The 453,090-nt window shown below is 66.8% G+C and carries 393 protein-coding genes, 1 tRNA gene, 6 rRNA genes, 4 pseudogenes and 3 riboswitches (2 of these 407 running past the window's edge); of the genes and pseudogenes, 209 read left to right on the top strand and 195 right to left on the bottom strand.

Annotated elements, in window-relative coordinates; translation table 11 throughout:
* A protein-coding gene (locus ACVWZ7_RS13680) for an ATP-binding cassette domain-containing protein (RefSeq protein ID WP_456508173.1) crosses the window boundary here: on the top strand, positions 1–1,220 show its 3' portion. Its footprint begins 1,642 nt before the window's first position; only the last 1,220 of its 2,862 coding nucleotides appear in the window; its start codon lies off the left edge, out of view; it ends in the stop codon at positions 1,218–1,220.
* 62 nt (positions 1,221–1,282) lie between these two features.
* Here the strand turns inward: ACVWZ7_RS13680 and ACVWZ7_RS13675 are convergent, their stop codons facing one another.
* Complete coding sequence (locus ACVWZ7_RS13675; RefSeq protein ID WP_456508172.1) at positions 1,283–2,053, bottom strand: DUF6994 family protein; 771 nt, start codon at positions 2,051–2,053, stop codon at positions 1,283–1,285.
* Between the two features lie 67 nt (positions 2,054–2,120).
* The gene (gene metH, locus ACVWZ7_RS13670; protein WP_456508171.1) at positions 2,121–5,771 is read right to left on the bottom strand and encodes a methionine synthase; all 3,651 of its coding nucleotides are present in this window, start codon (positions 5,769–5,771) and stop codon (positions 2,121–2,123) included.
* A 194-nt stretch (positions 5,772–5,965) separates the two neighbouring features.
* Here metH and ACVWZ7_RS13665 point away from each other — a divergent pair, with 194 nt between their 5' ends.
* Genes ACVWZ7_RS13665 through ACVWZ7_RS13655 form a run of 3 tightly spaced genes read left to right on the top strand, consistent with a single transcriptional unit; the run spans position 5,966 to position 9,488 of the window.
* Complete coding sequence (locus ACVWZ7_RS13665) at positions 5,966–6,742, top strand: electron transfer flavoprotein subunit beta/FixA family protein (protein WP_456508170.1); 777 nt, start codon at positions 5,966–5,968, stop codon at positions 6,740–6,742.
* Positions 6,743–6,753: 11 nt separating this feature from the next.
* Complete coding sequence (locus tag ACVWZ7_RS13660) at positions 6,754–7,737, top strand: electron transfer flavoprotein subunit alpha/FixB family protein (protein WP_456508169.1); 984 nt, start codon at positions 6,754–6,756, stop codon at positions 7,735–7,737.
* Positions 7,738–7,739: 2 nt separating this feature from the next.
* Entirely contained in the window at positions 7,740–9,488 is a 1,749-nt protein-coding gene (locus ACVWZ7_RS13655) for a cytochrome b/b6 domain-containing protein (protein ID WP_456508168.1), read from the top strand.
* 24 nt (positions 9,489–9,512) lie between these two features.
* Here ACVWZ7_RS13655 and ACVWZ7_RS13650 read toward each other — a convergent pair whose 3' ends face one another.
* The 4 genes from ACVWZ7_RS13650 to ACVWZ7_RS13635 all read right to left on the bottom strand — a co-directional run bounded on the left by ACVWZ7_RS13650 (position 9,513) and on the right by ACVWZ7_RS13635 (position 14,329).
* Positions 9,513–10,196 carry a response regulator gene (locus ACVWZ7_RS13650; protein ID WP_456508167.1) on the bottom strand — a complete coding sequence of 228 codons (684 nt, stop codon included), beginning with the start codon at positions 10,194–10,196 and terminating at the stop codon, positions 9,513–9,515.
* Positions 10,189–11,586, bottom strand: a complete 1,398-nt coding sequence (locus ACVWZ7_RS13645) for a sensor histidine kinase (RefSeq protein WP_456508166.1) — start codon at positions 11,584–11,586, stop codon at positions 10,189–10,191. Before ACVWZ7_RS13645 ends, ACVWZ7_RS13650 begins: the two co-directional genes overlap by 8 nt.
* Before the next feature lie 281 nt (positions 11,587–11,867).
* Positions 11,868–12,701: a sulfurtransferase gene (locus tag ACVWZ7_RS13640; protein WP_456508165.1), complete on the bottom strand. Its 834-nt coding sequence runs from the start codon at positions 12,699–12,701 to the stop codon at positions 11,868–11,870.
* A 191-nt stretch (positions 12,702–12,892) separates the two neighbouring features.
* Positions 12,893–14,329 carry an MFS transporter gene (locus ACVWZ7_RS13635; protein ID WP_456508164.1) on the bottom strand — a complete coding sequence of 479 codons (1,437 nt, stop codon included), beginning with the start codon at positions 14,327–14,329 and terminating at the stop codon, positions 12,893–12,895.
* A gap of 440 nt (positions 14,330–14,769) precedes the next feature.
* Between ACVWZ7_RS13635 and ACVWZ7_RS13630 the strand changes: the two genes are divergently transcribed.
* Positions 14,770–15,252 carry a sensor histidine kinase gene (locus ACVWZ7_RS13630; RefSeq protein ID WP_456508163.1) on the top strand — a complete coding sequence of 161 codons (483 nt, stop codon included), beginning with the start codon at positions 14,770–14,772 and terminating at the stop codon, positions 15,250–15,252.
* Between the two features lie 149 nt (positions 15,253–15,401).
* Positions 15,402–16,235, top strand: coding sequence for a hypothetical protein (locus ACVWZ7_RS13625; protein WP_456508162.1), 834 nt, complete (start codon positions 15,402–15,404; stop codon positions 16,233–16,235).
* Between the two features lie 472 nt (positions 16,236–16,707).
* On the opposite strand, the gene ACVWZ7_RS13620 is transcribed toward ACVWZ7_RS13625, so the two are convergent.
* Entirely contained in the window at positions 16,708–18,210 is a 1,503-nt protein-coding gene (locus tag ACVWZ7_RS13620) for a DUF222 domain-containing protein (protein ID WP_456509113.1), read from the bottom strand.
* Positions 18,211–18,295: 85 nt separating this feature from the next.
* On the bottom strand, positions 18,296–19,198 hold the full coding sequence (locus tag ACVWZ7_RS13615) for an aminoglycoside phosphotransferase family protein (protein ID WP_456508161.1): 903 nt from the start codon (positions 19,196–19,198) through the stop codon (positions 18,296–18,298).
* 191 nt (positions 19,199–19,389) lie between these two features.
* Between ACVWZ7_RS13615 and ACVWZ7_RS13610 the strand changes: the two genes are divergently transcribed.
* Positions 19,390–19,866 (top strand): hypothetical protein, encoded by a 477-nt coding sequence (locus tag ACVWZ7_RS13610; RefSeq protein WP_456508160.1) that lies wholly within the window; start codon positions 19,390–19,392, stop codon positions 19,864–19,866.
* Between the two features lie 134 nt (positions 19,867–20,000).
* On the opposite strand, the gene ACVWZ7_RS13605 is transcribed toward ACVWZ7_RS13610, so the two are convergent.
* On the bottom strand, positions 20,001–20,513 hold the full coding sequence (locus ACVWZ7_RS13605) for a hypothetical protein (RefSeq protein WP_456508159.1): 513 nt from the start codon (positions 20,511–20,513) through the stop codon (positions 20,001–20,003).
* A 137-nt stretch (positions 20,514–20,650) separates the two neighbouring features.
* Between ACVWZ7_RS13605 and ACVWZ7_RS13600 the strand changes: the two genes are divergently transcribed.
* Entirely contained in the window at positions 20,651–21,571 is a 921-nt protein-coding gene (locus ACVWZ7_RS13600) for a LysR family transcriptional regulator (RefSeq protein WP_456508158.1), read from the top strand.
* Positions 21,572–21,687: 116 nt separating this feature from the next.
* On the top strand, positions 21,688–21,987 hold the full coding sequence (locus ACVWZ7_RS13595; RefSeq protein ID WP_456508157.1) for a hypothetical protein: 300 nt from the start codon (positions 21,688–21,690) through the stop codon (positions 21,985–21,987).
* Between the two features lie 265 nt (positions 21,988–22,252).
* Here ACVWZ7_RS13595 and ACVWZ7_RS13590 read toward each other — a convergent pair whose 3' ends face one another.
* The 4 genes from ACVWZ7_RS13590 to ACVWZ7_RS13575 all read right to left on the bottom strand — a co-directional run bounded on the left by ACVWZ7_RS13590 (position 22,253) and on the right by ACVWZ7_RS13575 (position 27,335).
* Positions 22,253–23,578: an MFS transporter gene (locus tag ACVWZ7_RS13590; RefSeq protein WP_456508156.1), complete on the bottom strand. Its 1,326-nt coding sequence runs from the start codon at positions 23,576–23,578 to the stop codon at positions 22,253–22,255.
* Between the two features lie 12 nt (positions 23,579–23,590).
* Positions 23,591–25,027, bottom strand: a complete 1,437-nt coding sequence (locus ACVWZ7_RS13585) for an FGGY-family carbohydrate kinase (protein ID WP_456508155.1) — start codon at positions 25,025–25,027, stop codon at positions 23,591–23,593.
* A gap of 24 nt (positions 25,028–25,051) precedes the next feature.
* Complete coding sequence (locus ACVWZ7_RS13580; RefSeq protein ID WP_456508154.1) at positions 25,052–25,840, bottom strand: SDR family oxidoreductase; 789 nt, start codon at positions 25,838–25,840, stop codon at positions 25,052–25,054.
* 91 nt (positions 25,841–25,931) lie between these two features.
* On the bottom strand, positions 25,932–27,335 hold the full coding sequence (locus ACVWZ7_RS13575; protein WP_456508153.1) for an FAD-binding oxidoreductase: 1,404 nt from the start codon (positions 27,333–27,335) through the stop codon (positions 25,932–25,934).
* 418 nt (positions 27,336–27,753) lie between these two features.
* Between ACVWZ7_RS13575 and ACVWZ7_RS13570 the strand changes: the two genes are divergently transcribed.
* Entirely contained in the window at positions 27,754–28,359 is a 606-nt protein-coding gene (locus ACVWZ7_RS13570) for a glycerol-3-phosphate responsive antiterminator (protein WP_456508152.1), read from the top strand.
* A 646-nt stretch (positions 28,360–29,005) separates the two neighbouring features.
* Here the strand turns inward: ACVWZ7_RS13570 and ACVWZ7_RS13565 are convergent.
* Positions 29,006–29,815: a hypothetical protein gene (locus ACVWZ7_RS13565; RefSeq protein WP_456508151.1), complete on the bottom strand. Its 810-nt coding sequence runs from the start codon at positions 29,813–29,815 to the stop codon at positions 29,006–29,008.
* 394 nt (positions 29,816–30,209) lie between these two features.
* Between ACVWZ7_RS13565 and ACVWZ7_RS13560 the strand changes: the two genes are divergently transcribed.
* The 5 genes from ACVWZ7_RS13560 (at position 30,210) to ACVWZ7_RS13540 (ending at position 38,965) form a co-directional block, all read left to right on the top strand.
* Complete coding sequence (locus ACVWZ7_RS13560) at positions 30,210–30,539, top strand: hypothetical protein (RefSeq protein ID WP_456508150.1); 330 nt, start codon at positions 30,210–30,212, stop codon at positions 30,537–30,539.
* Between the two features lie 968 nt (positions 30,540–31,507).
* Positions 31,508–31,711 (top strand): hypothetical protein, encoded by a 204-nt coding sequence (locus ACVWZ7_RS13555; RefSeq protein WP_456508149.1) that lies wholly within the window; start codon positions 31,508–31,510, stop codon positions 31,709–31,711.
* 30 nt (positions 31,712–31,741) lie between these two features.
* Positions 31,742–34,705, top strand: a complete 2,964-nt coding sequence (locus ACVWZ7_RS13550) for a hypothetical protein (protein ID WP_456508148.1) — start codon at positions 31,742–31,744, stop codon at positions 34,703–34,705.
* Positions 34,702–37,059, top strand: a complete 2,358-nt coding sequence (locus tag ACVWZ7_RS13545) for a hypothetical protein (RefSeq protein WP_456508147.1) — start codon at positions 34,702–34,704, stop codon at positions 37,057–37,059. The genes ACVWZ7_RS13550 and ACVWZ7_RS13545 overlap by 4 nt, the downstream gene beginning before the upstream one ends.
* A 19-nt stretch (positions 37,060–37,078) precedes the next feature.
* A complete protein-coding gene (locus tag ACVWZ7_RS13540; protein ID WP_456508146.1) occupies positions 37,079–38,965 on the top strand; it encodes a hypothetical protein in 1,887 nt (628 codons plus the stop codon).
* A gap of 69 nt (positions 38,966–39,034) precedes the next feature.
* Here the strand turns inward: ACVWZ7_RS13540 and ACVWZ7_RS13535 are convergent, their stop codons facing one another.
* The 7 genes from ACVWZ7_RS13535 to ACVWZ7_RS13505 all read right to left on the bottom strand — a co-directional run bounded on the left by ACVWZ7_RS13535 (position 39,035) and on the right by ACVWZ7_RS13505 (position 50,416).
* Positions 39,035–39,904, bottom strand: a complete 870-nt coding sequence (locus ACVWZ7_RS13535; RefSeq protein WP_456508145.1) for a peptidoglycan-binding domain-containing protein — start codon at positions 39,902–39,904, stop codon at positions 39,035–39,037.
* 573 nt (positions 39,905–40,477) lie between these two features.
* A complete protein-coding gene (locus tag ACVWZ7_RS13530; RefSeq protein WP_456508144.1) occupies positions 40,478–42,445 on the bottom strand; it encodes a hypothetical protein in 1,968 nt (655 codons plus the stop codon).
* A gap of 733 nt (positions 42,446–43,178) precedes the next feature.
* Entirely contained in the window at positions 43,179–44,300 is a 1,122-nt protein-coding gene (locus ACVWZ7_RS13525; RefSeq protein ID WP_456508143.1) for a DUF262 domain-containing protein, read from the bottom strand.
* A 572-nt stretch (positions 44,301–44,872) separates the two neighbouring features.
* Complete coding sequence (locus ACVWZ7_RS13520; RefSeq protein ID WP_456508142.1) at positions 44,873–46,942, bottom strand: ABC transporter ATP-binding protein; 2,070 nt, start codon at positions 46,940–46,942, stop codon at positions 44,873–44,875.
* Positions 46,939–48,681: an ABC transporter ATP-binding protein gene (locus tag ACVWZ7_RS13515; protein ID WP_456508141.1), complete on the bottom strand. Its 1,743-nt coding sequence runs from the start codon at positions 48,679–48,681 to the stop codon at positions 46,939–46,941. Before ACVWZ7_RS13515 ends, ACVWZ7_RS13520 begins: the two co-directional genes overlap by 4 nt.
* Positions 48,682–48,773: 92 nt before the next feature.
* Positions 48,774–49,349 carry a hypothetical protein gene (locus ACVWZ7_RS13510; protein ID WP_344367113.1) on the bottom strand — a complete coding sequence of 192 codons (576 nt, stop codon included), beginning with the start codon at positions 49,347–49,349 and terminating at the stop codon, positions 48,774–48,776.
* 146 nt (positions 49,350–49,495) lie between these two features.
* Positions 49,496–50,416 carry a 2-hydroxyacid dehydrogenase gene (locus ACVWZ7_RS13505; RefSeq protein WP_456508140.1) on the bottom strand — a complete coding sequence of 307 codons (921 nt, stop codon included), beginning with the start codon at positions 50,414–50,416 and terminating at the stop codon, positions 49,496–49,498.
* A gap of 95 nt (positions 50,417–50,511) precedes the next feature.
* Between ACVWZ7_RS13505 and lhgO the strand changes: the two genes are divergently transcribed.
* The 3 genes and pseudogenes from lhgO to ACVWZ7_RS13490 form a co-directional block, all read left to right on the top strand.
* The gene (gene lhgO / locus ACVWZ7_RS13500; protein WP_456508139.1) at positions 50,512–51,753 is read left to right on the top strand and encodes an L-2-hydroxyglutarate oxidase; all 1,242 of its coding nucleotides are present in this window, start codon (positions 50,512–50,514) and stop codon (positions 51,751–51,753) included.
* 164 nt (positions 51,754–51,917) lie between these two features.
* Entirely contained in the window at positions 51,918–52,832 is a 915-nt protein-coding gene (locus ACVWZ7_RS13495; RefSeq protein WP_456508138.1) for a serine hydrolase, read from the top strand.
* Between the two features lie 195 nt (positions 52,833–53,027).
* A pseudogene (locus ACVWZ7_RS13490) lies at positions 53,028–53,357 on the top strand (response regulator transcription factor); the annotation flags it as partial.
* A 194-nt stretch (positions 53,358–53,551) separates the two neighbouring features.
* Here the strand turns inward: ACVWZ7_RS13490 and ACVWZ7_RS13485 are convergent.
* Positions 53,552–54,940, bottom strand: coding sequence for an IS1380 family transposase (locus tag ACVWZ7_RS13485; protein ID WP_456506800.1), 1,389 nt, complete (start codon positions 54,938–54,940; stop codon positions 53,552–53,554).
* A 136-nt stretch (positions 54,941–55,076) separates the two neighbouring features.
* On the opposite strand from ACVWZ7_RS13485, the gene ACVWZ7_RS13480 reads away from it, so the two are divergent.
* On the top strand, positions 55,077–55,352 hold the full coding sequence (locus tag ACVWZ7_RS13480) for a winged helix-turn-helix domain-containing protein (protein WP_456508137.1): 276 nt from the start codon (positions 55,077–55,079) through the stop codon (positions 55,350–55,352).
* A gap of 51 nt (positions 55,353–55,403) precedes the next feature.
* On the opposite strand, the gene ACVWZ7_RS13475 is transcribed toward ACVWZ7_RS13480, so the two are convergent.
* On the bottom strand, positions 55,404–55,583 hold the full coding sequence (locus ACVWZ7_RS13475) for a hypothetical protein (RefSeq protein ID WP_456508136.1): 180 nt from the start codon (positions 55,581–55,583) through the stop codon (positions 55,404–55,406).
* Between the two features lie 533 nt (positions 55,584–56,116).
* Here ACVWZ7_RS13475 and uraD point away from each other — a divergent pair.
* The 9 genes from uraD to nboR all read left to right on the top strand — a co-directional run bounded on the left by uraD (position 56,117) and on the right by nboR (position 66,152).
* Positions 56,117–56,614: a 2-oxo-4-hydroxy-4-carboxy-5-ureidoimidazoline decarboxylase gene (uraD, locus tag ACVWZ7_RS13470; RefSeq protein WP_456508135.1), complete on the top strand. Its 498-nt coding sequence runs from the start codon at positions 56,117–56,119 to the stop codon at positions 56,612–56,614.
* Positions 56,611–56,952, top strand: coding sequence for a hydroxyisourate hydrolase (gene uraH, locus ACVWZ7_RS13465; protein WP_456508134.1), 342 nt, complete (start codon positions 56,611–56,613; stop codon positions 56,950–56,952). Before uraD ends, uraH begins: the two co-directional genes overlap by 4 nt.
* A gap of 472 nt (positions 56,953–57,424) precedes the next feature.
* Complete coding sequence (locus ACVWZ7_RS13460; RefSeq protein WP_456508133.1) at positions 57,425–58,780, top strand: MFS transporter; 1,356 nt, start codon at positions 57,425–57,427, stop codon at positions 58,778–58,780.
* Positions 58,781–58,847: 67 nt separating this feature from the next.
* Positions 58,848–59,531 (top strand): GntR family transcriptional regulator, encoded by a 684-nt coding sequence (locus ACVWZ7_RS13455; protein ID WP_091254270.1) that lies wholly within the window; start codon positions 58,848–58,850, stop codon positions 59,529–59,531.
* Entirely contained in the window at positions 59,528–60,331 is an 804-nt protein-coding gene (locus tag ACVWZ7_RS13450; RefSeq protein WP_456508132.1) for an aspartate/glutamate racemase family protein, read from the top strand. The genes ACVWZ7_RS13455 and ACVWZ7_RS13450 overlap by 4 nt, the downstream gene beginning before the upstream one ends.
* Before the next feature lie 58 nt (positions 60,332–60,389).
* Positions 60,390–61,835: an amidohydrolase family protein gene (locus ACVWZ7_RS13445; RefSeq protein WP_456508131.1), complete on the top strand. Its 1,446-nt coding sequence runs from the start codon at positions 60,390–60,392 to the stop codon at positions 61,833–61,835.
* Between the two features lie 41 nt (positions 61,836–61,876).
* On the top strand, positions 61,877–62,575 hold the full coding sequence (locus ACVWZ7_RS13440) for a maleate cis-trans isomerase family protein (protein ID WP_456509112.1): 699 nt from the start codon (positions 61,877–61,879) through the stop codon (positions 62,573–62,575).
* A 180-nt stretch (positions 62,576–62,755) separates the two neighbouring features.
* The gene (aceE, locus tag ACVWZ7_RS13435) at positions 62,756–65,497 is read left to right on the top strand and encodes a pyruvate dehydrogenase (acetyl-transferring), homodimeric type (RefSeq protein ID WP_456509111.1); all 2,742 of its coding nucleotides are present in this window, start codon (positions 62,756–62,758) and stop codon (positions 65,495–65,497) included.
* A gap of 34 nt (positions 65,498–65,531) precedes the next feature.
* Positions 65,532–66,152 carry a nicotine blue oxidoreductase gene (gene nboR / locus ACVWZ7_RS13430; RefSeq protein WP_456508130.1) on the top strand — a complete coding sequence of 207 codons (621 nt, stop codon included), beginning with the start codon at positions 65,532–65,534 and terminating at the stop codon, positions 66,150–66,152.
* Between the two features lie 29 nt (positions 66,153–66,181).
* Here the strand turns inward: nboR and ACVWZ7_RS13425 are convergent, their stop codons facing one another.
* From ACVWZ7_RS13425 to ACVWZ7_RS13385, 9 genes are all read right to left on the bottom strand, one after another.
* Positions 66,182–66,826: a uracil-DNA glycosylase gene (locus ACVWZ7_RS13425; protein WP_456508129.1), complete on the bottom strand. Its 645-nt coding sequence runs from the start codon at positions 66,824–66,826 to the stop codon at positions 66,182–66,184.
* Positions 66,823–67,563 (bottom strand): HEAT repeat domain-containing protein, encoded by a 741-nt coding sequence (locus tag ACVWZ7_RS13420; protein WP_456508128.1) that lies wholly within the window; start codon positions 67,561–67,563, stop codon positions 66,823–66,825. The genes ACVWZ7_RS13425 and ACVWZ7_RS13420 overlap by 4 nt, the downstream gene beginning before the upstream one ends.
* Before the next feature lie 51 nt (positions 67,564–67,614).
* Positions 67,615–68,598, bottom strand: coding sequence for an aldo/keto reductase (locus ACVWZ7_RS13415; protein ID WP_456508127.1), 984 nt, complete (start codon positions 68,596–68,598; stop codon positions 67,615–67,617).
* 69 nt (positions 68,599–68,667) lie between these two features.
* A complete protein-coding gene (locus ACVWZ7_RS13410; protein ID WP_456508126.1) occupies positions 68,668–69,411 on the bottom strand; it encodes an aspartate/glutamate racemase family protein in 744 nt (247 codons plus the stop codon).
* Positions 69,412–69,438: 27 nt separating this feature from the next.
* Positions 69,439–71,007 (bottom strand): NCS1 family nucleobase:cation symporter-1, encoded by a 1,569-nt coding sequence (locus ACVWZ7_RS13405; protein WP_344365764.1) that lies wholly within the window; start codon positions 71,005–71,007, stop codon positions 69,439–69,441.
* A gap of 208 nt (positions 71,008–71,215) precedes the next feature.
* Positions 71,216–74,098 carry a molybdopterin-dependent oxidoreductase gene (locus ACVWZ7_RS13400; RefSeq protein WP_456508125.1) on the bottom strand — a complete coding sequence of 961 codons (2,883 nt, stop codon included), beginning with the start codon at positions 74,096–74,098 and terminating at the stop codon, positions 71,216–71,218.
* 2 nt (positions 74,099–74,100) lie between these two features.
* Complete coding sequence (locus tag ACVWZ7_RS13395; RefSeq protein ID WP_456508124.1) at positions 74,101–75,105, bottom strand: FAD binding domain-containing protein; 1,005 nt, start codon at positions 75,103–75,105, stop codon at positions 74,101–74,103.
* Positions 75,096–76,460, bottom strand: coding sequence for an XdhC family protein (locus ACVWZ7_RS13390; protein ID WP_456508123.1), 1,365 nt, complete (start codon positions 76,458–76,460; stop codon positions 75,096–75,098). Before ACVWZ7_RS13390 ends, ACVWZ7_RS13395 begins: the two co-directional genes overlap by 10 nt.
* 72 nt (positions 76,461–76,532) lie before the next feature.
* Positions 76,533–77,021 carry a nucleoside deaminase gene (locus tag ACVWZ7_RS13385; RefSeq protein ID WP_456508122.1) on the bottom strand — a complete coding sequence of 163 codons (489 nt, stop codon included), beginning with the start codon at positions 77,019–77,021 and terminating at the stop codon, positions 76,533–76,535.
* A 374-nt stretch (positions 77,022–77,395) separates the two neighbouring features.
* Between ACVWZ7_RS13385 and ACVWZ7_RS13380 the strand changes: the two genes are divergently transcribed.
* Complete coding sequence (locus ACVWZ7_RS13380; protein ID WP_456508121.1) at positions 77,396–78,760, top strand: 8-oxoguanine deaminase; 1,365 nt, start codon at positions 77,396–77,398, stop codon at positions 78,758–78,760.
* Positions 78,761–78,822: 62 nt separating this feature from the next.
* Here the strand turns inward: ACVWZ7_RS13380 and ACVWZ7_RS13375 are convergent, their stop codons facing one another.
* Positions 78,823–78,999: a hypothetical protein gene (locus ACVWZ7_RS13375; RefSeq protein WP_344365780.1), complete on the bottom strand. Its 177-nt coding sequence runs from the start codon at positions 78,997–78,999 to the stop codon at positions 78,823–78,825.
* 399 nt (positions 79,000–79,398) lie between these two features.
* On the opposite strand from ACVWZ7_RS13375, the gene pucL reads away from it, so the two are divergent.
* Entirely contained in the window at positions 79,399–80,307 is a 909-nt protein-coding gene (gene pucL / locus ACVWZ7_RS13370; protein ID WP_344365782.1) for a factor-independent urate hydroxylase, read from the top strand.
* A 184-nt stretch (positions 80,308–80,491) separates the two neighbouring features.
* Positions 80,492–81,997: a nucleobase:cation symporter-2 family protein gene (locus ACVWZ7_RS13365; protein WP_456508120.1), complete on the top strand. Its 1,506-nt coding sequence runs from the start codon at positions 80,492–80,494 to the stop codon at positions 81,995–81,997.
* 103 nt (positions 81,998–82,100) lie between these two features.
* On the opposite strand, the gene ACVWZ7_RS13360 is transcribed toward ACVWZ7_RS13365, so the two are convergent.
* On the bottom strand, positions 82,101–82,856 hold the full coding sequence (locus tag ACVWZ7_RS13360; protein WP_116767191.1) for an IclR family transcriptional regulator: 756 nt from the start codon (positions 82,854–82,856) through the stop codon (positions 82,101–82,103).
* 203 nt (positions 82,857–83,059) lie between these two features.
* Here ACVWZ7_RS13360 and ACVWZ7_RS13355 point away from each other — a divergent pair, with 203 nt between their 5' ends.
* From ACVWZ7_RS13355 to ACVWZ7_RS13300, 12 genes and pseudogenes are all read left to right on the top strand, one after another.
* Positions 83,060–84,484 carry an NAD-dependent malic enzyme gene (locus ACVWZ7_RS13355; RefSeq protein ID WP_344365789.1) on the top strand — a complete coding sequence of 475 codons (1,425 nt, stop codon included), beginning with the start codon at positions 83,060–83,062 and terminating at the stop codon, positions 84,482–84,484.
* A 25-nt stretch (positions 84,485–84,509) separates the two neighbouring features.
* Positions 84,510–86,109, top strand: a pseudogene (gene aceB / locus ACVWZ7_RS13350) (malate synthase A).
* 3 nt (positions 86,110–86,112) lie between these two features.
* Complete coding sequence (locus ACVWZ7_RS13345; protein ID WP_456508119.1) at positions 86,113–87,450, top strand: DUF6986 family protein; 1,338 nt, start codon at positions 86,113–86,115, stop codon at positions 87,448–87,450.
* Positions 87,447–88,262, top strand: coding sequence for a bifunctional allantoicase/(S)-ureidoglycine aminohydrolase (locus ACVWZ7_RS13340; protein WP_116767195.1), 816 nt, complete (start codon positions 87,447–87,449; stop codon positions 88,260–88,262). Before ACVWZ7_RS13345 ends, ACVWZ7_RS13340 begins: the two co-directional genes overlap by 4 nt.
* A gap of 234 nt (positions 88,263–88,496) precedes the next feature.
* Positions 88,497–88,658, top strand: a complete 162-nt coding sequence (locus ACVWZ7_RS13335) for a glycine zipper domain-containing protein (protein WP_202615868.1) — start codon at positions 88,497–88,499, stop codon at positions 88,656–88,658.
* 206 nt (positions 88,659–88,864) lie between these two features.
* Complete coding sequence (locus ACVWZ7_RS13330; protein ID WP_456508118.1) at positions 88,865–89,665, top strand: hydroxypyruvate isomerase family protein; 801 nt, start codon at positions 88,865–88,867, stop codon at positions 89,663–89,665.
* A 39-nt stretch (positions 89,666–89,704) separates the two neighbouring features.
* On the top strand, positions 89,705–90,583 hold the full coding sequence (locus tag ACVWZ7_RS13325; RefSeq protein ID WP_456508117.1) for a 2-hydroxy-3-oxopropionate reductase: 879 nt from the start codon (positions 89,705–89,707) through the stop codon (positions 90,581–90,583).
* Between the two features lie 122 nt (positions 90,584–90,705).
* The gene (gcl, locus tag ACVWZ7_RS13320) at positions 90,706–92,496 is read left to right on the top strand and encodes a glyoxylate carboligase (protein WP_456508116.1); all 1,791 of its coding nucleotides are present in this window, start codon (positions 90,706–90,708) and stop codon (positions 92,494–92,496) included.
* 1 nt (position 92,497) lies between these two features.
* On the top strand, positions 92,498–93,709 hold the full coding sequence (locus ACVWZ7_RS13315; protein WP_456508115.1) for a glycerate kinase: 1,212 nt from the start codon (positions 92,498–92,500) through the stop codon (positions 93,707–93,709).
* Positions 93,702–95,045, top strand: a complete 1,344-nt coding sequence (gene allB / locus ACVWZ7_RS13310; protein WP_344365811.1) for an allantoinase AllB — start codon at positions 93,702–93,704, stop codon at positions 95,043–95,045. The genes ACVWZ7_RS13315 and allB overlap by 8 nt, the downstream gene beginning before the upstream one ends.
* The gene (locus ACVWZ7_RS13305; RefSeq protein ID WP_456508114.1) at positions 95,042–95,854 is read left to right on the top strand and encodes a winged helix-turn-helix domain-containing protein; all 813 of its coding nucleotides are present in this window, start codon (positions 95,042–95,044) and stop codon (positions 95,852–95,854) included. The genes allB and ACVWZ7_RS13305 overlap by 4 nt, the downstream gene beginning before the upstream one ends.
* A 44-nt stretch (positions 95,855–95,898) precedes the next feature.
* Positions 95,899–96,396 (top strand): peroxiredoxin, encoded by a 498-nt coding sequence (locus ACVWZ7_RS13300; protein WP_344365816.1) that lies wholly within the window; start codon positions 95,899–95,901, stop codon positions 96,394–96,396.
* Between the two features lie 133 nt (positions 96,397–96,529).
* Here ACVWZ7_RS13300 and ACVWZ7_RS13295 read toward each other — a convergent pair whose 3' ends face one another.
* Positions 96,530–97,504 (bottom strand): serine hydrolase, encoded by a 975-nt coding sequence (locus tag ACVWZ7_RS13295; protein WP_456508113.1) that lies wholly within the window; start codon positions 97,502–97,504, stop codon positions 96,530–96,532.
* Between the two features lie 176 nt (positions 97,505–97,680).
* Here ACVWZ7_RS13295 and bcp point away from each other — a divergent pair, with 176 nt between their 5' ends.
* Both bcp and ACVWZ7_RS13285 read left to right on the top strand, forming a co-directional pair.
* Complete coding sequence (gene bcp / locus ACVWZ7_RS13290) at positions 97,681–98,160, top strand: thioredoxin-dependent thiol peroxidase (RefSeq protein WP_344365822.1); 480 nt, start codon at positions 97,681–97,683, stop codon at positions 98,158–98,160.
* Between the two features lie 243 nt (positions 98,161–98,403).
* On the top strand, positions 98,404–99,354 hold the full coding sequence (locus ACVWZ7_RS13285) for a hypothetical protein (protein WP_456508112.1): 951 nt from the start codon (positions 98,404–98,406) through the stop codon (positions 99,352–99,354).
* A 191-nt stretch (positions 99,355–99,545) separates the two neighbouring features.
* Here the strand turns inward: ACVWZ7_RS13285 and ACVWZ7_RS13280 are convergent, their stop codons facing one another.
* Positions 99,546–100,394: a class I SAM-dependent methyltransferase gene (locus ACVWZ7_RS13280; protein ID WP_456508111.1), complete on the bottom strand. Its 849-nt coding sequence runs from the start codon at positions 100,392–100,394 to the stop codon at positions 99,546–99,548.
* 89 nt (positions 100,395–100,483) lie between these two features.
* Between ACVWZ7_RS13280 and ACVWZ7_RS13275 the strand changes: the two genes are divergently transcribed.
* The 3 genes from ACVWZ7_RS13275 to purM all read left to right on the top strand — a co-directional run bounded on the left by ACVWZ7_RS13275 (position 100,484) and on the right by purM (position 103,796).
* Positions 100,484–100,852, top strand: coding sequence for a hypothetical protein (locus ACVWZ7_RS13275; RefSeq protein ID WP_116767206.1), 369 nt, complete (start codon positions 100,484–100,486; stop codon positions 100,850–100,852).
* A 77-nt stretch (positions 100,853–100,929) separates the two neighbouring features.
* On the top strand, positions 100,930–102,630 hold the full coding sequence (gene purF / locus ACVWZ7_RS13270) for an amidophosphoribosyltransferase (protein WP_456508110.1): 1,701 nt from the start codon (positions 100,930–100,932) through the stop codon (positions 102,628–102,630).
* Positions 102,627–103,796 (top strand): phosphoribosylformylglycinamidine cyclo-ligase, encoded by a 1,170-nt coding sequence (gene purM, locus ACVWZ7_RS13265; protein ID WP_456508109.1) that lies wholly within the window; start codon positions 102,627–102,629, stop codon positions 103,794–103,796. The genes purF and purM overlap by 4 nt, the downstream gene beginning before the upstream one ends.
* Positions 103,797–103,888: 92 nt before the next feature.
* Here the strand turns inward: purM and ACVWZ7_RS13260 are convergent, their stop codons facing one another.
* Both ACVWZ7_RS13260 and ACVWZ7_RS13255 read right to left on the bottom strand, forming a co-directional pair.
* Positions 103,889–104,686, bottom strand: coding sequence for a VOC family protein (locus ACVWZ7_RS13260; protein WP_456508108.1), 798 nt, complete (start codon positions 104,684–104,686; stop codon positions 103,889–103,891).
* 233 nt (positions 104,687–104,919) lie between these two features.
* A complete protein-coding gene (locus tag ACVWZ7_RS13255) occupies positions 104,920–105,153 on the bottom strand; it encodes a DUF3073 domain-containing protein (protein ID WP_116767215.1) in 234 nt (77 codons plus the stop codon).
* A gap of 292 nt (positions 105,154–105,445) precedes the next feature.
* Here ACVWZ7_RS13255 and ACVWZ7_RS13250 point away from each other — a divergent pair, with 292 nt between their 5' ends.
* Positions 105,446–106,243, top strand: a complete 798-nt coding sequence (locus tag ACVWZ7_RS13250; RefSeq protein ID WP_456508107.1) for a septum formation family protein — start codon at positions 105,446–105,448, stop codon at positions 106,241–106,243.
* Between the two features lie 125 nt (positions 106,244–106,368).
* Here the strand turns inward: ACVWZ7_RS13250 and clpB are convergent, their stop codons facing one another.
* Positions 106,369–109,038, bottom strand: coding sequence for an ATP-dependent chaperone ClpB (gene clpB, locus ACVWZ7_RS13245; RefSeq protein WP_456508106.1), 2,670 nt, complete (start codon positions 109,036–109,038; stop codon positions 106,369–106,371).
* A 1,250-nt stretch (positions 109,039–110,288) separates the two neighbouring features.
* On the opposite strand from clpB, the gene ACVWZ7_RS13240 reads away from it, so the two are divergent.
* Positions 110,289–110,780, top strand: coding sequence for a carboxymuconolactone decarboxylase family protein (locus ACVWZ7_RS13240; protein WP_344365862.1), 492 nt, complete (start codon positions 110,289–110,291; stop codon positions 110,778–110,780).
* 57 nt (positions 110,781–110,837) lie between these two features.
* Here the strand turns inward: ACVWZ7_RS13240 and ACVWZ7_RS13235 are convergent, their stop codons facing one another.
* The 4 genes from ACVWZ7_RS13235 to ACVWZ7_RS13220 are packed head-to-tail and all read right to left on the bottom strand — an operon-like array spanning position 110,838 to position 113,944.
* On the bottom strand, positions 110,838–111,887 hold the full coding sequence (locus ACVWZ7_RS13235) for a sulfate/molybdate ABC transporter ATP-binding protein (RefSeq protein WP_456508105.1): 1,050 nt from the start codon (positions 111,885–111,887) through the stop codon (positions 110,838–110,840).
* Positions 111,884–112,747: an ABC transporter permease gene (locus ACVWZ7_RS13230; RefSeq protein ID WP_456508104.1), complete on the bottom strand. Its 864-nt coding sequence runs from the start codon at positions 112,745–112,747 to the stop codon at positions 111,884–111,886. Before ACVWZ7_RS13230 ends, ACVWZ7_RS13235 begins: the two co-directional genes overlap by 4 nt.
* Before the next feature lie 7 nt (positions 112,748–112,754).
* Positions 112,755–113,537 (bottom strand): molybdate ABC transporter substrate-binding protein, encoded by a 783-nt coding sequence (gene modA, locus ACVWZ7_RS13225; protein ID WP_456508103.1) that lies wholly within the window; start codon positions 113,535–113,537, stop codon positions 112,755–112,757.
* A complete protein-coding gene (locus ACVWZ7_RS13220) occupies positions 113,534–113,944 on the bottom strand; it encodes a TOBE domain-containing protein (RefSeq protein ID WP_456508102.1) in 411 nt (136 codons plus the stop codon). Before ACVWZ7_RS13220 ends, modA begins: the two co-directional genes overlap by 4 nt.
* 241 nt (positions 113,945–114,185) lie before the next feature.
* Here ACVWZ7_RS13220 and ACVWZ7_RS13215 point away from each other — a divergent pair, with 241 nt between their 5' ends.
* On the top strand, positions 114,186–115,055 hold the full coding sequence (locus ACVWZ7_RS13215) for a DUF4031 domain-containing protein (protein WP_456508101.1): 870 nt from the start codon (positions 114,186–114,188) through the stop codon (positions 115,053–115,055).
* Between the two features lie 68 nt (positions 115,056–115,123).
* Here the strand turns inward: ACVWZ7_RS13215 and ACVWZ7_RS13210 are convergent, their stop codons facing one another.
* From ACVWZ7_RS13210 to ACVWZ7_RS13200, 3 genes are all read right to left on the bottom strand, one after another.
* Complete coding sequence (locus ACVWZ7_RS13210) at positions 115,124–115,597, bottom strand: SRPBCC family protein (protein WP_091252778.1); 474 nt, start codon at positions 115,595–115,597, stop codon at positions 115,124–115,126.
* Positions 115,598–115,669: 72 nt separating this feature from the next.
* Positions 115,670–116,086 carry a YccF domain-containing protein gene (locus ACVWZ7_RS13205; protein WP_091252775.1) on the bottom strand — a complete coding sequence of 139 codons (417 nt, stop codon included), beginning with the start codon at positions 116,084–116,086 and terminating at the stop codon, positions 115,670–115,672.
* Positions 116,087–116,188: 102 nt separating this feature from the next.
* The gene (locus ACVWZ7_RS13200; RefSeq protein WP_456508100.1) at positions 116,189–116,743 is read right to left on the bottom strand and encodes a YceI family protein; all 555 of its coding nucleotides are present in this window, start codon (positions 116,741–116,743) and stop codon (positions 116,189–116,191) included.
* 203 nt (positions 116,744–116,946) lie between these two features.
* Here ACVWZ7_RS13200 and ACVWZ7_RS13195 point away from each other — a divergent pair, with 203 nt between their 5' ends.
* Positions 116,947–118,185, top strand: coding sequence for an integrase catalytic domain-containing protein (locus tag ACVWZ7_RS13195; protein ID WP_456506949.1), 1,239 nt, complete (start codon positions 116,947–116,949; stop codon positions 118,183–118,185).
* Positions 118,186–118,468: 283 nt separating this feature from the next.
* Positions 118,469–119,575, top strand: coding sequence for a metallophosphoesterase (locus tag ACVWZ7_RS13190; RefSeq protein WP_456508099.1), 1,107 nt, complete (start codon positions 118,469–118,471; stop codon positions 119,573–119,575).
* Positions 119,576–119,648: 73 nt separating this feature from the next.
* On the opposite strand, the gene ACVWZ7_RS13185 is transcribed toward ACVWZ7_RS13190, so the two are convergent.
* The gene (locus ACVWZ7_RS13185) at positions 119,649–120,698 is read right to left on the bottom strand and encodes a glycoside hydrolase family 16 protein (RefSeq protein ID WP_456508098.1); all 1,050 of its coding nucleotides are present in this window, start codon (positions 120,696–120,698) and stop codon (positions 119,649–119,651) included.
* A 259-nt stretch (positions 120,699–120,957) separates the two neighbouring features.
* Here ACVWZ7_RS13185 and ACVWZ7_RS13180 point away from each other — a divergent pair, with 259 nt between their 5' ends.
* The 8 genes from ACVWZ7_RS13180 (at position 120,958) to ACVWZ7_RS13145 (ending at position 129,361) form a co-directional block, all read left to right on the top strand.
* Positions 120,958–121,818 carry a glycosyltransferase family 2 protein gene (locus ACVWZ7_RS13180; protein WP_456508097.1) on the top strand — a complete coding sequence of 287 codons (861 nt, stop codon included), beginning with the start codon at positions 120,958–120,960 and terminating at the stop codon, positions 121,816–121,818.
* Between the two features lies 1 nt (position 121,819).
* Complete coding sequence (locus tag ACVWZ7_RS13175) at positions 121,820–122,818, top strand: glycosyltransferase family 2 protein (RefSeq protein ID WP_344365909.1); 999 nt, start codon at positions 121,820–121,822, stop codon at positions 122,816–122,818.
* A gap of 99 nt (positions 122,819–122,917) precedes the next feature.
* Positions 122,918–124,018 carry a hypothetical protein gene (locus ACVWZ7_RS13170; RefSeq protein ID WP_344365912.1) on the top strand — a complete coding sequence of 367 codons (1,101 nt, stop codon included), beginning with the start codon at positions 122,918–122,920 and terminating at the stop codon, positions 124,016–124,018.
* An 11-nt stretch (positions 124,019–124,029) separates the two neighbouring features.
* Positions 124,030–126,123, top strand: coding sequence for a glycosyltransferase (locus ACVWZ7_RS13165; RefSeq protein ID WP_344365914.1), 2,094 nt, complete (start codon positions 124,030–124,032; stop codon positions 126,121–126,123).
* Positions 126,124–126,146: 23 nt separating this feature from the next.
* Positions 126,147–128,015 carry a hypothetical protein gene (locus tag ACVWZ7_RS13160; RefSeq protein WP_344365916.1) on the top strand — a complete coding sequence of 623 codons (1,869 nt, stop codon included), beginning with the start codon at positions 126,147–126,149 and terminating at the stop codon, positions 128,013–128,015.
* A complete protein-coding gene (locus tag ACVWZ7_RS13155) occupies positions 128,005–128,382 on the top strand; it encodes a hypothetical protein (RefSeq protein WP_344365918.1) in 378 nt (125 codons plus the stop codon). Before ACVWZ7_RS13160 ends, ACVWZ7_RS13155 begins: the two co-directional genes overlap by 11 nt.
* The gene (locus tag ACVWZ7_RS13150) at positions 128,379–128,558 is read left to right on the top strand and encodes a hypothetical protein (RefSeq protein WP_091252766.1); all 180 of its coding nucleotides are present in this window, start codon (positions 128,379–128,381) and stop codon (positions 128,556–128,558) included. The genes ACVWZ7_RS13155 and ACVWZ7_RS13150 overlap by 4 nt, the downstream gene beginning before the upstream one ends.
* A gap of 335 nt (positions 128,559–128,893) precedes the next feature.
* Positions 128,894–129,361 carry a hypothetical protein gene (locus tag ACVWZ7_RS13145; RefSeq protein ID WP_456508096.1) on the top strand — a complete coding sequence of 156 codons (468 nt, stop codon included), beginning with the start codon at positions 128,894–128,896 and terminating at the stop codon, positions 129,359–129,361.
* Positions 129,362–129,544: 183 nt separating this feature from the next.
* Here the strand turns inward: ACVWZ7_RS13145 and ACVWZ7_RS13140 are convergent, their stop codons facing one another.
* On the bottom strand, positions 129,545–130,147 hold the full coding sequence (locus ACVWZ7_RS13140) for a phosphoribosylanthranilate isomerase (RefSeq protein WP_456508095.1): 603 nt from the start codon (positions 130,145–130,147) through the stop codon (positions 129,545–129,547).
* A gap of 116 nt (positions 130,148–130,263) precedes the next feature.
* On the opposite strand from ACVWZ7_RS13140, the gene ACVWZ7_RS13135 reads away from it, so the two are divergent.
* Positions 130,264–130,902: a HutD/Ves family protein gene (locus ACVWZ7_RS13135; RefSeq protein ID WP_456508094.1), complete on the top strand. Its 639-nt coding sequence runs from the start codon at positions 130,264–130,266 to the stop codon at positions 130,900–130,902.
* 17 nt (positions 130,903–130,919) lie between these two features.
* Here ACVWZ7_RS13135 and ACVWZ7_RS13130 read toward each other — a convergent pair whose 3' ends face one another.
* The 4 genes from ACVWZ7_RS13130 to ACVWZ7_RS13115 all read right to left on the bottom strand — a co-directional run bounded on the left by ACVWZ7_RS13130 (position 130,920) and on the right by ACVWZ7_RS13115 (position 135,132).
* Positions 130,920–131,741, bottom strand: coding sequence for an ABC transporter permease (locus ACVWZ7_RS13130; RefSeq protein ID WP_344365930.1), 822 nt, complete (start codon positions 131,739–131,741; stop codon positions 130,920–130,922).
* A 13-nt stretch (positions 131,742–131,754) separates the two neighbouring features.
* Positions 131,755–132,684 (bottom strand): ABC transporter permease, encoded by a 930-nt coding sequence (locus ACVWZ7_RS13125; RefSeq protein ID WP_456508093.1) that lies wholly within the window; start codon positions 132,682–132,684, stop codon positions 131,755–131,757.
* 71 nt (positions 132,685–132,755) lie between these two features.
* On the bottom strand, positions 132,756–133,943 hold the full coding sequence (locus ACVWZ7_RS13120) for an ABC transporter substrate-binding protein (protein ID WP_456508092.1): 1,188 nt from the start codon (positions 133,941–133,943) through the stop codon (positions 132,756–132,758).
* Positions 133,944–134,058: 115 nt separating this feature from the next.
* Positions 134,059–135,132: an ABC transporter ATP-binding protein gene (locus ACVWZ7_RS13115; RefSeq protein WP_456508091.1), complete on the bottom strand. Its 1,074-nt coding sequence runs from the start codon at positions 135,130–135,132 to the stop codon at positions 134,059–134,061.
* Between the two features lie 283 nt (positions 135,133–135,415).
* Here ACVWZ7_RS13115 and ACVWZ7_RS13110 point away from each other — a divergent pair, with 283 nt between their 5' ends.
* The 6 genes from ACVWZ7_RS13110 (at position 135,416) to ACVWZ7_RS13085 (ending at position 139,694) form a co-directional block, all read left to right on the top strand.
* The gene (locus ACVWZ7_RS13110; RefSeq protein ID WP_116767232.1) at positions 135,416–136,156 is read left to right on the top strand and encodes a FadR/GntR family transcriptional regulator; all 741 of its coding nucleotides are present in this window, start codon (positions 135,416–135,418) and stop codon (positions 136,154–136,156) included.
* Positions 136,157–136,216: 60 nt separating this feature from the next.
* Complete coding sequence (locus ACVWZ7_RS13105; protein WP_456508090.1) at positions 136,217–136,981, top strand: cache domain-containing protein; 765 nt, start codon at positions 136,217–136,219, stop codon at positions 136,979–136,981.
* A gap of 74 nt (positions 136,982–137,055) precedes the next feature.
* A riboswitch (guanidine-III (ykkC-III) riboswitch) is annotated at positions 137,056–137,124 on the top strand.
* A 9-nt stretch (positions 137,125–137,133) separates the two neighbouring features.
* A complete protein-coding gene (locus ACVWZ7_RS13100; RefSeq protein WP_456508089.1) occupies positions 137,134–137,457 on the top strand; it encodes a DMT family transporter in 324 nt (107 codons plus the stop codon).
* A 2-nt stretch (positions 137,458–137,459) separates the two neighbouring features.
* Entirely contained in the window at positions 137,460–137,867 is a 408-nt protein-coding gene (locus ACVWZ7_RS13095) for a DMT family transporter (RefSeq protein ID WP_456509110.1), read from the top strand.
* 142 nt (positions 137,868–138,009) lie between these two features.
* Entirely contained in the window at positions 138,010–139,032 is a 1,023-nt protein-coding gene (locus ACVWZ7_RS13090) for an aldo/keto reductase (protein ID WP_456508088.1), read from the top strand.
* A gap of 20 nt (positions 139,033–139,052) precedes the next feature.
* A complete protein-coding gene (locus ACVWZ7_RS13085) occupies positions 139,053–139,694 on the top strand; it encodes an MBL fold metallo-hydrolase (protein WP_456508087.1) in 642 nt (213 codons plus the stop codon).
* A 114-nt stretch (positions 139,695–139,808) separates the two neighbouring features.
* On the opposite strand, the gene ACVWZ7_RS13080 is transcribed toward ACVWZ7_RS13085, so the two are convergent.
* A complete protein-coding gene (locus ACVWZ7_RS13080) occupies positions 139,809–141,716 on the bottom strand; it encodes a DEAD/DEAH box helicase (RefSeq protein ID WP_116767238.1) in 1,908 nt (635 codons plus the stop codon).
* A 340-nt stretch (positions 141,717–142,056) separates the two neighbouring features.
* Positions 142,057–142,362: a hypothetical protein gene (locus ACVWZ7_RS13075; protein ID WP_202615858.1), complete on the bottom strand. Its 306-nt coding sequence runs from the start codon at positions 142,360–142,362 to the stop codon at positions 142,057–142,059.
* A 191-nt stretch (positions 142,363–142,553) separates the two neighbouring features.
* Between ACVWZ7_RS13075 and ACVWZ7_RS13070 the strand changes: the two genes are divergently transcribed.
* The 12 genes from ACVWZ7_RS13070 (at position 142,554) to cycA (ending at position 150,702) form a co-directional block, all read left to right on the top strand.
* Positions 142,554–143,648, top strand: a complete 1,095-nt coding sequence (locus ACVWZ7_RS13070) for a class I SAM-dependent methyltransferase (RefSeq protein ID WP_456508086.1) — start codon at positions 142,554–142,556, stop codon at positions 143,646–143,648.
* On the top strand, positions 143,645–144,313 hold the full coding sequence (locus tag ACVWZ7_RS13065) for an SAM-dependent methyltransferase (protein ID WP_344365970.1): 669 nt from the start codon (positions 143,645–143,647) through the stop codon (positions 144,311–144,313). The genes ACVWZ7_RS13070 and ACVWZ7_RS13065 overlap by 4 nt, the downstream gene beginning before the upstream one ends.
* A gap of 235 nt (positions 144,314–144,548) precedes the next feature.
* Positions 144,549–144,983, top strand: coding sequence for an Asp23/Gls24 family envelope stress response protein (locus ACVWZ7_RS13060; RefSeq protein WP_456509109.1), 435 nt, complete (start codon positions 144,549–144,551; stop codon positions 144,981–144,983).
* Positions 144,980–145,171, top strand: coding sequence for a DUF2273 domain-containing protein (locus tag ACVWZ7_RS13055; protein ID WP_456508085.1), 192 nt, complete (start codon positions 144,980–144,982; stop codon positions 145,169–145,171). The genes ACVWZ7_RS13060 and ACVWZ7_RS13055 overlap by 4 nt, the downstream gene beginning before the upstream one ends.
* Positions 145,168–145,554 (top strand): hypothetical protein, encoded by a 387-nt coding sequence (locus tag ACVWZ7_RS13050; RefSeq protein ID WP_456508084.1) that lies wholly within the window; start codon positions 145,168–145,170, stop codon positions 145,552–145,554. Before ACVWZ7_RS13055 ends, ACVWZ7_RS13050 begins: the two co-directional genes overlap by 4 nt.
* Positions 145,551–146,132, top strand: coding sequence for a hypothetical protein (locus ACVWZ7_RS13045; protein WP_456508083.1), 582 nt, complete (start codon positions 145,551–145,553; stop codon positions 146,130–146,132). The genes ACVWZ7_RS13050 and ACVWZ7_RS13045 overlap by 4 nt, the downstream gene beginning before the upstream one ends.
* On the top strand, positions 146,129–146,734 hold the full coding sequence (locus tag ACVWZ7_RS13040; RefSeq protein WP_456508082.1) for a hypothetical protein: 606 nt from the start codon (positions 146,129–146,131) through the stop codon (positions 146,732–146,734). Before ACVWZ7_RS13045 ends, ACVWZ7_RS13040 begins: the two co-directional genes overlap by 4 nt.
* A gap of 57 nt (positions 146,735–146,791) precedes the next feature.
* Entirely contained in the window at positions 146,792–147,022 is a 231-nt protein-coding gene (locus ACVWZ7_RS13035) for a CsbD family protein (RefSeq protein ID WP_116767244.1), read from the top strand.
* A gap of 56 nt (positions 147,023–147,078) precedes the next feature.
* Complete coding sequence (locus ACVWZ7_RS13030; RefSeq protein WP_456508081.1) at positions 147,079–147,666, top strand: RNA polymerase sigma factor; 588 nt, start codon at positions 147,079–147,081, stop codon at positions 147,664–147,666.
* On the top strand, positions 147,663–148,316 hold the full coding sequence (locus ACVWZ7_RS13025; RefSeq protein ID WP_456508080.1) for an Asp23/Gls24 family envelope stress response protein: 654 nt from the start codon (positions 147,663–147,665) through the stop codon (positions 148,314–148,316). The genes ACVWZ7_RS13030 and ACVWZ7_RS13025 overlap by 4 nt, the downstream gene beginning before the upstream one ends.
* The gene (locus ACVWZ7_RS13020) at positions 148,313–148,738 is read left to right on the top strand and encodes a hypothetical protein (protein ID WP_456508079.1); all 426 of its coding nucleotides are present in this window, start codon (positions 148,313–148,315) and stop codon (positions 148,736–148,738) included. Before ACVWZ7_RS13025 ends, ACVWZ7_RS13020 begins: the two co-directional genes overlap by 4 nt.
* A 434-nt stretch (positions 148,739–149,172) precedes the next feature.
* Entirely contained in the window at positions 149,173–150,702 is a 1,530-nt protein-coding gene (cycA, locus tag ACVWZ7_RS13015) for a D-serine/D-alanine/glycine transporter (RefSeq protein WP_456508078.1), read from the top strand.
* Between the two features lie 132 nt (positions 150,703–150,834).
* Here cycA and ACVWZ7_RS13010 read toward each other — a convergent pair whose 3' ends face one another.
* Positions 150,835–152,256: an MFS transporter gene (locus ACVWZ7_RS13010; protein ID WP_344366081.1), complete on the bottom strand. Its 1,422-nt coding sequence runs from the start codon at positions 152,254–152,256 to the stop codon at positions 150,835–150,837.
* A gap of 198 nt (positions 152,257–152,454) precedes the next feature.
* Positions 152,455–153,486, bottom strand: a complete 1,032-nt coding sequence (locus ACVWZ7_RS13005) for an Lrp/AsnC family transcriptional regulator (protein ID WP_456508077.1) — start codon at positions 153,484–153,486, stop codon at positions 152,455–152,457.
* Positions 153,487–153,681: 195 nt separating this feature from the next.
* Here ACVWZ7_RS13005 and ACVWZ7_RS13000 point away from each other — a divergent pair, with 195 nt between their 5' ends.
* Together ACVWZ7_RS13000 and ACVWZ7_RS12995 are read left to right on the top strand one after the other, a co-directional pair.
* Positions 153,682–154,950, top strand: coding sequence for a M20 metallopeptidase family protein (locus ACVWZ7_RS13000; RefSeq protein ID WP_344365999.1), 1,269 nt, complete (start codon positions 153,682–153,684; stop codon positions 154,948–154,950).
* 23 nt (positions 154,951–154,973) lie between these two features.
* Positions 154,974–156,263: an MFS transporter gene (locus ACVWZ7_RS12995; protein ID WP_116767248.1), complete on the top strand. Its 1,290-nt coding sequence runs from the start codon at positions 154,974–154,976 to the stop codon at positions 156,261–156,263.
* Positions 156,264–156,371: 108 nt separating this feature from the next.
* Here the strand turns inward: ACVWZ7_RS12995 and ACVWZ7_RS12990 are convergent, their stop codons facing one another.
* Entirely contained in the window at positions 156,372–157,643 is a 1,272-nt protein-coding gene (locus tag ACVWZ7_RS12990; RefSeq protein ID WP_456508076.1) for an MFS transporter, read from the bottom strand.
* Positions 157,644–157,736: 93 nt separating this feature from the next.
* Here ACVWZ7_RS12990 and trmB point away from each other — a divergent pair, with 93 nt between their 5' ends.
* Together trmB and ACVWZ7_RS12980 are read left to right on the top strand one after the other, a co-directional pair.
* The gene (trmB, locus tag ACVWZ7_RS12985) at positions 157,737–158,693 is read left to right on the top strand and encodes a tRNA (guanosine(46)-N7)-methyltransferase TrmB (protein ID WP_456508075.1); all 957 of its coding nucleotides are present in this window, start codon (positions 157,737–157,739) and stop codon (positions 158,691–158,693) included.
* A 137-nt stretch (positions 158,694–158,830) separates the two neighbouring features.
* Entirely contained in the window at positions 158,831–159,637 is an 807-nt protein-coding gene (locus ACVWZ7_RS12980) for a DUF1206 domain-containing protein (RefSeq protein ID WP_116767250.1), read from the top strand.
* Between the two features lie 60 nt (positions 159,638–159,697).
* On the opposite strand, the gene ACVWZ7_RS12975 is transcribed toward ACVWZ7_RS12980, so the two are convergent.
* The gene (locus tag ACVWZ7_RS12975; RefSeq protein WP_456508074.1) at positions 159,698–160,381 is read right to left on the bottom strand and encodes an anti-sigma factor family protein; all 684 of its coding nucleotides are present in this window, start codon (positions 160,379–160,381) and stop codon (positions 159,698–159,700) included.
* Positions 160,378–160,887, bottom strand: coding sequence for a sigma-70 family RNA polymerase sigma factor (locus ACVWZ7_RS12970; protein ID WP_456508073.1), 510 nt, complete (start codon positions 160,885–160,887; stop codon positions 160,378–160,380). Before ACVWZ7_RS12970 ends, ACVWZ7_RS12975 begins: the two co-directional genes overlap by 4 nt.
* Before the next feature lie 188 nt (positions 160,888–161,075).
* Between ACVWZ7_RS12970 and ACVWZ7_RS12965 the strand changes: the two genes are divergently transcribed.
* Positions 161,076–161,597: a COG4315 family predicted lipoprotein gene (locus tag ACVWZ7_RS12965; RefSeq protein WP_344366011.1), complete on the top strand. Its 522-nt coding sequence runs from the start codon at positions 161,076–161,078 to the stop codon at positions 161,595–161,597.
* An 88-nt stretch (positions 161,598–161,685) separates the two neighbouring features.
* Here ACVWZ7_RS12965 and ACVWZ7_RS12960 read toward each other — a convergent pair whose 3' ends face one another.
* Positions 161,686–162,597 (bottom strand): DMP19 family protein, encoded by a 912-nt coding sequence (locus ACVWZ7_RS12960; protein ID WP_456508072.1) that lies wholly within the window; start codon positions 162,595–162,597, stop codon positions 161,686–161,688.
* 195 nt (positions 162,598–162,792) lie between these two features.
* Here ACVWZ7_RS12960 and ACVWZ7_RS12955 point away from each other — a divergent pair, with 195 nt between their 5' ends.
* On the top strand, positions 162,793–166,197 hold the full coding sequence (locus tag ACVWZ7_RS12955; RefSeq protein ID WP_456508071.1) for a DEAD/DEAH box helicase: 3,405 nt from the start codon (positions 162,793–162,795) through the stop codon (positions 166,195–166,197).
* A gap of 41 nt (positions 166,198–166,238) precedes the next feature.
* Here ACVWZ7_RS12955 and ACVWZ7_RS12950 read toward each other — a convergent pair whose 3' ends face one another.
* Complete coding sequence (locus ACVWZ7_RS12950) at positions 166,239–166,679, bottom strand: hypothetical protein (protein WP_116767256.1); 441 nt, start codon at positions 166,677–166,679, stop codon at positions 166,239–166,241.
* Positions 166,680–166,688: 9 nt separating this feature from the next.
* The gene (locus tag ACVWZ7_RS12945; protein ID WP_456508070.1) at positions 166,689–168,635 is read right to left on the bottom strand and encodes a primary-amine oxidase; all 1,947 of its coding nucleotides are present in this window, start codon (positions 168,633–168,635) and stop codon (positions 166,689–166,691) included.
* Positions 168,636–168,753: 118 nt separating this feature from the next.
* On the opposite strand from ACVWZ7_RS12945, the gene ACVWZ7_RS12940 reads away from it, so the two are divergent.
* Both ACVWZ7_RS12940 and ACVWZ7_RS12935 read left to right on the top strand, forming a co-directional pair.
* On the top strand, positions 168,754–169,344 hold the full coding sequence (locus tag ACVWZ7_RS12940; RefSeq protein WP_456508069.1) for a TetR/AcrR family transcriptional regulator: 591 nt from the start codon (positions 168,754–168,756) through the stop codon (positions 169,342–169,344).
* A 124-nt stretch (positions 169,345–169,468) separates the two neighbouring features.
* Entirely contained in the window at positions 169,469–170,440 is a 972-nt protein-coding gene (locus ACVWZ7_RS12935; RefSeq protein WP_456508068.1) for an AraC-like ligand-binding domain-containing protein, read from the top strand.
* Positions 170,441–170,538: 98 nt separating this feature from the next.
* Here the strand turns inward: ACVWZ7_RS12935 and ACVWZ7_RS12930 are convergent, their stop codons facing one another.
* Positions 170,539–172,008: an APC family permease gene (locus tag ACVWZ7_RS12930; protein ID WP_344366030.1), complete on the bottom strand. Its 1,470-nt coding sequence runs from the start codon at positions 172,006–172,008 to the stop codon at positions 170,539–170,541.
* Positions 172,009–172,376: 368 nt separating this feature from the next.
* Here ACVWZ7_RS12930 and ACVWZ7_RS12925 point away from each other — a divergent pair, with 368 nt between their 5' ends.
* Entirely contained in the window at positions 172,377–173,786 is a 1,410-nt protein-coding gene (locus ACVWZ7_RS12925; RefSeq protein ID WP_456508067.1) for an aldehyde dehydrogenase family protein, read from the top strand.
* Here ACVWZ7_RS12925 and ACVWZ7_RS12920 read toward each other — a convergent pair.
* Together ACVWZ7_RS12920 and ACVWZ7_RS12915 are read right to left on the bottom strand one after the other, a co-directional pair.
* Complete coding sequence (locus tag ACVWZ7_RS12920) at positions 173,776–175,968, bottom strand: elongation factor G-like protein EF-G2 (RefSeq protein WP_456508066.1); 2,193 nt, start codon at positions 175,966–175,968, stop codon at positions 173,776–173,778. The two genes, ACVWZ7_RS12925 and ACVWZ7_RS12920, sit on opposite strands and share 11 nt — an antisense overlap.
* A 91-nt stretch (positions 175,969–176,059) precedes the next feature.
* The gene (locus ACVWZ7_RS12915; RefSeq protein ID WP_116767261.1) at positions 176,060–176,458 is read right to left on the bottom strand and encodes a hypothetical protein; all 399 of its coding nucleotides are present in this window, start codon (positions 176,456–176,458) and stop codon (positions 176,060–176,062) included.
* Between the two features lie 633 nt (positions 176,459–177,091).
* Here ACVWZ7_RS12915 and ACVWZ7_RS12910 point away from each other — a divergent pair.
* The 4 genes from ACVWZ7_RS12910 (at position 177,092) to ACVWZ7_RS12895 (ending at position 180,281) form a co-directional block, all read left to right on the top strand.
* Positions 177,092–177,544: a hypothetical protein gene (locus ACVWZ7_RS12910; RefSeq protein WP_456508065.1), complete on the top strand. Its 453-nt coding sequence runs from the start codon at positions 177,092–177,094 to the stop codon at positions 177,542–177,544.
* Positions 177,545–177,671: 127 nt separating this feature from the next.
* Positions 177,672–178,505, top strand: a complete 834-nt coding sequence (locus tag ACVWZ7_RS12905; RefSeq protein ID WP_456508064.1) for a COG1470 family protein — start codon at positions 177,672–177,674, stop codon at positions 178,503–178,505.
* 1 nt (position 178,506) lies between these two features.
* Positions 178,507–179,016 (top strand): hypothetical protein, encoded by a 510-nt coding sequence (locus tag ACVWZ7_RS12900; RefSeq protein WP_344366044.1) that lies wholly within the window; start codon positions 178,507–178,509, stop codon positions 179,014–179,016.
* Entirely contained in the window at positions 179,013–180,281 is a 1,269-nt protein-coding gene (locus tag ACVWZ7_RS12895) for an Ig-like domain-containing protein (protein WP_344366047.1), read from the top strand. Before ACVWZ7_RS12900 ends, ACVWZ7_RS12895 begins: the two co-directional genes overlap by 4 nt.
* Before the next feature lie 60 nt (positions 180,282–180,341).
* Here the strand turns inward: ACVWZ7_RS12895 and ACVWZ7_RS12890 are convergent, their stop codons facing one another.
* The 6 genes from ACVWZ7_RS12890 to ACVWZ7_RS12865 all read right to left on the bottom strand — a co-directional run bounded on the left by ACVWZ7_RS12890 (position 180,342) and on the right by ACVWZ7_RS12865 (position 186,195).
* On the bottom strand, positions 180,342–180,767 hold the full coding sequence (locus ACVWZ7_RS12890) for a heat shock protein transcriptional repressor HspR (protein WP_456508063.1): 426 nt from the start codon (positions 180,765–180,767) through the stop codon (positions 180,342–180,344).
* Positions 180,768–180,782: 15 nt separating this feature from the next.
* Positions 180,783–181,766: a DnaJ C-terminal domain-containing protein gene (locus tag ACVWZ7_RS12885; RefSeq protein WP_202615863.1), complete on the bottom strand. Its 984-nt coding sequence runs from the start codon at positions 181,764–181,766 to the stop codon at positions 180,783–180,785.
* Between the two features lie 253 nt (positions 181,767–182,019).
* Entirely contained in the window at positions 182,020–182,685 is a 666-nt protein-coding gene (locus ACVWZ7_RS12880) for a nucleotide exchange factor GrpE (protein WP_202615864.1), read from the bottom strand.
* A 2-nt stretch (positions 182,686–182,687) separates the two neighbouring features.
* Positions 182,688–184,550, bottom strand: a complete 1,863-nt coding sequence (gene dnaK, locus ACVWZ7_RS12875) for a molecular chaperone DnaK (RefSeq protein WP_456508062.1) — start codon at positions 184,548–184,550, stop codon at positions 182,688–182,690.
* 330 nt (positions 184,551–184,880) lie between these two features.
* Complete coding sequence (locus ACVWZ7_RS12870) at positions 184,881–185,315, bottom strand: hypothetical protein (protein WP_456508061.1); 435 nt, start codon at positions 185,313–185,315, stop codon at positions 184,881–184,883.
* A gap of 91 nt (positions 185,316–185,406) precedes the next feature.
* On the bottom strand, positions 185,407–186,195 hold the full coding sequence (locus ACVWZ7_RS12865) for a TetR/AcrR family transcriptional regulator (RefSeq protein ID WP_456508060.1): 789 nt from the start codon (positions 186,193–186,195) through the stop codon (positions 185,407–185,409).
* 124 nt (positions 186,196–186,319) lie between these two features.
* On the opposite strand from ACVWZ7_RS12865, the gene ACVWZ7_RS12860 reads away from it, so the two are divergent.
* Positions 186,320–187,282 carry an NAD-dependent epimerase/dehydratase family protein gene (locus ACVWZ7_RS12860; protein WP_456508059.1) on the top strand — a complete coding sequence of 321 codons (963 nt, stop codon included), beginning with the start codon at positions 186,320–186,322 and terminating at the stop codon, positions 187,280–187,282.
* A 25-nt stretch (positions 187,283–187,307) separates the two neighbouring features.
* Here the strand turns inward: ACVWZ7_RS12860 and ACVWZ7_RS12855 are convergent, their stop codons facing one another.
* Positions 187,308–189,518 carry an MMPL family transporter gene (locus ACVWZ7_RS12855; protein ID WP_456508058.1) on the bottom strand — a complete coding sequence of 737 codons (2,211 nt, stop codon included), beginning with the start codon at positions 189,516–189,518 and terminating at the stop codon, positions 187,308–187,310.
* Between the two features lie 268 nt (positions 189,519–189,786).
* Between ACVWZ7_RS12855 and ACVWZ7_RS12850 the strand changes: the two genes are divergently transcribed.
* Entirely contained in the window at positions 189,787–190,317 is a 531-nt protein-coding gene (locus ACVWZ7_RS12850; protein WP_344366076.1) for a MarR family winged helix-turn-helix transcriptional regulator, read from the top strand.
* Between the two features lie 671 nt (positions 190,318–190,988).
* Positions 190,989–193,367 carry a hypothetical protein gene (locus ACVWZ7_RS12845; RefSeq protein ID WP_456508057.1) on the top strand — a complete coding sequence of 793 codons (2,379 nt, stop codon included), beginning with the start codon at positions 190,989–190,991 and terminating at the stop codon, positions 193,365–193,367.
* A 127-nt stretch (positions 193,368–193,494) separates the two neighbouring features.
* Here the strand turns inward: ACVWZ7_RS12845 and ACVWZ7_RS12840 are convergent, their stop codons facing one another.
* The gene (locus tag ACVWZ7_RS12840) at positions 193,495–193,698 is read right to left on the bottom strand and encodes a hypothetical protein (RefSeq protein ID WP_456508056.1); all 204 of its coding nucleotides are present in this window, start codon (positions 193,696–193,698) and stop codon (positions 193,495–193,497) included.
* A 69-nt stretch (positions 193,699–193,767) separates the two neighbouring features.
* On the opposite strand from ACVWZ7_RS12840, the gene ACVWZ7_RS12835 reads away from it, so the two are divergent.
* From ACVWZ7_RS12835 to ACVWZ7_RS12820, 4 genes are all read left to right on the top strand, one after another.
* The gene (locus tag ACVWZ7_RS12835) at positions 193,768–194,583 is read left to right on the top strand and encodes a methyltransferase domain-containing protein (RefSeq protein WP_456508055.1); all 816 of its coding nucleotides are present in this window, start codon (positions 193,768–193,770) and stop codon (positions 194,581–194,583) included.
* A 274-nt stretch (positions 194,584–194,857) separates the two neighbouring features.
* A complete protein-coding gene (locus ACVWZ7_RS12830; protein ID WP_456508054.1) occupies positions 194,858–195,370 on the top strand; it encodes a hypothetical protein in 513 nt (170 codons plus the stop codon).
* A 194-nt stretch (positions 195,371–195,564) separates the two neighbouring features.
* Positions 195,565–196,116, top strand: coding sequence for a dihydrofolate reductase family protein (locus ACVWZ7_RS12825; protein WP_456508053.1), 552 nt, complete (start codon positions 195,565–195,567; stop codon positions 196,114–196,116).
* Positions 196,117–196,231: 115 nt separating this feature from the next.
* Positions 196,232–196,855, top strand: a complete 624-nt coding sequence (locus ACVWZ7_RS12820; RefSeq protein WP_116767857.1) for a LysE family transporter — start codon at positions 196,232–196,234, stop codon at positions 196,853–196,855.
* Positions 196,856–196,876: 21 nt separating this feature from the next.
* Here ACVWZ7_RS12820 and ACVWZ7_RS12815 read toward each other — a convergent pair whose 3' ends face one another.
* Positions 196,877–197,803 carry a PaaX family transcriptional regulator gene (locus ACVWZ7_RS12815; RefSeq protein WP_456508052.1) on the bottom strand — a complete coding sequence of 309 codons (927 nt, stop codon included), beginning with the start codon at positions 197,801–197,803 and terminating at the stop codon, positions 196,877–196,879.
* Positions 197,804–198,006: 203 nt separating this feature from the next.
* On the opposite strand from ACVWZ7_RS12815, the gene ACVWZ7_RS12810 reads away from it, so the two are divergent.
* The 3 genes from ACVWZ7_RS12810 to ACVWZ7_RS12800 all read left to right on the top strand — a co-directional run bounded on the left by ACVWZ7_RS12810 (position 198,007) and on the right by ACVWZ7_RS12800 (position 201,726).
* Positions 198,007–199,383, top strand: a complete 1,377-nt coding sequence (locus ACVWZ7_RS12810) for an MFS transporter (protein WP_456508051.1) — start codon at positions 198,007–198,009, stop codon at positions 199,381–199,383.
* Positions 199,384–199,492: 109 nt separating this feature from the next.
* The gene (locus tag ACVWZ7_RS12805) at positions 199,493–201,295 is read left to right on the top strand and encodes a CocE/NonD family hydrolase (RefSeq protein ID WP_456508050.1); all 1,803 of its coding nucleotides are present in this window, start codon (positions 199,493–199,495) and stop codon (positions 201,293–201,295) included.
* An 11-nt stretch (positions 201,296–201,306) separates the two neighbouring features.
* Positions 201,307–201,726, top strand: coding sequence for a DUF3237 domain-containing protein (locus ACVWZ7_RS12800; RefSeq protein ID WP_456508049.1), 420 nt, complete (start codon positions 201,307–201,309; stop codon positions 201,724–201,726).
* 109 nt (positions 201,727–201,835) lie between these two features.
* On the opposite strand, the gene ACVWZ7_RS12795 is transcribed toward ACVWZ7_RS12800, so the two are convergent.
* The 6 genes from ACVWZ7_RS12795 to ACVWZ7_RS12770 form a co-directional block, all read right to left on the bottom strand.
* A complete protein-coding gene (locus ACVWZ7_RS12795) occupies positions 201,836–203,416 on the bottom strand; it encodes an acyl-CoA synthetase (protein WP_456508048.1) in 1,581 nt (526 codons plus the stop codon).
* A gap of 42 nt (positions 203,417–203,458) precedes the next feature.
* Complete coding sequence (locus tag ACVWZ7_RS12790) at positions 203,459–204,832, bottom strand: MFS transporter (RefSeq protein ID WP_344360767.1); 1,374 nt, start codon at positions 204,830–204,832, stop codon at positions 203,459–203,461.
* Between the two features lie 73 nt (positions 204,833–204,905).
* The gene (locus tag ACVWZ7_RS12785) at positions 204,906–205,361 is read right to left on the bottom strand and encodes a MaoC family dehydratase (RefSeq protein WP_456508047.1); all 456 of its coding nucleotides are present in this window, start codon (positions 205,359–205,361) and stop codon (positions 204,906–204,908) included.
* A gap of 50 nt (positions 205,362–205,411) precedes the next feature.
* Positions 205,412–206,623, bottom strand: coding sequence for an acyl-CoA dehydrogenase family protein (locus tag ACVWZ7_RS12780; RefSeq protein ID WP_456508046.1), 1,212 nt, complete (start codon positions 206,621–206,623; stop codon positions 205,412–205,414).
* 1 nt (position 206,624) lies between these two features.
* A complete protein-coding gene (locus tag ACVWZ7_RS12775) occupies positions 206,625–207,518 on the bottom strand; it encodes an amidohydrolase family protein (protein ID WP_456508045.1) in 894 nt (297 codons plus the stop codon).
* A gap of 2 nt (positions 207,519–207,520) precedes the next feature.
* On the bottom strand, positions 207,521–208,480 hold the full coding sequence (locus ACVWZ7_RS12770; RefSeq protein ID WP_456508044.1) for an SDR family NAD(P)-dependent oxidoreductase: 960 nt from the start codon (positions 208,478–208,480) through the stop codon (positions 207,521–207,523).
* Between the two features lie 123 nt (positions 208,481–208,603).
* On the opposite strand from ACVWZ7_RS12770, the gene ACVWZ7_RS12765 reads away from it, so the two are divergent.
* The 11 genes from ACVWZ7_RS12765 (at position 208,604) to ACVWZ7_RS12715 (ending at position 218,238) form a co-directional block, all read left to right on the top strand.
* Positions 208,604–209,083 carry a MarR family winged helix-turn-helix transcriptional regulator gene (locus tag ACVWZ7_RS12765; protein WP_116767866.1) on the top strand — a complete coding sequence of 160 codons (480 nt, stop codon included), beginning with the start codon at positions 208,604–208,606 and terminating at the stop codon, positions 209,081–209,083.
* A gap of 152 nt (positions 209,084–209,235) precedes the next feature.
* Entirely contained in the window at positions 209,236–209,586 is a 351-nt protein-coding gene (locus tag ACVWZ7_RS12760; RefSeq protein ID WP_116767867.1) for a PadR family transcriptional regulator, read from the top strand.
* A gap of 2 nt (positions 209,587–209,588) precedes the next feature.
* The gene (locus ACVWZ7_RS12755; RefSeq protein ID WP_456508043.1) at positions 209,589–209,954 is read left to right on the top strand and encodes a DUF1048 domain-containing protein; all 366 of its coding nucleotides are present in this window, start codon (positions 209,589–209,591) and stop codon (positions 209,952–209,954) included.
* A gap of 25 nt (positions 209,955–209,979) precedes the next feature.
* Positions 209,980–210,810 (top strand): ABC transporter ATP-binding protein, encoded by an 831-nt coding sequence (locus ACVWZ7_RS12750; protein ID WP_456508042.1) that lies wholly within the window; start codon positions 209,980–209,982, stop codon positions 210,808–210,810.
* Complete coding sequence (locus ACVWZ7_RS12745) at positions 210,807–211,571, top strand: ABC transporter permease (RefSeq protein ID WP_456508041.1); 765 nt, start codon at positions 210,807–210,809, stop codon at positions 211,569–211,571. The genes ACVWZ7_RS12750 and ACVWZ7_RS12745 overlap by 4 nt, the downstream gene beginning before the upstream one ends.
* A gap of 196 nt (positions 211,572–211,767) precedes the next feature.
* Positions 211,768–212,331, top strand: a complete 564-nt coding sequence (locus ACVWZ7_RS12740) for an NUDIX domain-containing protein (RefSeq protein ID WP_456508040.1) — start codon at positions 211,768–211,770, stop codon at positions 212,329–212,331.
* A gap of 407 nt (positions 212,332–212,738) precedes the next feature.
* Positions 212,739–213,881 carry an ABC transporter permease gene (locus ACVWZ7_RS12735; RefSeq protein ID WP_456508039.1) on the top strand — a complete coding sequence of 381 codons (1,143 nt, stop codon included), beginning with the start codon at positions 212,739–212,741 and terminating at the stop codon, positions 213,879–213,881.
* On the top strand, positions 213,878–214,609 hold the full coding sequence (locus tag ACVWZ7_RS12730) for an ABC transporter ATP-binding protein (protein WP_456508038.1): 732 nt from the start codon (positions 213,878–213,880) through the stop codon (positions 214,607–214,609). Before ACVWZ7_RS12735 ends, ACVWZ7_RS12730 begins: the two co-directional genes overlap by 4 nt.
* Positions 214,610–214,710: 101 nt before the next feature.
* Entirely contained in the window at positions 214,711–215,310 is a 600-nt protein-coding gene (locus ACVWZ7_RS12725) for a TetR/AcrR family transcriptional regulator (protein WP_344360738.1), read from the top strand.
* A 253-nt stretch (positions 215,311–215,563) separates the two neighbouring features.
* Positions 215,564–216,136: a low molecular weight protein-tyrosine-phosphatase gene (locus tag ACVWZ7_RS12720; RefSeq protein ID WP_344360735.1), complete on the top strand. Its 573-nt coding sequence runs from the start codon at positions 215,564–215,566 to the stop codon at positions 216,134–216,136.
* A complete protein-coding gene (locus ACVWZ7_RS12715; RefSeq protein ID WP_456508037.1) occupies positions 216,133–218,238 on the top strand; it encodes a chorismate-binding protein in 2,106 nt (701 codons plus the stop codon). Before ACVWZ7_RS12720 ends, ACVWZ7_RS12715 begins: the two co-directional genes overlap by 4 nt.
* Before the next feature lie 98 nt (positions 218,239–218,336).
* Here ACVWZ7_RS12715 and cls read toward each other — a convergent pair whose 3' ends face one another.
* Positions 218,337–219,812 (bottom strand): cardiolipin synthase, encoded by a 1,476-nt coding sequence (cls, locus tag ACVWZ7_RS12710; RefSeq protein WP_425547089.1) that lies wholly within the window; start codon positions 219,810–219,812, stop codon positions 218,337–218,339.
* Between the two features lie 93 nt (positions 219,813–219,905).
* On the opposite strand from cls, the gene ACVWZ7_RS12705 reads away from it, so the two are divergent.
* Positions 219,906–220,874: an aminodeoxychorismate lyase gene (locus ACVWZ7_RS12705; protein ID WP_344360729.1), complete on the top strand. Its 969-nt coding sequence runs from the start codon at positions 219,906–219,908 to the stop codon at positions 220,872–220,874.
* A gap of 428 nt (positions 220,875–221,302) precedes the next feature.
* Here the strand turns inward: ACVWZ7_RS12705 and ACVWZ7_RS12700 are convergent.
* Positions 221,303–222,055 (bottom strand): annotated as a pseudogene (locus ACVWZ7_RS12700) (glycosyltransferase); the annotation flags it as partial.
* Positions 222,056–222,131: 76 nt separating this feature from the next.
* The gene (locus ACVWZ7_RS12695) at positions 222,132–223,088 is read right to left on the bottom strand and encodes an ATP-grasp domain-containing protein (RefSeq protein WP_344360727.1); all 957 of its coding nucleotides are present in this window, start codon (positions 223,086–223,088) and stop codon (positions 222,132–222,134) included.
* A gap of 369 nt (positions 223,089–223,457) precedes the next feature.
* A riboswitch (SAM riboswitch) is annotated at positions 223,458–223,572 on the top strand.
* Between the two features lie 99 nt (positions 223,573–223,671).
* On the opposite strand from ACVWZ7_RS12695, the gene ACVWZ7_RS12690 reads away from it, so the two are divergent.
* Genes ACVWZ7_RS12690 through ACVWZ7_RS12680 form a run of 3 tightly spaced genes read left to right on the top strand, consistent with a single transcriptional unit; the run spans position 223,672 to position 225,536 of the window.
* On the top strand, positions 223,672–223,920 hold the full coding sequence (locus ACVWZ7_RS12690; RefSeq protein ID WP_237563499.1) for a DUF1737 domain-containing protein: 249 nt from the start codon (positions 223,672–223,674) through the stop codon (positions 223,918–223,920).
* The gene (locus ACVWZ7_RS12685; protein WP_456508036.1) at positions 223,917–224,327 is read left to right on the top strand and encodes a rhodanese-like domain-containing protein; all 411 of its coding nucleotides are present in this window, start codon (positions 223,917–223,919) and stop codon (positions 224,325–224,327) included. The genes ACVWZ7_RS12690 and ACVWZ7_RS12685 overlap by 4 nt, the downstream gene beginning before the upstream one ends.
* Positions 224,328–225,536, top strand: coding sequence for an O-succinylhomoserine sulfhydrylase (locus tag ACVWZ7_RS12680; protein ID WP_344360723.1), 1,209 nt, complete (start codon positions 224,328–224,330; stop codon positions 225,534–225,536). It begins immediately after the preceding gene.
* Here the strand turns inward: ACVWZ7_RS12680 and ACVWZ7_RS12675 are convergent.
* The 5 genes from ACVWZ7_RS12675 to ACVWZ7_RS12655 all read right to left on the bottom strand — a co-directional run bounded on the left by ACVWZ7_RS12675 (position 225,533) and on the right by ACVWZ7_RS12655 (position 231,625).
* Complete coding sequence (locus ACVWZ7_RS12675) at positions 225,533–226,720, bottom strand: glutamate--cysteine ligase 2 (protein WP_344360720.1); 1,188 nt, start codon at positions 226,718–226,720, stop codon at positions 225,533–225,535. The genes ACVWZ7_RS12680 and ACVWZ7_RS12675 overlap by 4 nt on opposite strands.
* A gap of 107 nt (positions 226,721–226,827) precedes the next feature.
* The gene (locus ACVWZ7_RS12670) at positions 226,828–228,351 is read right to left on the bottom strand and encodes a UDP-N-acetylglucosamine 1-carboxyvinyltransferase (protein WP_091254494.1); all 1,524 of its coding nucleotides are present in this window, start codon (positions 228,349–228,351) and stop codon (positions 226,828–226,830) included.
* Positions 228,352–228,499: 148 nt separating this feature from the next.
* Positions 228,500–229,303 carry an energy-coupling factor transporter transmembrane component T family protein gene (locus tag ACVWZ7_RS12665; protein ID WP_116767883.1) on the bottom strand — a complete coding sequence of 268 codons (804 nt, stop codon included), beginning with the start codon at positions 229,301–229,303 and terminating at the stop codon, positions 228,500–228,502.
* On the bottom strand, positions 229,300–230,922 hold the full coding sequence (locus tag ACVWZ7_RS12660) for an ABC transporter ATP-binding protein (RefSeq protein ID WP_456508035.1): 1,623 nt from the start codon (positions 230,920–230,922) through the stop codon (positions 229,300–229,302). The genes ACVWZ7_RS12665 and ACVWZ7_RS12660 overlap by 4 nt, the downstream gene beginning before the upstream one ends.
* A 55-nt stretch (positions 230,923–230,977) precedes the next feature.
* Positions 230,978–231,625, bottom strand: coding sequence for an ECF transporter S component (locus tag ACVWZ7_RS12655; protein ID WP_456508034.1), 648 nt, complete (start codon positions 231,623–231,625; stop codon positions 230,978–230,980).
* 66 nt (positions 231,626–231,691) lie between these two features.
* Positions 231,692–231,835: riboswitch (TPP riboswitch) on the bottom strand.
* Positions 231,836–232,021: 186 nt separating this feature from the next.
* Here ACVWZ7_RS12655 and ACVWZ7_RS12650 point away from each other — a divergent pair.
* Complete coding sequence (locus ACVWZ7_RS12650) at positions 232,022–232,567, top strand: heme-degrading domain-containing protein (RefSeq protein WP_456508033.1); 546 nt, start codon at positions 232,022–232,024, stop codon at positions 232,565–232,567.
* Here the strand turns inward: ACVWZ7_RS12650 and ACVWZ7_RS12645 are convergent.
* Positions 232,564–233,322 (bottom strand): DUF4386 family protein, encoded by a 759-nt coding sequence (locus tag ACVWZ7_RS12645; RefSeq protein ID WP_456508032.1) that lies wholly within the window; start codon positions 233,320–233,322, stop codon positions 232,564–232,566. The two genes, ACVWZ7_RS12650 and ACVWZ7_RS12645, sit on opposite strands and share 4 nt — an antisense overlap.
* A 118-nt stretch (positions 233,323–233,440) precedes the next feature.
* On the opposite strand from ACVWZ7_RS12645, the gene ACVWZ7_RS12640 reads away from it, so the two are divergent.
* Positions 233,441–233,701 carry a DUF4235 domain-containing protein gene (locus ACVWZ7_RS12640; protein ID WP_344360707.1) on the top strand — a complete coding sequence of 87 codons (261 nt, stop codon included), beginning with the start codon at positions 233,441–233,443 and terminating at the stop codon, positions 233,699–233,701.
* Between the two features lie 23 nt (positions 233,702–233,724).
* On the opposite strand, the gene ACVWZ7_RS12635 is transcribed toward ACVWZ7_RS12640, so the two are convergent.
* From ACVWZ7_RS12635 to ACVWZ7_RS12605, 7 genes are read right to left on the bottom strand one after another with little or no spacing between them, the layout of a single operon-like run.
* Positions 233,725–234,495 carry an ion transporter gene (locus tag ACVWZ7_RS12635; RefSeq protein WP_456508031.1) on the bottom strand — a complete coding sequence of 257 codons (771 nt, stop codon included), beginning with the start codon at positions 234,493–234,495 and terminating at the stop codon, positions 233,725–233,727.
* Between the two features lie 60 nt (positions 234,496–234,555).
* Positions 234,556–234,951, bottom strand: a complete 396-nt coding sequence (gene mnhG / locus ACVWZ7_RS12630) for a monovalent cation/H(+) antiporter subunit G (protein WP_456508030.1) — start codon at positions 234,949–234,951, stop codon at positions 234,556–234,558.
* Positions 234,941–235,219 carry a monovalent cation/H+ antiporter complex subunit F gene (locus ACVWZ7_RS12625; protein WP_116767891.1) on the bottom strand — a complete coding sequence of 93 codons (279 nt, stop codon included), beginning with the start codon at positions 235,217–235,219 and terminating at the stop codon, positions 234,941–234,943. The genes mnhG and ACVWZ7_RS12625 overlap by 11 nt, the downstream gene beginning before the upstream one ends.
* On the bottom strand, positions 235,216–235,761 hold the full coding sequence (locus ACVWZ7_RS12620; RefSeq protein WP_116767892.1) for a Na+/H+ antiporter subunit E: 546 nt from the start codon (positions 235,759–235,761) through the stop codon (positions 235,216–235,218). Before ACVWZ7_RS12620 ends, ACVWZ7_RS12625 begins: the two co-directional genes overlap by 4 nt.
* Positions 235,758–237,383 (bottom strand): Na+/H+ antiporter subunit D, encoded by a 1,626-nt coding sequence (locus tag ACVWZ7_RS12615; RefSeq protein WP_344360698.1) that lies wholly within the window; start codon positions 237,381–237,383, stop codon positions 235,758–235,760. The genes ACVWZ7_RS12620 and ACVWZ7_RS12615 overlap by 4 nt, the downstream gene beginning before the upstream one ends.
* The gene (locus ACVWZ7_RS12610) at positions 237,380–237,994 is read right to left on the bottom strand and encodes a Na(+)/H(+) antiporter subunit C (protein ID WP_116767894.1); all 615 of its coding nucleotides are present in this window, start codon (positions 237,992–237,994) and stop codon (positions 237,380–237,382) included. Before ACVWZ7_RS12610 ends, ACVWZ7_RS12615 begins: the two co-directional genes overlap by 4 nt.
* Positions 237,991–241,029, bottom strand: coding sequence for a Na+/H+ antiporter subunit A (locus tag ACVWZ7_RS12605; protein ID WP_456508029.1), 3,039 nt, complete (start codon positions 241,027–241,029; stop codon positions 237,991–237,993). Before ACVWZ7_RS12605 ends, ACVWZ7_RS12610 begins: the two co-directional genes overlap by 4 nt.
* Positions 241,030–241,232: 203 nt before the next feature.
* Here ACVWZ7_RS12605 and ACVWZ7_RS12600 point away from each other — a divergent pair, with 203 nt between their 5' ends.
* From ACVWZ7_RS12600 to ACVWZ7_RS12590, 3 genes are read left to right on the top strand one after another with little or no spacing between them, the layout of a single operon-like run.
* Positions 241,233–242,636: an MFS transporter gene (locus ACVWZ7_RS12600; protein WP_456508028.1), complete on the top strand. Its 1,404-nt coding sequence runs from the start codon at positions 241,233–241,235 to the stop codon at positions 242,634–242,636.
* Between the two features lie 38 nt (positions 242,637–242,674).
* A complete protein-coding gene (locus ACVWZ7_RS12595; RefSeq protein WP_091254529.1) occupies positions 242,675–243,157 on the top strand; it encodes a cation:proton antiporter regulatory subunit in 483 nt (160 codons plus the stop codon).
* 5 nt (positions 243,158–243,162) lie between these two features.
* Positions 243,163–244,359 (top strand): cation:proton antiporter, encoded by a 1,197-nt coding sequence (locus ACVWZ7_RS12590; RefSeq protein WP_456508027.1) that lies wholly within the window; start codon positions 243,163–243,165, stop codon positions 244,357–244,359.
* 25 nt (positions 244,360–244,384) lie between these two features.
* Here ACVWZ7_RS12590 and dcd read toward each other — a convergent pair whose 3' ends face one another.
* Positions 244,385–244,960, bottom strand: coding sequence for a dCTP deaminase (gene dcd, locus ACVWZ7_RS12585; protein ID WP_091254534.1), 576 nt, complete (start codon positions 244,958–244,960; stop codon positions 244,385–244,387).
* 78 nt (positions 244,961–245,038) lie between these two features.
* Complete coding sequence (locus ACVWZ7_RS12580) at positions 245,039–245,485, bottom strand: SRPBCC family protein (RefSeq protein ID WP_456508026.1); 447 nt, start codon at positions 245,483–245,485, stop codon at positions 245,039–245,041.
* A gap of 277 nt (positions 245,486–245,762) precedes the next feature.
* Here ACVWZ7_RS12580 and ACVWZ7_RS12575 point away from each other — a divergent pair.
* The 3 genes from ACVWZ7_RS12575 to ACVWZ7_RS12565 all read left to right on the top strand — a co-directional run bounded on the left by ACVWZ7_RS12575 (position 245,763) and on the right by ACVWZ7_RS12565 (position 247,253).
* Positions 245,763–245,836, top strand: a tRNA-Gly gene (locus ACVWZ7_RS12575).
* A 110-nt stretch (positions 245,837–245,946) separates the two neighbouring features.
* A complete protein-coding gene (locus ACVWZ7_RS12570; RefSeq protein WP_018774018.1) occupies positions 245,947–246,096 on the top strand; it encodes a hypothetical protein in 150 nt (49 codons plus the stop codon).
* Positions 246,093–247,253 carry a N(5)-(carboxyethyl)ornithine synthase gene (locus ACVWZ7_RS12565; protein ID WP_456508025.1) on the top strand — a complete coding sequence of 387 codons (1,161 nt, stop codon included), beginning with the start codon at positions 246,093–246,095 and terminating at the stop codon, positions 247,251–247,253. The genes ACVWZ7_RS12570 and ACVWZ7_RS12565 overlap by 4 nt, the downstream gene beginning before the upstream one ends.
* Positions 247,254–247,364: 111 nt before the next feature.
* Here ACVWZ7_RS12565 and ACVWZ7_RS12560 read toward each other — a convergent pair whose 3' ends face one another.
* Positions 247,365–248,738, bottom strand: coding sequence for an MFS transporter (locus ACVWZ7_RS12560; protein WP_456508024.1), 1,374 nt, complete (start codon positions 248,736–248,738; stop codon positions 247,365–247,367).
* 155 nt (positions 248,739–248,893) lie between these two features.
* Between ACVWZ7_RS12560 and ACVWZ7_RS12555 the strand changes: the two genes are divergently transcribed.
* Both ACVWZ7_RS12555 and ACVWZ7_RS12550 read left to right on the top strand, forming a co-directional pair.
* On the top strand, positions 248,894–249,748 hold the full coding sequence (locus ACVWZ7_RS12555; protein ID WP_116767901.1) for a LysR substrate-binding domain-containing protein: 855 nt from the start codon (positions 248,894–248,896) through the stop codon (positions 249,746–249,748).
* A 259-nt stretch (positions 249,749–250,007) separates the two neighbouring features.
* Entirely contained in the window at positions 250,008–250,385 is a 378-nt protein-coding gene (locus ACVWZ7_RS12550; protein ID WP_237563498.1) for a hypothetical protein, read from the top strand.
* A 104-nt stretch (positions 250,386–250,489) separates the two neighbouring features.
* On the opposite strand, the gene ACVWZ7_RS12545 is transcribed toward ACVWZ7_RS12550, so the two are convergent.
* Together ACVWZ7_RS12545 and ACVWZ7_RS12540 are read right to left on the bottom strand one after the other, a co-directional pair.
* Positions 250,490–254,032 carry a bifunctional proline dehydrogenase/L-glutamate gamma-semialdehyde dehydrogenase gene (locus ACVWZ7_RS12545; RefSeq protein WP_456508023.1) on the bottom strand — a complete coding sequence of 1,181 codons (3,543 nt, stop codon included), beginning with the start codon at positions 254,030–254,032 and terminating at the stop codon, positions 250,490–250,492.
* Between the two features lie 198 nt (positions 254,033–254,230).
* Complete coding sequence (locus ACVWZ7_RS12540) at positions 254,231–255,664, bottom strand: amino acid permease (protein ID WP_202615904.1); 1,434 nt, start codon at positions 255,662–255,664, stop codon at positions 254,231–254,233.
* A gap of 173 nt (positions 255,665–255,837) precedes the next feature.
* On the opposite strand from ACVWZ7_RS12540, the gene ACVWZ7_RS12535 reads away from it, so the two are divergent.
* The 5 genes from ACVWZ7_RS12535 (at position 255,838) to ACVWZ7_RS12515 (ending at position 260,851) form a co-directional block, all read left to right on the top strand.
* The gene (locus ACVWZ7_RS12535) at positions 255,838–256,788 is read left to right on the top strand and encodes a LysR family transcriptional regulator (protein ID WP_456508022.1); all 951 of its coding nucleotides are present in this window, start codon (positions 255,838–255,840) and stop codon (positions 256,786–256,788) included.
* 61 nt (positions 256,789–256,849) lie between these two features.
* Complete coding sequence (panD, locus tag ACVWZ7_RS12530) at positions 256,850–257,278, top strand: aspartate 1-decarboxylase (RefSeq protein ID WP_202615903.1); 429 nt, start codon at positions 256,850–256,852, stop codon at positions 257,276–257,278.
* A gap of 105 nt (positions 257,279–257,383) precedes the next feature.
* Complete coding sequence (locus ACVWZ7_RS12525; RefSeq protein WP_456508021.1) at positions 257,384–258,310, top strand: AEC family transporter; 927 nt, start codon at positions 257,384–257,386, stop codon at positions 258,308–258,310.
* A gap of 40 nt (positions 258,311–258,350) precedes the next feature.
* Positions 258,351–259,481 carry an FAD-dependent oxidoreductase gene (locus ACVWZ7_RS12520; protein WP_456508020.1) on the top strand — a complete coding sequence of 377 codons (1,131 nt, stop codon included), beginning with the start codon at positions 258,351–258,353 and terminating at the stop codon, positions 259,479–259,481.
* A 185-nt stretch (positions 259,482–259,666) separates the two neighbouring features.
* Entirely contained in the window at positions 259,667–260,851 is a 1,185-nt protein-coding gene (locus ACVWZ7_RS12515; RefSeq protein WP_344360655.1) for a GmrSD restriction endonuclease domain-containing protein, read from the top strand.
* A 25-nt stretch (positions 260,852–260,876) separates the two neighbouring features.
* Here ACVWZ7_RS12515 and ACVWZ7_RS12510 read toward each other — a convergent pair whose 3' ends face one another.
* Both ACVWZ7_RS12510 and ACVWZ7_RS12505 read right to left on the bottom strand, forming a co-directional pair.
* Positions 260,877–263,504, bottom strand: coding sequence for a trehalase-like domain-containing protein (locus ACVWZ7_RS12510; protein WP_344360652.1), 2,628 nt, complete (start codon positions 263,502–263,504; stop codon positions 260,877–260,879).
* Between the two features lie 498 nt (positions 263,505–264,002).
* Complete coding sequence (locus tag ACVWZ7_RS12505) at positions 264,003–265,328, bottom strand: hypothetical protein (protein ID WP_456508019.1); 1,326 nt, start codon at positions 265,326–265,328, stop codon at positions 264,003–264,005.
* 268 nt (positions 265,329–265,596) lie between these two features.
* Here ACVWZ7_RS12505 and ACVWZ7_RS12500 point away from each other — a divergent pair, with 268 nt between their 5' ends.
* The 7 genes from ACVWZ7_RS12500 to galT all read left to right on the top strand — a co-directional run bounded on the left by ACVWZ7_RS12500 (position 265,597) and on the right by galT (position 275,310).
* A complete protein-coding gene (locus ACVWZ7_RS12500) occupies positions 265,597–266,913 on the top strand; it encodes an ABC transporter substrate-binding protein (protein ID WP_456508018.1) in 1,317 nt (438 codons plus the stop codon).
* 66 nt (positions 266,914–266,979) lie between these two features.
* The gene (locus ACVWZ7_RS12495) at positions 266,980–267,927 is read left to right on the top strand and encodes a carbohydrate ABC transporter permease (protein ID WP_116767912.1); all 948 of its coding nucleotides are present in this window, start codon (positions 266,980–266,982) and stop codon (positions 267,925–267,927) included.
* The gene (locus tag ACVWZ7_RS12490) at positions 267,924–268,892 is read left to right on the top strand and encodes a carbohydrate ABC transporter permease (RefSeq protein WP_116767913.1); all 969 of its coding nucleotides are present in this window, start codon (positions 267,924–267,926) and stop codon (positions 268,890–268,892) included. Before ACVWZ7_RS12495 ends, ACVWZ7_RS12490 begins: the two co-directional genes overlap by 4 nt.
* Positions 268,893–268,936: 44 nt before the next feature.
* Positions 268,937–271,027, top strand: coding sequence for a beta-galactosidase (locus ACVWZ7_RS12485; RefSeq protein WP_456509108.1), 2,091 nt, complete (start codon positions 268,937–268,939; stop codon positions 271,025–271,027).
* Between the two features lie 9 nt (positions 271,028–271,036).
* A complete protein-coding gene (locus tag ACVWZ7_RS12480) occupies positions 271,037–271,834 on the top strand; it encodes a DeoR/GlpR family DNA-binding transcription regulator (RefSeq protein ID WP_456508017.1) in 798 nt (265 codons plus the stop codon).
* 106 nt (positions 271,835–271,940) lie between these two features.
* The gene (locus ACVWZ7_RS12475; protein WP_456509107.1) at positions 271,941–274,199 is read left to right on the top strand and encodes an alpha-galactosidase; all 2,259 of its coding nucleotides are present in this window, start codon (positions 271,941–271,943) and stop codon (positions 274,197–274,199) included.
* 1 nt (position 274,200) lies between these two features.
* Positions 274,201–275,310, top strand: coding sequence for a galactose-1-phosphate uridylyltransferase (gene galT, locus ACVWZ7_RS12470; RefSeq protein ID WP_456508016.1), 1,110 nt, complete (start codon positions 274,201–274,203; stop codon positions 275,308–275,310).
* Here galT and ACVWZ7_RS12465 read toward each other — a convergent pair.
* Both ACVWZ7_RS12465 and ACVWZ7_RS12460 read right to left on the bottom strand, forming a co-directional pair.
* Entirely contained in the window at positions 275,307–276,296 is a 990-nt protein-coding gene (locus ACVWZ7_RS12465) for an LLM class flavin-dependent oxidoreductase (RefSeq protein ID WP_344360628.1), read from the bottom strand. The genes galT and ACVWZ7_RS12465 overlap by 4 nt on opposite strands.
* 134 nt (positions 276,297–276,430) lie before the next feature.
* On the bottom strand, positions 276,431–277,231 hold the full coding sequence (locus ACVWZ7_RS12460) for a hypothetical protein (protein ID WP_456508015.1): 801 nt from the start codon (positions 277,229–277,231) through the stop codon (positions 276,431–276,433).
* 159 nt (positions 277,232–277,390) lie between these two features.
* Between ACVWZ7_RS12460 and ACVWZ7_RS12455 the strand changes: the two genes are divergently transcribed.
* The 4 genes from ACVWZ7_RS12455 to ACVWZ7_RS12440 all read left to right on the top strand — a co-directional run bounded on the left by ACVWZ7_RS12455 (position 277,391) and on the right by ACVWZ7_RS12440 (position 281,944).
* Positions 277,391–278,260, top strand: a complete 870-nt coding sequence (locus ACVWZ7_RS12455) for an aldo/keto reductase (protein ID WP_456508014.1) — start codon at positions 277,391–277,393, stop codon at positions 278,258–278,260.
* 47 nt (positions 278,261–278,307) lie between these two features.
* On the top strand, positions 278,308–279,009 hold the full coding sequence (locus ACVWZ7_RS12450; protein WP_456508013.1) for a type 1 glutamine amidotransferase domain-containing protein: 702 nt from the start codon (positions 278,308–278,310) through the stop codon (positions 279,007–279,009).
* A 49-nt stretch (positions 279,010–279,058) separates the two neighbouring features.
* Positions 279,059–280,828: a helicase HerA-like domain-containing protein gene (locus ACVWZ7_RS12445; RefSeq protein WP_456508012.1), complete on the top strand. Its 1,770-nt coding sequence runs from the start codon at positions 279,059–279,061 to the stop codon at positions 280,826–280,828.
* A gap of 123 nt (positions 280,829–280,951) precedes the next feature.
* Entirely contained in the window at positions 280,952–281,944 is a 993-nt protein-coding gene (locus ACVWZ7_RS12440) for a hypothetical protein (RefSeq protein ID WP_116767921.1), read from the top strand.
* A 350-nt stretch (positions 281,945–282,294) separates the two neighbouring features.
* Here ACVWZ7_RS12440 and ACVWZ7_RS12435 read toward each other — a convergent pair whose 3' ends face one another.
* The 6 genes from ACVWZ7_RS12435 to ACVWZ7_RS12410 all read right to left on the bottom strand — a co-directional run bounded on the left by ACVWZ7_RS12435 (position 282,295) and on the right by ACVWZ7_RS12410 (position 292,898).
* A complete protein-coding gene (locus tag ACVWZ7_RS12435; protein ID WP_456508011.1) occupies positions 282,295–284,256 on the bottom strand; it encodes an NHL domain-containing thioredoxin family protein in 1,962 nt (653 codons plus the stop codon).
* Positions 284,256–286,424 carry a cytochrome c oxidase assembly protein gene (locus tag ACVWZ7_RS12430; protein ID WP_456508010.1) on the bottom strand — a complete coding sequence of 723 codons (2,169 nt, stop codon included), beginning with the start codon at positions 286,422–286,424 and terminating at the stop codon, positions 284,256–284,258. The genes ACVWZ7_RS12435 and ACVWZ7_RS12430 overlap by 1 nt, the downstream gene beginning before the upstream one ends.
* Positions 286,425–286,575: 151 nt before the next feature.
* Positions 286,576–286,863 (bottom strand): HU family DNA-binding protein, encoded by a 288-nt coding sequence (locus tag ACVWZ7_RS12425; protein WP_011776355.1) that lies wholly within the window; start codon positions 286,861–286,863, stop codon positions 286,576–286,578.
* Between the two features lie 502 nt (positions 286,864–287,365).
* Positions 287,366–287,482: ribosomal RNA gene (rrf, locus tag ACVWZ7_RS12420) — 5S ribosomal RNA — on the bottom strand.
* Between the two features lie 245 nt (positions 287,483–287,727).
* A 23S ribosomal RNA gene (locus tag ACVWZ7_RS12415) occupies positions 287,728–290,854 on the bottom strand.
* 517 nt (positions 290,855–291,371) lie between these two features.
* A 16S ribosomal RNA gene (locus ACVWZ7_RS12410) occupies positions 291,372–292,898 on the bottom strand.
* The 16S, 23S and 5S rRNA genes sit together here, the layout of an rRNA operon.
* A 596-nt stretch (positions 292,899–293,494) precedes the next feature.
* On the opposite strand from ACVWZ7_RS12410, the gene ACVWZ7_RS12405 reads away from it, so the two are divergent.
* Positions 293,495–296,026 carry an HAD-IC family P-type ATPase gene (locus ACVWZ7_RS12405; protein ID WP_456508009.1) on the top strand — a complete coding sequence of 844 codons (2,532 nt, stop codon included), beginning with the start codon at positions 293,495–293,497 and terminating at the stop codon, positions 296,024–296,026.
* A gap of 168 nt (positions 296,027–296,194) precedes the next feature.
* On the opposite strand, the gene rrf (ACVWZ7_RS12400) is transcribed toward ACVWZ7_RS12405, so the two are convergent.
* From rrf (ACVWZ7_RS12400) to rpmB, 6 genes are all read right to left on the bottom strand, one after another.
* Positions 296,195–296,311 (bottom strand): 5S ribosomal RNA (gene rrf / locus ACVWZ7_RS12400).
* Between the two features lie 245 nt (positions 296,312–296,556).
* A 23S ribosomal RNA gene (locus tag ACVWZ7_RS12395) occupies positions 296,557–299,683 on the bottom strand.
* Positions 299,684–300,200: 517 nt separating this feature from the next.
* Positions 300,201–301,727: ribosomal RNA gene (locus tag ACVWZ7_RS12390) — 16S ribosomal RNA — on the bottom strand.
* 679 nt (positions 301,728–302,406) lie between these two features.
* Positions 302,407–302,712: a 30S ribosomal protein S14 gene (gene rpsN, locus ACVWZ7_RS12385; RefSeq protein ID WP_011693742.1), complete on the bottom strand. Its 306-nt coding sequence runs from the start codon at positions 302,710–302,712 to the stop codon at positions 302,407–302,409.
* A 4-nt stretch (positions 302,713–302,716) separates the two neighbouring features.
* Entirely contained in the window at positions 302,717–302,884 is a 168-nt protein-coding gene (gene rpmG / locus ACVWZ7_RS12380; RefSeq protein ID WP_003798558.1) for a 50S ribosomal protein L33, read from the bottom strand.
* Entirely contained in the window at positions 302,884–303,120 is a 237-nt protein-coding gene (gene rpmB, locus ACVWZ7_RS12375; protein ID WP_011693744.1) for a 50S ribosomal protein L28, read from the bottom strand. The genes rpmG and rpmB overlap by 1 nt, the downstream gene beginning before the upstream one ends.
* Before the next feature lie 502 nt (positions 303,121–303,622).
* Between rpmB and ACVWZ7_RS12370 the strand changes: the two genes are divergently transcribed.
* The 3 genes from ACVWZ7_RS12370 to ACVWZ7_RS12360 are packed head-to-tail and all read left to right on the top strand — an operon-like array spanning position 303,623 to position 306,403.
* Positions 303,623–305,059 (top strand): ferredoxin reductase family protein, encoded by a 1,437-nt coding sequence (locus ACVWZ7_RS12370; protein WP_456508008.1) that lies wholly within the window; start codon positions 303,623–303,625, stop codon positions 305,057–305,059.
* Positions 305,056–305,601, top strand: coding sequence for an FMN-binding protein (locus tag ACVWZ7_RS12365; RefSeq protein ID WP_344367383.1), 546 nt, complete (start codon positions 305,056–305,058; stop codon positions 305,599–305,601). The genes ACVWZ7_RS12370 and ACVWZ7_RS12365 overlap by 4 nt, the downstream gene beginning before the upstream one ends.
* Entirely contained in the window at positions 305,585–306,403 is an 819-nt protein-coding gene (locus ACVWZ7_RS12360; protein WP_456508007.1) for an FAD:protein FMN transferase, read from the top strand. Before ACVWZ7_RS12365 ends, ACVWZ7_RS12360 begins: the two co-directional genes overlap by 17 nt.
* A gap of 17 nt (positions 306,404–306,420) precedes the next feature.
* Here the strand turns inward: ACVWZ7_RS12360 and ACVWZ7_RS12355 are convergent, their stop codons facing one another.
* Positions 306,421–307,182 (bottom strand): SGNH/GDSL hydrolase family protein, encoded by a 762-nt coding sequence (locus tag ACVWZ7_RS12355; RefSeq protein ID WP_456508006.1) that lies wholly within the window; start codon positions 307,180–307,182, stop codon positions 306,421–306,423.
* A gap of 75 nt (positions 307,183–307,257) precedes the next feature.
* Positions 307,258–307,737, bottom strand: a complete 480-nt coding sequence (locus ACVWZ7_RS12350; RefSeq protein ID WP_456508005.1) for a MarR family winged helix-turn-helix transcriptional regulator — start codon at positions 307,735–307,737, stop codon at positions 307,258–307,260.
* A 102-nt stretch (positions 307,738–307,839) separates the two neighbouring features.
* On the opposite strand from ACVWZ7_RS12350, the gene ACVWZ7_RS12345 reads away from it, so the two are divergent.
* Positions 307,840–308,127, top strand: a complete 288-nt coding sequence (locus ACVWZ7_RS12345) for a YciI family protein (protein WP_344367381.1) — start codon at positions 307,840–307,842, stop codon at positions 308,125–308,127.
* 47 nt (positions 308,128–308,174) lie between these two features.
* Here ACVWZ7_RS12345 and ACVWZ7_RS12340 read toward each other — a convergent pair whose 3' ends face one another.
* The 3 genes from ACVWZ7_RS12340 to ACVWZ7_RS12330 all read right to left on the bottom strand — a co-directional run bounded on the left by ACVWZ7_RS12340 (position 308,175) and on the right by ACVWZ7_RS12330 (position 310,307).
* Positions 308,175–309,014: an SGNH/GDSL hydrolase family protein gene (locus ACVWZ7_RS12340; protein ID WP_344367380.1), complete on the bottom strand. Its 840-nt coding sequence runs from the start codon at positions 309,012–309,014 to the stop codon at positions 308,175–308,177.
* Between the two features lie 98 nt (positions 309,015–309,112).
* Positions 309,113–310,060, bottom strand: a complete 948-nt coding sequence (locus ACVWZ7_RS12335) for a LysR family transcriptional regulator (protein WP_456508004.1) — start codon at positions 310,058–310,060, stop codon at positions 309,113–309,115.
* A 16-nt stretch (positions 310,061–310,076) separates the two neighbouring features.
* Positions 310,077–310,307, bottom strand: a complete 231-nt coding sequence (locus ACVWZ7_RS12330) for a hypothetical protein (RefSeq protein WP_456508003.1) — start codon at positions 310,305–310,307, stop codon at positions 310,077–310,079.
* Between the two features lie 87 nt (positions 310,308–310,394).
* Here ACVWZ7_RS12330 and ACVWZ7_RS12325 point away from each other — a divergent pair, with 87 nt between their 5' ends.
* From ACVWZ7_RS12325 to ACVWZ7_RS12315, 3 genes are all read left to right on the top strand, one after another.
* Complete coding sequence (locus ACVWZ7_RS12325) at positions 310,395–310,580, top strand: ferredoxin (RefSeq protein WP_116766644.1); 186 nt, start codon at positions 310,395–310,397, stop codon at positions 310,578–310,580.
* Between the two features lie 2 nt (positions 310,581–310,582).
* Positions 310,583–311,782: an NAD(P)/FAD-dependent oxidoreductase gene (locus ACVWZ7_RS12320; RefSeq protein WP_456508002.1), complete on the top strand. Its 1,200-nt coding sequence runs from the start codon at positions 310,583–310,585 to the stop codon at positions 311,780–311,782.
* Between the two features lie 398 nt (positions 311,783–312,180).
* The gene (locus ACVWZ7_RS12315; protein ID WP_456508001.1) at positions 312,181–312,675 is read left to right on the top strand and encodes an FBP domain-containing protein; all 495 of its coding nucleotides are present in this window, start codon (positions 312,181–312,183) and stop codon (positions 312,673–312,675) included.
* Positions 312,676–312,765: 90 nt separating this feature from the next.
* Here the strand turns inward: ACVWZ7_RS12315 and ACVWZ7_RS12310 are convergent, their stop codons facing one another.
* The 5 genes from ACVWZ7_RS12310 to ACVWZ7_RS12290 all read right to left on the bottom strand — a co-directional run bounded on the left by ACVWZ7_RS12310 (position 312,766) and on the right by ACVWZ7_RS12290 (position 318,834).
* Positions 312,766–314,142 (bottom strand): flavin monoamine oxidase family protein, encoded by a 1,377-nt coding sequence (locus ACVWZ7_RS12310; RefSeq protein ID WP_456508000.1) that lies wholly within the window; start codon positions 314,140–314,142, stop codon positions 312,766–312,768.
* A gap of 22 nt (positions 314,143–314,164) precedes the next feature.
* Positions 314,165–315,682, bottom strand: a complete 1,518-nt coding sequence (locus ACVWZ7_RS12305) for an APC family permease (protein ID WP_344367373.1) — start codon at positions 315,680–315,682, stop codon at positions 314,165–314,167.
* A 93-nt stretch (positions 315,683–315,775) separates the two neighbouring features.
* Positions 315,776–317,209 (bottom strand): aminobutyraldehyde dehydrogenase, encoded by a 1,434-nt coding sequence (locus ACVWZ7_RS12300; protein WP_456507999.1) that lies wholly within the window; start codon positions 317,207–317,209, stop codon positions 315,776–315,778.
* 118 nt (positions 317,210–317,327) lie between these two features.
* Positions 317,328–318,068, bottom strand: coding sequence for a cache domain-containing protein (locus ACVWZ7_RS12295; RefSeq protein WP_116766649.1), 741 nt, complete (start codon positions 318,066–318,068; stop codon positions 317,328–317,330).
* Entirely contained in the window at positions 318,061–318,834 is a 774-nt protein-coding gene (locus ACVWZ7_RS12290; protein ID WP_456507998.1) for a FadR/GntR family transcriptional regulator, read from the bottom strand. The genes ACVWZ7_RS12295 and ACVWZ7_RS12290 overlap by 8 nt, the downstream gene beginning before the upstream one ends.
* Before the next feature lie 335 nt (positions 318,835–319,169).
* Here ACVWZ7_RS12290 and ACVWZ7_RS12285 point away from each other — a divergent pair, with 335 nt between their 5' ends.
* Positions 319,170–320,375 carry a CaiB/BaiF CoA transferase family protein gene (locus tag ACVWZ7_RS12285; protein WP_456509106.1) on the top strand — a complete coding sequence of 402 codons (1,206 nt, stop codon included), beginning with the start codon at positions 319,170–319,172 and terminating at the stop codon, positions 320,373–320,375.
* Here the strand turns inward: ACVWZ7_RS12285 and ACVWZ7_RS12280 are convergent.
* On the bottom strand, positions 320,344–321,939 hold the full coding sequence (locus ACVWZ7_RS12280; protein WP_456507997.1) for a PucR family transcriptional regulator: 1,596 nt from the start codon (positions 321,937–321,939) through the stop codon (positions 320,344–320,346). The genes ACVWZ7_RS12285 and ACVWZ7_RS12280 overlap by 32 nt on opposite strands.
* 113 nt (positions 321,940–322,052) lie before the next feature.
* Here ACVWZ7_RS12280 and ACVWZ7_RS12275 point away from each other — a divergent pair, with 113 nt between their 5' ends.
* Genes ACVWZ7_RS12275 through ACVWZ7_RS12260 form a run of 4 tightly spaced genes read left to right on the top strand, consistent with a single transcriptional unit; the run spans position 322,053 to position 327,049 of the window.
* Complete coding sequence (locus tag ACVWZ7_RS12275) at positions 322,053–323,447, top strand: aminotransferase class III-fold pyridoxal phosphate-dependent enzyme (RefSeq protein WP_456507996.1); 1,395 nt, start codon at positions 322,053–322,055, stop codon at positions 323,445–323,447.
* 32 nt (positions 323,448–323,479) lie between these two features.
* Positions 323,480–324,640 carry an acyl-CoA dehydrogenase family protein gene (locus ACVWZ7_RS12270; protein ID WP_344367368.1) on the top strand — a complete coding sequence of 387 codons (1,161 nt, stop codon included), beginning with the start codon at positions 323,480–323,482 and terminating at the stop codon, positions 324,638–324,640.
* 24 nt (positions 324,641–324,664) lie between these two features.
* Positions 324,665–326,146, top strand: a complete 1,482-nt coding sequence (locus tag ACVWZ7_RS12265; protein ID WP_456507995.1) for an aldehyde dehydrogenase family protein — start codon at positions 324,665–324,667, stop codon at positions 326,144–326,146.
* A 30-nt stretch (positions 326,147–326,176) separates the two neighbouring features.
* On the top strand, positions 326,177–327,049 hold the full coding sequence (locus ACVWZ7_RS12260) for a 3-hydroxyacyl-CoA dehydrogenase family protein (protein WP_456507994.1): 873 nt from the start codon (positions 326,177–326,179) through the stop codon (positions 327,047–327,049).
* 45 nt (positions 327,050–327,094) lie between these two features.
* Here the strand turns inward: ACVWZ7_RS12260 and ACVWZ7_RS12255 are convergent, their stop codons facing one another.
* From ACVWZ7_RS12255 to ACVWZ7_RS12245, 3 genes are read right to left on the bottom strand one after another with little or no spacing between them, the layout of a single operon-like run.
* On the bottom strand, positions 327,095–330,628 hold the full coding sequence (locus ACVWZ7_RS12255; protein WP_456507993.1) for an ATP-binding protein: 3,534 nt from the start codon (positions 330,626–330,628) through the stop codon (positions 327,095–327,097).
* Positions 330,625–331,599, bottom strand: a complete 975-nt coding sequence (locus tag ACVWZ7_RS12250; protein ID WP_456507992.1) for a DUF4194 domain-containing protein — start codon at positions 331,597–331,599, stop codon at positions 330,625–330,627. Before ACVWZ7_RS12250 ends, ACVWZ7_RS12255 begins: the two co-directional genes overlap by 4 nt.
* Before the next feature lie 2 nt (positions 331,600–331,601).
* Positions 331,602–333,074, bottom strand: a complete 1,473-nt coding sequence (locus tag ACVWZ7_RS12245; RefSeq protein WP_116766657.1) for a DUF3375 family protein — start codon at positions 333,072–333,074, stop codon at positions 331,602–331,604.
* Positions 333,075–333,378: 304 nt separating this feature from the next.
* Between ACVWZ7_RS12245 and ACVWZ7_RS12240 the strand changes: the two genes are divergently transcribed.
* The 3 genes from ACVWZ7_RS12240 (at position 333,379) to ACVWZ7_RS12230 (ending at position 336,857) form a co-directional block, all read left to right on the top strand.
* Complete coding sequence (locus ACVWZ7_RS12240) at positions 333,379–333,717, top strand: hypothetical protein (protein WP_344367363.1); 339 nt, start codon at positions 333,379–333,381, stop codon at positions 333,715–333,717.
* 153 nt (positions 333,718–333,870) lie between these two features.
* Entirely contained in the window at positions 333,871–335,817 is a 1,947-nt protein-coding gene (locus ACVWZ7_RS12235; RefSeq protein ID WP_116766782.1) for an acyl-CoA dehydrogenase family protein, read from the top strand.
* Between the two features lie 137 nt (positions 335,818–335,954).
* Positions 335,955–336,857, top strand: a complete 903-nt coding sequence (locus tag ACVWZ7_RS12230; RefSeq protein ID WP_456507991.1) for a hypothetical protein — start codon at positions 335,955–335,957, stop codon at positions 336,855–336,857.
* Here the strand turns inward: ACVWZ7_RS12230 and ACVWZ7_RS12225 are convergent.
* Positions 336,830–337,219, bottom strand: coding sequence for a YchJ family protein (locus ACVWZ7_RS12225; protein ID WP_116766660.1), 390 nt, complete (start codon positions 337,217–337,219; stop codon positions 336,830–336,832). The two genes, ACVWZ7_RS12230 and ACVWZ7_RS12225, sit on opposite strands and share 28 nt — an antisense overlap.
* 306 nt (positions 337,220–337,525) lie before the next feature.
* Here ACVWZ7_RS12225 and ACVWZ7_RS12220 point away from each other — a divergent pair, with 306 nt between their 5' ends.
* The 4 genes from ACVWZ7_RS12220 (at position 337,526) to ACVWZ7_RS12205 (ending at position 341,320) form a co-directional block, all read left to right on the top strand.
* Positions 337,526–338,161, top strand: coding sequence for a hypothetical protein (locus tag ACVWZ7_RS12220; RefSeq protein WP_456507990.1), 636 nt, complete (start codon positions 337,526–337,528; stop codon positions 338,159–338,161).
* 40 nt (positions 338,162–338,201) lie between these two features.
* Entirely contained in the window at positions 338,202–339,206 is a 1,005-nt protein-coding gene (locus ACVWZ7_RS12215; protein ID WP_091255434.1) for an aldo/keto reductase family protein, read from the top strand.
* Between the two features lie 4 nt (positions 339,207–339,210).
* Complete coding sequence (locus ACVWZ7_RS12210) at positions 339,211–340,065, top strand: SDR family oxidoreductase (RefSeq protein ID WP_344367360.1); 855 nt, start codon at positions 339,211–339,213, stop codon at positions 340,063–340,065.
* Between the two features lie 118 nt (positions 340,066–340,183).
* Positions 340,184–341,320: a sulfite oxidase gene (locus ACVWZ7_RS12205; protein WP_456507989.1), complete on the top strand. Its 1,137-nt coding sequence runs from the start codon at positions 340,184–340,186 to the stop codon at positions 341,318–341,320.
* 29 nt (positions 341,321–341,349) lie between these two features.
* Here ACVWZ7_RS12205 and ACVWZ7_RS12200 read toward each other — a convergent pair whose 3' ends face one another.
* From ACVWZ7_RS12200 to ACVWZ7_RS12180, 5 genes are all read right to left on the bottom strand, one after another.
* On the bottom strand, positions 341,350–342,231 hold the full coding sequence (locus tag ACVWZ7_RS12200; RefSeq protein WP_456507988.1) for a cytochrome c oxidase assembly protein: 882 nt from the start codon (positions 342,229–342,231) through the stop codon (positions 341,350–341,352).
* A gap of 34 nt (positions 342,232–342,265) precedes the next feature.
* Positions 342,266–342,745: a ribose-5-phosphate isomerase gene (locus ACVWZ7_RS12195; RefSeq protein ID WP_456507987.1), complete on the bottom strand. Its 480-nt coding sequence runs from the start codon at positions 342,743–342,745 to the stop codon at positions 342,266–342,268.
* Complete coding sequence (locus ACVWZ7_RS12190; RefSeq protein ID WP_456507986.1) at positions 342,742–344,484, bottom strand: dihydroxyacetone kinase family protein; 1,743 nt, start codon at positions 344,482–344,484, stop codon at positions 342,742–342,744. Before ACVWZ7_RS12190 ends, ACVWZ7_RS12195 begins: the two co-directional genes overlap by 4 nt.
* Before the next feature lie 60 nt (positions 344,485–344,544).
* Positions 344,545–345,321, bottom strand: a complete 777-nt coding sequence (locus ACVWZ7_RS12185) for an SDR family NAD(P)-dependent oxidoreductase (RefSeq protein WP_456507985.1) — start codon at positions 345,319–345,321, stop codon at positions 344,545–344,547.
* Between the two features lie 101 nt (positions 345,322–345,422).
* Complete coding sequence (locus tag ACVWZ7_RS12180) at positions 345,423–346,247, bottom strand: sugar phosphate isomerase/epimerase family protein (RefSeq protein WP_456507984.1); 825 nt, start codon at positions 346,245–346,247, stop codon at positions 345,423–345,425.
* Between the two features lie 193 nt (positions 346,248–346,440).
* On the opposite strand from ACVWZ7_RS12180, the gene ACVWZ7_RS12175 reads away from it, so the two are divergent.
* The 4 genes from ACVWZ7_RS12175 to ACVWZ7_RS12160 all read left to right on the top strand — a co-directional run bounded on the left by ACVWZ7_RS12175 (position 346,441) and on the right by ACVWZ7_RS12160 (position 350,515).
* Positions 346,441–347,778, top strand: coding sequence for an MFS transporter (locus ACVWZ7_RS12175; RefSeq protein ID WP_456507983.1), 1,338 nt, complete (start codon positions 346,441–346,443; stop codon positions 347,776–347,778).
* 72 nt (positions 347,779–347,850) lie between these two features.
* On the top strand, positions 347,851–348,750 hold the full coding sequence (locus ACVWZ7_RS12170; RefSeq protein ID WP_456507982.1) for a transketolase: 900 nt from the start codon (positions 347,851–347,853) through the stop codon (positions 348,748–348,750).
* Entirely contained in the window at positions 348,747–349,739 is a 993-nt protein-coding gene (locus ACVWZ7_RS12165; protein ID WP_456507981.1) for a transketolase family protein, read from the top strand. The genes ACVWZ7_RS12170 and ACVWZ7_RS12165 overlap by 4 nt, the downstream gene beginning before the upstream one ends.
* Before the next feature lie 116 nt (positions 349,740–349,855).
* A complete protein-coding gene (locus tag ACVWZ7_RS12160; RefSeq protein ID WP_456507980.1) occupies positions 349,856–350,515 on the top strand; it encodes a GntR family transcriptional regulator in 660 nt (219 codons plus the stop codon).
* A 6-nt stretch (positions 350,516–350,521) separates the two neighbouring features.
* Here ACVWZ7_RS12160 and ACVWZ7_RS12155 read toward each other — a convergent pair whose 3' ends face one another.
* A complete protein-coding gene (locus ACVWZ7_RS12155) occupies positions 350,522–351,301 on the bottom strand; it encodes an SDR family NAD(P)-dependent oxidoreductase (RefSeq protein WP_091255415.1) in 780 nt (259 codons plus the stop codon).
* Positions 351,302–351,636: 335 nt separating this feature from the next.
* Between ACVWZ7_RS12155 and ACVWZ7_RS12150 the strand changes: the two genes are divergently transcribed.
* Both ACVWZ7_RS12150 and ACVWZ7_RS12145 read left to right on the top strand, forming a co-directional pair.
* A complete protein-coding gene (locus tag ACVWZ7_RS12150; RefSeq protein WP_456507979.1) occupies positions 351,637–352,089 on the top strand; it encodes a hypothetical protein in 453 nt (150 codons plus the stop codon).
* Positions 352,090–352,194: 105 nt separating this feature from the next.
* Positions 352,195–352,677, top strand: a complete 483-nt coding sequence (locus ACVWZ7_RS12145; protein ID WP_456507978.1) for a hypothetical protein — start codon at positions 352,195–352,197, stop codon at positions 352,675–352,677.
* Positions 352,678–352,686: 9 nt separating this feature from the next.
* On the opposite strand, the gene ACVWZ7_RS12140 is transcribed toward ACVWZ7_RS12145, so the two are convergent.
* The 4 genes from ACVWZ7_RS12140 to ACVWZ7_RS12125 all read right to left on the bottom strand — a co-directional run bounded on the left by ACVWZ7_RS12140 (position 352,687) and on the right by ACVWZ7_RS12125 (position 356,599).
* Positions 352,687–354,651: a DUF4389 domain-containing protein gene (locus tag ACVWZ7_RS12140; RefSeq protein WP_456507977.1), complete on the bottom strand. Its 1,965-nt coding sequence runs from the start codon at positions 354,649–354,651 to the stop codon at positions 352,687–352,689.
* 81 nt (positions 354,652–354,732) lie between these two features.
* On the bottom strand, positions 354,733–355,179 hold the full coding sequence (locus tag ACVWZ7_RS12135; RefSeq protein ID WP_116766676.1) for a flavodoxin family protein: 447 nt from the start codon (positions 355,177–355,179) through the stop codon (positions 354,733–354,735).
* Entirely contained in the window at positions 355,176–356,231 is a 1,056-nt protein-coding gene (locus ACVWZ7_RS12130; protein WP_456507976.1) for a zinc-dependent alcohol dehydrogenase family protein, read from the bottom strand. The genes ACVWZ7_RS12135 and ACVWZ7_RS12130 overlap by 4 nt, the downstream gene beginning before the upstream one ends.
* Complete coding sequence (locus ACVWZ7_RS12125; RefSeq protein ID WP_456507975.1) at positions 356,228–356,599, bottom strand: hypothetical protein; 372 nt, start codon at positions 356,597–356,599, stop codon at positions 356,228–356,230. Before ACVWZ7_RS12125 ends, ACVWZ7_RS12130 begins: the two co-directional genes overlap by 4 nt.
* Before the next feature lie 303 nt (positions 356,600–356,902).
* Here ACVWZ7_RS12125 and ACVWZ7_RS12120 point away from each other — a divergent pair, with 303 nt between their 5' ends.
* Positions 356,903–358,429: an amidohydrolase gene (locus ACVWZ7_RS12120; protein ID WP_456507974.1), complete on the top strand. Its 1,527-nt coding sequence runs from the start codon at positions 356,903–356,905 to the stop codon at positions 358,427–358,429.
* 30 nt (positions 358,430–358,459) lie between these two features.
* Here ACVWZ7_RS12120 and ACVWZ7_RS12115 read toward each other — a convergent pair whose 3' ends face one another.
* Complete coding sequence (locus tag ACVWZ7_RS12115; protein WP_344367346.1) at positions 358,460–358,972, bottom strand: hypothetical protein; 513 nt, start codon at positions 358,970–358,972, stop codon at positions 358,460–358,462.
* A gap of 242 nt (positions 358,973–359,214) precedes the next feature.
* On the opposite strand from ACVWZ7_RS12115, the gene ACVWZ7_RS12110 reads away from it, so the two are divergent.
* Together ACVWZ7_RS12110 and ACVWZ7_RS12105 are read left to right on the top strand one after the other, a co-directional pair.
* Entirely contained in the window at positions 359,215–360,597 is a 1,383-nt protein-coding gene (locus ACVWZ7_RS12110; RefSeq protein WP_456507973.1) for a DUF222 domain-containing protein, read from the top strand.
* 539 nt (positions 360,598–361,136) lie between these two features.
* Positions 361,137–361,754, top strand: coding sequence for a uracil-DNA glycosylase family protein (locus ACVWZ7_RS12105; protein ID WP_344367496.1), 618 nt, complete (start codon positions 361,137–361,139; stop codon positions 361,752–361,754).
* 10 nt (positions 361,755–361,764) lie between these two features.
* Here the strand turns inward: ACVWZ7_RS12105 and ACVWZ7_RS12100 are convergent, their stop codons facing one another.
* Both ACVWZ7_RS12100 and ACVWZ7_RS12095 read right to left on the bottom strand, forming a co-directional pair.
* Entirely contained in the window at positions 361,765–363,009 is a 1,245-nt protein-coding gene (locus ACVWZ7_RS12100; RefSeq protein ID WP_456507972.1) for a type II toxin-antitoxin system HipA family toxin, read from the bottom strand.
* Positions 363,006–363,308: a type II toxin-antitoxin system Y4mF family antitoxin gene (locus ACVWZ7_RS12095; RefSeq protein ID WP_344367494.1), complete on the bottom strand. Its 303-nt coding sequence runs from the start codon at positions 363,306–363,308 to the stop codon at positions 363,006–363,008. Before ACVWZ7_RS12095 ends, ACVWZ7_RS12100 begins: the two co-directional genes overlap by 4 nt.
* 263 nt (positions 363,309–363,571) lie before the next feature.
* Here ACVWZ7_RS12095 and ACVWZ7_RS12090 point away from each other — a divergent pair, with 263 nt between their 5' ends.
* The 11 genes from ACVWZ7_RS12090 (at position 363,572) to ACVWZ7_RS12040 (ending at position 375,064) form a co-directional block, all read left to right on the top strand.
* The gene (locus ACVWZ7_RS12090) at positions 363,572–364,330 is read left to right on the top strand and encodes a glucose 1-dehydrogenase (protein WP_344367493.1); all 759 of its coding nucleotides are present in this window, start codon (positions 363,572–363,574) and stop codon (positions 364,328–364,330) included.
* A gap of 15 nt (positions 364,331–364,345) precedes the next feature.
* Entirely contained in the window at positions 364,346–365,302 is a 957-nt protein-coding gene (locus ACVWZ7_RS12085; RefSeq protein WP_116766684.1) for an L-lactate dehydrogenase, read from the top strand.
* Positions 365,303–365,433: 131 nt separating this feature from the next.
* On the top strand, positions 365,434–365,916 hold the full coding sequence (locus tag ACVWZ7_RS12080; protein ID WP_456507971.1) for a hypothetical protein: 483 nt from the start codon (positions 365,434–365,436) through the stop codon (positions 365,914–365,916).
* Between the two features lie 122 nt (positions 365,917–366,038).
* Positions 366,039–366,647, top strand: coding sequence for a DUF305 domain-containing protein (locus ACVWZ7_RS12075; RefSeq protein ID WP_456507970.1), 609 nt, complete (start codon positions 366,039–366,041; stop codon positions 366,645–366,647).
* A gap of 135 nt (positions 366,648–366,782) precedes the next feature.
* Positions 366,783–367,478 (top strand): FadR/GntR family transcriptional regulator, encoded by a 696-nt coding sequence (locus tag ACVWZ7_RS12070; RefSeq protein WP_456507969.1) that lies wholly within the window; start codon positions 366,783–366,785, stop codon positions 367,476–367,478.
* 77 nt (positions 367,479–367,555) lie between these two features.
* Entirely contained in the window at positions 367,556–368,608 is a 1,053-nt protein-coding gene (locus ACVWZ7_RS12065) for an asparaginase (RefSeq protein ID WP_456507968.1), read from the top strand.
* Between the two features lie 8 nt (positions 368,609–368,616).
* The gene (locus tag ACVWZ7_RS12060) at positions 368,617–370,032 is read left to right on the top strand and encodes an aspartate ammonia-lyase (protein WP_456507967.1); all 1,416 of its coding nucleotides are present in this window, start codon (positions 368,617–368,619) and stop codon (positions 370,030–370,032) included.
* A 27-nt stretch (positions 370,033–370,059) separates the two neighbouring features.
* Entirely contained in the window at positions 370,060–371,640 is a 1,581-nt protein-coding gene (locus ACVWZ7_RS12055) for an amino acid permease (RefSeq protein ID WP_456507966.1), read from the top strand.
* 202 nt (positions 371,641–371,842) lie between these two features.
* Positions 371,843–373,159, top strand: coding sequence for an ATP-binding protein (locus ACVWZ7_RS12050; protein ID WP_344367486.1), 1,317 nt, complete (start codon positions 371,843–371,845; stop codon positions 373,157–373,159).
* 74 nt (positions 373,160–373,233) lie between these two features.
* The gene (locus ACVWZ7_RS12045; RefSeq protein ID WP_344367485.1) at positions 373,234–373,440 is read left to right on the top strand and encodes a hypothetical protein; all 207 of its coding nucleotides are present in this window, start codon (positions 373,234–373,236) and stop codon (positions 373,438–373,440) included.
* A 79-nt stretch (positions 373,441–373,519) separates the two neighbouring features.
* Positions 373,520–375,064 (top strand): carboxylesterase/lipase family protein, encoded by a 1,545-nt coding sequence (locus ACVWZ7_RS12040; protein ID WP_344367484.1) that lies wholly within the window; start codon positions 373,520–373,522, stop codon positions 375,062–375,064.
* Here the strand turns inward: ACVWZ7_RS12040 and ACVWZ7_RS12035 are convergent.
* Both ACVWZ7_RS12035 and gluQRS read right to left on the bottom strand, forming a co-directional pair.
* Entirely contained in the window at positions 375,061–375,666 is a 606-nt protein-coding gene (locus ACVWZ7_RS12035; protein ID WP_344367483.1) for an HD domain-containing protein, read from the bottom strand. The two genes, ACVWZ7_RS12040 and ACVWZ7_RS12035, sit on opposite strands and share 4 nt — an antisense overlap.
* Positions 375,667–375,675: 9 nt before the next feature.
* Positions 375,676–376,557 carry a tRNA glutamyl-Q(34) synthetase GluQRS gene (gene gluQRS, locus ACVWZ7_RS12030; protein ID WP_456507965.1) on the bottom strand — a complete coding sequence of 294 codons (882 nt, stop codon included), beginning with the start codon at positions 376,555–376,557 and terminating at the stop codon, positions 375,676–375,678.
* A gap of 335 nt (positions 376,558–376,892) precedes the next feature.
* Here gluQRS and ACVWZ7_RS12025 point away from each other — a divergent pair, with 335 nt between their 5' ends.
* Positions 376,893–377,351 (top strand): Lrp/AsnC family transcriptional regulator, encoded by a 459-nt coding sequence (locus ACVWZ7_RS12025; RefSeq protein ID WP_175460378.1) that lies wholly within the window; start codon positions 376,893–376,895, stop codon positions 377,349–377,351.
* A gap of 24 nt (positions 377,352–377,375) precedes the next feature.
* On the opposite strand, the gene ACVWZ7_RS12020 is transcribed toward ACVWZ7_RS12025, so the two are convergent.
* On the bottom strand, positions 377,376–377,831 hold the full coding sequence (locus ACVWZ7_RS12020; RefSeq protein ID WP_344367481.1) for an Lrp/AsnC family transcriptional regulator: 456 nt from the start codon (positions 377,829–377,831) through the stop codon (positions 377,376–377,378).
* 118 nt (positions 377,832–377,949) lie between these two features.
* Between ACVWZ7_RS12020 and ACVWZ7_RS12015 the strand changes: the two genes are divergently transcribed.
* Positions 377,950–378,606: a LysE family translocator gene (locus ACVWZ7_RS12015; RefSeq protein ID WP_456507964.1), complete on the top strand. Its 657-nt coding sequence runs from the start codon at positions 377,950–377,952 to the stop codon at positions 378,604–378,606.
* Positions 378,607–378,628: 22 nt separating this feature from the next.
* On the opposite strand, the gene ACVWZ7_RS12010 is transcribed toward ACVWZ7_RS12015, so the two are convergent.
* The 6 genes from ACVWZ7_RS12010 to ACVWZ7_RS11985 all read right to left on the bottom strand — a co-directional run bounded on the left by ACVWZ7_RS12010 (position 378,629) and on the right by ACVWZ7_RS11985 (position 384,243).
* A complete protein-coding gene (locus ACVWZ7_RS12010) occupies positions 378,629–378,985 on the bottom strand; it encodes a nuclear transport factor 2 family protein (protein ID WP_116766695.1) in 357 nt (118 codons plus the stop codon).
* 82 nt (positions 378,986–379,067) lie between these two features.
* Positions 379,068–380,129 (bottom strand): hypothetical protein, encoded by a 1,062-nt coding sequence (locus ACVWZ7_RS12005; protein WP_456507963.1) that lies wholly within the window; start codon positions 380,127–380,129, stop codon positions 379,068–379,070.
* A 32-nt stretch (positions 380,130–380,161) separates the two neighbouring features.
* The gene (locus ACVWZ7_RS12000; protein WP_116766696.1) at positions 380,162–380,662 is read right to left on the bottom strand and encodes a DUF456 domain-containing protein; all 501 of its coding nucleotides are present in this window, start codon (positions 380,660–380,662) and stop codon (positions 380,162–380,164) included.
* A gap of 73 nt (positions 380,663–380,735) precedes the next feature.
* The gene (locus ACVWZ7_RS11995) at positions 380,736–381,947 is read right to left on the bottom strand and encodes an NAD(P)-dependent malic enzyme (protein WP_202615826.1); all 1,212 of its coding nucleotides are present in this window, start codon (positions 381,945–381,947) and stop codon (positions 380,736–380,738) included.
* 292 nt (positions 381,948–382,239) lie between these two features.
* Positions 382,240–382,797: a TetR/AcrR family transcriptional regulator gene (locus ACVWZ7_RS11990; RefSeq protein WP_425547234.1), complete on the bottom strand. Its 558-nt coding sequence runs from the start codon at positions 382,795–382,797 to the stop codon at positions 382,240–382,242.
* Between the two features lie 180 nt (positions 382,798–382,977).
* Complete coding sequence (locus tag ACVWZ7_RS11985; RefSeq protein WP_456507962.1) at positions 382,978–384,243, bottom strand: MFS transporter; 1,266 nt, start codon at positions 384,241–384,243, stop codon at positions 382,978–382,980.
* Positions 384,244–384,448: 205 nt separating this feature from the next.
* Here ACVWZ7_RS11985 and rraA point away from each other — a divergent pair, with 205 nt between their 5' ends.
* The 3 genes from rraA (at position 384,449) to ACVWZ7_RS11970 (ending at position 388,318) form a co-directional block, all read left to right on the top strand.
* Entirely contained in the window at positions 384,449–384,925 is a 477-nt protein-coding gene (gene rraA / locus ACVWZ7_RS11980; RefSeq protein WP_456507961.1) for a ribonuclease E activity regulator RraA, read from the top strand.
* A gap of 103 nt (positions 384,926–385,028) precedes the next feature.
* Positions 385,029–386,687 (top strand): MDR family MFS transporter, encoded by a 1,659-nt coding sequence (locus tag ACVWZ7_RS11975; protein WP_456507960.1) that lies wholly within the window; start codon positions 385,029–385,031, stop codon positions 386,685–386,687.
* Between the two features lie 179 nt (positions 386,688–386,866).
* Positions 386,867–388,318 (top strand): sugar porter family MFS transporter, encoded by a 1,452-nt coding sequence (locus ACVWZ7_RS11970; RefSeq protein ID WP_456507959.1) that lies wholly within the window; start codon positions 386,867–386,869, stop codon positions 388,316–388,318.
* A gap of 78 nt (positions 388,319–388,396) precedes the next feature.
* Here the strand turns inward: ACVWZ7_RS11970 and ACVWZ7_RS11965 are convergent, their stop codons facing one another.
* The 5 genes from ACVWZ7_RS11965 to ACVWZ7_RS11945 form a co-directional block, all read right to left on the bottom strand.
* Positions 388,397–389,623 (bottom strand): MFS transporter, encoded by a 1,227-nt coding sequence (locus tag ACVWZ7_RS11965; RefSeq protein ID WP_116766702.1) that lies wholly within the window; start codon positions 389,621–389,623, stop codon positions 388,397–388,399.
* Between the two features lie 58 nt (positions 389,624–389,681).
* Positions 389,682–390,164, bottom strand: coding sequence for a MarR family transcriptional regulator (locus tag ACVWZ7_RS11960; RefSeq protein ID WP_456507958.1), 483 nt, complete (start codon positions 390,162–390,164; stop codon positions 389,682–389,684).
* A gap of 214 nt (positions 390,165–390,378) precedes the next feature.
* A complete protein-coding gene (locus tag ACVWZ7_RS11955; RefSeq protein ID WP_456507957.1) occupies positions 390,379–391,527 on the bottom strand; it encodes a mannitol-1-phosphate 5-dehydrogenase in 1,149 nt (382 codons plus the stop codon).
* Positions 391,527–393,515 carry a PTS mannitol transporter subunit IICBA gene (locus tag ACVWZ7_RS11950; RefSeq protein ID WP_456507956.1) on the bottom strand — a complete coding sequence of 663 codons (1,989 nt, stop codon included), beginning with the start codon at positions 393,513–393,515 and terminating at the stop codon, positions 391,527–391,529. Before ACVWZ7_RS11950 ends, ACVWZ7_RS11955 begins: the two co-directional genes overlap by 1 nt.
* A gap of 58 nt (positions 393,516–393,573) precedes the next feature.
* Positions 393,574–394,302: a TetR/AcrR family transcriptional regulator gene (locus ACVWZ7_RS11945; RefSeq protein ID WP_344364732.1), complete on the bottom strand. Its 729-nt coding sequence runs from the start codon at positions 394,300–394,302 to the stop codon at positions 393,574–393,576.
* A gap of 184 nt (positions 394,303–394,486) precedes the next feature.
* Here ACVWZ7_RS11945 and ptsP point away from each other — a divergent pair, with 184 nt between their 5' ends.
* The 3 genes from ptsP to ACVWZ7_RS11930 all read left to right on the top strand — a co-directional run bounded on the left by ptsP (position 394,487) and on the right by ACVWZ7_RS11930 (position 397,023).
* A complete protein-coding gene (ptsP, locus tag ACVWZ7_RS11940) occupies positions 394,487–396,172 on the top strand; it encodes a phosphoenolpyruvate--protein phosphotransferase (RefSeq protein WP_456507955.1) in 1,686 nt (561 codons plus the stop codon).
* An 81-nt stretch (positions 396,173–396,253) separates the two neighbouring features.
* A complete protein-coding gene (locus ACVWZ7_RS11935; protein WP_344364739.1) occupies positions 396,254–396,673 on the top strand; it encodes a helix-turn-helix domain-containing protein in 420 nt (139 codons plus the stop codon).
* An 89-nt stretch (positions 396,674–396,762) separates the two neighbouring features.
* Entirely contained in the window at positions 396,763–397,023 is a 261-nt protein-coding gene (locus tag ACVWZ7_RS11930; RefSeq protein ID WP_116766709.1) for a hypothetical protein, read from the top strand.
* Here ACVWZ7_RS11930 and ACVWZ7_RS11925 read toward each other — a convergent pair.
* On the bottom strand, positions 397,020–398,240 hold the full coding sequence (locus tag ACVWZ7_RS11925) for a PucR family transcriptional regulator (RefSeq protein ID WP_456507954.1): 1,221 nt from the start codon (positions 398,238–398,240) through the stop codon (positions 397,020–397,022). The genes ACVWZ7_RS11930 and ACVWZ7_RS11925 overlap by 4 nt on opposite strands.
* 246 nt (positions 398,241–398,486) lie before the next feature.
* On the opposite strand from ACVWZ7_RS11925, the gene ald reads away from it, so the two are divergent.
* Entirely contained in the window at positions 398,487–399,605 is a 1,119-nt protein-coding gene (gene ald, locus ACVWZ7_RS11920) for an alanine dehydrogenase (RefSeq protein WP_116766711.1), read from the top strand.
* Between the two features lie 99 nt (positions 399,606–399,704).
* Here the strand turns inward: ald and ACVWZ7_RS11915 are convergent, their stop codons facing one another.
* Positions 399,705–400,760, bottom strand: coding sequence for a Gfo/Idh/MocA family protein (locus ACVWZ7_RS11915; RefSeq protein ID WP_456507953.1), 1,056 nt, complete (start codon positions 400,758–400,760; stop codon positions 399,705–399,707).
* A 25-nt stretch (positions 400,761–400,785) separates the two neighbouring features.
* On the bottom strand, positions 400,786–401,418 hold the full coding sequence (locus ACVWZ7_RS11910; protein ID WP_344364748.1) for a TetR/AcrR family transcriptional regulator: 633 nt from the start codon (positions 401,416–401,418) through the stop codon (positions 400,786–400,788).
* Between the two features lie 125 nt (positions 401,419–401,543).
* Here ACVWZ7_RS11910 and ACVWZ7_RS11905 point away from each other — a divergent pair, with 125 nt between their 5' ends.
* The 3 genes from ACVWZ7_RS11905 to ACVWZ7_RS11895 all read left to right on the top strand — a co-directional run bounded on the left by ACVWZ7_RS11905 (position 401,544) and on the right by ACVWZ7_RS11895 (position 403,993).
* Complete coding sequence (locus ACVWZ7_RS11905; RefSeq protein ID WP_116766713.1) at positions 401,544–402,107, top strand: NAD(P)H-dependent oxidoreductase; 564 nt, start codon at positions 401,544–401,546, stop codon at positions 402,105–402,107.
* A gap of 162 nt (positions 402,108–402,269) precedes the next feature.
* Positions 402,270–403,568 carry an aminotransferase-like domain-containing protein gene (locus ACVWZ7_RS11900; protein WP_116766714.1) on the top strand — a complete coding sequence of 433 codons (1,299 nt, stop codon included), beginning with the start codon at positions 402,270–402,272 and terminating at the stop codon, positions 403,566–403,568.
* Positions 403,565–403,993, top strand: a complete 429-nt coding sequence (locus ACVWZ7_RS11895; protein ID WP_456507952.1) for a universal stress protein — start codon at positions 403,565–403,567, stop codon at positions 403,991–403,993. The genes ACVWZ7_RS11900 and ACVWZ7_RS11895 overlap by 4 nt, the downstream gene beginning before the upstream one ends.
* Positions 403,994–403,996: 3 nt before the next feature.
* On the opposite strand, the gene ACVWZ7_RS11890 is transcribed toward ACVWZ7_RS11895, so the two are convergent.
* Positions 403,997–405,607 (bottom strand): AMP-binding protein, encoded by a 1,611-nt coding sequence (locus ACVWZ7_RS11890; RefSeq protein WP_456507951.1) that lies wholly within the window; start codon positions 405,605–405,607, stop codon positions 403,997–403,999.
* A 256-nt stretch (positions 405,608–405,863) separates the two neighbouring features.
* Between ACVWZ7_RS11890 and ACVWZ7_RS11885 the strand changes: the two genes are divergently transcribed.
* A complete protein-coding gene (locus ACVWZ7_RS11885) occupies positions 405,864–406,202 on the top strand; it encodes a hypothetical protein (RefSeq protein WP_456507950.1) in 339 nt (112 codons plus the stop codon).
* Positions 406,203–406,307: 105 nt separating this feature from the next.
* Here the strand turns inward: ACVWZ7_RS11885 and ACVWZ7_RS11880 are convergent, their stop codons facing one another.
* From ACVWZ7_RS11880 to ACVWZ7_RS11865, 4 genes are all read right to left on the bottom strand, one after another.
* Positions 406,308–407,861, bottom strand: a complete 1,554-nt coding sequence (locus ACVWZ7_RS11880) for a dihydrolipoamide acetyltransferase family protein (protein ID WP_456507949.1) — start codon at positions 407,859–407,861, stop codon at positions 406,308–406,310.
* 9 nt (positions 407,862–407,870) lie between these two features.
* Positions 407,871–408,851, bottom strand: a complete 981-nt coding sequence (locus ACVWZ7_RS11875; protein WP_456507948.1) for an alpha-ketoacid dehydrogenase subunit beta — start codon at positions 408,849–408,851, stop codon at positions 407,871–407,873.
* The gene (pdhA, locus tag ACVWZ7_RS11870) at positions 408,851–410,101 is read right to left on the bottom strand and encodes a pyruvate dehydrogenase (acetyl-transferring) E1 component subunit alpha (protein WP_344364763.1); all 1,251 of its coding nucleotides are present in this window, start codon (positions 410,099–410,101) and stop codon (positions 408,851–408,853) included. Before pdhA ends, ACVWZ7_RS11875 begins: the two co-directional genes overlap by 1 nt.
* A 147-nt stretch (positions 410,102–410,248) precedes the next feature.
* Entirely contained in the window at positions 410,249–411,367 is a 1,119-nt protein-coding gene (locus tag ACVWZ7_RS11865; protein WP_456507947.1) for a histidinol-phosphate transaminase, read from the bottom strand.
* A 97-nt stretch (positions 411,368–411,464) separates the two neighbouring features.
* Here ACVWZ7_RS11865 and ACVWZ7_RS11860 point away from each other — a divergent pair, with 97 nt between their 5' ends.
* Positions 411,465–411,851 carry a phage holin family protein gene (locus ACVWZ7_RS11860; RefSeq protein ID WP_116766790.1) on the top strand — a complete coding sequence of 129 codons (387 nt, stop codon included), beginning with the start codon at positions 411,465–411,467 and terminating at the stop codon, positions 411,849–411,851.
* Here the strand turns inward: ACVWZ7_RS11860 and ACVWZ7_RS11855 are convergent.
* Both ACVWZ7_RS11855 and ACVWZ7_RS11850 read right to left on the bottom strand, forming a co-directional pair.
* Positions 411,802–413,265 (bottom strand): hypothetical protein, encoded by a 1,464-nt coding sequence (locus ACVWZ7_RS11855; RefSeq protein WP_456507946.1) that lies wholly within the window; start codon positions 413,263–413,265, stop codon positions 411,802–411,804. The genes ACVWZ7_RS11860 and ACVWZ7_RS11855 overlap by 50 nt on opposite strands.
* On the bottom strand, positions 413,265–413,600 hold the full coding sequence (locus tag ACVWZ7_RS11850; protein ID WP_456507945.1) for a hypothetical protein: 336 nt from the start codon (positions 413,598–413,600) through the stop codon (positions 413,265–413,267). Before ACVWZ7_RS11850 ends, ACVWZ7_RS11855 begins: the two co-directional genes overlap by 1 nt.
* 180 nt (positions 413,601–413,780) lie before the next feature.
* On the opposite strand from ACVWZ7_RS11850, the gene purB reads away from it, so the two are divergent.
* The 5 genes from purB (at position 413,781) to ACVWZ7_RS11825 (ending at position 422,034) form a co-directional block, all read left to right on the top strand.
* Positions 413,781–415,223 carry an adenylosuccinate lyase gene (gene purB / locus ACVWZ7_RS11845; protein WP_344364776.1) on the top strand — a complete coding sequence of 481 codons (1,443 nt, stop codon included), beginning with the start codon at positions 413,781–413,783 and terminating at the stop codon, positions 415,221–415,223.
* Entirely contained in the window at positions 415,220–415,891 is a 672-nt protein-coding gene (locus tag ACVWZ7_RS11840; RefSeq protein WP_456507944.1) for a histidine phosphatase family protein, read from the top strand. The genes purB and ACVWZ7_RS11840 overlap by 4 nt, the downstream gene beginning before the upstream one ends.
* A gap of 154 nt (positions 415,892–416,045) precedes the next feature.
* Positions 416,046–420,896 (top strand): NAD-glutamate dehydrogenase, encoded by a 4,851-nt coding sequence (locus ACVWZ7_RS11835; RefSeq protein WP_456507943.1) that lies wholly within the window; start codon positions 416,046–416,048, stop codon positions 420,894–420,896.
* Between the two features lie 153 nt (positions 420,897–421,049).
* Complete coding sequence (locus tag ACVWZ7_RS11830) at positions 421,050–421,553, top strand: GNAT family N-acetyltransferase (RefSeq protein WP_091248278.1); 504 nt, start codon at positions 421,050–421,052, stop codon at positions 421,551–421,553.
* 46 nt (positions 421,554–421,599) lie between these two features.
* Positions 421,600–422,034 (top strand): acyl-CoA thioesterase, encoded by a 435-nt coding sequence (locus ACVWZ7_RS11825; protein WP_116766726.1) that lies wholly within the window; start codon positions 421,600–421,602, stop codon positions 422,032–422,034.
* A 1-nt stretch (position 422,035) separates the two neighbouring features.
* Here the strand turns inward: ACVWZ7_RS11825 and ACVWZ7_RS11820 are convergent, their stop codons facing one another.
* From ACVWZ7_RS11820 to ACVWZ7_RS11810, 3 genes are all read right to left on the bottom strand, one after another.
* Positions 422,036–422,428, bottom strand: a complete 393-nt coding sequence (locus ACVWZ7_RS11820) for a nuclear transport factor 2 family protein (RefSeq protein WP_116766727.1) — start codon at positions 422,426–422,428, stop codon at positions 422,036–422,038.
* Between the two features lie 116 nt (positions 422,429–422,544).
* Positions 422,545–423,735 carry a 4-hydroxybenzoate 3-monooxygenase gene (locus ACVWZ7_RS11815; protein WP_116766728.1) on the bottom strand — a complete coding sequence of 397 codons (1,191 nt, stop codon included), beginning with the start codon at positions 423,733–423,735 and terminating at the stop codon, positions 422,545–422,547.
* Between the two features lie 93 nt (positions 423,736–423,828).
* Complete coding sequence (locus ACVWZ7_RS11810) at positions 423,829–424,608, bottom strand: IclR family transcriptional regulator (RefSeq protein ID WP_116766729.1); 780 nt, start codon at positions 424,606–424,608, stop codon at positions 423,829–423,831.
* Positions 424,609–424,740: 132 nt separating this feature from the next.
* Here ACVWZ7_RS11810 and ACVWZ7_RS11805 point away from each other — a divergent pair, with 132 nt between their 5' ends.
* Positions 424,741–426,045, top strand: coding sequence for an MFS transporter (locus ACVWZ7_RS11805; protein WP_456507942.1), 1,305 nt, complete (start codon positions 424,741–424,743; stop codon positions 426,043–426,045).
* Here the strand turns inward: ACVWZ7_RS11805 and ACVWZ7_RS11800 are convergent.
* Positions 426,042–427,106 (bottom strand): FUSC family protein, encoded by a 1,065-nt coding sequence (locus ACVWZ7_RS11800; protein WP_456509105.1) that lies wholly within the window; start codon positions 427,104–427,106, stop codon positions 426,042–426,044. The two genes, ACVWZ7_RS11805 and ACVWZ7_RS11800, sit on opposite strands and share 4 nt — an antisense overlap.
* Positions 427,107–427,356: 250 nt before the next feature.
* On the opposite strand from ACVWZ7_RS11800, the gene mscL reads away from it, so the two are divergent.
* Positions 427,357–427,875, top strand: coding sequence for a large conductance mechanosensitive channel protein MscL (gene mscL, locus ACVWZ7_RS11795; protein ID WP_456507941.1), 519 nt, complete (start codon positions 427,357–427,359; stop codon positions 427,873–427,875).
* Positions 427,876–428,086: 211 nt separating this feature from the next.
* Positions 428,087–428,956 (top strand): amino acid-binding protein, encoded by an 870-nt coding sequence (locus ACVWZ7_RS11790; protein WP_456509104.1) that lies wholly within the window; start codon positions 428,087–428,089, stop codon positions 428,954–428,956.
* Here ACVWZ7_RS11790 and ACVWZ7_RS11785 read toward each other — a convergent pair.
* From ACVWZ7_RS11785 to ACVWZ7_RS11750, 8 genes and pseudogenes are all read right to left on the bottom strand, one after another.
* Positions 428,886–431,615: a WecB/TagA/CpsF family glycosyltransferase gene (locus ACVWZ7_RS11785; protein WP_456507940.1), complete on the bottom strand. Its 2,730-nt coding sequence runs from the start codon at positions 431,613–431,615 to the stop codon at positions 428,886–428,888. The two genes, ACVWZ7_RS11790 and ACVWZ7_RS11785, sit on opposite strands and share 71 nt — an antisense overlap.
* A gap of 14 nt (positions 431,616–431,629) precedes the next feature.
* Positions 431,630–432,226 (bottom strand): acyltransferase, encoded by a 597-nt coding sequence (locus tag ACVWZ7_RS11780; protein ID WP_344365292.1) that lies wholly within the window; start codon positions 432,224–432,226, stop codon positions 431,630–431,632.
* An 81-nt stretch (positions 432,227–432,307) separates the two neighbouring features.
* Positions 432,308–432,712: pseudogene (locus ACVWZ7_RS11775) on the bottom strand (VanZ family protein); the annotation flags it as partial.
* A 37-nt stretch (positions 432,713–432,749) separates the two neighbouring features.
* Positions 432,750–433,406 (bottom strand): NeuD/PglB/VioB family sugar acetyltransferase, encoded by a 657-nt coding sequence (locus tag ACVWZ7_RS11770; RefSeq protein WP_456507939.1) that lies wholly within the window; start codon positions 433,404–433,406, stop codon positions 432,750–432,752.
* Positions 433,399–434,529, bottom strand: coding sequence for a DegT/DnrJ/EryC1/StrS family aminotransferase (locus ACVWZ7_RS11765; RefSeq protein WP_456509103.1), 1,131 nt, complete (start codon positions 434,527–434,529; stop codon positions 433,399–433,401). The genes ACVWZ7_RS11770 and ACVWZ7_RS11765 overlap by 8 nt, the downstream gene beginning before the upstream one ends.
* A 50-nt stretch (positions 434,530–434,579) precedes the next feature.
* The gene (locus tag ACVWZ7_RS11760) at positions 434,580–435,575 is read right to left on the bottom strand and encodes an NAD-dependent epimerase/dehydratase family protein (protein ID WP_344364800.1); all 996 of its coding nucleotides are present in this window, start codon (positions 435,573–435,575) and stop codon (positions 434,580–434,582) included.
* The gene (locus tag ACVWZ7_RS11755; protein ID WP_456509102.1) at positions 435,572–436,642 is read right to left on the bottom strand and encodes a Gfo/Idh/MocA family protein; all 1,071 of its coding nucleotides are present in this window, start codon (positions 436,640–436,642) and stop codon (positions 435,572–435,574) included. The genes ACVWZ7_RS11760 and ACVWZ7_RS11755 overlap by 4 nt, the downstream gene beginning before the upstream one ends.
* 179 nt (positions 436,643–436,821) lie before the next feature.
* Positions 436,822–437,772: a diacylglycerol/lipid kinase family protein gene (locus ACVWZ7_RS11750; protein WP_456507938.1), complete on the bottom strand. Its 951-nt coding sequence runs from the start codon at positions 437,770–437,772 to the stop codon at positions 436,822–436,824.
* A gap of 172 nt (positions 437,773–437,944) precedes the next feature.
* Between ACVWZ7_RS11750 and ACVWZ7_RS11745 the strand changes: the two genes are divergently transcribed.
* Complete coding sequence (locus ACVWZ7_RS11745; RefSeq protein WP_116766744.1) at positions 437,945–438,181, top strand: hypothetical protein; 237 nt, start codon at positions 437,945–437,947, stop codon at positions 438,179–438,181.
* 26 nt (positions 438,182–438,207) lie between these two features.
* On the opposite strand, the gene ACVWZ7_RS11740 is transcribed toward ACVWZ7_RS11745, so the two are convergent.
* The 12 genes from ACVWZ7_RS11740 to ACVWZ7_RS11685 form a co-directional block, all read right to left on the bottom strand.
* Entirely contained in the window at positions 438,208–439,014 is an 807-nt protein-coding gene (locus ACVWZ7_RS11740; RefSeq protein WP_456507937.1) for an IclR family transcriptional regulator domain-containing protein, read from the bottom strand.
* Positions 439,015–439,074: 60 nt separating this feature from the next.
* Positions 439,075–439,776 carry a 3-oxoacid CoA-transferase subunit B gene (locus ACVWZ7_RS11735; RefSeq protein ID WP_456507936.1) on the bottom strand — a complete coding sequence of 234 codons (702 nt, stop codon included), beginning with the start codon at positions 439,774–439,776 and terminating at the stop codon, positions 439,075–439,077.
* Position 439,777: 1 nt separating this feature from the next.
* Positions 439,778–440,437 carry a 3-oxoacid CoA-transferase subunit A gene (locus ACVWZ7_RS11730; RefSeq protein ID WP_344364815.1) on the bottom strand — a complete coding sequence of 220 codons (660 nt, stop codon included), beginning with the start codon at positions 440,435–440,437 and terminating at the stop codon, positions 439,778–439,780.
* Between the two features lie 52 nt (positions 440,438–440,489).
* On the bottom strand, positions 440,490–441,689 hold the full coding sequence (locus ACVWZ7_RS11725) for a thiolase family protein (RefSeq protein WP_456507935.1): 1,200 nt from the start codon (positions 441,687–441,689) through the stop codon (positions 440,490–440,492).
* A complete protein-coding gene (pcaC, locus tag ACVWZ7_RS11720) occupies positions 441,686–442,156 on the bottom strand; it encodes a 4-carboxymuconolactone decarboxylase (RefSeq protein WP_344364820.1) in 471 nt (156 codons plus the stop codon). The genes ACVWZ7_RS11725 and pcaC overlap by 4 nt, the downstream gene beginning before the upstream one ends.
* On the bottom strand, positions 442,153–442,971 hold the full coding sequence (locus ACVWZ7_RS11715; RefSeq protein ID WP_456507934.1) for an alpha/beta fold hydrolase: 819 nt from the start codon (positions 442,969–442,971) through the stop codon (positions 442,153–442,155). The genes pcaC and ACVWZ7_RS11715 overlap by 4 nt, the downstream gene beginning before the upstream one ends.
* Complete coding sequence (locus tag ACVWZ7_RS11710; protein WP_456507933.1) at positions 442,964–444,514, bottom strand: lyase family protein; 1,551 nt, start codon at positions 444,512–444,514, stop codon at positions 442,964–442,966. Before ACVWZ7_RS11710 ends, ACVWZ7_RS11715 begins: the two co-directional genes overlap by 8 nt.
* Positions 444,511–445,101 (bottom strand): protocatechuate 3,4-dioxygenase subunit alpha, encoded by a 591-nt coding sequence (pcaG, locus tag ACVWZ7_RS11705; RefSeq protein ID WP_456507932.1) that lies wholly within the window; start codon positions 445,099–445,101, stop codon positions 444,511–444,513. The genes ACVWZ7_RS11710 and pcaG overlap by 4 nt, the downstream gene beginning before the upstream one ends.
* Positions 445,094–445,990 carry a protocatechuate 3,4-dioxygenase subunit beta gene (gene pcaH / locus ACVWZ7_RS11700; protein ID WP_456507931.1) on the bottom strand — a complete coding sequence of 299 codons (897 nt, stop codon included), beginning with the start codon at positions 445,988–445,990 and terminating at the stop codon, positions 445,094–445,096. Before pcaH ends, pcaG begins: the two co-directional genes overlap by 8 nt.
* A 42-nt stretch (positions 445,991–446,032) precedes the next feature.
* Positions 446,033–448,027: a TIM barrel protein gene (locus ACVWZ7_RS11695; RefSeq protein ID WP_456507930.1), complete on the bottom strand. Its 1,995-nt coding sequence runs from the start codon at positions 448,025–448,027 to the stop codon at positions 446,033–446,035.
* Positions 448,027–448,908: a shikimate dehydrogenase gene (locus ACVWZ7_RS11690; protein WP_344364833.1), complete on the bottom strand. Its 882-nt coding sequence runs from the start codon at positions 448,906–448,908 to the stop codon at positions 448,027–448,029. The genes ACVWZ7_RS11695 and ACVWZ7_RS11690 overlap by 1 nt, the downstream gene beginning before the upstream one ends.
* A gap of 184 nt (positions 448,909–449,092) precedes the next feature.
* Positions 449,093–449,935 (bottom strand): IclR family transcriptional regulator, encoded by an 843-nt coding sequence (locus ACVWZ7_RS11685; RefSeq protein WP_456507929.1) that lies wholly within the window; start codon positions 449,933–449,935, stop codon positions 449,093–449,095.
* A 225-nt stretch (positions 449,936–450,160) separates the two neighbouring features.
* On the opposite strand from ACVWZ7_RS11685, the gene ACVWZ7_RS11680 reads away from it, so the two are divergent.
* Both ACVWZ7_RS11680 and ACVWZ7_RS11675 read left to right on the top strand, forming a co-directional pair.
* Complete coding sequence (locus ACVWZ7_RS11680) at positions 450,161–451,474, top strand: MFS transporter (protein ID WP_116766756.1); 1,314 nt, start codon at positions 450,161–450,163, stop codon at positions 451,472–451,474.
* A gap of 286 nt (positions 451,475–451,760) precedes the next feature.
* Positions 451,761–451,997 carry a hypothetical protein gene (locus tag ACVWZ7_RS11675; protein ID WP_116766757.1) on the top strand — a complete coding sequence of 79 codons (237 nt, stop codon included), beginning with the start codon at positions 451,761–451,763 and terminating at the stop codon, positions 451,995–451,997.
* A 4-nt stretch (positions 451,998–452,001) separates the two neighbouring features.
* Here the strand turns inward: ACVWZ7_RS11675 and ACVWZ7_RS11670 are convergent, their stop codons facing one another.
* Positions 452,002–452,328: a MoaD/ThiS family protein gene (locus ACVWZ7_RS11670; protein WP_344365300.1), complete on the bottom strand. Its 327-nt coding sequence runs from the start codon at positions 452,326–452,328 to the stop codon at positions 452,002–452,004.
* Positions 452,329–452,358: 30 nt separating this feature from the next.
* A protein-coding gene (locus ACVWZ7_RS11665; protein ID WP_344364840.1) for a WD40/YVTN/BNR-like repeat-containing protein crosses the window boundary here: on the bottom strand, positions 452,359–453,090 show its 3' portion. It continues 393 nt past the right edge of the window; 732 of the gene's 1,125 nt are visible here — the last part of the coding sequence; its start codon lies beyond the right edge, outside the window; the stop codon is at positions 452,359–452,361.

Below are 453,090 nucleotides of genomic sequence, written 5' to 3'. Positions count from 1 at the left end.
TCCGGATGCCCATTGGACACGAGCATCCGCGGGATCTCTCTGCCGGGGAGCGCAGGATCCTTGCCATCGCGCTGCAGACCACGGACGACCCGCAGGTACTCCTGATCGACGAGCCGACCCGCGGGCTCGATTACGAGGCACGCACAGCGGTCGCGGCGGCGCTCCGGGCCGCAGCGGACGACGGCGCGGCGGTCCTGATCGCCACCCACGACCTCGACTTTGCCCGCGGCCTCGGCGCCCGGATCCTCCCGATGCGCGACGGCGTCGCCCCATCATTCGTGACAGAAGCCGCCCCGGCCAGTGTCCCCACAACACAAAGCAGCACAGCACAACGCACCGCAGAACCACGGTTCATCGACCCACGGCCGGACAGTCCGGGTGCGGCAGCAAGAGTCCGCCACATCCGGATGCCGCGGGGCGTGGAGTTCGCAATTCTCGCAGCCGCAAACCTTCTTGCCCTGGCAGCGTTCTGCTGGCCTTTGCTCGCCGCTGCCCTCCCGGAGGATGCCGCCGCGGCCCTCCCCTACGCGGCACTGGCCATCGCGCCGCTCGCCGCCGTCGCCGTCGTGGTGTCGCTCGACGGCTCGGTCCGCTCCGCGCATACGGTGGCGTTGCTCGGCGTGCTGGCCGCCATTGGCTCGGCGGTGCGGGTGGCGAGCACCGGCGTCGGCGGTGTGGAGGCGGTCTTTATCCTGCTGATCCTGGCCGGCCGCGCCTTCGGTGCCCGTTTCGGCCTGCTCCTCGGCGCCGCCACCATCGCCGTGTCCAGCGTCCTGTGGGGTGGCATCGGGCCCTGGTCACCGTTCCAGATCTTCGCCTGCGCGTGGGTGGGCGCCGGGGCGGGCCTGCTCCCCCGCAGGGTGCGGGGCAAAGCCGAGCTATGGATGCTGTGCGGCTACGGGGCCCTGGCGTCCTACGCGTTCGGCCTGCTGACCAATCTGTGGTTCTGGCCCTTCGCGGTGGGTGCCGGCACCGGCATTTCCTACGTGCCCGGCGCGCCGCTGGCCACCAACCTCAGCAGCTTCCTGCTTTACACGCTCCTGACCTCGACCGCCGGATGGGACACCTTGCGTGCCATCACGACGATCATCGGAATCACCCTGGTGGGGCGGGCCATTCTCGCCGCACTCCGGCGGGTGAAGCCGGTCTCCACCGCGGGCAGGCGGGCCGCAGAGGCCCACCCCGCCCAGGAAACGGACCGGCTACAGCTCGGGGTCTGAGGACACCGCTGGGACACCCGCCCTGCACGCTGTCCCTGACCTATCGCCGGAACCTCAAGACGCTACTCGCGAACCTCGATGTTGGGGTGGTTCTCTGTGACCCACTTGGCCATCCGGCGATTCCGTGCAGCGATGAACTCCAGCGTGGCCTCCCGGTACGTCACGTAGTCCGCCGGTACCCCGGAAGGCTCAAAGCCCTCAAAGGGCACGAAGAACCGAATGTCTTTGTAGTCGGGCGTCACTAGGTCTTGCAGGTGGAAGAAGTCCACAAACTCCACGAACCCATCAAAGAGCTCGAAGAAGTCTTTGTAGGCGTTGATGACATCGGCAAGCGGGCTCTCCGGTTCTCCCGCGTAGTGGCGCCGGATGCACTCAAGGGTGAGGTCCATGCGGTCAGCGATCGAGTGGCGAAGCCCCCGGGCCTGGTTCATCGTGGGTTTGTCCTTCGCCCTGACAGGCCAAATCATCGCACTGCCAATGGTGTACGGCGGGTAGAGGTAGCGAGCCCGCTGCTCCTCGTTCAGACCGGACATCGCGTCAGCCAGGGATTTCGGGTTTGACCGGCCGGTGTAGGAGCTGGTGATGGCATCGCTGCCGTAGCAATGCCTCGCCCCGGAGTCGTCGGTATAGATGAGGTACTCGTTCCAGCGGGCCGCGGATGCGCTCGGGGCGAAAAGGGCGCCGGAGTTCAGCCTCTTGGTCCACAGCAGCTCATGGTCCGCCCGGAGCCTCACGCTGTTCGCGTCTGGGTCGCCCAGGCCGCCGGATTTGCCCCGCTTGGCCTTCCGAGACTCGTCGGTCTTGTAGTCGAATGACGTATCGAAAACGCGCATGGTGGCAGTGTATGCGCAGGTCAAGACATTTTGACGGTTTCAGACCAAATAACGTCGAAGTACCAGCTCACACCTTGAAGTACTTCGCCTCCGGGTGGTGGAATACGAACGCGTCGGTGGACTGTTCCGGGTGCAGCATCAGCTCATCGCTGAGGACCACGCCCATCCGCTCGGGACGCAGCAGTTCCGTCACCTTGCGGCGGTCCTCCATGTCCGGGCACGCGGGGTAGCCGAGCGAGAACCGCGCACCGCGGTAGTCAAGCTTGAACAGCCCTGTCTTGTCCTTCGGTTCCTCGGAAGCGAAGCCAAGCTCCGAGCGGATGCGCGCATGCCAGAACTCCGCGAGCGCCTCGGTGAGCTGCATAACCAGGCCGTTTAGTTCGTAGTAGTCGCGGTAGTGGTTTCCTTTGAACAGCTCGCCAGTCACCTCGTCGATCTTGGAGCCGGCGGTGACCAGCTGCACCGGCAGCACGTCGATCTGTCCCGATTCGCGCGAGCGGACGAAGTCGGCGAGGCACAGGTGCCGGTCGCGGCGCTGGCGCGGGAAGTCGAAGCGCAGCCGCTCGGTGCCGATCGGGCCGCCTGAGCCGCCGTCGGGGGCGAGCAGTCCCGCGGTGCCGAGGACGCCGTCGCGGTCCTCCCCGTGGTGCAGTACCACGACCTGTTCCCCCTCGGAGACCACCGGAAAATAGCCGTACGCGACGGACGCGTCAAGCATTCCCTCGCCGAGGATTCGGTCCAGCCAGTACCGCAGGCGCGGCCGACCCTCGCGTTCCACCAGTTCCTCATAGGAGGCGCCGTCCTCGCCGCGGCCGGGCTTGAGCCCCCACTGCCCCATGAAGGTCGCGCGTTCGTCGAGGAAAGTAGCGTAGTCGTGGAGCGCGACGCCGCGCACAATGCGCGTGCCCCAGAACGGCGGCGAAGGCACGTGATTGTCGGAGGCGACGTCGGACCGGCCGGGCATCGCCTCCGGCTCGGTCACCGTGAACTTCGGGCCGCCTTTATGGATCCGCTTCTTCAGCGGCGGAAGGCCGACGGCGTCCGGGTCGGCGCCGCGGGCCACCTGCACCAGGGGCTCCATGAGTGCCAGGCCCTCAAAGGCGTCCTTGGCGTACCGGACGGTTCCTTCAAACTGCTCCGCCAGGTCCTGCTCCACGTAGGCGCGAGTCAGGGCTGCGCCGCCGAGGATGATTGGCCATTTCCTCGCGAGCCCCCGGGACTGCAGTTCGGCGAGGTTTTCCTTCATCACCACGGTGGACTTCACCAGCAGGCCGGACATGCCGATCACGTCCGCGTTGTGCTCCTCGGCTGCGGCCATGATCTCGGCGATCCCCTGCTTGATGCCGATGTTGATCACCTTGTAGCCGTTGTTGGTGAGGATGATGTCCACCAGGTTCTTGCCGATGTCGTGCACATCGCCGCGCACGGTGGCGATCACCATGGTGCCCTTGCCGGAGGAATCCGACTTCTCCATGTGCGGCTCGAGCAGGGCAACCGCATTCTTCATCACCTCGGCGGACTGCAGCACGAAGGGCAGCTGCATCTCGCCGGCGCCGAAGCGTTCGCCAACCACCTTCATGCCTTCGAGCAGCTGGTCGTTGATGATGCCCAGCGGGGTCATGCCTTCGGCGCGCGCCAGGTCGAGGTCCTCTTCGAGGCCCTTGCCTTCGCCGTCGATGATGCGCCGCTGCAGGCGTTCGCCGGTGGGCAGCGCGGCGAGTTCAGCGGCGCGCTGGTCCTTGAGCGCTGCGGTGTCGACGCCGGCGAACAGGTCCAGCATGCTGTTCAGGGGGTCGTACGTGACATTGCCGTCGGCGTCGTATTCGCGGCGGTCCCAGACGAGGTCCAGCGCCACCTTGCGCTGCTCTTCCGGCAGCGACGCGAGCGGCACAATCTTGGCGGCGTCAATGATGCCGCTGGTCAGGCCCGCCTGCACGGCCTCGTGCAGGAACACCGAGTTCAGGGCCATGCGCGCTGCCGGGTTCAGGCCAAAGGACACGTTGGAGACGCCGAGAGTGGTCTGGATGCCGGGATATTTCGTGGTGATCTGGCGGATGGCCTCGATCGTTTCGATGCCGTCCCGGCGGGTTTCTTCCTGGCCGGTGGCGATGGGGAAGGTCAGGCAGTCGACGATGATGTCCTCGACGCGCATGCCCCATTCGCCCACCAGGGCGTCGACGAGGCGCGAGGCGATGGCCACCTTGCCCTCGGTGGTGCGTGCCTGGCCGTGCTCGTCGATGGTCAAGGCGATCACGGCGGTGCCGTGTTCCTTCACGAGCGGCATGATGCGCGCGAAGCGGCTGTCCGGGCCGTCGCCGTCCTCGTAGTTGACGGAGTTGACCACCGGGCGTCCGCCGATGAGTTCGAGCCCGGCCTGCAGGACGGGTGGTTCGGTGGAGTCGATGACCAACGGGAGGGTGGAGGCCGACGCGAAACGTGAGACGACCTCCTTGATGTCGGCCACGCCATCGCGCCCCACGTAGTCAATGCACACATCGAGCAGGTGAGCGCCGACGCGGACCTGCTCGCGGGCGATATCGACGCAATCGTCCCAACGCTCGTCGAGCATTGCCTGGCGGAACGCCTTCGAACCGTTCGCGTTGGTGCGCTCGCCAATCGCGAGGTACGCAGACTCTTGGTCGAACGGCACATGATGGTAGAGGGACGCGATGCCGGCTTCACGCTCGGTGGGAACGCGGCTGCCGTCGGCGCCCCTCCCGCCGCTGGTGACAGCGACGGTGGCGCGCAAGGGCGCAAGACGCTCGACGACGGCGGCCATGTGCTCCGGCGTCGTACCGCAACATCCGCCCACGAGGCCCAGACCGAATTCCCGCACGAACTGCTCGTGCGCGGTGGCGAGTTCGGTGGGCGAGAGGGGGTAGTGCGCGCCGTTGGCACCAAGGACGGGCAGGCCGGCGTTGGGCATGCAGGCGATGGCTACGGTGGACTGCTTGGAGAGGTGGCGCAGGTGCTCGCTCATCTCATCCGGCCCGGTGGCGCAGTTGAGGCCAATGGCGTCGACGCCGAGCGGTTCGAGGGCGGTGAGCGCGGCGCCGATCTCGGAGCCCATCAACATGGTTCCGGTGGTTTCGACGGTCACCTCGACGAAGATCGGGAGCCGGATGCCCCGGGTGACGATCGCCTGCTTGCAGCCGTTGACCGCGGCTTTGGTCTGCAGGAGGTCCTGGCTGGTCTCGATGAGGAAGGCGTCCGCTCCCCCGTCGATGAGGCCCTCGGCCTGCAGCGCGAAGGACTGTTTGAGGTAGTCGTAGCTGGTGTGGCCGAGGCTGGGGAGCTTGGTGCCCGGCCCCATCGAGCCCAGTACCCACCGCATCCGCCCGTCTGTTTTTTCTGCCGCTTCGGCACGGTCCCGGGCGATCTCCGCGCCCTTCCGGGCGAGCTCTTCGATCCGGTCGTCGATGCCGTAGTCGGAGAGGTTGGACCAGTTCGCGCCGAAGGTGTTGGTTTCGACCGCATCGACACCCACGGCGAAGTACGCGTCATGAATGTCCGCGAGGACATCCGGACGCGTCGCATTGAGGATCTCGTTGCAGCCTTCAAGGCCCAGAAAGTCGTCCTCGAGCGACAGCTCACGCCCCTGCAGCATGGTGCCCATCGCCCCATCGGCAATGACGACCCGGTGGTTCACTGCATCCAGCAGCGCCTGGGAACGGACGGGGCGGGGGACGGACTCAATATCAAGCGCAAAACGAGGCATCTAAACAGACTACGGGCGGGGCAGTATGCAGGGCGCTGTATTTCCATGTACTACGACGGCGGGGGCCGCCTTCCTGAGACCTTCGAGTCACGACACGGGCCCGATCAGTCAGGAAGGGCCTCACTTTCGTAGACTCGATGGAGATCCGACCCGTCTCCTCTGTAGAGACAAGCCCGCCACAGGAAGAGCCATCGATGAAGATTGTCGTTCTAGTAAAGGAGGTCCCCGATACCTACGGGGACCGAAAACTGAACCTGGAAACAGGCCTCGCCGATCGGGAAGCCAGCGAGGCAGTCATTGATGAGATCGGTGAGCGGTCCTTGGAGCTGGCACTGACGTACGCCGACGCGCACGAGGGCACCGAGGTCGCAGTCCTCTCCCTCGCTCCCGAGGGTGCGACGGCAACGATCCGCAAGGGGCTTGCGATGGGCGCGGGGAGCGCCATCCACGTCTCTGACGAGGCGCTCCGGGGTGCGGATCTGGGACTTACCGCCGAAACTCTCGCAGCAGCGATCCGTCGCGCCGGGTTTGACCTCGTGATCACCGGCAACGTCTCCACCGACGGATCCGGCGGGATGATTCCCGCGATGCTCGCAGAATTGCTCGACGTGCCGCACGCTACCGGCCTCAGCTCCGTGGAAATCAGCGACGGCGCGGTGTCCGGCACCAGGTCCGTTGAATCCGGCGTGCAGAAGGTGTCAGCGAACCTGCCCGCGGTGATTTCCATTACCGAGGCGCTTCCCGGCGCACGCTTCCCGAACTTTAAAGGAATCATGGCCGCGAAGAAGAAACCCCTTGAGGTGCTTACCCTCGCAGACCTCGGGATCACAGCCGACAACCCGGAGGCGGCGCGTTCGATCATGCTGACCATTGCAGAGAAGCCCCCGCACGCGGCGGGCGTAAAGATCATTGACGAGGGTGACGCCGGCGAGAAGCTCGCTGATTTCCTTGTCGAAAACCGACTGGCTTAGGGAGAAACGACATGACTGAATTCCCTCCTGACGCCATCCTCGTCGTCGTCGAAACCCGGGCAACCGGTGAACTCGAGAAGGCAGCACCCGGACTCTTCGGCGCTGCCGCTGCGGTCGGCACGCCCATCGCCTTGGTTCTTGCCGCACCCGGCGGCGGCAGCGCCGCCGCCGCGGAGGCCGCGGGCCTGGGTGCCGCGCACGTATTGATCGCGGAAACTCCGGATCCTTCCGTGCTCGGAGTACCGGGCGTTGACGCCCTTGCCGCCGCCGCGGAGCAGGTGCAGCCGGACGCGATCCTGATTTCGCATTCTCTGAACGGGCGCGACCTCGCCGGCCGCTACGCTGCCCGCACGCGTGCAGCGGTTTCTGCCGATGCGGTCGGTGTGTCCCGTGATGACGAGGGCGTCGTCGCCCACCACTCCGTCTACGGCGGTGCCTACAACGTGACGTCATCGTCCACGTTTGGGGCGCCGGTAATCACGGTTCGCCAGGGCTCCATCGATGCGCGGGCTGCGGCTCAGCCGGAAGCCTCGGAGACCTTGGCCGTGACGCGCTCCGAGAAGCCGGCCGCGCGGATCGACTCGTTCGAGGAGGCGGTTGCCGCCACCTCGCGGCCGGAGCTGCGTGGTGCCGCGAAGGTTGTCGCGGGTGGTCGCGGCCTCGGGTCGAAGGAACAGTTCGCACTGGTCGAACAGCTCGCCGATGCGCTCGGTGCTGCCGTTGGTGCTTCGCGTGCCGCAGTGGATGCGGGCTACATCCCGCAGTCGCAGCAGGTCGGCCAGACCGGGGTTTCGGTGTCATCGCAGTTGTATATCGCGCTGGGCATTTCCGGCGCGATTCAGCACCGGGCCGGCATGCAGACGGCGAAGACGATCGTCGCCGTCAACAAGGATTCAGACGCGCCGATCTTCGAGATCGCCGACTTTGGTGTGGTCGGCGACCTCTTCAAGGTCGTGCCGCAGCTCATCAGCGCGCTTGAGGCTCGGAAGAAGTAGTCATGGCAACTTTTTCTCGGTCTGTTCGGCGGGGCCTGCCGCGCGTCGAAGGTGGTGAGCCCTGGCCCGCAGCAGGGCAGGCGCCCGCACGCATTATGTCGGCAGGAGCGGCGGCCCGGTCCGCGCCTGTTTTCGGGGAGGGATCGGTCACCGCCGCGCCCTCCGCCCCCGCACCCTCCGCCCCCGGTGCTGCCGCTGCCCGGGAAACGGCACCGGGTGCGACGGCGGTGTCCGCTCCGGTCCCGGCCGCGAACTCCGGCGCCGCTGTGGCGCGGCCGCTTCGCCGCGGCCTGCCGCGCGTGCCGGGCGGCGAGCCGTGGCCGCCCGCGGGCGAGGCTCCGGTGTCAGCGGGGGCTCGGTCCGGGGCTCCCGCCGCAGGCGCCACGCCCGCGCCGGTCACAGATGTTGCTGCGGCTGCGGCTGCGGCTGCAATAGCGGCAGCAGTAGCGGCAGAGGCGGCGGCAGCAGCAGTAGCGACGGCGCCGACGTCGACGGCGCTTCCAGCTGTTCCGGCCACCGCACCCGCCGCACCCGCGGCAGTGACGCTGGGAACCACTTCGCTGCGTCGCGGGCTTCCCCGCGTCCCCGGTGGCGAACCGTGGCCGCCGGCTGGACTCGCTCCGGCGGTCGCTGCCGCCCCTGCGGCGCAGGCCGTTCCCGAACACGTTGCCCAGACCCCGGCCCCGGCCGCCAGCGTGGTGGAGGCCGTTGCCGAGGCGGAGCCCTCAGCCACGGCGACTGCGCCCGCGGCCACAACCCCGCCGGAAGCGGTGGCACACGCCGTCGTCGCCCCGGCGGCACAGCCCGTCGTCGCCGCTGAAAAGCCCGTCAGGCCAAAAACCGAGGCCAGGCTCTACGGGTCGCGTACCCGGGGCCAGTGGATCAAGCTCGTCGTGCTCCTCGCGGTCGGCGCCGTGGCCGCCGCAGGGATTCTTGTGCTCGCCGCGCGCGGCGTGACGACGCTGCCGGGCGTGCCGGAGTTCCTTGAGAGGTACCCGGGCGCGTATCCCCTGCCCGACACGATGGAGCCCGGCTTCCCCTGGTGGGCGCAGTGGGCGCACTTCTTTAACATCTTCCTGATGGTGCTCATCATTCGCTCCGGCTATCAGGTGCGCACTCAGCAGAAGCCGCCGGCGTTCTGGACGCCGAAGCGCGGTGGCAAGAAGATCAGCATCAACCTGTGGCTGCACCAGTCGCTCGACATTTTGTGGCTTGTCAACGGACTCATCTTTGTGGTGCTGCTGTTTGCCTCGGGACGCTGGATGCGAATCGTCCCGACCAGCTGGGAGGCGGTCCCAAACGCACTCTCCGCGCTCCTGCAGTACATGACACTCGACTGGCCCGTTGAGAGCGGCTGGGTGAACTACAACAGCCTGCAGCAGATCATGTACTTCGTCGTGGTGTTCATTGCGGCCCCGCTGGCGGCGATCACGGGTGTGCGCATGAGCGAGTTCTGGCCGAAGGACGCGAAGAGGCTGAACAAGATCTACCCGGTGGAGGTTGCGCGCGCCATTCACTTCCCGACCATGCTGTTTTTTGTGCTGTTCATTCTCATCCACGTGTTCCTGGTGTTCGCGACCGGCGCGCTGCGCAACCTGAACCACATGTTCGGCGGCACCGACGTGGTGAACTGGGTCGGGTTTTGGCTCTTCGCGGCCGCAATCGCCATCACCGCGGCCGGGTGGTACGCCGCCCGCCCGCTCATCATCGCGCCAATCGCGAAGCTGTTCGGGCAGGTGAGCAGCCGCTAAGTTTCACCGGGCCGAATTGCCCGTTCAGGTGCCCAGCAGACGGCGTTCGTGGGCGAAGGCGACCAGCTGCAGCCGGGTTCGGAGCTCCAGTTTGTCCAGCACGCTGCGCAGGTGGGTTTTGATGGTTGCTTCGGAGACGAACAGGCTCTCCGCCATTTCGCCATTGCTGAGGCCTTTGGCCGCGAGCAGGAAGACGTCCCGCTCCCGCGCGGACAGGACGTTGAGGACCGACAGGTCCGGGCCCGCCGCGGGAGCACTGCGGGCCGCATGTTCAAACAGAGAGTGGATGGATCCTGGCGCGATGACCGAATACCCGGAGTGAACAGTGCGGATGGCTGCCAGGAGGAACTCCGGTTCCGCGCTCTTGAGGAGATACCCGCTGGCTCCGGCCTGCACTGCCTGGACCACGGCCTGATCCCGGTTGAAGGTGGTCAGTGCGATGATTCTTGGCTTGTCGGTGCCCGCAGCATCGGCGCGCTGCACAATCCGCCGGGTGGCCTCGACGCCATCCATGACCGGCATACGCAGGTCCATCAGCATGACGTCCGGACGACGTTCGCTTGCCAGGGCTACCGCCTGTTCCCCATCGTTCGCCTCTCCGGAGAGTTCCATGTCCTCCTGGCTCTCTATGAGCATCCGGATTCCTGCACGGAACAGAGGCTGGTCATCCACCAGGGCGACGGCGATGAGCGCCCCGGCATCAGCCACGGTCGTGCACTTCCCGGGCAATCGCTGCTTGCTGCAGTCCGATTGCGGCGAGCAGCGGCTGGGCTTCCGCATCCGCGATTTCCGTGAGGGAGCCCCCGGCTTCAGCGCAGGCTGTATCGTCCGCTTCTCTCGCTTCCCGGGTTCCGTAGGGGACGAAGACCGTCACACGGAAGTGTTCGCCGTCCGGGCCGGCCGTGAGCCAGCCGCCGGCCAGATGGGCGCGTTCGCGCATGCCGGGAAGTCCCCGCCCGCCCCGGGAGGAGGACGGATCGCCGGCGCCTGCTTGGCCGGGGTCTAGCGCCGAGGCCACGTGCAGGGTCAGGCCCGGGCCGCTCCAGTCAAAGTGGAGCCGCACGTCCGTGCCGCGCCCGCCATGTTTAAGCGCATTGGTCAGGCATTCCTGGACGATCCGGTAGACCGCCATCTGCTGGCCAGTTGAAAGTTCCACGGATGTTCCCGACTCGCTGCGGTGGACCTTCAAACTGCCGCGCTGCATCCCTTCGATGAGAGCCGGAATGTCGCTAAGTCGCGGCTGGGGCGTCACCATGCCGTCATCACAGACTCCCTCGATGACGCGTTGGGCGTCCACCAATGCGCTGCGGGCTGACCGGGCGATGGTGTCCAGGGCGTTGAGGACAGCTTTAGGCTGGTCCTTGCTCAGGTATCGGGTTCCGTCGGCTTGGGCGGCGATGACTGCCAGGGAATGGGCGAGGACGTCGTGCAGGTCCCGGGCGATGCGCGTCCGTTCCCGCTCCACAATCAGGTCGATCTCGGTTTCCTTCAGGCTGCTCTGCGCCAGCTCCCGTGCCCGGAACAGGCTGCCCCGTTCCTGGTACAGCGCCAACAGAAGTCCGACCGCGGCGCAGGATCCGGCTATCAACAGGAGGAGTGCAAATAGCTGCCAGCCGTAGTCCTGAAGCATCCAGCGGTCGCCGGCGTACGCAGGACGGTACCAGCCGACGCCGTTGCCGTACCTCCACGAGAGCATCAGGAACGCCATGATGGCAGCTGCGACCACGTTGGCGCCCGCAGCGATATAGCGCAGCCGCTGCGGTGCGGTCCACAAGATGAAGCCAAGAGCGACAAAGGAGCCCAGATAGATGGCCCAGTGGTTGGAAGCCATCGGCGGCAGTGCATGGCTTAGCTGTCCGGCAAGGAGTGCAACCGTGAACCCGAGGGACACCAGCGGCTTCCAGGAAGCTGTCGCAATGGCCAAGGTCATCAGCACCAGGGGCCAAGTTCCAGGCCAGCTGTCCAGACCCGTGTTGCTCACCCCGTACCCACCGGTCGGGCCCATTCGGCCGGCCTCGGCCACACACCACAGGGAGAAGAAGATGACGGCCGCCACGAGGGCGCCCCAATGCCGGACATATTTCAGAACTGGTTCCATGCCAGTCACCATATCCACGGCAATCACGCGCTTCTCTCCATTTGGCTGAGATCTCAACCTAAAAGCCAGAGGATTCATTCTTTGAGCCAGAAACTAGCTGCTACTGGCCACACGATACTTCCGTTCGGCGGTGAAAGGGGAGGAGCATTCGGGCCAGCGCTGAGAGAACTCCGGGCTGATGGCGTATCCACGGCAGAAGAACTCGAGCGCCTGATCGCCCTCGGCGCGCGGCAGAGAGATGTCGACCAAGAATTAGGGGTTCAGCAGTTTCAAGGCCCGCATCACGAGGTTTCCACCGGTGACTCGGGCCTCCGTCCCCATTCAGCCCAGGAACCTTCGTAGACCCGGACGTCTTCACGACCCAGCAGATAGGTCAGCGCGAACCACGCCGTGCAGGCTCGGATACCGATAGTGCAGTACGGGATCACCTCGCGAGCGCCTGCGGGGTCTATCGGCGCAAATATCTCCCGCAATTCTTCGACGTTTCGGAACGCCCCGCCGTCGTCGCGCAAGGCGTCGATCGACAAGTGAACAGCCGAGGGAATGTGGCCGGCGCGACCTCCTGGTTCGAGTCCACCCGACGGCCAGAACCGCTCGCCCCGGAATTCAAGATCACTGCGCACATCCAGAATCGTGACCGAGGGGTCATCAATCGCGCTCTGCACCCGCGTCCGGTCGGCGCGGAGCCGTTCATCCTGGCCGGGCAGACGGTAGTCGGTCGTAGCCGGTGCGGGCACCTCCGTGGTCCACGGACGTCCGGCCTCTTGCCACGTGTCTCGAGAGCAGTCGAGAACGCGAACGTCGGTATGGCCGTAGAGCTTCATGAGCCAGAAGCCCATTGCCGGTCCATAGCCATAGAAGACCACTGTTGAGTCCGGGGCAATCCCGGAACCGGCGATCAGCTTTTGGACAGCGGCCGTATCGACGAGCTGGTAGTTGCCGTCCTTCAGGTCCCGGTAGACGTTCCACAGCACAGCACCCTCAATGTGCCCGCGGTCATAAGACGTCGCATTCACGTCGATCTCAATCAGGCGAAGCCCTGGATCGTGCAGATGCTCCTCAAGCCATGGCGCATCGACGAGGACATCGCCCCCTGCATCGCCCGTATCGTACATCTCCGGACCTCCTGAAATGCGTCAGGGAACGGGACGCAGCCCGCTCTTCGCTGAGAATCCGCACATTACTCCGCTTCCGGTCCATCCGGTACGGGCAGCGGCAATGACGGTGGCTGCCGGGCTGCAACTATGTGACCAGCGGGACCGGCGGCGGGCTCTCCCGCCCCGTCAAGGGCTCATCTGGCTCTGAATTACTCTCGCGCTGCTGCGTGGACCTGCTTGACGGGTTTTGTGGCGGGCATGCCGATGACGGCGACGACGGTGAGCACGGCGGCGATCAAGACGGCCAGGAAGACGGCGGAGGAGGCCGCGACGACTGTTTGGGGGTCCGTCTCGCCGTGCAGAGTGCCGGCGTAGACAGCGTTCGCTATCGCCCCGAAAACGGCGACGCCGATGGAGCTGCCGATCGACCGCGCGAACAGGTTGGTGCCGGTGACCACACCGCGCTCGTTCCATTCGACGCTCGATTGGGCGGCGATCAGTGTCGGGGTCGCGACGAGCCCGAGACCCAGCCCGACGATGAAGCAACTGCCCGCGACAAGCGCAACGCTGGGGACGGAGGCGGTGAGGGCAAGGACTGCTGTGCCGATGACGGTGACCGTGATGCCGATCAGGGCCGTGTTCCGGAACCCGATCCGAAGATACAGGCGGCCCGATTGGGACGCACTGATCGGCCAGCCGATCGTCAGCGCCGCGAGGGCGAGCCCGGCCAGGATCGGGGAGGTGGAGAGTGCTCCTTCGAGGAACGTGGGAACGTAAGAGGTGAGGCCAAGCATGACCGCTCCGACGCCGAAGGCGATCATCGCCGTCGTCGCCAGCAGCCGCCGGGACACCACCCACGGCGGCAGGACCGGCTCCGCCGCCCTCCGTTCAACCAGGAGGAACGCGGCGAAAAAGAGGGCGCCACCCGCGAAGACTGCAATGCTGATGGCGGAATCCCAGGCCCAGGCCTGGCCGCCCTCGAGGGCCCCGAGAATGAGCAGGGTGAGAGAAACGGTGAGCAGCCCCGCCCCCAGATAGTCGACCCGGTGTTTCACGCTCTCAATATTTTCGTGGAACGACCGGACCAGCATCCACCCTGCCACCAGGCACAGCGGGATGTTCACGAGGAAGATGCCACGCCAGATGCCCAGTGCGGCAAACACGCCGCCGAGCGTCGGGCCAACCACCGAGGAAACTGCCCACACGCTCGCAAGGTAGCCCTGCACTTTTGCCCGCTCTGCCAGCGTGTAGATATCGCCGGCGATGGTGATGGCCATCGGCTGGACCGCTCCCGCGCCCAGGCCCTGCACCACGCGGAAGGCGATGAGGACCGGCATGCTCCAGGCAACGCCGCACAGGATCGAGCCGAGCAGGAACAGACCGATGCCGATGAGCATGATCGGCTTACGGCCGATGGTGTCGGAGAGCTTCGCGTAGACAGGTACTGACACGGCCTGCGCCAGCAGGTAGGCGGAGAACAGCCACGGGAACGACGCGAACCCGCCGATGTCTTGCACAATCGACGGCACGGCCGTCGCCACCACGGTCGCATCGATCGCCACCAGACCCGTGGAGAGCATCAGGGCAATGAGGACAGGTCCGCGTTTGGAGCGGAAGCCGACTCCGTCGGCAGTCGATGTCGTCATGTGATCTCGTTCCCATCCGCGTGCAGGGCGCGTTGCGCGCAGAACCGGTTCCGGCCCCGACTGCATAACCGCACCCTTCACCGAATTAGTCCCCGACGCCCCTCATAACGCTCCCGACCGGACCGCTCAAGAGGCTCGCCGACGTCGAGAAAGCGGCGGTGATCAAGCGAACGACGGCGGGACTTTGAGTTCTAGCGGTAGTTGCAACACTCCGTGCGGGCGGCCTCACGTTCCGAAGCGACATCGTCAAAGGCCCAGGCGGTCAGCAGATCCTGCTGGAGGACCCGTCCGGCAATGTGGTCGAGATATTCCAACCCGCAGGCACCTAAACACCGCGGGCCGGATGAACTCTGCTGCCAGGCAGACGACGGCGAGACATCCTGCCTCTGCCCTCGGCGCGTCACCGGAAAATGCCAACGGCATAGGCGCACAGTAAGAATATGAAATCACTACAAAGCGATGAAGTCGTCGCCGTACGTGGCGTCCTCACCGATACACACCCGGTCGATTTCCATGCCCTTGGGCTGACCGGCGCAATTGACCGTCTGACCCTCCCCCTCCGCAAACGCGGCATCGTGGTGCATCTGGAGACTCCGCAACACCGGATGGAAGTGGACCGACAGTCCGCAACTCTTCTGTACCGGGCGGCGCAGGAGCTCCTCAGCAATGTCTATAAGTTCGCTCAGGCATCAGTTGTCACGGTCCGGCTCAGCTGCGTCTCCCACGGCATGACCCACGGCATTCAGCTCAAAGTGACCGACGACGGCGGTGGTTTCGACGCACCGGCAGCCATGATTGGCCGGCACACCGGCATGGGGCTACGCCTTATGCGCCTGGCGGTGGACCTTGCTGGCGGAGAGGTGATGATCGATTCGTCCGCCGCCGCAGGAACCCGTGTGACCATAACGCTGCCCCTGGACTAGCGCCGGCCCGGAGGCCGCAGTGGCATGAACCTCGACCCTCCTCTTGTCCGTGAGAAGCGTCACAAATAAATACGGCCGCAGCCGGGAGTGAGCCGCAGGCAGGTAAAGTTATCTGTTCGTAACATTACCTGACTGAAATGTGTTTGAAGATGCCTGCAGACTCCGCTAACGAAGACAAGCCGAAACAGCTCCTCGGGCTAAGCGGCACCCAGACTATTGGCTCGGCGTTGGCCGCGGTGACCTCTGCCTTCGTGGGGTCCTTCCTCGGCGTCGCCGGGACCCTTATCGGCGCCGCACTCGGCTCTATCGTTGCCACGGTGGGCGCCGCTCTCTATGCCCGAACACTCAGCTCGGCCGCCGCCGTGGCATTGAGGAAAATGCCCCAGCGACGCGTGGGTGGACTGCCCGCTGACGACGGCGACGTGCTGGCCGCCAGCGCTCCGGCCGAGAGACCTCGAGCCAAACGGGTGAGGATGCAGTTCACCCCCAAGACCTGGATCAAGGTCGGGGCGGTCAGTGCTGCCGCATTCGTTATCGCGATGGTCGGTGTCACGGCAGTCGAATTCGGAACCAATAAGCCCCTCTCAAGCCTTGTCTCGTCGACGTCGAGCATCGACGGCCGTGCGGCCGGGCCCACGACGACGCTGGGCTCAGCGCTGAGCGGCACTCCGACCGTCCCGGACAAAACGGACGCATCCACCAAGGACGTGAAGGACGTGCCTGGGCAAGTCGCGCAAGTGCCGGGGCAAGTCCAGGAAGGCTCCAACAAAAAAGATGGCCTGACCACGGACGGTAGCCCCAGTGGCGCGGACAGCGGCTCGGCCGGAACCGCAGTGCCGGGAGCCGGCCAACCAAGCGTCACCATGCCGGCGGACGTCGTCCCCGAAACCGGCCAGAGCTCGAACCCCGCCCCCACGACCGAACCGACCCCGCAGCCCGAGGTGTCCTCGAGTTCGAAAACGGCCCAGCAGCCCGCACCGTGACGGCGAAGTGAGGGCGGGGCCGACAGGAACCTGATCCTTCGGGGCCGTGCTTAGGTTTGAACAGCCACCCGGCACCGGTCCACCTCGCCCGGGGCACCTAACCTGTTAGTGATGGTGGGCCAGGGCGGCTGTGTTGTCGCGGCTAACTCATCCGGCGGGGATTACCGAATTCTCAGCGGTCAGCCCCCGCCCTGGCCTTCGCGGGCCACTTCTTCCAGACTCCTGGCTGTCGGCGCTGCCGTCATCAGCTGCCCTAACACTCCGACGCCTACGGCCCGGCCGAACTTCACTACCTCGGCGCGAGATTGTGGTGCACCGCACCAAGGTAGTGAGCGGATGGATCGACGACGACGACTGTTCCGACGCGGACGCCCGCAGGATTGTGCAACTCGTCGCACACGAGAACGCCCACCGTGTGTACGTGCTCCCCTGGGCATCGGAGCATGGAGCACCGGAACATGGAGGGGCGATCTTATGCCGCGATGAACAGTGCCCAGCCAGGAAAGGGATCCACCGGTAATGGCGGCTCGGTCTCGCCGGGTCCGACGGCGCCGCCGGGTCCGACGGCACCGGCAAGTACGTCCGGCCATTCGGGCGGATCCGTTTCCCAATCGGGCGGTTCCAATTCCCGGTCGGGCGGTTCCGGCGCCGGGCCTTCACCGGCGTCCCCGAGGGACTGCGGCCAGTGTGGCGGTTCCCAGTCTTGTTGTTCGCTGGGATACGAGCGTCCCGCGGGTGAGATCCAGCCGGGTGGCTGGTCCCGGGTGGCGTCAACCGGCCTCCATGCTGTGGTGTGTCTGAGACGGTGGTGCCGCCGGCATGGCTGGCCCAGGTTGGTGATGCCGGTGCCGCCTCCCTCGGACCAGGCCAACACGTGATCCGCTTCGTTATCCAGAGAATGGTTATTGCAGCCTGGAAAAGGGCACCGGCCATCCCGAAGCCGCAACCATTGGCGCATCGCCTTCGGAACCCGGTAACTGGTCCGCCCGATCTCCAGCGGCGCTCCATTGCGCGGATCGGTCAGCACACGCAGGAACGATCCGGCCCCATCCCCCACAAGCCGACGGGCCATGGTCGGAGGAATGGGACCATACCCGTCCAGCGTGGCCGGTTCCGACGCGGCGCCTAAAAGAGACAGCGCCGGCACGGTCACCAGGACCTGCGCCTTGGGTGACGGAGTTCCTTCCGCCACCCCCGCCAGCAGCCAGTCAGCGGCGACGTCCGCACGGAGCTGCGTAAGGGTCCGGGATTCATTCGGCCCCTGCAGGGCACGCGCCGCCTCCGTGGCACGGGACCATACACCCACCGCCACATCAGCAGTCAGATAGGCCGAGAGCCAGGCCATGCCATCCCGGTCCGGCACATATTCCAGCCGCCGGTCCTCCTCACCCTTGCGGTGGCGCGCTTCGATGCTGACAGGATGGTGCAGCTCACGCCATCTGCGCGCTTTGGCCCGGAACCTGCCCGGAACTAGCTCCCCTGCCGGGCAGCCGCGCGCCGCAAAGTCAGCTTCGGGGTCCAGGAAATGAGCCTCCAAAGCAGCCCCCGCGGCGGGATCCAGCCCGGACGTTTCATCACACATCACCCGCGCGTGTTGCCAGGAAATGCTTCCTGCCTGCAGCGCAGACAGCGTGAGGGGCAACCTGGTGGTCAATATGGCTGACTCAGCCAGGAGCGCCGCCGCCGATCTTTCACTCACGGTCAGGACACAGGCCACCTCTGCTGTCACCGCCATTTCCTGGGCGGTGCGCTCCTGCGGGGAAACGGCCGGGGACGCCATGGCGGCGGCAGCGCGGGCATATCCGGCGGCGAAGTGCACTTTCAGCGCGGCAAGCCTGGCCTCCATGCGGCCTACCTCAGCCATGCCGTCCAGGCACGCGTCCGCTTCGTCCCGGAGAACGTCAGCGCCAGTCGAGGCCACGTTCCCGGCTCCGCGACCTGCGATAGCAGACATCGCGGCGAGGGAGGCCTCCATGGCCTCCATGGCCTCCAACGTCTCCGCAGCTGCTCTGCCTTCCACACTCACAGCATATGAGGAGGCACCGACATTAACGCCGGCGTCAGGGTTGCAGGCTAAGTCCGTCATCCAGGATCTGCCTGATCCCGAACCTTCCTACCCTGAACATCCGCGGATTATCGTCGGAGTTGCTCAGCATGGCGGTGGACAGGATGAGAGCCCACCCGCGGGCCCTCTTCCAGGTGTCCCCATCCACTGCGGAGCCAAAGGCGCCCATGAAGCGGCGGCGTGTGCCGGCGTCGAGCATCAGCCACCCCACCGCAAGATCGACAGCCGGGTCCCCTGCCCCGACGTCGCCGAAATCGATGACGCCGGCCAGGGAGCCGTTGTCCGCCAGCAGGATGTTGCCGGGGTGGAGGTCCCCGTGGAGCATCATCGCCGGACCATCCCAGGCTTTGGCGGCACAGGCCTGCGCCCACACTGCCCTCAGCGCGGCCGACTGCGGGTAGCGTTCGCGGTCCTCGAGCCGTTCCACCAGCACAGCGTCACGGTCTGTCAGCGGCACGCCCCGGAAAGGGTTGACCGGGACGCCCGTTTCGGCGGGCACGTGAAGGGACAGCAGGAAATCGGCCAGGCCTGTGGCCGCCGGTCCGCGGCCAGCCGGGCCGACGTCGGCCGCAGCGGTTCCGGGGACCCACCGCACGATGCTCCACGGCCACGGAAAGTCCGACGTCGGCCTGCCGGCATGGACGGGGACAGGAACCGCAACTGGGGAGCGGCGAGCTATGTCGGGAAGGTAGCGCTGCTCATGCAGTATCAGCGGAACGGCCTCCGCCCTGCGCGGCAGCCGGACGGCCAGGCCGTCACCGAGCCGGAAGGTCGCGTTGTCCCAGCCGTTCGCAACCCGCGCTATAGGACAATCGCCGAGGTCGGGCCGCTGGTCCCGGACGAGGCGCTGGACGACAGCGCTACTAACTTCCACCGTGGCCCGCGGCATTTCCGCCATTCAGAAACCCGCCTTCCTGGTGCCTGCAGTGCAATGCAGTCCGGTCCTTGTCCGAATATAGTTCACGACCCCCGAGCGGACGGGGAGCCGGACGAGGCCTGCGTCGAACACCGGACGCTCCAACCACGAGTACGCTCCGACCCCCGGCCGCCGCAGCCGCACGCTCACCGCCGACATGGAAGTATTCACTTATGACTATCGATAGTGATGACGCCAACCTCCCGGCGCAATTGGACTCCCACGGCCTAGACGACTCCACAGAAGTCAGCCGTAGCTGGGACCACATCGGGGCCATCGTTGTCGATGCCACCTTGCAGCGACGACAGAACTACCACGCGACCGTCAGGCCACGAGTTGTCGCCCTGATCGAGGCCTGGCCGGATGCCGCCACGACTAGTGGATTCCGGCGGCACCTCGATACCGGGACGCTTTCCGAAGTTATCGACTGGCCGTCCCCCGGCCGCCTCGCCCAAGTAGACGACATGACGCGCGTGTTGGAGAGCCAGGGCATCGAGACGGTGGCCGAACTCCGAGGAGCGCTTGGCGACGACGACAACAGGGCCGTTCTCCGCGAGGCTCTTGGCGCCGTGCGGCACGTCAGTCCCAAAACGCTGGATTACATTGACACCCTGAGCGGAGTGTCAACGGGCGGGGCTGTCGAAGAGTAAACCCGGGGTGGTCCAGCCTGCCGGCGTCGAGGACTCCCCTTGATCTGACGAAGGGCCTCACCTGTGCGTTGCAGATCGAGATGAGGCGCATGAGGGCGGGGACGTTGCCCGATGAGGACGCTGCCCCGCTCGCGTTACCGTCTGTTTTTAACGCTGCTGAGGCTGAACTGTATGCTCCTGTCCGGGCTGTCCTCGCTGAGCTTCAGGACCCGAACTTCTACGTCGTAACCCTCAATTACCGCAGAGGCAGAACACGCCTCGTACGTGCCCGTGACGTTTGACGGCAGCGGAGAAGTCTCGCAGTCGCCCTTCACTTTCGCACCGTTCATGGCTTCGTCACTGATGCGCTGCACGTCAGCAGGCGTTACTTTCCGTTCCGTCCGGTAGCTGCGCCACATGCTGTCACAGTCCACGTCGTAGCGGATGCAGAACGGTCCGCCCGTAATATTCTCCCCCTCCGCGTTCCATCCCGGAGCCGGGTGCATCCGGTCTGCGATCGCAACCATCGGTGCCGTCGCAATAACGTGAGTCACCTGAAGGATTGCAGGAATGCCAAAAATGGCTGCGAGCACGATGAGGACTACCTTCAGCCACGTCGGAAACCATCGCCTCTTGGGCTGCGGTGAGCTGCCAGAACGAATCTGCATGCCTTATTGTCGCCTCTGTTTGTGATTCGCAGGATTTTCCATTCCCGTGTCCGTTGAAGCGAGAGACTCCGAACTTATTCAGTGGCGTCCATGGACGATTGGTGGCGCCGGCCGGGAGGGTGCTGTAAACCGATCTCATGTTCTTCCGTCAACTTGAGTACATGGTGGCCCTGGACCGCGAGCGTCACTTCCTGCGGGCTGCCCAGTCCTGTTCGGTTTCCCAGCCGGCCTTGTCAGAGGGGATCCGGAAGCTGGAGGAGGAGCTGGACGTTCCCTTGATCCAGCGGGGCAACAAATTTGAGGGCCTGACAGCCGAAGGGCAACAGATTGTAGTCTGGGCCCGGAGGATCCTCGCGGACCGTGACGGACTGAAAGAGGAGATCGGCGCGATGCGCGCCGGGCTCAGCGGACGGCTGCGTTTTGGGTCCGTTCCGACCGCTTCGATCGCATTGTCCCTGCTCACAGCTCCATTTTGCGCTAAGCACCCGCTGGCGCGGGTGCAGGTTGTGTCTGACCTGAAATCCGAGGATGTTCTTCGAAGGCTGCAGAATTACGAGATCGATGCCGGCATCACCTACGTCCGGGATTCCATCCCTGGCGAGTTCCAGGTGGCCCACCTATACATGGAGAAGTACGTCCTGCTGACGGCCGCCGACACGGGGACTCGGGTCGAGTCGGCAACCTGGGCGGCTGCCGCTGCCCTTCCGCTCTGCCTGCTGGATCCAGTGATGCAGGGCAGACGGCGTCTCGATGACGTGTTTGCCGAGGTGGGTGTTATGCCGTCACCCCGGGTAGAAACCGACTCGGTGTCAGCGCTCTTCGCGCAAGTAACGACGGGGCCGTGGGCAACCGTAGTGCCGTCCGCCTGGCTTCACGTCTTTGGCGTCCCAGCCGGGATGTGCGCGTTGCCCCTGGTGGAGCCGGAGCGCGCCATACCCGTCGGACTTGTCACCCTCGCCGCGGAGCCGGGCTCCGTTATGGCCCGCGCCATGGCCGCCGTCAGCCGGGTGACGGACCTCACATTCCTGGAGCATCTCCCTCACGAGCAGGCGCCATAGACGCCGCCTATTGTGCGATCGTTTTTCCCTGTTTGATACCTATGATGCAGAGGCGGAAGGTGGATCTCAGGCGGCTACCGTCTCGGCCCGCCAGCCTTCCTACCATTGGAGATCCCGTGATAACCCAGAATCGAAATCCAACCATTTCAGGGAGTCACTCCGCCGCTTCCGGGACTGCTGAAACACGGCCGACAGGCCGCTACGCAGCATCCGGCCGTTACACCGACCTTGACACGCTCGTCCGGGGCGACGCCCGCCGCGCCGTCCGCCCGGGCAGCTACACCGACGTCGATACCCTCACCCGCCCGAAGTCCGACATCGTCCGCCCGGGCAGCTACACCGACGTCGATACCCTCACCCGCCCGAAGTCCGACATCGTCCGCCCGGGCAGCTACATCGACATGATGCTCCCCTAGGCCAGGTCTCCGGCCCCGGGCGTACCGGAAGCTACACAGAAACGGCGTGCAGCGCAGGCTAAAACGCCCGCAGCATGCTTCCCAATGGCGTCACCCAAGGACGTGTGGCGCAGCTGGCCGCTCCCCTCCATGCAGGAACGTATCCAATTGAAATGTCGCTCGGAGCGTGACTTGTAAGAGTCTTCACTGATTGCATAATTCTTGCATTTGACGGCACACAACGCCCCGCCCCCGTTTGGGGCGGGGCGTTGTGTGCCGTCGTACTCTAGGCTTCCACCACCGAATTAGGTGCGGAATTTGCTTCGATTGCCTCGGCAGCGGCGCGACGCCTCAACAGCAGCGTGAAGTACATTGCTGCCCCGGCACCAATCAGACCGATCACCGCCGTCACCACAAAGTAGAGGCTGTTTGCGCCCCCCACGTTGTCGCCGAAGTTCGTGTAGATCGCGCTGCTGATCTGTGGCAGGACGATGTCGGGCAAGTAGCCGAAGAAAGAGATGATCCCGATTGCGATACCTGTCACCGCCACCGGCACACGGCACTCATCGAGAATGGACCAGTACACGCCGCGTACCACGTACATCACCAGGCCGGCCGCCACAATCAGCACGTAAATTAGGCCAATCGGCGAACCGCCCGGCAGCACCGCGAGTGCAATCATTAGTGCGGCAGTGAGCGCCATTGCGAGCGTTAGCACCCTGGATCGACCGAACTTGTCGGCGAGGAATCCACCGCCGAATCCGCCGATCGGCCGCATCCACAAAACGATCACTGTTACGACGCCTGCGCCCACTTGTGATACTCCATGGTTCACGTTCAAGAAGCCCGAGAAGTAGTAGTGACCCCAGAACAGCGTGTACCCACAGAAGAGGATGACGATCATCACCCACACCTCGCGAATCTTCAGAATCTCCGCAATCGCGGCAAACGTCGACTTGACGTTTACCTTGCTCTGAGCGTCCGCCTTGATCTCCTTATCACGACCACCCGGCATGAGGAAGAACAATCCCACGGCGATCACGATGATCGCAATGCAGTACATGTAGACGACCGCCTGGAAGCCGGCGCGCGTTGCCGCTCCGTCGGCCGCACCCGGACCGGCGGCAAACGCAAACACCGTGACCGCGGCGCTTGCCAGAATCGCTTCTACCAGGCCGCGCCCTCCGTCGAGAGCACCAAAATAGCGGCCTTCTTCGTTCGCATCTGCGAGCAAGTTCACTGTCTTCAGAATCGCGCTCCAGAACGTGAAGACCGTCGCGAAACCCCAGATGAGGTAGATGTACACCAAGGAGGACTTGTCAGGAACTTGCGCGTACCACAGGCCCGTGCCGGCCGTCAGCAGCAACGAGAAGATGATGAGGAACTTGACGGGGAACCGGTCGGCCAACCATCCACTGGGCAGATACCCGATGACGAAAATGATGCCGAGCATCGAATACAGGTTGGCCAGCTCCGCCTGGTTCATGTCGAACGTGATGAGGATGGTCTTTTCGAAGTTCTGACGTAAATAGACCAACGGATAGATTGATCCCGCGGCGAGGATCAGAAGGACTAGCTCGAAAATCTTCCTTGATTGGGCGAGCTTGGGCATGTCGTCATACTCCTATTGTTCGGACAGAATGTTGTGAGTGCGTTCGAGGATGGCATCGGTCTCCGCAGAGATATCCGAATAGACCGCGCCGAGATTGCGGTATAGCTGCGCGCGAGCCGCGTTGGGCGTGAATCCGTCGGCTTCGTGCACCATTCTTGACGTGGCCTCATCGATGTCGCGGTAGATGCCGCACGCGACGGCCACACAAATCGCCGCGCCCAACCCGGCCGCATTGCGCACTTCATTGCGCACGACGGGCAAATTGAACATATCGGCGAAGATTTGCATCCCGACATCGCTGTTCGAACCACCACCGGAGATGACGAGCTTTTCGACCTGGATGCCGAGCTCGGTTTCCATGTCCGCCACGTTCTGTTTCATCCGGAACGAAATACCTTCCAGAATCGCACGGTACATATGTGCGTACCCGTGGCGTTCATCGAAGCCGATGAACATCCCTTTTTTGTGCGGCTGCGTTGGCGAGGCCAGCCAGTCGAGTACGCACATGAGGCCGTCGCACCCGGCCGGCACTTGAGCGGCGAGGGCATTTAGATGTTGCTCAGGAGTCACTCCTGCGGCTGAAGCTGCCTGCGCGATCTCGGTGCCGACGAGGTTTCGCAGCCACGTCACAGTCCACATTCCCCGTCGGATGCCGGCACTCTCGTACATGTAGCGCTTAGGCTCCGACGCGAAGTTTGTGAAATAGCTTTGTGGCTCCGCCACGAAGTCTTCGCCGATGACCATGCCAGCGATATACGTGCCGAGCGAGATAAGCCCGGTACTCTCGTCGCGCAGGCCCGCGCCGAGCGCCTCGGTTGCCTTGTCGTTTGCGGTGTGCACGACAGGAAGGCCAGCGGGGATCCCGGTCTCGGCGGCGAACGCGTCTGTAACATATCCGCCGATCTCCCCCGGCATCTGCAGTTTGTAGAGCATGTTGTGCGGCACGTTGAATGAATCGAAGGTTTCCTGGTCGGCGAACCAGTCCCATGTGTTCACATCCATGGGCCAGGGACCGATGTAGTTCGCCGCGGTGTCCGTGCGGTTTCCTGTCAGCCGTCCCATCAGATAACCCGACGTGGTCGTCACATACGCGACTTCGTCGTTCGTGTGCTCGTACGGGCGTGACAGACGATGGTCCATCCAGCTCTGCACGGGTTCGGCGAGGGTGCCGTCTGCACGCACCAAGGCGCGGCAGCACCGAATCGTGCACAGCCCCACCCCGACGATGTCGGCTACGTCGCCGGTGAAGGCTGCGAGTGCCCGGCGCGCCGCAGCCACGATCGTTTCATAAAGGTCGTCGTCAGGGTGTTCGGCCGTGCCGGGCTTGGGGGTGTTCATCGGTGCCAAAGCTTCAGCAGCCTCGCTTACGATCCGACCCTCTGTATCGAAAATGAGCACCTTCGAGCTCTGCGAGCCGCCGTCTATACCCACGATGTACTTCTTTGTCATCTGTTAGTCGCTATCCTCCGGCGCTCAGCGCACCAGGTATCCGCCGTCGACGCTCAAAATATGACCGTTGACGTAGTCTGAGGCGCGACTGGCCAAAAACGCCGTCGCACCCATGAGGTCCTGCGTTTGTCCCCAGCGCCCCGCTGGGACGTGATCCATGACGCGCTGGTTGGCTTGTGCGTTTGCCCGTGTCTCCGAGGTCAAGGCGGTGGCGTAGTATCCAGGTGCGATCCCATTGACTTGGATGCCGAATGGAGCGAGCTCGTCGCAATAAGCCTTCGTCAGCCCGGCAATGCCGTGTTTGGTCGCCGCATAGGCCGGCGACCACTGGCCGCCTAGGAACGAGAAAACCGAGCAGATGTTGATGATTTTACCGCTGCGCTGGGGCACCATATGCTGCGCTACTGCGTGTGACATCTCAAAGGCTGCGGTGAGGTTAAGGGCCACCATCGGGTCCCACTGCTCGCGCGTAAATTTCAACACGTCGGGCTCGTTGATGCCCCGGCCAGCGCAGTTGATGAGTATGTCGACGCTGCCGAACTCATCGATGCACGCATCTACCACGCGCTTCGGGTTTCCCTCGGCAGTGATATCGGAGCGAAGGTAGGAGTAACGGGACCCTGCATCCTTCACGAGCGCGCCCATGGCGCCGTCATCGGGCATGATGCTCGCCGCTAGCACGTTCGCGCCCATTTTCGCCAGCGCCAGGGTGAAGGCCTGACCCAGCCCGGTATTGCCGCCGGTGACGATCGCGTTCTTCCCTTTTAGGGAAAAAAAGTCCGCGCCGAAGTCGGCGATATTCATGTCGTTCATGAGTGCCTGTCAATTAGTTGGAATAAGGAGCTGCTTTGACGCAGTGTGGCCCGGTCCGTTGGGGTCCCGGCGCCGTACCCGTGGGGTCTCGCTACTTCTGGAGTGGGAAAATTGTCCCGCGGTTCATGATTCCCTTGGGGTCGAATGCCGACTTGAGCGTCTCGAGCATGTAAAGCGATGAACCGTACTCCTCCGCGAGGAAGTGAGTGCGGTGCTTGCCGACGCCGTGGTGGTGACACATCGAGCCGCCGAGCTTCAACGTCTCTTCGACGATGATGTTCTGGATCGGGTCGTGGTAGGTTGTTCGCTCTTCGGTGGGGTCAACGTCGACCTTGTAGTAGTACACAAAGTACATATTCGTGCCGTTGAGGTAGCTGTGGCTGGAGTGCCCACCCAGCATCGTGAACTGCGCGGGAATCTCCGCACGAATGCGGGTGAGCGCGTTTTCGTAGATGTCGCCGATGACACTCCAGTTGCCCGAGATCTCGGTCGTGAACCCGTTGACGAGCGTCTCCCGAATCTCGATGCGCTCTTCCTCGAGCTTGGATACGTCCCAGTTGAGATGGTTGAACCAGTCCTCGATCAGGGCTCCATCCACCCGTTCAGCGCCGTCGAACGAGGCGACGATCTCTTCGATCGCTGTGCCGGTCGCCTGGGCGATGCGCTCGGGGCCTTCGGCGACAAAAATCAGCACGCACCGGCCGTCGGAGAAGTGCTTGAAGTGGTACAGGCCATCTTCTTTGTCGTACAGACGCGCGACCGACGGGCGGTACCCCTGCGTAACAACCTCTCGAAGAATCTGAAGGCCGGTCTTGATGTCGCTGAGCAGGTATCCGTAGAACTTGTTGTTCTCTGGGTAGTACCGGAAGATCTTGACGGTCACCTCGGTGATGTAATTCAGAGCGCCTTCATTGCCGATAACGAGGTGACGGATGTCGGGTCCGGCGGCGCGGCGGGGGACGTTCTTGATGCGGCAAATCTCCCCGTTGGGAAACACGGTCTCGACGCCCACGACCATGTCTTCGATGCCCCCGTAGAGGGTCGAGAACTGCCCGATCGAGCGGGTCGCGACGAGTCCGCCGAACTGGGCCAGCGGCTTGGACTGCGGCGAGTGCCCGGTGGTATATCCGATCTCCCGCAGCTCGTTTTCGAGCTGCTCCAGGCCGACGCCGCACTGCACGGTCGCGAGCATGTCTTCAGTGTTGATATCGATGATCCGGTTCATCGTGGAGCCGTCGACCACGATCGAGTTCTCAATGACGGTCTCAAGACCGCCCTCGGTAGCGCTACCGCCGGTCTTCGGAACGACGTTAACCAGGTGCTCATTCGCGAACGAGAGGATCTTCGCGACGTCCTCAGTGCTCGCCGGCTTCAGGACCGCTGCCGGCAGCGGGAGCGAGTAGACGCCGAAGATGTTTTCGACCTTGTAGTAGCGGTCGACGCTGTTCTCTTTCAGCACCTGTTCATCGGTGATGACCCGGTCAGAGCCAAGCATCTCAGTGTAGGCAGCGACGATCTCTTCGCGTGTGATCTGGTCAGTAAGGGTGGGAGACAAGGAGTTGGGTTCCTTTTCATAGGGAGGTCGGGCAATAACGACCTCAACTGGGAGATGAGACAAAAAAAGAACAGCAACCTCCCAAGGAATAGGAGGTCGCTGTTCTCTAGTCTCTAGCGACCATTCCGCATGATGCGAAATGTGTATGAAGTTTGCGGCAACTGTAGCACGCGTCACAAGACCCGTCTAGCGATCCGCATTGGACCGATAGGTAACCTTTGTAGCCGCGCAGCGGGGGAGGTTGGGGGCAGGGTCGACGGAGAACCCTTTCATGGAGGCGGCCGGCGCGTTCTCCCGCGGCTCCTGCCTGCGGTGCGCTCACGCTATAATCACTCAATAACTCGGAAAGAGGCCATCGGTGACCACTGCGCGCGCGGGCAAAAGTACGCTGGACAAGAAAGTCCACCCGATCGAGAAAATTCTGCTGCTGCATCCGGTGATCGCAAGCATCAAAGACGAGGACGGGTTGCGGGCAGTGATGCGGACGCACTGCCCTGTGGTGTTCGTGCTTTTCGGCTCCGTGCTGACCATCACGGACATCGTAAAGACTTTGAAGGATGACGGGCGCATCGTTTTCGTCGACGTCGACTTGGTCGACGGATTCTCGACCAAGCCTGTCGTCATCGATTTCTTGACGCAGCACACGGAAGCCGATGGCGTGCTCAGCTCGAAATCCATGATGATCAAGCACGCGAAAGGGGTAGGGCTCCTCGCCATCCATCGGCTCTTCCTCGTAGATTCATTTAGCTATAACAATGTGCCCAAGCAAGTCGCCATCTCTGGCGCAGACGCCATCGAACTACTGCCTGGCTGCATGCCGCGCGTTATCTCGTGGGTGCGCGAGGACACCGACCTGCCACTGATCGCGGGAGGTTTGGTATGCGACAAGCAAGATGTCATCAGCGCGTTGGGCGCCGGTGCGGTCGCTATCGCATCATCCAACCGCGACGTGTGGCAGATGTAATTCGGCTAAGCGGCAAGCACTATCCCGTTGCCTACGTGAAACCGAGGTACCGAGGTCGCGTCGATCTGGCCTGACCCGACGCCGATAGCGGACGTTATGTCAGCCTTGGGCTGACGGAAGATCGGTTGTCGGTACTTTACCAGGACGGGAGTAGAAGTACCTCCAGCCGACGGCACGCGGGATAACCGATTCCGGGGTACGGCTGATCTCCACCGACAAGATACCCCAACAGACGTGGAGGCAGGCCGGGCCACGCAGCACCTCGGCCAGAGCAGGACTTTTGCCCAGCCCGGGGGCTGGTAACCCCGTCAGCCGTGCCAACGCGTCACGGCGAGCGAGCATATGGTGAGATCCGGCGACATGGGGCGCTGCTGACCTCGGCCCTGCTGGAGGCATCCGGCGACTCGCACACCGGGAGGCATTTTGTGTGTTCAAGGCCAAGCCCTGGCCTTTGGACCCGTCCCGGAGCCGCGAGCGTGTTTGCGCATGCCATGTAACGAGGATTGACCCGGCGGCTGACGCCTCGGGACCGAGCGATCACCAGCCATCCGCGGCAACTAAACATGAAATTGGGTCGAGACACCAGAGCGGCCCATCCGGAAGGAAGCGGTTGGGGTGCAAGAGGTTCCCAAGGAAGAACCAGGGATCATACGTATGCGGAGACTGCGCCGTAGAATTCTGACAGAAACTTGGCCTCACTGGCCCACATGCCTGTGTAACTTCGCCCCCAGCTCCACTCACTTAATTTGATCCACCCCGGAGGTGAGTCCACGGTGACCGGCTCCAACAATTGAACATAGTGGTTGGGGTAGGCCAACAAATTGACGCCAAGCGGCTCTCCGTTGGGCGTCGGGAAGAGGTCATCGAATCCCGAATTGACCAACAAAGCCACATCAACATTAGCTGTAGGTGTAAGAGCGCGTAAAACATCCTTTGATCCCGTTGGATTGACCTCCACGCTTGAGTAAACGTTTGTCGCCTGGAGCCAATCGATGAGTGTCGCTGGCACAGTTATACCCGCTGCCATGTCCCGAAGGGTTCCTGGTTCACCAATGTAGTCGATGAACAAGTTCTCTGAGTCTCGGAGCGCGCTCATTAGCATCCAGTCGGCGGCTTCGGGCGTCAGGTTAGATCCAAAAGTGGCACGCAGGGTGGCATAGTCCTGGGCCAGCAGAGCTGCTCCGGGCACGATACTCCTTGGACCCAGATCGGCACCCCCAGACTTCAGCAGCCGGTACGCGAAGGTAGCCGATCCCAAGGGGTCACGCGCGAACCAGATGCGGAAGAATACAGCTGGACCGCATACATTAAGGCCACACTGTCGAATCAGTTCCGGCTGCATGATGAGTGTACGTATTCGGGATATTGTGCTGTGCCAATCCAGCTTCCACGGAATGGAAGGGCTCTCCTGCGCTGCAGCGTCTAACAACATCAGAGCATCTGCTTGTGTACTCATCGTTCACCCTTCTAAATTTAGCTAGAGAAGTCAGAGGTAGAAGTCGTCCCCGTAGATCAGCCGATGCTCCCGGATCGGTTCCTGACAATACTGGGACATCTGGCCACGTGTGGGGCCGCTCGCCCTCGAATCGTTACCATTCCTCGATCCGGATCGGCCACGTCGCCTGATCCGGCCCGACGCTTGTGGTGTCCCCGACGGGGTGCGCAGGTCCCTTTGCTCCTCGGCCTCCAAGCGGAACACGGTGCGGGGCAAAGCCTGAATAGTTGTTGTCGTCACCGGGAAGATGCCCCTAAAGGGGGTGTTATCGCACCAAAATAATGCTCAAGAGAGGAGCGGCTCATTAGAATAAGCCGTCCTTTCAAGAAGATGGACTAATTCCCCAGTTGTGTCAATGGGCTCTTCCCGTATAAGCGCGCTGGTCCGCGTGGACATCGACGGCGCCAAGGCCCACGTCAGGGTCCAAGGCCACGTGACTGTTCAGAGCGTCCATGGCCTGTATGACGTGGTCCAGCGCGCCAGCTCGCTCGTCTCCGGACTGGCGCTGGAACTCGATGTGACCCGTGCACATATTGAACCCGACGCCATGGGAGAGCTTCACGCGTGCGCAAAGTCGCACCACCTGCCGGTGCACGTCGACCCGCCCCAGCACGACTATCGGATCACCATCCTGACGCCGAACCACGCGGCGTCCGCAGCCCCATCACTAGTCCTGGCAGCCTGACCTACCGAACCAAGCCCTGCCTTGACTCACAACCCGGCTCTAGATCCTCGCCCCCGTCGCCTGGCAGGACAACACCGGTTGTGACCCCCTCAGGGAGCAACAACCTGAACCCCGCAGCGCCGCTGCACAGGGCAGGTCACCGTGGAAGCCACTCAACTCAAGCCAGTCTGGGACACGGCCTCCTGTGTTTACTTTCCACGCGCCGACTGCACGCTGATAGCGGAATCTATGACAACTCCAGGGCTAGGAAGGGGCCAGATCGGGTTCCTGGGAGCAGTAGGAAAGCTTGTCTCCTGTCTTATCTACGGTTGCCCAATCAGGTGGGCCGGTAGCCGCCCGCAGCTTGCCCGCTGGGCCACTAAGTACCGGCCCACCGCAACACCAGGGAAGGCTAGAGGCCCGCTGGATAAACCGGTTTCCGTTCCGGACGCATCGCATGGGTCTTGGGCGGCTGAAGCGATCGGCGCGGGCCGGACCGCAGGTAGTCCCGGTGCCAGCCGGTTGGGTCCACCAACTAGGTGAGGATCTGACCCTTCACCGCCCAGTCCGCCAACCCGCAACGCCCGATGATTTGTCACTGCCTTGCGCTCACCCATGGTCAGTCCCATCAAAAACAATCACACAGCAACCGAGGCCCCTACACCCCCACTCAGGCGGAGCTTTTCCAATGAGGCAACGTGTCGTCCTCCGCGGAGGTTTTTGGAAAGCCACCTCGATGTCTTGACATCTCTCGGTGGACGGCGGACAGTCGTGGCTAGATCTGTTCCAGCTCTTCTGACTCGTGTCAGATCTGGGGGTGCCCGTGGGCATTAGTGGTTATGGCTGGTTCAAGGTGTACCTGCTTCAATCCCGTCCACTTCGAAGGGATAAAGGCGAGGCATCCGCCCCTCGAGTGCTCCGACCATCCGGCCCTGTGACTGCTACCACAGAGGGAGTCCTACTTCCAGCGCGTCGGCAATCACAGCGAAGTGACCTTCCAGGGACTGATGTTCACCTCCGGGATGGGCGGCAAGGAGGTGCATGGATCCCTCGAAGGATTGGCTGACCGGGACCTCACCGACGTCATCCGCGCTCTGCTGCCAATCGGCGACGACGAAGCGCACATCCGACTCACTCAGGTGGCGACGCCGCTTGTGCACGCCGCGTTCGCGGCCGTTCTGAACACACTGTGAGCTCAGACCCTCTCGAGAAAAGAGACCACAATGGCCGGCACCATCAGCCTGCTCCGTCCCTCCGACATGCTCAGCCTGACCTTGGAGTTGGTCAACCTCGAGGTTTCCGAGGACGATGCCCGGCTGGTCCGCACCGACCCGGGAGCGGACGCGCTGATCGTCGTGCACTTTCCACCGCAGGCTCTCGCGGAAGCGACATTCGCCGCCGCTCCCCCCGTCGCGCCGATTCCCACGGCCCTCGCCGGGGAGAGCCGGCTCGTCTTCCGACTGCCGGCCGGGGACCTGCCTCTGACCATTAAGGCGCTGCTCGACTGGCGCGCGTGGGAGCCGGTGCTGGCACCCACGGCGCTGCCGCGCGGCACCGCCCCGACCCCCGGTATCCCTGCGCCGGAGCTTCCGGGCGACCTTGAGACCTCGATCGAGTTCCCGTGGCGGCTGGTGCTGTCCCCGGACATGACCAGCCGGTGGCGTACGGACACCGCCGCTACGGACAGCCCCTATGAACAGCTGTGGAGCGCGGTTCTCAGCCCGACAAATGAACAGGCTCAGGGCGTCCCGCACCCGGCCCGTGATCTCCGCGCACTCGGCGTGTTCCGGGGCCCTTCAGCGTTCCCGACGTTGCCGACTCCCGAGAACCGTCGGCAAACCGTCCAACTCACCAGCAACTTCCATCTGCCGATACCGGCCGCCGACGGCGTCGGTGAGTACACGCCAGAGCCATTGTCGGCCCGCCGGCTGGAGTTGACGGCTCTGGGCGCCAACGTGGATTTCGAGGGCCGCTGGGACTTCCCGTTGGTTCCACCGGAGCACCAACCGGCGGGCTTCGACCCATTGGGCCTTCGACAATACCAGCACGTTGCCGGCCTGGGCCGCGATACGTTCGTGCGTACCGTCAGTGTGGGCTGGCTCTGCGGGACCGGCCACCAAGCGGTCGTCGTCACGAGTGTCCAGCGGATGCCGGCAAACCTCAAGGTCGTGGCCAGTCCGCCCGAGGTTCCACTCTTCACAGGCATGGGCTACCTCATCACCACGACTGATGTAATCGTCCAACAGCCCAGGCTCGACTATGCGCCTCTAAGCCGTGCCTTCGCCCACGAGGGCCGGGAGTTCCCGCTGCGTTCCATCCTGTTGACGACCACCACCGCCCGCGTTCTGCAGCCACCGGAAGGTGTGCCATCGTGGTTGCTTAAACCGGACGGGACCGAGTTGAGGTTCGAGGCCACAGGTACCGATGTCAGCGGAGCCGGAGTCCAGTTCTCGCTGCCCCTCATGTTCGTGCCCTACGAGGCGCTTGCAGACCACCGCACCATCAGAGCCGTCTTCGACCATCCGCCCGCCGCGATCCAAAACGCGCACGTCATCCCACTCGACGGCCAGACCCTCGCGGTAGCAGAGGCCGGCGATCGGCCCGGATCCACGGCATTGAACGCCAGGAACTTGACGTACGACATCGAGCAGCCGCCGGGGATCGCCAACCCCCAGCCCGCGCACGTCATGAACCCCGCCGGCGCCCCGCCCTCCTACATTCCCCGATGGCTGCCCCGGGTCGCCGCCCTCAACGCCCTCAGCCCCGCGGTCGCCGACCTGGTCGGCCACGCAACTCCCGCCGACTTCGTCCTCGAGGAGAAGTACCTTCGGCACGGATTCTCCGCCGACAATAACCGGGCGCAGACGTTCGTCGAGTTCGCCTCGGCGCAGCAGCTGGCCCTCCCCAGCCAACGCGGGGGAGGGCTGGCACGCCCGGACGCCGCAGTGACGGCGCTGTCGCGCACCCTCGGTCCGGTCGCATCCCCCGACAAACTTGAGCAGGGCACAGCGGATCTCTCAGCCTTCGCGACGACGAAGATCCTGGGTACTATCCCGCTGCTCTCTCTTCTTCCCGACGTCATGCCCTTCGCCGCGGCGGCCGCAGGCAACCAGCCAACCCCGGAGCAGCTCGACGACCGAGCCTTCGTCGTCAACCCGCCGCGGCTGACGACGCGCCGCGAACCGGCAGGGGCTGAAGCCCCCGATGTCGTCGAGACACGGTTCATCTGGAAACCCCCGCTTCGCAGCCAGGCAGTCCTCCCGTTCCTCACCCTCGACCTGGACCAAGCAGACCTTCTCTTGGATTCCATGATGCGGGCCGTCAAGGGTGGGCCATCGAGCGCCGTGGTCCGGGGTCGGCTACGCAATGTTCGGCTCACCTTCGCCGGGGCGTTGTCGGCAGGGATCGCTGAACTTAGTTTCCGTGCGGAAGCGGGCTGCAAGGTGGAGTTCGGCGCGAGCAAGGTGGAGATCGGGTTCCTCGGTCCCTTGGCCTTCGTCAACACGTTGCAGTCGATCCTGCCCGCCGACGGCTTTGACGACCCGCCGTACGTGACAGTCGATGGTCAAGGTGTCGTCGCCGGCTACACGTTGGCTGTGCCCAACGTCGGTGTGGGTATTTTCAGCATCCAGAACATCGCCGTCGGGGCAGCGCTCTCCATCCCTTGGACGGATCGACCCGCAGGAATCCGTTTCGCACTGTGCGAGCGGCACAAGCCGTTCCTATTGACCGTCAGCCTGTTCGGTGGTGGAGGCTTCTTCGCCGTCGGTGTCAGCGCTAACGGGCTCGAGTCCGTTGAAGCTTCCCTGGAGTTCGGGGGAAACATCAGCATCAACCTTGGAGTTGCCTCGGGTGGCGTGTACATCATGGCGGGGGTCTACTTCGGGATGAAGGGCTCGTCGGTCGAACTCACCGGGTATCTCCGCTGCGGGGGCTACCTGAGCGTCCTCGGGCTGATCTCCGTCTCGCTTGAGTTCTACCTCGCGTTCACCTACCGGAAGAAACCGGTCGGCAGTGAGATCTGGGGCCAGGCCAGCCTCACGGTGAGCGTCAAAGTCGCCTTCTTCAGCACCTCAGTCACGCTGTCGGTCGAGCGGCGGTTCGCAGGTTCGGATGGCGACCCGAGCTTCGCCCAGTCCGTGACCCCTGTCGAGTGGGCTCGCTATCTGCAGGCGTTCGCATCATGATTCGCCGGCAGATCGTTCAGTGGATCCTCCTGCCGGGCGGGTTGACGGCGGACGGCCAGCTGGCCGCGTCGGTGTTCATCGCTCCGCGGCTTCGCCCGGACGGCCAGGTCACCCTCGCCGACTTTCCTGACTTCGCCGACTGGCCACAGGCTCTCGCCGACCTGGAGCTTCGCATCGTCCGGCCTGATGGGGAGACCGAGGCGCCGCTCAGTATCGGGATCAATGCTGAGAGTACGCGATGGACATCGCTATTCCCCTCCGACACCGTGGTTCGTCCTTTCTACTTCGACGACCTCGCCGACCGCCCGCTGATCAGCTACCCCGTTGCCAAGGTGCTCGGCCACCTGCGCAACCGATGGGCCCACCTGGCATTCCGGGCCCGCGATGACCTGCCCGTCACCAACCGCAATGCCGCCCCGATCGGACCGCCACCCGCGGGTCCCGGCGACGAGCTAAGGTTCACGCTCGCGGACCACTTCGGCGATCTGCGCCAAGTTCTTTCCCAGGGCATCTACGCGAGGGTCGCGGACTCGGACGAATTCTCCGGCCGGCTGCGTGCCGTGCTCGAGGGTGCCACCGCCGAGGCCAGGGCGCTCCGGGCTGCCCATAACACCGTCGTCCAGCCGCTGATCCGGCCGTTCGGCGGAGGCGGCACGCCGCCCGATGCCTTCACCAGCCTCGCCGGATTCCACGCACGCCCCGCGACCGAGCATCCCAAGGAGTTCCCGGGCAGCCAGGGGCAGGTACGCGACGAGCTCGCCCAGGCTCATGACTTCCATCACCTGCTGTCGGTGCTCGGTGACCACCCTGCCCTGATGGGTGCGCTCGGACTCGTCATCGACCTCGAGATCCGGCCGGACTTCGTCCCCGTCACTGCGGAGGCCGATCCGCCGGTCCCGCTGCGACTTCAGGTGCGGCGCACGTCGGCCTTCCCCGCTCGAAGCGACGACCCTGCGGCCGATGTCTGGAACGTCGACGCCACCCCCGCCACGTGGTGCCGACGGACCAGCGTCGCCGGCCAGAGTGTGTTTTCCGCTGTCGAGCGTTCGGGCCGGGCGGACTTCGTTCACGGCTTCCTCCATCTGGACCCGGCCCGCTATTCCGCGGTCGCCGTCGACGTGGACGGTCTTGCCCTCAAGGCCCTCAACCTCGCCGCGACCCTGCAGCGGCAGGACGACCGTGAACAGCGTCCCGTCGAAGAGCCCGCACGGGAGGGAGTTCCCACCGCCCGCACCGGGGGGATCGCGCTGATCCACACCAACCACGCCGAGGACCTCCACGAGGACTTCTACGCCGCTCGGGCCGCCGATGACAGTCTGGAAGCAGATCCGGAGAACCCAGCAGATCTCGCCGCGGAGGATCTGGTCCGTGGCTACCGCCTCGACATCCTCGTCGAGGGAACCTGGCGATCGTTGCACCGACGGCGGATCGGGTATCGCGCTCTGCGCAACCCCGACCGGCCCCTCGAAGTCGAGGACGAGGGGCAGGTAGAGCTCTCGCTGAGCTCGGAGGTCGACCGGCCGGACTCGCCTGCCGATCCAGATCGGCCCCTCTACACCCACGAGGCACTCACCACGTGGGACGGCTGGAGCCTGGCCGGACCCCGCCCCGGCCAGGCGATCCCCCAAGAGCCGCTCGGCGGCGATGCCGCGGCGGATCTGACGAGCCTGCAGTTGGACATTGCCGCGGAGGTGGCGCCGGCAACGCTGCCCCGCCTCAGGTTCGGGGCCGGCTACCGTGCCCGTGTGCGCACCGTCGACCTTGCGGGACAGGGGCACACCGTGGAAGCCGCAGACCACCTCGTCATGGTGTTCGAGGGCAACGGCGACCCGCGGTACACGGTCGCCACGCCCGCCAAGCCGTTGATCTATCGGCGCTTCGAGCCGGTCCCGCCTCCGGAACTGGTCTCACGCTGGCTGTTCGGTCCCGGTGAGGGAGTCGAACGCCTCGTGATCCGGAGCACCCCGGGCATGTCCGTGTCCGACTACGCTGAGGCGAGCCAGGCCGCGGGCGAGGAGAGCCTGCGCTACCACGACACGGCGCAGCGCCACCTGCTCGCGGCCAAGGCGCCACTGGCCCTGATCGAGGCTCACGGACTGCTCGACGACGCGTTCGGTGCCGTCAAGGGCCTGGGTCCGGATGCCGCAGCCGCAGCCGCTCAGGAGTGGTATGTCGTGGCGACCCGCGAGAACGGAACCGTCCGGACGCTTCCCGGCGCACGGTTCGTGGCGACGGGAACTCACCAGCCCGAAATCGGGCCGGGGGGGGAAAGCCGCCGGCAACCCGCCACCGCCCGAGGAGCAGGGATACGTCTGCCTCGACGCCGACAGTATCGATCTTCCCTACCTGCCTGATCCCCTAGGAGTCGGGGCCATGGTGCGGCTCCAGTTCAACCCGGCCGAGCCCGAGCAGGTCATGGAGCTGCGGTACCCGGGCGGCGGAGCCTGGTACGCGAAGCGGCCTCTTCGGCTCTCACTGGAGGACGGCCAGCCCGGAGCCGACTTCGATGCTGACCGCGGAGTGCTCACGGTCCGCGTGGCCCGCGGTCGAACCGCGACGCTGCGGCTGTCGTCGCTGTTCGAGGGCGACCTTGAGCAGCTGGGCATCGTTGACTGGTGTCGCCAGGAACTGTCGGGCGATCAGTTCGACGCGGTCGTCGACGCCGTTGTGCGGAGCGCACATTGGATGACCACGCCGTGGCGCGACCTCATGTTGGTACACGCCAGTCAGAAGCCGCGCTACGCCCCGGAACTCGAACTCGACACTGACGACGTTGCGGGCTTCGCCGGAGCTCGGGTGCTGGCCCGGAACAACGGTGAGACGACGCTGCACCTCTACGGGCGGCTATTCGCTGACCTGCCATCCACGGCACAAGTGGACCTGCGGGCCAGGTGGGCGGACACCGTCGATGACCCGGCGCAGCACTACAATGCGGTCGATAACATGATCCACGATGTAGGCCGTCAGGTCTTCTCAGTCCCGGTTCCGGAGCCGTCCGGCACGCCGTGGCAGCCGGAGATCGCGCCGCTGATCGAGCCACTCGACGGCAAGGGGGTTACTTTCCGCACGCGGGGCGGGAAAGCCGAGACGTCGGAGAGCGTGCGGGCACGGCTTCTGCAGGATGCCGGGGCCCCCGGATTGATAACACCGGAGCGGCGTCGGCTCGAGGCCGCCGCCGCCCAGATCGAACAGCTGCGGTCGCACGAGTTCGGTGACACTCGCTACCGCCGTGTCGACTACACTCCGGTCGCCGCTACCCGCTTCCGAGAGTACTTCGACCCCCTCATGCCGGCTGAGGAGGGCAACTCCGCCGGACCGACGGTGACAATTGATATCCTGAGCTGCGCACCGCCGGCCAAGCCCACGGTGCTGCAGGTACTGCCCCTGCTCTCATACGACCAGCGGAGGCAGGACGGCACGACGACCAGTCACCGCGCCGGCCTCGGGCTGCGGGTGTGGCTGGGGCGGCCTTGGTTCTCATCCGGTGCCGGCGAGCTGCTCGCCGTCGTGTGCGACCGCGGGGGTCCCGTCACCGAGTCGTCGGAGCTGTCGCGCGAGATCACACTGATCACCGGCGACCCGGCCCACGGTTCCGCTCTTCCACGACCACTAACGGCGCACTCGTTCCTAGGCGCCAAACCCGTCCGTGAGAATACTCCCCTCGCGGGCGGCGGGCCGCATCGTGACATCGCGTGCTTCGCGCCGATCTGGGACACTGGGCGCCAGGCGTGGTACGTCGATCTGCGCTTCGAGACCGGCGACGCGTACTTCCCATTCGTCCGGCTCGGCCTCGCCCGGTACCAGCCGGCGTCGCTCCCGCGGTGCGAGCTATCGCCGATGGTGAGCACGGCGTTCGTACAGACTCTGCCGGATCGGTCGCTCACCTGCACGCACGGCGACGGCCAACTCCAGGTGTCCCTCACAGGTCCCGCGCCAACGGCGGCGATGGACGCCACCGGGACACTTCGCCCCGGTGGCAACGAAGTCGTGGCGGTGGTGGAGGCCCAGCCCGACACCTTCGCCGACCCCCTGCTGGGCTGGTCTGGAATCGGCGGTGAGACGGTCCTCATCGCGCAACCCGCCGCCGGGACGACGGCTACCTACGCGGCAACAGTGCCGGTACCCGAAGCACAGGGACAGCGGCGACGACTTGTAGTGCGGGAGTACGAGTCTCACCCGGCCGACGACCGCAACCAGAACCCGGCGCCGGCACTGGTAGCCACCCGTCGCCTCGTCCACGCGGACGTCGTCATGCTGTGACTCGCGACCCCCATCGCTGCAGATCTCCGGCGAGCCAGGGCTTGTTCATGAGATACAAATCGACACCTATTAGCAGCCGTTTCGCGCAAGGCAATCAACGACGTCCGCCTGGGCCGTTATGATTTGTTCATAAAGTCGAGCAAGTTGGAACTGCAGCTGTTTCATAGCGACTGGGTCGTTGTCGTTGGCAGGCATCCTGTCCAACAGCTCGTTGATTTGCCGCTGCAAATCCTTAACCTTATTGACCTCGTTCGCGCAGACCTCTGCACATTGCGTGCCGCCAATAACACCCTCGATGGTGTCGACGATAGCCTGGACGGCATCACGGATCTTCTGCGACAAAAGTCGCATGCGATCCTTGAGTCCTTTCACCGTCTCCTTAGCTGCTCGCTGCCAGATCGGATTGGAGGTAATGGCGCTGAGCAACGCCAATATGAAGATCAGAACGATCATCAATGGAACCGCTGGCGCCGCCGCCCCAAGGAGCGCAGAGCGGACTCGATCAGATTGAGCGATCAGGTTTGGAACCGGGTCTTCAAAGTTGCTGGCGTCGTCAACTTGCTCGGCCGGAGCAAGGGCGGAATAGTCGCTGCGAATGTCATCTAAAAGAGAAATCACTTCGAGCGGCGTCCCGGGAGGCGCCTGCGCAACCAGAATCGGGAAGCCCTGCACCTGCGCGATCGTTGCATAGAGATTGCTGCAGACTTCATCGAGCCGTGTGAAAGTTGGTCCTCCCGGGTCGATCTTCCCATCGCGCGGGAGGTCGGGATTCTGCTCCTGAAATCTCGAAATGGCGCCCTGGGTCGCGATACCGACCAACCCATCGACATTCAATGGAACGGCACCTGCCGCGATCTCCAGATCGCTTAGTACACGTTGCACTTCCTTGACGTCGTCTGGACGATTGACACCGCCTTTTCCGACTGATGAGCTGATCATAGCGACCTCCACGAAGTAGGGGATCTAAGAGTACTCACAGGTTTTCTACTTTGGGTATCGTTCTGAGGGGGCAACCGCACTCATGATCGCCGCGTTGGAGAACCCGCACTGCGAGAGTGTCCCCCACCTCCTGTGGCAGGGCATCGAAGCCCGCGAGGAACTGGTAGCTTCTAGCCAGCGTTTAATTATCGCTACCCCTTGACGCCCTAGTTCTTGCGTTTCCTCAGCAGTCATGCCTAAACATTAGTGCGCCCCGCGACCACTGATCGCCCGGACACGCTTCCCTTCGGCCCGAAGCGGCGGCAGTTGTCCAGTTAACGAGGCTTCCAATGCTGTTCCTGGTGTACCTGCTATTCCGCTTACGGGTTCGTTGCCTCGAATTATGCTCCCAGTCGATGGCAGTGGAGGGCTACCGGGCTTCGGCCGGACTGGAACCGCAAGGCCGCGGCACTCTAGTTGCTGCCGCTGGGAGGGTCTGATCTCGAGGGGCGGCATCGCTCCTGCCTGCCGCATAGGCACTGGGCTTTAACCTACCTAACCGATAGCGGATCGGTTTCCCACACGCTCAGTGATCTAGCGCCTTTGGCCGGGCGATGGTGTGACGTTGTCCTTTACCTTCGATAGACAGAAGTCGTCGTTCATCTTGATTACCAGCGCGAAGATAAGTCTCAGTGCCGTGATGTAGGTCCGAAAGTGTTCGCCTTCGCTTTTGGATATCGCTTGCGACCCGTGGAGATATTTGTTGCGCAGCTCTGGCCCATTGCTGAACTCGGTCTTGTTGAGGAAGTAGTTGAAGTAGCTGGCTTCCGCTTTGGTCAAGAGTGATCTCCTGCGCGTCACCCATCCCCGGGCCTCAAGGGCATCGACCTGCGCGCGGCCGGCGGGCGAGAGATGGTGATATGCCGCTGCCTGCTTTGTAAAGAGCGACTGCAGAACCAAGAACTGTTCTGTGTTCGCGATCTGCACGCGCGTGCCCGTGTCTTCCAGCACGCCCAGTTTGATCAGCTGGTCGACGGGGGGCCGCTGGTGCTCGTGGAAGTCCGTATACGAGACTTCATTCTGAACGAGGAGTCCAGCAGCGCTCGAGCCACGGAGCGCGTCGTTGATGTAAGTCAAGCGAGACTGGTCAGAGAAAAGTATGTGGAGCACACCGCGGATCTCCTCGTGGTGGTCAGTCGCATAGACGTACTTCCCATCCAGAAGGCTTGGGATCCCGCCGTAGGCTACGGGATCGGATGTGATCGCGAGAAGTTCCCTGTCGAGTTCGCCGTCTTGGACGTAGAGCCTGAACTGGTTGACGAGGCCCTCCATCTCGGCGAAGAGATGGCGTGCCTTCTCGAGATAAGACGATGCGCGGGCTGAAGGCGAGAAAGTGAAATTGGGCGCGCCGAATTCCTCGACCAGGTACGCCTCGAAGAACCACGCGATCACGGCCTCCAAATTGATGTCTTTGGAGGACAGATAGTCCTGATACAGACGTGTCTGCAGCAGCGAGCTGCTGTCCTTTGTACGGAAAACGGCGCCCGTCTGATAGTCCCTGTGTCCCGTAGTTGTCAACCGCTCGAACACGCCCAGTTCGGCGGGGTACGACGGCAGCGTCAGCAGGGCGCGATCGTCGGCAAAGTCGAACAGGTGCTGGAAGTTGTTGAGGATGCTGGCGTTATCGAGTGTCTGGTCCAGCCAGCTCCTGCTGTAGGCAAACGTTGCCACCATACCGACTCGTTCCGCTATAGCCGGTTCGTCCTGGGAATCGGAGATGCCCACTTTGGCACCAGTCTTGGTCCCGGAATTCTCCCGAAAGAGGTCCTCCACCATCCGTTCGCTACGGCGCTTCGCCTTGAGTTTGAGTTTCGCGTCGATCCCTATTTTGGCGTCGACGGGGGCGGTTGCGATTAATCGAACGAAGTTGAGATTCGCGTCGGCATCATTTAGGTAGTTGGCGAGCAACTGACTCGTGTCGGAGGGGGTGAGGCTCCTGGGAAGGTTGGTTTCCGACGACACGTCCTTCTGTAGGCACTTCCGAATGAGGTGCTCTGCGTTGCGCACGTCGGCGATTAACGCTTCACGAACTTGTTTGTCGTAGGCAATCACGAGCTTCTTGCAGCCGAGCAATTCGGCCAGGCTGATCCCTGCAGCGGTGAGTGCCGCGAGCATGACTTCGGCGTCGCAGCGCTCGAAGGCCTTGTTTCGTCCGAGAAGCTCGAGGAGATCGGGGTGGTAATCATAGGAGATCCCTTTCAGCTGTGCCGCTACGTTCGTGTGATTGATCGTGAAAAAGAACTTGGCGACTGCTGCACGGAGCTGAGCGGCCAGAGCAACGGCAGCGGTACGCTCCGCTTCGCTGTACGAGGCCGGCAGAATCCCGGACTCGATGTACAACTGAACGTTGTGCAGCTCAATCGCGTCAATAACGGTCGTCGGAGCAGCTTCAGCCTCGAACCGTGCGGTAACTTCCGCCATGCGTTCAACTTGCCAATAGGTTGCGAGGTCAGCGGCGCCATAGAACTTGACCCGTTTCAATTCCATAGCGTCGTCGTTCATCGTCCGATTATCTCCTTTCAGGCGAGCCTTGCCGGGGCGGCTGGGCGCGCATAGCTTGCTGGCCTGGCGGCTGCTGAGGTGCTTCAGCGGCCAGCCACTGAGCCCCGGAAGGTGCATGCCCTTGCGTTTGTGGCGGCGCAGGGTCAGCTACCTCAGGGCTCCCACTGTCGGGTTTCGTGGTCCATCAGGGCTCCCCTAAGGGACGTTGAGGGCGACTCACGATTTCGGACCTAAGGTTGTGGGTCGAACAACGACCCAAGATGTTTTCCTATCCTTTGCGCTGTGTCAGCCCACATGAGCGCACGCCCCGTTGTCACCTGCTCACCGTCGCCATGCGCAATCTTTTTTCGAGCAGCGACCATGGCACCGAGTTGACTGCGAAGATTTTGATCGTTCTCGTCGAGTAGAGCTTCTAAGGACTGCCTCCATGCCGGATCGAAGGATCCGACAAATGTAAGTAATTGATCTGGGGTGGCCCCTAGTCCCATCCGTAGATGCTGCGTAACTCGTCGATGGAGCCGGGGATTCCCGGCAGAGGCAGCAAATAGGTCCGCAAGGTCATCGCGAACCGCCTCCACATAGCCCACTGCGCGAACCGTGAGATAACGGGCCAGTGCCCGGACCAGTTCGTCCGGCACGTCAACATCCTGGTTGCGCAAACACGCTTCAACTTCCTTTAGGTCTAGGAGCCGCTGCCGGATAGTTGCCCTATGAGATGCATGTTGACTGACCATCAGGTGAGGGCTGTCCTTGCCCGCTCGAGCCTTGTGTCTACGGCATCCTTGTCCGCAGTGGCACGACCAGTGTGTTTGAGGAATTCATCGTCTCGGAGCAGTCGTCCAATTCGGCCTTCGAGGTCATGAGGTAGTTTCCCCGCTGCTAGAGCCTCCATGGTCGCGACTGTTATTGCTTCTGCCTGCGCGGCATTCACTTGGCTTCCTCCTGGACGACGGAACGCGCTGGGCCCGACCTGTCCACTGAGGGCCTGACACGCACTGTCAAAGAGTGAGCCTCGACTGTCGCTAGCGAAATCAACATCCCTGTGTCGCTGGGCAAAGGTATTGAGGAAGCTCTTGAGCGGGCGGGCGTAGTACTCACTCCCCGTGTAGAGCGCCAAGATGCGCATAACCAGCTCGTGGTCGCGGATTCGCTTTGACCGGGCTCCAAACAAAGTCCGCCATGCAGATCCGCTGTTCAAGGCTTCTATGGAAGCCATGAGCGGACCAGCGTATAGAGCAACCCGGATCTCATGAGACGTAAGCTGCGTGCCTCCAGAATTTAGTCTTTCAAAAATCTGAAAGATAGAGTCATCTACTTCCGGCGATCCATCAGCCGCAACGATCGTGGCTTGCATGTAGGAATCGTCGAGCTTGAACTGCAGACTATCGTCCAAGGCACGGTACGTCAGATTTCTAAATTCATCTCCCACGTACGTGAGAGCGAATTCCTTCCCTTCATGAATTCCGTTATAAAACCGCTGAAGAGTAATTAGGCGCTGCTGTCCGTCAAGGATAAGCATTCGGTTGTCGTCGGCCTGCTTCACCAGGAAAATCCCGGGAACCGGGTACCCCAGCAGCAACGACTCAATAAATCGGTCCATCTGCACCTTGGACCAAACAAAACCGCGCTGGAAGCCGGGGACCTGTACAAGTTCTTCCTGACCACCGAACTGGGGCACGAGCATCGACTTCCTATCGAGTCGCTTCACAAGCCCGTCAATACTCAAATCCTGCGTCGAGAATGTAACTCTGGCGGGCGTTGGCTCGACATCGATGAGATCTGCCAGTTCCTCAGCACGCAACGTCCGGTCATCTGGGCTAGCGAGATCGTCTAATAGGTCTTCTTCATTCAGCATGTCTCCAACCTATCCATTCGCATCAAAGCTACTGGACATGACGCGACGGCGAATCAGTTTCTGTATGCCCAGCGATAGCGCCCAGACCTGAAGCAGACAACAAGTTAGGCGCTTCATCCTGGTGCAGGGCCTCATCCTCAAACGTGTGCGGACTCCCGTGGCCAACCTCGTGCTCTCGGCCATGAAGCACCGCCGTCCTTCAAAGTGTCCGACGACAGCAAGGATTGACCCGCTTGCGACACAAGGATGCGGGACACTGGGCAGCCTGCGGCGTCAATGCCATTTGACTCTCGAAGATGTTTCTCACAGCCCTCGGCTTGCGGTTTGGCACTCGACCATTATCAGGCTGAAGCACACCCCAACCTGACGTCAGGCAGGCGGTCGAAAGGTTGTCAGAATAGGCTCTGATTCACCTTTTCTTGACACGGCTCCAAGAGGCTTTTAGATCTCAACCTGACAATACTGATACTCACCAGCACAGGTCGGGATCTGACGCTGTCTGCTAATCATCCCCTAAAAGCCGAAGTCAGCCCGCATGTCAGCCTGGACCGGCCTCGCAGACCGCGGACGTTTTAAACTTCCGCCACAGGAGCCGCGAACTGCGCCGCATACAGCGCCGCGTACGCACCGCCCGCGGCAAGCAACTGGGCATGCGTTCCCTGCTCCACGATCTGGCCGGCCTCCATCACCAGGATGAGGTCGGCGTCGCGGATGGTGGAGAGCCTGTGCGCGATGACAAACGAAGTCCGGTCGCTCCGCAAAGCGCTCATCGCCTTCTGCACTAGCACCTCGGTCCGGGTATCCACCGAAGAAGTCGCCTCGTCCAGGATCAGCACGGACGGCCGTGCAAGGAACGCCCGGGCGATGGTCAGCAGCTGCTTCTCGCCCGCCGAGACGTTGCCGCCCTCGTCGTCGAGCACGGTGTCGTAGCCCTGCGGCAGGGACCGCACGAACCGGTCCACGTACGTCGCCTTCGCGGCCTCCAGGATCTCGGCCTCCGAGGCACCGGGCCGGCCGTAGGCGATGTTGTCCCGGATGGTCCCGCCGAACAGCCAGGTGTCCTGCAGCACCATTCCCATCCGCGAGCGCAGCTCGTTGCGCGTCATCGCAGTGACATCCACGCCGTCGAGCGTGATCCGCCCGGCGTCGAGCTCGTAGAAGCGCATCATCAGGTTCACCAGGGTGGTTTTGCCCGCACCGGTCGGGCCCACAATGGCGACGGTCTGGCCAGGCTCCGCGACCAGACTGAGCGAAGAGATCAGCGGCGTGTCCGGTGAGTAGGAGAACGAGACGTTCTCGAACACCAGCCGGCCGCGGCCGCCGTCGGGAGCCTCGCCGGGCACAGGGTCAGCCGACTGCTCCTCGGTGTCCAGGAGCTCAAAGACGCGCTCGGCGGAGGCCACACCGGACTGCAGCAGGTTCGCCATGGACCCCAGCTGGGCCAGCGGCTGGGTGAACTGCCGGGAGTACTGGATGAACGCCTGCACGTCGCCGAGCTGCATCGCCCCGGCGGCCACCTGCAGGCCGCCCACCACGGCGATCCCCACATAGACCAGGTTCCCGATGAACGTCATGGCCGGCATGATCAGCCCGGAGATGAACTGCGCGCCGAAGCTGGCCTGGTACAGCTCCACATTCTTCTGCCGGAACCGCTCCTCCACCTCGCGCTGCCGGCCGAAGACCTTCACCAGCGCATGCCCGGTGTAGGTCTCCTCGATCTGCCCGTTCAGCTCGCCGGTGTGCCGCCACTGCGCCACGAACAGCTTCTGCGAGCGCTTGGCGATCACGGTGGTGGTCACGAGGGTCAGCGGAATGGTCACCAGCGCGATGATGGCCAGCGTGGGCGAGAGCAGGAGCATCATCACCAGCACGCCCACAACGGTCAGCAGCGAGGTCACGGCCTGGCTGATGGACTGCTGCAGGCTCTGGGAGATGTTGTCGACGTCGTTGGTGACACGGCTGAGCAGCTCGCCGCGCTGCACGGAGTCGAAGTAGCGCAGCGGCAGCCGGTTGATTTTGGCCTCGATCCGTTCGCGCAGCCGGAACACCGTGCGCTGGACGACGCCGTTGAGAATGTACGCCTGCATCCAGCCGAACGCCGAGGCCAGGACATACAGCACCAGCGCCCACAGCAGCACGGTGGCCAGCGCGGTGAAGTCGATTCCGGTGCCGGGCGTCAGCGTCATAGCGCTGAGCATGTCCGCTTTCTGGTTCTCCCCGGCGGCGCGAAGCTGGGCAATCAGCTGCTCCTGGCTTACCCCGGCGGGCAGCTGCTTGGACACGACGCCGGCGAAGATCAGGTTGGTGCCCTCGCCGAGGAGCCGGGGCCCGATCACCGAGAACGTCACGCTCACGACGGCGAGCATCAGTACCAGCGTCAGCCACAGCCGTTCGGGCCGCAGCTCCCCCAGCAGCCGCTTCGCGGACGGGCCGAAGTTCATCGCCTTTTCCGCCGGGATGTTCATCCCGGCAAACGGGCCGCCGCGGCCGGGGCCTCCCGCCGGGCGGGGAATCCGCATCGGGGCCTGCGCGCCGGGAGCCGCGCCGGAAGCGCCGCCGGAAGCGCCGGGCGTTGACGTACCGGGTGCGGCGACGGGTGCCCCGGTGGCGGAGGGTGTCGGAGCCTTGTCGGTGCGGCTCATACGGCCTCCTCCGCTGCGAGCTGGGAATTAACAATCTCCTGGTACGTCTCGGACGTCGCCAGCAGCTCCTCGTGGGTGCCGTGCGCGACGATCCTGCCGCGGTCCAGCACCAGGATCTGGTCCGCGTCCACGATGCTGGAGACCCGCTGGGCGATGATCACCATGGTGGCCCCGGCCGTGCTCTGTTTGAGCGCCAGCCGCAGCCGGGCATCCGTAGCGGTGTCCAGCGAGGAGAAGGAGTCGTCAAAGATGTAGAGTTCGGGCCGTTTCACCAGAGCCCGGGCAATCGCGAGCCGCTGCCGCTGGCCGCCGGAGACGTTAGTGCCGCCCTGCGAGATCGGCGCGTCCAGCCCGCCCTCCATCTCACGCACAAAGTCCTGCGCCTGGGCAATGCTAAGTGCCTGCCAGAGCTCGGCCTCGGTGGCGTCGGGCTTGCCGTAGAGCAGGTTGCTGCGCACCGTTCCGGAGAACAGGTAGGGCTTCTGCGGGACCAGGCCGATGTGCCCCCACAGCAGGTCCGGGTGGAGCTCGCGCACGTCCACGCCGTCGATCCGCACCGAGCCGGACGTGGCGTCGAAGAGCCGCGGCATCAGGTTCACCAGGGTGGTCTTGCCGGAGCCGGTGGCCCCGATGATCGCCGTCGTCTGCCCCGCGCGGGCGGTGAAGCTTACGTCGGAGAGCACCGGCTGCTCGGCGCCCGGGTAGGCGAACCCGACGTCGTGCATCTCCAGTTCGCCCCGGGCAGCCCGCCCGGCCGCGCGCGAAACCGGACGCAGCGGTGGCCGGACGCTGGATTCGGTCCCGAGCACCTCGCTGATCCGGTCCGCCGAGACGGAAGCGCGCGGGATCATGATGGCCATGAAGGTGGCCATCATGACGGACATGAGGATCTGCATCAGGTAGCTCAGGAACGCGATCATGGTGCCCACCTGCATGGAGCCGTCCTCGATCCGGAACGCCCCGAACCAGATCACGGCCGCGCTGGAGACGTTGAGCACCAGCATCACGGTGGGGAACGCGAGCGCCATGAGCCGCCCGGCCCGTAGCGCGGTATCCGTAACGTCCTCATTGGCGCGGGCAAAGCGGGCGGTCTCCACGTCCTCCCGGACGAAGGCCCGCACCACCCGGATGCCGGTGAGCTGTTCGCGCAGGACCCGGTTGACGGTGTCGATCCGGGTCTGCATGAGCCGGAACAGCGGCACCATCCGGATAATGATCGACCCCACCGCGGCCAGGAGCACGGGCACGCTGACGGCGATCAGCCAGGACAGCTGCAGGTCCTGCCGCATGGCCATGATCACCCCGCCGATACAGAGCATGGGCGCCGTGACCATCAGCGTGGCGGACATCAGGACGAGCTGCTGGACCTGCTGGACATCGTTGGTGGAGCGGGTGATCAGGCTGGGCGGACCGAAGCGGGTGACTTCCTGCTCGGAAAACTCCGCCACCCGGGTGAAAATGGCGCCACGGACGTCCCGGCCCAGCGCCATCGCGGCCTTCGCGCCGAAATAGACGGCGGCGATGGTGCAGGCGATCTGCAGCAGCGCGACCATGAGCATCATGCCGCCGATGCGCAGGATGTAGTCCGTGTCCCCCTTCGCGACGCCCTGGTCAATGATGTCCGCATTCAGGGTGGGCAGGTACAGCGAGGCGATGGACGCCGCCAGTTGGAAGACGACGACGGCGAGCAGCAGCCGCCGCTGCGGCCGCAGGTATTCGACGAGCAGTTTCCAGAGCATCCGCTCTCCAGTTCACGCGTCTCGGACAGTTTCACACAGAACGATGTGAGGGTCAGTTTACGTCCGGATGCCGTGAGCGGGCCGGGTTCCTCTCAGGGCGAATCCGTGGCGGTAAGCTGCCCGCGGGGCACGCTCGCGGGGTCCGTGCCGGCGGCATTCCCCGACGAGATCTGCCGTTTGACCTGCTCAAGCTCATCTTGGAGCACGTCAACGGTGGCCCGGTATCTTGCGAAGTCCGCCGTCCGGCGCCTGGCCACGGCGAAACTGACGGAGGCAGCCAGAATGGCAAGCGGGAAGGACACCAGCAGGGCCCAGCCGGACGCGGCAAGGAAGTCCAGCGAGATGGGAAGCGCCCGCTTGAAGGCCAGAAACTCGTTCACCCCGCCCACCACTCCGTTAAGGGCGGAGTCCAAGGGGCCCAGGAACTGCCCCACCACAGGCGTCCCGGCAAACGATGGAGCGCTCAGCGGTGGCTCTCCCCCCGGCGACCAGCGCGGATCTTCGAAATGGTTCAGGACGTAGATACCGGCACCTACGTTGAGGGCCGCGAAGAGCAGGACGGAACCCAGCACGGTCCAGTGAAGCCTGCGTGGACGCCACACGCCGGCCACAACCACGAAGATGGCGGCCGTAACCCAGGAAAGGATGCGGAGTTCGTCGCGATTCATACCGCTCAATAAATCCAAGGAATGCCCGCCCGTTACGTCTTTGAGTTGGAACCGATGCCTGCCCCGGTCCCGAGCGAGCTTATCCCAGTCACCCCCTCCAGAATTCCGCGGCAGTAACCGGCCCGGGCTGCGGAGTCCGGCAGGTGTCAGCCGCCCAGCACCACGTTCGCCGGCGGCTCGCCCGCCAGCATCAGGTCGATCTGCCGCTGGAGCAGCCGTCCCATCCGCGGCCGCATCGCCGAACTCGCCCCGCCCACGTGCGGGCTGATGATGACGCCCGGGGTCCGCCACAGCGGGTGGTCCTGCGGCAGGGGCTCGGGATCGGTGACGTCCAGCGCGGCGCGGATCCGGCCGGTGGCGGTGTGCCGGACCAGCGCGTCGGTGTCCGCTACCGGGCCGCGGGCCACATTCACCAGCAGGGCGCCGTCGGGCATGGCCGCGAGGAAGGCGTCGTCCACGAGGTGCCGGGTGGAGTCGCTGAGCGGAACCCCCACCACCACGATGTCGTGCTCCGGCAGCAGCGCGTGGAGCTCCGCGATGCCGTGAACGGGGCCGCGTTCGTCCGTCCGTTCCCTGCTGGCCACCCGGGTCACGCTGGTCTCGAACGGAAGGAGCCGGTCCTCGATCGCCTTGCCCACCCCGCCGTAGCCAACGATCAGGACGCGGCGGTCGGCCAGGCTGGCGGTGGGGCGGGCATCCCACCGGCCCTCCTGCTGGTTCCGGATGAGGCGGGGGAACTCGCGCTGGCTGGCCAGGATGAGGGCCAGCGCCAGCTCCGCGGTGGAGGTTTCGTGGACACCGGCCGCGTTGGCGAAGACCCTGCCGGAGGGCAGGAAGTCCGCCACGCCGTCGTACCCGATCGACTGGCTCTGGACCAGCGCCGTGTCCACGGTTTCCAGGCGTTGCAGGACCTGCGGGCCGCCCATGTACGGCGGCACCACGATGTCGATCCGCGGGCGGGGCGGATCACCGGCGAAGTCCCATTCCAGGACGGTGACGTCCGGGTGCGGCTGAAGGTATTCACGCAATGCGGCGTCCGGCAGGCTGACAGTAATATTCCGGGTCATGATTGCCAGCGTAGTAGAGCCGCCGGCCGTGCCTCACGACGCGGACTCCCCTGACATCCGGGCGCCGTTCGGGATAGGGTCCACAACAACAGGCGTTGGAGTGCAGGGGAAGGCGGCGCGCGTGGCGGGCTCGGATCGGGATCATTGGCGGCGGGATCGTGGGCATGGCGATTGCCCGTGCCCTGGTCCGGACCGGGGACTTCCACGTCACGGTCCTGGAAAAGGAGCACCGGGTGGCCGCGCACCAGACAGGCCACAACTCCGGCGTGGTGCATGCCGGCCTCTACTATCAGCCGGGATCCCTCAAGGCCGTCCTGTGCGCCCGCGGCCGGGCCCTCACCCGCGACTACTGCCGGGACAAGGGCCTGCCGTACCGCGAGCTCGGCAAGCTGGTGGTCGCGGTGACCGAGGCGGAACTGCCGCGGCTCGATGAGATCGAGCGCCGCGCCCGGGAGAACCGCGTCCCGGACATGAAACGGCTCACCCGGGCGGAACTGCGCGAGGTCGAGCCGCACGCCGCGGGCGTCGCGGCCGTCCACTCACCGCACACCGCCGTCGTGGACTACGCCGCCATCACCGAAGCCATGGCGCAGGATGTGCGGAGCGGCGGCGGATCCGTGCTCCTGGGCCAGGAGGTGACGGCCGTCAACAATGCCGGCGGCGCCGTGCACGTCTCCACGCCGGCCGCCACGCACATCTTCGACCGGCTGGTGGTGTGCGCCGGACTGCAGTCGGACGTCGTGGCCAGGATGGTCGGGGCCAGCCCGTCGCCTGCGATCCTGCCGTTCCGCGGCGAGTACTGGGTGATGGCCGCCGCCCGGAGCCATCTGGTCCGGGGCATGATCTACCCGGTCCCGGACCCGCGCTTCCCGTTCCTGGGCGTGCACTTCACCCGCGGCGTGTACGACGACGTCCATGTGGGCCCCAACGCGGTGCCGGCCCTGGCCCGGGAGGGCTACTCGTGGGCCCGGGTGTCCCTGCCGGACACGCTGGCCTCGCTCCGGTGGCCCGGCGCCGCGGCCCTGGCCCGGCAGCACTGGCGGATGGGTGCCCGGGAAATCTCGGCGTCACTGCTCAAGCCGCTGTACTTCCGGCAGGCCCGGCAGTTCCTGCCCGAACTGCAACCCGGCGACCTCGCCAGGAAGGCCGGCGCCGGGGTCCGCGCCCAGGCGTGGGCTGCCGACGGTTCCCTGCTGGACGATTTCGCCGTGGACCGGCTGGGCGCCGTCACACTGCTGCGCAATGCGCCCTCCCCTGCGGCGACCTCCGCCCTGGCGATCGCCGACTACGTCCTGGAGCACCACCTGCAGATCGCCCCGCACCGGCTGCGCTCCTAGGACTTTGGAAAGACTTCGGGCGGCGCCCCGCGCGGTCCGTGGACTTCGCCTGCGCCCGCGCCTAACGTCGGAGACACCACCCTTGCCAGTCAAGAACCTGCCGAAAAGATCCGCCCCAGCACGCGTGTGCTGAGCACCCAGTTAAGTCCGGAGGGCCCACGCATATGACGACTCCGGGCCCGCGGCCGGCCGCGCCTCACCACCGCCGGAACGTGATTCTGGTCTGGGCCGCCGCCGCGCTGGTGCTGGCCGCCGTTGTCGTCTTCGGTGCCATCCGCACCGGACCGTCGCCCGAGGGCGACTTCCTGACCGTCAGCCAGAGGCAGGCGCAAAGCCAGTTGGCCGCGGCGCCGGCGCCCTCGCCCCGCGCCGCCGTCGACCTCCCCGCCGAGATCCAGCGGATCATCGGCGGACACCCCGATCACAGGATCGGCGTCGCCATCATGGACACCAGCGACGGAGCGCTGCAGAGCTACGGCGATGTGGCACCATACACGGCGGCGAGCACGGCGAAGGTCCTGACGGCTGCCGCCTACTACCACCTCGTGGAAACCGGCGAAAAGTCGCTCGATACTCAACTGGGCGCGTTCACGGCCGCGTTCCAGCTCAAGGCCATGATCAACACCAGCAGCGACGACTCGTGGATCCTGCTGATGCGGGATATCGGCTACCCCCGACTGACCGACTACGCCGCCACCCTGGGCATCACCTACGATCCCGAGCAAAACCTCCTGGCCCCGGCCGACATGGCCCGGCTCCTCCAGCAGCTCTCCACGGGCAAGCTCCTCAACACCGGGCACACCGCGGAGCTGCTGGGCTACATGCAGCACACCAATGACGAGGACCTCATCCCGGCGGCGGTCTCCCCGGAAATCACCGTCCACCACAAGTACGGCGTGGTGGAAGGATACGTCCACGACGCCGCGCTGCTTAGTGCGGGCGACCGCTCCTATGCGGTGGTCATCTACACGTGGGGCCCGGACGACGCCGACAGCGCGGCCCGTCTCGAACTCATCCACGAGCTGACGCATCAGCTCACCGGTGCCCTGTTCGGGCAGCAGCAGCACGCGGACGGTTAATAGTCCGAATATCAACCGTTCAAGGGTGGCGCACGCACCGTTACAGGGGCAGGATGAAAGAAGGCCCCGGAAGCCCTCCCGGTTCACGTAAGCGACGGCGCAAAATTGCAGCGACCGGCTTCGCGCGGACTGCACCGCGCCGATGCGCACGGACGTGGCGGACCGTCCGGAGCCGGGCTGTTCCTTGGAGTCGCCATGATCCGCATCCTCATAGCCGAAGACGACGAACGCATGTCCCGCTTCATCGAAGAGGGCCTGCGCGCGGCCGGCTACGCCCCGAGCGTGGTCGCCGACTCCGTCACGGCAGTGGACCTGGCGGCCAGCGGCGAATTCGATCTCCTGCTCCTGGCTGCAGGGCTTCGCCGGCTTGACGGCTTCGCTGTCCTGGCGGCCCTCCGCCACAGGCAGGCGGGGATCCCGGTCATCTTCCTCACGGCCCCCGGGTCACCCGCGGATACTCTCGCAGCGCTGGAGGGCGGCGCCGACGACTGCATCGTCGAGCCGTTTCCCCTCGAGGAACTGGAGGCCCGCGTCCGGGCCCGGCTACGCGCAGCCGACTCCGGCGATCCGCTTAGCCTTGATCCACCGACGGGCTGGTTGAGGGCCCCCGGGATTTGGTTTGGCCGGGAGGGTCGGGGTCGGGGCATGGCGGATTGCCCGGCCCCGCTGCCGGTGGTGTTCCACTGTGGTCCTTGGTCGTTTCGGTACGGGGTGGCGGGTCAGGTCTTTGCCGGCCGCGGGAAGATCCGGTTGAACAGGTCCGTCCAGGCGGTTTCCCAGGGCCAGTTGGCGGGCAGGTGGAGGCGCAGCTTCCGGGCGGAGGAGGCGATTCTGGCCGGGACGCTGATCAGTTTGCGGCGGACCGTTGCGGTCCGGGCTTTGGCCAGCCCGTTCCCTGCCGCTGTTGCGGCGGCGCGGGTGAGGTTGAACGCCATGGCGGCCAGGACCAGCCAGGCCGCGTTGGCCGTGAAAACACCTGAGGGTAAATGAGCCAGTGCGCTGTCCTTCAGATCGGCGTTGACCTGCTCGATGATCGCGTGCCCGCGGTGGGCCCTATCGGCGGCCACGGTGTCCAGGGTGCCGGTGGTGAAAAACGCGTGGAACCGGTAGGTCTGGAAGATCGTCGGCTGTCCGGCGCCGGCGTGCGGGTTCAGGTCCGGGATCCTGCGGACGACCAGGCGCCCGGTGACGCGTTCGCCCTGTTTGCGGGAACTGAACGCGGTGAACGGTGTTTCGGCGACTTCGGCGGAGGAGATCCACCGGTCCGCGGCCTCATCGAAGACCGCATCGGTGTACTGGATCGGCGTCCAGGCGGCCTCCCCGATTCCCGTGATGGCCTTCCTGATGGCCGGGTCCATGCGGGCCGTGACGGAAACCGCGGCACCGGCTTTGGCAGCGGCGGCCACGGTGGCGTACCCGTAGAACGCCGAGTCCGCACGCAACAGCACCGTGCCGGCGGCCCCGCCACGGATGCGTTTGAGGGTGGCCAGGGTATCGGCGACCAGCCGGGCCGCGCCGCGGGGCGAACCGGCCGAGCCCTTCCGCAGCCGCTGGGCGAGGATGACCGGTGCCGTGTCCTTCGTGCTGACGGTGGCCAGCAGCGCGTTCAGGCCCCGGACCCCGGAGTAGCCGTAGCCGGAACCCTGCTTCTGGTATCCGTGGACCTCGATGATCGTGTCGTCCACGTCAACGAAGGTGTATTCCCCGGCGCTGTTGCCGATCAGCGGTGCCTGTGCCGCCAGATTCCTCAGGAACCGGGAGGCGACCGCGTCCAGCTGGCGGACGTGCCCGAACGTGAAGGAACGCAGGAACGAGCCCAGCGTCGAGGGCGCGTAACAGGCCTTGAAGAGCCTGCCCATGCCGCCGTGGCGCAGCAGGGCCATGTCATCGATGGAATCCGCGCCGGCAACCATCCCGGCGACCAGCGACGCCACTTTCAGCCCGGCGTTGGAGCCCTTGTCCGTCGGCACGCTCAGCCACTCATCGGCCAGGCCGCCGAGTCCGGCTTCGAGGGCCAGTCCCATGACCGGGACCAGGCCGGCGGCCGACACAAGGTTGGGCTCGTCGAAGGAAACTGACAAGGACGCGCCGGTATGGGAAAGTTGCATCTACGAGATGCCTCTCTTTTCGGTGAAAAGGTGTTCTAGACAAACCCCATTTTCCGCGACAAGACAGGCATTCTCGGTTTAAACCGCCGACAGCGCCCCGATCAGCATCGGTGGATCAAGGCTTAGGGGCAGCATCATGCGCTACGGCCCGCTGGAACTGAACCTGCACGCCCTCACGGTCAGCGTCGATGGCAGGACAGTGGAGCTCTCCGCCCGCGAATTCGCCTTGGTGGAAATGTTCCTGCTGCACCCGGGACAGGTCCTGAGCCGGCAACAACTGCTCAGCCACGTCTGGGGCCGCGATTTCGACGGCACGTCCAACGTGGTGGACGTGCATGTGCGGCAGTTGCAGCTGAAGATCGGCGCAGACCGCATCCTCACCGCCCGCGACGCCGGCTACCGCCTGGGGTAGCGCCCTCGGCTTACACAGCCGGCAGCACTCGCCGGAGGATTCTGCTGGCGTCTACCGGCCGAACAGCTTGGCGAAGAAGCCGGTCGTGGTCGTGGTTTTGGCGCTGGTTTCGCCCTCATGGCCGCGGCAGCGGTCGGCACTGGGGACGCCCCGCATGACCTGGTCAACATGCTGGCCGCAACCGGCCCAGGTGGTCTTTCCGCACTTCTTGCAGGCAACTGCACGGCACATCCGGGTACTCCTCTGTCGGTGGGTCTAAGGTGTTCAGCATACCCCCAGGGGTATATGGACAGCAAATCCGTTGCACCAGGAAGAAGTCGCTCACGAGGGGTGGATTGGGGGCCGTTGCGGGCGGACGATGGAAGTACCGGACCCCGCACCTACGCCGGGCGGAATCCGGCGGCGAGCCGCCCATTGCGAACGGGCGAGCTAAAACCGGGAGAGCCGGCAGGCACCGGAGACAACACACCAGGGCGGAATGCGCACCGCGGGGACTGGGAAAAGAGCGACGTCGCAACGATTCACGGCTGAGCCCAGCCGTTTTCGCGGCGATTTCGGACAGGTGCACCCCGGATCGGGGGTGCGCCTGCCCGTTTCCGTAGCGGTCACCGGAATCCGCCGCGGAATCCGGCCGCCGGTTGACACCCGGCACACGTTACGGTTCAATCTTTTGCATATGCTGAAATAACAGTTCCACGATACGAATATCTTGTCCGTATAGCCCTACGCCGTGGATGCCAGCATTGACACAAAGGATCTGGCACATGCTGTTGGAAGACTTTAACGCGGCCGGACGGGCCGAGGCCGCGGCCGCGCTGCGACCCTGCCTGGACATAGACCGCTGGATCGAGGAGATCGTCCAGGGCCGGCCCTTCGGCAGCGCCGCGAGCCTTCTGGAAGCGGCCAACCGTGCGGCGGAACCCTTTACCGGGCGGGAGGTGGAGGCCGCCCTGGCCCACCATCCACGCATCGGCGAACGGGCCGCAGGAAACAGCACGGAGGCCCGGCTCTCCCAGTCGGAGCAGGCAGGCCTGGGAATTCCGGACCCGGCCGTTGCGGCAGCCATCGCCGAGGGGAACCGGAGCTACGAAGAAAAATTCGGCCAGGTCTTCCTGATCCGCGCCGCCGGCCGCAGCCGGGAGGAAATCCTCGCCGCCCTCAACTCCAGGCTCGCGCACACCCCGGAACAGGAACAAGCAATCATCGGCCAGCAGCTGCGCGAAATCGCGGTACTCCGACTCGAAGGACTGATCGGCACATGAGCACCTCCCACGTCACCACCCACGTCCTGGACACCGGCACCGGCAAGCCCGCCGCCGGTGTCGCCGTCACCTTCCACAGGCTCGACGGCGAGCGCTGGGTTAAGATCGCGGCAGGCGCCACGGATGACGACGGCCGCATCAAATCCCTCGGCCCGGACAAGCTTCCGTCCGGCACGTACCGGCTTGGCTTCGACACCGGACGCTACTACGAGGCCGCCGGGACCGAGGCCTTCTTCCCCGAGGTCACGCTGACCTTCGCCGTGTCCGAATCCCAAGACCACTACCACGTCCCGCTCCTGCTGAGCCCCTTCGCTTACTCCACATACCGCGGCAGCTAACCAAACCCTCGGGCCGTTATTAGGTCCATGCCCGCCCCGCCATCCACCCCGAACCACACCGGGAACAGGCTCCCTGTCGGATGGCGGGGCGAAGCCATGCCCACGCACGGCCCGCACAGGATCGCCGAAACCCCAGCGCCCGGGCGCCCCACAGTGGAACCCCGCCCCAGTCACAAACGACATTTTTCGCGCGAACGCAACCGGCAGACCCGCATCCCTTGACAGTGGCCCGCGTCACTTCTATTCTCAATTTTGGGATCCCAAATTGGGATCCCAAAACAAGCTAGCTTGCCGGGCCCCGACTCCCCTGGGTTCCGCACCTGATGTCAGGCCAGATATCAGGCCAGATATCAGCCCCCACAGCAGCACCGGGAAGCCCGCGCACAGGACGCCCCACACCCCGGCCTCCTGGCCCGCGAACGAATTGAATCTCTCACCTGCCGGCATTTTTCCTCTCTCTGAAGGAGAAGTTGTGTCTCTTCGAAATACCGAACCCCCCGTACAGGAAACCTCAGCACCACACGCTGACGCCGCAAGCCCCAAGGACCGCGTGCAACGGCGCACCAATGTCCGCTGGAAAATGTTCCTCCTCCTGCTGGTCCTCGTGTCCGTGAACTACATCGACCGGGGCTCCATCTCTGTAGCCCTGCCCATCATCCAGAAGGAATTCAACATGGCCCCGGAGCTCGTGGGCCTCCTGCTCTCGGCCTTCTTCTGGACCTACGCCCTCATGCAGATCCCCGTCGGCTTGCTGATCGACAAGTTCGGCCCCCGCAAGGTAATGACCGCGTCCTGCGTCGGCTGGGGCGCCGCCACGGCAGCCTCGGGCCTGGCCGGCGGCTTCCTCAGCATGTTCATCGCCCGCCTGGGCATCGGCGTCACCGAGGCCGGAGTCATGCCGGCGGGCGGAAAGCTGAACGCCATCTGGATGCACAAATCCGAACGCGGCCGCGGCGCAACCATCCTTGACGCCGGCGCCCCGCTGGGCGCCGGGCTGGGCGGCATCCTCATCGCAGGCCTGATCGCATCGACGGGCAGCTGGCGGAGCTCGTTCATCATCGCCGGCGTCGCCACCGTCCTCATGGGCCTCGCCGTGTGGTGGTACGTCCGGGACAACCCGCGCCAGCACAGCGGAGTCAACGACGCCGAGGCCGAGTACCTCGAGGCCTCCCACGCCGCGGAGGACGCCGAAGCCGAACTCGAGGGCAGCAAGGGAAAGCGTGCCCTGCTCCCCTACCTGAAATTCCGTTCCTTCTGGGCCATGTGCTTCGGCTGGCTAGGCTTCAACGGAGTCTTCTACGGCCTGCTCACGTGGGGCCCGCTCTACCTGTCACAGGCCAAGGGTTTTGACCTGAAGACCATCGGCTGGTCCACCTTCGTGATCTTCGGCGCCGGATTCGTCGGCGAAATCCTCGGCGGCACCATCGCGGACAAGTGGAGGGCCGCCGGCGCCTCGGCCAACCGGGTCATGCGCACCCTCCTGGGCATCTCCAGCGTCGTCGTGATCGGCGGCCTTGTCGGCGTCACCGTCGTGCCAGACCCGACGACGGCGGTGGTCCTCCTCTCCGTCGTGATGTTCTTCCTGCGCTGGGTGGGCCTCTTCTGGAGCATCCCCTCCATCCTGGGCGGCCGGACCAACGCCGGTGTCCTGGGCGGCGCCATGAACTTCAGCGGCAACATCTCCGGCTTCGTCACCCCGATCGCCGTCGGCCTGATCGTCGGCGCCACCGGCTCGTACACGTGGGCGCTGCTGTACTTCGTGGGATCGGCGATCATCATGGGAGCATCCGTACTGACGCTGAACTACAACAAGCGGCTCCCTGTCTAAGCTAGGCCACGCAACACCTGTTCCCGGAGCCGGGAACGCAGTGCCAAAAGAACCCGAATGGAGCACCATGCTTACCGCTGAAGAACCCCAGGACAAGGAACGCCCCCTCCGGGAGGCTGTCCGGGACACCCTCCGCACCAGGATCTTTGAAGGGCACTACGTTCCCGGCACCAGGCTGGTGGAGCGCGACCTCGCCGCCGAATTCAACGTCTCGCGCCTCCCGGTCCGCGAAGCGCTGCGCATGCTGCGCCAGGAAGGCCTGGTCAGCGACCGCGGCGCGCGGGGAGCCGAAGTCAGCACACTCAGCCCCAAAGACGTGGAGGATCTCTTCGACGTCCGCCAGTCGCTCGAAGTGCTGGCCTGCAGGCTGGCCGCGACCCGCGCCACGCCGGAAGACCTCGGCGCGCTGCAAACCCTGTTGGACGAAGCCGACCGCTGCCTTGCCAAGGGTGCCGTCATGGAAGCCCACCGGGCCAACAGCGAATTCCACGATGCCATCACCCGGATCGCGGACAACGGCTTCCTCAAGTCCGCGCTCGAACCCCTCCAAGGCCGGATGCACTGGCTGTTCCGGCATGTGAGCGACCTCCCCGAACTCATCGAGGAACACCGGGCCCTGTACGCCGCGATCGCCAGCGGTGACCCGGACCGCGCGGCCGCCCAGTCGGCGTCGCACATCGACAAATACCGGGAACAGTTTCCGGAGGATTTCCGCCGGACGGAACCCGCCCTTCATCGGAAGAACACATGAAACTCCTCGTCATCAACCCCAACATCAGCAACGACGTCACCGCGCTGATCGAATCCGAAGCCCGGCGCTCCGCCTCGCCCGGAACGGAACTGCTGGTCCGCACCGCAGGCCACGGCGTCGAATACATTGAAACCCGCTTTGAATCCCTGATCGCCGCCGGCGCCGTCGCCGAAATCATCGCCGAGTACACCCGCGACGGGTCCGGACCCGGCACCGAAACCGGGATCGACGGCGTCGTGGTCGCGGCGTTCGGAGACCCCGGCATGCCCGCGCTGAAGGAACTGACCGACGTCCCGGTCATCGGGATCACCGAGGCCGCCCTGTGCGCCGCGGCACTGCAGGGTCACCGGTTCTCGATCATCGCCATCTCGGACCGGATCCGGCCCTGGTACTTGGACTGCGTGGAACGCTTCGGGCTCGGCGGCCGGTTGGCCTCGATCCGGTCCATCAACGAGACCCTCACCGGCATCGGTTCCGTGCAGCAGGACTTCAAGGAGACCCTGCTGGCACTCAGCCGCCAGGCCGTCACCCAGGACGGGGCCGACGTCGTCATCCTCGCCGGCGCGCCGCTTGCCGGCCTTGCCCGCGACCTGGCGGGCCAGATCCCCGTCCCTGTGGTGGACGGCATTTCCGCCGGCATCCAGATGGCACAGTCGGTGGTCAACCTCCAGTCCGGACCGCACCGGGCCGGCGCCTTCGCGCCGCCTCCGGTCAAGCCCCGCCGAGGGCTCTCGGACAACCTCGACGCCGCCCTCACGACGGCGCAGAACGCCGCCCGGGCAATCGCCGGGTCCCACTGATAATCCGGCCCCGCTGACAACCCCGCCCCACTAGCTTCTTCCTCGAAGGAGGACAACGATGTCCCACGCCCCAGACCTTGTCATTGCCCATGGCACCGTGGTCAACAGTTTCGGCCGCCAGGCTGCCCACGTCATGGTGCACGGCGGGAAGATCGTCCAGCTCGTGGACGCTTCCGAGCCCGTCCCCGCCGCCGCCCGGACCGTCGACGCCGCCGGCCGGATGGTGATTCCCGGCGGCGTGGACGGCCACTGTCACGTCGCCCAGGTAACCGGACGGTTCCGCACCCTGGATGACTACCGCACCACCTCCACCGCTGCCCTCTGGGGCGGCACCACCACGATCATCGACTTCGGCATCCCCCGCGACGCCCGGGAGACCCCGCTGGCCGCGGTCCTGCACAAAAAGGAACTGGCCCGCGAGTCCCGCTGCGACGTCGCCCTCCACGGCTCGGTTGTCCAATGGGACGAAACCGTGCCCTGGCAGCTCGAGCAGCTTGCCGCCGAAGGTGTCCGTTCCGTCAAGATGTATACCACCAACCGGGGCACCACCATGGCCGACGGCGACACCATCCTGAAGGTCATGCGCGAGATGGTCCGGCTCGACGGCCTGACCTACATCCACGCCGAACACGACCCCATCATTGCCGACTGCACCCGGCAGCACGCGGACGACGGCCGGATCAGCATTGAACACCTGCACCGGACCCGGCCTGAACTCGCGGAGGAAATCTCGGTCAAGGAGACCTTGGCGATGGCCGAATATACCAACGCCCCCGTCTACTTTGTGCACCAGTCCACGCCGGGAGCCGTGGATCTCGTCGCCGAGGCCCGCAGCCGCGGCCAGGAGGCGTTCTCCGAGACATGCCCGCACTACCTCACCCTGGACGACACCGTCTACGGCACGTCCTTCCCCGAGTGGTACGCCTGCTGCCCGCCGATGCGCAGCCCCGAGACCGTCGCCGCGCTGCGGGACCGGCTTGCCGCCGGCGCCATCCACACCGTGGCCTCGGACCACTCCTGCTACGACCTCGCGCAGAAGCGCGAGCGGACCGATGACATCCGGGCCATGCCGCACGGCCTGCCCGGGGTGGAAACCCGCATGCCGGTCACCTTCACCGCCAAGATGGACGCCGCCGGCGGAGCGGCCCGGGTGGAGGATTTCGTGGAAGTGTTCGCCGCCGGGCCGGCACGGATCAACGCCCTCCCGGGCAAGGGCATCATCGCTGCCGGATTCGACGCCGATCTCGTCGTGTTCGACCCGGCACGGGAACGCGCCGTCGACGGCGCCGCCCTGCACATGGGGACCGATTTCTCCCCGTTCGACGGCCGGACGCTCACGGGCTGGCCCGACGTCGTGGTGTCAGCCGGACGGGTGGTGCTCGACGCCAACGGCTTCCATGACCCCGGCCCTGTCGGAAGCTTCGTGGGCCGCAACGGATTCCGCGAACACCAGGCCGCGGCCGGCGCCGCTTCCGCACCCATCACCGTCCCCGCCACCCGCTAGGAGCCCCCGTGCATTCCGCAAACCGCCCCACCCGCATCGGCATGATCGTGCCGTCCTCCAACACCTGCCTCGAACCGCAGAGCTACCGCATCCTGGGCGACCGCGACGACGTCACCATCCACTTCGCGAGGATCCAGGTCACGAGGATCGCCCTCGACGATTCCTCAGACAAGCAGTTCGATGCCCCGGTCATGCGGGCCGCCGCCGAGATCCTGGCCACCGCCGACGTCGACGTCATCGCCTGGAACGGCACCTCGGGCTCGTGGCTCGGCGCCGGTCACGACCGCGAACTCGTCCAGGAAATACAGGACGCCACCGGCATCCCCGCCACCACCTCCACGCTGGCGTACATGGAGGCCTTCCGAGCCTTCGGCACCGAACGGATCGGACTGTTCACCCCCTATACGGAGGACGTCAACCGCGCGATCGTGGCGTCGTACGAACGGGACGGGATCAAGACACTTGACCACCGGTTCCTCGGCCTGAGCGACAACGAATCATTTGCCCGGGTCTCCGACGCCGAAATGCGGCCCGGATCGCTGGAACTCGCGGCTTCGAACCCGGACGCGCTCGTCTACCTCTGCACCAACCTTTACGGCGCCAACATTGCCGAGGAAATCGAAGCGGCTATGGGCGTACCCGTGCTTGACTCGGTGGCCGTGACACTGTGGAGCTGCCTCAAGATGACGGGCGCCCCGCTGCTCTCCCCGCGCTGGGGCAGGCTGCTCGCCTCGGCCTGAGCGACTCCGCGGTTAACAAGCAACGCGGGGTCCTTCCGCTCGATTGTGACTGCAGGGCCGCGGTGATGCGCCGTTGGTGTTGACGAGCCCCGGGCCGCATCGATAATCTCGAATTGCAAGAAAGTTTTCTCATAGAATGAAAACTTGAGCCAACCATTCAACGATGAAAAGAGGCTGGACGTGGCTGCAGGAGAAGATACCTCCCATATCCTCAGCGGGTTGACAAACCAGCTGCCTGATCGTGATCCGGAAGAGACCGCCGAGTGGCTGGAGTCCCTGGATACGCTGATTCAGGAACAGGGCACCGAGCGTGCCCAGTACATCATGCGGAGCCTGCTTCAGCGGGCCGGGGCGCAGAGTGTGGGTGTTCCGATGGTGACCACCACGGACTACGTCAACACGATCCCGGTGGACCAGGAAGCGCCGTTCCCCGGGGACGAGGAGATCGAGCGGAAGTACCGGGCGTGGCTGCGCTGGAATGCCGCGGTCATGGTGCACCGGGCGCAGCGGGCGGACATCGGGGTCGGCGGGCACATCTCGACCTATGCCGGGGCCGCGACCCTGTACGAGGTCGGGTTCAACCACTTCTTCCGCGGCAAGGACCACCCCGGCGGCGGGGACCAGGTCTTCTTCCAGGGCCACGCCTCCCCCGGCATGTACGCCCGGGCCTTCATGGAGGGCCGTTTGTCCGAGGAGGACCTGGACGGGTTCCGGCAGGAGAAGTCCAAGGAGGGCCACGCCCTGTCCTCCTACCCGCACCCGCGGCTGATGCCCGGGTTCTGGGAGTTCCCCACGGTCTCGATGGGCATCGGGCCGATGAACGCGATCTACCAGGCCCAGTCCAACCGGTACCTGCACAACCGCGGCATCAAGGACACCTCCGACCAGCAGGTCTGGGCGTTCCTGGGTGACGGGGAAATGGATGAGCCCGAGTCCCGCGGCCTGCTCCAGCTCGCCGCGAACGACAAGCTGGACAACCTGAACTTCGTGATCAACTGCAACCTCCAGCGCCTGGACGGCCCGGTCCGGGGCAACGGGAAGATCATGCAGGAACTCGAGGCGTTCTTCCGCGGCGCGGGCTGGAACGTGATCAAGGTCGTCTGGGGCCGGGAGTGGGATGACCTGCTGGCCAAGGACGAGGACGGCTCGCTCGTGAAGATCATGAACGAGACCGTCGACGGGGACTACCAGACCTACAAGGCCGAATCCGGCGCGTTCGTCCGCGAACACTTCTTCGGCCAGACCCCGCAGACCAAGGAAATGGTCCAGGACCTCACCGACGACCAGATCTGGAACCTCAAGCGCGGCGGCCACGACTACAACAAGGTCTACGCCGCGTACAAGGCCGCGACCGAGTTCAAGGGCAAGCCGACGGTCATCCTGGCCCACACGGTCAAGGGCTACGGCCTGGGCACCCACTTCGAGGGCCGCAACGCCACGCACCAGATGAAGAAGCTCACCCTCGCGGACCTGAAGGCCTTCCGCGACCACCTGCGCATCCCCATCACCGACGACCAGCTCGAAGCCGACCCCTACCGGCCCCCGTACTACCACCCCGGCCCGGACGCCCCCGAAATCCAGTACCTCATGGAACGCCGCCAAGCCCTCGGCGGCTTCGTCCCCGAACGCCGGCCGGACCACGCGCCCGTGGAGCTTCCCGACCGCAAAACCTATGAGGTGGCCAAGCGCGGCTCGGGAAAGCAGCAGGCCGCCACGACCATGACCTTTGTGCGCCTGCTCAAGGACCTGCTCCGGGACAAGAAGTTCGGACACCGCATTGTCCCGATCGTTCCGGACGAATCCCGCACCTTCGGCATGGACGCGTTCTTCCCCTCGGCAAAGATCTACAACCCGGACGGCCAGGGCTATCTCTCCGTGGACCGGGACCTCGTCCTGGCCTACAAGGAATCGGCCCAGGGCCAGCTGATCCACCCGGGCATCAATGAGGCCGGCGCGGTGGCCGCGTTCACCGCCGCGGGCACCTCGTACGCCACGCACGGCGAACCGCTGGTGCCGATCTACGTGTTCTACTCGATGTTCGGTTTCCAGCGCACCGGCGACTCCTTCTGGGCCGCCGCGGACCAGATGACCCGCGGGTTCATCATCGGTGCCACCGCCGGCCGCACCACCCTGACCGGTGAAGGCCTGCAGCACGCCGACGGCCACTCCCCGATCCTCGCCGCCACCAACCCGGCCGTCGTCACCTACGACCCCGCGTACGGCTACGAGATCGGCGTGATCATGCGCGACGGCCTGGAGCGGATGTACGGACCCGACTCCGAAGACCGGAACCTGATGTACTACCTCACGGTCTACAACGAGCCGATCTCCCAGCCGGCCGAACCCGAGAACCTCGACGTCAACGGTGTGTTGAAGGGCATCTACCGGGCGTCGGCTTCGGAAGTGGCCGGGCCGAAGAGCCAGATCCTTGCCTCCGGCGTGTCCGTCCCCTGGGCTCTCGAAGCCCAGCGGATCCTCGCCGAGGACTGGGGCGTCTCCGCCGATGTGTGGTCCGTGACGTCCTGGAACGAACTGCGCCGCGACGGGCTCGCCGCCGAGGAAGAGGCCTTCCTCAACCCCGGCCAGCCTGCCCGCGTCCCATTCGTGGCCCAGCAGCTCGCGGACGCGACCGGTCCGATCGTGGCCGTGACCGACTACATGAAGGCCGTGCCGGACCAGATCCGGCAGTTCCTCCCGCACCAGTTCGCCTCCCTCGGCGCGGACGGCTTCGGCTTCTCCGACACCCGCGCCGCGGCACGCCGCTTCTTCAAGAACGACACCCACTCGATCGTGGTGAAGACCCTGCAGCTGCTCGCGGCGAGGGGCGACGTGGAGGGGGGCGCGCCGTCGTACGCCATGGACCGCTACAAGCTCCTGGATGTCAACGCCGGGACCACCGGCGGAGCGGGCGGCGACTCCTGAGCGTTGTGTTCGAGGCGCGCGTTAGGGTGGGCAGATGAGCGACAGCGGAACCCTGAGCCCGACTACACGCACGACGGCGGTGCTGCTTGCCGCCGGCGCCGGCACACGGCTGGGGCTCGGCCCCAAGGCGCTGCTCCGGTTCCGCGGCCGCACGCTCGTCGAAGTGCTCGCTGACATGCTCCTGCAGGGCGGCTGCCGGGAAGTGGTGACAGTGCTCGGCGCGGACGCGGCAACGGTCCGCGCCACCACCGACCTCAGCCGGCACAAGGTCATCGAAAACCCGGACTGGGAGTCCGGGATGGGCAGCTCCTTCCGGGCGGGGGTCGCCGCGGCGCCTCCGGAGGATCATGTGCTCATCGCGCTCGTGGACCAGCCCGGCCTGACCGCCGGGACGGTCGCCCGGCTGCTGGCGGCCCATCGGCCGGGCCGGGTGACGGCGGCCGCCTACCGCGGCCCGCAAGGCAAGCTACGGCGGGGACATCCGCTGCTCCTGGATGCCGGCCTTCGCGCTGCGGCCGCTGAAACGGCGACGGGCGACGCCGGGGCGCGCGTCTTCCTGCAGGGCCGCCCGGATCTGGTTGATCTGGTGGATTGCAGTGACCTCTCCGGCGGTGAGGACCTCGACACCCCGGACCAGCTGCACCTGCTGGATTAGGGGCCGGCGCGGCAACCGACGCGTTGGTCTTAGCCGGAGGTGCCCAGCAGCTCCTGCAGGCCGCGTTTGAATCCGGAGCGGCCGCCGTGGGCAGGATGCCTGATTTTCGGTGTGTCCAGGCCGCTCCGCTGCAGGCTGCGGTGCGCCACATTGCCCACCGCCACCACGGTTTCGATGGGAAACAGCTCTGTTAGCGCCTGCCAAAACGGGGTTCCGAGGGCTGCTTCGGCGGATGTCGGGGTGCGGTTGGACAGCGGCCGACCCGGCATGTGGGTATGCCAAGGGCAGGCGCTCCATAACAGGGGAAGGAAGTCCAGCTCGGCCAGGACCTCCCACATCACCGTTGCGGTCGGCTCCGCCGCGACCCCGGCGGCGTCCGCCGGCAGCACGTAGCCCTTTCCCGGCCCGAAGAGCCCGAAGCCGTTGGCGGGCCCCTCCAAAATGGTCCGGTTGGTGAAGGGCACGCCGGTGATCCGCATGCCCCGGAAACCGGGGGCTTCGCCCAGCAGCAACACCTGCGGGGAGCGGTTCAGCATCTCCTGCAGGTAGATACGCAGGTTCTGCCGGCGCCGCGCGTTCCCCGGGATGGTGTGATCGAAGAAGTTGTTGCACCAGGGCCCTGTTTCCACCGAAGCGAGCCGGTCAATGAAGGCATCGAGGGAAGAAGCGGTCATTTGCCGGCCCGCTCCAGGACGGCGGCCACGCGTTGGGCAGCTGCAGGGGCGGCCTTGGCCAACCGTGCCTTCGTGAGATTCTCCCGCACGATCCAGCGCACATCCTTGTCGTCGCTGGCGGCCCACCTTTCCAGGCGTCCGAAACCCTCCGCCGGTGCAGCCGCAATTGCGACGCTCCAGCAGTACCCAAGCCCCTGCCGCAGCACACGGAACTGCTCGTCACGCCGCGATTGATGATCCATGCCCCTGAATGAAGCTGTGATCCGGTCCAGGGTGTCCAGGGCCCGGACGGCGTCGTCGGGTGCGCGAAGCAGGCGGGGTTCGCAGATACCGGCCGCAAGGGCGCGTTGCACCAGCGGCGGACCATCTACCCAATCCTCAGCCAGGGTCCACAACGACGGCATATTCGCATCGCCGAGCCGCTGCAGGGCCATGGCAGTGCCCTCTCGCACGCGCCAGCGCGAATCGGCCGCCAGCACCCTCAACGTCTCAGCGGCGTGCCGCTCGCCGTCGGCCAGCAGTCGGCCAAAGCCGACGGCGCCGCACGTCGCCAGGTATTCGTCCGGGCTCTCCGCGCACGTCCGGATCAGCGCAGGGTCAGCCACATCAGCGAACGCCTCCGCAAGTTCAAGGTTCCCCCTGGGACCGGGAAGGCCGGATTCGGCGTTCAGGTATCCCACCCACTTCTCAGGCGGGAGCGATTCCAGGACCGCTCTGTAGTCCGATCGTTTGGTCACGGGTCAATTCCTCGCTGCCGAAGTGCGCCTGACCGTGGAGAATCCTGCGCCTTACCAGCGCGGGTGGATCGATTCGCGGAAGTAGCGGTCATAGATTTCCCGGACGCCGACGTCGAATGTGGCGTCAATGCCGCTGACGCCCGCCGCGGCGGCGTTGGAGCGCGCCTGGTCCACGTTCCGCGCCCCCGGAATCACCGTGCTGATGCCGTCCTGCGCCGCGATCCAGGCGATCGCAGCCTGGGCGGTGCTGACGCCGTCGGGCACCAGTTCCTCGAACTCGGCGACCGCTTTGAGGCCCTGCTCAAAGTCCACGCCCGAGAAGGTCTCCCCGACATCGAACGCGGAGCCGGTGCGGTTGTAGTTCCGGTGGTCGTTCTCCGCGAAGGACGTGTCCTTGGTGTACTTGCCTGACAGCAGCCCGGAGGCGAGGGGCACGCGAGCAATGACGCCCACACCGGCTGCCTGTGCGGCGGGAAGAACCTCGTCCAGGGGCTTGAGCCGGAAGGCGTTGAAGATAATCTGCACCGTTGACGTGCCTTCGTGGCGGATGGCTTCGAGGGCTTCGTCGGTCCGCTCCACACTGACGCCGTAGTTCCGGATGGCGCCGTCGGCCACGAGGGTGTCCAATGCGTCGTAGACTTCGGCGTTGCTGTACACGGCGGTGGGCGGGCAATGCAGCTGGACCAGATCCAGGCAGTCCATCCCCAGGTTCCGCCGGGAGCGGTCCGTCCATTCGCGGAAGTTGGCCAGGTTGTAGTTCTCCGGCGTCTGTTCCACCCGCCGGCCCATCTTGGTGGCCACCGTGATGTCCAGGCCGGGGTTGTCCGCCAGGAACGCTCCGATGGCCTGCTCGCTGCGCCCGTCGCCGTAGACGTCGGCGGTATCAAAGAAGGTGACGCCGGCTTCCGCCGCGGCTGCAAGGACGGCCTGCGCCTGCCCGGGATCCACGTTGCCCCAGTCCGCGCCAAGCTGCCAGGTCCCCAACCCGACGATCGAGACGTTCCGTCCGGTCTTGCCCAACATTCGCTGTTCCATCGTCCGACTATAAGCCGTCGGCGCCCTCAATGTGAGTGGCCGACGGCGTCGGGCACCTCTAGCTCCGACTCAGGGCATCGCCGCCGTGGCGGCCCCCGTCAGCGGCCATCCGATGACCGTCTTAGGCCGCGGGGTGGCATAGGTCCGGACTTTTGAAGTGCTCAGCCCCAACCGGACCAGCGATTCGGCGATGGTGACGGCAGCCGCCACCCCGTCCACCACGGGGACGCCGGCACGCTTACGGATCTCCTCGTCCAGGCCGGCCATTCCGCCGCACCCGAGGACGATGACTTCCGCCTTGTCCTCGCGGACCGCCAGGAGTGCCTGTTCGATGATGGCTTCCACGGCGCGCTCCGGTTCCTCCTCGAGTTCCAGCACTGCCATTCCGCTGGCCCGGACCGAGGCGCACCGGGCGTCGAGGCCGGCCAGCTTCAGCCGGTCCTCGATCAGGGGGACGGCACGGTCCAGGGTGGTAATCACGGAGTATTTGTGGCCAAGGAACATCGCGGTGCTCGCGGCCGCTTCGGTGATGTCCACTACTGGAACGTCGAGGAGCTCCTGGAGTCCTTCGCGGCCGTGCTCACCGTAGCCGGCCTGGATGACGGCGTCGAACGGCTCCGGGTAGGACAGGACCCTGTCCATGACGGCGATCGCCGCGAGGTAACTCTCAAAGTTTCCCTCGCAGGAGTCGGCGCCGAAGCGGGGAGTGAGTCCCACGATCTCCGTGTCCGGCAGCGCGGCCTGGCGTGCCTGCGCGGCGATGGAGTCTGTCATCGACTGCGTGGTGTTGACGTTGGCGACAAGAATGCGCATGGTGCTTTCCGCTTTCGGACAGATGGGTCAGTGGTTGCTGGCGACAGCGATTGCTTCGCCGTCGACGTCGACGAGCCGCTGGGAGCGGTCCGAGATGGCGTAGTAGACCGCCGCGGCGATGCCGGCTGCGACGAACCACGCGAACGGGGCGGCGGCTTCGAGCGCCGGAACAAAGGCGACCAGCAGCGCAACGCAGGCGGCCGGCACCAAAGCAATGATCGCCCGGGGATTGAAGCCCTTCTTGTAGAAGTAGGCTCCCGCCGGGTCCTCGGTGTAGAGCTCGAGGACGTTGACCTTGCCGCGGCGCAGCAGCCAGTAATCGGCCATTACGACGCCGAATAGCGGGCCGAGCAGCGCTCCGAGTCCGCCCAGGAAGTACACGATCACGATCGGGTTGTTGTACAGGTTCCACGGCAGGATGATGAGGCCGATCGTGCCGCTGACCCAGGCCGCCTTGCGGAAGTTCAGGTGCTTCGGGAAGAGGTTGGTCAGCGCATAGACGGGAGCCACAAAGTTGGCCATCAGGTTCACGGCGATGGTCAGGATCAGCAGCGCAAGGCAGGCCAGGACCAGGAACATCGTGTTCGGGATGGTCTGGACGATGTCCGACGGGCTCTTGATGATCGTGCCGTTGATCTTGAACTGGCCGCCGGCCATGACCACCACGATCGCGCCGAAGAGAAGCATGTTGATGGGGATACCCCAGAAGTTGCCCCGCACCACCGCCTTCTTGGAGACGGCGGACCGGGTGAAGTCACAGAAGTTCAAGACGAACGTTCCGTAGATGGATACCCACAGCGCACCGCCGGCAAAGATGGTGCGCCACATTTCGGCGCCTTCGAGGGCGTGGTTCGAGGTCCAGGCGATGGAGCCGCCGGCTTGAACGAAGATCCAGATGGCCATGGCCGCCATGGTCACCAGGATGATGGGCCCGGCGAAGGCTTCATACTTGCGGATCATTTCCATGCCGAAGCTGACGATGACCAGTTGGACGATCCAGAGGAACACGAACGAGGCCCAGCCCAGCGTGGAGAGGCCGAGGATGGAGTTGGCGTCCAGCTCCCGCAGCGAGGGGACCATGGCCACGAGCATGACGCGGAGCACCACAGATGCCAGGTACGTCTGGATACCGAACCACGCCACGGCCACCGCCCCGCGCAGGAGGCTGGCGATCTGTGCTCCCCTGATGCCGAAGCTGATCCGGCTCATGACCGGGAACGGGACGCCGGTCTTGACACCCATAAAACCGGAGAAGCTGAGAAGCCCAAACAAGAGGACGGCTCCGACGCCCAGGGCGAGAAGGATCTGCCAGCCGCCCAGTCCGAGGGCGAAGAGCCCGATGGCAAAGGCATAGTTTCCGAGGCTGTGGACGTCGTTGGCCCAGAGCGTGAAAATGCTGTAGCTGGTCCAGCGGCGACCTTCCCGCTTCGTCGGGGCAAGGTCGATGTTGTAAAGGGAAGGGCTGATCGTTCGGCCGGAGGCGGCGCTGGCTGCTTCGCAAAGCGCGTCGACACCCATGGAAGGGTGGGCAGCCTTGCTCAAGCCAACTGCGGTCTCGGGAGCCGGGTCGACGCCGGTCAACGGGGTCGTCTGCATCGTGATCTCACTTCTTGAAGATGTCTTCCATGCATTCCGCGCTGGGAGATGTGCCGGAAACTACCGGCAGGAGCGTCATTGCATTCATTCCACAATGCGGAAGATGGGTATCGAGTAGTGAAATAACGGTATGACCTGGATCACGTGTCAGTCAAGGGTTACCGGATCGCGGCCAGTCACAAACCGTTCCTACGGCCCCACGTTGGGTCTAGCGGGAGGGGACCAGCCCGGCTTCCTTCAGTCCCAGGTAGATCTTGTCGCGGGAGATGGGCAGCTCCGCGAACCTCACGCCGGTGGCGTTCCGGATGGCGTTCGCGAGCGCCGGCGCCACCGGGTTGAAGGGGCTCTCGCTCATGGACTTGGCGCCGAGCGGGCCCAGTTTGTCGCTGGTGTCGGCGAAGTACACCTCGCTGCGCGGCACGTCCGCGAAGGAGGGGATGTGGTACTGCCGCAGGATGTCCGTGGTGACGCGGCCGGCGTCGTCCACCCTGACTTCCTCGTACAGCGCGGCACCGAGGGCCTGGGCGATGCCGCCTTCGATCTGGCCGCGGCACTGGCGCGGATTGACCACCGTGCCGGCGTCGGCCGCCTGGACGCTTTGCAGGATCCGCAGCTCACCGGTCCCGGTGTTCACGGCCACCCGGAAACCCTGGACGTTGAACGCCACGGAGCGGGGCGTCCCGCCCCAGTGACCCTCGGCGGCGAGTTCGACGCCGGACTGCTTAGCGGCGTCGTATATTTCCGTCAGCGGCACCCGGGTTCCCTCGCAGATGACGGCGTCCGCCTCCAGCACGCACCCGGCGGCGGGGACCTGCCGGAGTCTGGCGGCGAAGGCGCGGATGCGCACGGCGAGGTCCTCGGCGGCGGCGAGCGTGGCCTTCCCGGCCACCACGGTGCCGGCCGAGCCGAACGCACCGGAGTCGTGCTCGACGAGGTCGGTGTCGGACTGCCGCACAGTGACGCGGGCGGCAGTGGTGGACAGGGCGGTGGCGGCGAGCTGGGCGTGGACGGTGGTGGTGCCGTTGCCAAATTCAGCCGTCCCGACGGCGGCGGCGTAGGTCCCGTCGGGCAGGAGCCGGAGCCGTGAGTGGGCAAAGTGGCCGCGCGGCGGGACGGTGTCGATCATGGACAGGGCGGAGCCCTCCCCCGTGACCCAGTCCGGGCCGAGGTCCTCGAGTCCGGCGACCCGGTAGCGTTCCCGGCCGCGGTCCAGGGCATCCTGTACCAGCCGGGTGCACTGGTCCAGGCCGTAACTGCCGTAGAGCACGTCCTCTTCGGGGTCGGGGTGGGTGGAGAGCATGTCGTCGCCCTCGCGGACCATATTGCGGCGGCGGAACTCCATCGGGTCCATGCCGATCCCGGTCGCGAGCTCGTCCATGCCGGATTCGATGGCGAAGATCACCTGGCTCAGCCCGTAGCCGCGGAACGCGCCGGACGGCACCGTGTTGGTATACACGGCGTGGGCATCCACTTTCTTGTTGGCGCAGTTGTACACGGCCAGGGATTCGCCGCAGCCGTGGAACATCACGCCCACGGAATGGTTGCCATAGGCGCCGGCGTTGGTCAGCACGTCCAGTTGAAGCGCCGTCAGTTTGCCCTCGTTGCTGGCGGCGGCCTTGAGGTGGATAGTGAACGGGTGCCGGGTGGTGGCGGCCGTGAACTGCTCGGTGCGGGTGAATTCAAGCTGCACCGGGCGCCGCAGAGTCAGCGCGGCGAGGGCCACAATGTCCTCGGTGAGGACTTCCTGCTTGCCGCCGAAGCCGCCGCCAACGCGGCCGGCCACCACCCGGATCTGTTCTTCCGGCAGACCGAAGACCCGGCCCAGGGTGCGCCGGACCAGGAAGGGCACCTGGCTGGACGTTCGGACCTGCAGCCGTCCATCGTCATCGATCGAGGCGATGGCGGCGTGGGTCTCCAGTGCGGTGTGCTGAACCCGCTGGGTCCGGTAGGTCTGCTCGTGGATGAAGTCCGCGGTGGCGAAGGAGGCGGCGACGTCGCCCAGCTCGGAGTGCAGTTCGGCCACCACGTTCTGCTCCGGTCTGCCGATGCGGGCTGTGAGGGCGTCCTTGTCCCCGTGGATCGCCGGCGCACCCGGGTGCATCGCTTCTTCGGGAGTGAAGACGGCCTGCAGGACCTCGTATTCGACGGCCAGGGCGCGGACTCCGGCTTCCGCCGCGGCAACAGATTCAGCTACGACGGCGGCGACCTTTTGCCCGATGAACCGTACGACGTCGTCGAGGACCCGGGTGTCATCCGGGTCGTCGGTGTGCTGCTCGTGCTGGGCCGTGGAAAACAGCTGGGCCGGGGCGTCCTCATGGGTGAAGACGGCCACGACTCCGGGGACCTGCAACGCTGCGGACTTATCGATGGCGACCACCCGGGCGTGGGCGTACGGTGAGCGCAGCAGCTTCAGGTGCAGCAGTCCGGGCATTTCGTCGGCGGGGACGTCCAGGGTGTAGCGGGCCTGTCCCGTGACGACGGCGAAGCTGGCGGGTGCCGGAACGTCATCGCCCATTTGTCCGGGACGCGGTGCCGGCTGGCTTGGTCCGGCGACCCCGGATCCCGGACCTGCGGCGTCGGGGTGCCCTTCCCGCCCGCAGACAGCGTCTTCGATGGCGCGATAGCCGGTGCAGCGGCACAGATTGCCCTTGAGGTTCCGCGGCAGGTCCGCCTTCTGCTCGTCGTCGAAGGTGGCCGCCGTCATCACCATGCCCGCCGTGCAGAAACCGCACTGGAAGCCCTGTCGGTCCAGGAACTGCTGCTGCATCGGGTGGAGTGCTGTGGTCCCGGCGGCGCCGCCGCCTGGGGTGTCAGGTCCGCCGGGGTCACAGGTGGCAGCCAGTCCTTCGATCGTGGTGACGGCTCGTCCCTCTGCCCGGACGGCCGGGTAGATGCAGCTGTGCACCGGGGTCCCGTCCACGTGGACCGTGCAGGCCCCGCAGTCGCCGCCGTCGCAGCCCTTCTTGACGCCGTGGGCGCCCTGTTCCCGCAGGAACGTCCGCAGGCACTGGCCCGGCCGCGGGCTGTCCGCTGCCGCAGTCCCATTGACAACGATGCGGCTAGTGTCGGTGCGGCTGGTGTTGTTGGCCATGATCAGCGCCCTTCCTGCTGTGACTGTTCCGGTGTTGGTGTGGCGGGGCCGGGCGTGCGCCGTGGCGGCCAGAAGTCGCCGGAGACTCGGGCCGGGGCAACTCCTTCGGGCGCGGCCAGCTCCGCCCGGATTTCCTCTGCGAGCCGGTACGTCATGTCCTTCCGCCAGGCCGGCAGCCCGTGGATGTCATCGTGATAAAGCGAGTCCGGGATGGCAGCATCGAGGGCGGCGACCAGGGCCGACGCGGATGGGCCTGCTCCCCGAGCCGCCGTAATGCGCAGCTGCACGGGCCGTTTGGTGGCCGCCGTGACGGTCAGGACCAGTGCGCCGTGGGCGTCGGACCGTCCGATCAGCAGCGCGCCGGACCGCCCCAGGTTGCTCAGCGAGAGCCTGCGGAAGGCCACCCGCGAGGACAGGGCCGACGCCGGGAGGTGGATGCTGCGCAGGAGCTCGCCGGGGGCCAGGCAGTTCTTCGCGTCCCCCGTAACGAACTCGGCCACCGGCACGGTGCGGCTGGCGCCGCCGGGGCCGGGGCCGGGGCCGAAAATGGTGGCCGTGCCGTCGAGCGCGGCACAAAGCGAGATCATGGGGCCGGCCGGCAGCGAGGTACACAGGTTGCCGCCCACTGTGGACATGTTCCAGACCTTGAAGGAAGCCACAAAGGAGTCGCAGCAGGGACGGATCAGGTCCAGGGCCGGCCAGGCGGCTGCGCCGGCGACCACTTCACCCCGGTTCCTCCCTGCAACAAGGGCCAGCGCGTCCGAATCCGGCAGTGCGTACAGTTGTGCAACCGTGCATGTGGCCGCGATCTCGATACCCGAGTCGGTCACCGTGAGGGCGGGCCAGTTGGTGGCGCTGAGGTCCAGCAGCCGCCGGAGCGGCTCCTTGCCGAAGGCGAAGCTGCCGTAGGAGAACAAGACGGTGCCGCCGGCCAGCCAGGCATCCCCGTTGCGCCACTCGCCGGGATCCCCGGTGCGGACCACCGCTTCGATGGTGTTCATATCCATGGTGTCTCCTGGGGCTGCCGGGGTGAGGGGGTCAGGGTTGCGGCCTGCGGGGCGGCGGAGCTGCCGCCCCGGTGGTGGATCGGACCCGCACCGTCCTTCAGGGACTTGCACTGGGCCGGGGGACGATTTGCCCGGGATATTCCGGCCGAAGCTGTACCGTCGGGGTCCGTGCCCTGTCCGCGGCGCGCCAGGACCTCCGCCGTGATGGAGACCGCCACCTCGGCCGGGGTGACGGCTCCGAGGTCGAGGCCGATCGGCGAATGCAGCCGGGACAGTTCCGCGGCGGGCACGCCCGCGGCGAGGAGGGACTCGGCCCGCTGCTGGTGGCTTCGCCGCGATCCCATCGCACCTATATAGGCCAACTCGAGGCCCAGAGCGGTTTCAAGCAGCGGAATGTCGAATTTGGGGTCGTGTGTGAGGATGCAGACCACGGTCCGGGCGTCGGTCCTTCGCGCCGCGGCTTCCTGCGCGAGGTAGCGGTGGGGCCACGCGGTGACCACCTGGTCGGCGCCGGCGAACCTGTCCTGGGCCGCGAAAGCCGGGCGGGCATCACAGAGCGTCACGTCATATCCGAGTAGCTTGGCGGCCGGCAGCAGCGCCGCGCCGAAGTCGTTGGCGCCGAAGATCAGCAGCCGTGCCGGCGGGCGCCGGCTCTGCACCAGGAGGGTTACAGGCTCGTTGTTCGTGGCCCGAGCCTCCCGGACGCCAGCCGGTCCGGATGCCCGCTCGGCTGCGGGGCCGGACAGGCAACCGTCCGGTGGGGCGAGCCGGACCAGCCCGGTCTGTCCCCGGCGCAGCAGCGGCTCCACCTGGGCGGCTGCGGCCTGCACGAGCGCGCGGCCCGCCGGGCCGCCCCCGCCGGACGGGCCCAGCAGCAGGGCCAGTTCGGGGCAGGTTTCGGCCTGGTAGGCTGCGGGCTCCGGGACAACGACGGCGCCGCCGCCGTGCGCGTCGACCCTGCGGATCAGTGCCACAGGCGTTGCGGGTCCGCGGGCTCCAAGGGCGGCCAGGCTTTCACGCTGCAAGGTGCCTGGTTCGGTGCCCAGCGGTTCAATGTGGATTTCCAGTTCGCCGCCGCAGGTGAGCCCGGCTGCGAACGCGTCTTCGGCGCTGTAGCCGAAAACTTCACGGCGGGTGCCGCCGTCGCGCATGGCCTCCAACGCCAACTCCACCACGGCACCTTCGACGCAGCCGCCCGACAGGCTGCCCAGGACCTCGCCGGCCTCGGACACGATCATGGACGTTCCGAGCGGCCGGGGAACGGAACCTGCCGCCCCTACCACTGTGGCCACGGCGCACCGCTGCCCGCTAACGGCGGGCTGCCATTCCTGCAATGACGGCATCAGTTCCAGCATTGCTGCTCCCTCTTTCCCGGTGCGGCGATGATGTCCATATTCTTGTGCCCGTCATGGACCGGTGGAAGGACCTTAGTAGTCAATTCGGGAATCAAGGGCATTCCATGTTGTGAAGGGTTCCAGGACGGCCGGCGCCTGCGGGTCGTGAAGTTCCAGTTTGCCCACAGGCATCAGGGCGTCGCGCTGGTCGTTTTCGAAGAATTCATAGAACACGGCGTCGTCGAAACCCACGGACGCGGCGTCATGGCGGTCCGCCGCGAAGACCACCCGCGCGACCCGCGCCCACAGCGCGGACGCCAGACACATGGGGCAGGGCTCACAGCTGCTGTAAAGGATGGCTCCGGTGAGGGCGAAGGTGCCAAGTTCGCTGCACGCGCGGCGGATTGCGGTGACTTCGGCGTGCGCGGTGGGGTCGTTCAGGGCGGTGACGCGGTTGACGCCGTCGAACGCCTGTCCGTCCGCGGTGACAACGACGGCACCGAACGGTCCGCCGTTGTTCAGGACGTTTGCCGTGGCCAGCTCAATGGACCTGGCCAGATATGCCTGGGCGGTGGCGCTCATGATGCGGCTCCCTTGTGCTGTGGAAGCCGGTCCGACGAATGGGACGCAATGACCAGTTGCGACGGTTACCAGGCTTCAGCGCGTGCTTTTGAAGGTGTACTTGCGCCTGGTAGATAGCTTCTCCGGAAACCGGGGCCCGCCTTTGGCAAACTCCAGAGTAGCAGCGAAACGTGAGCTGCGCCATAGATTTTTGGAATCCTAGTTTCGTGATGTGAAATTCTGATTTCCGAGTGGTCACAATGCGCACTGTTGACGGGCACGCCTCCGCCAGCCTAGCCTGATCTCCAACCGGCGCCTCGAGCCGGACGCCTGGATCAGCAGACAGGCCCACACTGAGCTGGCCCACGTCCCTACGCTCAGACAGGAAACCTGCCATGCCTACGCGCCCCTCCGACTCCCGCCTTTGGATCCGCAATCCCCTTGGAGCTTTCACCGCCAACGCCCTCGACGCCTCCGGCGGAATCGTGGTGAGCGGCGGAATCATCGTCGAAGTTCTGGCCGCCGGCCAGCAGCCGTCGGCACCATGCCAGGAAACGTTCGACGCCGGCAACCACGTCCTGCTGCCCGGCCTGATCAACACCCATCACCACTTCTACCAGACGCTCACCCGAGCCTGGGGCCCGGTGGCAAACGCCCCCTTGTTCCCGTGGCTGCAGAAGCTATACCCGGTATGGGCGCGGCTCACCCCGCGGGACCTGGAGTTGGCAGCCACCGTTGCCCTGGCAGAACTCCTGCTTTCCGGCTGCACCACGGCCGCGGACCACCACTACCTCTTTCCCTCCGGCCTGGAAGACGCCATCGACATCGAGGTCGGCGCGGTCCGGAAACTGGGAATGCGGGCGACCCTCACCCGGGGGTCGATGACCCTCGGGGAGGACGACGGCGGCCTGCCTCCGCAGTCCACCGTGCAGGCGGCGGATATCATCCTGACGGACAGCGAGAGGCTCATCGGCGAGTACCACGAACGGGGCGACGGCGCAGTCATCCAGATCGCCCTCGCCCCGTGTTCACCGTTTTCCGTGACGCAGGAGATTATGTCCGACAGCGCCGCCATGGCCGAGCGTCTGGATGTCCGGCTCCACACCCATCTCGCCGAGACGCTGGATGAGGAGGAGTTCTGCCGGGAGAAATTCGGACTACGCACCGTGGAGTACCTGGAAAGTGTCGGCTGGCTCAGCGGCAGGACCTGGCTGGGGCACGGCATTCACTTCAGCGACGCCGAGATTGCGGCGCTGGGAGCCGCAGGGACCGCCGTCGCGCATTGCGCCACCTCCAACATGCGGCTGGCATCGGGCACCGCTCGGGTGATTGAGCTTGAGGATGCCGGCGTCCCGGTGGGACTGGGCGTGGATGGTTCGGCGTCGAACGATGCCTCAAACATGATCCTTGAGGCGCGGCAGGCACTGTATCTGCAGCGCCTGCGGTACGGCGCCCAGGTGCCGGTGGAACGGGCCCTGGGGTGGGCCACCCGGGGGTCGGCCGCGGCCCTCGGCCGGCCGGACCTGGGCCAACTGGCGCCCGGGATGCAGGCTGACCTGGCCCTTTTCCGGCTTGACGAGCTGCGGTTCTCCGGCAGCCACGACCCGCTGGCCGCGCTCCTGCTCTGCGGGGCGGACCGGGCCGACCGCGTCATGGCGGCTGGCCAGTGGCGGGTGGTCGACGGGCAGATTCCAGGGCTGGATATCGCCGGGCTCATCGCGGAGCACTCGGCGGCTGCGCGGAAACTGGTCGGCGACTAGGGCCGGCGCGCCCATCCGACAGCCGGCCGTTACGCGACGGCGCGGCCTGTGTTCGGACGCCGTCAGGGCTGCCGGCGTCCGAACACAGGCAGCATCCGGAACCAGCGGGAGATGCCGCCTGATGTCCGCTCATGGTCGGCCGGGATGTAGAAGTCCGGGTCCGTGCCGCCGAAAGGCAGATACAGCTCTTGACCGGCGGCCGGAAAATCAGCGGCAACGCCCTTATCCTGCGGGTCCATCGGTTCCTCCTCGTTCCCGGCGCGGCCCCCAGTCCCTCAAGGGCCGCGCCGGGGCTGCATCCAATTTTCCACATTTTGGAAAATTTTTATTGATATGTGGAAATCTTAGGGAGCGCCGCAGCGGCGGTCAAGGGCCGAGGCCGGACCGCCGGGAGGAGCGCCAGTCACAATCCGATTTTTGAAAAAGTGATGTACACCACGGCCCTGCCGGGCTAGTGTTTAAACCAACTCGTGGCGTAGGTCACGTAACCTGGGAGCAGCAGGCAGGGTTGTAATGAGCTGACGTCACTGGACGTCGGCTCTTTTTGTTGGGTCGGCTCCATCGGAAACGCGTGCGAAACACGCGCTTAATTTCAATGATGGAACCTAGGTTCCACATCACGGAAGTTGGGAATAGCCATGAGCAACAAGATCATCCTCGGCCACAACCAGTACGGAAAGGCCGAAGTCCGGGTCGTCAAAATCACCCGGGACACGGACCGCCACGAGATCGAGGACCTGAACGTCACCTCACAGCTCCGCGGCGATTTCGCCGCCGCACACCTTGCGGGCGACAACGGTCATGTCGTCGCCACCGACACCCAGAAGAACACGATCTACGCTTTCGCCCGGGAGGGCGTCGGCTCCCCGGAAGCGTTCCTTCTGCGGTTGGGCGAGCACTTCACCTCGAGCTTCGACTGGGTCTCCGGCGGCCGGTGGGAAGCGGAGTCGTACAGTTGGGACCGCATCCAGGCGCACGGCGCCGAGCACGACCACTCCTTCGTCCGCAACGGCCAGGAGGTGCGCACCGCGGTATTGGTCCGGGACGGCGCCGACGTGCACCTGATTTCCGGGCTCAAGGACCTCACGGTCCTCAAGTCCACGCAGTCCGGCTTTGTGGGCTACCCACGGGACAAATACACTACGCTGCCGGAAACCACGGATCGTATCCTTGCCACGGACGTCTCCGCCCGCTGGCGCTTCAAGACCGGCACCGACTTCAGCACCACCGACTTCAACAAGAGCTACGACGACGTCAAGAGCCTGCTATTGGAAGGGTTTAGCGAAAACTACTCCCACGCCCTGCAGCAGACCCTTTTCGACATGGGCGCCAAGGTCCTCGAGGCCCACGGAGAGATCGACGAGATCAAGTTCTCCATGCCCAACAAGCACCATTTCCTCGTCGATCTCTCACCGTTTGGCCTCGACAACCCCAACGAGGTCTTCTTTGCCGCGGACCGGCCCTACGGCCTGATCGAGGCCACGGTCCAGCGCGAGGACGCCGGCCCCGCGGAGATCGCCTGGAGCGGTATCGCAGGATTCTGCTAGGCCGGTCCCGGAACCGCGCGCTTGCCCGGCGCGACCCCGGGTTCTTGTCCGGTCTTCCGCTGCTCCGGCACGGGGAACAGCCGGACAAGAACCCCGGGAAACGGGCCGAATTGCTTTGCCACAACTGTTAGCCAGACACCGTTAGCCAGACAAAGACGTCTGCCATGAACCAAGAAAGTCTGCCATGAACACCAAGAAGAAATTAGCCGCGACAGCGGCACGCGCCGCTCGGTCCGGTCGCCCCGAAGACCAACGCCTGCCGCTCGGAAGCACATTCGCGTACGGATTGCAGCACGTCCTGACCATGTACGGCGGAATCATCGCCCCGCCGCTGATCATCGGCGCGGCCGCCGGCATGTCGTCGCAGGACATCGGCCTGCTGATCGCCGCCTGCCTCTTCGTCGGCGGCCTCGCCACCATCCTGCAGACCATCGGCATCCCGTTCTTCGGGTCCCGGCTCCCGCTCGTGCAGGGCGTTTCATTTGCCGGCGTTTCCACGATGGTGGCGATCGTCCACGGCGGTGGCGGCATCCAGGCCGTGTTCGGCTCCGTCATCGCGGCATCGCTGATCGGGCTGCTCATCACGCCGCTGTTCTCGAAGATTATCCGCTTCTTTCCTCCGGTGGTGACCGGTGTGGTCATTACCACCATCGGCCTGACGCTGATGCCGGTTGCCGCCAACTGGGCCATGGGCGGCAACAGCAAGGCGCCGGACTACGGAAGCGTGGCAAACATCGGCCTCGCCGCGGTCACCATGGCGATTGTCCTGCTACTCAGCAAGGTGGGGAATGCCGCGATCTCGAGGCTTTCGATCCTGCTCGCGATGGTTCTGGGCACCTTGATCGCATTCGCAGTCGGCATGGCAGATTTTTCCAAGGTGGCCCAGGGCGCAATCGTCGCCTTCCCCACACCGTTTGCTTTCGGCCCTCCCACCTTTGAGGTCGCCTCGATCGTTTCGATGCTGATCGTCATCCTGGTCACCTTGACCGAAACCTCGGCCGACATCATTGCCGTGGGCGACATCGTCGGCACCAAGGTTGATTCCAGGCGGATTGGCGACGGCCTCCGGGCGGACATGCTCTCCAGCGCCATCTCGCCGCTGTTCAACTCATTCACCCAGAGCGCCTTCGCCCAGAACGTGGGCCTGGTTGCCATCACGGGCGTCAAGAGCCGCTTCGTGGTCAGCGCCGGCGGGCTCATCCTGGTGGTCCTCGGCCTGCTTCCCGTCCTGGGCCGCGTCGTGGCCTCGGTGCCGACGCCCGTCCTGGGCGGTGCCGGCGTCGTCCTCTTCGGAACCGTCGCCGCAAGCGGCATCCGGACCCTCGCCAAAGTGGAATACCGCAACAACATGAACCTGATCGTCGTCGCGGCGTCACTGGGCTTCGGCATGATTCCGATCGCGGCACCGACCTTCTACGACAAGTTCCCCACCTGGTTCAGCACCATCTTCCACTCCGGCATCAGCTCGGCAGCCCTCATGGCCATCCTGCTGAACCTGCTCTTCAACCACCTGAAGGCCGGGAACTCCGAGAACCAGTCGGTCTTCGTGGCCGGAACCGACAGGGTCATCCGTCAGGAAGACCTTAAATGCCTCGCTGAGGGCGACCGCTACGAGAACGGCAAACTGTTTGACTGCGACGGCAAGGAAGTTCCCGTAGAGCAGTCCAGGATTGCAGCCGACGAGCACTAGGAGTCCGTCCATCCCGCACACGGCAGCGACTTGCGGGGCCTACCACCGTAGGCCCCGCTTGTCGTGCGTCCGGATCCGGACGGCGGCGTTTTGCCCCGGCGGATCAGCCCTGCTTGAGCTCGTCCGAGATCGCGCGGGCGGCCTCCCGCAGCAGCGGCACGGCCTTGTCCGCGAACGCCTGGTCCACCCGGGACACGGGCCCGGACACGGAGATGGCGGCCGGCGTCGGGGCATCGGGGATGGCCATCGCGAAGCACCGCACCCCAACCTCCTGCTCTTCCTCGTCAATGGAGTAGCCGCGCTGGCGGATGAGCTTCAGGTCTTCCAGGAGCGTATCGACGTCGCCAATGCTCTTGGGGGTGGGCGTCGGCATCCCCTGGCGTCCGACGATGCCGCGGACCGTGTCATCGTCCAGCTGGGCCAGGATCGCCTTGCCCATGCCGGTGGCGTGCATGTAGCCGCGCTTGCCCACCTCGGTGAACATGCGCATCGAGTGCAGCGACGGCACCTGGGCGACGTAGATGACCATGTCAGAGTCCAGGACACCCATATTGGCCGTTTCACCCAGCCGGTCCACAAGAGACTTGAGCTGGGGCCTGGCCAGCGAGCCGAGCTGCTTGTTGGCCGCCTCACCCAGGCGGATCAGGCGCGGCCCCAGCGCGTAGCGGCGGTTCGGCAGCTGCCGGATGTACCCCAGGGCAACGAGGGTGCGCAGGAGCCGGTGAATGGTGGGAAGGGGCAGATCGGTGGAATTGGACAGCTCGCTGAGGGTGACCTCGCCGCCCGCATCGGTAATCAGTTCCAGAAGTTCGAAGACGCGCTCAACGGACTGCACGCCTCCCGAGGGCTTATCAGCCATAAAGATTCTCTCCTGCGCGTCGGCGTCGACATTTCTTATCCACATCGTGAAATACAGCTGAAAACCAAAGATACAGCACCCCGCCACCCGGCCAATGACACAACAAGGCTTGTTTTTCCACTAAGCAGATAATAATATCCATAATACGAAAACATTCATCGAAGCGTGAGCGGCCCGTCACGGGCCATACCAGGAGGAACTCAATGGCGAACCCCAGCCCCGGAAATTCGATCACCCTGCGCGTGGAAGCGCCGTCCAGCTTCACCGCCACCAGCGAACTGGCGGCGGCAGTCGGCGGAGCAGGCGCGGCCATCACCGCCCTGGACGTCACCGAATCCCACCACGACACGCTCGTCGTCGACGTCACCTGCAACACCACCGACGACGACCACGCAGCCCGCGTCAAGGACGCCCTCAACGCGCTCGACGGCGTGAAGGTCCAGCATGTCTCGGACCGCACCTTCCTGATGCACCTTGGCGGGAAGCTCGAGGTGGTCCCGAAGGTGGCCCTGCGCAACCGCGACGACCTCTCCCGCGCCTACACCCCCGGCGTCGCCCGCGTCTGCCTGGCGATCGCGGAGGACCCCTCCGCCGCGAGGAACCTGACCATCAAGCGCAACACCATCGCCGTCGTCACCGACGGCTCCGCCGTCCTGGGCCTGGGCAACATCGGCCCGGCCGCGGCGCTCCCGGTCATGGAAGGCAAGGCCGCCCTCTTCAAGCAGTTCGCCAACGTCGATGCCTGGCCGGTCTGCCTGGACACCCAGGACACCGAGGAAATCATCATGATCGTCAAGGCCCTCGCCCCCGTCTACGGCGGCGTGAACCTGGAAGACATCGCCGCGCCGCGCTGCTTCGAGATTGAAAACCGGCTCCGTGCGGAACTGGACATCCCGGTCTTCCATGACGACCAGCACGGCACCGCGATCGTCACCCTGGCCGCCCTGGTCAATGCCCTGCGCGTGGTGGGCAAGAAGCTCGCCGATGTCAAGATCGTGGTCTCCGGCGTCGGCGCCGCAGGCTCGGCCATCATCCAACTGCTCAAGGCCCAGGGCGCCAACCACATCATCGCCGCCGGCCGCTCCGGCGCCATCCACCACGGCGCCAAATACGACGACGAACACCGCTCCTGGATCGCGGCCAACACCAACGAGGCCGGCTTCTCGGGCTCCCTGCACGAGGCCCTCAAGGGTGCGGACGTCTTCATCGGCGTCAGCGCCCCCAACGTGATCGGCGAGGAGCAGGTTGCCTCCATGGCCAAGGATGCGATCGTCTTTGCCATGGCCAACCCCACGCCGGAAATCGACCCGGTGATCGCGTCGAAGCACGCGGCCGTTGTGGCCACCGGCCGCAGCGACTACCCCAACCAGATCAACAACGTACTGGCCTTCCCGGGCTTCTTCCGCGGGCTGCTCGACGCCGGCGCCTCCGACATCATCCCGGAAATGCTGGTGGCCGCCGCGAAGGCAATCGCCAACCGCGTGGCGGACGATGAGCTCAATGCCAGCTACATCATCCCCAGCGTCTTCGACCCGCACGTTGCCGCCGACGTCGCCGCCGCCGTCGCCGCGGCGGCGCGCGCGAACTCCGCGCACGCCGCCACCCGCGCCGTCCCGGCCCACGCCTGATTCGCAGCCTAGGAAAGGACCAGAAATGGCTCTCACCGTCACCGATCCCCAGCCCGTCGACCGGGCCGGGGAAATCCTGACCCCGGAGGCTCTCGCCTTCGTCGAGGAACTTCACCTCCGCTTTGCCGGAACCCGTGCCGAACTTCTCAAGGCCAGAGCCGTCAAGCGCGAGCACGTTGCCCGGACCGGCCGCCTGGACTTCCTGCCGGAGACCCGGGAAATCCGCGACGCCGACTGGAGCGTTGCTCCGGCACCGGCAGCCCTGAAGGACCGCCGGGTCGAGATGACCGGGCCGGCCGCCCCGGCCAAGATGGCCATCAACGCGCTGAACTCCGGCGCCAAGGTGTGGCTCGCCGACCTCGAGGACGCCAGCACGCCCACCTGGTCCAATGTGGTCGAATCGATCCTCAACCTCCGCGACGCCGCCGAGGGAACACTGAAGTACACCTCGCCCGAAGGCAAGGAGTACGCGCTGCGCACTGACGCCCCGCTCGCCGTCGTGGTGGCCCGGCCCCGCGGCTGGCACATGGGCGAACGGCACCTGCTGATCGGCGGGGAAACACACGATCGGCGCCCTGGTGGACTTCGGCCTGCACTTCTTCCACACCGCCAAGCGGCTCCTGGAGAACGGCCACGGACCGTACTACTACCTGCCCAAGATGGAGAGCCACCTCGAGGCACGGCTGTGGAACGAGATCTTCGTCTTCGCGCAGGACTATCTCGGCATCCCGCAGGGCACCGTCCGCGCCACCGTCCTGATCGAGACCATCCCGGCGGCCTTCGAGATGGACGAGATCCTCTTCGAACTCCGCGACCACGCCTCCGGCTTGAACGCCGGACGCTGGGACTACCTGTTCAGCATCATCAAGTACTTCCGGGACGCCGGCGAGAGCTTTGTCCTTCCCGACCGGGCCAGCGTCGCCATGACCGCGCCGTTCATGCGGGCCTACACCGAACTCCTGGTCAAGACCTGCCACCGCCGCGGCGCCTTTGCCATGGGCGGCATGGCGGCGGTAATCCCCAACCGGCGCGAACCCGAGGTGACCGCTCAGGCCTTCGAGAAGGTCCGGGCGGACAAGACCCGCGAGGCCAACGACGGCTTCGACGGCTCCTGGGTGGCGCACCCGGACCTGGTGCCGATCTGCCGCGAGGTGTTCGACTCCGTCCTGGGTGCGCGGCCCAACCAGCTGGACAAGCAGCGGCCCGAGGTCAGCGTCACCGCCGAGCAGCTTCTGGACATCCGTTCCGCCCAGGGCCAGGTGACCGAGGCAGGCATGCGCCTGAACCTCTACGTGGCCGTGGCCTACACCGCCGTCTGGATCTCCGGAAACGGCGCCGTGGCCATCCACAACCTGATGGAGGACGCCGCCACGGCAGAAATCTCGCGGTCCCAGGTCTGGCAGCAGATCCGCAACCACTCGGTGCTCGCCGACACCGGCCGGACCGTCACCCGCGAACTGGTGTCCGCCATCCTCGCCGAGGAGACCGAGAAGCTCCGCGGCGAGGTGGGCGAGGACGCTTTTGCGAAGCACTACCTTCCGGCCAGCCGCCTGATCGGCGACATCTGCCTGTCCGAGGACTACACCGATTTCCTCACCACCCCGGCCTACGAGCTGGTGGGCTGAAGCATGGCAGCCACCTCCGCCGGCGCCGGACTGCACCGAAGCAGCCAGGGACCGGTGACGCAGTCCCTGTCCGGGGCCGACCTCGCCAGGATTGACGCGCAGCTCGCCGATACCGACCGGCTGCTGGAGCGCAACTACCCGGGCGATGACGGCTCCCGCCAGCCCGTGCACACGGTCTACGTTCCCGCCGACCGCTTCAGCCCGGAGTTCACCGCCGACTGGGGCGCCCAGGCCCTCGCCGCGGTGGACGCCCGCGGCGGCGTCGAAAGCCTGTGCGCACTGCAGGGCCAGGACGCCGACCTGGCCGCCGCCGTCGCGCCCCGGGTCCGGGCCAAACTCTCAACCGAGCCCGTCGAGGACCTCCGGCTGGACTTCGAGGACGGGTTCGGGGACCGGGGCGACGACGCCGAGGACACCGCCGCTGTCGCCGCGGGGTCCGCCGTGGCCACCGCCGTCGCCGCCGGCACCGCGCCGCCGTTCATCGGAATCCGTTTCAAGTGCTTCGAAGCCGCCACCCGGGCCCGGGGACTGCGGACCCTGGACCTCTTCGTGTCGCAGCTGGCCGCGGCCGGCGAACTCCCGGATGGGCTCATCCTCACCCTGCCCAAGGTCACCACCGTGGCGCAGGTGGAGGCCATGGCCTTCGCCGTGTCCCGGCTCGAGGACGTCCACTCGCTCCCCGCGGGCCGGCTCCGGTTCGAGGTGCAGGTGGAAACGCCGCAGCTCATCCTGGGCCCGGACGGGACCTCTCCGGTGGCGCGCCTGCCGCACGCGGTGCCCGGCCGGATCAGCGGGCTGCACTACGGGACGTACGACTACTCCGCGTCGCTGCAGATCTCGGCCGAATACCAGTCCATGGAGCATCCCGTGGCGGACTTCGCCAAGGAAGTCATGCAGCTTGCCGTGGCCGGCACCGGCATCCGGCTCTCCGACGGCTCCACCAACATCATCCCGGTGGGCGACAACGTGGAACAGGCCTGGCAGCTCCACGGCCGGCTTGTCCGCCGGTCGCTGGAACGCGGCTACTACCAGGGCTGGGACCTCCACCCGGCCCAGCTGCCCAGCCGGTTTGCCGCGACCTACGCCTTCTACCGGCAAGGGCTCCCCGCTGCCGCTGCCCGGCTCCGCAATTACGTGGAACAAACCGGCGGCGGCGTCATGGATGAGCCCGCCACCGCACGCGCCCTGGCGGCCTTTGTGCTGCGCGGCGTCCAATGTGGCGCTGTCGGCGCCGATGAAGTCCTGGCGCTGGCCGGCGTCGGACTTCCCCAGCTCACTGTGCTGGCCCACCCGCGGCTGGCCGCTTCCTCCACCCCCTCAGCGAAAAGGACACACCCATGAGCAACTACTTTTCACCCGAAGGCGGTCTGCCGCCGCAGACCCAGCTCCTCACCGACCGCGCCGTGGTCAAGGAGGCCTACACCGTCATCCCCAAGGGGGTGCTGCGCGACATCGTCACCAGCAACCTTCCCGGCTGGACCAACACCCGGTCCTGGATCATCGCCCGGCCCATCGCCGGCTTTGCGACGACGTTCTCGCAGCTGATTGTCGAGGTGGGCCCGGGCGGCGGCAGCGACAAGCCCGAGGCAGAGGCCGGCGTCGAAGGCGTAATCTTCCTGACCAAGGGCGAACTGACACTGACCCTCGACGGCGAAATCCACCACCTCGAGGCCGGCGGCTATGCCTACCTCGCCGCCGGCTCGGACTGGAAAGTGTCCAACGACTCCGCCGGGGAGGCCGCCAGCTTCCAGTGGATCCGCAAGGCCTACGAGCCCCTGGAAGGCTTCACAGCCAAATCCTTCGTCACCCGTGACCAAGACGTCGAGCCGCGGCCCATGCCGAACACCAACGGGGCCTGGGCCACTACCCGCTTCGTGGACCCCGACGACCTCGCCCACGACATGCACGTCAACATCGTCACGTTCCAGCCCGGGGCGTCCATCCCCTTCGCCGAAACCCACGTGATGGAACACGGACTCTTCGTCCTGGAGGGCAAAGCCGTCTACCGCCTCAACGACGACTGGGTGGAAGTCGAGGCCGGCGACTTCATGTGGCTCCGCGCCTTCTGCCCGCAGGCCTGCTACGCCGGCGGCCCGGGTCCGTTCCGCTACCTGCTCTACAAGGACGTCAACCGCCAGATCCGCCTGACCTAAGGCAGGTCCGCGCCGTACCGGTGCACGCACTGCTGGTCCGCACATTGCTGCTCCAGCGAGTGCTGATCCGCGCTGTGCTGAATCACCCTGTGGAGTCCGCCCCGCCTGTCGGGGCGGGCTCCTTCGTGGTTCCGGACTCTTTCGTGGTTCCGGGGCCGTGCGCGCCTCCGCACCAAATGTGGTTCCCAAGCCGGAAACCCTTGCGGCCCGGGCGATGCTTGCTAGCCTGAGGCTGTGAAGTACGAATCCCTGTGGATCGGAATGCTCCTTGGCGCGGCCCTCGGCTTCGCCATCGGAGTCACCACCGTCGACAAGCCGTTCACAGGCCTGCTGATCGGCCTGGGCATCGGCGCGCTCGTGGGCCTGGCAGCCCGGAAAGATCCCACGAAGCGGTAGAACCACCCTTCGCCGGATCCGCAGCACCCCCGCGCCCTTCCCGGACGTACGCCGCTTGACGCGCACCCCTTGACTCTCCTGCCCTAACTTCCCTACACTTTTCATAAAGCAGAATCTAAATTCCACAAAGCGGAAATCGCAGGAAACGGTCTGCAAGGCAACGAAGCCCGGGATCCAGCTCCCGCCCACACCGGAAGGAACCCACAATGACGTACACCGTGAACTGCTCCATCCTCCTGACGGAGCTCCCTCTCCTGGAACGCCCGGCCGCGGCGAAGGCCGCCGGTTTTGACGCCGTCGAATTCTGGTGGCCCTTCGAGACCTCCGTCCCTACCGACGCCCAGGTCACCCGGTTCGAGAACGCCATCACCGATGCCGGCGTGCAGCTCACCGGCCTGAACTTCAACGCCGGCGACATGCCCGCCGGAGACCGGGGCCTCGTGTCCTGGAAGGGCCGCAGCGCCGAGTTCAAAGACAACATCGACGTCGTCGCCGGGATCGGCGCGCGACTCGGCTGCACCGCCTTCAACGCCCTCTACGGCAACCGCCAGGAGGAGCACTCCCCCGAGGAACAGGACGAACTGGCCGTACAGAACCTGACCGCCGCAGCCGCCGTAGTCGCCCGGATCGGCGGAACCGTCCTGCTGGAACCGGTCAGCGGCGCGGCCCGCTACCCGCTGCTAACCGCGGCGGATGCTCTCGACGTCATCGCCCGGGTCAAGAACGAAACCGGCGCGGAGAACATCAAGCTCCTGGCCGACTTCTACCACCTGGCGGTCAACGGTGACGACGTCGCTGCCGTCATCGAAGGCCACGCCAAAGACTTCGGCCACATCCAGATCGCCGACAGCCCCGGCCGCGGCGCCCCCGGAACCGGGACCCTGCCGCTGGGCGAATGGATCACCCGCAGCCGCGAACTCGGCTACGAGGGCTACATCGGCCTCGAATACAAGGAAACGGCGGAAACCGCCTTCGCCTGGGCCATCCGCCAGCACGCCGCAGGCTAGTCCCGCCCGCGCTAACAAGACTTCAGTAAAGGAAAAACAATGAGCAACGTTGCAGTGATCGGACTCGGCATCATGGGCCTGCCCATGGCCATCAACCTCGTCAAGGCCGGCCACGCGGTCACCGGCTTCAACCGGAGCCAGGACAAGATCGACAAGCTCGTCTCCGAAGGCGGCCAGGGCGCCACGAGCATTGCGGACGCCGTCAAGAACGCCGACGTCGTCATCACCATGGTCCCGGACTCCCCCGATGTTGAAGGCGTCGTCAGCGGCGCCGACGGCGTGTTCGCCAACGCGAAGCAGGGCGCGCTCTGGATCGACGCATCCAGCATCCGCCCCGACGTCGCCAAGCGTTTGGCCGACGACGCCAAAGCAGCCGGCATCCGTCCCCTCGATGCACCGGTGTCCGGCGGCGAACAGGGCGCCATTGATGCCGCGCTGTCCATCATGGTGGGCGGCGACGCCGCTGACTTCGAGGCCGCCCAGGACGTCCTGACGGCCGTCGGCAAGACCATCGTCCACGTCGGCCCGTCCGGTTCCGGCCAGACCGTCAAGGCAGCCAACCAGCTGATCGTCGCGGTCAACATCGAGGTCCTGGCCGAGGCGATTGCCTTCCTCGAGGCCTACGGCGTGGACACCGACGCCGCCCTCAAGGTCCTCGGCGGCGGACTCGCCGGCTCCAAGGTCCTGGACCAGAAGGGCCAGAAGATGCTGGACCGCAACTTCGACCCCGGATTCCGCCTGGCCCTGCACCACAAGGACCTCGGCATCGTCACCTCTGCTGCCCGCGAGGCCAACGTCGCCATCCCCCTCGGCGCCGTCGTCGCGCAGCTCGTCGCCGCCACCGTCAACCAGGGCGACGGCGGACTGGACCACTCGGGCCTCTTCAAGCAGGTCCTCCAGCTCAGCGGTCGAAAGTAACCCAGGCCGGAAGTAGGCAGCCCGGCGACAGGCCGGAACCAAGCAAAACAGGGCAACCGCCGTCGTACTTCACGACGGCGGCTCCCCCTCCACACCCAAAACAGACTTTCAAGGAGCACACCATGACGAAGATGCGCACTGTTGACGCAGCCGTCGCCATCCTGGAAAAGGAGGGCGCCACCGAGGCGTTCGGCCTGCCAGGGGCGGCAATCAACCCGTTCTATTCCGCGATGCGGGCCCACGGCGGCATCCGCCACACCCTGGCCCGCCACGTTGAGGGCGCCAGCCACATGGCTGACGGCTACTCCCGTGCGGCGGACGGCAACATCGGCATCTGCATCGGCACGTCCGGCCCCGCAGGCACGGACATGATCACCGGGCTGTACGCAGCCTGGGCAGACTCCATCCCGATGCTGTGCATCACCGGCCAGGCCCCGGTTGCCAAGCTGCACAAGGAAGACTTCCAAGCCGTGGACATCGAGTCCATCGCCAAACCCGTCACCAAGATGGCCATGACCATCCTGGAGCCCGGCCAGGTTCCCGGCGCCTTCCAGAAGGCCTTCCAGCTGATGCGCTCCGGCCGCCCGGGCCCGGTCCTGCTGGACCTGCCCATCGACGTTCAGATGGCCGAGATCGAGTTCGACATCGACACCTACGAGCCGCTGCCCGTGGAAAAGCCGAAGGCCAGCCGCAAGCAACTGGCAAAGGCCTTTGACATGCTGACGGCCGGCGAACGCCCGCTGATCGTGGCCGGCGGCGGCATCATCAACGCCGGCGCCTCCGAGCAGCTGGTGGAACTGGCCGAACTGCTGGGCGTTCCGGTCATCCCCACCCTGATGGGCTGGGGCGCGATCCCGGACGACCACGCCTTGATGGCCGGCATGGTGGGCCTGCAGACCAGCCACCGGTACGGCAACGAGAACTACCTGCGCAGCGACTTCGTGATCGGCATCGGCAACCGCTGGGCCAACCGCCACACCGGCGGCCTGGACACCTACACGGCCGGCCGCACGTTCGTGCACATCGATATCGAGCCCACCCAGATCGGCCGCGTGTTCTCCCCGGACCTGGGCATCGCCTCCGACGCCGGCGCGGCCCTGGCAGGGCTGGTCGAGCTCGCCCGCGAGCGCAAGGCCGCCGGCACCCTGCCGGACTACAGCGCCTGGGCGGCCGAGTGCGCCGAGCGCAAGGCCAGCCTGCACCGCAAGACACACTTCGAAAACATCCCGATCAAGCCGCAGCGCGTGTACGAGGAGATGAACAAGTCCTTCGGCAAGGACACCACCTATGTGTCCACCATCGGCCTGTCACAGATCGCCGGCGCCCAGATGCTGCACGTGTTCGGCCCCCGCAAGTGGATCAACGCCGGCCAGGCCGGTCCGCTGGGCTGGACCGCCCCGGCCGCCCTCGGCGTTGTCCGCGGCAAGCCGGACGAGACCGTTGTTGCCCTGTCCGGTGACTACGATTTCCAGTTCATGATCGAGGAACTGGCCGTCGGCGCGCAGTTCAACCTGCCTTACATCCACGTGGTGGTCAACAACTCCTACCTGGGCCTGATCCGCCAGTCCCAGCGCGGTTTCAACATGGAACAGAACGTGTCCCTGGCGTTCGAGAACATCAATTCCACTGATCTCTCGGCAACGGCAAGCGGCTACGGCGTGGACCACATCAAGGTGGCCGAAGGCCTGGGCTGCAAGGCCGTCCGCGTGGAGGACCCCAACGATCTGGCGTCCGCTTTCGACAAGGCCAAGGCGCTGGCTGGCGAGTTCAAGGTTCCCGTGGTGGTGGAAGTGATCCTGGAAAAGATCACGAACATCTCCATGGGTGTGGAGATCAACGCGGTCAACGAGTTCGAAGAACTGGCCGAGACCGCCGAAGACGCCCCGACCGCCATCCTGGCGATGCAGGCCTGAGATGCGGGTGGTCATAGCGCCGGACAAGTTCAAAGGCTCGCTCTCGGCCCCGGACGTTGCCCGGCACGTTGAAATGGGGCTCCAACGGGCCTGTGGCGGCAACCTTGAGGTACTCAGGATTCCCGTGGCCGACGGCGGCGAGGGCACCCTCGATGCCGCCGTCGGCTCCGGCTTCGCCCGCCGGAGCGCCGTCGTCAGCGGCCCCACCGGTGAGCCGGTCCGCGCGGACTTCGCCGTCCGCGGTCGCGTTGCCGTCATCGAGATGGCCACCGCCTCCGGGCTCGCCGTGCTGCCCGGAAGTGGCGCCGGTGCCGCGCCGGATTCGGCGAGCGCCACCGGCGCCAGCAGCCTGGGAACCGGCGAACTGATCCGCGCAGCGCTCGACGCCGGGTGCCGGCAGATCATCCTCGGGGTCGGCGGGAGCGCCAACACCGACGGCGGCGCCGGCGTCCTGCAGGGTCTCGGCGCCAGGTTGCTCGACGCCGACGGCCGTGAGCTGCCGCTCGGTGGGGCAGCCCTCGCCCGGCTGGCCTGGATCGACTTCTCCGGGTTCGACTCCCGCCTGGACGAGGCACGCTTCGTGCTCGCCAGCGACGTCGACAACCCGTTGCTCGGACCGTCCGGCGCCGCACGCATCTTCGGCCCGCAAAAGGGCGCCACCCCCGCCGACGTCGTGCTCCTGGATGCGGCATTGGCCCACTTCGTGCAGGTCCTGGCATCCGAGATCGGCCCCCGGGCGCTCCGGGCGGCCGAAGCTCCGGGCGCGGGCGCAGCCGGCGGCGTGGGCTACGCGGCGATCGCGGCACTGGCCGCGACCCGCCGGCCGGGCATCGACGTCGTCCTCGAATTCACCGGACTGGCAGAACGGCTGTCCGGCGCGGACCTGGTGATCACCGGCGAAGGCAGCCTGGACGAACAGACTCTGCTGGGCAAGACTCCCGCGGGCGTTGCCCGGGCGGCCCGGCGAGCCGGGGTCCCGGTGGTCGCGGTCTGCGGCCGCACCACCCTGACACCGGAACAGCAGAAGGAATCCGGATTCCGGCAGGTCTACCCGCTGACTTCGCTGGAGGCCAAGGTAGAAACTTGTATAGCCGAAGCAGGTCCCCTGCTTGAACAATTGGGAAAGCGCATCGGCGCGGAACTGCCGGGCTTGGTCCCGGCCAGCACCGCACCAGCGAAAATTGCCTGCACGAAGGAGCCCCTCAATGTCTGAAGAACGCTTTGACCTCGTCATCCGGGGCCGGCGCATCCTCACCACCGCCGGCATTGCGGCGCGTGAAGTGGGCGTGCGCGGCGGCAAGATCGTCGCGATCGAGCCCCTGGGCAACGGGCTAGCCGGCGCAGAAGTGATTGAGCTCGCCGACGACGAAACCCTGCTGCCGGGCCTCGTGGACACCCACGTCCACGTCAACGAGCCCGGCCGCACCGAATGGGAAGGCTTCGCCTCCGCCACCCGGGCGGCCGCGGCCGGCGGCGTGACCACCATCATCGACATGCCGCTGAATTCCATCCCGCCCACCACCACGGTGGAAGGGCTCAAGCTCAAGCGCGAGGTGGCCGAGGACCAGGCGTTCGTAGACGTCGGGTTCTGGGGCGGCGCCGTGCCGGGGAACAAGGCCGAGCTGCGCGGCCTCCACGACGAGGGCGTGTTCGGCTTCAAATGCTTCCTGCTGCACTCGGGTGTGGACGAGTTCCCGCACCTGGACGCTGACGAGATGGAAGAGGACATGGCCGAGCTCAAGACCTTTGACTCGCTCATGATCGTCCATGCCGAGGACTCGCACGCGATCGACCGGGCACCCCACCCGGGTGGCGACCATTACTCGACGTTCCTGGCTTCCCGCCCGCGCGGCGCCGAGAACAAGGCCATCGCCGAGGTCATCGAACGGGCCCGCTGGACCGGCGCCCGCGCCCACATCCTGCACCTCTCGTCTTCCGATGCCCTGCCCATGATCGCCAGCGCCAAGCGCGACGGCGTCCACCTCACGGTTGAGACCTGCCCGCATTACCTGACCCTGATGGCCGAGGAAATCCCCGACGGGGCCACCGCCTACAAGTGCTGTCCACCGATCCGCGAGGCCTCCAACCGCGAACTGCTCTGGGCAGGCCTGCAAGACGGCACCATTGACTGCATCGTTTCGGACCACTCCCCATCCACGCTTGACCTGAAAGACCTGGAAAACGGGGACTTCGCGGTGGCCTGGGGCGGCGTTTCCTCGCTGCAGCTGGGCCTCTCCCTGATCTGGACCGAGGCCCGGCACCGCGGCATCCCCCTGGAACAGGTGGTCTCGTGGATGGCCGAGAAGCCGGCCGCACTGGCACGCCTCACCAACAAGGGCCAGCTCGCGCTGGGGTACGACGCCGACTTCGCCGTCTTTGCCCCGGACGAGGCGTACGTCGTGGACGTCTCCAAGCTCAAGCACAAGAACCCCATCACCCCGTATGACGGCAAGGCGCTCTCCGGCGTTGTCCGGCAGACCTACCTCCGCGGCACCCTGGTTGACGGCCGGACTCCGACCGGCAAGCTGATCCGCCGCGGCGGCGTATGAGCCAGCCGGCCGCGGCCGGCCCGGCACACGCCGCTTACGGACAGTGCGGCCCGGTTGGCCGGACCGGACCTGTCGGCCGGGCCGAACCTGTTGGCCGGGTCGGACGGCCTGGACAGATCGGACGAGCTGGACAGTCCGGCCTCACCGCGAAGGGGCTGGCCGTCTGGGTCACCCTTCCGGACAACGCCGACTGCGACCCGGCGGCCCTGGCACGGGCGGCCGAACTCGTGCTTGGCCGCGCCCTCAGATGTGCCCCGGAGGCGGAAGTCCACTTTAGGCCCGCCGCCGGGGCAGCAACGTCCGCCGTCGTCCGGTCCCCCGGCGAGGAGGGCACCCCGGCGGGAACCGCACCGGAGGTTCCCGCCGGGGCTGAACTGCCTGCCAGAGGTGAACTTCCCGCCGGGGCTGAACTGCCTGTCAGGGCTGACGACGACGGCAGGGCCGCAGCCGACGGCGGGGCGCCGCTCGCGCCTGCCCCGGGCAGCATCACCCGTCTCGCCGTCGACCTCGCGGCCGGGGAGGCCAGGCTCGACGGCGAGCGCGTGCCCCTGACGGACGTGGAGTTCACCCTCCTGAGATGCCTCGTGCAGAACTGCTCCCGCACGGTAAGCCGGCAGGAACTGCAGCATTGCCTCGACGCGTTCGACACCCCTGGTGCGGCCACCCGGTCTATCGATGTGTACGTCGGCCGGGTGCGCCGGAAGCTCAAGGGCTGCCGGCACGCCGTCGTCACCGTCCGCAGCGGCGGCTACCGCTTCGTCCCCGGTCCGCTGGCGACCGTCCGCGGACCAGCGGAATACAGCATCTGACCCCCGCTGCCACCACCATCCCGACCCGCAATCGAAGGAACTCCATGCCATCTACGGTACCCACCCAGCTGCACGCCACCACCAGGCTCCAGACCGGTGCTCCGGCCCCCGGGTTCACGCTGACCGACTCCGCGGGGCGCCGGATTTCCCTGGCCGATTACCGCGGCAAGAACGTCATTGTCTACTTCTACCCCCGCGCCGCCACCCCCGGCTGCACCGCGGAGGCGTGCGACTTCCGCGACAACCTCGCTGCCCTCCAAGGCGCGGGCTACGAGGTCCTGGGCATCTCCCCCGACGCGCGGGAGGCCCTGTCCGCCTTTGCCGCCGAGCATGCCCTGACCTTCCCGCTGCTCGCGGACGAAGACCACGCCACAGCCCTGGCGTACGGAGCCTGGGGCGAGAAGCTGGTGGACGGCGAAGTCCGCGAAGGAACCCTCAGGTCCACCGTGGTGGTGGGCCCCGACGGCAACGTGGTCCTGGCCCAGTACCAGGTCAGCGCGCAGGGCCACGTGCGGGCTCTCCGCGAGGAGCTGGGCGTCTAAGCGCCGGACGCCCGCTCCGCGCTGCGTTCGGTTTTCTGCCACGGTTTCGGACAGGGGCGCCGCGGATCCGCGGTGCGGTCGTCTGATTCCGCCGCGGATTCCCGAAGACGCCGCACATTCCCTCACGGGCGGCCTAGAAAAGGGCGCCCGTCACGGCCTGCGTCAGCTGATGGATCACCTCGGTGCGCTCCGGGACGTCGCTCAGGCTCTGGCCCTTGGTGTAGATGACCAGCGCGTAGGCCGTGCCGTCCTTGGTGAGGATGCCGGCGTCGTGCAGTTCATCGTCCAGGAGCCCGTACTTGTGGAACACCGTTATCCCATCCGGCACGGCGGCGGGAATGAGCGTCTCGTAGTTGGTGTCCTGCATGTAGGACAGCAGCTGCGCGGTGTCCTCGGCGTTGAGGAGCGTTCCGGAATAGACCCCGGCCAGGACGCTGGCCATTTCCGCCGGGGTCAGCGTGTTGGTTTCCGGATCGTAGGTCACGCCCAGCGACGCCGCGTACTCCGTCAGCTCTTCGTGGCCCACGGCATCCATGATCAGCGACCATGAGTCGTTGTCGCTCTGCTGGATCATTTCGCGCAGCTGGAACCCGGCGGTGTAGTCGCCCAAAGGGTCATCGAGGCTGGCGGCGCCGGTTTCGACCAGGTGATAGTAGGCCGCGGCGGCCAGGACTTTGGCGGTACTGGCCGCCACGAACTGCTCCCGGACCCCGTATTCGTGGACATCTGCCGGGTCCGCGCCGGACGACACGTCGACCAGCGCCACGCCGATCTGATACTGGCTGTTGGCGTCGATAATGGCCTGGATTTTCGCGTCCAGTGCGGCGTCGACGGATCCTGCCGCCGCGGCGGATGCCGGGGCCGACGCGCCGGGACCGGCCGACGGCGAAACACTGCCGGCCGCCGGACTGGCAGCGAGTGCTCCCGCGGCGGCCGTCGTCGTTCGTGCCTCCGCGGCTGAGAAGATGCCGGCAGCCAGCGCGACGGCGAGCACTGCTGCACAGGCCGCCGCGATCAGGGTCCGCAGCTGGACGGCCGCCCGGCGCGGTTTGCCGCCCGTCGCGGGCCGGGGTCCGAATCGTCGCTGGCCTGGCGTGTGCTGTTCCATAGTTGCTTCAAACTAGCCACGACACCTATGCCGGAGCTATTGAAAAAGCTGTCACCGCGCACCGGACCCGGCGCAACTGGCGGACGCCGACGGGCGTTGCCAGACGGCGGAATACAGCCTGCACCACCGGTGTTGTGCACCACAGACCCGTTGTCTCCCTCCCCTAAAGGATCCTCATGAACGCCAATCCGACCGTCAAGCTCCAGCCCGGCACCCCGGCCCCGGAATTCACCCTTCCCGATGCCGAGGGCAAGCCCGTGTCCCTCGCCGACTACCGCGGCAAGAACGTCATCGTGTACTTCTACCCGCAGGCCGCGACCCCCGGCTGCACCACCGAGGCCTGCGACTTCCGCGACAACCTCGCGTCCCTGCAGGGCTCGGGCTACGAGGTCCTGGGCATCTCCCCCGACGCCCCCGAGGCCTTGGCCCACTTCACCGGCGACTTTGCCCTGACCTTCCCGCTCCTGGCCGACGAGGACCACGCTGTCGCACTCGCCTACGGCGCCTGGGGCGAGAAGCTGGTCCACGGCGAGGTCACCGAGGGCCTCGTCCGCTCCACGGTGGTGCTGGACACCGAGGGCAAGGTGAAGCTCGCGCAGTACCAGGTCAAGGCCCAGGGCCACGTCGCGGCGCTGAAGGAAGAACTGGGCGTCTAACCGTCCGCGCCCTGGGCCCCGCGGTTCGGGCGTCCAAGCGTCCGCGCCGGGAGGTTCGGGATGCGCTCCGGGCGGTTCTTGCTGCGGTTTCGGACCACGGCTACGCAACCGGACACAGGCAACGCGGATCCACGGCGCGCCAGTCCGACGTCGTCGCGCCGGTCTGAAACTGCCGCGGAGGAGTTCTCCACATCCGCCCCAGTGGTGGTTGTCCGGCCCCGCCTCACGGGCCACCATCGGGGCATGGAACTACCACCACTGATTCTTAGCAGCGACCTTGCGCGGCTCGGCCAGGATGCGCGGGGCCTTGCCCGGCAGGCGAAGTCCGGCCAGCTCCGGCGGATCCGGCAGGGCGTCTACGTCCGGGTGCAGGACTGGGAATCGCTGACGCCGTGGGACCGGTATCCGGTCCTCATCCGGGCGGCGGCTTCCACGTTGAAGAGCCGCACCATCTTCTGTCGCCAGTCTTCCGCAGCCCTGTGGGACATGCCGCTGCTGGGCCACGGCCATCTGGTGCATGCCTGCACTTCCGACGACGGCGGCGGCCGCTCGCGCGCCGGGGTCCGGCGGCACTTCGTCGATTTGGACTCGGCACAGATCAAGGAGCGTCACGGGCTCCTCGTCACGGACCGCGTCCGGACAGCCTTGGACTTGGCCGCCTTCGAATCGTTCGAACAGGGAGTCACGGTATTCGACCACGTCCTCCGGCCGCAGCCTGACAATCTGCCACCGCTCAGCCGCGAGGAACTCCACACCGGCATCGACGGCAACTACACAAAAGCCGCTGCCCGGCGAATCCGGACCGCCCTGGATTTCGCTGATCCGGCGTCCGGCTCCCCGGGAGAATCGGTGAGCCGCGCCCTGATGCACCGGCTCGGCTTCCGGATTCCCCTCCTTCAGGTCGAAATCCGCGACGCCCGCGGGCTGGTCGCATTCACAGACTTTGACTGGCCGGAGGAGCAGCTTTGCGGTGAATTCGACGGACTCGTGAAGTACCGCAAGGCGGAGTTCCTGCAGGGCCGGACACCCGCTGAGGCCCTCACCGATGAGAAGCGCCGGGAGGACCGGATTCGCGCCACCGGCCGACGCGTGATCCGCTGGACGTGGTCGGAGCTGTCCAATCCCGGAAAATTTGAGGTATTTCTGGCCGCGGCAGGCGTTCCGCGGCAGACACTCCCGTCCTGCCGACGCTGATCCTGCCAAGCTTCCGGGCAGGCGCTACGGAATCGGACACGGGCAGCGCGGATCCGGGCCGCGCTCCGGGCGGTTTTCGCTGCGGTTTCGGACCACGGCTCCGGAACCAGTCGGATGCAGCGCGGATCCGGGCCGCATCCGACCAATGGCGACGCGCCGGTCCGAAAACGGCGCGAAAACCGGCCGGCTGCCTACACCTTGGTCCCGGCAACCACCGTGGCGGTGGACCGGAGCCGGATGGCGCCGTCGTGCTCATAGCGGCCCAGCAACGCGAATACGTCCGAGCGGATCAAAGCCCGAGACTTCTCGTCCGCCTTGGCCAGCCCCATCGCCACTGTGGTCGCGATGTCGGTCATGAATTCCCAATAGCTCTCCGGGGATTCGAACACGAGGTCGGTGCTGACCTTGCGCTCGGTCACGTCTACCAGCCCGGCGTCCGTGAACATCCGCGTCATGAACCCGGTGGGTGCACAGCGGAAAAGCCCCGGAGTCCCTGCGGGCGCAATGGGCAGCTCGCGGTGCCGGGCAATCGTGCCCAGGATCAGGCTGGCCCACGGGTTCTCGGCGGCGCGTCCCCAGACGACGGCGCCGACCCGGGCGCCCGGCTTGGCGGTGCGCGCCATCTCGCGCATGGCCGCGGACATGACCGGAAAGAACATCAAACCGAAGCGGCAGTACACGGCGTCAAACGTGTTGTCACCAAAGGGCATGGCAGCAGCGTCGCAAACCTTGAAGTCCAGGTTGTGCAGGCCCCGGGTCAATGCCTTTTCTTCGGCCACGCGGAGCATACCGGCGGAAATGTCAGCGAGGACCACCCGCCCGTCCGGCACCTGACCGGCCACATTGAGTGCAGGTTCCCCCGTGCCTGCCGCGACATCCAGGACCCAGGAGTTGGGGCGCAGCCGGAGCTCCTCGAGCAGGGCGTCCCCGAACGGGGCATGCCAGTCAAGCAGTTCAACGTCCCACTTCTTCCAGCCCGCCGAGAACTCATCCCAGAGCAGGCGCTGCTGGTCGCGAACGCGGTCGGCTGAGGCTAACATGGCGGATCCTTGGCTCGTCTGTTCCTAGCCCTAGTCTGCTCCCGGAACGGGTCTCCGGCAATGAGTCGAAGGGCAGTAGGCTTAACGGCATGTCTTCCCACGAAACCCCCGGCACCGCAGGCACCGAACCCCACGGGGAGTCAGCCCCCGGCAGCGTCCCGGAGCGACGCGAGGTCACCGTCCGGCGGGCGCCGAAGTACGTGCCGTTCCTGATCCTGGGCGGGCTCGTAGGCGTTGTTGCGGCGGCCATCATCGCCTACGCCCTCCCGGGTGATGCCAGCTACGACAGCGGCTCCGTATTTGGTTTCTTCATGGTCCTTTGCGCGGCCGGCGGCGTCATTCTAGGTGCCGTGGCGGCCTTGGTGCTGGACCGGATCAGCGTCCGCCGCGCCGAGCGCGCCGTCGTCGAGTCCGTTCCGGACTCCGCACCCGACGCCGACGGCGAGAACCGCGCCTGAGCCGCGCCTGAGCCTGCCGGCAGGTCATAAACCGGGCGCCGGAAAAGTCTTAGCGCACATCGTGAGATAATCGACCAGTGGCACGCGGCGATGGAAAACTTTCTCATGATCTTCTCCCAGGCGAAAAAGGCCCTCAGGACGCATGCGGCGTCTTTGGGGTCTGGGCACCCGGTGAAGAAGTAGCAAAACTCACCTATTACGGGCTGTATGCATTGCAGCACCGTGGTCAGGAGTCGGCTGGTATTGCAACCAGCGACGGCAAGCGGATCAACGTCTACAAAGACATGGGCCTCGTATCCCAGGTCTTCGACGAGGCTACGCTAAACACCCTGACCGGGCACCTGGCCGTCGGCCACTGCCGCTATTCCACTACGGGTGCGAGCCACTGGGCCAACGCCCAGCCCACCTTGGGCGCGACCTCCACGGGCACCGTGGCGCTGGCCCACAACGGCAATCTGACGAACACGGCCGAGCTCAAAGCCATGATCACGGACCGCAACGGCGGAAACCTGAGCGGCGAGATGAAACAGGGCAACACCTCGGACACCGCCCTGGTCACGGCGCTCCTGGAGGGTGAAGCGGGAAAGTCCCTAGAACAGACCGCCCTGGAGCTCCTGCCCAAGATCAAGGGCGGCTTCTGCTTCGTCTTCATGGATGAGGGAACCCTCTACGCGGCCCGCGACACATACGGCATCCGCCCGCTGTGCCTCGGCCGGCTGGAGCGCGGCTGGGTGGTCGCCTCCGAGCAGTCAGCCCTGGCCACGGTCGGCGCGAGCTTCATCCGCGAAATCGAGCCCGGCGAATTCATCGCGATCGACGAGGACGGCGTCCGCTCCCAGCGCTTCGCCGACGCGACCCCGGCCGGCTGCGTCTTCGAGTACGTCTACCTTGCCCGCCCGGACGCCGCCATTGCCGGCCGCTCGGTCTACGAATCCCGGGTGGAGATGGGCCGCCAGCTGGCCCGCGAGAACACCCAGGAAGCGGACATTGTCATTCCGGTCCCGGAATCCGGCACGCCCGCCGCTGTGGGCTACGCCGAGGAATCCGGCATCCCCTTCGCGCACGGCTTCGTCAAGAACGCCTACGTGGGCCGCACCTTCATCCAGCCGTCACAGACCCTGCGGCAGCTCGGCATCCGGCTCAAGCTCAACGCCCTGGAATCGGTGATCCGCGGCAAGCGCGTGGTGGTAGTGGACGACTCGATCGTCCGCGGCAACACCCAGCGTGCCATCGTCCGGATGCTCCGCGAAGCCGGCGCCGCCTCCGTGCACGTCAAGATCTCCTCCCCGCCGGTGCAGTGGCCGTGCTTCTACGGCATCGACTTCGCCTCCCGCGCGGAACTGATCGCCAACGGCGCCACCATCGACGAGATCTCCCAGGCGATCGGCGCCGACTCGCTGGCCTACATCTCCGAGGACGGCATGATCGCCGCCACCCGGCAGCCGCGCGAACGCCTCTGCACCGCCTGCTTCACCGGCAAGTACCCGATCGAGCTGCCCGGCGCAGACAAGCTCGGCAAGAACCTGCTCGAGCGCACGGACCTCGGCGGTCTTCCCGCCGCCGGCGGAGCTGCTCCCGGAGCGGACGCTTCCGCGCCGGCCGCACCGGCAGAGGCCGCGTCCGACTCCCCCGACGCCGAACCCGGCACCTCGATCTCGGACGACCCGGCCGAGAAGGCCGGCGCCACGGGCTGCGATCCGGGGCCGGACTCCGAATTCGAAGAACTGCTCACCGATGCCGACCGCGTCACCAAAGCCGACAAGAAAGAGCCAGTATGACTTCCGCCTCCCCGGCCGCTGACATGAACGCCGCCCAGAACGCCGGCATCACCTACGCCTCCGCCGGCGTCGACGTCGAAGCGGGAGACCGCGCCGTCGAACTCATGAAGGATGCCGTGAAGGCAACCCACAACGCCTCGGTGATCGGCGGCGTCGGCGGGTTCGCAGGTCTTTACGACGTCTCCCGGCTGCTGACCTACAAGCGGCCCCTCCTGGCCACGTCCACCGACGGGGTCGGCACCAAGGTGGCCATTGCGCAGGCCATGGACATCCACGACACCATCGGGTTTGACCTCGTCGGCATGGTGGTGGACGACATCGTCGTGGTCGGCGCCGAGCCGCTGTACATGACCGACTACATCGCCTGCGGCAAGGTCGTGCCGGAACGTATCGCGGACATCGTTCGCGGCATCGCGGCCGCCTGCTCGGTCGCCGGTACGGCCCTGGTGGGCGGCGAGACCGCCGAACACCCCGGCCTGCTCGGCGAAAATGAGTACGACGTCGCCGGTGCAGCCACCGGCGTGGTCGAGGCCGAAGCCCTGCTGGGTCCGGACCGTGTCCGCGCCGGCGACGTCGTGATCGGTATGGCCTCCTCGGGCCTGCACTCCAACGGCTACTCCCTGGTCCGCCGCGTCATCAACCACGCAGGCTGGGCCTTGGACCGCCAGGTCTCCGAACTCGGCCGCACCCTGGGCGAGGAGCTCCTTGAGCCCACCCGCGTCTACGCCGCCGACTGCCTGGACCTCGCCCGCACCTTCCCGGTGAACGGCTCCGCGGGCGGCAAGGCCGTGCACGGCTTCAGCCACGTCACTGGCGGCGGCCTCGCGGCCAACCTCGCCCGCGTCCTCCCGCAGGGCCTGCTGGCCACCGTTGACCGCGCCACGTGGGAACTGCCGGCTATCTTCAAGCTGGTCTCCGAGCTCGGCAACGTCCCGCTGGCCGACCTCGAGCGCACCCTGAACCTGGGCGTGGGCATGGTAGCCATCGTTTCGCCGGAGGCCGCCGACGCCGCCGTGAACCGGCTCAACGACCGCGGCCTGCCGTCCTGGATCATGGGCACGGTGGAGGAGAACTCGGATTCGATCATCAAGTCCGGCCCCGACTACGTCCAGGGCGCCAAGGGCGTCGACGGCGGCGCGGTCCGCCTGGTCAACGCCTACGCCTAAAGGCCCCGACCCGACGTCGAGTGCTCCATAACTGCCGTTTTGAGACCTGAAAACGGCAGTTATGGGGCACTCGATGCGCTTAAGCCGCGGCCCTAAACCTCCAGCACGCTGAAGACGCCGCCCTGCGGGTCCCTGAGCGTGGCGATGGTGCCGGATTCCTCGGCGTCCTCCGGTTCTCCCTCATCCGGTGCCACCAGCACGACGCCGCCCGCGGCCACCGCCGCCTTCACTGCTTCCGCGACGTCGGACACGCCGAAGTAGACCTGCCACCCGGGCTGCAGGGTGTCCTGCGCATCGCCGGGCACCCGCGCGATCCCGGCCACCTCGGTGCCGTCCACCATGAGCGTGGTGTACGTGCCGCCGTCGTCCTGGGGGTATTCGGTCACCTCATGCCCGAAGAGCTGCTGGAAGAGCCCGACGGCGGCCTGCGGCTCGGGCGTCAGCAGCTCGGCCCACGCCAGGGCTCCGGTCTCCTGGCTCCGGGCAGCTCCGAAGTGGCTGCCCGCCTGCCAGGCACCCGTGGTTCCGCCGCCGGGCGGGGCAAAGAAGACCATGACGCCGGTGTCGCCGACGGCCTCGGGGCCGAACTCAAGATGTCCGGAGGAATGGGCCAGTTCGGCAGCCAGGTCCTGGGCGTCGTCGGTGGCGAAATACACGTTCCAGCAGCCCGGTTGGCCCGCGGATTCCTGCCCGGGGGTCTGCGGGGCGATGACGCTCACGAGGTCATCGCCGAGGAAGGCCTTCGCATAACTGCGCCCGTCCGGGGTGGGCAGGTTTACGTAACGCCAGCCGAAAACTTCAGCGTAGAAGGCCTTCGCCGCCTCCACGTCGCTGGTCTGGAGGTCCGTCCAGCAGAGTTCGCCCTCGGCGAATCCTGTGCGCATGGTCATGGCTGTCCTTCCGGGCGTCGGCGTCGTGTCCGGGAAAATCCGGCACGATCAACGTAGCCCGGGGCCCCGGCGGTGACAACTGCGCGGCGTCGCGACGTGGTCCGTCCGGGGGATTAAGAAAAGCCGCCGGCCACGCCTGAAGCACAGGTGTGGCCGGCGGCCTGAAAATCTATGGCTGGCACCGCAGTGCCGGAAGGTTCCCCCCGGACAAAGCTCCCGGGAGGAAGCGTCGACTAACCAATCCGACGGGTATCTACCTCGTCGTCGTCGTCTTCCAAATCGTCCGCGTACTTATCCACATACGCCGAATAATCCGGCTCGACCGGGTCATCCGTGAAGTGGTTCGTGGCACGACTTCCCGGGCCCGTGAGCTCGCGCTGAAGGGCCGAATAGTCAGTGTTCGGGGAGTAGTACTTGATGTCCCGAGCCTGCTTGGTAGCTTTTGCCTTTTGACGGCCGCGCCCCATGGCGTGACCCCCTTTTGTACTTGGACCGGAGGTGGTCACCTTTGGCGATCGGTGAGGCCCCGGAATGTTTGGTCAATTTGTCGTACACCTAGATTACATGCTTTCGGCGTCAACTGCTTGCCGGGCCGCCGCCTGTGGACAGTGTTGCGCCTCCGGAAGCCGCCGTCCCAGCCCCCGGCGTATGCGCCCCGACTCGCTTCTTCGATAGAGTTTCGTGATGTGCGCCCGGAAAAGGGTGACAATGCCGGGCCTCCAGCCCCGGCAAAGATGCACGGAAGTGGTGAATTTCTCAGTGACTGAAGAGAATCCAAGGCACGACGTCGGGGCCGTCCCGCCGCCGCCTTCGAGGCTGCCGACGTCCGCCCTACCCGTTGTGACGGCCGACCCGGAACGGACCGCGACATCTCCGGCGGATACGATCGCCGGGATGCCCCAGGCCGACGACTCGGCCACGAAACCGCCCGCGGCCAACCGCCTGTCCACGAAGCTCTCAGGCGTCCGCCTCACCGGCATCACCACAGCAATCTCAGACACCGCACGCCCCCTTGCCTGCCGGATCCGCCGGCAAGGGGCCAAGCGGCTCGGCATGGCCGCGGGTGTGCTCGTCGTCCTCGGGTTTCTGGTGTGGTGGGCGGTGGCCTCCTTTGCCGGCAGCGCCCAGCCCTCCGCGGATGGCAGCAGCCCGACCCCCGCACCCTCGTCGGCGTCGGCGTCGGCGTCGGCCAGCCGGGGAGCCTTGCCGCTGGAAGGCGTCAGCCCCCTGGACTTCCAGTTGCGTGACTGCTTCAAGGACTTCGACCCGAATGCCGAGCAGTCCACGATCGTGGACTGCTCCACCGGCCATTCGGCCCAGTTGGTCGCCGTGGAGAGGTACGCGGCAGATGACTCCTACCCCGGTCGGGATGCGCTCAAGCAGAAGGCGCGCGATGCCTGCAAGGACGCACCCCTGACAGACAAGGCCGGCGACTACGCGCTGAGCTACAAGCTGGCCTACCCGAGTTCGAGCAGTTGGAACAAGGGCGACCGCCGGGTGGACTGCTATGCCGTGACGGACGGCGGGAACGTCATCATGGAGTCCCTGCTTCCCTAGAGCCCTGCCCCACCCTGCCCGGCCCTGGCCTGGCGTGGCGTGGCCTTAGCGAACCGGGCTTAGCGCACTGGCAGCCGGGATGACCCGGCTGCCAGTGGCGTTTAACTTTCTGTTTCTGGCGGCGCCTACTCCTTGCGCCGGACCGAGAGGCCGCTGCCGGTGGACGCGCCGCCGTCGGGCCGGTCTGTGACCGCCGGCCCGCCCATGGTGAGTTCCATGAGGTCGGGCGCGGTGTCCACCACAACCGTGTCGCCGTCGGAGATCTCGCCGGCCAGGATGGCTTTGGCCAGCCGGTCGCCGATCTCGCGCTGCACCAGCCGGCGCAGCGGCCGGGCGCCATAGGCGGGATCGAAGCCGGTTACCGCCAGCCACGCGCGGGCGCCCTCGGTGACTTCAAGGTTCAGCCTGCGGCCCTTGAGTCGTTCGCCCAGCTCCTTGACCTGCAGCTCCACAATGCGGGACAGCTCCTCCACGCTCAGCGGATCGAACAGCACGACTTCATCCAGCCGGTTCAGGAACTCCGGCTTGAAGGAGGCGTGCACGGTGGCCATGACGGCGTTCTTCTTGGCCTCGGCGTCGAGGGTGGGGTCCACCAGGAACTGGCTGCCCAGGTTCGAGGTGAGCACCAGGATCACGTTGCGGAAGTCCACAGTGCGACCCTGGCCGTCGGTGAGACGGCCGTCGTCGAGCACCTGCAGGAGAATGTCGAAGACCTCCGGGTGGGCCTTTTCCACTTCATCGAGCAGCAGCACCGAGTAGGGCCGGCGCCGGACGGCCTCGGTCAGCTGGCCGCCTTCCTCGTAGCCGACGTACCCGGGAGGGGCCCCGACGAGGCGCGCCACGGAGTGCTTTTCCGAGTATTCGGACATGTCGATCCGCACCATCGCGCGCTCGTCGTCGAAGAGAAAGTCGGCGAGGGACTTGGCGAGCTCGGTCTTGCCGACGCCGGTGGGACCGAGGAACAGGAACGAGCCGGTGGGCCGGTTGGGATCGCTGATTCCGGCGCGGGCGCGGCGTACGGCGTCGGAGACCGCGGCGACGGCCTTCTTCTGGCCGATCAGCCGCTCGCCCAGGACGTGCTCCATGTCCAGCAGCTTCTGGCTCTCGCCCTGCAGCATGCGCCCGGCGGGAATGCCGGTCCAGGCCGAAATGACCTCGGCGATGTCGTCGGCGGTGACCTCGTCGGCCACCATGAGATCCTGCTTGGCCCCGCCGCCGGCCACCCGGGCCGACTCCGCCTCAGCGGCTTCATTGAGTTCCCGTTCGAGGGCGGGCAGTTCGCCGTAAAGGATCCGCGAGGCCGCCTCGAGGTCGCCTTCGCGTTGGAACTTCTCGGCGGCGGAGCGCAGTTCGTCGATTCTGGCTTTGAGGTCGCCGACGCGGTTTAGGCCGGCTTTCTCGGCTTCCCAGCGGGCGTTAAGGGCGGCCAGCTCTTCATTTTTGTCCGCTTTGTCCGCCCGGATCGCGGCGAGTCTCTCCATCGATGCGGGATCGGTTTCATTGGCCAGGGCCAGTTCCTCCATGGTCAGGCGGTCCACGGAGCGGCGCAGCTGGTCGATCTCCTCCGGGGCGGAATCGATCTCCATGCGCAGCCGGGACGCTGCCTCGTCCACGAGGTCGATCGCCTTGTCCGGCAGCTGCCGCCCGGAGATGTAGCGGTTGGAAAGCGTGGCGGCGGCGACCAGTGCGGAGTCGGCGATGGCGACCTTGTGGTGGGCCTCGTAGCGCTCCTTGAGGCCGCGCAGGATGCCGATGGTGTCCTCCACGCTTGGCTCCCCGACGAAGACCTGCTGGAAGCGGCGTTCCAGGGCGGGATCCTTTTCGATGTTCTCGCGGTATTCATCCAGAGTGGTGGCGCCGATCAGCCGGAGCTCGCCGCGGGCCAGCATGGGCTTGAGCATGTTGCCGGCGTCCATGGAGCTGTCCCCGGAGGCACCGGCCCCGACCACCGTATGGATCTCGTCGATGAACGTGACGATCTGGCCCTCGGAGCTCTTGATTTCCTCCAGGACGGCCTTGAGCCGCTCCTCGAATTCGCCGCGGTATTTGGCGCCGGCCACCATGGATGCAAGGTCCAGGGCGATCAGGGTTTTGCCGCGCAGGCTTTCGGGGACGTCTCCGGCGACGATCCGCTGGGCAAGTCCTTCGACGACGGCGGTCTTACCCACGCCGGGTTCGCCGATGATGACGGGGTTGTTCTTGGTGCGGCGGCTCAGGACCTGGATGATGCGGCGGATCTCGGCGTCGCGGCCGATCACCGGATCCAGCTTTCCGGAGCGGGCGATCGCGGTGAGGTCGGTGCCGTATTTCTCCAGCGCCTGGAAGGTGTTCTCGGGGTCGGCGTTGTCGACCTTGCGGTCGCCGCGGACGCCGGGCAGGGCGGCGAGCAGAGCCTCGTGGGAGGCACCGGCGTCGCGCATGAGCTTGCCGACGGCGTCACTTCCGGATGCCAGCCCCAGCAGCAGGTGCTCGGTGGAGACGAAGGTGTCGCCGAGGCGCTCGGCCTCGTTCTGGGCATTCTTGATGGCCTGCAGGGCGGTGCGGGACAGCTGCGGCTGCTGCACAGAGCTGCCGGAGGTGGACGGAAGTGACTTGATGGCGGAGCTGGCCTGGACGCTGACAGAATCCGGGTCCGTCCCCGTGGCGCGGAGCAGTGCGACGGCAACGCCCTCCCGCTGATCCATGAGCGCCTTGAGCAGATGGGCAGGCTCAAGCTGCGGGTTTCCCGCCGTCGAGGCGTTCATGGCGGCAGCCGCAAGAGCCTCCTGGCTCTTGGTGGTGAATTTGGCGTCCAAAGAGAGCTCCTTCCGGGAACATGCTGATATTAAAGTTGAGTCTACTCCACTCAACTTTGCATTGGGTCCCTTTGGGTCCATGTTTGCCGACGGCGAAACAGCTGTCTAGGGCCGGAGTCCCCCGCCTGCACGGGCCGCGCTGGACCGCGGGGCCCGTGGGTGCGGGGGTGCGGGGTGCGGGGCCCGGGCCGCAGGGGCAGGGGGCCAGGGGGCCAGGGGGCGCGGGGCCCGGGCCGCACACCTGCGACCCTGTCCGCTGCTGCCACGGAACATGCGCTCCGCTGCGACACGGACCGCTGCTGCCGCGGAACATGCGCTCCGCTGTCCGCCAGGAATGGACATAATCCCACTATGTCCACTGTTCGGATCCAGGAATGAACATGTCCCGTCCATACGGGCGCGAAAAACGAGCATGGCCCTGGATTCGGCGCTGGGAATGAGCATGTCCCCACAGGCCACAGCAGGCCGATGCCCATGCCCACCGTTCGAATCAAAGCCTGGACATGCCCAATTCACCCGGGCGCGAGAAATGAGCATGCCCACCCGAGCCCGCATCCAGAATGAGCATGCCCACCCGAGCCTGCACCCAAAATGAGCAGGGTCGGCACCAAGAATGAACCCGTCCGCCACCCCAGGGCCGGCCAATGAGCATGCCCGGCGCCCCAAGGGCCGGCCAATGAGCATGTCTGGCGCCCCTCGACGCGCAGCGATGAATTGCTTTGTGCCCCTGAAGTTGGGCGTTAATGCCCACGCCCTCCGCACCGCGTTGAAGGCTGGACATGTCGCCCCTTACACCGTGTGACAGAGGGGCATGTCCTCCGCTGAAGCTCGTGGCTGCGGGACATGGCCGCGGCTGACCTGCACGAGTGGACATCCTCCCCTCATGCCCAGTCGTGGATCTGAAAACTGGACATGTCCGCTGCTGGGTAGGCGACCGCTGGACATGTCCTCCGTAGTCGGCGCGACCACCGGATATGTCCGCAACCAGGGCCGGACGCGGGGCATGTCCCGCAGCGGAGCCTGGCGGACCGCAGCAGGGCTTGGCAGACCTCGGCTCAGCCAGCCCCGCCGGCAAGGAGCGGCACGCCGGCAAGGAGCGGCGCGCCGGGAAGGAGTGGCACGGCGGCCGGGTCCCCCAAGGAACCAGCCGTCGGGCCAATCACTCCCACCTCCAAAGCTTGTCATATGTTTGACAAAATTGTCACACGACGCTCCGGGGCACGCGGGAGCTCGTCGGTATTGTGGAATGCATGAACGAGACGTCGGCACCGCAGAATCCCGGGCACCGGAGTGTCTTCCTAGACAAGGAACATCCTGCCGCCTGGCGTGCGCTCAACGGTCTGGGTCTGAAAGCCAAAGAAGCTGCCGCAGAGGCCGGCCTGGACGGGAAGCTGATCGAGCTGCTCAATGTCCGTATTTCGCAGATCAACGGCTGCGCCTACTGCCTGGATCTGCATGTCGGCGATGCCGTCAAGAACGGCGAGTCGGCCCAGCGCCTGGCCGTACTCACCGCCTGGCGCGACACCGCCCTCTTTTCCGACAAGGAACGGGCAGCCCTGACCCTGGCCGAGGCCATCACCACCATCTCCGACGCCCACGCCCGCGACCGCGAGGGCGCCCAGGCCCGCAGGCACCTGACAGCCGAGGAGTTCTCTGCCGTCAGCTGGCTGGCGATCACGATGAACGCGTTCAACCGTGTCTCCATCGTCAGCCAGCATCCGGTCCGCGCCGCCCGGGACTAACCAGCCCGGGACTAACCAGCACCAGCCGCGCCAACCACCCCCTGCCAAGACAAAAACCTACGCCGGGTAGATGGACACCGCCGCGGCCTTGACCACGAAGTAGGCCTCCAGCCCCGGTGCCAGGCCGAGGTCCGCGGAGGCGGCCGGCGTAATGTCGGCCGCCAACTCGCCGGCGCGGACCCGTATCTGGTCCCCGTGCGGCTCAAGGTCAGTAAGCCTCACCCGGAACGAGTTCCGCGGGCTGCCGTGCGCTTCGGAGAGGAAAACGGACACGGCCGACGGCGGGAATGCGGCCACGCCTGCCTGCCCGGGGACGAGCGGTGCATCATGCTGGCCGGCAAATTCCAGCCCCTCGGGCGAACGGATACCGGCGGCGGTAACGGTACCGGCCACCAGGTTCAGCCCGGCGAGACCGGCGGCGAATCGGCTGCGCGGGCGCCGGAGCACCTCGCGGACCGGGCCTTCCTCGGTGATCCTGCCCTCTTCCAGGACGATCACCCGGTCGGCGAGCATGTAGGCATCCAGGACGTCGTGGGTGACAACGACGGCCCGGCGCCCGGCGAGGACGCGCCTGAGCAGCCGGCGCAGCAGCGGCGCGGCGTGGATGTCCAGGGCCGCCATGGGTTCATCCAGGAGCAGCACCTCGGGGTCGGCGGCCAGCGCGCGTGCCACGGCCACCCGCTGTGCCTGGCCTCCGGAGAGTTCCCCGGGCCGCCGGGACGCGAGGTCGAGGGCGTCGACTTCGGCCAGCCAGCGCCGCGCGGTTTCCCGGGCCGCTGCCCTGGGCACGCCGGCGCTGCGGGGGCCGAAGGCCACGTTGTCCAGCGCGCTCAGGTGCGGAAACAGCAGCGGCTCCTGCGCCAGGAGGGCGGTGCCGCGCCGGTGGGGCGCCGTCCAGGTGTTCGTCGCGGGGCCGAGGTCGAACAGGACCTTGCCGTCCACCTCGCCCCTGCCCGTATCCGGCCGGAGCAGGCCCGCAATGACCGACAGCAGCGTGGACTTGCCGGCCCCGTTGGGGCCCAGCACGGCTACGGTTTCCCCCGGCGCCAGGCTCATGGACACGTCAAAGCCGCGGGCGGCAATGGCGGCGTCAATCCGGACACTCACGGCGCCACTCTCTCCGGTGCCGGCTCCGGCGCCCCGTCCCGCGTTGCGCGCTCAGCCCCGCTGGGTCCGCGCCCGCCGGCCGCCCCGGGGCGCCGGTAGGACAGCCCGACGACGGCGACCGCCACCGCGACAAGAAGCAGGGACAGCGCGACGGCGGCATCGGCGTCGGTCTCGCGCTGCAGGTAGATCTCCAGCGGCAGGGTCCGGGTGACGCCCTGCAGGCTGCCGGCAAACGTGAGCGTGGCGCCGAATTCGCCAAGGCTGCGCGCGAACGAAAGTACGGCGCCGGACGCCAGCCCGGGCAGCACCAGGGGAAGGGTTACGCGGCGCAGCACCGTGGTGGGGCGGGCGCCCAGAGTCGCGGCGACGGCCTCGTACCGGCTCCCGGCCGAGCGCAGGGCCCCTTCAAGGCTCACCACCAGGAACGGCAGTGCGACGAAGGTCTGGGCCAGGACCACCGCCGTCGTCGAAAAGGCGACCTGGATACCGGCCAGTTCCAGCGAGCGGCCGAGCAGACCCTGCCGGCCAAAAGTGTAGAGCAGCGCGATGCCGCCGACGACGGGCGGCAGGACGAGCGGCAGCAGCACGAAGGAGCGGAGGAGCCGCTGACCGCGGAACTGTCCGCGGGCCAGGACTAGGGCCAGCGGCACGCCCAGCACGATGCACAGCACCGTGCTGGCCGCGGAGGTGCGCAGGCTCAATCCCAGCGCGGTCAGGGACGACTCCGACGTGACCAGCGGCAGGAACTCCGCCCAGTTGACCTTCGCGACGATGGCGGCCAGGGGCAGCAGGACGAACAGGGCCCCCGCCGCGGCGAGGACGTAGATCCAGCGCGGGACACCCTGATAGCCGTGCCTCATGCGCGTCTCACGGCGTGCCGAACCCGGCATCGCTCAGGACCTTTTTACCTTCGGCACCGGTAACGAGTGCGGTGAAGGCCGCGGCCAGTTCCTTATTCTTGCTGGAACCGACCGTGGCGATGGGGTAGGTGTTGATGGCCTTGTCCGCTTCGGCGAAGGGAATCCCCTTGACCTTGTCACCGGCAGCCTTGACGTCCGTGACGTAGACGATGCCGGCGTCGGCCTCGCCCGAAGTGACTTTGCCCAGGACGTCGGTGACGGAGGATTCCTCGCTGACCGGTTTCAGCGTCACGCCGGTGGCTTTCTCGACGGCGGCGGTGGCGGTACCGCAGGGGACCTGGCCGGCGCAGACCACCACCCGGACCCCGGGACGGGCAAGGTCGGCGAAAGACGCGATCGAGGCCGGGTTGGCCGGCGGGACGGCGATCGCCAGGACGTTGGTGGCGAAAGTCGCGGCCGCACCGTCCAACAGGCCGGTGTCAGCGAGCTTGGCCATGTTCTTGGTGTCCGCCGAGGCAAAAACGTCCGCGGGGGCTCCCTGGCTGATCTGGGTGACGAGGTCGGATGACCCGGCGAAACTCAACGCCACTTTCGTGCCCGGGTGACTTTCCTCGAAGGTGGTGGCGAGTTTGGTGAAGGGGGCCTTCAGCGATGCTGCAGCGAACACGGTGAGAGTCTTCCCGGAGTCACTGGCCGCGGGATTTTGGCCGGTTGATGGGGCGCAACCGGCGGCGGCAGCGGCCATGGCTGCAGCCATGGCGACGGCAGCGATCCTCGTGCGGAGGCTCATGCGAGGCTCTTTCCCTTGGGCGTTTCAATGATCACTGTGGTGGCCTTAACGACGGCGGTGGCGACGGAGCCGAGTTCCAGCCCGAGGTCTCGCACGGCTTCGCTGCTCATCAGTGACACGACGCGGAAAGGCCCGCACTGCAGCTCCACCTGCGCCATCACGGTATCGGCCGTAATGGCGGTCACGAGTCCCACGAAACGGTTCCGGGCGGAGCTGCCCGCCCGGGCAGGGTCCTCCGGAAGCTGGGCCTGTTCCCGGGCGAGCCGGGCGAGCTCGAGCCCGTCCACAGCTAGCCGGCCGGAATCATCCTTGAGCGGGGTCAGGCTTCCCTGTTCGATCCAGCGCCGGACGGTGTCGTCACTAACGCCGAGAAAGCGGGCTGCTTCGGAGACGCGAATCTTGGGCATAACTCCACACTATTCCTCATTTGCGGTTTATTCACTGAGAAATATCCGCATAAGCAGGATTTGTGACGCCGGGCATGGCACGCCGGAGCCCTCCCGGCCGGCGTAGGCCGGGCGGCGTAGTTCCGGCCACCGTGGGCCGGGCTGGCGTAGTTCCGGCCACCGTAGGCCGGGCCGGCGTAGTTCCGGCTGGCGCACGTCCGACGCCCGGGCCGGTGTCCGCGGTCGGCGCTAGACTGCCTCCATGGCCGTCTACGTCGATCCGCCGCTTTGGCCTGCCCACGGAACCCGCTTTTCCCACCTCGTGTCGGACACCTCGCTTGAGGAGCTGCACGCCTTCGCCGCGGCCGCTGGCATTCCCGGGCGGGCGTTCGACGGCGACCACTATGACGTCGCCGAGGCCCGGTACGAGGCCCTGGTGGCGGCCGGCGCTGTCCCCGTGGAGGGCCGGGTCCTGGTCCGGAAACTGGTTGCCAGCGGGTTGCGGATTCCTGCCCGCCGGCGCGGAAAGTCCCTCCGGGTGCCGCTCCTGAACCGCTGGAACGAGGTACTGCCGGGCCACGACGCCCTGTTCCTGGACCTGTTGGACCGCTGGGGCGAGGAGCACCGGAAATACCACGGCCGCACCCACCTGCTGGCCGTGCTGGAGGCTCTGGACCTGCTCTGCGACCCGGCCGGTCCGCCACGGGCCGTGGTGCTGGCCGCGTGGTTCCACGATGCCGTGTACCGCGGCGTCGCGGGCCAGGATGAGGAAGAATCGGCGCGGCTGGCCGAAGACCGGCTCGGGCACGCCGGCCTCCCGGCAGACGAAGTGGATGAGGTGGCGCGACTGGTGCTGCTGACTGCGGACCACCGTCCGGAGCCGGGCGACGACGCCGGCGCCCTGCTTAGCGACGCCGATCTCTCCGTCCTCGGCGGGGAACCGGAGGCCTACGCCCGCTATCTGGCCGCCGTCAGGGAAGACTTCGCCCACATCGGCGACGCCGACTTCGCGGCCGGCCGCGCCGCCGTCGTCCGCCAACTCCTCCAGCTTGATCCGCTGTTTCACACTGACCGCGGGCGCGGGCTGTGGCTGGAGGCTGCCCGCCGAAACCTGCAGGGCGAACTCGGGTGAACGGCGTACCCGCGGCGCAGCGGCAACCGCCGCCCGTAGGGTCGCGTGGCTGCGCTCAGTGGTGAGGCTTAGGCGGCCACGCTGAGGTGATTCGCCAGCCGGTCGAACGACTCCCGCCACCCTTCGCCGTGGCGGTCGCGGCTGGCCGCGGAGTCGAACGGGCCCTGGGTGAACGTCATTTGGGTGCCGCCGTCGATCTCGTCCAGCTGGATGGTTACCTCGGTTTCGAAGCCTCGGGTGCCGTCCGGCTTGTCCCAGGCATGGGTGAACACAAACAGCTGCGGCGGCTCGATATCCGTATGCACCCCGCTCCACCAGAATTCCTGCCCGGTACTGTCCTGGATCATGCAGGCGCGGTACAGGCCGCCGACTTCGAAGTCTGCGTCGATGCTCTCGCGCGGGACGTGGAAGCCGCGCGGGCCCCACCACTCCGGAGCCTGGTCCGGGTCCGTCAGCGCGGACCAGACTACCCGGATCGGAGCCCTGAACTCGCGGACAATCACCAGCATGAGGTCTGTGTCCCCGGACGCCAGTTCGCTCATGATCCTCTCCCTCGATTTCCGTGGATCCGGTGGCGGAAGTGTCCCCCAGGTTCCGCCGGCTGCGCCGCCGCCCTAGTAGCGGCGGTCGTGGCTGTAGGCCGTCACATAGGGCGTGTTGCTCGGGACGATCTGCTTGCCCAGGGGCATCAGCGAGACCGGGATGAGTTTGAGGTTGGCGATCGCCAGAGGGATGCCAATAATCGTGATGGCCATGGCAAAGGCCGTGACAACGTGCCCGATCGCGATCCAGATGCCCGCCACCAGCAGCCAGATGACATTGCCCAGCAGGGCAAACGCGCCGTGTCCGCCGGGCTTGTCCACCACCATGCGGCCGAACGGCCACAACGCATAGGACGCGATGCGGAACGAGGCGATGCCCCACGGAATGGTGACAACCAGCAGACAGCAAACGATTCCGGCAAAGAAGTATCCGAGGGCCAGCCACAGGCCGCCAAAGAGCAGCCAGATGATGTTCAGAAGTGTCTTCATGGATCTATTCTCGCCCGTGGGAGTGACATTCGGCCTGAGGGGTGGCCCGGAATAATCCCTGGCTTCGGAGCCGACCCCCAGGTACCGCTTCCGGCTGACCGGTTATGAGGCGTCGGCCTGCTTGACCATGGCGGCTTCAACACTGATCTTGACCTTGTCGCTGACCAGCAGTCCACCGGCTTCCAGGGCGGCGTTCCAGGTCAGGCCAAATTCCTTGCGGCTGATGTCCGCCTCTGCGCTGAAGCCGGCCCGGGTGGCGCCGAACGGGTCCACCGCGACCCCGGTGAACTCGACTTCCAGATCCACGGGTTTGGTGACATCGCGGATCGTCAGGTCTCCGGTCAGCACATAGTCCTCCCCGTCGCCCCGGATCCCGGTGGCCCGGAAGGTCATTTCGGGGTACTTCTCGACGTCGAAGAAGTCGGCGCCGCGGACGTGGTTGTCGCGGTTGGCGTCCCCCGAATCGAAGCTCGCGGTCTTGACCGTGGCGTGCAGGCTCGCGTCGGCCAAGGAATCGCGCACCCGGGCCTCCGCGGAGGCCTCGTTAAAGCGGCCGCGGACCTTGCTGATGCCCGCATGGCGGACGCTAAAACCGACTTCGCTGTGGGACATGTCCAGTGTCCACACTCCGGGGGTCAAACCTTCGGGCAGCGTCACAACGGTCTCCTTCGAGCGGGGCGGGCCTGTCCCGCCAGAGCGATCGGGGTATTCCCCCACCCTGCATGCTAACGAGGAACCCCCTCCCGGGCTAGGGTCCGCGTTGACTCATGGAAAAGGTCCGTGGAGCCGGGTACGTTGCCTCATCTGAAAAGGTCCGGGAACGACGGGGCCGTGGACATCCTTGAGGGATGGGACTGACGATGAGCCAGCGGAAGGCTGTCACGGTGATCAAGGCCAGGGCGTATGCCCGGGCCGGCCGGCCGGAGAAGGTCCGGATCCTCGATGAGCTGGTGGAGCTCACGGGCTGGAACCGGGACTATGCGCGCCGGGCCCTGCGGCAGGCGCTTCAGCTGCGGCCGGTGCGGGCCCGGGAGCCGAGGCCGCCGGTGTATGGTCCGCGGGTCGTCGAGGCTCTGGTGGTGTGCTGGGCGGTGCTGCGCGCTCCGGCCGGCAAACGTCTGGCCCCGATGCTGCCGGTGCTGGTGCCGTTGCTGCGCCGGGACGGGGAACTGATGCTCTCGGATGAGGAGGCGGAGCTGCTGATGCGGATGAGCGCGGCAACGATTGACCGCCGGCTGGCCCCGGAACGGAAGAAGCTGGTGCTGCGGGGCCGTTCCCACACCAAGCCCGGATCGCTGCTGAAGTCCCAGATCCCGGTCCGGACCTGGGCGGACTGGGACGATGCGGTGCCCGGGTTCGTGGAGATCGACCTGGTGGGGCACGAGGGCGGGGTGGCCTCCGGGCAGTTCTGCTTCACGCTGACGGTCACGGATATCGCCACGGGATGGACCGTGAACCGGTCCGTGCCGAACAAGGCGCAGAAATGGGTGTTCGCGGCCCTGAAGTACGCGCTGGCACGGTTCCCGTTCCCGATCGTGGGGATCGACTCGGACAACGGCACCGAATTCATCAACGACTACCTCTTCGCCTACTGCCAGGAGCACCGGATCACCTTTACCCGGTCCCGTCCGGGGAACAAGAACGATGGCGCCCACGTGGAACAAAAGAACTGGGCCAGGGTCCGGGAGCTGGTCGGCTACTACCGCTATGACACCGCCGCGGAACTGGAGAAGCTCAACGAGATCTGGGAGCTTGACGGGCTGTTCACGAACTATCTGCTCCCGCAGCAGAAGCTGGTGTCCAAGGAACGCCACGGCGCGAAAGTCATCAAGAAACATGATGCCGCGCTCACCCCGCACCAGCGCGCCGCCCGCCACCCGGACACCCGCAAACGCCCCGTCATCACCATGAACGCCCAGTTCAAACGCCTAAAACCCGCGGTGTTGTCCCGGCAGATCCTGGGACTGACAGGTGAACTCGAAACCCTCGCCCAAGCCAAAGCCGCACCCCGCAACTACAAAGTCAACACCTCGTTCAACCCGCCCCTGAACCGGACCTTTTCACGTGAGGCAACGAATCAACCCTCCCGGACCTATTGACGTGAGGCAACAGGGGGTCCCGCAGGCACTTGACGCCGGGCGTGCGGATTCCGGACTTCCGGCGCCTGTGACAGCGCCCGTGACAGCGCCTGATCGGACGACCGGGACGGCACCTGATTCCCCGGCCTGGCGCCAACGCGGTCTCTGGCCTTCACTCCACGGCCGGGTTACTCTGGCCTATAAACGCCGGGCAATCACCCAATTTCGCGGAACTATTCGCACAGTGCTGACCAACGCAGCGCTGACTAACACAGTCCTGATTAACCGAGTGATGTGAGGAATCGTGGCCAGGTCCCTGGGGAAACGTGGCAAGGCCGGTCTGAGCGCTTGCCTGCTGATCCTGAGCCTGCTGCTTTCCGCCTGCCAGCCCGTGCCGCCGGAACCCGCACCGCGCCCAAGCACCGGCACGCCGTCGTCGGGTTCGGCACCGGCACCGGGCACGCCGACGTCGGGTCCCGCGCCGTCGTCCGGCGAAGCCGTGCACTTCACCGTCCAAGGCGATATCGGCGTCAGTTCAGGCGCCAAGAAAGTGCTCGACGTCGTTGCCGGCCTCCGCCCCCAACTGAACCTCGCCCTCGGCGACTTCACGTACAAAGCCGGCATCGAACAGCAGTTCTGCGACATGGTCACCGCACGCCTCGGCGGGGACTTTCCCTACCAACTGGTGACAGGGAACCACGAGAGCGACGGCCACGAGGGCGACATCGAGAAATTTGTCCAGTGCCTGCCCAACAGGCTGCCCGGCCTCCAGGGCGAATACGGGACGCAATGGCGCGTCGATGTTCCCGAGCAGAATCCCGTGGTCCGCTTCATTATGGTCTCCCCCGGCATCGATTTCCGGGGCGGGGAGCCGCTGGACTACTCAAGGGACAGCGAACGCTGGCGCTGGACCGCCGACGCGATCGACGGAGCCAAATCGCAGAACATCCCGTGGACGGTGGTGGGCATGCACACCCCCTGCCTGAGCGTCGGCAACTATGACTGCCAGGCGGGAAAGGACTTCACGAACATGCTGATCGATAAGAAAGTGGACCTCGTCCTGTCCGGCCACGACCACATCTATCAGCGGACCCACCAGCTGGCCAGGGGCGGGGACTGCGCGGAACTCGTTCCCGCCACCTTCACCTCCGGTTGCCTGGCCGATACCGGCAACTCCATGAACCAGGGCTCCGGAACCGTGTTCGCCACGGTGGGAGTGGGCGGCGTCGGACTCTACAACGTGAAATCCGATGACCCGGAAATGGGCTACTTCGCCAGCACGTCCGGAAAGAACCGGGATCCGGCCTTCGGGACACTCGATGTCACGGCGACGGCGGACCAACTGGCGGCCCGCTTCGTTCCGGCCGAGGGATACACCTTCACGGATTCCTTCACCCTCCGCCGCAGATGAAAGCCCGGCGCCGGGCGCGCTTCGGGTTACGGCCGCTGCACGGCCCCTGCACGATCCGGTAGAGCCGTGAAAATCAGGCCGGCACCCAGACGCTGATCCAGTCGAGGGACACGTGGCCCTGGGCCTCCGGGGCAGGGCAGCCGGTCAGACAGGACTCGGTCTGCAGGATCAGGTGCATGGGTGTCGTCGGCGCGTTGGTGCTGACGCCCAAGGACCGTCCGTCCAGGAAGAACTCGATCCGACCGGGGCTCCATTCCATGGTGGCCACATGCCAGGATGTGACGGATTGGTCCGAATCCAGCTTATCGAAGGCGTCCGCGCCGTTGCGGTCGTAATGTACGGCGCCGTAAATGATTTTGGCGAGGTCCCCTTCCGGGAAGTCCACCTCGCCGTCCCGAGGCCAGACGCCGCTATCCGGCCACAGAAGCCAGGCCGTCTTAAAGCCCGGCAGCGCGTCAGCCCGGTAGCGGACCGAATACCGGCCGTAGAGGAGACTGTTGGCCCGCGGCGGATTGGAGCTGGCGTTTGGGATCTTGGGCATCGGCGCCGCCCCCATCGTGATCCCGTTTTCCGTGTGCAGGTACCAGTCCAGCGAGCCGTTGCGGACGCTGAGGACTTTCGACGGGTAGTAGCCGGTTTTTCCAGGGTTTTTCTGCCCGGCAGTGTCCGGGGTCCCGTCCTTGTAGCCGGCGCTCCATCGTGCGCTGTAGAGGGGGCCGGGGAAGCCGCCCAGCGGGACGTCGCCAGCGGAGAAGTCCTCGACAAACACTTGCTTCCAGCCTGGCAGATTGGCCGTCATCGACACATCCGTGGTCCGGGCCGGGAGCGGTGGCTGGCCGGTTCCCGCCCCGGGAGCGGACTGGCTGGCCGCCGCCGGAGCCGGCTCAGTCGCGGCCCCGCCTTCGGCAGACCCGGTCGGGACCCCCGGCTGGGAGCCGGTGGACGGGGACCCGGTGGGTTGGGCGGCTGACGGAGCGGCCGGCGAGGGTGAAACAGACGTGAACAGCGGCCGCTCACCGCGGGGAGCGGCATCGGAGCCGCACCCGGCCAGCGCCAGGGCGGAGGCAAGAACCATGGCGGGAAACAGCACGACCCGGGAAGCGAGGGGGAGACGGCGATTCATCGGCACGCGCCCCCTACGCACGTATGTCCGCATCCGGCCAGTCTCGCATGGAGGCCTCGGTCCATCAACCGTTTCCCGACCATTTTAGTTGAATCATCAAGTTAATCCAAGGTTAATGCAAGGTGCCGTGACCAGACTTTAACCCTGGGGTAATTTACTAAGTTGTCGGCAACTGTAAGCGTCAGCGTTGGGTCTAGTTTCCGGATTGAGCGGCCGGGAAGCGCTGCAGTTGAGGCGAGCAGAAACACGTCATTGAGTGGTGAGGCCAGTGTCCATCCCGAATCTCAAGCCGAACGCGCGCCCCCAAACGACGCCCCCTCCGGCAAATCCCTCCGTCAGTGTGGTCATTCCCACTCTGAATGAGGCAATGAACCTGCCGTGGGTGCTCCGGCGAATGCCCTCCTACGTGGATGAGGTGGTAATCGTTGACGGCCGTTCCCTGGACGCCACAGTCGACGTCGCGCGGGCCTTACGTCTGGACGTCGTGGTGGTGGCCGAACCCCGCCCGGGCAAAGGCAACGCGGTGCGGGCCGGCTTTGCCGCGGCTTCCGGCGACATCATCGTCATGCTTGACGGCGACGGCAGCATGGACCCCCAGGAGATCGGCTGGCTGGTGACTCCACTCCAGCACGAATACGACTTCGTGAAAGGCTCACGCTATGTGACGGGCGGCGGCTCAGACGATCTCACGTGGCTGCGCAGCGGGGGAAACAAGTTGCTCACCGGGCTGGCCAATGCCGTTCTCCACAGCGACTACTCGGACCTTTGCTACGGTTACATCGCCCTCCGCCGCGAATGCGTTGACATTCTGGAGCTGGAGTCGGACGGCTTCGAGATCGAGACGGAACTGATTGTGAGGGCGTCACGGGCCGGCCTGCGCATTGCCGAGGTCCCCAGCCACGAGTTATCGCGCATCTCGGGACAGTCGAACCTGCACACCTTCCGGGACGGCTGGCGGGTTCTGCGCACCCTTGCCCGCGAGCGCGTGAGCTGGGAGGCTCCCACCGCCGGAGCCCGCCCCGAGGCCCTGCGGAGGGTCAAGTACAAGTACCCCAGTGTGGTGTTCCCACACGTCCCCACCGATCCCAGCAGCGTTCTGGGCATAAGGGCAGGTGAATAAGATGTCCGAGCATTCAGCCTTGCCGGCAGTATCTGTGGTGATTTGCTCCTATTCCGAGGACCGGTGGGACATGCTGATGGGCGCCCTGGACTCGGTGCGCACCCAGACCGTCCCGCCCAAGCAGACGATCGTCGTCGTCGATTACAACGTGGACCTGTACAAGCGGCTGATCTTCACCGTCCCGGACGCGGTAATTGTCGAAAATAGCGGCCCCAAGGGCCTCTCGGGCGCACGAAACACCGGAACCTCCGTTGCCAAGGCAGAGATCGTGGCTTTCCTCGACGACGACGCCGAGGCCGCGCCGGATTGGATCGAGCGGCTCGTCGCCCTCTACGACGACCCCGACGTCCTGGCCGTGGGCGGCCGGGTGGAACCGCTCTGGGAAGCAGGGCGGCCGGGCCACTTCGCCAACGAGCTCGACTGGATTGTCGGGTGCACGTACCGGGGAATGCCTAAAGTCGCCGCCGAGGTCCGCAACGTCATTGGCGCGAACATGTCCTTCCGAGCCGATGTCCTGGGCCGAGTCGGAGGATTCAACACAGCTTTGGGACGCCAGGACGCCACCCCGCTGGGCTGCGAAGAAACCGAGCTATGCATCCGCGCCGTAATCGGCGCTCCCGGCTCCCGGGTGGTCTATGAACCCGCGGCCCTGGTGCACCACCACGTCCCTGCCCCGCGCGGCACCCTGCGCTACATGCTGGCACGCTCCTGGTCCGAAGGGATCTCCAAAGCGCAGGTCAGCAGGGTGGTCGGCCACAAGCGGGCACTAGGCCCCGAACGGCGCTACGTGCGGCAGGTCCTGCCCCGGGCGGTGTTTGCCGGAATCCGCGGCTGGCTGCGCGGCGAAGACCCGGCCGGACTCGGCAGAGCGGCCGTCATCATCGCCGTCCTCGCGGCCACCGCGAGCGGCTATGTACGCGGGCGCCGCCTGCCTGCCGCACCCGTCCCGCTGAAACCGGCCCCGGTGTCGGCGGAAGATGCCTGGAGGGAAGTCCAGTGACACGAGCAGATGACGCATCCGTCCCCTTACACCGCCCGGTGCATCATCTGCACCCTGAACCACCTGACCGCAGGACCCCGACCCCAGAAAGCTTGGATCATGAGCCAGTCTGAACGCGACGTGAAACAGCCGATTAGTGCGTCTGCAGGAGCCTCCTTCGACGTCCACGGGATCGTAGGCATAGATGTGGAGGCCGGGACTCCGGGTGAACCGCAACTGCGGGATATGTTCGCCCCGTTCCTGGGGGATTCCAGTGCGCCACGGCGGATAACCGTCGGCGGACAGATATCGCCGATTTCCAGCCAGTCGCACGCGGAGGATGCCTACCGTTTCACCGGAGACTCCCTCTACATCCCGGCAGACCACGTCCAGATCATCGAGACGAAAGACGGTTACCGGGTCGAAGGCGCCGGTGAACTCCTGACCTCTGTTATCCCCTTGCTGGACCGCCTGTGCGTTCAGGAGGAGACGGCGATGATCCATGCCGCGGTGGTGGACTTCCGCGGTTCCGGAGTTCTCCTGCCGGCCTGGGGCGGCGTCGGAAAGACCAGCACGGTGGCGAAGCTGGTCGCCATGCCCGATGTGCGGTTCATGGCCGACGACTGGGCCTTCATGGGCGCCGGCGGAATGCTCATGGGCTACGCCAAACCGATGTTCATCAAACCCCACCACCGTGCCATCTACCCGGACATGTTCCGGGGGACCCGCAAGCCCCTGGCCCCCGGATGGATGACAAAACCAGTGGCCCACCTGGCCACGGCAGTCCACCCGGTCATTGTCCGCTATCCGAAAACGGCCGCCTTCACGCGGCGATGGTCCCCCGAACACCGCATGGTGCAGCCGGAGCATGTCTTCGGAGCGCAACGGATCTCCTCCGCGGCGCCGACCCAGCTCGCCATCTTCCTTGAACGCTTTGACGGCGCGGACGCACGGCTGGAAGCACGAAGCGCCGAGTGGATGACGTCCCGGATCGTCGGCAACTTCCATTCGGAACTGCCCATGGTGTCGCGGCGGCTCGTCGAGGCCCTCGGTGCCACCAGCCTCGTCCCGTTGGAGGATCATTTCGGCCAAAAAGCGGCCGTGGTGCGACGGGCCCTGGAGGACGTTCCCTGCTGGCTGCTCCGGCTGCCCGCCGCCTGGTCCGCGGACCAGGCCTCTGACTACATCGCGAACCTGGTCCGCTCAAAACTGGATGAGTGAGGCGAGTCCAGGTGAGCGATCTGAAGGTGTCGGTCGTGGTTCCGGCGCGCAATGCCGCAGCCTGGCTGCGCGAGTGCCTCGAGTCAATCCGCAGCCAACATCCGCACGAGATGATCGTCGTCGACGGCTGTTCGACGGATGACACCGCCGCAATCGCCCGCGAGTGCGGGGCAACCGTCATCTCCGACGAAGGTCGCGGCCTGCCGGCCGCGCGCATGCTCGGAGCCCGAACCGCCACTGGTGAGGTAGTCGCCCTGATCGACGCCGACGTCGTCCTGCCGCCGGACAGCCTGCGCCGGCTGCTCGACGAATTCGAGTCCGGCGGCTACGACGGCCTGCAGTTCGGTCTGGCCAGCGAAGCCGACGGCCCCGGGTATTGGGGGGCGGCGCTGGCCTGGCACCACAACCACAGCCGGGTGCGCAGCTGGTTCGGCGTGAGCGCCACACTGATGCGCCGGGACGTGCTGCTTTCGGTCGGGTTCGACGACGAATTCCGTTCCGGGGAAGATGTGGAGCTCAGGATCCGCCTGGAGCAGGCAGGGTACCGGCTTGGCGTTTCCGATTCCGTCGTGGTCAGGCACCGGTTCGATGACACGTTTGACTACGCCCGCGACCAGTGGCTCCAGGACGGGGCCGGGATGGCCCGAACCGTCCGAAAGCATCCGGGCCGTGCCGGCTGGATGGCGATGCTGCCCCTGCTGGCCACAGTGCGCGGCGTGGGCCTGTCCCTCTTCAAGGCTCCCCGCTTCCTGCCGTACTGGATGGGGTTCCTCCTCTACAACTACCGAGCCATGTTTGGGGAGATCCTGCGCCCGGCCCATAAGCCCATCTCGGTTGGAGGGAACGCGGCCTGGCTTGCCGCCGCGCGGATTGCGCCGATGGTCACGGGTTTTTTGTTCTGGGCGCTGGCGGCCCTCGTCCTTCCCCCGGAGCAAATAGGTCTGGGATCCGCGGTGGTGTCCGCCGCCCTCCTCACCGTTCAGCTGGGGATGCTCGGCGTCGGCCCCGCCACGCTGACCCTGCTGCCGACGGAAGCTGACGGCGGCCGGCGCCTCGTCGCCACAAGCCTGCTCACCGTCGCTACGTCTTCCCTGTTTGGCGCGGGCCTGCTGGTCGTGGTCACGCGGTGGCTCGGCTCGGGCGTGGGCGAGGCCTGGAACGATCCCGTGGTCACGGTCCTGTTCCTGGCCACGGCGCTCCTGGCCGCCAGCGCGTACCAGCTGGATCATGTGGGCGTGGCCCAGCAACGCGCCGACCGAACCCTGGTCCGAAGCCTGGTGCAGAGCCTTGTGCAGCTGGCCTTCCTGGCGGCCGGGTTCGCCGTCGGAATCCGGGACCTGTCCGTCGTTGTCGGCGCCGTTGCGGCCGGTGCGCTGGCCAGCGTCCTCGTGGGGTTTCGCCAGCTTGCCCGTGCCAAGGTATCCCCGGACTGGAGGCATGGTCTCCGGGCCGGACCGGCCCTGAAACTCCTGAAACCGGGGCTTCCCAACCACGCCCTCATGCTCGCCGACCGGGCGCCCGGCTACGTGCTTCCGCTCATCGTCGCATCCACCCTTGGCCCCTCCTCCACTGCGGCCTGGTACATAGTGTGGATGATGGCCTCCGCCGTGTTCTTCGTCCCGCAGTCAGCCGGCTTCACCCTGCAGACGGCCCTCGCGGGAACGCGGGCGCGGCCGGGCCTCGTCGCCTCAGCGCTCCGGGCCAGCCTGGTCTTGACTCTCGTAGCCGGCTTGATCCTGGTTGTTGCCGGGCCCCTGCTCCTGAGCTTCCTCGGACCGCAGTATGCGTCCGCGTGGGTCCTTCTTCCCGTACTCGTTCCGGCACTTCTCCTGAGCTGCGTTACGCAGGTCTACTACGGGCTCTGCCGGGCCCAAGGGCGACTCTTCGAAGCCACAGTGGTCGCCACTCTGGCCGCCGTCCTGGTCGTGGCTCCCGCCGCGGCCGTGGCCGTCAACTACGGCCTCACCGGCGTCTCCGTGCTCTGGGCCGTCGCCCAGGCGACAGCGTCAGTGATCGCTGCTCGGCGTCTGGTCACCCTGACCCGAGTGAAGCCCGCCGCCACCGCAGGCGAGATTCCTTCAGCGGCGCGCCACCAGCCGACCTGAATCGAGAAATCATGACACACGAAATGGCAGCAAGCCCCCCTGTGCGCACCCCCCACCGGCATGATGCGCGACTCCGGGACGGCGGTGCCAAACCGCCCACCCACCGTAACCTCGGCCTGACTCCGACGTGGCATGTCGGCGCTCTGGCTGCGGTGGCCGCGGTCGCCCTCGTCCTCGGCGTCTGGAGCATGACGCAGGTCGACCCCCTGAGGATCGGCGGGGCCGGACTCATCGACGTCCTCCCGCCAGCCTATTTTGTCGCACTCGCACTCAGCCTGGTCGGATTCGTCGCCTCGCTGAGCCTCCGCCGCCTCGTTCCGGCGCTCTTGACCTGGCAACTTCTGGTCACGGCGGTAGTCCTGAATGGTGCCGATCCCGTCATCCACGGCTTGCCCCGGCTTGAGGCGAGCTTCCGCCATCTAGGCATTGCCGACAACATTGCCCAAACGGGTCAGCTGGATCCCAGCCTGGACGCGTACTTCAACTGGCCCGGATTCTTCAACCTTCTGGGAATGCTCTCCGGAGCGTCGGGAGCCAAGGACCTTATGGGTATCGCAACGTGGGCGCCGGTGGGGATCAACATCCTCATGCTGGCACCGTTGCTGGCCCTGGCCCGGCGGTTGACGGCAAATCCGCGCCAGGCGTGGGCGGCCGTCTGGATCTTCTACCTGGCCAGCTGGATTGGACAAGACTATCTGTCGCCACAGGCCTATTCGTTCTTCCTCCTGCTCACCCTGATTGCCTGCCTGCTGAGCGTCTTTGGCGGGTGGGCGTGGCCCACGGAACGCACCCGGCTCTCGCGATGGCTTTCCCGCAATGTCAGCAAGCTGGACGGCGCGGTCCCCCGGCAGGGCATCATGGAACCGCCCCGGACGGACACGGCAGTGCTCGTTGTGGTCTGCGGGCTGATCCTGCTCGCCATGACGGCTTCACATCAGCTCACCCCCTTTGCCGTGATCCCCATCCTGGCCGCAATGCTCCTGACCGGCCGTCTCCGGTTGCGCTTCCTGCCGGTTCTTGCCGTGGTCCTACCGGTCGGCTGGCTGCTCTTTGCGGCGTCAGCCTTCCTGCAGGGGCACTTCGGCCAACTGTTCGGCTCGCTCGGTGACATCGGTGCGAACAGCTTCGGTGCGCTGAGTACCAGGGTCTCAGGCAGTGATGCCCACGTGTTCGTCGTGTATACGCGCATGGCCGAGGTTGCGCTGGTCTGGATTCTTGCCGCTGTCGGGGCCTTTGTGGGCTACCGGCGGAAGGCGCCGTGGCTGACGGCAGCGGCCGGGGCCCTTGCGCCGCTGGTGTTGATTCCTCTCCAGCCGTATGGCGGCGAATTGCTCCTGCGCCTGTATCTGTTCAGCCTGCCGTTTGCCGTGTGCCTGGTGGTGCTGCCGCTGATGTCGGACAAGTCCGCCGGGCTGGGCATGCGGCGAGCCATCGGTCTGCTGCTCATGGGCGCAGTGCTGGCAACATCCACAGTCGTTTCCCGCTACGGAAATGACAGCATGGAGAGCTTCAATAACGATGAAATCGCTGTAGTGAACCGCCTCTATTCGATGGCGCCCACCGGCTCCATCCTCATCGAGGCAGTTCGCAACACCCCGTGGAGATTCCAGCACTACGCGGATTATGACTACCGGGCGCTCGTTGCTGCCGAGCCCGTCCCCAACGCGGCGCCGCTTACCTGCGACGCGGCAAGCCAAATCGCCCGCAAAGCGGGCGCGTACCTCATCGTGACCGAAAGCCAGCAGGAGGCCGCCGATCTTCGCGGCTCCACTCCCGCGGGCGATCTTCAACGTTTTGTCGCCACCTGCGCCACCACTCCGGGCTGGACGAAGGTTTACGAGAACGCCGGCGGCGTGATTTTTCACATCGAAGGAGTTAGCAATGCCAAGTGAACGCAGCTACGTGAGCTACGCGACGGCAGCCGTCGCCGTGGCCGCCATACCGCTCTCGTTCGTCGGCCCCGAGGGGCTGCGCCTGGCGGTGATTGGCCTGTTGATGCTGGCCGGTCCCGGGACAGCGCTGGTGCTGCTGCTCCGCTTCGACCCCCCGCGCTCAGCCCAGGCTACTGGCGCGCTTCCCCTCAGCATCGCCATCGCAATTGCCTTCAGCCTCACGATGTCCACCCTCGTGGCGACGGCGATGATCTATGCACGGCTCTGGTCACCTCCGGCAGGAGTCTGCATCCTGTCGATCCTGACCCTCGCCTTCCTGGGCATCGAGCTCAAGAGGCCAAAGCGCGTCCTGGTGCGTGCAAAATGATCATCGTCGTGATCGGACTGGCCACAGTGGCGGCACTCGTGAGCTGCGATGTACTGCGCGTATTGAAGCCGGACCAGGCGCTGCCGAGGGCCGTAAAGATCATCACTGCAGCCTTGCTGGCCGTAGTCGGCATCTCGGCCGTAGTGGAGCTGGTCCAGTTGGCACAGCTCGCGTGAACGAAGCCGGACCGCTCGGTGCAGAGGCACAAGCCCACCCAAACAAGTCGAACCAAGCACGGAAAGTATCGTCAATGAGAAAACTCAAAGCACTCAGCACGGTGGGGACGCTCGGATTGCTCGTAGCCGGTTCCCTTGTTTTCGGTTCCGCCCAGGCGGCTACCGCCGCAACCTGCAGTCCCGCCCCGACAAACTCGTACCCCGGCACCCTTGTACTCGCCACAAGTTTTGAGGCGGGCGGCTGGTGCGGGCTCGTGCCCCAAGTCTCTGGAACAGGCACGGCAACTATTTCCAGTTCGCTGTCACATTCCGGCACTCATTCAGCCAAGCTTCACGTGACCACGGACTCCGGTTCGCTGGCAAATTTGTCCGCCCCGGCATTTCCCTCCGGGACGAAGACCTCCTACGCAGACGGCTGGTTTAAGATCACCGTTGCCGGCGTGTCCGGCAACGACGTTCCGTACTTCCGGTTCTTCTCCGGCTCCACGCGGGTTGCGGACATCTACCGGTACAACAGCAACGGGCAGCTGTGGCTGCGCGTGACCGCACCGGACGGCACCTTTGTCTACACGAAGCTGATTTCCTCGAGCATCACTTTGAGCGCCTGGCACCACGTCAGCATGCGGGTGACCGCCAATGGCAGCACGTCAACCATCCAGGTGTGGTTCGACGGCGTGCAGAGGTACAGCAGCACGAGCGTCAAGATGCTGGGCAGCAGCTTGAGCAAGGTTCAGCTGGGCGCCGAGCACTACCGGCAGAAGGGCGACGAGTACATCGACGACGTCATCATCAAACGCTCATAGGAACTGACCCTACGCGGACAGGTGAGGCGGCGGGAGCATCGCTTGATGCCAGCCCGCCAGGAGAGTGGCAGACAGGGAACCCTCCCCGGCTGCCACTCTCCCGCATGTGCGCTGTGGTGCGTGCCCCGTGTTGTGCATGCCTGTGTTGTGTGCCCGATGCTGCGTGTGCGGGGCGGGCCGGCCTTATTCCGCGGACTTGGCGGCCCGCACGAAGTCCTTGATCTTGGCCAGATCCTTGACGCCGCGGGCGGACTCGACGCCGGAGGAGACGTCGACGCCCCAGGCACCGGCCTCCGCCGCCGCCCGGGCCACGTTGGCGGGATCGAGGCCGCCAGCGAGGAGCCATGTCCGCCCGCCAAGAGCCTTCGCCCGGACGGAGCCGTAGTCCCAGGCCTCGCCGGAGCCGGGGACGGTGGCGTCGATCAGGAGCAGCTCCTCGCCCCAGTTGTCGAAGGCTTCCGGGGCGGCACCCATGGTGACGGCCCGGATCAGCTTCATCCCGGCGTCGTGCACCGTCCGGACGTCCGCCGGTGAGCGGTCGCCGTGGAGCTGGACCCAGGCCAGGCCCGCCTCACGGGCCGCGGCGACAGCGTCGGCCGCCGGTTCGTGCCGGAACACCCCCACCGCCGGCAGCCCGGGCGGGACGTGGGTGAGCAGGCCCCTGACCTGATCCGGGGTGACCTCCCGGGGGCTGCGGGTCAGGACGAAGCCGACCGCGTCCGCGCCGGCCTCGGTAGCGGTGCGGACCGACTCCGGGGTGCTCAGACCGCACACTTTGACAAACATTAGGGCTCCTTTTGCACGCTTCCTGCCTCTGACGGTAGCAAGACCGGACGGCGAGCGCCGACTTTGCGTCAGCGCACGCAGCCGGAGTGGGCCGGGGCGGCCGATAGGCTGGAGCCATGGAGATCATCCGTTATGCCGAGCTCAAAGCCCACCCCTGGCGCAACGGCGGCGGGGTGACCCGCGAACTGGCACGCCAGCCCCGGACCGCGTCCGCGCGAACCGCCCTGCAAAACACAGCGGATGACAGCGGATGGGACTGGCGGGTCAGCATTGCCGAGGTCTCCAAAGCCGGGGCATTCTCGGCCTTCGCCGGGATGGACCGCGTGCTGACCGTCATTGACGGCGAATTGTTGCTCCTGAGCGTGGATGGTGCCGAGCACCCGCTCGAGAAGTACCGCCCGTTCCGGTTCTCTGGCGACGCGGATTCTGCCGGGGCACTGCCCACCGGCGACATCCGGGATTTGAACGTCATCACCCGCAACGGCGCTTTCAAGGGCTACACCTCCATCATCGAGCTGTCCAAGAAGCGCGCCCATCCGGTGTTCGCCGGCCAGTTCGGGATCCTCCTGCAGGGCCAGGCGACCGTCAGCCCCGGGACCGCGGGCGGCCTCGTGCCCGATGCGGGCGCTCCCGGGACGGAGACGGTGCCCGTCGAGCTGAACCGTTATGACGCCGTCGTCGGCTCCGATACCGCGACGCCGGAAATCCTGGGCCGCGGCTTCCTGGCGGTCGTCTCCATCGACGCGACGGTCTAACGAGGAAGGGACAAGCCTTAGTCCGCTTTCACGCGGGCCCCGCTGACGCCTACCGAGTCCCCCGAGAGCCGCTGCGCGAGCCAGATGGGAACGATCGAGACCACGATCAGCACGACGGCCACGACGTTGACGACGGGCGCCTGATTCGGGCGGAAGAGGTTCTGCAGGATCCAGATCGGCAACGTGGTCTCGCCGGCCCCGATCGTGAACGTGGTGACGATGATCTCGTCGAAGCTCAGCGCGAAGGCCAGCAGACCGCCGGCCAGCAGGGCCGAACGCAATTGGGGGAATGTCACCAGGCCGAACGTGGTGAAGACGCCGGCGCCAAGGTCGGCGGAGGCTTCCTCCAGGCCGGCGCTCGTTCGCCGGAGCCGCGCAATGACGTTGTTGAACACGGTCACCATGCAGAACGTCGCGTGGGCGATCACCACCGTCCACAGGCTCAGCGGCACGCCCAGGATGGTGGTGAACATGTTGTTCAAGGCAATGCCCGTGACCACACCGGGCAGCGCAATCGGCAGGATCACCAGGAGGCTGATGATGTCGCGGCCGAAGAATTTGTAACGCTGCAATGACATCGCCAGCAGGGTCCCCAGCACCAGCGAGATGATGGTTGCCACCACCGCCACCCACACGGAGGACACGACGGCATCCCTGACGCCGGGCGAGTCAAAAGCCTTGCCCCACCACTCCAGGGTGAAGCCCTTCGGCGGCCAGCCGAACGTCCGGTCCGCGTTGAACGAGTTCACCACCACCAGCATCAGCGGGGTGTAGATGAACAACAGCACCAGCCCGGAAACGATGCCCAGGACCACCTTGGCGCTACGGGAAAGTCTCATGATGCTCCTCGCGCTACAGGTTGTTCAGGGCGCCGGTGCGGCGGACGATGAAGAGGTAGAACATGATGATGGCGATCGGAACCAGCGACACCGCGGCGGCAAACGGGAGGTTGTTCGCGGCGCCGACGTTCGCGTACACCACGGTGCCGAGCATCTGGGTGGTTCCTCCGACGATCTGCGCGGTGATGTAATCCCCCAGCGACAGGGAAAACGTGAAGATCGTGCCCGCGATGATGGAGGGCACCAGCAGCGGAAGCATCACAAGGCGCATGGTGGTCAGCGGCTTCGCGCCCAGGTCTCCGGAGGCTTCCAGCAGGGAGTCGGACACCCGGTCAAAGCCCGCGTAGATCGGCAGGATCATGTACGGCAGCCAGATGTAGGACAAAGTCACGATGACGGCGGTCTCGCCGTAGCCCGGAGACGACAGGCCGATCGGAGCCCCCAGCCACTCCAGCAGCCCGCCCTCGGCCAGGACATTCCGCCAGGCGTAGGCCTTGACGAGGTAGCTGGCCCACAAGGGCATCAGCACGGCCACCACGAGCAGTTTCTCCCAGCGGGCGCTGGCCACCTTGGCGATGAAGAACGCGATGGGCAACGCAAGGATCATGTCGATCACGGTGACCGCCACGGCGATCCACAAGGTCCGCAGGGTGATCCGCTGATACACCGGATCGGTCAGGACCGTGACGATGTTCTCGGTGGTCCAGACGGTAGACACCTCTCCGGTAAAGGTGTCCACCGTCCAGAACGCGGTGATCAGCAGCGCCGCCAGGGCGGCGATGTAGACCAGCACCAGCCACCCTGCCGGGGCTGTGAGCAGCGCGGCCAGCCTCAGCCGGGGTGAGCGGTGAAGCAGCGCCGAGAACGCGTGGGCCTTCGCCCGCGGTACAGCCCCGGCGTCACGGGGTGCGCCGGGCGGACGCTGTTGCATCTGTTGTGCCATCTCGCCTTAGTTTCTGCCGGCCGTCGGGGCCGGCTGTTCTTTTCCGGATGCGGTGCGGTCCGTTGCCGGAGTCAGCCCTTGATTTCCGTCCAGGACTTGGTCCATTCCGAATAGTCGGTGCACTTGACGTCCTTGCGGCCATCGAGGCATTCGGCGACCGGAGTGGTCCAGTACCAGATCTTTTCGGCATAGGCTGCATCACCGGAGTGGTAGGTCTCGCAATGCTTGGGATCCTTGGTCTGTTCGCAGGCCTTCGCGTTGGCAGGAGATTCACCAAAGTACTCCGCCACCTGGGCGTTCACTTTGGGACTGGCGATGTAGTCCAGCCACTTGTAGGCGCAGTTGGGATTCTTGGTCTTGGACCCGATCATCCAGGTGTCCGACCAACCGGTGGCACCCTCAGACGGAAGGAGGGTCGCAACCTTGGCGCCGCCTGCGACCGCGATGTTCTCCCCCACCTGCCAGGTGGTGCCGACCACGGTGCTCCCTGATGTGAAGGCCTGGACCTCCTTGACCACATCGCTCCAGTACTCGCCGATGTGCGTGCGCTGCTGCTTGAGCAGATCGACGGCGGCGGCCAGCTGGTCCTTGTCGAGGGCGTAGGGGTTCTTGATGCCCAGCTCCGGCTTATGCGCCATGAGGTAGACGGCGGCATCGGCGATGTATATGGGCGAATCGTAGGCCGTGACCTTGCCGGTGTTCTTGGCGGCATCGTCAAACACCGCGCTCCAGGAGGTGGGCGCCGGAGTGACCTTGTCCGTGGAGTACATCAGCAGGTTGGCGCCCCAGCCGTGGGGCATTCCGTAGTTCACACCGTTGACGGTGTTCCAGGCTTTGTCCTTCAGGAACGGATAGATGTCCGGGTAGTTTTTCAGCAGGCTCATGTTGACCGGCTGCACATCCTGGCCGGCGACCAGGCGCAGCGAGGCGTCGCCGGAGGCCGAGATGACGTCGTACTGCCCGGTACGCATGAGCGTCACGGCCTCGTCCGAGGTTCCGAAGGGCTTGAAGCTGACCTTGCACTGGGTCTCTTGTTCGAACGGATGCACCCAGTCCACCGCCGGGTCGTTGCTGCCGTCCTCGACGTACCCGGGCCATCCGAGGATGGACAGCTGGCCTTCACCGGTGCCGATCTCGGTCTTGGTCGGCTGTGCCGACGGGGAGGAACCCGATCCGCCGCTGGTTCCGCAGCCGGACAGCGCGAGCGCTGCCGCCGCTACCACCCCGACCACGAGGGAGGCCTTAGTTCTTGGTGCCATGATCCTTACCTTTCGATGGGGGTGAATCGATGTAGGGGTAAATCGCTGGGACTGAAAATCCGCGGGGTGGAAACGCCGCGCGGACGGCCGGGTGTCTGCCCGGCGCGGCCCGGTGTCAGGAGCCGTGCGCCGGCAGCCAGACGACGGCGTCGTCGTCCCAGCTGACGGTGACGGGCCGGTTCACCAGCTCGGCGTCGCTGCCGGGAAGCTTTTCCGGGACGAGCGCGACGACGGCGGGGCCGCCGTCGAGCTGCACGCGCACCTGAGTGGCGTGCCCGACGTACACGAACGACGTCACCGATCCGGACCGGGACGTGACGCCGGCCCGGCGCTCCGGTTCCCCGGCCCAGGCGACGCGCAGCCGCTCGGGCCGGATGCACAGCGGCTCGGCCCGGCCGTAGACGGACTGGGCCTGGCCGGCGTCGAAAATATTGGAGGTGCCGACGAAATTAGCCACGAAAATGTCGCCGGGGCGCTCATAGATTTCGTGTGCCGTACCGATCTGTTCGATGCTGCCGTTGTTGAACACCCCGATCCTGTCGCTCATCGTCAGGGCCTCCTCCTGGTCGTGGGTGACGAAGATGAAGGTGATGCCCAGCGAGCGCTGCAATTCCTTGAGTTCGACCTGCATCTGCTGCCGCAGCTTCAGGTCCAGGGCACCGAGCGGCTCGTCCAGCAGGAGGACCTTCGGCTCGACAACAAGCGCCCGGGCCAGGGCAACGCGCTGTCGCTGGCCGCCGGAGAGCTGGGCGGGTTTGCGGCCGACGAACTTCCCCAGCTGGACGCGATCCAGGGCCTCCCGGGCCCGCTCCCGGCGCTGGTTCCCGGGCATGCCGCGCACCCGCAGCCCGTAGGCGACGTTGTCCACGAGGGACATATGCGGGAACAGGGCATAGTCCTGAAAGACGGTGTTGACGTCCCGCTGGAAGGGCGCCTTCGCCGTGACATCCTTGCCCTCGAGTTCAATGGTGCCGGAGGTCGGCAGTTCGAAGCCGGCGATCAGCCGCAGCACCGTGGTCTTGCCGGAGCCGGACGGGCCGAGCATGGAGAAGAACTCCCCGTGGCGGATGTCCAGGTCCACGGCATTGACCGCGACGGTATCCCCGAAAACCTTGGTGAGCTTGCGCAGCCGGATCGCCGGAACCTCGTCGGTTGCGGTGGAGGTGCCAGCGGCCAGTGTTTCGGTCATATGGTGCGCCTTACTTCGTTGCCGGATCGTCCACGGGAAAGCCACGCAGCGGCATGTGATCCAGTCCACACTGGGCTGCTGGCCAAAATGCTATTACTTCATAGGTTTTATGTATAGACCCTCCGGCAAAGCCCGGATTAGGATGACATCAGCCCGGACGGCGCACGGCGGCACCGCTCCCGGAAGACGGTCTCGGACGCTGCACTTGGACGCTGCGTTCGGTTCCTGCACGGATGCCCCGGCCGGGGGCGGCCGCGGACCGCCGGAGGGAAGGGAGGCCCTGATGTTGTTGTCGCCGAAGGGCGCCTCCCGGAGCTTGGCGGCCGTGTTCACGCCGATCAAATCCCGCGGGCTCGTGGACGAAGTGTGCGCCCGGATCGAACAGGCGGTGGAGACAGGGCTGCTGACCAGCGGCCAACGGCTCCCGAACGAAACCGAACTTGCCGCGGCCCTGGGGGTGTCCGCCGTGACGGCACGGGAAGCGCTGTCCCAGCTGCGGGCCTCGGGAATCATCCGGACCGCGCGCGGCCGCAGCGGCGGGAGCTTCATCGCCGACAACGTGCTGCCCTCCCGGGAACGGGCCCTGGCCCAACTGCACGAGGTGAGCCGGCTGCAGATCAGAGACCTGGCACTGCACTACCAGGCGATCGCGGCGGCCTGCGCAGGTGTCGCGGCCCGGCGTTCCGACGCCGCCGACGTCGCCACGCTGCGCTCGTTCATCCCGGCGGCAGACGACGACTCCCTGAGCTGGCGCCTGGCGCTGTCCGAGTTCCTGTTGGAAGTCGCGGCGATTGCCCGCTCCGCGCGGCTGGCCCGCGAGCTGATCCGGCTGCAGGCCGATCTCGGCACCCTCACGCTGCTGCCCTGCGCGGACTCCGGCTACCGCGGGCGGACCACTTTGATCCTCGAGGACGTCGCGGCAGCCATCGAAGCCCACCAGCCGGCGGCTGCCGAAACCGGGGTCAAGGCCCTCATTGCCGCCACCACCGACTGGCTGCTGACCGAGCAGGCCAAACGCTATTGACTGCACCCCACTGAGCGCTTTCCCTAACCGCACCGGCACCCTCGAGCTAAGGCAGCAACCATGTCCGACACCACCTCCACCGCAGGTCCCTCCGCAGCAGGTCCCTCCGCCGCGCCAGCCGGGGCCGGGCCGGCCCAGGCGTCCGCCGAGCGGGCCGTCGCCGAGCTCGATTCCACCATCGCCGGCATCGAGCACCGGCTTGCGGCGTGGGCCGCCGATGCCGGGGCAGCCCTGGCCGCCATGTCCGGCAAGGTTACGGGCACCGCCGTGGACAAACTCATCCGGCCGGTGGTCGAGGACCTGGTGCAACTGCCCGACGGCTACGCGGCGGGCGCGGGGTTCATTGCCAACGCCGGGCTGCTCGGCCCGGAGCGCAGCTACATCGCGTGGTGGCAGGGCCCGGACCTGGAACCCGTGGACGCCCTGGCGAACTTCAGCCCCAACTCCATCAGCCGCTACGTCAAGGCTGAATGGTTCCGGATCCCGGTGGAAACAGGCCAGGCTCATGTCACCGGGCCCTACGTGGATTTCCTGTGCAGCGACGAGTACGTCCTGACCTTCACGCACCCAGTGTTCACCCATCCGGACGGGCCGGTCGCAGGAATCGTGGGCATTGACGTCACGGTTCAGCGCCTTGAACGCGGGGCCATGCCGGCCCTGCGTCGCATCGGAGACCGGGCCACCCTGGTCAACGCCGACGGCCGGGCCGTGGCCTCAGCGGCGTCCGACATCGACGCCGGAGACCTCACCGCGCCGGACGAGCCGTGCAGGCACTACCCTGTGGGGCGCACGTTCACGGTCTGGAGCGACGCCACCGGACTGTGACAACGGACTGTGACGCCGGGCTCATCCGCGGGCTCCGACGCCGGGCCGTGACGCCGAAGTTGCTAAACTTGGATTCCAAGGCCCCCTTTTTCCGGGCCTCCGGACGACGGTTCAGTACCCGGCACGCGACAAGACTGGCCACAGGAGCTGTCATGTCGTGGCTAATACTCATCCTTTCCGGGGCCCTGGAGGCCGTCTGGGCCGCCGCCCTGCACCGCACCTCGCAGGCCAAGGGCCGCCGCCGACTGGTCCCGGCCCTCATCTTCCTCGTCTCCGTCCTCGCCAGCACCGGCGGCCTCGCCGTCGCCCTGCAGTCCATCCCGACCGGCACCGGCTACGCCGTCTGGGTGGGGGTAGGCGTCGTTCTGACCTCCGCGTACGCCATCATCACCAAGGTTGAACGCCCGACGGCGGCCCGCCTCCTGCTGCTCGGCGGGATTGCCGCGAGCGTCGTCGGCCTGAAGCTGGTGGCGTGAGGATGGGCACGAAAAGGACACCGGGATCACCAGCCGCATGGCTGATCCTGCTCGCTTCCGCCGTGCTGGAGGCGGTCTGGGCCACGGCCCTGGGACTGTCCGACGGACTCAGCCGGCCGTTGCCCACCCTCGTGTTCGCGCTGACGGCCACGCTCAGCATGGTGGGGCTCGGCACGGCCGTGAAGCGCATCCCGCTCGGCACCGCCTACGCGGTCTGGGTGGGGATCGGCGCGGCGCTGACGGTCGGCTGGGCGATGGCCACCGGCGTCGAACCGGCCAGTCCGCTCAAGCTGGTATTCATCGCCGGGATTGTCGGCTGCGCAGCGGGACTGAAACTGCTGCCGGCCGGGGACGCGGCAGCTCCGGAGGCTGAGCTGTCACCGTCCCCAGCGGAATCTCCCCACGTTTGAGGCAGGACGACGGCGCGCCCCCGGGACGCGCCGTCGGACTGGCCCCGCAAGCGTCAAAGGTGGGGAAGATCCTCCGGCACGGCCCGGAATAGCCGCGCGCACTCAGGGGTTCTTGGCAAGGACGGAACCACTCACAGTGCGAATGGAGACCCAGATGACGGCAACACAAGTCCAGCTCGGCGACGGCCTCACGGTCAGCCCCCTGGGGTTCGGCGGCATGGCCCTGACCCCTGTCTACGGGGACGTTGACCCGGCCGAGGCCCTGAAGACCCTGCACCACGCCCTCGACGCCGGCGTCACGTTCCTGGACACGGCGGACATCTACGGGGGCGGCAGCAACGAGGAGCTGATCGGGCGGCTGCTCAAGGAGCGGCGGGACGACGTCCAGCTGGCCACCAAATTCGGCCTGGTCGGGACCCCGTCGGCCGGCTACACGGATATTCGCGGCGATGCGGCCTACGTGAAACAGGCGGTGGATCGCAGCCTGCAGCGGCTCGGTACCGACACCATCGACCTGTACTACATGCACCGCCGTGACCTCCGCGTTCCGATTGTGGAAACCGTGGAGGCCATGGCGGAGCTTGTGCAGGCCGGCAAGGTGCGGCATCTGGGCCTGTCCGAAGTGACGGCCGAGGAGCTGCGTGAAGCCAGCAGCGTCCACCCGATCGCCGCTGTCCAGAGCGAGTGGTCCATCTGGAGCCGCGATGTGGAACGCAACGTTGTTCCTGCCGCGGCCGGGCTCGGGGTGGGCTTCGTGCCCTACTCGCCGCTGGGCCGGGGATTCCTCACCGGCACCCTGGACGCCTCGACGCTGGGCAGCAACGACTTCCGCCGCAACATCCCCCGCTTCGCCCAGGACGCTGCCGCGGCAAACCAGGACGTGGTGGACGCAGTACGGGCCGTCGCCGCTGAGCTCTCCGTGTCCGGGAAACCGGCAACGCCGGCCCAGGTGGCGCTGGCCTGGCTCCTGGCCCAGGGCCGAAAGCTCGGGCTTCCGGTGGTCCCCATCCCCGGCACGCGCAAGGCGGACCGGATCGACGAGAACCTCGGCGCCTTGTCGCTGGACCTGACGCCAGCGCAACTGGAGACGCTGGACGCCGCCGCGGACGCCGTCGTCGGTTCCCGTTCCGCAGACCCCAACTGGGTGTCCCAGGGCCGGGAATAGCGCGTCCTAGACTGAAGCCCATGGACTCACTCATTCACTCGCTACGTGACATCACCATCCGCCGGATTTCGGTCAGCGAGATGGACAACAACGTGTATCTGCTCACGGCCAAGGCGTCCGGCGCGCAACTCCTGATCGATGCGGCCGATGATCTGGCCGCCATCCAGGGGTTGCTCGCGGACGCCGCCGCGGATACATCCGCGACGCCGAAGCTGGAGCTGATTGCCACCACCCACCAGCACTGGGACCACGTCCGTGCCCTGCCGGGACTGGCGGAAGCAACCGGGGCGAAGACGGCGGCCGGGACGGAGGACGCCCCCGAACTGCCGGTGAAGGTCGATGTGCTGCTGGACCACGGCGACGTCGGCAACTTCGACGTGACCGCGGTCCATCTGCGGGGTCATACGCCAGGCTCGGTGGCCCTGGTCTACCAGGACCCGGACGGCCCAGCTCATATTTTCTCTGGAGACTCGCTGTTTCCCGGCGGCGTGGGCAACACCCAGAAGGATCCGGAGCGGTTTACCCAGCTGATCACCGATGTGAGTGAGCGGCTGTTCGACGTGTATCCGGATGACACCGTGGTGCACCCGGGCCACGGGAAGCCGACCACACTGGGTGCGGAACGCCCGCACCTGGAAGAGTGGCGCGCCCGCGGCTGGTAGCTGGCGCTAGGCTTCGTGAGTTGCGCTGCGCATAATGCCGGTCGCTGCGGGAATACCCGTAGCGACCGGCATTTTGCGTATCGCCAGCTACTTTATGTAGCGAAAACCCGAACCCTAGCGGCTGCGGCGTTCGTTCGACGCCGGGGCCGACGCGCGGCGGGGGCCGCCGCTGCGTGCCGGACGGCCTTCGCTGGAGCGGCCGTTGCCGCCGCCTGCGTAGGATCCGCCGGAGGTTCCGCCGGTGTTGGAGGACCAGACCGCCGAGTTTGCGCCGGACTTGGCACCGGCAGCGGCACGCTGGCCCGTTGCCGGACGTCCGCTGCGCTGGCCGCCAGCCGAAGCCCCCGTGCGGGGAGCGCCACCCGTGCGGGGAGCGCCGCCGGTCCGGGGAGCACCGCTGCGGGGAGCCGAAGCGCCCCGGGCGTCGCTGCGTCCTTCTGCGGCGCGTCCGTCCGAACCGCGGCCTGCAGCGGCACGTCCGCCGGCGGCCGGGACATCGTTGTGGTGCCCGTAAGCGGTCACGCGGCCACGGCCGCGCGCATTCCGGCGCTCGGCGCGCTCGGCGTCGGCGCGGTCCTGGTTCTTCTCCGCGACGCGCTCTGCGGCGTTCCGGGCAGCGGCCTGGCCTTCATAGGCGACGGCGCGGCGCTCGGCACGCGGCAGATCGGTGCGGGGAGCCTCGGCTCCGACGCGTCCGCGTCCGCCACGGCCGCCCCGGCCACCCGCAGTGGGTGCAGCCTGGGTGGTGCGACGGGCGCGCTTGCGCTCGGCGTTGGCGCCGGTCGAGGTGCCGCCGCCGTGCTGGGCGGCCTTGGCGGCCAGCAGTGCGGCACGGGTGCGCGGATCGATCTTGTCGGCCATCTCACCCACGAGCTCGGCCACCAGCGGCGAGTTGGCGGTAACGCGCTCGAAGTTAACCTCGACGCCGGCAGCCTTCATGAGCTTCTTGACGTCGGACTGCTGCTCCGGCAGGGTCAGCGTGACCACGGTGCCGTCGGAGCCCGCGCGGGCCGTACGGCCTGAACGGTGCAGGTACGCCTTGTGCTCCGTGGGCGGATCCACGTGGATGACGAGCTCGACGTCGTCGACGTGGACACCGCGGGCGGCGACGTCGGTGGCGACCAGGACGCGGACCTCGCCGGAGGCGAACTCGGCCAGGTTGCGGTCACGGGCGTTCTGCGAGAGGTTGCCGTGAAGGTCGACGGCGGGGATGCCGGCGTCGGTCAGGGTCTTGGCCAGCTTCCGGGCGTGGTGCTTGGTGCGCAGGAAGAGCACCCGGCGGCCGGCACCCGAGGCGAGCTCGACAATCAGCTGCTTCTTGACGGTCTGGTCGTTGACCACGAGCACGTGGTGTTCCATGGTGGTCACCGCGGCCTGTGATTCATCCACCGCGTGGGTCAGCGGGTTGGAGAGGTAACGCTGGACGATCTTGTCCACGCCGTTGTCCAGGGTGGCGGAGAACAGCAGGCGCTGGCCCTGGCTGGGGGTCATGTCCATGAGCTTCTTGACGACCGGCAGGAAGCCGAGGTCGGCCATGTGGTCGGCCTCGTCAAGGACGGTGATCTCGACGCCCTCGAGGGTCAAGATGCGCTGGCGGATCAAATCCTCCAGTCGGCCCGGGCAGGCGATGACGATGTCGACGCCGGCGCGGAGGGCCTTTTCCTGGCGGGCTTGGGAGATGCCGCCGTAGATCACGGTGGTGTTCAGGCCCATGGCCTTGGCCATCGGCTCGATGGTCGCGTTGATCTGGGTGGCCAGCTCGCGGGTCGGTGCGAGGACCAGGCCCATCGGGCGGCCTGGCTTGCGGAAGTGCTTGGCTTCGCGCTCTGCGAGTCGTGCCACGAGCGGGATGGCGAAGGCGATGGTCTTGCCGGAGCCGGTGCGGCCGCGGCCCAGGACGTCGCGTCCGGCCAGGGTGTCCGGGAGGGTCTTGACCTGGATGGGGAACGGTTCAACGATCCCCTGTGCGGTGAGGGTGTCAGCGAGGGCCTTGGGCGTGCCGAGGGCAGCAAAAGTAGTCATAAGTTCAGGGTCTTTCAGGCGGTATCCATGCGGATATCGGCCCCCGGCGCCGGTTGGCTCAGGGGTTCGCCGAAGAAAAGTCAGGTGGTCAACCGGGCTGCTGCCAAACTTCAGCTAGCGGCGGCCAGGACCAAATGGAACGCGTTCATCGACGCAGGATGTGCCTCTCACATGAAAAAACCCACTCCCTGCGGGCGGGCCCCGAAGGAATCCGGCAGGAGATCCGGTTGATGGACCGAAGCCGGTCAACCGAATATGAGTGGGCATCACTGCACATCAAGTTTCACCAGTCTAGCATCCGGCCGGGCCGGATCCCGTTTCCGTGACCTTGGTGCAGCTCCTAGCCGGCCAGGCTGGGCGCTTGGAACAGCGGCATGTGGGACGGCTGGGCGGGCGTGCGGGCGGCTGCCCGGGACGCCGCCTTGGCTGTGCCCGGGTCCGCTGCCCGCAGGATAACGAGTGCCTCGGCGTCGATCAGGCGACGCGTCCCCGTCCGGGAGTCCAGGATCCAGAACAGGTCCACGGCCGTGACCGTCTGCGTTACGGTGCCCCGGTGGAAGAGTTTGCCGTTGTGCCAGGCCTCGATCTCGTCCCCCACGTTCAGCTCACTTGAGCTGCGGATGTGCCGTGCTTCTTCAACGTCCATGATCAGTGCCTTCCCCAGCGGTCCAACGTCCTGTGCCCAGCATTCACGATGGAGGTTTCGGAATGGTTTCCGGAGCGTGATTTCCATGTGTCCGCAGGTCCGTCCGCCCTTGACCCGCGTCGTTGTTGACCGCGCTTCGGTCCCGGAGGAGCATGGTGGGCGGATGGGGTGGCGAGAGGAGACGGGCAACGATGCCGGGAATAGTTGCCGCTGGAACCTTTAGGGTCATCCAACTGGCCCTGCTTCCCTTGGGGGTGGCGGCCTACGTCGCGACCGTCCCCCGAATGCTCGCGTACAGCCGGCGCACCGGCGTCTCGGCCACCGTGTTCGCCTCCCTCTACACCCGCTGTATGCAGCACCGGCTGCAGACGAGGCCGGATGGCCCTGCGGACCGGCTCATGGCGGTGATGCCGAATGTGTCCCAGGAAGGGTTCCGGCTGGAGACGGCACCCACCCTGGTGGGCCACCTGCTGACGGGCTACGTTCCCAGGATCTACCGCTATCCCTACCGGGGGCGCGCGCCCATGCACCACCAGTCGACAGCGCGGACCAGTTACTACGACGCCGCCATCCAGCGGCATCTTGCCGGCGTGGACCAGCTCGTGGTCCTCGGGGCGGGATTCGACACCCGGGTGTTCAGACTGTCACCGGAGAACCGCGTGCGCTACTTTGAAATCGATATGCCCCGAACCCAGGCCCACAAAATCGCAATGCTCGAGAAGGCGGGCCTACCCACAAACCTGGCCACCTATGTGTCCGCCGATTTCGAGACCGAGGACTGGATGGAGAAGCTGGTGGCCGCGGGGTTTGACCCCGGCAGGCCCGCGTTCTTCCTCTGGGAGGCGGTGACCATGTACTTGGACCGGGCCTCCGTCGAAGCGACACTGCGCAGGATCGCCGGGACCGCCCCCGGTAGCGTCGTGGCTTTTGACTACTTCTCTCAGGAAATCGTCGCCTCGCGGTCGCCTTACATGCGGTACGCGCGGGCTGCGACGAATTTTGTCGGCGAGCCCCTGACCTTCGGCATCGACAACCCTCCCCCGGCCAGGAAGAGTGCCGCGGACTTTGTCGGGTCCTACGGGTTGGTCCTCGAGGAACACAGGAATTTCGGCCGGGAGACCCGACGGCGGTCCGCGCCGGCCGGGTTCGTCACCGCCGTCGTGCCTGCCGCCGTCGGGCACAGTCCGCAGGAAACCGTTGCGCCGGAGACCGGAGCGCCGGCAAACAGCCAATCGGAAAACGGCCTTCCTAACGCGGCCGCCCACCACGATGAGGGGAAACCATGACGGAACACAGCCACGAGCATCACGCCGATCCTGCGGAGCCGGTCAGCACCGCCCGGATGTGGGACGAAAAGTACAGCAGCCGCCCGCGGATGTGGAGCGGGCAACCGAATCCACAGCTGATCGCGGAGGTTGCGCATCTGAGTCCCGGCGAGGCCCTGGATTTGGGCTGCGGCGAGGGCGCGGACGCCATTTGGCTAGCGGCCCGCGGCTGGTCCGTGACCGCCCTGGACGTCTCGGCGGTCGCCCTTGAACGCGCGGCCGCCCACGCTCAGGAACGGGGCCAGTCGGCCAAGATCGAGTGGGTGCAGCAGGATCTGGCCACGTGGGTCCCGGACCGGTTGTTCGACCTCGTCACGGCCCAGTTCCTGCACTCCACCCAGATGCCGTGGCAGCAGGCGCTGCAGCTCGCCGCGGCCGCGGTACGTACCGGCGGCACCCTGCTGATCGTCGGCCACCACCCCGACGGCCTGCCGCCGTGGGGCGGGCACCACACGCCGGAGAAGTTCTTCACCGCCGAGGAGCTTGCACATGAGCTCCGGATCGAGGAGCCCCAATGGCGCCTGGAAGTCCTCGACAGCCGGCATCGCAGCGTCACCGGCCCCGAAGGCGAGGCGGCGTCCCTCACCGACGCCGTACTGCGCGCCACCCGGCTGGCCGCCCAATAGCGCGGCTTGCCCCCCAAACCTCATGTGATGCAGCTCACCCTGATTCGACCGTGAGGAAGTCCGCTCCGGACCCGTCTTACTTATGACGGCGCCACGGAGCGCCTTCCCCAACCGATCAGGAGTGATTGCATTGACGACCCAGACGCACACCCCGGCAGACGTCCACGGCCAGACCGGCCCGGCAGCCACCTCGAAGGCGCCCGGGCTGAACAACCCTGCCCAGAAGACCCCTGCACTGAAAAGCTCTGCGCTGGAGAGCTCTGCGCAGCCAGCCGGCCACGACGGCCGCGGCGCCACCACTGTGGCCGACGGCGTCGTGGCAAAGATCGCCGGCATCGCGATCCAGGAAATCGACGGAGTGCACGCCCTGGGCGGCGGAGCGGCCCGCGCGCTCGGAACCCTGCGCGAAAAGGTCGGCCAGAAGGACCTCACCCAGGGCGTCAGCGTGGAAGTCGGCCAGACCCAGGTCGCGGTGGACATCACCCTTGTGGTCGAATATCCGCACCCGCTCCAGCAAGTCGCGGACAACGCCCGCGACGCCGTCTACACGGCCATCGAGGACCTCGTCGGCATGGAGGTGACGGAGGTCAACATCACCATCACCGACATCCACGTGCCCTCCGATGACGAGGATGCCGAGGACGCCCGGACTGAGCCGAGGGTGGCTTGAGCCCCACGGCGGCCGGCGTGGCCATCGGAGCCGTCCTGGCCGCAGCGGCGCTGGCCTTCGGGTTCTGGGGCTTCCTGCTCACCGCGCTCTTCATGGGGGCAGGGGCCGTGCTGGGCCGCGCCGCCGAAGGCCGGCTGGACCTCGGCGGCGTAATGGACGCCTTGCGCGGCAAGCGCTCCTCCTCATGACGCGGGCGGGGCAGACACGCATCACCCCGGCAGCCCTGAAGCACACCGTCGAAACCATCGCCGCCAGCGCCTTCGGCGTTCCGAGATCCAACGTCGCGGCGGCGCTGGACGACGATTCGGGCCGGCTCGCCGCAACGGTCTCCGTGCAGCTGGCGCTCGCGCCGCTGCTGGGCCCCCAGGGGATGAGCCGCCAGGGGAAGGACGGCGGCACACTGTTCGACCGGTCCCGGGCGGCCCGGACAACCATCATCGCCCGCGGACTGGACCTCACCGGCAGGACGCTGGGCAGGGTGGACATCCGACTCAGCGGGGCCAAACAGTCCTCCGACACGGCCAGGGTGGACGCGCCGGGCGGCAGGAACCACCAGAGGAGGGTCACATGAACCAGGAACGATCCCTCCGGCGCCTGGTCCGCCGGGAAATCCACTCCTCCCGGGCCACAGCGTCAGTACTGACGGCGAGTGTTCTCGCTGTCGTCTTCCTCTGGCTTGCGCTCGAATCAGTGCTGGCGCTGCTCCGGGATAACCCGGTCCTCGCCAGCCCCGGCCAACTGGGGCACTGGCTCGCCGGCGTGCCGGACAAGACAATCCCTGCCGGGCTGGTTGCCGCCGGAGCCGGTCTGGCGGTCCTTGGCCTGGTGCTGCTCGCCGCCGCAACGGCGGGCGGCCGCCGGTCTCGGCATGCCTTCCACAGCGACCGGAGCGCCGTGGTGGTCGATGACGAGGTCATCGCATCTGCAGTGTCCCGGCGGGCGTGCCTCAGCGCGGGGCTCGCACCAGGGCAGGTCACCACCACGGTTAGCAAACGGGCCGTCCGGGTCCAGGTGCGTCCGACGTCGGGCGTTGCCGTGGACCGCGACGCGATCGGCACTGCGGTCCACGACGAACTCGCCGCGTACTCCCTGAACCGCCGGATCACCCCCACAATCCACGTCTCAAAGGAAGGAGCCCTGGGGCAATGAGTCAAACCAACAGGGCGCTGAACCGGATCATACTGGCACTGGCCGGGCTCGTGCTGCTCGCAGCCGGGGCGGCAACGGCTGCCGCCGGGATGATGCGTGGCGTTGCGGCCAGCTGGGCGGCCACGGGATCGTCCCTCATGGACCATGCCGGAAGTCTCCTCGACTCGGCACCGCTTCCGGGCCCGGCCCGCTCCTGGTGGGCCGTGGCGGGAGTCGCCGCGCTCATCCTGGCGGCCGGGCTGAGCATCGCCTGGCTGGCATCGCAGGGCGGCGGCCGGACACCCAGGGTCGGCCGGGAGGCCGACGGCGACCGCGGCACCACCGTGGTCGAAACGGGGCTCATCGCGGCGGCCGTCAAGCAAGCACTCGAGGGCAACCGCCTGGTACTCGGGACATCGGTCTCAGCCTGGGAATCCAGGGGCAAAACGGGGCTCCGGCTGCGGCTGCAGGCCCGGCAGGGAGCATCCCCCCGGGAGATCGCGGATACCGCAGAGGACCTGGTCCAGGGTATCGACGCGTTGCTGGGCCATCCGCTTCCGGTTCTGGTCCGAATCACCAGTGGCACCAGGACAAAGGTGGCTGGACCTGATCGCGCCCGCTAACCCGGGCGGACCTACGGCTCTACCGCGTCACCTAGTAATGACAGAAAAAGGAACATCATGGGAACCGACGACAAGGCCAACAACACGGTCATCCACCACATCGGTGCGGCCAAAGAAGGTGCCGGCAGGCTGACGGGCAACGAGGACCTCAAGCGCGAAGGCCAGCAGGAGCAGGCCCGCGCCAAGCTGCAGGAGGCCAGCGAACGTTTTAAGGACGCCGCCGCCGACATCGGAGAAAACCTCAAGGACGCCGCGCGGAAGCTCAAGGAAGGCTTCAGCAAGGAGTAGGGCCGGACTCCCCGCACGGAAGGCCCGTTATGGAAGCAGAGGAAAGCGACAGACTCGTGACTGGTTCACCCTCGGCGCCACATCAATTGGACCTCGTACCGGACGCATTCCTGGCCGGACGGGCCGCCGACGGCGACACGGCAGCCTTTGAGGCGCTGGCCCGCCGGCACGGCCCCCTCATGCGGGCCTGCGCCCGCCGCCTGACGGGCTCCCTCGCCGACGCCGACGACGTCGTGCAGGAATCGCTCATGCAGGCCTGGAAACAGCTCGATACCCTGCGCGACGGCGACGCAGTGAAGAGCTGGCTGCTGCGCATTACCGGCAGCCGCAGCATCGACCACCTGCGGAAGCGGAGAAACCATTCCAACCTCGGGGATTTGGACCATAGGGTAGAGGCCGGCGCGGGGACCGCTCACCAGGACCATCCGGAGAGCGCCGCCCTGAGCGGTTCCCGAATGGACGCCCTCAAGGCCGCCCTCGCCGCCCTGCCCGAGGAGCAGCGCCGCTGCTGGGTGCTGAAGCAGTTCAATGACCAGAGCTATGAGGAAATCGCGCAAACCCTGAACATCAGCACTGCCAGTGTCCGCGGCCGCCTTGCCCGGGCACGCATCACCCTGGCCCGCGAAATGGAGGACTGGCGATGAGCGCTCCCGGCGACATGCTCAGCTGCGGGCACAGCCTTGCAGACCTGAGCGAATACCTGGACACCGGACGGATCGGCGATCCGGGCCACCTTGCGGACTGTCCCGAATGCCAGTCCGGACTGGCATCCCTGCGAAGCCTCTCGGCTCTGGGCCATGAATTGCTCGACGCCGACACCGCCGCCGCCGGCAGCGGAAGCGATGACTGGATGAAGACGATCCTGGGCAACCTGCGCCTGGAACTGCGGCCGGGCCGGATCATTCCCCTGCGCTCCGACTCACCCGGGGACGTCCTCACCGAGACAGAGGGCTCAATTTCGGCGCTGATCCGCTCCGTGGCGGATTCGCTTCCCGGCACCGCCGCCGGAAAATGCCGCCTGTACGGGGACGTTACCCGGCCCGGGGCGCCCATCACCGTGGGCGTCGACCTCGCCGTCGTGTACGGGCATCCGCTGGAGGACCGCGCCGCCACCCTGCGCTGGAAGTTGGCCGCCGCCCTTGCCCGGCAGACCGAACTGAACATCACGGCGATCGACGTCACCATCACCGATGTCCTGGAGCCCCGAAAGCCGGAGCCCCTGAACCCCGAACCCCAGCATCCGGAGCAGCCCCCCGGGCCCGGCGCCCCGCCGACTCCACAGGAGGAGCCATGACCGAGCCCTTGCTTCCCGGGAACGGAACACCCGTGGCGCCACCCGCTGCAGCGCGCTCTTCCGGAGTGCTCGCTCCCGCAGCGTTCTCCGCGGCGTCGCTGCCGGCACAACTCCGTGAGATCATCCTGGCGGTCGACGGCGTGACGACGGTGTATCCGGCACGCCCGCTGTGGCAGACGATTGCCGGGGCGGCCCGGTCCGCCGTGGGCGGAGCAACACCGTCTCCGGTGGACGTCACCGAGGCCGGCACCGGCACAGCGATAACGACGGTCAAGGCGCGCATCGGAGTGAGCGGGGCGTACCCGGCGCCGGACGTGGCCCGGGCGGTGGCCGCCGCAGTGCGGCAGCATTTCAGCCCGCAGCCCGTGTCCGTCGAGGTCGCCATCGTCCACATCGGCGGCGACCAAATCGGCACCAACTAGGCTGCAGGCGCCGGCGGAGCCGCCTTCGCAGCGCAAAAAATGTGACAAAAGACAGCGGACGACAACTGAGGCTAAGATGTTCGACAGTTGTCGAAGGCGCCTGCGGATGGGTGAGTGGTGGAAGAGCGGCGCCGACGGCTGCGACGGACGGCCGCACCGGCGTCGCCTCTTCCCCCAAAGCCCCGGAAAGACGGGGGTTCCGGGCCCGTTCCGGCACCTCGCCGGACCTCCGTGCGGCGGGCATCAGCACGGCGTATCACCGACCGGCTGGTTCACCTACGCGGACTGCCGCGGCAACAGGGACCGCCAAATACCGGCCCTAATCTTGATCTACCCGCCAAAACTGTTACCTCCGTCACACTCTGACGGATCCGTGCGGACCGCATCGCGGAACCCCCGCCCGCTGCGACCGCCTGTGACAAGGAAGAAGCCTCATGTCTGAACGCATCACCACGGCCGCTCCGGCCACTGCAGAATCCGACATTGCACCATCTGAAATTGCTGGAACCGCCGTCTCCGCCCACGGCGCATCCGGCGCCGGGAGCCGCGAGCCGCACCTCGCCCGAGCCCTGGGCAACCGCCACATCCAGTTGCTCGCCATCGGCGGCGCCATTGGCACCGGCCTGTTCATGGGGTCCGGCAAGACCATCTCCCTCGCCGGCCCGTCCGTGATTTTCGTCTACATGATCATCGGCTTCATGCTGTTTTTCGTCATGCGGGCCATGGGCGAGATCCTGCTCTCCAACCTGAACTACAAATCCTTCAGTGACTTCGCCGGCGACCTCCTGGGCCCCTGGGCCGGCTTCTTCACCGGCTGGTCCTACTGGTTCTTCTGGGTTGTCACCGGAGTGGCGGACATCGTCGCCATCTCCGGCTACGTGGACAAGCTCGCGCCCGGCACCCCCTTGTGGATCCCGGCGCTGCTCACCCCCGTGGTGCTGGTCCTCCTGAACCTCCCCACCGTGAAGGCGTTCGGTGAAGCGGAGTTCTGGTTTGCCATCATCAAGGTAGTGGCCATCGTGGCCCTGATCGCCACCGGCGCGATCATGATTGCAACCCACTTCACGTCCCCCAACGGCGCGGTAGCCAACCTCGCCAACATGTGGAACGACGGCGGCATGTTCCCGCACGGCATGTTCGGCTTCATCCTCGGTTTCCAGATCGCGATCTTCGCCTTCGCCGGCATCGAACTGGTGGGCACTGCCGCCGCCGAGACCAAGGACCCGGAGAAGAACCTGCCGCGTGCCATCAACTCCATCCCGGTCCGTGTCCTGCTCTTCTACGTCGGCGCCCTGGTGGTCATCATGGCCGTCAACCCTTGGCGCACCATCGATCCCGCCAGCAGCCCGTTCATCGGCATGTTCACGCTCGCCGGGCTGGGGATCGCCGCCGTGGTCATCAACCTTGTGGTCCTGACCTCCGCGGCCTCCAGCGCCAACTCCGGGATCTACTCCACCTCCCGCATGATCTACGGCCTGGCCCAGGACGGGAACGCGCCGAAAGCCTTCGGAAAGCTGAGCAGCCGCAAGGTCCCGCAGAACGCGCTGCTGTTCTCCTGCATCTTCCTGCTCGCCGGACTCGTCCTGCTCTACGCCGGCGACTCCGTGATCGGTGCGTTCACTATCGTCACCTCCGTGGCCTCCGTGCTGACCATGTTCGTGTGGTCCATGATCCTGATCAGCTACATCGTCTTCCGCCGCCGTCGGCCGGCCCTGCACGCGGCGTCGAAGTTCAAGATGCCCGGCTCCGCCTTCATGCCGTACGTGGTCCTCGCGTTCTTCGTCTTCATGCTCGTGGCGCTGGCCCAGGCCGATGACACCCGCCTGGCACTCTTCGTGGCCCCCATCTGGTTCCTCCTGCTGGGTGCCGCCTGGCACTTCAACCGGAAGACACCGCTGCAGCAGGCGCGGATTGTGGAATGGCAGGCCGTCCGCTCGGAGGAAGTCGTCCGCACCACCGTCTGACCCCTGAGCCTCCGCTAAGCCTCGACAGAGACACCCCGGCACGGACACGCCGTGACGGGATGTGCAGGAGCCCCGACCGGATTCTTCCGGCCGGGGCTCCTGCCCTTGATCGTGCGATCGCCTGCGGTGCCTTTACTCCCGTGTCCTGACGGCAGCCGGGACGACGGCGACGCGCGGCGAGACAGCCACGGCGGCGACGCCGATCACCGCCGTCAGCGCGAAGACTCCGGCGAACGACGCCGCCGCCGTCGTCGCCGTCGAGAACGCGGCAAACACGACTCCCGTGCCGGCGAGGGCCAGGGCGCCGCCGAGCGAATCCGAGATGGACATGGCCGAGCTGTTGAAGCCCTCTGTGTCCCTGGTGGAGAGGGCCAGGGTCATGACGCTCAGGCGCGGATACATCAGTCCCATGCCGCCCCCGGCGAGGATCCAGCCCGCGATCGCGACAGCGGCCGGCCAGGCCAGTACCGTCGTCACGAACGCCAGGACAACGGCACCGAGGACCAGGGCCGAGCCGATCCGCACCGCCCGCCGGTGCTCCAGCCGGGTTCCCAGCCTGCCCTGGATGGCCGAGGCCGCCGCCCAGGCGATGGCACCGCCGGTGAGCGTGAGGCCCGCAAAAGTGGGGGCAAAGGCATAGCGTTCCACGAGCAGGTACGGCAGATAGACCTCGGCGCCGAAGAATGCGGCGGACGCGAGCCCGCGCGTGAGGATGACGCTCGGCAGGCCGCGCCGGGCGGTCAGGGTCCCGCGCGGCATGAGGGGACGGACGGCCAGTAGTGCGACGGCGACGGCGGCCGCCGCCAGCACGCCGCCGGCCCCCGGGACCTCGGCGGACAGGTTCAGGCCCAGCACCGCGAGCGCTGCCAGGGCTGCCAACGCCAACTTGGCCGGACCGCCCGGCGGACGGGCACCCCCGGCAGTCTCCACGGCTGCCGCCTCACCGCCTGCCGACCCTGGGGCTGGCGGGGCGGCTGCTGCGGCGCCCGGGGTTCCGTGCAGGCCGCGCAAAGACGGGGCCGTCAGGAGCAGGGCCGGGACCACGAGTCCCACCACGCCGAGGAAAACCCACTGCCAGCCAGCCACTTGCGCCACGACGCCGGCAGCGAACGGGCCCACCAGGGACGGGATGACCCAGGCCGCGGAAAAGGCGGCGAAGATCTTCGGATGCAGCACCGGCGGGTAGACCCGGGCGATGACCACATAGAGGGCCACCGTCAGCGCACCCCCGCCCAGTCCCTGGACTAGCCGGCCGGACACGAGAACCGGCATGGTCCCGGCGGTACCGGCGATGAGCAGGCCCAGCACGAACATGCCCACCGCGGCCAGGAGCGGCGCCACGGGTCCTTTGCGGTCGGACCAGCTGCCGGCGGCCACCATACCGATCACCCCGGTGGCCAGCGGCCCGGCAAAGGCCAACGCATAGAGGCTTGCGCCGTCCAGCTCCCGGCTGACGAGCGGCATGATGGTGGTCACCGCAAGAGACTCGAAGGCCGCCAGGAACACCAGGGCGCAGGCGCCGAGCGTCACCAGCAGGTAGCTGCGGTGGAAGATGCCGGCTGATTCCGGGACGGATTCCTGGCTGGATTTCTGACTGGAGGTCCGACTAGGTTTCTGACTGGATTTCCGACTGAGTTTCTGACCGTCGTGTGGGTCGGTTCGGGGCACGTGCCACAGCCTACAAGAGCGGCACGCCGCGCACATCAGCTGCGTGCCCCGGCCCCGGCCGTCCGGCCACGTCAGCGGGCCGGGTCAGCCGGCCGCATCGAGTCCCTGGGCCGGGACCACGACGGCGCCGCTCGCCCGCGAGTCCGGATTCAGCATCCACCCCACACGTTTCACGGTGCTCAACATGACGACGCTTTCCACGAGCTCGATCCCGGGCACCTTCTGCTGCAACGCGAGCTCGATCGTCATGACGTCGGCCAGGGACTGCAACCACATGATGATCACGAAGTTCGTCGGACCTGTGGTGGAGGCGCTGAGCCTCACGTTCCGCATGGTCTTCAGCTCGGCCGCGGCTGCCTCATGCCGGCCGGCGGGGACGTTGACGAACCACTGGCAGGTCACGGGGAAGGCCGAGAACTTCTGAGCCACCTCGCACCGGAATGACAGGATGCCACTGGCGAGCACCCGGTTGAGCTGCCGCTGGACGGTCGCAGGGTGCCGGCCCAGACCGCGGGCAATGTCGGCCGCCGTGGCGCGTCCGTCCCTGGCCAGGAACGGCAGGAGCGCCAAGTGGCTTTCCGGCAACGGTCCGAGGGCGGCGGCCTGGGCGGCTCCGGCGGTCTCGGCGCCGGCCAATGTGCGCACGGCGGCCTGCTGTGCCCGGCTCAGCACGTTGAGCCGCCAGGAGCCGCCGCTGGCGTGCAGCCTGGTGCACAGTGCGGTCTGGTATTTGACGAGGCCGTCGATCTCCTTCAATCGCGCGATGACCTTCAGGCTAAAGTCGTCCAGGGAGGGCGTAATGACGGTCAGCATGAGGTCCCGGTTGCTGGCTGCCTCCTCTACCGTGACGATTTCCGGCATCTCGGCGAGCCGGGCGGTGACGTCCTGGCGCCGGTTCATTTCGCAATCCACGGCGACGAACGCCAGGCACATCTGGTGCGGGTCGCCGATCAGGTGGGCGGTGACCCAGGAGACGCCTGAGGCCCGCAGCCGTTCCCAGCGGGCGGCGAGGGTGGTGGCGTGGGCACCCAGCACCTCCGCGGCATCCGCCCAGCTCAGGCGCGGAGCGATCTGCAGGACGTTGATCAGGGCGAGGTCGTCCTCGCTGAGTTCCATTATTCTTCCCCTCATTCGTGCACGAAAACTGCGACTCCAGCCGGTTTTTGCATTTTTTTCAGGCCTTTAGCAGCATGTGAACCATGTCACTTGAGAATAGACGCAGGCAGTCCTCACCAGACCCAAACCAAGCCGCAGCGACAAAACCAATTCGTCAATTACGCGATTCCGACAAACGACAAGCAAGGAGAAAACGTGCCGATCACCGCAGACGCCCGGGAAATGCAGGCGGACCTGGCCCGGTTCCGCCATGAGCTGCACCGGGAGCCCGAGATCGGCCTGGAGCTCCCGCGGACCCAGGAAAAAGTGCTGAAGGCGCTCGACGGGCTCGGCTACGAGATCACGCTGGGCCAGGCCACGACGTCGGTCACCGCGGTGCTGCGCGGGCAGGCTCCCGGAACGGGCGCCTGCTCCCGCCCCGCCGTCCTCCTCCGCGCGGACATGGACGGTCTGCCGGTACAGGAGAAGACGGGCGTGGACTACACGTCCAGGATCGACGGCGCCATGCACGCCTGCGGCCATGACCTCCACACGTCCATGCTGGCAGGAGCCGCCACCCTCCTGGCCGAACGCCGGCACCGGCTGGCCGGCGACGTCGTCCTGATGTTCCAACCCGGCGAGGAAGGCTTCGACGGCGCCAGCCACATGATCCGCGAAGGCGTGCTGGATGCCGCCGGCCGGCGCGTGGACGCCGCCTACGGCATGCACGTCTTTTCCGCCCTCGAACCGCACGGCACGTTCTGCACCAAACCCGGCGTCATGCTCAGCTCGTCCGACGGGCTGGTGGTCACGGTACTCGGCGCCGGCGGCCACGGCTCGGCCCCGCATTCGGCCAAGGACCCCGTGACGGCGGCGGCCGAGATGGTCACCGCCCTCCAGGTCATGGTCACCCGCCAGTTCAACATGTTCGATCCAGTCGTCCTCTCCGTCGGGGTTCTCCAGGCCGGCACCAAGCGCAACATCATCCCGGAAACCGCACGCATCGAGGCCACCATCAGGACCTTCTCCGAGGAATCCCGACAGAAGATGATGGACGCCGTGCCGCGCCTGCTGAAGGGCATCGCAGCGGCGCACGGCCTGGACGTCGACGTCGACTACCAGCAGGAGTACCCCCTCACCATCACGGACGAGGACGAAACGCACACCGCAGAGAACGTCATTGAGGGCTTGTTTGGCGATTCCCGGCTCGCCCGCTGGGCCACCCCACTGAGCGGCTCCGAAGACTTCTCCAGGGTGCTCGCCGAGGTCCCCGGGACGTTCATCGGCCTCAGCGCCGTCCCCCGGGACGCCGACCCCACCGCGTCCGCGTTCAATCACTCCCCATACGCCACGTTCGACGACGGCGTGCTGGCTGACGGCGCCGCACTCTACGCGGAGCTCGCCATATCGAGGCTGACCGCGCTTGCGGCAGCAGACGCCCCCGCCGCGACTGCCCCTGTCGCCGCTGCCTCCACCCTTTCCTAGCCCCACCCCCGAGGGAGAAGACCATGATTACAACCGCGTCCACGACGCCGGCAACCCGGACATCCACCCGCAAGACGATCATCGGCACCGGCATCGGCAACGCCGTTGAATGGTACGACTGGGCCATCTACGCCACGTTCACGCCGTTCATCGCCAGCCAGCTTTTCAGCAAGTCAGACCCTGCGTCCGCGGTGCTGTCCACGCTGGCGATTTTCGCCGTCGGCTTCGTTGCCCGCCCGTTCGGCGGCTTCCTGTTCGGCTGGATCGGCGACCGGATCGGCCGCAAGGCCTCCATGACCCTGGCCGTGGGGCTGGCGTCGGTGGGCAGCCTGATGATCGGCATCGCGCCGACCTTCGCCGCGGTGGGGGCCTGGGCCTCGTTGACGCTCCTGGTGGCGCGCCTGATCCAGGGACTGGCGCACGGAGGGGAGCTGCCGTCGTCGCAGACCTACCTGTCCGAGATGGCGCCGAAGGAACACCGCGGCTACTGGGCCACCCTGATCTACACCTCCGGCACGGTGGGAATCCTGTTCGGAACCCTGCTGGGTGCCGTGCTGAACATGACCCTAAGCACCGAAGTCATGAACGCGTGGGGCTGGCGCGTCCCGTTCCTGATCGGCGCGGCCATGGGCCTGTACGCGCTGATCATGCGGTCCCGGCTGCACGAAACGGACGTCTTTGAGGGCGAAGCCTCGGCGGAGAAGCGCGCCCCGATCTGGCCGCAGATTGTCCGCCACCGCAAGCAGGCCCTTCAGGTGATCGGCCTGACGGTCGGCCTGACCGTCATCTACTACATCTGGGGTGTTGTCGCCCCCAGCTACGCCACCACCGCGCTGAAGATCGACCGCGGCGAGGCCCTGTGGGCCGGCGTGATCGGTAATATCGTGTTCATCGCGGCGCTGCCCTTCTGGGGCAAACTGGCGGACCGCATCGGACGCAAGAAGGTTCTGTGGGCCGGTGCGATCGGCGCAGGCATCATGCACTTCCCGATGACCGCCCTGCTCAAGGACTCCGCCTGGCAGCTGGCCGTCAGCATGTCCGTCATGCTGATCTTCATCGCCGCCAGCGCTGCGATCGTGCCGGCCGTCTACGCCGAGCTGTTCCCCACGAGCATCCGCACCGTGGGCGTCGGAGTCCCGTACTCGATCTGCGTGGCGGTCTTCGGCGGCACCGCACCCTACCTCCAGCAGTGGCTCGGCACCACGGTGCAGATGCCGCAGCTGTTCAATGTGTACGCCGTGCTTCTGCTCGCCATCTCCGCGGTGTTCGTCTTCACCATCCCGGAGACGAAGGGCAAGGACCTCACCCTCTGAAACGGGGTCGGCCCTCTGTAGCAGGGTCGGCTCCCGATGCGCTGGCAGTTATGGCTCTTCTGGCGGGCTCAGAACAGCCATAACTGCCAGCGCATCGTGTTGAAGGGGTCAGCCGCCGACGAAGCGGGCCCGCCCGGCCCGGTACCCGAACACGGCGGCCAGCGAGCCCACCAGCAGGAACAGCACGCCCGCCGCGGCAAAGGATCCGGTGGCCTGGTGGAGCTGGCCGACCAGGAGGGTGCCGCTGGAGCCAAGCCCGTAGCCGACGCCCTGCATCATGCCGGAGAGGTGGGAGGCCGTGTGCCCGTCGCGGGTGCGGACCATGATCAGGGTCAGTGCGGCGGCGGTCAGGCTGCCCTGGCCCAGGCCGAGCAGGCCGGTCCACAGCCAGAGGAATTCGGTGGGACCGAAGATGCTCAGCGCGAACCCTCCCCCGGTCATGAGGGCCACCACCGTGTTGATGGCGCGCTGGTCCCGGAACCGGGTGGCCAGCGCCGGCGCGAACAGCGAGCCCAGCATCTGCAGCACAATCGAGGCCGAGACGATCAGTCCGGCCGTGCCGCCGTCCACGCCGCGTTCGCGCAGGATCGGGGCCAGCCACGCAAAGACGCTAAAGGACATCATGGCCTGCAGGACCATGAACAACGTCACCTGCCAGGCCACGGCGGAGCGCCACACGTTGACCCCGGCGCCCGTGCGGGGCTGCCCGCCCGGACGGGCCCGGAGCGCCGGGCGAAGGAACAAGAGAAGCACGACGCCGGCCGGCACCGCCCAGAACCAGAGCGCCGCTGTCCACTGCCCGGTCGCCCGGAAGACCGGGAACGTGAAGCCTGCACCGAGGGCGGCCGAGGCACAGATCGCAGTGGTGTAGAGCCCGCCCATGAGGCCCAGACGGTGCGGGAAGTCACGTTTGACGACGCCGGGCAGCAGCACGTTGCAGAGCGAAATCGCGGCACCGCACGCGGCGGTTCCGGCCAGCATGGCCGGCAGGTGCCCCACTCCGGGCAGCTCCACGGGCCGCAGCAGCAGCCCTGCCGTGAGCACGGCCATGGCACCGAGCAGCACACGCTCGGCACCGAACCGGCGTGCCAGTCCGGGGGCGAGCGGGGCGAACACGCCGAGCAGCGTCACCGGCACGGTGGTGAGCACCATAACCGCCCAGGCCGGAAGCCCGGCGTCGGCCGTGACCTCGGGTAGGACCGCGGCGAAGCTCGAGAACACCGTGCGGAGGTTAAGCCCGATCAGGACCAGGCAGACGCCTAAGTACGCGAGCATGCGGCGGCTGGCCGCGTGCGGCGGCCCGGCGGGCTCGTCCCTGGGAACGGCCCGTGGCGAAAGATCCTGCTGGTCAGTTTTCCCGGCTGAGGTCACCCGCCCCATTCTTGCAGTCCGGGGCCCCGGCGGCCTCGTTGCCAGGCGCCTGGCGGATTCCCGGGGCGGGCCGGGCCCGCAAACTCAACTATTCTGGAAAGGATGAGCGAATCCCCAGAAACCCCCGGCACGCCGGAAATGCCGCTGTCCGGCGCCCCGGACGAGACACAGTCGCCCCGCCCCGTGACCCCGGGCAGCCAGGCCTCGTTCGGCACATACGGGGGCCGTCCGGTCAGCTTCGTCCGCCGCGGCACACGCCTGCAGGGACGCCGCCAGGCCGCCTGGGAGGAGCACGCGGACCGCTGGGCGGTGGAGGTCCCGCGCCACGTCGCCAACACCTCCGTGCACCCGGACTACGTCTTCGACGCCGAAGCCGAATTCGGCCGCAAGGCTCCGCTGATTGTGGAGATCGGTTCCGGGCTGGGCGACGCCGTCTGCCACGCCGCCGAGGAAAACCCGGACAAGGACTTCCTGGCCGTGGAGGTCTACACCCCCGGCCTGGCCAACACCCTGATCAAAATCAACAGCCGCAAGCTGAGCAACGTCCGGGTGGTGGAAGCGAACGCCCCCGAGGTGCTCGCCACCATGCTGCCGGCCGGCTCGGTCACGGAACTGTGGGTGTTCTTCCCTGACCCGTGGCACAAGTCCCGGCACCACAAGCGCCGCCTCATCCAGCCGGCCTTCGCCGACCTCGCGGCCCGCGCCATCAGGCCCGGCGGCATCTTCCGGATCGCGACCGACTGGTCCAACTACGCCGTCCACGTCCGCGAAGTCATGGCGGGCTCCGCAGAGTTCGAGAACCTGCACGAGGGTGAGCGCGCCGGCGCGGACAGCCCCCTGACCCAGGTATGGGAATCCGGCGTCGAATCCCGGGTGGGCGGAGCGCCCGTCAAGGAGGGCCGGGCGCCGGTCAGCACCGAACACACCGGGCCCAACGAAGGCGTCGACGGGACCGGCGGCTGGGCGCCTCGGTTTGAGGGGCGGATCCTCACCAGCTTCGAGAACAAGGCCCACGAAGCCGGGCGCCTGATCTTCGATCTCAGCTACCGCCGCCGTTAGCTAAGACCGGCCCGCGGGAATCTGTTGCTGAACGCCTGCGCGTGGCACGATTACGGAAGAAGTTCGGTTATCGGGGCTGCCGGGGCTCCGGGACGCGGCTTGCCAGTTAGTACTAAGGAACCATCATCAAAGAAGAAATGAAGGACGCCGCGGACGTCGCCGAGGAAGTCACCAATTCCAAGCCGCTTGAAGTAGTGGCTCGGGCCGGGTTCGCCGTGTCAGGACTGTTGCACTTCCTCATCGGGCTGGTCGCAATCCGGCTCGCCATGGGCGGCCAGGGCCAGGCCGACGTGAGCGGCGCTGTGGAAGAACTCGCCGGGCAGCCGGCCGGGCCGCTGTTGCTCTGGACCTCGTTTGCCGCCTGCGTGGCGCTGGCCATCTGGCAGGCCAGCGACGCCATCTTCGACTTCGAGCACCTGCCCACCAAGAAGAAGGTCGGCAAGAAGCTCAAAGCCGGCCTGCAGGCCGTGGTGTACACCGGGTTTGCCCTCACCCTGGCCTCGGTCGCCACCGGCGCACACGCCGACCACCGCCAGTCAACCAGCGATCTGACCATCAACCTGATGAAGGCGCCCGGTGGCGTCGCGCTCCTGATTGTCATCGGCGCCGCGGTGGCCGTCACGGGGATCGTCTACGCGATCCGCGGCTTTCGGAAGTCCTTCATCAAGTACCTGCGCATGCCGTCCCAGAAGCAGGCACGCACCGCGGTGACGGTGGTCGGCGTCGTGGGCTACGCCGCCAAGGGCTTCGCTCTGCTGCTGGTGGGCCTGCTCATCATCATCGCCACCGTGAAGGCCCACCCGGAAGAGTCAACCGGGCTCGACGGCAGCCTCAAGGCCCTGCGCGAACAGCCGTTCGGTGTGTATCTGCTGGCCGCCGTCGGGGTCGGCCTGATCTGCTACGGCATCTTCATGGCGCTGCGCGCCAAGCTCGCGAAGATGTAGGTCCGCGAAGTTAAGGGGCCCGGGCGTGACCTGCCGGGGTTCATGCCCGAACGGTGTCCGCTAACCCTGCGGCACGGCGATGACGGCCACGGTCTGCTGCTGCTCATTGCGCATCTCGACGCTGGTGATCTTGGCCAATTGCACCGGCGTCGCCCCGGTGATCCGGACCTTTCCGGTGGGCGTGGCCGTCCATGCGCAGGCGCGGTCTTCGCCGCCGTCGCGGTCCTTCACCCACAGCGAGAGGGTCCCGTCGACGGGCAGGCTGCGGGCGTCCACGGCCAGTTCGGTGCCCCAGGTTTTCCTGACGAGTCCCACCGTGACCTCCAGCCCGCTGCTTGCCGTCACAGAGTAGCTTGCGTCAGGTTTGGCCGGCTGGTTCAGCAGCGGACCGGCCAGGATCCCCAGCGCCAGGCATGCGGCGGCGGCGCCGCCCACGGCCGACACCCACCGGCGCCGCACAGTCCGGCGCCGGCGCGCGAGCTCGTCGAGCAGCCTGCGCGGGACCGGCATGGGTTCCGGCCGAACAAGAGCCCGGTCCCGGGCGGCCGTAGCCGCCGCGGTGAGTCTGACGGCGTCGGGCACCGGGACCGCGTCGAGCAGCGCGGGGAGGCTGGCAAGTTCGTCCAGTTCCTGCCGGCAGTCCGCACAGACGGCCAGGTGCTGTTCGAAGGCGGCGGCCTCGGCCGGTTCCAGCCCGCCGAGCAGATACGCGCCGAGGAGCTCGTGCAGTCCGCCGCCGTTCACCGCTGCACCCCCATTTCGTCGAGAATTGTCCGCAGGGCCCGCACGGCGTAGAACGCCCGGGACTTCACTGTGCCGCTGGGGATCTTCAATTGGGCGGCTGCCTCCTGGACCGTGCAGCGGCGGTAATGAAGCGCCACCAGGACGTCGCGGTGCTCCGCGCTGAGCCGCAGGAGCGCCTCCTCCATCAGGACCTTGTTGAGTAGATCGTCGATGCGTCCGGCGGCGCCTGCGCCGTCGGTGGTGGCCGGAACTTCGCGGTCGCCGGTTTCCTGCGGGCGCCGCTGGGCCTTGCGATAGTTGTCGATCATGATGTTCCGGGCCGTCCGGAACAGGTAGCTGCGCAGGCTGCCGGTGATCTGCGGCGCCTGTTGCCAGACCCGCAGCACTGTCTCCTGGACGACGTCGTCGGCGAGCTGCGGGTCCCGGGAAGCGCTAAGGACGAACCGCCTCAAGGCCGCACCGTGGTCGCGGTAGATTGCGGCCACGACGTCCTCGTCCAGCGGCATGTCCCACCTCCCGCGAGTTGTGCTCTGCCCCCTGTAAGACGTACGGGCGCGCCCAATAGTTCAGTGTGCCCCGGGACTGCGCTGACGTGAACAGGGCTGCCCCTACGTGAACCATTTGGCGCCCCACATACGTCTTAGGGGGTAGCGCCGGCCTGGCGAGTCAGGCTGGCTCGAGTCAAGGAGCAGCAATGAAGAAGCATCTCAGCCTAGGCTTGACCGCGTTCGCCCTTGCCGCGCTATTGTCCGGCTGTGGCGGCGCGAGCACAACGACGTCAACGTCGGCAGCGCCGGCCCCCTCCTCCAGCAGCGCTGCGGCCAGTTCGGCGCCGGCGTCCACGTCCGCTGCGGACCTCACGGTGGCCCAGTCCACGGCCGGTGCGATCGTGGTGGGCAGCAAGGGACTGAGCGTCTACTCCTTCACTAAGGACACGAAGGACTCCGGGACCAGCACCTGCACCGCCGGGTGCGCGACGACGTGGCCCCCGGTCACATCGACGTCGGCGACCCCCACCGTTGACGGCGTGACCGGCAAGGTCGGAACCATTCCCACAGCTGACGGAAAGCTGCAGGTGACCATTAACGGGATGCCGATCTACTACTACTCCAAGGACCAGGCCGCGGGAGACATCACGGGCCAGGGCGTCGGCGGGGCCTGGTACCTCGTGGCACCGTCCGGGGAGATGATCAAGAGCGCGGCGGGCGGCTACTAAAAGGCACCCGGGCAATGCGCCGTGCGGCAGGGGCGGTCTCGGCAGCAACGCGCAATGGCGCCGCCGCCGAGACCGCAGGGAAAGCCGCTTAGGCGCCAGCCTCTTCGAACTCCACTGTCTCTTCGAACTCCACGGCGGCGAGGATCTCGTTGGTCCGCGGGTTCAGCATGAAGGCCTCGTCGTCGTCTTCGAGCATGAGGAATTCGCCCTGTTCGGTGGTGAAGTGCCAGGCCAGGGTGGTCTCCCCGTTGTGCTCGTAGTTGGGATCGCCCATGGTGATCCGTTCCAGGCTGTGCCCGGCAATGTCGCACAGCTCCCGGATAATCTGTTCGAACTCCGGCGCGTCCAGGAGGGCTTCGGCCGCTGCGGCGGCCTGGCGCTCTGCGAGGTCGGGGATGCGGGCCACCCTGCCGGCGATGTGGGCATCGAGGTCATCGTCGTCAAGGACCAGCAGGTCCGGCTGGCCGCGCAGCCACGCGGCATTCAGTGCCACGATGTCCTCCGCTTCGAGGACCGTTTCGAATTCCCCGTCCAGTTCTTCGATGCGCCGCACGGCGTCGGAGACGTCACCCTCCGGGTCGTCGGCCTCCGTGTCGCCTCCGGCGACCCAGCTGCTGCCGCCGTCGAGGTAGGTGTCGACGTCGGTGTCGGTCAGGGCACCGAAAGCCGCCACCGTTCGGTTGAAGAGGTCCAGATGCGCGGCCGCGCCCATGCCCGCCAGCCCTTCCCGGACATAGGGATCGATTTCCTCGCGTTCCGGCACGGTGAACACGTACTGCGCGAAGCCGCCGGCCTGCGCCTGCGTCAGGTAGAAGTCCACGTAGTAGCTGCGCAGCGCGGTCGGGGAGATCTCGTCCGCATCCAGCAACTCCTCGAACATGGCGTTGACCACGTTGACGTTTGCGTCGACGACGTCCTCGTTGCCACCCCTGAGGCTTTCCGTTGTCAGCACGGTCGGGTAGCTGTGGGCGGACTGGCTGGTGGGCTCACCGTTGGTCATGCGAAATCCTTACTGCTGGAACTGCTGATACTCCGGACCCCTCCACGGTAGGTCCGTCGTCCCTGCCGGGAGCCGTGCCCCAGTTGAACGTCAGGCGAAGTTTGGGGGATGTTCCCCGGCGGCCGGCGAAGTTCCGGGGACCTTAAAGGCTCGCTAAGATGGATCAGATGACCTCCTGCCGAAAGTAGCGCGCACATGCCATCCCATCCGGACGAGAGTGCGGCACTGGCAATTCAGACTCCCGCGATCAACGACCGCTCCCTTGCGGCCGGACTTGCTTACGCCATGGGGAGCCGCGTTTCCGGAATGTCTTTCGATGCCGCCACCGGGCTGCTCCTGGGCAAGGTGCGGGGCGGCGCCGACGTTCCCTACTCCACGACGGCCAAGCTCGTGCGGAAAACCGGCGGCTGGAGCTGCACGGTGGGCGTCTGCAGCTGCCCGGTACGCAAGGATTGCAAGCACGTGGCGGCCCTGCTGTTCTCGGCCGAAGACAACCCGGCCATCCGGATTCAGCTGCTGGCCCCGGCGGAGTCCACGAGGCTGTCCCGCCAGAGCGCGCCGCCGGAGCTGGCCGACTGGGAGCAGGCGCTCAGTCCGCTGATCGCCAGCCCGGGCATCACCCCGTCCGCCAACGGCACGCCCCTGGCGCTCCAGTTCGACGTCGAGGAACCCGCCCCGCATTTTTCCTACACCGGCCGCCGCGATCCGCTCCGCAGCGTCCGCCAGCTCAAGGCACGGCCCGTGATCATGGGGGCCAAGGGCAAGTGGATCCGCGGCGACGTCTCCTGGAGCACGCTGAGCTACCTGAACTACCGGCGTGAATGCAACGAGGCGCATGTGGAGTGGATGCAGGAGTTCCTCGCCTCGCACACCGCCGTGGCGAACCGCCAGCATGCCGGCACCGGGCTGTGGCTGGGGCTCAACACCTACGCCGGCAAGAACCTGTGGAGCCTGCTGTCCCAGGCCCAGAAGATCGGCCTCGCCCTGGTGCACAGCCGCGGGACGGAGCCGGTACGGTTAGTTCAGGAGCCGGCCGCCGTCGGGCTCAACCTGGCGCGGTTCGGCACTGGCGGGGACGACGGCGGGCTGGAACTCGCGCCGACCATCACGGTGGAAGGCGAAGTGGTGGATCCGGCGTCGGTGGAGACCATCGGCCGCCCGGCGCATGGAATCTTCCTGACGTCCGACGGCGGCGCCCTGCCCGGCGGCGCCCCGACCGACCCCATCATCACGCTCGCCCCGCTGGAAAGCGGGCTCAGCGAGGAACTGCTGACCTTCGTCACGGGCGGGACCACCCTGCACATCCCTGCCCGGGACGAAAGCCGCTTCCTGACCGGTTTCTATCCCAAACTCAAGCAGACCGCCCGGGTAACGGCCTCGGACGAGTCCGTGGAACTGCCCGCGCTTGCCGTCCCCACCCTGTCCCTGCTGGCCAACTACGGTGCCGACCACCGGGTCCGGCTGCACTGGGAATGGCATTACAAGTCCGGGAACCTCGTCACGGCGCAGCCGTTGTGGCGGCATCCGGGCGACCACGGCTACCGGGACGACCCCGCCGAGGCCCGCATCCTGGAAGCCGTCGGGCAACCCTGGGACGTGGTCCCGGCCCTGGGCGAATCCGCGACCGGAGGCTGGGGCACGCCGCGCCTGGCGGCCACGGCGGAACTGTCCGGGCTGGACACGCTCGCCTTCACCGAGGACGTGCTCCCCCGGCTCCGCGACCTCCCCGGCGTCGCGGTGGACACCTCCGGCGAAATCGCGGACTACCGCGAAGCCGAGGAAGCGCCCGTGGTCGCGATCTCCACGAAGGCTACGGACAGCCGCGACTGGTTCGATCTGGGCATTGTCATCACCCTGGAAGGCCAGCCGGTGTCCTTCGCGGCGCTGTTTTCCGCCCTCGCGGCCGGGCAGACCCGCATGCTGCTGCCCAGCGGGGCGTACTTCTCCCTGGACCTGCCGGAGCTGCACCAGCTGCGGGCATTGATCGATGAGGCCCGCTCGCTGCAGGACAACCCGGGCGACAAAGACGCGCCCCTGCAGATCAGCCGCTTCCAGGCCGGACTGTGGGACGAGCTCGCGCACCTCGGCATCGTCGACGAACAGGCGGCTGCCTGGCGCGAATCCGTTGGCGGCCTGCTGGAAGGCGACATCAAGGGGCTGCCGCTACCCGCGACGCTGAACGCCGAGCTCCGCCCGTATCAGCTGGAAGGCTTCAACTGGCTGAGCTTCCTGTACCGCCACGGGCTGGGCGGCGTGCTGGCTGACGACATGGGCCTGGGCAAGACCGTCCAGGCCCTGGCATTGATCTGCGCCGCGAAGGATGCGGCCACAGGAGATGAAGCCCAGTCCGACGCCGGGACCGCACCCTTCCTCGTCGTCGCCCCCACCAGCGTGGTGGGCAACTGGGAGGCTGAGACGGCGCGGTTCGCGCCGGGACTGACGGCGCGTGCCATTGGCGAAACTTTCGCCAAGAACGGTGCGGACCCGGCCGAGGCGATGGCCGGCGCAGACATCATCATCACCTCGTATGCCCTATTCAGGATCGACTACGAGGCCTATGCGTCCCGGACCTGGGCGGGCCTGGTCCTGGATGAGGCCCAGTTCGTCAAGAACCACCAGTCCAAGGCCTACCAGTGCGCCCGCAAGTTGCCGGCCGCCTTCAAACTCGCCATCACCGGCACCCCGCTGGAGAACAACCTGATGGAGTTCTGGGCGCTGACCTCGATCGTGGCGCCCGGGCTCTTTTCCAGCCCCAAACGGTTCGCCGAGTATTACCAGAAACCGGTGGAAAAGAACGGCGATAAGGCACAGCTGGACAAGCTCCGGCGCAGGGTCCGGCCGCTCATGATGCGGCGGACCAAGGAACAGGTCATCCGGGACCTGCCGCCCAAGCAGGAGCAGATCCTGGAAGTCGTGCTGAATCCGCGGCACCAGAAGGTCTACCAGACGCACCTACAGCGGGAACGCCAAAAGATCCTGGGCCTGATTGACGACGTCAACAAGAACCGCTTCACCATCTTCCAGTCGCTGACCCTGCTCCGGCAGCTCAGCCTGGACCCGTCGCTGATCGACCCCTCGCTCTCCGGGGTACGGGCCAGCAAGCTTGATGTCCTGTTCGAGCAGCTCGCGGACCTCGTGGCCGAGGGCCACCGGGCCCTGATCTTCAGCCAGTTCACCGGCTTCCTGGGCAAGGTCCGGGAGCGCCTGGTCGAGGAAAACATCGAGTTCTGCTACCTCGACGGCAGCACGCGCAACCGCTCCGACGTCGTGAACGAGTTCAAGAACGGCGCCGCACCGGTGTTTCTCATCAGCCTCAAGGCCGGCGGCTTCGGCCTGAACCTGACCGAGGCCGACTACGTGTTCCTGCTGGACCCGTGGTGGAACCCTGCGTCGGAGGCCCAGGCCGTGGACCGGACCCACCGGATCGGCCAGGCGCGGAACGTCATGGTCTACCGGCTGGTCGCCAAGGACACCATCGAGGAGAAGGTCATGGCCCTCAAGGCGAAAAAATCCCAGCTCTTCGCCGACGTCATGGAAGGCGACGCGCTCAGCGGCGGCGCCCTGACCGCCGAGGACCTGGCGGGGCTCTTCAACGACTGACACGGTTGGCCAGCAACGCGGCCGGGTCCCCGGCCCGGACTTCAGCCGCGGGGCCGGGTCCGGAGCCGGGCCAGGAGCGTCGCGGCGAGCAGCGCCGTCGTCATTTCCAGCACGATGACCGCCAGCAGCGCACCGGCACCGGACGGCGCCGCACCGGAGGCAGCGGCCGCGGCACCATGATGGCTGTGGCCCTCGGCGCCGGACCCGACGCCGAGGAGCAGAACCGCGTGGACCCCGGTCATCACCAGTGCCGAGGCCATGACCTGGCGCAGGGAGCTGACCCGTCCGTGGCGCCAGATGTGCACGGCGCACGGCAGGCACACCGCCACCATGGCGAGCATGAGCACGTTTAGCCAGGTCCCGTGCTGGTTCCCGGCGACAAGCCACAGGTGCGCGAGGCACGACCCCGCCGTCACGGCGGCGCAGATCCGGGGATGGAGCACGATGCCGGACCGGCGGCCCCATCTGAGGGCGACACTCACGGCGTCGGACTAGCTGTGGCAGTGGCCGCCGGCGTCGCCATGGCAACCGGAGGACTGCTGGGCGTTGGCGGGCACATCCAGGACGGGGCTGCGGTCAAAGAAGCCCTCGGGGCGCAGCTTGAAGCCGGCCGTGTCCACGGGCATGATCGGCCAGTCCTCGGGCCGCGGGAAGTGGGTGAGGCCGAAGGTGTGCCAGAGGACGATGTCCTGGCCGTCCAGGTCCCGGTCCTGGGCGATGTAGGCCGGCAGACCGGCTCCGCCGGCGTGCTGGTTCACGAAGTCGCCCGTGGGGTACATCTCGTCTTCGGCGAACCGGGTCACCCAGAGGTCTTTCGTGGCAAAGGCGGCACGCCGGGCGATGGAAGACTCCGGGTCCGCCAGCAGGGTGGGCTGCCCTTCGGCATGGAGCTTGTAGGCCACGGGTTCGCCGAGGCGGTTGCGTGATTCCGGGTTGGAGATGACCCAGGTCCGGCCGCTGCGGGCGTCGGCCTCGCGGGCGCCATCGGATTCACGGGCGATCACGGTGCGCTTCCGGGAGAAGGCGTTGCCGCGTTCGTTGCCTTCGCCCATCGCCTGCCGGACCACGTCTTCTTCCTCAACCCGGTTGGTGAGGCCGTCGATCGCCATATCCAGGCGGGCGCTGAACAGGTGCTGGTGGTACGGGGCGCCCAGGCCCGGGGCGAGCTGGGAGATGTTGGCCGATCCGCCCTCCGGGTAGGCGGAGGTGAAGACGACGCCGGTGGCCTTGGCCTCGAACTCAATGGTGCCGTCGAGGTAGAGGTACCAGTAGAAGCCGTAGTCGTAGTTGCCGATGGTGGTGAAGAAGGAGATCACCAGGCGGCGGTTGCGGCGGGTGTAGTTGATGCCCGTCCAGAGGTCACTGTGCTTGGCCAGGATCCCCCAGTCTTCCTCGTGCATGCAGATGCCGTTGCGGATCTCGCGGGGGTTGCCGAAGGCGTCACTGATGACGGGGCTGAGGTACGTGATCTCGCCGAGGCAGTCGCAGCCAAGCTCCAGGGAGTTCGCGTACTGGCCCACGAGGTATTCGCCGGTATCGAAGTAGTTCTGCCAGGACCGGATCGGCGACGGGTCCCCGTACGGGACCACCATTTCGGCGATCGACGCCCGGTTGATGACGGGACGCAGCCGGTCGCCGTCCCGGAACGCAAGGTTGTGGAGCACCACGCCTTCGCGGACATCGAAGCCGACGTCGACGCTCCACTTTTCCCACTCGATGTGATTCCCGCCGGTGACGGTGAAGCTGGGCCCCTCTGGCTGGGTGATGTTGATGGGCTTCTGCGTGGTCCGCAGCGGCCCGGTCAGCTCAGGATCCGTGTAGTTGCCGTGTTCGGCGGGAATCGGGACGACGCCGGTGTCCAGCACCTGTGTGACTTCCTTGCTGACGACGTCGACGTACGCCACGAGACCGTCCACGGGGTGCGCCCAGGCGCTGTCTTCCGGGAAATCCTGAACGAAGGCCAGGCCACGCAGGATTCGGCGTCCTTTTTCCTCCGGGTATTCGAACACACCGGCAGACAGCGGGGCGACGCGGACCTTGCTGACGTCCAGGCCGCGGCTGGCCAGCGCCTTGAGCCACCGCTCGTCCGTGGCCAGGAGCTGCTCGACGACCTCGAACTCCTCTTCCAGGACAGGAAGCTCGCCGGTCACCGCTGTGTCCAGCTCGACGACGGAGACCACCGCACCGCTGGACACCGAGACGGTCACGTCGGCCGGGCGCCCTCCCGAGACGTCGTGGATGAAGGCCCGGAACCGGCGGTCCTCGCTTGCCTCCGGCGCGTTCCTGGCGGGGTCCACCAGGCCCAGGTACGCGATGCGCTTGCTCTCGCCCAGCAGGCCCGCCGCTCGCAGGATGCCTTGGACTGCGGTGATTTCGACGTCCGCGGCCAGACTGTACGGGCCATACGGAGTGCGGGTGTCAGTTTGTGCGGTCATCATGACGGCCTTCGATCGGGGACCCTGGCGGGTCAGAACTTTATTTTCTATACTTGTAGAGAATACGGAAATGTAAGCTGTGCCACAAGAGTCCGACGCAAAATAATTGGGGAGCTGTCCGGTGCCAAAGATTGTCGACCACGACCAGCGGCGGCTCGAACTCGTCGACGCCACATGGCGGATTATCGCCCGGCTCGGGATCGAAAGTGCCACCATGCGGGAAATTGCCCTCGAGGCCGGCTTTGCGAACGGCGCCCTCAAGCCGTACTTTCCCACCAAGGATGACCTGCTGACCTTCGCGTTCGGGCACGTCTTCAACCGCACCAACGAGCGCATCGCGGAAGTCACCGCCGGGCAGGTCGGGCTCGCGGCCCTGCGGGCATTTTGCGTCGAGGTGCTGCCGCTGGATGAGGAGCGGATCAATGAGGCCCGGATTGTCATCCCGTTCTGGCAGAAGGCCATCAACGACCCCGACAAGGCCCGGATCCACCGGGATTCGATGGAGCAGTGGCTTGCGGCCATGCGGCGGTACCTGGCCGAGGCCCGGCACGCCGGGGCCGTCACCACCGCCGTCAACGACGCCGCCCTGGCCGGCCAGCTGCTCAACCTCCTCCTCGGCGCGCAGATCGCGGCGGCGCTCGCCCCGGAAGGCCAGGTGCAACTCGGGCTGAACGAGCAGCTGGAGGGATTCCTGACCCTGCTCGGCTGCTAGGCGCCTGCAACAGTCTTTTTTCGCCAGCTGTCGAAAAAAATGACATCGGCGGGCTGCGGGGCTACCCTAAAAGGAGTGTGTCCCATGACACAGTCCCCAAAATACGACGGCGTCAGGATCTTCGATGACCGCAGTTGCAGCCCGACCATCGTCCAGTCCCGCCGGGCAGGACGTCCAGACCAGCACGGCAGCCTCCTTCGAGCACTGGCGGCACCTCATCGCGGAGTCCTTCGTTCCCCTGGGCGCCTCGAGCCGCGATGCGGACAACTTCCGCGGCCGCATGCGGTCCCGCAGGCTGGACCGCGTGGCGATCGTCGAAGTCTCCTCCACGAGCCATGAGGTCCACCGCACGCCGGCACTGATTGCCCAGTCCAACCAGCGCTACTTCAAGCTCAATCTCCAACTGCAGGGCACCGGACTCCTCATCCAGGACAACCGCGAGGCCCTCCTGTGCCCTGGCGACCTCTCCATCTACGACACCAGCCGCCCGTACACGCTTGCCTTCGAGGGGGACGCCCGGCTCATGGTGGTGATGTTCCCTTGGGATGCGCTGTCCCTGCCGCCGGACTGCATCGCGCAGCTTTCGGCCGTGCGGATGGCGGCGGACAGCGGCCTCGCCGGGATCGTCGGGCCGTTCATCTCCCACCTCGCGGAGAACCTGGATGCGCTGAGCGGCCCCAGCGGCTCGCGCCTTGCGACGAACGCCCTCGATCTCGTCTCCACGATGCTGCACTCAGAACTGGACATGTCCCCGGACCGGATGCGGCCGCAGGCCCTACTCGCGGCCTCCGTCCGCGAGTACATCGACGCCAACCTGGCCGATCCCATGCTCTCGCCGGCGTCCATCGCGGCGGCCCACTTCATCTCCACCCGGCATCTGCATAACGTCTTCCATGAATCCGGGACCACCGTGGCTAGCTGGATCCGGACCCAGCGGCTGGAAGGGGCGCGCCGCGAACTGCGGGATCCGCTCCTGGCCGGCATGCCGGTAGGGGCCGTGGCCGCGCGCTGGGGCTTCCTGGATGCCGCCCACTTCAGCCGTACCTTCCGTGATGCCTTCGGCGAATCCCCCAGCGACTGGCGGCGCGGCGCCTGAGCCTGGCCTTCCACCCGGATTCGGACGCGGAAGGGGCGGTGCCGGATGTGTCCGGCACCGCCCCTTCTGTGTCCAAGGCTGGTGTCCAGCGCCGACAGCTAGGCGGAGACCTCGGCTCGCGCGGCCCTGCGTTCCACGGCAACTTCCACCAGCACGCCGGCGGCGAACACAATGGGCACAGTCAGCAGCAGGCCCACGGCCGTTTCGGCACTGCCGCCGATCAGTGCGGTGAAGTTGCTGATCACGAGGGACAGGACCCAGCCAAGCAGCACGGTGGCGAGCACCGGTGCCACCACGGTCTGCCAGAGCTGGCCGGGCACCCTTTCGCGCCGGAAGTACGCGACGACGGCCAGGGAGCAGAGCATGTACAGGACCAGGAGCGCCGCCACGGCCAACCCGCTGAACCAGGAGAAGAGGGTCAGGACAGGGTCCAGGGACAGCACGGCGAACGGCGCCACGAGCAGGAAAGCGACCACGGTCTGGATCCGGGCGGCGACGGCGGGGGCCTTGTGCCGGTTGGTCCGGGCCACTCCGCGGGGCATCGACCCGCGCAGGGCCAGCGAATGGAGGTAGCGGTTGATGCCGTTGTGGAAGGCGATGATGCCGGCCAGCAGGGAAGTCACGAGCAGCATGCCGGTGACGGTTCCGGCCCACGGCCCGAACAGCTCCACCATGGGTGTCAGCACGAAGGACGTGGAGTCGCCGGATTCCAGGGCCGCGCCCGCGGCGTCGATGACGTGCGAGGGGCCGTAGTAGCTGACCAGCATCCACGAAATGAAGGAGAAGAAGACCGCGATGACCCCCACCGAAAGATAGGTGGCACGGGCCACCGTGCGGTGGGCGTCCTTGGCCTCGGCCGAGTAGATGGCCGTGGATTCAAAGCCGAACATCGAGGCGACAGCGAACATGATGGCTACGCCCGGGGCGCCTGCGCCGATCGCCGCGGGAGAGAAGGAGGCAGCCAGGCTGAGCCCTTCCGGTCCTCCGCCCCGCAGCAGCACGGTGAAGCCAAACATGAGCAGGATCGCGACCTCGAGGCCTACGAGCACCGCCAGGACCCGGGCCCCGAGTTCGATGTTGAGGGATCCCAGCACCTGCACGCCCGCCATGGTGATCATGGCCAGCAGCCACCAGGGAACCACGATCCCGGCGGTTCCGAGGACGCCCGAAAACGCGGCGCCGTATAGCCCGTACATCGCAGCCTGGACCGTGCTGTACGCGAGGAGCGCGAGCCACGCCGCTCCGGCCCCGATCTTCCGCCCAAAGGCGGCGGTGACATAGGCGTAGAAGGCGCCGTTGGCCTGGATCTTGCGGCTCATCGCGACGAACCCGACGGCGAAGATCACGATCACGATGCCCACCACCAGATACGCGCCGGGCGCGCCGGGACCGTTGCCGAGGGCCGCGGCCAGCGGTGACGCCCCGACGATTCCGGTCAACGGCGCCTGGGCGGACAACACAAAGAAGAGAATGCCCATGACGCCGACGCTTCCGGCGCGCAGCGCGGTGGAGTGCTCCGTGCGAGGACTGGCTTCTGCGGTCGGGGACTCGGATTTTGAAATACTCATCGGATCCTTCTTAACGGTCATGAGTCTGGGAAATTTCGGTCTGGGAATATGGGGGGTGCGTTGCACCGTGAAATCCAGCATGGCAGGTGGCGCGCGTCACGCTCTTGTCGCTCAGCGATCGGTTGTTGTTCCCCAGCGCAATGGAATCCCGGGCCCTCGCGATCATTCGCAGCGGGTCAACTGCAGTTCGCGCAAAGACAAGACTGCAGGTCCGGCACCGGAGGAAACTCGGACATGACAGTACGGGCGCTCTGGAACCATCTTGCGCCGCGTGCAGCGTCTCAACAACACAGCGCTTCAATGACCCAGCCCTCAACTACCTGTGCCTTAACTACCAGCGCCTCAACTACTCGATGTGGAGTACACCCATGGAAACCTACGACGCCCTTCTCGCCTCGATCTCCCCGACGTCCGGGGAAACCCGGACCATCCTGGACCCCGCCACCGGCCAGCCGGTCGGACAGGCCCCGGTCCACACCGTTGAGGACCTGGAGCAGGCCATCGCGGCCGCAACGGCTGCCCAGCCGGCCTGGGCCGCCCTGGGCCACGACGCCCGCTCCGCCGCGCTCCTCAGGGCAGCCGACGCCGTCGAACGCTCCGCCGAGGAACTCGCCCGCCTGCTCTCCCGTGAACAGGGCAAGCCCCTTAACGGCCCCAACGCCCGCTTCGAAGTCGGCGCCTGCGCCGCCTGGCTGCGCGTCGCCGCCACCACAGCTTTGGAGCCGGAAACCGTGGTGGACGACGGCGAAACCCGCGCCGAACTCCACTACCGGCCCATCGGCGTCGTCGGCGCTATCGGCCCCTGGAACTGGCCCATGATGATCACGGTCTGGCAGCTCGCCCCCGCCCTGCGGATGGGCAACGCCGTGGTGGTCAAACCCTCCGAATACACCCCGCTCTCCGTCCTGGCCCTCGCCGCCGTTATCAACGAGGAACTCCCCGAGGGCCTGTTGTCCGTGGTCTCCGGCGGCCGGGAGGTCGGCGAGGCCCTGGCCGGGCACCCCGGCATCGGCAAGATCATGTTCACCGGCTCCACCGCCACCGGCAAGGCCATCATCAAGTCCTCCGCGGACACCGTCAAACGCCTCACCCTGGAACTCGGCGGCAACGACGCCGGCATCGTCCTGCCCGACGCCGACCCCAAAGCCATCGCCGAAGGCCTGTTCTGGGGCGCGTTCATCAACACCGGCCAGACCTGCGCGGCCCTCAAACGCCTCTACGTCCACACCGACATCTACGATGCCGTCTGCGAGGAACTCACCAACGTCGCCGCCGCGATGCCCATGGGCATCGGCCTGGACGAGGCCAACGTGCTCGGCCCGCTGCAGAACCGCCAGCAATACGACATCGTCGCCCGGCTCGTGGATGCCGCCAAGGCCTCCGGTGCCCGGGTCCTGCTCGGCGGCAACCCCGACCCGGACCGGACCGGCCACTTCTACCCCACCACCCTGATCGCGGACATCGACAACGACAACCCGCTCGTCGCCGAGGAGCAGTTCGGCCCCGCCCTGCCGATCATCCGCTACAGCACCGTCGACGAAGCCGTCGCCAACGCCAACGCCCTCGACGTCGGACTCGGCGCCTCCGTGTGGTCCTCCGACCCCGCCGCAGCCCGCACCGTCGCGGCCCGGCTCGAAGCCGGCACCGTCTGGATCAACAAACACGGCGCCGTAGACCCCCGCATCCCCTTCGGCGGAGCCAAGCAATCCGGCTACGGCCTCGAATTCGGCGTCGAAGGCCTCAAAGCCCTCGGCGTGCCCCAGGTCATCAACGGCTGACGCCGCTCTTATTGGGGGCCGGCGCAGCTACCTGCGGCACGGGTTCGTGCCGCAGGTAGCTGCGCCGGAACCGGCCGCTGCCGGCGGTCAAGGCCCGCAGCTCCACCGCGTACTTCAGCAGCTCCTGGTCCGGAACCTCGGCGCTGATCTCGGTGCTGTCGTCCGCGGCGGACGTCGTTCCCGTCAGCCGCGCCCGGCGGGAGGACAAGTCGCTCATCACGGCGCCCACGTGGTCCTCCGAAACGCTGATGGTCACAGCCGAGACCGGTTCCAGGAACTGAATCCGGGTGGCCGCTGCGGCTTCGCGAAGGGCCAGGGCACCGGCCGCCTGGAAGGCCGCGTCGGAGGAGTCCACGCTGTGGGTCTTGCCGCCAACCAGCGTCACCCGGATATCCACCACGGGGAATCCGGCGGAGACGCCTTTCTGCATCTGCGCCCGCACGCCTTTTTCCACCGAGGCGATGAAGGGCCCGGGAATCACCCCGCCCACCGTCTTGTCGACAAATTCGAATCCGGCGCCGCGCTCGAGGGGCTCCACCTCGATGTCGCAGACGGCGTACTGGCCGTGGCCGCCGGATTGTTTGACATACCGCCCGTGGCCGGCCGCCGGCGCGGCGAACGTTTCGCGCAGCGGGGTGACCACCGGTACGGTCTGCAGGTTCACTCCCTGGTCCCGCAGCCTGCCCAGGACGACGTCGGCATGGGCCTCGCCCATGCACCACAGGATCAGCTGGTGGGTTTCAGAGTTCCGTTCCACCCGCAGCGTCGGGTCCCCGGCGATGACCTTGCCCAGGTTCCTGGCCAGGACGTCCTCATCGCCGTGTGTGGCCGCTTCGATGGCCACCGGCATGAGCGGATCCGGCATGTCCCAGGCGGCGACCAGCAAAGGCGACTCCTTGGCCGAAATCGTGTCGCCGGTCTCCGCGGTGCCCAGTTTGGTCAGCGCGCAGATATCCCCGGCCACGCAGAACGCTACCGGCCGCAGACCGGATCCGAGCGGCGAGTACAGGTGCGTGATGCGCTCGTCGCTGTCGTGGTCCTCGTGGCCGCGGTCCGCCATGCCGCGGCCGCCCACGTGGATGGCGGTGTCCTCCCGCACGACGCCGGAGAAGACGCGCACCAGGCAGACCCGGCCGAGGAATGGGTCGATCGTCGTGCGCACCACTTCGCCGAGCAGCGGCCCTTCAGGGTCACAGGCCAGCGGGCCGGCGGCCACGCCGTCGAGGTCCGTGGCTGTCGGGACCCCGCGCTCAGCCGGCGTGGGAAAAGCGCGCACCAGGACGTCCAGCAGTTCCGCCAGGCCAAGTCCTGATTCCGCGGACACCGGCAGCAAGGGGTGAAAGGACCCGCGGGCGACGGCGGTCTCCAGATCGGCGATCAGGGCTTCGGAGGCGATTTCTTCACCCCCGAGGTACCGGTCCATGAGCGTCTCGTCCTCGCTCTCGGCGATGATCCCTTCGATAAGCGCGCCCCGCGCGGGCTCCGACCCGGCGAGCTCGACGTCGGTCGCGGCGCGGGCTGCGGGTGCCGCTTCGTCCGAACCGTACTGGGAAACCGTGCCGGTCAGCAGCCCCAGCAGGCCGGTGACGGCACCGTCGGCGCTGACCGGTAAGTAAAGCGGCACGATGGAGTCGCCAAACGCCAGCCGGCAGCGGGCAAGGGCGGCGTCGAAATCCGCGCGCGGATGGTCCAGACGGCTAATGACCACGGCCCGGGGCATTCCGAGCCGTTGGCACTCGTTCCAGAGCGCGGTGGTCGCGGCGTCGACGTCGTCGGTGGCCGATACGACAAACAGCACCGCGTCCGCCGCCCTCAGCCCGGCGCGCAGTTCTCCGATGAAATCCGTATAACCGGGAGTGTCCAGCAGGTTCACCTTGATGCCGCCGACCGTCACGGGCACCACGGCCAGTGCCACGGAGCGTTGCTGGGCGATGGCGGCGGGATCCGAGTCGCTCACCGTGGTGCCGTCGGCGATCGAGCCCTTGCGCGTGATGGCCCCGGTGGCGGCAAGCAGAGCTTCAGTGAGCATCGTCTTTCCAGCACCTGAATGGCCTACAAGTGCCACATTGCGGATCTTGTCCGGCTGCTCCGGCGGCGCGGAGCCGTTGGCGTCGGCCCGCCGGAGGTCAGACGTGCCCCGTGCCGGACCCCTCGACGGAGTCTTGGCGGCTTTCGATGGCATGAAATCCTCCTGGCGTGGCGTCCACTCGTGCCCCGCAGGGCCTTCCGTTAAGGATTGGACACCCTGGGACGCCCGGACAGCAAGGGCTTTTTCACGCCGCGGCCGGAGCAACCAGGGATCCGGAGGCCGCCCGGTCCTTGAGCCAGCGGCCCAGGGCCTTTCCTTTGCCCTTCCACCAATTGTCTTCGTCGGTGTCGTGGTGCCACCGGAAGATCACGGCGACCAGGATGAAGACGCCCGCGGCGACGTTTGTCCAGGAGCCGGACGCGGCATCGAGGAGCACGCTGAACGCCATGACAAGGATGGACGGCAGGGCCAGGGTGCGGAAGACGGTGTTGGCCACATAGCGGCGGTGGGACCGCGGGACGGAGACTGCGCGGACGAAGTCGAAGCACAGGCATACCACCACGAGCGCCTGCCCCAGGGACATGAGAATGTGCCCTGGCAGCGAGCCGGCAAACAGGACGGCCGCCTGGAGCCCCGGGCTCATCGCGTGCCCGCGAACGTGGACGGTCCAAACTCAGCTGACTCATGCATGCGATGCCCCCCGGCCTCTACGCTGCTGTGCTGGCTCCGCCCGGGCTTCCCGAAGGAGCTGCGAGCGTGTCACACCAGACTTTCTGACACCCCAATTCAACGCGCGGCCCTAGCCTGAAGTCACGCGCTTCAGGTACCCGACTATCGGAAGGCACGTTACCCGTTTCCGCTCCGCAGTACTCAGTTCGTTGCCGCGGCTACTTGCCCGGGCGCCACGGCATGCCGGCACCGCGTCTGCTGAATCCGCCCGGAGCTGCGGATAAAAGCAGACTACTTGCTCCACTAATCCAGGCCGGACACGGCGGCTCGAGGCCGTCCGCACGCGCGTAATGTCGCACCGTTTCGTCCCGCCGCGCACGTAGTTTCCGTGCGGAAACCAGAAGCTCTCCGCGCCGAAACGCGAGTACCTTACTCGGGAGTAGGTAATCCCGGGGCGAAAAGACGAGTACAACTACGCGTTGTCCCGTCCGCTCTTCCCCGCAACGATTGGGCCATCGATTCAGCGCGGCAACCGCAGGATTGGGGGGAATGCGGCTCAGGCCTGTTGACTCCTGTCCGGGTGCCACCCACACAAGGAGTCTCACAAATGCGCAAGCTCACCAAGAAGAGCAAGGTCATCGCCGTTGCAGCCTCAGTCGCCCTCGTGGCCGTCGGCGGCGGCACTGCCTACGCCTACTGGACCACCACCGGCGCCGGCACCGGCACCGCTGCCAACTCCACCGGCGGCGGCACCGTGACCCTGCATGCAAGCTTCGCGGCCGGCCTGGCACCGGGCAACTCGGTGCCCGTGACGTACACGGCCGACAACAGCACCAACACCGGCACCGTCGTCGGCGCCCTCACCGCAAAGGTGACCACGAGCGTGGATACCTGTCTGCCGGCATGGTTCACGGTCAGCGCCGATACGTCGAACTCCCCGGTCGCGGCGAACAGCACAGGCACCCAGGTGGGGACGGGAACACTGGAGTTCCTCAATAGCGCCGCCAACCAGGATGCCTGCAAGTCGGCCATCGTCACGGTCACAGTCGGCAGCGTATAGCTGGCGTCCCCGGCGGGCCGGACACGCGGCCCGCCGGGGCGGCCTTCGGGCCTCCGCACAACAACGCATCAGCCACCGCCGACACCCACGATCCGCGCCATGCCGCCGGGTCGAAGGAGGATAGGGAATGCAGCATCTACTGCGGTTCTTCCGGCTCGCAGGGGATCACGCGGGCCTCGCCGGCCGCGTCCTCATCATTGGCCTGCTGGCCATCTTCCTGCCGGCGGGCACGCTCTACGCGGCCGGGCAGCAGTCGGCCCCGCAAAAGCCCGGGATCCTGGTGCAGGTCACGCCGTCCAGCCGGAACGTGGACCAGGGACAGGCCACAAGCTATTCCGCAACCGTCAGCTCCACGGGCGGGTTTGCGGGCACGGTAGTGCTGGCTGTCGCCGGCCTCCCGGCGGGGGCAGCGGCCAGCTTCTCGCCGTCGTCCGTCAAGCTGACGGCCGGGGGTACGGCCCAGCTCAGCATGAATGTATCCACGGCATCCTCTACTGCCGCCGGAGACTACGCTTTGACCGTGACGGGCCAGAGCGGCGCGATCCAGTCGGCTTCCGTACAAACCCAGTTGCGGGTCAAGGCTCCCCTTCGGGTGTTCGGGCTCTCCGGCGATGTGGCGGGACTGCTCGCCCCCGGCACGAGCCGGCCGCTGGACCTCGGATTCAACAACCCGGATAAGAGCATCGACGTCGGCAACCTGACGGTCTCGATCGCGGGTGTAGTCCGCACCGCGAAGGCGATCGCGGCTAGCCTGCCCTGCACGGCGCAGGACTATGCCGTGGTGCAGTTCAGCGGGCGCTATCCCCTGGCGGTTCCGGCCGGCAGCAGCTCGCTCTCACAACTTGGCGTTCCATCCGCCCAATGGCCGCGGATCGCAATGCTCGACACTCCTCGTCTCCAGGACGGCTGCAAGGGCGCAGTCCTCCAGTTGGCCTACTCGGGATCAGGGCAGGGAAACTGACATGCAATCCACACGATCCATGCTGCGCGGCACCAGAGTCGCCGGAACTGCCTCCGCCGCTACCGCCGCGCTCTGTCTGCTGGCCGGTGGCGGCACCGCCTACGCCTACTGGGCCACTACCGGCACGGGTTCCGGTGCCGCAGCCGCAGCCCCGATGCAGACCGTCGCCGTCGACGCGTTTGTTGCCGGCGACTCGAACCGGACCAGTCTGGTTCCGGGCGGCAGCGCTGACGTCATCCTCCGCGCCAGCAACCCCAACGCGTTCGCGGTTCAGTTGTACTCGGTGGCCTCCAGCGGGGCAATCACGGCCGATGCCGCCCATTCCGGATGCACCACCACCGGGGTGTCCTTCACGGCCCCGGCCGCACCGCTCGCACCTGCCGTGACCATCCCGGCTAACTCATCCCTGCTGGTCACCCTGCCGGGCGCGGCCGGCATGTCCGCCCAGTCACAGTCCGCCTGCCAGGGCGCGACCTTCAAAATTCCCGTCACCGTGGAGGCCCGACGATGAGCCGTCGCAACACCCGCCAGGCACACCCGAGCATCCGGAGCCGCGTTGCCGTCATCGTTGCCGGCGTTGCCCTGCTCTCGTGGGCCGGTCCGGGGGCCAACGCCTTCTGGGCGTCGGTCGCGAACGGGGGGTCCGCGGCGGCCGCCGCTGATGCCGTGGCCGCCGGCGCCACGCCTTCGGCCAGCGTGTCTGCGGGAAATGTCACGCTGGCATGGAAGGCCGCCGCCACCCTTGCCGGCCGCCCTGTCAGCGGCTACACGCTGGCCCGCTATGCTTCCGCATCCGGCGGCACCAGAATCGCCGCGGGGGGAACCTGCACGGGCACGGTTACCGCGGGGCTGGGCTGCACCGACCAAGGCGTCCCGACCGGCACTTGGTACTACACGGTCACCCCCGTACTCGGGCAGTGGCAAGGACCCGAGAGCGTCCGGAGCGCAGGCGCCGCCGTTGACACCACCCCGCCAGCCGCCCCTACCGTCTCGGCCCCGGCCTATGTCAACTCCGCCACCGTCGCCACCGTACCCGTCAGCGGCACCACCGAACCCGGGGCATCCATTGCCCTGACGGTCAAGGACGCCGGCACCCCCGTGCATACCGTCACCGCTGCTGTGACCGCGGACGCGTCCGGAGCCTGGAACACCGCTGTGAACCTCTCGTCTCTGGCTGACGGGACGCTCACGTACAGCGCCGTCGCGACCGACACCGCGGGCAACCAGGGCAATCCCACACCGCCGGGCACAGTAACCTCCGTCAAGGACGTCACTGCCCCGACGGTGTCCGGGGTGGTGCTGGCCGACGGCGGCGGCAAGGGCGGCAAGATCGAACCCGGCGACAAGGCCACCATCACCTTCTTCGAAGCCCTGGACTCCTCGACAATCTGCAGCAGCTGGGCCCCCGGTGCCGCAGGGACCCTCAGCGGGGACAACCAGGTCACTGTCACCATCAGCGCGGGCAACGTCCTCAGCGTCAGCGTGGACAGCTCGGCCTGCCCGACGTCGAGAATTGGCAGCGTCGCCCTCGCTGGAAACTACTCCCCGTCGGGAACACTCACTTACAAGGGTGCCGGAGGGTCCGCCTCGACGGTCAGCTGGAGCCCCGCCACCCGGATGCTCACCATCACACTGGGGGCCTTGGCCACGGGAAGCGCGAACAATGGAACGGTTAAGGCCGCTGTGCCGACGTACACGCCCACAGGTGGCATGCGGGACGTAGCAGGCAACGCCCTTGCCGTCACCCCGGTGGCAGGCTCGAGTTCGTCCTTCTGACACATCGCAGGAGTGCCCGGGACCCTCAGGGTCCCGGGCACTCCTGCGTTAAGCCAGGATTCAGTCTTCGATCCCCCGCGGCCGCCACACCACCAACGCCTGCGACCTCGCTTGGGGGCGCTTGCCGCGGGCCAGGCTGACGACGTCGCCCGCGGCTCCCGCGGCGAAGATGCGGGAGTCCAGGGCACGGGGGCGGCGTTCAAGTTCTTCGCTCAGCTCGGCAACACGCCGTTGCAGGGCTGCCACCTGGTTCTCCAGCTGCAGGATCCGTTTGATGCCTTCGAGCGAGACGCCCTCCTGGGAAAGCCGCTGGACCTCGCGGAGCATGTTCACATCGCGCTGCGAATAGCGCCTCGATTTGCCCGGGGCGCGGCTGGGCGAGACGATCCCCAACCGGTCGTACTGGCGCAGCGTCTGCGGGTGCATGTCCGCCAGCTCGGCGGCAACGGAGATGACGAAGATCGGCTGATCGAAGTCGATGGCCATGGCGGGACTCCGTTCCTAGAGCCGGGCCTTGGCTGCCAGGCCCGCGCGGACGTCCTCGTCGGCAGTGGCCGCGGCGAAGGCCTTCACGGCTTCCTCCGCTTCCTTGCTCAGCCGCCGCGGGACAGCGACGTCGATTGTCACCAGCAGATCGCCGGTGCCGCTGGCGTGCTTGACGCCGCGGCCTTTGACGCGCAGCGTGCGGCCGGACGGCGTCCCTGCGGGGACCCTGACTTTGACCTTGTCGCCGTCGATCGTCGGAACCTCGACATCGGCGCCCAGGGCCGCCTCCGGGAAGGAGACGGGGACGTGGATGCGGAGGTTTTCGCCATCGCGGACGTAGAAATCATGGGGCTTTACGGAGACGGTGACCATGAGGTCGCCGTAGCCGGCGGGACCGTGCTGGCCTTTGCCGCGAACGCGGACCTTCTGCCCGTCTTTGATGCCGGCCGGAATGCGGACGTCGATGACCTCGCCGTCGGGTTCACGCAAGCCGATGGTGGTACCGCGGATGGACCCGGCAAATGAGATCGAAGTGGACGCGGTGCGGTCCGCGCCCTTCTGCGGAGCGCGCTGGAACGACTGGCCGCCGCCACCGAACCCACCGCCGCCGAAGAGATCGGCGAACTCGGGCGGAATGCCGCCGGCGGTGCTGTAGCTGCCGGAATGGCGTCCCCCGCCGCCGGTGAAGAGTCCGCCGAAGAGGTCTTCGAAGCCTGCGCCGCCGGCAGCCCCGCCGCCTCCACCGGGGGCAAAGCGCGCGCCGCCGCCCATCGCCCGGATGGCGTCATACTGCTGGCGCTCATCGGCGTCGGACAACACGGAATAGGCCTCGGAGATGTCCTTGAACTTCTTCTCCGACGCCGCATTGCCCGCGTTGGTATCCGGGTGGTGCTGCCGGGCAAGCTTCCGGTAAGCCTTCTTGATATCGGCGTCGGAAGCGTCCTTGGCGACACCAAGGATCTTGTAAAAGTCCTTGTCCACCCAATCCTGGCTAGCCAATGGCGTTTCCTTTCAAAAGTCATGCAGAGTGCGCTTCGCAGATGATGGGCCCCCGCCCCTTCGCGTGGTGGCTTGGTCCTGACGGACCCAGCCACCACGCTCCGGCAGGCCCGATGCCACTCCCGGGGCCCATCATCTGCTTCGCGCTGTTTGTCCACTCACTTTAGGCGAGCAACACGCTGGCGCGGAGGCCGGATAGGGGGCGGCGGTGTGGAGGGCACCGCCCCCTATCCGGCGTAGCGCCGAACGCAACCTAGGCAGGTACCGCGACGATCACCTGTGCCGCACGGAGGACGCGGTCGCCGGACTTGTAGCCCGAACGCAGGACCTGGCTGACGGTATCGAAGTCAATATCCGTGCCGGGCTGCTGGATGAGGGCCTCGTGGATCGTGGGGTCGAACTCCACGCCGGTCTCATCGATGCGGACCAGTCCGTACGTCTTCAGCGCAGTCTCCAGCTTGGTGGCAATCGCGGCGAAAGGTCCGTCCGCGAGGTCACCGTGCTGGCGGGCGGCATCGACGTCGTCCAGTACCGGCAGCAGGGCGTTCAGGACGCCGATGACGGCCATCTCGCCCGCGACGGCACGGTCGCGTTCGACCCGCTTGCGGTAGTTGACGTACTCGGCCTGCAGGCGGCGAAGGTCATCCCTGAGCTCCTCCGCCTCGGCGGCGCCGGCTGCGCCCTGGGCCACCGAGTCGGCGGCGGGCACCTCAACGCTGTTGAGGATGTCCTCCGCCTGGGACAGTGCGTCCCCGGAGTCCGCATGATGTTCCTGGTCAGGGTGGCGGGCCTGGCCGGTCTTCGGATCGACCTTGCGGTTGTCGTGGATCACCGGCTTCTGCGGCTCGTTTTCCCGCTGTTCAGCGTCACGCCGGTTCTCGGAAGAACCGTGCTCTTCTTCGTTACCGTGGTGCGGCATGATTACTTCTTCTCGTCTTCGTCAACGATTTCGGCGTCGACGATGTCCTCGTCGGTGCCCGCTGCCTGCTCGCCTGCGGGGGCACCGTGGGCGCCGGCGGCGCCGTCAGGGGATCCTGCGTGGGCGTAGATGGCCTCGCCGAGCTTGCTCTGGGAAGCCTGCAGCTTCTCAAACGCGGTCTTCACGGCGGCGTCGTCGGTGCCTTCGAGGGCTGCCTTGAGGGCGTCGACGTCGGCCTTGACCTCGGTCTTGACCTCTTCCGGCAGCTTGTCGGCGTTGTCCGCGATCAGCTTGTCTACGGAGTAGGCGAGCTGTTCGGCCGTGTTGCGGGTGTCGGTTGCCTCGCGGCGAGCCTTGTCCTCGGCTGCGTGCTCCTCGGCGTCACGGACCATGCGGTCGATGTCTTCCTTGGACAGCGCGGTGCCGCCGGTGATGGTCATGGACTGTTCCTTGCCGGTGCCCTTGTCCTTCGCCGAGACGTGCACGATGCCGTTGGCGTCGATGTCGAAGGTGACCTCGACCTGCGGGACGCCGCGGGGGGCCGGAGCGATGCCGGTCAGTTCGAACGTGCCCAGCGGCTTGTTGTCGCGGGTGAACTCACGCTCGCCCTGGAAGACCTGGATGGCCACGGACGGCTGGTTGTCATCCGCGGTGGTGAAGGTTTCGCTCCGCTTGGTGGGGATGGCCGTGTTGCGCTCGATCAGGTGCGTCATGATGCCGCCCTTGGTTTCGATGCCCAGGGACAACGGGGTGACGTCGATCAGGAGCACGTCCTTGCGCTCACCCTTGAGGACACCGGCCTGCAGGGCGGCGCCGACGGCGACGACCTCATCCGGGTTGACGCCCTTGTTGGGTTCCTTGCCGCCGGCCAGTTCCTTGACGAGGTCGTACACGGCCGGCATGCGGGTGGAACCGCCGACGAGCACGATGTGGTCGATCTCGGAAAGCTTGATACCGGCTTCCTTGATGACGTCCTGGAACGGCTTCTTGGTGCGGTCCAGCAGGTCCTTGGTGAGGTCCTGGAACTTGGCGCGGGTCAGCTGCTCGTCCAGGTGGACCGGGCCGTCGGGGGTGACGGACAGGTACTGGAGGGAGACGTTGGTGCTGGAGGAGGAGGACAGTTCCTTCTTGGCCTGCTCGGCTGCCTCACGGAGGCGCTGCAGGGCGATCTTGTCCTTGGTGAGGTCGATGCCCTTGACCTTGAGCTGGTTCAGCAGGTAGTCCACGACACGCTGGTCCCAGTCGTCGCCGCCGAGGTGGTTGTCACCGGCGGTGGCGCGGACCTGGATCGTGGAGAAGTTGTCTTCGTCCTTGCCGACCTCCAGGAGGGAGACGTCGAAGGTTCCGCCGCCGAGGTCGAAGACCAGGATGAGTTCGTCTTCCTTGCCCTTGTCCAGGCCGTAGGCCAAGGCGGCCGCGGTGGGCTCGTTGACGATGCGCAGGACGTTGAGGCCGGCGATTTCACCGGCTTCCTTGGTGGCCTGGCGCTGGGCGTCGTTGAAGTAGGCCGGGACGGTGACGACGGCGTCGGTGACCTTTTCCCCGAGGTAGGACTCGGCGTCGTTCTTCAGCTTCATGAGGATACGGGCGGAGATTTCCTGCGCCGTGTACTTCTTGTCGTCAATGGCGACGGTCCAGTCGGTGCCCATGTGGCGCTTGACGGACGCGATGGTGCGGTCAATGTTGTTGACGGCCTGGCGCTTCGCGATCTCGCCGACAAGGACCTCGCCGGACTTGGAGAACGCAACGACCGACGGCGTGGTGCGGCCACCCTCGGCGTTGGCAATGACGGTGGGCTCGCCACCTTCGAGAACGGAGACGACGGAGTTAGTGGTTCCGAGGTCAATACCTACTGCACGTGACATGGGTTGCTTCCTTACTTTCCTTGGAATCTTTGAGGAATCCGCGGACCACAGTGCTTCTAACCGCAAAGGGTTCTAACAACAAAGGGCCCGACCGTTATTGAGCGATCTACACTCAACTTTACCCAGACCCGGATTTAAGTCAATCCAAAGTTGAGCGCAATCGACTCAACTTTGCTCCAGCCGCGGTCGGCGGCCTCTCCTTGCCGCCTGAATTCCCCGGATTTCAGGCCTTCCGGCGCGCTCCGGGGCCGTGTTTCGCCCTGCGCGAACCTTCAGCGCGCGGACCCCCGCGGCAGAGGGCCCCGCGGGGGGGACCACTGCCTGCACTACTTATCGGTCGACGTCCCCGGACGATTCGCCCGCTGCCTGCCGGCCTGCACGCTCGGCGCCGGCCGTTCCGGCGGTTCCGTAGTCGCCCTCCGGGTACTCTGCTTCCTCGGCGACGGACTCCTCACCGGAGGCCTCGGGCGCCGAGACTCCGGCGTCGCCGTAGTCCCCCGCGGCGTAGTCGCCCTCCACCTGGCCGACAGCGGCCGCACCGGCCAGGCCGGCGTCGCCGTAGTCCCCCGCCGAATACTCCCCCTCGACGGCCGTGGGCGGGACTTCGCCGGCCGTGCCCGCGGTGCCGTAGTCGCCCTCGACATACTGCCCCTCGGCCTCTGCTTCGCCGGACGTGGTCTCGCCCGACACGTTCTTTTCCGGCATATCCTCTTCAGGCGTGTTCTTTTCAGAAATGTTCTCTTCGGACATGTTCTCTTCAGACATGGATGGATCCTTCCTGAAAGCATCGGGTGCGCCCGTGCGGGCGCAGGGGCAGTCTACCGATCGTCACCGCGGGGCAACAGGGGAGCCCGCTTCACCGGGCGGTGGCCGCCGGCAACCCGGCGACGTCGGCGAGCACCGCGAGGTGATGGTCGAAGAGCTCCTCCCGGGCGGTGAACGTTTCCTGGCCGTACTGGCCGAAGACTTCGAAGCTGACGGCGCCGAAGAGCGAGGTCCAGGCGAGGGCGCCGCGGGCCAAGAGGTCATCCGGGACGGCCAGGCCGAACTCGGCGCGGATTTTCGCCAGATCCCCGCCAAGTCCGGCGGCGACGGCAGGGCTCCGCCAGCCCTGAACCGAAAGCTGACCGGCCCGGAAGGCGCCGTCGAGAATTGCCATAAGGGCAAAGATCACCCGCGTCCCGGGGCCGGTGGTCCGCTCGGCGGGCGCGCGGTACCCGGGCACCGGGCTGCCGAAGAGAAGGGCATAGCGGGACGGTTCGCGCAGTGCCCAGCCCCGGACCGCGCGGCCCAGCGCCGCAAAGCGGCCGCCGAAGTCACCTTCGGGCACGGCCGCGACAGCGGCATCCACTTCATCGCCGAGTTCGTTATAGGCGTCAATCAGCAGGAGGGTCAGCAGCTCTTCCCGGTTCTCCACGTAGCGGTAGACCGCCGAGGAGACGACGCCCAGGTCCCGGGCGACGGCGCGGAGGGACAGTGCGGCCGCACCGTGCAGCGCCAGGTGCTCCCGGCCCAGGCGGAGGATGTCGGCCACAGTCCGGGCGCGCGCGCGTTCCCGCGGGGTCCGGGGCCGGGAAGCCGCGGCGGCGGCCCCGGCGTACTCCTTGGCGGCTTCAACGGCGGCATTGGCACTGTCCTCGGGCATGCATCCAGCATGTCACAAACAAGAGCACTGTCAACAAATGTGAGCACTGCTCTTGACTTACGTTCACTTGGCGGCGCATTCTGAATTACGAGAGCACTGCTCTCATAATCCTAAGGAGATCAGAATGACCCAATCCGGAGCCCCTCGGCGTACCCCATCCCGTCTCTTCGTCGTCACCGGCGCCGGCCCCGTGGGCTGGACGGTGACGGAACAACTGGCAGCGGCGGGTCACCGCGTGCGCGTCCTGACGAGGTCCGGAAGCGGGCCCGCCCACCCGCTGGTTGAGAGAATGTCCGTTGATGTTTCGGACCCGGCCCGGCTCGGCGAGGCCTTCCGCGGCGCCTCGGCCGTCTTCCATTGCATCCACGGCTCGCGGTATAGCGCCGAAGCCTGGGCCAGGGAACTGCCGCAGGCGGAGCAAAGCGTGCTCACCGCGGCGGGAGACGCGGGCGCCGTCGCCGTCTTCCCGGAAAGCCTGTACTCCTACAGCGCGCCGGAACGGCCCATGACCGAGGAGGGCCCCCGCGAGGCGCAGGGCGGCAAACGGGGTGTCCGGACGGCACTCCTGAAGGCTCGGGCCGAGTCCGCAACGGACACCGTGAGCGTGGTGGCAGGCGATTTCTTCGGGCCTCGGGTCCGCACCGCGCACTCCGGCGAGCGCATGGTGAAGCCCGTACTGGCAGGCAAATCCCTGACGGTGATCGGACGGACGGATCAGCCGCATTCCTTTACCTACGTTCCTGACCTCGCGGCCGCCATGATTGCGGCGGCCGACAAGCCGCAGGTGTGGAACCGGGTGTGGCATGCGCCCACCGGACCGGCGCTGACCCAGCGCGAGATCGCCGGGGCATTCGCCAACGCGGCCGGCGCCCGGTCCCCGCGCGTCACGGCGTTGCCCGGCTGGGCGCTAAAGGCGATGGGATTGTTTTCGCCCGATATGCGGGAACTGGTGGAGACGCTGTACCAGTTCGAGCGCCCGTTCGTGATGGATTCCGCCGCGAGCCAGGCCGCTCTGGGGCTGGCGCCCACGCCGCTGCACGAAGCAGCCGCCGCCACCGTCGCCTGGTGGGGGGACCAGGGACAGTGACGGCGGCTGCGGTTTTGGGGTCCGGCTAGCGGACTCCGGCTTCTTCGTTATCCGCAGTCCGGGGGAACGGGACGTCGGCTCGGGCCGCGGCGTCGTTCTCCGGCCGGCCGAGCTTGCCCGGCCACCAGATCCGCGGGCCGATGTCGTAGGCCAGCGCGGGCACCAGCAGCGAGCGGACCAGCACCGTGTCCAGCAAGACGCCGAACGCGACGATGAAGGCCAGCTGCACCAGGAACATGATCGGGATGACCCCCAGAGCCGCGAAGGTGGCCGCGAGGATCACGCCCGCCGAGGTGATGACCCCGCCCGTCACGGCGAGGCCGCGCAGGATACCGGCCCGGGTGCCGTGCTTGATCGATTCCTCCCGGACCCGGCTCATGAGGAAGATGTTGTAGTCGACGCCCAGCGCCACGAGGAAGACGAAGCCGAAGAGGGGCACTGTTGCGTCCGCTCCCGGGAATCCGAAGATGTTGTTGAAGACGAAGGCCGAAACGCCCATCGCCGCGCCGTAGGACAGGACCACGGAGGCGACCAGCAGGACCGGCGCCAGCACCGAACGCAGCAGCAGCATGAGGATGACCAGGATGACGCCCAGGACCACCGGGATGATGGTGACGAGGTCGCGCTGTGCGGTGGTATTGGTATCCAGCGCGGTGGCCGTCACGCCGCCGACCAGCACGCCGCTGTCAATCGTCTTCAGTTCCTGGCGGAGCGACACCACGACGTTTTCGGCGTCATTTGAGTCCGCAGCGTAGTTCAGCGTCGCGTTGATCAGAACCCTGCCATCCCTGACTGCCGGGGCGGCCGGTGCGCCCGGGGCTCCGGTGATGACCGGGGCGCCGCCCTCGGCCAGCAGGTAGGCGTCGCCGACGCCGTCGCTGGCTTTGGCCTTCGCCAGAACCTCCTGCGCCTTTGCCTCGTCGGCCACGATTACCGCCGGGCTGCCGGATCCGGCGTCGAAGTGCCGGCCCAGGGCTTCCTGCCCGTCGACGGCGTTGGAGGCAGTGAGGATGACATCGGTCTGGGCGACGCCGTTGGCTTTGAGCTGCAGAAGGCCGGTCCCCGCCACGAGAAGCAGAAGGACCGAGGCCACCCAGACCGTGCGCGGCCGACGCGAAACGAGCGAACCTGTGGCCCGCCAGAGTCCCTTCTGGCCCTCCAGTCCCGTGACCAGTTCCGGCTCGCGTTCGGTTTCCGGAAGCAGCTTCGGCCGGAACGGCCAGAACGCGGCGCGGCCAAAAAGCGCCATCAGGGCGGGCAGCAGGGTCAAGGCCGCGAAGAGCGCGCAGAGGATGCCCGCGGCGGCTACCGGCCCGAGCGCCTTGTTGGAGTTGAGGTCGGAGAACAGCAGGCAAAGCAGCGCAATGATCACCGTGGCGCCGGAGGCCAGGATCGGCTCCCAGGCTGCCTTCCACGCCGTGATTGCGGCAGCCGTGCGGTTGGCGGTGTGCGTCAGGGCTTCGCGGAACCGTGCCACGTACAGCAAGGCGTAATCAGTGGCCGCACCGATCACCAGGATGGACAGGATGCCCTGGCTTTGGCCGTTCAGCTGGATCCAGCCAGCTTTCGCCATGCTGAACACGAGCAGGATCGCGGCGCACAACGCGAAGACCGAGGTGAGCAGCACCATGATCGGCAGCAGCAGGGAGCGGTAGACGATCAGCAGGATCAGGAACACGGCGCCGAGGGCCACGAGGAGCAAGATGCCGTCAATTCCGGCAAAGGCACTCGCCAGGTCCGCCGCAAGGCCAGCCGGCCCGGTGACGAACGTCTGCATTCCCGCCGGCGCGGATGTTTGAACCTCATTGCGCAGTTCCTTGACCACCGCCTTCACTTCTGCCGAGGAAGCGATGGGCACCACGAACTGAACCGCCTTGGCATCCGCGGAGGGGATAGGGCCGATCACCGTGCTGCCGACCTGCATCGCCTCCAGCCTGCCCTTGAGTGCGGCGGCTTCGCCGAGCTCGGCCGGGGTGAAGGCCGTATCGCTCTCGACCACGATCACGGCGGGGATTTCCTTGGAGTCCCGGAACTTGGCCTGCCAGTCCTGGGCCTCGGTGGCCTCGGCCCCGGCGGGCAGGAAGGAAGCCTGGTCGTTGGATGAAACCTCACTCAGACGGCCAAACGTCGGGCCGCCTATGCCGGCGATCGCCAGCCAGGCCACTACCAGCACTGCGGGAATCAGCCAACGCAGCCAGAACGGTACGCGCGTCGTCGGGGGCGAAGTCGTTTTCATGTGTCCTTCTAGGGTGCGATTCGGAGGGGACGAGGAATCAACTCCATAGTAGACTATCTCCATCATGGAGATAACCCCGAAGCGCGTGTGCCGGAGGAGAATGGAAGCACAGCCGGCGCCGGCCCGCTCGCGGTAGATACTGCGGTAAACGCTGCAGCAAACACTGCAGTAAACTCCCGAGGGCGCCGTCGACGACGCCGACCGGCCGCGGTCAGACCGCCGCGGCCGCATTCAGGGACGCCACATCTAGGGACAAAGGAGGTCCGCAGTGTCAGCCGAATCCCGGGGCCCATCCGAAGACACAGCGCCCCCCGACGCGGCCGGCCCGCCTCCGCTCGTCCGGCTCCTGCAGGAATTCAACCTCGAAGCCAACCGCTACGTGGACTCCGCCGGCGGCCGCAACGACATGCACCGCACGGACCTGAACGCCCTGGCCGTCATCATGCAGCACACGGCACGGGACCAGATCGTTACCCCGGGCGTGCTCCGGAAGGAGCTGAACCTCAGCTCTCCCGCCACCACCGCGCTGATCGACCGGCTCCACAGTTCCGGCCATGTGGTCCGCGAACGCGAGGGCGCGGACCGCCGGCAGGTGCAGCTGCGCATGACGCCCAAGGCCTACCGGGACGGCGGCGCCATGTTCCTTCCGCTGGCCCGCCACATGGGCGCGGCGATCGAAAACTTCACGCCGGAGGAACTGGAGATTGTCACCCGGTTCATGAACTCCATGATCGAGGCCACCGTCCGGGCCGGCGAAGAAGCGGCGCGTGGCCCCGCGCCGGACAGCAGCCCGGGCTGACTTACAGCCGCTGCTGATCCGCAGCCTGTGCCGTCTGACACTCCAGTGCCAGAAGCTCATCCGGCGCGAGAGCGATTTCGAGTGAGCAGAGCCTTCTTGAAGTGGGCTTCGGCAGCATCCACCTGAGCTGCCGGGGCACTGGGCGGGAAGACTGGGAGGATGCTGAATTGGAAGTGATGTCGATGAATGAAGTCGATGCGATCCAATTCGCGGAGGGCGGAATTACCACCCTCCCGTTCATTGCATAGGCCCTCCATCGTGCGAGAAAGCACTCGGGACTCGACGGAAATCCAAGAAAAGGTACAGGTTAAAAACCTACCGTTGCGTCGTGGCACAGCAACGCAGCCAACGGCATGCCACGACGTCTTTTCTCCGCAAAAATAGCGATGCCCGCCCCCAGCGAAGCGAGGTCCCCGCACACACCTGGCCAACAAGCCGCGCCTCAAGGGCTTTGAGAAATTCCGTTTCGACTCGACGAAGCCGGTCAGCTAGCACAATTCTGAATGACACTTCGGGGGCATTCATTATCTTGAGCAAACACTCTTCACGTACTTTGTCGACTTCACTAGAGCAAACACACAATTCAGGGGGATAAATTGATATCAAATAGGGGCGGCGCCGTACGTCGCATTTTCAGTCCGGCACGCACAGTACTCACAGCACTATTTGCGGTGCTCCTTTCACTTATCACGGCTGCGCCCTCCCTAGCTGCGACGTCGGAGGGTGAGCCCAACGGCACTATGGCGACGGCAACAGTGGTGCCCCTGGGAACCACCATTTCCGGTTCAACACTGAGCGCAATCTCCTACGACACCGATTACTACGCCGTCGACCTGCCCAAGGCAGGCCGGCTCGGCCTGAACTTCAAGTTCCCCGCCGGGCTCGGAACCGGACCCACCTACACACTCAGCATCTACAACGCCAACGGCACCAACCTCTACAGCTTCGACCTCGACGGCTCCGCCGCTGACGGCAGCTGGCTCGCCGGCCAGGGCACGTTCCTGCCCGCGGGCCGCGCCTACATCAGAATCGACGGCTACAACAGCTGGGCAAGCTGGGGCAAGACCTACACCCTCAACAGCACGCTGAGCGCGGGGACCGTCGAACTCGAACCCAACAGCAGCACCGCAAACGCAACAGTGGTGCCCCTGGGAACCACCATTTCCGGTTCAACACTGAGCGCAATCTCCTACGACACCGATTACTACGCCGTCGACCTGCCCAAGGCAGGCCGGCTCGGCCTGAACTTCAAGTTCCCCGCCGGGCTCGGAACCGGACCCACCTACACACTCAGCATCTACAACGCCAACGGCACCAACCTCTACAGCTTCGACCTCGACGGCTCCGCCGCTGACGGCAGCTGGCTCGCCGGCCAGGGCACGTTCCTGCCCGCGGGCCGCGCCTACATCAGAATCGACGGCTACAACAGCTGGGCAAGCTGGGGCAAGACCTACACCCTCAACAGCACGCTGAGCGCGGGGACCGTCGAACTCGAACCCAACAGCAGCACCGCAAACGCAACAGTGGTGCCCCTGGGAACCACCATTTCCGGTTCAACACTGAGCGCAATCTCCTACGACACCGATTACTACGCCGTCGACCTGCCCAAGGCAGGCCGGCTCGGCCTGAACTTCAAGTTCCCCGCCGGGCTCGGAACCGGACCCACCTACACACTCAGCATCTACAACGCCAACGGCACCAACCTCTACAGCTTCGACCTCGACGGCTCCGCCGCTGACGGCAGCTGGCTCGCCGGCCAGGGCACGTTCCTGCCCGCGGGCCGCGCCTACATCAGAATCGACGGCTACAACAGCTGGGCAAGCTGGGGCAAGACCTACACCCTCAACAGCACGCTGAGCGCGGGGACCGTCGAACTCGAACCCAACAGCAGCACCGCAAACGCAACAGTGGTGCCCCTGGGAACCACCATTTCCGGTTCAACACTGAGCGCAATCTCCTACGACACCGATTACTACGCCGTCGACCTGCCCAGGGCAGGCCGGCTCGGCCTGAACTTCAAGTTCCCCGCCGGGCTCGGAACCGGACCCACCTACACACTCAGCATCTACAACGCCAACGGCACCAACCTCTACAGCTTCGACCTCGACGGCTCCGCCGCTGACGGCAGCTGGCTCGCCGGCCAACAAGTCAGCCTCCCTGTTGGCCGCGCCTACATCAGAATCGACGGCTACAACAGCTGGGCAAGCTGGGGCAAGACCTACACCCTCAACGCGGGTTGGATTTGGTCCACAACGGCCGTACCAAGCATCTCCGGGACGCCCCAAGTGGGGCGGACCCTGACAGCGGTCACTGGAACTTGGTCGCCGACGCCAGATGTACTGGGTTTCCAGTGGTTCCGCTCCGGAACGGCCATCACCGGGGCAACAGGGAAAACCTACGCGTTGCTTGCCGCCGACTACGGCAAGACCATCACTCTGAAAGTAACGGCCAGCAAGGCCGGGTACCCCTCCATTACCAAGACCTCCGCTGCCACAGCAGTAGTCGCGAAAGGTTCCCTGACGGCGCCGGTGCCGACCATCACGGGCACGGCCAAGGTCGGCTCGACCCTGACCGCGGTCCCGGGGACCTGGGGACCGTCACCGGTGACCCTGTCGTATCAGTGGAAAGCCAACGGCGTCGCCATCATCGGCGCGACCGCCGCGACCTACAAGCCCGCCGCGGCCGACGCCGGCAAGACCCTCACCGTCACCGTCACCGGAACCAAGACCGGCTACACCACCGCCGCGAAAACCTCCACCGCCACAGCAATAGTCGCGAAAGGCTCCCTGACGGCGCCGGTGCCGACCATCACGGGCACCGCCAAGGTCGGCTCCACCCTGACCGCAGTCCCCGGAACCTGGGGACCGTCACCGGTGACCCTGACGTACCAGTGGAAAGCCAACGGCGTCGCCATCATCGGCGCGACCGCCGCGACCTACAAGCCCGCCGCGGCCGATACCGGCAAGACCCTCACCATCACCGTCACCGGAACCAAGACCGGCTACACCACCACCGCGAAGACCTCCGCCGCCACAGCAGCAGTCGTTTGACGGTCCAAGATCGATCCGGCCGGCCTATATGAAGGTCAGTTCTCCCGCCGGTAGGTGCGATTTAGGGCGTAGGAGCCGGCACGATTTGCGGCTCCTACGCCTCGCCTCGGTTAGACATCTCACCGTGTCAAGGGCTACCAAGGCCTACGGGGACCCGTGATGCCGGGCCGGCCACGTCGGCCGCCATCGCCGGGAGCACCAGGGCACCCGAACCGAGGATCGCCCCGACGTAGATCCCGGTGGCCCGGAACAGGCCCAGTCCCTTATTGCTGTTGCTGATTTCCGCGCCTCCCCCAACTAGCTCGCAGCAGGGGCCGTTTTGAGGGCTCATAACGGCCCCTGCTGCGAGCTAGTTGGGTGGGTCCACCCATTTCCGATCCCGGGAGGGTAGCGTTCCATTATGAGTGCGCAGCAGCCTGACGATGTGTACACGCACGGCCACCACGAGTCGGTGGTCCGCGCCCACGCCTCCCGCACGGCGGAGAACTCGGCCGCGTTCGTGATCCCGCATCTCACACCCGGGGTCTCCGTCCTGGACGTCGGCTGCGGGCCGGGCAGCATCACCTGCGACTTCGCGGAGATGGTGGCACCGGGCAGGGTCGCGGGCCTGGACCGTTCCCCCGACATCATCGCCCAGGCAGCGGCCCTCGCCGCCGAGCGCGGTGTGGACAACGTCGACTTCGCCACCGGCAACGTCTACGACCTCGATTTCCCGGACGAGTCGTTCGACGTCGTCCACGCTCATCAGGTCCTGCAGCACCTCACGGACCCCGTCGCGGCCCTCCGCGAGATGCGCCGGGTGGCCAAAGCCGGCGGCATTGTGGCGGTGCGCGACGCCGATTTCCACGGCATGAGCTGGTACCCGGCCATCCCCGAACTCGACGACTGGATGGACTTGTATCAGCGGATCGCGCGCCGTAACGGCGCCGAACCCGATGCCGGCCGCCGGCTCGTGTCCTGGGCACAGACCGCCGGGTTCACCGACGTGGCGCCGTCGAGCAGCAACTGGCTCTACGCCACCGGGCAGCAGCGGCGGTGGCAGGCACGGGTGTGGGGTGAACGGGTGCTGCATTCGTCCTTTGCCGACCAGGCGCTCGAGTACGGCTTTGCCAGCGAGGCTGACCTGGCCCGGATTTCCGCCGGGTGGCACCGGTGGGGCTCCACTGAGGACGGCTGGTTCCTGATTCCCAACGGCGAGGTCATCGCCCGGGCCTGAGGCGCGGGTCCCTTGGTCCGGACTCCCGGCTAGTGGTGGAAGGCCTGGGTTTTCCCGTCCGGGGTGGCCGCCGCGCCTGAGCCGCTCCCACTCCGAATCTGAGACGGCAGCAGGGTGGCTTTGACGCGCCTTCCGGGCACGTTCGATTCGCGTCAGCCCTCACAGCACGGGCACAGCGCCGCCAAAGTGCCGCCATACCTGCCGCGCAGAGGCTGGGGACAGGCCGGATCCCCGGCCGGCCCGGATGCCCGGGCCCCAGCAAAGGAGTTTCACCATGGCACAGATCAACAAGACGACGGCCGGCATCATGCTTGCCGCGGTGATCGGCGGCGGCGCCATCGGCGCGGCGGCCATCCCCGCAGTGGCCGACGACGGCACCGGCACGTCCTCCTCGTCGAGCACCGCGGCCCCTGACGGCAACAGCGGCTACGGTGGCGGCTACGGCATGCCCGGCGGCACGGGAGGCCAAGGCGGCCCGCACCAGGCCAACGGCAAGACGGAGGAGGTCCTCACCGGTGACACCGCCACGAAGGTCGAGGCGGCGGTGAAGGCTGCCCAGCCAAATGCGACGATCGAACGGATGGAGACCGACGCCGACGGCGCCACCTACGAAGCCCACATCACGAAGGCGGACGGCAGCCGCGCCACCGTCCTGCTGGATGCGAACTTCACCGTGACCGAGACCCAGGACCAAGGCCAGGGTGGCCCCGGCGCCGGCGGCCATGGCGGCCCAAATGACGGGGATGCGGACGATGCCGCCACGGGCGGCTCCACTTCCAACGGCTAACCCCTGGCGGGCGACGCGCTGGCGGTTCTGACGGGACGGTCCCGCCAGCCAGCACCTCACCGCAGGCAAGCGCTGCTCCGGGCGGCGGCACCGCCGTTGTCCGGAGCAGTCGCGAACGAGGTTGCTGACAGCCATTCCCTGCTCCCTGATCTGCGGATAGGGTGCACTGAAACACACATCGGTAAGGAGAACCCATGCGCAAAGTGACGGCCGGCCTTTTCTGTTCGGTGGACGGGGTGGTTGAAGACCCGTTCCTGTGGCAATTCGACAGTTTCGACGCGGAGTTGGGCGCCGGGATGGGCGAGATGATGGGCCGGATCGACACCGGGCTCCTGGGCCGCGTCGGTTACCAGCAGTGGGCGAGCTACTGGCCGAACGCCGAAAGCGACGCCGACTTTGGCGGCTTCATCAATAAGTTGCCCAAATTTGTGGCCTCCCGGACCCTGACCGGCGAGCTTGAGTGGCAAAACTCGCGGCTCATCGAAGGTCAGCTGGAGGACTTTGTGGCGGGCCTGAAGAACAGCGACGGCGGTGAAATAGGGGTCTTTAGCAGCATTTCGCTGGTCCGCCAGCTGCTGTTCGCCGGGTTGCTCGACACCTTGATGCTGATCGTCCATCCCGTGGTCGCGGGCAGCGGGCGGCGGCTCTTCAACGACGGCGACCCCCTCACCCGGCTGGTGCTGCAGCAGTCTCAGGAGACCAGCAAAGGAAACATGATCCTCAGCTACGGTGTCCGCGGGGACTGACTTCCCGCTGGACATCGGGGCGGACAAGCAGTCCGGCCAATGGGGCCGGCCAACTAGCGGGGCCGGCTGCGTCGTCCGTTCCGGCCGGTCACGGCCGGGACCGTAAACTTGGCTGGTGCAACCCTCCCTTTGGCTGGCCCTGGCCGGCGCCGGCGTCCTGATCAGCTTTACTCCCGGCGCGGGCGCCATCAACACCATGAGCAACTCCCTGAACTCAGGGTTCCGCCGTTCCATCTGGGGCATCCTGGGCCAGCAGGCCGCCCTCGTGGTGCATATCCTGATCGTGGCCCTCGGCGTCGGAGTGCTTGTGGCGAGCTCGCCGCTCGCCTTCAACGTGATCCGCTACGCCGGCGCCGCCTACCTGGTCTATCTGGGCATCCGTCAGTTCCTGCACAAACCGGATCTGGATCAGGAGAAGGCCGCAGCCCTGCGCAATGAGCCGGCCTTCTCCATGTTCCGCCGCGGCCTCTGGGTCAATCTGCTCAACCCCAAGGCCGTGGTGTTCTTCCTGGCCTTCATGCCCCAGTTCATCAGGCCGGAGCAGCCGCTGCTGCCGCAGTACGCGGTCCTGTCCGCCACCGTGATCGTGATCGACATCCTAGTCATGTGGTTCTTCTTCGCGGCGGCGGCCAGGTCCTTCCAGCGCTTCACCCATGACGCCCGCGGACAGAAAGTCCTGAACCGGACGTTCGGGGTGCTCTTCGTCGGCGTCGGCGTCCTGCTGGCCTCGATCCACTAGACACCGTCACCGCGGACGGGCTTAGAGCCCCGAAGCCACCGACAGTGCCCGCGCGGTGCCCGCCAGTTCGGGCGCTTCCCGGGCCACGATTTCCTCAATGTGGGCGGTGGCAGCGTCCGCGAGCCCGTCGTAGAGGAGCACCAGCAGGTCCCGGGCCTCAGTCCGGGGCCAGGCTTCCGGCAGAAGTTCGGCGGGAAGGTCAGGGTCACTCCACGGGAAGGCCCGCCACGCGTCCATCAGCTCGGTCCTGACCCTGAAGGCCTCCGCCGGGCTGACCGTACCGGCGTCGAGGCGCTCCGCCCAGGGCGTGAATTTCTCGGTAAACGGACGGTACTGTTCCTTGAACTCCTGCGGCGACCAGGCCTCGACGAGCCGTTTGCCGCGGAGGCTGGATTCCGCCGTGCGGAAGATGACGTAGTCGTCCACGCCATAGCCCATGCAGGTGTTTTCGAGCTCCTCGGAGTGGTCGCGCGGCGAGACCCACAGCGCCCCGAACAGTGGTGCGAATCCGCGCCAACGCAAGCGTGAGCGGAACATTTCGCGGACATCCCGCGACGTCTCCGGAATGGAAAACGCGATGACGGTCCAGTTGCCGTCCCAGTGGCGGGACTCCTCGCCGAAGGCGGAGACCTGCGCGAAACCTTGGCGCAGCCGGTTCCGTGCGCCCTGGGTGATGCGGTAGCGCGAGGTCCGCCCGGCACTCGACTGTTCCAGCACCCCGCGGGACGCCAGGCGGCTTAGCGCCGTCGCCGTCGCCGAGCCCGTGATCCCGAGGCCGGCGGCCAGTGCGGCGATAAGCCGGGACGGCAGCCATTCCTCGCTGGTGAACCAGTAATCGACCAGCAGGGTGACCAACTGGTGCTGGGTGGACGGCCCCTTCAACGGCCGCGGAAAGTCGATGGCCAGGTCCGGATCCATGCCGGGCACGGAGGCCGGCCGCTCGCTCATCACGCCTCCATCATGCCAGCCGCATCCACTGTCATTGTTATTTTGCACTTAGATTGACGGACGTAGAACCAAGTGCATAACATTGCTTTCAGGGTGACGGAGGCCACAGCCGACCCCGCCGCCCTGCTCAGCATGCGAGCCACAGATCTTTCCCAGCCTCACCGTTTCAGGTGCTATTTGCCTGCCCATCTAGGAGATCCGCAATGACCGCTGGTCCCATCGTTCCGCCGTCGCCGTTGACGCCGCCCGCGGAACAGGCCCCCGATTCCCGCGAGGGAACCACCCATGCCCGCCGTGCCGCCGCCGCCAGCTTCATCGGCAGCACCCTGGAGTACTACGACTTCTTCATCTACGGTTCGGCGTCGGCCCTGATCTTCAACAAGATCTTCTTCCCCGGCATCGATCCCGCCCTCGGCACCTTCCTGTCCATGGCCACCATCGGCATCGGCTACGTCGTCCGGCCCCTCGCGGCCAGCGTGATCGGCCACTTTGGCGACCGCCTCGGTCGGCGCCAGATGCTGGTCCTGACGCTCGTCGTCATGGGCGTGGCCACCTTCCTCATCGGCTGCCTACCGCCGGCGGCCGCCATCGGCGCCGCCGCCCCAGTCCTCCTGGTGGTTCTGCGCGCACTTCAGGGCGCCTCCGCGGCCGGAGAGTCCGTCGGCGCTGTCACTATGACCATGGAGCATGCGCCCAGCAACAAGGGGGCCTTCTACAGCAGCTGGGTCAACACCGGCGCCGTGGCCGGGATCATGCTCGCCTCCCTGGCCTTCCTCGCAGTGTCTCTCCTCCCGCAGGAAGACCTGCTCAGCTGGGGATGGCGGCTGCCGTTCCTCGCCAGCATCCTGGTGGTCGCCGTCGGCCTCTACATCCGCCTGCGGCTGCCCGAATCCGAGGTCTTCGAAGCCGCGAAGGAGGAAGGCGCCAGCCAGGAACTGCCGCTCAAGGTGGTCCTGCGCGATCACTGGCGCACCATCGTCAAAGTCATCTTCTTCGGGCTCTGGAGCGTGGTGTCCTCGGTCTTCGCGGCCTTCGGACTGGCGTATGCGACCGGAAAATTCGGCGTCCCCTCCGCCGCCATGCTCGGGGTCACCATTGCCACGGCCGCCCTGGGCATCATCGCCCAGCCCTACGCCGGTATTCTGGCCGACCGGATCGGCCGCAAGCCGGTCTTCATCACCGGCAACATCATCTGTGCCGTGGCCGCCTTCGCCTACTTCTGGTCCATCAGTACCGGGGTCATCCCGCTGATCTTCGCCAGCGGCATCCTCTTCATGACCGTGGGCTACGGAATGGTCAACCCGCTGGGGCCGGCCATGACGGCCGAAATGTTCCCCACCCGGATCCGCTACACGGGCGCCGCCACGGCCTCGCAGCTGGGACTCGTCGTCACCGGCTTCGCCCCGGCAATTGCGGCCGCCATTGTCCAGCCCGGCCCCGTCGGCTGGGTCCCGGTGGCGGCCTTCACGGCAGCCTGCTGCCTGGTCTCCGCGGCCGTCACCGCGATCTGGGTCAAGGAAACCTACCAGGTGCCCACCGAGGCCCTCGGCGCCAAGGCATCGGCCGGCACCCCTGCCTAAAACCCGCCACTCACCCGCCACTCACCCGAAGGGGCCGGGACGCGTGCACCGCGCCCCGGCCCCTCCCGGCATGTCTATCCGCATCTCCGTTCCACGTTAGGACCCTTCCGTGACACCCCGCCCCGTGCTTATTGACCATGACGTCGAGACACCGCTGCCCGACGGCACCATCCTGCGCTCCACCGTGTACCGACCCGCGGACGGAGAACCCTGCCCGGTCCTGCTGACCAGGACGCCGTACGGCAGGGACCTTGCCGTCAATTCCGCCTACCTGAACCCGGCGACGGTCGCCGCCGCGGGCTACGTGGTGATCCTGCAGGACTGCCGCGGGCGCTTCGGTTCCGGCGGAACGTTCGACCCCTCCGTCAATGAGGCGTCCGACGGCGCCAGCACAGTCGAGTGGGCAGCGCGGCTGCCGTACTCCAACGGCGTGGTGGGCATGTGGGGGCGGTCATACTTCGCCGAAACCCAGTGGCGCGCGGCCTCGCGCCGGCCCGCCGGGCTGGCCGCGTTGGCCCCCGGCATCTCCGCAGGAGCCAACGCAAACAACGGCTCCCTCTACCGCGGCGGCGCGTTCGAGCTCGGCAGCCGCCTCACGTGGGGCCATGCCTCCATCGCCGCCAATGAGCTGCTCCGGGAGTTCCCCGATGACCCCGAGCTCCGGGCCAAGGAAATGGAATCGTGGCTGGACCTCGACCGTTCGTTTTCCGACGCCACGGCCTTCGGCACACTGCCGCTCCGGGACTTGTCCCCAAGGCTCGGCACCTTCATGAGGCGCCACGTCCTGCCCTCGGCCGGAGAAAACCCGGGGAGCGGCTTCACGCGCGTGTGGGACGCCGCGTCGGCCGCGCCGGTGGACATGCCCACCCTGCACATCGGCGGCTGGTTCGACATCTTTGCCCCGAGCACGCTCGCGCAGTACCGGATGCAGCTCGAGCACAGCCACGCCAATCCCGAGGCCTCGCCGCGGCTCATCATCGGCCCGTGGACCCACACCAACTTCTCCGGGGTCTACCCGGAGGTCAGCTTCGGGCTCAACGCGGCCGCCGGCGTGATGAACGGCCTCGGCGATCTGTCCGGACTCCAGACGGCCTGGTTCGATGCCGTCCTCAAGGGCGATCCCGACGGGCTGCGCCAAGTGCCGCCGGTCCTGCTGTACGTCATGGGGGAAAACCGGTGGCACGGCTTCGAGGAACTTCCGGCCCCGTCCCGGCAGCGCTCGTGGTTCCTGGGCGCCGGCGGGTCCCTCGGGGATGTGCCGGGCGCCGCCGGGCAGGAAAGCTACGCCTACGATCCCCTCGACCCCGTCCCGACGGCGGGCGGGGCCACCATGATCCACGGCTCCGTCCCGGCAGGGCCGGCGCACCAGCAGGCCGTCGAGGCGCGCGACGACGTCCTGACCTTCACGACGGCGCCGTTCGACGCACCTGTGACCATCTTCGGCGAGGTCAGCGCCACCTTCTTCGCCGCGTCCTCCGCCGTCGACACCGATTTCGTGGTGCGCCTCTGCCGGGTCACCCCGGACGGCACGTCCCTGGGCCTGGCCGATGGGATCATCCGTGCGTCCTGGCGGGACAGCTACGCAGGCAACGGGCTCTGGGAGCCCGGCCACGAGCCCTCCCCGATCGAACCCGGTAAGCCGTATGAATACACCGTCAGTCTCTGGCAGACGGCGTACACCTTTGCGCCCGGTGAGCGGCTCCGTGTGCAGATCACGTCCAGCTGCTATCCGCGCTGGGACCGGAACCTCAACACGGGCAAGCTCGCCTACGACTCCGCCGAGACAATCGTTGCCCGGCAGTCCGTCCTGTTCGGCGAGGGCCACCCGAGCCGGCTGACGGCCGGCATCCTGTCCCGGCCCCTCCTCCGGCACCGCCGGGACTGCCATTCCCTCCCGGGCTTTCCTTCCTGACGGAGGTGTCCGTGAGCGTCGGGGAGCCGGTGGAGGTCGGGCCCACGCCGGAGGGCCACCGCCGAATGGTTCCTATCACCGGCGGAACCGTCCGAGGGTCTTCCCTCAACGGGCGCGTCCTGCCCGGCGGCGCCGACTACCAGTTCCTCCGCGGCCCCACCCTGACGGAACTCGACGCCCGGTACGTGCTGGAAACCGACGACGGCCACCGGATCTTCGTGCACAACACGGCACTCCGGCACGGCTCGGCCCGGAACATCGAACTGCTGAACTCCGGCGTCGCCGTCGACCCGTCCCTGATCTACTTCCGCTGCTGGCCGCGGCTCACCACCGCCTCCCCCGCCCTGGACTGGCTGAACACGCGCCTTACGCTCGGGACGGGCGTCCGGCAGCCCGGCCAGGTGGTCATCAGCATCTTCACTGTCGACTAACGGGCCGCGGGGATTAGCGGCCGCCGGCCTCGCCGGGCACAAGGAAAGCCGGAGGCTGCGTCACCGCAGCCTCCGGCTTCGTGCTGTCCGCCGGGAGCCCCGCCCTCTGTCAGACGTGGCCGGGCGTGAGTTTCCGCAGATCGGCCTTCCGGATTTTGCCGCTCGCCGTCCTCGGCATTTCCGCCACGAACACCACCGACTTGGGGATTTTGTATCGCGCGAGCCTGCCCTCCAGATGCGAGCGCAGCTGCTCTTCCGTGAGCCGTGCGCCCTCCCGCAGCAGCACCACGGCCCGCGGCACCTCGCCCCACTTCTCGTCCGCCACGCCGATCACCGCGACACTTCCGACGGCCTCGAGTTCGGCGATCGCCTGCTCCACCTCGGCCGGGTAGATGTTCTCCCCGCCGGAGATGATCATGTCCTTGAGCCGGTCGGAGATGAACACGAAGCCGTCCGGGTCCTTGTAGCCCATGTCGCCGGACTTGAACCAGCCGTCGGCGGTGTAGGAATCCGCGGAGGCCTCGGGTCGGTTCCAGTACTGGTGGATGACGTTGGGACCCTTGATCTGGATCTCCCCCACTGTTCCGGGCGCGGCCGGGCCGGCCTCCGGATCCAGAGGATCGGACACCCTGACCTCGGTGAAGAAATGCGGCAGCCCCGAGGACCCCGCCTTGTCCCGGGACCTGGCCGCCGGCAACGTGGTGGCGCCCGGCGCCGTCTCGGTCATGCCGTAGCCGTTGGAGAAGCGCAGCCCCCGCCGTTCGTAGGCTTCCAGGACCCGCAGGGGCACAGCGGACCCGCCGCACGTCAGTTTGTTCAGCGAGCTGAGGTCCGTGGCGTCCCAGTCCGGGTGCTCGCACAGCATCTGGTACGTGGTGGGCACCCCGCTGATGGTCGTCGCGCGGTGCCGCTCGATCAGCTCCAGCGTCCGGCGGGGATCGAACTTGGCTTCCAGGACCACCGTGCCGCCCTTGAGGAGCGTGGGCAGGACGCCCATGTCGAGGGAGGCGACGTGAAACATCGGCGAGATCATGAGGGCCACATCCGTGGAGGCAAAGTCGAAGTCGACCAGCACATTGACGCAGTTCCACGTGATGTTGCCGTGCGTCAGGAGCGCACCCTTGGGGTTTCCGGTGGTTCCGGAGGTGTAGAGGATCATGGCGGCGTCCTCGAGACCCACGGGCTCGTCCGGCGGCAGCGCCGCCCCGGAGGCGATCACGGCCTCAAACGCCTCCAGGGTGGTTCCGCCGTCGGGCCCTGTCTTCCCGGGAACTGTCGTGCCGGGCACCGCTGAATCGTCGACGACGATCCGCCCCCCCACCGCGGTTCCCACCGAGCCGCGATCCGCGAGTTCCGCGAGCGCCGCCGAGTGGACCAGCAGGACGGCGCCGCTGTCCCGGAGCTGGAACTGGATTTCGGGCGGCGCGAGCCGGGTGTTCAGCGGGACGAAGACCGCCCCGGCCAGGCCGGCGGCGAACAGAGTCTCCAGGAAGGAGGGATCGTTTTCGCCGAGGTAGGCCACGCGGTCGCCCTTGGCCACGCCGCGGTCCCGGAGGGCGTTGGCGAGCCGGGCGGACCGGTCCGCGAGTTCGACGTAGCTGAGCTCCCTGTCCCCGGTGATGACGGCGGTCTTGGTGCCCGACTTCGGGCGGCGCCGTTGCAGCCACGAGCCGATGCCAAAATTCTCCACGGCAAATCCTTTCTAGTTAGACGGTAGTACGCGGGGACCGGGTTAGGACCGGACAGTCTGCAGATCGTTGTTCTTCGGCTCGCGGGTCAGCAGGATGAAGACGATCGACACGACGGACATGATGGCCAGGTACCAGACCACGGCGGCGGTGTTCTGGCCGGAATCCTTGAATATCTGTGCCACGATGCCCGGCGTGAATCCGGCCCCGAGGAGGGTGGCGAGCTGGTAGCCCAGCGAGGCGCCGGTGTAGCGCGAGGTGGTGCCGAACTGCTCGGACACGAAGGCCGCGAGCGGGCCGAACAGGGTGGAGTGGATCATGAGGCCGATTGCGAAGGCCACGAAGATCAGCCCGATGTTGTTCGAGGACAGGAGCTGGAACATCGGCGTGAGGTAGAGGATGAAGAGCACCAGGCCGCCGATCATCACGGGCCGCCGGCCCAGCTTGTCGGAGAGCCGGCCGCCCATGATCACGAACGCGATGGACACGAAGGAAGCTGCGGCAAAGGCATAGAGCACGCCCTGCCGGTCCGCGCCCTTGGACACGGCATAGGTCACGGAGAACGTCGCCAGCACCACTTGGAGTGCGAACCCCGCGGCGCCGGCCAGCATGGTGAAGATCAGCGTCTTGGGCCGGCGCAGGACCTGCAGGAGCGGAATCTCGCGGCGCACCGGCGCACCGCCCGGGACTGTGCCCGGCGCCGTCTCGGCCTTTGCCCGTTCGGCCTGCTCCTGCTCCAGTGCCGCCTTGAAGATGGGGCTTTCGGTGACCTTGAGCCGGACAAACATGCCGACGCCCAGCAGGACGAAGGACAGCAGGAACGGCACGCGCCATCCCCAGGCCAGGAACTGGTCATTGGGCAGGGCCGCGAAGGCACCCATGACAAGGGTTCCCAGGACCGCGCCGGTGGGGGCGCCGGCGTTGACGAACGAGGCCGCGAAGCCGCGCTTGCCCGACTCCGAGTGCTCAAGCGCCATGAGCGCGGCGCCGCCCCACTCCCCGCCCACGGCAATGCCCTGGCAGACGCGGAGGAACACGAGCATCACGGCGCCCCAGGCTCCGGCCACCGCGGCGCCGGGCACCAGCCCGATCAGGGTGGAGGCGATGCCCATGACCAGCATCGAGATGATCAGCATGTTTTTGCGGCCCAGCCGGTCGCCGAAGTGGCCGAAGATGATGCCGCCGAGGGGCCGCGCCACGTAGCCTGCGGCGAAGGTGCCGTAGGCGGCCACCACCCCCACCCACTCGTCCATGCCGGTGAAGAACACCTTCGGGAAGACCACGGCGGCGGCCGTGGCGTAGAGCAGGAAGTCGTAATACTCAATGGTGCTGCCGAGATAGCTGGAGGCGATAACGGTCCGTGCTTCACGGCGACGCGTACCCGCGTCCAGGGCCTGCAACTGCGAAATTTGGGACATCGTTGTTCCTTTAAGTGCAGAGGAATGGGGTGCAGAGGAATGGGACGGAGAGTGGTGTGGCGGCCGTAGCGGCTTACTTGTAGAAGCGGGCGAGGAACTCCGCGACGACGGCGGGGCGTTCCTGGCCTTCGATCTCGATCGTGTTGGCGACCTTGATCTGGGCGCCTCCCTTGACTTCGGTGACCTCGGCGATGGTGGCCCGCATGCGGATGCGCGAGCCCACCTTGACCGGGGAGGTGAACCGGACCTTGTCGAGGCCGTAGTTGACCTTGATGGTGACGCCCTCGACGTCGAACAGCTCGCCCCAGAACGGGATGATAAGCGAGAGGGTGAGGAAGCCGTGGGCGATCGGGGCGCCGAAGGGGCCGTCCTTGGCGCGTTCCGGATCCACGTGGATCCACTGGTCATCACCGGTGGCATCGGCGAACTTGTTGATCTGTTCCTGGGTGATTTCGCGGTAGTCGGTGACACCGAGGTCGGTGCCGGCGAGGGTGAGCAGTTTGTCGAAGTCGACGACGAGGTTGGGCATCTTTGGCTCCTGTGCTGATGGGGATGGGTTGATGGATGACGGCGGCGCGGTCAGCGTGTAAAGGCGCCTTCGCCGGTGAGGGCGCGGCCGACGATCAGGGCGTTGATTTCGTGGGTGCCTTCGTAGGAGTAGACGGCCTCGGCGTCGGCATGGAACCTGGCGACGTCGGTGTCCAGCGTGATGCCGTTGCCGCCCACCACTTCGCGCGCGAGCGCCACGGTCTCGCGCATCAGCAGGGACGTCTGCATCTTGGCCAGGGCGGAGTCCTGGTCGCGGTAGATGCCCTTGTCCTGCTGTTCGGTCAGCCGGACCACCAGGGAGAGCGAGGACGTGAGGTTGCCGAGCATCCGGGCGAGCTTTTCCTGGACCAGCTGGAAGGAGCCCACCGGACGGCCGAACTGCTGCCGCTGGGTGACGTATCCGAGCGCGGCTTCGAAGGCTCCGGCCTGGATGCCCGTGGCGATCCACGCGACGTCCGAGCGCATGGCCCGCAGCATCGCGGCCACGTCCTTGAAGGAGTTCACGTTGTGCAGCCGCCTGGCCTCGGGAACCCGCACGGCGTCGAGCGTGATGTGGGCATTCTGCATCATCCGCAGCGCCGTCTTGCGGTGGATCTTCTCCAGGGTCACGCCGGCCGCGTCGCGGTCCACGAGGAAGGCCTTGACCTGCCCGTCGGCCGTGTCGCGGGCGAACACCGCCAGAACGTCGGCCGTGGCGGCGCCGCCGATCCAGCGCTTGGCGCCGTCCAGGACCCAGGTGTCGCCGTCCGGACCGGTCTCCCGGCGGGCGGTGGTCGCTAGACCGCCGGCGATGTCCGAGCCGGATTCCGGCTCGGTCAGCGAGAAGACGCCCTTGAGCGAGAAGTCGATGACCTTGGGCATCCACTCGGCCTGCTGTTCCGCGGAGGCGCCGACCCTGATGGCGGTCCGGAACAACCCGGCCTGGGCGGTGTAAAAGGTGGCCAGCGAGGCGTCCGTCCGGGCGAGTTCGAAGATCCGGAAACCCTGGTAGATCCCCCGGGCGGGCCTGTCGGTCGTGAGCTCGGCGGGCTCCATGAGGTCCAGTTCGATCAGCGGCCGCGCCAGCTGGTCCGGAAACTCGCCGCGTTCCCAGTAGTCGGCCAGCAGCGGCTTCGCCTTCTCATCGAGGAAGGCCCGCAGCCTGCCGAGCACGCGGCGCTCGTCCGCGGTGAGGAGGGACTCGGCATCGTAGTAGTCGCAGACGCCGTAGAGCCTGGTCTGGTTTTCGGTCGTCGCTGACATCTCAGCTTCCCAGCCCGAGCAGGCGGACGGCGTTGTCCTTGAGGATCCTGGGCCGCACCTCGTCCTTGAGCGGAAGGTCGGCGAAGGCGCCCAGCCATTTCTGCGGCGTGATCAGCGGGAAGTCCGTGCCGAACAGGACCTTGTCTTGCAGGACCGAGTTGGCCATCCGGACCAGGGACTCCGGGAAGTACTTCGGGGACCAGCCGGAGAGGTCGATGAACACGTTGGACTTGTGCGTGGCGATCGAGTTGGCCTCGTCCTGCCACGGCACCGAGGGGTGGGCCATGATGATCTGCAGTTCCGGGAAGTCCGCGGCCACGGCGTCGAGCAGGAGCGGGTTGGAGTAGGCCAGCTTGATGCCGTACCCGCCGGGGAGCCCGGCGCCCATGCCGTTCTGGCCCGTGTGGAAAATGGCCGGCAGGCGCAGTTCCTGCAGGGTTTCCCAGAGCGGGTAGAACTGCTCGTTAGAGGGGTCGAAGCCCTGCAGGCTCGGGTGGAACTTGAACCCGCGCGCGCCGAGGTCGATTGCCTGGTGCTTGGCGCCCTGGATGGCCTCGGCGCCGGTGCGCGGGTCCACGCTGCCGAACGGGATCAGGACGTCGTTGTTCCGTGCCGCCCCTGCAATAAGCTCCGGGATGCTGTTGGGCTCGTGCTTGAGCTGGGTCCGGGCGTCGACGGTGAAGACGACGGCGGCCATGTTCAGTTCGCGGTAGACCTCGGCGATCCGGTCCAGCGACGGGGTCCGGTCCTCGGCCTTGAAGTACTTGGCGGAGGCTTCCGTGAGTGCCGGCGGCAGGGATTCGTGGCCGTGGCCGTCCACTTCGAGATGGACGTGCATGTCGATCGCATCCAGCGAGGCGGCGTCGATGCCCAGTTCATAGCGCTGCGCGGACATGGCTAGCCGACCTTCGCCGGCGCAGCGGGCTCGGGCTGAGCCGTTGCTGGCTGCAGTTCCTCCGGCAGCGGCAGGAACTCTTCGCCGACGCTCTGCAGCTTGTCGCCGAAGAGCTTCCCGAAGTTCTCCACGAGATCCTGGTAGCCCCAGCCGCCCTCGCGGTATTCGGTCGCGGCGGCCTCGGGGTGGGTCCAGAGCTGCAGCCGGTCGCCGCCGGCGCCGATCGCCTGGCCGGTGATTCCCGCGGCCGCGTCGGAGGCGAGGAACGCCACGAGGCCGGCGACGTCGTCGGCCGTGCCGAACCCGAGGTCGTGGCGGAAGAACGCCGGCATGGCCTCGCCGCGCTCGTCGGCCTCGACGGCCTTCTGGAAGTACGGGACGGTTTTGGTCATGGCGGTGGCGGCCACGGGGATGACGGCGTTGGCCGTGACGCCGGCTTTCTTCATTTCCAGGGCCCACGTGCGGACCATGCCCACGATGCCGGCCTTGGCGGCGGCGTAGTTGGTCTGGCCGAAGTTGCCGCGCTGGCCGGTCGGTGAACCGATGGTGATGATGCGGCCGGCAATGCCGTTCTCCTTGAAGTAGCCGAAGGCTTCCCGGGCGCAGGTGAAGGTGCCCTTGAGGTGGACGTTGATCACGGCGTCGAAGTCCTCGTCCGTCATCTTCAGCAGGCTCTTGTCCCGCAGGATGCCGGCGTTGGTGACCAGGATGTCCAGCCGGCCGAACTCCGTAACGGCTGCCTGCACGAGCTGTTTGGCCACCTCGGAACTGCCCACCGGGGCAACGACGGCGGCGGCCCGGCCGCCGTCGGACTCAATAACCCGGACCGCTTCGGCAGCCACCGCAGCGTCGACATCATTGATAACGACGGCGGCGCCCTGGCGGGCCAACTCCCGGGCGTAGGCCAGGCCGAGGCCCCGTCCGCTTCCGGTGACGATTGCTACTTTTCCTGACAGGCTCATTGCCGCTCCTTTGCTAGCTGCCGCGTGCATCCGACCCTGCGGCGTGGGATGCTGGTCTGCATCCATGTAAATATGGATAGTTGAAAAAGTCAATGATTTATTTTTTGGACCATTGGAGTTGGCATGCCGACAGAAGTTGACGACGCGCCGGGCACCGTCCCGGCAGAGAAGCTCATGGCGGCAACCATCAGCCGGGATGCAGGCTTCCTCCTGGCCAAGCTGCATGCCGCGGGTTCGGTCCTGAACAACCGCGCGCTGGCCGGATTCGGCCTCAAGGAGCGCTCCTATTCGGTGCTGGCCCTGGCCACCAGTGAGCTGGAGCCCACCCAGCGGGAGATGGCCGAATTCCTCAGCCTGGATCCCAGCCAGATCGTCGCGTTGATTGATGAGCTGGAGAAGCGCGGCCTGGTGATCCGCGCGCCCGGAAAACAGGACCGGCGCGCCAAGATCGTCTCCGCGACCGTGGAAGGCGCGGCGGTCTTCCGGCAAGCCGAGGCTGCGGCACGGGAGGCGGAATCCGCAGCCCTGGCCGGCCTCAGCGACACCGAGATCGCAGCCCTCAAGGGGCTGCTGCGCAAGGCTTTGTGGGGGCCGGCGGCCTGATCCGCCCCGCACGGCGCGCGCCCATTCGCCCGGGCGCCGGAATCCGCAATCGGACGCGCTGAATCCACCCCTTGCCGCCCCTTGCCAGGTTGCTATTCAGTGTTACTATCTAGTGGTAGTCAGTAACACCGAGTAGCTGTAGGGAGGGTTCCATGGGCAAGCAGATGACCGAAATGCTCAAGGGCACGCTCGAGGGCATCGTCCTCGCGATCCTGGCCGCGCAGCCGGCATACGGCTACGAGATCACGGCGCGGCTGCGCGAGCAGGGCTTCTCCGACATCGTCGAGGGCACCGTCTATGCGCTGCTGGTCAGGATCGAGCAGCGCGGCCTCGTGGACGTGGCGAAGGTCCCGTCCGAGAAAGGGCCGCCCCGCAAGGTCTATTCCCTCAACGCACTGGGCGGCGAGTACCTCGAAGAGTTCTGGAGGACTTGGAGCTTCCTCCAAATGCGGATCGAACAGCTCCACCACGACATAGAACACCCACAAAGCGAAGGGGAGTAACCATGGCCGCAGGATGGATCGAAAAGATCACGGGATCATTCGAGGACAAGAAGCGCTGGCGCCGGTACAAGGATCGAAAAGAACAACTCCCCGCCAGCTATCGAACCGCAATCGACGGACTCGAGCGCTACTTCATGTACGCCGGGTCCATCGTCAAGGGCGATGTGCTCCTGCAGATGCTCGAGGACCTCGCAGACCTGATCGAGCGGGCCGCCGTCGACGGCACCCCCATCCGCGACATCGTCGGGGATGACCCGGTGGAGTTCGCAGACACCTTCATCCAGAACTACTCCGACGGCCAGTGGATCAACAAGGAGCGCAAGCGCCTGACCGACGCCATCGATCAGGCCGCCGCCGACGGCGTGTGAACGCACCGGGAACGGAGAACCGGATATGACCACCGGGCAGGCCCTCGAACCCGCGATCCGGGTGCAGGGCATCGAGAAATCATTCAAGGACCTGCACGTTCTGCGGGGCGTCGACTTCACCGTGAGTGCGGGGAGCATCTTCGCGTTGCTCGGTTCGAACGGTGCGGGCAAGACCACGCTGGTGCGGATCCTGTCAACGCTGCTGAACACCGACGCCGGCACCGCGACGGTTCACGGCTTCGACGTCGCCGCGAAGCCCGGCGACGTGCGCGAGTCGATCAGCCTGACCGGCCAGTTCGCCGCGGTCGATGAAGTGCTCACCGGTCGGGAAAACCTCGTGCTGATCGCCAAGTTGCGTCATCTGACAAACCCGGGTGCGATCGCTGACACACTGCTCGACCGCTTCGCACTTACCGAAGCAGGACACCGCAAGGCGTCGACATACTCCGGCGGCATGCGCCGCCGACTCGACATTGCGATGAGCCTGATCGGGAACCCGCCGGTCGTCTTCCTCGACGAACCGACGACCGGGCTCGACCCCCAGGCACGCATCGAGGTGTGGCAGACCGTCAAGCAACTTGCCGGTCAGGGCACGACGGTACTGCTCACCACGCAGTACCTCGACGAGGCCGAAAAGCTCGCCGACCGCATCGCGATCCTGCATGAAGGCAGGATCATCCAGAACGGGACCCTCAGCGAACTCAAGCAACTCCTCCCGCCCGCCACGGTCGAGTACGTCGAGAAGCAGCCCTCCCTCGAGGACGTCTTCCTCGCCCTCGTCGGCGCCACCGGCGGCGACCGCACCGACGACGACCGCACCAACGACCCGGTCCCGGCACGAAAGACACCCCGATGACCACCCGCGTCCTTGGCGACACCGGCGTCCTGACCGGCCGCTCGCTGCGCCACATCCTCCGCAGCCCGGACACGATCATGACCACCACCGTCACCCCGATCGCGCTGATGCTGCTGTTCGTGTACGTATTCGGCGGCGCGATTAACACCGGATCCGGCGAGTCGTACGTCAACTACATGCTCCCCGGCATCCTGCTCATCACGATCGCGTCCGGCGTCGCGTACACCGCCTACCGGTTGTTCCTCGATATGCAGGGCGGTATCTTCGAACGCTTTCAGTCCATGCCGATCGCAAGGTCAAGCGTGCTCTGGGCGCACGTGCTCACATCCCTGGCAGCCAACCTTGTCGCGGTCGCGATCGTCATCGGCGTCGCGCTGATCATGGGGTTTCGGACCGGCGCCTCCGTGGCCAGCTGGCTCGCCGTCGCTGGCATCCTGATCCTGTTCACCCTCGCACTGACCTGGATCGCCGTCATCGCAGGGCTGTCCGCGAAGAGCGTCGACGGCGCGAGCGCGTTCAGCTACCCGCTGATCTTTCTGCCGTTCATCAGCTCGGCGTTCGTACCCACCGACTCGATGCCCGGCCCGGTCGCCTGGTTCGCCGAGAACCAGCCGGTGACCTCCATCGTGAACACCATCCGAGCCTTGCTCGCCCAGGAACCCAGTGGCAGCGACATCTGGATCGCCCTCGCCTGGCTCGTCGGCATTCTCGTTGTCGCCTACGCCTTCGCGATCGCCATCTACCGTCGCAGGATCAGCTGAGGCCGGGCGCTGGCGGTCCCGGAATGCCGCGCCGGTTCAGGACCACCACCATTACCTCTGAGGACCGGGCCCCGGCCGCGTAGTTCTTCCTCCACCGGGGCCGGCCCGCCTGATTGACCCAGCTTTCGGGGGGAGGCCACAGCCCGCCACGCGCTTTGACTATGCCGGTTGAGATAGCGTTGGGACAGGAGGAGCCATGACCGTTCGGAGCGCCGGCATTCTGCTCTACCGGCTGGGCAGCACGCCCGGACCCGGCAGCGCTTCCCCGCACACCGGTGCCCCGAAAAACGGCAGCGCTTCTCCGCTGGAGGTCTGGATCGCCCACATGGGCGGACCGTTCTGGGCCGGCAAGGACGCCCACGCCTGGTCCGTCCCCAAGGGCGAATACCCCGCCGGCGAGGACCCGCTGGAGGCCGCGCACCGGGAGTTCGCGGAGGAAATAGGCACCCCTGCACCCCCGGCCGACTACCACCGGCTCGGCGACTTCCGGCAGCCTTCCGGCAAGGTCATCACGGTCTACGCGGCCGAATCGGACTTTCAGCCCGACCGCATCGTGAGCAACACCTTCACCCTGGAGTGGGCCAAGGGATCCGGCGCCCTCCGCAGCTTCCCCGAGATCGACCACGCCGAATGGGCCACGGAAGAACAAGCCAGGGACCGGCTGGTGAAGGGCCAACTGCCGATCCTCGACGCGCTCCTCCGGCACCTCGGACTCGGCGTGGCACCAGCGGGGGAGCTAAATCCGACGGAATCTCAATGATGTTGTCAACGGATATTGGTGTGCCGCTCCGGCGTCCCGGATGCCTTCTGGCATGGGACCACGTACGCCATACCCGGGGCGGGGACAATCCCCTGCTGTGCCTGCAGCGCTGACCGGGTAGCGACAGCCGCCTAAGCCGCGTTGTCCGGGTTGTGCCCACTGGCGGGCAGGTGGAGCCCTCCGCACTACTGCTGCCCTACCTTTCAGAAGCTTGACCTTCGCATTGTCGAGTTGGCCGCTAAACCATTTACCTCGTTGGATGTGGGTCCGCACCGTAACCGCGTTGTCGCGCCACGCGACCGGGTCCCAGATTTGAAACAAATGCATTTTCCTGACAAGTTGTCGGAAAGATGCCGACAGCTTGTCAGCAACTTCATACTTTCCGCCCCCGCAACCTAGGACTGCCAATGTTCCTTGCACTCCGCGAATTGATCTTCGCGCGTGGCCGCTTCAGCCTGATGGGCGGTGTCATTGCACTCATCGCCGTACTGATGGTGATGCTCTCCGGCCTTTCCTCGGGCCTCGTCAACGATGGCGTGTCCGGCCTCAAGTCGATGCCCGTGACCACTATCGCCTTCGACCAGGGCACCAAGACCGACAACGCCTTCTCCCGCTCCGTGATCGATGACCAGCAGCTCAGCGCCTGGCGCGGCGTCGAGGGCGTGGCCGCCGCCGAGAAGATGGGCGTCGGTATGGCCAATGCCACGACCGATTCCGGCAAGCAGATTGACCTCACGCTCTTCGGCATCGAGCCTGGATCCTTCCTGGAACCGTCCCGCTCAGCAGGCACCGGCCTCGGAGATCCTGACGGCATTGTCGTGTCGTCGACCGCGAAGGCTGAAGGCATCGACCTCGGCACGGTCGTGACGCTGGACCGGATCGGCACGAAGCTTAGAGTTGTTGGCTTCACCGATGGGCAGGCCACGTTCGGACACGTCGAGGTGGCCTACCTGCCCCTGAAAACCTGGCAGCTGATCGCCTCCGGCCAGGCCGCCGCCGGAGCCCCGAGCGCCGAGCGCCTGTCCGCAGTCAAATTTGATACCGCCAGCGTTGTTGCCGTCCAGGCCCAGCCCGGCGCCAGGCTGGACCTTGCCGCCGGCGACACTGCCGCCGGAACGACCAGCAAGTCCCTGTCCGCTGCCTTCAACGCATCTCCCGGCTATGAGGCCGAGACCATGACCCTGAGCATGATCCAGGTCTTCCTCTACGCGATCTGCGCTCTAGTGGTCGGCGCGTTCTTCACCGTGTGGACGATCCAGCGCAAGCACGAAATTTCGGTCCTGCGGGCCATCGGAGCCTCAACGGGGTACCTGCTGCGGGATGGACTGGCCCAGGCCGCCATCCTATTGGTGGGATTCACCGCGCTGGGCGTGGCCGCCGGCCTGGGACTCGGCGCCGCCATGCCGGACGCTATGCCGTTCGCTCTCGAGGCCGCACCGATCGCCATCGCCACGGCTCTCACCATCGGGCTGGGCCTGATCGGTGCCACCGTGGCCGTGGTGCGCATTTCCCGGATCGACCCGCTCAACGCCCTCGGAGGACAGCGATGACCAGCTCCACCTTTCCCGCAGCCGGGGCAAGCCGTGCCGACGCACCGCAGGCCGCCGGCCTGTCCATCCGCCACGCGGTGATGGAACTCGGCGACGGCGACACCCGGGTGACAGCCCTCGATGACGTCAGCCTCGATGTTGCCCCAGGCGAGTTCCTCGCCGTCGTCGGGCCGTCCGGTTCCGGCAAGTCTTCACTCCTCGCCGTCGCCGGCGCCCTGGCATCCCCGGATTCCGGAACGGTCACGGTCAACGGCCAGGACCTTTCCCAACTGAGCCAGGGCAAACGCGCTGCGTTCCGGCTGTCCAATATCGGCTTCGTCTTCCAGTCCGGCAACCTCATCCCCGCACTGACCGCGGCGGACCAGCTCCGCCTGGTCAACCGGCTCGCGGGCGGCCCGAAGACCTTCGACCCGGTTCCCCTACTGGATTCCGTCGGCATGGCCCACCGTGCGACCAACCGTCCCGGCCAGCTCTCCGGCGGCGAACGCCAGCGCGTCGGCATCGCACGGGCACTCGTCTCCGGGGCGAAACTCCTTCTCGTGGACGAACCGACCGCGTCCCTGGACCGGGCGCGCAGCCGCGAAGTCGTGGAACTCCTCGCACGTCAAAGCCACGAGCACGGCGTCGCAACCGTCATGGTCACCCACGACCACGACGTCCTCGGCTACTGCGACCGCATCGTCGAAATGGTGGACGGCCGCTTAGGGGCCCCGGCCCCGGTCCGCTAACACACCCGACCCCGGGCGCGAGACGGCGACCCCCTCAGCACGCCGCCGTCTCGCGCCGTACTCTTGATGCGTACGTCAGCCAGCGTCAAAGGATCCCCGCAATGCCCAGAATCAGTGCCGCCACCGTCGCGGAACACCGCGCCGCACAAGAACGCGCACTACTGGACGCTGCCCACGAACTCCTACAAGAAACCTCCGAAGCGCCCACCATGGCCGACGTGGCCTTGCGGGCCGGACTCTCACGTCCCAGTGTCTACCAGTACTTCGGCTCCCGCCAGGACCTCCTCCAGGCGCTGGTCCGCGACATCTTTCCGCGCTGGACCGAGCGCGTCACCGGCGCCATGGCCGATGCCCCCACCAAAGCCGACCGCATACTGGCCTACGCCACAGCCAACGTGGACCTTGTCGCCGAAGGAGCCCACGCCGTGGGTTCGGCGCTGGCCGCGCTGGCCCCGGGGGCCGAACTCGACGAGCAAGCCACCCGCATGCATCGCCAGCTTCAGGAACCGCTCATCGAGACGCTCACAGAACTCGGGGTTCCGGACCCCGAGTCGCTGGCAGAGATGATCAACTCCGTCGTCCACGCCGGCACCCGCATGCTCGAATCCGGGCAAACGCTGGAACAAGTCCACTCCCACCTCAGCACGCTGCTCGGTCCCTTCGTGACAGCACGCCAAAACTCCGAAGGCACCCGCATTTAGGTCTCTTCGACCGCACCCTCATGGGTTCTTGTGTCCTTTGCTGAGGATTCCGTGACCGGAGGCGGCTCAGGTGACCGGCCAGTCCCCCGTCCCCCGTTGTTTTTCGCTGCTGGCGGAGCAGCGGGCACGTACGATCCTGAGGACAGCTTCCGAAGGACGGGAGCATGACAGAAGCCGATAGGTAATTGACAATTTCTGTAACACGACGAGGGCCTCCGCTAGCCAAGAGGGCCGGGATCGTTCATGCTTAGCTATGACCTCAATGCCGAGCCAGTACCGGATCATCGCGGTATGCACCGGAAACATCTGCCGGTCCCCGATGGCCGAACTCATGCTGGCGGAGGCATTCCGTGCCGAGCGCCTCACCCGGGCGGTGGTGGATTCCGCAGGAACCACCGCGTATGAGGCCGGCCGGCCCATCGATCCCCGGGCCGCGCGCAAACTCACCTCCCAGAACATAGCCTCGGACCGCCACGTGGCGCGCGAATGGCGCCCTGAATGGTTCGTCAGCCGCGAGCTGATCCTGGCCCTCGACGTCGACCACTACGGCTGGCTCCGGCAGGCGGCACCGGACCGCGAGTCGCTGGCCAAAATCCGCATGCTGCGCAGCTTCGACCCCGCGGTGGCGGACAAGGACCCGCTGGAGCAGGGCATCGAGGACCCGTGGTACGGCGGCCACACCGACTTCGACACCACCTGGAACCTCATCCGGGCCTCCGTTCCGGGGATCGTGGAGCACGTCCGCACCGAGCTTCAGCGCCGGGACGGGCACCATCACGGCAGTGATCAACCCAATGCACAGCAGCGGGTACGCTCTATTTCATGAGCCCCGCACCCGTCATCATCGCAATCGACGGGCGGTCCGGCTCCGGCAAGACCACCCTGGCCATCGAGCTGGCGGCGCGCCTCCGGGAACACCACAAAGTCTCGCTCTTCCACCTGGAGGACATCTACCCCGGCTGGAACGGGCTGGCGGCCGGCATTGAACGTTACGTCACCACAGTGCTGTCGCCCTTGCGTCGCGGGGAGGCCGCGGAGTGGGTCAGCTGGAACTGGGAGCGGCACTACGACGGCGAAGTCCGCACCACGCGCCCGGCCGAAATTGTCCTGGTGGAGGGCGTCGGCGCCGGCGCCGCAGCGGCACGCCCGCTGCTGGACGCGGTGATCTGGGCCGATTCTTCCGACTCCGACCGCCGGGCCCGGGCGCTGGCCCGGGACGGCGAGACCTATGAACCGTTCTGGGACCAGTGGGCAGCCCAGGAAGATCAGTGGCTGGCGGCTGACGACGTCCCGGCCCGCGCCGATGTGCACGTGCTGAACCGTGCGGACGGCGCCGCCCCCGACGACGTCCTGCAGGCCCTTCAATACCTTCCGGCCGTCGCGCCCGCGCTGCTGCCCGAACTCGCCATCCGACGCGCCCTGCAGTTGCGGGCTGAACGAATCGACGCCGAGCCTGACGCCGCGCAACTGTTCGATGCGCTCTTCGGCGGCTCAGCCAACGCCGTGTGGCTCGACTCCTCGCTGGATCCGGCGGGCCTCGCCCCGGAGGCTGCGGAACGGAGCCGCTTCAGCATCCTGGCCGACGACGGCGGCCGCTTCGGCCAGGCGGTCCGGCACAGTTCCGGCCTGACCCGCGTCAGCGCGGGCCAGGCCACGGCGACCACCGACGGCCCGTTCTTCCGCTGGCTCGACGGCGTCTGGGGTCGCCGGGCGCTCCGGGCCCCCGAAGACTATCCGTGCGGGTTCACCTTGGGCTGGCTCGGGTACCTGGGCTACGAACTCAAGCGCGAAACCGGCGGCACCGACGTCGCGTCCCCCACCCCGGACGCCTGCCTGATCTTCGCCGGCCGCGCCGTAGTCCTGGACCATGCCGAGGGCACGGCCTGGCTGCTGGCCCTGGACACGCCCGACGCCGACGACTGGCTGAGGACCGCCCGCGGGGCCGTGGCCGCCGCAGCGGCGCCCGGTTCCGGAGTGTCCGGCTCCAGAGTGTCCGGCTCCAGTGGATCCGCGGCACTTCGTTCGACCGCGCCTCAGCTCGCCTCGCCGCAGTTCACGGCCCGAGACGCGGAAGCCGGCTACAAGGCCAAGGTCGCCGAGGCCCAGCGGGAGATCGCGGAAGGCAATACCTACGAGGTCTGCCTGACCACCGCGCTCACCGCGGCCACATCCGCGGTCCCGCACCGCGTAGGCCCGGACGGCCTGGATCCGTGGCAGACCTATCTGGAGCTCCGGCGCCGTAACCCGGCTCCCTTCGCCAGCTATCTGCGGTTCGACGGCCTCGCCGTGGCGAGCACATCTCCGGAGCGTTTCCTGCAGATTGCCGCGGACGGCAGGATGCGGGCCGAGCCGATCAAGGGGACGCGCGGCCGGGATGCGGACCCGGGTGCGGACGCGGCCCTGCGGCAGGAACTGGAGACCTCGGCGAAGGACCGCGCGGAAAACATCATGATCGTGGACCTGCTGCGCAATGACTTGAGCCATTTCGCCGTCCCGGGTTCGGTGGCCGTCAGCCGGCTGTGCGCGATCGAAAGCTACGCCACGGTGCACCAGATGGTGAGCACCATCGACGCTCAGCTCCGGCCCGGAATGCCGCGGGCCGAGGCTGTCGCCGCCTGCTTCCCTGCCGGTTCGATGACCGGCGCCCCGAAAGTCAGCACCATGGCCATCCTGGACCGGCTGGAGGCCGCCCCGCGCGGCGTGTACTCCGGGGCGATCGGCTATTTCTCCCTAAACGGGGCCGCCGACCTCGCCGTGGCGATCCGGACCCTGGTGGTCCGGGCCCTCGGCGACGGAACGGCGGTACTGAGTCTCGGCGTCGGCGGTGCCGTCACCGCAGATTCGTCCCCGCAGGAGGAATACGAGGAAATCCGGACCAAAGCATTCGGGGTCCTCTCGGCGCTCGGCACCGAGTTTCCCCGAGGCTGAGTTCCGCGAGGACCGAGTTTCCCCGAAGCTGAGTTCCGCCAGATCTGACGTCCCTGGACGCTGGACGGCACCACACAGCAGTTCCAGCAACGCCGGCGCTATTGCAGCGTTGCCGTCAGCCTCGCCACGTTGTCCACGTACTTGACCTTCATGGGCCGTTTGATCCAGTCGTCCAGCACGAGTTCGTGCGAAATGCTGCGGTAGGTGTCCTCGACCGCACGGATCCGCTGGACGATGTCCTCGCCAAGGAGCATCACGGAGACCTCGAGGTTCAGCGAGAAGGAGCGCATGTCCATGTTGCTGGAACCCAGCACGGCAACCTCGTTGTCGATCGTGAAGTGCTTGGCGTGCAGTACATACGGCGCCTTGTAGAGGAATATCCGTACCCCTGCCTCGAGCAGCGCCTCATAGTAGGACTGCTGCGCGTGGTGGACCAAGAACTGGTCACCCTTTTCCGAGACGAAGAGTTCCACCTCGACGCCGCGCTGCGCCGCCGTCGTCACCGCATAGAGCAGCGAGTCGTCCGGGACGAAGTAGGGGCTGCAGAGGGAGATCTTGTGCTGAGCTGAGTAGATGAGGGTATTGAAGAGTCGCAGGTTGTTCTCGGTGATGAACCCGGGGCCGCTGGGAACCACCTGTGCCGTGATGTTTCCGGGGTGGGACTCCGGCTGGTGCGCCAACTGCGCTTCAAGGGATTCGTCGGTTTCGCTGAGCCAGTCCGTCGCGAAAACCACATTCAGGGTGGTGACAATCGGCCCGCGCAGGCAGGCCATGAGCTCCACCCATTCGCGGCCCACCTTGCGGTGCTTGGGATTGTTGTAGGACGGCTCGATCAGGTTCTGGGATCCGGTGAAGGCGATCTCGCCGTCGATCACCATGATCTTGCGGTGGTTGCGAAGATCCGGCCGGCGCCACTGGCCGTGCACCGGGCTGAGCGGCAGCATGGGCCGCCAGCGGATCTTGCTGGCCTTGAGCCGGTCCTTCAGCTTGCGGTAACCCTTGATACGGAGTGTGCCCAGGTGGTCGAACAGGACGCGGACCTCGACACCGCGCTCCGCCGCCTCCTCCATCGCGGTCAACAGATCGTCCGTGACGTGGTCCGAACTCATGATGTAGAACTCGGCATTGACGAAGGATTTGGCGCCGCGGACCGCCTCCGTCATCGCCTTGATGGAATCGGGGTAGCCGGGCAGCAGCTCCACGCTGTTGCCGTCCACCATCGGCAGCGATCCCAGCGTCTTGTTCAGTTCAGAGGCGGACGCCACCCATTCGGGTCCGCTGTAGCGGCTTTCGACGGCCTGCAGCGCCGATGTCCCCGCCCGGACCCGGGTGTTGACGGCCTCCTGCTGGGCACGGCGGCGGCGGGAAAGCCGGAAGTTGCCGAACAGCAGGAACAAGGCCAGGCCCAGGGTGGGCACGATGAAGATGCCCAGGAGCCACGCCATCGCGGTGGTGGGCCGCCGGTTCCCGGGGATGATGCCCAGGGCCAGCACCCGGATGGCGAAGTCGACCAGGGTCAGGATCAGGACCGCCCAGGACGGTAAAGTCTCCGCCAGCGGAAATGGCCACAGCACAGGCGAACCCCTCAAGCTTCAGGCCCGCGGAACAGTTCCGGAACGGGCAACGAGCAAATCCTATCCCGGGACTACCGAGACTAAGCTGTAGCCATGACCTCTCCTGCCACTATGCCCGCGCCCGCGACCGTGCTGGTCTTCCTCGATCCGGCGTTCGAGGGCGGCCGCGTTGCTGACGCATCGAAGCCGCAACTGATGGCCACGGACCTGGGCGCCACCCGCGGCGATGGCGTTTTCGAATCACTGCTGGCCGTGGGCGGCCGGCCCCGCAAGATCCAGGCGCACCTGACCCGGCTGGCCGGCTCTGCCCGCCTGCTGGAGTTGGATATCCCCGCCGAGGACGCCTGGAGGCGCGCGGTGGAGACCGCCATCGGCGAGTACCGGCGCCAGGATCCTGCCGTGACCGCAGCCGGCGGCACGGACGATGATGAAGTGGTGGTGAAGCTGCTGGTCACCCGCGGGCCGGAAGGCGCCGCCGCCCCCACCTGCTGGGTCCAGGCGTCCGCCCCCGGGGCGGCGGGCCGCCGGCAGCGCGAGACCGGAATCGACGTCATCCTGCTGGACCGCGGCTACGACAGCGAAGTCGGCGAGCGCGCGCCCTGGCTGCTGCTCGGCGCCAAGACCCTCTCCTACGCCGTGAACATGGCAGCGCTGCGCTACGCCCACGAGCACGGCGCGGACGATGTCATCTTCACATCCGCGGACGGCCGGGTCCTGGAGGGACCGACGTCGACTGTTCTGTTGGCGCACCTGGAAACGACGGACGACGGCGCCGGCGGCGTTCGCACGATCCGGCGGCTCATCACCCCGCAGCTGGACAGCGGCATCCTCCCGGGCACCTCGCAGGGCGCCCTGTTCACGGCCGCCAAGGCTGCCGGCTGGGAGCTGGGCTACGGCCCGTTGGAGCCCAAGGACCTGCTGGACGCCGACGCCGTCTGGTTGATCTCCAGCATCCGGCTCCTGGCGCCGGTAAACCACATCGACGGCCAGGAAATCGGCACCCCGGAACTGCGCCGGCAGCTCACGGCCGAGCTCAACGCCCTCTTCGCCACGATCGAATAGCCGGCGGCACGGAACTCCGCACCGATGGCAGCCAGCACGGCGAACCCCGAGAACACCGCGTAGAGCGGCAGCGCCGGGAGTGCCCACAAGTGACGCAGGTTGCTGATCGTGCCGTCGACGGCAAGTGCGAGAGCCCCGGCGCAGAACACCGCCAGGACGACTGCGCCGCCGAGCCCCCAGGCCTCCGGTTGTGCCCAGATGTCCGGAAGCGGTTCGGCTCCGGGACGGGCTCCGGACAGGAGGTTCGCCGGCGCGAGGCAGGCCAGCGCGAGCACGCCGGCGGTCCGGACCGCTGGCAGGATGATGGCGGCAACCGTGATGGCCGCCAGGCAGTCGCCCATCGGACGCCGACGGAGGTCACCAACGGCTGACTTGTGGATCCCCAGGCACTGAAGCAGCGACCGTTCGCGCGCCACCCGCCGCCTCCACAGCTCACCGACGCGCACCGGGTGTTGGCCCGTGATGACGGCCCGCGGGGCGAATCCCACCCGGTAGCCTGCGCTTCGCACCCGCCAGCCCAACTCAAGCTGCGCGGCACCAGTGTCCTCCCTGAAGCCGCCGATCTCCGTCAGGACGTCACGCCGCACCGCGCCCATACCTGCCGCGAAGACGGGCAGGAAACCGGAGGCCGCTTGCGCCCGCCGGGCCATCCCGCCGCAGCCGCGGCCTATCAGGTCTACGATCCGCGCGGCAGGACCGGCAGTGAGGGTCCGTTCGCCGCCCCACACGGCGCCGACTCCGTCGGGACCGCCACTCCCGACGTCGAAGGCTTGCAGCATCCGGTCCACGGTCCGCCGGGTGAGGACGGCGTCCGCGGGAAGGAACATGAGCACCTCCCCCGCGGCCCGGCCCACGCCCAGGTTCAGTGCCGCCCCGTATCCCGCCGCCGCGGCGGGTGACCTTCCCGCAAACACAATCCGTCCGTCCTCGGCGGCGAACCCCGCCATGAGCTCCGGGGTGTCGTCCGTGGAGCCGGCATCCACCAGGATCAGCTCGTACCGCTCATACCGGCTCCCCTGGACTGACCGGATGCAGTCCGCCAGAAGCCCGCCCCCATTGTGCGCCGCCACAATGATGGACACGGTGGGCCACTGCTGCCAGAGAGTAGGCGCGTGGCGGCGCCGACACCGCGCGGACCGCACCTCAAAAGAGACGGCCAGCGCCAGAACAACAGCCGCCATCACCGCCGCCGCCAGGACGGGCAATCCGATGAACACCAGGACGAGTTCCTGTGCCGGGCCGACCGGCACCGGCGCCTCACCCCAGGGCATCGGCGGGAATCGCCGGGCATCGCCGGAAGGACGCCGGGTTGAATGCCGGGAGCATGAACGTTGCCAGGACGGCGTCGAGCAGTTCGGGCGCCCACGTGCTGTTCGCCCCGAGTGTCGGGCAGACGCCCAGCACCACGGGGGTTCCGTCCGCGCGGCGGCGGATCTGGACCTGGACCGGGCCGGTCAGCCCGAGCGTGCGGACGGCGGCCAGGCCCAGCTTCCGCACATCGTTGGCCTCGGCCGCCGGCACCCTGCGGCTGACTTCGTCGCTGCCGGCCCGACCGTACGGAGTTCTTGTCTTCTCAAGGACCACGGCCACCGGCGCCATCGCGTTGCGGGGCGGCGTGCCGAACACCAGGGCCACGTAGTCGGCGCCCGGGATGAACTCCTGGACCAGCTGCCCGGCCGGCAGGTTCTTCCAGCTGACGGAGCCGGTCCCGGCCAGCAGGTGGACGGCGTGGGTGCCTTTGAAAGTTCGCGGCTTGACGACGACGGGACCGTTGAGGTCGGCCAGGGACGCCGGCGCGGCGGCGAGGTCGCCCGGAACCCCGAAACGCGGGACGGGAATGCCGGCTGCCTGCAACGCCCATGCGGTGAACAGGTGGTCGTTGGCGAGGGCCACCGCGGCAGGGTCGCCGACGATGATCCGCACGTCCCGGCCGAATCCGGCGCGGGCCGCAGCCAGGACCGGGAGTTCCACGGTGAGGGTCGGAATGATGACGTTGATGGCTTCCCGGTCCACCAGCCGGCGCAGGTCCAGGACCATGTCCGGGTCCGTCGCCGGCAGGAGCCTGACTGCCGCTGCGGTGGTGGCGTCCTCGCCCTGCCGGGTGACGTCGCGGGCGTCGGAGCCGAGGCACGGGATGCCGCGGGCTGCTAGCTGGGCCGCGACGGCCCGGCCGGCGGCGCCTGCAATGCCAGTAACCAGTATGCGCGGGCCCACGGTTGCTCCATTCCGCCGTCACCCGCAGGGCCGCGGCTGCGGCTCCGGCGGTTCGGGCCACCGATTCAGACAAAAATTGAGGGACAGACAACTGCACGCAGAGATAACTTGATCCACAGAAAACGTGGGACGGGCCGACGTGTCAGTCCGATCCCCTCAGTAGACTGCGCAAACTCCCGGCGGACACGAGTGGGCAGTACCCGAAACTGGAGCCCGCTACTACTCGCCTTGGCGCCGCACCCGGTTCTCACCCCGCAACTCTGATTTCTCAGTCCGCCGCGTGTGTCACCCCGCGGAAACGCGGTCCGGTTACGGAACATGACGACGGCGGCGGTGCGGGCCGGCGTCGTAAGTGTTACGTTTTTGGGGAGTAATGAGAACCGGTGCCAAGCCCTGACTGGCCGGTCGGCAACCCTCCCTTTCGCGGCGGGGTGCCTCAGGTGAATACTCGGCATATCGACCATTCGAGCTGCAAGCGTGAAAGAGGAGATCCGTCGTGCCCGACACATCCATACCCGCTGTACCCGGTACAGCAGCCGCCCCCGGCACAGCCCCCGCCGCAGCTCCCGCCGGCGAGGACAAACTGGCCTACCGCCTGTTCACCGGCGCCGACGACCGCGCCTTCTGTGAGCGCGTGTCGGCCGCCCTGGCCGAGGGCTATGTCCTGCACGGAAGCCCCGCCGCCACCTTCAACGGCAGCACGGTGATCGTGGCGCAGGCCCTGGTCCTGCCGGCCGCAATTGCGAGCGCAGACGCCGCCGTGGCCAACGCCGTGGATGAACTCGACAGTGACGAGTTTGGTGCCGAAGACGCCTTCGAGGGCCACGCATGAGCTACGCCGGAGACCTCAGCCCGCACGAGGCGTGGGCCAAGCTGGAGGCCGGCGCCATCCTGGTGGACGTCCGGACCGAGGCCGAATGGGCCCACATCGGCATCCCGGATACGAAGGCCACGGACAACGATCCTCTCTTCATCCAGTGGACCCTCGCCGGCGGGGTGCCCAACCCGCACTTCGTGGAACAGCTCCAGCGCCAGGCGCCCGAGGACACCGCCGTCGAGCTCGTATTCCTGTGCCGCTCCGGCGCCCGGTCGATCGCCGCAGCGACGGCCGCGACGCAGGCCGGCTACACCTCCTACAACGTCCTTGAGGGCTTCGAAGGCGAGACCGACCGCTTTGGCGAACGCACCGTCAACGGCTGGAAGAACCGCGGCCTGCCCACCAACCTCGGAAAGATTTAAGTGACTTTCAATCCAGACGCCGCCGAATGGGCGGCCGACACCCAGGCCGTCCGCGGAGGCCTTGACCGTACAGGCTTCCAGGAAACCGCCGAGCCGATCTTCCTCAACTCAGGATTCGTCTACGAGTCCGCGGCCGCCGCCGAGCGCGCCTTCACCGGGGAGGACGAGCGCTTCGTCTACTCCCGCTACGGCAACCCGTCCGTCGCAACCTTCCAGGAGCGGCTGCGGTTGCTCGAGGGCACCGAGGCATGCTTTGCGACGGCGTCCGGCATGTCCGCCGTCTTCACCGCCCTCGGCGCGCTGCTGGGGGCCGGCGACCGGGTGGTCGCCGCCCGCTCGCTGTTTGGCTCGTGCTTTGTGATCCTCAACGAGATCCTGCCGCGCTGGGGCGTCGAGACAGTCTTCGTGGACGGTCCGGACCTCGAGCAGTGGAAGTCTGCGCTGTCCGAGCCGACGACGGCGGTCTTCTTCGAATCGCCGTCGAACCCGATGCAGGAGATCGTGGACATCGCCGCCGTGAGCGAACTGGCACACGCGGCCGGCGCCACGGTGGTGGTCGACAACGTCTTCGCCACCCCGCTGCTGCAGCGCTGCGGAGACCTCGGGGCCGACGTGATCGTCTACTCCGGCACCAAGCACATCGATGGACAGGGACGCGTGCTCGGCGGGGCAATCCTGGGGACCAAGGAATTCATCGACGGGCCCGTCAAGCAGCTCATGCGGCACACCGGCCCCTCGCTCTCCGCGTTCAACGCCTGGGTCCTGACCAAGGGCCTGGAGACCATGGCCCTGCGCGTCAACCATTCCTCCGCCTCCGCCCTGCGGCTGGCCGGCTGGCTTGAGCAGCAGCCCGCGGTCAGCTGGGTCAAGTACCCGCTGCTGCCCTCCCACCCGCAGTACGATCTCGCGGCGAAGCAGATGAAGGCCGGCGGCACCGTGCTCACGCTGGAACTCTCGCCGTCCCCGGGCCGCACCGCCAAGGAGGCCGCCTTCGCGCTCCTGGATGCGCTGCGGATCATCGATATCTCCAACAACCTCGGTGATTCGAAGTCCCTCATCACGCACCCGGCCACCACGACGCACCGCGCCATGGGCCCGGAAGGCCGCGCGGCAATCGGGCTCAGCGACGGCGTGGTGCGGCTTTCAGTCGGCCTGGAGGACGTCGAGGACCTGATCCGCGACCTCGGCCAGGCGCTCAAGCAGGTCTAGCCCCGGCGCACCCGGCCCAGGGATGGCTCGTGCCCGGCTGGCTCTCCGCCGGCGTCCCCTTGCGTCGTCACTTCGACGGCCCGTTCGACGACGGCGGCCAGCCCGCCGGCGCGGAACGGCTCCCGCTGCAGCTGCGAGCCCGTGCCCTCCGCCAGGATCCGCTCGACGCCCGCGCGCACCAGGTCCAGCTCGCCCTGTTCCTCAAGGACCGGGGCAACGAAGTCCACGAGTGCCCGGACGACGTCGGCGGCCGGGGCAGGGGTGAAAGTTCCAAAGTCCAGGAGCTGCCCGCGCAGTCCGCAGTTGCTGGCCTGCCATGCGGCCATCCGCAGCAGTAACGTGGGTACCGGGGCGGGCTCGACGCCGTCGTTCCATTCCCGCGACGCCGATTCCACGAGGGCGCGCACCAGCACGGCGATCAGCGCCGCATCCTCGGCCCGCAGGCAGACATCGGCGACCCTGACCTCCACGGTGGGATGCAGCCGAGCCAGCCGGGCATCGAAATAGATCATCCCTTCATCCATCAGGACATTGCTTTCCACCAGCCGGGTCACCAGCCGCCGGTAGACGGGCAGGCTGCCGAAGATCATCGTGGGGCCCGAGCCCGGCCAGCGGTTCCAGGCCTGGGTGCGGTAGCTTTCGAACCCTGTCTCTGCGCCGTTCCAGTACGGGGAATTCGCGCTGAGGGCGATCAGGACGGCAAGCTTGTCGCGGATCCGGTCCATCACGGCCACGCCCTCCTCCGGCGATTCCACAAAGGTGTGGACGTGGAGGCCGCAGGTCAGCTGGTTCCGGACCGTGAGCCCGAAGCGTTCCTGCATGGTCATGTACCGCTGATTCTGGGTGAGGTGCGTGGCGGCGCCTTGGGGCGAGGTGGCCAAGGCCGCGACTCGGCCGCCGTGCACGCGGGCGGCCTGGTCTGCCAAGGCCCGGCCCTGCCTGAGCTGCCGAAGAAGTTCCCTATAGTCCAGGCACGGCCGGGTCTGGGTCTCAATCTGTTCGAGCTTGAGCTCGTAGCTGAAGTCGGCGCCGCCCTCGTGGACCGGTTGCTGCCCCGGGAGAACCTGGGCGGCGTCCTGCTTCGGCGGGAGCAGGCTGGCCAGCATGAGGTCGGCGAGGGCAAGCAGCCGGCCCGATTCCGGGTCGACTATCAGCAGTTCTTCCTCCACGCCGAAGGTGCGCATAAATCTATTGTGCGTCAGGAACCGCCGACACGCCCTACGCCAACGCCGGGTCACTTCGCGCCCATCCCCCTGCGGACGGGCGCGATCAGACCTCGCGTTGCTTGGGATCAGTCTTGGAAATACTCGATCTTCGCGCCAATGGTGTTGAGCCGTTCGGCCAGATCCTCGTAGCCGCGCTCAATGACGTAGATGTTCCGCAGTTCCGAGACGCCGCGAGCCGCGAGCATGGCCAGCAGCAGGCAGGCCGCGGGGCGCAGGGCCGGCGGGCAGCCCACCTCGGCGGCACGCCACTTGGTGGGCCCGTTGACGTAGATCCGGTGCGGGTCGAGCAGCTGCACCTGGGCGCCCAGCTTGTTCAGCTCGGTCAGGTAGATGGCCCGGTTCTCGTATACCCAGTCGTGGATCATCGTCTGGCCGTGGGCGTTGGCCGCGATCACGGCGAAGAAGGGCAGGTTGTCGATGTTCAGGCCCGGGAAGGGCATGGGGTGGATCTTGTCTTCCGGCGCCCGCAGTTCCGAAGGCTTGGTGGTGACGTCCACCAGGCGGGTGCGGCCGTTGCGGGCAAAGTACTCCCCGGACACTTCGAGCCGCTGGCCCATCTGTTCCAGGGTCGCCAGCTCGATTTCCATGAACTCGATCGGGACGCGGCGGATGGTGACTTCCGAGTTCGTCACGATGCCGGCGGTGATGAGGCTCATCGCCTCGATCGGGTCCTCGGAGGGGAAGTATTCGATGTCGACGTCGATCGACGGGCGGCCCGTGATCTTCAACGTGGTGGTGCCGACGCCGTCGATCTCCACCCCGAGCATCTGCAGGTAGAAGCAGAGGTCCTGCACCATGTAGTTGGGGCTGGCGTTGCGGATGATGGTGGTGCCGCGGCGGTGCGCGGCGGCCATGATGGCGTTCTCGGTGACGGTGTCACCGCGTTCGCTGAGCACGAAGGAGCGGTCGTGGCTGTCCGACGGCGGTGCCTGGACCGCGTAGAACCCGGACTTCGCGTCCACGCTGAGCCCGAACTGGCTTAGCGCCTGCATGTGCGGCTGCACGGTGCGGGTGCCGAGGTCACAGCCGCCGGCGTAGGGCAGACGGTATGTGTCGGCCTCGTCCAGCAGCGGGCCCAGGAGCATGATGACGCTGCGGGTCCGGCGGGCCGCCTCCACATCCATGGATGCGAGGTCCAGGACAGCGGGGCGGCGGATCTGGAGGTCGTTCGCGTTGAGCCAGGTGCATTCGACGCCGATGCTGGTCAGCACCTCGACGATCCGGTTGACTTCCTCGATCCGGGCCAGCCGGCGCAGGGTGGTGGTGCCGCGGTTGATGAGGCTGGCGCACAAAAGGGCGACGCCGGCGTTCTTGCTGCTGTTGACGTCCACCGCGCCGGAAAGCGTGCGACCGCCCTCGACCCGGAGGTGGGTCATCTGGGGCCGGCCCACTTTGACGATGCTGTGCCCGACGATCGTCTCCAGCCGCTGGATCATCTTCAGGCTCAGGTTCTGCTTGCCCTGCTCCATCCGGGCGATGGCGCTCTGGCTGGTGCCGAGCTCGGCCGCGAGTTGTCCCTGGGTCCAGCCCTTGTCCCCGCGGGCCTCGCGGAGCAGGAGGCCGACATGTTCAGCAGTCTGTTGAGTCATGTCCCGAAAATATCACGCATGATCTACCGCACCCGGTATTTGCCGCCGGAATGGCGCCAATCTCACATGCATACCCGCATCATGCGATAACCGGCGCGGCGGCGCTGTGACAAGCGGCAGCGCGCAGGCGCGCCGGACGCTGCCGCGGCTACTGGCGGGTGAGGAAGACAAGGTTCCAGGTGCCCGCGCCGAGGGCTGCCGCGACGGCGGCTGCCGCAATGCCCAGCCCGCCCAAAAGCACCCAGGCGTCGAGTCCGCTGAACGTGGACGGCCTGGCCCAGGTCCGCGCCGCGCCGCCGAACCCGCGGGCCTCCATGGTCACCGCGAGCCGGGACGCGCTCCGGATCGCCTGCACCAGCAAGCCGAAGCTTTGGCCCATGGTGGCGCGGAAGCGCTGGTAGGGGTTGCCGCTTGAGCCCACGCCGCGGGCGCGCCGGGCCATCCCGATGGTTTGCCATTGCTCGGCCATGATTCCCACGAGCCGCATGGCGGCCAAGGTGCCCAGGACAAACCGGTGCGGCAGTTTCGCGTTCTGGGCCAGGGCGTCGGCCAGGTCCGTGGGGTCGGTGCAGCTCATCAGCAGCACCGCAGGCAGGGCGATCGCGAGCCCGCGGAGCATGAAACCGATCCCGAGCTGCAGGGAGCCGGCGCTGATGGACCAGATCCCGGCGTCGAACAGGACGGCTCCGGCGTCGGGCGCCAGGATGGCGGTGCTCCAGCCGCCGAGCGCCGCCGCGAGGATCAGCGGCCAGCCGCGCTGCCACAGCAGGGCAACGGTCAGCCCGGCCAGCGGCAGAAGCATCAGTTCGAAGGCCAGCGCCACCGAGGCAGAGACCCAGTCGATGGACAGAGCCAGCACCAGGGTGACCATGGTGACCGCCGTGAACTTCGCGAGCGGGTTGGCGCGGGTCAGCAGCGCATGGTTGCCGCGGACGCTCAGTTCGTCCCTCATGATGCGGCCGCCTCCGGCAGCTCCCGGTCCGGGCCGGCGGCGTTGACGGCCCCCGACCCGGCGGTGTCCCGGCCGTGGAGGCGCAGTTCGGTGCCGCCAAGGACAGCGCTGAATTCGGCGTCGTGCGTCACGGAGACCACGGCGGTGCCGGCGTCGAGAAGTTCAGAGAGGAACGAGGCAAGCTCGGCCCAGGTGTTGGCGTCCTGGCCGAACGTGGGCTCGTCCAGGACCAGTACCTGCGGGTGCGCAGCCAGCACGGTGGCCACCGAGAGGCGCCGTTTCTCGCCGCCCGAGAGCGTGTAGGGGTTGGCGTCCACGAGCTCCGTCAGCCGCAGCCGCTCCAGGAGCTCGTCCACACGGTCCTCGCCGTAGCCGAGGTGGCGGGGCCCGAACATAAGTTCGTCGTGGACCCTGCCGGTGACAAACTGGTGCTCGGGTTCCTGGAACACGGTCCCGATCCTGGCGATCAGCTGCTGGGCTTTCCACCGGTACGGGTCGGTCCCGGCGCCATCACCTACGCGACCGATGGCGCAACCACTGAGTTCCGTCGTGGCGGAGACCGTCCCCGCCACGGGGCGCAGGAGGCCGGCGAGCGTCAGTGCCAGGGTCGACTTGCCCGAACCGTTCTGCCCGGTGATGGTCAAGGCCTCTCCGGCACGGACCCGGGCCATGACCCCGGATTGCACGGGGCGCGGCGCAATCGTGCGGAAACCCTGGCGCAGTCCGGCCCGCCGCGGCCGCTCGCGGGAGACCGCGAGGGCGTCCGACGAGAGCAGGAGCTGCCCGGAGGCCGGGGCGGTCCGGGAACGTGTTGCGGGCACGTAGCCGGGCACCCAGACGCCCGCACCGATGAGCATGTCCCGCGCCTCGGCCAGGACCTGGTCCGGCGGCCCGTCAATCAGGACCGCGGAGTCCGTGGCGGACCCGGGCTGCAGCACCACGATCCGGTCCACGAGGTCCTTCCAGACCGCCACCCGGTGCTCCACCACCACCAGGGTGGCGCCGGTCTTGTCCAGGCAGCGGCCAACGGCGTCGCGGACTTCCAGGACGCCGGCGGGATCCAGGTTGGCGGTGGGCTCGTCGAGCAGCAGCAACCCCGGCCGCATCGCGAGGATCCCGGCGAGCGCCAGGCGCTGCTTTTGGCCGCCCGACAGCGCCGACGTCGGGTGGTCCAGCGGCAGCCTGCCCAGCCCGACGTCGTCGAGCGCCTCGCGGACCCGCGGCCAGATCTCCCCGGCCGGGACAGAGAGGTTTTCGGCGCCGAAGGCGACGTCGTCGCCGAGGCGCGAGAGCACCACCTGGGTTTCCGGGTCCTGCTGCACGAGCCCGGCGCGGCCGCGCTGTGCACGGGGCGCAGCGCCATCGATCAGCAGGCTGCCGGTCTCGTCGGATTCTTTGGCGTCGCCAGCCTCCCCCACCGCGCCGTCCCCGAGCACACCCGCCAGGGCGTGGAGCAGGGTTGATTTGCCGGCGCCGGACGGGCCCAGCAGGAGCACGCGCTCCCCCGGCCGGATGTCCAGGTCAAGTCCGCTGACCGCAGGCCGGAGCCTTCCGGCGTGCCGCCAGCCCCAGCCGCGGGCTGTGACGGCGGCCGGGCGTACGCCTGGTGAAGATGTCATGAGTCGCCTGTGCAATTCCAAGAGGGCCGTTCCGGAGTGGGTGCAGGAACGTGGTTCAGGAGAAGACAGGCTCCGTGGCGGCCTTGCGGGAGGCAAAGGAGCCCAGCACGCCGGTCTTGGCCAGGCCGCGGGTGGCGAGCCAGGACAGTCCGCCGGCAATCACGGCGCCGGAGATGGTGGTGAAGACGATGTAGGCGAGCTTGTCGCCGGCTTCGTAGGCAATGTTCCAGCCCCACGGCAGGAAGGAGTCGTTCAGGCCGCAGAAGAGGCCCGCGCCGGCTCCGGCCAGGAGGGACACCGGGAGGTTGAACTTCTTGTAGAGGAAGGCCGCGAACACCAGTTCCGCGCCGAGGCCCTGCAGGACTCCGGAGATCAGGACCGTGGTGCCGTACTGCGAGCCCATGATCAGCTCGCCCGTGGCCGCCACCGTCTCGCAGAAGAGGGCTGCCCCGGGCTTGCGGATGATGAGCATGCCGAGCACTGCCGGGATCATCCATCCGCCGGCGTAGAGTCCGCTGAGCGGCGGGTAGATCGTGTTGACCGGGGTGGAAATCAGGTTCGCGCCCTGATCCCAGGCCCAGAAGATGACGCCCCCGGCGACGGCGATCAAGGCGGCAACCACAATGTCCACCACACGCCAGTTGTAGGTGCGCCGGGCCGATGAACGGCTGCTGGAACCATGCTGTGCTGAAATATCTGTCATGTCGTCCTCCTGAGGAACAGGAGGGGAGGGTGCTCCGGCCGGCCTCGGCTTCCGCCGCCCTCCGCGCACCCTGAGAACTCGACTCCCTTGCGCCGGTACTAACCGGATCAGGTTCGAGGGTCTGCGGCTGTCCGCACTCTCAGCGCCCACCACTGGTTTCCCCGGACTCTTCCGGCGATGCCCGACGGCGGCGCTCCCCTGTCGTAATTATTTCGCCCTTGTGGGCTGGCTCAGTTTACACCCGAACGGCCCGGGTTATCAGTGGAGTGCTGTCACAATCCGCGGCCTGCCCCAGGCGCACCCCGCGGCCGGGAAGAGCCGCTTGGTAGAGTCGACGTGTCGGCCCCCGGACCCGCGAGCGGGCGGCCTTGTCGCCCACCGGAAAGCTGGACCATTTTGACGCACACACCGGCCACGCCAGATCCCTCCGCCGAGTACGACCCGGACTCGAGCGAGCCGCAACCGCACGGTTCCCTGGCGGCGCTCATTGGCCGCGTGCTGGCCGAAATGGATGCGCTCCAGTTCGCATCGTTCAGCAAGGACGATGCCCTGGACCTCGGGCTGCTCCTGGTCGAACTGGGCAGGCAACGCTCGCTGCCCATCGCCGTCGACATCACCAAGGGCGAGCAGGTGCTCTTCCACGCGGCGCTGGACGGCGCCACTCCGGACAACGAACGCTGGATCAACGCCAAGAAGCGCACGGCCCAGCGCTACGAGGTCCCGTCCCTGCTGGTGGGCCTCCGGGCCCGCGCTGCCGGCGGAAGGATCGAGGACAACGCCTGGTTCGATCAGATGGAGTTCGCCGCCCACGGCGGAGCGTTCCCCATCTACGTGCGCGGCACCGGTGCCGTAGCCGTCGTGACTGTCTCCGGGCTGCCGCAGAAGGCAGACCACGACCTCGTGGTCGAGGCTTTACGGACGGTCCTCACGCCGGGAGCTTAGGCGGCGGCGCCGTCCGCGCGCGGCGTCCTCCGGGACAGCCGGATCAGCGCAATCCCCACCGCCGTGAACCAGGCCCACATCAGGATGCCGTACACCAGGTAGACCTCCGGAACGGCGAACCGGAGTACCTCCGCCACCACGCCAACCGCGCCCGCGGCCACGCCGAGCCAGGCCACCGCACGGGGCAGCACGCCCTTGAGCATGGTCAGCGACATCAGCAGGATGCCGAGCGCGGACAGGACGCCGACGGCGGCAGGCGTGTTGTTCTCGGCGATCAGCGCCTCCGCCGCGGCGGCATAGCGGAGCCGGGCATCGGCCCCGGCGGTGCCGATCGCGTTCGCGTAGCTGTCACTGAGATTGACCAGGATCATCGATCCGCGGCTCGTGACCGGAACGGCCAGGAACAGCGCCCACGGCAGGGCGCCGATCACCGTGGCCATGAGGGCCAGGCTCTTGTTCAGCGGGGCGAGTGCCACGAAGAGGGTCACGAATACCAGAACCGGAAGAATGTTGGGCACGGTCCACAGGAGTTGTTCGGCGACGTAGACCGCCGTGTGCCCGGCGATGAACTCGAGGGTTTCGGCACCGCCGTGGATCGGTGGCGGGGCAATGGCGTCCAGAACCACTGCCACGATCAACAACGCCACGAACGCGACGGCGGAGATTCCGGCCCAGAAGTAGAGTTGCCGCCAGCTCTGACTGTCCGCCGCGGCGCCCCGGGCATGGCCGAGCGGGCGGGTCCGGGGCTGTTCCATGCTCAAAAGTACGTCCGGCGGGCGAGGCAATACAGGGGCGTTGGCCCTGTCTGGATGCCCGGGCAAGGAACGCTAGGCTAGGGGCAGCCCTGTTTCCTCCCTTAAGGAGTTACGAAGAATGAACCTCTTCATCAAGCTGCTCGGCACCGGCGTCAGCCTCCTGGCCGGTTACGCCGGCGCCAAGCTCGTTGACACCGTCTGGGAGAAGTCCACGGGCAGCAAGCCGCCCACGGACAACGACGACGTCCCCACCACGCTGCACCACGCATTGGCGTTCGCGCTGATCTCGGCCGCGGTCAGCACCGTCATCCAGGTGCTCGCCAACCGCGGCACCCAGCGCGCGATCACCCGCTTCGCCAAGACCCAGGACGTCGTCTAACGAGGGCATTTCAAGGACGTTGACTAGCTTGGCTCGACGAGCAGCTTCCTGATCTCGGTGAGCTTGGCTTCGGACTCTTCGAGGCGCAGGCGGAGTCCTTCGACCGTACCCGTGTCGGCCGCATCGACTAGCGGCGCGGGTTCCTTCTTCTTGGGCGACAGGAAGAAGTTGGCAAGGTAACCGGTGAACGTACCGAAGATGCCGACACCGATGACAATGATGCCTGCCCCGATAATACGGCCCGCATCCGTGACCGGATATTGGTCTCCGTATCCGACTGTCGAGATCGTGACGATCGTGTACCAGAGGGCGTCCGAAGCGGTCCTGATATTGGCCCCCGGGGCGCCCTGCTCGACGCGGAGCACCGAGAGGCTTCCGAATTCCAGCACCAATATGCCCATGAGCAGCAGTATGTACAGGGAACTGCCGGCCCGATCTTTGCTCAGCGCGCGGCCGATCGTGCGGATGCCGACATCGCGGAGCAGGCGGTACACCCGGATCAGCCGGAAGATGCGCAGGATCTTGAATTGCGCCACAGGCACGCTCGCCAAGAGGTCGGCCCAGCCGAAGTGCTTGAAGAAATAGGCGCCCGCCGATGGCGCGGTGAAGATCCGGTAAAGGAAGTCGGCGACGAAGATCGCGCTGAAAACGGAGTTCATCACGGTGAGTACGGTGTCGAGCGACTTCTCCTGCACGGCATACAAGAGCAAGAGATTCACGATCGACAGGATCGAAAGGATACCGATGAAGATCTCGTATCCGATGCTCTTCAGTTCACTGCGTTCCTTGGTCATGTGAGGATTCTGGCACGCAAGCAGCCGCGCGGCCGCCACTATTTTCGTATCGGTCCACCCTCAACGGTCGGCGTCGTCGTCCGTTCCATGGCGGGCAGCCGCCTGCCGGGCGGCCTTCTGAACGACGGCCTCAAGTTCGTCGGCGCTCAGCAGTTCCGGGTGAAGGTGCTTGGTGCGGTAGCCGGCCCGCCCCACCATGTGGGCTGAAACTGGGACGGTCAGCAGTTGGAAGAGCCACGCCACCACCAGGACGGGCCACACCCACCAGGTGCGCATCTGCAGGCCAAGGGCGGCCAGGAGCAGGAAGAGCCCCAGGACCTGCGGTTTGGTGGCGGCGTGCATCCTGCTCATGAGGTCCGGGAACCGCAGCAGTCCGACGGCCGCGCCGAGGGACATCAGGGCGCCGACCACCATAAACACGGCAGAGACGGCGTCGATCACTGTTTCAGGATTCACGGACGTTCTCCCTCCGGTCGGCCACGAACCTGGCCACGGTGACCGAGCCGACGAACCCGATGAGGGAAATAGCCACCAGCAGCATCAGGTTGTTCAGGTGCCGGTTAGCGGCCATGTCGATGCACAGGGCCGCACCGAAGATGGCCAGGAGCACGTCGGCGGCCAGCACCCGGTCCAGCAGCGACGGGCCCCGCGCGATCCGGATGATCGCCCCCGCGGCGGCCAGGGAAAGTACGACGGCTGTCACCGTCAGGACGATCTGCATCATGCGGCGGCCTCCTGGGCAAGTGCGGACAGTTCCTCTTTGGTCCCCATGATCCTGATCAGCCCGGCCTCGGTGTCGCGGACTTCCTTGCGCAGCTTGGCCGCGTCTTGGGCGTTGCGGACGTTGATGCCGTGAATGTAGAGGGTGGACGTGGACCTGTCCACCTCCACCACGAGTGATCCGGGAATCAGCGAGATCACGTGCCCGGTGGCCGTCACGAGGAGGTCCGAATGGCTCCGCAGCGGCACGGCGACGATTGCGCTGACCACGTCCGGGCCGCGGACCACGGCGAGGTAGAGGACCTGGAAACTGGCCGCGACGACTTTTCCGAGGAAGACGACGGCGAAGGGGACGGCGCGGAGCACGTTGAAGCGGCCGCCGAGTTCCACCGGGGGCAGGTAGAAAACCCGCGCCACGACCACGGCGATGAGGGCGCCGAAGAGGAGGTTGCCGGGGCTGAAGTTCTGCCACAGGGCACCCCAGACAAACACGAGCCACACCAGCAGCGGCAGTTCCTGGCGCAGGGAGATCCTTTTCCGGTTCATTTCCCGCCGCCCTGCTGCTGGCCGGGCCGGACCGCCGACGGCACCGGCGGGACCGGGGCGTCCTCGCCAAGCACGGCGTGGATGTAGGCGGACCTGTCCAGCATCTCGTGGGCGGACTGGTCCGCGACCTTGAACAACGGCCCGGCAAAGACGGTCAGGGCCACGCCAAAGAGCACCAGGCCCAGGGTGGAGCCCACCATGGTGCGCGGCAGGAGGGTCACGTTGGTCCGGCCGGCCCGGTCTCCGGTCGCGGAATCCTCCGGTGCCGCCAGGAGCACCGGATCGGGGTGTTCCGCGTCCTCGGGCTTGCGCCAGAACGCCCGGTTCCAGACCCTGGCGATCGCCAGCAGGGTCAACAGACTGGTCAGCACTCCCCCGATCACCAGTGCGTAGGCCAGCGGCGTCCCGAGTTCGATGCCCGCTTGCAGGAGCCCCAGTTTGCCCAGGAAGCCCGAGAACGGCGGGATGCCGGCCAGGTTCATGGCCGGAATGAAGAACAGCACGCCCAGGACCGGGGAGAGCTTGGCCAGCCCGGCGACGCGGTCCATGGACGAGCTGCCGCCCCGGCGTTCAATCAGGCCGGTCACCAGGAACAGGCTGGTCTGGATGGTGATGTGGTGGGCCACGTAGAACACCGCGGCGCCCAACCCGGCCACCGTGGACATGGCCAGGCCGAACACCATGTAGCCGATGTGGCTGACGAGGGTGAACGACAGGAGTCGCTTGATGTCGCTTTGGGCCAGGGCGCCGAGGATTCCCACCACCATGGTCAGCAGCGCCGCGACCATGAGCGGGGCGTTGAGTGCATCCCCCGGGAAGAGCAGCGTCTCCGTGCGGACCATGGCGTAGACACCCACCTTGGTCAGCAGCCCGGCAAACACCGCGGTGACGGGGGCCGGCGCGGTGGGATAGGAGTCGGGGAGCCAGAAAGAGAGGGGGAAGACGGCGGCTTTGATGCCGAAGGCCACCAGGAGCATGACGTGCAGCAGCGTCCGGGTGCCCTGGTCCAGGTCGCCGAGCTTGATGGCGAGGTCCGCCATGTTGATGGTGCCGGTGGCCCCGTAGATCATGGCGATCGCGATCAGGAACAGCACCGAAGACACCACGGAGACCACCACGTAGGTCACGCCGGCCCGGATGCGCGGTCCCGTGCCGCCGAGGGTGATGAGCACGTAGCTGGCGGTCAGCAGGATCTCAAAGCCGACGTAGAGGTTGAAGAGGTCTCCGGAGAGGAAGGCGTTGGATACCCCGGCGACGAGGATCAGGTAGGTCGGGTGGAAGATCGAGACCGGCGCGTCGCGGTCGCCGTCGGCCATGCCCTGTCCGGTTGCGTAGATCAGCACTGCAAGGCTCACGGCCGAGGACACCACGAGCATGAGCGAGGAGAACTGGTCCACCACCAGCACGATCCCCCAGGGCGGCATCCACCCGCCGATATTCACCGCGGCCGTCCCGCCCTCCCAAACGGAGGCCAGCAGCCAGCATTCCAGCAGCAGGGTCACGGTCAGGATGGCGATGCTGACAGCCCGCTGGGCCCGGGAGTGCCGGATCAGCAGGAACGTCAGGGCGGCGCCCAGGATGGGGAGTACGACGGCGAGCGGGGCAAAGCTGGCGATGTTCACTGTCCGCCTCCTTCCGGTCTGGGGTCAACGTTCAGGGAGCCGGGCTGTTCTTCGGAGGCGGCCTGTTCGGCCCGCACCGGGCGGTCGCCGGACATGACCGCGGCCGCACCGCTTCCCTGGCTGGAACCGGATCCGGGACCCGGACCTCCACCGACAGGGGTGTCCACCAGCCCGGCGCCGTCGGAGCCGATCATCGCCAGCGGAAACTCCGAGGTCTCGACCGGAATCACGGAATCGTCCTCGGCGTCAAAGCTCGGGGTTTCCGCGACGCGGCGGTCCTCGGCGTCGTCCTGGATTTCATCCTGGCGGGCCAGGACCCAGGTCCGGTAGATGATGCCCAGCATGAACGCCGTGACGGCGAAGGAGATCACGATCGAGGTCAGGATCAGGGCCTGCGGGAGGGGGTCGCTGTAGTCCCCGGCGGGGGTGTTCTTGTCGAAGATCGGCGCCAGACCGGCGTACCCGCCGGTGGCGAGGATCAGGAGGTTGGTGGCGTTGGCCAGCAGCATGAGGCCCAGCAGGACCCGGGTGAGGCTGCGTTCAAGGATGAGATAGATGCCGCAGGCGTACAGGGCCCCCATGACAGTCAGCAGGGTCAGATTGACGCTCATGCTTTCCCCCTGGCTGTCGTTTCCGCGTCGGCTGTTTCAGCCGGGAGACCGACCTCATCGCCGTCGGACGGCCCTTCGTCGGACGGCCCTTCGTCGGATGGCTCGGGCTGTTCCTCGAAGTGCTCGTCGATTTCGGCCCCCAGGCTGCGCAGCACGTCCAGGGCCAGGCCGACCACGACGACGTACACGCCGATGTCGAAGATGGTCGAGGTGACGAACTTGATGTCGCCGAACACGGGCAGCCACAGTTCGACGATGGCGCTCTGGAACACCTGTCCGCCCAGCAGCAGCGGCGTCATTCCGGCGGCCGCGGCGGTGGCCAGGCCGATTCCCAGCAGGGTACCGGCGCCGACCGGCGTGGCTTCGCGCAGTTCGAAGCGGCCGCCGGCGAGGTAGCGGATGGTCAGGGCGAGTCCGGCTGTGAGGCCGCCGGCGAAGCCGCCGCCGGGCAGGTTGTGGCCGGCGAGCAGCAGATAGATGGAGAACACGATCATGGAGTGGAAGATCAGGCGGGTGACCACCTCGAAGATGATCGAGCGGCGTTCGGGGGCCAGAGTCCGGCCGGCCACCAGCCAGGCGTCCCGGGTGGCTGCAGCGAACCGACGGTTCATGGCCAGGGCGGCATCGTCCCGGGTGCTGCCCCGGGCCCCGGTCAACCGGCCGACGGTCCCTTCCGCGACTGTGGCGGCCGTCCGGATGCGGTCGCCGCGGCCTCGGACGAAGATGAGGCTGGCCACGCCGGTGGCGGCCAGGGCCAGGACGGAGATCTCGCCAAAGGTGTCCCAGGCGCGGATATCCACGAGGGTCACGTTGACGACGTTGAGGCCGCCGCCGCCCTCGTAGGCCAGCTGCGGGAACTGCAGGGAGACCGGCTCGGCCACGCGGGCGCCGAGGGCATAGATGGCCACGAAGATCATGGTGGCGCCGAACGCCAGGCCGATCACCACGCGGATGACCCGGTATTTCCCGCCGGTGCGGTCCCGCAGCCCCGCGGGGAGGCTCCGCATGGCCAGCACGAACGCCACCAGAATGATCGTTTCGACCAGCATCTGGGTCAGCGCGAGGTCAGGGGCGCCCTGCAGCGCGAACATCAGGGCAATGCCGTAGCCGGTGACGGACACCATCAGGACGGCCAGGAACCGCTTGTTGGCGCGGACCGCGGCGAGCGCGCCGATCACGACTCCCGCACCGGCCACCAGCTGCAGCGGCGAGCCCGGATCGATGACATAGAGTCCGGGCGGGAGCGGCTTGTTGGCCACGAGCAGCGCCGTCAGCGGCAGGACGAACGCCACGGTCAGGATGACGGAGAGGTAGAAGAACAGCGAGCCTCGCTGGGTCCGGCCGGTGACCCAGACGGCGGTGTCGTCCAGCGCGCCGATCGTCTGCTGGTACGCGCGGTCGGCGTCGATCCAGCCCGGCACGAAGGCCTGCAGCCGGGCCACGGCGTTGCGGCCGTAGAACATGGCCAGGCCCAGGGCGAACGTCACCGCGGTCAGCCCCAGGGCCGGGGTGACGCCGTGCCACAGCGCCAGGTGGCCGGGCGAGGAGCCGGAGCCGTCCACAAAGAGTTCCGCATAGGGCTGGATCCAGCCGTCGACGGCGGCGGGCCACAGGCCGTACAGGATCGTGAGGAGGCTCAGGATTGCCGGTGCGGCAAGGAAGGCGGGTTTGATCGGTTTGAATGCCGTGGGCTCCACGCCGGGCTTGACGGCGAAGGCGCCCCACATGAAGCGGGCGCTGTAGGCGAAGGTCAGGACGGAGCCGAGGACCACGCCTCCCAGCAGCCAGGGCCCGGTCCCGGACTCCGAGCTGTATTGGATGAAGGCCTCGAACACCGATTCCTTGGCGACGTAGCCGGCCAGCGGGGGGACGCCCGCCATCGAGGCCGCACCGATCGTCGCTACCACCGCCAGTGCCCGGGCCGAGCCGTAGACGCCGGAGAGCTTGCGGATGTCCCGTGTCCCCGCTTGGTGGTCGATGATGCCCACCACCAGGAACAGCGTGGCCTTGAACAATCCGTGCGCCAAGAGCAGGGCGAGTCCGGCGAGCGCCGCGTCGGGAGTGCCGAGGCCCACCACCATGGTCAGGAAGCCCAGCTGGCTCACGGTGCCGTAGGCGAGGATGAGTTTGATGTCGGTTTGCCGGAGGGCCCGGTAGCCGCCGACCAGCATGGTCGCCAGGCCCAGGCCCAGCACGATCGGCAGCCACGGCGGGATCCCGGCGAACCCGGGGGCGAGCCGGGCCACCAGGTAGATCCCCGCCTTCACCATGGCCGCGGCGTGCAGGTAGGCGCTCACGGGCGTGGGGGCGGCCATCGCTCCGGGGAGCCAGAAGTGGAACGGAACCAGGGCGGATTTGGTGATCGCACCGATCAGGATCAGGACGACGGCGGCGCTCACGGCGCCTGCCGCGGGGCCGGTGACGAGCGCGGGGGCCATGTCCAGAATGGCCTGGATCCGGTAGGTTCCGGCCGTCGAACCCAGGATGATGAGCCCCACTAGCATGGCCAGTCCGCCGGCAGTGGTCACCATGAGGGCCTGCAGCGCCGAGCGCCGTGCGGACAGCCTGGTCCGGGCGTAGCCGATCAGCAGGTAGGACAGCACCGTGGTCAGTTCCCAGAAGATGAACATCAGCAGGAGGTCATCAGCGGTGACGAGGCCGAACATGGCACCGGCGAAGGCCAGAAGTTGGGCCCCGAACCCGCCGAGGTAGTCGTCCTTGTTCTTGAAGTAACGGGCGCAGTAGACCAGCACCAGCGCGCCGACCCCAAGAACCAGCAGGGACATGACCCAGGCCAGCGCGTCCATCCGGAACGCGAGTTCCAGCTGGAGGGCGGGAACCCAGGGGATCGCCTCGGCGATCGCGCTGTCTGAATTGACTGCCCCTGAATAAACGGCATCGTGCTGCAGGAGCAGCCAGATGAAGGAGGCCGCGGGAACCGCGGCCAGGGTATAGAACGAATTCCTGCCGAACTTTCGGAACAGCAGCGGGGCCACGACAGCCACCGCAAAGTGCACGGCAAGGACTGTGATCACTGGTGTCTCCGCAACGTCAGAAATTCGATTGTCAGCAAGTTAGAGCAGGCGGTTCATTTGTTAGGTTCGGTGCGGACAGTTTACCAAGCGTGTACAAATTCTTTTGGCAGGGACGCCGGCCACTGAATAATTCGTAGCAAAAGCCGCCAGGGACTCCCGCGGGGGACAGGCCGCGGGCGTCCTGGGCGGCTACGATTCTGGCTATGAACACTGCCGCCGCCCCCGAGGCCATGCGACCGTCGTCGGAACTGGAAGCGGGAAGTCCCGTCTCGCACAAGGGTCGGATCCTCGCGTGGGCGTCGTGGGACTGGGGCTCGGCAGCCTTCAATGCCGTCATGACAACCTTCGTTTTCACCGTCTACCTGACCTCCAGGGCCTTCGGCGGCGAGGACCAAGCCTCGGCGGTCCTGGGCGCCGCGCTGGCCGTTGCCGGCGTGGCCATCGCCCTGTTGGCCCCCGTCACCGGGCAGCGCTCGGACACCGGGGGCCGGCGCAAGCTGTGGCTGGGGGTCAACACGGCCGCCGTCGCGGTCCTGACCGGGCTGTGTTTCTTCGTCTTCCCGCGGCCGGAATTCCTGCTTCTCGGCGTCACGCTGATCGCGCTGGGCAACGTCTTCTTCGAATTCGCGGGGGTCAACTACAACGCCATGCTCGCGCAGATTTCCACCCCGCGGAACATCGGCAAGGTCAGCGGCTTCGGCTGGGGCATGGGGTACCTCGGCGGCATTGTGGCGCTGCTGATTGTGCTCCAGCTGTTTGTCCAGCCCAGCTTCGACTGGTTTGGCGCCTCCACCACGGACAGCCTCAACATCCGGCTTGTGGCAGTGTTTTCGGCCCTGTGGTTCTTCATTTTCGCCCTGCCCGTGCTCTTCGCCGTGCCGGAGTTGCCGCGCGCCGGGCGGGACACACGGCTGGGCTTCTTCGCCTCCTACGGCCTGCTGGTCAGGCGCATCAAGGCGATCTACCGGACCAGCCCGCACACCATCTATTTTCTCCTCGCCAGCGCCATCTTCCGGGACGGTCTGGCCGCCGTGTTTACCTTCGGCGGCGTGATCGCGGCCGGAACCTTTGGCTTCGAGCTCAAGGACGTCATCTTCTTCGCGATCTTCGGAAATGTCGTGGCGGCCGCCGGGGCCGTTTTCGGTGGCTTCCTGGATGACAGGATCGGGCCGAAGGCCGTGATCATTGCGTCCCTGGCCGGACTGCTGCTCGCGGGCACCGCCATCCTGGTGCTCGGCAACGGAAGCTACGAATTCCTCGGCCTGGCCTGGGCCGGCACCACCACCTTCTGGATCTTCGGCCTCTTCCTGTGCCTCTTCGTGGGACCGGCCCAGTCGTCCTCCCGCGCGTACCTCGCCCGGCTCGCCCCGCACGGGGAATCCGGCGAGCTCTTTGGGCTCTACGCCACCACAGGCCGGGCCGTGAGTTTCCTTGCCCCGGCCCTTTTTACCCTGTGCATCACCGTCGCCACCCCCCTCACGGCCACCGGCGAGGCCCAGCGTTGGGGCATCCTGGGCATCATGGTGGTGCTGCTTGCGGGCCTGCTCGTCCTCCTGCCGGTCAAGGCCCCGGACAGAACCGAAATCGCGGTCGTCCCCGCGGCCTGAGGCGTCCGAATTTCCGGTTCGCGCACTAGGCTGAAGATATGAACGTGGATGAGACGGACCTCCCCGGCCTCGGCCGGCGCAAGGACTTCATGACTGCCTCGGGACGCCGGATCGGCGTGGTCGAATACCGTGAAGGCCAAACGGAACTCATCGTCTCGACCTGGGACGACCCTGATACTTGCCAGGCCTCCATTCCGCTGACGGCGGACGAGGCCGCCGCCCTGGGCAACCTCCTGGGTGGCCAGCGCCTCGCCATGCAGCTCTCGGAAGCACACCGGGAAGTCCCGGGCATCGTGACGCGCCAGTTCTCAATCAGTGCCGAATCCCCCTTCCACAACCAGCCGATGGGAAAGGCCTGCATCCGGACCCGCAGCGGCGTCTCAATCGTGGCCATCATGCGCGAGGGCGAGGTCCTCCCCTCGCCGGGGCCCGACGTCGTCCTCCACCCCGGCGACCTCCTCGTCGCAGTCGGAACGCAAGAAGGCCTGGACACGGCGGCCAGCATTCTTCGCAACGGATAAGCGGGATGGATCCGCTCGCGCTGACCCTGATCGAGCTGGGGGCTGTCGTCTTCTGTCTCGGCCTGCTGGCCAGACTGGCCGGGCGGATCGGCATGTCCCCTATTCCGCTCTACCTGGTGGGCGGTCTGTTCTTCGGCGCCGGAGGCCTCGTCAAGCTCGAAGGGATGCACGAGTTCGCCCATCTTTCCGGCGAGATCGGCGTCATCCTCCTGCTGCTTATGCTGGGTCTGGAATATACGGCGGCCGAGCTCGTCACCGGGCTGCGGCGGTCCTGGCAGGCCGGCGTCCTGGACCTTCTGCTCAATTTCCTGCCCGGCGCAGGGCTCGCCCTGATGCTGGGATGGGGCGTCGTGGGAGCCATGGTGATGGGCGGGGTGACGTACATTTCATCGTCCGGGATCGCGGCGAAAGTCATCACCGATCTTGGCCGGATCGGCAACAGGGAAACCCCGGTGGTCCTCGCCATCCTGGTGTTCGAGGACCTCGCCATGGCCGTGTACCTCCCGATCCTGACCGCCACACTGGCCGGAGTCAGTTTCCTGATGGGCCTGCAGACCGTGGGCATCTCCCTCGCCGTCGTCACCCTGGTCCTGGTGGTGGCCCTCCGGCACGGCCACCACGTGTCCAAAGCCGTGCACAGTGAGAACTCCGAGGTCTTCCTGCTCAATCTGCTCGGTGCTGCGCTGCTGGTGGCGGGGCTCGCGGCCGCCATGCAGGTCTCCGCGGCGGTAGGCGCGTTCATGCTCGGCATCGCGATTTCCGGCGCCACGGCCCACAGCGCCACCCGCATCCTGGAGCCGCTCCGGGACCTTTTCGCGGCGATCTTCTTTGTTGTCTTTGGCCTCAACACGGACCCACGGTCCATCCCGCCCGTCCTGGGCTGGGCGCTGTTGCTGGCCCTGGTGACGGCAGCCACCAAGATGATCACCGGATTCTGGGCGGCCAAACGGGCCGGCATTGGAATTCCCGGCCGCTTCCGCGCGGGGGCCGCCCTGATCGCACGCGGCGAATTTTCCATTGTCATCGCCGGCCTCGCCGTTGCCTCGGGTGTGGTGCCCGCGGATCTGGCGGCCCTCGCCACGGCCTATGTTCTGATCATGGCGATCGCGGGGCCGCTGGCCGCCCGTTTCGTGGAACCAGTCGTCCGGCTGCTGCGCCGCCCGGTCCGGCGCCCGGCTGTCCGGACATCGGGGCAAGCGTAAGCCTGAGACTGCGCCGGAAACGGCCCTAAATGTCGGTGCGGTGGAAATTCAGGTGGCTGCGGCTGGCAGTCGGGCCGCGCTGGCCCTGGTAGCGGTTGCCGTACTCCCCCGAACCGTAGGGGTGCTCGGCGGCCGAGGAAAGCCGGAAGAAGCACAGCTGGCCAATCTTCATGCCGGGCCACAGCTTAATGGGCAGCGTGGCCATGTTGGACAGCTCCAGCGTGACGTGGCCGGAGAACCCGGGGTCGATGAATCCCGCCGTCGAGTGCGTGAGGAGACCGAGCCGGCCGAGCGAGGACTTTCCCTCGAGCCGGGCCGCAATGTCATCCGGCAGCGTCACGGTCTCGTAGGTGGAGCCCAGGACGAACTCGCCCGGGTGCAGGATGAACGGCTCGCCGGATTCCACCTCCACCAGGCGGGTCAGCTCGGGCTGCTCCTCGGCCGGATCAATGTGGGCGTACTTGTGGTTGTCGAACAGCCGGAAGAACTTGTCGATCCTGACGTCCACCGAGGACGGCTGGACCATCGCCGGGTCGAACGGTTCAAGGACAATCCGCTGGGAGTCGATTTCGGTTCGAATGTCGCGGTCAGAGATCAGCACAGGTTCAAAAATACCGCACAGCGCCCGACCCGGCTTCACGGACCGGCACGGACGCCGAGTGTTACTTCCCCGGCCCGTCTATTCCGCGGCGGGCATATGTTCCAGGATGGACTTGAGCCGGTCGAGCTGGCCGACCTCAGCCTTCATCCGACGGCGCAACGGGTTGGTCAGCCGGGCCAGGAATCCCTTGGGCTCGCAGTTCAGGGCGAAGCGGACGCGTGTGCCGGGTCCCTCCGTGCTCAGGTAGTAGCCGCCGTGCGGCCGGGCCGGCCCGGCGATGACCTGGTACTGGATTTCCGCGCCCGGCCGCGCCTCGACGATTTCGAAATCCGCGGCCACAGGGCGTCCGCCCGGTCCGGCAACCGTCTGGCGGTACACGGCGCCTTTGGCGCCGGCCGCACCGGAAAGCAGCTCTACGCTCCGGACCCCGTCCCGCCACAGCGGCAGGTGGCCAGGGTCCATGAGGTAGTTATAGACGCTCATGGCGTCGCGGCGGATAACGACGTCGTACTCTGCAAATGCCACGGAAATCCTTGCTCGGCGGACGGTTATTGGGCGTAGCCCGCTTCCCCGGAACTGCAGCTAACCATTTCAGGATAGACAGCACCGGCCACCGCACCGGGTCCTGTGACGGGCTTTCGCCCAAGAGTGTCCGAAGAGTTATGAGACGTGGCGGACGGCGATCCGGCCGCCTATCCGCCAACGCGCGGACGTGGCGTGTTCAACCTCGCCGCCAGACTGGGGTAATGTAAATCTCGTTGTTTCACCGGGGCAAAAGTCCAGCACTTTGGACAGTCCCACTGCGGCTGTAGCTCAATGGTAGAGCGCTAGCTTCCCAAGCTTGATACGCGGGTTCGATTCCCGTCAGCCGCTCCAATCCTCCCCTCCGCCTCCGGCGCTACGCCGCCCCGCTCCGGCCTGCCATTAGGTTCCTACCTGTATCGTCAGAAGTCAGGAACCTCTTCGGTTCCGCTACAGGAGCAATCATGGCTGACAAGTCCCCCCGTCAAGCAGCATCCAAGAAATCCGGCAAATCCATCAAGGAAAAGCGCGCTGACAAGAGGGCCGCATCAGCGCCGGCCAGCTCCCTCGACAAAGTGACCGCTGCCAAGACGGCGAGCCCCAAAAAGAAGTGACCGGGTCCCCGAACCGCCTCACCCTCGGCATCCTCGCCAGCACCCGAAAGCCGGACGAGCGACGCCTCCCCATCCATCCCCTGCACCTGGACCGCATCGCGCCGGAGATCCGGGAGCAGCTGATCCTCGAGGAAGGCTACGGCGAGCGCTTCGGCGTGTCGGACGAGCACCTCGCGCCCCTCGTGGGGCGCATCGCGCCGCGGCAGCAGCTGCTGGCGGACGCCGACGTCGTCCTCTTGCCCAAGCCGCAGCCCGAAGACCTTGCCGAACTCCGCGACGGTCAGGTCCTCTGGGGCTGGCCGCACTGCGTCCAGGACCGGGCCATCACCCAGCTGGCGATCGATAAGAAACTCACGCTCATCGCCTTCGAGGCCATGAACCACTGGGCCAGCGACGGCGGCTTCGGCCTGCACGTCTTCCACAAGAACAACGAGCTCGCCGGCTACTGCTCCGTGCTGCATTCCCTGGCGCTGACCGGGTCCACCGGGGACTACGGCCGCCGGCTGAGCGCCGTCGTGATCGGCTTCGGCGCAACGGCCCGCGGCGCGGTAACTGCCTTGAACGCCCACGGCGTCCACGACGTGCAGGTGCTGACCAACCGCGGTGTTGCCGCAGTGGGCTCGCCCATCCACTCGGTCCGGATCGCGCAGTTCGACCACGACAGCGAAGCGCCGTACCTCAGCGAGGTCATCACCGAGCGCGGGCGCGTGCCGTTGGCACCATTCCTCGCCGAGAGCGACATCGTGGTCAACTGCACCCTGCAGGACCCCAACGCGCCCCTGACCTACCTGCGCACGGAGGACCTGGCCGCTTTCCGGCCCGGGAGCCTGATCGTGGATGTGTCCTGCGACGAGGGCATGGGCTTCAGCTGGGCGAAAACCACCACGTTCGCCAAGCCGATGTTCAAGGTCGGGGACCACATCGACTACTACGCCGTGGACCACAGCCCGTCCTACCTCTGGGATTCCTCCAGCTGGGAGATCAGCGAGGCGCTCCTGCCGTTCCTGGAGACCGTGATTGCCGGCCCCGAAGCCTGGAACGCGAACGAGACCATCCGCCGTGCGATCGAAATCCGCGGCGGCGTCGTCCAGAACCCGGATGTGCTGCAGTTCCAGCACCGGGAACCGGACTACCCGCACGTGCCGCTGGCCGGTTAGTACCGCCGGCGGCTCGACCCGGGTTTCGGCACGGTTTCGTGCTTTCCGCTGCGAAAAAAGACAGCCGCGGCGTGGATCCACGCCGCGGCTGTCCGGTATCGGCGCGGAAAGCTAGGACGCGGCGGATGTCTGCCGCCGGCCCTGGCTCGGGACGATCCGCAGCAGCCGGCGCCGGTCCTTCAGATCCACCTTGAGCATGAGCTGCCCCCGCCGTGCCAGGACGACGGCGACGCTTGCCGCGGCGAGCACCGGCACCCCTCCGGAGATGAGGACAGCCGTGTGCGGGTTCGCGTGTTCGGCGAGCCAGCCGATCATCGGGCCGCCGATCGCCTGCCCGCCGATCAGCACCATGATGTACAGGCTCATGACGCGCCCGCGGATTGCCAGGTTGGCGCTGACCTGGACTAGCTGGTTCGCGGCGGTAAGGAACATGAGGCACCAGAACCCGGCCAGCACCATCGCCGCACCGAACCAGGGCATCGACGGCGCCAGGGATGCCAGGCACAACATGAGGCCGTACATTCCGGCGCCCAGGACTACTGAGCGCAGCCGCAGTTCGCGCCGCCGGGCCGAGGTGATGGCCCCGGCCAGCGCCCCGAGTGCCACGAGGGTGTTGAGCAGGCCATAGCCGCCGGCACCGGCGTCGTACACGTGGTCGGCAAACGCGGCCAGCAGCACCGGCAGGCTCATCGCGAACACCGCGATGAACCCGGCCATCAGCCAAGGCCAGTAGATGGTGGGCTTGCTCAGCGCATAGTTCAGCCCTTCCCTCAGCATGCCCCGCCGCTTGGCGACCGGGCTGCTGACATGCAGCTGGTCCTTCCGCAGGCTCAGCAGCATGGACACGGTGAAGCAGCAGGCCACGGCGTTGGCGGCAAAGGCCCAGCCCGCACCGACGGCGGTCAGCAGGATCCCGGCGACGGCAGGACCGATCAGTCCGCCGAGCTGGAAGATCGTGGAGTTCACGCTGATTGCGTTGCGCAGGTAGCGGGGACCCACGAGTTCGTTGACGAACACCTGACGGGCCGGCTGGTCCAGCACGGTCACGAGGCCCAGGACCAGCGCGATCCCATAAACGTGCGCGACCTCGATCTGCTGGCTGAGGGCCAGCACGGCGAGCGTTGCCGCCAACAGGGCGGCGACGGACTGGCACAGCATGAGGATCTTCCGCTTTGCGAAGCGGTCCGCCATCATGCCGGCCCAGGGGCCGAGGAACAGGGACGGCAGGAACTGCAGGGCCACAGTGATCCCGACGGCGGTGACGGACCCGGAGAGCTGGAGCACCAGCCAGTCCTGGGCGATCCGCTGCATCCAGAGCGCGATCACGGCAATGAAATGGCCGATCGCGAAGATGCGGAAATTGCGGACCTTCAGGGAGATGAACGTGTGGCGCCACGGCAGGCGCTCGTTGACGACGGCGATCGGTTGGGTGATGGTGTCTGGCAGGGCGGCTGCGTTAGCCTCGAGCGGCGGAGGGGGTGCCACGGCAAAGTCCTCAAAAGAGCGGGTGAGCGGGATGGACTTAACGCTAGGCTGGCCCCAAGAGATTATGGAAGCCTATTCAGCGCATAACTAGCATTACAAAACGCAATACATCGTTCGCAATGCACGCCCCGAGCCGCCCGATCCGGGAGACCAACATGTTCGAACCCGCCCAGCTCCGCTCCTTCCTGGCCGTGGCCGAAACCCTGAGTTTCACCAAGGCCGCGGAACGCCTCGGCCTTGCGCAGCCCACCGTCAGCCAGCACGTCCGCAAGCTGGAGGCGTCCGCCAAGCGCGTGCTGATCGCCCGGGACACCCGCGACGTGCGGCTGACGGACAACGGCGATGCCATGGCCGGGTTTGCCCGGAGCATCCTCGCCGCGCACGACGCCGCCGCCCGGTATTTCTCCGGATCGGCCATGCGCGGGCGCCTGCGCTTCGGCACGGCCGACGACCTCGCCATCACCGGGCTGCCCCGCATTCTCCGGGAGTTCCGCCAGATCTATCCGCAGATCAACCTCGAACTCACGGTGGGCCAGAGCGACCAGCTCTACAAGCGCCTCAACGCGGGGCAGCTGGACCTGGTCTTTGTGAAGTGGGTGGCGGGGGCCAAGGACGGGACCGTGGTCCAGCAGGACGTTTTTGCCTGGGTGGGGCTGGAGCAGACCGTGCTGGATCCGGCCGATCCGGTGCCGCTGATCGCGTACCCCTCCCCCAGCCTGAGCCGGAAGCTCGCGATCGACGCCCTTGAGGCCACCGGCCGGACCTGGCGGATCACCTGCACCACTCGGCAGATCAGCGGCGTGCTGGCCGCCGTCCGGGCCGGCATCGGGGTGGCCGTGATGCCCTTCTCGCTGGTCCCGGAGGATCTGAAGATCATTACCCGCCGCTTCGATCTGCCGCCCGTGGGCGACGTCGATTTCACCCTCATCCGCAATCCCCTGGCCAATACCGAAGTGATCGATGCGCTCACCCAGGCGATCGTGGGCCGAACTTTGAAGCGCCCGGCCTAGGGCGCGGGCGGCCCGCCGGCCCGTCCATGGCATCTAGTCTGCGGCACACGTGGGCGGGGTACTTACCTGACAGACCACGAAGGTAGCGAGGAGTACTTACTTGACCATTGAACGGTGCAGGTACTTCATCTATCCTGACACTACTCAAGATTAATCGTCCGAGGTCAAGCAGAGGCCCACGACAACGATTCGAAAAAACGAACGCTGTCCGTCGCTGATGCCCTGTGGCTGGCGCCAGAGCGTTCGGGATAGGCCGACAATGATGCCAGCCATAAACCACCCCCGTCTGTCCGCACCGGCCGCCGCCCACGCGACTACGTCCGCCCGACCGGCAACGTCCCCGATGCGTCACGGCGCCACGATTCAGCACCCCGCTACCACCCAGTACTCCAGCCTGGGCCGCGGGGGAATTCGCCCGGCCACCTTGGCGGAGTCCGATTTTGTTGCCAGCCCGTTCTGCGAACGCTGCGGCACGGACGAATTCATCTACCTGGAGACCTTCATCCCGGCCGCGCACCGCCGGGACGGCTCCGTCAGCAAGCTCGGCGAGGTCACCTACTTCTGCTCCGGCTGCGATGACTTCTCGGCCCACGCGGTCCCGGCCTCGTGGGTGCCGCCAGGCTGGTACTTCGGCTAGGCGGCTCCGCGCTTAACGCCATCGCCGCCGCGCCGCACCCAACGGTGCTGCACGGCGGCGACGGCGTTTTAGCACGCCCGGCCTAGAGTTCTGGCACGCTCGGGCTAAATCAGGGCATCCGAGATGTGGTTCGGGGTGCCGAATCGGTGCGCTGTGATGCTGATGGCCTGCTCGTGCAGGAACGGCAGCAGTTCCACGCGTCCGGCTTCGGTGACCGGGTGGAAGTAGACCGCCAGGTCCGGGCGGCCGCCGGTGGCCTCGGCCAGTGCCTTGGCGTTTCCGCCGATCAGCCGGATCCGGGCGCCGGACAGCTTGCCTGCCGCGGCGAGCGTGCCGGCGGAAGCCAGCCAGTCGGCGTCGTTCTCCACGGTGACGGCGATGCCGAGGCCGGACAGGACGGCGCTCAGCTGGGCGGGCAGTTCGACGGCGGTCGAGACTGTGAGGGCGGACCCGGCGAGGACACCGGCGGCCACGGTCCGGACGAGGCCGGCGAGCGGTTCGCCTTCGGCGAGGCGGACCGTGACGGGCAGGGCGCGGTAGCGGAAGACGTTGCGTTCGGCGCTCAGGCCCGACACGTCCTTGGAGGTGCCGAATTCCTCGGCCCAGGCCCGGGCATCGGAAGCCAGGGCGCGCTGCAGCGGCGCGATCTCGTCGGCTGTCAGGAAGCCTTTGGCCGCGTCTTCGATCCGGCGTACTCCCGTGTGGGCGGGTGCAGCGGCCGGGGTGACGGCGGCGGTGCTGGGCTTGCTGGCCCATTCGCCGAGGCCGACGAGGTAGTTCGGGCCGCCGGCCTTGGTGCCGGCGCCGACGGCGGATTTCTTCCAGCCGCCGAACGGCTGGCGCTGGACGATCGCTCCGGTGATGCCGCGGTTGACGTAGAGGTTTCCGGCCTGGATGGTGTCCAGCCAGAGGCCGAGCTCCTCGCTGTTGAGCGAGTGCAGGCCCGCGGTGAGGCCGTAGTCGATCTGGTTCTGGATCGCGATGGCCTCCTCCAGGGTCTCCGCCGTCATGACGCCCAGGACGGGACCGAAGAATTCGGTGAGGTGGAAGTAAGATGCGCGCCGAACGCCCGAGCGCACGCCGGGGCTCCAGAGTTTGCCGGTGGCATCCAGCTTCCGCGGTTCCACGGCCCAGGTTTCACCCTCGCCGAGGGTGGTCAGCGCGTTGAGGAGCTTGCCGCTGGCGGGCTCGATGATCGGACCCATCTGGGTCGCCGGGTCCTCCGGGTAGCCGACCTTCAGCGAGGTGACGGCGTCGACCAGCTGGTTGTGGAACCGCTTCGACGTGGCAACGGAACCGACCAGGATCACGAGCGAGGCGGCGGAGCACTTCTGGCCGGCGTGGCCGAACGCGGAGTAGGCCACGTCCTTGGCTGCAAGGTCCAGGTCCGCGCTCGGGGTGACGATGATGGCGTTCTTGCCGCTGGTCTCGGCCAGGAGCGGCAGGTCCTTGCGGAAGGACCGGAACAGCTCGGCGGTCTCGTAGCCGCCGGTCAGGATGACGCGGTCCACGGCCGGGTGCGAGATCAGCTGCTGGCCGAGTTCCCGCTCGCCCAGCTGCACCATGGTCAGGACGTCCCGCGGGACACCGGCCTCCCAGAGAGCCTCGATCATCACGGCACCGCTGCGGCGGGCCTGCTTGGCGGGCTTGATCACGACGGCGGAGCCGGCGGCGAGGGCGGCCAGAGTGGAGCCGGCCGGGATGGCGACCGGGAAATTCCACGGCGGGGTCACGACGGTGAGGTTGGACGGGACGAAGGTGGCGCCGTCGACGTCGTCGAGCTTGCGGGCCGATTCGGCGTAGTAGTGCGCGAAGTCGACGGCCTCGCTGACCTCGGGGTCGCCCTGATCGATCGTCTTGCCGGTCTCGGATGCCATGACCTCGAGGAGGTCGGCGCGGCGGGCCTCGAGGACGTCGCCGGCCCGGTGCAGGATTTCGGCGCGCTCGGCGCCGGAGAGTGCGCCCCAGGCCTTGCCCTTTTCGACGGCGGTGGCGATGACCGCGTTCAGGGTGGCCTCGTCGTTGATCGTGGCGGCCTCGACGGCGGCGTTGCCCAGCGTGGAGTTTGCCACGCGGCCCAGGATGGCGCGGCCCCAGTCGCGGTTGGCGGGCAGCGAGGGATCAGTGTCAGGGGTGTTCTCGAACGCATCGTGCGGCAGCGGCGCGGCCGGGAGAGCGCGGTTCTGCCGGCGGTTCGGCGGCGGAACCTCGTCGTCGAGCTTGGCGAGGGAGGCGAGGAAGCGCTGCTTCTCACGCTCGAACAGCGTTTCGTTCTCGCTGAGCTCGAAGACGGCGGACATGAAGTTGTCCTGGCTGGCGCCCTCTTCGAGGCGGCGGATCAGGTAAGCGATCGCGACGTCGAACTCGGCCGGGTGGACCACCGGGGTGTAGAGCAGGAGGGAGCCGACGTCCTTCTTGACGGCTTCAGCCTGGCCCTGGGCCATGCCAAGCAGCATCTCGAATTCGATACCGGATTCCACGCCGCGCTGCTTGGCCAGCAGCCAGGCGAAGGCGATATCGAAGAGGTTGTGGCCGGCGACGCCGATCCGGATGTTTTGGATCCGGTCGGGGTGCAGCGAGTAGTTGATGACGCGCTTGTAGTTGGTGTCCGAATCCTGCTTGGTGTTCCAGGTGGCGAGCGGCCAGTCGTGCAGGGAGGCTTCCACCTGCTCCATCGGCAGGTTGGCACCCTTGACGACGCGGACCTTGATCGCGGCGCCACCCTCGGCGCGGCGGGCTGAGGCCCAGTCCTGCAGGCGGATCATGGCGGCAACGGCGTCGGGCAGGTACGCCTGGAGCACGATGCCGGCCTCGAGGTTCTTGAACTCGGGCTTGTCCAGGATCCGGGTGAAGACCGCGATGGTCATGTCCAGGTCTTTGTATTCCTCCATGTCCAGGTTGATGAACTTGGCCTTCTGTCCGCCGGCGGCAAACGACGCCGCGCGGGTGAAGAGCGGGGTCAGCTTCTCCACGACGTGCTCCACGGCCTCATCGAACGCCCACGCGGAGTGCGGGGCCACCGTGGAGGAGACCTTGATGGAGACGTAGTCGACGTCCGGGCGGGACAGCAGGGCATGGGTGCCCTCGAGCCGGCGGGAGGCCTCGTGTTCGCCTAGGACCGCTTCGCCGAGGAGGTTGACGTTGAGCTTGATGCCGTCCCTGCGGATCTTGGCGATGGCCGGACCGAGCTTGGCGTCAGTGGCGTCGACGATGAGGTGGCCGACCATTTCACGGAGCACGCGGCGGGCCACCGGGATGACCACCTGAGGCAGGACCGGGGCCATGGTGCCGCCGAGGCGGACGGCGCTGCGCATGTACCAGGGCAGGAACGCCGGGACCTTGGGGGCCAGGGCGGCGAGGTTGCGGGCGGCAACCTGCAGGTCTTCCGGACGGACGACGCCGTCGACGAATCCGACCGTGAAGTCCAGGCCGTTCGGGTCTTTCAGGACTCCGGCGAGCTGCTCGGCCGAGGCGTCGACGGGAACCGTGGCGGCTTCGGTGAGCCAGTGGCGCACCAGCGCGATGGTGTCCTCGGCCAGGGCTGCGGCTTCAAGGACCGTCGAGCCTTCCGAAACCGCGGCGTGCGCGGCTTCATTGCCCGCGGCGCTGCCGGTGGTCGCGCCGGACTCAGTGGAGATGTTGGTCATGGCTGAAACTCGTTCTTTCTCAAGATGTGGACCTCTTATGAATCAGTATGCGACCGTATTTTCATAAGATAAAGCGATGTTTTCTGAGCAATACCAGTTAGAAAAACTGAACCTTCAACCACGTTGCGCTATCACTTGTGGTCCCCAAGACCTGTGGATGGGAGCCATAAGTGATAGCGCAACGGGGAGGTGGGGTACTTATGCCAGAGGGCGGTGCATCTCCACGATTTCTTCGTGCCGCGGGCTGTCCGGGTTCATTAGCGAGTTCTTGCGGCCGTACGTGAAGTAGATGATCAGGCCGACCACGAGCCAGACGCCGAACCGCAGCCAGGTCTCCCAGTGCAGCTGGAACATCAGGAACAGCGAGGCGAACACGCCGAACGCGGGAACGACGGGCATCAGCGGCAGGCGGAAGGTCCGCGGGGCCTCAGGCTTCCTGTAGCGGAACACGATCACCGATGTGCAGACGACGACGAACGCGGCCAGAATACCGATGTTGGTCAAGTCCGCCACGGCCTTGATCGGGAGGATGCCGGCCAGGATGGCGGAGGCGGCGCCGGCGATCCAGGTCACCCGCTGCGGCGTGCCGTGCCGGTCCGTCTTGGCGAACCAGCCCGGCAGGAGGCCGTCGCGGCTCATCGAGAACCAGACGCGGGTGACGCCGAGTAGGAAGGTCAGCATTACGGTCAGGATGGACAGGACCGCGAACACGGAGATGATCGTTGCGATCACCGGCAGTCCGACGCTGTTGAAGGCGGAGGCGAAGCCGGCCTTGGGGTCGATCTCCGTGTAGTGCTGCATTCCGGTGAGCACCAGGGTGGCGGCGACGTAGAGCAGCATGGCGATGATCAGCGAGTAGATGATCGCCTTCGGCATGTGCTTCTTGCCGTCCGTCGCCTCCTCCGCCGCGGTGCTCATGGCGTCGTAGCCGAACACGGCGAAGAACACGGTCGCGGAGCCAGCCACCACGGGCCCGAAACCGCTGGGCATGAAGGGGTCGTAGTTTTTGGTGTTGATGTAGAAGATGCCCAGGCCGATGATGAACAGGATCAGTACCACCTTGATGGCTACGGCTATCAGCTCGAAGCGCCCAAAGGTCTTCGTGCCGCGGGAGAGGATCCAGGTCACCAGCAGGCAGACGAGGATGGCGGGAAGGTTGATAATGCCGCCCGTTCCCTCATCCGGCGTCGCTGTCATCCAGGCGGGCATATGGATGCCGATGCCGGACAGGAAGGCATCGAAGTAGCCCGAGATGCCGATGGCCACCACGGCCACGATCGCGATGTACTCCAGCAGCAGGTCCCACCCGATGAACCAGCCGATTACCTCGCCGAGGGCAACGTAGCCGTAGGTATATGCCGAGCCGGCCCGCGGGATCATGCCGGCGAATTCGGCGTAGGACAGTGCCGCGGCAGCGGATGCCAGTCCCGCGATCAGGAACGAGACGAGCACCGCCGGGCCGACGCCGGGCTCGCTCGCACTGCCATGCGCCACAAGGCCCGCCAGCGAGAAGATGCCGACGCCGATAATGCCGCCGACGCCGATGGCCGTCAGCTGCCAGAGCCCCAGGCTCCTGTGCAATCCGCTGTGCTTGTTTTCTTCTTCAATGTCGTCGATGGGCTTGCGCCGCATGATCGACCGCGCCAAATCTTGTGTAGCCACCAGGGCCTCCTAATTTAGGTGTGATGCCCATCAATCCACCCTGTGATGGGGGTAACCGAGCGACAACAGTATGCAAGCCCGATTGCATTAGATAAAGTGAATTCTCTTAAGTAATAACCATTAGAATTACCAAAGGATTACCGATGCTCGACGTCCGGCGTTTGCGACTGCTGCGCGAACTGAAGATCCGGGGCACACTGGCCGAAGTGGCCGAAGCGCTCCAGTACAGCCCATCGTCAGTTTCCCAGCAACTGGCACTCCTTGAGAAGGAGGCCGGGGTGGAACTCCTCCGGAAAACCGGCCGCCGGGTGCAGCTAACCCCCCAGGCCGAAGTCCTCGTAGCCCATACGTCCCAGCTTCTGGAGACCCTGGAGCAGGCCGAGGCGGACCTGGCAGCGTCCCTGACCACAGTCACCGGCACCGTGCGGATCGCCGTGTTCCAGTCCGCCGCACTGGCCCTCATGCCGGGCACCCTGACCCGGATGACCTCCAGCTACCCGGAGGTCAGGGTAGAGATGACCCAGCGGGAACCGGAGACGGCCCTCCACGAGACGTGGGCTCGCGACTTCGACCTCGTGATCGCCGAACAGTATCCGGGCCACGCCGCCCCGCACTACGCCGAACTGGACCGCGTGGCCCTGACCAGGGACGCCATCCGGCTGGCCGTTCCGCCCTCCTCGCCGGGGCGCACCGCCATCAGGACGCTGGCGGATACCGCGGGGCTGCCCTGGGTGATGGAACCCCGCGGGGCGGCCTCCCGGCACTGGGCCGAGCAGGCGTGCCGGAGCGCCGGATTTGAGCCCGATGTCCGCTTCGAAACCGCCGACCTGCAGGCCCAGATCCGGCTGATCGAATCCGGAAATGCGGTGGCCCTGATGCCGGACCTCGTGTGGACCGGCCGCGGCACCAGCGCGCAGCTCCTGGACCTGCCCGGGAATCCGCACCGCACGGTGTTCACCTCGGTGCGGCGCTCCAGCGCCAAACGGCCGGCCCTGCTCGCCGCCCGGGAAATCCTGGCGGCGACGGCGGCATCCATCGTTCCGGCGGCGGCCGCCGGCACGCTGGACCCGGCCCCCGCGGACCGGCCCGGCTGACCGGAGGGGTGTGCAGTGGGCCACAGCGCCGGCGTCGGCCCCGCGTTAGACTGGTGACGTTATGAATCGCACAATGTTCAAATCCAAGATCCACCGCGCGACGGTCACGCACGCGGACCTTCACTATGTCGGTTCCGTCACCGTGGACCTGGATCTGCTGGAGGCCGCCGACATCCTCCCCGGCGAGCTCGTGGCGATCGTCGACGTCACCAACGGCGCCCGGCTCGAGACCTACACGATTGCCGGCGAACGCGGGTCTGGAGTGATCGGCATCAACGGCGCCGCCGCCCACCTGATGCACGAGAACGACATCGTCATCCTCATCACTTACGCGCAGATGACCACGGACGAGGCAAAGGCGTACAACCCCAAGGTGGTCCACGTGGATCAGGACAACAAGATTGTCCAGATCGGCAACGACCCCGCGGAGGGCATGACGCCGGGCCTCCTGCGCCCGCCGCACTCGCTGAACAACGCAGCGCTGAACTAAGAATCGCCCCCTCCGGGCGTAATAGGGCGGTCCGCAGAATAAAGCTGATTACTCTGGAACGGTGACCTTCGCCCGCCGCCCTTCCGCCCCGCCGCGGAGGGCCGCGTGCTAGGGGTTCTGGCAGGCTTCTTCGTCGTCTGGTCCATCATCCTGGTCGGCATGTTCGTGGGCCGGCGCAACATCCTGGGCGAGAACGCCCGCTCCGTCCTCAGCGCCCTGACCTTCTTTGTCGCGAGCCCAGCTCTGCTCTTCGAGACGCTCAGCAAGGCGAAACTGCATGACGTCTTTGCCGCGCCGCTGCTCGTGACTGCCGTTGGAGCCCTGACGACGGCGGTGCTGTTCTTTGGCATTGTGCGCTTCGCGCTCAAACGCCCGGCCCCGGAAGCCCTCATCTCCTCCATGAGCGCGTCCCTTGCCAACTCCGCCAACCTCGGCATTCCCATCGCCGTCTTCGTGCTCGGAGACGCGAGCTACGTGGCGCCCCTGCTCATCTTCCAGCTGGCCTTTTTCACTCCCATGTTCCTCATGGCGCTGGATGCCACCACCAGCTCGCACCGAACCACGCCGCTGACATTCCTGCTCATGATCCTGCGGAACCCGATGATCGTGGGGTCCGCGCTGGGCCTCGTGGTGGCCGGGACCGGCTGGCAGGTGCCGGCACTGGTCATGGAGCCCATCCACCTGATCGGCGGGGCCGCCATCCCTGCCATGCTGATCGCGTTCGGCATGAGCCTGAACGGATCCCGGCCCCTGCATCCGGCCACCGGGCGCCGGCTGGACACCCTGCTGGCGAGCTTCTTCAAGCTCGTTGTCCACCCCCTGGTGGCCTACCTGTTTGCCCGCTTTGCCCTCGGCATGCAGGAGCAGGCATTGTTCGCCGCCGTCGTCACGGCAGCCCTGCCCACGGCACAAAACGTGTTTGTCGCGGCCAGCCGGTACCGCACCGGCGTCACAGTAGCCAAAGACACGGTGCTGATCACTACCGTAGTAGCTGTGCCGGCCATGATCGGCGTGGCCCTGCTGCTGGCCTGACCCGCTTTGGCGGCCCGGCACCAATCCCCGAGGAGGACCCTTGAATACAACCCTGGACACGGTCGTCATCGGCGGCGGCGCGATGGGCTCCGCCACCGCCTGGGCGCTGGCCCGGCGCGGCCGGGACGTGACCTTGCTGGAGCAGTTCGGGCCCGGCCACCGCAACGGCGCCTCCCACGGCACCACCCGGAACTTCAACCCCGGCTACGCGGATCCGGACTACGTCGCCATGCTGGCCGAGTCCGTGCGGCTGTGGAACGAGCTCGAAGCGGACAGCGGCGAGCGTCTGCTGGCCCGGACCGGCGTCGTGAACCACGGCACCGATCCGCGGCTGCCCGAGATCCGGAGCGCCCTGCTCGCCGCCGGGCTCCGCGCGGAGTTCCTCGCCGTCGAGGAAGCCGCAGAGCGCTGGCGGGGCATCCGGTTCGACCAGCGTGTCCTGCACATGGCGGACGGCGGCCAGCTGAACCCGGACGCCGCATTGCCGGCGATGCAGCGCCTCGCCGCCGGCCACGGCGCCGAGATCCGCCATCACGTGAAGGTCCTGGAGCTGAAAGTGCTCGACGACGGCGTCCGGCTCACGTTCGAGTCCGGCGGCGTAACGGGGGTGCTTTCCGCGCGGCAGGCCGTGGTCACCGCCGGCGGCTGGACCACCAAGCTGCTCGCCGGTGTGGCCCCCGTGCCCCGGCTGACCGTCACCCAGGAGCAGCCCGCGCATTTCGTCATCACGGACCCCGGCGCCCAGTGGCCGGGGTTCAACCACATGCCTGGCCACGGGGATGCCTACCGGTACTGGCGTTCGCCGGTTTACGGCATGCACACGCCGGGCGAGGGCATCAAGGCCGGCTGGCACGGGGCGGGCCCCGTGGTGGACCCGGACAACCGGTCCTTCACGGCGGAGCCCGAACAGCGGGCGGCCCTGCAACGGTACGCCCGGGAGTGGCTGCCCGGGGTCGACGCCGACGCCCTCACCGACGTCAGCTGCACCTACACGACCACTGTGGATGAGAACTTTGTCCTGGACAGGATCGGCCCGGTGGTCATTGGCGCGGGCTTCTCCGGCCACGGGTTCAAGTTCACTACGGCCGTCGGCCGGATCCTGGCCGACCTCGCCACCGGCGACGGCGGCGCGCCGGCCATCTTCTCGGCATCCCGGGCACGGGTGCGCTGACTCCCGCGGGGGCGAATCGACGTTCTGTCCGGCCCTGCACGAAGCAACGCGGGGATCCTTCGCGCCCATCCCGGGCCCCAGCATGGGCGCGATGTGACCCCGCGTTGCCCTGTGCGCCGGTAGGCTGGGACCGGTCTTGAACAGCCCCGCGGATACCCGGGGCAACAGCATGAAGTGGGGAAGAATTGCACAGCGTCCAATCAGGCAGCGTCACACCAGGCAGCACCCGAACACTCAGCGTCCCGGCCAGCAGCGGTCCCGCAACTGACCGCCGGGCACAGGCCACAGGCGGGCGGAAGATCGGCGCTGTCGACTGGATTGCCCGCGGCGTGGCGGGCCTGCTGCTCGTGGCGACGTCGGCGTGCGCCGGCCCCGGGACACTAACCCCGGCGGCCGGGACCGGCGTCGTCGGCCCCGGCACCGCGGCGGCCTCCGCCACCGCGACGGCCGGCGCGGACAGCACACCGCTGGATCCCGACACGCCCCCCGGAGTCGATGCCCCCGGCGTCGACGCCCCGCACCAGCAGCCCGCATTCGCCAGCAAGGCCCTCGCGGTGCTGGCGACGCTCCCCGTCAAGGGCCGTGCGCCGAAAACGGGCTATTCCCGTGACCAGTTCGGCCCGGCGTGGTCCGACGTCGACCACAACGGCTGCGATACCCGCAATGATGTGCTCCGCCGCGACCTCAAATCCGTCGCGCTCAAGCCCGGAACGCGGGACTGCGTGGTCCTCTCAGGCGTCCTGAACGACCCCTACACGGCCGCCGCCATCAACTTCCTGCGCGGCAACGCCACCAGCACCGCGGTCCAGATCGACCACGTCGTGGCCCTCAGCGACGCCTGGCAGAAGGGCGCGCAGCAACTCAGCCCCGGGCAGCGGCTCTCCTTCGCCAATGATCCCCTGAACCTGCTGGCGGTGGACGGCCCCGCCAACCAAAGCAAGAGCGACGGCGACGCCGCCACTTGGCTCCCGCCGAACAAGTCCTACCGCTGCGATTACGTCGCCCGCCAAATTTCGGTGAAGTCCAGCTACGGCCTCTGGGTGACTCAGGCCGAGCACGATGCCATGGCGCGGGTCCTGTCCGACTGCCCGAATGCCCTAGCGCCCACCAACCAGCCGGCCACCGCTCCCGCGCAGGCCGCCCCGGCCCCAGCACAGCAGCCGGCACAGCAGCCGGCGCCTCAGCCGGTCCCGGCGCAGGTCCAGATGGCCCCCGCACCAGCACCCGCGCCCGCGCCAGCACCGGCGGCCGGCGTGTACTACGCGAACTGCACCGCGGTCCGCGCCGCCGGTGCGGCACCCATCCACGTCGGCCAGCCGGGGTACAGCAGCAAGCTGGACCGCGACGGTGACGGCGTCGGCTGCGAGTAACTCCGGTCAGGACCTGGGCTGCTGATCAGTTCTTCTGGTGTTCATCCAGGAGCCGGGCGCAGCGGATGAAGCCCAGGTGCGAGTACGCCTGGGGATGGTTGCCCAGGTGGGTTTCCGTGCCGGGATCGTACTCCTCCGGCAGCAGCCCCGTGGGCCCGAAGAGGTTGACCAGCTGGTCGAAGAGGTCCCAGGCCTCCTCGATCCGGCCCACGGCGATATAGGCCTCGATCAGCCACGTCGTGCAGATGTGGAAGCCGCCCTCCAGGCCCGGCAGGCCGTCGTCGTACCTGTAGCGGAACACGGTGGGACCCACCCGCAGTTCCCGCTCCACCGCCGTGACCGTGGCCAGGAAGCGGGGGTCGTTGACGTCCAGCAGGCCGGAGAGCCCGATGTGCAGCACGGCTGCGTCCAAGTCGGGACTGTCGTACGCCACGGTGTAGGAGGACGCCGACTCGTCCCAGCCTTCGCGGAGGACCTCCTCGCGGATGGTCGCCGCCGTGGACTCCCAGGCCGGCAGCGGTTCCCGGCCGTGCCGGGCGGCCGTGCGCAGTGCCCGGTCCAGTGCCACCCAGCACATCACCTTCGTGTACACATGGTGCCGGGGCGCCCGCCTGGCCTCCCAGATGCCGTGGTCCGCTTCATGCCAGCGGGCCAGCACGGCCGCGGCCATCTGAACCATCAGCTCCCAGTGGTCGTCGGAGAGCACACCCTGCCGGGCGCTGAGGGCGTCGATCAGCTCGGCAATCGGGCCAAACACGTCCAGCTGCACCTGGTGGTCGGCCGCATTGCCGATCCGGACCGGGCGTGATCCCGCGTAGCCTGGCAGGCTCTCGATGATGGCCTCGGTGGACAGCGGCGCCCCCGTCACCGAGTACAGCGGATGGAGCCATTCCGGGCCCGGGGCGTGGTCCAGGATCCGGCCCAGCCAGGCCAGGAAGCCCTCGGCCTCGGCCGTGGAGCCGAGGTCCACGAGGGCGTTGACGGTCATGGACCCGTCCCGCAGCCAGCAGTACCGGTAGTCCCAGTTCCGGGTTCCGCCGATTCCCTCCGGCAGCGAGGTGGTGGGCGCGGCCAGCACCGCGCCGGTGGGCTCGTGAACCAGGGCGCGCAGCACCAGCGCGGACCGGCGGACCAGCGACGGCTTCACGCCCGGCATCTGCAGCTCATGGACCCAGCGCCGGGAATGATGCGCGACGGCGGAGCGCCGCTCCGTCTCGTCTTCGACCACCGCAGGCTGCGGTTCGGTATCGCCGCAGCGCAGGTTGAGGACCACAGGGCCGTCCCGCAGGTCGACGTCGCCCGTGGCGGTGGCGTGCCGGCCATCCGACGTGATGGAAAAGCTCACGCCGGGCGCCCGCAGGATGATCGGATCCGCAGTTCCCACCACGTGCAGCTCCGTCCCGCGCGCCTCCATGCTGAACGGCGCATTCGCGTAGTCCGGCCGCGGGGCGAACACGATCCGGGCCGTGCCGGTGCCCGAAAGCACCCGGACCAGGCTGGTGATGCCCGCCGGCGCCGGTTCCAGGTAGTCCGTCACGGTGACGTCGGCCCAGCGGGTTTCGACGATCATGGTGCTGTCCACGTAGCGCTGGCCCAGGACCTGCGAGGACTTCACCGGTTCCACGGAGAAGTGTCCGGCCGCATCCCCGCCGAGGAGGTGGGCGAACAGCGACCCTGAGTCCGGCAGCGGGTGGCTCATCCAGCAGATTTTCGCGTCCGGCGTGATCAGCGCGGTGGAGGATCCGTTGCCGATCATCGAATGCCGTTCCAGGCCAACGGCGTCCTCGCCGAAAAGCCACGCCCGCCGCAGCTCGAACAGTATCGCCAGGACGCGGGCGAACGACTCCGGGTCCCGGAGCCGGTGGGCCGCCACGGTTGGCCCCTCCCCCACGCGCAGCGCCATGTCCGGCCCGCGCAGCGTCGCCATGGCCAGCTCGTCGCTGGAGGCGTCGCCGGCGTAGAGTGCGGCACTGACACCGAGCACGGAGCGCAGGTGCTCCAAGGCGGTGGCCTTGGACGGTTCGACGACGGAAAGGTCCAGCACCGAGCCGTCCACGATGAAGTGCAGCCCGTGCGCCTGGGCAATGTCCGACGCCTGCCGGGTAGCCAGGGCAACGATGTCCGGCGCCGCGGACCGGGTGTGGACGGAGACGGCGACCGGCTTGCGTTCAATGGTGATGCCCCGGTAGGCCCCGACCGTTTCGGCGAGCGCCTGGTGGGTCTGCTGGAGCACGGACTCGGTGGCCAGCGAGAGGCTGTGGGCATAGCCCATGTCGAACTCGGCACCGTGCGAGCCCACCAGATGCACCTCTGCGGGCAGGCGTGAGACGGCGGCCAGATCGCGCAGGGAGCGCCCCGAGACGACGGCGGCATGGGTATTCGGGAGGGCGGCCAGCGCCCGCAGCGCAATAGCTGCGCTGCCCAGCGGCAGGGTCTCGGTCGAGATGCCCTCCGCGGTACAGAGCGTTCCGCCGTAGTTGCATGCCACGAGCAACCCGGGAGTGCGGGCCAGGATCTTGAGCTCGGCCAGTAATTGCGGGGTCAGCCCGTCGTCGGCGGCGTCAGTCTGCACAAAGGCCCGGAGCAGGCCCAGCGGGAGTGATTTGGTCAGTAGGGCGGAGTCAGCGAGCGACTGGTTCAGCGGAGTGGGCATCGGCGCGGTCCTTCTAGTAGTCCCCAATGCCTGCATGAGATTGCCCCCGGGGGGGCATATTCCAAGTATCATCCCGGGCCGATTTCGCCGCGGTGTCCCGGCTGTTGCAAGTGTGTAACGTCTGCAAGAGCCGGAACACGCCCGGGCCACGGGCACAGGGCGTGCAACACCCGCCGCAGCCAGCGGCGCACACTGCAGATCGCACGCGCGCTGCGCGGCCAGCGGACGGACATGCCCCGCCGCTGTCACGATCAGTGGACAGAATGCCATTACGCCCGCTGATCGCGTCCAACAATGAGCATGTCCTTCAACAAACCTGCCCACGAATGGACATGCCCCACGGCGGAATGAGCGGCCGGGTATGTCCCCCTCGGCGCAAAACGTGCCAATGGACATGTCCTTTGGCACGGCTGGCCGATGGACAGGGCCCGCGAGCGGACCTTTGGCAGGGTCACCCTGACGCCGCCGTCGGAGAACCCGCCCCGGTTGCGCAGGCGCTCAGCAGTTGGCCGGCTTGTACTCGTACGCTCCGGCGTCGGCCGCTCCGCCGCCCTGGCAGCCGGCACTTTGGGTGGTCGGCCGCCCGTCCAGGTCCATGGGAAACGGACTCTCGCCCGCGCGGTCGATCGCCGGGCTCGCTCCGGTGAGGTGGAGATCGGCGGGGGGATTCACAAAGCCGGCAGGATCGGTGGTGGATGTCGCGCTTGGGACGATGTTGGTGGGGCCGTTGAGGACGTTCTGCTCCTCGGTCCATCCCGAATTATCCATCCACAGCGAGTTGCGGACCGCCACGAGGATATTGGCCCGGATGACGGTGGAGGTGGGGCACGAGGCGTGGCAGACCACGGCCTGGGAATCCGGACCGTCCAGCCACACGGTGTTGTGTTCGAACGTGGTGCCGTTGGTCGGGCCGAAGGACGACGTCGTGCCGCGCGCAATCAGCCCCATGGCCTGGCCGCAATCGGGGACGCAGGTGGACCTGATGAGGTTGTAGCTGTACGTGTTGTTGTCCGCGGTTCCGTCCCCTCCCCGCCCAATTTCGGAGAAGACGTTATTGTCCACCGCCACATTGTGGTGGATTCTGTTCCGGTTGCCGTTGAATATCTCAAATGCGCTGCCATCATGGCCAAAGTCGTAGGACAACGCGGTGGACCCGGAGACGGTGTTGCCGGAGAACTCGTTATCGCTGCCGTTGATGAGGAAGCCGAAGGCGCCAGAGTCGTCGCTGCAGTTCAGCGCCGTCGCGGTGCCACAGCCTGTCCCCGGCGTATTGACGTTCATGATGTTGTTATCGGTAAGTGTGTTGTTGGTGTAGCTGCCGAAGTCGGAGCCGTCGCTCACCTTGATTCCGGCGGCGTTGTTTGCCGCGGCGGAGTTCCGCACGGAACTGTGGTCGCCATAGACGCTGAATCCCGCGTATCCGCACGAGTCCGCCCGCAGGCCGTCCACGGCAATGAAACTGCCGTCCAGCCGGACGCAGGTGCCCGTCAGTCCCCCCGTGATGACGGGCGGCTCCCCGTCGCCGAAGGCGTTCAGGGTGATCCGGAGCCGCCCTGTGCCGCTCCGGCTGACCACAAGGCCTCCGGAGAAGACGTCTCCGCGCCGGAAGCTGACGGAATCTCCAGGCTGCAGCGCGGCGACGTTGACCTTGTCGAGGGTCTGCCAGGCGGATGCGGGTGATGTTCCGTTGCTCGTGTCGCTGCCGTCCGCGCTCACGTAGTACGTGACCCCAGCGGCCGACGCCGGCGCGGATGCATCGCCGAGCAGTCCAGCCAGGAACAGCAGGATGACCAGGGTGGCGGCGGCCGTGGGCTTGATCTTCATGGGTGCACCTAGGTTTTCGCCATGTATCCGCGGATCAGAGTGCCACCGCCGTCGGCGGACCGCATCGGCACCCTGAGGGGCTTAACGCTAAGAGCGCGCCAGCACTAAGTCAACGGAGCGGACCGCCAGCCGCGGCGGTTACGGCCCTGGCCGCGGCCGACTGAACCGAAATGTTCTTTTTTGCCACTTGACGTTCCTTATTGTGCGATTATGATATCTAATTATGTGAGCTGCTTCACGTCACCCGCGTTATTTCAAAGGAGAAATTATGACCATGCATGAGGACGCACTGCTCCGGGCTTCCAGCCAAGGCGGGTGGGACCGGCGGACGCTGCTGAAGACCTTCGGTGCCGGAGCAGTGGCCATGGCAGGCATTCCCCTGCTCACGGCCTGCACGGGCGGCAGCGCTCCTGCCAGTAGCGGCGCCAACACCGCCACGTTCGGTTCGGGTTCCTCGGATGAGGTCCCCAAGGCAGCCTACAAGGCCGTGACGGACGCTTTCGAGAAGAAATCCGGCATCAAGATCACCACCAATGTTGTGGCGCACAACGACTTCCAGAACAAGATCAACACCTACCTCCAGGGCAGCCCGGACGATGCTTTCACCTGGTTCGCCGGCTACCGCATGCAGTACTACGCCGGCAAGGGACTGCTCGCCCCGATCGATGACGTCTGGGAGAAGGTCGGTGGAAACTTCTCGGATGCCCTGAAGAAGGCGTCGACCGGCGCCGACGGCAAGATGTACCTGATCCCGAACTACAACTACCCCTGGGGCTTCTTCTACCGCAAGAGCCTGTGGACGGAAAAGGGCTACACCGTCCCCACGACGTTCGACGAACTGAAGACTCTGGCCACCAAGATGAAGGCCGACGGCCTGATCCCAATCGAGTTTGCGGACAAGGACGGCTGGCCCGCCATGGGCACATTCGACTACCTGAACATGCGCCTGAACGGCTACCAGTTCCACATGGACCTGACCGCTCACAAGGAAAGCTGGGACCAGAAGAAAGTCAGCGACGTCTTCGACACATGGAAGGCCCTGCTGCCGTTCCAGAACCCGAACTCCCTCGGCATGACGTGGCAGGACTCCGCGAAGTCCCTCGCGGACAAGAAGTCGGGCATGTACCTCCTCGGGTCCTTCCTCACCCAGCAGTACACGGACAAGGCAATCGCCGACGACATCGACTTCTTCCCGTTCCCCGAGATCGCGGTGGAGGGCCGGGATTCCATCGAGGCGCCCATCGACGGACTCCTCCTCTCCAAGAAGGGCGGCCAGAACCAGGCCGCCAAGGACTTCCTGGCCTACGTAGGCACCCCGGAAGGCCAGGATGTGTACGCCTCGGTGGACTCGTCCAACATTGCCACCGCCAAGGGCGCGGACACCTCGAAGTTCACGCCGCTCAACAAGAAACTGGCCGATGCCATCAGCGGCGCCAAGAACATCAGCCAGTTCTTCGACCGTGATGCCCTGCCCGCCATGGCCAACAACGTGATGATCCCGGCCCTGCAGACCTTCATCAAGGACGGCACGGTCGACGTCAAGAACCTGGAAGCCCAGGCCAAGTCCCTGTACGCCGCCCAGTAGCGGCGTGTCCCGACACGCATTTCCTGCGCGCCTTTTCCCCAGCAGTTATCAAAGCAAGGAATCTCCATGAGTGTCTCTACCAATCCGTCGGCGCGGGGGCGCAAAGCAGTTGCCCCCGCGCGGCGGGTTCGGCGGCTGTCCCGCCGCGACAAACTGGTGCTCGGCCTGATGGTGGGCATCCCCACGCTCATCCAGCTCGTCCTGGTCTGGATCCCCACCCTCATGTCGGTCGGGCTGTCTTTCACCCGCTGGAACGGGCTGGAGCTGACCGACATCAAACCCGCCGGGGCCGAAAACTACCAGTTCATCGCCCAGGACTACCCGCCGTTTTGGCCCGCCATGCAGCACAACGTGCTGTGGCTGGCGTTCCTGGCCTTCGTCGCCACACCGCTGGGGCTGCTGCTGGCCGTGCTGCTGGACCAGAACATCCGCGGCACCAGGATCTACCAGAGCATCTTCTTCGCCCCGGTGATGCTGTCCCTGGCCCTGATCGGGATTATCTGGCAGCTGTTCTACAACCGTGACAGCGGCCTCTTGAACTTCGTCCTCGGCACGGCAGGCACGCCCCAGGCCGTCGACTGGTTCGGGGATTCCAGCGTCAACATCTGGGCGGCCCTCTTCGCCGCCACGTGGCGGCACGCCGGCTACGTCATGATCCTGTACTTGGCCGGGCTCAAGGGAGTGGACCCCACCCTGCGCGAAGCGGCCCAGATTGACGGCGCCAACTCGGTCCAGACCTTCTTCCAGGTGATCTTCCCGGCCATGCGCCCGGTCAACGTCATCATCATCGTCATCACCGTCATCGAATCCCTCCGGGCCTTCGACATCGTCTACGTGATCAACCGCGGCACCAACGGCCTGGAACTCATCAGTGCCCTCGTCATCCAGAACCTGGTGGGCGAGGGACAGGTGATCGGCATCGGCTCCGCGCTGGCAGTCATCCTGCTCGTCATCTCCCTGATCCCCATCACCTTCTACCTGTCCCGCGCGTTCGGAAAGGACAAAGAGGCATGAGCATCGCCCATCCAACCGATGCCGCTGCGGCAGGCACCCCGGCCGACGCCGGGCCCCGCAGCTCCGGCGCTGGCAGCACCGGCCCCCGGCCCGGCCGCCCGGCCAACAACAAACAGGGCAAACGGCACTACGGCACGCACGTCTTCCTCATCGTCATGGCCGCGATCTGGCTGGTGCCCCTGGGCTGGGCCATCTTCACGGCTCTGCGCCCCAAGGCGGACACGGACAAATACGGCTACTTCAGCACCGGCGGCGCCTTCAACTTCGATAACTTCACCCAGGCCTGGACCCAGGGCGGCTTTAGCCAGCTATTCTGGAACTCGGTGCTCATTACCGTCCCGTCCGTGTTCCTGATCCTGTTCTTCGCCTCCATGATGGCGTTCGCCGTCAGCCGCGTGAGCTGGAAGTTCAACATCACCCTGCTGATCATGTTCACCGCCGGAAACCTGCTGCCCCCGCAGGTGCTCGCGGCCCCGCTCTTTGAAATGTTCAAGCACTTCGAGCTGCCGTACGCCATCAGCGACTCCGGAAACCTGCTCAACACCTACATCAGCGTGATCGCCGTGGACACCGCCTTCCAGATCGGCTTCGTGACCTTCGTGCTCTCGAACTACATGAAGGCCCTCTCCCCCGAACTCACCGAGGCGGCCCTTGTCGACGGTGCCGGCGTCTGGCGCCAGTACTGGGACATCATCCTGCCGCTGTGCCGGCCGGCCCTGGCCGCCATGGGCACCCTCGAAGTGATCTTCATTTACAACGACTTCTTCTGGCCCCTGCTGTTCATCCAAAGCGGCGACCGCCTTCCGGTCACCACCGCGATCAACAACCTTCAAGGCCAGTTCCTTTCCAACTACAACCTGATCGCCGCCGGCGCCATGATCACGGCGGTTCCGGCCCTGGTCATCTATCTGCTCCTGCAGCGCCATTTCGTGGCGGGCCTGACCCTCGGCTCCAGCAAAGGATAAAAGTGGACAACACCGTCAACGACACCACCCCCAATAACTCAGCCATGGACTACATCACCGCCCGCCTCGGCTCCGAGGGTTCCCCGATGCTGGCCTTCGGCGGCGACTACAACCCGGAGCAGTGGCCCGAGGAGACCTGGGACGAGGACGTCCGGCTGATGCGAGAGGCCGGCGTCAACCTGGTCAGCGTCGGCATTTTCAGCTGGTCCCTCTTGGAACCGTCCGAGGGCGTCTACGAGTTCGGCTGGCTGGACCGGGTCCTGGACCTGCTGCACGCCAACGGGATCCGCGTGGACCTGGCGAACGCCACGGCGTCCCCGCCGCCCTGGTTCAGCCACAAGTACCCCCAGTCGCTGCCGGTAACGGCCGACGGCGTGCGGCACAGTTACGGTTCCCGGCAGGCCTTCGCCGCCTCAAGCCCCGAATACCGCCGGGCCGCCGCGGCGCTGACCGAGCAGATCGCCTTCCGCTACAAGGACCATCCCGCCGTGGTCATGTGGCATGTCCATAACGAATACGGTTGCCACAACCAGCCGGACTTCTCCGACGGCGCCGCCGCCGGTTTCCGGCGCTGGCTCGAACACCGCTACGGCACCCTCGACGCGCTGAACGCCGCGTGGGGCACCGCGTTCTGGTCCCAGCGCTATTCGGCCTGGGACGAGATCCTGCCGCCGCGGACTTCCGGGACCTGGGTCAACCCGACCCAGCAGCTGGACTTCGCCCGCTACTCCTCCGACGAACTGTTCGAATGCTACAAAGCCGAGGCAGCGATCATCCGCTCGCACTCGGGCCATCCCGTGACCACCAACTTCATGGGCTTCAACATGGGCCTGCACCAGCCGGTGGACTACTGGCGCTGGTCCGAGGAGATGGATGTGGTCTCCAACGACCACTATCTCATCGCCGAAGATCTGCGGAACTTCCAGGAGCTGGCGGCCACTGCGGATCTCACCCGCGGCTGGGCCAAGGGCAAGCCGTGGCTGCTCATGGAGCATTCGACGTCGGCCGTCAACTGGCAGCCCCGCAACATCGCCAAAGCCCCCGGCGAGATGCTGCGCAACTCCCTGCAGCACGTTGCCCGGGGCGCCGACGGCGCGCTCTTCTTCCAGTGGAGGGCCTCGCGTGCCGGAGCCGAGAAGTTCCATTCCGGGCTGCTGCCGCACGCCGGCACAGACACCAATATCTGGCGCGAAGTGGTCCAGCTGGGCCAGACGCTGCGCAGCCTGGCCGAAGTCAGCGGCTCGGTGGTCACGGGAGCATCCGGCCGCGTGGACGTCGCCATCCTCCACGACACCGACGCCCGTTGGGCCTCGGAGCTGGACTCGCATCCGAGCGTGGACGCCTCCAACATCGCCGAAACCCGGCGCTGGCATGATGCCTTCTACCGGGCCGGCATCCCCACCGACTTCCGCCAAAGCACCGACGACCTCTCCGGCTACCGGCTCGTCGTCGCGCCGATGCAGTACCTCATCAGCGATGCCGGGGCGGCGAACCTCGACGCGTACGTGCGCGCCGGCGGCCACCTCGTGGTGACGTATTTCTCCGGTATCGTGGACGAAAATGACCACATCAGGCTTGGCAGCTACCCGGGCGCGTTCAGCGGCCTGCTCGGCGTGCACATGGAGGAGTTCTTCCCGCTGCGCGCCGGGGAAAGCGTCCGGCTCAGCGGCTTCGGCGCAGGCAGCTGCTGGAACGAACTGGGACGGGCCACCACAGCCGAGGTCCTCGCTGCCGTGGATGAGGGACCGGCCGCAGGTTCGCCGGCCGTGACCCGCAACCGCGCCGGAAGCGGCCGCGCCTACTATGTCGCCACCACGCTCGCGCCGGAGGGCCTGGGCGAACTGCTCACCGTCGTCTGCGCCGATGCCGGGGTGCAGCCGCTCGTTCCAGACCTGCCGGCCGACGTCGAAGTTGCCCGGCGCAGCAAGGACGGGACCGACTGGACGTTCTGCATCAACCACGGGGCGCACGACGTCCGGCTCCCGCTGGAGGGCGTTGACGTGCTCACCGGCACCGAGCTCGACGGCGGGCTCGGCCTCGCCGCCGGAAGTGTCGCCGTCGTCCGTTCACGTGCCGCCCAACTGGTCGGCACGTCCGCCAGCCAATCAATCCAGTCAAACCACTCACGCCCGTAAGGACTCCACATGTTAGCCGCAGCCCGCCATTCCGCCATCCTCGCGGAGGTCCAGCGTGAACGGATCGTCCGTGTCGCGGACCTCGCCAAGATGCTCGGCGTCTCCCTGATGACCGTGCGGCGGGACATCGAGGCCCTCGACGCGGCGGGCGCGGTGGAGAAGATCCACGGCGGGGCGAAGCTGCCGGGCGGGGCCAGCACCCACGAGCCGGGCTTCGAGCTGAAGGTAACCCAGCTCAAAGACGAAAAGATGGCGATTGCGCAGGAGGCAGCCGCCCAGGTGCGCGAGGGCATGGCGGTGGGGCTCAGCGCCGGCACCACCACCTGGGCGCTGGCGCAGTTGCTGTCCGCCGGGCCCCGGATCACGGTGGTCACCAACTCGGTGCGGATCGCAGACGTCTTCCACCAAAGTTCCTCCCCGTCGACCGTGATCCTCACCGGCGGCGAGCGCACCCCCTCCGATGCCCTCGTCGGGCCGCTGGCCACCTCCTCGCTGAAACAGCTGCACCTGGACGTGCTGTTCCTCGGCGTCCACGGCGTGGATGCCGACGCCGGGTTCACCACTCCGAACGTGCTGGAAGCCGAAACGGACCGCGCCTTCGTCGCCGCGGCCCGCCGGGTGGTGGTGCTGGCCGACCACACGAAATGGGGCACCCTGGGCATCAGCACCATCGCCGCCCTCGAAGACGCTGACGAACTCATCAGCGACGACCTCCTGGGCAGTGAGGCCCGACGGATACTCGGCGAGCGCGTCGGCCGGCTCCACCTGGCGCCGACAACGATTGCCCAGAGCGCCGCCTCCGGCTGACCGGCACGGCCCCGCCCACCCCCAAACCACTACGCCTGGAGCTACCGTGAACAATCCGGACCTGACTCTTGTCCCCGAGACCCGTTCCCCCCTGGGCGTCCCGCATGTGGAGCCGCTCTACCTGCGCCGTTCCGGAACGTCATTGCTCATCGACTTCAGCACGGGCGAGCCCGCCATGCTCCACTTTGGCGCCGACCTCGGCCCGGCCCTGCCGGATCTGTCACTGCTCGGCGACGCCGTGCCGCACTCCGCCCTCGACATCCCGGTCACGCTGGGGCTGATCCCGCAGGCGTCCTCCGGCTGGCGGGGGCGTCCCGGCCTCCGGGGCCACCGGAACGGCCAGGCGTTCTCGGCCTGCCTGCGGGTTGTCGCCGTCGAACGGGCGGAAGGGGACGGGTGCTCCGCCGTCATCACCCAGGCAGACCCGGATGCGGGCGTCACCGTCCGCACGGAGGTGACGATCAACGACGGCGGCCTGCTGCAGCTCCGGCACCGGCTCCACAACGACGGCGCGGATCCCTACAGCCTCGACGAACTCGCTGCCGTGCTGCCGCTGGGCCGCGCCGCCACCGAGATCCTGGACCTGACCGGCCGCTGGTGCCGGGAGTCCCACCCCCAGCGCCTGCCGCTGCGCCAGGGAACGTGGGTCCGCTCGGGCCGGCACGGCCGGACGGGACATGATGCCTCGCTCCTCCTGGCCGCCGGGAGCGCCGGCTTCGGCAACCGCCACGGGCAGGTCTGGGCCGTGCATCTGGGCTGGAGCGGCAACCACGAGAGCTTCGTTGATGCCTCAGCGGACGGCCGGACCGTTATCGGCGCTTCGGAGCTGCTCGGCGGGGGCGAGATCACCTTGGCGGCAAACGCCAGCTACGAGACCCCGTGGTTGTTCGCGGCGTACTCCGCCGCCGGGCTGGACGGCATCAGCGAGGCCTTCTACGCCTGGTTCCGCGGGCGCCCGCACCACCCCGGCGTGCGGTCCGGCAAAGCCCGGCCCGTGGTGCTCAATGTCTGGGAAGCGGTGTATTTCGACCACCGGATGCCGGTGCTGCTCGACCTCGCCGAATCCGCCGCCCGGCTGGGCGTGGAACGCTACGTTCTCGACGACGGCTGGTTCCGCGGCCGGCGCAACGACACGGCGGGCCTCGGCGACTGGTACGTCGACGAGGACCTCTGGCCCGAGGGCCTGAGCCCGCTGATCGACGCGGTCACCGGCCACGGCATGGAATTCGGGCTCTGGGTCGAACCCGAAATGGTCAACGAGGACTCGGATCTGGCCCGGGCCCACCCGGACTGGATCGCCGGACCGGCTCCGCGGGCCGCCGGGGGCAGCCCGGCGGCAGGGGGCGGCCAGCCCGTTCCCGGCGGCCCGGCTGGCCGGCTTCCGGAGCGCTGGCGGCACCAGCAGGTGCTGGACCTCGTCAATCCGGAGGCCTGGCAGTACATCTTCGACCGGCTCGATGCCCTGTTGAGCGAATACCGGATCAGCTACCTCAAATGGGACCAGAACCGGGACCTGACCGAAATGGGCCATGCCGGCCGCCCCTCGGTGCATGCCCAGACACAGGCCGTATACCGCCTCCTCGACGAGCTCCGCAAAGCCCACCCCGGTGTGGAGATCGAAAGCTGCTCCTCCGGCGGCGCCCGTGTGGATCTCGGCATTCTCGAACGCACCGACCGGATTTGGGGCTCGGACTGCAACGATGCCCTGGAACGGCAGACGATCCAGCGGTGGACCGGCATGGTGGTGCCGCCGGAGCTCGTCGGATCGCACATCGGGCCTACCACAAGCCACACCACCGCCCGGACGCACGACCTCTCCTTCCGGGCCATCACGGCCATGTTTGGCCACTTCGGCCTCGAATGGGATGTCCGGCACCTCGCCGATTCCGAGCGCACCGAGCTTGCCACGGCGATCGCACTGTTCAAGAAGTACCGTCCCCTGCTGCACAGCGGGCGCATGGTGCGGGCCGACGAACCGGACCCGTCCCTCCGGCTCCACGGCGTCGTGTCCCATGACGGCGGCGAGGCCCTCTACGCGCTGGTGTCCGTGGCGACGTCGTTCGCCGAAGTCCCCGGGAGGGTCTGCCTGCCGGGGCTGCTGCCGGACGCCGGGTACCGGGTGGACGCGGTCTACCCGGCGGCCGACGATGGCCGGGCGTTCCTGCAGGCGGTGCCGCCGGGGTGGCTCGGGGGCGGCGTCGAGGCGACCGGCCGTTTCCTGGCGGAGTCCGGCCTGCCGATGCCCGTCCTGAACCCCGAGCACGGGCTGCTCCTGTCCGTCCGCCGCGTCACCGCTGCTGAACCGGCCTGCGAACCATCCGGCGGCCCCGCCGCTACGGGCGGCCACCCCGTGAGGGGCTCCTAGCATGGGCCGGATTACGAAACGCGCCTACAAGCTCTCCGACGGCCGGGACATCATCTATTTCGATGACGCCGACACCGTCCTGCCGCCGGAGCGGGGGGACGATCTCCGCGAGCCGGCGGTCCGGCCGCCCACGGCCACCATGCGCCAGGACGTCCTGACCGGCGAGTGGATTTCGATCGCGGCCGCCCGGCAGAACCGTGTGGTGCTGCCGCCCTCGCACCTGGACCCGCTGGCCCCGGCGTCGCCGGAGAATCCCTCGGAAATTCCGAGCCTTTACGACGTTGCCGTGTTCGAAAACAAATCCCCGTCCTTCGGACCCGAGCTGGCGGGCGCCGCCGCACCGGAGGGCCTGGCGGACCTCGCCCGGGTGGGGCTGGGGCGCAGCCGGCAGTCCGTGGGCCGGTGCGAAGTGGTGTGCTTCTCCCCCGAACACACCGGTTCCCTCGCGGGGCTGCCCTTGTCCCGGATGCGCACGGTGGTGGAGGCGTGGGCGGACCGGACGGCGGCGCTGTCGGCGCTGCCCGGCGTCGAACAGGTTTTTCCGTTCGAGAACCGCGGGGAGGCGATCGGGGTGACGCTGCACCACCCGCACGGGCAGATCTACGCCTACCCGTACATCACGCCCCGCACGGCCCAGCTGATCCGCACGATCGAGGACTACGGCGGCCCGCTGTTCGAGGACATCCTCAGCTTCGAACAGAAATCCGAGCGGGTGCTGCTCCAGGGCGACCACTGGACGGCGTTCGTGCCGTTTGCCGCGCGCTGGCCGCTGGAGGTGCACATGCTCCCGCACCGGCACGTCCCGGACCTCGCCGCCACCACGGACGAGGAACGCGATGAGTTCTCCCGGCTCTACGGCCGGCTGCTGCGCGGCGTCGACGCCCTGTACGACACCCCCACCCCGTATATTTCGGCGTGGCACCAGGCCCCCGTCCACGCCCACCGGGACGACATCCGGCTCATGCTGCAGCTGACCTCCCCGCGCCGGGAGGAAACCAAGCTCAAGTACCTGGCGGGTTCGGAGGCGGCGATGGGCGCGTTCATCGCGGACATCCCGCCGGAAACGGCCGCCGCCCGGCTCCGCGAGGCCATAGGAAAGACCGGCCGTTAGGCCCGCACGAGCCGGGCAGCGTCGGCCAGAAGTTCCACGGAACGCAGCCGGGCTTCGGTGCCGGTACTCTGATGCGCCACGATCAGTTCATCGGCGTCGGCGTGGTCCGTGAATTCCTCGAGGTAGGTGAGGACGGCATCTGGGGTGCCAACAGCGGAGTACTTCATCATCTGCGCCATGTGCTGGCCCTGCGGCGAGTCCAGGATCATGTCCGCCTCGTCGTCGCTGAACACACGCCCGTTGCCGAAGAACAGGGAAACCCTGGCCCGCTTGGTGGCCTGGAACATCGCCTGGGCTTCGGAGGCCGAGTCCGCGGCAATGACGTTCACGCCGGCGATCACGTGCGGGGTGTCCAGCTGCGCGGAGGGCCGGAATTCGCGGCGGTAGGTCGCCACCGCGTCCTGCAGCGCGGCAGGCGCGAAGTGCGAGGCGAAGGCGTACGGCAGGCCCAGCTGCGCGGCCAGCCTGGCCCCGAACAAGGAGGAGCCCAGGATGTACAGCGGCACGTTGGTGCCCTTGCCCGGGGTGGCCTCGACGCCCGGGATGCGGGTGGGACCGGTCAAGTAGCCCTGGAGTTCCAGGACGTCCTGCGGGAAGCTGTCTGCCGACATCGGGTCACGACGCAGGGCCCGCAGGGTGTTCTGGTCGCTGCCCGGCGCCCGGCCCAGCCCGAGGTCGATCCTGCCCGGGTGCAGGGTTTCGAGCGTGCCGAACTGTTCCGCGATAGTCAGCGGCGAGTGGTTGGGCAGCATCACGCCGCCGGCGCCGAGCCGGATGCTGGAGGTGTGGGCCGCAACGTGCGCGATCAGCACGCTCGTGGCGGAGGACGCGATCGAGGACATGTTGTGGTGCTCGGCGTACCAGATCCGCCGGTAGCCCCGGTCCTCGGCGAGCTGTGCCATGGCCACGCTTCCGGCGAAGCTCTCGGCCGCCGTCTGGCCCGGGCCGATGGTTGCGAGGTCAAGGATGGAAAGCGGAACAGTCACGGAAAAAGCCGGCCTTTCGTAGCGGAGCAGTGTTCGGACCAGGGTTGGGAGCCACGGTCCGGGCGGCGCCAGGTTTCCGGCGCGGGCACACTGGGGTCAACGACGGCGGCCCCCCGGATATTTCAGCGGTCGGATCAGCCGCACGAATAGTTGTAGTCAAGGCCTCCGGAGATGTACTGCGTCATCGAGACGCGGCTGCCTGGTGTCAACCCGGGAAGGGTGCAGTTCGCCTTCGCCTTGGCGGCTGATCCCGCGCCTGCAAGCCAGCTGGGCAATCCTGCCAGCGGGCTGGTCGACTTCACGGTTCCGGCGATCTGTCCCCACTGGTAGCCGGTCGAGTAGAGGCCCACGCGGGCGCCGATCCTCTTGAAATACGCAGTCATGCCCTCCAGGACAGCCACGTTGGCCGCTTTGTCGGTCTGCCAGGTGTTTTCCGCTTCCACATCCAGCCACCAGAGGTAGGACTGCGGGTTGCTGACACCGCGGCGTTTGGCGTCGTCCGAGGCTTTCGCCCACCCGTACATGTAGGAGCAGGCTTTGAACGTCCCCGCGGCGCAGCTGCCGTAGGGGTTGGTGACCTTTACACCGTTGTAGGTGTTCGACGTCGGCCACCAGGACCCCTGCCGGCCCGGGTTGGCGGTATTAACGTACAGCGCCACCCTCGGCTGCGCTGTCGTCGCGGGGGCTTTTGCCGTCTTCGCCCAAGCCAGTTGGCTCGCCAGGCACGGGTTCGTGTTGTTCGCCAGGCCGTGGTTGACGCCAACGATCGCGAAGGCGGGCTGTTTTGGCAAAGTGGTGCCGCATTGCGGCCAGGAGACGTCGATGCCCGGTCCCGGGGAGCTGGCGGTGGCGGCCGAGGCCGGTCCTCCACCCAGGAGGACAAGGCCGAGCGTCACTACAAAGGCCAGTACGATGCGAGGGTGCGATTTGGGCATGCCACAGTCTAAGGCAAAATTTCAAATCGGTGGCGTAATTCGGCACGGGTCGCAATGCCCGCCAATGCCCCCCTCCTGCCGGCCCCGCAGCGCCCGGCCGGCGGGCCCGAAAGAATTGCCCGATGGAATAGTCAGCAGACTGAGGATGTTCCCTACCCTATGAGCCATGACAATCCACAGCATCCGGAACTATCCGCCACGATCGACTTAAAGGACCTGGGAACTGTCCACCGGTTGGGCTTCGGCGCCATGCGCATTGTTGGTGACGGCGTCTGGGGCGAGCCGGCAGACCGTGCTGCCGCGATCGCCGTCGTGCGCCGCGCCGTGGAGCTCGGCGTCGACTTCATTGACACCGCCGATTCCTACGGCCCCAACATCAGCGAGGAAATCCTCGCCGAGGCGCTGCACCCCTACCGGGACGGCCTCACGATCGCCACCAAGGTCGGATTCACCCGCACCGGACCCAACGCCTGGGTACCGGTCGGCCGGCCCGAATACCTGCGCCAGCAGGCGGAACTGAGCCTGCGCAAGCTCAAGGTCGACTCCCTGGACCTCCTCCAGCTGCACCGGATCGACCCCAAGGTGGACCGCGAAGAGCAGTTCACGGTGCTGCGCGATCTACAGAAGGAAGGCAAGGTCAAAGCCCTCGGCCTGTCCCAGGTCAGCGTGGAGGAGCTGGAGGAAGCCGGGAAGTACTTCACCGTTTCCACGGTGCAGAACCGCTACAACCTCACCGACCGCAGCTCCGAGGACGTCCTCGACTACGCGGAGGCGAACGGCATCGGCTTCATTCCGTGGGCGCCGATTTCCGCCGGGGAGCTCGCCCGGCCGGGCGGACCGCTGGACGAGGCCGCCAAACGGCTCGGCGCCACCACCTCCCAGGTGGCTCTGGCGTGGCTGCTGCGCCGCTCCCCCGTCATGATGCCCATCCCGGGCACCGGCTCCCTTCAGCATCTCGAAGAGAACCTCGCCGCCGCCGGCGTCGTGCTTGACGATGCCACCTACGCCGAACTCCACGCGGCCCGCTAAACCCCTCCGCTACCCGCCGGCCCTGCCGGCAGAACAGGAACAACACCATGGCTAACATCCTGATGGTCGTCTCGGCCGCAAATTCCCTCACCATGCGCGACGGCAGCGAACACCCCACCGGCTACTGGGCCGAGGAACTCGTCGTCTCGCACCAGACCCTCCTCGACGCCGGGCACACCGTGCACATCGCCACCCCGGGCGGCCGGAAGCCCACCGTGGACGAGGTCAGCCTCGCGGCCGAGTCCGCCGGCGGCCAGGACCGCGCGGACAGCTTCCGGACGTACCTGGATTCGATCGACGCCGAGCTGTCCGCGCCGCTGGTGCTGGCCGACGTCGACGTCGCCGGCTACGACGCCGTCGTCATGCCGGGGGGCCACGGCCCCATGGCCGACCTCTACCAGGACGCCGACCTCGGCAGGATTCTCACCGGCGCCAACGCGGCAGCCAAAATCATCGCGCCCTTCTGCCACGGCCCTGCCGGGCTGCTGAGCGCCACGGACGACGACGGCTCGTTCACTTTCGCGGGCCGCCGCCTCACCGTCTTCACCAACGAGGAGGAGTTGGGCGGCGGCACCGGCCCCAACACACCGTGGTTCGTGGAGGACGCGCTGAAGGAGAAAGGCGCGATCGTCGAGAACGGTGCGGCGTGGACGTCCCACGTCGTGCGGGACGGAAACCTCATCACCGGACAGAACCCGCAGTCCAGCGAGGACGTGGCCAAGGAAGTCCTTAAGGCCCTCGCCGAATAGGCCAGCCCTAGCCGGGTCCGGGAACCCCGGACCCGGCTAAGCTAACCGCATGGCCATCAAATCCACTGCTGATAAAGTCGCCACGATCGTCCAGGGCTACACCCTGGAGGGCCCGACCATCGAGCTCGGAGCGGCAATCGTCGACGGCGAACTCCACAAGGACGCTCCCGTCCGGCTGCCGCTTGCCATGATGAACCGGCACGGCCTGGTGGCCGGAGCAACCGGCACAGGCAAGACCGTCACGCTGCACATGATGGCCGAACAGCTCTCCACTGCGGGCGTGCCGGTGTTTCTGGCCGACATCAAGGGCGACCTCTCCGGCTTGGCCACCGCCGCCACGGGCAGCGACAAGCTCCTGGCCCGCACCGAGAGCATCGGACAGCCGTGGTCCGGCAAGACTTTCCCGGTGGAATTCCTGGCCCTCGGCGGCGACGGCCAGGGCATACCGGTCCGCGCCACAGTCACTTCCTTCGGCCCCATCCTGCTCTCCCGTGTGATGGACCTGAACGAGACCCAGGAATCCAGCCTCCAGCTCGTGTTCCACTTCGCGGACAAGAACAACCTCGAGCTGGTCGATCTCAAGGACCTGCGCGCCGTAATCCAGTTCCTGACCTCCGCCGAGGGCAAGGACGAGCTCGAGGAACTGGGCGGTCTCTCCAAGGCCACCGCGGGCGTGATCCTGCGTGAACTAATCACCCTCGAGGCGCAGGGCATGGAGAAGTTCTTTGGCGAACCCGAGTTCGACACCGCCGAACTGCTGCGTACTGCCCCGGACGGCCGCGGCGTCGTAAGCTGCCTGGAGCTTCCCACGCTGCAGACCAAGCCCATGCTGTTCTCAACGTTCCTGATGTGGCTGCTCGCAGACCTCTTTGAAGACCTGCCGGAAGCCGGGGATCTCGACAAGCCCAAGCTCGTGTTCTTCCTAGATGAGGCCCACCTGCTGTTCAACGGCGCCTCGAAGGCTTTCCTTGACGCAATTACCACCACCGTCCGGCTCATCCGGTCCAAGGGCGTCGGCATCTTCTTCGTGACGCAGACTCCCAAGGATGTCCCGGCGGATGTCCTGGGCCAGCTGGCAAACCGGGTGCAACACGCCCTGCGCGCCTATACCCCGGAGGACGCCAAGGCCCTCAAGGCCACCGTCTCCACCTTCCCGACCAGCGACTACGACCTCGCAGAGACCCTCACCACGGCCGGCATCGGCGAGGCCGTCATCACGGTCTTGAATGAGAAGGGCGCCCCGACCCCCGTGGCACTCACCCGGCTGCGCGCCCCGGAATCCGTGATGGGCCCCAGCACCGACGCCCTGATCTCCAGCACCGTGGCCGGCTCCGCCCTCCTGCCCAAGTACGGCACCGCCGTCGACAACATCTCCGCCTACGAGAAAATCACCGCCGAAGGCGGTGACTACACAGGCGCTGCCCCCACCGGGCCGGCGGGCGGCGCCGCGCATCCGGGCGGCTCACGCGGCAGGGGGCAGAGCGGCGCTGGCGACGGCGGCGCAGCTCCCGGCGCCGCCCTGGATCCGACGGCCATCGACGCCGAGGCCCGCCGGATCGAAGAAGAAATCCTTGGCCGGCCCAGCAGCCGGCCAGCGGAGCGACCGAAGCAGCCCGAATACAGGGACGCGCCCGAGCAGCAGGCGCCCCGGCAGGCACAGCCGACAGGTGGCGGTGGCATCGGCGGCGGCATCGGCGATGACCTTGCGGGGGCTTTGGGCGGAGGCCTCAAGAGCATGGCCCGCTCGCTGGGGACCCAGCTTGGCCGGGAGCTGCTCCGCGGAGTCTTCGGCACGTCCTCGAAACGCCGCCGCCGCTAGGATCCCGGCGCCGGCGAACCGGGGCCACGGTGTCCGGGCCGCGGGCGGCAATGCTCCGCGTCACAGACGCGGACCGTGACACCGGGTTTCCTGCGGCGTGCAGGTAACGTAAGAATCGTGCAAATGAGTCAGGCGTTGGTCAAAATCGCAGCAGTGTGGCTGCTGGGACTGATGCTTGCCGTGGCCGGAGCCATCGTGTCGATCAATCTGGTGAACAACTCCATTGCCGGTCCCCAGCAGCCCGTCCGAGAGTATCTCAGTGCCCTGCAAAAGGGCGAAGGCGAAAAGGCGCTAGGCCTGTTGCACGCCTCCGTGCCGCAAAGCAATCCTGCAATGCTCGACGGATCCGCCCTGCAGACCGCAGCCGCACGTCTCTCCGACGTCAAGGTCGGCGACGCTGAAGAGCGCGGCGCGGACCAGGTCATGGTGCCCGTCAACTACACCATCGACGGCAGCCAGTCGCGGACCGAGTTCCTGCTGGAGCGGTCCGGCACCGAGTGGTTGTTCTTCCACAAATGGTCCTTCGTGCCCGCGGCGCTGCCCGTCCTGGACGTGACCGTAGTCAACTCCAGCGAGGCCACCCTGAATGGTGTACCGGTGAACATGCCCAACGGCCGCAACTCCTTCGCCGTCTTCTACCCTGGCGAGTACGAGGCCGCCCTGAACGGCCAGTACTTCTCCGCCTCGCCCACCCGGGCCACCGTGACCGCGGGGGACTCGCACCCGGCTCCGCTGAATCTGCTGACCGAGGCAACAGACGCCCTGAAGGCCGCCGTGAGCGGCAAGGTCAAGGAGTTCCTGGATTCCTGCGCCGACGAGGCCGACAAACAGCAGAAGCTGCAACCCGACTGCCCGTTCTACCACGCCACCAACAACCGGGTGCTTGACGGGACCATTGACTGGAGCATCACGGACTACCCCACCGTCAGCATCGAGCCGTTTGGCGGCCGCTGGGTGGTGGCGCCCCTGGACGGCAAGGCCCGGATCAAAGCCCGCCAGGTGGATCTGTTCACCGGCGCCGTGACCGACATCAACACCGTCCATGATTTCAGCTTCACGACCCGTCTGGATATCGACGGCGACACCGTGAAGATCACGCCGCAGCTCAACTACTAGAACCACAGGTGCGGGCCCGCCGGGCGGCCCCTCCCGTCATGCCCGTGTGAGGACACCCCGGGCCCGGCCATTGCGCGTCCCGGGAAGCCGCCGCCTAAGAAATCCAACGTCGTGTCGCCCCTCCCGACGGCAGACTCGACCATGATCAGGGACTCCCGGAACGGGTGTGGATAGTCTCGTGTCACACCAAAGAGGTTCTTGCCCGGTCCAGGATTCAGAACTCCCGGAATCCGGGGCCGCCCGGCCGGGATTAAGCCAAAAGGCTGCTGTCCGTGACGGCAGGTCACGGACAGCAGCCTTTTCAGGGTCGGCTCAGCGGCGCAATCGACTCAGGGCACAGACTCGCCGGCTCAGTCCATTCCGCGCAGGTCCAGGACCAGCTCGGTGTCGCCGTCGGCCTGCAGGAGCACCGGGATGCCCCAGTCCTGCTGGTACAGGTGGCAGGCCGCGTGGTCCGGGATCTCGCCGTCGGCGTCTTCGGGGCCATCGCACGCCGCCGCGCGGGCGGTGATGTGCAGGACGCCCTCGGGAACGTCAGAGGACAGCTCCAGGGTGCGCTGCAGGCCCACGGAGGTCCCGCCGCCGGAGACCAGCAGTTCGGGCGGCGTGGACGAGATCTTCAGCTGGGTGGGATCGCCCCAGCGGTCATCCAGCTTTTGCCCGGTGGGCGCCGTGAAGCGGACTGCGAGTTCAAGCAGCCCGGGCGCCACAGGGCTCTTGGGCCGGTGGGTCTGTGCCGCACCCTCATCCACCTGCTGCGCTTCCTTCGGGATGGGCACGTAGACCAGCTGGTGCTTGTTGGCCTCGACCACCACCAGCAACGGCTCGGTCCCGGCCACCTGGGTGTGGTCCACAATGACGTCCGAGGGCTCGGACAGCCCGCGGGCCAGCGTGGAGACGGTCCCCGTCGCGGGGTCGAAGCGGCGGACGGCGCCGTTGTAGGTGTCGGCGATCGCTACGGAGCCGTCCGGAAGCACCGTCACGCCCAGGGGGTGCTGCAGCCGTGCCTCTGGGGCGGGGCCGTCGCGGAAGCCGAAATCGAACAGACCCTTGCCAACGGCGGACTCGACGATGATGCTGCCGGCGTCGTCAATCACCAGTTTGCGCAGGGCAGAAGTCTCGGAGTCGGCCACCCAGATGTTGCCGTCGGCGTCCTCGGCGAGGCCGGAGGACTGGGCGAACCAGGCTTCGGCTGCCGGGCCGTCGAGGAGCCCCTCGAGGCCGTTGCCGGCGATGATCTTCACGGCACCGGACGTCGGCTCGAAGCTGAAGATCTGGTGCACGCCGGCCATCGCCACCACCACGGCTTGGAGTTTGGCGGACCAGACCACATCCCACGGGGAGCTCAGGGACACCGCAAGCGGATCCGGCTCCAGCCGGGCACCGTAGGCGGCGCCTTCCTCGTCCACGCGGGCAGGACCCGTCTCCAGGAGCCGCTGCACGCCGTTGCCGGCAAGCGTGCGGACTCTTCCGTCCGCCAGGGACAGCCCTCGGAGCCGGTGGTTCACGGAGTCGGCAATCAAGACGTCGTAGCCGGTCTCCGCGGCGACCTCCGCGGGCAGCAGCACGAGGCCCTGCGGTTCATTGAACCGGGCCGCGGCGGCCGTACCGTCAGTGTGGCCTTTTTCGCCGGAACCGTAGGTTGCCAGGACGGTCTGGAAATCGGTGGAGAGCTCCACGAGGCGGTGGTGCCCGGTATCGGTGACGAGCCAGGAGCCGGCTTCCGTGGCGCTTCCGACGCCGCGGCCGGCCGGGAGGTACAGGGCCTTACCGGGGAAGCGAAGCGTTCCCGACGTCGGCTCCGGCGCCACGTAGGGGCCGGAGCCGCGGTGCAGCGTGCCTTTGGCCTCGTGCTCGGCGATCAGCTCGGGGATCAGCACGGCGAGGCCGTCGGCGTGGCCCTCGCCGGAGAGGTGCGCCACGATGTAGCCCTCGGGGTCGATGACCACCAGAGTCGGCCAGGCGCGGGCCGTGTAAGCCTTCCAGGTCTCCAGCTCCGGGTCGTCAAGGACCGGGTGACGGATCTCGTAGCGTTCGACGGCGGCCGCCAGCGCCACGGGGTCAGCCTCGTGCTCGAACTTGGGCGAATGCACGCCCACGGTCACGAGGACGTCGGAGTACTGCTGCTCGAGCGGGCGGAGTTCGTCCAGGACGTGCAGGCAGTTAATGCAGCAGAACGTCCAGAAGTCCAGCAGGACGATCTTGCCGCGCAGGGATTCGAGGTCCAGGGACTTGCCGCCGGTGTTGAGCCAGTTACGGCCCACGAGTTCAGAGGCCCGGACCCGGAGGTGGGTGCGTACGGTGTCGGTCATCAGCGTCCTTCCAGCTTTGAATTGCGTTCGGCGAGCTTGGCATCGCGTTCTGCCAGCTTGGCAAACATGTCGTTGTAAGCGGTGAGATCGGCGTCGTTATTCCTGTCCGCCGCACGGTCGGTGCGTTTGGACTCGCGGGCGTCGGAACGGGACCACATGATGGCGACGCCGATCGCAACGAGAAGCGTGGGCACTTCGCCGATGCCCCAGGCCACCGCACCGCCCATTTGCTGGTCCAGCAGCGCGGAGGGCCCCCACGGGCGGCCGAGGTTGCCGAAATAGTCTGCGGCCAGCAGCCCGGTGCCGCCCATGATAGCGACTCCGAAGAACGCGTGGAAGCCCATGGTGGCCAACAGGAGCAGTAGGCGCATGGGGTATGGGGCGCGGCGCGGCAGCGGGTCGGTGCCGATCATGGTGAGCACAAAGATGTAGCCGGTGAGGGCGAAGTGCAGGTTCATGAGTTCGTGGCCCACGTGGTCCCGCATCGCGTAACCGAACGCGTCCGAGTAATAGAAGAGCACGATCGAGCCGGCGAAGTTGGCCGCCGCGAACAGCGGGTGGGTCACCAGCTGCGAGAACTTGGAGTGAATGATGATCAGCAGCCACTCACGCGGTCCGCGGGAGCTGTCGCGCCGCGGCGTCAGCGCCCGGAGCGCCAGTGTCATGGGAGCGCCGAGAACCAGGAAGATAGGGGCCACCATGGTCAGGGCCATGTGGTCCACCATGTGGGCGGAGAAGAGTACGCGGCCGTAGACCGAGGGCGGACCCGAGGTCACGTACGTGAGGACTACGAGTCCGACCGCCCAGTTGACCGTCCGGAACCAGGGCCACGAGTCGCCCCGTCGCAGGATCTTCCAGACACCGAGGACGTAGGCGACGAGGGCAAAGACCACGACGGCGATCCAGAGCCAGTCCGGCCGCCATTCCGTCAGCCACCGTTCCGGTGTCAGCTCCGGCGGCAGTTCGTAGCCGGAGAGAAGGAAGGCCGGCGACGCATCGGGGGCAAAGGTGGTGGGCTGTGGCGGGGCAGACCGCCCCAGCGCCACGGCAATCCCCGACGTCGCCCCCATGATGATCAGTTCCACGATCACGAGCTGCCACAGCACCCGGCGGGCGGACCGGCCCATTGCGCGGTTGCCCAGCTGCGGGATGACCCAGCGGCGGTGCATGAGCCCGATACCGCCCAGCACCAGGACCGCTGCCGTCTTGGCGAGGATCAGTTGTCCGTAGGCCGAGCCGAAGAGGTCGCTCCACGTGGTGAGGCGGATGCTGGCATTGATCACGCCTGAGGCAAAGACCAGGGCGAAAGCGAAACCTGCGAGTGATGAGAACCGGCGGAGTGTCGGCTCGGTGATGTCTGGTGTCCCCGCCGACGCGCCCTTGTTGCGGCCGCCGGCACCTGCGCCGCCCAGCACGCCGGAGAGGAGCGCCAGCATGATGATGCCCCCCACCCAGGCAGATACGCCTACCAGGTGCAGGCCGAGCGAGTTGATGGCACCCTCATGGTCGCTGGAGCTCGACGAGTGTCCGATCAGGGCGGCCGGGACCAACCCGATCAAGGACAGGATCAGCGTCAGTGCCAGCCCGCCGCGGGAGCGCACCCCGAACAGGACGGTAGTAACGACGGCGGCGATGATCACCACGGTCAGCCAGGCGCGTCCCGTTTCGATATCCGTCATGAAGTACACGAGGGACCGCGTGAATTCCGGATCCCCGGAAATGCCCTGCCCTGCAATGTCGGCATAGCCCAGGACCAGCACGGCGATCGCGGAGAGCGTCCAGACGGCGCCTGCGGCCGCGGCCACGGCCAGTGCCCGGGTGAAGGCCGGATGTTCCGGGGCGTCCCGTTGCTTGGACCGGGAGCCGGTCCTGTCCCGCGGGAGAATGCCGACGGCGAAGATCAGGCCACCGATCACGGTGGCCACGGCGACGTTGTGGATTGCTTTGCTCACCGGCAGACCCCAGCGCACCAGTGCCCCGGGATCAGAGACTTCGCGTGCGGCTGCAGCGCCGGAGAAGATGAGTGCCGCGGCCAGGCCCACGAACAACGCGGCGAGGCCGGCAATCAGCCACGGCCGGGAAATCCCGTCGGGGCCTTGGCCGGGGCCGCGCGCGTCCCCGGGGACGGGCGCTGCGGTTGTGGGAGTGGGATTTACTGCGGAAGGCACCCTTCCATTGTCCGCTACGCCGCCCGGCTCAGCGAATCGGTCCCGACCCCTCGAACGGCTGAACCGGCTAAACAAATCTGGCGAACCGGGTGCGGACGCAAAAGGAGCGGCAACCCGAGGGTTGCCGCTCCTTTCAAGCGCAAGAAGAAGACTACTTCTTCTTGGCGACTGCAGCCTTCAGCTTGGAGCCGGCGGTCAGCTTGACGCTGTGGCCAGCGGCAATCTGGATGGTCTCGCCGGTCTGCGGGTTGCGGCCGGTGCGAGCTGCACGGTCGGTACGCTCGACTGCGAGCCAGCCCGGGATGGTGATCTTCTCGCCCGCGGCGACAGAGGTCTCGAAGACCTCGAACAGTGCGTCGAGCACGGAGTTGACTGCTGCCTGGCTGGTGCCGGCCTTGCCCGCTACCTCTGCAACAAGTTCACTACGGTTCTTAGCCATTTATGTCCTCCTGGACGGTCATGATTTCTGGAGCCTGCACACGGCATGCGTACAAACCACTGTTCGAAAACTTACCAGCTTGGCGCCGCCGAGGTGGCAAATTCCGCGTGTTTTCGGCGTTTTTTGGGGAAAATCACTGGATTCGACGCCGATCGCGGTCAAATTGCGCCGAGAGCGGACGCCCCTCCATCAGTGCCGTTTTCACCGCAGTCCGTCGCCGTCCGTGCTGCCGGACTTGCCAACCCCTGGTGGCACGGCCAGGCCGGTATCCGGGCAGTCTGCGGGCCTTGTTCCCATTCCGACGCTCTCGCACGTCTGACAGGGATCGCTGCGGTGCTCCCGCACGTCCTGCAGTGCCGGCGCGCTCCTCGCTCACGTCCCGGGGGTGTGCCGGTGGTGGGGGTGGGTCGCGGGGTGTGTGATGTCTCAGGTGATGGGTTTTGTTGGTTAAATGCGGGAGGACCCCCAACCTGGTGGTTGGGGGTCCTCGACCTGAATGGTGTTCCGGCGGTGACCTACTCTCCCACACCCTCCCGGGTGCAGTACCATCGGCGCTGTGGGTCTTAGCTTCCGGGTTCGGAATGGGACCGGGCGTTTCCCCCACGCTATGACCGCCGTAACCCTTGCTCCGCCGCCTTCACCCTGGGGGGTGTGGCGGGGAAAACTGTGGTTACAACCTGCTGCACCGGTGTTGCTGGTGCAGTTGTGGTGTTGTGTATGTTGTTGTGGTTTTGTTCCTGTTGCAACGTGCCGCGGGTACGGGTTTGTTGGTTGGGAACCACATAGTGGACGCAAGCAGTCTTGTTTCTTTGTACCCTCCCCGTGGTGCGAACCCCTTTTGAAACGGGTTCGCGGGAAGAGTGTGTGGTGTAAGTTATCGGCCTATTAGTACCGGTCAGCTTCACGAGTCGTTAGTCCTCGCTTCCACATCCGGCCTATCAACCCAGTGGTCTGGCTGGGGGCCTCTCACACACAAGGTGTATGGAAATCTCATCTCGAAGCGAGCTTCCCGCTTAGATGCTTTCAGCGGTTATCCCATCCGAACGTAGCTAATCAGCGGTGCACTTGGCAGTACAACTGACACACCAGAGGTTCGTCCGTCCCGGTCCTCTCGTACTAAGGACAGCCCTTCTCAAATTTCCTGCGCGCGCAGCGGATAGGGACCGAACTGTCTCACGACGTTCTAAACCCAGCTCGCGTACCGCTTTAATGGGCGAACAGCCCAACCCTTGGGACCTACTCCAGCCCCAGGATGCGACGAGCCGACATCGAGGTGCCAAACCATGCCGTCGATATGGACTCTTGGGCAAGATCAGCCTGTTATCCCCGAGGTACCTTTTATCCGTTGAGCGACGGCCATTCCACAATGTACCGCCGGATCACTAGTCCCGACTTTCGTCCCTGCTCGAGATGTCTCTCTCACAGTCAAGCTCCCTTGTGCACTTACACTCGACACCTGATTGCCAACCAGGCTGAGGGAACCTTTGGGCGCCTCCGTTACTTTTTAGGAGGCAACCGCCCCAGTTAAACTACCCATCAGGCACTGTCCCTGACCCGGATTACGGGCCGAAGTTAGATGTCCAAAGTGACCAGAGTGGTATTTCAACGATGACTCCACCCGAACTGGCGTCCGGGCTTCAACGTCTCCCACCTATCCTACACAAGCCACTCCGAACACCAATACCAAACTATAGTAAAGGTCTCGGGGTCTTTCCGTCCTGCTGCGCGTAACGAGCATCTTTACTCGTACTGCAATTTCGCCGAGTTTATGGTTGAGACAGCGGGGAAGTCGTTACTCCATTCGTGCAGGTCGGAACTTACCCGACAAGGAATTTCGCTACCTTAGGATGGTTATAGTTACCACCGCCGTTTACTGGGGCTTAAATTCTCAGCTTCGCCTTGCGGCTAACCGGTCCTCTTAACCTTCCAGCACCGGGCAGGAGTCAGTCCGTATACATCGTCTTGCGACTTCGCACGGACCTGTGTTTTTAGTAAACAGTCGCTTCCCCCTGGTCTCTGCGGCCCCGATCCCCTCCCACCAGCGTGTGGTGTTCAAGGTTGGGGCCCCCCTTCTCCCGAAGTTACGGGGGCATTTTGCCGAGTTCCTTAACCATAATTCTCTCGATCGCCTTAGTATTCTCTACCTGATCACCTGTGTCGGTTTGGGGTACGGGCGGCTAAAACCTCGCGTCGATGCTTTTCTCGGCAGCATAGGATCACCGAATCCCCCCCTACGGGGGTCCCGTCAGATCTCAGGCATCATGAACGGCGGATTTGCCTACCGTTCGCCCTACATCCTTAGACCGGGACAACCATCGCCCGGCTCGGCTACCTTCCTGCGTCACACCTGTTAATACGCTTGCCTCCCAGGATCAGGTCCCGCGCTCCACCAAAACCCTCACACCCAAAGGGTGATCGGGCAGGTCTCGGGCGGTTAGTATCCCCTGTTCAACATGGGCGGTTTTTCGCCGGTACGGGAATATCAACCCGTTGTCCATCGACTACGCCTGTCGGCCTCGCCTTAGGTCCCGACTTACCCAGGGCAGATTAGCTTGACCCTGGAACCCTTGATCATTCGGCGGACGGGTTTCTCACCCGTCTTTCGCTACTCATGCCTGCATTCTCACTCGTGTAGGCTCCACCGCTGGTTTACACCGCGACTTCACCGCCCACACGACGCTCCCCTACCCATCCAGACGCCTGAACCACAAGGGCTTAGCTAATATCTGAATGCCACAACTTCGGCGGTGTACTTGAGCCCCGCTACATTGTCGGCGCGGAATCACTTGACCAGTGAGCTATTACGCACTCTTTTAAGGATGGCTGCTTCTAAGCCAACCTCCTGGTTGTCTTCGCAACTCCACATCCTTTCCCACTTAGCACACGCTTAGGGGCCTTAGTTGGTGGTCTGGGCTGTTTCCCTCTCGACTATGAAGCTTATCCCCCACAGTCTCACTGCTGCGCTCTCACTTACCGGCATTCGGAGTTTGGCTGACGTCAGTAACCTTGTAGGGCCCATTAGCCATCCAGTAGCTCTACCTCCGGTAAGAAACACGCAACGCTGCACCTAAATGCATTTCGGGGAGAACCAGCTATCACGAAGTTTGATTGGCCTTTCACCCCTACCCACAGCTCATCCCCTCCATTTTCAACTGAAGTGGGTTCGGTCCTCCACGACGTCTTACCGTCGCTTCAACCTGGCCATGGGTAGATCACTTCGCTTCGGGTCTAGATCACGCCACTGCAACGCCCTGTTCAGACTCGCTTTCGCTACGGCTTCCCCACACGGGTTAACCTCGCGACGTAACACTAACTCGCAGGCTCATTCTTCAAAAGGCACGCCGTCACCAGAATCAGACTGGCTCCGACGGATTGTAAGCACACGGTTTCAGGTACTGTTTCACTCCCCTCCCGGGGTACTTTTCACCTTTCCCTCACGGTACTGGTCCGCTATCGGTCATTAGGGAGTATTTAGGCTTATCAGGTGGTCCTGACAGATTCGCACGGGATTTCTCGGGCCCCGTGCTACTTGGGATACTTCACCAGGCGGTACACAACATTTCGGTTACGGGGCTCACACCCTCTACGGCCGGCCTTTCAAGACCGTTCACCTATGCCTGCACATCACACCTCACCAGCCCGGCAGAACTGGTATGGAAAGTCCCACAACCCCGACCATGCAACGCCCGCCGGCTATCACACATGGAACGGTTTAGCCTGATCCGCGTTCGCTCGCCACTACTAACGGAATCACTATTGTTTTCTCTTCCTGCGGGTACTGAGATGTTTCACTTCCCCGCGTTCCCTCCACGCACCCTATGTGTTCAGATGCGGGTCACCAGGCAGCTCGCGCCCCTGGCGGGGTTTCCCCATTCGGACACCCTGGGATCACAGTCCGGTTATCGACTCCCCCAGGCTTATCGCAGATTCCTACGTCCTTCTTCGGCTCCTAATGCCAAGGCATCCACCGTGTGCTCTTAAAAACTTGACCACAAAAGATCAATCAGAAATTTTCGAGAGAACCATGAAAACCACCACCACCGCCCCGAAGGACAACAGCGACAGATCCAGGTTCATATTCTTGGAAATTGCTTCTTATAAAAGATGCTCGCGTCCACTATGTAGTTCTCAAACAACAACCCCGTACCACACACCCCACACACACAACCCACACGGGCCGAACATGCATGATCGATGCAGCCAGGAAACCAGAAACACAAGTCCCGGAACAATCACGGCCAAAGCCGCAACCACCCGGTCCTGTTGTCTCAGGACCCAACAGTGTGCCAAACACTACCCCGCAGTCCACACCGGCGAGCGTTCCAGAACAGGAACCCCCGAAGGGACCCCGTTCGTACTTGCTGCCGGCACGTGCCGCCAGGCACCTATTTGTTGATATTCCACCCGTGAGCACCCGCCGCAGAACTTGCGTCTGCGCAACGGGCGTACTCCTGACAACCCCGCCACACTCAAATGCATGAGGCACGGTGGTTGTAGGCGCTCCTTAGAAAGGAGGTGATCCAGCCGCACCTTCCGGTACGGCTACCTTGTTACGACTTAGTCCCAATCGCCAGTCCCACCTTCGACAGCTCCCTCCCACAAGGGGTTAGGCCACCGGCTTCGGGTGTTACCAACTTTCGTGACTTGACGGGCGGTGTGTACAAGGCCCGGGAACGTATTCACCGCAGCGTTGCTGATCTGCGATTACTAGCGACTCCGACTTCATGGGGTCGAGTTGCAGACCCCAATCCGAACTGAGACCGGCTTTTTGGGATTAGCTCCACCTCACAGTATCGCAACCCTTTGTACCGGCCATTGTAGCATGCGTGAAGCCCAAGACATAAGGGGCATGATGATTTGACGTCGTCCCCACCTTCCTCCGAGTTGACCCCGGCAGTCTCCCATGAGTCCCCGCCATTACGCGCTGGCAACATGGAACGAGGGTTGCGCTCGTTGCGGGACTTAACCCAACATCTCACGACACGAGCTGACGACAACCATGCACCACCTGTGAACCGGCCCCAAAGGGGAAGGACTGTTTCCAGCCCGGTCCGGCCCATGTCAAGCCTTGGTAAGGTTCTTCGCGTTGCATCGAATTAATCCGCATGCTCCGCCGCTTGTGCGGGCCCCCGTCAATTCCTTTGAGTTTTAGCCTTGCGGCCGTACTCCCCAGGCGGGGCACTTAATGCGTTAGCTACGGCGCGGAAAACGTGGAATGTCCCCCACACCTAGTGCCCAACGTTTACGGCATGGACTACCAGGGTATCTAATCCTGTTCGCTCCCCATGCTTTCGCTCCTCAGCGTCAGTTAATGCCCAGAGACCTGCCTTCGCCATCGGTGTTCCTCCTGATATCTGCGCATTTCACCGCTACACCAGGAATTCCAGTCTCCCCTACATCACTCTAGTCTGCCCGTACCCACCGCAGATCCGGAGTTGAGCCCCGGACTTTCACGGCAGACGCGACAAACCGCCTACGAGCTCTTTACGCCCAATAATTCCGGATAACGCTTGCGCCCTACGTATTACCGCGGCTGCTGGCACGTAGTTAGCCGGCGCTTCTTCTGCAGGTACCGTCACTTTCGCTTCTTCCCTACTGAAAGAGGTTTACAACCCGAAGGCCGTCATCCCTCACGCGGCGTCGCTGCATCAGGCTTGCGCCCATTGTGCAATATTCCCCACTGCTGCCTCCCGTAGGAGTCTGGGCCGTGTCTCAGTCCCAGTGTGGCCGGTCACCCTCTCAGGCCGGCTACCCGTCGTCGCCTTGGTGAGCCATTACCTCACCAACAAGCTGATAGGCCGCGAGTCCATCCAAAACCACAATAAAGCTTTCCACCCCCCACCATGCGATGAGGAGTCATATCCGGTATTAGACCCAGTTTCCCAGGCTTATCCCAGAGTTAAGGGCAGGTTACTCACGTGTTACTCACCCGTTCGCCACTAATCCCCGGTGCAAGCACCGGATCATCGTTCGACTTGCATGTGTTAAGCACGCCGCCAGCGTTCATCCTGAGCCAGGATCAAACTCTCCGTTGAAGAAAAACAGACACAACATGCGCCCCCGGGAAAACGGGATGCACACGCTGCACAAAATTTGAAACCAGCTAAAAACACCAGACCACACCACGGGGTGGCGGGCCCGGCACATTCAACCAATTCAATACAATAAATTGGTATCAACAAACTTGGCACACTATTGAGTTCTCAAACAACAGACACACCCGGCACCACCACAACCAACAAACAGTCGCGGATCGCTCCGGAGCAACTTTTCAAACTTACCCGAGTCCGGACCGCTTTGCAAATCAACGTTTCCGCGACCCGCAAACCATCCAACCCGCCCCACCCAACCCGGAGCGCACAAAACGCCGACCAGATCAGGCCTTGAAATTTAGGGGATTGGCCGCCTCCGGTTCCCAGCATTTCCGCTGGTCTCCCTCGCGGCGACTTAGAAAACAATACACCCACCACGCCCCCACCGCAAACCCACCCCCACAGCACGGTCCTCGGGGCGTCTGGCCCGGAAATCCGGGGCGAACCGGGGCATGGACCCCGAAAATAGCGACCCGGCGTCGTTCTTCAGTTCTGTACCCTCCGTCACATCCTGACGCAACGCCGGATACCATCGGAGGGTGAGGGCATACCGCCGGCGCAGGAGACGAGCCTTTCTCCATCGGCGTGCCTCCCGGACGGCCACCAAACGCCAGCCGACCGTCACCGGCCTGTCACAGGGCGAGGTGGCCACGCGGGTCGAGCACGGGCTGACAAACCGCGTCCCGGACACCACCAGCCGGAGCCTGTGGCAGATCTTCCGGGCCAACGTCTTCACGCTCTTCAACGCAATCGTCGGCACGAGCTTCCTGCTGCTACTGCTCTTGGGACAATGGCAAGACGCACTGTTCGGCCTCGCCGCCGTCAGCAACGCCGTGATCGGCGTTGTCGAGGAATACAGGGCGAAGAAGTCCTTGGACCGGTTGGCTGTTCTCAACGCCCCGCTGGCAAGGGTGTTGCGCGAGGGTCAGATCCACGACATCGCCACGGCCGACGTCGTGAGGGACGACGTCCTGGTGTTGCGGGCAGGGGACCAGGTCACTGCCGACGCCGCAGTACTCGAGTCGTCCGGCCTCGAGGTGGACGAATCGCTCCTCACGGGCGAAGCAGACCCCGTGGACAAGGACGCGGGGACGGAAGTGCTCTCCGGATCGATCGTCGTGGCCGGCCACGGCACTGCCCGGGTTGTCCGGGTAGGGGCGGAGTCGTTCGCGAGCCGACTGACGGTCGATGCGCGTCGGTTCTCGCTGGTGAACTCCGAGATCCGCAACAGCCTTAACCGCGTACTGCGCTGGATTGCCTGGATCCTGCTGCCGGTGGCCATCCTCGTGATCAACGGCGAGATCCAGGCGCGCGGCGGCTGGCAGACCGCCTATTCCACCGGTGCCTGGACGCCGGCTCTGGTGGGCCTCATTGCCAGCATGATCGCGATCGTCCCGCTGGGACTCGTACTGCTCACGAGCGTGGCTTTCGCCGTGGGCGGGCTCCGGCTGGCCGGTCACAATGTGCTGATCCAGGAGCTCGCCGCTGTCGAGGGACTGGCACGCGTAGACGTACTGTGCATGGACAAGACCGGAACCCTCACAGAGGGAGGGCTGGTCTTCGATGCCGTCCACCCGTTGGCGCCGCAACCGGGATGGGAGCAGGTCCTGGCATGGTTTGGCGCAGAGCCCGAGGCAAACGCCACGGCACGCTGCCTGAGTACGGCTTTTGAGTACGACGGCAGCCTGCAGCCGGTGCGGTCAGTGCCGTTTTCCTCCGCCCGGAAGTGGAGCGGAGTCAGCTTCAACGGGCGCACGCGTGCGGCGCGCACCTGGATTCTCGGAGCGCCGGAGATGATGCTTGTGCAGGGGGAGGACTCGCCCAGACTTGAGACGTCCCCGGTCTCTGCTCCCGACGGCGCCGTCCCGCCCCAGAGCAACGAACCCAGCCGGGGCGACATCTTGCGTCAGGCCGGCGAACTGGCTGAGACAGGGCTACGGACGCTGCTTCTGGCCCGCGCTGATCAGTTGCCGAGCAATGGGAAGCTGGAGGAGCTGCCGGGGTCCCTCCATCCTGTGGCCCTGCTGACGTTCCGGGAACAGCCCCGCGCCGATGCCCGGGAGACCCTCAAGTTCTTCCGCGACGAGGGCGTCGGTTTGAAGATCATCTCCGGCGATGATCCCCGGACCGTTGCCGCCATTGCGCGCCGGATTGGCCTGGAGGTCACGGAGGGCTTCGACGCACGCTCACTCCCCGAGGATCCGTTGCACCTGGAGGAAGTGATGGAGTCGAACATGGTTTTTGGTCGGGTGACTCCGGCCCAGAAGAGGGCTATGGTCGAGGCGCTGCAACGCCGGGGACACACCGTGGCAATGACCGGCGACGGCGTCAACGATGCCCTTGCGCTGAAGACAGCCGACCTTGGCATCGCCATGGACTCCGCGGCGCCCGCAACAAAGGCCGTGGCGCGTCTGGTGTTGCTCGACGGCCGCTTCGACCGACTTCCCGGGGTCCTTGCTGAAGGCCGGCAGGTGATCGCCAATATCGAACGCGTCTCGAGCCTCTTCCTGAGCAAGACCGTCTACGCGACGGCTATCGCAGTGACGTTCGGGCTCCTGGACTGGAAGTTCCCCTTCCTTCCCCGCCAGCTGTCCTTCACTGACGGCCTGACAATCGGAATCCCGGCGTTCTTTTTGGCGCTCATGCCGAACCCGCGCCGCTACCAGCCTGGATTCCTGCGCCGGGCCCTCTGGTTCTCCGTGCCGGCAGGACTTATCGTGACGGCCTCGCTGCTCACGCTCAATGCCCTGGCGCCGCTGTCCGGCACGGCGACGCCAGAACAAGTCAGCAGCGCCTCGGTGCTGACGCTGTCCATCGTTGGGCTGTGGATCCTCTCGGCTGTGTCCCGGCCCCTCAATGCAGGGCGTCTTGCTGTGGTGGTGGCCATGAGCGCCTCCTTGGTGGCCCTGCTCAACCTGCCGCTCGCGCAAGAGTTCTTCCTGCTCTCACGGCCTCCGGGCGGGTTGTTGCTCGCGGCGGTGGCATGCGGGGCCGCCGGGGGCCTCGGAGTCGAGGTTCTGGCCCGGGTCCACGCCCGCGCCTTCCCGGTGCAGGGGCTGGGCCGGAAGTGAAGGAGAGTCCCGCCCGCGGACGTTCCACAGGTGAGGGAGGTCCCCCGGGGGGTGTGCCGGTGGTGTGGGTGGGTCGCGGGGTGTGTGATGTCTCAGGTGATGGGTTTTGTTGGTTAAATGCGGGAGGACCCCCAACCTGTGGTTGGGGGTCCTCGACCTGTAATGGTGTTCCGGCGGTGACCTACTCTCCCACACCCTCCCGGGTGCAGTACCATCGGCGCTGTGGGTCTTAGCTTCCGGGTTCGGAATGGGACCGGGCGTTTCCCCCACGCTATGACCGCCGTAACCCTTGCTCCGCCGCCTTCACCCTGGGGGGTGTGGCGGGGAAAACTGTGGTTACAACCTGCTGCACCGGTGTTGCTGGTGCAGTTGTGGTGTTGTGTATGTTGTTGTGGTTTTGTTCCTGTTGCAACGTGCCGCGGGTACGGGTTTGTTGGTTGGGAACCACATAGTGGACGCAAGCAGTCTTGTTTCTTTGTACCCTCCCCGTGGTGCGAACCCCTTTTGAAACGGGTTCGCGGGAAGAGTGTGTGGTGTAAGTTATCGGCCTATTAGTACCGGTCAGCTTCACGAGTCGTTAGTCCTCGCTTCCACATCCGGCCTATCAACCCAGTGGTCTGGCTGGGGGCCTCTCACACACAAGGTGTATGGAAATCTCATCTCGAAGCGAGCTTCCCGCTTAGATGCTTTCAGCGGTTATCCCATCCGAACGTAGCTAATCAGCGGTGCACTTGGCAGTACAACTGACACACCAGAGGTTCGTCCGTCCCGGTCCTCTCGTACTAAGGACAGCCCTTCTCAAATTTCCTGCGCGCGCAGCGGATAGGGACCGAACTGTCTCACGACGTTCTAAACCCAGCTCGCGTACCGCTTTAATGGGCGAACAGCCCAACCCTTGGGACCTACTCCAGCCCCAGGATGCGACGAGCCGACATCGAGGTGCCAAACCATGCCGTCGATATGGACTCTTGGGCAAGATCAGCCTGTTATCCCCGAGGTACCTTTTATCCGTTGAGCGACGGCCATTCCACAATGTACCGCCGGATCACTAGTCCCGACTTTCGTCCCTGCTCGAGATGTCTCTCTCACAGTCAAGCTCCCTTGTGCACTTACACTCGACACCTGATTGCCAACCAGGCTGAGGGAACCTTTGGGCGCCTCCGTTACTTTTTAGGAGGCAACCGCCCCAGTTAAACTACCCATCAGGCACTGTCCCTGACCCGGATTACGGGCCGAAGTTAGATGTCCAAAGTGACCAGAGTGGTATTTCAACGATGACTCCACCCGAACTGGCGTCCGGGCTTCAACGTCTCCCACCTATCCTACACAAGCCACTCCGAACACCAATACCAAACTATAGTAAAGGTCTCGGGGTCTTTCCGTCCTGCTGCGCGTAACGAGCATCTTTACTCGTACTGCAATTTCGCCGAGTTTATGGTTGAGACAGCGGGGAAGTCGTTACTCCATTCGTGCAGGTCGGAACTTACCCGACAAGGAATTTCGCTACCTTAGGATGGTTATAGTTACCACCGCCGTTTACTGGGGCTTAAATTCTCAGCTTCGCCTTGCGGCTAACCGGTCCTCTTAACCTTCCAGCACCGGGCAGGAGTCAGTCCGTATACATCGTCTTGCGACTTCGCACGGACCTGTGTTTTTAGTAAACAGTCGCTTCCCCCTGGTCTCTGCGGCCCCGATCCCCTCCCACCAGCGTGTGGTGTTCAAGGTTGGGGCCCCCCTTCTCCCGAAGTTACGGGGGCATTTTGCCGAGTTCCTTAACCATAATTCTCTCGATCGCCTTAGTATTCTCTACCTGATCACCTGTGTCGGTTTGGGGTACGGGCGGCTAAAACCTCGCGTCGATGCTTTTCTCGGCAGCATAGGATCACCGAATCCCCCCCTACGGGGGTCCCGTCAGATCTCAGGCATCATGAACGGCGGATTTGCCTACCGTTCGCCCTACATCCTTAGACCGGGACAACCATCGCCCGGCTCGGCTACCTTCCTGCGTCACACCTGTTAATACGCTTGCCTCCCAGGATCAGGTCCCGCGCTCCACCAAAACCCTCACACCCAAAGGGTGATCGGGCAGGTCTCGGGCGGTTAGTATCCCCTGTTCAACATGGGCGGTTTTTCGCCGGTACGGGAATATCAACCCGTTGTCCATCGACTACGCCTGTCGGCCTCGCCTTAGGTCCCGACTTACCCAGGGCAGATTAGCTTGACCCTGGAACCCTTGATCATTCGGCGGACGGGTTTCTCACCCGTCTTTCGCTACTCATGCCTGCATTCTCACTCGTGTAGGCTCCACCGCTGGTTTACACCGCGACTTCACCGCCCACACGACGCTCCCCTACCCATCCAGACGCCTGAACCACAAGGGCTTAGCTAATATCTGAATGCCACAACTTCGGCGGTGTACTTGAGCCCCGCTACATTGTCGGCGCGGAATCACTTGACCAGTGAGCTATTACGCACTCTTTTAAGGATGGCTGCTTCTAAGCCAACCTCCTGGTTGTCTTCGCAACTCCACATCCTTTCCCACTTAGCACACGCTTAGGGGCCTTAGTTGGTGGTCTGGGCTGTTTCCCTCTCGACTATGAAGCTTATCCCCCACAGTCTCACTGCTGCGCTCTCACTTACCGGCATTCGGAGTTTGGCTGACGTCAGTAACCTTGTAGGGCCCATTAGCCATCCAGTAGCTCTACCTCCGGTAAGAAACACGCAACGCTGCACCTAAATGCATTTCGGGGAGAACCAGCTATCACGAAGTTTGATTGGCCTTTCACCCCTACCCACAGCTCATCCCCTCCATTTTCAACTGAAGTGGGTTCGGTCCTCCACGACGTCTTACCGTCGCTTCAACCTGGCCATGGGTAGATCACTTCGCTTCGGGTCTAGATCACGCCACTGCAACGCCCTGTTCAGACTCGCTTTCGCTACGGCTTCCCCACACGGGTTAACCTCGCGACGTAACACTAACTCGCAGGCTCATTCTTCAAAAGGCACGCCGTCACCAGAATCAGACTGGCTCCGACGGATTGTAAGCACACGGTTTCAGGTACTGTTTCACTCCCCTCCCGGGGTACTTTTCACCTTTCCCTCACGGTACTGGTCCGCTATCGGTCATTAGGGAGTATTTAGGCTTATCAGGTGGTCCTGACAGATTCGCACGGGATTTCTCGGGCCCCGTGCTACTTGGGATACTTCACCAGGCGGTACACAACATTTCGGTTACGGGGCTCACACCCTCTACGGCCGGCCTTTCAAGACCGTTCACCTATGCCTGCACATCACACCTCACCAGCCCGGCAGAACTGGTATGGAAAGTCCCACAACCCCGACCATGCAACGCCCGCCGGCTATCACACATGGAACGGTTTAGCCTGATCCGCGTTCGCTCGCCACTACTAACGGAATCACTATTGTTTTCTCTTCCTGCGGGTACTGAGATGTTTCACTTCCCCGCGTTCCCTCCACGCACCCTATGTGTTCAGATGCGGGTCACCAGGCAGCTCGCGCCCCTGGCGGGGTTTCCCCATTCGGACACCCTGGGATCACAGTCCGGTTATCGACTCCCCCAGGCTTATCGCAGATTCCTACGTCCTTCTTCGGCTCCTAATGCCAAGGCATCCACCGTGTGCTCTTAAAAACTTGACCACAAAAGATCAATCAGAAATTTTCGAGAGAACCATGAAAACCACCACCACCGCCCCGAAGGACAACAGCGACAGATCCAGGTTCATATTCTTGGAAATTGCTTCTTATAAAAGATGCTCGCGTCCACTATGTAGTTCTCAAACAACAACCCCGTACCACACACCCCACACACACAACCCACACGGGCCGAACATGCATGATCGATGCAGCCAGGAAACCAGAAACACAAGTCCCGGAACAATCACGGCCAAAGCCGCAACCACCCGGTCCTGTTGTCTCAGGACCCAACAGTGTGCCAAACACTACCCCGCAGTCCACACCGGCGAGCGTTCCAGAACAGGAACCCCCGAAGGGACCCCGTTCGTACTTGCTGCCGGCACGTGCCGCCAGGCACCTATTTGTTGATATTCCACCCGTGAGCACCCGCCGCAGAACTTGCGTCTGCGCAACGGGCGTACTCCTGACAACCCCGCCACACTCAAATGCATGAGGCACGGTGGTTGTAGGCGCTCCTTAGAAAGGAGGTGATCCAGCCGCACCTTCCGGTACGGCTACCTTGTTACGACTTAGTCCCAATCGCCAGTCCCACCTTCGACAGCTCCCTCCCACAAGGGGTTAGGCCACCGGCTTCGGGTGTTACCAACTTTCGTGACTTGACGGGCGGTGTGTACAAGGCCCGGGAACGTATTCACCGCAGCGTTGCTGATCTGCGATTACTAGCGACTCCGACTTCATGGGGTCGAGTTGCAGACCCCAATCCGAACTGAGACCGGCTTTTTGGGATTAGCTCCACCTCACAGTATCGCAACCCTTTGTACCGGCCATTGTAGCATGCGTGAAGCCCAAGACATAAGGGGCATGATGATTTGACGTCGTCCCCACCTTCCTCCGAGTTGACCCCGGCAGTCTCCCATGAGTCCCCGCCATTACGCGCTGGCAACATGGAACGAGGGTTGCGCTCGTTGCGGGACTTAACCCAACATCTCACGACACGAGCTGACGACAACCATGCACCACCTGTGAACCGGCCCCAAAGGGGAAGGACTGTTTCCAGCCCGGTCCGGCCCATGTCAAGCCTTGGTAAGGTTCTTCGCGTTGCATCGAATTAATCCGCATGCTCCGCCGCTTGTGCGGGCCCCCGTCAATTCCTTTGAGTTTTAGCCTTGCGGCCGTACTCCCCAGGCGGGGCACTTAATGCGTTAGCTACGGCGCGGAAAACGTGGAATGTCCCCCACACCTAGTGCCCAACGTTTACGGCATGGACTACCAGGGTATCTAATCCTGTTCGCTCCCCATGCTTTCGCTCCTCAGCGTCAGTTAATGCCCAGAGACCTGCCTTCGCCATCGGTGTTCCTCCTGATATCTGCGCATTTCACCGCTACACCAGGAATTCCAGTCTCCCCTACATCACTCTAGTCTGCCCGTACCCACCGCAGATCCGGAGTTGAGCCCCGGACTTTCACGGCAGACGCGACAAACCGCCTACGAGCTCTTTACGCCCAATAATTCCGGATAACGCTTGCGCCCTACGTATTACCGCGGCTGCTGGCACGTAGTTAGCCGGCGCTTCTTCTGCAGGTACCGTCACTTTCGCTTCTTCCCTACTGAAAGAGGTTTACAACCCGAAGGCCGTCATCCCTCACGCGGCGTCGCTGCATCAGGCTTGCGCCCATTGTGCAATATTCCCCACTGCTGCCTCCCGTAGGAGTCTGGGCCGTGTCTCAGTCCCAGTGTGGCCGGTCACCCTCTCAGGCCGGCTACCCGTCGTCGCCTTGGTGAGCCATTACCTCACCAACAAGCTGATAGGCCGCGAGTCCATCCAAAACCACAATAAAGCTTTCCACCCCCCACCATGCGATGAGGAGTCATATCCGGTATTAGACCCAGTTTCCCAGGCTTATCCCAGAGTTAAGGGCAGGTTACTCACGTGTTACTCACCCGTTCGCCACTAATCCCCGGTGCAAGCACCGGATCATCGTTCGACTTGCATGTGTTAAGCACGCCGCCAGCGTTCATCCTGAGCCAGGATCAAACTCTCCGTTGAAGAAAAACAGACACAACATGCGCCCCCGGGAAAACGGGATGCACACGCTGCACAAAATTTGAAACCAGCTAAAAACACCAGACCACACCACGGGGTGGCGGGCCCGGCACATTCAACCAATTCAATACAATACATTGGTATCAACAAACTTGGCACACTATTGAGTTCTCAAACAACAGACACACCCGGCACCACCACAACCAACAAACAGTCGCGGATCGCTCCGGAGCAACTTTTCAAACTTACCCGAGTCCGGACCGCTTTGCAAATCAACGTTTCCGCGACCCGCAAACCATCCAACCCGCCCCACCCAACCCGGAGCGCACAAAACGCCGACCAGATCAGGCCTTGAAATTTAGGGGATTGGCCGCCTCCGGTTCCCAGCATTTCCGCTGGTCTCCCTCGCGGCGACTTAGAAAACAATACACCCACCACGCCCCCACCGCAAACCCACCCCCACAGCACCCCAAAAACCCCGCCGGCGCGGGCCTAAAACGGTCGCCAGGCACCCAACCGGGCGCCCCGGCGTCGCAAATGACGGTTGTGCGCTGCGTCACCGCGGTGCGGGCATGGACGAAGGGCGCGCCACGGGCTGTTGGTGCGGGCCGTTAACGCAAGAAGGGCCGGCAACCAAACGGTTGCCGGCCCTTCTCAAGCCACTGGCTTCAGGAGTGCTGAATTACCAGGAAGACTTCGTGATGCCCGGGAGCTCACCGCGGTGAGCCATGTCGCGGAAGCGAACACGGGAGATGCCGAACTTCTGGAAGGTACCGCGCGGGCGGCCATCGATGATGTCGCGGTTACGCAGACGTACCGGGGAGGCGTTGCGGGGCAGCTTCTGCAGGCCGAGGCGTGCAGCTTCGCGTGCTTCGTCGGTTGAAGCGGGGTCAACCAGAGCCTTCTTCAGTTCGAGGCGCTTTGCAGCATAACGCTCGACGATGACTTTACGCTGTTCGTTCTTAGCGATCATTGACTTCTTAGCCATGTGTTTAGCGCTCCTCTCGGAATTCGACGTGCTGGCGGATTTTGGGGTCGTACTTCTTCAGAACCAGGCGGTCCGGGTCGTTACGACGGTTCTTGCGCGTCACGTAGGTGTAGCCCGTGCCCGCGGTCGACTTCAGCTTGATGATCGGACGTACGTCCTTGTCCTTTGCCACTAGAGCTTCACTCCTCGTGCCAGGATGGCGGCGACGACTACGTCGATGCCACGTACGTCGATGGTCTTGATGCCACGAGCAGAGACCTGCAGCGTGACGTTACGGCGCAGGGACGGAACCCAGTAGCGCTTCTTCTGGATGTTCGGGTCGAACCGGCGCTTGTTGCGACGGTGCGAGTGCGAAATGCTGTGTCCAAAGCCCGGCTCGGCTCCGGTCACCTGGCAGTGTGCTGCCATGACGACTCTCCTCAAAAAATAAATGAAACGGCTAGCGGAGTTCCCACTGACCGTGCGATGGGCGGCGTCCGCATCCAGCTCCCGCCCCAATCACCAGATCCGCAGGAATCTGAAGCCGGCGCAAACCGGCTGATTTCCTCACTGCGGCAAAGATTGTGGGCCACGGGCACCGGGCGGTCGCGGTCCGTGGGACAGCCAATGCGAAGTGCCGGGATGCTGGGCGAATACAGGAATGCGCGCAACTTGAGCCCCTAACTACCGGCCGCCACGACCGTCGATTTCTCAGACGAGTCCTGCCAACCGGAGCAATTGCACACGCTCCGCGCCACCTAGCGCCTACCAAGTCTACGAGTTCGACTAATTAAAGACCAATCCGCCGCCATGTGGGGTACCGGAAAATGCCCGCCGGGGCTCCTGCGCAAAGAGGGGAACCGCTCCAGGTCATATGCCGGACGAAGCATTTTCACAGCCAAATGATAGGCAGGGGGGCGACTCTGGATACATGAACACACAACTTCTGACGACCCGTCCCGAGGTTCGCCGCAGCTCTCGTGGCTCCGTGAACCCCTTTAAGGGGCAACATCGGCGGCGGTTGCTGAGAGCGGATCTGCTGACTGTTCTCTTTTGGGCGTCCCTGGCGGGCGCCATCGCTTTGTGGCTGGCCGACGGCGGAGCATCCGGATTCTCGACTCCCGCCGGTTCCTTCACCGCACTGGGGATTGTGGCCGGTCTCGCCGGCATGGACCTGGTGCTCCTGATGCTGCTCCTGGCCGCCCGGCTTCCCTTCATTGACGGCGCCGTCGGCCATGACCGCGCCTTGGAGTTCCACCGCAAGCTGGGCAAGCCGGCCCTGTACCTCCTGCTGGCGCACGGGATCCTCATTGCGATCGGCTACGGCATGGCCGAAGGGCTGGATCCCGTCACTGAGGCCGTGAACTTGTGGGTCCAGGTCCCCGACATGTGGCTGGCCTACATCTCCATGGTTCTGTTCATCGCCGTCGTGGTCACTTCCCTGGTGGCCGTCCGGCGCCGGTTCCCTTACGAGTTCTGGTACGCCGTCCACCTGCTGACCTATGCCGCAGTGCTGACGTCCATCCCACATCAGTTCAGCGTCGGAGGCCTCTTCGCACCGGGCACCTGGCAGCGCTGGTACTGGCTGGCTGCCTGCATCGGTACCGGCGCAGCGCTCCTGCATAACCGGGTTCTGGAGCCGATTGTGGCCACTACCCGGCACAAACTTAGCGTCAGCCGCGTTGTGCAGGTGGCCCCCGGCGTCGTCAGTATTGAGATGACCGGGCGTCACCTTGACGAACTGACGGGCGCCGGCGGCCGGTTCTTCATCTGGCGGTTCCTCGCTCCCGGCATGTGGTGGCACCCGCACCCCTTCAGCCTCTCCGCGGAGCCCGTCCAGCTCGGCGCCAGCGGCTCCCTGCGGATCACGGTCCGCAACCTCGGCAGGGGCTCGTCCCAGTTGGCCCGGCTGAAACGCGGCACAAAAGTGGCCATTGAAGGCCCCTACGGACTCTTCAGCACCGCGGCCAGGAGCCGGAATCACGTCGTGATGATCGGTGCCGGCATCGGGATCACCCCTATCCGGGCGCTGCTGGAAAGCACACCTTTCAACCCAGGCGACGCCACCGTCATTCTGCGTGGCCACAGCGAAAAGGAGCTGTACCTGGGCAAAGAGATCATGGACCTTTGCCAACGCCGGGGCGCGACCCTGTACCACCTCACCGGGCGCCGCCCGGCGGGCGTCGAGACGTGGCTTCCCGCCGACGCCACCCGTTCGGGATACCGGCTGGGGAGCTACGCACCAAACATCGCCGAGGCCGACGTCTACGTCTGTGGACCGGCAGCCTGGGCCCAAAACGTCCTCAAAGACGCACGAGCAGCAGGCGTGCGGGAAGAACAGCTTCACTACGAAAGGTTTGACTGGTGAGAATTCGCGCAGCAGTTTCAGCAACCCTGGCTTCGGCCGGAATCCTCCTGGTCGGATGGCAGTCCGGCAGCCACGTGACGGAGGCGGCAGGTTCGTCCATCGGCACCTCCGCCGGAACGACCGGATCGACCGGCGCGTCTGCCGCCACGGGCAGCGGGTCCGGGAGTAGCTCCGGCACAAGCACCTCCGGGGCAGCTTCCGGAAGCGGGACAACCGGATCCACCGGTTCGACGGAAACCACCACCTCAGCGGCCGGCGCCGGGAATGGCGGAACCTTCGCCGGCTCCGTGAGCCAGACCCGCTTCGGGAACGTCCAGGTGCAGATCACGGTCAGTGGAGGGAAAATCACCGATGTAACGGCCCTCCAGCTCACGGATGAAGACCGGAGGTCCGTCGCCATCAGCAACCGGGCGGCGCCGCTGCTGCGATCGGAAGTGCTTCAGGCCCAGTCCGCGAACGTGCAGACCATCGGCGGTGCCACGGTGACCAGCGACGCGTACCTCTCCTCCCTGCAGGCGGCCCTCGATGCAGCCCACCTCTAAGCTGGGTGGTTCGGCCTTGAAGGCCAGGACGTTTGGCTCCATGGGAACCGTCATCAGTCTGACCGTTCCTGCCGGGGCCGCCATCGCCACCGGGGGAGGGGCCGGCGTCGCCGACCACGAACTCGACGCCGCCGTCGCCGCCGTCGAACGGGTGTTTGCCCGGCTGGATGAATCCTTCAGCCTGTACCGCCCCGCTTCCGAGGCCAGCAGGCTGGCCCGCGGGGAGCTTTCGCTTCGGGAAGCGTCCGCCGGGATGCGGGACCGGTACGCGGATGCCGTGGGCTGGCGGCTCATGACGGAGGGTGCGTTCTCACCGGAACGGCCCGACGGCGTGCTGGACCTTTCCGGGCTCATCAAGGGCTACGCGATCGCGCAGGCAGGCGAGACGCTGCAGTCCCAAGGGATCACCGACTGGTGCCTGAACGCCGGGGGCGATGTGCTGGTGATGGGCTCGCCCGTTCCGGGCAGCGGAGCCTCCTGGGCGGCAGGGGTGGTTGACCCGCAGGACCGTACGGCTCTGCTTTCCGCGTTCGAGCTGGGCGGCCCCGGCGCCCGGTGCGCCTTGGCGACGTCGGGTTCGGCGGAGCGGGGTCACCACATCTGGACGGCCGGCGCCGGCGGCGCGGAGTTTACCCAGGTCTCCGTCGCCGCGGCGGACATTGTGACGGCCGATGTGCTGGCCACGGCGATCGTCGCGGGCGGCACCGCGATGCTGCACCGGGCCACGGACGGCTGGGAAATCGATGTGCTCGCCGTCCGCCGCGACGGGGAACTGCTCGCGACGCCGGGATTCCGCGCCTGAACTGCCGGGTCTTCCCCTTAGAGACGCGTGAGCTGGCCGTACTTCGGCTGCAGACCGTCCCCGGACGACTTGCCGGTGACGCGCCGGACAACCCACGGGCCGGCGAATTCACGGACCCAGCGGGCGTTGGCGCGGATGGCGTCCGCGCGGCCGAGTTCCGGCACCGGCGTCATGGGCGGGACGTCAATCGAGTGTTCGTGTTCCAGGACCGTCAGGACCCGCTTGGCCATGTTCGCGTGGCCGGCGGCGGACATGTGCATCCGGTCCGTGGCCCACATGCCCCAGTCGTAGTATTCGCTGAAGCGCCAGTAATCGACCAGTAGGGCACCGTGGTCGCCGGCGATTCCGCGCACCAGTTCGTTGTAGATGGCGGTGCGGCCGCGCATGGTGCCGAATATCTTGGAGCCGCGCGCGTCGAAGCCCGTGAACATGACCACGGTGGCGCCGGTGGCCGCGAGCTTGCGGATCCCGGCGTCGTATTCCACGAGCAGGTCATCAATGTCGATCTTGGGCCGGAGGATGTCATTGGCGCCGGCGTAGATGCTCACCAGGGTGGGCTTGAGTGCGACGGCGGCGTCCACCTGCTCGGCCATGATCTGGCGCAGTTTCCTGCCCCGGATGGCGAGGTTCGCGTAGCCGAAGCCCGGATCGGCGGTGCCGAGCTGCTCTGCCACCCGATCCGCCCAGCCCCGGACGCCGTTGGGACGGGTGGGGTCGTCGTCGCCGACGCCTTCCGTAAACGAGTCTCCAAGGGCTACATAGCGGGACGTGAAATCCATGAACCAAGTCTGCCAGCAGTTGCCGCAAGCAACAAAGACGGCGGCGCGTCCAGCTTCCGCGCTCAATTGTCGCGCTTAGTTGTCGCGCAGGATCCAGTGATCGTCGTCGAGGCGGGCGACGATATTCTCGCCGATACGGGCCAGGTCCGCGACGTCTTTGGGGCTCAAGGCGTCGAGGAAGAGCGACCGGACAGCCTCCACATGGCCCGGAGCGAGCTTCACGATCGTCTCCATGCCGGCGTCGGTCAGGTGCGCTGTGGTGACGCGGGCGTCGCCGGGGTGCGGGCGGCGCTCAAGCCAGCCGCGGTTCTGCAGCTTGGTGACCACGTGGGAGAGCCGGGACAGCGAAGCGCTGGTGCGCGCGGCGAGCTCGCTCATGGGCAGGAAATGCCCCTCGGCCTCGGAGAGCATCGCCAGCACGTTGTAGTCGAACAGGGACAGCTTCCCCGCGGCATGAAGCTGGGTGTCCAGGGCGGCCGGCAGCAGCGTAGTGATGCTCAGCAGGGCCAGCCAGGCCCGGCGTTCGTCGGCATTGAGCCAGCGGGGTTCGGTCATGGCTACATTCTAGGAGACTTGAAGCTTGACGATTCAACTTCGGCCGGGGATTCCCGGAAAAGTTCCGCCCTGTCCGCGACCCGCTACCGGTAGGCTGGCCGCATGTACGTAGTCTCCCTGACATACAAGGTCCCCGACGACATTGTGGAGTTCCACCTCCCGGCCCACGTCACGTGGCTGCAGGCGGCCTTCGATGAGGGCATCTTCATGGTCGCCGGGCGCAAGATCCCACGCACCGGCGGCCTGCTGCTCTCCAACGCGGACAGGGAAAGCCTGGACGCCGCCCTCGCCAAGGACCCGTTTTATGTCAACGGTGTGGCTGACTTCGAGGTCATGGAATTCCACGCCAACAGGGTGGCCCCCGGCTTCGAAAACCTGCTGGACAGCTGAGTCGAGGCCGGCCCGGAGCGCGGGCCGGGCGTCTGCCGGGATCCGGCCTAACCGCCGTCGCGCTGCGCCTGCAACAGTTTCTTCAGGCCGCCCTTCCGCGGGACCTTTACGGGTTCCGCCCAGCGCGGCCGAAGCTGGTCGCCGAGAGTGACCCCGCGAAGCTTCCGTCCGAACAAGGGCAACACCCAGTCGCGCACCCAGCGGCGCTGCCGGCGTTCCCACTCGCGCAGGCCCTGTTTCACCGGCGGCTCCCATTGCTTGGGCTTGATCGTATGGGGCACCCCAAGATGATCCAGGACCTGCGCGGCAAGGTATTTATGGCCCGCCTTGGACATGTGCAGCCGGTCCGAATCCCACATCCGCGGGTCATGGAATGCGTCGAAGCACCAGTAGTCCACCAGTACCGCGCCGTAGCGGCCGGCGATCTCGCGGACCCGCTCGTTATAGAAGGCGTTGCGCTTCTTCAGCGGCTCAAGGAGCGCGGAGACCTTGACGTCGAAGCCGGTGAACAGCACCAGCGTCGCCCCCGTGCCCGCGAGCGCCTCCACCAGGGACTCATAGTCCTGCATGAGGGCCGCAATGTCCGTGCCGAAATCCAGGATGTCGTTGCCGCCCGCGTACAGCGTAATGAGCGTCGGCTCCATGGCCACGGCGGGTCCGAGCTGTTCGGCGATGATGTGGCGCAGCCGTTTGCTGCGGATGGCCAGATTGGCGTACTGCCACCCCGGCTGCGCCTTGGCCAGTTTCTCCGCGACCCGGTCCGCCCAGCCCCGCACGCCATTGGGGAACCGGGGGTCATAGTCGCCCACACCCTCGGTGAAGGAATCGCCCAGGGCAACGAACAGCCGCCGGCCCCCCGTACCCGAACCAAGAATGTCTCCAACCACGCGTCCACGGTAGCCAGTCCATCCGGCCATCAGGGAACAGCGGGGTTAACAGGCGGGTGTCATTCGCCCCAGGCAGGCCGGTGCAGGCACTGAATGGGTCACGCGGGCGGCCCGGATCTGGCGGGCACAGGACCGTACCGAGCCCGCAGAGGGACGGCGGCCTCCAGGAGGATCCCCCGCAGCCAGTCCTTGAACGGGTCCTCCGCGAGCCACGGGTTCCAAACCATGTCGATGCCCAGGGTTTGGATGGGGAAGGGGAACTCCTCCATGCGCAGGTCGAACCGGCCCTCGAATGCCAAGCCGACCTGGTACCGATGGACCGCCACCCCGCCGGCCTGGGCGATCAGGTGGGGAATGAACAGGTAGTCGGACACGCGTTGCCGGACCGTGTACGGCACCCTGCGCTCGTCGAGGATTTCGTAGGGCCGCAGGCGTTCCGGGGCCGCGTCCAGCACCACATGGGGCACCGTCTCCAGGAGCTCCAGCGCGCTGGCCTGCCGCGGTGAGTCCCACGAAGTGACGACGACCCAGCGGTCGTCGTACAGGCGCTCCCGCGGATACGGCGTGGCGAACGTCTCGGGGAGCAGAATGACGTCCGCCGCATCGTCCGCGAACACCGCGATGGTCGGCGAGGACGTGGTTCGCAACCGCAGGACCGTGTTCGGCGCACGCTCGGCCAGCAGCCGGGTGAGCGCGCTGCCGATGACGAACGCGGTGCTGTTGGTCATTGCCACAGTGATCAGGCGCTCGTCGGTTGCGGGGTCAAACGGGGCGGCATTGACGAGCCGGGCCGTCTGCGTCAGCGTCTGGCGCAAAGCCGGCAAAAGCTCCGCGGCCCGCGGCGTCAGTACCATTCCGCGCCCCTGCCGCACGAGGAGTTCGTCGCTGAGCATGCGCCGCATGCGTGTCAGCGCATGGCTCATGGCCGGCTGCGACAGACCGATTCTGGCCGCAGCGTTCGTCACCGACCGCTCGTCAAGCAGCGCCAGGAGTGGCACCAGGAGGTTGAGGTCGACCGAAGCCAGCCGGGCCAGCTCTCCGTCCATCCCGGATCTTCCCAAGCTACCGGGCATGACTCGCCGGGAAAACAGCGTGCAGCGGACTCAGCTGCTGGATGCGCGGGTCCGGCAATGCGAGGTCGAGGGCCTCCACATACGACACAAAACTGTCTTTCGCATTCCAGGTCATTTCCGGCTTCATTGCCATTGCACACCTCACTTGTCGCACGCCGCTTTTCCGGCGCGTGGCCCAGCCTACCCGGCCATTCATACGATGCATATCAAGGATGAGCATTATTCATTTGTGAACATGCTATGCAGCTGGGAAACTCAACATACGCTCTGGTTGTGATCCACGCCACCGTTTTCAAAGGAGAAAGCCATGAAGATTGTCCTCGATCGACCGCGCTGCGAAGGCCACGGCCTGTGCGAGGACGTTGCCCCACAGCTGATGCACTTGGACGAAGAGGGCGAACTCGTGCTGGACATCGAGACGGTCGACAACGACGTGGAACCGGCAAAGGCCGCGGTTCGCGTCTGCCCGGTTGCCGCGCTGCGGCTGGCATGAGCATGGCACTGAAACGCATCGTCGTCGTCGGAAATGGCATCGCCGGCCTTACCGCGGCAGACTCCCTGAGGGCGGCAGGCTTCGACGGCGATATGACCATCGTGGGCGACGAACCCCATGCACCGTACAGCCGCCCCGCCCTGTCGAAGGCTGCCCTGCTGGACGCCGACGACATGACGTCCCATCAGCTGCCGGCGTCCACCCACGAGGCATTGGAGGTCCGGGGCGTGAGCGCGACGGGGCTTGATGCCGACCGGAAAGTGGTGCACCTCGACGATGGCAGCGGCCTTCCGTACGACGCCGTGGTCATCGCCACCGGCTCCCGGGCACGCCTCCTCGGGACCGGCCCCAAGACCGGGGGAAATGCAGGCCGCTGCGACGGCGAACTGACGCTGCGCAATCTGGAGGACGCGCTGACTCTGCGCCGCCGGCTCACGAACCGGCCGTCCGTCGTCGTCATTGGTGGAGGCGCCCTGGGCATGGAGATCGCCTCCGGGTGCCTCTCCGCGGGCTGCGAGGTAACCCTGGTGGCTCATGATCGTCCGCTGACCAGACAGCTGGGCCCGTACTTGTCCGGTGTCTTCGTGGCCGCTGCCCGCCGCCACGGGCTCAAGCTAGCGCCGTCCCACGCGGTCGAACTGCGCAGCACCGGTGGGCGCACGGCCGACGGGCGTCCGCTGGTTGTCCTCGCGGACGGTTCAACCATCGAAGCCGAACTCGTGGTCAGTGCCGTAGGAGATGCCCCCAACGTCGAGTGGCTCGCCTCCAGCGGCCTACTGACCAACGGCCGGCTCGAAGTCGACGCCCGCGGGCGCGTCCGGCCCGGCATCATCGCCGCAGGAGACGTGGCCGCGTTCCCGACCAAGCACGGCATCCAGCGCGTTCCCCTGTGGACCAGCGCCATCGAGCAGAGCAAGGCCGCGGCCCTGGCTCTCGTGCGGGGTGATGAAGCACCGGAGTTCGACTTCCAGCCCTACTTCTGGACCGAGCAGTTCGGCCTCAGCCTGAAGGCGAGCGGCTTCCTGCCCTTAGCCGGTGCCCCTGAGTTCCTCGAAGGCGATCCCGCCGGCGGCCCTGCCCTCATGCGGTGGTCCCACGACGACGACTCGGGCACCGCCGTCGCCATCAACAAACGGATCCCCATTCCGAAGTTGCGGCGGCTGAGCGATACCGCGCCCCTGGTTGCGTCGCCCACTGCCTGAGATGATGCGGGCGCGTCAGTTGGAGAACGGCAGACCACCCTGCGGGCTGGTCCGGGTTCTTGCAGTCGGCTGGACAGGAATCCAGGGCTTTGCAAGGATGGGCTCTCCGGATAAACGGACCCGGATGATCAGAACCGGGGAACTCTTGGAACGGGGGGGTGAGCATGCGGATCGCGACGATCACCGCTGCCACGGTTAGCGGGGTGGCCGCTGTGGCCTGCTACGCGCCCGCGCTGCTGCCGGCCCTTTCCGAACAATCCCGTCCCGCTGCTGAATCACCACGCGGAGACGCCCGGTCCTAACCGGAGTCGCAGGCTGGCAGTCGTCTGCCCCCGTTCCGCCTTGGCGCGCAGTAGGCCCGCCCGGGCGGCACCTCTTCGATTCCGAAAGTTTCCGTCATGCAAAAAATCACGCCGCAGCAGATCCGCTCGTCCTTCATCAACGCGAGCCGGTCGGAAGCCGCGAAACTCAATCTGCCCAAAAACTTCGACACCCTGGACTGGGAAAAGCTCGACTTCCTGGCCTGGCGGGACGAGAAGATGCCCCTGCGCGGCTATCTCGTGGTGCCCGGGATGAAGGGTCCCACCGGAATCATGCTCCGGGCCCCTGAAGGCGGGGCCAAGAAGAATCGCTCCGTGCTCTGCGAGCTGTGCCGGGATGTGTTCTCCAAGGACGATGTCCTGCTCTGGGTGGCCAAGCGCGCAGGGCAGTCCGGCCGCAACGGCAACACCCTGGGCACCTTGATCTGCGCCGAGTTCCTCTGCTGCCGTAATGTCCGGGTGGAGCCTCCGGCCAACGAGATCAATCCGGACCCCGCCGCCGTCGTGCTGCGGCAGATCGACGGGCTGGCGGCCCGCGCCGCCCAATTCGTGGAGCGCGTACAGGGAAGGTAGCGACGGCACAAGCAACGCGGGGTCACCTGCGGCCCGGAATTATGGACCGTAAGTGAACCCGCGTCGCTGGAAGGCCGGGCGGTGCGGCCGCTACGCGGCGGCCTCCGTGCTGGCGGCGTCGCGGTCCAGGATCCGGGCCGCCGTGGCCCGACCCATCCGGACCGCGCCGTCCACATGCTGGTAGCCCTCGGCTGCAAGGTCCGAGGACGCCCAGTAGATGGGTCCCACCGGGGTGAGCTGGTCCGCGCCGTAGCGGTGCAGGCCGCCCAGATCGTAGCTGGAGGCGAAGGCGCCGCGGGTCCATTCCTCGGAGGCCCAGTCGGACTCGTAATACACCACCGGTTCCAGGGTTTTCGGGCCCAAGGACTCCGCCATGGCCGAGAGGATCACCCGGCGCCGTTCCCCGGCGTCGAGGGCGAACATCGCGTCTGCCTTCTCATCCGGCACGAAGGCCACCAGGGTTCCGCGCGGGTCCTCGTGATTGGTGTTGTCGTAGATTTCCTGGACCACCAGATCGGGACTGAAGCAGGTGCCGGAGAGGCCCTCTTCGCGCCAGAACGGCGCCTCGTAGACGGCGTGCACCTTGATGACCAGGCCCAGCGACTGGTGCTGGTGCATCTGGTGCTGGCGACGGGGCAGCGGCGGGTCAAAACTCACGCGCGAGTACAGGTTCGGCGGCACGGCCATGATGGCGTACCGGGCGTTCACCGTGGCCCGATCCGAGACGGCGGTGACGCCGTTTTCGTCCCAGCGCAGGGTCCGCACCGGGGACTCAAGGACGACGTCGTCCCCCAGTGCGGCGGCGATGGTCTCCGACACCAGCTGCATCCCTCCCACCACGCGCTGGTCCAGCAGCAGGTCCTCGTCCACCAGGTTCGAGAATGAGCCCGCCGATGCCGCCATCAGGACGGCTTGCAGGGCGGAGAAGGAGTGCGCCGGCTTGGTGAGCATGCCGCCGGCCAGAAAGTGGCCGATGTTGGCGCAGGCCTCCTCGTCGTCAGAGAGCTGGCGCATCCAGTGATGCAGCGAAACTGTGTCGAGTTCGCGCGCCCGGGGGTGCGCCCACGGCTCCGCGGCGCCGATCTCGGCGGCCAGCTCATCCAGGATGCCGATCAGCCGGCGCATTTCGGCCTCCGTGCGCTCGGACACCGGGAACATCTCCCCCGTGTAGAGGCTGCGGGTGCCGTCCGGGGCGACGTAGACAGACTGGCCCTCACGGTAGCGGCTGAATGTTTCCAGGCCCAGCTCGCCCAGCAGGCCTTTGAGTGCCGTCTGGTCCGGTGATATCCACTGGCCGCCGATTTCGAGCATGGCGCCGTCAATGGTGCTGGTCCAGGTCCGGCCGCCAACCCGGTCACGGGCCTCCAGCACGGCAACCGTCAGGCCCGCCGCTTTCAGGTCCCGGGCGGCGTTGAGACCGGCCGGGCCGGCACCGATGATGACAACATCGCGTTCAATACTTTTCACTGTCTGCTCTTTCGTTGGTGCGTTAGTTGACCGCTGCTTGCCGGGCACTGCCGGCCCGCAGCTTGGCGGCGACGTCGATCGCGTCGCCGGCCGGCGCCGTCGATTTGGCGTCCGGGCGGGCCAGCAGGAGGTAGAGGAGGCCGGTGCCGGCCACAACGGCAAGGCCGATCAGGACGGTCCAGTCGGTGACAAAGACGCCCGTGGAGCCGGGCCAAGCCAGCAACACCATGGCAAAGATGCCGTAGGCCAGGGCCGCGACGTTGATCGCGAACCCTGCGGCGCCCAGGCTGAACGGCCCGGCAGGACGCCAGCCCTTGAGCCGCTGGCGCAGGGAGGCGAGCACCACCGACTGGAACGCAATGTAGATGCCCAGCACGGCAAAGGAGGTGATCTGCGTGAGCAGCTCGTCGGACCCCAGATAGATGATGACGCAGATGGCCAACGGAATGCTCGCGGCGACGATGAGGGCGTTTGCGGGGACCCTGGCGGTGCCGGAAACCCTGGAGAGCCAGCGGTGGCCGGGCACCATGCCGTCACGGGCAAAGGAGAAGATCAGCCGGCTGGCCGCTGCCTGCAGGCTCAGCACGCAGGACAGGAAGGCCGTGATCGCAACCACCAGGAAGATCTTGGCACCCACCGGCCCGAGGGCCGATTCCAGGATGGCGGGGATCGGGTCAGGATCCTGGCCGTTGACGATTTCCTGCAGGTTGGGCGCCGCCAGCACATAGCCGCCGAAGGAGAACAGAGCCGAGACGCCTCCGACCACAATGGTCATCATCATGGCCCGCGGGATCCGCCGCGCCGGACTGGCGACTTCCTCCGCCACGTCGCCACAGGCTTCAAAGCCGTAGAACAGGAAGAGCCCGGCCAGGGCGGCCCCCATGAAGGCGTGCAGGTAACTGCCATCGCCCTCCACCCCCATCGAGTCGAAGAACACGCCGAAGCTCTGCTTGCGCTGGAAAATCAACAGGTAGAGGCCGACGGCGATCACGCCGATCAGCTCGGAAGCCAGCCCGATCCGGGCCACCCGCGCCATCGTCTTGGTACCGGTGAAGTTCAAGGCCAGCGCCACAACAAGGAGCAGTACCGTCAGGCCAAGCGTGGTTTCCCGGGTCACCTCAACCTCGAACAGGCTGGCCAGGAAGCCACTGCCGAATTCGGCCACCGCGGTAATGGTGACAATCATGGCCCAGATGTAGACCCAGGCGGCCATCCAAGCGTAGCGCCGGCCCCACAGCCGCCTGGTCCACGGATAGATGCCGCCGTGGATGGGGTACTGCGAGACCACCTCGCCGAATACCAGAGCCACCAGCATCTGTCCCGCCCCCACGATGAAAATCCAGAAAACCGACGGCGGGCCGCCGGCCGCCATGGCGATCGCGAAGAGGGAGTACACCCCCACCAGCGGTGAAAGGTAGGTGAATCCGAGGGCGAAGTTTGCCCAGAGGGACATGGACCGGTCAAAGGAATCCTGGTAGCCCAGGACGGCAAGGTGCTCACTATCGTTGAGCTCGGTGGTACTGCGTGATTCGGTAGACATGGTTTCCTTCCGACGACATTGGCGGGAGTTGCTGGTGGGGGTGCCGGCCGGAGATGCCGGTGGTTTCCGGGTGCCGGGGGCTCGCGGGGCGGCTTAACCGATGTAGCTCATGACGTGCTTGATCCGGGTGTAGTCCTCCAGCCCGTACATGGACAGGTCCTTGCCGTACCCGGAGTGCTTGAATCCGCCGTGGGGCATCTCGGCCACCAGCGGGATGTGGGTGTTGATCCAGACGCAGCCGAAGTCCAGGCGCTTGGCGAACTGCATGGCCCGGGTGTGGTCCTTGGTCCACACGGAGGAGGCCAGCCCGTAGTCGACGTCGTTGGCCATGGCCAGGGCTTCGGCGTCGGTGGAGAACTTCTGCACCGTGACGATGGGGCCGAACACCTCGCTCTGGACGAGTTCGTCGTCCTGGTTAAGCCCGGACACCACGGTGGCCTCGTGGAAGTAGCCCACCCCTCCGTGGCGTTTGCCGCCGACTTCAACGGTGGCGTGTTCCGGCAGCCGCTCCAGGAATCCGGCGACGCGCTGAAGATGGTCGGCGCTGCTGAGCGCGCCGTACAGGATGCCGTCCTCGGCGGGGCCGCCGGTCTTGGCGTTGCGCCGCACTTCCTCGGCAAAAGCAGCCACGAACTCATCGTGGATGTCCTCGTGCACGAGCAGCCGCGTGGCCGCGGTGCAATCCTGGCCGGCGTTGTAGAACGACGCCGGGACGATCCCCGCCACGGCGGTGGCGATGTCGACGTCGTCGAACACGATGACCGGGGCTTTGCCGCCCAGCTCGAGGTGAACGCGCTTGACGTCGGCGGCGGCCGCTCCGGCCACCTCCATGCCGGCCCGCACGCTGCCGGTGATGGACACCATTTCCGGAGCCTCGTCGGCCACCAGGGCCTTGCCGGTCTCACGGTCCCCCAGCACCACGTTGAACGCGCCGGCAGGGAGGAATTCGCTGGCCAGTTCGGCAAACAGCAGGGTGGAGCTCGGTGTGGAATCGGAGGGTTTGAGGACTACGGTATTACCCGCCGCAAGCGCGGGAATGACCTTCCATGCGGCCATCATCAGCGGATAGTTCCAGGGGGCCACCTGGCCGATGACGCCGATGGGCTCGCGCCGGATCGAGGAACTGTGGTCCGCGAGGTACTCGGCGGTGGCGCGCCCTTCCAGGGTCCGGGCTGCGCCGGCGAAGAAGCGGATCTGGTCCACGAGTACGTCGATCTCATCCGGGACAATCCCGGCCCGGGGCTTGCCGGTGTCGGCGCATTCGAGGTCGGCCAGTTCCTCGGCCCGGGCCTCGACGGCGTCGGCAATGTGCAGCAGCGCCCGCTGGCGCTCTGCGGGAGTGGTTTCGCTCCAGATTTCAAACGCCGCCGCGGCCGCCGCGTAGGCGGCAGCGACGTCGGCGGCGGTGGAAACGGGCGTTGTGGCGATGACTTCTTCGGTGGCCGGGTTGTGGATCTCCAGCCGGCTGGTGGCGGCCGAGTCAACAAACTGGCCGTTGACGAAGTTCCGCAAATTCCGCACGCTCATGTGGTTCCCTTCAATGAATTGGGTGGCCGGTCCGCGCCGCGAACCCTGCCACGATGTGACCTGGTTCACGGCCACATGGTGAGACTACACCTTATTCATCTGAAATGGGATGTTTAAATTATTGAGCTGTGCGCACCAGGACTTTCAGGTTGGTTCCGGGGCAGGTGATGGCGCCGGTCCAGGCCGGGCCCGCATCTGCGGCGGCAAGAGTGCCCACGGGAAGTTGCGGATCGGTGGACACAATCACCCGGCCGGCGGCGCTCACCAGAGCTGTCGGGGCGCCCACGGCGCGCATCAGCGGGAGGGCGTCCCGCTCCAGCCGGCGCACCAGGACGTCCGCGCCCACCACTCCAGCCATGGATCCGCCGACGACGACGGGCGCGGTGAGCGTGAGGATGTAGTCGCACGTGCACAAGTGGTCCACATACGGGCCCGTGATGTGCCGGGCACCGGTGGCTTCGGGAACCCGGTACCACTCCAGTGCGCTGAGGTCCCGCAGATAGTCGGCGTACTCGCGCGACGCCAGATCCAGCTGGCTCGGCTCGGTGGTGGTACCGAGGATCGGATTGTCCTCCAGCGGGCCCAGCCACCAGGCGAAATGGAGGCCCTTCCCGCGCACCACGCCCGGTGCCGCGATGAATCCGGCGCCGATCAGCAGCGGGTCGGCGGCCGTGAGTTCCGGACCGACCATAGCGTACACGGCGGGATCGATCTCTCCCGCACCCCAGGCGGTTGAGGCTTCGACCCGGCTGCGCCAGTGGTCCAGGGTTCCGAAGACGCCGTTGAACAACGCTCCGATGGCCGCGGCGCAGTTGCGCGCCCGCGCCTGCACGGAATCCGCACTGTGGTTCTCAGCCATCGGCTGCTGCTCCTTGCTCAAGACGTTCCTTGGCTGCCAGCAGCCAGGCGGAAAGGTCGCTGATCTGTGCCCGGACCGAGGCGCGGGCCGCGGCGGCGTCATGGGCGGCTATCGCCGCGGCGGTGCGTTGGTTTTGCGCATAGACCCGCGCCCGCATGACCGGGTCGGTCAGGCACAGCCACAGCATGGGGCCGAACTCGGCCTGGAGGCGGATCTGCTCGCGCACCAGGCGCGGCGACTGGCTGACGACGGCGATCTCGAGGTAGAAACCGCCGGCGTTCCGGCCGGAATCGCTGGCGGAGCTGAAGTCGGCATCGCGAAGCCAGGCGGTGAGCCGTTCGGCTTCATCGGTGGACGCGAGCTCGGCCGCCCGTTCCGCGCAGCCGGCGGCCAGCGTGCCGAAATAGACGGCGAGGTCGGCGATCTCCACCTGCGAAAGTCCGCGCAGCCGGGCCTGCAGGAGCCTTTCCGGCGTCTGTTCGGTGGCCAGCACAAAGCTGCCGCCCTCGCGTCCGCGCCGGGTCTCCACCAGCCCGGCCTCGCGGACAGCCCCGAGCGCGTCGCGCGCCGTCACGAGGGCCACGCCAAAGCGCTTGGCCAGCTCGGCCTCACTGGGCAGCCGGTCACCGGGGGCCAGCACGCCGAGCAGAATGGCATCGGTCAGCCGCTGGGCCACTTGCTCGGACCTGCCGGCGCCGGTCAGCTGGGCGAAGACGGCGGCCCGGGCCCCGCGCGACGGCATGGCGGCGGATGGTTCCTGGCTCACCGCGGCGCCTGCGGACAGCCGCGTTCCGGGCTGGCCGGAACCGAAGGATCTGCTTCCATAGCGCCACTCTATCGGCCGCGCGGGTGCACGGTCCGCCGTGGCCGCCCGCCGCAGCGCCACGCTCGTTGGCGGATGGTTGTTGTGCAGAGCAGCCAGTGCTAGGTCGGTTCATCCAATGTTCGGGTGGTTGCGCCTTGTTAGGCTTCGAATCCTTGATCAGATGCCCGGGCACGGCGATGTGCCGCGGGCACTCCACGAAGGGACTCCCCATGATTCCGACGCCCGGCGCCCAGCCCGGTTCCGCCGCCCGGGACGCCGCCCAGGAGCCCGCGGACATGCCTGCCGGACCGCTGTCGGGTCTCCTGGTGGCCGACTTCTCCCGTGTCCTGGCCGGACCGCTGGCCACCATGACGCTGGCAGATCTGGGCGCCCGGGTGATCAAGGTGGAGCGCCCCGGTGCCGGTGACGACACCCGCAGCTGGGGGCCGCCGTACTCCCCCACCGGGGCCACCTACTTTGAGAGCGCGAACCGCAACAAGGAATCCGTCTGCTTGGACCTTGCCGACCCCGGGGACCTGCAGCTGGCCAGGGAGTTGGCCCTGCGTGCCGATGTCCTGGTGGAAAACTTCAAGCCCGGCGGGATGGCGAAGCTGGGCCTGGGCTATGCGGAGCTCTCCGCCGCCAACCCCGGCCTGATCTACGCCTCGATCACGGGTTTTGGCAGCACGGGCGGGGCCAACTTGATGGGCTATGACTTCATCGTCCAGGCCCTTGGCGGACTGATGAGCATCACCGGGGAGAAAGACGGCAGCCCCACCAAGGCCGGCGTCGCGCTCGTCGACGTCCTGACGGCCAAGGACACCGCCATTGGCGTCCTTGCCGCACTGGCGGCCCGTAGAGTCTCGGGGCGCGGGGCCCACCTGGAGCTCAACCTGCTCTCGAGCCTGCAGGGCGCGCTGGCCAATCAGGGCCAGGCCTTCCTGGGCGCGGGCAAGGTTCCGCACCGGATGGGCAGCGCCCACCCCTCGATCGTGCCCTACCAGCTGCTGGAGTGTGCGGATGCGCCGCTGGCAGTGGCCTGCGGCAACGACGGACAGTTCGCCAAGCTGACCCAGGTTCTGGGCATTGCCAGGCTGGCCAGTGACCCGCGCTTTGCGACCAACAACGCGCGGGTGGAACACCGCACCGAGCTGGTGCCCCTGTTGGAGGATGCCCTGTCCGCGTCGTCTGCCCTCACCTGGCAGGGCAAGCTGATCGACGCCGGCGTCCCGGCCGGCCATGTCGCAGGCATCGACGAGGGTCTTGAGTACGCCGAGTCACTGGGACTTGAACCGACCATCGAGGTCCGCAACGCGGCCGGCCAGCCGGCCGGAAGGCAGATCCGCCATCCCATTACCTGGACGCCGGCGTTCCCGCCCCCCGCAGCGGCCCCGCCGTCGCTGGGCGAACACAGCGACCCCGTCCGGGCGTGGCTGTCCGACCGCGCTGACCGCGCTAACCAGTCCGGCGCTAGGCCCAGCGCAGTGCCAGCCAGAGGTTAGCCGCGACGTCGGGATCGTCCGGATCCGCCTGCAGCAGTTCCGCCGCTATTCCCATCCGGTGGCGCAGCGAGTTCCGGTGGATCCCCAGCTCGCGGGCGGCGCCCTCCCACTGGCCCCGGTGCCGCAGATAGGCGCGGACGGTTCCGACCAGGTCGGCGCGCTGGTACCCGCGCAGCGCCGCCACCCAGCCCTGGGCCCGCGGATCCAGGGCCCCCTCCGGTGCGTCGACAATCTGCCCGGCAGCCAGCGCACGCACCGTGGCGGCCAGCTGTCCGGCCTCCTCGTGCACCCGTTCCAGCGGCATCGGCCGGCTCAGCACGGCCGTAACAGCGGCGTTGCCGGCTCCGCCGTCGTACTGCTCCGGCTGCGCAGTGCTGCCGGCGCTGCTGCCGGCTCCGCCGTCGTACTGCTCCGGCTGCGCAGTGCTGCCGGCGCTGCCGCCGTCGCTGCCGGGAATGCCGGGAGTACCGGCGTCGCGGTATTCCGCGTCCAGCACGTAATAGCTGAGGCCGCCGGCCACGTGGCGCAGGCGGCAGGAGCGCAGGGCACCACCGGCCTCAGTCCAGCCAGCCCATCCGGTCCCGGCGCGCAGCCTCGACTCCAGCTCCCCGGAAACCGTCGCGGGATCGATCTCGCCACGCACCACCAGGAGCCGCACGGCGCCGGTGGGCGCGACGATGCCCAGGTCCGGTGCAAGGGCCCGGCCGGCGTCAACATGTCCGGTGAGGAAGAGCTTGGTCACGGCCGAGCCGAGCGCGGCAGCGGTGGCGTCGCTCTCCAGCTGCTGGGCCGCCTTGAGCGAGAGCAACACACACACCGTCATGATGATCTGCCGGTCAGCACGGGTCAGTTTGCGCCCGGCACCAATGGCCAGGAACCCGACCGTCCGCCGCCCCGCCAGCACGGGATACTCCACGACGTCGGTGCCGTGGATCTGAAACGTGGAGGCCGAATGCGTCACGGCCATGTCAAGCCGCGAGGTCTCCCTGCGCAGCTGCTCCACAATCGTGTGGTTGTCCGCCGGCCACAGTGTTTCCGCCCCGCTGTCGGCCGGAAGGTACGCCACCCAACCGCCCAGCGCCTGGGCCAGGGCCTTGACCACGGAAGGGAGCGCATCCGCCTGCGTCGCGGCCCGGGCCAGCGCCGTCTGCGTGCCGAGGCTGGCGGTCAGGTCGGCCTGGCCTTCGCGGCCCACGAGGTCCCAATAGGCGCGGGAGACGTTCATGAACGGCGTGCCGTCGGGCACCACCAGAAGCTCCAGCCCGGCCGAGGCGCAGGCGGCACTCAAAGCCGGCGGCACCTCATCCACGCCGGCCCCCAGGCCGAGGCCCAGGGCCGCGATGTTGCGCTCCACAAGTCGCCGGACGTAGGCCTGCACCTTGGCTTCTCCGCCCGAGACGGGGATGCCCGTCGTGAGGAGCAACTCGCCGCCTTCCAGATACGGCGTGGGATCGTCGAGCTCGGAGATGTGCACACCCGAGATCTGCCGCACGGCCACCGCGCCTCCCGCGGCCGGGCGGAGATCGCTGCCGAGTTGGCTGTGCAGTTGGGCCAGGCTGATCACTCGGCGGTCCTTTCAGGGCAGACACGAATCCTTTGGATATTCTAACCAAATTGGACTCAAAATTGGATGCACCATCCAATGTCAGGCGAGGGAGGGCACACTACCTTGTCTACATGACCAGTTCCACAGACAGCCTCCCCCAGACCCGTCACCTTGCCACCGCCATTCCCGGCCCCGTCTCCACAGCCCTGCACCGCGAGCGCGAAGCGCAGGTCAGCTCCGGCTTCGGCGTGACCATGCCCGTCTTCATCAACCGTGCCTCCGGTGGAATCCTGGAAGATGTTGACGGCAACCGCATCATCGACTTCGCCTCCGGCATCGCCGTGACCAGCGTGGGCGCCGTGAACGCCCAGGTCCAGGCGCACGTGGCCGCCCAGATGGCCCGGTTCACCCACACCTGTTTCATGGTGACCGAGTACGATTCCTTCACGCAGGTGGCCGCGTGGCTGAACGCGCATGTCCCGGGAGACTTCCAAAAGCGCACCGCACTCTTCTCCACCGGCGCGGAAGCCGTGGAAAATGCCGTCAAGATTGCCCGCGCTGCCACGGGCCGGGAACGCGTGCTGGTATTCGACGACGCCTACCACGGCCGCTCTCTCCTCACGATGGCCATGACCGCCAAGGTCAACCCGTACAAGAAGAACTTCGGCCCGTTCCCGGGAGAGGTCTTCCGCGCTCCCACGGCCACCCGCTTGTGGGCCAGAGGCGGCGGGGACGCCACGGCGGCCACCGCCCTGGCTGGCGTCGAGGCGCTGCTGCTGGAGAACGATCCCCGGTCGTTTGCCGCCATGGTCATCGAACCCATCCAGGGTGAAGGCGGCTTCCTGGTGCCCGCCCCCGGCTTCCTGGCCGGACTGCGGGAGCTGGCCACCAAATACGGCATCGTGCTGGTGATGGACGAGATCCAGACCGGCATGGGGCGCACCGGCAGGCTCTTTGCGAGCGAGCACGAAGGCGTCGCCGGCGACCTCACCCTGACCGCCAAGGCCCTGGCGGGCGGCCTGCCGCTGAGCGCGGTCACCGGACGGGCCGAGCTCATGAACGCCCCGCACGCCGGCGGCCTGGGCGGCACGTACGCCGGAAACCCGGTGGCGTGCTCCGCCGCGCTGGGCGTCTTCGAGGCCTTCGAAGACGGCACGCTGCTGGCGAACGCCGTGACCATCGAGGCAACCGCCCGCGAGGTGCTGCAGCCCCTCGTCGACAGCACGGCCATCATTGCCGAGTTCCGCGGCCGCGGCGCCATGCTCGCCGTCGAATTCGCGGACAAGGACACGCTGGAACCGCGCGCCGATCTTGCGGCCCAGGTGGCGGCCGCCTGCCACCGGCAGGGCGTCCTGGTCCTGGTCTGCGGCACCCACGGCAATGTGATCCGGTTGCTGCCGCCCCTGGTCATTGGTCCGGACTTGATCCGGGACGGCCTCGGCGTGCTGCGCAACGCCATCGTGGCCGCCAATGCCGCTCAGACAGACACGGACACCGCCAGTGCCGCGGCACTGGCAGCCGTCTAAGTCCCCAGCCCCGCAAACTCTTGGAGAACACCATGAACGAATCCTCTGACCTGCTGAACATCGACTCCCTCTTCACCCCCGAAGAACTGGCCATGCGGGACAAGGTGCGGTCCTTTGTGGACAGCACCATCCGGCCCAATATCGCCGCCTGGTACGAGCAGGCCATCTTCCCGGTCGAGATCATCAAGGACATGGCCGGGCTGGGCCTGCTCGGCATGCATTTGAAGGGTTACGGCTGCCCGGGCCGTTCCGCCGTGGAATACGGCATCGCCGCCATGGAACTTGAGGCAGGCGATTCAGGCCTGCGCACCTTCGTCAGCGTGCAGGGCTCCCTCGCGATGAGCGCCATCTACAAGCACGGCTCCGAGGAGCAGAAGAACCAGTGGCTGCCCAGGATGGCCGCCGGCGACGTCGTCGGCTGCTTCGGCCTGACGGAACCCACGGCCGGCTCCGATCCCGGCAGCATGAAGACCTTCGCCCGCCGCGACGGGGACGGCTGGGTCATCAACGGCTCCAAGCGCTGGATCGGCCTGGCCTCGATCGCCCAGATCGCCATCATCTGGGCCATGACCGACGACGGCGTACGCGGCTTCATCGTGCCCACCGACACCCCCGGGTTCAAGGCCACCCCGATTGAGCCCAAGCTCTCCATGCGCGCCTCCATCCAGTGCGACATCGAACTGAGCGAGGTCCGCCTCCCGTCCACCGCGATACTGCCGAACGCCAAGGGACTCCGCGGTCCGTTCGAGTGCCTCAATGAAGCCCGCTACGGCATCATATGGGGAGCCATGGGGGCCGCGCGCGACAGCTACGAGACGGCCGTCAGCTACTCGCAGGAGCGCCTGCAGTTCGACAAGCCCCTGGCGGGCTACCAGCTGACCCAGGAAAAGCTGGTCAACATGGCCCTGGAAATCAACAAGGGCATGCTCCTGGCACTGCAGATCGGCCGCCTCAAGGAAGCCGGCCAGCTCAAGCCGCACCACATCTCCGTAGGAAAGCTCAACAACTGCCGCGAGGCCATCCAGATCTGCCGTGATGCCCGCGCCATGCTGGGCGGCAACGGCATCACGCTGGACTATTCGCCGCTGCGGCACGCCAACAACCTCGAATCCGTTCGCACGTATGAGGGCACCGACGAGGTCCACACCCTGATCCTCGGCAACCACATCACCGGCATCCCGGCCTTCCGCTAAGGCGCAGCCAGTAAAGGAACAGCAATGACTACAGCAGTCGAACTGCAGCATTACGTCTCGGGCACCTGGTTTCAGGGCGACGGAGGCCTCATCACCTCCGTCAATCCCGCCCGCCCGGCCGAGACGGTGGCGCACGGCCTGCAGGCCGGACCGGCCGACGTCGACCGCGCCATGGCCAGCGCTGTAGCGGCGAAGCATGGCTGGGCCCGCACCCCGGCCCATGAACGCGGCGCAGTGCTGCTGCGCACGGCGGCGATCCTGGAAGCGAACTCGCAGGCCTGGGGGCTGGAGCTGGCCCGTGAGGAAGGAAAGACGCTGGCCGAGGGCCAGGGCGAGGTGCTGCGCGCCGCGCAGATTTTCCGCTACTACGGCAACGACGGCGACCGCGAAGCCGGGGCGATCTACGCCTCCCCGCGGCGGGGCGAAAAGATCTTCGTCACGCGCAAACCACTGGGAGTGGTGGGCGTCGTGACGCCGTTCAACTTCCCCATCGCCATCCCGGCCTGGAAGATCGCCCCCGCCCTGACATACGGCAACACGGTGGTCTGGAAGCCGGCCAGCACGGTGCCCCTGCTCGCCATGCGGCTGACCCAGTCGCTGGAACAGGCCGGCCTGCCCGCCGGCGTCCTGAATCTGGTGATTGGCCCCGGCGCCATCGGGACCGCGTTGGTGGAGCATCCGGCGCTGGACGGGCTGTCATTCACCGGCTCCACCGGCGTGGGCCGCACCCTGGCCGCCGCGGCGGCGGGCCGCGGCGTGCCGATCCAGGCGGAAATGGGCGGGAAGAACGCCGCCATCGTCCTGGCCGACGCGGACCTCGAACTAGCCGCGGAACAGGTCATGCTCGGCGCTTTCCGCTCCACAGGGCAGAAGTGCACGGCGACGTCGCGGCTGATCGTGGCGGACGCCGTCGCGGATGAATTCCTCGCCGGGCTGGCCGCCCGGGCCCAGTCCCTGCTGGTGGGCGACCCCGCAGATCCGTCCACCCAGATGGGACCCGTCGTCAGCGCCGACGCCCGGGCATCCATCCAGCGCGGCATCGCGACGGCGCTGGACCAGGGCGCCGGGCTGCTGACGGGCGGCCTCCCCTATGACGACGCGGCCCGGGCCGAAGGCCACTTCGTTGCCCCGACGATCCTGGAGCTCACGGGGGCACGCCACGCTGATGTCTGGCGCGATGAGCTCTTTGGGCCCGTGCTCAGCGTCCGCCGGGCAGCCTCAACGCAGGAAGCCTTTGACCTGGCCAATGACAGCGATTTCGGGCTCTCCGCAGCACTCTTCACGCAGGACGTCACCCTGGCGCTGGAGGGAATGGAGGAACTGGACGTCGGGATCCTGCACGTGAACTCCGAATCGGCCGGCGCCGATCCCCATGTGCCGTTCGGCGGGGCCAAGAAGAGCGGCTACGGCCCCAAGGAGCAGGGGCAGAGCGCCAAGGAGTTCTACACGCACACCACCACCGTCTACCTTCGGGGCGGCCGGCCCCTGTCCGGCGCACAGTCCTAGCAGTCCGTCCCCACCGAACCGGAGAAAACGATGCCACCCCCCACCACCATTACGCATGTTCTCGTTATCGGCGCCGGCGCCATGGGGTCCCAGATCGCGCTGACCGCTGCCCTGGCCGGGTACACCACCACCGTGCAGGACGTGTCGCCGAGCCAACTGGACGGCGCTGCGGCCCAACTGCGTGAACGCACGGACAAAATGGTGAAATCCGGAAGACTGGCCGCAGAGCACGCCGAGCGCGCCCATGACCGGCTGGCGTTCAGCACCGATCTTGACGCAGTGGCGCCCGCTGCCGACTTTGTCATTGAGGCCGCCACCGAACGGCTGGAAACCAAGAAGGCCATCTTTGCCCGGCTGGGCCGGCTCGCCCCGCCACACGCCATCCTGGCGACCAACTCCTCCACGATCGGCTCCTCCGCCGTGGCCGCGGCCAGCGGCCGGCCCGGACAGGTGTGCAATATGCACTTCTTCAATCCCGTGCTGGTCATGGAATGCGTGGAAGTGGTCCGCCATGCCGGAACGTCCCGGGAAACCGTGGAGACCACCCTCGAACTGGCCCGCAGCCTGGGCAAGGCACCTGTGCTGATCAACCGGGAGGTGCCGGGGTTCGTGGCCAACCGGTTGATGGGCGCCGTGCAAAAGGAGGCACTCGCGCTGCTGGCCGGCGGTGTGGCGAGCATGGAAGACATCGACGCCACGGCCAAGACCGCGCTACGGCATCCGATGGGGCCATTTGAGCTGATGGACCTGGTGGGGCTGGACGTTGTGGACTACATCGCCCAGGCCACGTATGCGGCGACCGGCGACCCGGCTGACGCCCCGGACGAGTCTGTTGCCGCCCTCGTCAGGGCCGGGAAGCTGGGCCGCAAGTCGGGCTCCGGCTGGTACAGCTACTCCCGGTGAGCCTGCTCCGCCCCGGCCCTTAGCCCCAGCACAAGCATCGTCGGGTCAGCGCAGGACTATGTCCACCGGGTTTGCCTCGGACCGCCAGGTGCCCTCGGTTCCCGGACGCGGAGCAATCACGGGCGCGGTCAGGACTCCGGAACGGTTGGTGCGCTTGTCCCGGAGGATCTCCGTCACCGACCCCAGGTGACGGGAGAGGTCGATCACGTTCTCCGGCGCGGCCAGCAGGAGCTGGAAGCCGAACTCGTGCAGGGCCTTGATGCCCGCGCCGGCGAATTCCTCCGAGGCGAGCACGAAGGCCTCGTCCATCATGACGGTGCCGTAGGTGGTGAAGCCCTGCTCGGCGATGCCCAGCTGGTAGCTCAGTGCCGCGGCCATGATGAACGCGGTGAAGCGCTGCCGCTCGCCGCCGGACATGGACCCGGTGTCCGCGTGCATGAAGACCTCGGTCTTCTTCGCGGCCTTCCCTTCCCCCTTGGGACCTGCCGTCTTGGACCCGGCGCCCCGGGCACCGCTGCCCTGCACTTCGCGGTGCTCCTTGCACTGGATGAACAGGTGCCCGCGGACGTCCAGCACCTCGGCCCGCCAGCGCCGGTCCTCCGGGGTCTGTGAGCCGAGCCGCTTCACCAGCGTTTCGAGGGACTTGTAGCGGTTGGTGAGCTCGGCGTCGTCGTCCGCCTCCGTCCCGGAGGCCCCGGCCGCCGCGGGCTTGCCCGGCCGGGTGTGCCGGACCTTGAGCGCGTTCTGGATGGCGTCCTTGAACTGCTTCGCCGTCGGGGGCAGTGTCTGCTTGATGTCGAGTTCCAGGAAGCTGCCTTCGTGGAAGTTGACCTCGGACAGGATGCCGTTCAGCGGCAGGATGCGGCTCGTAATGGAGCGGCGTTCCTCATCCAGCAGGTGCAGCAGAGTGCTAAAGGATTCGTGCGTGCGCTGGTTGAAGAACTGCCGGAACTCGGCCTCCTGGGCGGGCAGTCCGTCGCTGACAATCGCGTGGTAGCGGGATTCGAACTCCCCCGCGGCGCCGATCGACGTGCCGTGGTCCGCGGAAATCGCCGTGCCCCATTCGCGGACGAAGCCCTCGAAGATGCGGGTGAGACGCTCCGAGGTCGCCTGCCCGCGGGACTCGGCCGCGTGCAGTTCGGCCAGGAGCCGGGTGCGGACCTGGTTGGCGAGGTTGTCCAGCTCGTACATTTCCCGGACGTCACCGACGCCGGTGAAGTACGGTTCCAGCGCGGCGGCGCTGGTGTCCGAGGGCGGCGACTGCGCCAGCCGGTCACGTGCACCGTCGAGCAGTGAATCAGCCTCAGTCAGCCGCGAATCAAGAGCCTTGTACTCGCTCTGCAGCACGGCCGCCGCCTCCGTGCTGGACTGGTGCTTCTGCCGCACGGCCTCGATGTTGGCCCGCAGCGGTTCGAGGTCCGCCTGCGCGGCGAGGGCGTCCTTGAGGCGCTGCTCGATCCGTGCCAGCTCCTCCGCGGCCACGGCTGCCGAGACCTGGTCCCAGGGCCGGTGGTCCTCGGCCACCCGGCGCAGGGCCTCCAACTGCCGGGTCATGCCCTGGTGCGACTCTTCCCGGGTTTGCGCGAGCTCGGCGGCCTTGGCCAGCTCCTGCTGCAGGTCCTCCACCTGTGCCGCCACAAGCTCCAGCTTGGCGGCGTTGTCAAAACCAAGGACGTAATCCTGGCGGGACGTGAAGCGGTCGTCCTTTTCCACCGTGTGGCGGTTGCGTTTGACCACGCCGCCCAGGCTCAGGCCCTTGTCGAGGCCGGCGAGCTCGTCCGGGTCTTCCACGCAGGGGTAGGCGAAGTCGAGCGCAATCCGTTCGCGGAGCCAGACGCTGGCGTCCGCCAGCGTGTGGGCCTGAGGGCCAGCGGGCAGCCCGGCGTCGGTGAGGAAACTGAGCTTGGTCAGCAGGTCGCCGTCTGCCACGTCCTCGACGGCCAGTGCACCGCCGGCCAGTGGCCGGGAGACGTCCACGGCTCGCAGCGCCCCTCGCACGGAGTGGTCGTTGAGGTACCGGGTCACGGCGGCAAAGTGCTCTCCCGGGACCAGCAGCGTTGTGGCAAGGCTCCGGAGCGCGCGCTCGGCGGCCGGGCGCCACTGTTCCTGGCCCTCGGCGAGGTCGATCAGTTCGCCGCCAAAGGGCATGTGCTCTTCCGGAACCCCGGTGGCCGCCGCGATGGCGCTGCGGTTTTCAATGCTCGACGGCGGCAGCAGCGACTTGCGCGTCTTCAGCGACACCAGTTCCTGCTGGGCCGCGGCAAGCTCGCGCTTCTTGGTCGCATGGCCGTCAAACGCCTCGAACCTCAGCTCCCTGAGGGCCTCGGAATCGTCCTGGAGTTCGGCCGAGCGCGCGGCGGCATGGGCGTGGGCCTGGTCCCAGCCGGCGGCCGACCACTGAAGGTCCAGTCCGGCGTCGGAGAGCGCCCTGCGGGCCGCTTCCTCCACCTCCTGGCGGAGCTTGAGCCCCACCCGGGCGTTCTCCAGCGACTGCTCGATCGCGGAGATCGCGTTGCCGCCCTGGTTGTTGTACTCGCCCTCGAGTTGCCGAAGCTCCTTGGCGAAGCCGTCGCGGACCGCGCGTTCGGCGGCGAGGTCGCTGGCTTTGGCCTGGGCGAGCTCCTTCAACCGGGCCAGGGTCTTCTCGTGGACCGTGACGGCGAGCTGCTGCTTGTAGGCCTCGAATTCCTCGCCGGAAAGCTCCCGCAGCCGGTTCGCGTCCAACAGCGCCTGCGCATACTCCTTGTTCAGCCCGGGGACGGGTGCCAGCTGGTCACGCTGCTGCCGGACGTCCTCGAGGCGCTGCCGGATGGACATGAGGTTGCTGAATTCCTCGACGACGTCGTCGGCGGCGGCCAGCGTGGCGGGTGCATCGAGGACCTGATCGCGGAAGAAGGTGTTCACGCTGCCGCCGAGTCCCTTGCCGGCCTGGATGACGCGCAGCAGCGGCAGGGCCTGGTCCGAGTTGATCCCCAGGAGGCGGCGGAAGCGTTCGGCGAACGCCTTGTGGACATCGAAGATCTGGGCATCCGGGAAGATCGCGTCCAGTGCGGACTTGGTGAACCGCTTGTCCGCGATGCCCTCGATCGCTGCGAGGTCCAGCGGCTTGTTGTCGATCAGGTAGTACCGGCCGACGCTGGATTCCGTGCCGTTCTTGGGGAGGTCGAACAGCGCCGAGACCGTGACTTTGGTGCCGACGGCGTTGTCGAACGTCAGGGCGACGGCGGACCAGGTCGCCCCGGGGCGCTGGAAGGCGCTTGCCGAGCCCTCCCCGACCGCCTTGTCGCCCACTTTGCCGCGCATGTACGTGAACGTGGTGCGCTTGTCCTCGACAGCACCCCCGACCCGTTGTGCCGCGGCTTCATTGGAGCGCGGACGGGCATCGAAGACCCGAAGCATGGCGTCGAACAGCGTGGACTTGCCGACCCCGGAGTTGCCGGTCAGCAGGGTGCCGTTGCGGTCCACGTGCATTGTGTGGGCGCCATGGAACGTGCCCCAGTTGACCACCTGCACGAGGGCCAGGCGCATCTGGCCGGGGTTCGTGAGCTCGCCCATCGGCAGCATGGTTGCGATGCTCACTTGTTGGCCTCATTTCTTTCCGTGGTTGCGTTGGACGCCGACGGCGATGCCGCCCCCGCCCCTTCGCCGGACGGCTCTGCTGCAAGCAGCAGGCCGTCCGGCTCCGACAGGCCCGATGCCACTCCCGGGGCGGCATCGCCGTCGTCGTCAGTGTCGTCCTCCGCGCTTGCCGGCGCGTCGCCGTCGAGTTCAATCAGGGGTTCCGTGCCGGACTGGTCGGTGCTGGCTGCTACCAGGGCTTGGATGTGGGCCGGGATGTCGCCGATGTTCTCGAACGGGAGGGCCAGGGGGAGGGCGTTGGAGATGGTGTAGACCTCGTCCAGGCCGGTGGTGAGCAGGAGCTGGCGGGCCAGGAGTTTGGTGATGGCGCGGTTGACGACGTCGGAGTCGCGGAGGGCGTCCTGCTGGCCGGAGGGCTGGTAGTGGGCCACGAGGTCGGCGATTTCCTCGCGCGTGATCGTAGGGTCGGTCTGGGCGGTGACGTGGCGGTCCAGGAGCAGGCGCAGGCGGAGCAGGACGATGGTTTCGACCCGGCTCAGGGCGCGCTGCTGCCGCAGGATGCTGGACCGGGTGTTGCCGCCGATCGCCTCGGGGTCCACGGGGCGCAGGACGGCGACCTTGCGCTCGTGGTCCAGCTGCAGGGTCAGGAAGAGCTCGGAGAGGCGACTGCGCAGGATCAGCTGGTTGTCCAGAAGCGTGGTCCAGAGCTTTTCGTCGCGGCCGCCGTCGATGTACGGGCCCTTGAGGAGCTTCACGAGCGCCTGCCGGACCTTCATCGGAAGCACGCCCGTGTCGCCCGGGAAGAGCGCGGCGCCGTCGACGAAGGTGTCCCGCGGGGTGACTGTGAAGGGGGCGGCGTGGACGTGCTGGGCGGGCTCGTCGGCTGATGCAGCCGGTGCGGCCGGGGCGGGCTCCGGGGCCGTGTCCACCGTGTCCGCTGCGTCAGGCGCTTCTTGGGAGAGTTCGGTCATCTTCAATCCTTCGTGAGCGTGACGACAGGCAGGAATGCCGTGCGGGTGGTGCCGTCGATTTGTTCGAATTCGATGGGCCCCCAGGCCTCGCGGTCGAACCCGGCGCCGTCGTGGAGGGTCTGCGAGAGCAGGGCCCGGATGGAGTTGATGTGGCGTTCCCCGGCGGGGAGCTGCGCCCAGGCCTCGGCCAGGGTTGAGGCTCCGGCGAGCGCGGCGCGGATGGCTTCCGGTTTGGCTTTGGCGGTTCGGGGCGAGCGAGCGCGGTCCGAGTCGGAGAAAGCGATGGGGTCGGCCAGTTTGGGCGGTGCCGCGAACTCGTCCGGGTCGAAGAGCTTGACCATGGCCAGGGACTCGAAGCCGGCGCTGTACAGCACCGGGCCGGGGACCAGGCCGGGACGTTCGCGCTCGTAGGGCAGCGAGCGGATGGCCTGCTCAGCCTCCCGTAGGACCTTGCGGAGCCGGACGGACTGGCGGAAGTCGTCGCTCTGGACGTACGTGTTGAGGCTCTCGCTGAGCTTGCCGTAGATCCTCTGGATCTGGCTGTGCTGGCTGCGGAGTTCGGCCACCAGGTTCTTGAGGGTCTCGCGTTCGTCGTGGCTAAGTTCGTCCGCGAACTGACGGCTCAGGACTTCGCCGATCGCGGACCGGAACCGCAGCTGCTGTTGCGGGTCCTCCAGGAACGCGGTGAAGGAGCGGAAGGTCCGGCCTTCGGGACTCTGCCGGAGCCGCTTGTCGGCCTCGAGCACCTGGGCCATGGTGGCCCCCTTGCTGAGGGATTCCTCGATGATCTGGTTGCGAAGGTCCCCCACGAGCTCTTCGATCCGGTCACGCATCTTCTTGTAGTCCGCGGGCAGGCTTGCGGCGAGGTCCAAGATGTTGCCGGCGGCTTCCACGGCCTCGTCGTCGTCGAGAAGTCCGTCGAAGTCCCCGGAGCTGATGTCCTCCATCAGCTGGCGGCGCTCGTCGATCTCCTCTTCGAGGGATTCGAGCCGCGCGCTCTGGTCCGGGTTGGTCTCGTTGGCGAGTTTCTCGACGTCGCCCAGCAGGGTGCCGAGCCGGGAACCGTTCAGCGTGGACCGTTCGCTGGAGAGGCTGTCCAGAAAGGCAAGCACGCGGGCGGCGGGTTCGGTGACTTCGTAAACGATCTGACCCGACTGGTTCCGGCGGGTCAGGAAGTTCTTGCGGGTCCACTCGTCCGCGTACTTCTTGCCGGATGGCGTGCCGTTGGCCGGGCCGCTCTGCTGCTCTCCCGTGCCGGGGGCCTGCCGGCGCAGCTGCTCAAGGAAGGCGTCGACGTCGGCGTGGAACTCCTCGAGCGGCAGCTGGGCGCGGGTGCGCGTAAAGGATGCCTGAAGCACGGCGATCACCCACGGCGCCGAGCGCGTGAGGGCCCAGGCGGGTCCCTTGGTGAGCAGTTCGAGGTCCCGGAGCCGGGCACTGATGGCGTCGGCTGATGACACGGCGGAGCGGGACACGCACTCTCCTTCGGCTGCCAGAGGCTGGTTGGGGTTGGTGTTGCGGGGCAGCGGATTCGAAAAACTGCCAGCTACAAGGTTAACGCAGGGCTTCGGCCGCATTAATCGTGGCCTCCCCGACCTGGAATGACGAGACGCCTGGGACTGGTGGGGCTGCCGCAACCGCGCCGTGACCTACGCATCGGTAGCATTTCGATCCCGTATCAAGAGGCGGGGAATGTGCAAAGGACCCTAGTTGAGCACGTCTCCGGCCCCCTAGTCTCGGGCTACTGGTTCAAACCGAAGCGATGGTGCAGGGGGAAGAATGCAGTTCGACCTAAGCGCAGTGGAGACGGGCACGATGGTGGTCATCGGGACCTTGGTGTTTGCCCTGTTAATCGGCCTCTTCATGATGGTGTCCGCCTTTGTGGCCATGTTTCTGCTGGGCGTGGGACGTCTCACCTGGTACCTCGTGGCCGTCGTGGTGGTGGGCATGGTCCACGCCATCAACCACGGCTGGGACCGGCTGGTCCACCACGCCTCCACGGTGGATTTGCCAGGCGATTTCCAGGTCGACTTCGGCACGGACTTCCGGGCCGAGTATCCGGGGCAGGCCGCCCCTAGCACAGGCACTTACCCGCGAGTAGTATTGCGGGACAGCTGAAGGGTCCTCCACCCCAGGCGGATCCAGGGCTCAAGCCGGCCACCCGGTTAGAGGAGATGCCCAGTGAGCTCCGCCATTGAAGACCCCGCCACCGCTCCCCAAAATCCCGCGCAGGGCACTCCGACGCCGGACTCTCCTGAGCAAGACTCTCCCGTGCCGCCGGAGCACATCGGCCCCGCCGCAACTGCCGCCGACGCGCGGGCCATTGCCGAGGCTGCCCGCGAGACCAGCTGGAGCCAGCCCAGTTTCGCGAAGGGCCTTTACCTGGGCAGCTTCGACCTGAGCCTGATCCACCCGTGGCCTGAGGCCCCGGCGGACGACGTCGAACGCGGTGAGGCGTTCATGGCGCGCCTGACCGACTACTGCCGCACAATGTCCGGACGCACCATCGAACGAGACGCCCGGATTCCGGACGAATACCTCCGGGGGCTCGCCGAGCTCGGCGCCTTCGGAATGAAGATCCCCCGGGAATACGGCGGGCTGGGCCTCACCCTCGTGTACTACGGCCGCGCTCTGGCACTGCTGGGCTCGGTGCACCCAAGCCTCGGCGCCCTGCTGTCCGCGCACCAGTCCATTGGCGTCCCGGAGCCGGTCAAGGTCTTCGGCACTCCGGCCCAGAAGAAGGAGTACCTGCCCCGCTGCGCCGCCGGCGCCATCACCGCGTTCCTGCTGACCGAGCCCGACGTCGGCAGCGACCCCGCCCGGATGGGCAGCACCGCCGTCCCGTCCGACGACGGCGCATCGTACGTCCTGGACGGCGTCAAGCTGTGGACCACCAACGGCGTCATCGCCGAACTCGTCGTGGTCATGGCACTCGTGCCGCCACACACCGACGCGGACGGAACCCGCCACAAGGGCGGCATCAGCGCATTCGTGGTGGAAATGGACACCCCCGGCATCACCGTGGAGCACCGCAACGCCTTCATGGGTCTCCGCGGGATCGAAAACGGAGTCACACGTTTCCATCAGGTCAGGGTCCCCGCGGCCAACCGGCTGGGCCGCGAAGGCCAGGGCCTGAAGATCGCCCTCACCACCCTCAACACGGGCCGGCTCTCGATCCCCGCACTGTGCGTCGCCTCGGGCCGGTGGAGCCTGAAGATCGCCCGGGAATGGTCCAACGCCCGCACCCAGTGGGGGCGCCCGATCGGCCAGCATGAGGCTGTGGGCAAGAAGATCGCCTTCATCGCGGCCAGCACTTTCGCCTTGGACGCCGTGTTCGAACTCTGCGCGGAAATGGCCGACGCCGGGCAGAAGGACGTCCGGATCGAGGCGGCGCTGGCCAAGCTGTGGTCCACGGAGATCAGCTGCCTGATCGCCGACGAACTCGTGCAGATCCGCGGCGGCCGCGGCTTTGAAACGGCCGATTCCCTCGAGGCCCGCGGCGAGCGCGCCGTTGCGGCTGAACAACAGCTCCGCGACTTGAGGATCAACCGGATCTTCGAGGGGTCCTCGGAAATCATGAAGCTGCTGATCGCCCGCGAAGCCGTGGACGCGCACCTGGCCGCCGCGGGAGACCTCGCCTCGGCAGACGCCCCCCTGTCGGACAAGGCGAAGGCCGCCGTCGGCGCTTCCGGCTTCTACGCGAAGTGGCTGCCCAAGCTCGTGGCCGGCGCCGGCATGGACCCGAGGTCCTACAGCGACTTCGGCCGGCTCGCCAAGCAGCTGCGGTACGTGGAGCGCTCCTCCCGGCGGCTGGCACGGCAGACCTTCTACGGGATGGGCCGCTGGCAGGCCAAGCTCGAGCACAAGCAGGCATTCCTGGGCCGGATCGTGGACATCGGTGCGGAGCTGTTTGCCATGGCGGCATGCTGTTCCCGCGCCGAGATGCTCCTGCGGACGCAGCCGGAACGCGGTGCCTCCGCGTACGAACTCGCCGAGGCATACTGCGAACAGGCCCGTGTGCGTGTGGACGAATACTTCGACCGGTTGTGGCGGAATACCGACGACGCCGATCATGCCCTGGCCCGCAAGACACTGGGCGGCGACTACACCTGGCTGGAGGCCGGCGTCCTTGACCAGTCCGAAGGGACCGGGCCGTGGATCGCGGACGCCAGCCCACGCGCCTCGGTAAAGGAAGACCTGCACCGCAAGTACCGCTGACAGATCGCTGAGCCACCCCCGACGTACCAACAACGGATAGTAAGCATCCTTGCTAACCGGAATCCGCCATGGTTAGGTGGACCCGAGACCGGCACCCTGACCGTGCCCGGGTCAACCAGCGAAAGTGAGCAATCCTCATGAGCAGCACAGCAGGCCCTGACGACAACACGACCCGCCGCGTCGTGCCGGAGGACGGCACGGCTTCGCCGCGAGAACCCCGCATCCATGACGCCATGCAGGACGCCACGCGCGAAGAACGGGTCGAAGAGGCGCCGCCGCGCGCGAACCGGACCGATGCCACGCGCCCGTTTCCTGCCACATCGGTGACGGCCGTCCGGCGGCACGACGAACCCGTCCGTGAACCGGTCCACCCCGTCCACGAACCACTCCGTGATACCGCGGTGGCCGAGGCGCCGACCCGCGAAACCGTCGTGGCCCGCGAGAAGGAGCAGTTCGGCGGCATCAAGGTCGGCTCAGCGTTCTTCGGTTGGCTGGCCGCCACGGGCACTGCCGTGCTGCTCACCGCACTGGTCGCCGCCGGCGGCACCGCCGTCGGACTGGCCACCAACACCGACGTCAACGACGCCGTCAACCAGGCCGCGGGCAACCAGACAATCGGCTTGGCCGGCATCATCGTGCTGCTGGTGATCCTTCTGGTCGCCTACTACTGCGGCGGGTACGTGGCAGGCCGGATGGCGCGCTTCAACGGCGCCAGGCAGGGCTTCATGGTCTGGGTCTGGGCCCTGATCGCCGCGATCGTGGTCGCCGTGCTGGGCATGGTCGCCGGGCAGCGCTTCAACATCCTGGCAAACCTGAACAGCTTCCCGCGCATTCCGGTCAACGAGGGCGAGCTGAACACCATGAGCATTATCGCGGCGGTCGTCGTTGCGGTGGTTGCCCTGGTGGGCGCAGTGCTCGGCGGCCTCGCGGGCATGCGTTTCCACCGCAAGGTGGACCGGGCCGGTTTCGCGCCGGCAACTACGGCCGAAGAACACCCCGCCGGAAACTCACGTCAGCCGGACACTACGCCGTCAAGGTAGTACCAGCGCCTGCCCTCCCGCACAAAGCGGCTCGTTTCGCGCTGCACGCCGCGTTCGCCGTCGTGCCGGTAGTGCGCCGCGAATTCCACCGTACCTTCGGTGTCCAGCGGACCGCCGCGGCTGGTGGAAAGGATGTCCAGGCGGCGCCACTGCATGTCGGCATCCAGCCCCAGCGCAGCGGGCCGGGTGGTCGGATGCCAAGTGCGCAGGAGGTACTCCTCGTCCCGGACGACGAAAGCGCTGTACCGGGACCGCATGAGCTGCTCGGCCGTCGGCGCCTCGGCGTCCCCGCGGTGGAACCGGCCGCAGCAGTCGGCGTATTGCTCACCGGACAGGCACGGGCAGTTCCCCTCGTACGGCACGGCCGCCCGGCTCCCACCAGGGTTCGCCGGCGACGCGCCGTCGGGGTTTGAATCTGCTGCTGCGGTGTGCGTCACAAGGTGTCCTTCCTGCGGGCCGGACGACGCCGGCGGGGCTGACTTTGACTATAGACGCCTGCCCCGCGGCGCCGATCCCCGCTCGCGGGTAACGGCTTCGACACATCTTCGCCGGGGGCAGCGGCGGCGACACGTGGCCGGGCGAAAAGTACGTATTGTTAAGAGCGGCTCCTGCCCGCCACATGGTTGCGGTAGGGACCGCGCTGCAGCAGGACGGCAAGGAGAGGTGACATGGAAGATCCAACGACCATTGCGCTGCACCTGACCTTTTTCGGGACCCTCGGGGTGGCGTTCGTCATGTTCCTTGGTCTCTTCCTGGTGTTTGCCGCAACTCTCGTCATTGCCGGGATCGGCCGGCTGGTAGCTGTTGTTGTGATGGCCGTCGCCGGGCTCGGCAGGCGCCCTGAAACACGCGACAATCCCTCGACAGCTACGAAACCCGGGCGCCCTGCCGCGGCAGCCAAGCCGGCCCGTTCTTCCATGACAGGCGGGAAGTCTGTTAGGAACCCAACCAGGAACCCCGCCAAGAAGGAAGCTGCGCTGTCCCCGGAATGGGCCGCCGCCGTGGCCCGGGCCGATGCCCGCGCCGCCGCGAGGGCCAAGGCCGAGGCCGGCCCCGACGTCCGGGTCTCCGTCCGGGACCTGCCCAACCCCAAGGCGCCGGCGCGGGACATCACGGAAGTCTCAGCCCTCGTCGAGTCGGCCATGGACTCCAACGGGACGCTCGGCGCCGTCCCCCGGGCTTTCAAGAAGCCGCCTATGCCCGCCGCGAAGTCCATGCTGGACACCGGCTCGCTCGTATCGCTGCACGGCGGCCTTCCGGTCGGGAAGGCCAAACAGCAGGCCCCGGAGCGCAAGGCCGGCTGAGCCCTTACCCCGGGCGGGCAAGTCCGCTACGTTGGAACCCATGGAATTCAGATACCTCGGGAACAGCGGCTTCAAGATTTCAGAAATCACGTTCGGCAACTGGCTGACGCATGGCTCCCAGGTGGAGAATGACGTCGCCACCCAGTGTGTCCGTGCCGCGCTCGACGCCGGTATCAGCACCTTCGACACGGCCGACGTCTACGCCAACACCGCGGCGGAGACGGTCCTCGGCGAAGCCCTCAAGGATGAACGCCGGGAGTCACTGGAAGTCTTCACCAAGGTGTTCGGCCCCACCGGCCCCAAAGGCCACAACGATCTCGGCCTGTCCCGCAAGCACATCATGGAAGCCATCAACGGCTCCCTCCGGCGGCTGCAGACCGACTACGTGGACCTTTACCAGGCTCACCGCTACGACTACGAAACGCCGCTGGAAGAGACCATGCAGGCCTTCGCCGACATCGTGCGGCAGGGCAAGGCCCTGTATATCGGGGTCAGCGAGTGGACTGCCAACCAGATCCGTGACGGCCATGCCCTTGCCCAGGAACTGGGCTTCCAGCTGATCTCCAACCAGCCGCAGTACTCCATGCTGTGGCGGGTGATCGAGGCCGAGGTGATTCCGACGTCGGAAGAGCTGGGCCTGTCCCAGATCGTCTGGTCCCCCATGGCGCAGGGCGTGCTGAGCGGCAAGTACCACCCCGGCAAGCCGGCTCCCGAAGGCAGCCGCGCCACGGACACGAAGGGCGGCTCGCGGATGATCGAGCGCTGGCTGTCCAACGAGGTCCTCACCGGCGTCCAGCAGCTCAAGCCGATCGCAGATGAGGCCGGGCTGACCATGGCCCAACTCAGCATTGCCTGGGTGCTGCAGAACAAGAACGTCGCCTCGGCCATCATGGGCGCGTCCCGGCCGGAGCAGATCGAGAAGAATGTGGCGGCCGCGGGCGTGACGCTGGACCCGGCGATCATGGACAAGATCGATGGCGTCATCGGAGCCCTGGCCGAACGCGACCCCGCGCAGACCAAGTCGCCGGCCTCCCGCGAAGCCTAGGGCCATGACCAACGCCCCCGAGCTCGCCGTCACCGGTTCCACCGGCCACCTGGGCGGCCTGGTGGCCCGGCTGCTGGCCCGGGCCGGCAGTCAGCAGCGGCTGCTGGTGCGGGACGCCGCGCGGGCGCCGGAGCTCGACGGCGCCGTCCCGTTTGTGACCACGTACGCCGACCGGGAACAGGCGAAGGCGGCCCTGGCAGGCGCGACGACGCTGTTCATGGTCTCCGCCGCCGAGGCCGAGGACCGGCTGGAACAGCACTACGCCTTCGTCGATGCTGCGGCCGCAGCGGGCGTCCGGCACATTGTGTACACCTCATTCTTCGGGGCGGCGCCGGACGCCACGTTCACCCTGGGCCGGGACCACTTCGCGACGGAGGAGCGGATCAAGGCCTCCGGCATGGACTACACGTTCCTGCGCGACAACTTCTACCTGGACTTCCTGCCGTTGCTGGCCGGGGACGACGGCGTCATCCGCGGCCCCGCGGGCGACGGCGTGATGGCCGCCGTCGCGCGGGCGGACATTGCCCGCTCGGCCGTCGCCGTGTTGCGGGACCCGGTCCTGCACGTGGGACGGACCTACGATCTGACGGGCCCGGAGGACATCTCGCTGGCCCGCGGCGCGGAACTCCTGACCGCCGGAACCGGCCGGACCATCACGTTCCACAACGAAACCCTGGAGGAGGCCTATGCCTCCCGCGCCTCCTACGGTGCACCGCCGTGGCAGGTGGACGCCTGGGTGAGCACATACACGGCCATCGCGGCCGGCGAACTGGCGGGCCCCACCTCCGCCGTGCACGAGCTGACGGGCCGCGAGCCGCTGAGCCTCGAACAGTTCCTTGCGGAGGCCCACACGTTGTAGGCCGCCGCACTGGACTTACAGAACCCAGTATTGACGGCGTCCGGGGCGCGGCGTAGACCTGAATTCAGGTGACACCGGCCAAAAACGGGCTGGGCCTTCATAAGAATCGCAGCGCGCCATGCCAAAGCAAATGTCCCGACACTCCGCTGTCCTGAAGAGTCCGCGCCGGCAGGCCGGGAAACCCCGGCCGCATTCCGGCGAACCCACCCACGGCCCGCTGACAGCGGAGGAACTCCAGCTCGCCGTGCGGAACCATTCAATGCCGCTCGAAGCCCTGCGGAAGGACACCACGCCGCCGGGGCTGCACTATGTGCTCACCCACTTCGACATCCCGTTCATCGATACCGACCACTGGCACCTGCAGATCGGCGGCGCCGTGCAGCGGTCCCTGGAGCTGAGTTTCCGGGCTTTGCTTCGGGCTCCCAGCATCACCATCCCGGTCACGCTCGAATGCGCCGGCAACGGCCGGTCCCTCCTGCGGCCCCGCCCGCTGAGCCAGCCGTGGGTCCTGGAAGCAGTGGGCACCGCTGTGTGGACCGGCGTCCCGCTCGCCTATCTGCTGACCCAGGCCGGCGTGGAGGACGACGCCGTGGAGGTGCTCTTCAGCGGAGCGGACACCGGGGTCCAGGGCGGCGTCCGCCAGCAGTTCGCCCGGAGCCTCCCGATCGAGGAGGCACTGCGGCCCGACGTCGTGCTCGCCTACCGGATGAACGGCGCAGAGCTGCCGCCGCAGCACGGTTATCCGCTCCGGCTGGTGGTCCCGGGCTGGTACGGCATGGCGAGCGTGAAGTGGTTGTCCTCGATCAAGGTCCTCACCAGACCCTACGACGGTTTCCAGCAGGCCGTGGCGTACCGCTACCAGGAGGACGCGGACGACGCCGGCACTCCCGTGACGTGGATGAAGGTGCGTTCGCTGATGGTTCCGCCGGGCGTTCCGGACTTTTTCAGCCGCAGCCGGATCCTGCCCCCGGGACCGGTATTGCTGACCGGCCGGGCCTGGTCCGGGCAGGGCGCCGTGCAGCGCGTCGACGTCGGGATCGACGGCAAGTGGGCTCCGGCCCATCTGGAGCACCCGCCCGCGCCGTTCGCGTGGTCCGCCTGGTCAATGCCGTGGGTGGCCGACCCGGGCGAACACGAGCTCAGCTGCCGCGCCACCGATGCCAGCGGCGCGGTACAGCCGCTGGAGCCGGTGTGGAACTACCAGGGGATGGGAAACAACGTGGTCCAGCGGATCAAGGTCACCGTCGGGCAGTAAACCGCGTGCGGTGCCCCCGGGGCCGGGACCTAGCGGCCGCGTCCCAGGTGCTCGGCGTTCAGTTCGTCGAGTTGCGCGTCCGTGAGGTCATCGAAGCCGCGGGCCTCGCGTTTGTCGCTGCGCGAGAAGCGGATGAACATCAGGATGATGAGCGGCAAATCGACAATCTCGCAGATGAACCATAGAACGTCGCCCGCCAGCTGCTGGTCGCGCAGGGCGTCCGGAAACCAGCCCAGTGAAGACTGCCGCGTCGTGACGTGATCCAGTACCTGGCCGTTGAGGCGCAGCAGGATCCCCGGAACGGCGTCGACCAGCAGCTCAATGAAGACAAACACGAATTCCAGGATGAAGAACGCGCTGGACCGGCGGAAATCCGCTTCCTCGATGATCGGCAGGGCCATCAGCATGCCCAGCAGCGGAACCCCGACGGTCAGCAGCGACTCGGCCAACGGCGCAGTGCGGAGGGTGTAGAACGCCGGCGTAAGGAAAGTGGAGAACAGGGCAAGGCCAAGGAGCGGGGCGGCCATGGAGTTGCTCACAAACCGCACGGCGCGGTGCGCGAGTACATTATTCAGCCGGTTCACGCCCCCCGGCGGCAGGGCGGCGCGCGCCAGGGTGATGGGTTTTCCCAGGCCGACCAGCAGCGGCACCACGAAGAGCATCAGCGAAATCTTGAGCGTGAAGGCCCACCGGAGCTGGGCGCTGTAGACGCCCGGGAACCCGCACGTCAGCACTGTCAGGAACCCCAGGCCCAGGAGATAGAACGCCAGTGTCCGCCATACGGGCTGGCGGTGCCCGCGCGCCGCTGCGGCCTTCAGGCCGAGGGCGTAGAGCACCGCCGAAGCGCTGATGAGGGCAGCGGCAGCCCAGTCGATCTGCCAGGCGGTGAGGACTACATCAAGGGGTGGCACTGGCCCATGATAGGCGCCTTTCCTTGGAAGACCCTCAGCATCCCTCGAAGTCGGTGAGCACCTTGACCTTCTCCGCGGAGGCGGACGAGGGATCGAAGGTGTAGCCGATCCATTCCCGCGCGAGCCGCCGTGCCAGCTCCAACCCGACAACACGCTGGCCCATGGTGAGGACCTGGCAGTCGTTGGAGAGCACGGAGCGCTCCACACTGAAGGAGTCATGGGCGGTCGCGGCCCGGATGCCGTCCACCTTGTTGGCGGCAATGGCGACGCCGATTCCGGTGCCGCAGAACAGGATGGCCCGGTCTGCCTGCCCGTCCCGGATCAGTTCCCCCGCGGCGATGCCCACGTACGGATACGGCTTGGTGAACTGATCCGGGGCGTCGTCGCGGTTTACCCCGATGTCGATGACTTCCGCGACCCGTGGATCGGTCCGGAGGTCCGCCAGGATCTGGTCCTTGTAGTCCACGCCGGCTTCGTCCGCGCCGACAATGAGCCGGATGCCTGCCGGGCTCATGAGCGTGCTCCGGCAGCTTGCCGCACACCGGCGAGGTGTGGACCGAACACGCCGAACACCATGGCCAGGGACGTGGCCCCCGGGTCCGGTGTCCCCACGCTCTTTTCGGCCAGGGGGCGGGCACGCCCCTTGAGCGGGCGCAGGGCCGCGGTGGCCTGCGCCGCGGCGGTGGCCTCGCGCGCCGCTGCTGCCCAGCCGGCATCCGCGCCGGCGCCTTCGCCGGCCAGCCGGCTCAAGGTCTCGGTGAACGGGACAAGCGCGTCCACCATGGTCTTGTCCCCAACATCGGCCTTGCCGAGCTCCGCGATCCGGGCGGCAAAAGCCGCCACGGACGCTGCGAGCTCAGACGCCTCGGGCGCGTGGTCGTTGCCGAGGGACTCACCGAAGGCCCGCAGGCCGGCGCCCCACAGCACTCCGGAGGTGCCGCCGGCGTTGTCGGCCCAGGCATCGCCGGCGGCGGCCAGGACGGCGCCGGCTCCGGCGCCGCGGGACGCAGCGCCCGAGGCGGCGGCACAGGCAGCGTCAATGCCGCGGACCATCCCCCGCCCGTGGTCGCCGTCGCCGGCGATGGCGTCGAGGTCGCCGAGGGATTTCTCGGCGTCGTGGAGTGCGTCCCGGGCCGCCGTTAGGGCGGCGATGCAGCGCAGCGCGTAATCACGTGAAGCGTCCGCCGCGGTGAAGGTCTCCGGTGCCGTGGTGTCCTCGGCAGGCGTCGGCTCCTCCGCCACGCCGCCGGGGAGGGCTGCGTTGCCCCGCCGGTACGCAGGGGTCTCGGCGGGAGCGGTCCAGAGCGGTTCGAGTTCGTCATCGAGCCACGTGACGGTCAGTGAGACGCCGGACATGTCCAGGCTCGTGACGAGCTCGCCGACCTCCGGCATCACCAGTGTGTAGCCTGCGGCGCGAAGCAGCGGGGCGACGGTCAGCCACAGCACGAAGAGCTCTTCCTGTTTCGTGGAGCCGAGCCCGTTCAGGAGCACGGCAATCCGCGGGCCGGCACCGTGCGGCGTCTCTGCAAGCACGCGCGCCACCAGTTCCTCGCCCAGCTCCCGTGCCGGCGGCAGTTCGGTATCGAACAATCCGGGCTCGCCATGGATGCCCAGGCCGAGCCCCATCATTTTGTCCTCCAGCGTGAACAGCGGAGCGTCGGCGCCCGGAAAGGTGCAGCCGCTGAAGGCGCTGCCGATGCTGCGCGTCAGGTCGTTGGCCTTGCGGCCCAAGCGGACAACCTCGGGCAGGGTCTCGCCGGCCTCGGCGGCGGCTCCCATGATCTTGAAGACGGTGAAGTCGCCGGCGATGCCGCGGCGCTTGCCGGATTCCGACGGCGGTGCGCTGGCGATGTCGTCCATCACGAGCACGTTGTCCACCTGGATCCCTTCGGCGGCCAGCCGTTCGCTGGCCAGGCCGAAGTTCATGACGTCGCCGGCGTAGTTGCCGTAGGTGAACACCACGCCGGCGCCGCTGTCCGCGGCTTTGGCAACGGAATACGCCTGCTGCGCGGACGGCGAGGTGAAGATGTTTCCGACGACGGCGCCGTCGGCCATGCCGGTGCCGATGAGCCCGGCGAAGGCCGGGTAGTGGCCCGAGCCGCCGCCGGCCAGTACGGCCACCTTCGGCTGGCGGGGCCGGTGCCGGCGGACGGCGCCGCCGGGCACCTGGCGGACCAGGTTGGCATGGACGTCGCAGAAGCCGGCAAGGGCTTCCTCGGCGAAATCGGACGGGTCGTTAAAGATTCTTGTCATGATGGGCTCTCTCAGCTGAACTCGGTCGTCTGCCGCTCTGTCCAATAGACGTTGAGGCTGCTAGTGGATGTGGCTTCCGCCGTTGATGTCGATGGTGGTTCCGGTGAGGTAGGCGGACTCCTCGGAGGACAGGAAGGTGATGACGGCAGCGATTTCCTCGGTGCTGGCGTTGCGTCCGAGCGGGATACCGGCGTTAATGGCCGCTTCCTGCTCCTCGGTGCTGCCCACGCGGATGTTGGTGTCCACAGCGCCGGGGGTGATGGCGTTGACGGTCACGCCGGTGCTTCCGAGCTCACGGGCCAGGGCCTTGGTGAAACCCAGGATGGCGGCCTTAGCTGCGGAGTAGGGGACCTTGCCGAAGACGCCGCCGCCGCGCTGCGCGGACACGGAGGACATGTTCACGATCCGGCCCCAACCGCTGGCGATCATGTCCGGCAGGAACGCCTTTGTGACCAGGTAGGTGCCCGTGGCGTTGACGGCCATGACCTTGTTCCAGAGCTCGAGGGTGGTTTCCAGGAACGGCACCGGCGAGGTGATGCCGGCGATGTTGGCCAGGGCGCCGACGGCGGGCAGGTTGCCGGCGCTGACCTCGGCGGCAACCGCCTGGTAGGCGGCGTTCACGGAGTCCTCGTTGGCGACGTCGATCTCGTGGCCGAAGGCGGGAACGTTGAATTCGTTGCCGATCTCCGCGGCGACCTTGGCGGACTTCTCGCCGTCGAGGTCCAGGATCACCACGCCCCAGCCCTGGCTGGCGTAGCGGCGTGCGGTGGTGATGCCGATGCCCCGGTCCGAGGTTGCCCCGGTGAGGACGGCGGTGCGCTGGATGGTGGTGCTCATGATGCTCCTTGGAGTTGGTGTGGTGTCTCTTTGATGGAATCGATTGCTCCAACGGCGCCGTTTTGGCGGTCCAGAACGGCCGTTTCGGAGCAGTCGATGGGTCAGATGAGGTCTGTGATGAAGCTGGCGGCCTTGGCGGCTGCTGCCGGGCGTTCGTCGTGCGTGACGTCGCGGGTCTCCAGCTCCAGGGAGAAGTGGCCGGCGTAACCGTGGGCAGCGAGTGCGCCCAGGCCGGCGGCGAAATCGGCGTCGCCGTTGCCGATGCTGAGGTTGATGTTCCCCGGCGCGGCATCGCGCAGGTGGACGTGGGCGATCCGGCCCCGGTGCCGCTCAAGGTAGTCCAGCGGGTCCTCGCCGGCGGCCACGATGTGGCTGAAGTCCATGACGATCCCGACGCCGGCTCCGGCCAGCCGCTCTGCCAGCAGTTCCGCGCGCTCCAGGTTCCAGCAGAAGCGCAGGAAGTGCAGTGACTCGGTCCAGAGCTCGACGCCGAACTCGTCCGCGCGTCGCCTGGCCCCGAGGAGCTGAGCGGCAATGGTGTCCAGATCCTCGTCGATGCTGCGGACCGGCTCGTGGCCGAGGGCGCCGCAGGGAAGGACAAGGGCCTTGGCACCAATTCCGGCCGCCAGGGTGAGGAGGGCGTCAAGGTGCCGGTTCCGGGCGGACTGTGCGTCGGCGTCGAGCACGGCGTTGAGGTCCCCAATGTCTCCGTTGACCGAACGGACCCGCAGCCCGGAGGCAACGACGTCGGCCGTCACGGCGGCGACGGCAGCGGCGTCAAGGTCGTAGGGAACGTGGTCGCACACTCCGGGAAGGGCGCCGAGATCGATTTCCTCGAAACCCAGGCCGCTGATGGTGCGCAGGGCCGTGGGCAAGTCCTGGTGGCGGAAGCTGATGGACGAGCAGCCGAGTCGGGAATTGAACATCGTCGTTGATCCTCTGGTCGTGCCCCGAGGGCGGTGGTGATACGGACCACACTACAAAGTCGACTGTCAACAGTCAACCTTTGAAGTTGACTGTTGACATTACTTATGTCGCGGGTCACACTGGCGTATCATCTGTTAACAGTCGACAGTGTTGGCGCTGAAGCGTCGACAGCTCTCTTCGAAAGGGATTGACATGAGCAACGAAGCTCTCACCATGCGAGGCCCTGTGCATGGCACGAAGGACGCCCGGCGCGTCGCGGTCGGCTCCAGCGTCGGCGCAGTTATCGAGACCTATGACTTCATCGGCTTCGGCACGGCAGCAGCCCTGTACTTCGGTACGGCTTTCTTCCCCACGGGCGACCCGGTGACCGGGACCCTGGCCGCCTTCGCCACCCTGGGTGTCGGCTTCGCGGCCCGTCCCATTGGCGGCATCATCGGCGGCCACCTCGGTGACAAGCTCGGCCGCAAACCGGTCCTGGTGGCGTCCCTGATCCTCATGGGCGTCGCCACCTTCGTCATCGGCCTGCTTCCCACGTACAGCCAGGTCGGCCTGATGGCTCCTGCTTTGCTGGTGTTCGTCCGCATCGTCCAGGGCCTGGCCTTCGGCGCGGAGTGGGGCGGCGCCATCCTCATGAGCTACGAACACGCGCCGTGGAAATCCAAGGGCAAGTACACCGGCATGGTCCAGGCCGGCTTCCCGGTCGGGCTGCTGTTGGCCAACCTGGTGTTCCTCTTCAGCGTCCAGCTCGGCGGCGAACTCGCCTGGCGCATTCCGTTCCTCGCCAGCATCGTGCTGGTCGTCGTCGGCCTGATCATCCGCTCCAAGGTCCCCGAGTCCCCGGTCTTCGACGAGGTCAAGGACAGCGGCAACATCGTGAAGTCGCCCATCACGGAGGTCCTCAAGACCGACTGGCGCAACATCGTCAAGGGCATCGGCCTCCGCATCGCCGAGACCGCAGGCTACGCCGTGTCCATCACCTACATGATTTCCTACCTGAACAGCCAGCACCTGGCCGACAAGACCCAGACACTCGTCGCACTGTGCATCGCCTCCGCGATCGGCATCTTCGCCACGCAGGCCTGGGCACGACTGACCGACAGGATCGGCCGGCGCCCGCTCTACATCTGGTCCTGCGCCTTCGCGGTGGCCTTCGCCGTGCCGATGTTCCTTTTGGTCAACACCGGCTTGTTCATCTTCATCATCGCCACCCTCGTGATCTCCTACGCCGTGTGCCAGAACTCGCTCGCCGGCGCCCAGGGCGCCTGGTTCCCGGAGCTCTTCCAGGCCAAGACCCGCGCCTCGGGCGCCTCGCTGGCCTACCAGATCTCGGCCATGGTCTCCGGCTTCACCCCGTTCATCACCACCCTGCTGTTCGTCAGCTTCGGCTGGATGGGCCCGGCACTGCTCTTCGGCACCTACGCCGCCATCGGCCTCTGGGCCGCCCTCGCCACCCGGGAAACCTGGGGCAAGCGCGAACGCCAGCTCGCGGACGAGGCCACCAAAAGCACCCCCACCCACGTGACCGCGTAGGGACGCACCCCACCGGACGCCGTCGACGGCCTCCCGCAGTAGCTCATCACGTCAATTTTGAAAGGCAGAATTGTGGTTCTCACACAGGAAAAAGCAGCCCGGGGCAAACCCTCCGACGTCGAGGCAGCACGCCTTGAACGGGTCGAGGGGGCCGCGTTCCGGATCCGGCACCACGCCCTGAACATGGGCGAGGTCCAGGGCCAGGGCTACGTGGGCCAGGCCCTCGGCGCGGCCGACATGCTGGCGGTTGTCTATGCGGACCAGCTCCGGTTCCGCGCCGACGATCCCGAATGGGACGGGCGGGACAGGTTCCTGCTCTCCACGGGCCACTACGCGATCGGCCACTACGCGGCCCTCGCCGAGGCCGGGACCATCCCCGTCACGGAACTGGAGACCTACGGCTCGGACAATTCCCGGCTGCCGATGTCCGGGATGTCCACCTACACCCCAGGCATGGAGATCTCTGGCGGCTCCCTCGGCCACGGCCTCTCGATCGCCGTCGGCGCCGCCCTTGGCCTGCGTTACCAGGGGTCGGACGCCCGGGTCTACAACTTCCTCTCCGACGGCGAACTCGACGAGGGCTCCACGTGGGAGGCCGCCATGGGCGCGCACCACCACCAGCTCGGCAACCTCACCGCCATGGTGGACATCAACGCCCTGCAGGCCGACGGGAAGACCGACACCGTGCTGCGCACCGAGCCCGTCACCGAAAAGTGGGAGGCGTTCGGCTGGTACACCCAGCGCGTGGACGGGAACGACGTCGGCGCGCTGCTGGCCGCGTTCGACAACGCCGCTGCCCGGGCGGCCGCCACCGGACGTCCCTCGGTGATCCTGTGCGACACCAAAGTGGGACGCGGCGTCCCGCTGCTCGAGGACCGCGAAAAGGCGCACTTCATGCGCATTGAAGAGCACGAATGGCAGCTCTGCCGCGAGCAGCTGACCGCAGGATTCGAAGGAAAGGCCGCACGATGAGCACCGCCGCAACACCGAAGCTGAAGACGTCGGCCATGATTGCATCCTTCGCGGACCCGGGCCAGAAGACAGCGCCCGCACCGTTCGGGCACGCCCTGGTCAAAGCCGCACAGGAGAACGACAAGATCGTGGGCCTGACCGCGGACCTGGGCAAGTACACGGACATGCATATCTTCGCCCAGGCTTTCCCGGAACGGTTCTTCCAGATGGGCATGGCCGAGCAGCTGCTCTTCGGCGCGGCGGCCGGGCTGGCGGAGACGGGCCTGGTCCCGTTTGCATCCACATACTCGGTGTTCGCCGCCCGGCGCGCCTACGATTTCCTGTGCCTGGACGCCGCCGAGCCGAACCTCAACGTCAACATCGTGGGAGGACTCCCCGGACTGACCACCGGGTACGGCCCCAGCCACCAGGCCACTGAGGACATGGCGATCTTCCGCGGCATGCCCAACCTGACGATCGTGGATCCGTGCGACTCCCTCGACATCGAGCAGGCCGTCCCCCAGCTGGCGGCCAGCGAGGGCCCCACGTACCTGCGCCTGCTGCGCGGCAATGTCCCCACGGTGCTGGACGAGTACGACTACACGTTCGAACTCGGCAAGGCCAAAGTCCTGCGCGGTGGCAACGACGTCGTCTTCATCTCCAGCGGACTCATGACCATGCGGGCGCTTCAGGCGGCCGAGGCGCTGGCCGCGCACAACGTGGATGTCGCCGTCGTCCATGCCCCCACCATCAAGCCGTTCGACTCTGCAACGGTCCTGGCCGAGCTGAACACCGACCGCCTCGCGGTGACGCTGGAGAACCACAGCGTGGTGGGCGGCCTTTTCGAGACCGTCGCCTCGGCCGTGGTCACGGCGGGACTCGGCAAGCGGGTGGTGCCGGTGGCGCTGCCTGATGAGTTCCTCGACGCCGGGGCGTTGCCCACTCTGCACGAACGCTACGGGCTTTCGGTGCAGCGGATCGTCGCCAAGGTCCTCGCCGAACTGGGCTAAGCCCGAAGAAGAGTCGCCGCGCGGGCCCGGCAGCCGCCGGTCCCGCGCGGGTGCCGTACCATCAACTGTTAACACACCAACTGTAGACAGTTGACCACTGACAGTGAGGACACACCATGGCCGGAGCAACAGCCCCGCTGCTCGGACTCGAAAAGAAGAGCCTTCGCGAGCAGGCGCTGTCCGCCCTGCGCACGGCGATCACGAGCGGTGAACTTGAGCCGGGCCGGCATCTGGTGGAGACCGAACTATCCGACATGCTCCAGATCAGCCGGGGAACGCTGCGCGAGGCCCTGCGGCAGCTGGAGCAGGAAGGGCTGCTCTCGGCCGGAGCGCGGGGACGGCTGTCCGTACGGCATCTGGACAGCAAGGAAATCCGGGATATCTACGCCGTCCGGGCGGCGCTGGAGTCGCTCGCGGTCCGGACGCTGTGTGAACTGCCGGACCGGATCCCGGTGATTGCGTCCCTGCGCTCGGCGATCGACGCCATGGCGGCGGCCGCGGAGGGGACCCTGGAGGAACGGATCGAGTCCGATCTCGAGTTCCACCGGACGATATGCCGGCTGACGGGAAACGAGACCCTGCTGCACTCCTGGGAATCGCTTGAGGGCTCCATCCGGATGTCGATCATGTTTGCCGGGATCGAACGGGCCGTCAAGAACATGAGCGTTGACCGGCACCACGACATCGTCGCCGCGATCGAGACCGGCGACGCAATGCTGGCGCGCGCCACCGTCCTCGAACACATGGACGTCGCCGCGGCGAACCTCGTCGCCTAGCCGGCGTCAGTAGTCCACGATCGCGCCGGCGGAGATGTTGACCGTCGCGTCGGTGATGGCTGCCGCCTTATCCGAAACGATGAACGAGGCCACGTTCCCGACGTCTGTCAGGGTGGCGGTGCGGTTCAGATGGGCCGTCCTGGCGATCTCCACCACGATCTCTTCCCGACCTTCGGCCTGCCACGGGATGGTTTCGATAATGCCGCCGGTCACCATGGTGACCACGCGGATACCGTGCTTTCCCAGCTCGAGGGCCCATTGCCGGCGCAGTCCTTCCATCGCGTCGAGCGCCACTTTGAACCCGCCCAGGCCCGGTACGGTCTGCGGGCCCGAGCCGCCGAACATGAGCACCACGCCGGAACGCTGTTTGACCATGTGGGCGGCGGCCGCGCGGGTGGTGAGAAAGTGGGTGCGCGCAGCCAGGCTGATGGGCCGGGTGAAGTCGTCCACATCAATGTCCATGAGCGGCTGCTGGACATCTCCAAACGAGATCACGTTGAAGGAGATGTCAATCCTCTTGCTCTTTTTCGCCACCCGGTTCACGAAGGCATCCACCTGCTCCTCGTCCAGGGCATCGACGACGGCGGTCTCCGCCGTGCCGCCGGCCTCGCGAATGTCTCGGGCCACTTTCTCCAGTCGCGCTTCGGTCCTGCCGGCGATGTGGACGGACGCGCCTTCGGCCGCGAAGGCCCTGGCCACCGCCCCGCCGACCGCCCCGCCGCCGCCGTAGATCAGTGCGGTCTTGCCGTGCAGCAAGCCGTTGTCCGGAAGCCCGTTATTCAGCATGGTCGCCTGCCTAGTGCCGCGGAGTTCGTGAATTCCCTCAACTATGTTCTTGCCGGACGTCGGTGGCAAGAGGCCCGGTCCCGTGCGGGCCGTCGCGGGACAACACCGGGGAGGGGCCGGGGCAACGCCGGGACCCGGCCAGGAGCCCCCCAAATGCTTACGCCTGGCCGAATCACGGCGCGCCTGACGGCTTACCGCCGTCCTGCCAGCGAGGAATTGGACACGTCCAATTCCTCGCCCTGAGCGTAACCGGAACAGATTAGACATGTCCAATCTGTTAGGATTGCACGCGAACTGACGACACGTGAAGAGCCGCGTCCGACCATATTCGCTTGATGAAAGAAGCCACTGTGAGCAGTGACCAGTCGACCTCGGCGCCGGGCCTAGCCCTCGCCCGCAAACTGAACATTCTCCTGGATACCGCTGAGGCCGAGGGCCGGAAAATCACGTTCAATGACGTCAGGGACGCCATGACCGAGGCCGGGACGCCGCTCTCTCGCGCCAGATGGCACTACATGCGATCGGGCACCGGCCCCGCCGTCAAGAAGGTCGAACTCCTGCAGAACCTGGCCAGGTTCTTCGGCGTGAACGAGAACTACCTGATCGATGGTGACGACGAACTTCCGCCCCGGGTGGAGGCTCAGCTTGAACTGCTCGCCTCGATGCGGGCCAACAAAGTCCGTAACTTTGCCGCCCGCCAACTGGACGGCCTCTCCCCCGAAACCCTGCTCCAGATCCGGGACCTGATCGACGAACAGCTCTCGCGCGGGGATACGGACGAGCCCTGAGTAGGCCGCCAACCATGCTTTGACCTGCGCTGATATGCTTTTGGCGAAGCTTGGCGGCTATGATCGCGGGCATGCTGACGCTCTCAACTGCCAAGGACTCGGTACATGGATTACGACGCCGCCCGGTCGCGGGCACGGGAAGCAGAAGCCGGCCTCGCCCTCGCCGAGCCGGTGTCCCTTGCCTCAATCCAGAGACACCTTGAACGGCAGCGGGGCCGCAAGATCGTCATCAACCCCATCGAAGGGGCAACAGACAAAGTCTGCGGGCTGTGGTTCGGGCTGGACCACATGGACCTGATCCTGCACGCACGGGCGGCCTCCGAGGTCCACCGGCAGCAGATTGTCCTCCACGAGTTTGCCCACATGGTCCTGCGCCACGAGCAGGAAATCGTCTCCCCCGAATTGGCCGGCACATTCTTCCCGGAGCTCGATCCGGAGCGCGTCGTCAGGGCACTCAGGCGGACCGACTTCCTCAATGAGGTCGAGGTCACCGCGGAACTCTTGGCAGATCGCCTCGCCGCACGCATCCGCCGTTCCCAGGACCGCTCGGGCGGTCAACCGGGGAACTTCAGCTCCGTGTTCGGATGATCCAACTCATCACGGCTTAGGGTCACCCTGGCCGCCCTGGTTGTTGGGGACTTCAGGGGCTTCTGGGGTTTCTGGGGTTTCAGCGTTGACCGCGGCCGCCGGGCCGCCGATGCCGTAGAAGCCCGCCTGGCCACCAGCCGGCCCGCCAGTCTGACCGGACGGGGGGCCGCCGGGCGATCCGCCTGGAGCCTCACGCTCGGGTGCCGGGCCACGCACGGTCGCCTGACCCTGACTCGGGGCTGGACCTGGCGCTGCTGGGGGATACGGGGATGGACCGGGGACCGGATACGGGGCTGCCGCGGCGGACCCGGCTGGGGGGCCGGAATAGGGTCCGGCTGGCGGGCCAGCATAAGGCCCGGCTGGCGGGCCGGCATAAGGCCCGGCCGGCGGTCCGGCATAGGCCGGCACCGGCATGTCGCCCGGATCGACGGGACCCATATCGAGGTGGAACGGCGGATATTCATCCCGCATCAGGGATACGTATGCGATGACGCGGTAGATCCAGCGGTTCAGCCCGAGCAGAAGATCGAACAAACCCCGCCAGTATTGGCCGGTGAACAACAGGATCACGCCGGCAATGAAGACCAGCAGCCCGAGGAGCGAGATGCCCACGCCTTCCTGCACCCAGCGGCCGTCGCGGAACTCCCATGACCTCGCCGTCCCGGTCAGCACGCCGATGATCAGCAGATGCGGAATGGCCAGCAGCCACGATTTCACGAAGATCAGGCCGCGGGACAGCCGGTCGGGATAGTCGACGTCGAAGTCGGCCGGGTAGTTGGTACGGGCCAGGGTGAAGGGCGGATAGGCATCGGTGCCGATGGCGCTGAAGGCATAGAAGGCCACACGCCAGTTCCAGCGGATCACGCCAACATTGAAGTCGAACAGTGAGCGGGGGTAGCGGCCCGTAAACAGGATCGCGAACCAGGCCACAAGAGTTACGACGCCGAAAGCGAACCAGAGGAAGAACAGCACGATGCAGTGCGGAATGGCCAGGAACCACTTGACGAGCCACATCCAGCGGGACAGGTTCGGGTCGAGGTAGCCGTTGAGGCGGGCCGGATACACGTAGTGCGAGGGGCCGCCCGGAGGCACCGGATAGGGAGTTCCCGGCGCGGCAGCGTAGGCTGCTACGGCGCCTGGCGGGACTCCGGAGGACCCTGCCGCGCCCGGCGGCACTGCGCTGTTCAACTGCCCTGGGGCCCCGGGCGCGTACGCACCCACCGGATGCGGCTGGCCGGGCTGGGGCGGCAGGTTGCCGGGAGGGACGCCGCTGCCCGGGCCGCCTCGGCCGGACCGTGCGGCGCGGCCGAGGCCGGCCGCGCCCAGCACGATCAGCGGCACCCCGATCAGCAGCATCACAAGGCCGCCGATCAGCAGGCCGATGAAGATCGGCCACAGTAGGTCGGAGCGTGCCCCTGCCTGCAGATTTACCGCCACCGGTGCACTCGCATCGGCATTCATGACCACCACGGCCCAGCTTCCGGAGCGCAGGTTCCAGGTGAGTTCCTGTTCACCTGGGCCCGTGGCGGTCGCGGCCCAGAAGCTCTGCCGCGCCGGATCGGCCGGGGGCTTGAATCCGTCCACTTCGCGGTAGATAGTGCGGAAGGGATCGAACCTGACGTCGACGATCTCGGTATGCCGGACCCCGGCCATGTACGCCGCGACGTCGGCCCGCGGGGCAATTCCAATGAAGATTTCTTTGCCGGGGTCGTTGGTGGAGCCGCGGAGCAGCACGCTGCCTGCAAGGTCCACGGGGGTGCCCTCGGGCAGGCCGCCTGCGGTCATGAGGTCCAGCCGCGGGGTCGTCAGGGCGAAGGAATCGCCTGAGAACTGCTCCGACGGCGTGACGAAGTACCTGCCGTCGCGCTGCTGGTAGTTGGCCCATCCCGTGACGCCGGCTCCCGCCAGCAGTCCGAGCCCCACCAAGGCGCACAGCGCACCGAGGACCAGCATGACAATCCGGCCTGCTTTCATGGCCGCCGTCCTTTCAGATGGTCCGTTTGTCCTGCCCGGTCGGGCAGGACTTCCGGATGCAGGGTGCGCCTGGCCGCGCCGCTACCGACCGAGCGAGGTCAGGAGGGTCTTTGCCCAACTGCCAGCCTTCTCGATTTCACCGCTGCGCAACGGGCCCTTGGTGCCGCCCACGTAGAACGGCATGGGCTCGGAGATGATGTCGGCTCCGCCGGAACGGAGGGCATGCGTGATCTTCTTGGCGGCGTCGCCGTGGATGAACATGCGCACGCGGGTGTCGAAGGCGGCCGCCTTAACCCCCGTGAGCCGGTCCTTGCCGAGGCCCGAAAGCAGCGCGGTGACCTTCGGCGTCGGACGCCATCCGTTGATGGGACTGCCGACGACGAGGAGGTCCCCCGCTGCCAACTCTCCGGCGTTGAAGTCGTCGACCGGGACGGCCGCGGCGTCCAGTCCCTCGAGCTCACCGGCCACTGCCTCGGCCACGGCCTTCGTGTTGCCGAAGGCCGAGTCGTAGACAATGAAGGCTTTCAAGCCGTGATCACCACTTTGAGGGCCTTCGTCTCTGCCGCACGGGCGAAGGTGTCGTAGGCTTCCATGAACTCGTCAAAGGTGAAGTGGTGGGTGGCGAAACTGTCCGCTGGGAGTTTTTGCTGCGCCACGAGCTTGAGCAGCATGGGGGTGGTGTTGGTGTTGACCAGGCCCATGCTGATGTTGATGTTCTGGATCCAGAGGTTTTCGACGTGCAGCTCCACGGCTTTGCCGTGCACGCCGACATTGGCCACATTCCCGCCGGGCCGCACGATGTCGGTGCACATGGCGAAAGTCGCCGGGATGCCGACGGCCTCGATCGCCACGTCCACGCCCTGACCGTCGGTCAGGAGCATCACCTGCTCCTTCCAATTGGGATCGCTGGAGAGGACCACATCGGTGGCGCCGAATTCGCGGGATTTCTCCAGCCGGTTCGCGTCGAGGTCGACGGCGATGATCGTGGCGGCGCCATAGAGACCCGCCGTGGAGATCGCGGCCAGCCCCACGGGACCTGCGCCGATCACTGCCACCGTGTCACCGGGCTTGACCCGGCCATACTGCACGCCGATCTCAAAGCCGGTGGGCAGGATGTCCGAGAGCATGACGGCCTGCTGGTCGCTGACTCCCTCGGGCAGGAGGTGCAGTGAGTTCTCGGCGTAAGGGACGCGGACGAACTCGGCCTGGGTGCCGTCGATCAGGTGCCCGAAGACCCAGCCGATGCCGGAGGTGCCCTCATCTCCCAAGCAGTGGGAGTACAGGCCGGTCTTGCAATTGGCGCAGTGCCCGCAGGACTTAATGCAGGAGATGATGACACGGTCCCCGACCTTCAGGCTGGTCACGGACGCGCCGATCTCCGTAATGGTGCCGACCCCTTCGTGGCCCAGAATGCGTCCCTTTGTCACCGCCGGAACATCGCCTTTGAGGATGTGCAGGTCCGTGCCGCAAATGGTGGTGGTGTCCACTTTGACGATCACATCGCTAGGGCTCTGGATAGTGGGGTCGGGGACGTCGGTCCAGGATTTCTCTCCAGGGCCGCCATAGACGAGGGCTTTCATACGTGCTCCTTGGTTTTGAGGATGGTCGGCGGATCCACGATGCGCAGCCGGCACGGCGTTACCGAGTCGTCGATGCCGGATGACATGACTGAGCGACGGGCATGCTCGTAGAGTTCTTCAATGGCATCGTCCGTCACGCGGGAGTGGGCGAGGTCCACCACGACTTCGTACCCGGGGAGTTTGGCCGCCACGCGGCGGCAGACAACGTAGAGGGCCCGGATGTTTGCGGGGGTGACGACGCCCCGCACGTTGACCCTCGCCGACTGCTCAATGGCGTCGATCCGAATAAGGACTTTGATGCGGGGATCCCCATGCGAGGGGTGTGCGTAGTAGGCGCTGGATCGGTTTCCGTATTGCCTGTGAGTCACGTGAGGTCAGAGCTCCCGCGCAGCCCGTCAGCGCACTCAATAATGTAAGAATCGCTGTCAAAAGTCATGTTGGCTTCGGTCTCCTGCCCTGTTCCCGCAGACGCGGGAAAGGGCGGAATGCCTTTTCCTTCCCCAAGGTTTTAAGCGAGACCGTGCACCTGATAAGCAAGCGGTTCATCCCCCAACTGGCCGTGCAGGAACCGCCCCAAATTCAGCTTGGGGGGTGCGGGATGAAGGGGTAAGGGGCGAAAGTCCCTTATGGGCGTTTAGGTCCTTCGCGGTTTCGCGCCTAGCCTGATTTCCATGTCTGAACAGCTCGATTCCCGCCTTTCGCCCGACCTCGTGCTGACTGCCGTGCGGCAGCCGGGGGACGACACATGCTCCGATGTGCATATCCGAAATGGCGTCGTGGCGGCGGTGGGTCCATCAACCGGGAATTCCGGCGTCGCCGGCACCCGGGTGGTGGCTCTCGACGGCCGCTACATCATTCCGGGGCTCTGGGATGAGCATGTCCACATGACGCAGTGGGCGTTAGCGTCTAATCGCCTTGATCTCTCCGGGGCCGGCTCGGCACGCGAGGCGGTCGCCGTCGTCGCTGCGCACCTGGCCGGGGCTCACCTGGCCGGGGCCGGAGGTCGCGACGCCGTTCCGGGTGCTGTCCAGACGCTGGTGGGAGTCGGTTTCCGTGATGCCGTCTGGACGGACCTGCCCGGCCTGGACCTCCTCGACGGCGTGACGCACGGCCGGCCGACGGCCCTGATCAGCCATGATCTCCACTGCGTCTGGCTCAACTCCGCGGCGGCCCGGCGGTACGGCGTGCAGGTGGACGCGGGCGGCCTGCTCCGGGAAGAACCGGCGTTTGCCCTGACACGCGAGCTAGGCAAGCTTCCGGACACGGTGGTGGACGCTTGGGTGCAGAAGGCGGCCCAAGCCGCTGCCGCGCGGGGCGTGGTCGGGATCGTGGACTTCGAGATGACGTGGAACCGCAGCCCCTGGCTACGGCGGATCTCCGGAGGCTTCGATGCGCTCCGGGTCGAAGCGGGGGTCTACCCGCAGGATCTGGACAGGGCCGTGGCCGAGGGACTGCGGACAGGCTTGGAGGTCGCCGGCGGCGGCGGACTCCTGACCGTGGGCCCGCTGAAGGTGCTGATCGACGGCTCGCTCAACACCCGCACCGCATACTGCGTTGACCAGTACCCGAACGGCGGCCACGGCCTGCTGACGGTGGGCGAGGCAGAGTTGCTCGCCCTGCTGCTCCGGGCGCGGCAAGCAGGATTCGTGCCAGCCGTCCACGCGATTGGCGACGCGGCCAACCGCGTGGCGCTGGACGCGTTTGAGGCGGCAGGAATTGCCGGACGGGTGGAACATGCCCAGTTTGTGCGGAACGAGGATTTCGCCCGCTTCGGCCGGTTGGGCGTGATCGCGAGCGTCCAGCCGGCGCACGCCCTCGATGACCGCGACGCGGCCGAGGCGAACTGGCCCGGCCGCACGGACCGTTCCTTCCCGCTGCGTTCGTTGGTGGCCGCCGGTGCCAGGCTCGCTCTCGGCTCCGACGCCCCCGTGGCTCCGCTGGACCCCTGGACCGCCATGTCCGCCGCAACAACGCGCGCCCGGCAGGACGGCCGCGGACCCTGGCATGCCGAGCAGGCTCTCACCCGGCAAGAGGCACTCACCGCGTCAACGCGCGGGCGGGGCAGGATTCGGGTCGGGGATCCGGCGGATCTCGCGGTGCTCGACGTCGACCCGTTCACTGCGTCCGAGGCAGAGTTTGCCGCGATGCCGGTGGCCGCCACGCTGATGGCGGGGAGATTTACGTACGGCGGCGTTTAGTTGTTGACCGCGACGGCGTCTGGCTGGCGACTAGTCTTTGCCCTTGACCCGCGCTTGGACGAGGTTGGCGTACGGCAGGCGGCCATACTCCGCCACGAACGCCGCGTGATAGCCGGCCTCGGCCGCGTTGAGCTCCTCAACGGGCAGCTCTTTCCACGCGATGATCAGTGACCCAGCCGCGGCGAGCTGCCAGATGAGCCGGCCGTCCCAGTGGCCGGGCGGCTTGCCGGCGCCGAAGTCGACGAATTCCTGAATCTGCCGCCGCAGCCCGCGGTTGCCTTTGCTCCCGGGACCGGCCTTGCCCACGAAGAGGACGTCGGCGCCATCGACCCATTCGGCGTCGAGCGCTTCGGCTTTCAGGGTGGGGTCCTTCTTCTTGAAGACGCCAGCCGTGCTCCTGGCCAGGAACTGCGGGCGGTACCCTTCGGGCTTTAACACCGCGAAAATTCCGGGTTTCTGCGGGATCCGGTTGATGTCAAGATCCCCGAGCAGCCGGAATCCTGTGAACCCGTCCTTTTTCAGTGACTGTCTGTTGATCGGCATGGATTCCTTGGATCGGGGCGGGGGCGTTCCTTCGAAGCTTACCGACGCGCAAGTTCGGCGGCCCTCATTTTGTCAGTGGTCGACGGGAGACTGGATTCATGGACGGCAATCAGGGGCCCGAAGTGGTTCCAACACCATCTCGCGGCGCTTTCGCTGATGCGAGGATCACCGTTGTGGCGCGTTGCTGGTTCCTCCCCCCGGGCTCTCCCTTCAGTGTCAGACCCTCGAGGGAGACTGGATTCATGGACGGCATCCAAGGGCCCGAGACGGGGCCGGCAGACCCGGCACCGGCAAGTGCTGTGACGGTCGCTGACCTGGCCCGGATCCTGGCCTTCCTCCCAGCCCCGGACACCGCCGCCGCACTGATCGACGAGATCCGGGATCTCGAGGACCTGAAATCCGCCGCGGCCGCACAACAGGCCCGCCTGAGCGTGGCCTTCGATGCGCTTCAGCGCCGCGAGCAGGCTGCCGCCGGGGTCCCGGCCGACAAGCTCGGCGCCGGTGTCGGCGCGCAGATCGCCCTGGCCCGGCGCGAATCCCCCGCCAAAGGCAGCCGCCTCCTGGGCCTGGCCAAAGCCCTCGTGACCGAAATGCCGCACACCCTCACCGCCCTGGAAACCGGGAACCTCAACGAATGGCGCGCCACCTTGCTCGTGCGCGAAACCGCCTGCCTGACCGCCGCCGACCGGGCCGGGGTCGATGAGGAAATGGCCGCCGACACCGGCGCCCTCGCCGGGGCCGGGGACCGGGGCCTGATGGCCGCGGCCCGCACCGCCGCCTACCGGCGCGACCCGCGCTCCGTCACCGACCGCGCCGCGCACGCCGCCACCGACCGGCACGTCAGCCTCCGCCCGGCCCCGGACACCATGACCTGCCTCACCGCCCTGCTCCCCGTCGCCCAGGGCGTGGCCGTCTACAACGCCCTGACCCGGCACGCCGACTCTTGCCGCTCCGCCGGCGACCCCCGCACCCGCGGCCAGGCCATGGCCGACGCGCTCGTCGAACGCATCACCGGCACCCCCGGCGGGATCGCCGGCATCGAACTCCAACTCATCATGACCGACCGCACCCTCCTCCAGGCCGACTCCGAACCCGCCCGCCTCACCGGCTACGGCACCGTCCCCGCCGGCTGGGCCCGCAAAATCCTGACACCGGACGAGAACCCAGCCCCGGACATCCGGCTCCGCCGCCTCTACACCCGCCCCGGCACCGGGGACCTCGTCGGGATGGACTCCCGGGCCCGGATCTTCCCCGCCGGGCTCCGCCGCTTCATCCAAACCCGCGACGACACCTGCCGCACCCCCTACTGCGACGCCCCGATCCGGCACCTGGACCACATCATCCCCTGGCACCACGGCGGAGAAACCACCGGCACCAACGGCGCCGGGCTCTGCGAAGCCTGCAACCACACCAAAGAAACCCCCGGCTGGAACGCCCAGCCCCGCCCCGGCCCCAGACACACCATCCAGCTCACCACCCCCACCGGCCACACCTACCAGTCCACGGCCCCGCCGCTCCCGGGAACGCCGTATCCCAAGACAGCGACACCGCTCCGCCGTCGCAAGCTGCGGTACCTCGCCAAGGCGCCCAAACCAGCCGGGCCCCGGGCCGCGGCAGCGGCCTGAAACCCTCCTGGGTTTGCAATCACAAGAGGCTGGGAGATCAAGAACAATCCGAGCCCCCGGGCTCGGGCGCAGACCGTGTTTGGCGGCAATCCAAGAACCGCAAAAATCCTCAAGCGGATCAACACACTCATTAAGGACATCGCGCGCAACGCCAATGAGTGATCGGAAGACCGGAGCCGCTCAAACACGGCTTCTACGGCTATCGGTCCCGGCGCAGCACCGACGAGCGTCGGCTGGTCTGCGGGAAACTGAACCTCAGCCAGGGGAACGGACTGTCCCACTGCCTCGTCCAGCTGCAACACGTGAGGCCTGCAGGTACCTTCGCGATCTCGCTATGAGACGGCTCGGACATTTGCATGACCAGAACGACCCGGCTTAATCAAGTGGTTACCTGCAGGCGCTTTAAGCGTACGCCTGCCTCCCCACCGTGGCGAGAGGAAGAAAGCCTCTGGACCCCGCCACAAAAACACGCTCTTCCGCGAAAGCGTAGAGTGGAGGAAGCCGCCTGATTCTGGACGCCGAGTGCTGAGGGAGAAATCGTGACGATTGACTGGGACGAAAAAAAGGCCCTGCTGCAGGAGCCGAACATCGCCGCGGTGACAAAGCTGTGCGACGAGCTCATGGAAAAGAAGCCTGGATCCGTGGTCCCCTACATCGATCCCGTCCATGACGAGGACGAATGCCGGATTGTCAGCCTGCATATCAGCCCCGGCAAGGGCACGGAGTCGGGCTTTGTCTCGCACTTCAACGACGACGAAACGGCCCGCCGTGCCACCTCCATCTACGAGGCCGCAGAGCTGGACCCCCGCTACGTAATGCCGTGGAACGCCTACCCGTGGGTCCGAGATCCGGACGCCGCATCGGCCCTGAATGTCCAGGAGAAGACGGACGGACTCCGGCCCTTCCGCCAGTTCCTGAAGATCAACAAGCGCGTCTCGGCCGTCATTGCCCACGGCGCCGACGCCCACTCCTTCCTGACGCTCTTCGAGAAGACCTACCATTCCTCGTTGAAGAACCACGGCGTCAAGATCTACAAAGCCACCGCGCTCGGCGGCCGCGCCTTCGCCGTTTCCCCCGCCAAGCAGGAAGAGCTCCTGGCCAAGAACGTTGAGGTCTACAGGGACGCCATGCAGCGGGCCGGCATCCAGCACCTCTAGGGCCAGGACTTCACCCCTCCACCAGCCTGCGCCGGTGTTTGAGCTCCTTGACCCAATCGCGGGTGACGGCCGCCGAAAACGGCGAGGCGCCGTCGTCGTTCGTCATGGAACTGAACGCCGTACCCGCCTGGAGGTCCGCCAGCAGCGGCCCCGCGGCCTTCAGCGCCAGCTCCAGCGCCTGAACGGCGGCCCGCTCCGTCAGCCCCAACCCCGCGGCCCAGCCCAAAAAGTGCTTCCGGGATATCCCCGTCCGCTTGCCGTCCAGGGTCAGGGCGAGCGTCTTGTCGCCGTAGACCACGGTGGAGGGGATGTCGTACACCGGCGCGATTGACCATTCGCCGCCCGGCTGCTGCACAATGGAAACATTTTTGGCGTGCAGGTCCCCGTTGCCCGTCAGCCACGCGAACGCCGCCTGGAGGGCCAGATTCCGTAGCGCCGGCAGCGGCGCCGCGCAGTACGCCGCGAGCGCATGGCACACCTGCCCGTACCCCACGTTGTACTTGTCGGCCGGGTACAGCCCCAGCACCTGCGCCCCGTCCTCGACGGCGAGCCGCTGCACGGCATTCGACGGCGCGCCCGCCGCAGCCGTTGAGATGGGCACCCGGTCGAAGCGCTCCACGAGAAGTCCCGGGCGGCCGGCGACGTCGCGGATCAGTCGGACCCGGCTCAGCGGGATCCGCAGCCGCGCCGCATAGCGGAACATGACGTATTCGTTTTCGACGACGTGCGGGAACTCGGGCGCGTTGAGCTTGAGGATGTAGCGCCGGCCGGCGCTGGCCACCGGCATGGAGATCATTCCCGCGGACAGCTTGTCCTGCACGCCGGCGAGGGCCACCGGGTCGATCAGGCCGGAATCGCCCAGCAGGGCATCGAAATCCACGGGGGTTCCGGGTTCAAGCTCGACGGCGTGTTCGTCCGGATCCAGCTTCTCCCCGTGGCCCACAATTTGCACGTCACCCACCGGATTGGCTCCGGCCGCGATGAGCAGCGACAGATCATCGTCGACGCTGGTCTTGACGGACCGGCGCAGGGCATTCAGCCGTCGGCCCTCCGGCAGAAGCCCGGTGAAATACGGCGGAGCCGCGCCCGCCGCTGACAGCACAGGGTCCGCCGTCAGCGGCAGGGAGCTCGCGACGGCAGGTGCCCCGGACGCCAGATACGCCGGCAGGTAACTGAACCTGGTGCCGCCGTCGTGCCGTTCCAGCCGGGCCGCCAGCACACCGGCCTTGTAGACGTCGGCGATGCGGTGCCTCATGGCCGGGCGTCCGCACTCTGATCCGGTTCCCCGCGTGCCCGCAGTTCCCCGTTGGCCTGCTGCCCGGCGAGGGCGCGGGCGGCCGCGCTGGTCCGTGTCTGCACCCGGAGTTCCAGCCCCAGCGTGTCCAGGAGCGCGAGCAGGGAATCCAGTTGCACGGTGCGTTTGCCCTGCTCGACGAAACGGACGAAGCGTTCGGAGACTCCGGCCAGTTCGGCCAGTTCACGCTGCCCCAGCCGGAGCGAGGCGCGCCGCGCGCGGACCTCCGCAGCGAGCTGGTCCGGAAAGGACTTCCCCATGACCGCATCCTCCCCTTTGATCACCATGCGTCCGAACGGCCGCCTTCATAGGTACGAACGTGCCGTTTTTCCCGCAATCCCAGTGTAGGGCGGCCGGGCGAGCCCGTACAGAGCCATTTCGGCACGTTCGTACCGGCGGTGCAGGAGGTGTCGGCGCCCCTAGGGTCCAACGGCCCTGCCCGCGCCGGGGGCCCGACGAGATGCTGGACAAGGGCGGGCGGCGTGCCCGTGCCCGAGCGCGGAGCGGCCCGGAAGGACAAGCCATGGGACGGCTGGACGGCAAAGTGGCATTGATCAGCGGAGGCGCCCGCGGCATCGGCGGGGCCATGGCCACCCGGATGCTGCAGGAAGGGGCAAAGGTGGTGGTCGGCGATGTCCTGGACGACGACGGCGCCGCCCTTGCGGCACAGCTTGGCGACGGCGCCCGGTACGTGCATCTGGACGTGACCAAACCTGCCGACTGGGAGCAGGCCGTGGGCGAGGCCGTCGACGCCTTTGGCGGGCTCAGCATCCTGGTCAACAACGCCGGAATAGTGAACTTTGGCCGGATCGACGACTATCCGCACGAGCAGTGGGCCCGGATCATCGAGGTGAACCTCACCGGCGTCTTCAACGGCATCAAAGCTGCCGTGCCGGCCCTGGCCCGCTCCAGTCCCGCCGCCATCATCAACGTCTCATCGATCGCCGGACTGCGCGGATACGAACAGCTCGCGGGGTACACGGCGTCAAAGTTCGGGGTCCGCGGCCTGACCAAGAGCGCGGCCCTGGATCTCGGCGGCCTGGGCATCCGCGTCAATTCCGTGCACCCGGGGGTCATCCAGACACCCATGACGGAGGGCATGACCTTCGACACCGGCCACGTCCCGCTGCACCGGGTCGGCCAGCCGACGGAAGTTGCGGACCTCGCCGTCTACCTCGCCGCGGACGAATCCTCCTTCGTCACCGGGGCCGAATTCGTGATCGACGGCGGCGAAACCGCGGGGTCGGTCGCGGCAAACCCGGCCGACGCGCCGGAGAACTAGCCCGAAAGGGGCACCATGTCCGGGAAGAGTGGTTCAAAACTGGCGGTGGTCGGTGCCGGAAGCGTCGGTACCTCCCTCGCTTATGCGGCGCTGATCCGGGGCTCGGCCAGCCACGTCGCCCTGTACGACGTCAACGCCATCAAGGCCGAGGCCGAGGTGCTGGACCTGGCCCACGGGACGCAGTTTGCCGCCGCGGCGGCCACCGTCACGGGCGGCGGTGACATCTCCGCCACGGAGGGCGCCGACGTCGTGGTCGTGACGGCGGGCGCCAAACAGGCCCCGGGCCAGACGCGCCTTGACCTGGCCGGCACGAATGTCCGGATCCTCGAGGACCTCATGCCCCGGCTGCTGGAGCATGCCCCGGACGCCGTCTATGTGCTCGTCACGAACCCCTGCGACGTCCTGACAGTCGCCGCGCAGAAGATCTCCGGCCTGCCGACGTCGCGCATCTTCTCCTCCGGCACGGTGCTGGATACCTCCCGGCTCCGCTGGCTGCTGGCCGAACGCGCAGGAGTCTCGCTCACCAGCGTCCACGCCAGCATGGTGGGCGAGCACGGTGACACGGAGTTCCCCATCTGGTCCGGCGCCACGATCGGCCCGGTCCCCATCCGCAACTGGACCGTCAACGGCGAACGGATCTTCTCCTCCGAACTCCTGGCCGAGACCGCGCGCGAGGTGACACAGGCCGCGTACAAGGTGATCGCCGGCAAGGGCGCCACCAACTACGCCATCGGGCTGTCCGGTGCACGCATCGTCGAGGCCCTGCTGCGCGCCGAAAACGCGGTCCTTCCAGTTTCCACGCTGCTGGACGGGCAGTACGGAATCTCCGGTGTGGCGCTCTCACTGCCCAGTATCGTGGGGCACGGCGGCGTCCTGAAGGTGCTGGACACCCCCATGGACGACGGCGAACTCGCATCCCTCCACCACTCGGCAGAAACGCTGCAGCAGAGCCTGGCGACGCTCGGGATCTGAAGTAGCAGCCTACTGACGGGAACATAGTTCCGCAGCCGGGCGTTGAATCCGGGTACCCTGAAAGTGCCTCCGGGTCACGAGAACGCCGTGAAACGGGATGGCCGCCCAACGACCCAGCTAGGAGGATCTCCATGGCCACTGCCCGCGCAGCCGGTGCCGTGCCGGTCCTCCGCCGCGCAGCACTGCTGGCCGGCATCCTCGCAGTCATTGCCGGCTTCCTTGGCATGCACATCCTTGCCGGCCTCCACGGAACGCACGGCCAAACCGCCCACCCGGCAAGCGCTTCTAGCGTCATGCCCGCCGCCCGGACTCACTCTGGACACTCACCCGCCGCGACAGCTCCTGCGGCCCCTCCGGTGTTCGCTACAACGGTGACAGTCGGCGGCACGCCGATGCCGGCGTCGTGCACCTGTCAAGGTAGCTGCGCCGAGAAGCCGGCCGCCCATGTGGACTGCACCCCCTCCGTGTCCGGCGTCTCGCTGAGCGTGCCGCCACCGGGCACCGCAGTGAAGCGAACCCAGCCCTGGGCGACAGGTGTTGCGGCCCAGTGGGCGCTCTCGGCCCGCATCCCCGGCTCACCCACGCCCAACGATCTGTCCATTAGCCGAACGTAAACCCGGGCCCGCGCCGTTGATTTTCCGGCGCCTCTGCATGCCATCGGGGCGCGCCGCCCTCCTGCGCCGCAGCCCGCCCGACGCCGGCGTTCCCTGCCGGATTTTCAAAGGACAGATCTGACATGAAGAAGACCCTCACGATTTCCGCGACCGCCCTCGCCGCCGTCATCGCCCTGGCCGGTTGCTCCACCGGCTCCGGCTCGAGTTCCGGCAGCACGATGTCCGGAATGGGCAGCGGCAGCATGGCTGCGAGCTCCGCGCCGGCCGCTGCCGGCGCCACCCACAACGGCACCGACACGCTCTTTGCCCAGGGCATGATCCCCCACCATGCACAGGCCGTCGAAATGAGCGAGAAGATGCTGCAGAAGCAGGGCATGGACGCGCGAATCACGGCTCTGGCCGCGAAAATCAAGGCCGCCCAAGGCCCGGAGATCGAGAGAATGACGGGATGGCTCAAGGCCTGGAACGAATCCACGCAGACGGCCGGCGGCCACGCCATGTCCGGCATGATGGGCGAGGATGACCTCAAGGAACTCGACGCCGCCCAGGGCACCGAGGCCGCGAAACTCTTCCTGACCCAGATGATCGCTCACCACGAGGGCGCCGTGGAGATGGCGAACGCGGAGGTCCGCAGCGGCAAGAGCGCCGAGGCCGTCCAGCTGGGCAAGGACATCGCGGCCGCCCAGACCGCAGAAATCGCCGACATGAAGGCACTGCTCGCCGCCCTGTAGGCGCCGCCGGCACCAGAGCACCAACCGTGACGGCGGCCCCGGCCCCTGGCAACCGGCCCTCGGGCTGGCGGTCATCCGGCCCCTGGGCCGTCGTCACAGTTGACACCAGGTGTGACCCCTGCCATATTTTAAAGCGTGAACCTGTCAGACAGCCGGACAGCAGGACAGCCGCTCGCCCGCCTCAGCGCGGCCGAAGCGGTATTCAACGTCCTCCGCTCCGACATCGAATCCGGCAAGCTCGGCGTCGGCGCCAAGCTGAGCTCCGAGGCAACGCTCGCCCAGGAGTACGGGGTGAGCCGCTCGGTGGTGCGCGAGGCCCTGCGCTCCTGCACCGCCTTGGGCCTGACCGTCACCAGGACCGGACGAGGCACGTTCGTCGTCGCCAACCACGTGGCAAAGGACCTGGTGCTGGGCCAGTACTCGGCACGCGACCTCACGGAGGCGCGTCCCCACATCGAGGTTCCTGCCGCCGGACTGGCCGCGGAACGCCGATCGCCCGAGGAACTGGACACTATGCGGGACATCGTCGCTGCGATGACCGCCGAGGACGACCCCGAAGTATGGGTGGGCCTGGACTCCAGCTTCCACGCGTTGATCGCACGGGCCAGCCGCAACAAGGTGTTCGAAAACGTCGTCGCGGACATCCGCGAGGCCCTCGCCTACCAGTCCGAGACACTGAACATGGTGGCGGACCGCAAGCACGCTTCCGACGACGAACACCGGCGCATCCTGGCCGCCATCGAAGCCGGCGACGCGGCGACGGCGCGCATCGCCATGAGCCAACACCTCCACGCCGTTGGCGTCGCCCTCGACTCGATCCTCAACTCCTAACAGAAGGCACGGCAGGCTTTCGGCCAGCCCCGCCGGCACCCGACCAGACACCAACAACTCCACCGCCAAAGGACGCAATGATTTCTCCTGCCCTCGCGCACTTACCGACCCCGCTGGCCCCGGAACGGCTCCCGCAGCACGCCCCGCTTGCGGTCCAGACCCGCGACGGCCTGGTCGAGAGCGTCCACTACGGCTCCGCGATCGCCACGGCGGCGGACGGCCGGACCCTGCTGGCCGCCGGCGAGCCCCTCGCCCCGTTCTACCCGCGCTCGGCCCTGAAGCCGCTGCAGGCTGTGGCCATGGTCCGCGCCGGGCTGGACCTCCCGGACGAACTCCTGGCCCTCGCGGCCGCCAGCCATTCCGGAGCCGCCGCCCACCGCGACGGTGCGCGGCGCATCCTGGACCTGCACGGCCTGACCCCGGAGGACCTCGAGAACAGCACAGACCTCCCCTACGGCGCCCGCGAGCGCGAGGAATGGCTCGCCGGCGGCGGAAAGGCCACCCAGCTGGCCCAGAACTGCTCCGGAAAGCACGCAGCGATGGCCGCCACCTGCGTCATCAACGGCTGGCCGGTCCGCGGCTATCTGTCCCCGGAGCACCCGCTGCAGCAGCTCGCGGCCCGGACCGTGGCGGAGCTGACCGGCGAGGAACCGGAGCGCACCTCCACTGACGGCTGCGGCACCCCGCTCTTCGCGCTCACCCTGCGCGGCATGGCCCGCGCGTTCGGCCGGCTGGCCGCGGCAGGCGGCCCCGGCGCATCCGGAGACAGCGCGGAAGCCGCCGTCGCACGCGCCATGCGCCGCCACCCCGAGATGGTTGCGGGCGAGGACCGGGACGTCACCGCGCTGATGCGCCTCGTCCCCGGCCTGCTGGCCAAGGACGGCTTCGAGGGTGTCCAGCTGGTGGGCCTCCCGGACGGCCGCGCCATCGCCGTGAAGATCTCCGACGGCGGGGACCGCGCCCGGATGCCCGTCACCGTGCGGATCCTGGCGGCGCTCGACGTCGACACCTCGTCCCTGGGGCACCTCGCCGCGACCCCTGTGCTGGGCGGCGGGCGGCCCGTCGGACTCCTGCAGGCCGCCGATTTCCTCGCCGCTCCCGAAACCTCCCACGCCGCCGACGCCCAGTAAGGACCGCCATGACCTCGATCGACGAACGCCCGGATTTCCGCTCCGAACACGACCTCCTCGGCGACCGGGATGTTCCCGCCGACGCCTACTGGGGTGTCCATACCCTCCGGGCCGTGGAGAACTTCCCCATCACCGGCCAGCCGTTGTCCTCCAACATGTACCTGGTCCGCGGGCTGGCCGCCGTGAAACTGGCTGCCGCCCGCACCAACCACGAGCTCGGGCTGCTCGACGCCGAGCGCGCCCGGGCCATCGAGGATGCCTGCGCCGACGTCATGAACGGCAAGCTCAGCGAGCAGTTCGTCGTGGACGTCATCCAGGGCGGTGCCGGGACGTCGTCGAACATGAACGCCAACGAGGTGATCGCCAACCGGGCCCTGGAAATCCTCGGCCACCCCAAGGGCGACTACGCACGGCTGCACCCCAACGACCACGTCAACCTCAGCCAGTCCACCAACGATGTCTATCCCACGGCGGTCAAGCTCGGCACGATCTTCGCCGCCCGGGAACTGCTGGAAGCGCTCACCGAGCTCGAGGACGCCTTCGCCGCCAAGGCCCTTGAATTCCGCACGGTGGTGAAGATGGGCCGCACCCAGCTGCAGGATGCCGTCCCCATGACACTCGGCCAGGAATTCGGCACCTACGCCGTCACGATCGGGGAGGACCGGCTCCGCCTGGCCGAAGCCGACCTGTTGATCCACGAAATCAATCTCGGTGCCACGGCGATCGGCACCGGCCTGAACGCCCCGGCCGGGTACGCCGCGGCCGCCTGCCGGCACCTGGCCGACATCACAGGTCTTCCGCTCGTCACGGCCGTAGACCTGATCGAGGCCACGCAGGACGTCGGCGCCTTTGTGCACCTCTCCGGCGTGCTGAAGCGGGTCGCCGTGAAACTGTCCAAGATCTGCAATGACCTCCGGCTGCTCTCCTCCGGCCCGCGCGCCGGGCTTGGCGAAATCAACCTGCCCGCCGTGCAGTCCGGCTCCTCGATCATGCCCGGCAAGATCAACCCGGTCATCCCGGAAGTGGTCAGCCAGGTGGCCTACGAGGTCATCGGCAACGACGTCACCATCACCATGGCCGCCGAGGCCGGCCAGCTCCAGCTCAACGCCTTCGAACCGATCATTGTCCACAGCCTCCACAAGAGCATCTCCCACCTGGAAGCCGCCTGCCGCACCCTCACGGCCCGCTGCGTCCGGGGCATTACCGCCAACACCGAGCGGCTCCGCCTCACGGTGGAACAGTCAATCGGCCTCGTCACCGCCCTCAACCCGCACCTGGGCTATGCCACGGCCACGGCCATCGCGCAGGAGGCCCTCGCCACCGGCAAGGGCGTCGCGGAGCTCGTCCTCGAACACGGTCTCCTGACCGCGGAGCAGCTTACCGAGCTGCTCAGCCCGCAGCGCCTGGCCAACCTGAGCAAGTAGCGTACTTCCGAACCCCGAAGGACCCCCATGACTCATCCCGACACTGCCCGCGCCCAAAAACAGCAGGACCAACAGCCCGCCCATCAGCGGCCGGCCGTCACCGACCACACCATTCCGGCGCATGCCCACGCCACCGAGGCCGCGCTCCACGCCGAGGACCAGGGCTACCACAAGAGCCTGAAACCCCGACAGGTCCAGATGATCGCGATCGGCGGCGCCATCGGCACCGGCCTCTTCATGGGCGCCGGAGGCCGTCTCGCCACCGCCGGACCGGCCCTGATCATCAGCTACGCCGTCTGCGGCTTCTTCGCCTTCATGATCCTGCGCGCCCTCGGCGAACTCGTGATGCACCGGCCGTCGTCGGGCTCGTTCGTGTCCTACGCACGCGAATTCTTCGGCGAAAAGGCCGCATTCGTCACCGGCTGGCTGTACTGGCTGAACTGGGCCATGACCGCGATCGTGGACATCACCGCCGTCGCGCTCTACATGAACTTCTTCAAGAAGTACTGGGCCCCCATCGCGGACGTGCCTCAGTGGGCCTGGGCCCTGGCCGCCCTTATCCTGGTCCTGGCCCTGAACCTCATCAGCGTCAAGGTGTTCGGCGAACTCGAATTCTGGTTCGCGCTCATCAAGGTGGTGGCGCTGGTGTCCTTCCTGCTCGTGGGCATCTACTTCGTCATCTTTGGCACGCCCGTCGGCGGCCACGAGGTCGGTTTCAGCCTGATCGCGGACAATGGCGGCCTGTTCCCCAACGGCCTGTTGCCGGCAGTCGTGGTGATGCAGGGCGTCGTGTTCGCCTACGCCTCGATCGAGCTGATCGGCACCGCCGCCGGCGAGACGGAAAACCCGGAGAAGATCATGCCGCGGGCCATCAACACAGTGATCGTGCGCATCGCGGTGTTCTACGTCGGCTCGCTCGTCCTTCTCTCGCTGCTGCTGCCCTACAGCTCCTATAAGGCCGGCGAGAGCCCGTTCGTGACCTTCTTCGGCTCCATCGGCGTCGACGGCGTGGACGCCATCATGAACCTGGTGGTCCTCACCGCCGCGCTGTCCTCGCTCAACGCCGGCCTCTACTCCACCGGCCGGATCATGCGCTCCATGTCCGTCTCCGGGTCCGCGCCGAAGTTCGCCGCCCGCATGAACAAGGCCGGCGTCCCCTACGGAGGCATCGCCCTGACCGCCGGTGTGGCCGTCCTGGGCGTCGTCCTGAACGCCGTGGTCCCCGCCGAGGCCTTCGAGATCGTCCTGAACGTCGCGTCGCTGGGCATCATCAGCACGTGGGCCATGATCGTGTTGTGCCAGATGCAGCTGGCCCGGCTCGCGGCCCGCGGGGAACTACTCCGGCCTTCCTTCCGGATGCCCGGCGCCCCCGTCACAGGCTGGATCACCCTGGCCTTCCTCCTGGCAGTGCTGGTCCTCATGGCGTTCGACTCTCCGGTGGGAACGTGGACCATCGCGTCCCTCGCCGTCATCATCCCGCTCCTGATGCTCGGCTGGCGCCTCTGCCGGCACCGCATCATGGAAATCGCCGCCGTCCGCGACGGCTTCACCGGCCCGTACCCGCTCGTGGCCAACCGGCCTGGCCCGGGGGCCCCGGGCGGCAACTAGCACCTCGCCCGCCTGCCCAACTGGCTCGCAGTTGTGGTCGTTTTGAGCGCTCAAAACGGCCACAACTGCGAGCTAGTTGGGCGGGGTGTCGGCGTAATGCAACGCCCCCGCAACCTCTGATCGAGGCGGTTCGCATATGCTCAGCAGACCAGCTCACACTGGCGCCCACCGGCTCAGCGACGAACCATCCGGGAGACACTTCATGACCAACTGGCGGATCAGGGACTTCCACTCGGCAGATCTTGACGGCATCCTGCACCTTTGGGAATCCCTCAAGGAATCGAATGTGGAGCCCGTCTACGCGCTCTCCGAGGTCCTGGCCTCGTGCGAAAAGGACCATGCCGTCGTGGCGGTGCAGGGCGAGCAGGTGGTGGGCGCCGCCGTCGGACGTGCCGCCCATGACCAGGGCTGGATCGTTTTCCTGGCGACGCTGCCCGAGTTCCGGGGCCGCGGGATCGGGACCTCGCTGCTGGCCTCCGTCGAGAACCGGATGGCCCCGCACGGGCTGAACAAGCTCTCCGCGCTGATGCCGGAATCTGAAACCCGGGTGGAGGCGTTCCTGGGCCGCGGCTTCGTGCTGAAGAAGAACCTGCGCTACTTTGAGCGGAAGATCCCGGTCCAGCGCCAGGAGCTGGAACCCCTCAGCCAGCTTGGCGGCCGCATCCTGGCCCGCGACCTGTGGGAGAACGTGGCCGGCATGCGCCGCGAAAAGGAACTGCTGGAACGCCGGCTGGTGCTGCCCCTCGCCGAGGCCGACCTCGCCGACGAATACGGCGTGGTTCCCCCGCGCGCCGTCGTCCTCTTTGGTCCGCCCGGCACCGGCAAGACGACGTTCGCCAAGGCGATCGCGTCCCGGCTCGAGTGGCCCTTCGTGGAGGTCTTCCCCTCCCGGCTGGCCGCCGATCCGCAGGGCTTGGCCGGGGCGCTGCGCGAAACATTCCTGGAGATCGCCGAACTCGAGCACGCGGTGGTCTTCATCGACGAGGTCGAGGAAATCGCCTCGCAGCGCTCGGGCGAGCCGCCCTCCCCCCTGCAGGGCGTGACCAACGAACTCCTCAAGATCATCCCCGCCTTCCGCGAACAGCCCGGCCGCATCCTGGTCTGCGCCACCAACTTCATCCGCGCCCTGGATTCGGCATTCCTGCGGCACGGCCGGTTCGATTACGTCATCCCGATCGGCCTGCCGGACCGGCAGGCCCGCGAGGCGATGTGGCAGCGCTTCATCCCCGCCGCCGTGGTGGACGACGTCGACGTCGAGCTCCTGGTGGACCGCACCGAGGGCTTCTCCCCCGCGGACATCGAGTACGCGGCCCGCAGCGCCTCCCAGCGGGCGCTGGAAAAAGCGGTGTACGACGACGGCGGCGCGGCGTCCGGGGGCGATCCCGCCTCCCGTGCGGCTGTCCGCAAGGGCCCCTCCACCCAGGACTATCTCGATGCCATCCGGGACACCCGGACGACGGTCAGCGACGAGGTGCACCAGGACTTCCTCGAGGACATCGACGCCTTGGGCCGGGTGTAGCCAAAGCAACGGGGGCTGGCCGACGTCGTCATCGTCGTCACCTTCCTGAAGTTCGGCAGGGCGGAACTGCCCGCATGGGTGACGCGCGCGCCGGACTCCGCGGACAGTCCCTGCTGATCGGCACCGCCAAGTGGATCGGCACGCTGGCCCCCACGGTGGCGTTCGGCTGGCTGGGGAATTCGCCGCTGATTCTGGGCCTCGGCGGACTCTGCAGCGTCTTCGATCTGGCGTACATCGCGCTGCTTTGGCGGGCCCGACGCCCTTTGATGCCGGCAGTTTGATGCCCGCAGGGACACAGCTGTCCGGCCGGTGACCTTCGGCCCCTTCCGGTGCGCCCCGGGACCTGCCAGAGTGGCGGTTATGGCCATGGACGCTGTCGTCACCACCCACAACGGCTCGCTGCGGGGCGCGGAGACCGACGGCGTCGCGTCCTTCTTGGGCGTCCCCTACGCGGCGCCGCCGTCCGGGGCGAACCGGCTCCGGCCGCCGCAACCGGTTGAGCCGTGGACCGGCGTGCGGGATGCCACGCACTTCGGGGCGTCGCCTCCCCAGGTTGCTCCGCCCTTGGGTGCGGGTACCGACTGGGACACTGGGCTGACCGGGGAGGACTGCCTGAACCTCAACATCTGGACCCCCGCTAAGAGGGCGGCCGCTGGGACGTCAAGCGCAGGGGCGGCCGGACTCCCGGTGATGGTTTGGATCCAGGGCGGCGCCTTCGAGGTCGGCTCGACGGCGGCGTACGACGGCCGGAACTTCGCCCGGGACGGCGTCGTGTGCGTCGTGATCAACTGGCGGGTGGGCGCCGACGGCTTTCTCTGCCTCGGCGACGGGCACACCAACGTAGGTCTGCTTGATCAGGTCGCGGCCCTGGAGTGGGTCCGGGACAACATCGCTGACTTCGGCGGCGACCCGGGAAACGTCACCGTCTTTGGTGAGTCCGCCGGCGCGATGAGCATCGGCATCCTGCTGTCCATGCCCCGGGCCGATGGTTTGTTCCGGCGGGCCATCCTGCAGAGCGGGGCGGCCCACCACGTGATCCCCGAACCGGCCGCGGAACGGATCGGCCGGTCCCTTGCCGTGAAGCTGGGCGTTTCGCAGACACGCGAGGCCATGGCGGCGGTTCCGGTCGAGCGGTTCCTCGCGGCGCAGGCGGAGCTGAAGGTCGAGCTGCTGGTGCATCCGGATCCGGAGCGCTGGGGCCACGACGTCGTGGCGAGCCTGATGCCCTGGCAGCCGGTGATCGACGGCGAGGTCATTCCGCGCCGTCCGATCGACCGGATCGCCGCCGGGGCCAGCGCGCACGTCGACGTGATCGTCGGCACCAACACCGAGGACTGGAAACTGTTCCTGGCCATCACCGGCGTGCTCGGCAGGGTTACGGAAGAGAGCCTGAGCGGCACGGACAGCATTGAGGGCTTCCCGCCGCCTGCCGCCTACGGCCTCCCGGTCCAGGCTGGGCTCGAATCGTACCGGGCCCACTACCCCGATGCCGGCCCCGGCGACCTTCTTGCCGCCGTGCAGACTGACTGGTGGGTGCGGATCCCGGCCATCCGCCTGGCCGAGGCCCACGCCGAGGCGGCGCAGGGTACCGGCGCGGGCACCTACATGTACGAGTTCGCGTGGGCAGCACCGGGCCTCGGTGCGGTCCACGCGTTGGAAGTGCCGTTCGTCTTTGACAACCTGGACACGACGGCCCGGCTGTTCGGGCCGCTTCTGGGCGACAACCCGCCGCAGGCATTGGCCGATTCCCTGCACGCCGCTTGGGTGTCCTTCGCCGCCACCGGGGACCCCGGCTGGCCGGGGTATGAACCCGCCCGCAGGGCCACCATGCGCTTCGACGTCGCCCCGGGTGTGGTGAACGACCCCCGGTCCTGGGAACGCTCGCTGTGGGAGGGAATCCGCTAGACGACGGCGTCCGGGTTGTCGTAGGCCAGGTTCTCGTAGTCGGTGTCGTCCGCCTCGTCGAGCATGTCGTCCAGTTCCTGGAGCAGCCACGGGTTGATCCGGGCCAGGATCTTGCGGGTCTCCTCCACGGGGACCGCGGCGTAGAGCACCGGGCGGGCCTCGTCGTAGCGGGTGACCGGCGGCTTGTCCGGCCACTTCTCCGCTAGCGCCTTGACGCGTTCGGGCAGCGAATTGTGCGCGTTGTCGGCAATCTTGACCAGGGTGGCGTCGTGGTCTTCGGCGATGTAGCGGATGCCCGCCTGGTAGTCGTCGGGGTTCTCGTGCAAGCGCTTCGTGACGCGTTCAATGATGTCGGCGGCCCGCTCGGAAACCCCCATGTCCAAGAGGGCCTGCCGGGTCATCGGAGTGTCCTCGGCAATGTCGTGGAGGTATCCGGCGATCTGGATGTCGTCGTCGAAGTCCACCAGCGCATCCCCGACGGCGAGCACGTGCTCGCGGTACGGCCGCTTGAGCTTGTCCTTCTGGCGGTTGTGGGCCACCTCGGCCAGGACTTTGGCTGTCTCAACGGTGAAGCGGGGCTGGGAGTGTGCGGGCTCGGTCATGGATCCAGCCTACGCGCCGGGCCACACCCAGGGCTCCCGTGGCAGCGCGGCCGGGTCGAATACGGCCAGGGCATCGGCAAGGGGGCCGGAGGGAAGCCCGAGCGACGCCAGCAGAGTGTCCCGGACCTCGTCGGCGCCCACGCCGGCCCGTGCCAGGTCCGCGAGCGTAACGGCGCCGTCGCGCTTGGCCAGCCGAGCGCCGTCGGAGTTCAGCACCAGCGGAACATGCGCATATTCCGGAACGGGCATATTTAGCAGGGACGCCAGGTAGGCCTGGCGCGGCGTGGAGGGAAGTAGGTCGTCCCCGCGGACCACCTGATCGATGCCCTGCACGGCATCATCCACCACCACGGCGAGGTTGTAGGCGGTCACGCCGTCGTTGCGCCGGAGCACGAAGTCGTCGACCACCCCCGTGTAGTCGCCGTGGAGCACGTCCCGCACCGTCGTCTCGGCCACGGCGGCACGGAGCCGGACCGCCGCCGGCCGGGCCGCCCGCCTGGCGTCGCGCTCCGCGTCGTTCAGGTTCCGGCAGGTCCCCGGGTAGGCGCCCAGCGGGGCGTGCGGCGCGGACGGGGCCTCCTGGATTTCGCGGCGCGTGCAGAAGCACTCGTAGGTCAGCCCGGCTGCCGTCAGCTGCGCGATCGCCTCGGCATACAGGTGCTCACGGTCCGTCTGGCGCACGATGCCGCCGTCCCAGGTCACGCCGATCGCCGCAAGATCGCGGAGCTGCTCCGCCTCGGCACCGGCCCGGGCCCGGTCCAGGTCCTCCACCCGCATCAGGAAGCGCCGCCCCGTGGACCGGGCAAAGAGCCACGCCAGGATGGCCGTCCGGAGGTTGCCGACGTGAAGTTCTCCGGAGGGACTGGGGGCGAAGCGGCCGGCAGAGGTCATGGGTCCAGCCTATGCCGGGCAGAACAAGAGCCCCTCAGCTACCGATGACTTCGGGACGTCCGACGTCGGTAGCTCAGGGGCTCTTGCCGTGTTGTGGTGCTGTGCGGAATGACGATGCGTGAACAAGAGTCAGTCAGCGGCAGGTTCCTTGCGGGATCCTCATCCAGGGTCCGGGTGGTGTGCCGGGGTTTCTGTAGCCTTCGGGACCGTGGCGGTGGCCGCGTCCCTTTGTTGTCACCATTTGAGCAGAAGACCTACAGTTGGCGCAACGGACCGGGCCCGGAGTAGTCAGTCTGATCAACTACAGCCGGAAGAGTGAACAGGAAGTGGTCATTTTGCAGGAGCTCGACGCGACCGACCGGCGGATCCTCGCCGCGCTGGACGACGATCCCCGCGTGCCGGTCATGCTGCTGGCGCAAAAGCTGGGCCTGGCCCGGGGCACTGTGCAGTCCCGCCTGGAGCGGATGTCGGCGTCGGGCGCGCTCCGGCCGAACAGCAGCCGGGTCCTGCCGTCCGCCTTGGGTCGCGGCGTGGCGGCTGCGGTGAGCGCGGAACTGGACCAGAGCCACCTCAACGAGGCGATCGCAGCCCTGCGCAACATCCCCGAGGTGCTCGAATGCCATGCCCCGGCCGGGGACACCGACCTCCTGATCCGGGTGGTGGCCAAGAGCCCGGACGACCTCTACCGCGTGTCCGAGGAAATCCGGCTGTGTCCCGGCATCGTCCGGACCTCGACGAGCATGTTCCTTCGCGAGGTCATCCCCTACCGGACCACGGGACTCCTGGGCGCCTGAGCCCGGCAGCCCCGAAGTCGCCGTTCAGACCGGCGGCCCGGCGTTCGACTTCAGGTTCTTCATGACCAGCGTGGACGTCAGGCGTTCGACGCCGGGAAGGGAGGTCAGCTCGCTGTCGTAGAAGCGCTGGTAGGACGGAAGATCCTCTGCGATGACCTTGAGCAGATAGTCCGGCGAGCCGAAGAGCCGCTGGGCTTCGACGATGTTGGGGTTGTCCGCTACCCGGTTCTCGAAGATCTCCATCGTCGATCGGTCCACCTGGCGCAACGTCACGAAAACGATCGCCTCGAAGCCGAGCCCGACGGCGGCCGGATCGATGTCCGCCCGGTAGCCCCGGATGATCCCCGCGGCCTCCAGATCCCGCAGCCGGCGATGACACGGGGCCACGGTCAGCCCGACCTTCGAGGCCAGCGCCGTGGCAGTCATTCGTCCGTCCGTTTGGAGGTGACGCAAAATACTTCTGTCAATATTGTCAATCACGCAAGAATCTTACCGTGATGGGGCGATTCGTCGGTAAATAGGCGAACACTTCCGGGCCGGATTTGCCTAGAGTTTTCCTTGTACCTGCTACGAGGTACTGCATCCCCTGGAGTCTGCCGTGAACCCCCAGCTTTTCCTCGCCTTCCTGGTTGTCGCCGTCGCCCTGGCCTGCACCCCCGGTGTCGACTGGGCGTACTCGATTGCCGCGGGGCTGAGGCAGCGCAGCTTCGCTCCCGCCGTCGCCGGACTGTGCGGCGGCTACGCCCTGCACACCGTGCTCCTGGTGCTGGGACTGGCGGCACTGCTGGCCGGAATGCCCGGCGTGCTCGGCTGGCTGACGGCGGCGGGCGCCCTCTACCTGCTGTGGCTGGGCTACAGCACCCTGCGGTCCTGGCGCGGCGCCACCTTCAGCACGGACGCTCGCCCGGCGGCGGCCCCTGCGAGCCAGTTCCGGATCTTCCTCCAGGGCATCGGCATCAGCGGGATCAACCCCAAGGGCCTGCTGTTCTTTGTTGCTTTGGTGCCGCAATTCGTCAGCCCGGACGCCTCGCTGCCGGTTCCCGTCCAGTCGGGGCTGCTCGGCCTCACGTTCGTGCTGCTCGTGGGCGTCATCTACAGCTGCGTGGCCCTTCTGGCCCGGAAACTGCTGCACGCTCGGCCGGGCGCCGCCCGTCAGGTGACGCTGGCCAGCGGGATCATCATGCTGATCCTGGGCGCCATGCTGCTCGCTGAACAAATCGTGCCCGCCGTCAGCGCGGCGATGACCCGCGCCTGAGCCGGCGAATCCATGGCAGAGGCTATTTGCGCTGCATGTACCACTCGGTGAAGGACGACGCGCGGCCGTCCGCGGTGAGCTGGATGATCCACAGGTTGTCATAACTTCGGCTGTTGCCGCGGTAGGTGGTCAGGCCCTGTACGAATGCCCGGCCGCCGTCGACCCCAAGCAGCTTCCACTCGAACGTCCAGTCATCCGGCTCGTCGCGCCCGGCGAGCCAGTGCTCCACGATATCTTCGCGGCCCCGCCACGGTTCTGGCTCTTGGGGGCTTGTGGCATAGATGGCGTCCTCGGTGAACAGCGCCCGGATGTCCTCCGGGTCGTTCGTCGTCCACGCCGTGATGTAGTGCTGCATCCAGCGCGCCACGGCATCTCTCATGCCTCGTTTGTACTACCCGCCACGGAGGCCCGCAAGGGTAGTGGCTACGTGGATTTGGCCACCAGGTGGGCACGGTGATCTGTCAGCCGTCGCTAGCGCTGCCGTATTCGCGGTCCCAGAGTTCGTGCAGTTCCGCGTCCTTGCGGACGACCTCCACATGTTCCACCTCTGTCGATTTCCGGCGTTGCCATTCGCGGCCGCCGAACGTCTTGCGGCCCGCCTCGAGGATAAGCAAGGCCTGGTCCGTCAGCGCGTCGCTGCGCAGGGCCAGGTGCGTCTTCCGGCGCCGCAGGACCTCCTGAAGGGCGGAACGGGACGCGCCGTAGGCTCCGAGCCTGCGAAGGCACCGGGCACGCACCAGCAACAGGGCGGCGGCCAGATCGTCCGCGTTCAGCAGCCCCTCGGTGTCTGCCACCACGTCGACGTCGTGTCCCAGCTCTGCCGCAAGGGAACACCGGGCCAGAGCCAGAGGCAACGACGGCGGCAGACCGGCCAGCGCCGCCAGGGCCTCCTCCGTCTGGCCGGTCTCGCGCAGGGAATGCGACAGGGCCAGAACCACGGCCTCCTCGCTGAAGAGCACGGGAACTTCGATCCGCTCGGCCACCTCTACCCTGGTGACCACACCCGCCAGGTACACGGCGGCGTAGCGGTTGGCGTCGGCGTCGTTCCGGAGGCTCAGTCCATGCCTTAAGAGCTCGGAGGCGCGAAGATGCCCGCCGTGTGAGTACGCCAGCAGCCCGGCCATGAGATAGCAAAGTCCGGACCAACCGGGATAGGTGCGGGCCAGGGCAATCAGCCCGTCCGGCTCGGTGCTGCCGAAGACGGCGGCGTGTACGGCTTTCGTCGTCTTGCCCGGCATCCGGCCGGACATTCTGCCCAGGCGGGGCACCCCGCCCTCGGCGGCCAGCGTCCCCGGGACCCGGCCCGCCATGAGTCCGGTCACCACACCGCCCACGTTGCCGGCCAGGCCGCGGACGGGCGTCCGGACCACGGCTTTGCGGAAGGGGGTCAGATCGCGGGTTTCGGTATACGGCCTGCCCTGCCCCCGGGACCCGCCGGCGGGGATGGGACCCGTGCCGATCGGGCCCGTGGGGCTGGGAACACTGGGCTTCAGGTGGGCGGATTCGCCAGATGTGGCGCTCATTCCCTCATGGTAGTAGGACCGGCCGGCCCCTGCTAGGCGGCCGCGGCCACCCAGAGGCCGATCACCCAGGTGCTCGCGGAAAGGCACGCGAGGCCGAACTCCACGATCATGCCAAGGCCAGTGGCCTTCAGCGCCGCCCAGCTCGAGGCCACTGCGGTGCTGAACACCCGCGTACGCTGCAGCTCGCTGAGCAGAAGCCCGGCGGCGAAGCCCACGAACAGCCCGACGACGGGAATGATGAACATGCCGGCGACGCCCAGCACCAGCCCCACCACCACGGAACGGCTCGGGATGCTGTGCTGCTTGAGTTTCCGGCCGGTCAGCACCGTGCTGGCGGCCATGCCGGCCAGGACGAAGGCCAGGCCGATCCCGAAAACCACCCAGCCCGTGGTTCCGGCGCCGCCCCACAACGCCCAGGCGAACAGGCTCAGCCCGATCAGGATGCTGCCGGGCAGCACGGGGATGATGGTTCCGGCCACGCCCACCAGGATGGCGAGGCCGCACAGCACGGTCACGGCACTCTCGGGGTTCATGGCCCCAGTCTAGAACGGCGACGGCGGCGCTCCCCCCAAGGAAGCGCCGCCGTCGTCGTTTGGTCAGCTGTGGCTACTCGGCTTCGACCGCCGCGGCGACTGCTGCGGAGACCGCCGGGGCAACCCTGGGGTCAAGCGGGCTGGGCACGATGTAGTCGGCGGACAGGTCGTCCTCGGCGAGTTCGGCGATGGCGCGGGCCGCGGCGAGCTTCATGGCCGGGGTGATCCGGCGGGCGCCGGCGTCCAGGGCTCCGCGGAAGATGCCGGGGAAGGCCAGGACGTTGTTGATCTGGTTCGGGAAGTCGCTGCGTCCGGTAGCCACGACGGCCGCGTACTTGCTAGCGACCTCCGGCAGAACTTCCGGGTCCGGGTTGGACAGGGCGAACACGATCGAGCTGTGGTTCATCAGCTTCAGGTGCTCCTCGTCCAGCTTCGAGGAAGAGACGCCGACGAACACGTCGGCGCCAAGCAGCGCCTCGCCGGGGCCGCCGGTCACGCCGCGCGGGTTGCTGCGGGCGGCGAGCTCGGCCTTTTTGCTGGCCGGATCCGCGGCGATGTCCGCGCGGTCCTTGCTGATCGCACCGCGGGAGTCCAGGAGGACGACGTCGCCGACCCCGGCCGTCAGCAGGATTTCGGCGACGGCGATGCCGGCGGCTCCGGCGCCGGAGACCACCACGCGCAGGCTCTCGAGCGTCCGGCCGGTCACCTTGGCGGCGTTGGTCAGGGCGGCGAGGACCACGACGGCGGTGCCGTGCTGGTCATCGTGCATGACCGGGCAGTCCAGCGCCTCGATGAGCTTTTCTTCGAGTTCGAAGCAGCGGGGCGCGGCGACGTCCTCGAGGTTGACGGCGCCAAAGCTCGGGCGCAGCCGGACGAGCGTCTCGACAATTTCGTCGACGTCGGTGGTGTTCAGGACCAGCGGGATGGAGTCGAGCTCTCCGAAGGCCTTGAAGAGCGCGGACTTGCCCTCCATCACGGGCAGCGAGGCGCTGGCCCCGATGTTGCCCAGGCCCAGCACGGCCGTGCCGTCGCTGACGACGACCACGAGGCGCTGGGCCCACGTGAGCGTCTTGGCGAGCTCCGGGTTGGCGTGGATGGCGCGGCTGACCTGGGCGACGCCGGGCGTGTAGGCGATGGAGAGGTCGCGCTTGCTGGCAAGCGGGACAGTGCTGGAAATCGACAGCTTGCCGCCCTGGTGGGATGCGAAGATTTCCTCGTCGCTGAGCGCGGCAACTGTCTCGGCCGGGGAAGCGGAATCGGCGGGAATGATCGTTTCAGTGGACACGTCGTTGTCTCCTGGGAATCACCGTGGGCGCACGGCACATGGAAGCTTGAGCACGTCAGATGCTCAAGTTGGTCTGTCGGGGGCGTCGGCGGCAACCAGAGGTGGCGGTCGCCGGTGGAACCCCCGGAGTTGCTGGCGTCAGCGTTCTCCGGTCTAGCCATGGTAAACAACGCGCCCTGGCGATGAGGCGGCACTGCAGTCATTCCGCGCAACGGTGAAACGTTTGACCATCGCCTTATGTGACTTAGATCACACTCACGGTGCAGTTTGTAGCTCTACCGGTCTAGACCAGTTACGCGGCCTGTCGTGCCCCCTGCAGAAGCGAGCAGGCCTTCTTGAGGTCCTCTTCGGCTTCGAAGAGGGACAGCCGGCGGCAGCGGACGGCCTGGACCAGCCCGGTGACCGTCAGCAACAGGACCCTGGCGACGGCGGCGTCGCCGCACGCGGCCGTCACGGCCTTCTCGGCTGTCGCATCGATCTCACGGAGCAGCCGCGTGGTGTCCGTGTCCTTGACGTATACCGCCCGGTTGAGGCACTGCTCCACGGCAGGCTGCATAAGGCGCATGTGGAAGATCTCCATCACTACCCCCACAAGCGCCTGGGCCGCAGCTTTTCCCGCCGCCGGCGAGCTCCCCGCGAGGAGTTCGCCCAGCTGCTTGCGGTACAGCGCCAGGACCAGCTGGGTGGCCGAGGGGAAGTAGCGGTACAGCGTCCCCAGGGGAACATCCGCCTTGGCCGCCACCTCGGAAAGGACTACGGAGTCCAGGCCCTTGCGGGCAAACCCTGCGGCAACGTCCAGGATCCGCACGTAGCGGAGCCGTTGCCGGGGCAGAGTGGGGGGAGGGGCCATCGGTGGAAGATCTGAGTGAAAGTCAGGCATCAGCAGCGTTCCGGGGGTCGTTTTTCTCGGCAGCCGGGAGCTATCCCCCACAGCGCTGCCGCGGCAATTGCCGTCCACTATACGCCACGAAACCGGGCGTCCGGCGAGTCAGCCGGGGCCGCAGGAGCCCCGGAAGGGGACGAGCCCGGCTCAGTCCACGCCCTTGATCTTCACCACGAACACGGCGCCCAGAAGTCCGATTACGGCGGCCGCGACATACAGCGAGACATAGCCGCCCCAGAGAGCCACAAACGGAAATGCGATGAGCGGGGCGATCACTTGGGGCAGCGAGTTGGCGATGTTAATGACGCCGAGATCCTTGCCCCGGTCCAGTGCCGTGGGAAGCACCTGGGTGATGAGCGCGAAGTCCACCGCCAAGTAGCAGCCGAAGCCGATACCCAGCACCGAGGCGCCGATCAGCGCGCCCGGCCACGTGGGCGCGAACGCAAGGATGAGGGAGGCCGCGGCGATCACGGCTGACGAGATGATGACCAGCGGTTTCCGGCGCCCCAGGCGATCGCTCAGCCGGCCGCCCACCACGCTGGTGGCGATCACCATGACCGCGTAGAGGCCGGTCAGGATCAGGACACCAAACTCGGGCTCGATGCCCTGGGTTTCACGGACGCGGACGGCGTCATTGAGGAAGAACAACAGATAGAGGGTGACCATGTGGTTGCCGATGTTCACCAGCAGCCGCGTCAGCCAGGCCCAGGCGAAATCCGGGTGGCGGGCCGGGGAAATCCAAAAGCCCCGCACAAACCCGGCCAGGCTGAACGGCGGCCGGACCTGCGCAGGCAGCGGGACGTCGTCGTTCTTGAAGTAATAAAGCACGACGCCGGCAAGCAGCGCCAGCGCGCAGACGAGGTACCCCGCGGCGAAGTTTCCGGTGACGGCGGCGGCGATCACTGCCCCGGCCAGGATCCCGACTGTCTGCCCCATGGCAGCCAGTCCGCCCACCGTGCCGCGCTGCGGGACGGGCACCCGGTCCGGGATAGCCGCGGTGATGGCCGCGTAGGCGCCGTTGCAGCCGGCCTGGACGAGGCACCAGAGCAGCGTCATGACGGCGACATTAGGGGCGCCCGCCAGCGCGATCAGTGCCGCGGCGCCCAGGATGGCGCCGAAAATCACCCACGGCACCCGGCGGCCCCGGCGCGCGGTGGTGCGGTCGCTGAAGGCGCCCACGAGAGGGTTGGCGACGAGCGAGACGGCGGCCCCTGCGCCTGTTACGAGGGCGAGGATGGCTTCCTTGTCCGGTTCGCTGAAGGCTGCCGCCTGCTGGCCGAGGAGCACCTGGATCGGGCCGAAGAATGCCGCGTTGATGCCGACGTTGACCAGTACCACCCCTGCGGTCCAGACGGGCCGGACGCGGTGCTCTGGCTCGGCGAGCGCCGGCGCGGTGGTATCGGACATGCTCATGGCTCCCCCTGGAACTGATGATCAGGCATATGTATCAGTGCGGAGCCAGACTATCGCGGCAGCGTTGCGCGGCGGAGTTGCGCGGCGGAACCGCGCAGCAGAGTTGCCCGGCGGACTGTCCGCGGTGGCACGGGAACCGGGCATGTGCGAGTCTCGGGGATGACACCCGCAGCCAACACGTGCTGCCGACACCGAAGGAGTGACCGTGAACGCTTCCGCCGTCAATACCGCAGACCTTTACGATGAGCGCGGCGAGGAGCTCGACTCCGTGTCCGCGCAGTTCCAGTCCCTGGGCGGCCGCACGCACTTCAGCGGACCGGTCCGGACCATCCGGTGCTTCGAGGACAACGCGCTGGTCAAGTCCCTGCTGGCCACTCCCGGAAGCGGCTCCGTCCTGGTGGTCGACGGCGCCGGGTCTCTCCGCACCGCACTGATGGGGGACATGATCGCGGCGAGCGCCGTCGCTAACGGCTGGGCCGGCGTCGTCATCAATGGGGCCATCCGGGACCGGCTCGCCATCGCCGGGCTGCCGCTCGGCGTGAAGGCGCTCGGCAGCAACCCGCGCAAGAGCGCCAAAGAAGGCGCCGGGGAAGTGGATGTTCCGCTGGAGATCGGCGGCGTGACCATCCGGCCCGGCGCGATGATCTGGTGCGATCCGGACGGAATTCTGGTGGAACGCTAAGGACTTTCTTCTTCGGACGGTAGTAGCGGGAACAAATCTGCCAGTAACATAGTTACTGAAAGCAACTATCAGCTTGATCCCCACACTTCCCCTTGGAGCAGTCATGTCCAAAACCACCTCCGTGCGCGCCGCAGGAGAGGTCCTGACCCACCGTCAGACCATCACCGTCATGGTGGGACTCATGCTCGGCATGTTCCTGTCCTCGCTGGACCAGACGATCGTGTCCACCTCGATCTACACGATCGCAAACGACCTCGACGGCCTGTCCCTGCAGGCCTGGGCCACTACCGCCTACCTCATCACCTCCACGGTGAGCACGCCGCTCTACGGCAAGCTCAGCGACATCTTCGGACGCCGCCCGCTGTACCTCATCGCCATCCTGATCTTCCTCGCCGGCTCGCTCTATGCCGGATCGGTCCACTCCATGACCGAACTCGCGATCGCCCGCGGCATCCAGGGCATGGGCGCCGGCGGCCTTCTGGCCCTCGCCCTGACCATCATCGGCGACATCGTGGCGCTCAAGGACCGCGCCAAGTACCAGGGCTACTTCATGTCCGTCTTCGGCGTCTCCTCCGTCCTGGGCCCGGTGATCGGCGGCGCCTTCGCAGGCACCGAGACCATCCTTGGAATCGACGGCTGGCGCTGGGTGTTCCTCATCAACCTGCCGATCGGCATCGCCGCGCTCACGGTGGTGTTCATGTACCTGCACCTCCCCGCCAAGCATGTGAAGCAGAAGATCGATTACTGGGGCGCCGCCGCCATCACCCTGGCGATCGTCCCGCTCCTCCTCGTCGCCGAGCAGGGCCGCACGTGGGGCTGGAGCTCCACCAACTCCTTCCTCTGCTACGGACTGGGTGTTGTGGGCATCATTGCGTTCCTGCTGGCCGAAAAGCACGCCGCTGACTACGCGCTCATCCCGCTGCGGCTGTTCCAGAACATCACCTTCGGCCTGTCCTCGCTGCTGAACTTCATCATCGGCATCGGCATGTTCGGTGCCATCGCGATGCTTCCGATGTACCTGCAGCTGGTCAAGGGCCTGACTCCCACCGAGGCCGGCCTCATGATGATCACCTTCACCGTGGGCATCCTCACCGGCTCCATCACGGCCGGCCGGACCATCTCGGCATCGGGCACCTACCGGATCTTCCCGATCCTGGGCACCGCCGTCCTGACCGGCGCCGCCGTCGTCATGGGCCTCTCCCTCGGCGTCGACACGCCGCTGTGGGTCCCGGGCTTCATCGCCGTGTTCTTCGGCCTGGGACTGGGCTTCTGCATGCAGCCCCTGACGCTGGCCATGCAGGTCTCCGTTCCGTCGAAGGACATGGGTGTGGGCACCTCCGCCGCCGCGTTCTTCCGGTCCATGGGCGGCGCGGTTGGAACGGCCGTGTTCATCTCCATGCTCTTCAGCCTCGCCGCCGACAAGATCGCCACCGGCATGAAGGACGCCGTGCAGGACCCTGAATACCTCAAGGTGCTGAAGGATCCGGCCGTGGCTGCGGACCCCGCCAACGCGAAGCTGTACGACTTCTTCAAGAACGGCGCCAGCAATGACTCGCTGAATGACACCAGCTGGCTGCACACGGCCAATTCGACGTTGACCCGGCCCATCACGGAGGGCTTCGCGCAGTCGATTGACGCCGTCATGCTCACGGCCGCTGTCCTCACCGGCATCGCCTTCCTGATCACCTTCGCCCTGCCGAACAAGAAACTCACGGACCCGAAGACGGTATCCAGGGAGAGCGCCGCGGCCGCCGCCCACTAGGGCTTCAATGCAGCAATGCGTCACGGCAGGCAGTCGTTTGGACTGCCTGCCGTCGCTGTTTCCCCGGAATGTAAGCTTGCTCTCATTTTCCGGCCTTGTGACAGGCACCGCACCGGGTCCGGTGTAAGACTTGGTAGCTGCGGCGCAGGCCGTGGACCGCGAGTTGCCGAGGGAGCCTTATGACCATCACCCAGGACCAGACCACCGCCAGGATCCCCAAACGGGTCATTTGGCTGGCCGTGGCGGGCGCAGTCGGCGGCTTCCTCTTCGGCTTCGACTCGTCCGTGGTCAACGGCGCCGTCGATGCCATCAAGGAGGAGTTCGCGCTCAGCGAGGCCGTGACCGGCTTCGCCGTCGCCGTAGCCCTGCTTGGCTGCGCGGCCGGCGCCTACCTCGCGGGCAAGGTGGCCGACCGCTACGGCCGGATCCCGGCCATGAAGCTGGGCGCCGCGCTGTTCCTGGCCAGTGCCATCGGCACCGGCTTCTGCTTCGGCGTCTGGGACCTGATCTTCTGGCGCCTGATAGGCGGCCTGGGCATCGGGCTGGCATCGGTGATCGCACCGGCCTACATCTCCGAAATCTCGCCGCGGCACGTCCGCGGCCGCCTGGCCTCGCTCCAGCAGCTCGCCATCACCACCGGCATCTTCGCCGCCCTGCTCTCCGACGCCGTCTTCGCCAACACTGCCGGCGGAGCGGACCAGAACCTGTGGGTCGGCATCGAGGCCTGGCGCTGGATGTTCCTGGCCGGAGCCGTCCCCGCCGTCATCTACGGCTGGATCGCCTTCACCCTGCCGGAGTCCCCGCGCTTCCTGGTCTTCAAGGGCAAGGACGACGAGGCCCTCAAGGTCTTCCAGTCGATTGCCCCCAGCGAGGACACCGACCGCCACCTGCGCGAGATCAAGGAGGCCATCGAGGAGGACAAGCTCGCCGGCAAGAAGGGGTCCCTGCGCGGCAACGTCCTGGGCCTGAAGCCGGTTGTCTGGGTCGGCATCGTCCTGTCCGTGCTGCAGCAGTTCGTCGGCATCAACGTGATCTTCTACTACTCCACCACGCTGTGGAAGGCCGTGGGCTTCCAGGAAAAGGATTCCCTGACCATCTCCGTGGCCACCGCCGTCACGAACATCCTGGTGACGCTGGTCGCGATCGCCCTCGTGGACCGGATCGGCCGCCGCCCCATCCTGCTCGCGGGTTCCATCGGTATGGCCGTCTCGCTGGGCACCATGGCCCTGGCCTTCGGCTCGGCCACCGGCTCCGGTGACGCCATCACGCTGCCCGGCGCGTGGGGTCCCGCGGCCCTGGTGGCCGCCAACGTCTTCGTGATCAGCTTCGGCGCCTCGTGGGGCCCGCTGGTATGGGTGCTGCTGGGCGAAATCTTCCCGTCCCGGATCCGGGCCCGCGCCCTCGGCCTGGCCGCTGCCGCGCAGTGGATCGCCAACTTCGCCATCACGCTGAGCTTCCCCGTCATGGCCGCGGCCTCGCTGCCCCTGACGTACGCCATGTACGCCCTGTTCGCCGCGGCGTCGTTCTTCTTCGTCGCGTTCAAGGTGCCCGAGACCAACGGGATGTCCCTGGAACAGGCCGAGACACTGTTCGTGCCCAAGGGATCCGCCAAGGATTCCGCCAAGGCCTGAGGCCTTCCCTGCGAGCGCAGGGGGTAACAGAAACGCCCATGTTCCGCGGAACATGGGCGTTTCTGTTACCTCGGCTCGCTAGACCACGTGCGGCTCGTGCGCTGCCAGGTAGCGGCGTCCGCCGAAGACCACGGCAATAGCCACCACCATGGCCACTGCACCGGCGTAGAACGGCACTTGCGGGCCGAAGTGCTCGCCCAACTGCGCGGCAGCGAACGGTGCCAGGGCGCCGCCCATCCAGCGCACGAAGTTGTAGCCGGCGGAGGCGACAGGCCGGGGCGAATCGGAAACACCCATGGCCAGCTCGGTGTAGATCGTGTTGTTGACGCCCAGGAGCGCCCCCGAAATGACCACGAGGACCACCACGGCGGGCACCGAGTGCCCGGCGGACAGGCCCAGTCCCACAAGGTCCAGCATCAGCAGGAACAGGGTGCCAGTGAGGACCCGGACAGCTCCGAAGCGGTTCTGCAGCACGGGAGCAACAAACACTGAGAAGACGGCGACGGCGACGCCCCAGCCGAAGAACACCCCGCCGATTCCGTAGGCGTCCATGCCCAGGATGAAGGGCGTGAAGGCGAGGACGGTGAAGAAGCCATAGTTGTAGAAGAGGCCACTGGCCGCCGTCGTCCTGAGCCCCTTGTGTCCCAGGGCCAGCAACGGATCCCGGAGACGGACCTTGCGCTCGGGCAGCGGGGTCTTGGGCAGCAGGGCAATGAGAGCGATGAACGCCGAGGCCATGAGCACGGCGGTGCCGAAGAACGGTGCGCGCCACTGCCAGCCGCCGAGCAATGCGCCCAGGAGCGGGCCGAGGGAAATACCCAGGCCCAGGGCGGCCTCGTACAGGATGATTGCCGTGCCGGCGCCGCCACTTGCGACGCCGACGATCACGGCCAGCGCCGTGGCCACGAACAGGGCGTTGCCCAGTCCCCAGCCGGCGCGGAAGCCGATGAGTTCAGCCACGCTGACCGAGGTGCCGGACAGTGAGGCGAAGACGACGATCACCGCCAGTCCGATCAGCAGCGTCCGCTTCCCGCCGATCCGGGACGAGACGTAGCCGGTGATCAGCATGGCGACGGCGGTCACCAGGAAATAGCTCGTGAAGAGCAGCGACACCTGGCTCGGCGTGGCGTCCAGGTTCTTGGCGATCGCGGGCAGGATGGGGTCCACCAGGCCGATTCCCATGAAGGCGAACACGGCTGCGAGGGCCGTCGCCCAAACCGCCTTGGGTTGTTTGAGTAGTGAGGCTTTCTCGGCCTCGAGGGTAACTTCCGCTGCCGGCAGTATGTCGGCGGACTGGCCGTGCATGGGGGGCACTCCTAAGTGATTGGAATTTGTGGGTGAGTATCCGGATTGCGGATGAGTATCAGGCCTGGAGGGTTGCGTTGATCTTCCCGATGACCGGCAGCGCGGCCGCAAGCGCGGCGCGGTCGTCGTCCGAAAGGGACGAGAGGATGCCGGCCATGACGGTGTTGCGACGCTCATTGGCGGACTCGACGGCGGCGCGGCCTTCTCGGGTGAGTGTGACGCGGACAGCGCGGGAGTCGTTGGGGTCCGGTTCCCGGCGGGCGAGGCCGACGCGCTCGAGCTTGATGATCTGTTCGGTGGCGCTGGGCACTTTGACGCCGAGGTTCCGGGCGATCTCCCCCACGCGCACTCCGGACCCGGAGGCGCCGGCCCCGGCGGACGCGGGGCCGGAGTCCATCAGCATCTTGAGGGTGCTGAGCTGCGCGGCACTCAGTTCGCCGTCGGCGTCCAGGCGGCGGACGAGGTAGATGCTGTGGCGAAGGGCCTCGCGGAAGTCCTGGGCGAGGGCGAGGAGGCCGGGGTCGGCCGGTTCAGCGTTCATAGTTAGGTAGCCTAACAGTTAGGCGCCCTAATGGTCAATGGGGGTGGGTTGCCCTATCACTTATGGCCGCTAAAACCGCCGAATACGAGCCATAAGTGATAGCGCAACGGGCGGGTGACGGTGGGCCCACCTCTGCGGGGGCTTAAACACGCCGACGCCGCAACTCAGGCGAGCTGCGGCGTCGGCGTTTAGTGCTCGGCGTTATCGCAAGAGGCTAGACGACCGCCTTGGCTTCCTCAATGAGGGACGAGACAGGGGCGAAGAGCGGGTGGCCAGGCGCCAGGCCCGTGATCTTCTCCGTGGCCTCGGCGGGCGTGGATGCGGACAGGATTTTCGCCAGCTCCACGGCCTCGGCGTCCGCCGGATCGTTGAAGCGCAGGGCCGAGGCGATCGCCCCGAGCAGTGCCTCCGGGACAATCCCGCGTTCGGCCAGCTCGGCGGCGGGGCCGATGAAGCGTTCGTGCCGGCCGAGTTTGCGCAGCGGGGCGCGGCCCACCCGGGTGACAGTGTCCGGCAAGTGCGGGTTGGAGAAGCGGCCCAGAATTTTCTCCACATAGGCCTCCTGCTCCTCGCGGTTGAAGCCGTGCTTGGCCACCAGGAGTTCCTTGGTTTCGTCCAGGACGGCGCGGACGTCTGCCGCGACGTCCTGATCGGCCATGGCCTCGGAAATCTTGCCCAGGCCCGCTTCGAAACCGAAGTAGGCCGCCGCCGCGTGGCCGGTGTTCACCGTGAACAGCTTCCGCTCGATGTAGGGTTCGAGGTCGTCAACGAAGGTCGCTCCCGGAATGACCGGCTCTTTCCCGGCGAACGGGGTACGGTCGATCACCCACTCGTAGAACGTCTCCACCGTGACGTCAAGGCCCTGGCCGGCCTCCTGGTTGGGCACGATCCGGTCCACCGCCGTGTTGGCGAACACCGCGGCAGCGTCCAGGGATCCGGCGGCCGGATCCCACTGGGCCGCGACTTCGGATTTCAGGATGTCGGTCGCGTTGATGGCGTTCTCGCACGCCATCACCTGCAGGGGCCCCAGCCCGGCCGCGCGGGCCGCGATCCCCTTGGCGATCACGGGCGCCACGAACTTCAGGATGTGCGGCCCCACGGCGGTGGTGACGATGTCCGCCGTCGCGATTTCCGCGACGACGTCGGCTTCCTGGGTGCCGGAGTTCAGCGCGCGGAAGTTGTCGACGGTCCGGACGGCGGGGTTGTCTCCCACCTCGTGGACCTGGTAGCTGTCCGCGGCAGCCAGCTGGGTGATGAGGGCGTCCGCGACGTCGGCGAACACCACCTCATACCCGGCATCGTGCAGCAGCAGGCCAACGAATCCGCGCCCGATGTTTCCCGCTCCGAAATGAACAGCCTTCACTAGGAGTTGACCTTTCCGAAGAGGGCGAGGACTTCGTCAACCGTGGTGGCCGCTTCGAGCTGCGCGACCTGTGCCTTGTTGGTGAAGACCTTGGCGATCGAGGACAGGATCTGCAGGTGTTCGTTGTTGATGCCGGCGACGCCGACGACGAACTTCACTTCCTTGCCGTTCCAGTCGATGCCGTTTGGATAGCGGATCACCGACACCGCGGACTTCATGATGTGGTCCTTCGCGGCGTTGGTGCCGTGCGGGATCGCGAGGTAGCTGCCCATGTAGGTGGAGACGGATTCCTCGCGTTCGTGCATGGCGTCCAGGTAGCCGGAGTCGACGGCGCCGCGGTCCAGCAGGAGCTGCCCGGCCTCATCGATCGCGGCGTCCCGCGTGGTTGCGGTGCCGTTGAGGATGACGCTTTCGGCCACGAGAATGCCCGCCGGGCCAGCCTCTTCGGCGGGAGCCTCAGCGGTGGCTTCCGGTGTGCCGCCGACGGCAGGAGATGCGGTAGCCGGAGCCCCGGCGTCGGGAGCCTCTCCCCCGTCCGTGTTGCTGGCCCTCACCAGCTCCACGATCTCGTCGTACCGCGGGCTGTTCATGAAGTTGTCCACGGACACGTGCACTGCGCTGGCCGTGGCGGGTTTGGCCCGCTCGGTCAGGTCCTGGTGGGTGATGACGACGTCGTAGGTGTCGCTGAGGTTGGCGATTGCGGAGTTGGTGACCTTGACGTCCGCGAAGCCGGCAGCCTTGATCTTGTTGCGCAGCACCGAGGCGCCCATCGCGCTGGAGCCCATGCCGGCGTCGCAGGCGAAGACAATGTTCTTCACCGGGCCCGCGAGGACCGCGACGCCGCCGGCATTCATGCCGGCACCGGTGAGGGCGGAGGCAACCGAGCTCTTCTTGCCCTTCAGGGCCTCCATCCGGTGGGTGGCCTCGTCGAGGTCGTCCTCCGCGGGTGCCTTGCTGGCTTTCAGGATCACCGAGGCGATGAGGAAGGACACCGTGGTGGCGAACAGCACCGAGAGGGTCACGCCGACGTAGCTGTCGCGTGCGGTGGCGGCGTAGACGGCGATGATGCTGCCCGGGGCGGCCGGGGACCGGAGTCCGGCGCCGGTGACCACCAGGGTGAAGATGCCGGTCATGCCGCCGCCGATTGCGGCGAAGATCGTCATCGGCTTCATCAGCACGTACGGGAAATAGATCTCGTGGATGCCGCCGATGAACTGAATCACGGCTGCGCCCGGCGCGGACGCCTTGGCCAGGCCCTTGCCGAAGAATGAGTAGGCGAGGAGGATGCCGAAGCCCGGACCGGGGTTTGCTTCAAGCAGGAACAGGATGGATTTGCCCTGTTCGAGCGCCTGCTGCGTGCCCAGCGGCGTGAGGATGCCGTGGTTGACGGCGTTGTTCAGGAACAGGACCTTTGCGGGCTCGATGAAGATGCTGGTGAAGGGCAGCAGCCCGTTGACGACGAGGAATTCGACCACGGCGCTGGCGCCGTTGCTGAACGCTTTCACCACCGGGCCGACCACGAGCATGCCGACGGCCGCCATGATGGCGGCAAGGATGCCGGCCGAGAAGTTGTCGATCAGCATCTCGAAGCCGGGCTTGACGCGGCCTTCCCAGATCTTGTCGACCTTCATCATGAGCCAGGCCGTGAGCGGCCCTAGGATCATGGCGCCAATGAACATGGGGATGTCGGTACCGACGATCACACCCATCGTGGCCACGGCACCCACCACGCCGCCACGCACGCCGTAGACCATCCGGCCGCCGGTGTAGCCGATCAGGAGCGGGAGCAGGTACGTGATGATCGGACCGACAAGCTTGGCGAGGTCCGCATTGGGAAAGAAGCCCGCTGGGATGAAGAGCGCCGTGATGAAGCCCCAGGCGATAAAAGCACCGATGTTGGGCATGATCATTCCGGACAGGAACGTCCCGAATTTCTGGACGTGTACCCGCACGCTGGTCTTTGGTTTCGCAACTGTCTCTGTTGCCATGTGAATTCCTAACCGTCGTTCCCGCTGCTTTGCAGGATGGTCCGATAATTTCGCCGAGCTAGCTGGTGGAGCTGGTGGAGATCCGGTGGAGCCATTCGAGGAAGAGCTTGAGTTCCGAACTGGAGAGCTGGTCCGAGTGGGACGCCTGGAGTGCTGCGTTCAATGCGATTGCCGCCACAACCACGGAGGATTTTCCGCTGTCATCAGAATCGTTGGTCCGGGCCTGTTCCGTGGAAACCGCAAAGATCATGGCGTCGCGGGTCATGGTGGACAGCTCGAGGTTGCGTTCGGGCGCCTTTTCCGCGATCAACATGAGGGTCACACCCACGTTGGCCGCCAGGATGGACCGGGCAGCCTCCCGGGGCGGGACGTTGAGCTGGCCGGAGACAGCCGCCTTGTTGAGCATCTCCTCCATGAGGGCCTCGGCATCGGCGACGATCGCCGGCCTGCTCTCAGGGCGGATGTTGCCAAACATGACGAGGTACAGTTCCGGCTGTTTCAGCCCGAACTGTACGTGGTTGTCCCACATCCTCCGGATGTCCTCCAGCGGCTGGCCAGAGGGCGCGAAGTCGCGTTCGCCCGCGACATATTCGTCAAAACCCGCTGCGACGACGGCGTCGAACAGCCCTTCCTTGTCGCCAAAGTGGTGGTAAAGGGTCGGCGCCGTGACACCGGCCAATTGCGTGATCTGACGGGTCGAGACTGCGGACCCGCCGGAGTTGGCCAGCAGCTCGGCGGCCGCACGCAGCAGCCGGGCTTTGGGTGGTAGCTGGCCATCGATACTCATAACCGCTACCCTAGCACCTATAGCAACGCTATATGAACTACATCACATACAATTTTTGCAGGTGCCGTGATCCGCCCGCAGACGTAGCCGTCACGCGCAGCACAAATGATCAGCAGGATCAGCGGCGGCACCTGGTTAACCGGCTTAGTGGCCATTGGCCTACGACAGAGAATGAGGACCTTCAGTGCAGAACTTCCCAGGAGTAGGCGTTAGCCCCGGCCGCATCATCGGCACCGTCCGGCAGATGCCCAAACCGATCAGCGAACCGCCCGCCGGAGAGCAACTGCCCGCCGGCGTCACGGCGGAAGAGGCGACGGCGGCGCTGAAGGCCGCGGCAAAGGCGGTCCACGACGAGCTCAAAGCCCGCGCCGAGACCGTCACGGGCGACGGCAAGGCCGTCCTTGAGGCCACGGCACTCATGGCCACCGACACCATGCTGCTCAAATCCGCCACGAAGCTGATCGGCCGCGGCACCTCCGCGCAGCGGGCGATCTGGGAAGCCGGCGCCTCGGTCTCGGAAATGCTGCACAACCTGGGCGGCTACATGGCCGAGCGCGCCACCGACGTCCTGGATGTCCGGGCCCGCATCGTTGCGGAACTGCGCGGAGTGCCCGCGCCGGGCATTCCCGTATCCGCCACGCCTTTCATCCTGATCGCCGAGGACCTGGCCCCGGCCGACACCGCCACCCTGGATCCGGAGAAAATCCTGGCCCTGGTCACCGCGGGCGGCGGTCCGCAGTCCCACACCGCCATCATTGCCCGCTCGCTGGGCCTGCCCGCCGTCGTGGCCGCCACCGGAGTCGATGAGCTCGCCGACGGCACCGAGGTATACGTGGACGGCGCCGCCGGGCTCATCACCGCGGAGCCCGGCGAGAGCCAGCGCGCCGCCGCGGCCCACTGGGCCGCCACCGCGTCACTGCTGGCCGCCTTCGACGGGACGGGCACGACGGCGGACGGTCACCTGGTCCCGCTTCTGGCCAACGTCGGCGGCGCCAAAGACGCTGTAGCCGCGGCCGGGCTCAACGCCCAGGGCGTGGGCCTGTTCCGAACCGAGTTCTGCTTCCTCGAACGGGACACCGAACCGACCGTGGAGGAGCAGGCCGCCGCCTACAAGGGCGTCTTCGATGCCTTCCCGGGCAAGAAAGTGGTGCTCCGCACGCTCGACGCCGGCGCGGACAAACCGCTGCCGTTCCTGACCGACGCCACTGAGCCCAACCCCGCTCTGGGCGTCCGCGGCTACCGGACCGACTTCACCACGCCGGGGGTCCTGGAGCGCCAACTGCAGGCCATCGCCCTGGCCGAGCAAGCCTCCGAAGCCGACGTCTGGGTGATGGCCCCGATGATTTCCACCGCGGAGGAGGCCGCCCGCTTCGCCTCGCTGTGTGCCGCGGCGGGGATCAAGACCCCCGGTGTCATGGTGGAGGTCCCGTCCGCCGCGCTCACCGCCGAGGCCATTCTCCGCGAGGTCGGCTTCGCGAGCCTGGGCACCAACGACCTCACCCAGTACGCCATGGCCGCGGACCGCCAGCTCGGCCCGCTGGCTGCCCTCAACACGCCCTGGCAGCCGGCCGTGCTGCGGCTCGTGGGCCTGACGGTGGAGGGCTCAAGGGCCGAGGGCCACAACAAGCCCGTGGGCGTGTGCGGCGAGGCCGCCGCAGACCCGGCCCTCGCCGTCGTCCTCACGGGCTTGGGCGTCACCACGCTGTCCATGACGGCGCGCTCCATCGCGGCCGTCGCTGCCGTACTGAAGACCGTCACCCTGGCCGAAGCCCAGGAGCTGGCCAAGCTGGCCCTGTCCGCGCCGAGCGCAACGGAGGCCCGGGCCTGGGTCCGGGCCAAGCTGCCGGTCCTGGAGGATCTCGGGCTGTAACGGACGAAGCGCCAACGGCTGGACCGCCGGCGTCCCCGCCGGCGGATCCGGCCGCCAGAATGCAGCCGTTAGGATGCACTCATGGCACTGATAGCTCCCAGGGTGACGGCCGGCCTTCCGGCCGAGGACGCAGAGAAACTCAAGTACGCCCTCGACGGCAGCCACGACATCACGGTGTTCGTGGACGGCACCGTCCACCGCCTCCCGCCCGAGGCGAGGGACGCCGTCGTCGATATGCTGGGCCGCTTCAGCCGCGGCGAGGCCGTCACGGTCAGCAGCGTCGAGGAGATGCTGACGACGTCGCGGGCCGCGGAGCTGGCGGGGATCTCGCACACCTATCTGCGGAACATGACCGACCGCGGCGAGATTCCGGTGGAGTACCGCGGAACGCACCGGCGGATCCGGCTGGCCGACATCATGGCCTGGCTCGAAACGCAGAAGAAGAATAGTGCGGGCGCGGGCACGCTGCCCGGCCAGGATGACGACCCAGATGCTTCATAAACAGGCGATTCATGAAGCAGTGATAAGGATCAAGCAACGATCACAGTCCGACGCCGAAACACAGAAAGGCCGCGGGTTACTCTTGAATTGTGGGTAAATTCAGAGGATGGCACATCGTGGCAGGCATCGCCGCCATGCTGCTCGCCGGCTTCGTCGGAACCGCGATGGGCCTGAACAACACCGCCACCTATATGGCCAGCGGCGTCGCGTTCGTTGCCGTGTCCCTCTGGGTGGATAGCCGGATATCCCGACGTCGGAGCGCCGCCCGCCAGTCCGGGACGGACGCCGCTGTTGCCGGCCCGGACGCCGGACTGGTCCTCGACGCCGACGCGTCGAACCGCGAGGGCTAAATCCGGGGCCGGCCGGCCCAGCGCCGGGCCTTGAGCGCGGCGTGAAGCTCCAGCCGCACCATTCCCTTCAGCGGGTCCACGCCCAGCAGTTGCCGGATCCGGCCCAGCCGGTTGTAGATGCTGCTCCGGTGGAGGTGCAGCTTGGTCGCGACCTCCTGGACCGAGCCGTCGTTGTCATAGAACAGCTCCAGGACGGGAAGCAGCTCGTGGTTCCGGTCATGGTCTTCGAGGATGCGGAAATACACGGATCCCGCGTCCGCCCAGGCGCCCGCGCCGCCGCCGGCTGATGCCAAAAGCTGGTAGACGCCGGTGGCCCGGCAGTCGACGAGCTCTCCCAGCTGGGGATCCACCGCCGCCGCCTGGGCCGCCTGCCGGGATTCCCGGTAGGCCTCGGCGAGTTCGCGCGGCTTGGCGAATCCCTCGCTGGTGCCGAGGATGATCCGCCGGACCGTCCGCCCCGAGCGTTTGGCGAGTTCCAGCTGGTAGTGGACCAGGACCTGGGCGTGGTCAGCCCGTCCGGTGGATTCCTTGAAGAGCACCACGGCATGGGTTTCGGTGCCGGCACTGAACAAGGCGGCGTCGACGCCGATGGTGGCCTGCAGTGCCGCGGAGCGGTGGATGAGCGTGTCCGCGATGGGATCCGACCCCCCGGCCCAGCCGTCTGCGTCCAGGACAGTCACCAGCTGCCACGGCCCCTTGCCCTGGACCTCTTTCCAGCCCGCCACAGCCGCGGCCGCGTTGGCTTCACCGGCGCAGGCGGCCAGGAACTCCTGCTCGCGGCGGCGGCGGAACTCGGACTCTGCAGTGTTGGAATCCAGCAGCAGGGAGGACAGCTGTTCCAGCTCCCGCGCCACGTCCGGCAGCTGGGCGAGAACGGTTGCGGCGCTGGGTTCCTCGGGATCAAGCTGGACCCACAGGTACCCCACCCGGAAGCCGCGCACCAGCAGCGGCACGCACACCCGGCCCAGCATGCCGAGATCCGCGTTGGCCGGCACGACCACCGGCCGGACCGCCGTCGCGATCCCGTGGGAAAGCTGCCACGCACTGACTTCCACCGGGACGCGCTTGCTCAGCAGGAAGTTCACCCGCACGCGGTCCGCATGCGACTGGTTGGAACTGTAAGCGAGGAGCAAACCGTCCAGGTCCTCGAGCGAGAGACCGCGGCCCAGCCGCTGCGCCACCTGCTCCACGAGCTGCTCCACGTCCTGCTGCTGCATGCTGCCACACTACTGCGCCGGACGGCCGCACTGCGAATGCGGACACGAACGGACACGAGCCGACACCTGACGCCCGCTATCTCGACAAATGTCTACCACAGGATTCGGAAAACCCCGGAAAGACGGGGCCGGGGCCTTGGACCGGCCAGACACTCCTGTCGCCTGCCTCACAGCCGGATCTATTCTGGAATTACGAAATCCCCCGCTCATCCAGGCCCGCGAGGCCGCCACTACTGGAGCAAAAAAATGATCATCGGTGTCCCCAAAGAGATCAAGAACAACGAATTCCGCGTCGCCATCACGGCAGCGGGCGTTCACGAATTCCGCACCCACGGCCACGTTGTCCTCGTAGAGCGCGGCGCCGGCCTGGGCTCCGGCATCACTGACGAGGAATACGCGATTGCCGGCGCCGAGATCGTCGCCGAAGCCGACGACGTCTGGGCCCGCGCCGACATGGTCATGAAGGTCAAGGAACCGGTCAAGGCTGAATACCACCGCTTCCGCAAGGGCCTGATCCTCTTCACCTACCTGCACCTGGCTGCCGAGCCGGAACTGACCCAGGAACTGATCAACTCCGGCGTCACCGCGATCGCCTACGAGACCGTCCAGGAAGGCCGGTCCCTGCCGCTGCTGGCCCCGATGTCCGAAGTTGCCGGACGCCTGTCCGTGCAGGTCGGCGCGACCTCCCTGATGGCCCCGGCCGGCGGCAAGGGCGTGTTGCTCGGCGGCGTCCCCGGTGTCCGCCCGGCCAAGGTGGTTGTCCTGGGCGCCGGTGTTGCCGGCACGAACGCTGCCGCCATGGCCCTGGGCCTCGGCGCCGACGTCACCATCCTGGACATCAACATCAACCGCCTGCGCGAGCTCGACGCCCAGTACCAGGGCCGCCTGAAGACGGTCGCGTCCAACTCCTACGAAATCGAGAAGTCCGTCGTGGACGCCGACCTCGTGATCGGCTCCGTCCTGATCCCGGGCGCCAAGGCCCCCAAGCTGGTCACCAACGAACTCGTGTCCCGGATGAAGCCCGGCTCCGTGCTGGTGGACATCGCCGTGGACCAGGGCGGCTGCTTCGAGGACACCCACCCCACCACGCACCAGGAACCGACGTACAAGGTCCACAACACGATCTTCTACTGCGTGGCCAACATGCCCGGCGCCGTCCCGAACACCTCCACCTACGCGCTGACCAACGTCACCCTGCGCTACGCCGTGGCCCTGGCCAACCTGGGCGTCAAGGCTGCCTTCGAGCGTGACGCTGCCCTGGCCGCCGGCCTGAACATCGCCGCGGGCAAGGTTGCCCACCACTCCGTCTCCGAGGCGCACAACCTGCCCCTCGTCGCCGACTGGCACCAGCTGGTCTCCGCGTAAGCATCACCGCATCGGCTGCTCCGTAACCGCCCTTTTGGACCCCCAAAACGGCAGTTGCGGAGCAGTCGATTGCTCTTTAAGCCCGGTCAGTGAAGCCCGTCAGGCCAAAGCCCGAGCCTGCTCGATGAGCCGCAGCACCTCGACGGGCCCGGCGGGGTCGACGGGGACGGGCAGCGCCGAGGCCGCCCCGCCGTCGGCGATCTTCGCCGCCAGGATCCGGTAGAACTCGGGGTAAGCGCCGCGTTCGGTGGGCAGCCGGTCCAGGTGCCCGTCGCGTCCCAGCAGCCCGGCCCAGTCCGGGTCCTCGACGCCGTAGTCGGCGTCCAGCGGGCTGCCGCCGGCCACAATGTAGGGCTCCTGCGGGTCCACACCGTGCTTGGAAAAACCTCCAGTGCTGCCCAGCACGCGGTAGCGCGGACCCTGCTGGGCACAGAGCATGTTCATCCACAGATGGCTGATTACTCCTGACCCGTGGCGCAGGGCCACGAAGACGTCGTCGTCGGCCTTCTCGCCCGGCCGCCGGACCTCCAGTTCCGCATGCGTCACCGTCGCCGGGCCGAAGAGCTGCACCGCCTGGTCCAGCAGGTGGGTGCCGAGGTCGAAGAGAACCCCGCCGCCGTCGTCCGAGGTCGCGGCCGCCTTCCACGCTTTGGAGACGTCGGGCGACCACCGCTCAAAGCGGGACTCAAACCGGGTCACTGTGCCGAGGAGTCCCGTGTCTATGAGTCCTTTGACCGTCAGGAAGTCGCCGTCCCAGCGCCGGTTCTGGAACACGGTGAGCACCCGGCCCCGCCGCGCGGCGAGGTCGATGAGTTCCTGTCCTTCCGCACTGCGCACCGCGAACGGCTTGTCGACGACGACGTCGAGGCCTGCTTCCAGCGCCGCCTTTGCGAGCGGGTAATGGGTGGCCGGCGGCGTGCCGAGCACCAGCAAGTCCAGCTCGCCGGCGAGCTCCAGGATGCCGGCCGGGGTGTCGACGATCCTGGCCGCCGGGTAGCTGGCGGCGGCGGCAGACTTCCGGCCGGCGTCGGACGTCGAGATGACATCCAGCGAGAAGGCGTGGTTCGCGGCAAGAAACGGGGCATGGAAGACGCTGCCCGAGAGACCGAACCCGGCGACGCCGGTGCGGATGGGCCGGGCTGAATCGTTGCTCATGGTGCCTAGGCTACCGCTCCGGCCGCTACCCGCCACCCACTACGCGCGTGACGAGTTCCCGCCACGTTTCCGCGAGCCGCTCGGGCGCGATCCCGTGCACGCCGACAGCGTGCAGCAGCAGTTCCGGCTCCAGCGCAGCGCCCAGGGCCGACGCCATGAGCCACGGGTCCGCCGTCACGCCGGCTTCGCGCAGCAGCATCTCGAGGTGGCGGTGCCAGAGGACGGCCGGCGGGACATCGAACCTGTTGTAGACCGAGGCGTCGGCGGCCCGGGCCAGCTCCCCGAATTCCAGGATCCAGGATATGCGCGCGGCCCCGACGGCGATCAGGCGCTCCAGTGGCGGCGCACCGGGGCCCACCGGAGGCGGGCCGAACATGAACCGGCCCTGGAACTCGGCCTCGGCACCGCTCAGGAGCGCCATCATCAGCCCGGCACGGCTGCCGAACCGCCGGAAGACTGTTCCCTTGCCAACGCCGGCACGCTGGGCCAGCCGGTCCATGGTGAGCGCGTCGGCGCCGGATTCCTCAACGATTTCCCGGGCCGCGCAGAGCAGGAGCTCCCTGTTGCGCGCCGCGTCACGGCGCTCGGACTCTGCGGCGGGCCCGGGGGCGCGCCCTCCCCCGGGCTGGGCACCGGGACGGATCGGGATGAGGCTCACACCGCTGATTCTAGCGCCTGGGAATACAACCGGACCGCGGTCCGTTTAATCTGGGTGAAGGCCTCAAAGCCTCACGACCAGCCAGCCGCAGGAACCGTCCCGCGGCGTGACGCATAGGAGTACACATGTCCAAGAAGACCGTCCTCACCCTCGTCGGCAGCCTGCGCGCCGGCTCCACCAACCAGCAGCTGGCCGAGGCCATCCAGCTCAACGCGCCGGACCAGGTGAACGTCGTCATTCACGAGAGCCTCGGCAACATCCCGTTCTACAACGAGGACATCGACGTCGAAGGCCAGGTGCCCGCAGCGGCGGCCGCCCTGCGCGCAGCAGCCAACGACGCCGACACCCTCCTGCTGGTCACGCCGGAACACAACGGCACGGTCCCGGCCTCCCTGAAGAACGCCATTGATTGGCTGTCCCGCCCGTTCGGCGCCGGCGCCCTCGCCGGCAAGCCCACCGCCGTCGTCGGCACCGCCTTCGGCCAGTTCGGCGGCGTCTGGGCCCAGGACGAGGCCCGCAAGGCCGTCGGCATCGCCGGCGCCCAGGTCCTCGAAAACGTCAAGATGGCAGTCCCCGGCTCGATGGTCCGCTTTGCCGAAGTTCACCCGAAGGACGACGCCGAAGTTGTCGAGCAGATCAAGGGCGTCTTCGACGCGCTGGCCGAAGCCCGCACCCCGGAAGCGGCGTAGCCCACACCGAGCTCTTGCTCCCTTGAGGCCCCCGGCAGCCGCGGCTGCCGGGGGCCTTGGACTTTACGGTCAGCCGGCAGATGCCGTCGCATGGCACCCGGCATAGGCCGGATTGAAAACAATCGTTTCCCCATAGACAACAAGGGTAGTATCCTTGGGACTGTGACCCACGAAACACTTGATGCCGCCGCAGCAGTACTTCCGGCCGAGGCCATTGACGCAATCGAACGTGCGGCTACGTCCGCCCACCGCCACGAGATCCTGTTCTCGGAGCGCGCAGCAAATATCAAACAGTCGGCCGTGCGGGATGTTTTCGACATCTCGATGCGCCCGGGCCTCGTTTCCCTGGCCGGGGGAAGCCCGTACCTGCAGTCCCTGCCGCTGGAGCGCCTTGGCCAGACGGCCGCGAAGATCATCGCCGAGCAGGGCATGACCGCCCTGCAGTACGGCGGCGGCCAGGGCACCGAGGAACTCCGCACCCAGATCTGCGAGGTCATGGCAGCCGAAGGGATCCTCGATGCCGATCCTGCGAACATCGTCATTACCGCGGGTTCCCAGTCCGCGCAGGATGTAGCCACCAAGGTCTTCTGCAACCCGGGCGACGTTGTCCTTGTGGAGGACCCCACGTATGTGGGCGCCCTCAACACCTTCGAGGCCTACCAGGTGGAGGTCGAAACCGTGCCGATGGACGGGGACGGCATCGTACCTGACCTGCTGGAGGCGAAGATCGCCGCCCTCCAGACCGCGGGGAAAAACGTCAAGTTCCTCTACACCATTCCCAGCTTCAACAACCCTTCCGGCATCACGCTTTCCCCGGAACGCCGGCAATCAGTGGTCGATATATGCCGCCGCGCGAATATCTTGGTGCTGGAAGACAATCCCTACGGTCTGCTCCGCTTCGACGGCAAGCCGCTGATCCCGTTGCGGGCAGCCAATCCTGACGACGTCATCTACATGGGGTCTTTCTCGAAGATCTTTGCCCCCGGCCTGCGGATCGGGTGGGCCCTCGTGCCTGCCCACCTGCAGCGCCGCTATTACCTGGCTTCGGAGGCCGTCACTCTTTGCCCGCCGACGTTCAACCAGATGCTGGTCTCGGCCTATCTGCGCGATTACGACTGGCGCGGCCAGATCGAGACCTACCGGGGGCTGTACCAGGAACGCTGCGAGGCAATGCTTGCCGCCCTGGCAGAATTCATGCCGGACGGGCTGAGCTGGACGCGCCCCGACGGCGGCTTTTTCGTGTGGGTCACGCTGCCCGACGGCGTGGATACCTACCCGTTGCTGAGGAAGGCGATCGACGCCGGCGTCGTGTTCATCCCGGGAGCGGCATTTACGCATTCGGACGACCCGTCCAACAAGATCCGGCTGGCGTTCAGCGCTGTGCCGCCCGAGTCCATCCGTGAGGGCGTGCGGCGCCTCGCGCCGGTCCTGCGCGAAGCTGTAGAGGGGCTGAAGCCATGACCGGAATTATCGTTGTCGGCGTCGACGACAGTGAGACTGCACTGCGAGCGGCCCAGACCGCGCGTGACCTCGCGGCGTCGATGGGGGCGACCCTTCACGTGGTCAGCGCCTTCGACAGCGACAGGACCGAGGTCATCAGCAGCGGCGGCGACACGTGGATCATTTCCGACGCCGGCAACGCGGAGAAGGTCGCCCGCACGGTCGCGGACGGCCTGCGCCGCCCCGGCACCAACGTCTCCTACGCCGCCGCCCGGGGCAAACCCGCGGAGGCCCTCATCAACGAAGCCGAACGGACCGGCGCCCGGATGATTGTGGTCGGCAACCGGCGCATGAGCGGAATCGGCCGGGTGCTGGGGAGCGTTGCGAACAGCGTGGCCCACAACGCCCCCTGCGACGTCTACATCGCCAAGACCGACGTCGGCTAGGCCCTACTGCTTTGCTGCCCCCGCAGCCGGAGCCGTGGTCTTGAGCATCCGGCGCAGGATTTTTCCTGACGACGACTTCGGCACGGCCTCGATGAACTCCACGCGCCGCACCTTCTTGAACGGCGCCACCTTGGCCGCCACGAACGCCATGACGGCGTCTTCATCCAGGGCGGCGCCGTCCGGTCCGGGCTGGCGCACCACAAACGCCATGGGAACTTCCTGGCCGTCGGCGTCGAGGGCTCCGATCACCGCGGAGTCGGCAATCCCGGGGTGGGTCAGGAGCAGCGCCTCCAGCTCCGCCGGAGCGATCTGGTAGCCCTTGTACTTGATGAGTTCCTTGAGCCGGTCCACAATCGTCACGACGCCGTCCGCCCGCACCGTCGCGATGTCCCCGGTGTGCAGGAAGCCGTCCGCGTCCAGGGTGTCCGCGGTTTCCTCCGGCCGGTTGAGGTAACCGAGCATGACATTCGGTCCGCGGCACAGCAGGTGCCCCGGCGCGCTAGTTCCTTCCGCGGGAACCGGAATCTCCTCCCCCGTGGCCGGATCCACGAGGCGGCACTGCATGTTGGGCACCGTGTACCCGACCGAACTGACGGGAACATCAACACCATCGCGCGGAATGAGGTGCGACACCGGGCTCATCTCGGTCATGCCGTAGCCCTGCAGCACGCGGCATCCCAGGCGCTGCGCGAGTCGGGTACCGAGCTCCCCGTCCAGGGGCGCCGCGCCGGAGAGGGTGGTGTGGACCGAACTGAGGTCGTACTCGGCAACCAGCGGGTGCTTGGACAGCGCCACGGCCACCGGCGGGGCGATGAACAGGTAGGTGCACCAGTGGTCCTGGATGATCCGCAGGAACTCGGGCAGATCGAACCGGGGCATGGTCACGAGCCGGGCCCGCTGGCGCAGGGCGATGTTCAGCAGCACCGTGAGTCCGTAGATATGGAAGAACGGGAGCAGCGCCAGGACGCGGTCCTCTGGGCCGACGTCGAGCATTCCCCGGGACTGTTCCACATTGGCGACCAGATTCCGGTGGCTGAGCATGACGCCCTTGGGCCGGCCCGTGGTGCCGGAGGAGTACGGCAGCACGGCCACATGGGTGGCCGGATCAAACGAAACTTGGGGCGCAGGCGCCCCGGCGCCGAGGAGGTCAGCAAGGGAGGGGTGGCCGTCGGCGCCGTCGATCACCACGAGCCGCTCGGCAGGGATCCCGGTCCTTTCGGCGGCCTCCCGGGCAGCCGGCAACAGCGCCGAGACGGTGAAAAGCCAGCCCGCACCGGCGTCGGTGAGCTGGTTGGCGATGTCCTCCGCCGTGTACAGCGAGTTGATCGTGGTGACCGTGGCGCCCGCCCGCAGCAGGCCGTGGAAAACAGTGGCAAACGCGGGGATGTTCGGACACAGGATGGCTGCCACGCCGTGGACGCCGAGTCCTTGCGCGGCAACGGCGCCGGCGAGGGCATCGATCTGGCCGCGGAGCGTACGGTAGGTGGTTTCCGCACCGCTGGCGCCGTCGACGACGGCGACCCGGTCCAGGTCTTCTTCGGCCAGGTCGCCGAAGAGGTAGTCGTAGATACCGAGGTTGGGAACATCGACGTCGGGGTACGGGCTTGAAAACACGCAACATCTCCTTTGATCCGCGTCCGCCGGGCTGGCGGCGGCTGGTGTCACTCTAGTGCCGCGGTGCACCCGGCGGACAGGACGGCACGGACTTGACCGGGACCGGACTTGGCCGTGATTGGAGTTGATGAGGATCACCCCCTCCCGTGGGCAGCCTCACCGCCCTGCGCCCCGTCCGGAAGAGCCCGGCTCGGTAAAATGGGAAGTGCCCTGCGATGGTGCGGACATCCGAGAATCCACCTACCAAGGGGACCCCATGATCACTCTTCAGCGCCGCCAGCTGGTTGGCCACGACATCCTGCTGGCCCGCCACGGCAACCACATCAGCACCATGCGGGTGGACCGCGGCGCAGGCCGCGTTGTCGCCTTTCTGGACGACGGATCAACGGACAGCGCCCCCAACCTGATTGCCCCGGGACTGCGCATGCCGGACACCGTGCGGAGCGTGCTCCGCGAGGACTGGAAGTTCCTCGCCGGCGCCAGCGCGTGCAGCCTGGGACTCGCCGGACTGATGTTTGCCGCCGCGTCCGCCCTCGCCGGCATCAGCGGCGATCCTGCCCTGGCTCAGGTCCTGACGGCATACTCGGGAAACTGAGGCATCCGGGCGCAGAGGCCTGACACTGACGGAACCCCGCCGCTGAAGCATTCAGCGGCGGGGTTCCGTGTTCTGTTGGCCCTGGTCCGGCGGCCGTTCCGGGGGCTAGTCCAGGAGGAGTGCCGGTTCTTCCAGTATGGCGGCGACGTCGGCCATGAAACGGGCCGAAAGGTCCCCGTCCACCACGCGGTGGTCGAAGGAGCCGCCGAGGGTGGTGATCCACCGCGGAATGACTTCCCCGTCCAGGACCCAGGGCTTCTGCTTGATGGTGCCGAATGCCACGATCGCAACCTCGCCCGGGTTGATGATCGGCGTGCCGGTATCGATCCCGAGGGCGCCGATGTTGGTCACGGTGAGCGTGCCGCCCTGCATCTGGGCGGGCTGGGTCTTGCCCGCCCGTGCCGTGGTGGCGAGCTCGTTCAGGGCCAGGGCCAGCTGCTTGAGCGAAAGATCCTGGGCGTTCTTGATGTTCGGCACCATCAGTCCTCGGGGGGTGGCCGCCGCGATGCCGAGGTTCATGAAGTGCTTGACGTGGATCTCCGCGGAGTCGCTGCCGTCGGGGTTGTCCACCCAGGTGGCGTTGACGCTCGGGTTCCGCGCCGCGGCCCAAATGACCGCCTTGGCGAGGATCAGCAGCGGGGAGACCTTGATGCCTTCGAAATCACGGGAGGCCTTCAGCCGCTTCACGAATTCCATGGTGCGGCTGGCGTCGACGTCGACAAAGATGCTGACATGAGGCGCCGCAAAGGCTGATTCAACCATGGCCTTTGCGGTGGCCTTGCGGACGCCCTTGACCGGGATCCGCTCGATCCGCTGGTCCTGCGGACGGCCGGACTTGCCCCAGAACGAGTCCGCCTTGTCCACCTCGGCGTCACGTTGGGCCTGGTAGCTCACCAGGTCCTCACGGGTCACTTCACCGCGGGCGCCGGTGGGCACGACGTCGGCCAGGTTGATCCCGAGATCCCGGGCGATCTTGCGGACGGGCGGCTTGGCCAGCACCTTGCCGACCAGGCCGCTGATGGCACCGCTGAACGTGGGACGCGGGTCGATGGCGCCGGCGGGGCCAGCGGCTTCGTCAGCCGTTCGGCCGACGGTGTCCGGGTTGATCCAGATGTCGTGGGTCTCTACGCCCACCCGCTCCGCCACCGTGGCGGAAGTACCGGTGGCTGCCGAGGCCGCCGGTGTTTCGCGGCCTGTGGCCGGAGCAGCCGCCGGGGCCGAAATCCGCCGCCGGCGCTTGACGGCGTCGGCCTTGGGACCGGAACCGACCAGCGGGCCGCCGGCCGGGCGTCCGGACGTCTCGCCGTCGTCGGAGGTGTCGGCCGTCAGCTTTCCGTACATCGGCGCGGCAACGGCGGGTGCCTGGGCAACAGGTGTCTGGTCAGCAGGCGACGGTGCAGCAGCTGGCGGGGCCGCCGCGTCGTCACTCACGCTGATGATCGGCGTGCCGACCTCCACCGTGACACCCTCGGGAACCAGCAGTTCGGTGACGGTCCCCGCGAACGGTGAGGGCAGTTCCACGAGGGACTTGGCCGTCTCGATCTCGCACAGGACGTCGTTGATGGCCACGGTGTCGCCGGCTTTGACCTTCCAGTCGACGATTTCGGCCTCGGTCAGCCCTTCGCCGACGTCCGGGAGGTTGAACTTGTTAAGCGTCATGGGTCCTCCTTAGTACGCGAGGGCGCGGTCCAGCGCCTCAAGGATGCGGTCGATGTCCGGCAGGTAGTCTTCTTCGACCTTGGCGACGGGATAAGGCATGTGGAAACCGCCGACCCGGATCACGGGGGCTTCAAGCGAGTGGAAGGCACGCTCGCTGATCCGGGCCGCGATTTCGCCGCCGATGCCGCCGAAGGTGGGGGCCTCGTGGGCCACGATCAGCCGGCCGGTTTTCTGGACCGAGGCCGTGACGGTGTCAAAGTCGATCGGAGAGATGGAACGGAGGTCGATCACTTCGACGCTGTGGCCGTCCTCAGCCGCGGCTTCGGCCGCCGCGAGGGCCACGGGCACCAGCGGGCCGTAGACGACGACCGTGGCGTCGCTCCCCTCCCGCAGCACGTGCGCCTTGAAGGGGTCTGCGGACGCGCCGGGGTTCTCGGTGTCCACCTCACCCTTGAGCCAATACCGGCGTTTCGGCTCGAAAACGATCACGGGATCCTGGCATTCGACGGCCTGCTGGATCATCCAGTAGGCATCGTGCGGATTGGACGGCGTGATGATGCGCAGGCCGGCCGTGTGGGCGAACAGCGCCTCCGGCGATTCGGAGTGGTGCTCGATCGAGCCGATGCCGCCGCCGTACGGGATCCGGACCACGACCGGAACGGTCAGGTTGCCGTTGCTGCGCGAGTGCATCTTGGCCAGCTGGGTGGTGATCTGGTTGAAGCCCGGGAACACGAAACCGTCGAACTGAATCTCGCACACGGGCTGGTAACCGCGCAGGGACAGGCCGATCGCGGTGCCGATAATGCCGGATTCGGCCAGCGGCGTATCGACCACACGGTCGCCGCCGAATTCGCCGATCAGTCCGTCGGTGACCCGGTAGACGCCGCCGAGGGCCCCGATGTCCTCGCCCATCAGCAGCGAGCGGGGGTTGTTGGTCAGCGTCGCCCGCAGGCCTTCATTGATGGCCTTCGCAATGGTCATGGTGGTCATCAGCGGGCCGCCTTGTCTGTCTGGTCAGCGTTTGCAGGTTCCTCGTCGGCGAACCCTGCGCTGTACTCCTCGAACCAGGCCAGCTCTTCGGCCACCAGCGGGTGGGCCTCCACATACGTATTGGCGAAGGCAGTCCGGATGTCCGGTGTTTCCAGGTCGTGGGTGGTCTTGCGGACGTAGGCGGCGAGTTCGTCGCCGTCGGCCCTGACCTGTTCGAAGAAGGCATCGTCCGCGAGGCCCTCGGCCCGGAGGTACTTCTCCAGCCGCTCCAGCGGATCCTTGGCCCGCCAGAGGCCTTCTTCGGCGGATCCGCGGTACTTGGTGGGGTCATCGGCGGTGGTGTGCGCCCCCACCCTGTAGGTGAACGCCTCGATCAGCACGGGTCCGTTGCCTTCGCGGGCCTGCTCCAGCGCCCACTCCGTGACGGCGTGGACGGCAATGACGTCATTGCCGTCCACCCGGATGCCCGGGAAGCCGTAGCCCTTGGCGCGGTTGGCCAGCGGGACGCGGGTCTGCACGGAGCTCGGCACGGAGATCGCCCAGTGGTTGTTCTGGCAGAAGAAGACCACGGGGGCCTGGTAGGACGAGGCGAACACCATGGATTCATGAACGTCGCCCTCTGAACTGGCGCCGTCGCCGAAGTACACCATGACGGCGGCCTTGGGCTCCGCGGGCTGTCCCGCTTCCCCGACGGCGTTGGCGGCCGCCAGCCTCTGGTCCCGCTGGATGCCCATGGCATAGCCGACGGCGTGCGGCGTCTGGGCGGCCAGGACCAGCGTGTAGAGGTGGAAGTTCGTGTCCTTGGGATTCCAGCCGCCGTTGGAGACGCCGCGGAACTGTCGCAGCAGCTCGGCCAGGTCCACATTGCGTGTCAGGGCCACACCGTGTTCGCGGTAGGTCGGGAAGATGTAGTCCTGCGGCTGGCTGGCCCGGCCGGAGCCGATCTGGGCTGCTTCCTGCCCGGTGAGCGGGACCCACAGGGCCAGCTGGCCCTGCCGCTGCAGAGCGGTGGCTTCCACATCGAAGCGCCGGATCTTCGACATGTCGGCGTAGAAGCCGCGCAGGGTCTCGGGATCGAGCTTCTCGGCGTACTTTGAGAAAACCGGGTCCGAGCCCAGGGTGCCGTCCGGGCCTAGCAGCTGCACCATCGGCTCGGCCGGCGCGCCCAGTTGGGCCTCGGCTTCCGCCTCGAGCTGGTCATCGATATCGGTTCCGTCGAACTCGGTAGAGGGCAGATGTGTGGCGCCCATACCGTCTCCTTGCTTGCCGCATCCGAATGCGCCGCAATCGCTGGGATATATGCCGAACTGGGAATACATTCCGAATTTGGCATATATTTTGGCTTACTCGTCCTTACTTTATCCGCACGGGGCGGCCACAACGCGTCATGTTAAGCACTAGGAACGCCGTGGTGGTTTTGTATAGATTGCACAGAGCTCAAGGAACCGGGTGTTGGCTTCCGTTTCTCCGATGCTGACCCGCACCCCCTCGTCGCCGAAGGCCCGCACGGAAAGCGCACGTTCCGCTGCCAGGGCGGCGAATTCCGCGCTGTTTGCGCCCAGGTTGAGCCACACAAAGTTGCCCTGCGCCTCCGGAACGAACCACCCGAGATCGCGCAGTCCGGCGGTGACCCGATCCCGCTCATCAACCAGGCTTTGTACCCTTTCTACAACGTCGGCGAAGTGCTCGAGCGACGTGACGGCGGCGATTTCCGCAATCTGGGACACCGCGAAGGGTGTGGCGGCAACCCGCAGGTGCTGCGTCAGTTCGGGACGGGAGACGCTGTAGCCCACGCGGAGCCCGGCGAGTCCGTGAGCCTTCGAGAACGTCCGCAGGACGACGACGTTGGGGTATTTGCGGTACATGGCAATGCCGTCCACGGCGTCGGCGGCGCGCACGAATTCCTGGTAGGCCTCGTCGATGACCACCACGACGTCCGAGGGCACGGCCTTGATGAAGCGCTCCGTTTCCTCAGTGGTCAGGATGGGTCCGGTCGGGTTGTTGGGCGTGCACAGCAGGATCATCCGGGTCCGCGCGGTGACCGCGGCCGCCATGGCGTCGAGGTCGTGCCGCCCGTCCGCGGTCAGGGGGATCCGTACGCTCTCGGCGCCGGCCAGTCCGACGCAGATCGGGTATGCCTCGAACGAGCGCCAGGCATAGATGACTTCGTCGGCCTTGCCGTCGTCGTTTTGGCCGGCGAAGGTGGTCAGCAACTGGTTCAGGGCGCCCAGGCTGCCGGCGCCCGTGACGATGTCCTCGGCGGGAACGTCCAGGAAGCCGGCGAGCGATGCGCGCAGCTTGCTGCTGAGCGGATCGGGATAGCGGTTGAAGTCGGTCTGCGCCGCGATGGCCTGCTGCACTGCAGGGATCGGGGGCAGCGGGTTTTCGTTGGAGGAAAGCTTGTAGCTGACCAGGCCCTCTACGGGGACGGGCGGTTTTCCGGCCGCGTAGCGGGGAAGGAGGTCTACCACCGGACGGGGCCTGATGCCCCCGGCCGTGTTCTCTGATGAAGTCATGCTCACTAGCCTACTTCGGGTCTCTGCCGCAATAGGGGGATCAATAGGGGGATATGGTCCCTGCCGCCGCCCGGGGGCGTATGACAGCATGGGGGCCATGAGCTCATTCATCGCACGAGTCATCATCAACGGGCTGGCCCTGGCAATCGCGTGCTGGATCCTCACCGGACTGGATATTTCCACCGCGAATAACAACATTTTCAGCATCGTCCTGGGCTACCTGTTCATCGGCCTGATCTTCGGCCTGGTCAATGCCTTCGTCAAGCCAATCGTCAGCCTCTTGTCGCTTCCGATCACCATCCTCACCCTGGGCCTGTTTACGGTGGTCATCAACGCGGGAATGCTCTACCTGACCTCCTGGATCAGCAGCTACACCACCGTGCACTTCACCATTGACAGCTTCTGGTGGACTGCGGTGTTCGCCGCCCTCATCATCAGCGGCGTGTCCCTCGTGGCGAGCTTCCTGCCGGCCCTCGATCGCTAGCCGCGCCCGGCCCGGTCCGCTGCTCCGGAGCTGGCCCCGGAGCCATGGGCACTCCCCGCGATGTCGGGCGTGCTTCACGCCGGAGCGAGAAGCGGGTCACCGTCGCCGCCCCGCCGGTTCCCACGACAGCGGCCAGCGCCGCCGTCGAATCCCGCAGCGTGTTGTCCCGGCTCGCCGAGATGAGTTCGGCTCCGTCGGCGTAGTTTTCCAGCCGGTGCCCGGGACCTAAGCCGAAGTCCTTCAGCGGCGGCATCTCCAGCGGGTTGGTGAGCGTCACGGTCACCCGGTCCCTGGTATCCGGGTTGGCCAGGCCGTCCGCCCCCGGCACCCAGTCCTGCGCGTGTTCGAGGTGGAGGCTGCGGATCCCCGGCTCCGGGGTGATACCACCCACCGGCGAGCCCGCCGTGAGCACGAACTTGAGATCGTAGTCGGCCAGGACGGCGCGGTCCCTGCTGAGATTCATCGCATGAATCCCGCCCTGGCTGTAGCCGACCGCGACGAGCTGGTCGCCGGCCGCGGCTCCGGCCTGCCGGAGCGCCTCCCGGATGGCCGCACCCGTGGAGGCCGAGTCGTAGCCCAGGGCCTCGGCCACTCCGGCGGGGTCAAAGGGATTGGCCCCTTCCGGCGGGCCGTCCAGCTGGGTTCCGGGGATGATGACCACCCACGCCGGCCGGGCGCCGCCGTCGACCTCGATGACTTCGATCTGCCCGCCCTGCTGGCCCACCGTTCCGGCTCTCCGCAGCAATCCGGCCGGGGAGAGGTCGACGGCCGCGGAATACGTCTCCCGCCCCACGATGCTGACGGGCCGGGGCTTGAGGAACTCGAGCCCGGGCGCCTCCGAGACATCCCGGACCAGGCTGCGGACGTCGGCGGGTCCGCTGAGGGCTCCGAGAACGGCGGCCAGAGGTGCGGGCAGGCCCAGCAGCGCGGCGAGATTCCGCGGCGCCGTGGCGACCCAGTCCTCTACGACGCCGCGCACGCCGGGGAGGGCGAAAGGCTCCGGGGCCGCACCGTACTCGGCGCCGTGGAATCCCAGCCGCAGGAACAGGGCATTCCGTGCCTCCGCAAACTCGTACTCCCGGTGGCTGGCACGGACGTCGTCGCCGATCCGCTGCAGCTGCGACCGGACACGGCCGACATCCCGACCAGCTTCTCCCACCGCGATGATGGCGTTGCTGCCGCTGGTGTAGGAGTCGGACTGATAGGGGAAGAGTGCGTGCTTCACGGTGTCAGCCTCCAGTTCAACCGACTGCAGTTGCCGGACCAGCGCGTCCAGTGCCGCTGCGCCGGCAAGGAGCTCCTCGAACTGGAAGCTGAGCCCTCCGATTCCGCCGCGGATGCGCAGGCTGCCGTCCGACGGCGGCGCGGAAACCCGGGGTGTCCCGCCAGAGTCTGCCGGTGTTGCTTCGGCCATCAGGAACCTAGCCGGCCCGAGGACAGCGTCACGTTCTGGGCGTGCCGGCGCACCACGGCCACAGCGTCCAGCAAGGCGTCCCGGCTGCGGCGCAGGGCTGCAGCCTGCAGGGACAGGGTCAGCCGGTAGGCTCGCCCGGCCGGCGACTGCCAGGTCTGCAGTTCAAGGCGGCCCAGTGCGGCCAGCACGGCGTCGGCCTCATCGGCGCACCGCGCCACGCGCGCCGCGAGCTGCTGGACTTCGTAACTGCGCGATGCGCACTCAACGGCGTCGGCGGCCGTCACGCCGAAAATAGCCGCACTGCCCGCCGAACCGGGGCGCATCATGCTGGTCATGGAAGTGACGCTAGCGGGCGGCCGGCACCCGCTGAAGAGCGGCGTCGGGCTATGTGGACAGTCCGGCTATGTGGACATCGGCGCGGACCGCCGCGCGATGCGAACCGGCATTGTCACACGGTGATGTCATAAGGACGGGGGCGCTTAAGGCCCGGCGTCACTTCGTGAAAGAATCGGAACATGCCTGAAACTGCCGCCACAGCTGATACCCGCACGCCGTCCGGACGCCTGGCCCTCGCCGCGTCCGACCACCAGATCGCGCTCGGCCCGCTGGACGGCCGCTACCAGTCCGCCGTCGCCCCCCTGGTGGACTACCTCTCCGAAGCAGCACTGAACCGCGACCGCGTGGCTGTGGAGGTCGAATGGCTGATCCACCTGACCAGCAACAGCGTCCTGCCCGGCGCTGGCCCGCTCACGGCGGCCCAGCAGGAGCAGCTGCGCGCGATTGTCACGGAGTTCGACGCCGCGTCAGTCACCGAACTGGCCGAGATCGAGGCGGTCACGGTGCACGACGTCAAGGCTGTGGAGTACTACATCGGCCGCCGCCTGCCCGGCATCGGGATCGATCACCTGACCGCCATGGTGCACTTCGGCTGCACCTCGGAGGACATCAACAACCTCTCCTACGCCCTCGGCGTCAAGGGAGCCGTGGAGGACGTCTGGCTGCCCGCGGCCCGCGCCCTGGTTGCCCAGATCAGTGCCATGGCCGAGGACAACCGCGCGGTGCCGATGCTCTCCCGCACGCACGGCCAGCCGGCCACCCCCACCACGCTGGGCAAGGAACTGGCCGTCATTGCGCACCGCCTCAACCGCCAGCTGGACCGGATTGCCCGGACCGAATACCTCGGCAAGATCAACGGCGCCACCGGCACCTACGCCGCCCATGTCGCCTCCGTCCCTGGCGCCGACTGGGAGCACGTTGCCAAGAGCTTCGTTGAAGGCCTCGGCCTGACCTGGAACCCGCTGACCACCCAGATCGAAAGCCACGACTGGCAGGCCGAACTCTATGCCGACGTCGCGCGGTTCAACCGCATCCTGCACAACGTCTGCACCGACATCTGGAGCTACATCTCGATCGGCTACTTCGTGCAGATCCCGGTCGCGGGCGCCACCGGCTCCTCGACCATGCCGCACAAGGTGAACCCGATCCGGTTCGAAAACGCCGAGGCCAACCTCGAGATCTCCTCGGGGCTGCTGGACGTGCTGGGTTCCACCCTGGTCACCTCGCGCTGGCAGCGCGACCTCACCGATTCGTCCTCGCAGCGCAACATCGGCGTGGCGTTCGGCCACTCGCTGCTCGCCATCTCCAACGTCGCCAAGGGCCTGGACCGGCTCAAGGTGGCCGAGGACGTCCTGGCCGCGGACCTGGACACCAACTGGGAGGTCCTGGGCGAGGCCATCCAGATGGTCATGCGTGCCGAGGCGATCGCCGGCGTCGAGGGCATGGAGAACCCGTACGAGCGGCTCAAGGACCTGACCCGCGGACACCGCGTGGACGCCGCCCGGATGCAGGAATTCGTCCAGGGCCTGGGCCTGTCCGCCGACGCCGAAGCCCGGCTGCTTGCGCTGACCCCCGGCCGCTACACGGGCATCGCGGACAAGCTGGTGGACCACCTCAAGTGAGGCTCCTGCTCATCCGCCACGGCCAGACGCCCGGGAACGTGCTTGGGCAGCTGGACACCGCCCACCCCGGCCCCGGACTGACGGAGCTCGGCGAGCGGCAGGCCGCTGCCCTGGCGAGGTCGCTGGCGAATGAGGAGATCGGGCTGCTTTACGCGTCCACCCTGATCCGCACCCAGATCACGGCACAACCGCTGGCCGCCATGCGCAGCCTCGACATCGAGGTCCTGGCGGGCCTGCGGGAAATCGAAGCAGGCTCACTGGAGAAACTCACCGACCGCGAGTCCCACATGCGCTACTTCAGTACGGTCGCTGCGTGGACCGAGGGCGACCTGGGCCGGAGGATGCCGGCCGGGCCCAGCGGCCACGACTTCTTTGAACGCTTCGACGACTCGATTGCCCGGATTGCGGCCGCGGCCGGGTCAACTGCCGGGTCCGGCGCTGTGGCCGTGGTGAGCCATGGCGCCGCCATCAGGGTCTGGGCGGGCGTGCGGGCCGTCAACGTGGAACCTGAATTCGCTGTCCGCCACGTAGTTGCCAACACCGGCATTGTGGCTCTGGAGGGCGATCCCGACGCCGGATGGCGGCTCATCCACTGGGACGAGAGCCCCGTGGGAGGCCTGGCCCTGGCAGACCCGACGGCGGAAGATCCCACCGGCCGTCCGGCGTAGCGGGCGGCGCGCACCCTGCGGCGCGTTCCCTGCGGCGCGCACCCTGCCCACAGGGGCTGGACTGCACCCCTCAACGCGGCCATGATGAAAGCAGGCGCGGGGATGGAATGGCCGGCGGCATGCGGTTGATCCCGCGCAGTGGAGGCGCAGGCTTATGTCACCCAAATCTGCACATCCGGGGCATGCGCGCGCAAGCATCCTCGACGGCCTCGATGAACAGTTCCTCGCGGAGTACTACGAGCACGTAGCGCCGGAGGACCTCCAGGGCTACAGTCCCGAAAACCTGGCGAAGCGGGCCAGGCGCCATGCGGAACTTGCGGGCAGCCACCGGGCAGGCACGGCCATCGTAGACGTCTTGAACGAAAGCGATGCCAGCGTACTGCTGGTGGTTGCCGACGCCATACCGCACCTGATCCATTCGCTCACCGCGGAACTGACGCGCCAAAACGAGTCCATCCGGTTGCTGGTGCATCCCAATTTTCTGGTGCGGCGCGATCCCCGTACCGGCCGGTTGTTGGAAGTACGGCACGGGTTGCCGCAGTCCGCACCGACGGGCCGAATCCCGGGCATTCCGGGCGCCCCCGAGGCCGCCCAGATCCCGCCGGGTTGGTCGTCCGAAATCTGGGTGGCGGCAGAGATAGGCCGCCTGCCGGGGCCGCGGGCCATCGCGGAGCTTACGGATAACGTGCGGCGCGTCCTGGCGGACGTCCAATTGGTCGCTGATGACACCCCCGCCATCCACGCCAGTCTCGCGCGCACCGTCGGCTCCTTGGAGCGGCTGCCGGCGGCCACGGCTCCGACCCCGGAGCAGCTCGTGGAGCTGCTGGGCTGGCTGGACCGGGGCAACTTCACGTTCTTGGGTTACAGCGAATATGAATACTCGACGGCGGAGGGCCCGGATGTCGTGACGGTGCGGGCCGGCACGGGGCTGGGCCTGCTCAGGGACGGACGGCCGGAGGCCCGCCAGCCCGTCACGGGGCTCCCCCATGCGCAGGTTCTCACGCTCTCCATCTCGGATCTGAGATCGTCCGTCCCCCGCCCCGCTTACCTGGATGAAATCCTCGTCCGGACTTTCGGCAGCGCGGGGACGGCCACGGGAGAAGTGCGGTTTGTGGGCCTCTTCGCTCCGGGCGCCACGGGCCGGTCCGTGCGGCGCATCCCGGTCATCCGGGACAAGGTTCGCGCCATCCAGGAAAACTTCGGCTTCACCGAATCATCCCACCAGGGCAAGCAGCTTCTCACCGTCCTCGAGTGCTTCCCGCTGGACGAGCTGTTCCACCGGGACCTGGCGGAACTTTCCGGGCTGGCCCGTGAGATCCTGCGCCTGCAAGCCCACCACCAGACACGGGTGTTCCTGCACGCTGACAGCTACGGCCGCTTCATGACCGCACTGGTCTTCCTCCCCCGCCACAGGTACAGCACCGCCGTCCGCCTCCGCATCGAACACGAGCTCAAACAGGCCTTCCAGTCCTCCTCGCTCGAATTTGAAGTCCGGCTGAGTGAATCCCCCATGGCCCGCGTCTTCTTCCGGATCCTGCTGCCTCCCGGCGCGATGCCCGACGTCGATCCCGCTGCACTGGAGCGGAGCATTGTCAGCACAACGCGGACCTGGGCCGAGGGCCTGGACGAAGCGCTCCGGGACAGATTGTCCACCGCGGAGAGCCGCCGGTTGTCGGCACTATGGTCCGCGGCCTTCCCGGCCAGCTACCGGGCTGATTTCGACGTCGAGGACGCCGTTGAAGACATCAGGCGGTTTGAGCAGTTCGATCTCGACGGCACAGGCGGACGGCCGCTGAACGATCCACAGCTGGCCGTTTATGTCCGCGCCAGCGCGTCCCCGACGCTGGCCGAAGACGCGCGGATCCGTCTCTACCTGACCTCCGCCCATAGCCTGACGAGGATCCTGCCGTTCTTCCACAACCTCGGACTGGAGGTCCTGAACCAGCGTCCCTTCGATGTGGTGCGCGGGAACGACCGGCCTTTGTTCCTCTATGATCTTGGCGTCCGGTATCCGGCCGGTGTGGATCCTGCCCGGACCAGCGGGCTGCTGGGGGATGCCTTCGGAGCTGCCATGCGCGGGGACTCGGAATCGGACCGTTTTGACGGCCTCGTCCTCCGGGAGGGCATCCACTGGCGCCAGGTGGAAATCCTGCGCAGCTATGCCAAGTACCTGCAGCAATTGGGCACCACGAACTCCTACGGATTCATGGCCGACACCTTGCTAGCCAATGTCCGGGCAACTCACGGTCTCCTGGCACTGTTCCGGGCCAAGTTTGACCCCGATCTGGAGGCCCCGGATCGGGTCGGGGAGACCGCCGCGGCCCGGAAGGATCTGTTGGCTGCGATCGACGACATTCCGGTCCTCGACGCCGACCGGCTGCTGCGCACCTTCATGAACCTGGTGGAATCCACGCTCCGCACCAACTACTTCCAGGGGAAGCCTCACTTGAGTTTCAAGCTCAATCCCGCCGCCGTCGCGAGTGCGCCGCTTCCGCGGCCCAAATACGAAATCTGGGTGTGCTCGCCCCGCGTGGAGGGGGTCCACCTGCGCTTCGGGGCCCTGGCGCGGGGTGGCCTGCGCTGGTCCGACCGCAGCGAGGATTTCCGCACCGAGGTCCTTGGCCTGGTCAAGGCGCAGAACGTGAAGAATTCCGTGATCGTGCCCACGGGGGCCAAGGGCGGTTTTTATCCCAAACAGTTGCCGGACCCTGCCGCGGACCGCGAGGCCTGGCTGACGGAGGGACTGGAGTGCTACCGGATCTTCGTCCGCGGGCTCCTGGACCTCACCGATAACCTCGTCACCACCGCGCAAGGCGAGACAGTGGCGCCTCCCGCGCGGGTGGTGCGGCACGACGTCGACGACTATTACCTCGTCGTGGCGGCGGACAAGGGAACCGCGTCATTTTCCGACGCCGCGAACGCGGTGGCCGAGGAGTACGGTTTCTGGCTGGGCGATGCCTTCGCGTCCGGCGGATCCGTGGGGTATGACCATAAACAGATGGGCATCACGGCCCGCGGGGCGTGGGAATCGGTGAAACACCATTTCCGCGAACTGGGGGTGGACTGTCAGGAAGAGGACTTCACTGTCGCCGGCATCGGCGACATGAGCGGCGACGTCTTTGGGAACGGAATGCTGCTCTCCCGCCACATGCGGCTGGTGGCGGCCTTCGATCACAGGCACATCTTCCTTGACCCGGCGCCGGAGGCGGAGGCCTCGTGGGAGGAACGGCAGCGGCTCTTTGCCCTCCCCCGCTCATCCTGGGCGGACTACGATCCCTCACTGATCAGCGAGGGCGGCGGCGTTCACTCCCGCCGGGCCAAGGCCATCAGCATCACGGAACAGGTCAGGAGCTCGCTCGGCCTGGAGCCGGGCATCAAGTCGCTGCCGCCCCACACGGTGCTTCAGGCCATCCTCCGTGCGCCCGTGGACCTGCTGTACAACGGCGGCATCGGAACGTACATCAAGGCCTCCTCGGAGGACAATGCCGGGGTTGGCGACAAGGCGAACGACCCCATCAGGGTCAACGGCAATGAGGTGCGGGCGAAGGTCATCGCCGAGGGCGGGAATCTGGGAATCACGCAGCTCGGACGGATTGAGGCCGCCCTATCCGGCGTCCTGCTCAATACCGATGCGATCGACAACTCAGCCGGCGTGGACTGCTCGGATCATGAGGTGAACATCAAGATCTTCGTGGACCGGATGATCGCGGCGGGAAGGATGCCGACGGCGGAACGTGCCGGCTTCCTGCATTCCCTGACGGACGAAGTGGCTCGTCTTGTTCTGGCCAACAACACGAATCAGAATGTCCTGCTCCTCAACGACCGGCACCTGGTGCGGGAGTGGAGCCCGGGCTTCGAACGGACCATGGACTGGCTCGAGAACGCCACTGACCTCGACCGCAGGCTGGAGGGCCTGCCCAGCAACGAACAGCTTCAGGACCGGCTGCGGTCAGGTGAGGGCCTGACCCCGCCGGAGCTGTCGGTGCTGGCAGCCTACGCCAAGATCGAACTGGCGGCGGAGCTCAACGCCAGCGATCTTGCCGACGACCCGTGGTTCCTGCGCGTCCTCCGCGGCTATTTTCCGCGCCAGCTCTCCGGACGCTTCGAAGCAGAGCTGCCGGGCCACCCGCTGCGCCGCCAGATCGTGTGCACTGTCGTGGCCAACGACATGATCAACCTCGGCGGAATCACGTTCGCGTTCCGCGCCATCGAGGAAACGACTGCCACGGCCGCCGCTGTCGCCAGGGCTTTTGTGGTGGCGCGCGAGGCCTATGACCTGCCGTGGATCGTTAACCGGCTGGCCGCGCTCCCCGCCGGATATCCCAACGAACACGTCGCCGAGGCGACCCTGCATATGCGCCGGGTCCTCGACCGGGCCACTCGGTGGTACGTGACGCACGACCATCGGGACCAGCCCGTGGGCGCGGCCTTGGACAGGATCATGCCAACCCTGGAACTGCTGCGGACCCGAACCCTGGACTATCTCCGCGGCTCCGACCTCGACCGTGCACAAGGAAGGCTCGCGCACTGGGACGCCGTGGGGATGCCGCGCGAGCTGGGCCTGCGCGCCTCGGACCTCTTGGAGAGTTTCGGGCTGCTGGACATCTCCCTGATCTCCGAACAGGTGCGCGAACCGATCACCACCATCGCAGACCTGTACTATGCGGTGTTCCAGCGGATCGGGGCCGCCAACCTGCTGCTCAGCATCACCGACCTGCCGCGGCAGAGCCGGTGGGAGGCCCTTGCCCGGGCCGCCCTGCGCGATGATGTGTATTCCGCCGTAGCGGACATGACGGTCTCGGTGATGCAGACCACCCAAGACCACAGTGGCGCAGAGGCCGGCACGTCCGACGCTGTGGAGCGCATCGTGGCCTGGGAACGCGGGCATCAGGAGCAGCTGGCGCGGATCAAGGACACTCTCGCGGAAGTGACCAAACCGGGGCAGGTGGATATCGCCTCAATCTCCGTGGCACTGAAACTCCTGCGGACACTGGTGCGACGCTAGGCTGTGCTGCCCCGGATCTACCAGGACGTAGAGCCCGAAGCACTATCTGCACCACAATCCACAGTTCTCCCGACGCTTACCGGAAGGAAACACGGCGGAAACCGCTGGTGCCTAGCCTTGGACTGCATAACCCTTCGGCGAATCGAGGCAGTGATGCAGACCAACCCGCGGCTCAACATCCGTCAGGTCACTTGGGCGAACCCCGTTGGTGCGGACCTGAGGGCCGCCCAGCAGGCAGAACTCGACGCCCGCTTCGGCCGGCCCGACCACGAACCCGGGCCGCCGCCGTCGGAAGTGGACACCGCGGTATTCCTGGTGGCGCATGACAAAGCCTCGGGCCAGCCGGTCGGCTGCGGCGGCCTGCGCATGCTGGACGCGCGCACTGCCGAAATCAAGCGCCTCTACGTTCTGCCCTACACCCGCGGCTCCGGGGTGGCGAGCTCCATCCTCGCGGCCCTCGAAGCCCACGCCCACGCGCTGGGCATCACCACACTGACCGCGGAGGCCGGCTCGGTACAGACCGACGGGCGGCAGTTCTACGAGAACTCGGGCTTTGTGCCCGTGCCGAACTTTGGACCGTACATCGGGGTCCAACACTCCTACTGTTACGCGAAGCCGATCGATTCGCACAGCGCCGCGCACACCGCCATGGCGTGAGGCGTCATACAACGCCGCCCGGAATGGAGTGGGCTAATCTCGCACTATGGAATCGGCCGACATCACTTTCCGCACCCGCAAATGGGTCCGTCCCGAGGACCTCAACGCCAACGGCACCCTGTTTGGCGGCAGCCTGCTGAAGTGGATCGACGAAGAGGCCGCCATCTACGCCATCCTGCAGTTGGGCAACGGCCGGGCCGTCACGAAGTACATCTCAGAAATCAACTTCGTCAGCTCGGCCGTCCAGGGCGACCTGATCGAAATGGGCCTGACCGCGACCCGCTTCGGCCGGACATCGCTGACCATGCGCGCCGAAGTCAGGAACATGATCACCCGGCAGAGCATCCTCACAATCGAGGAAATCGTCTTCGTGAACCTGAGCCCGTCCGGGAGGCCGGAGCCGCACGGATACACGGAGATCACCTATGACCGGGACCGGATTCCCACGCATCACCTGACCGGAACTCTCGAACAGGACTAAATCAGGTCCAGAAATCGTCGGCTTTGGCCGTGTCCTCGAAGAATTCCCGCCCCTCCGCGATCTGTCCGTCGCGAACCACGAACGTGATCACGGTGGGCATGTCCAGGGTTTTGCCGTTGGCTTCCCCGTGAGTTTGCTGGATTGCGACAGTGTGTTTCTCGCCGCCGACGATGTCCTGGACGTTGGCTTGGAAGTGACCTTGGGTGCGTGCTCCGAGTTCACCGAAGTAGGCCAGGATAGCGTCTCGCCCCTGTTTCGTCCCCGATAGCACGCCGCTTCCGGCAACGTGCCAGACCGCGTCCTCCGCGAACATGTCGCTGAGGGTCGCCATATCTGCTGAGTTGAAGGCCTCGTACCCGCGCCGGACCAGTTCAACATTCTCTGCGGTTCCCATGATCGGACACCTCTCCGTCATCCTTGTGGGGTCATGCTGGGACGGTTAAAGGCTAGTCCTGGCGCCGGGGCCTGTCGACGGAAATATGAGCCCGATCCGGGGCTCTGGCGGACGTCCTAGCGGGCGCCGGGCCAGCCGGTGTAGGCCTCCGCGAGGTAGGCGCGGCCGTGGCGGGACGACACCACCGAGTGGAGCTCGCCGAGCTGGCGGGCGCGGGCGAAGTCGTCGGCGTCGGCCGGGGTGTGAAGCATGGAGGTCATCCAGTAGGAGAACTGCTGGGCCTTCCACACCCGGTCCAGGGCACGGTCACTGTAGGCATCCAGGAGCACAGTGGAGCCGGTGGAATAGAAGCTGTCGAATCCCTCGAAGAGGACCCTTACGTCGTTCAGCGCCAGGTTCAAGCCTTTGGCCCCGGTGGGTGGGACGGTGTGCGCGGCGTCGCCGGCAAGGAACAGGTTGCCGTGGCGCATGGGGGCATGGACAAAGCTGCGGAATTTCAGGACCGTTTTGTCGATCACGGGCCCTTCCTTGACTTCGAAGCCGTTGCCGTTAACGCGGCTGCGGAAGGCGTCCCAGATGCGGTCCTCGTTCCAGTTGTTGACGTCCTCGTTGGGGTCGCACTGGAAGTACATCCGCTGGACCGTCTCGGTGCGCTGACTGATCAGAGCGAAGCCGTTCTCGGAGTTGGCATAGATCAGCTCGTCCGAGCTGCGCGGCGCCTCTGCCAGGATGCCGAACCAGGCGAAGGGGTATTCGTGGAAGTACCACTTGCGCTGTGCCTCGGGGATCTGGAAGCGGCAATGGCTGCGCGAACCGTCCGCACCGGCGATGAAATCGGCCTGGAGTTCGTATTCCACACCGTCCGCATCCGTGAACCAGACCTTGGGCTTGGCCTCGATGTCGTGGATAGTGGTGTCCGTGACGCTGTACCGGACGTCCCCGCCGTCGGCCTTCCGGCGTGCGGCGAGGTCCAGGAACACATCCGTCTGCGGGTAGAGCCAGACCGACTCCCCGACGAGGTCCTGGAAATCGATGCGGTGGCTTTCGCCGTTGAAACGAAGTTCAATTCCGTCATGGCGGTCGCCGTCGCGCAGCACGCGGTCCGAGACGCCGCTGTCAACGAGCATGTTCACCGAGCCGTGCTCCAGGATCCCGGCACGGACCGTCTCGGAGATCTCCTGGTGGCTGCGGATCTCGAGGACGGTGGATTCGATGCCGGCCTTGGCCAGGAGGTGGGAGAGCATGAGCCCGGCCGGGCCGGCCCCCATGATCGCTACCTGGGTGGTGATGACTTTTCGCTGTGCCATGTGCTTCTCGCTTCGTTGCGGGGTCCCGGGGGTCGGGAACTGGGCCGGTTTGGTCGTCTGGCTACCAGTGTGGACCCCGATGCGTGATACGCGTTACATTGATTCCGTTGAATGGAATTCGATGGTCTCGCGTGGCTCTCCAAGCCTCCTCCCGATCCCGCGGGCCGCGGTCTGGAGAGCGGGAACAAGCGCCTGCAGGCGCACTTCGCGGAGGGGGACGACGACGCCGAGGGCCGCCACTGCACGCTTCCTGCGGTCCAGCACGGGGACGGCGATCCCCCAGGTGTCCGGGTCCACGACGCCGGCCAGCTGCGCGTATCCCTGATGGGCAGCTTCCCCCAGAAGGGCGCGCAGATCCTCCCTGACCAGCTTGCCGGTCGGATCGCTAAACCCGTCCAGGTAGTCCATCTGGACGGCGTGGGTCTGGTTGGCCATGAGCACCAGCCCGGCGGAGGACACGTGCACGGGCATCCGGCCGGCCACCTGGGCACGGTTGGCAACAGAACCCCGGCGGGACAGCCGTTCCACGAAGAGCGCTTCCCAGCCATCCAGCACGGCGAGGTTCACGTTTTGGTTCAGCACCTGCTGGATGTCCTCCATGAAGGGCAGCGCAGCCTGGCGGAGCTCAAGCGTGGGGGAATTGCGGTTGACGAGCTCCCAAAGCCGCAGTCCGAGGCTGACCGAGCCGCCAGGGCCGACATCAAGGAGTCCATGTCCGGCGAGTTGCCGGACCAGCCTGTGCGCAGTGGTCAGGGGAAGCTCTGCCCTGGCGGCAAGGTCGGAAAGCTGCAGTGCCGTGACACCCTCCGGGAAGGCGGCAATGAGCCGCAGGATCCGGTCCACCACCGAGTCGCCGGAGGTCGAATTGGCCACGATACTCCTTCCGTTCAATGGTATGAAGTGTCCCATACAACACCGACGAGTGATAGAACTCTCACGATAGGAAAGTCCGGCCAACGCTGGCCGGGCGCAAGGAACCACGTCAAGAATAGCGCTGAGGTAGCAATGTCAATGTCGTCATTGGGCAACAAATCAAGGTGGCCCGTGTGGCTCTGCTGGCTGGCCATGGTGCTGGACGGCTTTGACCTGGTGGTCCTCGGCACGGTCATCCCGACACTCATCAAGTCGCATGAACTTGGCTTCGACGCAATCGGGGCGACGTTCGCTGCGACCATCTCCCTGGTGGGTGTGGGGCTCGGCGCGCTCTTCATTTCCCCGCTATCGGACCGCTTCGGCCGGCGGAACCTGCTGGTGGCCTGCGTGACGTGGTTCTCCATCTTTACGATCGCCGTCGTCTTCGCACCGAACGTGGCATGGTTCAGCACGTTCCGGCTGCTTGCCGGCCTCGGCCTTGGCGCCTGCCTGCCAGCAGCGCTTGCCTACATGAACGACTACGCGCCCGCCGGAACGGCTGGAAAGTCCACCACCCGGACCATGACCGGATACCACGCCGGCGCCATTGCCACCGCGTTCCTGGCCATCATGGTGATTCCAAGCTGGCGGACAATGTTCGTTGTGGGCGGCCTAGCCGGCCTTGCCTTGGTCCCTTTCCTGTGGTTCAAGCTTCCGGAAACCCTCCCGCCGGTGCACCACGTCCCCGTAGCCGCCACGTCACCGGCCACCACTACCCCGGCCAACGCCCCGGTCCGCGCGAAGGCTGCGCCGCAAACAGCGCCGGAGGACGAGCGTGCCCGTTTCCGGGACCTGGGCCGCAAACCCTACCCGCTGATCGCCGCCGGCGTGGCCGTGGCCTCGTTCATGGGCCTGCTGCTGGTCTACGGTCTGAACACCTGGCTCCCGCAGCTCATGGCCTCCGCCGGCTATAGCCTGAACGCCGGCCTCGCGTTGCTCCTGGTCCTCAATGTCGGAGCCGTGGTGGGCCTCCTGATTGCCGGAGTCCTGGCCGACCGGCACGGCACCAAGAGGATCGTTCTGCTCTGGTTTGGCCTTTCCGCCGTGTTCCTCGCCGGTCTCAGCATCCAGATCCAGAACGAAGTGGTGCTCTACGCCGCTGTCTTTGTCACCGGCGTGTTCGTCTTCAGCTCCCAGGTCCTGGTCTACGCCTGGGTCAGCCAACTCTTCCCTGCTCGACTGCGTGGCACCGCCTTGGGCTTCGCCGCGGGCGTGGGGCGGCTGGGTGCCATTTTGGGTCCGGCCGTCACCGGCGCGCTGGTCGCCGCCGGCATCGCCTACCCGTGGGGCTTCTACGTTTTCGCCGCCGCCGCGGTCCTGGCGGTTCTCGCCCTGGCTTTCGTGCCGCAGACCATCGCCGCAACGTCCCGCACTGGTGCCAGCGTCGGGCAATCCTAGGTGAGGCGCCTTGGCGCAGCCATCCCGCGACGGCCCCTCAGGCGGCGCCACGCCCCTGGCGCCAGCACGACGGCGATGCCGACGGCGGCACCGATCACGGTCTCCACGATTCTGTCGCGGAGCAGGATGCCGGGCGGTACAGGTGCCACGAGAAGCGTCGAAATCAGGGCCAGCGGCGTGACAAAGACCTGCGCCAGCATGTACTGACGCGCGATGAACATCTCAGCGCCGAACTGGCACGCGGCAATGACCAGCACCGTCTGCCACGGCGTCGGCTGCAGCAGCAGGATCCCGGCGAGCAGTACCAGTCCCACGACCGTGCCGGCGATACGCTGGAGGCCGCGGCTCACCCGGTGCCTGGTGGTGTGCCCCACGAGTGGCACGACGGCGGCCACCATCGCCCAGTAATTGTGGCCGACCCCGAGCCATTCGCCGGCGAGGGTCCCCAGCGTTCCGGCCAGGCCCGCCGCCACGAGATAACCCGCACTCTCCTGCCACGCGGCGCGCTTCTCAGCCGGCGTCAGGCTCACGGGCTTGGCCCTGACCCACGGGGTCCGGCGGCTCCGGGCCAGGCGTGAGGACTGGCCGATCAGCAGGGAGAACGCGACCGTGAGCACGGCCACCAGCATGCACTGCCACAGCGGGGGCTGGTTGGGGATCGACGCGATGGCCGCGAACGCGAAGATGTGGAACAGCGAACCCGAGGGACGCAGGCGCCACATGGCGACGACCAGGGAGCAACCGCCCGCCACCACGGTGGTGGCCGCAACCAGGAGCCAGGTGGCGAGGAGCCCGTCCACACGGGCGGTGAGGGCGGCCAGCAACATCACCAGGAGCATGAGTCCTCCGGCCCGCACTTGGAGCGTCAGCCGCCGGGGGTGCGGTTCATTCCGGCCGTAGATCCCGGTGAAGGCACCGAAGGAGGCGAAGATTGCCAGATCCAGCCGGCCCAGCAGCACCAGGGTTATCAGCGGGACAAAGACGCCCACGGCGCAGCGGAGGGCAACCTGGTGGTCCTTGTTGGCAGGAGCGATGGTAAACATCTCGGCGAACAGCTTCACGGTGCCGGCCTCCATAGCTTGGGGCGCCTTTCGTTGCGGTCTGTATATTACGACGGCGGCACTGGCATCCACCGTGGATTTTACGCCGGAACGTCGCCGCCGCCGCATAGTGACCCGTTGATCGGAATCTGACGGGCACCGGGCGAAGTGGTAGCGTCTATCGGTTGAATCAGGCAACTGAATCAAGCACCTGTGAATCAGACAAGCGACTCACGGCAGAGACATCCAGCAACGCACACCGGAGGTTCCCATGCTCAAAGGATTCAAGGATTTCATCCTGCGCGGCAACGTGATCGAGCTGTCCATCGCCGTCGTCGTCGGCACCGCCTTCACAGCCCTGGTCGGCGCCTTCACCGCCAACATCGTGAACCCGATCATCGCGGCGGCCGGCGGAGTCGAGACCCAGGGCCTGGGCTTCCACATCTGGCCCGGCAACGACAAGACTTTCGTCAACATCGGCGCTGTGGTCACCGCCTTCCTGACCTTCCTCATCACCGCCGCGGTGGTGTACTTCATCTTCGTGGCCCCCATGAACCGGATCAACAGGATGGTCAAGTACCGGCTGAGCGCAGCGGAGCCCGAGGAAGAGCCGATCCCGGCCGACACCGCGCTGCTGGCCGAAATCCGCGACCTGCTGGCCCGGTTGGCAGGCCCGGAACCCGACGGCGGCAGCGACCGTAACGTGGAGGGCGGCAGGGATAGCGACGGGGATGGCAACCTCGCGGGGACCGTGGACGAGGACAGTCCCCGCCACGTGGCCAGCCGCTAGACGCGTCCTGCCGCAGGCCTGCCGCGGGTAGGTCGGCAGCGGCGGTCCGAAACCGTCACCCGGCGGCAATCCGGCCGAAACAGCGGGCCGGAATCATGGGAGCATGACGCGCGATGCCATTGGCAAAACCCCAGGTAAGACCTCAGGCAAGTCCCCCGGCACGACCCGGCACCCTGCCTCTTCCGAGTTGAGCTGCGAAGTGTGCGGCCAGATGCCGGAACCGACCAAGACCCGGCTGACCCTGGCGAATATCGCCGTGATGCTTCCGATCGAGTTGCTGGTGCATGCGGCGGTGGTGGGAACGCACCTGCCCTATGTTGCCAAGGTCCTGGTTCTGACGATGACCGCGACCATCCTTGTGATCTGGGTGGCGGAACCCTCGGCGGCCCGGATGCTCCGGGGCTGGCTGCACGCCCCGGCACTGCGCCACCGCAAACGGCTCGTCGCGGCGCCTGCCCTGTGGCGGGCGCGGACCGTCTTGAAGGACAAGCCCGGGTCGCTGCAGAAGCTCACTCAGGCCTTGGCCGGGCTGGACACCAACATTCTCAGTATCCACGTTCACCCCGTGGCCGGCGGCGTGCTGGACGAGTTCGTGCTCTCCGCACCGGGTGAAGTCCGCGAGGCCGATCTGCTCCGAGCGCTGCGGGCGGGCGGCGGGGCGGACCCTCATGTCTGGCCGACCACGGCCCTTGCCATGGCCGACGGCCAAACCGGGGCGCTGAGCCTGGCCGCCCGGATCGCGGCCAGCCCGGAGGAGCTCCCGCTGGCGGTCGCGGAACTGCTGCGGGCCCGGATCATCACGGGACAGGCCTCCGGCAGCGCCGAGGCGACCCCCGCGAACGGTACGGTCCTGAAAATTCCGACGGCGTGGCACGGGCCCATTACGTTCTTCCGCCCCGGCGAGCCGTTCACGCCGGCCGAATCCGCCCGCGCGCACCGGCTTGCCGAACTCGCCGAGATCCTGGCGCACCGGCCGGCGTCGCCGCCTAATCCGCACCCGGCGGCAGAAGCTATCCCACGGAAGCTGACGACGGAGGACTGGAATGGAGCGGGCCGGCTCCCCGGACCGGGACTCCACTAGCCGGAATACCCGTGACCGGAACACGCGTGATAGGCCGGCCGGAAGCGGAATCGTCATGGGAATCGTGACGGTCCGCGGCAGGCAAGCGGCTACTTTCGTCGCGTTCCCACCCGCCCGCCGGCACTGCGCCTCGACGGCCGGCGACCGCGAACCCGATATACACCGCCGCGTTGACGGCGGAGAGGGGGCCGCGGATGGACTGTGCCACCTCCTTCAGCGTGCCCAGTGCCGTGCCGTGACGTTCCTCCATGCTGTTCTGCTGGGCGTTGCCTCGGTAGACCCGGTTCAGCACCGCCAACTGGGCACCAGGGGTGCGCGGCGGGCGCACCACCACCGGTTCCACGTCGAGCACGGCTTTCTCGGACGGCAAAAAAAGCCGGTCCACGAAGAGGTCGTCCGCGATCACGTCGGGAAACTCCGCGAACCGGTCATGCCCGCGCTCAGAAATGCCATAGGCGCCGGCCGACCAGAGCCCGCTTCGTGCCGACGGCAGCCGCAGGCGAGTGCCGTAGTAGGCATGGATCAGCGGATGGGCACCCTCCAGGTCGAACCGGACAGCCGGGCGCGCCGCCAGAAGGCCACCGGGAGCCAGGGCGTCCAGCACGTCCCGAACCGCTGCCGGGGTGATTTGGATGTCGGCATCCAGGTAGAGCCTTGGCCACCGGGTGGCGGCGGCATCGCCAGCGTTCAACGCAGCGGACTTGGACGCCTGGTCAATCTCCAGCACCGTCACGCCGTCGAAGCCGCGGGCGATCTCGGCCGTGTCGTCGACGCAGCCGTTGCAGACGACGAAAACGTCCACCACTCCGGCTGCCGCCAACGGAGCGAGAGGCGCCAGGGTTCGCGCTATCACTTGGGACTCATTGTGGGCCGGGATAATCACGGAACCGTGCGGGAAGTCTTCAACATGCGCCTCGCTCGTGGGCCCGGGCAGGCTGGTCCAGAGCTGTTCGTTCAGCACCGTCCACAGGACGCCCTTGCGGTCGGCCCTCCAGGACCGAAGAGCTTCGGACAGGACCACGGCGCCGCGGAAGGCCCCCGCGTAGGCCGTCGAATGGTATTTGCGGATGTAGCGGATGCAGTTGACGGCAAGCAAGGCGTTCAACTCCGGTGACGCGCCGGACCCCCCACCCACATGGGTCATGGTCGCGGCAGGTTCGTACCAGACGGTTTCACCCAGCATCCGCAGGCGGCGGAAGAAATCGACCTCCTCGGAGTAGAGGAAGAACGATTCGTCCCACGGCAGGGCATCTGCCACCGCACGCCGCACCATCAGCGCGGCACCCGTTGCCCAATGAACAGTGTGTGGATGGGCGTAGCTTTCGGTGTCGAAATCACTCGTTGCCAGCCACGCCGGCCGGCTGGCCGCGCGCCGGCCCAGGAACGCATCACCGAGACTCCGCGCAATGCTCGGTTCGCGGCGCAGCGTGGGGCTGACCGCCCCGCTCGGATCAACCAACCGGGGCACAACGGCACCTGCCTTTGAGGCCTGTAGCCTGTGCAGCATTGTCTTGACGCTGCCTTGTTCCACCCGCAGGTCGGGGTTGAGCACCAGCACGGTGGCCGCGTCCCCAGCCCGCCGCATGGCGGCATTAATGCCGCCGGAGTATCCCAGGTTGCCTCCGGTCGGGAACGCGATGGCGTCCGGGTGACGGCGGCGGACCAGCCCCAGCGTGCCGTCGCTGGAGGAGTTGTCTGCGACCAGGACTCGCAGGGTCAGATCCCGCGTTTCGGTGCGCAGGCTCATCAGCAGGCCATTGATGTCGCGGGAACTGTTGTACGTAACGATGACGGCCGCAACGTCCGCCGATCCATCGGGCCCGGTGAAGTGGCCCGGAGTTCTGTAGGCCGGCACGCCGGTAGGCGGTTGTTCGGGAAGGGTGGGCGTAACCGCGCGGGACCGGGTGCGGAGTTTGACGTACGCCGGAGGCCCGTCGACAAGATAGCGTCCGGCCAAGCGCCGAGGTTCCAAGGCCAGCCGGAAGCCCCATTCCAGTCCGTGGTCGCTCACCCATTGGGGCGCGCGACTCACCCGACCGGCCAGGAAATCAACCGCCGCACCGAAGCCCAGGAGGACGCCCGCGCCGGTGAGCCCTGCGTACCGGTCCATCCAGAGCTCCTGGCGGGGTTTGCCCAGGCCGACAAATAGTATTTGCGCGCCGGAACTGGCAATGCTGCCGGCGATCCGTTTCGATTCTTCCGCCGAGGCGAGGTCTTCCCGGCACGGCGACCACATCCCCGCGACTCTAAGCCGCGGATGTTCCCGGGCGATTTTGGCCGTCAGGAGCCGGTGGCTCTCGTCCGACCCGCCAAGGAACCCCACGCGGAGGCCCCGGTCTTCCGCGCGGGCCAACAGGGGAGCCGCGAGATCGCTGCCGGCCAGGCGGGGCCAGTGGCGTCTGGTGAGCCTCCGCGACTGGGCAACAAGGGGTGCGCCGTCAAGTAGATAGAGCCAGTCGGCGGTGCTGGCGGGGTCCGCGTGCAGGGTCCCCGCCCAGCGCCCCCCGGTGCCGAAATGATGAAGGTGGTCCAGATTCACGGACGCCACGGCAAGCGGACGGTCACCGGGGCGGGCCGCCCTGTCCAGAATGACATCCAGGGCCGCCTCCGGATCCACAAGATCCACAGGGGTGCCGCCTAAAACCACTTTGTCAGCCATAAGTCTTCGCTCCCTCAGGAGATCTTCTCGGGCCGTAGCTGCCCGTTGGATTCGACGTACCGGCGCCCGGTGACCGGGCAGAGCCAGCTTCCGCCGTCGTCCTGCTTCAACGGCTGCCCGGCCTCCCCCACCCAGCCCATCTGGCGTGCCGGCACGCCGGCAACCACGGCGAAGGCTGGTACATCCTTGGTCACGACGGCGCCTGCCGCCACGGTGGCCCACTCGCCGATGCAGGCGGGGGCGATGCACACGGCACGGGCGCCGATGGAGGCCCCTTTGCCGATGCTGACCCCGACGGCCACCCAGTCGTCCGAGCCCTTGAGCGTGCCGTCGGGGGTGATGGCCCTCGGGTGCAGATCATTGGTCAGCACTGCTGCAGGGCCGACGAAGACGCCGTCGGCCAGGCGGGCGGGCTCATAGACCAGCGCATAGTTTTGCAGCTTGCAGTTATCCCCCACCTCCACTCCCGGTCCGACGTACGCGCCACGGCCGATGTTGCAGTTCTTGCCCAGAACCGCGTCCTCGCGGATCTGGGCAAGATGCCAGATGCGGGTGCCCTCACCGATGCTGGCCGTTTCGGCCACGTCTGCTGAGTTGGCCACCGTTGTCATGTCGTTCCTGCCGTCGGGGGTTCCTGGACTGGGGGTTGGCTGAGGTTTCGCTGCCCGGGGCCGGGTGCGCGCCAGCCTGATGATCAGGGCGCCCAGCAACGCGCCGAGGGAGTTGTTGATGACGTCCCGGATGCTGGCCTGGCGCTGACTGAGCAGCAGGAACTGGACAGCTTCAATCGCCGCGGAAGTGAAGAGGCCGGCCAGAGCAGCCAACCACCACTTACGCACCGGCAACAAGAGGGCCAGGAAGAGGCCAAGTGGGATGAAGAGAAGGACGTTGGCCGTGCCCTCCACAACGTGGTAGTCGATTCCAGCTGTCAGTCTGTGCTCCTGCAAGGCCGAGAGAATGTCGTTCAGGAAGCCGGAGAGGGGCCGGTCCACCGGCGTGGGCCAGAAACCGATGCAACCGAGGGCTGCCAGATAGAGGGTCAGCAGCACGAGCACTCCGTGGCGCGCGTTCGGGTGGAGGTTTTGCGGTGCACGCATCACTTGATCTGGGGCTGTAGTGCGGATTCCCATGGGGCTAGGCCGCCGTTCCGCTCTGAATTCCGGCCCGTAAGACCCGTGCCGGCACGCCCACCCACGTCTCGTCCTCGGGCACGTCGGCCAGGACGGCCGCGCCCATGCCGACGGTGGCGCCCGCACCCACCGAGGAGCCTTCCCGCACGCTGGCGTTCATGCCCAGGTAGGCGCCGCGCCCGACCCTGACACCGCCGCCGAGCGAAACCCCGGCGGCGAACGTGGCGAAGTCCTCCACGACGTCGTCGTGAGTGAACGTCACGCCAGGCATCGCCACCACGTGCTCACCAAGCGTCACCCCGGCGGTCAGGGTGACGTGGCCCAGCAAGACGCTGCCGCGGCCGATCGTGCATCCAGCCGGGATCCGGACAGAAGGATCGAGGACCGTGGCGTATCTGCGGTCCGGGACGCCGAGGGCGGCCAGCCGCTCCACAATCCGGGCGCGTCCTCTGCCGGCGCCGACGCACACCACGATGCCGGCTTCCGGATAGCGGAGGGCGTCGCTGGCCGGGCCAAGGATGCGGGCACCGTCCACGACGGTTCCGGCCCTGCCGGCGTCGTCGTCTAGGATCCCGATGACATTGAATCGTCCGCCCTCGCGGACCGCGGCGAGCACTTCACGCGCCAGGCCGCTCGCGGCGATGAGGAGCAGCTCATCCATGGTTCCGCCCGCCGGCCATCCGAAGGGATTGGATTACCCGGAACTGCTCGTCCGGCGTCAACTGGTGGTAGACGGGAAGAATGACGGTGTTGTCCGTGAGCCGTTCCGTCACGGACAAATCGGCCGTGCCGGTGTCCCGTCCGGCGTAGGCCGGCTGCCGGTGCGCCGCCATGATGCCGCGCCGCGCCGAGATGCCGTCGCGGGCGAGATGAGCGAGCAACTCCTCCCTTCCCAGCCCGAAGTCCGGCAGGACCTCGAACCAGAACGACTGGAAATTGCTGGTGCCATAGGCGGGATCCTGGCTGAACCGCAGGCCGTCGAGATCGGCCAGGGCAGCCCGGTAGCCGGCGACAATTCCGCGGCGCCGGGCGACGGCTTCCTGAAGCCGGCCCAGCTGCACGAGCCCGACGGCCGCCTGCAGATCCGTCATTCGGTAGTTGAAGCCGATCTCCAGATACTCTTCGGCCGGGGCGAGCAGCGCTGCATGCCGGTCGTTTGCCGACACGCTCATGGAATGTTCCCGCAACTGGCGCGCGCGGGCGGCCCACTCCGGGTTCTTGGTGGTCAACATGCCGCCCTCGCCTGTTGTGAGGATTTTGCGGGGATGGAAGGACCAGGCGGCGAGCTCGGCCCCCGCCCCGACCGGACGCCCCCGGTAGGTGGATCCTGCCCCGCAGGCGGAATCCTCGATCACCGTGATACCCAGTGGGTCGCAGAGCTCGCGGATCGGGTCGAGGTCCACAGGCATGCCGCCCTGGTCCACGACGATCACGGCCCGGGTGGCCGGGGTCAGGGCCGCCGCGAGGCTGCGTGCGGACACGTTCCCGGTGTCCGCTTCGACGTCGGCAAACACCGGCCGGGCCCCGACGTACGTGGCGGCATTGGCGGTGGCAATGAAGGAAAGGGAGGGAACCACGACGTCGTCGTCGGGCCCGATGCCGGCAACTTTCAACGCCAGATGCAGTGCGGTGGTGCAGTTGGAGACGGCGACGGCGTGCGGCGCCTGTTGCGCTGCGGCAAAAGCGTCCTCGAACCTGGTCACCCGGGGGCCCTGCGCCACCCAGCCGGAGGCGATCACCTCGGCAACGGCCTCGGCTTCCTCGGTTCCTAGCCACGGCTTCATGACATTGATCCGGCTCAGCACCTGGTCTTGGAGCTGGTCCTGCTCGATGGTCACCGGACGCCTCCCACCCGGGCGGCGGCGATCTCGCCGCGCAGCGGACGCCACCAGTCGACGAGTTCGCGCAGCCCCTCCTCCAGCCCGGTTTCGGCGGTGAAGCCGAGATCACGTTCTGCCGCCGTCGTGTCCGCCAGCCGGCGGACGACGCCATTGACGGCGCGGTCCGGGCCGTGTTCGACCTGCAGGCCCGAATCCATCGCCCTCAGGAGCGCCTCGGCGAGTTCCAGCAGGCTCGTCTCGGAACCGCTGGCGACGTTGTACACGCCCTCGCGGATTCCGCTTCCCGCGGCCAGAATGTTGGCCCGCGCGATGTCCCGGGTGTGGACAAAGTCCATGGTCTGCAACCCGTCACCGAAAATCAGCGGCGGCTGGCCGTCCGCGATCCGCTCCATCCAGCGCACCAGCACCTCGGTGTACAGGCCGTGGACGTCCATCCGGGGCCCGTAGACGTTGAAGTAGCGCAGCAGGACATAGTCCAGCCCGGTCATGGCCCGGAAGCTGCGGGCCATGCCTTCGTTGAAGGACTTGGCCGCTCCGTAAAAGGTGTCGTTGTTGTGGTGGTGGTGGCGTTCGGTGGTCGGAAACTCCTCTGCCATGCCGTAGACGGAGGCGCTGGAGGCGGCAATGAGCTTGTCCACCCGGTGTTCGGCCGCGGCCTCGAGCACATTGAAGCTTCCGTCCACGAGGACTTCCAGGGCGAGCCGGGGTTCTTCGGCGCACTGGGTGATCCGGATGGCGGCCTGATGGAACACGATGTCGGTGCCGCGGGTGAGGTCGTGGACGAGGTCCCGGTCGCGGAGGTCGCCTTCGACCAGGTGCACCCGCCCGCTTTCCATGGCGTCATCGAGATTGGCGCGGCGTCCGCGGACGAGGTTGTCGAGGACGTCGATCCGCCCGGCTCCGGCGGCGAGCAAATGGTCAACAATTGTGGACCCGATGGTTCCGGCCCCGCCGGTCACCAGGACCGTGGCCCCTTGCAGTGTGCTCATCGTGTTCCTTCCAGCTGAAATTCGTTCCCTGTTACGGCGGCGGGCCGCCCGGCCGCGCCGAGGCTGCTGCTGACTGCCTCCAGCACCGAAAGTACGCGGAGCCCGGCGGCCCCGCTGGTCCGTGCGGGCCGCTGCTGCCAAATACTGCTGGCGAATTCGGCCACCATCTGGCCGAGTGCCTCGTGTTCGGGCAGGGCCGGGGACCAGGTGTCACCCAGCCGGTAAGAAATGGCCGATGCCTTCCGCTCCGCCGCGGACCGCGACTGGGCGTCCAGGCTGACCCCCCGGTCGTACACGCTGAGCCGCTGCTGCGGGTTCAGGTCGTCCCAGACCAGCGTGCGCCGGGAACCGCCGACCACCAGCTGCCTGATTTTGGTGGGGCTGAGCCAGTTCACGTGCACATGGGCCATCCCGCCGCCGGACAGTGCGAAGGTCAGGTGGCCCACGCAGGCATTGCCGGTGCCGAGCGGATCCGCGCCGTGAGCGGACACTTCGGCCGGCCTGAGGCCGCCGGGAAGGATGAAGTCGAGGATGGACAAGTCGTGCGGGGCAAGGTCCCAGAAGACGTCCACGTCCGGCTGGACGAGCCCAAGGTTGATCCGGACGGAGTCGATGAACAGGATTTCGCCCAGGGAGCCGTCGGCGATCAGTTCCCGGATCTTCAGGACGGCCGGGGTGTAGCAGTACGTGTGGTCCGCCATCAGGACCAGGCCGCGGGTCTCGGCTTCGGCGACCATTTCCAGGCCCTTGGCCCGGGCGTCCGCGAGCGGCTTTTCAACCAGGACGTGCTTTCCGGCACGCAGTGCCGTGAGGGCGATGCCGTGGTGGGTGTGGGCCGGTGTCGCGATGGCGACGGCGTCGACGTCGACCGTGTCCAGGAGCTCCTGGACGGATCCGCAGACGGCGACGTCGCCGTGTGCTGCGGCGAGTTTAGCGGCCCGGGCGCGGTCCATGTCCACGATGGCCGCCAGTTCCCAGTCGGGTGCCGCCTTGAAATTGCGGGCCAGGTTGGGTCCCCAGTAGCCTGCGCCTATGACGGCGACCCGGAGAGGGGCCGGCGAGGCCATGAGCTCGGATTCTTCGGATGGAATCGCCACGGCCAACCCCTACTGCTAGACGGCAGCATCTCTGTGATGCCACTGCCTATACAAGCCGGTGCCCGTGCCGCCCGTCACGAGTGCTGATTACTTGCCTTTGCGAACGACCGTTCGGCTCAGCGTCCGGGTAGTACTCGGTTGGCCCCCAGCTAGACGGCCGTCATCCGGACCGTGAGTGCCTCGTGTTCCACCGTGACACTGAGGTGTTTGGCCTTGCCGAGGGGGTCGCCGTCGAGCTGGAATTCCTGCTCGTGGGCGAGCTCGATCTCGGCTGACTTTCCGGCGAAGTACTCGACCGAGGAGTTCTTGGGGTTGTTCCGGCCGAAGACGCCGGCCAGCACGCCCAGCCAGCCGAACCGGCCGACGGGGGCCAGGATCACGACGTCGAGGATGCCGTCGTCGACCTTGGCGTCGGGGAAGATCTCCACGCCGCCCATGATCTTGCCGCAGTTTCCGACCATGACGCTGCGGATCCGGCGCCGCACCGGGTGCTGGCCGTCAATGCTGATCTTCGCCCTGATGGGCTTGCCCGGCAGGTGCCGGATGCCCGCTTCGACATAGGCGAGCCAGCCCACGCGGTCCTTGAGCTGATCCACGGTGTTGGCCATGATCGCGGCGTCGTACCCAAGTCCTGCCATGACAAGGAAGGTGTGCTCCTCCTCGGCGTGGTCCAGCCTGGCCTTCACCACGTCCACTTTGGCGTCCGTGCCGCTCAGGACGTCGTAGCTGGCGGCCACGGGGTCGGTGATGTCGACCCCGAGGTTGCGGGCCAGCAGATTGCCGGTGCCCATCGGTACCAGGCCCATCGGAGTCCCGGTGCCCGCAAGGACCTCCGCCACACAGCGGACTGTTCCGTCGCCGCCCGCGGCGATCACGACGTCGACTCCCGCCTCCAAGGCCTCGCGGGCCTGGCCGAGGCCGGTGTCTTCCTTGGTGGTCTCCAGCCAGAGCGGCTCGGCCCAGCCCTGGGTCTCGCACAGGCGGAAGAAGGAGGCGCGGAAGCTCTCTCCGGGTGACTTCATGGGGTTGATGACCACGGCGGCGCGCCTGGACCCTGTGCTGTCCGGGGTCTCCGACGTCGCGGTGTTGTTCTCAGTCATGGCGTCCTTCGGGGCGAATGGCGGGAGAGGTCCCGAAGTGAAATCCTAGCCGGAGTGCCCGCGCAATCTGTGCAGGGCTGGCGGGATTCGTGGACGCCGGCTGGGCGGTGTCACTAGACTGGGCCTCCTGATGTGCCGGAGCCGACGCTCCGGACACCGAAAGCGGGGGCAGATGACTGAACCAGAGAAGTATTCAGCGACCGCTGAATCATCCAGCATGGATCCCCACGACTGGGGCCGGGCCATGGCACTGGCCGTCACGCGGCTGGCCGAGCAGATCGCGCCGGAAGGCAGCGACGACATCCACACCTTGCTGGTGGGCCGGGATCTGCACCTGAAAATCAGTGACGATCCCGCGGGCGTCACGATCCGGGTTTCAACGGGGCCCATCTCAGGTCCGCCTGCCTGACCGGCTGGCCGGTCCTCAAGGGGGCTTCATCGGCCGGAGGTCAGGTCCTCTGAGATGAGTTCTGCCGTGGCCAGAGTCGCTTCACGTACCGCAGCCAGATAGGCCCCGGGGTCGGGCTGAGCGGACACCGTTTGGGCCTGTAGCGAGACGTTGACGGCTGCCACCACCTTGGGTCCGTCGTGGACGGGCGCCGCGATGGACATCAGTCCCAGCTCCAGTTCCTGGTTCAGCAGGCACCAGCCCTGGGCGCGGACCGTGTCCAGTTCCGCCAGGAGGTCAGCCCGCGTCCCGATGGCCCCGGGCGTGAGGGGCCGGATCTCGGCGGCCGCGAGGTACTCATCCAGCTGGGCCGGCGGCAGGGCCGCGAGCAGCACCCGGCCCATCGAGGTCGCGTAGGCGGGGAAGCGGGTGCCCACCGTGATCCCGACGGTCATGATCCGCCGGGTGGATACCCGGGCGACGTAGGCGATGTCGGTGCCTTCGAGCACCGCGGCCGACGTCGACTCCCCCAGTTCGAGCGAGAGTTTCTCCAGGTGCGGTTGGGCGAGCTGGGGAAGGGACAACCCGGACAAGTAGGCGTAGCCGAGTTGCAGCACCTTGGCGGTCAGGGCGAAGATCTTGCCGTCGGTGCGGACGTAGCCCAGTTCCACGAGGGTGTGCAGGAACCGCCGGGCCGTGGCCCGGGTCAGTTCGGTCCGGGCCGCGACCTCGGTCAGCGTCATCTTGGGGTGTTCGGTATCGAAGGCGCGGATCACGGCGAGCCCGCGTGCCAGCGACTGCACGTACTGGTCGCTGGCCGCGGGCGCGCCGCCGCTCTTGGCTGCCTCAATCATTTCTCGCCTCCCGGTCCCGCATCACTTTATCCGGGCGCAGGGTATCCCCGTGCAGGGCCGTCAGCTTCCGTCCGCGGACGCGGCCCGGAGCGGGACGGGAACCATGTCCTGGAGTTCCTCGAGGGTGCAACCAAAGGTTTCCCGGACCTGGACGCCATCGGGTCCGGTCAGGAAGACGGCTTTGTCGGTGTAGACGCGGGTCACGCAGCCGATCCCGGTGAGCGGGTAGGTGCACGTCTCCACCAGCTTGGACGCGCCGTCGCGGGTCAGGAGCGTCATCATGACGAAGACGTCCTTGGCACCGGTGGCGAGATCCATGGCACCGCCGACGGCGGGGATCGCGTCCGGGGCGCCGGTGTGCCAGTTGGCGAGGTCGCCCGTGGCGGAGACCTGGAAGGCGCCGAGCACGCAGATATCTAGGTGCCCGCCGCGCATGATCGCGAAGGAGTCCGCGTGGTGGAAGTAGGATGCCCCGGGCAGTTCGGTCACGGGGATCTTGCCGGCGTTGATGAGGTCGCCGTCGATCTGGTCCCCGGTGGCTTCCGGGCCCATGCCGAGCATGCCGTTCTCGGTGTGGAGCGTGACGTTCTGCTCCGGCTGCAGATAATTGGAGACCAGGGTGGGCTGGCCAATGCCGAGGTTCACGAAGGATCCGGGCGTGATGTCCTTTGCCACGAGGCGGGCGAGGTCGTCACGGCCCAGAGGCTTGTCGGACGTCTGGATGGTCCGGACACTTGCCTGGTCATTTGTCGGGATGCTCATCTCAGGCCACCTTCACAATGCTGTTGATGTAGATTCCGGGGGTCACGATGACCTCCGGGTCCAGGCCGCCCGTGGGCACGATCTCGGAGACCTGGACAATGCTGTGTGTGGCCGCGGCGGCCATAATGGGGCCGAAGTTCCGGGCCGTCTTGCGGTAGACGAGGTTGCCCTTGCCGTCGGCCGTGAGCGCCTTGATGAGGGCGACGTCGGCGTGGATCGGGGTCTCGAACACCTGCCACTTGCCGTCCAGGAAGCGGGTTTCCTTGCCCTCGGCGAGCATGGTGCCGTAGCCGGTGGGCGTGAAGAAGCCGCCGATCCCGGCGCCGGCGGCGCGGATCCGCTCGGCGAGGTTCCCCTGCGGGACGAGTTCGAGCTCGATCTGCCCGGCCTTGTATTTGGCGTCGAAGTGCCAGGAGTCAGACTGGCGGGGGAAGGAGCAGATCATTTTCTTCACCCGACCCTCCTTGATCAGCAGGGCCAGGCCCTGGTCGCCCTGGCCGGCGTTGTTGTTCACCACGGTGAGGTCGGTGGCGCCGCACTCCAGCAGCGCGTCGATGAGTTCGAACGGCTGGCCGGCGTTGCCGAAGCCGCCGATCATGACGGTGGAGCCGTCCTTGATGCCGGCGACGGCCTCGCCGACAGTGTCAATGAAATTCAGCATGGCTGTGTTCTCCTTGGGCCGGCGGGTTAGGCCGGCGGGTTAGGCCGACGGGTTATGCCAATGCGGCGGTGGTGACGTTTTCGAGGACGACGGCGAGGCCCTGGCCGACGCCGATGCAGATCGCGGCGACGCCCCAGCGTTCCCCGGTGGCCAGCAGGGTGCGGGCCAGGGTGCCCAGGATCCGGCCGCCCGAGGCGCCCAGCGGGTGGCCCATCGCGATCGCGCCGCCGTGCCGGTTCACCATGGACGGGTCGATGCCCCAGGCGTTGATGCACGCCAGGGACTGCGCGGCGAACGCCTCGTTCAGTTCGACGGCGCCGACCTCGTCCCAGCCGATCCCGGCCTTCGCGAGGGCCTTGTTCGCGGCCTCAACCGGGGCGTAGCCGAAGAACTGGGGATCGTTCGCGTGCGCGCCGCGCCCCGCGATCCGGGCCAGCGGGTCCATCCCCAGCAGCCCTGCGGCCCTCTCGGATCCCAGCCACGCCGCCGACGCGCCATCGGAGAGCGGCGAGGCGTTCCCGGCGGTGACGGTGCCGTTCACGGTCCGGAACACGGTCTTGAGCCCTGCGAGCTTCTCCGCAGAGGAACCCGCCCGGATGCCTTCGTCGCGGACCAGGTCCGTGCCCGGAACCGGGGTGACCAGGCGGTCATAGAAGCCCTCGTCCCACGCCGCGGCGGCCAGGTTGTGGGAGGCCGCGGAGAACTCGTCCTGCGCCGCGCGGGTGATCCCGTACTTCTCGGCCAGCCGTTCGGTGGCCTCGCCCAGGGAGATGGTCCAGTCCGCCGGCATGGCCTGGTTCACCAGGCGCCAGCCCAGCGTGGTTGAGGCCAGGGTCAGGTCCCCGGCCGGGTAGGGCTTCTCGGTCTTGGGCAGCACCCAAGGAGCGCGGGACATCGACTCGACGCCGCCGACCAGCATGAGCTCGGCGTCACCGGTGTTGATCTGCCGGGAGGCGATGATCGCCGCGTCCAGCGAGGATCCGCACAGCCGGTTGACCGAGGTGCCCGGGATTGAGACCGGCAGCCCCGCCAGCAGGGTGCCCATCCGGGCGACGTTGCGGTTTTCCTCGCCCGCGCCGTTCGCGTTGCCGAACACCACCTCGTCAATCCGCTCGACATCGAGGCCCGGGGTACGCTTCACCGCCTCGCGGATCACGTGCGCGGCAAGATCATCCGGACGCACGGCCGCGAGCCCGCCGCCGAACTTCCCGAACGGCGTCCGCACGGCATCGTAAATAAAGGCCTGGTTCATGATTCGTCGTCCATTTCTGCAGTTTCCATTGCTTCGTTGTCCATGGAATGGAACACCTGCTGGGCGGTCTTGAAGGCGGTGTTGGCGGAGGGGACTCCGCAGTAGATGGCGGTCTGGAGCAGGATTTCCTTGATCTCATCCCGGCTCAGGCCGTTGGTGATGGCGGCGCGGATATGCATGGCCAGTTCTTCCCAGTGCCCGTGCGCCACCATGGCGGTGATGGTGACGGCGGAACGCATCTGCCGGCTGATCCCGGGCCGGGTCCAGATGCCGCCCCAGGCGATCCTGGTGATCATGTCCTGGAAGTCCTCGGTGAAGGAATCCTTGCTGGCGTTGGCACGGTCCACGTGCGCGGCGCCGAGGACTTCACGGCGGACTTTCATGCCGCCGTCGTAGATTTCCTGGCTTGTCGCGCCGGGCTGGACTACGCCGTTTCGCCGGGGTCCGTCGAGCTCGGGGCCGCTCATTCGCCGGCTCCTTGGGTCTCGGTCCAGGTGATGAGGCTCTTGAGTAGATCGGCAACGTGGGCAGGTGCCTCGAACGGGGCCAGGTGTGCCACGCCCTCCAGGCTGACGGCCGTGGCGGTGCCGCCGCCGGCGGTGATGCCCGCGGCCACTTCCTCGGCCATCGAGGGCGGAGCCACGGAGTCCAGGGCGCCGGCAATCACCTGGGTGGGGACGCGGATGGTGCCGAGCTGGTCCCGGACGTCAAAGCCCGCCAGGGCCTCGCAGCAGAAGGCGTAGCTGAAGCGGTCGGCGTCACGGAGGGTGTGCAGGAGCCGGCCGCTGAGCTCCGGCTGACGGTCCATGAACCCCGGGGCGAACCAGCGCTGAGCGGAGCCCTGGATCATCACCGGGGTTCCCTGGGTGCGCACAGTCTCGGCCCGTTCCAGCCAGCCCTCGGGAGTGCCGAGCTTCGCGCCGGAGCACTGCACGGAGAGGCTCTTGAGCCGGTCGCCGTGCTTAATGCCCAGTTGCAGGCCGGTGGCCCCGCCGAGCGACACCCCGGCGTAGTGGAAGCGTGCGCCGGGGGCGATCGAATCGACCAGGCCGATCACGGCGTCGGCCAGTTCAGCGACAGTGAACGTCTCTTGCGCCGCGGGCGAGACGCCGTGGCCGGGCAGGTCCCAGGCCACGACGTCGACGTCGGACCCCAGCAGGGTGCCGGCCTGGCTCCACAGCAGGGAGGACGTTCCGAGCGAGGGCCCCACGATCAGGAGGGGCTTGTCGCCGAGCGCGCGCTGGGGCGAGAGCAGGACTGCTTTGACGGTAGGTCTAGCCACGGGAGGCTCCGTTCTGGAGTTGGTGGGCGGTGGCACGGTCATATTCGGGTGAGGCCGGGCCGGCGGCGTATTCCGGGTACGCAGCGAGGATGCGGCGGGTGATCTCAACGGCCTGGCCGAGGTAGTTGGCCGGGTCCAGGAGCTCCTCAAGCCGGCTGTCCGCGAGCAGTTCCTCAGGGACGGCCGCCCGGAGCAGTTTCCGGTAGATGGCCGCCTGCTCCGAGGCCGGGGCCTGGAGGGTCTGGTCGACGACCTCCTGCAGTAGTTGCTTGCCGGCACGGCCCGGTCCCGCCCCGGCGCTGCGGGCGTCCAGAAGCGGCGCGACGGCGGAGTTGACGGCTTCGGAGAGAAGCAGCGGGCCGGCGAGGTCGAGGTTGCGTCGCATGGAACCGGGGAACACCTGCAGCCCTTCGGCCAGTTCGCGGAGCTGTCCCGCGGCGCCGAGGGCCAGGCGCAGCAGTTGGCGCAGGGCCGCCCATTCGCTGTGCCAGGCTCCGTCGGGTCGCTCGTCGTTGAAATTGGCGGCGGCAAGGTGCAGTTGGGCGCCCAAGGCCGGCGCCTGCAGGGCGGCGCTGCGGATCAGAACGGACAGCACCGGGTTCTGCTTCTGCGGCATGGCCGAGGACACGCCGCGGCCCGCGGCACGCGGTTCGGCGAGCTCGGCCACTTCCGGCCGGCTCAGGAACAGGACGTCGGCGGCAATCTTTCCGGCAGCGTCCGTCACGGTGGCCAGGGCATCGCCGAGCGAGGTCACGGCAACACGGTTGGTGTGCCAGGGCGCCGGAACGGTGGCGAGTCCGAGGCGGGCGGCCAGCCGGTCGGAGAGATCGAAGGGTGACAGCGGCCCGGCGATGAGCCCGGTGCCGGACGTCAGTGCAGCGCCGGACGTCAGTACAGTGCCGGCGGCCAGGGTCCCGGCGGCGCCGCCGGTCTGGACCGGCAGTTCGAGTGCTTCGAGCCGGCGGCCGGCGGCGGCCAGCCCGGCAAACCACTGCGCGGCCCGGAGCCCGAAGCTGAAGGGCAGCGAGTGCTGGGTCAGGCTGCGGCCCACGCAGAGCGTCCGGGCATGGGCTTCGGCCAGGCCGGCGAGGGCCGACGTCGCCGCCGTGAGCTCGGTGAGCAGCTCGCGCACGGCCCTGGTGGCGAGCACCATCAGGGCCGAGTCGAGGACGTCCTGGCTGGTCAGCGACGTGTGGACGGCCCGTACCGCGCCAAGGCCGGCGCCGTCCAGGGCCCTGACCTGTTCACGGAGGTCAGCGAGCAGCGGGATGACCGGGTTTCCCCCGCCCTGAGCGCGCACGGCGATGTCTGCGACGTCGTACCGCTGCACCTGCGCGGCCGTGGCCACCACCGCTGCGGACCCGGCCGGGGCGAGGCCCGCCTCATCCAGGACCGCCGCCCAGGCCGCCTCGACCTCCAGGATGGCGGCGAGCACTGCACGGTCCCCGGTCAGCGCCGTCACCAGGGGCGACGCCGACACGGGGTTCAGCAGGCCAAAGTCGCCGTGCAGGCCGGCGCCGCCGCCGGTCTCGAAGGAGGTCACTTCGAGGCACCCTCGACGTCGCTGAAATCCAGGAACACGGTCTCGCCGTCGCCTTGGAGGCGGATGTCCCAGGTCAGGCCGCCGTCGGGATCCCGGCGCGCGATCAGGGTCTCGCGGCGGTCCGGGTCAAGCGAACTGAGCAGCGGATCCTTGGCCAGGGCTTCCTCGTCTTCCGGCAGGTAGACGCGGGTGAAAAGGCGGTTAATCAGGCCCCGGGCAAAGACTGCGACGGCGATGAACGGCGCCGCGCCCTCCTCGGTGGGGCCGGGGTTCACCGTGGTGAAGGTGAAGGCGCCGGTGTTGCCGACAGCGCTGCGGCCGAAGCCGGTGAAGGTGTAGCCGTCCCGGACCAGGGAGCCAGTGCGGTGCGGGACCCTGCCGTCCGCGTCGGCCTGCCAGATCTCCAGGATCGCGTCCGGGATCGGGTGCCCGGCGCCGTCATAGACGGTGCCCTGGAGCCGGATGGAACCCGGGGATCCGGGAGCCAGGAGCTCGCGGTCCTTGGCGAAGGGCAGGGCGTAGCCATAGAACGGCCCCACGGTCTGGCCCGGTGTCGGGGTGAGTTTACCCACGGCGTTGCTATTCATCCTCATCGCCTCCTGCGCCCAATGCCTCGTTTTCGGTCCAGGTCCGCTTGGACCCGGTCAGGACGATGTCCCAGTTGTACGCCAGAGCCCATTCAGGCTTGGTCTGCTCGTGGTTGTAGGTGGCCACGAGCCGGTCGCGGGCATCCTGGTCCACGATCGACTGGTAGATCGGGTCCAGCGGGAACAGTTGGTCACCGGGGAAGTACATCTGGGTGACGATCCGCTGGGTGAACTCCTGCCCGAACAGGGAGAAGTGGATGTGGGCCGGCCGCCAGGCATTGAGGTGGTTCTTCCACGGGTAGGCGCCGGGCTTGATGGTGGTGAAGCTGTAGGAGCCGTCCGCGCCCGTGATGCAGCGGCCGACGCCGGTGAAGTTGGGATCCAGCGGTGCAGGGTGCTGGTCACGCTTGTGGATGTAGCGCCCGGCGGAGTTCGCCTGCCAGATTTCGACAAGCTGGCCGGCGACGGGGCGTCCGTCGCCGTCGAGCACCCGGCCGGAGACCACGATGCGTTCGCCGAGCGGCTCGCCGTTGTGCGCGATGGTCAGGTCTGCTTCCAGCGCGTGCACGTCCATGTGCCCGAACGCCGGCGAGTACAGTTCGATGGTTTCCGGATCCGCGTGGTGCAGATCCTTGGTGGGGTGGCGCAGGACGCTGCTGCGGTACGGCGCGTAGTCGAGCCGCGGCTGGGTTTCGGCCGGGGCTCCGCCTTTGAGGGCCTGCGCGTACGCTTCGCCGATCGCCTTCATCTCGGCGCTGAGGTCCGCCTGCGGCTCTGCGGCGGCATCGAGCGGCGCGTACGTCTTTGGTGCGGCCTCCATGGCTTCGTCGGACACGTCTTCGGTGATCGGGTCGGCGTTGAAGATCTCGAGGTTCAATTCTTCAGGCACAGCAACCTCCTTTCCTGGGTGTGATTGTTGGTCGGGTGGGGATCAGGAACTGCGTGTCAGCTGGTGCAGGTGGTCGTACTGGACGGCGTGCCGCACGGGTGCGTTCGGAGCGCCGTAGCCGTCGTAGGCGCCGCGGCGTTCCACCATTTCGAAAAACACGCTGCCTACGGTGGCCGTGTAGAAATGCAGGAATTCGCCGTCGGCATCACGGTCATAGAGCAGGTTGAGCTCGCGGAGCGTGGCCAGGAAGTCCGGGTCCAGGGCGAACCGGGCGTCGAGGTCCTCGTAGTAGTTCGCCGGAATCTGCAGGAAGTCCAGGCCGCGGTCCCGGGCGGCGCGGGCGGTGGCCACGAGGTCAGTCACGGCGAAGGCCACGTGCTCCTGGTAGGTGCGGCGGTGGCCGGTCCCGGACTCGCCGGGTTCTTTTGTTCCGGCGGCCTCCTGCTGCAGCAGCGGTGCCAGGTTCAGCACCAGGCGGACGCCCCGGTCCTCGGTGAGCATCACCTGGGAGCGGACCAGCCCGGTGGGGCTCGCCACCTCGGCATACGGCTGCGGTTCCAGCGCGAGGGCGCTCGTGTAGAACAGCACGGCCTCGTCGAAGTGCTGCCACGGCTGGGCGAGGTTCACGTGGTCAATCACGGCACCGGCTGCGGGGCCCGCGGCGGGAGCGGTTCCGCCGGCTGCAACAACGGGAGGCCGTGCGTTGCCGGGTTCATGAGGCTCCCCGAATTCGCCGACCCAGGCTGCCGCGCCGTCCGGGCTGCCCTGGCAGAGGAAGATCTCGGTGGAGTCCGGCGCTGCGAAACCCTGGAAGACTTCCTCGTTGGCCTGGCTCTTGCGCGGCACCGCGGGGGCCTTGAGCTGCTGGGCGCGGGCGGCGGCGATGACGGGAGAGTCGACGTCGAACCCCACGGCCGAAATAGCAGTGGAAATGGCAGCGGCGGCGGCCGCGTGCTGACCGGCGGCGGGTTCTTCGTTGATGATCAAGCGGGCGCGGCCCATGGTCCACAATTGCACGTTCTTGGTGCGATGGCGCCCGTTGAACGCAAATCCCAGCTGGCTGAGCAGCGTTTCCAGGCCGGCGGTGTCCCCGGCCCGGACTTCGGCGAAGTTGAAGCCGGCGGGCTCGGCCACCCGGGGAAGCGTGGCAAGCTCCATCGGGTAACGGCGCCGGGCCGCAGTGCCGGCCGCACCGCTTTCAGCCGCGGCCGGGTTGGCCTCGAGCCATCGGGCGCTCTGCTCTTCGAGCCAGATCAGCGACCGCATGGCATCGATAGCCGTGCGTTCGACGTCGGACTGGCGGAACACGTCGTTGAACACTTCCAGCGATACCGGTCCGGTATAGCCGGCGCGGACCACGTGGCCCATGAACTTGGGAAGGTCGAACTGGCCCTCGCCCGGGAACACCCGGTAGTGCCGGCTCCAGGACAGCACGTCCATCGTCAGCTTGGGGGCATCGGCCACCTGGACGAAGAAGATTTTCGCCGGGTTGAAAGCCTCAATCGGCGCGGTGTCCCAGCCGCGGGAGAGGATATGGAAGGAGTCCAGGCAGGTGCCCAGATGGGGGTGGTCCACCATGTCAACCAGCCGGTGGGCGTGCTCGTAGTCGCTGACGTATTTGCCCCAGGCCAGGGCCTCGTAGGCGACCTTGACACCGTGTTCGCCCGCGAGGTCCGCGAGCCGGGAGAGCTGGGCGGCCCGGAGTTCGTCGTCGTCGATCGTGGCCGTGCCCACGTTGGAGCACAGCAGCATGGTGTCCATGCCCAGCCGGGACATGAGCCGGAACTTGGCGTCCGCGCGGCGCAGATTGGCGGCGAGCAAGTCCTCGGGAACGCTGTCGAAGTCGCGGAACGGCTGGTAGAGGTCCAGCGTGAGTCCGAGGTCGGCGGCCAGCTTCCGGACATCCTCCGGGCTCAGCGATGACGTGACGAGGTCCTGTTCGAAGATTTCAATGCCGTCAAAGCCGGCAACCGCACAGGCCTGCATTTTTTCCCGCAGGGTGCCGGAGAGGCAGACGGTCGCGATTCCGGTGCGCATCAGGCTGCCACCTCTTCCGCGGCCACGAGTTCCAGGAAGTGGGAGCGCATGCGGTCCGCGTCGGGCTCCCGCCCGGTGAAGATCCGGAACGCGTCCGCGGCCTGCCCCACCGCCATCCGGCCGCCGTCAAGGACGTCGCAGCCCTTGGCCCGGGCCGCGCGGACGAGCTCGGTTTCGATCGGCCGGTACACGATGTCGGCCACCCAGTGCCGGGACTCCACGAGGGACATGTCCAGCGGAACACCCGGATGGGCGGCCATGCCCACCGGGGTGCAGTGCACCAGGCCGTCGGCCCGGGGCATGAGCTGCGGCAGCTCCGCCGTCGTGCGGGCCGTGACCGTCCGGTCCGGGAAGAACCCGGCGAGCTCGGCAGCCCGGGCGGCGCAGCGCGCCGCATCCGTGTCCACGAGGTCCAGTTCCCGGACACCCGCCGTGAGCAGGGCGTAGGCGACGGCGGATCCCGCGCCGCCGGCTCCCAGCTGGACCACACGGTCCAGGGCGGCCCCGGGGAGGCCGGAGGCCAGGGCCGCCGCGAAGCCGGAAAAGTCGGTGTTATGCCCGATGAAGCGGCCGTCCCGGATGACCACGGTGTTGACGGCGCCGAGTCGCCGGGCGTCGGCGGAGACCTCGTCAAGGTAGTCGAGCACGAGCTGCTTGCAGGGGTGGGTGATGTTCAGTCCGTTGAACCCGAGGCTCCGGGCACCGGACAGCAGCTCCCCCACGGCCTGACCGGGCAGGCCAAGTTCGATCAGGTCGATGGGGCGGTAGAGGTACCGGAGGCCCTGGACGTCACCTTCGCGTTCATGCATGTAGGGCGTGAGGGACGGCATGACACCGTCTCCCACGAGTCCCACGAGGAAGGATTCTGCTCGATTGCTCATCCGGTTAGCTCCTTTGACAACTGCACTCGGCGAGCCGTGGCGCTTGAGGCGTCCGCGGCGGGCCGGGTGATGGGGATTACACTACAGACTTTGTTCACATGTTGCACACTTGTTCGAATGACGAACATATTATTACGACGGCGCCTGCCATCCCGAGGCACCCCCGGGCGGCGGGCGGAGCACGTCACCGCTGGGGCAGCCGGGCCGAGAGCTCAGCTGCGGCCGACTGGAGCAGGGGCACACAGGCCACCAGGTCCTCCATGCTGAGCCGGAACACCGGCACGGCCGTGGCGAGGGAGGCAAACGCGTGACCTTGGGCGTTGAACACCGGAACCGCGACGGCGCGCATGCCGGCCTCGTTTTCCTCGTCCATCGTGGCGTAGCCACGGCGGCGGACCAGTTCGATCTCCGCCCGGAACGCGTCGCGATCGGTAATGGAATGCTCTGTCAGCGGATCGAGGGGCAGTTCATCGAGAAGCTGGGCGCGGGTGGCGTCATCGGCGAACGCCACCAGCGCCTTGCCCACCGAGGTGGTGTGCAGCGCCCCCAGATGGCCGGGATCGCTGGTGACGCGGAAGGTTCGCGGGCCATCCACCTTATTCACCGTCAGATGGTGGATGCCGTCACGCACGGAAAGAATGGTGGCCTCGCCCGTTTCCTCGGTCACCCGGCGCAGGATGGGAAGTGCCGTGCCCGCAAAGCCGTGATGATTGGAAACCCGCTGGCCAAGCTGGAAGACGCGCAGGCCCAGGTGGTAGCGGCGCCCGTCGGACTCGTAGTCCACGAAGCCGTCCCGCGTCAGCGAGCCGAGCAGGCGGTACGTGGTGCTGAACGGCAGATCGGCCCGGCGGGAGATCTCGGCGGCGCTGGCGCCGCGCGGCTCGTCGCCCAGGAGAACCAGCAGGCCCAGGGCCTTCCCCACCATGTCCGTCCGCGAGTCCTCCTTGGCGGCCTTGGCAGGCCTCACAAGGGCCTCCCCCGGGGCGGCGGAGACGGCGGACTCTTCTGTGCCTTGATTCACACTCATACAACGATGCTCCCACATAGTGAGAACTATTTCTAGATGGTGATTATTTTTCTTGACAGGTGACTACGCTCACAGTCATGATTGCTACATCGCACAAGTAGCTTCCACCATGTGGCTACTAGTCCGGGTCTTTCCACGGACCTCCGGCTGCACCAAACTTAAGCAAGCGGCAGTCGAGACATTCCTGATCCATCCGCGACAACGTCGTCACACAAAAGGAACACCATGAGCCAGACTCTCCCGTCCGCGACGGGCACCACCACGGGAGGGACGCCGAAGAAGGCGGCCCTTGCCAGCTTCCTGGGCAGCGCCGTCGAGTACTACGACTTCTTCATCTTCGGTTCGGCAGCGGCACTGATCTTCCCGCATGTTTTCTTCCCCGACGCCGACACCAACGCGGCGATCATGTCGTTCGCCACTTTCGGCTTCGCCTACATTGCCCGCCCGATCGGCGCCGTCGTCCTGGGCCACTTCGGCGACAGGATCGGCCGCCGGAAGGTCCTCATGTTCACGCTCCTGCTGATGGGGGCCTCCACCTTCGTCATCGGCTGCCTTCCGGACTTCAAGACGGTGGGCTGGTGGGCCCCTGTCCTGCTGGTGCTGGCACGTCTCTGCCAGGGCTTCTCCGCGGCCGGTGAGCAGGCCGGTGCGTCTTCGATGACGCTGGAGCACGCCCCGGACAACCGTCGCTCGTTCTTCACCTCCTGGACGCTCACGGGCACCCAGGGCGGCCAGATCCTCGCTGCCCTCGTCTTCATCCCCGTCCTGGCGCTGCCCGATGACATCAAGTACAGCATCGGCTGGCGCATCCCGTTCTGGCTCAGCGCCGTGGTTGTGCTGGTCGCGTTCTTCATCCGCCGCACCCTGCACGAACCGCCGGCATTCGAGGAAGCCCGGAAGACCGCGCAGATCTCCAAGCTCCCGGTGGCCGACCTCCTCAAGGGCCACTGGCGCGATGTCCTCCGCGTCATCGCCTGCGCCTTCATCGCCGCCGTGTCCACGGTCTTCGGGACCCTGGCCATCAGCTACGCCAAGAACGTTGCCGGCGTGGACGGCACCACCACGCTCTGGCTCGTCGTCGGCGCCAACTTCATGGCCCTGGGCACCCAGCCGCTCTTCGGCATGCTCGCCGACAAGATAGGCCGGAAGCCGGTCTTCATCTACGGCGCACTGTCCAGCGCAGCCCTGACCCCGGTCTTCCTGCTGAGCCTCGAGTCCGGCAACGTCCCGCTCATGTTCCTTACGGCAATCGCGTTCTTCTCCTTCGGCTACGCTGCCGCCAACGCGGTCTGGCCCTCCTTCTACGCCGAGATGTTCAGCACCAACGTCCGCTTCTCCGGCCTCGCCATCGGCACCCAGCTGGGCTTCCTCATGGCGGGTTTCGCCCCCGCGATCGTGGCGGCCATGGGCGGCATCCAGCCCGGCGGCTGGGTCCAGATCAGCATCTTCACCGCAGTCATCTGCCTGATCGCCACCATTGCGGCCCTGACGGCCAAGGAAACCTTCAAGGTGCCCACCAAGCAGCTCGGCGTCAAGTAGTCCGGCCGCGGCGCTCCTGACCGGCACCGCGCTCAACCGGAAGTTCCGCACCTACGACGGCGGCCCGTCCCTTCGGGGGCGGGCCGCCGTCGCGCGTGCAGGCGGTCAAAGAACGTGCCCAGGCGGCCATCGGAGCAAGAATCGGACCGGAGCCGGGGCCGGAAATCGGGCCGCCGCCGAAAACTAACCGTCCCCTTACCGCACTGAAACGCGGACGCAACATTGGCGCAGGACACTGGAAGGGCCGGCAAGAGCAGGCACCAACTCCAGTCCAGGAGGCCCCGTCATGTTGAAGGAAGCGAAAGCCCATGTAACCCGTATCCGTGCCCTCGACCAGCTGCACCGCGGCGACGAGATCGAGGCCCGTTTGCGCGTCGGCCCGAACTACGACGATGTCGTGATCCGCCGCGGCCGCGTCCAGGAGACGGCGCCCGGAATCGGCGTCGTCTGGATCATGGACCGCCATTCCGGCATGCGGAAGGCCATCAACGCGGACGAATGCACCGTCTGGCGGGTCGCCTGAAGCGTCAGCCTCCCGCCACGGACTGGATGATCAGGACTTCCTGGCCCGGTGCCACCGTCGTCACCAAGCCCTGCAGCCGCCGGATCTCATTCCCGTTGACGTATATATTCACGTAACGGCGAACGGTTCCGGTTTCATCCCGCAACCGCCGCGACAGCGCCGGATAATCCCCGGTCACCGTATCGAGCACCCACTCCACCGTCACCGCTTCCTCCGCGGGCGCAGTCAGGATGGACTGCCCGCCGGCCAGCGGTTGGAGGACGCTCGGCAGGACCACACTGATCGCGGAATCCGCCGGCACGGGCACGCCGTTAGTCACGACGCCGTTCATGCGTTTCCAGCCCTTCACGGCTGCACTGGCTCACAGCTGCATCGGGAGCAGGGCAGCGGAAACCGTGGCAGCCCGCACGCACAGCACGTCCGGCAGGTGCGAGGCCACTTCGCTGAAGTGCTCCCCCTCGTCGGCACTGGCATAGACGCTGCCGCCCCGCGTTCCGAAGTAGACGCCGGCGGGCTCGGCCTCGTCGACGCACGCAGCATCGCGCAGCACGGCGTTGTACTCGGGGTCCGGCAGACCGGAGTCGAGCCGCTTCCAGCTGGCACCGGCGTCGTCCGTCCGGTGCACCGCCAGCTTGCCGTCCGGCGGAATCCGCTCGCCGTCGGCCTTCAGCGGGATCACCCAGGCCGTACCGGCCCGGCGCGGGTGCGTCAGCATCACAAAGCCGAAGTCCGCCGGGAGCCCTTCGGCGATCGATTCCCACGATTCGGCGTCGTCGTCGCTGCGGTACACGCCGTGGTGGTTCTGCGCATACAGGCGGCCGTCGACGGCGGCGTCCGCCGCGATCTTGTGGACGCACTGGCCGAATTCCGGGTTGGGGTCCGGCATGAAGTAGGCGGAAATCCCCCTGTTGCGGGGTTCCCAGGAAGCTCCGCCGTCGAGCGAGCGGTAGACCCCGCCTGTGCTCATGGCGACGTGAACTTTCTCGCCCGTGGGGTCAACGACGATCGAGTGGGCCGCGGCGCCGCCATAGCCGGCACCCCATTCGCTGCGGTGCGGATGATCCCAGAGGCCGCGGTTGAGCTCGAAGTGCTC

It is taken from the genome of Arthrobacter sp. TE12232 (assembly GCF_054062615.1).
This window is presented reverse-complemented; position numbering and strand designations above follow the sequence as displayed.

What these genes read in the sequence shown, in the direction of transcription:
- ACVWZ7_RS13675 (WP_456508172.1), bottom strand. Translation starts at nt 2,053, where the DNA reads ATGCGCGTTTTCGATACGTCATTCGACTACAAGACCGACGAGTCTCGG.
- metH (WP_456508171.1), bottom strand. Translation starts at nt 5,771, where the DNA reads ATGCCTCGTTTTGCGCTTGATATTGAGTCCGTCCCCCGCCCCGTCCGT.
- ACVWZ7_RS13665 (WP_456508170.1), top strand. Translation starts at nt 5,966, where the DNA reads ATGAAGATTGTCGTTCTAGTAAAGGAGGTCCCCGATACCTACGGGGAC.
- ACVWZ7_RS13660 (WP_456508169.1), top strand. Translation starts at nt 6,754, where the DNA reads ATGACTGAATTCCCTCCTGACGCCATCCTCGTCGTCGTCGAAACCCGG.
- ACVWZ7_RS13655 (WP_456508168.1), top strand. Translation starts at nt 7,740, where the DNA reads ATGGCAACTTTTTCTCGGTCTGTTCGGCGGGGCCTGCCGCGCGTCGAA.
- ACVWZ7_RS13645 (WP_456508166.1), bottom strand. Translation starts at nt 11,586, where the DNA reads ATGGAACCAGTTCTGAAATATGTCCGGCATTGGGGCGCCCTCGTGGCG.
- ACVWZ7_RS13640 (WP_456508165.1), bottom strand. Translation starts at nt 12,701, where the DNA reads ATGTACGATACGGGCGATGCAGGGGGCGATGTCCTCGTCGATGCGCCA.
- ACVWZ7_RS13635 (WP_456508164.1), bottom strand. Translation starts at nt 14,329, where the DNA reads ATGACGACATCGACTGCCGACGGAGTCGGCTTCCGCTCCAAACGCGGA.
- ACVWZ7_RS13630 (WP_456508163.1), top strand. Translation starts at nt 14,770, where the DNA reads ATGAAATCACTACAAAGCGATGAAGTCGTCGCCGTACGTGGCGTCCTC.
- ACVWZ7_RS13625 (WP_456508162.1), top strand. Translation starts at nt 15,402, where the DNA reads ATGCCTGCAGACTCCGCTAACGAAGACAAGCCGAAACAGCTCCTCGGG.
- ACVWZ7_RS13620 (WP_456509113.1), bottom strand. Translation starts at nt 18,210, where the DNA reads ATGGAGGCCTCCCTCGCCGCGATGTCTGCTATCGCAGGTCGCGGAGCC.
- ACVWZ7_RS13615 (WP_456508161.1), bottom strand. Translation starts at nt 19,198, where the DNA reads ATGGCGGAAATGCCGCGGGCCACGGTGGAAGTTAGTAGCGCTGTCGTC.
- ACVWZ7_RS13610 (WP_456508160.1), top strand. Translation starts at nt 19,390, where the DNA reads ATGACTATCGATAGTGATGACGCCAACCTCCCGGCGCAATTGGACTCC.
- ACVWZ7_RS13605 (WP_456508159.1), bottom strand. Translation starts at nt 20,513, where the DNA reads ATGCAGATTCGTTCTGGCAGCTCACCGCAGCCCAAGAGGCGATGGTTT.
- ACVWZ7_RS13600 (WP_456508158.1), top strand. Translation starts at nt 20,651, where the DNA reads ATGTTCTTCCGTCAACTTGAGTACATGGTGGCCCTGGACCGCGAGCGT.
- ACVWZ7_RS13590 (WP_456508156.1), bottom strand. Translation starts at nt 23,578, where the DNA reads ATGCCCAAGCTCGCCCAATCAAGGAAGATTTTCGAGCTAGTCCTTCTG.
- ACVWZ7_RS13585 (WP_456508155.1), bottom strand. Translation starts at nt 25,027, where the DNA reads ATGACAAAGAAGTACATCGTGGGTATAGACGGCGGCTCGCAGAGCTCG.
- ACVWZ7_RS13580 (WP_456508154.1), bottom strand. Translation starts at nt 25,840, where the DNA reads ATGAACGACATGAATATCGCCGACTTCGGCGCGGACTTTTTTTCCCTA.
- ACVWZ7_RS13575 (WP_456508153.1), bottom strand. Translation starts at nt 27,335, where the DNA reads ATGCTTGGCTCTGACCGGGTCATCACCGATGAACAGGTGCTGAAAGAG.
- ACVWZ7_RS13565 (WP_456508151.1), bottom strand. Translation starts at nt 29,815, where the DNA reads ATGAGTACACAAGCAGATGCTCTGATGTTGTTAGACGCTGCAGCGCAG.
- ACVWZ7_RS13560 (WP_456508150.1), top strand. Translation starts at nt 30,210, where the DNA reads ATGGGCTCTTCCCGTATAAGCGCGCTGGTCCGCGTGGACATCGACGGC.
- ACVWZ7_RS13550 (WP_456508148.1), top strand. Translation starts at nt 31,742, where the DNA reads ATGGCCGGCACCATCAGCCTGCTCCGTCCCTCCGACATGCTCAGCCTG.
- ACVWZ7_RS13545 (WP_456508147.1), top strand. Translation starts at nt 34,702, where the DNA reads ATGATTCGCCGGCAGATCGTTCAGTGGATCCTCCTGCCGGGCGGGTTG.
- ACVWZ7_RS13540 (WP_456508146.1), top strand. Translation starts at nt 37,079, where the DNA reads ATGGTGCGGCTCCAGTTCAACCCGGCCGAGCCCGAGCAGGTCATGGAG.
- ACVWZ7_RS13535 (WP_456508145.1), bottom strand. Translation starts at nt 39,904, where the DNA reads ATGATCAGCTCATCAGTCGGAAAAGGCGGTGTCAATCGTCCAGACGAC.
- ACVWZ7_RS13530 (WP_456508144.1), bottom strand. Translation starts at nt 42,445, where the DNA reads ATGAACGACGACGCTATGGAATTGAAACGGGTCAAGTTCTATGGCGCC.
- ACVWZ7_RS13525 (WP_456508143.1), bottom strand. Translation starts at nt 44,300, where the DNA reads ATGCTGAATGAAGAAGACCTATTAGACGATCTCGCTAGCCCAGATGAC.
- ACVWZ7_RS13520 (WP_456508142.1), bottom strand. Translation starts at nt 46,942, where the DNA reads ATGAGCCGCACCGACAAGGCTCCGACACCCTCCGCCACCGGGGCACCC.
- ACVWZ7_RS13515 (WP_456508141.1), bottom strand. Translation starts at nt 48,681, where the DNA reads ATGCTCTGGAAACTGCTCGTCGAATACCTGCGGCCGCAGCGGCGGCTG.
- ACVWZ7_RS13510 (WP_344367113.1), bottom strand. Translation starts at nt 49,349, where the DNA reads ATGAATCGCGACGAACTCCGCATCCTTTCCTGGGTTACGGCCGCCATC.
- ACVWZ7_RS13505 (WP_456508140.1), bottom strand. Translation starts at nt 50,416, where the DNA reads ATGACCCGGAATATTACTGTCAGCCTGCCGGACGCCGCATTGCGTGAA.
- ACVWZ7_RS13495 (WP_456508138.1), top strand. Translation starts at nt 51,918, where the DNA reads ATGACGACTCCGGGCCCGCGGCCGGCCGCGCCTCACCACCGCCGGAAC.
- ACVWZ7_RS13485 (WP_456506800.1), bottom strand. Translation starts at nt 54,940, where the DNA reads ATGCAACTTTCCCATACCGGCGCGTCCTTGTCAGTTTCCTTCGACGAG.
- ACVWZ7_RS13480 (WP_456508137.1), top strand. Translation starts at nt 55,077, where the DNA reads ATGCGCTACGGCCCGCTGGAACTGAACCTGCACGCCCTCACGGTCAGC.
- ACVWZ7_RS13475 (WP_456508136.1), bottom strand. Translation starts at nt 55,583, where the DNA reads ATGTGCCGTGCAGTTGCCTGCAAGAAGTGCGGAAAGACCACCTGGGCC.
- uraD (WP_456508135.1), top strand. Translation starts at nt 56,117, where the DNA reads ATGCTGTTGGAAGACTTTAACGCGGCCGGACGGGCCGAGGCCGCGGCC.
- uraH (WP_456508134.1), top strand. Translation starts at nt 56,611, where the DNA reads ATGAGCACCTCCCACGTCACCACCCACGTCCTGGACACCGGCACCGGC.
- ACVWZ7_RS13455 (WP_091254270.1), top strand. Translation starts at nt 58,848, where the DNA reads ATGCTTACCGCTGAAGAACCCCAGGACAAGGAACGCCCCCTCCGGGAG.
- ACVWZ7_RS13450 (WP_456508132.1), top strand. Translation starts at nt 59,528, where the DNA reads ATGAAACTCCTCGTCATCAACCCCAACATCAGCAACGACGTCACCGCG.
- ACVWZ7_RS13445 (WP_456508131.1), top strand. Translation starts at nt 60,390, where the DNA reads ATGTCCCACGCCCCAGACCTTGTCATTGCCCATGGCACCGTGGTCAAC.
- ACVWZ7_RS13440 (WP_456509112.1), top strand. Translation starts at nt 61,877, where the DNA reads ATGATCGTGCCGTCCTCCAACACCTGCCTCGAACCGCAGAGCTACCGC.
- nboR (WP_456508130.1), top strand. Translation starts at nt 65,532, where the DNA reads ATGAGCGACAGCGGAACCCTGAGCCCGACTACACGCACGACGGCGGTG.
- ACVWZ7_RS13425 (WP_456508129.1), bottom strand. Translation starts at nt 66,826, where the DNA reads ATGACCGCTTCTTCCCTCGATGCCTTCATTGACCGGCTCGCTTCGGTG.
- ACVWZ7_RS13415 (WP_456508127.1), bottom strand. Translation starts at nt 68,598, where the DNA reads ATGGAACAGCGAATGTTGGGCAAGACCGGACGGAACGTCTCGATCGTC.
- ACVWZ7_RS13410 (WP_456508126.1), bottom strand. Translation starts at nt 69,411, where the DNA reads ATGCGCATTCTTGTCGCCAACGTCAACACCACGCAGTCGATGACAGAC.
- ACVWZ7_RS13405 (WP_344365764.1), bottom strand. Translation starts at nt 71,007, where the DNA reads ATGCAGACGACCCCGTTGACCGGCGTCGACCCGGCTCCCGAGACCGCA.
- ACVWZ7_RS13400 (WP_456508125.1), bottom strand. Translation starts at nt 74,098, where the DNA reads ATGGCCAACAACACCAGCCGCACCGACACTAGCCGCATCGTTGTCAAT.
- ACVWZ7_RS13395 (WP_456508124.1), bottom strand. Translation starts at nt 75,105, where the DNA reads ATGGATATGAACACCATCGAAGCGGTGGTCCGCACCGGGGATCCCGGC.
- ACVWZ7_RS13390 (WP_456508123.1), bottom strand. Translation starts at nt 76,460, where the DNA reads ATGCTGGAACTGATGCCGTCATTGCAGGAATGGCAGCCCGCCGTTAGC.
- ACVWZ7_RS13385 (WP_456508122.1), bottom strand. Translation starts at nt 77,021, where the DNA reads ATGAGCGCCACCGCCCAGGCATATCTGGCCAGGTCCATTGAGCTGGCC.
- ACVWZ7_RS13380 (WP_456508121.1), top strand. Translation starts at nt 77,396, where the DNA reads ATGCCTACGCGCCCCTCCGACTCCCGCCTTTGGATCCGCAATCCCCTT.
- ACVWZ7_RS13375 (WP_344365780.1), bottom strand. Translation starts at nt 78,999, where the DNA reads ATGGACCCGCAGGATAAGGGCGTTGCCGCTGATTTTCCGGCCGCCGGT.
- pucL (WP_344365782.1), top strand. Translation starts at nt 79,399, where the DNA reads ATGAGCAACAAGATCATCCTCGGCCACAACCAGTACGGAAAGGCCGAA.
- ACVWZ7_RS13365 (WP_456508120.1), top strand. Translation starts at nt 80,492, where the DNA reads ATGAACACCAAGAAGAAATTAGCCGCGACAGCGGCACGCGCCGCTCGG.
- ACVWZ7_RS13360 (WP_116767191.1), bottom strand. Translation starts at nt 82,856, where the DNA reads ATGGCTGATAAGCCCTCGGGAGGCGTGCAGTCCGTTGAGCGCGTCTTC.
- ACVWZ7_RS13355 (WP_344365789.1), top strand. Translation starts at nt 83,060, where the DNA reads ATGGCGAACCCCAGCCCCGGAAATTCGATCACCCTGCGCGTGGAAGCG.
- ACVWZ7_RS13345 (WP_456508119.1), top strand. Translation starts at nt 86,113, where the DNA reads ATGGCAGCCACCTCCGCCGGCGCCGGACTGCACCGAAGCAGCCAGGGA.
- ACVWZ7_RS13340 (WP_116767195.1), top strand. Translation starts at nt 87,447, where the DNA reads ATGAGCAACTACTTTTCACCCGAAGGCGGTCTGCCGCCGCAGACCCAG.
- ACVWZ7_RS13330 (WP_456508118.1), top strand. Translation starts at nt 88,865, where the DNA reads ATGACGTACACCGTGAACTGCTCCATCCTCCTGACGGAGCTCCCTCTC.
- ACVWZ7_RS13325 (WP_456508117.1), top strand. Translation starts at nt 89,705, where the DNA reads ATGAGCAACGTTGCAGTGATCGGACTCGGCATCATGGGCCTGCCCATG.
- gcl (WP_456508116.1), top strand. Translation starts at nt 90,706, where the DNA reads ATGACGAAGATGCGCACTGTTGACGCAGCCGTCGCCATCCTGGAAAAG.
- ACVWZ7_RS13315 (WP_456508115.1), top strand. Translation starts at nt 92,498, where the DNA reads ATGCGGGTGGTCATAGCGCCGGACAAGTTCAAAGGCTCGCTCTCGGCC.
- allB (WP_344365811.1), top strand. Translation starts at nt 93,702, where the DNA reads ATGTCTGAAGAACGCTTTGACCTCGTCATCCGGGGCCGGCGCATCCTC.
- ACVWZ7_RS13305 (WP_456508114.1), top strand. Translation starts at nt 95,042, where the DNA reads ATGAGCCAGCCGGCCGCGGCCGGCCCGGCACACGCCGCTTACGGACAG.
- ACVWZ7_RS13300 (WP_344365816.1), top strand. Translation starts at nt 95,899, where the DNA reads ATGCCATCTACGGTACCCACCCAGCTGCACGCCACCACCAGGCTCCAG.
- ACVWZ7_RS13295 (WP_456508113.1), bottom strand. Translation starts at nt 97,504, where the DNA reads ATGGAACAGCACACGCCAGGCCAGCGACGATTCGGACCCCGGCCCGCG.
- bcp (WP_344365822.1), top strand. Translation starts at nt 97,681, where the DNA reads ATGAACGCCAATCCGACCGTCAAGCTCCAGCCCGGCACCCCGGCCCCG.
- ACVWZ7_RS13285 (WP_456508112.1), top strand. Translation starts at nt 98,404, where the DNA reads ATGGAACTACCACCACTGATTCTTAGCAGCGACCTTGCGCGGCTCGGC.
- ACVWZ7_RS13280 (WP_456508111.1), bottom strand. Translation starts at nt 100,394, where the DNA reads ATGTTAGCCTCAGCCGACCGCGTTCGCGACCAGCAGCGCCTGCTCTGG.
- ACVWZ7_RS13275 (WP_116767206.1), top strand. Translation starts at nt 100,484, where the DNA reads ATGTCTTCCCACGAAACCCCCGGCACCGCAGGCACCGAACCCCACGGG.
- purM (WP_456508109.1), top strand. Translation starts at nt 102,627, where the DNA reads ATGACTTCCGCCTCCCCGGCCGCTGACATGAACGCCGCCCAGAACGCC.
- ACVWZ7_RS13260 (WP_456508108.1), bottom strand. Translation starts at nt 104,686, where the DNA reads ATGACCATGCGCACAGGATTCGCCGAGGGCGAACTCTGCTGGACGGAC.
- ACVWZ7_RS13255 (WP_116767215.1), bottom strand. Translation starts at nt 105,153, where the DNA reads ATGGGGCGCGGCCGTCAAAAGGCAAAAGCTACCAAGCAGGCTCGGGAC.
- ACVWZ7_RS13240 (WP_344365862.1), top strand. Translation starts at nt 110,289, where the DNA reads ATGAACGAGACGTCGGCACCGCAGAATCCCGGGCACCGGAGTGTCTTC.
- ACVWZ7_RS13230 (WP_456508104.1), bottom strand. Translation starts at nt 112,747, where the DNA reads ATGAGGCACGGCTATCAGGGTGTCCCGCGCTGGATCTACGTCCTCGCC.
- modA (WP_456508103.1), bottom strand. Translation starts at nt 113,537, where the DNA reads ATGAGCCTCCGCACGAGGATCGCTGCCGTCGCCATGGCTGCAGCCATG.
- ACVWZ7_RS13220 (WP_456508102.1), bottom strand. Translation starts at nt 113,944, where the DNA reads ATGCCCAAGATTCGCGTCTCCGAAGCAGCCCGCTTTCTCGGCGTTAGT.
- ACVWZ7_RS13215 (WP_456508101.1), top strand. Translation starts at nt 114,186, where the DNA reads ATGGCCGTCTACGTCGATCCGCCGCTTTGGCCTGCCCACGGAACCCGC.
- ACVWZ7_RS13210 (WP_091252778.1), bottom strand. Translation starts at nt 115,597, where the DNA reads ATGAGCGAACTGGCGTCCGGGGACACAGACCTCATGCTGGTGATTGTC.
- ACVWZ7_RS13205 (WP_091252775.1), bottom strand. Translation starts at nt 116,086, where the DNA reads ATGAAGACACTTCTGAACATCATCTGGCTGCTCTTTGGCGGCCTGTGG.
- ACVWZ7_RS13195 (WP_456506949.1), top strand. Translation starts at nt 116,947, where the DNA reads ATGAGCCAGCGGAAGGCTGTCACGGTGATCAAGGCCAGGGCGTATGCC.
- ACVWZ7_RS13185 (WP_456508098.1), bottom strand. Translation starts at nt 120,698, where the DNA reads ATGAATCGCCGTCTCCCCCTCGCTTCCCGGGTCGTGCTGTTTCCCGCC.
- ACVWZ7_RS13175 (WP_344365909.1), top strand. Translation starts at nt 121,820, where the DNA reads ATGTCCGAGCATTCAGCCTTGCCGGCAGTATCTGTGGTGATTTGCTCC.
- ACVWZ7_RS13170 (WP_344365912.1), top strand. Translation starts at nt 122,918, where the DNA reads ATGAGCCAGTCTGAACGCGACGTGAAACAGCCGATTAGTGCGTCTGCA.
- ACVWZ7_RS13160 (WP_344365916.1), top strand. Translation starts at nt 126,147, where the DNA reads ATGGCAGCAAGCCCCCCTGTGCGCACCCCCCACCGGCATGATGCGCGA.
- ACVWZ7_RS13155 (WP_344365918.1), top strand. Translation starts at nt 128,005, where the DNA reads ATGCCAAGTGAACGCAGCTACGTGAGCTACGCGACGGCAGCCGTCGCC.
- ACVWZ7_RS13150 (WP_091252766.1), top strand. Translation starts at nt 128,379, where the DNA reads ATGATCATCGTCGTGATCGGACTGGCCACAGTGGCGGCACTCGTGAGC.
- ACVWZ7_RS13140 (WP_456508095.1), bottom strand. Translation starts at nt 130,147, where the DNA reads ATGTTTGTCAAAGTGTGCGGTCTGAGCACCCCGGAGTCGGTCCGCACC.
- ACVWZ7_RS13135 (WP_456508094.1), top strand. Translation starts at nt 130,264, where the DNA reads ATGGAGATCATCCGTTATGCCGAGCTCAAAGCCCACCCCTGGCGCAAC.
- ACVWZ7_RS13130 (WP_344365930.1), bottom strand. Translation starts at nt 131,741, where the DNA reads ATGAGACTTTCCCGTAGCGCCAAGGTGGTCCTGGGCATCGTTTCCGGG.
- ACVWZ7_RS13125 (WP_456508093.1), bottom strand. Translation starts at nt 132,684, where the DNA reads ATGGCACAACAGATGCAACAGCGTCCGCCCGGCGCACCCCGTGACGCC.
- ACVWZ7_RS13120 (WP_456508092.1), bottom strand. Translation starts at nt 133,943, where the DNA reads ATGGCACCAAGAACTAAGGCCTCCCTCGTGGTCGGGGTGGTAGCGGCG.
- ACVWZ7_RS13115 (WP_456508091.1), bottom strand. Translation starts at nt 135,132, where the DNA reads ATGACCGAAACACTGGCCGCTGGCACCTCCACCGCAACCGACGAGGTT.
- ACVWZ7_RS13110 (WP_116767232.1), top strand. Translation starts at nt 135,416, where the DNA reads ATGTTGTTGTCGCCGAAGGGCGCCTCCCGGAGCTTGGCGGCCGTGTTC.
- ACVWZ7_RS13105 (WP_456508090.1), top strand. Translation starts at nt 136,217, where the DNA reads ATGTCCGACACCACCTCCACCGCAGGTCCCTCCGCAGCAGGTCCCTCC.
- ACVWZ7_RS13100 (WP_456508089.1), top strand. Translation starts at nt 137,134, where the DNA reads ATGTCGTGGCTAATACTCATCCTTTCCGGGGCCCTGGAGGCCGTCTGG.
- ACVWZ7_RS13095 (WP_456509110.1), top strand. Translation starts at nt 137,460, where the DNA reads ATGGGCACGAAAAGGACACCGGGATCACCAGCCGCATGGCTGATCCTG.
- ACVWZ7_RS13090 (WP_456508088.1), top strand. Translation starts at nt 138,010, where the DNA reads ATGGAGACCCAGATGACGGCAACACAAGTCCAGCTCGGCGACGGCCTC.
- ACVWZ7_RS13085 (WP_456508087.1), top strand. Translation starts at nt 139,053, where the DNA reads ATGGACTCACTCATTCACTCGCTACGTGACATCACCATCCGCCGGATT.
- ACVWZ7_RS13080 (WP_116767238.1), bottom strand. Translation starts at nt 141,716, where the DNA reads ATGACTACTTTTGCTGCCCTCGGCACGCCCAAGGCCCTCGCTGACACC.
- ACVWZ7_RS13075 (WP_202615858.1), bottom strand. Translation starts at nt 142,362, where the DNA reads ATGGACGTTGAAGAAGCACGGCACATCCGCAGCTCAAGTGAGCTGAAC.
- ACVWZ7_RS13070 (WP_456508086.1), top strand. Translation starts at nt 142,554, where the DNA reads ATGCCGGGAATAGTTGCCGCTGGAACCTTTAGGGTCATCCAACTGGCC.
- ACVWZ7_RS13065 (WP_344365970.1), top strand. Translation starts at nt 143,645, where the DNA reads ATGACGGAACACAGCCACGAGCATCACGCCGATCCTGCGGAGCCGGTC.
- ACVWZ7_RS13050 (WP_456508084.1), top strand. Translation starts at nt 145,168, where the DNA reads ATGACGCGGGCGGGGCAGACACGCATCACCCCGGCAGCCCTGAAGCAC.
- ACVWZ7_RS13045 (WP_456508083.1), top strand. Translation starts at nt 145,551, where the DNA reads ATGAACCAGGAACGATCCCTCCGGCGCCTGGTCCGCCGGGAAATCCAC.
- ACVWZ7_RS13040 (WP_456508082.1), top strand. Translation starts at nt 146,129, where the DNA reads ATGAGTCAAACCAACAGGGCGCTGAACCGGATCATACTGGCACTGGCC.
- ACVWZ7_RS13035 (WP_116767244.1), top strand. Translation starts at nt 146,792, where the DNA reads ATGGGAACCGACGACAAGGCCAACAACACGGTCATCCACCACATCGGT.
- ACVWZ7_RS13025 (WP_456508080.1), top strand. Translation starts at nt 147,663, where the DNA reads ATGAGCGCTCCCGGCGACATGCTCAGCTGCGGGCACAGCCTTGCAGAC.
- ACVWZ7_RS13020 (WP_456508079.1), top strand. Translation starts at nt 148,313, where the DNA reads ATGACCGAGCCCTTGCTTCCCGGGAACGGAACACCCGTGGCGCCACCC.
- cycA (WP_456508078.1), top strand. Translation starts at nt 149,173, where the DNA reads ATGTCTGAACGCATCACCACGGCCGCTCCGGCCACTGCAGAATCCGAC.
- ACVWZ7_RS13005 (WP_456508077.1), bottom strand. Translation starts at nt 153,486, where the DNA reads ATGGAACTCAGCGAGGACGACCTCGCCCTGATCAACGTCCTGCAGATC.
- ACVWZ7_RS12995 (WP_116767248.1), top strand. Translation starts at nt 154,974, where the DNA reads ATGATTACAACCGCGTCCACGACGCCGGCAACCCGGACATCCACCCGC.
- ACVWZ7_RS12990 (WP_456508076.1), bottom strand. Translation starts at nt 157,643, where the DNA reads ATGGGGCGGGTGACCTCAGCCGGGAAAACTGACCAGCAGGATCTTTCG.
- trmB (WP_456508075.1), top strand. Translation starts at nt 157,737, where the DNA reads ATGAGCGAATCCCCAGAAACCCCCGGCACGCCGGAAATGCCGCTGTCC.
- ACVWZ7_RS12980 (WP_116767250.1), top strand. Translation starts at nt 158,831, where the DNA reads ATGAAGGACGCCGCGGACGTCGCCGAGGAAGTCACCAATTCCAAGCCG.
- ACVWZ7_RS12970 (WP_456508073.1), bottom strand. Translation starts at nt 160,887, where the DNA reads ATGCCGCTGGACGAGGACGTCGTGGCCGCAATCTACCGCGACCACGGT.
- ACVWZ7_RS12965 (WP_344366011.1), top strand. Translation starts at nt 161,076, where the DNA reads ATGAAGAAGCATCTCAGCCTAGGCTTGACCGCGTTCGCCCTTGCCGCG.
- ACVWZ7_RS12960 (WP_456508072.1), bottom strand. Translation starts at nt 162,597, where the DNA reads ATGACCAACGGTGAGCCCACCAGCCAGTCCGCCCACAGCTACCCGACC.
- ACVWZ7_RS12955 (WP_456508071.1), top strand. Translation starts at nt 162,793, where the DNA reads ATGCCATCCCATCCGGACGAGAGTGCGGCACTGGCAATTCAGACTCCC.
- ACVWZ7_RS12945 (WP_456508070.1), bottom strand. Translation starts at nt 168,635, where the DNA reads ATGATGACCGCACAAACTGACACCCGCACTCCGTATGGCCCGTACAGT.
- ACVWZ7_RS12935 (WP_456508068.1), top strand. Translation starts at nt 169,469, where the DNA reads ATGACCGCAGTTGCAGCCCGACCATCGTCCAGTCCCGCCGGGCAGGAC.
- ACVWZ7_RS12930 (WP_344366030.1), bottom strand. Translation starts at nt 172,008, where the DNA reads ATGAGTATTTCAAAATCCGAGTCCCCGACCGCAGAAGCCAGTCCTCGC.
- ACVWZ7_RS12925 (WP_456508067.1), top strand. Translation starts at nt 172,377, where the DNA reads ATGGAAACCTACGACGCCCTTCTCGCCTCGATCTCCCCGACGTCCGGG.
- ACVWZ7_RS12920 (WP_456508066.1), bottom strand. Translation starts at nt 175,968, where the DNA reads ATGCCATCGAAAGCCGCCAAGACTCCGTCGAGGGGTCCGGCACGGGGC.
- ACVWZ7_RS12915 (WP_116767261.1), bottom strand. Translation starts at nt 176,458, where the DNA reads ATGAGCCCGGGGCTCCAGGCGGCCGTCCTGTTTGCCGGCTCGCTGCCA.
- ACVWZ7_RS12910 (WP_456508065.1), top strand. Translation starts at nt 177,092, where the DNA reads ATGCGCAAGCTCACCAAGAAGAGCAAGGTCATCGCCGTTGCAGCCTCA.
- ACVWZ7_RS12905 (WP_456508064.1), top strand. Translation starts at nt 177,672, where the DNA reads ATGCAGCATCTACTGCGGTTCTTCCGGCTCGCAGGGGATCACGCGGGC.
- ACVWZ7_RS12900 (WP_344366044.1), top strand. Translation starts at nt 178,507, where the DNA reads ATGCAATCCACACGATCCATGCTGCGCGGCACCAGAGTCGCCGGAACT.
- ACVWZ7_RS12895 (WP_344366047.1), top strand. Translation starts at nt 179,013, where the DNA reads ATGAGCCGTCGCAACACCCGCCAGGCACACCCGAGCATCCGGAGCCGC.
- ACVWZ7_RS12890 (WP_456508063.1), bottom strand. Translation starts at nt 180,767, where the DNA reads ATGGCCATCGACTTCGATCAGCCGATCTTCGTCATCTCCGTTGCCGCC.
- ACVWZ7_RS12880 (WP_202615864.1), bottom strand. Translation starts at nt 182,685, where the DNA reads ATGCCGCACCACGGTAACGAAGAAGAGCACGGTTCTTCCGAGAACCGG.
- dnaK (WP_456508062.1), bottom strand. Translation starts at nt 184,550, where the DNA reads ATGTCACGTGCAGTAGGTATTGACCTCGGAACCACTAACTCCGTCGTC.
- ACVWZ7_RS12870 (WP_456508061.1), bottom strand. Translation starts at nt 185,315, where the DNA reads ATGTCTGAAGAGAACATGTCCGAAGAGAACATTTCTGAAAAGAACACG.
- ACVWZ7_RS12865 (WP_456508060.1), bottom strand. Translation starts at nt 186,195, where the DNA reads ATGCCCGAGGACAGTGCCAATGCCGCCGTTGAAGCCGCCAAGGAGTAC.
- ACVWZ7_RS12860 (WP_456508059.1), top strand. Translation starts at nt 186,320, where the DNA reads ATGACCCAATCCGGAGCCCCTCGGCGTACCCCATCCCGTCTCTTCGTC.
- ACVWZ7_RS12855 (WP_456508058.1), bottom strand. Translation starts at nt 189,518, where the DNA reads ATGAAAACGACTTCGCCCCCGACGACGCGCGTACCGTTCTGGCTGCGT.
- ACVWZ7_RS12840 (WP_456508056.1), bottom strand. Translation starts at nt 193,698, where the DNA reads ATGAGCCCTCAAAACGGCCCCTGCTGCGAGCTAGTTGGGGGAGGCGCG.
- ACVWZ7_RS12835 (WP_456508055.1), top strand. Translation starts at nt 193,768, where the DNA reads ATGAGTGCGCAGCAGCCTGACGATGTGTACACGCACGGCCACCACGAG.
- ACVWZ7_RS12830 (WP_456508054.1), top strand. Translation starts at nt 194,858, where the DNA reads ATGGCACAGATCAACAAGACGACGGCCGGCATCATGCTTGCCGCGGTG.
- ACVWZ7_RS12825 (WP_456508053.1), top strand. Translation starts at nt 195,565, where the DNA reads ATGCGCAAAGTGACGGCCGGCCTTTTCTGTTCGGTGGACGGGGTGGTT.
- ACVWZ7_RS12815 (WP_456508052.1), bottom strand. Translation starts at nt 197,803, where the DNA reads ATGAGCGAGCGGCCGGCCTCCGTGCCCGGCATGGATCCGGACCTGGCC.
- ACVWZ7_RS12810 (WP_456508051.1), top strand. Translation starts at nt 198,007, where the DNA reads ATGACCGCTGGTCCCATCGTTCCGCCGTCGCCGTTGACGCCGCCCGCG.
- ACVWZ7_RS12790 (WP_344360767.1), bottom strand. Translation starts at nt 204,832, where the DNA reads ATGTCCCAAATTTCGCAGTTGCAGGCCCTGGACGCGGGTACGCGTCGC.
- ACVWZ7_RS12785 (WP_456508047.1), bottom strand. Translation starts at nt 205,361, where the DNA reads ATGCCCAACCTCGTCGTCGACTTCGACAAACTGCTCACCCTCGCCGGC.
- ACVWZ7_RS12780 (WP_456508046.1), bottom strand. Translation starts at nt 206,623, where the DNA reads ATGTCAGCGACGACCGAAAACCAGACCAGGCTCTACGGCGTCTGCGAC.
- ACVWZ7_RS12775 (WP_456508045.1), bottom strand. Translation starts at nt 207,518, where the DNA reads ATGTCCGCGCAGCGCTATGAACTGGGCATCGACGCCGCCTCGCTGGAT.
- ACVWZ7_RS12770 (WP_456508044.1), bottom strand. Translation starts at nt 208,480, where the DNA reads ATGAGCCTGTCAGGAAAAGTAGCAATCGTCACCGGAAGCGGACGGGGC.
- ACVWZ7_RS12765 (WP_116767866.1), top strand. Translation starts at nt 208,604, where the DNA reads ATGCCGACAGAAGTTGACGACGCGCCGGGCACCGTCCCGGCAGAGAAG.
- ACVWZ7_RS12760 (WP_116767867.1), top strand. Translation starts at nt 209,236, where the DNA reads ATGGGCAAGCAGATGACCGAAATGCTCAAGGGCACGCTCGAGGGCATC.
- ACVWZ7_RS12755 (WP_456508043.1), top strand. Translation starts at nt 209,589, where the DNA reads ATGGCCGCAGGATGGATCGAAAAGATCACGGGATCATTCGAGGACAAG.
- ACVWZ7_RS12750 (WP_456508042.1), top strand. Translation starts at nt 209,980, where the DNA reads ATGACCACCGGGCAGGCCCTCGAACCCGCGATCCGGGTGCAGGGCATC.
- ACVWZ7_RS12745 (WP_456508041.1), top strand. Translation starts at nt 210,807, where the DNA reads ATGACCACCCGCGTCCTTGGCGACACCGGCGTCCTGACCGGCCGCTCG.
- ACVWZ7_RS12740 (WP_456508040.1), top strand. Translation starts at nt 211,768, where the DNA reads ATGACCGTTCGGAGCGCCGGCATTCTGCTCTACCGGCTGGGCAGCACG.
- ACVWZ7_RS12735 (WP_456508039.1), top strand. Translation starts at nt 212,739, where the DNA reads ATGTTCCTTGCACTCCGCGAATTGATCTTCGCGCGTGGCCGCTTCAGC.
- ACVWZ7_RS12730 (WP_456508038.1), top strand. Translation starts at nt 213,878, where the DNA reads ATGACCAGCTCCACCTTTCCCGCAGCCGGGGCAAGCCGTGCCGACGCA.
- ACVWZ7_RS12725 (WP_344360738.1), top strand. Translation starts at nt 214,711, where the DNA reads ATGCCCAGAATCAGTGCCGCCACCGTCGCGGAACACCGCGCCGCACAA.
- ACVWZ7_RS12720 (WP_344360735.1), top strand. Translation starts at nt 215,564, where the DNA reads ATGACCTCAATGCCGAGCCAGTACCGGATCATCGCGGTATGCACCGGA.
- ACVWZ7_RS12715 (WP_456508037.1), top strand. Translation starts at nt 216,133, where the DNA reads ATGAGCCCCGCACCCGTCATCATCGCAATCGACGGGCGGTCCGGCTCC.
- ACVWZ7_RS12705 (WP_344360729.1), top strand. Translation starts at nt 219,906, where the DNA reads ATGACCTCTCCTGCCACTATGCCCGCGCCCGCGACCGTGCTGGTCTTC.
- ACVWZ7_RS12685 (WP_456508036.1), top strand. Translation starts at nt 223,917, where the DNA reads ATGAGCTACGCCGGAGACCTCAGCCCGCACGAGGCGTGGGCCAAGCTG.
- ACVWZ7_RS12675 (WP_344360720.1), bottom strand. Translation starts at nt 226,720, where the DNA reads ATGCGCACCTTCGGCGTGGAGGAAGAACTGCTGATAGTCGACCCGGAA.
- ACVWZ7_RS12670 (WP_091254494.1), bottom strand. Translation starts at nt 228,351, where the DNA reads ATGACTCAACAGACTGCTGAACATGTCGGCCTCCTGCTCCGCGAGGCC.
- ACVWZ7_RS12665 (WP_116767883.1), bottom strand. Translation starts at nt 229,303, where the DNA reads ATGAGGGACGAACTGAGCGTCCGCGGCAACCATGCGCTGCTGACCCGC.
- ACVWZ7_RS12660 (WP_456508035.1), bottom strand. Translation starts at nt 230,922, where the DNA reads ATGACATCTTCACCAGGCGTACGCCCGGCCGCCGTCACAGCCCGCGGC.
- ACVWZ7_RS12655 (WP_456508034.1), bottom strand. Translation starts at nt 231,625, where the DNA reads ATGACAGATATTTCAGCACAGCATGGTTCCAGCAGCCGTTCATCGGCC.
- ACVWZ7_RS12645 (WP_456508032.1), bottom strand. Translation starts at nt 233,322, where the DNA reads ATGGAACAGCCCCGGACCCGCCCGCTCGGCCATGCCCGGGGCGCCGCG.
- ACVWZ7_RS12640 (WP_344360707.1), top strand. Translation starts at nt 233,441, where the DNA reads ATGAACCTCTTCATCAAGCTGCTCGGCACCGGCGTCAGCCTCCTGGCC.
- ACVWZ7_RS12635 (WP_456508031.1), bottom strand. Translation starts at nt 234,495, where the DNA reads ATGACCAAGGAACGCAGTGAACTGAAGAGCATCGGATACGAGATCTTC.
- ACVWZ7_RS12625 (WP_116767891.1), bottom strand. Translation starts at nt 235,219, where the DNA reads ATGATGCAGATCGTCCTGACGGTGACAGCCGTCGTACTTTCCCTGGCC.
- ACVWZ7_RS12620 (WP_116767892.1), bottom strand. Translation starts at nt 235,761, where the DNA reads ATGAACCGGAAAAGGATCTCCCTGCGCCAGGAACTGCCGCTGCTGGTG.
- ACVWZ7_RS12610 (WP_116767894.1), bottom strand. Translation starts at nt 237,994, where the DNA reads ATGAGCGTCAATCTGACCCTGCTGACTGTCATGGGGGCCCTGTACGCC.
- ACVWZ7_RS12600 (WP_456508028.1), top strand. Translation starts at nt 241,233, where the DNA reads ATGAACACTGCCGCCGCCCCCGAGGCCATGCGACCGTCGTCGGAACTG.
- ACVWZ7_RS12595 (WP_091254529.1), top strand. Translation starts at nt 242,675, where the DNA reads ATGAACGTGGATGAGACGGACCTCCCCGGCCTCGGCCGGCGCAAGGAC.
- ACVWZ7_RS12590 (WP_456508027.1), top strand. Translation starts at nt 243,163, where the DNA reads ATGGATCCGCTCGCGCTGACCCTGATCGAGCTGGGGGCTGTCGTCTTC.
- ACVWZ7_RS12570 (WP_018774018.1), top strand. Translation starts at nt 245,947, where the DNA reads ATGGCTGACAAGTCCCCCCGTCAAGCAGCATCCAAGAAATCCGGCAAA.
- ACVWZ7_RS12555 (WP_116767901.1), top strand. Translation starts at nt 248,894, where the DNA reads ATGTTCGAACCCGCCCAGCTCCGCTCCTTCCTGGCCGTGGCCGAAACC.
- ACVWZ7_RS12550 (WP_237563498.1), top strand. Translation starts at nt 250,008, where the DNA reads ATGATGCCAGCCATAAACCACCCCCGTCTGTCCGCACCGGCCGCCGCC.
- ACVWZ7_RS12545 (WP_456508023.1), bottom strand. Translation starts at nt 254,032, where the DNA reads ATGACCAACATCTCCACTGAGTCCGGCGCGACCACCGGCAGCGCCGCG.
- ACVWZ7_RS12540 (WP_202615904.1), bottom strand. Translation starts at nt 255,664, where the DNA reads ATGCGGCGCAAGCCCATCGACGACATTGAAGAAGAAAACAAGCACAGC.
- ACVWZ7_RS12535 (WP_456508022.1), top strand. Translation starts at nt 255,838, where the DNA reads ATGCTCGACGTCCGGCGTTTGCGACTGCTGCGCGAACTGAAGATCCGG.
- panD (WP_202615903.1), top strand. Translation starts at nt 256,850, where the DNA reads ATGAATCGCACAATGTTCAAATCCAAGATCCACCGCGCGACGGTCACG.
- ACVWZ7_RS12510 (WP_344360652.1), bottom strand. Translation starts at nt 263,504, where the DNA reads ATGCCCACTCCGCTGAACCAGTCGCTCGCTGACTCCGCCCTACTGACC.
- ACVWZ7_RS12505 (WP_456508019.1), bottom strand. Translation starts at nt 265,328, where the DNA reads ATGAAGATCAAGCCCACGGCCGCCGCCACCCTGGTCATCCTGCTGTTC.
- ACVWZ7_RS12500 (WP_456508018.1), top strand. Translation starts at nt 265,597, where the DNA reads ATGACCATGCATGAGGACGCACTGCTCCGGGCTTCCAGCCAAGGCGGG.
- ACVWZ7_RS12495 (WP_116767912.1), top strand. Translation starts at nt 266,980, where the DNA reads ATGAGTGTCTCTACCAATCCGTCGGCGCGGGGGCGCAAAGCAGTTGCC.
- ACVWZ7_RS12490 (WP_116767913.1), top strand. Translation starts at nt 267,924, where the DNA reads ATGAGCATCGCCCATCCAACCGATGCCGCTGCGGCAGGCACCCCGGCC.
- ACVWZ7_RS12485 (WP_456509108.1), top strand. Translation starts at nt 268,937, where the DNA reads ATGGACTACATCACCGCCCGCCTCGGCTCCGAGGGTTCCCCGATGCTG.
- ACVWZ7_RS12480 (WP_456508017.1), top strand. Translation starts at nt 271,037, where the DNA reads ATGTTAGCCGCAGCCCGCCATTCCGCCATCCTCGCGGAGGTCCAGCGT.
- galT (WP_456508016.1), top strand. Translation starts at nt 274,201, where the DNA reads ATGGGCCGGATTACGAAACGCGCCTACAAGCTCTCCGACGGCCGGGAC.
- ACVWZ7_RS12460 (WP_456508015.1), bottom strand. Translation starts at nt 277,231, where the DNA reads ATGCCCAAATCGCACCCTCGCATCGTACTGGCCTTTGTAGTGACGCTC.
- ACVWZ7_RS12455 (WP_456508014.1), top strand. Translation starts at nt 277,391, where the DNA reads ATGAGCCATGACAATCCACAGCATCCGGAACTATCCGCCACGATCGAC.
- ACVWZ7_RS12450 (WP_456508013.1), top strand. Translation starts at nt 278,308, where the DNA reads ATGGCTAACATCCTGATGGTCGTCTCGGCCGCAAATTCCCTCACCATG.
- ACVWZ7_RS12445 (WP_456508012.1), top strand. Translation starts at nt 279,059, where the DNA reads ATGGCCATCAAATCCACTGCTGATAAAGTCGCCACGATCGTCCAGGGC.
- ACVWZ7_RS12440 (WP_116767921.1), top strand. Translation starts at nt 280,952, where the DNA reads ATGAGTCAGGCGTTGGTCAAAATCGCAGCAGTGTGGCTGCTGGGACTG.
- ACVWZ7_RS12435 (WP_456508011.1), bottom strand. Translation starts at nt 284,256, where the DNA reads ATGACCGACACCGTACGCACCCACCTCCGGGTCCGGGCCTCTGAACTC.
- ACVWZ7_RS12425 (WP_011776355.1), bottom strand. Translation starts at nt 286,863, where the DNA reads ATGGCTAAGAACCGTAGTGAACTTGTTGCAGAGGTAGCGGGCAAGGCC.
- rpsN (WP_011693742.1), bottom strand. Translation starts at nt 302,712, where the DNA reads ATGGCTAAGAAGTCAATGATCGCTAAGAACGAACAGCGTAAAGTCATC.
- rpmB (WP_011693744.1), bottom strand. Translation starts at nt 303,120, where the DNA reads ATGGCAGCACACTGCCAGGTGACCGGAGCCGAGCCGGGCTTTGGACAC.
- ACVWZ7_RS12370 (WP_456508008.1), top strand. Translation starts at nt 303,623, where the DNA reads ATGAACACACAACTTCTGACGACCCGTCCCGAGGTTCGCCGCAGCTCT.
- ACVWZ7_RS12360 (WP_456508007.1), top strand. Translation starts at nt 305,585, where the DNA reads ATGCAGCCCACCTCTAAGCTGGGTGGTTCGGCCTTGAAGGCCAGGACG.
- ACVWZ7_RS12355 (WP_456508006.1), bottom strand. Translation starts at nt 307,182, where the DNA reads ATGGATTTCACGTCCCGCTATGTAGCCCTTGGAGACTCGTTTACGGAA.
- ACVWZ7_RS12350 (WP_456508005.1), bottom strand. Translation starts at nt 307,737, where the DNA reads ATGACCGAACCCCGCTGGCTCAATGCCGACGAACGCCGGGCCTGGCTG.
- ACVWZ7_RS12345 (WP_344367381.1), top strand. Translation starts at nt 307,840, where the DNA reads ATGTACGTAGTCTCCCTGACATACAAGGTCCCCGACGACATTGTGGAG.
- ACVWZ7_RS12335 (WP_456508004.1), bottom strand. Translation starts at nt 310,060, where the DNA reads ATGGACGGAGAGCTGGCCCGGCTGGCTTCGGTCGACCTCAACCTCCTG.
- ACVWZ7_RS12330 (WP_456508003.1), bottom strand. Translation starts at nt 310,307, where the DNA reads ATGCTCATCCTTGATATGCATCGTATGAATGGCCGGGTAGGCTGGGCC.
- ACVWZ7_RS12325 (WP_116766644.1), top strand. Translation starts at nt 310,395, where the DNA reads ATGAAGATTGTCCTCGATCGACCGCGCTGCGAAGGCCACGGCCTGTGC.
- ACVWZ7_RS12320 (WP_456508002.1), top strand. Translation starts at nt 310,583, where the DNA reads ATGGCACTGAAACGCATCGTCGTCGTCGGAAATGGCATCGCCGGCCTT.
- ACVWZ7_RS12315 (WP_456508001.1), top strand. Translation starts at nt 312,181, where the DNA reads ATGCAAAAAATCACGCCGCAGCAGATCCGCTCGTCCTTCATCAACGCG.
- ACVWZ7_RS12305 (WP_344367373.1), bottom strand. Translation starts at nt 315,682, where the DNA reads ATGTCTACCGAATCACGCAGTACCACCGAGCTCAACGATAGTGAGCAC.
- ACVWZ7_RS12300 (WP_456507999.1), bottom strand. Translation starts at nt 317,209, where the DNA reads ATGAGCGTGCGGAATTTGCGGAACTTCGTCAACGGCCAGTTTGTTGAC.
- ACVWZ7_RS12295 (WP_116766649.1), bottom strand. Translation starts at nt 318,068, where the DNA reads ATGGCTGAGAACCACAGTGCGGATTCCGTGCAGGCGCGGGCGCGCAAC.
- ACVWZ7_RS12285 (WP_456509106.1), top strand. Translation starts at nt 319,170, where the DNA reads ATGCCTGCCGGACCGCTGTCGGGTCTCCTGGTGGCCGACTTCTCCCGT.
- ACVWZ7_RS12275 (WP_456507996.1), top strand. Translation starts at nt 322,053, where the DNA reads ATGACCAGTTCCACAGACAGCCTCCCCCAGACCCGTCACCTTGCCACC.
- ACVWZ7_RS12270 (WP_344367368.1), top strand. Translation starts at nt 323,480, where the DNA reads ATGAACGAATCCTCTGACCTGCTGAACATCGACTCCCTCTTCACCCCC.
- ACVWZ7_RS12265 (WP_456507995.1), top strand. Translation starts at nt 324,665, where the DNA reads ATGACTACAGCAGTCGAACTGCAGCATTACGTCTCGGGCACCTGGTTT.
- ACVWZ7_RS12260 (WP_456507994.1), top strand. Translation starts at nt 326,177, where the DNA reads ATGCCACCCCCCACCACCATTACGCATGTTCTCGTTATCGGCGCCGGC.
- ACVWZ7_RS12250 (WP_456507992.1), bottom strand. Translation starts at nt 331,599, where the DNA reads ATGACCGAACTCTCCCAAGAAGCGCCTGACGCAGCGGACACGGTGGAC.
- ACVWZ7_RS12240 (WP_344367363.1), top strand. Translation starts at nt 333,379, where the DNA reads ATGCAGTTCGACCTAAGCGCAGTGGAGACGGGCACGATGGTGGTCATC.
- ACVWZ7_RS12230 (WP_456507991.1), top strand. Translation starts at nt 335,955, where the DNA reads ATGAGCAGCACAGCAGGCCCTGACGACAACACGACCCGCCGCGTCGTG.
- ACVWZ7_RS12220 (WP_456507990.1), top strand. Translation starts at nt 337,526, where the DNA reads ATGGAAGATCCAACGACCATTGCGCTGCACCTGACCTTTTTCGGGACC.
- ACVWZ7_RS12215 (WP_091255434.1), top strand. Translation starts at nt 338,202, where the DNA reads ATGGAATTCAGATACCTCGGGAACAGCGGCTTCAAGATTTCAGAAATC.
- ACVWZ7_RS12210 (WP_344367360.1), top strand. Translation starts at nt 339,211, where the DNA reads ATGACCAACGCCCCCGAGCTCGCCGTCACCGGTTCCACCGGCCACCTG.
- ACVWZ7_RS12205 (WP_456507989.1), top strand. Translation starts at nt 340,184, where the DNA reads ATGCCAAAGCAAATGTCCCGACACTCCGCTGTCCTGAAGAGTCCGCGC.
- ACVWZ7_RS12195 (WP_456507987.1), bottom strand. Translation starts at nt 342,745, where the DNA reads ATGAGCCCGGCAGGCATCCGGCTCATTGTCGGCGCGGACGAAGCCGGC.
- ACVWZ7_RS12190 (WP_456507986.1), bottom strand. Translation starts at nt 344,484, where the DNA reads ATGACAAGAATCTTTAACGACCCGTCCGATTTCGCCGAGGAAGCCCTT.
- ACVWZ7_RS12185 (WP_456507985.1), bottom strand. Translation starts at nt 345,321, where the DNA reads ATGAGCACCACCATCCAGCGCACCGCCGTCCTCACCGGGGCAACCTCG.
- ACVWZ7_RS12180 (WP_456507984.1), bottom strand. Translation starts at nt 346,247, where the DNA reads ATGTTCAATTCCCGACTCGGCTGCTCGTCCATCAGCTTCCGCCACCAG.
- ACVWZ7_RS12175 (WP_456507983.1), top strand. Translation starts at nt 346,441, where the DNA reads ATGAGCAACGAAGCTCTCACCATGCGAGGCCCTGTGCATGGCACGAAG.
- ACVWZ7_RS12165 (WP_456507981.1), top strand. Translation starts at nt 348,747, where the DNA reads ATGAGCACCGCCGCAACACCGAAGCTGAAGACGTCGGCCATGATTGCA.
- ACVWZ7_RS12160 (WP_456507980.1), top strand. Translation starts at nt 349,856, where the DNA reads ATGGCCGGAGCAACAGCCCCGCTGCTCGGACTCGAAAAGAAGAGCCTT.
- ACVWZ7_RS12155 (WP_091255415.1), bottom strand. Translation starts at nt 351,301, where the DNA reads ATGCTGAATAACGGGCTTCCGGACAACGGCTTGCTGCACGGCAAGACC.
- ACVWZ7_RS12150 (WP_456507979.1), top strand. Translation starts at nt 351,637, where the DNA reads ATGAAAGAAGCCACTGTGAGCAGTGACCAGTCGACCTCGGCGCCGGGC.
- ACVWZ7_RS12145 (WP_456507978.1), top strand. Translation starts at nt 352,195, where the DNA reads ATGGATTACGACGCCGCCCGGTCGCGGGCACGGGAAGCAGAAGCCGGC.
- ACVWZ7_RS12140 (WP_456507977.1), bottom strand. Translation starts at nt 354,651, where the DNA reads ATGAAAGCAGGCCGGATTGTCATGCTGGTCCTCGGTGCGCTGTGCGCC.
- ACVWZ7_RS12130 (WP_456507976.1), bottom strand. Translation starts at nt 356,231, where the DNA reads ATGAAAGCCCTCGTCTATGGCGGCCCTGGAGAGAAATCCTGGACCGAC.
- ACVWZ7_RS12120 (WP_456507974.1), top strand. Translation starts at nt 356,903, where the DNA reads ATGTCTGAACAGCTCGATTCCCGCCTTTCGCCCGACCTCGTGCTGACT.
- ACVWZ7_RS12115 (WP_344367346.1), bottom strand. Translation starts at nt 358,972, where the DNA reads ATGCCGATCAACAGACAGTCACTGAAAAAGGACGGGTTCACAGGATTC.
- ACVWZ7_RS12110 (WP_456507973.1), top strand. Translation starts at nt 359,215, where the DNA reads ATGGACGGCATCCAAGGGCCCGAGACGGGGCCGGCAGACCCGGCACCG.
- ACVWZ7_RS12100 (WP_456507972.1), bottom strand. Translation starts at nt 363,009, where the DNA reads ATGAGGCACCGCATCGCCGACGTCTACAAGGCCGGTGTGCTGGCGGCC.
- ACVWZ7_RS12095 (WP_344367494.1), bottom strand. Translation starts at nt 363,308, where the DNA reads ATGGGGAAGTCCTTTCCGGACCAGCTCGCTGCGGAGGTCCGCGCGCGG.
- ACVWZ7_RS12090 (WP_344367493.1), top strand. Translation starts at nt 363,572, where the DNA reads ATGGGACGGCTGGACGGCAAAGTGGCATTGATCAGCGGAGGCGCCCGC.
- ACVWZ7_RS12085 (WP_116766684.1), top strand. Translation starts at nt 364,346, where the DNA reads ATGTCCGGGAAGAGTGGTTCAAAACTGGCGGTGGTCGGTGCCGGAAGC.
- ACVWZ7_RS12080 (WP_456507971.1), top strand. Translation starts at nt 365,434, where the DNA reads ATGGCCACTGCCCGCGCAGCCGGTGCCGTGCCGGTCCTCCGCCGCGCA.
- ACVWZ7_RS12075 (WP_456507970.1), top strand. Translation starts at nt 366,039, where the DNA reads ATGAAGAAGACCCTCACGATTTCCGCGACCGCCCTCGCCGCCGTCATC.
- ACVWZ7_RS12065 (WP_456507968.1), top strand. Translation starts at nt 367,556, where the DNA reads ATGATTTCTCCTGCCCTCGCGCACTTACCGACCCCGCTGGCCCCGGAA.
- ACVWZ7_RS12060 (WP_456507967.1), top strand. Translation starts at nt 368,617, where the DNA reads ATGACCTCGATCGACGAACGCCCGGATTTCCGCTCCGAACACGACCTC.
- ACVWZ7_RS12055 (WP_456507966.1), top strand. Translation starts at nt 370,060, where the DNA reads ATGACTCATCCCGACACTGCCCGCGCCCAAAAACAGCAGGACCAACAG.
- ACVWZ7_RS12050 (WP_344367486.1), top strand. Translation starts at nt 371,843, where the DNA reads ATGACCAACTGGCGGATCAGGGACTTCCACTCGGCAGATCTTGACGGC.
- ACVWZ7_RS12045 (WP_344367485.1), top strand. Translation starts at nt 373,234, where the DNA reads ATGGGTGACGCGCGCGCCGGACTCCGCGGACAGTCCCTGCTGATCGGC.
- ACVWZ7_RS12040 (WP_344367484.1), top strand. Translation starts at nt 373,520, where the DNA reads ATGGCCATGGACGCTGTCGTCACCACCCACAACGGCTCGCTGCGGGGC.
- ACVWZ7_RS12035 (WP_344367483.1), bottom strand. Translation starts at nt 375,666, where the DNA reads ATGACCGAGCCCGCACACTCCCAGCCCCGCTTCACCGTTGAGACAGCC.
- gluQRS (WP_456507965.1), bottom strand. Translation starts at nt 376,557, where the DNA reads ATGACCTCTGCCGGCCGCTTCGCCCCCAGTCCCTCCGGAGAACTTCAC.
- ACVWZ7_RS12010 (WP_116766695.1), bottom strand. Translation starts at nt 378,985, where the DNA reads ATGAGAGATGCCGTGGCGCGCTGGATGCAGCACTACATCACGGCGTGG.
- ACVWZ7_RS12005 (WP_456507963.1), bottom strand. Translation starts at nt 380,129, where the DNA reads ATGAGCGCCACATCTGGCGAATCCGCCCACCTGAAGCCCAGTGTTCCC.
- ACVWZ7_RS12000 (WP_116766696.1), bottom strand. Translation starts at nt 380,662, where the DNA reads ATGAACCCCGAGAGTGCCGTGACCGTGCTGTGCGGCCTCGCCATCCTG.
- ACVWZ7_RS11990 (WP_425547234.1), bottom strand. Translation starts at nt 382,797, where the DNA reads ATGGCCCCTCCCCCCACTCTGCCCCGGCAACGGCTCCGCTACGTGCGG.
- ACVWZ7_RS11985 (WP_456507962.1), bottom strand. Translation starts at nt 384,243, where the DNA reads ATGAGCATGTCCGATACCACCGCGCCGGCGCTCGCCGAGCCAGAGCAC.
- ACVWZ7_RS11975 (WP_456507960.1), top strand. Translation starts at nt 385,029, where the DNA reads ATGTCCAAAACCACCTCCGTGCGCGCCGCAGGAGAGGTCCTGACCCAC.
- ACVWZ7_RS11970 (WP_456507959.1), top strand. Translation starts at nt 386,867, where the DNA reads ATGACCATCACCCAGGACCAGACCACCGCCAGGATCCCCAAACGGGTC.
- ACVWZ7_RS11965 (WP_116766702.1), bottom strand. Translation starts at nt 389,623, where the DNA reads ATGCACGGCCAGTCCGCCGACATACTGCCGGCAGCGGAAGTTACCCTC.
- ACVWZ7_RS11960 (WP_456507958.1), bottom strand. Translation starts at nt 390,164, where the DNA reads ATGAACGCTGAACCGGCCGACCCCGGCCTCCTCGCCCTCGCCCAGGAC.
- ACVWZ7_RS11950 (WP_456507956.1), bottom strand. Translation starts at nt 393,515, where the DNA reads ATGGCAACAGAGACAGTTGCGAAACCAAAGACCAGCGTGCGGGTACAC.
- ACVWZ7_RS11945 (WP_344364732.1), bottom strand. Translation starts at nt 394,302, where the DNA reads ATGAGTATCGATGGCCAGCTACCACCCAAAGCCCGGCTGCTGCGTGCG.
- ACVWZ7_RS11935 (WP_344364739.1), top strand. Translation starts at nt 396,254, where the DNA reads ATGGCACTGATAGCTCCCAGGGTGACGGCCGGCCTTCCGGCCGAGGAC.
- ACVWZ7_RS11925 (WP_456507954.1), bottom strand. Translation starts at nt 398,240, where the DNA reads ATGCAGCAGCAGGACGTGGAGCAGCTCGTGGAGCAGGTGGCGCAGCGG.
- ald (WP_116766711.1), top strand. Translation starts at nt 398,487, where the DNA reads ATGATCATCGGTGTCCCCAAAGAGATCAAGAACAACGAATTCCGCGTC.
- ACVWZ7_RS11915 (WP_456507953.1), bottom strand. Translation starts at nt 400,760, where the DNA reads ATGAGCAACGATTCAGCCCGGCCCATCCGCACCGGCGTCGCCGGGTTC.
- ACVWZ7_RS11905 (WP_116766713.1), top strand. Translation starts at nt 401,544, where the DNA reads ATGTCCAAGAAGACCGTCCTCACCCTCGTCGGCAGCCTGCGCGCCGGC.
- ACVWZ7_RS11895 (WP_456507952.1), top strand. Translation starts at nt 403,565, where the DNA reads ATGACCGGAATTATCGTTGTCGGCGTCGACGACAGTGAGACTGCACTG.
- ACVWZ7_RS11885 (WP_456507950.1), top strand. Translation starts at nt 405,864, where the DNA reads ATGATCACTCTTCAGCGCCGCCAGCTGGTTGGCCACGACATCCTGCTG.
- ACVWZ7_RS11880 (WP_456507949.1), bottom strand. Translation starts at nt 407,861, where the DNA reads ATGACGCTTAACAAGTTCAACCTCCCGGACGTCGGCGAAGGGCTGACC.
- ACVWZ7_RS11875 (WP_456507948.1), bottom strand. Translation starts at nt 408,851, where the DNA reads ATGACCACCATGACCATTGCGAAGGCCATCAATGAAGGCCTGCGGGCG.
- pdhA (WP_344364763.1), bottom strand. Translation starts at nt 410,101, where the DNA reads ATGGGCGCCACACATCTGCCCTCTACCGAGTTCGACGGAACCGATATC.
- ACVWZ7_RS11865 (WP_456507947.1), bottom strand. Translation starts at nt 411,367, where the DNA reads ATGACTTCATCAGAGAACACGGCCGGGGGCATCAGGCCCCGTCCGGTG.
- ACVWZ7_RS11860 (WP_116766790.1), top strand. Translation starts at nt 411,465, where the DNA reads ATGAGCTCATTCATCGCACGAGTCATCATCAACGGGCTGGCCCTGGCA.
- ACVWZ7_RS11855 (WP_456507946.1), bottom strand. Translation starts at nt 413,265, where the DNA reads ATGGCCGAAGCAACACCGGCAGACTCTGGCGGGACACCCCGGGTTTCC.
- ACVWZ7_RS11850 (WP_456507945.1), bottom strand. Translation starts at nt 413,600, where the DNA reads ATGACCAGCATGATGCGCCCCGGTTCGGCGGGCAGTGCGGCTATTTTC.
- purB (WP_344364776.1), top strand. Translation starts at nt 413,781, where the DNA reads ATGCCTGAAACTGCCGCCACAGCTGATACCCGCACGCCGTCCGGACGC.
- ACVWZ7_RS11835 (WP_456507943.1), top strand. Translation starts at nt 416,046, where the DNA reads ATGTCACCCAAATCTGCACATCCGGGGCATGCGCGCGCAAGCATCCTC.
- ACVWZ7_RS11830 (WP_091248278.1), top strand. Translation starts at nt 421,050, where the DNA reads ATGCAGACCAACCCGCGGCTCAACATCCGTCAGGTCACTTGGGCGAAC.
- ACVWZ7_RS11825 (WP_116766726.1), top strand. Translation starts at nt 421,600, where the DNA reads ATGGAATCGGCCGACATCACTTTCCGCACCCGCAAATGGGTCCGTCCC.
- ACVWZ7_RS11820 (WP_116766727.1), bottom strand. Translation starts at nt 422,428, where the DNA reads ATGGGAACCGCAGAGAATGTTGAACTGGTCCGGCGCGGGTACGAGGCC.
- ACVWZ7_RS11815 (WP_116766728.1), bottom strand. Translation starts at nt 423,735, where the DNA reads ATGGCACAGCGAAAAGTCATCACCACCCAGGTAGCGATCATGGGGGCC.
- ACVWZ7_RS11805 (WP_456507942.1), top strand. Translation starts at nt 424,741, where the DNA reads ATGTCAATGTCGTCATTGGGCAACAAATCAAGGTGGCCCGTGTGGCTC.
- mscL (WP_456507941.1), top strand. Translation starts at nt 427,357, where the DNA reads ATGCTCAAAGGATTCAAGGATTTCATCCTGCGCGGCAACGTGATCGAG.
- ACVWZ7_RS11790 (WP_456509104.1), top strand. Translation starts at nt 428,087, where the DNA reads ATGCCGGAACCGACCAAGACCCGGCTGACCCTGGCGAATATCGCCGTG.
- ACVWZ7_RS11785 (WP_456507940.1), bottom strand. Translation starts at nt 431,615, where the DNA reads ATGGCTGACAAAGTGGTTTTAGGCGGCACCCCTGTGGATCTTGTGGAT.
- ACVWZ7_RS11780 (WP_344365292.1), bottom strand. Translation starts at nt 432,226, where the DNA reads ATGACAACGGTGGCCAACTCAGCAGACGTGGCCGAAACGGCCAGCATC.
- ACVWZ7_RS11770 (WP_456507939.1), bottom strand. Translation starts at nt 433,406, where the DNA reads ATGGATGAGCTGCTCCTCATCGCCGCGAGCGGCCTGGCGCGTGAAGTG.
- ACVWZ7_RS11765 (WP_456509103.1), bottom strand. Translation starts at nt 434,529, where the DNA reads ATGAAGCCGTGGCTAGGAACCGAGGAAGCCGAGGCCGTTGCCGAGGTG.
- ACVWZ7_RS11760 (WP_344364800.1), bottom strand. Translation starts at nt 435,575, where the DNA reads ATGAGCACACTGCAAGGGGCCACGGTCCTGGTGACCGGCGGGGCCGGA.
- ACVWZ7_RS11755 (WP_456509102.1), bottom strand. Translation starts at nt 436,642, where the DNA reads ATGGCCTCGCCGGCCCCTCTCCGGGTCGCCGTCATAGGCGCAGGCTAC.
- ACVWZ7_RS11750 (WP_456507938.1), bottom strand. Translation starts at nt 437,772, where the DNA reads ATGACTGAGAACAACACCGCGACGTCGGAGACCCCGGACAGCACAGGG.
- ACVWZ7_RS11745 (WP_116766744.1), top strand. Translation starts at nt 437,945, where the DNA reads ATGACTGAACCAGAGAAGTATTCAGCGACCGCTGAATCATCCAGCATG.
- ACVWZ7_RS11740 (WP_456507937.1), bottom strand. Translation starts at nt 439,014, where the DNA reads ATGATTGAGGCAGCCAAGAGCGGCGGCGCGCCCGCGGCCAGCGACCAG.
- ACVWZ7_RS11735 (WP_456507936.1), bottom strand. Translation starts at nt 439,776, where the DNA reads ATGAGCATCCCGACAAATGACCAGGCAAGTGTCCGGACCATCCAGACG.
- ACVWZ7_RS11730 (WP_344364815.1), bottom strand. Translation starts at nt 440,437, where the DNA reads ATGCTGAATTTCATTGACACTGTCGGCGAGGCCGTCGCCGGCATCAAG.
- ACVWZ7_RS11725 (WP_456507935.1), bottom strand. Translation starts at nt 441,689, where the DNA reads ATGAACCAGGCCTTTATTTACGATGCCGTGCGGACGCCGTTCGGGAAG.
- pcaC (WP_344364820.1), bottom strand. Translation starts at nt 442,156, where the DNA reads ATGAGCGGCCCCGAGCTCGACGGACCCCGGCGAAACGGCGTAGTCCAG.
- pcaG (WP_456507932.1), bottom strand. Translation starts at nt 445,101, where the DNA reads ATGAATAGCAACGCCGTGGGTAAACTCACCCCGACACCGGGCCAGACC.
- ACVWZ7_RS11695 (WP_456507930.1), bottom strand. Translation starts at nt 448,027, where the DNA reads ATGCGCACCGGAATCGCGACCGTCTGCCTCTCCGGCACCCTGCGGGAA.
- ACVWZ7_RS11690 (WP_344364833.1), bottom strand. Translation starts at nt 448,908, where the DNA reads ATGAGCAATCGAGCAGAATCCTTCCTCGTGGGACTCGTGGGAGACGGT.
- ACVWZ7_RS11685 (WP_456507929.1), bottom strand. Translation starts at nt 449,935, where the DNA reads ATGAGTGTGAATCAAGGCACAGAAGAGTCCGCCGTCTCCGCCGCCCCG.
- ACVWZ7_RS11680 (WP_116766756.1), top strand. Translation starts at nt 450,161, where the DNA reads ATGAGCCAGACTCTCCCGTCCGCGACGGGCACCACCACGGGAGGGACG.
- ACVWZ7_RS11675 (WP_116766757.1), top strand. Translation starts at nt 451,761, where the DNA reads ATGTTGAAGGAAGCGAAAGCCCATGTAACCCGTATCCGTGCCCTCGAC.
- ACVWZ7_RS11670 (WP_344365300.1), bottom strand. Translation starts at nt 452,328, where the DNA reads ATGAACGGCGTCGTGACTAACGGCGTGCCCGTGCCGGCGGATTCCGCG.